A 455604-nucleotide genomic window follows, 5' to 3' on the forward strand; every position below is an offset into this window, starting at 1 on the left:
GTCGATTATGGATTCGGCGTGGCTGTGTCAGGTCGATGAATTTCTTGAGTATCCCCAATCAGTTCCCTCTCCCGGGGGAGAGGGAGCCGACCGAGTTGTCTTGGGTCACGCATTGACCTGAACGACCATGTCGATTATGGATTCGGCGTGGCTGTGTCAGGTCGATGAATTTCTTGAGTATCCCCAATCAGTTCCCTCTCCCTGGGGAGAGGGAGCCGACCGAGTTGTCTTGCGTCACACATTGACCTGAACGACCGTGTCGATTATGGATTCGGCGTGGCTGTGTCAGGTCGATGAATTTCTTGAGTATCCCCAATCAGTTCCCTCTCCCGGGGAGAGGGAGCCGACCGAGTTGTCTTGGGTCACGCATTGACCTGAACGGCCGTGTCGATTATGGATTCGGCGTGGCTGTGTCAGGTCGATGAATTTCTTGAGTATCCCCAATCAGTTCCCTCTCCCTGGGGAGAGGGCTAGGGTGAGGGGAGAGGCTTCAGCGCAAATGAGCCTGCTCAACCAGCCAGAGCATCAGCTCCTCAAGTTGCGGCGAGGGTTCGGCTCCAGCAGGCACCACCACGTAATACGCCAGCCCCGTCTTCACCTTCAACGCAAACGGCATCACCAGTCGTCCAGCGTTCAGATCATCACCAATCAGCGACCAGTCCCCGATCGCCACCCCCGTGCCGTGCGAGGCCATCGACATCGCCTGATCCAGCGTTTCGAAATGCTGCCCGCTGCCAAGGTTGCCCAGTCGCAATCCCGCCGCGTCGAGCCACACCGACCAGTCCTGAATGTCGTGGGTCGGGTGCAATAACAAGTGTTCCTGCAGGTCCTTTGGTGAATTCAGCGCCGGCGAGCCTTTGAGCAGTTGCGGCGAGCAGACCGGTGTCAGTTGCTCGTCGAACAGATGCAGTGCGCCTGGCGAATTGTCCGGCGGCGGGCCGTAGATCACCGCGGCGTCGAATTGCTCGCGCTGGAAATCCACACCGTGTTGCAGCGAGGCCGTCAATTTCACCGGCACGTCCGGGCGTTCCTTCTGCCATTGCAGCAGACGCGGCAGCAGCCAACGCATCACGCAGCTTGGGGCCTTGAGTTGCAACGTCTGGTGTTTGAGCCCGATCTGCTCGGTCGCTTCACTGATCAGCCCGAAAACCTTCTCCACTTGTGGCAGCCATTCGCGGCCTTCGGCCGTCAGCGCCAGACCTCGGGCCAGACGGATGAACAGCGGATAACCGAGCTGTTCTTCCAGCCCGGCGATCTGCCGGCTCACCGCGCCCTGGGTGATGTGCAACTGCTCGGCGGCGCGAGTGAAATTGCAGCATTGCGCGGTGATCCAGAACGTATGCAGAGCGGGCAGGGGTGGCAGGCGTTTCATGGCGATCCGAGGTATGACGTGGGGACATGGCTAGTATGACTTTTAATCGATTGTTGCTGCCAGTTGCGCACCGTTCCAATGGGCACTCCACGGACCCTGTGGGAGCGAGCCTGCTCGCGAAGACGGTTCAAGGTTCGACACGGATGTTGGCTGGACCGCTTATTCGCGAGCAGGCTCGCTCCCACAGGGAGTGTTCAGTGAATGAAAGGGCAATCAATATGGCAACGTGCGGCGAAGTACTGGTCAAGCTATTGGGGAATTACGGGGTCGAGCAGGTGTTCGGCATCCCCGGTGTGCATACCGTTGAGCTGTACCGAGGCCTTGCCCGCTCAAGCATCAACCACGTCACGCCTCGTCATGAACAGGGCGCCGGGTTCATGGCTGACGGCTACGCGCGTACCAGCGGCAAACCCGGTGTGTGTTTCATCATCACCGGCCCGGGCATGACCAATATCACCACGGCCATGGGCCAGGCTTACGCCGATTCGATTCCGATGCTGGTGATCTCCAGCGTGCAGTCGCGCAGTCAGTTGGGCGGTGGGCGCGGCAAGTTGCATGAGCTGCCGAACCAGAGCGCACTGGTCGGCGGCGTCGCAGCGTTCTCGCACACGCTGATGTCCGCTGCCGAATTGCCGGTGGTGCTGGCCCGTGCGTTTGCCTTGTTTCAGGCCGGACGACCACGACCGGTGCATATCGAAATTCCGTTGGACGTGCTGGTGGAAGAGGCCGATGAATTGCTCGCCAGCCTGCCGGTGAATATCGATCGCGCCGGCGCCGCACCGGCTGCCGTGCACCGCATGAGCGAAATGCTCGCCAGCGCGCAACGTCCACTGATTCTCGCTGGCGGCGGTGCTATCGACGCGGCGCCGGAGCTGACGCGACTCGCCGAATTGCTCGACGCTCCCGTGGCGCTGACCATCAACGCCAAAGGCATGCTGCCGACCAGCCATCCGTTGTTGATCGGTTCGACGCAAAGCCTCGTCGCCACCCGCGCACTGGTCGCTGAAGCCGACGTGGTGCTGGCGATCGGCACGGAGCTGGCCGAGACCGATTACGACGTCACTTTCGCCGGCGGCTTCGAGATTCCCGGCAAGCTGCTGCGCATCGACATCGATGCCGATCAGACCGTGCGCAACTACCCGCCGCACGTCGCACTGGTCGCTGATTCGCGCAACGCCGCACAAGCCTTGCTCAGCACGCTGGCGCAAAAGCCGCTGGCCGAGCGCCGCAATGATTGGGGCCAAGTCCGCGCCGCGCGTCTGCGTGATGAATTGGCGGCGAGCTGGGATGCGCCAACGCTGGCGCAGACGCGTTTCCTCGAAACCGTGTTGCACGAATTGCCCGAAGCGGTGTTCGTCGGCGATTCCACGCAACCGGTGTACACCGGCAACCTCACGTTCAACCCCGAGCGTCCACGTCGCTGGTTCAACGCATCCACCGGTTACGGCACCCTCGGCTATGCGTTGCCGGCGGCGATAGGGGCGTGGCTCGGTGGACAACTCGATAACGGCGCGCGCCCGCCAGTGGTGTGCCTGATCGGTGACGGCGGCTTGCAATTCACCCTGCCGGAACTGGCCAGCGCCGTTGAAGCACGGGTGCCGGTGATCGTGCTGCTGTGGAATAACCAGGGTTACGAGGAGATCAAAAAGTACATGGTCAACCGCGCCATCGAACCGGTTGGCGTGGACATCTACACCCCGGACTTCGTCGCCGTGGCCAAGGGCCTCGGTTGCGCCGCGCAAGCCATCAGCAATATCGACGAATTGCGCGCAGCGCTGCGCGAGGCGACGGACCGGCAAGGCCCGACGCTAATTGAAATCGACCAGAACCAGTGGATGCAGGCGGTGGCCCAATGATCATCTTTCCCACCACCCTCGATGGCCTCTACATCAACGGCCAATGGTCGGCCGGGCGCGAACATCTGCGGGTGATCAACCCCGCTACCGAAGCGCTGCTGACCACCGTCAATGGCGGCGACGAACAGGCCGTCGACCAAGCGATCAGCGCGGCGACCGAGGCGTTCAAACACTGGTCGACAACCACCGGCGCCGAACGCGCTGCGATCCTGCGCAACATTGCCAACGGCGTGCGCAACGGTCGCGATCACTTGATGAACCTGCAGTCGAGCAACAACGGTAAACCGCAGTTCGAAGCGGCCATCGATGTCGATGACGTGATCGCCACGTTCGACTATTACGCCGAACTCGCCGAAGGCCTCGATGCCGGTCAGGACAGCAACGTGCCGTTGCCCAGCGATGATTTCAGTGCGCGCCTGCGGCGCGAGCCGTGCGGCGTGGTCGGGCTGATCGTGCCGTGGAATTTCCCCATGGTCACCACCGCTTGGAAGCTCGCCCCGGCGCTCGCCGCCGGTTGCTGCGTGGTGCTGAAACCTTCTGAAGTGACGCCGCTGCCGGAGCTGGAACTGGCCGCGATCATCGCTGCATCCGGGCTGCCCGACGGCGTGTTCAATCTGGTCTGCGGCACTGGTCTGGCGGTGGGCGCGCCGTTGTCGGCCGATCCACGCATCGCCAAGATTTCCTTCACTGGCAGCAATGCGGTTGGCGTGCAGGTAATGCAACGCGCTGCCGAAACCGTGAAGGGTGTGAGCCTGGAGCTGGGTGGCAAATCGTCGTTGCTGGTGCTGGCGGATGCTGATCTGCAGCTGGCGGTGGAACTGGCTTGTGGCGGGGCGTTCTTCAACGCCGGGCAGATGTGCTCGGCCACCAGTCGGGTGCTGGTTGCCGAGGAATTGATGGATGAGTTTCTTCAGCGTCTGCAAAAGCGCGCAGAGGCGATTCGAGTGGCCGATCCGTTTGATGCGGATGTGGAGATGGGCGCGCTGGTCAATCAGGCGCAGTACCAGCGGGTGCTTGGGCATATTGATCGCGGTTTGAGCGCCGGGGCGAGATTGGTGTGCGGCGGTAATCGTCCGGCGGATTTGCCGCGCGGTTATTTTCTGCAACCGACGGTGTTCACCGACGTGCCGCTGGACAGCGCGTTATGGCGCGAAGAGATTTTCGGCCCGGTGGTGTGTGTGCGCGGTTTCGCCAGTGAGAGCGAGGCGATTGCGCTGGCCAACGACACGCAGTTCGGCCTGGTCGCGAGTGTAGTGACGCGCGATGCTGCAACGGCGGATCGCGTGGCCAATGCCTTGCAGGCAGGGCTGGTGTGGATCAATGCTCCGCAGGTGATCTTCCCGCAGACGGCTTGGGGTGGGTACAAGCAGAGCAGTGTCGGTCGAGAGTTGGGGCCCTGGGGGTTGGCGGCGTTTCAGGAGATCAAGCACGTCGTGCGAGCGGTGTAGAAGCCTGCCCTCACCCCAGCCCTCTCCCGGGGGAGAGGGAGCTGACCGAGGTGTCTTGCGTTCTCCGTCGACCTGAAAAACCGAGTCGATTATGGATTTGAAGGTCATCAATCCAACGGCGGGTTGGCCTGGCTTGGCTGATTCCGGATTCAGCACCGATATCGCAAGTCGATGAACCTCTCCAATATCCCCCAATCGGTTCCCTCTCCCTCTGGGAGAGGGCTAGGGTGAGGGGCTTCTATGGAGTTACACCGACAGCCGCAACCGCGCCAGGTCCCGCAACGGTGGCGCACCAAACAGTCGGCTGTACTCACGGCTGAACTGCGACGGACTTTCATAGCCCACCCGATACCCCGCCGCCGAGGCTTCCAGCCCTTCAGTCAACATCAGCCGCCGTGCTTCTTGCAGGCGTAGCTGCTTCTGGTACTGCAACGGACTCATCGCGGTCATCGCCTTGAAGCGGTGATGCAAGGTCGACACGCTGAGGTTCACTTCCCGCGCCAGATCATCGATGCGCAGCGGTTGCTCGAAATTGCCGTTGAGCCATTTGATGGCCTGGCTGATGCGATGGCTCTGACTGTTGGCAATCGCAATCTCATACAGACGATGGCCCTGTGGGCTGCGCAGCAGGCGATAGAGAATCTCCCGGCGAATCAGCGGCGCGAGCATGGCGATGTCTTTCGGTGCGTCGAGCAGCCGGGCCAGACGCAGCACCGCGTCGAGCATGGCGCTGTCGATTTTTTCCACGTACAGACCACGTCCGGTCGGCCGCGTCGGTACGCCCATCGGGCCGGCGTCGGCGATCAGCGCGGTGATTTCGGTCGGATCAATGTCGAGGCGCACGGCGAGGATCGGTTCTTCCGGCGAGACATTGACCACGCGCCCGCTGAGCGGCATCGAAACCGACACCACCAGATAATTCAGCGGGTCGTAGTTGAAGAACTCGTCGGCCAGGCGCACCTCTTTGCGCCCCTGCGCCATGATGCACAGCGCCGGCTGCGCGAGCACCGGGGCAAAGTCATGGGACTGGGTGTGGCGCGACATCACCAGCGAACCGATCGCGGTCTGGTAGCTGCCATCGTCGCTGGTGTTGCGGCGGATGATCGCCGCCAGCTCCGCGCGCTGCTTTTCCATGTCGGCGCTGGGTTCGGCTTGAAAACGATCGAATGACGTCATGCACGGCATCCTCGGCAAGTGAGGGGGAATGCAGCAGAGCATATGTTTGTGCAAGCGGCGGCGGTAGACACATTCTGCCAAATGCTTGCCTGATTCTGCCCGCAGGTGCGCACAGGTCTCCCGCCATACGATTCTGTAGGAGCTGCCGAAGGCTGCGATCCGTTGATCTTCGAGGCAAAAGCACAAGATCGCAGCCTTCGGCAGCTCCTACACAAAACGCGTATGACAGACGTGTTGCGCGGGTTTACAGGTTGTTACAGGTCGTCTGCGCAGTCTCGCAGGATTGTGCAACGCGAAGGCAGGAATCGACTAACGGGGCAGCCGGCCCGGCCCTTAATCTTTGCTTCAGTCGCAGCCCGTCCCCCGGCTGCCACGCGATTTCATGGAGGGTTGATCATGTCCAAGCAAATGCCTGTCAGTCATATGGCCTTCGTTCGTGCCCAGGCCGGGCGTTCGGCGGAACTCGGTGTGCGCCTGAGCGCATTGATCGAAGTCTCGCGCGCGGCGCCCGGCTGTCTGAGTTTTTCCTTGCAACAATCGCAGTGCGACGCCGACCTGTGGCTGGTCAGCGGCTACTGGAGCAGTCAGCAAATGATGACGGCGTATTTCAACAGTCCGTCGATGGAAGTCTTCGCTGAGCTGGTCCAGGACCTGGTGGTCAACAGCCTCGACTTCCACACCTTCAGGGACGTTTCCGCCGCGCAGGCCCTCGGTCAATGCGCGGCGCCGATACACAAACTCGCCGGTTGAGGGTTTAATGTCCGGCTTATTTGATTGAGCCAGGATCCGCGACATGGCACGTAAAGAGTTTGAACGCTTCGAAGCAGTCTCCGCAGTCGTCCCCGTCGAGCTGGGCGGCAACAAGGGTTATTACGCGGCGATCGCGGTCAAGGCCCTGGTCGATGGCGGCGCCCCACGCTTTCACAAATTGCTCAATGAGCAGGTGTTCCCCGGCGCCATTGCTGCCGATGATGCAGCCATCAACGAACTGGACAAGCTCAAGGGCGTCACTGATGACGCCGAGCTGATCTGGTAATTACTTCTGCGCCCCCGGGCGCCACATTTTGAACAGCGCCTCAGGCCCCAGCTGGAAATAATCCGCCGGCCCGCCGCCGCGCAGAATCGGTTGTGCGGCGGCGGTGTCGTAGATGCCATCCTTCAGCAGCCATTTGGCGATGTGCACCGCGACCACCTCGCCGAGGATCAGCCAGCTCGGCACCGTTTCGCCATCGGCGCGTTGCAGCTGGATGATCTGCGTGACCTTGCACTCGAAGGACACCGGGCTTTCGGCGACCCGTGGGACCGAAATCACCTTTGACGCTACGGTCGTCAGCCCCGCCAGTTCAAACTCGTTGACCTCGGGCGCGACCATCGCGCAGCTCTGGTTCATCTGCTCGGCCAACGGGCGGGTGGCGAGGTTCCAGACGAACTCACCGGTCTGCTCGATGTTGTTCAGACTGTCTTTGCGCCCGACACTGGAAAAACCAATGATCGGCGGCACGTAGTTGAAGGCGTTGAAGAAACTGTACGGCGCGAGATTGAGTCGGCCTTCTGCATCCTGCGAGGAAATCCAGCCGATGGGGCGCGGGCCGACGATGGCGTTGAACGGATCGTGAGGCAGGCCGTGGCCGTTGGCGGGTTCGTAGAAGTGGATGTCATCGGGCATGGGGAGCGGATTCCTGAGCTGCATTCGGATGCAGCCATAGTGCAAGGACCCAGCGCATATTTCCAGCCAGACGCGAGACCCCGTAGGGTTCGTGGCAGGACACAGATTTTGTGGCCTGCCAGCGATGCGGTGCGATCAGTCAGTGACGATCCGCGAATGCTTCTGGGTATCTTTCATGGTGATGTACACCAGCAGCGACACGGCAATGCACGCGGTGACGTACCAGTAGTAACCGGTTTCCATGCCGATGCTCTTGAACCACAGCGCGATGTATTCGGCGGTGCCGCCGAAGATCGACACGGTCAGTGCGTACGGCAGGCCAACGCCCAGGGCGCGGATTTCGGTCGGGAACAATTCGGCTTTGACCACCGCGTTGATCGAGGTGTAGCCGCTGACGATGATCAGCGCCGCCATGATCAGGAAGAACGCGCCCCACCAGGTCTGGATGGTGTGCAGGGTCATCAGGATCGGCACGGTGAAGATCGTACCGAGCACACCGAAGGCGATCAGGATCGGGCGACGACCGATCTTGTCCGACAGGCCACCGATGATCGGTTGCAGGCACATGAACAGGAACAGCGTGGCGGCGGAAATGGTGGTCGAGTCGGAGATGCTCATGCCGACCGTGTTCACCAGGTATTTCTGCATGTAGGTGGTGTAGGTGTAGAACGCCAGGGTGCCGCCCATGGTCAGGCCGACCACGGTCAACAGCTCTTTCGGGTGGCGCATCAAGGTGCGCATGGCGCTTTCCTTGGATTTCTCTTTTTTGGTGAACGACTCGGTTTCTTCCATGCCGCGACGCAGGTACAGCGCCACGACCGCACACAGCGCACCGATGGCGAATGGGATGCGCCAGCCCCACGCGTAGAGCTGTTCGGTGGTCAGCATGTTTTGCAGCACGATCAATACGCCAAGGGCGATGAGCTGCCCGGAGATCAGGGTCACGTACTGGAAGCTGGAGAAGAAGCCGCGACGTTCCTTGGTCGCCATCTCGGACAGATAAGTCGCCGAGGTGCCGTACTCGCCGCCGACCGACAGGCCTTGCAGCAGGCGGGCGAACACCAGCAGGATCGGCGCGCCGATGCCGATGGTTTCATAATTCGGGCTCAGGGCGATCAGCAGCGAGCCGAAGCACATCAGGTACACCGAGGCCATCAGCGCTTTCTTGCGCCCGACCTTGTCGGCGTACATGCCCATCAGCCAGCCACCGATCGGACGCATCAGGAAGCCCACGGCGAAGATCGCTGCGGTGTTCATCAGTTGCGCAGTGGTGGAACCGGCGGGGAAAAAGGTTTTCGCGAAGTACAGGGAGAAGGCGGCATACACATACCAGTCGTACCACTCGACCATGTTGCCGACAGAGCCGCTGAAGATCGATTTGATCCGGCTGGCGGTGGTTCTCGGTTTGGCCGGCACGGCAGCCGACCCAAGGGGCAGGGCGTTGGAGTTATCCATTGAAGGATCCTTCGTTTAATTGTTTTTGTGGAGCGCGTCGGAACGCAGCCTGCCAGGGCTATAGCAGGAGGTGTGCCAAGGGGTGAGGGGCCGGTTTAGAGGGGGTAGCGGGGAGGAGTGAGCGGATTTGTGCCGACTGATTGGGCTGAGTGAGCGGATTTCCGCTTACCGCGTGAAGATCAAAAGCCCCTCACCCTAGCCCTCTCCCAGAGGGAGAGGGGACTGACCGAGGTGTTCTCGTGGGTTACATCGACCTGCAATATCGAGTCGAATACAGATTCGGGAAAGCATGGAGATCGGCTCCCTCCCCCTCGCCCCCCTGGGGGAGAGGGCTGGGGTGAGGGGGATGGATTTCAGCTACACCACAAATCTCTGCCTCACTCCGCCAGAAACATCTCCCGACTCAACCCATGCCGCTGCATCTTTTCATTGAACGTGCGGCGCGGCAGTTGCAGTTCTTCGAGCACGGCTTTCACATCACCCTTGTGCCGGGTCAACGCCGCGCGCAGACATTGCGCTTCGAAGGCTTCCTGCTGCGCCGCCAGCGATTGCCCCGGATCGATTCCGGCGACCGGTTCATCCAGCCCCAATACCTGACGTTCCGCGACGTTGGCCAGTTCGCGCACATTGCCCGGCCAGTCATGGCTGAGCAGGTGACTGAGCTGCGCACCGGTCAACGGCGGAAAGGTCCGGCCCAGACGCTGAGCGGCATTCTGCGCGAAGGTCTCGAACAGCAACGGAATGTCTTCGCGGCGATCGCGCAGCGGCGGCAGGCGCAGTTCGGCGACGTTGAGGCGATAAGCCAGGTCCTCACGAAAACGCCCGGCGCGAGCTTCGTCGAGCAGGTCCGGTTTGGTCGCCGCGACAATCCGCAAATCAACGCGAATGCTCTGGTTCGACCCCAGCCGCTCAAGCTTTTGCTCCTGCAAGACCCGCAACAATTTCACCTGCTGGGCCAGCGGCATGCTTTCGATCTCATCGAGAAACAGCGTGCCGCCATCGGCGTATTCCAGCTTGCCGATGCGCTTGCCCGAGGCGCCGGTAAACGCGCCGCTCTCATGGCCGAACAGCTCGGCCTCGAACAGTTGCTCCGGGATCGCCGCGCAGTTCAGCGCCACGAAAGGTTTGCCGGCGCGCGGGCCGAAATCATGCAGGCAACGCGCGACCAGTTCCTTGCCGCTGCCGGTTTCGCCACGAATCAGCACGTTGACCGGCAACGTCGCCAGATCCAGCACTTGCCGACGCAATGTCTGCAAGCCACGGGACACGCCGAGCAATGTTGCATCGAGCTTCGCGCGATTGTCGGCCAGTTCGTGCAGGGCGCGGTTTTCCAGGACCAGGCGGCGTTTGTCCAGCGCCCGGCGCAGACTGCCGAGCAGGGTCTCCGGGCTGAACGGTTTTTCCAGAAAGTCGTAGGCGCCGTCGCGCATGGCTTCGACCGCCATCGGCACGTCGCCATGGCCGGTGAGCAGAATCACCGGCAGATCGCTGTCGCGCTTTTGCACTTCGGCGAGCAATTGCAAACCGTCCATGCCGGGCATGCGCACGTCGCTGAGGATCACCCCGGCAAAATGTTCCGGGAGCGCGGCGAGGCATTCTTCGGCGCGGCTGAACAATTGCACCTGAAACCCCGACAGGCTCAGCCACTGTTCAACGGCGTTGCGAATGCTGCTTTCATCGTCGACCACCATCACCGAGTCGAGCATCAGATGTGTGCCTCCAGATCGATTGGCAGGGTCAGGCTGAACACCGCGCCGTGGTCGCCATTCTCGACGCTCAGGCGTCCGCCGGATTCATGCACGATGGCGAAGGATACTGCCAGCCCCAGGCCCAGACCGTCACCCACCGGTTTGGTGGTAAAGAACGGATCGAACACCTGGCCGAGATGTTCCTCGGCAATGCCGCCGCCGTTGTCGCTGACGCTCAGCCGCCACAATTGTTCATCAGCCTCCAGACGGATTTCCAGACGCTTGCAGGCTTTACCCTGCATCGCATCCAGCGCGTTGCGCAGCAAATTGATCAACACCTGTTCCAGACGAATCGCATCACCGCGTACCCACGCCGGGCGGGTCAGATGCAGGACCAGACTGACCTGTTCGTCACGCAGTCGCGCATCGAGCAGTTGCAGCGATTGATCGACCACCGTCGCCAGATCCAGACGTTCGCGCAAGCCGCTCGGGCTTTTGCGGGCGAAGGTCTTGAGGTGGCCGGTGAGGGCGGCCATGCGCGTGAGCATGTCGTCCACCGGTTTCAGCGCCTTGTAGGCGTCATCGACGCGGCCATGTTCGAGCAGCAGGCGCAGGGTTGCCAGTTGCATGCGCTGGGCGGTCAGCGGTTGATTGATTTCGTGAGCCAGCGCCGCAGACATCTGCCCCAGCGCGGCGAGTTTGGCCGACTGCACCAGACCTTCCTGCGCGGTACGCAAGTCGCGGGTGCGCTCCTCGACCAGGCGCTCGAGTTCTTCACGATTGCGCTGACGGACCTTGGCCAGCCGCCAGCGCTGATTGAGGAACAACAACAGGAACACCAGCGCCAGCCACACGCCAGCGGCGGCCAGCGCGGCGTTGCGCAAATCCTCGAAGGCCACTTGCGGACGGCGCAGCAGGTGCAGGGTCCAGCCCTCGGTCGTCAGCGGCAGCGATTCCCACAGATAATCCGCCGTGCCTTGTGGACCTTCGACCCGGCGCAGATCGCTGTTGTCATCGAAGCGCCGCAGCGGCAAATGGGTCAGCGGCAGCAGCGATTGCTTGTCGTACTGGCGGGTGGTTTTGATCTCGGCCAGATCATCAGCGCTCAACGGCCGCAAGGCGCGATAACGCCAGCCCGGCTGATTGGCGATAAAGATGATCCCGCGTGCATCGCTGACCAGCAGCGTGTCGCTGCCCTGGCTCCATTCGCGCTCCAGTTCGGGAAACTCCAGCTTGACCACCATCGCGCCGAGAAACTCGTCGTTGTCGCCAAGTACGGCGCTGGAAAGGAAATACCCGGGAATGCCGCTGGTCACGCCTACCGCGTAAAAACGCCCGGTGCCTTGGGTGCGGGTCTGGCTGAAATAGGGGCGGAAGCCGTAATTGTGGCCAACGTAACTGCTGGGCAAGCGCCAGTTGCTGGCGGCCACGGCCAGGCCGGTGCGATCGAGCAGTTCAAGGGTCGAGGATTGCGCGGCGCCGTTGATCTTTTCCAGCTTCACATTCAATGCCGCTTGCTGCGCTGCATCGACCGGGCCGGCGAGGGCCGAACGCAATTGCGGATCCAGCGCCAGTACGGCGGGCAGGGCGCGATAGCGGTCGATCAGGGTGTGCAAGGAGTTGGCGTACAACCCCAGTTGCTGATTGGCGCGGGCGGCGTCTTCTTCCAGCGCCTGACGTTCCGCGTGGCGCATCGCGAGCGTCGCGGCAATGACCGTGCCGGCGATGATCAGCAGGGAATACAACGACAGACGCAGGGTACGGGAAGTCGGCAGCATGCTGGATGAAAGGTCGGCAGGACGGGCGGGCACGATAGCATGGGCCGAGGTGGCCGGGCGCGCTGTTCGCGCCGGCCGTGTCTGCTAGACAGCTGTCTCCTGTACCTGACGTCGATGCACAAGATTCAACCTCGGCTTCGGCACCGGTCTTGCCTTAGGTTCGGCAGCGAGCGAGCGCTCCAGTTGCTGCAGTCGTTCAGTCACGCCTTGCGCCTCGCTTGGCGCTTCGATAGTCGCCTGGGCGGTTTGCATGACCTTCTCGATGGCTTCGAACGGGTCTACACCATTCCTGGACAGCTTCATGACCTGACGCTGTTTTTCTGCATCCAGTGCGTCCAGTTGGGCGTAGAACATCTTCTGGATGTGCTCGGAGTAGCTGTTGAGGTTATCCGTGAAAGTCTTGATGCTGTCGATAAGCGCAGCACCTCCATCGAGAAGAGCCCTCGCGCCGTCTACGGCTTTTGCAGCGCCGTCGCCCAGCGTTTTCAGCCCGTCCTTGAGCTCTTGGGTGTGCAGTGTCTGCGCTGCTTTCAAACCCTTCTTGAAAAAGTGGTAACGCAATACCGGGAACACAATCGCCCCCGCGATTGCCCCTGCGCCGGAACCGATGGCGTTGCCGATTCCGGGTACCACGGTGCCGATGACACTGCCGATGGCGATGCCTTTGCCGATACCGTAAAAGACCGATTTGATGCCGGCCCGGGAGGTGATGAATTTGCCGAACGTCATGCTTTTGCGCACCTCCTCGATGTTCTGACCTTCAGGAATCAGGCCATCGAACTCGGTAGTCAGGTTGTGCAATTGCTCCGCCGCAGTTTGCGCTTGATCAAAGATACCCACCGCTTTTCTGATCAGGTCAAACACCACTTTGAAGGCACCGGTCTGGTCGACATGGACGATCGGGTTGTTACCGACAAAACCATACAGATTCAAACCGTCCACATCCCCCGCCGGATCCGCACTGACCCAGCGCTGCAACCACGGCGCGTAATAACGGGCGCCGTAGTAGTACAAACCGCTGACATCCATTTCCTTGCCGGAATAACGGATAAAGCGGTATTCGATTTCCGATTCCGGCGCCATCCACGCGGTTTCGCCGAACGGGTAATAGCCTTCTGCGCTGGTGACTACGGCGTCTTCATTGAGCTCCATCACGCAAGAGCCGAGGTGGTCTTCGAGGGTGTAACGCATCTGGTCGTCCATCGGCGCTGAACGTTGCGCCCAATGCAGGCAGCGCGCGTTACCGAGGCTGATGATGTGCAGCACTTCGCCGTTGTCCTTGCTGCGAATTTCCAGCCCTGGCAGGTAACGCACCTGGTGGAAGTGGCGGACCTTGTCGGTAAACCATTCATGACATTTGAGGACCCGCTGGCCCGCGCTGTACTGGTAATACTCGGCATCGTTATCGCTGTCCTGACGGATAACCAGATCCACGCGCTCCAGCTCGTCACGGCTGTTCCAGTGCAATGACGGACCGTGGCGCAGCTTGCGTTGATTGCCGTGCGGGTCGAACCAGATGTCGAAGTCCGGCGGCTCGTCACCTGTTTGCCAACGCACCCCGCGATTGCTTTTGTCGTCGATGCGCATCGTGCGGGTGCAACTGTTGCCGTCGCGCTGATGACGCAACTCGGTCAGATTGCCGCCATCGTCGTAGCTATACGTCTGGGTGTAGTTGAGGCGGTTTCGCTCGTCGGGCGGTCGCGGCAGGCCGGGAATGTCCGGGGGCAGGGCGTCGTCATGACCGGTCGCGCGGATCAGGCGATACAGGGAGTCGTAGCTGAATTCACGGTGGCCGTCGACCCGTTGATTGGCGAACCAGGTTGGCTCGAAGACGTGGTCTTCGATGCGGATGATATTGCCGACGCGATCGTAGAAATATTGCAGATCCTGCAATGCGGGTTGGCCGGGCTTATGGCTGATCCGGGTGCGCAAGCGTCCGTCGGCTGGCTCGTAGGTCCATTCGCTGAGCACGCCGTTGCCGTCCTCTTGCTCGATGAGCTGGCCATTGGCGTTGTAGTGCGCAGCCAGCAATACGTGGTGTCGTTCTGTGCCGCCGATCAGCAGATCTACTGTTTTGAGCTGTCCTGCGACTCCGTAGCGCGATTGCCGACAATGCCCGCCGGCGTCGGTTTGCTCGAGCATGGTACCGAGCGGGCTGAATACCTGATGGCTGGCGAAAGACGCGCCGTCGTGAAACAGGCGGGTCTCTTGCAGTGGTTGGCCGGTGAGAGCGTAGCTGGCAACTTCGAACGAACCGGAGGCATCTGTCCGTTGGATCAACTGGCCACGGAGGTTGTTACCTGTATCGGCAGAACCGTCGGCATAGGTGAAGGTGTCGAGCTGTGTCTTGTCGTTGCCGGTCATCTCGAGCTTCACCACGCGCAGTTGCTCGTCGAACGACGACAGCCAATGCTGGTGGCGGCCGTCCCATCGCTGCACTGGCTCGCCGGCCAACCCGGGCAGCATCAAACGCTGGCCGCTGTCCACGCTGGCGGTGTACAGCGCATCGCCGTTCAGCGCGTAAACGGTGCTGACGTTGGCAACGGTCAGACGCGGATCCTGCTGCAATGCCAGACGGCCGGCCAAATCGTATTGCTGGCGAGTCACGAGGGCTTTGGGAGAGGCGCCGGCCAGGTTGCGCAGGTAATCGATCTGCCGGACAGTTAAGCCTCGACCGTCAGTGGCCGACAAGGACGGCGTGCGCGAGTGCATGGTTTCATCGTCCATTTTTAAACTTGGCAACCAGTGGACTGCCAGGTTTTTTCGATGCCAGATGTCGCTGCCTTGCCAAATACTGGTTGTCCGTCGACCCCATCTCTTTGTAATGCGCGAGGCCGGCCTGCGCTTGCGCGATGTTCGCAAGTACAGCCCGGTTCTTTTGCTGCAGGCCGGAACGCGTGATGACCGCCAACGTTTCGCTGGACGTGTTGCTATTCGCATTCGGCAGCACATTGGCGGGCGAAACACTGTCAACGCCCAGTGCATCAAAGGCATTCTCTGCCCATGCAGACCGTTCTTCGATGGCTGCTTTCCAGTCGCTGAGCATTTTCTCGATCTTTTCGATTTTCACCGGGTCGAGGCGGTTCTTGATGTCCTGTGCTTCCTGCGCCCGACTTCCCATATTGAGTGCGCCGGGAATGATGGCGATTACCGATCCGAATACTCTGTTCATCAAAAACACTGGGTTGGTGATCGCATTGAGTGCCGGATGGAGCAGCTCCCTCCTGAAGTCTTTCCAGGAGTTGATCTCCCTGACCGATTCCTGAATTCCCAGACTTTGATCAATCGCGCTGACGGACATCTGCGAGGTCTGCGGTATCAAAGGACCGACGCGAAGCCTGACATGGTCAGCCAGTGGTTCGCCGATAGCTGCGGCGACATCTCCACCGATGTTGCCGCCGATCAAGCCTGAGGGTTTCAACACATTCGGCTTTACTTCAAGAGCGGGGATCATGGTGTCAAATTGCGTACCACCGATGGATCCACCCTCATAACCGATAACGCCTCTGAGGGTTTCTCCCGCCAGATTCATTGCCATGCTCAGTGCAACATCCTGATGAATGATGCTGTGCAGCTGTCCCAGGACTTCTTCGGAATGCCCTTCCACGGCGGATGCGAACGCCGAATACAGCATGATCACGCCTTCTGCACGCTTGTTGCCGTCCGGATCGATGAAACGGATCGGGTTATTTCCCACGAATGCATATAAATTCAGGCCGTCCGCCTGCTCGGCGTCAGTACTGACCCAGCGCTGCAACCACGGCGCGTAATAACGGGCGCCGTAGTAGTACAAACCGCTGACATCCATTTCCTTGCCGGAATAACGGATAAAGCGGTATTCGATTTCCGATTCCGGCGCCATCCATGCGGTTTCGCCGAACGGGTAATAGCCTTCTGCGCTGGTGACCACAGCGTCTTCATTGAGCTCCATCACGCAAGAGCCGAGGTGGTCTTCGAGGGTGTAGCGCATCTGGTCGTCTATCGGCGCTGAACGTTGCGTCCAATGCAGGCAGCGCGCGTTACCGAGGCTGATGATGTGCAGCACTTCGCCGTTGTCCTTGCTGCGAATTTCCAGCCCTGGCAGGTAACGCACCTGGTGGAAGTGGCGGACCTTGTCGGTAAACCATTCATGACATTTGAGGACCCGCTGGCCCGCGCTGTACTGGTAATACTCGGCATCGTTATCGCTGTCCTGACGGATAACCAGATCCACGCGCTCCAGCTCGTCACGGCTGTTCCAGTGCAATGACGGACCGTGGCGCAGCTTGCGTTGATTGCCGTGCGGGTCGAACCAGATGTCGAAGTCCGGCGGCTCGTCACCTGTTTGCCAACGCACCCCGCGATTGCTTTTCTGGTCGATGCACATCGTGCGGGTACGACTGTTGCCGTCGCGCTGATGACGCAACTCGGCCAGATTGCCGCCATCGTCGTAGCTATACGTCTGGGTGTAATTGAGGCGGTTTCGCTCGTCGGGCGGTCGCGGCAGGCCGGGAATGTCCGGGGGCAGGGCGTCGTCATGACCGGTCGCGCGGATCAGGCGATACAGGGAGTCGTAGCTGAATTCACGGTGGCCGTCGACCCGTTGATTGGCGAACCAGGTGGGCTCGAAGGCGTGGTCTTCGATGCGGATGATATTGCCGACGCGATCGTAGAAATATTGCAGATCCTGCAATGCGGGTTGGCCGGGCTTATGGCTGATCCGGGTGCGCAAGCGTCCGTCGGCTGGATCGTAGGTCCATTCGCTGAGCACACCGTTGCCGTCCTCTTGCTCGATGAGCTGGCCATTGGCGTTGTAGTGCGCATCCTCCAGGACTTGCGTGATGTTTGCCTTCACTTGCAAGTGCATTTGCCTGAGTTGCCCGGCAAGACCATAGCGCGAGGTTCTGCGATGGCCGCCGGCGTCGGTCTGTTCAAGCACGGCGCCAAGCGGACTGAACACCTGATGGCTGGTGAACGCTTGGTGATCATCAAATGTGCGCTTTTCCACCAGTGCCTGTCCGGTGAGGGCATAGCTGGTGATATCCAGCGAACCTGACGGATCTGTCTGCTGGATCAACCGGCCGCGCAGGTTGGAGTCTGCTCCGGCAGAGCCGGGGGCGTAAGTGAAGGTATCGAGCTGATTTTCGCCGTTTCCCGACACTTCGAGCTGCACCACGCGCAATTGCCCGTCAAAGGTCGATAGCCAGACATGGCCGCGCGCGTCCCAGCGGTGTCCGGGCTCCCCGGCCCTGCCCGGCAGCAGCAGGCGCCAGCCGCTATCCCGGCTGTTGGTAAACACGGCGATATCGTTCAGCGAAAACACGGTAGTTGTGTTCGCGATCGGCAGGCGCGGATCCTGTTGCGCGACCAGGCGCCCGGCGACATCGTGGTGCTGGCGGGTCACGAGTGCGCTAGGCGTGTCGCCCGCCACGGTACGCAAATAAGCGACCTGACGGACTGGCAGGCCACGTCCGTCGCTGGCTGTCAGCGAAGGCGTGCGCCAATGTGTGGAGGCGCTCATGCGCCTGACCCTCGCGTAGACACCACCTCTTCAGCGGTGTCGTTGAAGTCTTCGCTGGTGTGATACCAGGGATGATACGTCTCGCGGGAAAAGTCGCCCTTGGCGTTGATCAGCTTGATCGGACGTGCCGTTGCGTCATAGAACAGCTGATCGAAGAGCCCGAGTTGGCGCAGCGATTGATCATTGACGTAGCGGTGCGTGTTGGCGAAAAACGGCCGGTATTGGCGCTGCGGCAGACCTTTGTTGTTGTATTCGACGCGTTCACTGATGCGCCAGCGTGTCTGCGTCGGTTGCTCACCTTCTTCGATCAGCAATTGACCATCCTCACCCACCACATAAGCCAGCCCGGGGTCGACCTTCTGCTGGGTTTGCAGTACCCGACCAAAGCCATCGACGCAGGTTTTGACAATCTGGATCTGTGCCTTGACGGTGTCGTAGGGATAGCGGTCGGCGCTGAGCACCACGGTGTGTACCGGCTCCCGGTACGCCAGTTCAATGGCCTCGAGCAATTGCTGGTCTTCAGGCGTCAGATTGAGGCTTTGCGCGAGCCGGCGACGTGCGCTGGCGCGGATCTGCCCGCCGGGCAACAGATCGCCCTGCTTGATAGACAGGGTTTGAAGCGTGGAGGCGGGTATCAGGCCCATCCAGCTGAACAGGTTTTTGTGCAGGGTGCTGGCTGCGTTTTTTACAGTGTCCTCCGGATACTGGATGGCCTGTTCCGGACTGGGGGCCGGCAAGGTCCAGTCATCGGTCAGCTTGTCGAATCCGGCAGGTTGGCCATTCTCGGTACCGTGAAAGCTGATGACCAGCGGCTGGCCGGAAGGCTCATGGATGACTTCTTCAGTGTTGTCGTTGGCGTCGGTGATTCGCTTGGGTTTCAGGGCGTGGTAATCGAATTCCGCGACCTGCACGGCACAACCGTCGGGCAACTCCATGCGCATGACCGTCAGCCAGTGTTGATCGTATTCGGCTTTGGTCACGCCATGGCTTGGCGTTTCGTTGAAATCGAGCACTTTATAGAACGCTTGCAAGTCGCCGTACCGAGCCAGATTGAACCGCGATGACCAAAGGTTTTGTTCTTCGCTCGGCGGCGTTTCGAACAGCCGCGGCATGGGTGAGTAACCAATTGCCTCGAGGGCTTCGCGAATGTTCAGATCCGGCACAATGCTGTAAGCGTCCAGCGCGTTCTTGTCCAGCAAGGCAAGCTCCAGAGAATGCGACAGGGCTTCGAATCCGGCGACGCCGTCCTCCAGTTCAATACCCTCTACGTCCACATAACGCTGTATGGATTGGGAAGTCAGTACCCGTTCGATGGCCCATTCTTGCGAATCCTGCAGCGTTCTCAAGGATTCAAAAGACACCTGTGCCGGGTTCAGCTCGCCGGGTAGCGTACCTTTGGCCAATTTCAGCGCATCGCCCCGTTCCTGATAGGGCAAGCCCAGTCGCCATTGCTGCGGCTCTGGCAGATTGATCAGACGCGCACGGGTTTCACTGATGTAAAAGTATTGCTGCGCCTCGTCGTGAGCGTCGGACCACCATTGATTCAGGTGGTCCTCGGTGAAGGGGGCGGGCTCTGGGCGGTCAACCTGCGTGCATAGCTCACCGTCAGCGCATGGGTCGCGGCGCCATAAGCGTCCCAGCGCAGGCTGACATCGTGGCGGCACAGCGGGTCATTGATAAAGCCGTCGTACTGATAACTGATTGCTTCAGCCTGAAGGGGCAGCAGAACGGCTGCGGCATATGGCCCCTGGGGCCGCACCTCGCGCACCAGATAACGCTTTTCCTCTACCGAGTACAGCATGGCAGCGCCAGGTACCTGCGAATCTTCCTGGTAGGCAAGCGTCTCCGTTCGGGCGACCGAGCCGACCAGTGCCTGCGCAATCCGGTAGCGACTGTCGGCATCTTCCGGGGTGACAGGCTCATCGATTTCACCTTTGGGGTGATAACGACTGAACAGGGTTTCGCCCAACGGGCAGGCGTCCACGTCCGCGTTGAAATAATCCTCGCGGGAACGATTCATTTCCTGCCCGTTGTGAAACCAGGTGCATGTTTGCACCGGCTCGTTGAAGCCAGGCTCTGAAGGATCGGCTCCAATCTCGCAGTCAAGTTGCTGCAAATAGCCGAACCCGCGAAATTCCCGTTCCCTGCCGTCGTAGAACCCTTCACGCCAGGTGAATGACTGGGTCAACCGGTTGTAGGTGATCTCGTCGTGTTGCTCCTGTTTCTTCACCACGGGCAGCGGAAACGGCAGATGACATATCGGTGCACGCGCAAGTGCCAGCAGCCGCTCCTTTTCATCCAGCCATTCCTGAGCCGAACTGCGATAAGTCACGCTGCTCGAGTAACCCATGTTGTTGTTGCTGTTGACCAGCAGATAGGGCTTGGCTGCAACAAAATCGTAGCGCCAATGCCGAGGCTGGATATGCGGCACCGTCAGAATCAGGCTGGCGCAACCGAGGCCTTGCAGGTCGGCGAAACTGACCTGGCACAAGCGGTCATAGCGCACTTCTTCGGGCCACGGCACGCTGACGGGAATCTGCTCCAGACCGTTGCCGCCCCGGTTCAGGTAAATGTCGAACCCTTCGGATCGCAGATAGATCAGCGCGGGCGCGCCGGAGCCATCGAGGTCGGCCAGGCGCACTCGTGCGGCGTCGAATTCGTCGTAGGTGAAGGGCAGGGCACTGATCTTGCGACCTTGACCGAATTTGCCATGACCAAGATTCGGCCAGCAGCGGACTTCGTCATGGCGGATGCGACACAGCTCGGGCATGTCGCTGCCGAGCAGATTGCCCAGAAGCACCAGTTCGGTTCGCGAGTTACTGAACACCGGCAGACGGTCGTCTTCGTATGCATGGGGGATTTCCTGTGCGGCGGCGAAGCCTTTTTCGCGCAGGCTGGCATAGAGCCGCACACGGTCGTGGCTGATGCTGGCCGCTGACATCAGACCGTCGCCGCTGAAATCCCCCATGGTCAAAGTCAGATCCTGGTGTTCCCGGGGAAACGTGTCGAACGCGCTGAACAATTCGAATTGTCGCTGCGCATTCAGCGCATGGAACCCGCAGTAACCCAACCGGGCGATGATCAGGTCCAGGCGCCCATCACCGGTCAGATCCAGCAGTTGCGCCACGGCGCGGTTACGATCTGCCACCGGGATCTTGTCCAGCAGAGCCCATGGGCCGTAACCGATCAATTCAGTGCCAGGCGCCGCGCGCAGAGGCTCGCGGTAGTACCAGGCGTTGTCATAGCGGCAGAGAAAACCCGGCACGCCCTCGCCATACAGATCGACGCATTGGTAGAACCCGCCGTCTTCGATGCCCGGTTGAGTCTCGTTTTCCAACAGGCGTGCAGCTGTCTTGTTGATCTCGAAGGGCGAGTATTCGAACTCTAGCGGCGGTGAATGCTCGACATTGCCTTGCGCATCGAAGGCCTGATAGTGCGCCGCGGTGATCTGGCTGTAGGCCCACGGCGCAGTGTTCTGGATAGGTCGATATTCCAGCAGCAGGCGACGTACAAGCTTCGCATCTGTCGCCAGCCCTTCGGGGAAGTGATGAAACATCAACACTTGCTGGCACAGCCTGCGGGTGCTCAGTTCAAAACCCTGGCCATAGGTGGAAAACGGATCAGGTCGCAGCCGCCAGCGGTTCACTTCTTCGTAGCTCGGGGTCTCCGTCAGCGAACTGCTGCGTTCGCCGTAATCGAACACCAGTTGAAAATGCCAAGGCAAATCCGTCGGCCGGTCGGTGTCCCAGCTATAGAGACGATCGCTCGCCGTGGCATTGCCATAACACACCCGGCGCAGATAGCGCTGGGCGCGGTAGTCGTGAATCGGATCTTGCTCGTCAGGCTGATCGTCGGGCTTGTACTCGTAGCAGATGTGTTCGCCATGGGCGTTCATGCTTTCACACAGCAGCCAGCTACTGATGCGCGATTCGTCGTCGGGGTCGGCACGGCGTGAGGCGCTGGTTTTGCCGTAGACATGCAACGTGCCGTCGGCACCGTGGACCAGCCAGAAGGGGGTTCCACCGTCAGCCGGATGCCAGCATTCGCGCAGGGAAAATCGCTTTCGATCCGCGCCCGGTAAGACACGACGTTGTGTTCGGGAATGGGGCGGTCTCTGTAGCTGTGTTCCGTGCGCGACTTCAAGTCTCCGGCATCATCGAGCTCCGGCATCCACACCTCGCCGTCATGCCCGATGATTTCATCGTGCTCGGTATACCGTGGAACACCTTTGTTGGTGCGGCGGCTGATCTGGCTCAGGCCCAGGTGGCAACCAAGGCCAAACGGACCGTTACCGCTCTGGCTGTTGATTGACAGGGGTATTTGCGGGCCGTAGCCACGACCGCTCGATAGCGGGAGCAGCAATTCGCATCCAGCCGAGGCGGTCGGCCCGACGGCGCTCCAGCTCTTGCCGATGGTGGCGATCGATGAGCTCTTGGCGATGGAGGGAGCTGTGATGCTGAGGTCTTGATCGGCCATGGTCGAGTCCATTCGCGCTACATAGGGCGTATGGACAGACGCTAACAGGAGTGGGCCGGAGATGGACCTGTCAGATCTGACAGGTGCGCAAGATCGTTTTCTGTGCTTGGGCGATTCTTTTATCGCAATTGGTTTGAACAAGCAAAAACGGCCGGGGCATCCTTGCGGATGCACCGGCCGTTTTCATGACGCCAGAGGCTTACTGCACTTCTACCGCCAGGCTTTCGCTGATCTTCTGTTGCCAGATCGCCGGGCCAGTGATGTGTACCGACTCACCTTTGCTGTCCACCGCTACGGTGACCGGCATGTCCTTGACCTCGAACTCGTAGATCGCTTCCATGCCCAGCTCGGCAAATGCCAGCACCTTGGACTTCTTGATCGCTTGCGCAACCAGGTACGCAGCGCCGCCGACTGCCATCAGGTACACAGCCTTGTTGTCCTTGATCGCGTCGATCGCGGTCGGGCCGCGCTCGGACTTGCCGATCATGCCCAGCAGGCCGGTCTGCTCGAGGATCTGGCGGGTGAACTTGTCCATCCGCGTTGCGGTGGTAGGACCCGCCGGGCCAACCACTTCGTCACCGACCGGATCAACCGGGCCGACGTAGTAGATGAAGCGACCCTTGAGGTCGACCGGCAGGGTTTCACCCTTGTTGAGCATCTCGACCATGCGCTTGTGCGCGGCGTCGCGACCGGTGAGCATCTTGCCGTTGAGCAGCACGGTTTCGCCCGGCTTCCAGCTCTGCACGTCTTCCGGGGTCAGGGTGTCGAGGTTGACGCGACGCGCCGACGGGCCGGCTTCCCAGACGATTTCCGGGTAGGCGTCCAGCGGTGGCGCTTCCAGCGAAGCCGGGCCGGAACCGTCGAGCACGAAGTGTGCGTGACGAGTGGCGGCGCAGTTCGGGATCATGCACACCGGCAGCGAGGCGGCGTGGGTCGGGTAGTCCATGATTTTCACGTCGAGCACGGTGGTCAGGCCACCGAGGCCCTGGGCGCCGATGCCCAACTGGTTGACCTTCTCGAACAGCTCCAGACGCATTTCTTCGATGCGGTTCTGCGGGCCACGGGCCTTCAGTTCGTGGATGTCGATAGATTCCATCAACACTTCTTTGGCCATGACGGCGGCTTTCTCGGCGGTGCCGCCGATGCCGATGCCGAGCATGCCCGGTGGGCACCAGCCGGCACCCATGGTCGGAACGGTCTTGAGTACCCAGTCAACGATCGAGTCGGACGGGTTGAGCATGGCCATTTTCGACTTGTTCTCGGAACCGCCGCCCTTGGCCGCCACGTCCACTTCCACGGTGTTGCCCGGGACGATGGAGTAGTGAATTACGGCCGGGGTGTTGTCCTTGGTGTTCTTGCGAGCGCCTGCCGGGTCGGCAAGGATCGAGGCACGCAGGACGTTTTCCGGCAGGTTGTAGGCGCGACGCACGCCTTCGTTGATCATGTCGTCCAGGCCCATGGTGGCGCCATCCCAGCGCACGTCCATGCCGACACGGACGAACACGGTGACGATACCGGTGTCCTGGCAGATCGGGCGATGGCCGGTGGCGCACATGCGCGAGTTGATCAGGATCTGCGCCATCGAATCACGGGCCGCTGGCGACTCTTCGCGCAGGTAGGCTTCGTGCATCGCCTGGATGAAATCCACGGGGTGGTAATAGGAAATGAACTGCAGGGCGTCGGCAACGCTCTGAATCAGGTCATCTTGCTTGATCACGGTCATGAGTCGCGCTCCTCTGAAACACGGGAACATTCTATGGGGCAGCTTGAGGCTTTCGGCTCACAGCTGATCCTCTGGCACGCCGGGGCTGCTGGCGCGACGCTAAAAAGGCGCGGCAGTATACCGCGCCTCGGTGGGGCGTACACGCGCCGGCAGTCATTCGTTGGTCGCATGGGTGGGCGAATATCGGACAGCGGGTTTGCACTTCAGGATCGCCCCCTCACCCCAGCCCTCTCCCCCAGATGGGGCGAGGGGGAAAGGGAGCCGATCTTCATCTTGTTCAAAAACTAAGTCCGGCTCAGGAAAATGAAGCTGTTTTGTGCCGTTTCCAGACTCGAGTTCGGCGCGATGTTTGAAGTCGGTGTAACTCGGATAAACAACCCGGTCAGTCCCCTCTCCCTCTGGGAGAGGGCTAGGGTGAGGGGCTTTTGGCGGTGTCAGTGGGCCACACTTTTGACGTCAATTTTCGAGCCCGAAAATCGGTGGTCATTTAGCGACCGGCCCTCTAAAGTGGCATCCGGTCTGTAGAGTAGGACACTCGGTCAGCCTCCTATCGCACGGTGAGTCAACGATTGACCCATAACGCCATTCAACGCCTTTTGCTCAAACGCTTCGCCCTCGCTGCGGCCACCTACGGATTGGCTCTGCTGCTGCTGTGGCTGGCGTTTTTCACCGGGCATTACCAGCAATCGCTCAGTGGCGTGGCCATCGGCAGCGCGCTGGTAGTGATCAGTCAGGCGAGCCTCTTCGCCATGTTCTGGAGCGGGCGCAACCAGCGCTTCGCCGACCCCAGCCTGACCGAAGCGCAAGTGCTGATGGGCCTGGGCTGGCAAACGTGGCTGATCGCCCATGTCGACGAGGCGCGCGGCGCGTTTCTGGTGTTTTACGTGCTGATCCTGCTGTTCGGCCTGTTCCATCTCACCCGACGGGTGTTCATCCGCTGTGCGCTGTTGGTGTTCTTCAGTTTTTCCGCGATTACCCTGTGGGACGCCTACCACTTCCGCTTGGCCGAGCCTGCGCTCGCAGCGTTGCAGGTGTGCATTCTGGCGATGGTCTTGGCGTGGCTGGTGCTTTACGCACGTTTTGTCCAGGTTTCCCGACAACGTCAGCGCCAGCGTCGGTTTGCCTTGCAGGCGCATCAGGACACCCTGCGCGGGATGATGCGCCAGCTTGAAGATCTGGTCGCCACCGACGAACTGACCGGGCTGTTCAATCGCCGGCATTTCCTGCGCATCGCTTCCCGCGAGCTGAATGCGCTCGACAGCGACGTTATGCACGGGCTGGCGCTGATCGATCTGGACCACTTCAAGCGCATCAACGACCTGCACGGCCACGCCGCCGGCGATCAGGTATTGCAGGCGTTTGCCGGGGTGGCGCAAGCCTGTCTGCGCGACGGTGACGTGCTGGCGCGTTATGGTGGCGAGGAATTCGTCGTGCTGGTGCCCGACTGCGATGCCGAACGCCTGACCGCGTGTTGCGAGCGTTTGCGCATCGCCTTCAGTGAGGTGGAATTAATGGGCCTGCAAGTGCGCAACCTGAGCCTGTCGGCGGGCATGACCCTGCTGTCCGTTGGCGATGATCTGGATGAGGCGTTGCAGCGTGCCGATCAGGCGCTGTATCGGGCCAAGCGTGACGGGCGCAATCGTTGTGCCGCCGCGTGGGAGAACGTCGATGCCTGAATTGCGTGTCGGTGATCGGCAGTGGACGGTTGAAGCGGGCAGCAACCTGCTCGACAGTCTCAATCAGAACGGCGTTGCCGTGCCCTACAGCTGTCGCGCCGGCAGTTGCCATGCCTGTCTGGTGCAATGCATCCAAGGTGTGCCCACCGACAATCGACCGGATGCCTTGAGTGCCGAGCAACGTCAGGACGGTTGGCGCCTGGCCTGTCAGTGTCATGTGGTCGAAGACTTGCAGGTACACACTTTCGACCCGTTCAGCGACGGCCGCCCGGCCGCGGTCGAAGCGCTGGACTGGCTCAGCGACAGCGTTCTGCGCCTGCGCCTGACCCCGCAGCGGCCATTGCGCTACAGTGCCGGCCAGCATCTGGTGCTGTGGATCGGCCACATCGCCCGACCGTACTCGCTGGCGAGCCTGCCGCAAGAAGACCGCTTCCTCGAGTTTCACCTCGATTGCCGCCAGCCCGGCGAATTCATCGATGCCGCACGCCAGCTGCAGATCGGCGACTCGATCCGCCTTGGCGAACTGCGCGGCGGTGCCTTGCATTACGATCCGGACTGGCACGCCCGGCCGCTGTGGCTGCTGGCTGCCGGTACTGGTTTGGGTCCGTTGTTCGGGGTGCTGCGTGAGGCCTTGCGTGAGGATCACCAAGGCGCCATCCGCGTCATTCACCTGGCCCATGACGAACGCGAACACTATCTGGCCAAACCCCTTGCCGCACTGGCCGCGCAGCGGGAAAACCTCAGTGTCGAGCTGTGGGCAGCGGCCGACTCGGCCGCCGCTTTGGCACAACTGCGCCTTGTTTCCCGGCAGACCCTGGCCTTAGTCTGCGGCTCGACGGCCAGTGTCGACGCGTTCGCCAAGCGTCTGTATCTGGCCGGATTGCCGCGCAACCAACTGCTGGCCGATGTGTTTGTGAGCCGTGGTTGAGCGCTGATTTTCAGACGCGAGACTCGCCATGACCGAAGCCATCCTGCTGGAACGCGAACGCGGTTTGCTGACCCTGCGCCTCAACCGCCCGGACAAGAAAAACGCCCTGACGCGCGCCATGTACAGCCGCCTCGCCGAAGCACTGAAACAGGCCGACAGCGACCCCGGAATCAACGCCGTGCTGATCAGCGGCAGCGCCGAATGTTTTACCGCCGGCAACGACATCGCCGACTTCCTCGAACAACCGCCGAGCGACCTGGACAGCCCGGTGTTTCACTTCATGCTCAATCTGCTCGAATGCCGCAAACCGGTGATCGCCGCCGTGGCCGGTGCCGCGGTGGGTATCGGCACGACCCTGCTGCTGCATTGCGATCTGGTCTATGTCAGCCGCGACGCCCGGCTGCGCATGCCGTTCGTCAACCTCGGGTTGTGCCCGGAATTCGGTTCAAGCCTGATCCTGCCGCGTTTGCTCGGGCAAGCGAAAGCGGCTGAGTTGTTATTGCTCGGCGAAGGCTTTAGCGGCGCACAGGCTGCGCAATGGGGAATTGCCACAGACGCGCTGGACAGTGGCGCGGCTGCGTTGAGCAAGGCCCGGGAAATGGCGCTGCGGTTTGATGAGCTGCCGGCCGAAGCGGTGCACATCAGCAAGCAACTGATGCGAGCGCCCGATCGCGAGCTGCTGCGCAAAGTGATCGAGGAGGAGGGCGCATTGTTTACCCAGCGGCTGCGTTCGCCAGAGGCGGTGGCGGCGTTGAGCGGGTTTATCAATCGGCACTGAACCGGCACCGACTGCACTGGGTTTCGGCTAGCAAGGAGGCAGTGGTCAAAACATAAACTGCGTCCAGCACAGTTCAAATGGGGAGCGAGGGCCTGGTCAGCAACACATTTGTCAGGCCCACTATAAAACGCCCTGCCATTTACATGGCTGTCCGTGCAGTGAATCTCGTGGTCCGGGCCGACACGAACGCCGGAGACCCGCGCCAACGGGATGTCGGAGGCATTGATCACTACCCTCCCGCCAGGTCAGGCTTGCTTGCGCTATCCAGGTTTTGACTCTTCGTTGTGAGCAGACCGCGCGCTACGCAGGGCATTCGCCGACCATGGAGCATTACTGTTGCAATGAACAAAACGCTGTGTTCGGCGAGCAATGATGCATGCATAAAACCGGACATGACATCGAACTGCAGCCACCCTGTGCCGGCCCCAAGCGTTTTATCCAGTTCGCCCCTGTCAGTGAACTTCGCGATCACGGTGCGACCTGGATCAGACAGGTAACCAAACACAAGAATACTTGCGTCCTGCTGGGGGTCGCCGATGCCCAACGGGTCGAGCGGCCATCCAGCCTGGTCAACAGGGGCTCGCCCCGATTGAACTGGATGTTTGCGCTGCCATCGGATTCCCGACTGATCAACAATCCCTGCCTTCGGCGTGTTCATAGCCAACGCCCAATAGACGTCTATTGGTCTGACTAACGAGTTTGGGAATGAAGAAGTTTTGTTCCTCGCTATTCGGCTTGACCACTAAATAGCCTGCTGTGGCGAAGGACGTGTCCAGTGCCCCATTGATCTCCAGTTTACTGAAGAGCGCGTCGAACCGCAGATGGCGTTGTCCGAAGCAATAACCGCTGAGAGCGTACTTTCCTTCATGGTCGACAACGATATCGGTCAACAAGGTATGAGGATAGTCAGGATGTGCGACGCGGACCTTGCCGGTCTGATTGAAGGTGGTGTCGAGTGCTCCATTGGGCATGAGACGAATCACCACTGACTGCGTTTGCTCCATACCGTCATAAATCTGCGTCTGTACCAGAATCTTGCCATCAGGCAGCACGGGCCCCTGGCTAAACGATTGAACCAGCGCCGTTGCGAGCGAGCTTTCATCGCGCAGTTTCCGGTTGGCGCTCAGGCTGCCAAGGGGAATCAGCACCTGCCCCTTGTCGCCGAAATCCGGATCGGGACGACCATCGGGTAACAGACGCAATAGCCCGATCCACGTGGCAAAGCTGCCGTCGTGGTAGTCACCTATCAGCAGTATTCTTCCGTCACGCAGCTCTACGACTTCATTGATGGCCGAGTAGGAAGGGCCGCCTTCGTTTGGATCGAACTCTCCAGTGACATATCCTGCCTTGCCGAATGTGCTGTCGACGACACCATTGCCACTCATCCTCATGCACCAGTAGGAAAACCTTGCTCTGGAAATGTGCTGAGCACCTACGGCGTAAATCCGGCCAGTGGAATCGACGCCCAGACCCCTGGGCAAAATCGAAGTCCCTTCAGTTTCCGAAGCGTTCAGAAGCGCTAGACCGAGTGTGCCAAAAGCGGGATCGAGCTGTCCTTCATTGCTCGAAGTCGATGGGAGTGCATTTGTGCCATTGGCCTGATAACGCAGGATCAGGCCTTGAATGGCTCCGTCGTCGGCCCGAAAACCGCCCACGATAATCTTCCCGTCCTTCTGCAACGCCAACGCATTGAAACGGGTGACACCGTCGACCCGAGTGCTTGTCCAGCCACGCTCATGGAACGTCGTGTCCAGTGCGCCGTTGTCCAGCAAGCGCGCCACCACGCCGGGCGACGACTCGTCCGCAGGCTTGATGGCTCCGCATAGAACAATTTTGCCATCGGGTTGCATCGCGCCTGCTGTCCAGTAGGTGATGCTATCGTCAAGCCGGGTGAGCAACGGTGTTGCACCATTGAACTGAATGTTGTACTTGCCATCCGCTTCGAGACTGATCAAAAGACCTTGCCCATCGTCGGTGGAGCCGATCCCCAGTAGCCGCTTGTTCGGCTGGCCAATGACCGCTTTGAATTCGGCGGATTTGAAGGTTTGTGGTGGAGCGAAGAAACCGGCAGTGCCAAAGCCAGATACGGGTTTGCCGTCACGCGCGTAGCGCGCCATCAGTGGCACTCTCTCGCTCGGATTAGAACCCAGGGCTCCCGCCACCACGATCGTGCCATCGTGATCCACACCTGCACTGCGCAGTTTCACTTGATCAGGATCTGCCCCGGGATAAATGACCTGGACATAACCTGTGCCATTGAAATCCGTGTCGTACGAACCATCGCTGTTGAGCAGGAACAGGTACGCTCGGGTGTCGGTCTGGTGAGTGACGACATAAGTATTAACTACCAGGATTTTTCCATCTGCCAGCGATGTGACGCTGGTCGAAAATTCCTGACTGGCATTCTTTTCTGCTGTGCCAGGCAGGTCCTGATCAACGCTGGAGACCGGCCGCCTGAGGATCACGTAGCCGTCGACACCGAAACCGGTGTCTCGTTTGCCGTCAGCGAAGAACCTGGCCAACGCCGGAGTTGACGTGGCGTAAATCATCCCGGTCAGCAGGATTTTCCCGTCATCGAGCAGCGTGATCGAACTCCCCGCTGACTCCGTTCTTTGAATAAAATTGCCAATGATGATGCCGTTATCGCCAAAGTCAGGATCAAGCGTGCCATCGGGTTTCAGGCAGCCCAGCAGGTATGGGCTGTCGGTGGCGCCCGAGCGTTCCTGCCCCGTGAAATAAATCCGCTCGGCGCTGGCGGAGTAGTTTGTCTTGACGGCAGACACTATGGATTTGCGGCCGAGAGAAAGGCGATCCAGTAAAAAAACCGTTGTCTGCGAAGGTTTTATCACGGCCATCGTCTTCCTGGGTTAACCGTATCGAATCGTTCATGCCGCTCTCCTTGGGTGGATGGCTACGACTCGATTAGCTACCCGACAGTGCATCCCGTCTACTGTCAGGTCTGACAGTAGACGTCAGCGCTGGCTTTGTGCGTCGTCGACAAAAAAGCCCCGCCATTCACATGGCGGGGCTTTTGCGTTTCAGCTGCCGGTCACTCAGACCTGCGGATCACCGACATGCAGGATCTTCATGCCATTGGTGCCGCCAGTGGTGTGGTAGCTGTCGCCCTTGGTCAGGATGACCCAGTCGCCTTTTTCCACGACGCCGCGCTTGGTCAGTTCGTCGATGGCTTTCTGGCTGACTTCGTGCGGTTCCAGCGAGGCCGGGTCGAACGGGATGGTGTAGACGCCACGGAACATTGCTGCGCGGGCCTGGGCTTCGCGGTGCGGGGTGAACGCGTAGATCGGCACCGAGGAGCGGATACGCGACATGATCAGCGGGGTGAAGCCGCTTTCAGTCAACGCGATGATCGCTTTGACGCCCGGGAAGTGGTTGGCGGTGTACATGGTCGCCAGCGCGATGCTCTCGTCGCAGCGGCTGAATTCCTTGCCGATGCGGTGGCTGGAGGTCTTGCCGGTCGGGTGTTTCTCGGCGCCGACGCAGATGCGCGCCATCGCCTGAACGGCTTCCAGCGGGTAGAGACCAGCGGCGGATTCGGCCGAGAGCATCACGGCGTCGGTGTAGTCGAGCACGGCGTTGGCCACGTCGGACACTTCGGCGCGGGTCGGCATCGGGTTCTGGATCATCGACTCCATCATCTGCGTCGCGACGATCACGGCCTTGTTGTGGCGACGTGCGTGCAGAATGATTTTCTTCTGAATGCCCACCAGTTCGGCATCGCCGATTTCCACACCGAGGTCGCCACGGGCAACCATCACCGCGTCGGAGGCCTTGATCAGGCCGTCGAGGGTTTCATCGTCGGCCACGGCTTCGGCGCGTTCGATCTTCGCCACCAGCCAGGCAGTGCCGCCGGCCTCGTCACGCAGTTGACGGGCATATTCCATGTCGGCGGCGTCGCGCGGGAAGGATACGGCGAGGTAGTCGACTTCCATTTCGGCGGCGAGCTTGATGTCGGCCTTGTCTTTTTCAGTCAGGGCCGGCGCGGTCAGACCGCCACCGCGACGGTTGATACCTTTGTGGTCGGACAGCGGGCCGCCGATGGTCACTACGCAATGCAGTTCAGTGGCGGTTGCGGTTTCAACGCGCATTACCACACGGCCGTCGTCGAGCAGCAGCTCGTCGCCCACGCCGCAGTCCTTGACCAGATCCGGGTAATCGATGCCGACCACCTGCTGGTTGCCTTCGGTCAACGGATGGCTGGTGGAGAAGGTGAACTTGTCACCGATCTTCAGCTCGATCTTCTTGTTGGCGAATTTGGCGATACGGATTTTCGGGCCTTGCAGGTCACCGAGCAGGGCGACAAAGCGGCCGTGCTTGGCAGCGAGGTCACGCACCAGCTTCGCGCGAGCCTTGTGCTCGTCGGGGGTGCCGTGGGAGAAGTTCAGACGGGCGACGTCCAGACCAGCCAGAATCAGCTGTTCGAGAACTTCCGGCGAGTTACTGGCCGGGCCAAGGGTAGCGACGATTTTGGTACGACGGACGGACATGCAAAGACTCCTGAGTTCAAGCGCAGGCAGAGGCTACTATGCTCGAAGGGTGTAGTCATTGTTCGAATGCACTACTTATCGTTTTCTTTATTGAACGCGGCAACTTTGCGACCAGCGCGTCTGAAGTTTTCCGACCTGGGGTCGATACAGAGCACAAGACAGGAGAACCCCCATGCGATTGTTGCCCATTGCCGCCCTTGCCCTCAGCGCCCTCGCCGCGACGGGCTGCACCCGTTGGTCGATGAACCACCATTTGAACAACGCCTACAGTGCCTATGAACGCGGCAACTGCGAGCAGGTCATGCTCGAACTGTCCAAGGTCGAACGCGCCAGCCGCGCCCGCCCGTACGTGTGGCCGGAAGTGTCGATGATGCGCGGTCAGTGCCTGGAACGGCAGAAGCTCTACATCGACGCGGTGCAGACCTACCAGTTCATCATCGCTTCGTACCCCAACAGTGAATACGCCTACCGCGCCCGCGCGCGTCTGGAAACGTTGCAGAGCCTGGGCCATTACCCGACACGCAGCGCCGCTGCGGTGGTACGGCCGACGCGCTTCTGACGCGCTTTTCGTACAAAATCTGGCCGTCTGTACAAGCTCCGCTATAGTCAAGGAAACCGTTTCGAGCCGTGTCTCGATAACGGCGCAACACCTGCGACTGGCAGTTACAAGGTGACGGCGATTGTCGCGACCGTCACACCGGAAGCGGGGAGAGCGGGCCTGCCGCACAGGTTCGTTCCGAAGCACAGGTGCGGCTCCGTGACGGAGCCCTGCATGGCGAACAGCACATCATGTTTACCGACCGCCGGATCGAACGGCATCAATTGCCGTATTACCTCAGAGTGTTCAACAGCGTCACCGACAAACCCATCGGCTTTCTCGGCAATGTGTCTGCGGACGGGCTGATGCTGATCAGCCAGTTGCCGATGATGATCGGGGTGGATTTTCAGTTACGCCTCAAGGTCCCCGCCCGCGATGGCAGCCAGCAAGTCATCGATTTCAGCGCCTGTTGCGTGTGGTGCCATGAAGACGCCACGCCGCTGCATTACGACGCCGGGTTCATCCTGCGCCGCGCTCCGCCGGAGTTTGGCCAACTGGTGCTGGCGCTGAAGCAGTATTTCAGTTTTCAGCCGTTGCCCGCTTCTGCCTGAACAGCAAAAGATCGCAGCCTTCGGCAGCTCCTACAGGGGGAACGCATTCCAAATGCAGGAGCTGCCGAAGGCTGCGATCTTTTGATTTTTACGTCACGCCACCGCGATCGCCCGCTCCTGATCCAGCGCCTTTTCCGCCAGCAATAGGCCCATCTCGCTCAACTGATAGATCGCCATCGCCAGATGTCGCGGCTTGTCCTCGAGGCTGTCCGCCAGGTCGAGCAGCAGAATGCTGACCGAAGAAAAGGTTTCGTAGGTTTGAATGGCCATCGCTTCGGGGTTGATGTCGGGCGCGACCATGAACATCTGCATGCCGCGATCGACGGAATTGCACGACGGCGCAGCGGCGGGTTTTTTCAGGTAGTGATCGAGGGCTTTTTCAGCGGCCTCGTGGAGTCTGGTGGAATCGGGGGAAGCGTAGGGGGAGGTCGAGTCTTCGGTTTCGGGGGGATTGGGTGTTGGTTTGATCATGGTGATAACCCTTGGTTGGGGCCTTCACCCCTCGCGACTAAACGAAAGGGTGGCGGCTGGACGCAGGTTAGTCGACCGGGGGTATCACCAAAAACCGGCGCGCCGAAGCGCCCTGCGTACAGCCACCATCGAGTGCGGGGATAGGGATTACCCGACTTGATGACGCTTATACACCTTGATGACAAACCCCCGGGCGACTAAACCCGACCACTGATTGGCAGCGGCACGGATCACGTTACGGGGCAGCTCCAAAGCGCACAAGCCGGCGGATTCTGAGTGATGTGTAGGCAACGGCGCAAGCCGATGTAGCCGCGTGTTAATGACTGAAGGACGTCTGCATGTTGCGGCGTGGGAATAGTTACCGCTGGTCGGGACTGTCAGAGTTGACAGGTGTCGGGTGCTTAGTTCCCACGTTCAATGCCCTTGACAACTGCCTGTGGCAAGCATGGGAAGCTCATCATGTCCGAGGATTCAAAACAAGGTGCTGATAGTCCTGAACGGGGCGCATTCAACAACGAAGAACCGACTGTCCCGTTACGAGACGCCTGTAACGTTAAGCCTGGAGTGTTAATTGACGGCCTGCAGTTTTATTACGCCGGTCAGGTTTTGCTCGTCGGTACAACCATGGACATAACGTTCAATATTCCGCAAAGAGATGGCCTGGATCACAACGTGCACCTCGATTTCCACACCGCTGCGGGTGATTACATGCGGGTCATCGATAGTAAGTACAGGGATTACACCTGGCATACGGTTCGTATCAGCGGACTGAAGGAAAGTGCCTCCGCTCGATTTGATGGTCAGTGGGATTACAAGGGCGACTGGTCAAACTGGACCTCCCAGCATCTTGTAGTGAGGACGCCTGCCAAGTTCCATCCCAAAGCAGTTGTTACAGTCGGCGGGACGGTGTCAGGTACTGCCCGCTCAGGCAGTGTGATAAAGCTTGTGCGTCCTGCCGACAAAGCCGTAATGAGTACGACGCACACTACTCCAAATCATGGACCGTGGACTGTCACGTTATCGACCGGCCTTCATCAAGGCGTGCACGAGCTACTGATCCGTGAAGACGTCGACGGAACGCTGGGTCGATATACCGAAACGTGGACATTCACCGTTCTGAACAAAATCCAAATCACGTCCCCGAATATCAGTCTGCCCGTCGAGAACGTTCAACCCGTGATCAGGGGGAGCGGGGCGTACAAAGACGCCACAATCACGGTTTACATAAAAGGTTCAACGTTGCCTGCCGTCTCTTTTACTGCTGTTTCCGACGGCGACTGGGCCGCAACCAGTACCTATACTTTTGCGCGAGGGGCTCGCTACACCCTCGTTGCCCAACAGAGTCTGAAAGGAATCTTTGCCGACCTTGGGGATCCTCAAGAGTTTTATGTTATCGGGCCTCCAGTATTTACAGCGCCAAAGCCCAACCCCGCTTCGCCGCCAATCGTGGAAGCCAAAACGATGTTCGAGGGGACCGGCGCCACTGGTTTCTATCAGAACAGGGTCGACGTGTATTCAGAACAAATGGGGAGCGACGCCGTGACCGTGGGCTGGCCTGATCCCGTGACTGGAGAATGGCGCCGAGAAGGCACCCTTTCACCCGGCCCGCATTCGATTTTCGGCACGCACACAGTTTATGGGGTTACCTCAATAACAAGTGAACCCTTCGGCATACGAGTACGCACGGGCAAGCCGACGGTCACATATACGCAAGCCAATGAAACGATCACATTTTCCGGCACCGGACATTTCGACGAGAAGCTCAGAACCGAAATCGAGTTCACTATCCTCGAAAGTCCAGCCGACCCAATGCCGGTCGCGCCTCCAAATGCACAAGTACAGCGCAACGGCACTTGGAGCACCACCGTAACGGGCTGGAAATTTGGCACCTATAAAATCAACGCCGTCCAGAAGATCAGAGACAACGCCAGCGGCTGGATCGACTCGCTGCCGCTGACCTTCGAAGTAAAGAATGTCCTCCCCGATGTCAGTGAAGTGCAATTCACCAACGACTACCAACCGACCTTCAGCGGCAAAGGTTTCAACAGAGCCTTGGTTCAGCCACGCAGGCCCAATAGCCCATATCTTGAAGCGCCTGAAGTGGAGGTCGTCGGCGGGCGGTGGTCCACCCAGGCTTCGAGCGTTTGGGGACCCTCGTTCGAACGTGAAGTACACATAAAGCAATTTCTCGACGGGCACCAGTCGCCAAACTGGTTTGTCCTCAAAGTCACCATCCCGCCGCAGGCCCTGGCCTGAACGAGCCTGAGGATGACGGACTTTCACCCAGGTTCAGCGGCACGTGCTGGCCGGGTGCAACCGTGAACATTGAGTACAGCGACGAAACCGGCATTGTGCACAAGGGCATCGTCAGTGCTGACACGTGGCAGTTCAGGCGCGACAAAGAATTTGCCCTGGATATCACACATACCGTCACGGTAACCCAAGTCGCCGCGCAGCAAACTTCGCAGCCGACGTCCACGACCTTCATAGTCAGGAGAGCGATGGTTACGCCAGTGATTACCCAGCCGCCGGACGGCTCGGAAGTCGGTCGTGCTGTAACGGTCGAGGGCACGATGGGTATGGTAGGCGCCACTTTGCAACTGCGCGACAAGCAGTTTGATCGTCCCTTGGGCGATCCGAAAATATTGAGCCAGGATGGCGACTGGTCGATTGACCTGAGCCTCGAGCAATTCAGGCTCTACACCTTTGACGCCCAGCAGACACTGGACGGTCGACCGTCGCTACACAGTGACGAGCATGAATTGACGGTGGTGCTGCTACCGCCAGAATTTCTCCAGCCGATACAACACGGCAAGTTGCCACGAACCGCGTTGCTCAAGGGTACGGGCATGAGGGGCGGGGTTGTCGAAGTCTGTCTGCAAGGGCTTGCCGAACCTCTGCTCAGTGATGTCATTGTGGATTGGGCAGGCAATTGGCAAGCCGAAGTGACGTTGCCGGTGGGCAGCAAAACGATCTGGGCCCGGCAAAGTTTCATGGATGAAAGCGGCAAACTACAAGAGTCGAAAGACAGCGAGCCGCTGCACTTTGACATTGTGCCAGCGGCACCCTTCATTGAAACCCCGATCGAGGGCGATGCCATCGGGGAGCAGGTGGTGGTGTGCGGTTTTGGCGTGCCGGGCGATACGGTTACGGTGACGCTGGTAGGTGCCGCGCGTTCCGAGCCGGCAAGCGCCGTCGTGCAGGAAAATCGCACCTGGTCAGTGATGCTCGATAGTCTGCTCGGCGGGGGGCTTTACCGGCTGGAGGCAGTCGCATCTCTGGACGGGTTCGAATCATTTGAAACCCTGCGCTCGGTCATTCTGGGTACTTTCCGACCTGTGCTCGACGGGCCTGCAGCCGGACGTTGGGTCAGTCATCCAGTGCAGTTCAGCGGCAAGGGCCGTCCGGGCGTGGGCGCCATCGTGAGTTGGTACAACCCGGATGTTCAGTGGCTGGCTCAGGTACCCGTGGTCGATGAGCACTGGCGCGGGGCGGCGACAAGGGCACTGCCTCTGGCGGGCAACTGGTACCGATTCCGGCAGACGCTGACTGACGCGGCGGATGACGCAACGATGTCCGATTGGGCCGACAGCGCGCGTTTTGAAGTCGAAGCCGCGCGACTTATCAGCCATGCCGGGCGGCGTTATTCAGGTGTACAAGCTGGTGGACTCTGAGTGATGTGTGGTAACGACGCAAGCTGATGCAGTCGCGTTTAATGGCTGAAGGACGCAAGGATACTAAGGCGTGGAATAGTTACCGCTGGTCGGGACTGTCAGGTTTTACAGGTGTAGCGATGTGAGGCACCGGTATTCAATGAATTTACCTGTTGCATCAATCAGCCACCTTGCCCTTTCTGAGATCCGGCCATGGAACAAGATGATGGTATTAAAGATCCTTCCGACAGCTTGCCCCCGAAACAAGAGGTAGTCTGCGCTGAGGAGATCGGAACGGATGTGACATTTGTAACCCATGAGCTTCACGCGGAAGAAGACGGTAGGTGGGCGCAGCTTCGAGTGAGCTATGCCTACTCCTACGATGGTTCGACATTTACTTGCATCGTGTCAGCGTACAGAGCAAAAGAGAATCGACGTTATGAAGGGAATGTAAAATTCTATCTTTCTTTGGTTAGCGGTGAAGGTGATGTAAGAGAACTGACGGGCAGTGCTCGCCAGACCGGTGAGTGGATCGATCTTGATGAACCCTATCGAGAAATGATTATCGCCAATCAGAGAAACGTAACAGTGGGGTTTGATTATATTTATGATGTGGGTAACGCAAGCGATCCGGTTCTGAAAACCTACAAGGTTGCCAATTATCGGATGCCTGTACCAACTATCAATGCAATCCGAAACTTCACATCTTCAACTTTCGCTGTCAAGGGCACGGGAGCAATATACCGTTATACTGTTGTCTTGGATGATGGGCGCGGTACGATTGGGGCAGAAGAGGCTTTCTACGATCCTTGGTCAGTGCCCGTCACCGTGGCAGACAACAAGAATTCTCTAAGTTTTCAAGCATATCAAATGTACGCCGGTAAGGTTTCCGAGCGGACGGCTTATGTAACAGTCTACCGCGCTCGAATAACTTACCCGACAGCTAATGCGCTGGTTTTGGCAAAGGATCTGGTTTGTTTCAGAGGAATGGCTGCGCCGGGTACTGTAATTAGAGTGGTTGGGCATTTGGATCATTATGAAAACTGGAGCGAGGTTATTACTGTCGGAGAGACCGATACGACTTGGGAGGCTCCGGCAATAAAGGTCTCTGGCAGCGGGACGTTCTCGGTTGTCGCCCAACTTAAATCACCCAATATCAATCATTTTTATACCGATGCCATAACTTTCAGAGTCATGGGGCTGCCGTTAATATCCAAGCCACCTGCGGGAGCAGTTTATGAACAAGACTTCCTTCTGAAAGGAAGCAACGGCTTGGCTGGGGCGCGATTGAGAGCATTTTTTGATCTGACGAATGATCCTGTTCGTGATTGGGAAGTCGTTAGCAATGCAGGCGGGGCGTGGGAGGGGATGATCAACGTGCCGCCAGGGCCGATCAGCCTGGTCGTCGAACAGGATCTGGATGACGTGTCATCCGGACGCAGTGCACCACAAGCCTTCAGGATTCGCCCCCCACTCTGAAACAGCCCAACGTCACCATCTCCGGGACCACGGTGACCTTTGCCGGTAACGGTTATTACGATCGCGATCTCAAATCTGAAATCCAGTTCACCGTCAGCGGGGGCGCGGTGCAAGTTCCCGCGCCTGCAAATGCTGAAGTGATGCCGGGAGGCATCTGGGAAACCGCAGCGCAGTGGCCTTTGGGTACGTACAACGTCTTTGTCATTCAAAAAATCGCCGACAACGCCAGCGGCTGGATCGACTCGCTGCCGCTGACCTTCGAAGTAAAGAATGTCCTCCCCGATGTCAGTGATGTGCAATTCACCAACGACTACCAACCGACCTTCAGCGGCAAAGGCTTCAACGGCGCCACGGTGAATCCACGCAGGCCCAATAGCGGAGATCTCGAAGCGCCAGCAGTGGAGGTTGCTGGCGGGCGGTGGTCTACCAAGGCTTCAACGGTCTGGGGACCCTCGTTTGAGCGTCAGGTCCACATCAAGCAATATCTCGACGGGCACCAGTCGCCAAACTGGTTTGTCCTCAAAGTCACCATCCCGCCGCAGGCACCTGGCCTGAACGAGCCTGAGGATGACGGACTTTCACCCAGGTTCAGCGGCACGTGCTGGCCGGGTGCAACCGTGAACATTGAGTACAGCGACGAAACCGGCATTGTGCACAAGGGCATCGTCAGTGCTGACACGTGGCAGTTCAGGCGCGACAAAGAGTTTGCCCTGGATATCACACATACCGTCACGGTAACCCAGGTCGCCGCGCAGCAAACTTCGCAGCCGACGTCCACGACCTTCATTGTCAGGAGAGCGATGGTCACGCCAGTGATTACCCAGCCGCCGGACGGCTCGGAAGTCGGTCGTGCTGTAACGGTCGAGGGCACGATGGGTATGGTGGGCGCCACTTTGCAACTGCGCGACAAGCAGTTTGATCGTCCCTTGGGCGATCCGAAAATATTGAGCCAGGATGGCGACTGGTCGATTGACCTGAGCCTCGAGCAATTCAGGCTCTACACCTTTGACGCCCAGCAGACACTGGACGGTCGACCTTCGCTACACAGTGACGAGCATGAATTGACGGTGGTGCTGCTGCCGCCAGAATTTCTCCAGCCGATACAACACGGCAAGTTGCCACGAACCGCGTTGCTCAAGGGTACGGGCATGAGGGGCGGGGTTGTCGACGTCTGTCTGCAAGGGCTTGCCGAACCTCTGCTCAGTGATGTCATTGTGGATTGGGCGGGCAATTGGCAAGCCGAAGTGACGTTGCCGGTGGGCAGCAAAACGATCTGGGCCCGGCAGAGTTTCATGGATGAAAGCGGCAAACTACAAGAGTCGAAAGACAGCGAGCCGCTGCACTTTGACATTGTGCCAGCGGCACCCTTCATTGAAACCCCGATCGAGGGCGATGCCATTGGGCAGCAGGTGATGGTGTGCGGTTTTGGCGTGCCGGGCGATACGGTCACGGTGACCCTGGTCGGTGCCGCGCGTTCCGAGCCGGCAAGCGCCGTCGTGCAGGAAAATCGCACCTGGTCAGTGATGCTCGATGCAAGTCTGCTCGGCGGGGGGCTTTACCGGCTCGAGGCAGTCGCATCTCTGGACGGGTTCGAATCATTTGAAACCCTGCGCTCGGTCATTCTGGGTACTTTCCGACCTGTGCTCGACGGGCCTGCAGCCGGACGCTGGGTCAGTCATCCAGTGCAGTTCAGCGGCAAGGGCCGTCCGGGCGTGGGCGCCATCGTGAGTTGGTACAACCCGGATGTGCAGTGGCTGGCTCAGGTACCCGTTGTCGATGAGCACTGGCGCGGGGCGGCGACAAGGGCACTGCCTCTGGCGGGCAACTGGTACCGATTCCGGCAGACGCTGACTGACGCGGCGGATGACGCAACGATATCCGATTGGGCCGATAGTGCGCGTTTTGAAGTCGAAGCTGCGCGCTTGCCCCACGCCGACTCCTGAAATCCGGCTTCCGACGAACGGCTATCAAAACTGTCAGAAATGACAGTGGACTTGACGGCGTTCGAAGCGCTCAATCGTACTCACTGAATGTGCAGCCTGACGAAGGACGTCAGGTTGCGCGGGCCAGTTGTCGCCTAAAGGAATCTGATCATGGTTGATTCGCGCCGTCCCGCCCTGCAACTGTTCGATGTGTTGTTCAGCGAGGAACAACGAGCACAGAACGTCGGACTGCAGAACCTCGAGACATACCTGCAAAACGGTGGATCAATTTATCCACTGGTTGAAAGGGGTGTTCAATGCATGGTCCAAGAGCATCAGCTCAGCGTTGAGCAAGCGCAACAATATTGGCGCGGCGCCAATAGCATAGCCACGTCTCAGCGGCGCCAATTTATCGAGCAGACGCTGCGGGGCACCAGGCCCGCGCCAAAGCGCAGCTCCAGCGGTTTGTTATCGATCGTGGACGGTCCCAATTATCACGCTCTGATCGGTACCGATTTTTCCGCGTTGTGCCCGCCAGATGCACTGGAGTCCATCTGGTCGCCAGTGGCGTATCTGATCGACTTGTTGCGCTGGGTTCGTGACCGTCTGGAGGGTATCAGAGAGGAAGACGATTTCTCGCTGCATAACCGGCGCACAGATCTCTTGGCACTGAACGTCGACTTCAATGCGGTTTATCAATCGATCTCTTCTGTGGACATCATCGTTGAGGTGCTGGAGAAATTCATCGCGGCGCAAACGGATATCGAATCCATCGAAGACGCGCTGATCGCAGCCCGCTACCCCAATGGTCTGCCTTATTACCAGCATTGGGTCACAATTGATGGTATCGCGCAGTTTCATGGCCTGTCGGTGGGCGACTTCGAGCACCGGGTCGACCTGGCTTATCCCTATTTTCTGCAAGCCAATGCTCGAGGTGCCAATACTGCACAGGGTTTCGCCCATGCCTCGCGGCTTGGCCCTTATCAGCGCCAGTTGCTGACCGAACCGCGTGCGGATTTCGCCCTTCGCGAAGATTTTTTTGCGCACAACTTTGGTACCTATACCGAGATGTATTCGAATCTCAATCAGGTGGAGTTTTTCGGTCAGCGCACCAAGCTCGACAGCCGACAGATCGAGGCGCTTCTGTCGATCGGCGACTTTGCTCCTGTGCGCTCGGCCAATGTGACCTACCCGGATGAAACGCCCAAGCAGCCTGAAAGCGAGCGCTCGGGTTCGGTTTACATCAATGACGGTACTGCGCCGGCGGTGGGTTTCGATCCTGCAACCAAGCCTCGCATTCGAATGACGGCAAACCCCGACGAACTCATCGGGTTCAACCGCTATACCCGGATGAATCAGATGGTGCGTCTGGCCAACTGGACAGGATTGCCGTTCGAACAGCTGGACGCAGTGTTGACATCGGTCATCCGGGCAACAGGGCGCGGCAATTCAACGAAAGGTCACAGCAACGGGATGGACATCTCCAGTGGCGCGGTTCATGCGCTTGGGTTGTTCCAGACGTTGCGCGAGCGCTACGAATGCACCGCCGCGGACTTTGCTGTGTTTGTGGGTGAGCTGTCGGTTTATGGCCGCGGTGAAGCGCTCTCGCAATTCGATCAGGTGTTCAATTTTCAAACCGGTTATCGCGAGCCTTTCAAGCTCGACAACGATGAGTTTGCGGTGGCGCCGATACCGGGCGTGGTGGATCTGACGATCAGCCAGCTCTGCAGTGGTCTGGCGATTGATCCGCAGACTTATTACGTGCTGGCGAACGCTGTGGCCAAGGCTCATGGCTTGACCGACAAATTGAAGCGCAACGCAGCGATCATCTCGAGCTTCTACCGTTTGGTGAGGCTGGCCCGGCTGTTGAACATCACTCCGGTTGAAGGCGTGCTGATGCTATCGATCCTGGGCGGCGATGACTGGGTCAATGGCTTGGCCGGTACTCCTGTCATCCACGATGTACCGGACGGTTCACCGGATGCGCTGGAACTGATCGAGGCTATGCAAAGTTGCGTGCAGTGGTGCGCGCAAAACAATCTGCCGGTGTTGTGGGTGTTGCAGCATGCGGTCGCTGCGCCAGCGGCTCAGGATCCATCCGAACAGGATGAGCAGTTTTTCGAGCAGGTTCGCAATTTGCTGCCGACTGCACAGTTGTCCAATAGTACGTTTCTCATGGCAGGCGTTCCGGCAGCCGGGGCCGCGGACTGGATCGAATTTCTCGCGACATCCGCCGACAGCCTGGGGCCGATAACCGACGGGCATGGTTTGATCCTGCCTCCGGAGGGAAGCGCTGAGATGTATCTGGCCTCCGTCCATAAAAAAATCACCTGGGCGGTCGACAGCGCCTTGGGTGAGATCGAGCCAGCGTTGCGGCAGAGCATCATCGACAGCATGGTCAGCGCGTTTTTACAGATGCGCGATGCGCAGACTTCGCTGGTCAAGGAGACGCTGGCGGCATACGCCGGCGTTGGCGTGGATCAGGCATTGCCGGTCCTGAACTGGGCAGACGTCACGGTGCATCAGTTACTGCTGCATGTGCTGGAGCAAGCGGATGCGGGGAGCGAAGGGGGCGGCCGAACTCGCCCCCGAGTTGCCGACACATCATTCGATCTACTGGCTGAAGTTCGCCGGCGCAGTGAGGTGGTGTCGACCCTGGGGTTAAGCGCGGCGCTGTTGCAGGATTATCTGGATAGCGGCTACAAGGACTGGCTGGTTCAGGACGACAAACATGCGTTGACGGTGCGCACTCTTTATTACCTGACCACGCTCACTCGCGCTTTTGCCATCGCCTCAGCCTCGAGCGGCCAAGCGCCAGAGAAGCTGTTGGACTACCTGCGTCAGGTCAACGCATTGCCGGATGTCACCGGAGATGCGAGATGGCTGGCACAACAGGCGGCGGCGATCAAACTGGCCGATTTTTTTGGCTGGAGCGTTCAGGAAGTGCGCGAATGTGTCAGCCGCATCGATCCCGACCTGAAGGTGTTGAAAAACCTTCCCCAGCTCGATTTGTTGATGCGCGTGCTGGCGCTGTCCACCGAGAGCGGCATGGATGCGTTAACGATTTTTCTCATTGGCAATCTGCCCGAAACCGTCGACAAAAAATCCTATGCCGATGCCGCCGAACATGCCCTGCTCGGCGAGTCCGATACTCGTGCCCCGATCGTGCATGTTCCAGGCGACGTCAAAGGGCTGGTCACAATCACGTGCGAAGTGGTGGATGACAGCACCGTCGTGGCTAACAAGCCAGACGAAAAAGTCACTTATAAAGTGACCCTCAAAGACGCCAATGGAAAGTCGCTGAGTGGCGTCAATGTTTATTGGCGCGCCACATTGGGCACCATTGAATACAAGGCGACGGGAACGGACGGGACACTTTTGGCCGAGTTTATCCCCGGCAAGGTCATGGGCCGCGACACGCCAATGCTTTGGTTGGACTTGTTCGAGCCGCAATACGCCCCTCCCATAGAAATAACTGCCGACTTCACTACGTTGTCGTTCCCTATTGCAGAACTTTCACCTACGCCTTTGGAAACAGTGAAATACGGTCATGAAGTAGAACTGTATGCGGTGCTGGAGGACGACTACGGAAACCGCGGACAAAACTCGCTCGTGGAGTGGTTCGGCAAGAGCGTTCCGCCCGCGAAGATGGATGCCGTCACTATTCGGCCGGCGCAGGGGTTCACTGATCAGCAGGGGCTTACCCGGGTTTTTGTCTCAAGCAGGACGGGCGGCACATTCGTGTTCAGCGTTCGCTCTCAGTCTGGGGAAAACGAAAGAATATTCCCCCATGCCATTACCTTTGCCAGGGAGTAGCGGCAGGGCGTTGCGTACTGCCTGGCGAACGTTTTTCCCCGGGCCATATTCCAAGGAGCAAGATCATGGCACTGAGTAATATTGGCGGGCTGCTGGAAAAACGTCGCTCGGCACTTCTTGAGTACTGCATCGGTCAAGTGGCCAATGATAAATACCCTTTTCTGAAAACACCTGAAGACTTGTTTGAATTGCTGCGCATGGATCCTCTGGATACTTATCAGGTCAAGAGTTCCAGAGTTGCCGAAGCGATAAGTTGTGTGCAGCAGTACATCCATGCGGTGTATCGAAAGCTGGAACCAGGATTCCGGGATCACGAGTTCGACAAGCGTCATCTGCGCGAATGGGAGATTTTCAGCAATTATCCCGACTGGACCGTGCCCCACCAGATTTCATGCTATGCGGAAAACTTCATCGTTCCATCGGTGCGATTGCGCAAAACCAGTCTGTTCAAGAATCTGGAAAACAACCTGAACCAGGCCCGTCTGGACAAAGATACCGTGCAGGCGGCGCTGCAGGATTATTTGCAGGCATTCGAACAAGTCTGCGATCTCGATGTGATCAGCTGTTTCATGGACGGCGTGACACCGGCCAAAGCTGATTACTACTTTCTGGGGCGGCAGCGGGTGCAGCCGTTTCAGTATTTCTGGCGCAAGGCCGAGATCGAACTGGGCGCAACCAGCGTTTCGGTCAATCCGGCGGTCTGGAGTGAATGGCAGGCCGTGGAAATCCCGACCGCCGATCAGGTGCTGGATATCCGCCCCGTGTTCTGGAATGGCCGGTTGTGTGTGGTATGGGCCGAATGGCGCGACGCGGTAGTCGCGAGCGCAGCGGAGTCGCTCAGCCCGAGCAAACTGGTGATCAATCTGGCATTCATGAAGCAGAACGGGCAGTGGTCTGCGCCGTTGTGTGTGCACAGTTCAGAACACAAGGACGAGGGTTTGGCGAGCTCCAGACTGATTGCGACGGTGCAGGTCGATTATCTGAATCCGAAGGGCAAGTTGGGGATTTTACTGACGGGCAACCTATCTTCGCCATCCGGCAGTCTGCGGGTGCATGGTGTCTACGACGTTCTGATGCGCCCCCTTCTGGACGGTGGCGCGTGGCTGGATCTGGCGCTTGAGGAGCGATTCGTCAGCAACGATACGGTTCAGCACCCACTGAACAGTCAGGTGACTGTTGTCACTCGCATAAAGACCCATGGTTCCCTGACGCCCTATCTCGACCTGCACGTTATGGCAACGCGCGCGGATGACAAAGATGTGCTGACGGTGCAGGGTTTTTGCAGCCCCACGGGCCTGGACAGCGCTCGGTTGAAAATGGAGCTGCAAATTGCAGGTCTGCCTTCTGATAGTGACCCGCCGCCGATCCTCGAAGAACAGGATGCAGGCGGGGGCTGGGTAACTCAGCCGTGGACTTCCTCGCGGACGAAAGGCACCTGGCCCACGCCAGTCATTTTTTCATTCGCCTCTCCCACTTCCCCGACAGGACAGAAAGAGTTCGACCTGACGATTGTCGATCTCATGGATTTCGTCCCGCCAGCTCTGCACAAGAACAGTACCGACGGGGCACAGTTTCTTTCATTCAATCAAACTGGACTGGCGTTGAAATTCATTCGGCTCAATTCCTTGTTTGGCTCGGAACTGGTGAGATGCTCGAATATTTCCGTGGACGCCGTGCTGGACTGGTCCAACCATTTCATTCGCGAACCGTCGCCGATCGGCGCAGAGTTCGTTGAACCACCCAATGGTGCCTTCGACGGTGCCAATGGTCTGAACTTCTGGGAGCTGTTTTTTCACCTGCCGCATTTGATCGCCACCCGGTTGCGCGACGAAGAACGCTTTCAGGAAGCGCAGAGCTGGCTGCATTACGTATTCGATCCACAGGCCACCGCAGATCCGGCCAATCCGCCGGTTCCGATCGCGAACCCGAAACCGGCGTATTGGCGTTGCCGGCCTCTGGATATCGCAACAGCGCCGGGCAATCCAGGGTGGGAAATCCAGAATCCCCTCGATCCGGATGCCATTGGCTATGCCGCACCCGCACATTTTCAGATCCTGATGTTCACCGACTACGTAGAAAACCTGATGGCGTGGGGCGATTGGTATTACCGACAATTGACCCGTGACAGTCTGGTGGCCGCCAAGCTTTGCTATGTCCAGGCCGGGTTTCTGATGGGCAAGGCGCCCACCGCCGACACAGCGACTCGTTGGCAGACCGACACCGTGGAAAACCTCTTGGACAATTGCGAATCGCGACCCCTGCTTGAAGCGCTTGAAAAAACGCTGGATTTCAACCTGGCAGATTACCCGATCGCTTCCGACACCCCGCCGATCCTGGGTTTGTTGGCCTGCGAACCTTTCAGAATTCCGATCAATCAATCGCTGCTCGACCTGTTCGCAAAGCCGCAGCAACGCCTTGATAACCTGCGCAACAATCTCACGATCGATGGCAAACCGCTGGACGTGTTGCTGTTCAGCCCGATGACCGATCCCAGGCAATTGCTCCGCGATCTGGCCGCTGGTAGCGCGGCCGGGCCCAGACCGATGGGCGGGCGCCTGGTGGTCAATGCGTATCGCTGGCGGGTCACGTTCGAAGTCGCGTTGCGCGGGGTACAGAGCCTGCGGGATTTCGGCAGTCTGGTGCTGCGTCTGCTCGAGCAACGCGACCGTGCCGAGCAGGAAGAATCGCAGCAGAACCATTTGCTCGAGCTGGGTCGCTATGCCGAAACGGTACAGGAACAATCCATCGCCCAACTGGAGGCGAATGTCACAGCGCTGAAGCAGAGTCGGGCAATGGCGCAGGACCGGGCCGACGCCTATGCAATGCGTTACAGCGAAAACGTTTCGCCGATCGAGTATCAGGTCATGGCCAGTCTGCAGCAGTCGAAGACATCAGCACTGCAGGCCAAAGTTGTCAGGGTGGCAGGGGGCGTCATCGCGGCGTTGCCAAAAATCTATGGTACTTCCAACGGTGGCTTCAAACCCGAACACACTTTCGATGCGGTGGCTTTCGGCCTGGAGGTTTCTTCGTCATTGCTGCAAATCGACGCCGACCGACAGGCCACCACTGAAGGTTATCGCCGTCGCCGCAGTGAGTGGGCGCTGCAACGCGATCAGGCGCTGGCGGAGGTGGGCGCAATCGATGCGCAGATCGAAGCGCAAAGCCATGCGATCAACGCGGCGAGATCCAGCCTTGAACAGACGCTCAGGGCCAACAGCCAAGCGTTGACCATGTACAACTTCCTTAAAAAACGCGCGAGCAATGCCGAGCTGTTCGGCTGGATGCTTGGCCAGCTCAAGGCTCTGCACTATCAGGCGTACGACGCAGTCGTCAGCCTGTGCCTTAGTGCTCAGGCTTCACTGGCTGCCGAAACCGGGGATTATGATGCCCCCGTCCCTTTGCCTCAGGCCTGGCTCGATCACCGTTATGGTCTGGGCTCGGGTGAACAACTGCATATGTACCTGCTGGACCAGGAGCGCAGGCGCTTGCAAAGCTACGAGCGGCGGCCGGAACTGATCAAAACCATTTCCTTGCGGCAGTTGTTCGACGACAGAATCGAGCCTCAAGAGGGCATAACCAGCTGGGCAGATGCACACGCGCAATTGATGGCAACAGGTGTGTTGGAGTTCAGACTGACCCAGTTGTTGTTCGACCGTGATCATCCTGGCCATTTCTGCCGGCAGATCAGTTCGGTGGAAGTCGATCTGCCTGTGCTGGCCGGTCCCTACGAGGATGTGCGGGCAACGTTGCAGCAGATCAGTAGCGTGACCGCGACCCGACCGACCACACAGTCTGTGCAGTATTTGCATAACCCCACCGCAATCGCACCTGGCGATCTGCTGTTCAACCTGCGCAGCGGTCAGCAGATCGTTTTGTCGGTCGGGCTTGGCGATAATGGCCAGACCCACCAGAAACCCGACGAAGGATTGCTCAACCCGTTTGAATACACGGGTGCCGTTTCCCATTGGCGGCTGAGTTTTCCTCGCCCGCTTAATCAGCCGCAAGCTGCAATGCTCAAATCCTTGACCAATATCATTCTTCGCGTGCGGTACTCCATCAAGGCCGGCGAGCCGACGTACGTCCAAAAGGTCACAGACCTGGTGACCGAGGCTGAAAACACCTACCTGGCGCGCCAACGTAACGGAGCCAGCGATCATGAATGAGCCCGTTGTGCAAAAAAATGAAAGCCTGCTGCTCAATGGTGACTTCAATGATCGGCTCAAAGAGTGGCGTACCAGCGGTAGGGTTGGCCTGGCGAGCGAGTTTTATGATGGCGAGTTAGTCAATTTCATGGAGGTCGGTGTCGGGGCTTCGGCCACACAGGAAGTCAAAGCTCCCAAAACCCCCGGTGCACAAGCCGGTTACGAACTGACGTTTTTATGTGAACTGCGGCCCGGCGTTTCATGGTCGGGCGAATCGGGCTGGTTGCACATCCGCAAGCGCGGTGAAGTGTTGATGAGCATCGAGCTCACGGCGCAAGAAGGTCGGAATCCGGAGCTCGAAAACGCCCGACCGCTGGCGGGACAGCCGCTTGAATTCAAGCCGCGCGCGTATCAACGGTCGCTGGATCAATTGGAATTCGTGAGCGATGAAGCATTGAGCTTCGAGGTCAGCGGTGTCCCTGACAACGCAGGCGACAATCGTTCGGCAATCTGCATCACTCGAATCGACCTGCAACTGAAGCTTGAACCGCTGCAACTGCAGACGGTGCGACTGGATAGCGAAGATCTGCCACCAGGCCAGACGTTATACCTTTGCCTGGGCGCTTCCCTTGGCGATGACCCGGACGACTCTCTGTTCATTCCCCACGGCCTGTCTTTTATTCCGGCAGACGGCAGCGCCTGGCTGGATACGAATATCGCATTGATCATTCACGGCAACCCGATGGAGTCAGTCAAGGCGACCCCCGACTGGGGCGCCTATCAACCGCTATTGTCGCAGTGGTCGCTCGATTGCCCGGATATGCAGGAGGAAAAGGCTCATGACTTCACGATAAGTCTGGTGAACCAGTACAACGCCGAGCCTTACACGATTGACGTATCGTTGGGGCATCATCGATTAGCGCTTCGCGAAGTACAGTGCGCGGCTTATTACCCGGTCCTGGAGTATGCGCAAAGCGTCCGTTTGGGTGTGCAGGTTCTCTCTTACTACACCAGTCAGGCGCTTGATGGCCGGGAAGTCAGGTGGACGACTGCCGGGCAAGGTGTGCTGGGCACCAGCATCACTGATGAACAAGGCTTGGTCTACTTCGATTTCGTTCCTGAGCAAGCAGGCGATTTCGTCCTCACAGCTTCGGTCGACAGTCCTTATTACCCTAGTGGCGAGGTGACTCTCGAGTTTTCGGTCACGGTGCTGGCGACCGATCCCTGGATGGACTTGCGTTGCGTTGTCGAATCGCAGGTAACCCTGTGGAGCGCGACCGGTTATCCCAATCGCGGCACTGATTACCCCTTCATTGTGCGCTTGCCCGCCGACAGCCCTTTGCTGGCGACTGATCTATCGCTGCACTGGAGCGGCGTCGGGCATGAAGAGCTGAAGGTCACGGTCAACCCGCCACTCCAGCAACCGGTCGCTTTCGATGGGGACGATAGTCTCTGGACGCTGGCCTGCGAGGACTGGCTGGACGGTCGCTTCGAACTGTCATTGGTCTGCTCGAAGCTGTTACTGCCATCGCCGCGTAAACCCATGTCGCTGGCGCGCAACAAGGTCAGGATCGCTGACACGCGCGGCCCGAATATTTCACCGGTTGTCGAGGACTCCGAAAAGACGTTGATGCGGGTGCAGGTGGTGCATGTCACTGACAAAGGTGCCGGTGAGCCAGTGATTGATGCAATCGTCGACTGGCAAACCCCCGAGGGCATTGTCGAGTCTCGTACCGGCAGTGGGGGCTGGGCCAGCCTGTATTACCGACCGTTGACGGCTTTGAGCAACGAGACGATTACCGCCAGTGTGAGTGCCTACGAAGGCGGGCCGGCAGATGAACACTCATTTTCGGTCACGGCGTTTGCACGAGACGAATGGAAGGACAAGGTCAGCATCACGTTTGATGTCGTTCCGATTGCCCATGACGGAATCGCATGCAAGCGCGGCCAGAGGCATATCCTGACGGTCCGGGCATTAGCGGGCAGCCCGTTGATTGGCGAGGCAATTACGCTCGGATGGCGGAACGAAAATCCAGAGAACGGTCTGGCGGTGAGCGACCTTGACGTACCGAGAATATTGCGCGAAGGGGAAGATCTGAGTTGGTTGTTCAGCTCTGATCGTATCGAAAGTACCAGCAGTATTTTCGAGGTGAGTTTGCGCACCGACACTCTCACGAACAAGGATTTTTCTTGCCGACTGTTATCACCTGACCTCCATGAAGAAATGACCGTGGTCCTGGATCAGATGACCGATCTCAGGGGCCAGCCACTCTTTCCGTGTATCGGCGCTGTACATCGCTATATCTTCCGCACCAATGCGCTAAGCCCTTTAGTGGGTATTGCCATGGATCTGGTATGGAGTGGAAGCCCGGCGGCAGAGCTCGGAATCGAATTGAGTCCACCCCGCGGAAGCGAAAATTTTGTGGATGACAGCGGGTTTATCTGGACGCTGGACTGTTCAAAAAGTACCAAACCCGGTGTCTTCGCACTTCGGTTCGTTATCAATACCCATGGTTTCAGCGACATCAATACGATGACCTTGGGCCACAATAAAATCACTATCGAAGACGTCCGTGCATCTGCGGTGGATCCGGTCATTGGGCAGGATCCTGCGTGGATGTGGCTGAAGGTACGCTCCCCTTATCGTCCCGACCTCGCTCTGGATCAAGTGCCTGTTCAATGGACAGACGACGGCAGCACCGAAGAGCACAGGACGGCTGCCGACGGCTGGAGTGGTTTTCCCTTTGCGCCAGCCACTGCAGGTGAACATGTGGTGACAGCGGCGGTTATCAGCCCTTATGACCGTTTTGAAGAGCGCCGAACCATGAAGGTTCTAGCGCTGGAAGGGGATCCCTGGGCCGGATTTGAATACAGTTTCGACTCCCAACCGTTTCAGCCACTGGGTCAAAGCGCTGAGTTCCCTCGGCGCAAGGGGCAGCACCAATTGCGCGTGAGTGCCCCGGCGGGCAGCGCGTTGTTTGACCAGCACTTGACGCTGGGCATGACCGGCACCGGGCCGACGGAATTGGGCATGCGCTTCGAGGAGCCACGTCTGGGTGACCCCAGGCTTTTCTCGAGCGCCGGAATGACCTATCGGTTCAACGCGGGCGACCTCAAGGACGGGCGTTTCGGCCTGCGCTTTTCCTCGGCGCGGTTGGCCAGGCTTTCTCCGGTTATTGCAATGTCGCTGGGGCAAGGCGCACAGGTGGTAAAAATTGCGGATCGTTCGCGCAGCAGTCAGACGCTGTTTTGGGGCGAGGCTGTATCCGAGCAGATCACCATTGTGTCGGGCATCAGTGGCAGACCGATGGTGGGGATGAAGGTTGTCTGGAGCAGTCCGGACCTGGGTGAGGTGACCACCACTACCAACTTCTACGGTGAAGCGCGGATACGGTTTGTGCCGACGACACCGGGTGCGGCGCAACTGACCGCTACGGTGGGCGATGCGCTGTATTCGGAATCGATTTCTTTACCGTTTGTTCTGCACGAGCCCCGGGAGATCAAGGAACTGGTCAGCGCTGATCCGAGCGGGTATCCGGGGCAACAGATGACCGCGCAAGTCCTGGTCGTTTCAGCCAGTACCGCGCAACCCTTGGCCAATGTCGAAGTGATGTGGGAGTACGACCGCACCTCGCTGCCGACAACCCTGACGGATGCCGAAGGCAAGGCAACGGCGCGCATTGTCTTGGGAGGAGCAGGCGAGGCTGCATTGCGGGCGTCGGTAAAGGGTGGTTTGGCTGGCTGGGTGGTAAAAACGCTCTGGTTGACCGTCACTGAGTGTCCAGCAGCGGTGGAATCCGTTGTTGCGTCGCCTAATCCGGTTCCCTTGCAGACCTACGTCTCCATGACCGCGCTGATTGTGGCCAAGGAGGGGCGAGAGCCCATGCCCAGACGGAAAATCCTTGTTTCCACTAATTGAGCACCGTTCACTGAGTCGTTTACCGATCACAAAGGGCGATACCAGGCTCACTGGCGGCCGATGAACCTTACGGAGCAGATTTCGCTGGTCGTCAAAGTAGAAAACAGCGACGGCACTTCGGACAGCGGCGCTGTGTATGTTGCAGTCACCAACTGATCGAATCTGTCAGATCGCAGCGGTCTTTTTCCAGCTCATGTAACTTGTCACCAGTCCGGCCCCCAGCTCGGCGGGCCGAACATCCATCACTGCAACGCCATGAGCAGTCAGCCGCTCATGGAGTTGCGAGCGGGCATTGAGAAAATCGATGGTGCCGCAGTAGGCGAGTGCCTCGGGCAACGTTTGCACCGTGGTCTGGCGCAATGTATCCAACGCCTGTTCACGCAGGCTCGCCACCAGCACCCGATGTTGCGCGCTCAGACGTTTGACTGCGGCCAGCAGTTGCTCGTCTTCATCGCGCAAATTGGTTACCAGCACTACCAGCGCCCGGCGCTTTTGGCGGGCCAATAGCTGATTGGCGGCAGCCTGATAATCGGCGGGGCGCTGAGTGCTCCCAAGGTCATAAACAGCGTTGAGCAAGACATTCAGTTGGCCGCTGCCTTTGACCGGCGCGACATGGCGCGGCTTATCACCGGCAAAGGTACTCATGCCCACCGCATCCCCTTGGCGCAACGCCACATAACTGAGTAACAGGCAGGCATTGAGCGCGTGATCGAAGTGCGACAGCTCACCATCGTGACTGCGCATCTGCCGGCCGCAGTCGAGCATGAAAATGATCTGCTGATCTCTTTCGTCTTCGTACTCGCGGGCAATCGGTGTGCGCTGGCGGGCGGTGGCTTTCCAGTCGATCTGGCGCAGGCTGTCGCCCTCGCGAAATTCGCGCAACTGATGGAATTCCTGACCCTGACCGCGACGTTGTCGCTGGCGCACGCCGAGCTGGCTGAGCCAGTTGTCGACGGCGCGCAACTCGCCGCCGTAAAGCCGGGCGAAGTCCGGGAAGACGCGGGTCTCGTCGCGGACGCTGAGCAGGCGTTTGCCGGACCATAATCCCAAAGGGCTGGGCAGGTTGACTTCGCACTGTTCGAAGCTGAAATGCCCGCGTTCGAGAGGACGCAGACGGTAGCTGATCTGGCTGAAATGGCCGGGTTGAAGCTCGACAAGCATCGGCAGATGTTCAAACGCCAGACCGTCGGGAACGTGGTCGAAGAGTCCAATGGCCAGTGGCTCGGCAAATTCATGGGCCACCTCCAGCTTCACCTCCGCCCAGCGCCCCAATGCCAGGCTGCCGGGCATCTGTCGCTTGATGCGCGGCGAGGTCAGGCGTCTGAGGCGCACAGCGTCGATCACCGCCAAGGCCAGCAGCGCCAGGAGCAAACCCCAGTTGATCGAAATCAGGCTGGACGGGAGGTCGATCTGCAACGCCTGCAAGGCGCCGAGCACGATACTGATAACTACCAGCAGGGCCAGCCAGATCAGCAGCAGCCGAGACGGTTTCACAGGCGCGGCGCCGGCACTTGATCGAGCAATTGCGTGAGCACCTGATCGACCTGCAGGCCTTCGATATCCAGCTCCGGCGCGATGCGCACGCGATGACGCAACACCGCCAGCGCGCAGCCTTTGATGTCATCCGGGATTACAAACTCGCCGCCGCGCAACAACGCCCGGGCACGGGCACAGCGAACCAATGCAATCGAGGCGCGTGGCCCGGCGCCGAGGGTCAGCCCCGGCCAGGTGCGCGTGCTGCGCGCCAGGCGCACGGCGTAATCGAGGACCTGATCGTCCAGCGGCAAGTCACTGGCGATGCGCTGCAAGGCTTGAACATCCTTGGCTTGCAACACCGTGCGCAGCGGTTGCACATCGAGCATGTCGGCGCGGGTCGAACGACAGACCTGACGGACCATGTTCAGCTCCTGATCGGCGTCGGGGTAATCCATGCGCACCTTGAGCATGAAGCGGTCAAGCTCGGCTTCCGGCAGTGGATAGGTGCCTTCCTGTTCGATCGGATTCTGCGTCGCCAGCACCATGAACGGTTGCGCGATGGGCAGGGCGCGACCTTCGAGTGTCACCTGGCGCTCCTGCATGGCTTCGAGCAACGCCGCCTGGGTTTTCGCCGGGGCGCGGTTGATCTCGTCGGCCAGCAGCAGGTTGGTGAACAGCGGGCCTTTGCGCAGCTTGAACTGCTCGGTCTGCAAGTCATACACGGCGTGACCGGTGACGTCGCTGGGCATCAGATCAGGGGTAAACTGGATGCGCGCGAACTCGCCGCCGAAGCATCGCGCCAGTGCCCGCACCAGCAAGGTTTTGCCCAGGCCGGGCACGCCTTCAAGCAGCACGTGGCCGCCGGCAATCAGCGCGGTCAGGACAGCGTCGACCACCGCATCCTGGCCAATCAGCGCCTTGTTCAATTCGTTGCGCACCGCTTGCGCCAACTGGCTGGCACGCTGGCGCTGCTGGGCGGCGTGCGTCGCGCTGCCGGGCTCGATCTGTTCAGTCATAACGCGTTCCTCAAAGTTTGCAGATGAGCGACCTGACGGCTGAATTCGGCGCTGGACAAACGCTGCTTCGGTCGTGGGCTCAGGGCCTGGCTGATGGCGCGGGTGGGTTGCCGGGTCAGGCGCGATAACGCCAGCCATTGCTCGGCCACATTCAATTGATCGAAACCGGGATGGCGGCGGCGGGCGCGGCGCAGGATGTCTTGTTGCAAGGCTTGCAGCAGCGCCTGCTGGCCGTTGTGGCGCAGGAGGAAATCGGCGCTCGCACGCAGATGCTCCAGCAGTTGGCGGCGACCCGCTGGCGCCGGCATTTGCACCGGGCCGTGACGCACGCCGGCCTGCCACAACCACAGGCCGATCAAGGCGAGCAGGGCGACAATGGCCTGCGCAAAGTAGCGCCAGAGCAACGTCCACAGACCATCGTGCGCCGTGTTGTAAACCAGCGTGACGTCGGTGTCGGCGCTCAGATACCAGAGCAGCCAGGCGTTGTCGTATTTGCCGATAGCCGGGGTTTTCCACAGCTCGGCATCGGTGACCACGGTGATCGTGCCGAGGCCGTACACCCGTTGCATCATGTGCGTGGCTTTGGCGCTGTTGGCCCAGGCTTGCGCGACATTGTTCGGGTCGTCGAGGTGGAAGTCGGTGTCGAAACCGGCGTAGGCCGGCGCGTCTTCATCTTCCAGATACAGTTTGGTCAGTTTCGGGAAGCGGTCCTTTTCCCCGTCCTCGGGAGGATCTTTCAAGTCCTTGCTCAGCGATTGGTGCAGTTGCACCTTGTCGAGCAGCAGATCATTACTTTGCCCGGTTTGCGCATCCCACAACGATTCGGCGACGAACACCAGACGTCCTCCGGCGCGAGTCCAGTTCAACACCTGATCGACTTCACGCGGTGTCATCCGGGCGCGCTCGCCGAACAACAACAAGGTGTGGCTGTGCGGATCGATCTGCGGCAGTACCGCCAGGGTCTCGGCGTGACTGACCGCGAGGCCGCGCTCGCGCAGGAACATTTCCGCCGCCAGATAAGGATTGGCTTGCGCGGCAGGCGAGGGGCCGTGATCGATGACTTCCTGATAAGGGCGGGCTTTGAGGTAGAGGAACAGACTCAAGCCGCCAAGCAGCAAAAACGCCAGCGCAGCCAACGACCCGCCAATGCGCCGGTTCAATGCCCGGACCCTTTGCTGAACAATTCACGCCAGCCGTTACACAGCTCTGCTTGCAGGTGCGCGGCTGGAAGTCGGTGCCCGTAGGCCATGTTCTGCCAGTGAACAGTGAGGTTGCGGCTGTAGGCGAGCAGGTCCGGGCGTTGCAATTGCTCGATGCGGTTGAGGATCTGGCTCTCGGTGTCGGCGGCTTTGAGCGTCAGGTTGAAATCATGCAGCAGATGGCTGAGCAGGCCGCGATAGAGCAGGCCCAGCGCGGCGCGAGGTTCGCTCAGCCACAATTGTTCGGCACTGGCGGCGATGTCATCGGGAAGGGTTTCACGGTTCAGATCCAGCCCGAAGACGTGTGGCGGCGCCGGTGGTTTGCTGCGCGAGGGCAGGTTCGGGCGACGACTGACGAAGGCCCGGAGAAATTCGCGATAACGCCAGACCAGCCAGCCCAGCGCGGCAATCAGCGCGCCCCACAACAGCACTTCAATCACGTTCGCCAAGGCATCAAGGTGTCGACCGTCGAGCCAACCGAGAAGGGTTTTCAGCCACTGCGGAGCCTCACCCGGTTGCGCGTCCTTGGCCGGGCTTGCCGGGTCGTCTCCGAAGCGATAGCGGGTGACGCTTTCCTTGTTCTTGAACGGCGGTTGTTCGAGCAGCGACTGGATGCTATCGCGCGAGGCCTGACTGGTCAGCGGCTGATTGAGCAACCGTGGAGCATCCGGCGCATCGCTGGCCCATACCGGTTGCAGGTTCGGCAGCAGCAGACACGCCGCCAGCAACACACCGAGCACGCTGCTGTTCAAACGCTGGCGCAAACGGCGGAAAACCAGCTCGATGTCCCAGGCTTCCAGTTGTGTGCGGCGGTTCAGGTACAGGCTGAAGCCGCAGGCGACATACACCGGTCCCCAGGCCACCAGGATCAGCGCATAAAAAACGTTGGTCAGGTGCTCCAGCCAGCGCCAGTCCTGATCGGCGGCGAGCAGCAGCGACTGCCAGTCCCAGTCGGTTTCGATCTGCTGCGGCAAGAGCATGTAGAACAGCAGCATCAAGCCGATCCACAGTGCGGTTTCCAGATGCACGCCGATAATCGTCAGCCATTGCGCGGCGCCACCGTTGCGTTGCAGCAGCACCTGCAGACGTTGTTGTCTGGCCTCGCCATTCAGGCCTTCGAGTTGCGTCACCGGCAGCACAAAGCTGCGACTCAGACTCAGCCGTCGCCAGGTCAGACTGGCCAGCAGTTGCGGCTTGAGCAGGCGCGGCCACTCGCGCAAGGCTTGTCTGAGGGTTGGCGTTTCACCGAACAGCGCTTTGGAGAGGATGTACATCGGCAGGCGTTCGTAGGCCGGTTTCAGCCACCAGAAAATGAACACCGCCAGTGATGGCCAATCCCACAGCAACAGGCTGAGCAGGGCGAACAGCGGCAGGGTGACGATCGCCCAACTGGTCATCAACAACCGGCGATGCTGCTGGCTCATCAACACGCCCAGGTCCATGGCTTCCCAGGTCGTGCGCGGGCGGATCACTACGCTGGCGTCACTCAGGCGCATGACGAATCCTTCCGGCCAACGACAGATAAACCGCGACGGCCAGCCACAGCGCGGCGCCGACGGCGTATTTGGTCAGCGGCGTGACACTGGTTTTCGACGACCAATAAGCCTCGATGAATGCTGCGATCAACAGGAACAACATCGCCCCACACACCAGCAACACGCTTTTGCGTGCGGCCAGACGCAGCGCCTCGCCCCATGTCAGACGTCCGGGGGCGATCAGCGCCCAGCCCAGCTTGAGGCCCGCCGCGCCGGCGAGGGCAATGGCGCTCAGTTCGAACGCACCGTGACCGATCACGAACGACCAGAAGGTCTGGCTGAAACCGATCTCGCTGAGATGCCCGGCCACCGCGCCGATGATCATGCCGTTGTAAAGCAGGAAAAAACCGCTGCCCACGCCCATCAGCAAACCGCTGGCGAACGTCTGAAAGGCGATGCCCGTGTTGTGCATCACGTAATAGCCGAACATTACCCAGTCTTCGCTGGCCGCACGTTCCGCCGAGCGGCCGAGGTGGCCGGCAACGGGGTCGTACATGCCTTGCATCTCGCGCACCTGCTCGGCCGGGATCAGGTTGTAGATCAGTTCCGGGAACAGATAAACCAGCACGCCAAAACCGATCAGGCTGCCGAAGAACAACAGGCTGGCGGCCGCAACGAAACGCCACTGTTCGCGCACCAGTCGCGGGAAGTCGGCGAGGATGAAGCTGATGATTTGCGCCCCGAGCCGACTGCGATGCCGATAGAGCTGTTGATGGCCGCGCAGTACTTGTTGTTGCAACGAATCGATCAGAAAGCTGCTGTAGCCGCGCGCCTGGGCCAGAGCCAGATGTTGGCAGAGACGCCGATAGGCCTTGGGAAAATCGCTGACTTGCGCTGTCTCCTTGCCTTGTTCTAGGCGTTCGAGCGCCACGGCGAAGCGCTCCCATTCGGCCTTGTGGCGACTTTCGAACAGGCTCTGCTTCATGGGGTCGGCCCCAACAGGCCGCGCGCGATGCCGTTGAGTTCAGACACGGCTTTGGGCGCAGAGATGTGCAGCGGCTGCGCCAGCAATGCCGCCAGCTCGTTGACCCGTGCGGGAGAGAGCTCGGCCTGACGCTCGGCGAAACCGAGTACCGCGCGTTGTTCGCTCAAGGTCAGTGGAACGGAGCAGCGGCGAGGTTCAGCGTCAGGCAGTTGCGGGCGGCTCAGCGGCCGTTCGCTGTAAACCACCAAGGTGCCAGCGGCAATGTCGCCGAGGCGTTTGAAGGTCGGGTGTTGCAGGCAACTGAGCGCACCGAGGAAATAGCCGAAGGGCAGTAGATCGACAAAGCGCAGCAGGTTGCGCAATAGCGAAGCCGACCAACCGATCGGCGTGCCGTCATCGTGCACCACGCGCAAACCCAGCCATTGCTTACCCGGCGAACGGCCCTGACGCAGCACCTCGAACAGCACCATGTACCACCAACTGATGGCAAACAGCAGCAAGGAACCGAGGCCCATGCCGAGCTTGCCGAGAAATGCCAGCGCGATAAACAGCACGCCGAGGATCAAGCCGCGAATGCCCAGATCAATGGCAAACGCCACGGCGCGCACCATCAGCCCAGCGGGGCGCAACGGCAGGTCGATGCCTTCCGGCGTTTCGACCTGATGCCGCGTATCCAGCGGTGCTTTCCTTCGCGGTGCTGTGGGCTCGAGCATGGGCTACCTGATGTTCGCCTGTTCGGGGGGCAAGTGCGCCTGATGCTAGCAGCCTCTCGGGTGTGGGAGCGAGCCTGCTCGCGAATGTGGTGGATCAGTCAGCCTATGTGCAACTGACGGAAAGCCTTCGCGAGCAGGCTCGCTCCCACAAGGGCAATGCATTTCAGTTGTAGGAATCTGGAGAAATTGCTGTTCGAGGGCGACCAGGCTGGCCGTGGCAACCCTGAAACGCCTAGACTTCGCCGATCTTCTGTTCAGGATTCGCCCGTGACTTCAATCTTCTGGTACGACTACGAAACCACTGGCATCAATCCGCGCAACGACCGACCGCTGCAGGTGGCCGGGATTCGCACTGACCACGCGCTCAACGAAATCGACGAGCCGGTCAATCTCTATTGCCAGCCCAGCGAGGACATCCTGCCGCACCCGGCGGCGTGCGCGATCACCGGCATCACCCCGGGCCAGCTCACTGAAAAAGGCCTGAGCGAAGCCGACTTCATGACTCGCGTACATGCGCAACTGGCCGCACCGGGGACCTGTGGCGCCGGTTACAACACCTTGCGTTTCGACGACGAAATGACCCGCTACAGCCTGTATCGCAATTTCTTCGACCCCTATGCCCGTGAATGGCAGGGTGGCAACAGTCGCTGGGATCTGATTGATGTGGTGCGCGCCGCTTACGCATTGCGCCCCGATGGTCTGGTCTGGCCGACCGATGATGAAGGCCGCGTGACCCTCAAGCTCGAACGCCTCACAGCGGCTAACAATATCGATCACGGCCATGCCCACGAGGCGCTGTCGGATGTGCGCGCCACCATCGCGTTGGCGCGGCTGATTCGCGAGAAACAACCCAAGCTCTACGAGTGGCTGTTCCAGTTGCGCAGCAAACAGAAGGTGATGGATCAGATCCGCCTGTTGCAGCCACTGGTGCATGTGTCCGGGCGTTTCTCGGCGGCACGCAGTTATGTCGGCGTGGTGTTGCCGCTGGCCTGGCACCCGAAAAATCGCAACGCCTTGATCGTCTGTGATCTGCATCTTGATCCGCAGGGGTTGCTGGACCTCGATGCGCAAGCCTTGCGTCAGCGTCTTTATACCCGTCGCGATGAGTTGGCCGAAGGTGAGTTGCCGGTGCCGCTCAAACTGATTCATATCAATCGTTGCCCGGTAGTGGCGCCGTTGGCGGTATTGCGCGAGCAAGACCAGCAGCGCCTTGGGCTGGACATGGCGCTTTATCATGAGCGGGCAGTGCGACTAACTGACGCACAACAAGTCTGGAAAGATAAAGTCGCGGCGATTTATGCCAGCGAAGACTTCGTTCCCAGCGAAGATCCCGAGCAGCAGTTGTACGATGGATTTATCGGTGATCGTGATCGTCGTTTATGCGAACAAGTTCGAACGGCGGATCCTGCGCAGTTGGCGCAAGAGCAGTGGCCTTTCGATGATGAACGTTTGCCTGAATTACTTTTTCGATATCGAGCACGCAACTTTCCGGACACCCTGGACGTGGCCGAGCAAGAGCGCTGGAAATTATTTTGTCAGCAGCGCCTTACGCAACCTGAGGCAGGTGCGCCGAATACCGTGCAGTCATTTATCGAGGCGGCAGAGCAATGGTCGCTTAGTGCGACGCCAATGCAGCGAGAGGTACTCAATGACTGGCAGAATTATGTCCAGGCATTACGCAAACGTTTGAATCTGTGAAATCGAACATACCCGTAATTAATCTGCGGGCATAAAAAAACGCCAGCGCTAGCTGGCGTTCTTTTGTTCGCGGATCGCTCTGCGAAGGTGTTGCGGCTTAGCCCAGCAGGGTAGCCCAGCCTTCAACCACGTCGCCGCCCCACTTGGCTTTCCACTCTTTCAGAGTCTTGTGGTTGCCACCTTTGGTTTCGATGACTTCACCGTTGTGCGGGTTTTTGTATTGCTTAACTTTGCGTGCACGCTTGGTGCCGGTAGTTTTCACTGCGCCGCCACGTGGAGCCTTGGATTTGGCTTCTGGATCCAGCAGCGCGATGATGTCACGCAGGGACTTGGAGTATTCACCCATCAGCGTGCGCAGTTTGCCTTCAAATTCCAGTTCGGCTTGCAGTTTGTCGTCTTCGGACAGGTTCTTCAGACGGGCTTGCAGCTCTTTGATGGCTTCTTCGGTGGCGCGATATTCGTTGATCAAGGACATGAGTACTACCTTTTGTAGAATGCTGAATGACAGGGGACAGTGCCGCAATAATAGTCAGGCTGTTTCATCAAGTAAACATTTAGATCGGCTTTTTATTTAAATGAGTTACAGGAATTAGCCGCGCTTTGAATGTTCCGTTAAATAATGTGATGCAGTCAGCACAGATATTTACAGTTGTCTGACAAAAGCCCCGCTAAAGCGTCACGGTCTTGACGTAAGACCTGCGCCAGAAAGCCGTTTGTCCATGCTTTGTCCCACCCGGCGCGTATGCGTACTGCAGTTTTCCTGCGCAGTCGCTAGAATGGCGGCCTTTGTGAAGTTCTGGAGTTTCCCCCTCATGCGCACTTTTCGGCTGGTGATCTCTTGCCCGGACCGCGTTGGCATCGTTGCCAAAGTCAGTAATTTTCTGGCCTCTCATAATGGCTGGATCACCGAAGCGAGCCACCACTCTGACAATCAAGTGGGCTGGTTCTTCATGCGTCACGAAATCCGTGCCGATTCCCTGCCGTTCGGTATTGAAGAGTTGCGCGAGAAGTTCGCGCCGATCGCCGAAGAGTTCTCGATGGACTGGCGCATCACCGACACCGAGCAGAAAAAACGCGTGGTGCTGATGGCCAGCCGCGAATCCCACTGCCTGGCCGACCTGCTGCACCGCTGGCACAGCGATGAACTGGATTGCGAAATCGCCTGCGTGATCTCCAACCATGACGACCTGCGCAGCATGGTCGAGTGGCACGGCATCCCTTACTACCACGTGCCGGTCAATCCGCAGGACAAGCAGCCAGCATTCGACGAAGTATCGCGGCTGGTCAAACAGCACGACGCCGAAGTGGTGGTGCTGGCGCGCTACATGCAGATCCTGCCGCCGGACATGTGCCGCGAGTACGCGCACAAAGTCATCAACATTCACCACAGCTTCCTGCCATCGTTCGTCGGCGCCAAGCCGTATCACCAGGCGTCCCTGCGCGGCGTCAAGCTGATCGGCGCAACCTGCCACTATGTCACTGAAGAGCTGGACGCCGGCCCGATCATCGAGCAGGACGTGGTGCGTGTCAGCCACAGCGACAGCATCGAAGACATGGTGCGTTTCGGCCGTGACGTCGAGAAGATGGTGCTGGCCCGTGGTCTGCGTTATCACTTGGAAGACCGCGTGCTGGTGCACGGCAACAAGACAGTCGTGTTCTGATCGAGCACGACACGCTTGAAAAACCAAGGGCCTGGGCGTTGAATCGCTTAGGCCCTTGTCATTTGAGCCCGAGGAAAAGTCATGAGCGATCCACTGGACAAAGCCACCTCCAAAGCGCCCGCCACTCTCGGCGAGGGTTGCCTGAGTCGTTACGACCCGGATGACATGAGCCCGGACGACGGCACCGAATTCCCCGGTGCCGCCGAGCTTTGGGAGCAGCTCCAACAAGAGCAGGACGAACCTAAGAAGCCTGCCTGACGTTCATCAACTTCTTCAGCAACGGCTTGCCCAGCATCAACACGAACACCGGGCCGCCAACCAGCAGATAGAAGTAATACGTCACCACGCGCCAGATCAGGATCGCCGCCGCTGCGGTGGATTTGCCCACCATCGGCGCGAGCAGCGCAGCCGAGGTCAGCTCTGCCGCACCGGCACCGCCGGGTAACAGACTGAACTGGCCGGCGCCCAGCGAGAGCATCTGCACCAGAAAGCTCCACGCCCACTGCAAATCCGCGCCGAGCCCGCGCAGGGCCAGATACAGCACGCTGTAGCGCAGCAGCCAGTGCACGCAGGTCAGGGCGAACACCTGAACCAGCGTCTGCCAGGGCAACTTCAAGGTATCGGTAAACGCTGCGAGAAAGTGCAGCAACTTGCGCGCCCAGCGTCGACGAGTGCGTGCCGTCACGTTCATCCCCGCCAACAGCCGCCCGCTCAGGCGAATCAACGCTCGGTGATAACGCGCGATCAACACGCAACTGAACAACCCCCCAAACAACGAAACGGCGCTGACGGTCAGCAGCCACTCGAGGCGATCGCTCAGGTGCTGGAACAGCGCATAGATCAGAATCCCGCTGAGTGCGCAGAGAAAGAACAGCAGATCGCTGAGCTGATCCATGGCAAACACCGCGCTGCCCCGCGCCGGACGCACGCCGCACCGGGCGAGCAATGCCATGATCGTCAGCGGTCCGCCACTACCGCCGGGCGTGGCGCAGTACGCGAACTCGGCCGCCATCACCACGCCGAGGCTTTTCAAGGGCGCGACTTTTTCTCGCTGGTCGCCGAGCAACAAACGCAAGCGCAGCGTATTGATCCCCCAGCAGAGCAGAATCATGCCGAACATGATCAACAGCCAGTTCAGCGGAAAACTGCGCAGGCGCGACCAGGTCTCGCCGCCGCCGAGCAGTACCGGAATCAGCACCGCCGCGAGCAGACCGATCAGCAACAACAGGCTGCGCTTCATGCTGCGCGTTCCAGCTGACCGCGCTGTCGGGTCAGCCAGTCGATTTTGGTCAGCGGCACGCGTCCCTCCGCCAGCAGGCGTTGCAGCGTGTGCAACCAGTAATCGCGAGAAAAGCGGTGACGCATGTCCACCGGATGCAGGCCCAGACGAATCACCGATGCCTCGCGCCAGCGCTGTTCACGCTGGTCGCTGACGATTTTCGACAAGCCACGACGCCAGGCACTGCGCGCACTCCACACCAGCCCCGGTGCATCGATGGCGCTGAAGTCGGGCAAGCGATAAAGGTGCTGCGGATCGCTGGTGTAGCTGAGCGGCAATTCGCGCAAGGCCTGACGGGCGCCGTCGCTCATCAGCCAGGCCGGGGCGACGAAGCCGTGCACCGGCCAGTCGTAGCGCTGAAACATGTCCAGACCTGCGTGCAGGCGGGCAAGGGCAGCTTCGCGGGACAGGCGGTAAAACTCGCCTTCGTGGGTGTAGACCCGGCGCATGAACCAGTCGCGCGGGGTGTTTGGCATGGATTCCTGATCGTCGTGGTAGTAGCCGTGCAGCGCCAGTTCATCGCCTCGGGCGACCCTGGCATCGAGCACTCGGCGAAACGCCGGGTTGGCGTCAAGCGCATCGTGGCGATGGAAATCCGGCACCACCAGCCAAGTCATTGGTACATCGCCCAAGGCATCGACAGCCTCGACGAAGGGCTTGTAATCCGCCCACGTCGAGGGCGCCACATCATGCAACACCAGACATACGGCTTTCATGTGTTCAACCATTGGCCACCCGTGGCAGCGTATGGCCGAGCACGGCGTGGTAGTGGCTGAGCAGGCTGTCGACCACGGTGTCCCAGGCATAATGCCGTTCGACGTGCTGGCGCGCCTGTTGACCGAGGCGGGCGCAGCCGCGACTGAACAGCTCGCGCACGGCATTGGCCATGGCCTGCGGATTGTTCGGCGCACAGAGCAGGCCGCAGGAATCGTTGACGATCTCTTCAAACGCCCCGGCCGCCACCGCCACCACGGGAATGCCGCAGGCCATGGCCTCAAGGATGACCAGGCCGAAGGTTTCCTGGTCGCCGGCATGCAGCAGCGCATCGGCGCTGGCCATCAGCCGCGCGACTTTCGGCGCCGGGCAGAATTCGTCGATGACGCTGACGTTGTCCGGCACCGCCGCAGGCATCGACGAGCCGACCAACAACAAGTGATAGCGCGGACCGAGGCGCTGCATGCACTTGAGCAGCACCGGCAGGTTTTTCTCCTTGGAACCGCGCCCGGCAAAGATCAGCAGGCGCGTGTCTTCGGCAATGCCCAGCTCGGCCCGCAGCCCGGGGTCGCGGGCGTCGGGATGGAAGGTGTGCAGATCCACGCCCAGCGGTTGCACATGGACATTGCGCACGCCAAGCCCGATGAGCTTGTCGGCCATGACCTGGCTCGGCGCGAGAACGCGGTCGAAATTGCCGTAGAGACGCGTGACATAAGCCTCGACATTCGGTGTGACCCAATGGCCCATGCGATTGCCCGCCAGCAGCGGCAGATCCGAGTGATAAAAGCCGATCACCGGAACGTCCAGCTGCCGCCGCGCATCCAGCGCCGCCCATGCGGTGAGGTAGGGATCGCCGACTTCGATCAGATCCGGCTGCAAATCCTGCAGGACGTTTCGCCATGGCGCCAGCCGCAGCGGGAAGCGATAGCCTTTGCCAAAGGGCAGGGCGGGCGCTGGAACCGTATAAATGCCGTCATGTTCACCCAGTCTCGCGCCGGGGATCAGCAGGCTGTGGCGAATGGCGTTGCGCTCGCCAAGGCGACGGTGTTTGGCATCCAGATAAGTCCGCACGCCTCCGCTGGCCGGGGCGTAGAACATGGTGATGTCGGCGATATGCACGGTGAGCAACCCTCCGCTGTGTTGTTCTCCCTTGATTGACCTTTATCCAGAATAGATGTTCGGTCGGGATTGCGCGGTGGGGTGTCACTCGGGTTTTGTTGAAAGGTAGATATTCGCGAGCAGGCTCGCTCCCACAATGGAATGCATTTTCCCTGTGGGAGCGAGCCTGCTCGCGAAGCGGCCAGTCGTCGCAGCTTAAATCCTGAAGCTGCCCACCAACTGCTTGAGACGCGAAGCCTGCTGCTCCAGATCCGAACAAGCGCGCAACGTCGCTTGCAGGTTCTCCACGCCTTCCTGGTTCAGCGTGTTGATCTCGGTGATATCGACATTGATCGACTCGACCACAGCGGTTTGTTCTTCGGTCGCCGTCGCCACCGACTGGTTCATCCCGTCAATCTCGCCAATGCGCAGGGTCACGCTGTTCAGCCGTTCGCCGGCGAGGTTGGCGATCTCGACGCTGTCCTGGCTGTGACGCTGGCTATCGCTCATGGTGCTCACCGACTCACGGGCGCCGACTTGCAGCTCCTCGATCATGGTCTGCACCTGTTGGGCCGATTCCTGAGTGCGGTGCGCGAGGTTGCGCACTTCGTCGGCCACCACGGCAAAACCACGACCGGCCTCACCGGCGCGTGCCGCTTCGATCGCCGCGTTCAGCGCCAACAGGTTGGTCTGCTGGGAAATGCTGGTGATCACTTCGAGAATCTGGCCGATGTTGACGGTCTTGCTGTTCAGCGACTCGATGTTGGTGCTCGACGCGCTGAGCATGCTCGACAGCTGGTTCATCGCTTTGATGCTGCGCTCCACCACTTGCTGGCCATCTTCGGCCAGACCCCTGGCATCGCTGGCCTGATTCGACGCTTGCGCGGCGTTGCGGGCGATTTCCTGGGCGGCGGCGCCGAGCTGATTGATCGCGGCAGCAACGCTGCTGGTGCGCGAGGCTTGCTGGTCGGAGTTGTACATCGACGAGTTCGACGCAGCGACCACGCGCAGGGCGACCTCGTTGACCTGGCCGGTGGCCGAGGACACTTCGCGGATCGAACCGTGAATACGCTCGACGAAGCGGTTGAATGCGGTGCCGAGGATGCCGAATTCATCGTTATTGACGATGTTCAGGCGTTTGGTCAGGTCGCCTTCGCCGTCGGCGATGTCTTCCATGGCGCGGGTCATCACGTGCAGCGGCTGGATCAGCAGGCGGATGAGCATGCCGAGCAGGGCAATGATGATTACCACGGCAATGATGGTTGCGATTACCGCTGAGGTGCGGAATTCGCTGAGCATCGCGTAGGCCTGGTCTTTATCGATCGACAGACCGATGTACCAGTTCACCGACGGCAGGCCTTTGATCGGAGCGAAGGTGACGATGCGGGTTTTGCCATCAACTGTCACTTCGCTGAAATCGCTGCTGATGCGCGGCGTGTCTTGTGGGTAGGCTTCTTTGAGCGACTTCATTACCAGGGCCTTGTCCGGGTGGACGAGGATCTTGCCGTCGGCGCTGATCAGAAACGCATAGCCCATGCCGTCGAAATCCCGCGCGGCGAGGGTGTCGATCAGCGATTGCAGGCTGAGGTCGCCGCCGACCACGCCGACGCTCTGCCCGGCCTTTTTCGACGCGGTGGCGATGGAAATGATCAACTGGCCGGTGGCCGCATCGATGTAGGGTTCGGTCAGGGTCGAGGTGCTGCTGCTTTCGGCACCTTTATACCAAGGGCGTACGCGCGGATCGAAACCGTCCGGCATCTTCACGTCCGGGCGGATGGTGAAATGCCCGGTGGCATCGCCCAGGTAGGTGGCCATGAACGTCGAGGTCAGGCTTTTCTGTTCCAGCAGGCTGGCGACCGTGGCAGGTTCCGGGTTGATGGCGATGTTCTGCGCGGCGTTCTCGATCAGCAGAATGCGCCCGCTGAGCCAGGTCTGGATGTTGCCGGCGGTGACCTCGCCCATTTCATTGAGGTAGTTGTTCAGATCATCGCGGATCGCATTGCGCTGCAGCCAGTCGTTGTACAACGTGAACGAGGCAAAAGCGGCAATGACGATGAGAGCGGCGGCAAGCAAAATCTTATGGCTGAAGCGCAGGTTTTTGTTCATGGCTTGGGGTTCCGCTAAGGTCTTAATGTCCTGGGCGTGCTTTGATAGAGACGCGCACTATGGGCAAGGTTGAAAAATTGATATTTCCGGCTCTCCTTAGGGAAATGTCCGACCCGGTTTTCTGGCGGGTCTGTCCAATTTATGTATCGGCCATGTGTCATCAAAGATTAACCATTGGGTGAGAAAATGCCTGACTCCTCGCAACTCGTTATCGGCGCTGATCCGGCCGCGCAACCCATCGCTCAGGCCATGCGCCTGGCCAACCGCCACGGCCTGATCGCCGGCGCCACCGGCACCGGTAAAACCGTGACCTTGCAGCGCTTGGCCGAAGCGTTCAGCGACGCCGGTGTGGCAGTGTTCGCTGCCGACATCAAGGGCGACCTGTGCGGCCTCGGTGCTGCCGGCAACCCGCAGGGCAAAGTGGCCGAGCGCATCGCCGGCATGCCCTGGCTCGGTCACACGCCGCAGGCTTATCCCGTGACGCTGTGGGACATCCACGGCGAATCCGGACATCCGCTGCGCACCACGTTGAGCGAAATGGGCCCGTTGCTGATCGGCAGCCTGCTCGAGCTGACCGACAGTCAGCAGTCGGCCCTGTACGCGGCCTTCAAGGTGGCGGATCGCGAAGGGCTGTTGCTGCTGGATCTCAAGGATCTGAAAGCGCTGCTCAATCACCTCAAGGACAATCCACAGTTGCTCGGCGAAGACGCCGCGCTGATGACCACCGGTTCCAGCCAGGCGCTGCTGCGCCGGTTGGCGACGCTGGAACAGCAGGGCGCCGAAGCCCTGTTCGGCGAGCCGGCGCTGCAACTCGAAGACATTCTGCAACCGGGCGCCGATGGCCGTGGACGTATCCATCTGCTCGATGCCAGTCGGCTGGTGCACGAGGCGCCGAAGGTTTACGCAACGTTCCTGCTGTGGCTGCTGGCCGAGTTGTTCGAGCAACTGCCCGAGCGCGGCGACGCCGACAAACCGCTGCTGGCGCTGTTTTTCGACGAGGCGCACTTACTGTTCGGCGACACGCCCAAAGCTCTGCAAGAACGGCTTGAGCAAGTGGTGCGTTTGATTCGTTCCAAAGGCGTTGGCGTGTATTTCGTCACCCAGTCGCCGGCGGATCTGCCGGATGACGTGCTGGCGCAGTTGGGCTTGCGTATTCAACACGGCCTGCGTGCGTTCACCGCCAAAGAGCAGAAATCCCTGCGCGCCGTGGCGGATGGCTTTCGGCCGAATCCGGCGTTCGACAGTCTGTCGGTGCTGACTGAGTTAGGTATTGGTGAGGCGCTGGTCGGCACGCTGACCGAGAAGGGCACGCCGGAAATGGTCCAGCGCGTGCTGGTGGCACCGCCGCAATCGCGGATCGGCCCGCTGACTGAAACCGAGCGCACCGTGCTGATCGCTGGCTCGCCGTTCAAGGGCCGTTATGACAAGCCGATCGATCGCGAATCGGCCTATGAAATCCTGATGGGACGCAAAGGGCTGGCGCCCGAGGCTGAAACACCAGCGGGCAAACCAGCGGCCGCAGAGCCGAGCCTGGCTGACCGCGCTGGCGAATTCCTCGGCACGGCGGCAGGGCAGGCGCTGAAATCGGCGATGCGCCAGGCGGCCAATAATCTCGGCAAGCAGTTGGTGCGCGGGTTGATGGGGTCGCTGCTCGGCGGCAGCAAGCGCCGCTAAAAGCAAAGATCGCAGCCTTCGGCAGCTCCTACAGTTGAAATGCATTCATTCTGTAGGAGCTGCCGAAGGCTGCGATCTTTTGATTTTGCTTCAGGCTTTCCCCTTGGCATGCGCCGCCAGCCGCTCCAGCGCCGCGCGCAATCCCGGATCGCTGATCCCGTCGGCCGTCGACTGAATCGTCTCTGCCGCACTGCTCGACAGATCCATGGTGTGCCCAACTGCCCGATGCTGCACGATCGGTGGGCGCACGCTGAATTTGATCCGCGTCAGGTTGGCGAACTCTTCGAACAGTTGCAGTTGCCGTTGCAGGCGTTTCTGCTGATAGCGCAGGCGCGTCGCCCAGTGACCGTCAGTGACCACCAGCGACAGCTCGCCTTCGCGCCATTTGGCCACCCGGCAATGCTCGCGGGCAGCCGGTTGCAGCTGGCTTTCGAGCAGGCGCTGCAAATGCTCCAGGCGCTGGGCATGGCCGAGGATGGCTTTGAGCGGTTTGGCTTCGCGTAGCAGAACGGCGGGTGCTCTGGCCGTGAGAGGGCGAAACGCCATGATCGAACACCTGAAAGTCACAGAGGCGCCATGGTAGCAGAAAGCTGCGGAACCTCTGGGCCATTGCTTTTGTCCCTGATTTGCTCATTAAATCAACGCCTGACTTCTTTCCCCCGACGGGTTGAAGTTGAGCAAAACGCCCCTATTTTAAGTGAGCCCCGTCAAAGCGCAGTGCCAGCATCGTGGAACATCGCCACTTTCCTCACCACCGTTTCCGGGTAGAATGCTCGTTCGCATGCGGCCATGAGGGCTGCACGGGCGACTCACGGGGCCGCCCTCCATCCCTTTAGTGTGGAAGATCCTGCCGATATGTTTGCGCCTTTGTTAAAGAAACTTTTTGGAAGCAAGAACGAGCGTGAAGTCAAACGCATGCTCAAGACGGTGCAGCTCGTCAATGCCTTCGAAGAGCAAATGGTGGCCCTTTCGGACGATCAATTGCGCGCCAAGACCGCCGAGTTCAAGGCCCGTATCGCCAAAGGGGAAACCCTCGACAAGCTGTTGCCGGAAGCCTTCGCCGTCGCCCGCGAGGCCGGCAAGCGTGTGATGGGCATGCGCCACTTCGACGTGCAACTCGTCGGCGGCATGACTCTGCACGAAGGCAAGATTGCCGAAATGCGCACCGGTGAGGGCAAGACCCTCGTGGCCACCCTGGGTGTTTACCTCAACGCACTGTCCGGCAAGGGCGTGCACGTTGTGACCGTGAACGACTACCTGGCCCGCCGTGACGCCAACTGGATGCGTCCGCTGTATGAATTCCTCGGCCTGACTGTCGGCGTCGTGACGCCGTTCCAGCCGCCGGAAGAAAAGCGTGCCGCCTACGCCGCCGACATCACCTACGGCACCAACAACGAATTCGGTTTCGACTACCTGCGCGACAACATGGCGTTCAGCATGGATGAAAAATTCCAGCGCGAACTCAACTTTGCCGTGATCGACGAAGTCGACTCCATCCTCATCGACGAAGCGCGTACTCCGCTGATCATTTCCGGTCAGGCCGAGGACAGCTCCAAGCTGTACATGGAGATCAACAAACTGATCCCGCAGCTGGAACTGCACGTCGAGGAAGTCGAAGGCCAGGTCACCAAGGCCGGCCACTACACCGTTGACGAAAAGACCCGTCAGGTCGAACTCAACGAAGCCGGTCACCAGTTCATCGAAGAAATGCTCACCCGCGTCGGCCTGCTGGCCGAAGGCGAGAGCCTGTACTCGGCGCACAACCTTGGCCTGCTGACCCACGTCTACGCCGGTCTGCGTGCGCACAAGCTGTTCAATCGCAACATTGAATACATCGTGCAGGACGGTCAGGTCGTACTGGTCGACGAACACACCGGTCGTACCATGCCGGGTCGTCGTCTGTCCGAAGGCCTGCACCAGGCTATCGAAGCCAAGGAAGGTCTGAACATCCAGGCCGAGAGCCAGACCCTGGCCTCGACCACCTTCCAGAACTACTTCCGTCTGTACACCAAGCTGTCCGGCATGACCGGTACCGCCGACACCGAAGCGTTCGAATTCCACCAGATCTATGGTCTGGAAGTCATGGTCATTCCGCCGAACAAACCGTTGGCGCGTAAAGACTACAACGACCTGGTGTTCCTCACCGCCGAAGAGAAATACGCTGCGATCGTCGCGGACATCAAGGAAAGCATGGCCGCCGGTCGTCCGGTGCTGGTGGGTACCGCGACCATCGAGACGTCCGAGCACATGTCCGAATTGCTCGTCAAAGAAGGCATCGAACACAAGGTTCTCAACGCCAAGTTCCACGAAAAAGAAGCTGAGATCATCGCTCAGGCCGGTCGTCCGGGTGCGCTGACCATCGCCACCAACATGGCCGGTCGTGGTACCGACATCCTGTTGGGCGGCAACTGGGAAGTGGAAGTCGCTTCGCTGGAGAACCCGACTCCTGAGCAGATCGCGCAGATCAAGGCCGACTGGCAGAAGCGTCACCAGCAAGTGCTGGAGTCCGGCGGCTTGCAGGTAATTGCTTCCGAGCGTCACGAATCGCGCCGTATCGACAACCAGCTGCGTGGCCGTGCCGGCCGTCAGGGCGATGCCGGTTCGAGCCGCTTCTACCTGTCGCTGGAAGACAGCCTGATGCGCATCTTCGCCTCCGACCGGGTGAAGAACTTCATGAAAGCCCTGGGCATGCAGCCGGGCGAAGCGATCGAGCACCGCATGGTGACCAACGCGATCGAGAAGGCGCAGCGCAAGGTTGAAGGCCGCAACTTCGACATCCGCAAGCAACTGCTCGAGTTCGACGACGTCAACAACGAACAGCGTAAAGTGATCTATCACATGCGTAACACGTTGCTGGCCGCTGACAACATCGGTGAGACCATCGCCGACTTCCGTCAGGACGTGCTCAACGCTACCGTCAGCGCGCACATTCCGCCGCAATCGCTGCCAGAGCAGTGGGACGTGGCCGGCCTGGAAGCGTCGATCGAAAGCGATTTCGGCGTGAAACTGCCGATCCAGCAATGGCTCGACGAAGACGATCACCTGTACGAAGAAACCCTGCGCGAGAAGCTCATGACCGAGCTGATGGCGGCGTACAACGAGAAGGAAGATCAGGCCGGTGCCGAGGCGCTGCGCTCGTTCGAGAAGCAGATTGTCCTGCGCGTACTCGACGACCTGTGGAAAGACCACTTGTCGACCATGGATCACCTGCGTCACGGCATTCACCTGCGCGGCTATGCGCAGAAGAACCCGAAGCAGGAATACAAGCGCGAGTCGTTCACACTGTTCTCCGAGCTGCTGGATTCGATCAAGCGCGACTCGATCCGCGTGCTCTCGCATGTTCAGGTGCGTCGCGAAGATCCGGAAGCCGAAGAGCAACGCCTGCGTCAGGAAGCCGAAGCACTGGCGGCGCGCATGCAGTTCGAACACGCCGAAGCGCCTGGCCTGGATCAGCCGGAAGCGTTGGGTGAAGAGGTCGATGTGGCTCTCGCCACTGCCGCTGCCCCGGTTCGCAACGAGCAGAAGCTGGGCCGCAACGAACTGTGCTACTGCGGTTCGGGCAAGAAATACAAGCATTGCCACGGGCAGATCCAGTAAAACCCGTTTCAATCGCTGAACACCCCGCGCCGCGACCGGCTCCTGCCGTCGCGGCGTTTTGCCATTTATCCCACCGTCCTTTCCCGTGGCGGTGCTGACATCATTGAGTAAGGAGCGCATTCATGGCTGTTGGTCTTGGTCCTTTGCCAGCGTTGCACCCGGTTGCCGGTTTTGAACTCGGTATCGCCTCGGCCGGCATCAAGCGCCCGGGGCGCAAGGATGTAGTGGTGATGCGCTGTGCTGAAGGTTCCACCGTGGCTGGCGTGTTCACCCTGAACGCGTTCTGCGCCGCACCAGTGATCCTGGCGAAAAAGCGCGTGCACAATTCCGTGCGTTACTTGCTGACCAATACCGGCAATGCCAACGCCGGTACCGGCGAGCCTGGCTTGGCGGCTGCCGAGCGCACCACCGCTAAGTTGGCCGAGCTGACCGGCGTCGATGCCAGCCAGATTCTGCCGTATTCCACTGGCGTGATCGGCGAGCCGCTGCCGGTCGAGAAGATCGAAGGCGCACTGCAAGCCGCGCTGGATGATCTGTCGGAGAACAACTGGGAAGCCGCCGCCACCGGCATCATGACCACCGACACCCTGCCCAAGGGCGCCAGCCGCCAGTTCGAGCATGACGGCGTGACCATCACTGTCACCGGCATCAGCAAAGGCGCCGGCATGATTCGCCCGAACATGGCGACCATGCTGGGTTACATCGCCACCGACGCCAAAGTCTCCCGCGAGGTGCTGCACAACCTGATGCTCGACGGCGCCAACAAGTCGTTCAACCGCATCACCATCGACGGCGACACTTCGACCAACGACTGCTGCATGCTGATCGCCACCGGCAAGGCCGCGCTGCCGGAAATCACCCGCGCAGAAGGTGAACTGTTCGCCAAGCTGAAACAAGCGGTGTTCGAAGTCTGCATGGACGTCGCCCAGGCCATCGTGCGCGACGGCGAAGGCGCAACCAAATTCGTTACCGTGGAAGTGAATGGCGGCGGCAACCATCAGGAATGCCTGGACGTCGGTTACACCGTGGCCCACTCGCCGCTGATCAAGACCGCGCTGTTCGCCTCTGACCCGAACTGGGGCCGTATCCTCGCTGCCGTGGGCCGTGCCGGCGTGCCGGACCTGGACGTGAGCAAGATCGACGTATTCCTCGGCGACGTGTGCATCGCCAGCCGTGGCGCCCGCGCCGCGACCTACACTGAAGCCCAGGGCTCGGCCGTGATGCAGCAGGAAGAAATCACCATCCGCATCGAACTGGGCCGCGGTGATTGCAGCGAAACCATCTGGACCACCGACCTGTCGCATGAGTACGTGAAGATCAACGCTGAATACCGTACTTGATTCAAGGTGTGGGAGTGGGCTGCCGGCCTCTTCGCGGGCAAGCCCGCTCCCACAGTGATTGCGGTCGTTCACAAATGCCGTGTACACCACCAAAACCTGTGGGAGCGGGCTTGCCCGCGATGACGGACGACCAGACGCCAGACATTCTGGATTGTTTCCCTGACGAAAAGGCGCCACACCATGTCCCTGCACCTGATCATCGGCGACAAACTGCTTTCCTCCTGGTCCCTGCGTGCGGCACTGGCGCTGGACCTGACCGGCGCACCCTACAGCGAAGAGCTGATCAAGCTCGGCAAACCCGACACCCGCGAGCGCCTGCTCAAGCACTCGCCGACCGGCAAGGTGCCGCTGCTGCATACCACCCGTGGCACCATCGCCGATTCGCTGGCCATTGCTGAGTACCTCGCTGAGCAGTTTCCGTCCGAGCAACTCTGGCCGAGCGATACCTTTGCCCGCGCGCAGGCCCGCTCGGCCTGCGCACAAATGCACAGCGGCTTCTTCGCCATGCGTAACCACATGCCGTTCAACCTGAGCCAGGACGCACCGCTGAACCCGGTGCCGCCAGAAGTGAAGGTCGATATCGAACGCATGCTCGCGCTGTGGGCCGAATGCCGCGCGGCAGCGACGGAAGAGGGGCCGTACCTGTTCGGTCGTGTCAGCCTTGCCGATGCCTTTTTCGCGCCGATCGCCGTGCGCTTGCGCACCTATCAGGTGAAGCTGCCGGCGGTCGACGAAGCCTATGTTGAAACCATCTACCAATGGCCCGCCTTCAAAGCGTGGCAAAAGGCTGGACTGGAGGAATTGAACCCGTGAAACGCGTCCACGTCGCCGCTGCCGTCATTCGTGACGGCGCCGGCAAAATCCTTATCGCCCGCCGTGCCGACACCCAGCATCAAGGCGGCTTGTGGGAGTTTCCCGGTGGCAAGGTCGAGGCTGACGAGTCTGTCGAATCGGCACTGGCTCGCGAGCTGCACGAAGAGCTGGGCATCATCGTTGATGCTGCGCGGCCGCTGATCAAGGTTCGCCACGATTACCCGGACAAACAGGTCTTGCTGGATGTCTGGGAAGTCTCGGCGTTCAGTGGCGAACCCCACGGCGCTGAAGGCCAGCCACTGGCCTGGGTCACTGCCAGGGAATTGATTGACTATGAGTTTCCGGCGGCCAATCAGCCGATCGTCGCGGCGGCGCGCTTGCCTGCCGAATACTTGATCACTCCCGAAGATCTGGAAGGCCCGGCCTTGTTGCGCGGCATCCAGAAAGCGATTGCCGGCGGAATCAAATTGATCCAGCTGCGCGCACCCAACGGCTACGACCCGAAATACCGGGATCTGGCGGTGGATGCGGTGGGCCTGTGCGCGGGCAAGGCGCAGTTGATGATCAAAGGGCCGTTCGAATGGCTCGGTGATTTCCCGTCTGCCGGATGGCACATCACCGCTGCCCAACTGCGTAAATACGCAGCGGCAGGACGTCCGTTGCCGGCTGAGCGCTGGCTCGCGGCGTCGTGCCATGACGCCGAAGAACTGGCGCTGGCCGAGCAGATGGGCGTTGATTTCGTCACTCTGTCGCCGGTGCAGCCGACGCTGACGCACCCGGATGCGCAGCCGTTGGGGTGGGAGCAGGCTGCGGCACTGATCGAAGGTTTCAGCAAACCGGTGTTCTTGCTCGGTGGAGTAGGGCCGGCGGAGCGTGAGAATGCCTGGGGTGTTGGGGCTCAGGGTGTGGCGGGGATTCGGGCGTTCTGGCCTGATCCAGTTTAAGGGCTACCGACCTCTTCGCGAGCAGGCTCGCTCCCACAGTGGATTGCATCTCTCCAGTCAGAATGCAGGCAAATGTGGGAGCGAGCCTGCTCGCGATGGCGTCCTGTAAGGTGCTACTTTCCTTCAGGTTTCGCAGCCGGCTGCCACAAAATCTCCGCCACCCCTTGCCGCCGCGCAATCAACCGCGCCACAACAAACAGCAAATCCGACAACCGATTGATATACGCCAGGCCAACCCCGGCCAACGGCTCCAGCGCATTCAAATGCTGACAGCGCCGCTCGGCACTGCGCGCCAGACTGCGGCAGACATGTGCCTGCGCAATCAACATCGAACCACCCGGCAAGATGAAATTCTCCAGCGGCCCCAGCTCTTCATTCCATACATCGATGGCTGCTTCCAGCCGCTCGATTTCGGCCTCGTTCAACGCCTGATATTCAGGCATCGCCAGTTCGCCACCGAGGTCGAACAGGCGATGCTGACAAGGCGCCAACACTCCGATGATTTCATTCAGCGCCGGATGCACTTCGCGCTCGGCTAGCAAACCGGCCAGCAACACGCCGACCTGACTGTTCAGCGTATCGACCTCGCCGATCGCCTCGATGCGCGGGTGATCCTTGGGGACGCGACGGCCGTCACCGAGGCCGGTTTCGCCTTTGTCGCCGGTGCGGGTGTAGATCTTCGACAAGCGAAAGCCCATGGGTTACCTCGGTAGTGAATTGGTTTCGGTGGTCAATGGCGCAGGCTGCACCAGCGGCAGACGCAGCGTGAAACAGGTGCCTTGGCCGGGCGCCGACTGCACTTCCATCTGGCCTTTGTGATTGTTGGTGATGATGAAGTACGACACCGACAGGCCAAGGCCGGTGCCCTGGCCGATTTCCTTGGTGGTAAAGAACGGCTCGAAAGTGCGCTTGCGCACGTTCTCGCTCATGCCGATGCCGTTGTCCTCGACCTGAATCTCGGCCCACGGCGGATTGAGTCTGGTGCGCAAAATGATCCGGCCCGGCTCGCTGTCGTCTTCGCGCTGATGAATCGCCTGCGCGGCATTTTTCAACAGATTGAGCAGCACCTGTTCCAGTTCGTTGGCGGTGCCCGGCACTGGACCCAGGGCCGGGTCGAACTGGCGGATGATCGCCTGGCCCTTGAAGTCGAAACCGATGGCCAGATCGAAGTCGTTACCAGCGATCTCAACGGCTTGATCGATCAGCGCCGGCAGATCGCAGGGCGCCATTTGCCGGGTGCTGCGGCGGCTGAAGCTGAGCATGTGCGTGACGATTTTCGCCGCGCGGGCGCCGGCCTGTTGAATGCCGTCGAGCAGTTGCGGGACTTCGCGGCCTTGCAGGTAGCGGTTCACAGTGTCCAGTTCGATGCCCAGTTGTTCGGCAGTCTCGATGTTCTTCGGCAGATCCGCCGACAGACGCCGGCGAATGTTCTGCACGTTGTGCAGGATCGCGCCGAGCGGGTTGTTGATTTCGTGGGCCATGCCGGCCGCGAGGCCACCGACCGAGAGCATCTTCTCCGACTGCACCATCATTTCTTCCAGCGACAGACGCTGGGTGATGTCGTCGATACGGATCACCACGCCACGCCCGGCACCGCCCATCAGCGGATAAAACGTCAGCGCATAATGCTTGGGTTCATCGTCCTTGAACCAGGTTACCCGGTCGACCTTGGCCACGGTGTGCTGTTCGACGGTGGCCTTGAGCTGCGGCAAAAACGGCTTGAGCGGTTCGAAGGCGAGGAAGATCGGCTGGTTCAGCGCCTCGTCCAGGCGTGTCCCGGAAAGTGCGCTGGCCTCCTGGTTCCACTGGGTGACGTAGAGCTGTTCATCGAGAGCGATCAGCGCCGAGGGCATCGAGTCGATGATGCTGTTGAGGTAATTCTGGAAGCCGGTGAGTTTCTTTTCGATCTTGCTGCGCACCTGGACTTCCAGCTCCAGCTTGCGGTTGGTGTGGCGGGTTTCCTCGGCCAGGCCTTGCGCCTGATCGTATGCGGCCTGCGAGTCGTCGCGGGCACGCTTGAGCTGCTGCTCGCGGGCTTCGATGCGCGAGAGCATGGTGTTGAACGCCTCGGCCAGACTGCCGATTTCGTCGTGGTTGCCGCGCGCGGCGCGCAAGGCGTAGTTCTCTTCGCGAGTGACCTGCCGGGACAATTCCTCCAGCTGATGAATCGGCCGGGTGATCAGGCGCTTGATCTGCCGGGCAATCACCAGCCACAGCAGTACGCTGAAGATCAGGATGCCGAGGCTGGCGGTCAGAGTGCCGGTGTAGAACGCCATCGGCAGTTCGCTGCTGGCCACCAGCAACAGATGCCCCGGTGCGGCGCCGGGGCGGGGCAGGGTGATCAGTTGATTGCTGCGAAACTCGGTGAGTTGCCAGGCTTCGACATGGCGGTAGCGCTCAGGGAGACTGAGTTTTTCGCCGCGCTGCACTTGCGCCAGGCGTTCACCCTTGCCGTCATACAGGGCGGCGGCGCGCAGCGGTGAATAACTGTCGAGTTCCTTGAGCAGGCGCTCGGCGCTGCGCGGCGACTCCAGCGCATCGCTGACCAGACTCGGATTGGCGATCAGCCGGCCGATGGTCTGCAGGGCTTGTGGCGCCATGCTTTCCTGAGAAATGTAGTAGGCGGCGCTGATAAAGGTCAGGTTGGCGACCAGCAGAACCGTGGTCAACAACACCAGCAGGGCGGCCAGCAGTTTCTGGCCGACCGGCAGGTTTTCAAGGCGCTGGCGCAATGGCATCAGGTTTATCGCAGCAGGGGAACAAGTCGTCAGCCTAGCGGCTGCTCAGTCGCTGGGCAATCCACGCTTGTGCAGATGAGCGATCAGGCGTTGCTGCAACTGCTGCAGATGCGGCAGGTTCAACTGATGGCGCTCGGCAACTTTGCAGGCGTGGCCCAACAGATAGCTGATCTCGGTGCGGCGCTGGTTGGCGACGTCCTGATACATCGAAGAGTAATTGGCGGCGGTGGCGTGGATCACTCGTTCGACTTCCGCTTGCAGATTGTCCGCCGCAGCGGGTTGGCCGCAGCGTTCGAGCAGTTCGGTCAATTCGGCACAGAGTGTGGCAACTTCGCAGTGATGCTCGCTCAGCCCGCCGTTGCGGCAATCGTGGAGCACGGTCAGCGGGTTGATCGCGCAGTTCAGCGCCAGTTTGCGCCACAGTCGAGTGAGGATGTCAGCGCTCCATTCATGGGGAATGTTCGCCGCTTGCAGCTCGTCCAGCCAGACCGGCGCCAGCGGATTTGCCGCATCGCCCAGCCAGTTGAAACCGTGACCGGCAAACACCACGCGCCAATCGCCATCGCGGAACGCGCCCTCGGTGCTGGAGGCGCTGATGCAGCGCGCCTGTGGCACCCGCGCGGCGACGGCGTCCTGACTGCCAAGGCCGTTTTGCAGGAGGATCAGTTCGGCGTCTGGCGCGAGGCGTGAAGCGAGGCGGGCGACGGCCTCTTCGGCGTCATAGGCCTTGCACGCGACCAGTAAACGGCGAATTGGCTCGGGGCTGTCCGGGGTTTCGCCGGGAACTGCATAGGTATGAGCTTGTCCGTTTTCTACCAGGGTCAAGCCGCCCACTGCCTCGTAGCTGTGCAAGCGCGCGGCATCGCGCAGGATCAGTTGCACAGGCAAGCCGGCGCGAGCCAGACGTGTCGCCCAGAGTGTGCCGAGGCTGCCGGCGCCAAGTACATGCCAGGTGGTCGACATCAGTTTTTTGCTCGATTGCTTGCAGGCATGTGCGGCTCGCCGTATCGGTAGGAAAAGACCCGTTATAATGAGCCCGATTTTAACCGCAAGCCAAGCGCGCTCCATCCACATCGAGCGCGCCTTTTTATTGGAGAGATTACATGCCGTCGTTCGACGTGGTATCCGAACTGGACAAACACGAACTCACCAACGCGGTCGAGAACGCCGTGAAGGAACTCGATCGTCGTTATGACCTGAAAGGCAAGGGCAGCTTCGAGTTCAAGGAAAAAGACCTGACCGTCAGCCTCACCGCCGAAGCTGCTTTCCAGCTCGAAGCGATGATCGAAATCCTCAAGCTGGCGCTGACCAAGCGCAAGATCGACGTGCAGTGCCTTGAGGTCAAGGATGCTTACGCTTCGGGCAAACTGATGAAGCAGGACGCCATCCTCAAGGAAGGCATCGACAAGGAGCTGGCAAAGAAAATCGTCGGCCACATCAAGGAAGCCAAGCTCAAGGTCCAGGCCGCCATTCAGGGCGAGCAGGTGCGTGTCACCGGCAAGAAGCGCGACGATTTGCAGGAAGCCATCGCGGCCCTGCGTGCCAAGGAATTCGGCATGCCGCTGCAGTTCAACAACTTCCGCGACTAAGCTTGTTTTGTGACTGTGTGGGAGCGAGCCTGCTCGCGAATGCAATGTGTCAGTCAATTTATTGCTGAATGACACAACGCTTTCGCGAGCAGGCTCGCTCCCACAGTTGTTTTGAATACACCCCGGGAAGCCGGAAATCAGGAGATAGAACATGGATTTGAATGCGGAAGTGGACCACCTGGTCAAGGCGTCCCAGGCGTGGATCCCGATGATCATGGAATACGGCAGCCGCGTACTGCTGGCAGTGATTACCCTGGCGATCGGCTGGTGGCTGATCAACAAGGTCACGCAAAAACTCGGAGGTCTGCTGGCCCTGCGCAATGCCGACCTCGCGCTGCAAGGCTTTATCAGCAGCCTGGCCAACATCATTCTCAAGGTGCTGCTGATTGTCAGCGTCGCGTCGATGATCGGCGTCGAAACCACCTCGTTCGTCGCGGCCATCGGTGCTGCGGGTCTGGCGATCGGTCTGGCCCTGCAGGGCAGCCTGGCCAACTTCGCTGGCGGCGTGCTGATTCTGCTGTTCCGCCCGTTCCGCATCGGTGACTGGATCGAAGCCCAGGGCGTGGCGGGTACCGTCGACAGCATCCAGATTTTCCACACCGTGCTGCGTACCGGCGACAACAAGACCATCATCCTGCCCAACGGCAACCTGTCGAACGGCATCATCACCAACACCAACCGTCAGCCAACCCGCAAAGTCGTGTTTGATGTCGGCGTGGATTACGAAGCGGATCTGCAGAAGGCCCGTCAGGTATTGCTGGATCTGGCCAAGGATCCCCGCGTCATGCAGGACCCGGAGCCACAGGCGGTGATTTCGACATTGGGTGACAGTTCGATCACGGTTTCCCTGCGTGTCTGGGTTAAAACTGCGGATTATTGGGATGTGATGTTCATGTTCAATGAACAGGCGCGGGATCGTTTGAAGGCTGCCGGTATTGATATTCCATTTCCGCAGCGGGTTATACGTGTAGTGCAGGAATCGGCGGCGCAATGATAGGTTGCTAACTAAGTGCCTGGATTGTTGGTCAGGTATTAGTTGAATGAAGCACCAATAAAAAAGGCCCATCCGAAGATGGGCCCTTTTTTGTTATCGCAAACTAACTGTTGGCGATTACAAGATCGACAGTGGGTAGTCGACGATCAGGCGGAACTCGTTGATATCGCCTTCGGCCTGATCGGTGTTGCCACGGTGCCATGCTTGACGAATACGGAAGGACAGGTCTTTGGCAGGGCCGGCCTGAACTACGTATTTGGCTTCAAGGTTGGTTTCGTGGTGCTTGCCATCATCACCGTAACCGTACGAACGGTATGGGCTGTCAGCATCCATTTTGGAGCCGTCAATGTCCCAACCTCTCACGTAACGGGTCATGAAGCTCAGACCTGGAACGCCGTACTCGGCCATTTTCAGGTCATAACGAATCTGTGCAGATTTTTCGTTAGGACCGTTGAAGTCGGAGTACTGAATGGAGTTAGCCAGGAAAATCGAGTCACCACCGCGGTTGTTGTCACCTACGCCGACGTAGTCGAACGGCGTATCACCGTTGACCTTCTGGAAGGCGAGAGTCACGGTGTGGGCTTTCAGGAACGAAAGTGCAGTTGCCAGGGAGAACGTGGTGTTGCTGATATCACCAGCTTTCGAACTGCCCGAATCGGTAGTGCGGTAGATGTTGAAATCGGTGTTCAGCGACGTGTCACCACTGATTGGCAGCGTGTAGTTCACGTTGCTGTAGTACTGGTTCCAGATGTCCTTGAACTTCGAACCGTAGAGCGAGACGCTCAGGTTGTCGGTAATGCCGTATTTACCACCGGCGAAGTCCATGGTTTTGCCGGTGACAGGGTCATCAGTGGTGCTGGAGTACTGCGAGTGCAGCTCGCCGTCGCTGTTCATCTCGTCCTGGCTGGAGGCCGAGTAGAAGTGGCCGGCTTCCAGATCCAGATTTTCGATTTCGCTGCTTTGCAGTTGGAAACCGGTAGCAGTCTGAGGAATCAGGCGCGAGCCGCCGACCGCGAAGACTGGAGCAGTGCTTGGCTGGAACTCACCGAATTTCAGCTCGGTCTTGGAGATGCGAGCCTTGATTGCTGCGCCTGCCTTACCCAGAGAATCGTTGTTATGGCCTTGCGAATCCAGGCTGGTGTTGCCCGAACCGGTGGTGCCGTCGCCGCCGTCGAGCTTGATGCCCAGGTAGCCGAATGCATCAACACCAACACCGACGGTGCCTTGGGTGTAACCGGAGCTGAAGTTACCCAGGAAACCTTGGGTCCAGTCTTTCTGGTCATTGGAGGTGGTGTTTTTCTTGTCGCGGTTGAAGTAATAGTTGCGCAGCAACACATCAAACTTCGCGTCTTCAACGAAACCTTTGGCTTCAGCCTGGTCACTTACAAACGGGGCGGCCGTAGCCATTTGAGTACTGGCTGCTGCAGCAACTGCCAGTGCGATCATGCTCCACTTCATCACGCGCATCGTGATTTGCTCCTTTGGTTTTAGAAGAGTACTGCCGTCCCACCTGTTTTATTATCTGGGCGGCTCTTTCTTTTTGTGTCGGCGCAAACTTATATCACGCCGACAATGTTGGCGATACTTGCGAAACCAACCTTTCAGCTTCTTTACGGCGTTGTCGCAAAAGGAGCGCTGGATGTCGCAAATTCACAGTACCGATGCAGCCGGACTGACAACTTTATCGCTGTTTCCGGGCCTTTTTGCATCGCTAAAAAAGAGTCCCTGGCAAAACACTTGAATCTCCATCGGGCAACCCTGCCACTGTTTTTATTGGCTTCAGGCGACCACTTCCAGTGGTGCGCTTATAGTCCATACCGTTACGAATGCAACAAGCGTGCACAAACCGCGAAATTGCTGCGGTTATTTTTCAATGCGGTGCCCGCATATGTGAAAACCTTGTGAAAACGGGGCCTCGGGCCGGTTTTGTTGCAGGCTTGACGACATTCTCCCAATGGTGTTGCAACGCACCAAAGGCGCGCAAGACAACCAAAAACGTTACCGGTTCACCCCGCAGTGAGTATTTGGCGGATGCCCGACCCAGTGAGCGTAGACGTGTTGTGCAGTTTTGGTGCAAAAAAATCACCACCGGACGCAAGTAAATCTGGCGCCGCGCGATTCGAGGGTCGACAGATCAAGGATTTTCATGCGGCTCTTCACGTCAAGGCTCATGTCCGGGGCTGTATTGGTGCATCGGCGAGATAAACGTCTCATGTCGGCGCGCTTGCCGAATTACTGCCGGGGAGAAGCGTGAAGCCCGCCGCATTCGCAGGTATGCTGCCGTTCTGTCGCTTGGCGCGCCGCCTCTTGGGAGCCGCCGCTAAGCTGATTTATAGGATCAGCGGGAGTACTCACAGTGTTTGCTTTGGATTCACGACTTCAACAGGACACCTTGGTCATCGGCGACTTTCCGTTGTGCCGGCTGTTGCTGTCCAACGACAGCAATTACCCGTGGTTCATCCTGGTGCCTCGCCGCGAGGATATCAGCGAGTTGTTTCAGTTGGATGTCGCCGATCAGCAGCAACTGTGGCAGGAAACCACCACCCTCGCCGAGTTGCTCAAGGATTCGTTCGACGCCGACAAGTTGAACGTGGCAACCCTGGGTAACGTTGTCAGCCAGTTACATATGCATGTGATCGTGCGTAAGCGTGACGATGCGGCATGGCCGGCGCCGGTCTGGGGCAAGCATCCGGCCAGGCCGTACAGCGCAGAACAGGTAGCGACCATTCGCGAACGCTTGCGTCTGGTGCTGACCGATGAATTCACTTTTTTGGAGGGCTGAGTCATGAGCCTTGAAGGACGCGTTACCGATCTGGAAAGCCGTTTGGCCTTTCAGGATGACACCATTCAGGCATTGAACGATGTGCTGGTGGCGCAGCAGAAGGTCATCGAGCGCTTGCAATTGCAGATGGAAGCGCTGATCAAGCGTCACGAAGAGATGGTCGGGCAGTTCGGTGCTTTTGAGGAAGATGCACCGCCGCCGCATTATTGAGCCATTCGGCAGGCATAAAAAAACCGCGAACAGTCAGGCTGCTCGCGGTTTTTTTGCTTTGGATCAGCGACGCGGCAGGGCGGCGATCACGTCCTCGGCTTGCAGGCCTTTGTCGCGGTTCATTACCGAGAACTCGACGCGCTGGCCTTCGACCAGGACGCGGTGGCCTTCGCCACGAATGGCGCGAAAGTGCACGAAAATATCATCGCCGGAATCCCGGGAGATAAACCCGAAACCCTTGGAAGTGTTGAACCACTTCACGGTGCCGGTATCGCGATTGCTCATGTCATAGGTGGTCGGCGCAGCGGCCGGTGACGATTTGTAAAAGCTCACGGCCAGATGCAGCAGCACGGCAACCAGGGCGATCACCAGACTGAACAACACCGCCGGTTGGCCAGCGATGACCGGCATTGGTGCGATCAGCGTCAGGGTTTGCAGGACGACAGTCAGCACCAGCAGGGCGCTGACCAGATTTTGCAGATGCTGGCGCGGGCCTTTGTTCCAGTACGGAATCACTGGTGCGATGACCAGGTTCAGCAGGCCGAAAAAGGCTAGGTAAAGTGCATCGGGCTGTTGCAGGTAAGGAACGGCTTCGGCTTTCAGGCTGGGTATGAACGACAGCAGCAAGGCTGCTGCGCCCATTAGCAGGTGGACGATTTTCAACATTTTGATTGGCTCACGTTATGACGGCTCACAAGGAAGAGCTGAAGGCGCACGGTTCGCTTCAGGACAAAATAAGAGGCGGTGGACACGTACACGGCATCAGCCTATGCGCAACACCCCGGAAAATAGGGCATGGCGACACACTGCCTATTTAACAGCAAAGCCTGCGGCTACTCAAATCAGCCCGGCCAGCGGCAGAGAAACGGTCGATTTGTCGCAGTCTGACCACGGATTCATAGCTGCGAGCCGGCTCTTGCCTTGCTACAGTGGGACCGAACCTGCTGGATGAATTCAATCACTGTTAGGGGGCAAGCATGGCAATTGATATCGGTATCAGTGAAGAAGACCGCAAATCCATCGTCGAAGGGCTGTCGCGACTGCTGTCGGACACCTACGTGCTGTATCTGAAAACCCATAACTTCCACTGGAACGTCACTGGCCCGATGTTTCGCACGTTGCACCTGATGTTCGAAGAGCAATACAACGAGCTGGCGCTGGCCGTCGATTTGATCGCCGAGCGTATCCGTGCGTTGGGTTTCCCGGCGCCGGGTGCCTACGCGACCTACGCGCGTCTTTCTTCTATTAAAGAAGAAGTCGGTGTGCCGAGCGCCGAAGACATGATCAAGCAACTGGTCGAAGGCCAGGAAGCGGTGACCCGTACCGCGCGCGGCATTTTCCCGCTGCTGGACAAGGTCAGCGACGAGCCGACCGCTGACCTGCTGACCCAACGCATGCAAGTGCACGAGAAAACTGCGTGGATGCTGCGCGCACTGCTCGAGGAATGATCCAGACGCTGCGGACGGCGTGAGGTCGTCCGCATGCTCTCCAGACTCTTACCGTTGTCGTTGGCTTATCCTACGAGGCTGGTCAACAAGTCGTATGGCGCTAACTTTGTCACTGGGTTTTTATGAAGGCGCAGGATGTTGCCTTATAAATCAGCAGTCATGGCAAAGGAGTGTCAACGCTATGGTAGAAGGAGACAGGCGAAGCGACAGGATGTCGGCTTCGCGGCATGTAATAAAGGTCGATCCGTTTGTCAGCGAGTTCGACATGAACCTGATCCGGCCGCTGTCGCGGTCGATTCGCCTCAATGGTTTTGCGACCTGCCTGCGACTCGAGCAGGTCTACTGGAACATCCTCGGCGGCATGGCCGAGGACAATCATTGCTCGATCAGCACACTGCTATCCCACGTTGATCGTGAGGTGCATCTGCGTTACGGCGGAGTGAAGAATTTCAGTGCGCTGGTGCGGGTGGTTTGCGTCATGAACGGGATCAAAGATCTCGCACCCGCAGTTTCGCGCTGAAACGGCGGTTGCAACGAGGTTGCGGGCCGTGCAGCGTTACGGCTGCACAGCCCGCATTTAATCGATATAATCCCGCGCTTTCGCCGCAAAGCCCTGCGCGCGGCAGCAATCTGATCGCCGAGACACCTCCATGCCAATGTACGATTACCAATGTGCTTCCTGTGGTCATCAGTTGGAAGCCATTCAGAAGATCAGCGACGCACCGTTGGTCGATTGCCCTGCCTGCCAGGCGCCCGAACTGAAGAAGCAGCTGTCCATGCCGGGTTTTCGCCTCAGCGGCAACGGTTGGTACGAGACCGACTTCAAGACCGGAGCCAAGAAAAATCTGGCCGGTGGCGACAAAGCTGACTAGGGTTCCAACCCTGAACGAACGACACGCGTGAGTTTCCGCCCTGCTTGATGGCGGCGGGATCTCCACCGAATTTCGAATTACGAGAAGCGAACCACACCATGATGCGCAGCCACTATTGCGGCCAACTGAACGAAAGCCTGGAAGGCCAGGAAATTACCCTTTGCGGATGGGTTCACCGTCGCCGCGACCACGGCGGGGTGATTTTCCTCGATATCCGTGATCGTGATGGTCTGGCTCAGGTGGTGTTCGACCCGGATCGCGCCGAGAGCTTCGCCGCCGCCGATCGCGTGCGCAGCGAATACGTCGTGAAGATCACCGGCAAGGTGCGTCTGCGTCCGGCCGGTGCGACCAACGCCAACATGGCTTCGGGCATGATCGAAGTGCTCGGTTACGAACTCGAAGTGCTGAACGAGTCGGAAACCCCGCCGTTCCCGCTCAACGAGTTCTCCGACGTCGGCGAAGAAACCCGCCTGCGCTATCGCTTCCTCGACCTGCGTCGTCCGGAAATGGCCGAGAAGCTGCGTCTGCGCTCGCGCATGACCACCAGCATCCGTCGCTTCCTCGACGAGAACGGCTTCCTCGACGTCGAAACGCCGATCCTGACCCGGGCCACTCCGGAAGGTGCGCGTGACTATCTGGTGCCGAGCCGTACCCACGCCGGTTCGTTCTTCGCCCTGCCGCAATCGCCGCAGCTGTTCAAGCAACTGCTGATGGTGGCCGGCTTCGACCGTTACTACCAGATCGCCAAGTGCTTCCGTGACGAAGACCTGCGTGCCGACCGTCAGCCGGAATTCACCCAGATCGACATCGAGACCAGCTTCCTCGATGAAAAAGAGATCATGGGCCTGACCGAGCAGATGATCCGCAACCTGTTCAAGGAAGTGCTGAACCTGGAGTTCGGCGAATTCCCGCACATGACCTTCGAAGAAGCCATGCGCCGCTACGGTTCGGACAAGCCGGACCTGCGTATTCCGCTGGAACTGGTTGACGTTGCCGACCAGTTGAAAGAAGTCGACTTCAAAGTCTTCAGCGGCCCGGCCAACGATCCGAAGTGCCGCATCGCCGCACTGCGTGTTCCAGGCGGGGCGAGCATGCCGCGCAAGCAGATCGACGACTACACCAAGTTCGTCGGCATCTACGGTGCCAAGGGCCTGGCGTACATCAAGGTCAACGAGCGTGCCGCCGGTGTTGAAGGTCTGCAATCGCCGATCGTGAAGAACATCCCGGAAGACAAGCTCAACGTGATCCTCGATCGCGTTGGCGCAGTCGATGGCGATATCGTGTTCTTCGGTGCCGACAAGGCCAAGATCGTCAGCGAAGCCCTGGGCGCGCTGCGTATCAAGCTCGGTCACGACCTGAAGCTGCTGACCTGCGAGTGGGCGCCAATGTGGGTCGTCGACTTCCCGATGTTCGAAGAGAACGACGACGGCAGCTTCTCGGCGCTGCACCACCCGTTCACCGCACCGAAGTGCACCCCTCAGGAACTCGAAGCCAACCCGGCCGGCGCACTGTCCCGTGCGTACGACATGGTCTTGAACGGCACCGAGCTGGGCGGCGGTTCGATCCGTATCCATCGCAAGGAAATGCAGCAAGCGGTATTCCGTCTGCTGGGCATCAATGAAGCGGAACAGGAAGAGAAGTTCGGCTTCCTGCTCGACGCGCTGAAGTACGGTGCACCGCCGCACGGTGGTCTGGCCTTCGGTCTGGACCGTCTGGTGATGCTGATGACCGGCGCCCAGTCGATCCGTGAAGTGATCGCCTTCCCGAAAACCCAGAGTGCTGCCGACGTGATGACGCAGGCTCCGGGCGTAGTGGATGCCAAGGCATTGCGCGAGCTGCACATTCGCCTGCGCGAAACGCCAAAGGCTGAGTAAGACGGGCCTGAAGGCGCATCTTCGGATGCGCCTTTTTTCTTTCTCAGGTCGAATTTTTCAATTGCCGGCCGCTGCCTCGGCGGGGCGGGCAAGGTTTCAAAGAGCATTCGGAGCAAGTTATGGCAGGTCATTCCAAGTGGGCAAACATCAAGCACCGCAAAGAACGTCAGGATGCCAAGAGGGGCAAGATCTTCACCAAGTGGATCCGTGAACTGACCGTTGCGGCCCGTCAGGGTGGCGGTGATCCGGGTTCCAACCCGCGTCTGCGTCTGGCACTGGACAAGGCGTTGAGCGCGAACATGAGTCGCGACATCATCGACCGTGCCGTCGCGCGCGGTGCCGGCGCCACTGAAGCGGACAACGTTGAAGAACTGACCTACGAAGGTTACGGCCCGGGCGGTGTGGCGGTGATGGTCGAGTGCATGACCGACAACCGCAACCGCACTGCGGCAGCTGTGCGTCACGCGTTCAGCAAGTGTGGCGGCAACCTCGGCACCGATGGTTCGGTGGCGTATCTGTTCGAGCGCAAGGGCCAGATCAGTTTCGCCCCGGGCGTCGATGAAGACGCACTGACCGAAGCGGCGCTGGAAGCCGATGCCGATGACGTGGTCACCCACGAAGACGGTTCGATCGACGTGTTCACCTCGTTCACCGGTTTCTATGCGGTGCGCAACGCGCTGGAAGCGGCCGGGTTCAAGGGCGATGATGCGGAAATCGTCATGCAGCCGACCACGAGCGCCGAGCTGGATCTGGAAGGTGCGGAGAAAGTGCTCAAGCTGATCGACATGCTTGAGGACCTGGATGACGTGCAGAACGTCTACTCCAACGCGGACATCCCGGAAGACGTCGCCGCTCAGCTTGGCTGATGTAAATAGAAAGGTCGCAGTTTTTTGCTGGCTCTACACTTCTTCTGTAGGAGCTGCCGAAGGCTGCGATCTTTTGATCTTTTAAAAACACAAAGATCGCAGCCTTCGGCAGCTCCTACATGTACCCTCAGCTTTCGCATCATTTTCTGCAGGCGTTATGACTCTAATCCTTGGTATCGACCCCGGTTCGCGCATCACCGGTTACGGGATCGTTCGCGATACCGGGCGGGGTGGCTGCATCTATGTGGCCTCGGGCTGCATTCGCACCGGCTCCGGCGAGCTGCATGAGCGTCTGCAGATCGTCTATCGCGGCGTGCGCGAAATCATCAAGACCTACGGCCCGGTGACCATGGGCATCGAAAAGGTGTTCATGGCGAAAAACGCCGACTCGGCGCTGAAGCTCGGACAGGCGCGGGGCGCTGCGATTGTCGCCGGCGCCGAAGAGTGTCTGGAAATCGCCGAGTACACCGCCACGCAAGTCAAACAGGCGGTGGTCGGCACCGGTGCGGCCAATAAGGAGCAGGTGCAGATGATGGTCATGCACATGCTCAAGTTGACCAGCAAGCCGCAGATCGACGCCTCCGACGCTCTCGCGATTGCCATTTGCCATGCGCACACGCGCTCCAGCCTGCTGCCGCACGGTCTGGGAACCGCACGCAGTCGTGGCGGGCGCCTGCGTCTCTGATAGCATCAGCATCAATTTTCCTGAAAGTGGCTTCGCGGTGCCTGTGTTGCCGGCGCGCAAGCCACCTTCAATCGTCGCCAGCCCACGGCTGGCCAGCGCTCAAGGATTCAAAACGTGATTGGACGCTTGCGCGGCACCCTGGCTGAAAAACAGCCGCCGCACCTGATTCTCGATGTCAATGGCCTTGGCTATGAGGTGGAAGTGCCCATGACCACCCTTTATCGTCTGCCGTCGGTCGGCGAACCGCTGACCCTGCACACCCATTTGGTCGTACGCGAAGATGCGCAATTGCTCTATGGTTTTGCCGGCAAGCGTGAGCGAGACTTCTTTCGCGAGCTGATCCGTCTCAACGGCGTCGGACCGAAACTGGCGCTGGCGTTGATGTCGAGCCTGGAAGTCGACGAGCTGGTGCGCTGCGTGCAGTCTCAGGACACTTCGGCGCTGACCAAGGTGCCGGGGGTTGGCAAGAAAACCGCCGAGCGTTTGCTGGTGGAATTGAAAGATCGCTTCAAGGCCTGGGAAACTTCGCCGGCGATGTTCGCGCTGGTGCCGAATCAGCCGGACGGCCCGGCGCCGGTCAACAGTGCCGAGACCGATGCGGTCAGCGCGTTGATCTCGCTGGGCTACAAGCCGCAGGAAGCGAGCAAGGCGATTTCCGCGATCAAAGACAAGAACCTGAGCAGCGAAGACCTGATCCGCCGCGCTCTGAAGGGAATGATTTAAGTGATTGAAGCTGATCGTCTGATCGCTGCCGCGCACAGCCCGCGCGAGCGCGAAGAAGTCCAGGATCGGGCCATCCGCCCGGTCAGCCTGGCCGACTACATTGGCCAGCCGACCGTGCGCGAGCAGATGGAACTGTTTATCCAGGCTGCCCGTGGCCGCAGCGAGTCCCTCGATCACACCCTGATCTTCGGCCCGCCGGGGCTGGGCAAGACCACGCTGGCGAACATCATTGCTCAGGAAATGGGCGTGTCGATCAAGAGCACCTCCGGGCCAGTGCTGGAACGCCCGGGTGATCTGGCCGCGTTGCTGACCAATCTTGAGCCGCACGATGTGTTGTTCATCGACGAAATCCATCGTCTGTCGCCGATCGTTGAAGAAGTGCTGTATCCGGCGATGGAAGATTTCCAGCTCGACATCATGATCGGCGAAGGGCCGGCAGCGCGCTCGATCAAACTCGATCTGCCGCCTTTCACTCTGGTCGGCGCCACCACCCGCGCCGGCATGCTGACCAATCCGTTGCGTGATCGCTTCGGTATCGTCCAGCGTCTGGAGTTCTACAGCACGGCGGATCTGGCAACGATCGTCAGTCGTTCGGCGGCAATTCTCGGTCTGCCGCTGGACCCGGAAGGTTCGTTCGAGATCGCCCGTCGCGCCCGTGGCACGCCGCGAATTGCCAACCGTCTGCTGCGGCGGGTGCGCGATTTCGCTGAAGTACGCGCCAAGGGACACATCACCAAAGCGGTGGCGGATCTGGCGCTGAACCTGCTGGACGTCGACGAACACGGTTTCGATCACCAGGACCGGCGTCTGCTGCTGACCATGATCGAGAAGTTCGACGGCGGCCCGGTCGGTATCGACAGTCTGGCGGCGGCGATCAGTGAAGAACGCCACACCATTGAAGACGTGCTCGAGCCATATCTGATCCAGCAGGGCTACATCATGCGCACGCCACGGGGCAGGGTGGTGACGCGGCATGCCTATCTGCATTTCGGTTTGAATGTTCCGTCACGCATGGGCGAGATGCCCGTGGCAGACGAGTTTCTCGACGCCGTCGACGATTGATACACATTTGCTGGTGATTTATTCAGGGTTTGTACTGTCAGACGACGGTACTTTTGCGTTAAAGCTTTGAAACCACGAAAAACAGTTGTCTGGCCGGATTGGCAACCTGAGGAGTAAGCACTAGAGTATGCGCGCGCAAAACGGGCTTGAGCCGTTCGCACATCGTTGTCGCGTTTATTACGAGGACACCGACGCGGGCGGCATCGTGTATTACGTTAATTACCTCAAGTTTATGGAACGGGCTCGAACCGAGCGGCTACGGGAACTGGGTTTTGCCCAATCTACGCTTGCCGGAGAGGACCTGTTGTTCGTCGTGCATTCCAGCGAAGCGCGCTACCACGCGCCGGCGCGACTGGATGACGAACTGCTGGTAAGCGCTGATGTAATCGAATTGAACCGTGCCAGCCTGCGCTTCAAACAGCAGGTCAGGCGGGCCACGGATAATGTGCTGCTCTGCGAAGGGCAGTTTTTGGTGGCCTGCGTGCGCACCGACAGTTTGAAACCCCGGGCCCTTCCCGAAGACCTGCGTGCGGCCTTCGCCGACGCGGTCGGCCCGGGTACACACTCAAAGCAGGAGATAAAGCGTGGAAGCTAACGTCGTCGACCATTCCTCCATGTGGAGCCTGGTCAGCAATGCCAGCATCGTGGTGCAGTTGGTAATGTTGACCCTGGTGGCCGCATCGGTGACCTCATGGATCATGATCTTTCAGCGCAGCAATTTGCTGCGTGCCGGTCGACGTGCCCTGGAGAGCTTCGAAGAGCGCTTCTGGTCGGGTATCGACCTGTCCAAACTGTACCGTCAGGCTGGCAGCAACCCTGATCCGGATTCGGGCGTGGAGCAGATCTTCCGTGCGGGTTTCAAGGAATTCTCCCGTCTGCGTCAGCAGCCAGGTGTCGATCCTGAAGCCGTGATGGAAGGTGTCGCCCGTGCCATGCGTGTGGCCATCTCGCGCGAAGAAGAGAAGCTCGAGCAGAGCCTGCCGTTCCTCGCCACCGTCGGTTCGGTCAGCCCTTACATCGGTCTGTTCGGCACCGTGTGGGGGATCATGAACTCCTTCCGCGGTCTGGCCAGCGCCCAGCAAGCGACCCTGGCCACCGTTGCCCCGGGTATCGCCGAAGCCCTCATCGCCACCGCGATCGGCCTGTTCGCTGCGATCCCGGCGGTCATCGCTTACAACCGTTTTGCTGCGCGCAGCGAAACCTTGCTGGGCCGCTACTACACGTTCGCCGATGAATTCCAGGCGATCCTGCACCGCAAAGTGCACACCAGCGAAGAATAAGCAGGTATTTCCCGATGGCTTTAATCGCTCGAGCTCGCAAAAAGCGCAAGCCGGTCGCCGAGATGAACGTGGTGCCCTACATCGACGTGATGTTGGTGCTGCTGGTCATCTTCATGGTGACCGCGCCGATGCTCAATCAGGGCGTGAAAGTTGATCTGCCCAAGGTTTCCAGCGAAGCCTTGCCGCAGGACAACAACACTCAGGTCCTGACCATTTCGATCAAGGCTGACAAGACCTACTACTGGAACCTTGGCAGCGAAGTCGACACCGAGAAGCAACAGGACAGGGCCATGACCCTGCCGCAAATGACCGACGCGGTGACCAAGATCATTCGCACTGGCACTGAAAACGGCAAACGCACCCAGGTGTTCATTCGTGGCGACAAGACTGTCGACTACGGCGCCGTCATGGGTGCAATGGGCGGGTTGCAGAAAGCCGGGGTCGGTAACGTTGGTCTGATTACCGAGGCCCCCTGATGCAGCAACAGCGAGAGCCGTCCGCCTCGGAAAGCTACTTCTGGCCTAGTGTTCTGGCAATCGTCCTGCACGTGCTGGTGTTTGGCATGCTGTTCGTCAGTTTTGCCTTCACGCCCGAACTGCCGCCGGCCAAGCCGATCGTCCAGGCGACTCTGTACCAGCTGAAATCGAAAAGTCCGGCGACTACCCAGACCAATCAGAAGATTGCGGGTGAGGCGAAGAAAACTGCCGCGCGCCAGACTGAAGTCGAACAGCTCGAACAGAAAAAGATCGAGCAGGAAGCGGTGAAGGCGGCGGAACAAAAGAAAGAGGAAGCGGCTCAAAAGGCCGAGGAAGCCAAGAAGGCCGACGAGGCGAAGAAAGCGGACGAAGCGAAAAAGGCTGATGAAGCCAAGAAAGCCGACGACGCGAAGAAAGCCGAAGCCAAAAAGGCCGAAGAGAAACAATTGGCTGATATAGCCAAGAAGAAGGCCGAAGACGAGGCGAAAAAGGCTGCTGAAGAAGAGGCCAAGAAAGCCGCTGCTGAAGAAGCCAAGAAGAAGATCGTCGAAGACGCGAAGAAGAAAGCCGCCGAAGACGCCAAGAAGAAAGCTGAAGCTGAAGAGGCGAAGAAGAAAGTCGCCGAAGATGCGAAGAAAAAGGCTGCTGCTGACGCTGCCAAGAAAAAGGCCCAGGACGCAGCTCGTAAATCGGCTGAAGATAAAAAGGCCCAGGCATTGGCTGAGTTGCTTTCGGACAAGACTGATCGGGCAGCGACCAAGGCTGATGAACTCGGCGACAGCGTCGCGGGTGATTTCGATGATCTGATCAGGCTGCGTGTTTCGGAGGGTTGGAATCTTCCGCCTTCGGCACGTAAAGGCATGAAGGTAGAGCTGCGGATCAGTATGTTGCCGGACGGTACCGTAACGGGCGCCGCGGTCACGAAGTCCAGCGGCGATGCTCCTTTTGACGCTTCGGCGGTAGCTGCAGTCAAGAACATCGGGCGGTTGACGGAAATGCAGGGCTTGAGCCCTAGTGATTTTGCTCCGTATCGTTCATTCAAGATGACATTCAATCCTGAGGATTTAGGCTTGTGAGAAATATTCTTCGATCAATGCTGGTCGTTATCTGCTGCCTTGCAGGGATAGCGGTAGCAGACGAAAAGAACATCCTGATCAGCAGTGGCACTGACCGGGCAACTCCGATCGCCGTCGTACCGTTCGGCATGCAGGGCGGTGCCGTGCTACCGGATGACATGGCGGAAATCATCGGTAACGATTTGCGCAACTCGGGCTACTACGCGCCGATCCCCAAGCAAAACATGATCAGCCAGCCAAGCCAGCCGAGCGAAATCATCTTCCGTGACTGGAAGGCATTGGGTGCTCAATACGTGATGGTCGGCAGCATCGCTCCAGCCGGTGGTCGCCTGCAGGTGCAGTGGGCACTGTTCAACGTCGCCACCGAGCAGAAAGTGGCGGACGGCAGTGTTTCCGGCACGACCGACCAGATCCGTGACATGGCGCACTTCATTTCCGATCAGTCGTTCCAGAAGCTGACCGGTATTGACGGTGCCTTCTCGACACGTTTGCTGTACGTAACGGCCGAGCGTTTTTCCGAGAAAAACACCCGTTACACGCTGCAACGCTCCGACTATGACGGTGCCCGCGCAGTGACTCTGCTGCAATCGCGCGAGCCGATCCTGTCGCCGCGTTTTGCACCGGACGGCAAGCGTATCGCCTACGTGTCGTTCGAGCAGAAGCGTCCGCGTATCTTCATGCAGAACATCGACACCGGTCGCCGTGAGCAGATCACCAACTTCGAAGGCCTCAATGGCGCGCCAGCCTGGTCGCCGGATGGCAATCGCCTGGCGTTCGTGCTGTCGAAAGACGGTAACCCGGACATCTACGTGATGAACCTCGGTTCGCGCCAGATCAGCCGCGTAACCAACGGCCAAGGCATCAATACCGAACCGTTCTGGGGCAAGGATGGCTCGACCATCTATTTCACCTCGGACCGTGGCGGCAAGCCGCAAATCTATAAAACCAGCGTCGGTGGCGGTGGTGCCGAGCGTGTGACGTTCGTGGGCAACTACAACGCCAACCCGAAACTTTCGGCTGATGAAAAGACTTTGGTGATGATTCATCGTCAGGATGGCTTCACCAATTTCAAGGTGGCAGCTCAGGATCTGCAGCGGGGTAGTGTAAAGATCCTCACTGATAGCACTCTGGACGAGTCACCTACTGTTGCGCCCAACGGCACCATGGTAATCTACGCCACCCGCCAACAGGGCCGGGGAGTCTTGATGCTCGTGTCCATTAATGGACGCGTGAGGCTCCCGCTTCCTACCGCTCAAGGCGAAGTCAGAGAACCGTCCTGGTCCCCTTACCTGAAGTGAGCGGGCGCTACACGTTTTACTTAACACACTGGGGTTCATTAGGAGTTTCACGATGGAAATGCTGAAGTTTGGTAAATTTGCTGCGCTGGCTCTGGCCATGGCTGTAGCTGTAGGTTGCTCGTCCAAAGGCGGCGACAACGCCGGTGAAGGCGCTGTTGATCCAAACGCTGGTTACGGCGCAAACACCGGTGCCGTTGACGGTTCCCTGAGCGAAGAAGCTGCTCTGCGCGCAATCACCACCTTCTACTTCGAATACGACAGCTCGGACCTGAAGCCAGAAGCCATGCGCGCTCTGGACGTTCACGCCAAAGACCTGAAAGCAAACGGCGCTCGCGTTGTTCTGGAAGGCAACACCGACGAACGTGGTACTCGTGAGTACAACATGGCACTGGGCGAGCGTCGTGCGAAAGCCGTTCAGCGCTACCTGGTACTGCAAGGTGTTTCCCCAGCTCAGCTGGAACTGGTTTCCTACGGCGAAGAGCGTCCAGTTGCTACCGGCAACGACGAGCAGTCCTGGGCCCAGAACCGTCGCGTCGAACTGCGTAAGTAATTCGATATGCGAACGTGCCGTCGTGCTGTAACTGTTCTGGCTCTCAGCCTCGCGCCGCTTGCGGCGTGGGCTGCGGTTCCTGTGGTCGATGACAACTCCGGTTATAACAATAGCGGGAGCAGTTATCCGCCTGCGGGTTACGGTACGAACGGCGCCTATGCCGGGGGAGCGGCTTCGGCCCCTGCCTCGGCACAAGGCATGCTGTTCAACCAATTGCAACAGATGCAGGATCAGATCTCGCGCCAACAGGGCGTGATCGAAGAACTGCAGAATCAGGTTTCGCGCATGAAGCAGGAATCCCTGGAGCGATACCAGGATCTTGATCGGCGCATAGGATCCGGCGTTGCACCAGCCGCGACTCCCGAGAATTCTTCTGCCGGTGGCGATGCAAGTGCTGCTGCCGGTGCTGCCGCAGGTGCGGGTGCTGCTGCGGCAGCCCAGGCCCCTGCTGCGGGTAGCGAACCGGCTGATCCGGCCAAGGAAAAGCTGTATTACGATGCCGCTTTCGACCTGATCAAAGCCAAGGATTTCGACAAGGCCAGCCAGGCCTTCGCCGCTTTCCTGCGCAAATACCCCAACAGCCAGTACGCGGGCAACGCTCAATACTGGTTGGGCGAAGTGAACCTGGCCAAGGGTGATCTGCAAGGTGCAGGTCAGGCCTTTGCCAAGGTTTCGCAGCTGTATCCCAAGCACAACAAAGTGCCGGATTCGCTGTACAAGCTGGCTGACGTAGAACGCCGCCTCGGTCATACCGACAAGGTCAAAGGCATTCTGCAGCAGGTGGTGTCCCAATATCCGGGCACTTCCGCCGCGCAGCTGGCCCAGCGTGATTTGCAGCGCATGTAAGCCTGTTCATCCGTGTTTTGAAGAAACCCGCGCTTGTCGCGGGTTTTTTCGTTAGAATTCACGCCCTTTTTCTGAAACACGCTTCTTGTGGTCTACGCGTTGGCGGGATTGCCTGAAGTGCCTGACGGAGGCGGACAGCCTGTTTAGCTGTTACGCCCGTGGCGACTATGCAAGACACATTGAGAATCACCGAAGTTTTCTACTCGTTGCAGGGGGAAACTCGGACTGCCGGGCTGCCCACGGTTTTCGTGCGCCTGACCGGTTGCCCGTTGCGTTGCCAATACTGCGACAGCGCTTATGCGTTCAGCGGCGGCACCGTCCGCACCCTCGACGACATCGTTGAGCAAGTGGCCGGATATCGTCCGCGCTACGTCTGTGTCACCGGCGGTGAGCCGTTGGCTCAGCCGAACGCCATTCCTTTGCTTGAACGGTTGTGTGATGCCGGTTACGAGGTGTCGCTGGAAACCAGCGGCGCCCTCGACGTGTCCGCCGTCGATCCGCGTGTCAGTCGCGTCGTCGACCTGAAAACGCCGGGCTCGAAAGAAGCCCATCGCAACCGTTACGAGAACATCGAACTGCTGACCCGCAACGATCAGGTGAAGTTTGTCATCTGCTCGCGGGAAGACTATGACTGGGCGGTATCGAAACTGATCCAGTACGGGCTTGATCGACGTGCGGGTGAAGTGCTTTTCTCCCCAAGTCATCATGACCTCAATGCCAGGGATCTGGCGGATTGGGTGGTGGCAGATAACCTGCCAGTGCGGCTGCAACTGCAGTTGCATAAATATCTATGGAATGATGAGCCGGGGCGCTGAGATGATTGAACAACTGAACACTACCGAAAAACGTGCCGTTATCCTGCTTTCGGGCGGCCTCGACTCGGCCACCGTCGTGGCGATGGCACGCGCCGAAGGCTACGCCTGCTACACCATGAGCTTCGATTACGGCCAGCGCTCCCATGCTGAATTGCATGCCGCCGCCCGCGTTGCTCGCGATCTGGGAGTGGTCGAGCACAAGGTCATTGGCCTGAATCTCAACGGCATGGGCGGCTCGGCGCTGACTGACACCAGCATCGACATTCCGGAAGAGCTGGGCGAAGGCATTCCGGTGACTTATGTGCCGGCGCGCAACACCGTGTTTCTGTCGTTGGCGCTGGGTTGGGCCGAAGTGCTCGGCGCGCGCGACATCTTCATCGGCGTCAATGCAGTGGATTATTCCGGCTACCCGGATTGCCGTCCCGAGTTCATCGAGTCGTTCGAGCGCATGGCCAACCTGGCCACCAAAGCGGGCGTGGAAGGCAATGGCTTCCGCATTCAGGCGCCACTGCAAAACCTGAGCAAGGCGCAGATCGTCCAGGCTGGCGTGAAGCTGGGCGTGGATTATGGCCTGACGGTTTCCTGCTATCAGGCAGACGATGACGGCCGCGCCTGCGGCAAATGCGACAGCTGCCGCCTGCGTGCTGAAGGCTTCGCGGCGGCGGGTGTGAGCGATCCAACTCCTTATTTTTGATCTTTTTCAAAAAAGGTGTTGAATAGTCCTTAAAAATCAGTATTATACGCGCCACCACACAGCGGGTCGTTAGCTCAGTTGGTAGAGCAGTTGGCTTTTAACCAATTGGTCGTAGGTTCGAATCCCACACGACCCACCATATTTGGCGGTTTAGAAAATCCGGAAGGCCCACGAAAGTGAGGATTTCCGGGTTTTTTTGCCTGCAATTCGGGCGTTCGATGTTTCAGCGCGGGCGGCCTGACACAGGTCAGAATCATCTTTTGTATCAACGGGATATTCTGTAGCCTTGCGCAGCTTCAACGCTGTCCGTGCCTGATGATACTCACTCTCCCGGCGGTACCCTCTAACGGTCCGGAGCCGGGTGTATACTCGACTTTCGCGCGAATGCGCCTGCAGGTCTTGCGAACATGACGCAGATTTCCGAACGCCTTCTGGTTCAAGCCCACCTCGACGCCAAACAGCCCAAACCGCTGACGGCAGAAGAGGAGGCTTATTACCGTTCCGCCATCGCCGCCGAGCTCAAGGCTCAGGACGCGGTGCTGGTTGCCCACTTTTATTGCGATCCGGTGATTCAGGCCCTGGCCGAAGAGACCGGCGGCTGTGTATCCGATTCCCTGGAAATGGCCCGCTTCGGCAATGCCCATCCGGCCAAGACCGTGGTGGTCGCCGGCGTGAAGTTCATGGGCGAGACGGCAAAGATTCTCAACCCGGAAAAACGCGTGCTGATGCCGACCCTGGAGGCGACGTGCTCGCTGGACCTGGGATGCCCGGTCGATGAGTTCTCGGCGTTCTGCGACCAGCACCCGGAACGCACCGTGGTGGTGTATGCCAATACTTCCGCCGCCGTGAAGGCTCGGGCTGACTGGGTGGTGACTTCGAGCTGCGCACTGGAAATCGTCGAAAGCCTGATGGACAACGGCGAGACGATCATCTGGGGCCCGGACAAGCATCTGGGCACCTACATTCAGCGCAAGACCGGCGCCGACATGCTGCTGTGGGACGGTGCTTGCATCGTCCATGAAGAATTCAAGTCCAAGCAGCTCGAAGACATGAAGGCGCTGTACCCGGACGCGGCGATTCTGGTGCATCCCGAGTCGCCGACTTCGGTGATTGAGCTGGCGGATGCCGTCGGTTCCACCAGTCAGTTGATCGCGGCCGCGCAAAGCCTGCCGAACAAGACCCTGATCGTCGCTACCGACCGTGGCATCTTCTACAAGATGCAGCAGCTGTGCCCGGACAAGGTCTTTATCGAGGCGCCTACCGCCGGTAATGGCGCCGCGTGCCGCAGTTGTGCACATTGCCCGTGGATGGCCATGAACACCCTTGAGCGCACGCTCAAGAGCTTGAAAGAAGGCACCAACGAGATCTTTGTCGATCCGGCGCTGATTCCCCAAGCGATCCGCCCGTTGAAGCGCATGCTCGACTTCACCCAGGCAGCGCGGATGAAGCTGGCGGGTAACGCTTAAGCTTCAAAGGCATTACACAAACCTGTGGGAGCGAGCCTGCTCGCGATAGCGGTGTGTCAGTCACCATCAAAATCGACTGATGCGACCCCTTCGCGAGCAGGCTCGCTCCCACAATGGTATTCGGTGTCAGGCGGTTATTTGCTCTTCTTCGGGATCCGCACCACGCACGTATCCGAATAGATGTCGTGCCAGGTGCGTTTCTGCTTGTCGAACAGCGACCAGAAGAATCCCAGCCCGACACACAACCACGACGCGATCGACACCATAAAGCGCAGCAGCGCCTGCCACAGGCTGATCGCTGTGCCGTTGGCGTTCTGCACGCGGATCCCCCACACCTGCATGCCGAGTGTCTGCCCGCCATGGGTCCAGAACTTGGCAAAGAAGCCGAACAATACCAACAGCAGCACCGTGGAGTAGAGCGGATCACCATCGAGCTGGCCGGCGTCGGTCATCACTCGCAGACGCTCTTCGCCAATGATCGCCGCCTGGATCAACTTATAGATGAATCCGGTGACGATCAGCAGGGCGGTGCACAGCAGGAAGTCGTAGAACATCGCCGCCAGACGACGACCGAGAGCAACGGGAGGAAAGTCCCCTTGCGGCGTGAGCAGGTGTTTCGACATGGCAGCCTCGGGACGCGAATGGAAGCGCCATTTTACGGATTAGCGCGCACAAAAAAGCCCCTGATATCAATATCAGGGGCTTTTTCGTATCAGAAGATCAGGCTTCTGCTTGTACTTCGTCAGCCTGCATGCCTTTCTGGCCTTGCACAGCAACGAAAGTCACTTTCTGGCCTTCTTTCAGGCTCTTGAAGCCGTTGCCCTGAATGGCGCGGAAATGTACGAACAGATCCGGACCGCTTTCTGGAGTGATAAAACCAAAACCTTTCTCGTCGTTAAACCACTTGACGGTACCGCTCTGACGTGTGGACATTTCTTATTTCCTTTGACGCATAAATTGATGACAGCCCCTTTCACATGAAAGAGTACTGGAGCTGGTTGCAAGGAGTAAGAAGACGTCGAGCGGGATGTAGCTAACTTGTAGGCTACTGCCCAGGTCACGATTCCAAGCTGACCCATGCAAACACAGTGGACAAACTCTACGCCAACTACGGGAGAAAAAACAAGCCCTGCGAAGGCCCCGGTTTTACTGCTCTTCATGGCAGTTCGTCAGTTAACTAGTTGAGTCTTAGACGATTGCCTGGTTGTATTTTCAGCAAACGTTATAAGCGACGTTCATATCCGAAAAAGATGTTAAAAAACGCACTGTTTTATGGCGATTGCGTTACACATTAGTGCACGCATAACGCAATCGCGTTACTTATAGAAACAGTCGATCAACCGCGATAGTAGCGTTGTGGAACAAATGGCATTTTGCTTACAAGCATTTGCACCTTTTTCCCACGGACGATGGCCCATACGGGCGTATCGAGCGTGACGTAGGCGCTGTCGAGGTAACCCATCGCCAATGGGCCGCCCAAGGTCGGACCAAAGCCGCCGCTGCAGACGCTGCCGATGATCTCGCCGGCCTCGTTGACGATCTCTGCGCCTTCACGCACCGGGGTGCGCTCCTGTGGCAGCAGGCCGACGCGTTTGCGTGCGACGCCGTTCTGTTGCTGCGCGAAGATCTGCTCGGCGCCCGGGAAACCGCCGGCCCGTGCGCCGTCGGCGCGGCGTGGCTTGGAGATCGCCCAAAGCAGGCTGGCTTCGATCGGCGTGGTTTCGGTGTTCATGTCATGGCCGTACAGGCACAGGCCGGCTTCCAGACGCAGCGAATCACGGGCGCCGAGGCCGATGGCCTGGACCTCTGGTTCGGCGAGCAGGGCGCGGGCGAGTTTTTCCGCTTCGGCGGCCGGTACAGAGATTTCGAAACCGTCTTCACCGGTGTAGCCCGAACGGCTGACAAAGCAGTCCACGCCCAGCAACGACACACGGTTGAACTGCATGAAGGTCATCTTCGTCACGTCCGGCGCAAGACGCGCCAGCACCGTGACGGCTGCCGGACCTTGCAGGGCGAGCAGGGCGCGCTCTTCGAACAGCGCCGTAATGGTGCACTGATCGCCGATGTGTTTTTGCAGATGCGCGAGATCCTGATCCTTGCACGCGGCGTTGACCACCAGGAACAACTCGTCATTGCCCAGATTGGCAACCATCAGGTCGTCGAGGATGCCGCCGCTTTCGTTGGTGAACATCGCATAACGCTGCATGCCCACCGGCAGGTCGATGATGTCCACCGGCACCAGGGTTTCCAGGGCTTTGGCCGCATTGGCACCGGTCAGACGAATCTGGCCCATGTGCGAGACGTCGAACAACCCGGCTTGCTCACGGGTGTGCTGATGTTCTTTCATCACTCCGAGTGGGTATTGCACGGGCATGTCGTAGCCGGCGAACGGCACCATGCGCGCGCCGAGTTCGAGGTGCAGTGCGTGCAGCGGGGTTTTCGAGAGTTGTTCGGTGGACATGCGTGGCTCCTTTGAATTTGGGTTGCGGGTGAGAGGCAAGATCAAGAGCCCCTCACCCCAGCCCTCTCCCGGAGGGAGAGGGAGCTAGTTACGTTTGGCTGAGTTGGTAATCAGCATTCGATAATGTTGACCGCCAGGCCGCCGCGGGCGGTTTCCTTGTATTTGCTTTTCATGTCGGCGCCGGTCTGGCGCATGGTGCGGATGACTTTGTCGAGGGAGACGAAATGCTGGCCGTCGCCACGCATGGCCATGCGCACGGCATTGATGGCTTTCACCGAACCCATCGCATTGCGCTCGATGCACGGGACTTGTACCAGGCCGCCGATCGGGTCGCAGGTCAAACCGAGGTTGTGTTCCATGCCGATTTCCGCGGCGTTCTCGACTTGCTGCACGCTGCCGCCGAGCACTTCGCACAGAGCGCCGGCCGCCATTGAACAGGCCACACCGACTTCACCCTGACAACCGACTTCGGCGCCGGAGATCGAAGCGTTTTCCTTGTAAAGAATGCCGATTGCGGCAGCGGTCAGCAGAAAACGCACGACACCGTCGTCATTCGCCCCGGGGATAAAACGCATGTAGTAATGCAGCACCGCCGGAATGATCCCCGCCGCGCCATTGGTGGGCGCAGTGACCACGCGTCCGCCATTGGCGTTTTCTTCGTTGACCGCCAGTGCATAAAGATTGACCCAGTCGAGCACCGACAACGGATCGCGCAGGGCCGATTCCGGGTTCTTGCACAATTGCCGATGCAGCGCCGCCGCCCGGCGTTTGACCTTCAAACCGCCCGGCAAGATACCTTCGTTACGACAGCCAGCAGCGACGCAGTCCTGCATCACCTGCCAGATTTTCAGCAGGCCGGCACGGGTTTCGGCTTCCGGGCGCCAGGCGCTTTCATTGGTCAGCATCACCTGGCTGATCGACAGCCCGTACGTAGCGCAATGAACGAGCAAGTCCTTGGCGCTTTTGAAAGGGAAGGTCAGTGGCGTGGCGTCTTCGACGATGCGATCGGCACCGGCCGCATCTTCATCGACGACAAAACCACCGCCAACCGAGTAGTACTCGCGACTGCGAATCTGAATCCCCGCCGCATCGAAGGCGCGAAAGATCATGCCGTTGGGGTGATAGGCCAGCGGCTTGCGGATCATCGCCAGATGTTCTTTCTCGTTGAACGCAATGCTGTGTTCGCCGAGCAGGTTCAAGCGGCCGTTGCCGCGAATTTCCTGCAGGCGCGCGGCGACGGTTTCGGTGTCGACTGTGTCCGGGTGCTCGCCTTCAAGGCCGAGCAGCACGGCTTTATCGCTGCCGTGACCTTTGCCGGTAGCACCGAGCGAACCGTACAGCTCGACCCGCACGCTGGCGGTGCTGGTCAACAGGTTTTCACGGCGCAAACCTTCGGCGAAGCGCGCAGCGGCGCGCATCGGGCCGACGGTGTGGGAACTGGAGGGACCGATGCCAATCTTGAACAGGTCGAACACGCTTAACGACATGAGTGGTTCTCCGGTTTCTTGTTATGGGGATTGGCGCAGTTTTTGAGATCGGTGCAGATCCCTTGTGGGAGCGAGCCTGCTCGCGAAAGCGTCGGATCAGCCACCATTTACGTTGACTGAAATGGCGCCTTCGCGAGCAGGCTCGCTCCCACAGGGGATCTAGGGTATTGCTGAAATCGGGGCCGATATTCAGCCCCTCATTCCATTAAGCGTAGCTTTCGATCGACGGGCAGGCGCACACCAGGTTGCGATCGCCGAAGACGTTGTCGACACGGCCGACCGGCGGCCAGTATTTGCCTTCGATCAGCGACGCGACCGGGTAAACGGCTTGCTCGCGGCTGTACGGGTGGGTCCATTCGCCGACCAGTTCCGCTGCGGTGTGCGGGGCGTTTTTCAGTGGGTTGTCTTCCTTGTCCAGGGTGCCGTTTTCCACTGCGCGGATTTCCTCGCGGATGCGGATCATGGCGTCGCAGAAGCGGTCCAGTTCTTCCTTGGATTCGCTTTCGGTCGGCTCGATCATCAATGTGCCGGCGACCGGGAACGACATGGTCGGCGCATGGAAGCCGAAGTCGATCAGGCGCTTGGCGACGTCATCGACGCTGATGCCGCTGCTGTCTTTGAGTGGACGCAGATCGAGGATGCACTCGTGCGCCACCAGGCCGTTGCTGCCGGTGTACAGCACTGGGTAATGCTCTTCGAGGCGACGGGAAATGTAGTTGGCATTGAGGATCGCCAGCTGCGAAGCGCGTTTGAGACCGGCGCCACCCATCATGCGGATGTACATCCAGGTGATCGGCAAAATACTTGCGCTGCCGAACGGTGCCGCGCAGACCGCGCCTTCCTTGCGTTCCATCTGGCCGTGGCCCGGCAGGAACGGGGTCAGGTGCGACTTGACGCCGATCGGGCCAACGCCCGGGCCGCCACCGCCGTGCGGGATGCAGAAGGTTTTGTGCAGGTTCAGGTGCGAAACGTCGCCGCCGAACTTGCCCGGTGCGCAGAGGCCGACCATGGCGTTCATGTTGGCGCCGTCGATATACACCTGGCCGCCGTTGTCGTGAATGATCGCGCAGATTTCGCGGATGCCTTCTTCGAACACGCCGTGGGTCGACGGGTAGGTGATCATCAGCGCGGCGAGGTGTTCGCGGTGCTCAATGGCTTTGGCACGCAGGTCTTCAATGTCGACGTTGCCACGGGCATCGCACGCGGTGACGACCACACGCATACCAGCCATTTGCGCGGTGGCCGGGTTGGTGCCATGGGCCGACGACGGGATCAGGCAAATGTCGCGGCGCTCGTCGCCACGGCTCTGGTGGTAGGCGCGGATCGCCAGGAGACCTGCGTATTCACCTTGCGAACCGGCGTTCGGTTGCAGCGAGATCGAGTCGTAACCGGTGGCGGCGCAGAGCATCGCTTCCAGCTCATCGGTCAGTTGCTGGTAACCGGCGCTTTGTGCGGCCGGGGCGAACGGGTGCAGCGCACCGAATTCGGCCCAGGTCACCGGGATCATTTCACTGGCGGCGTTGAGTTTCATGGTGCACGAGCCCAGTGGAATCATGGTGCGATCCAGTGCCAGGTCCTTGTCCGCCAGTTTGCGCAGGTAGCGCATCAGCTCGGTTTCCGAGTGATAACGGTTGAATACCGGGTGGCTGAGGATCGGCGACTGGCGCACCAGCGCAGCAGGAATGCTGCTCTGCACCGAGGTGGCCAGCGCAGCGAAGTCCGGCAGGGCCTTGCCGTCAGCGAACAGGCCCCACAGGGTTTCGATATCAGCCTGAGTGGTGGTTTCGTCGACCGACAGGCCCAGACGTTCGGCGTCGATCACGCGCAAATTGATCTGCTCAGCATGCGCCTTGTCGTGCAGCGCGGCGGTGTGCGCGCCGGTGGCGATGGTCAGGGTGTCGAAGAAACTGGCTTGTTCAACTTGAGCGCCGAGAGCAGTAAGGCCCTTGGCCAGAATCGCGGTCAGGTGGTGCACGCGGTTGGCGATCTGCGTCAGGCCTTTCGGGCCGTGGTAGACGGCGTACATGCTGGCGATGTTGGCCAGCAGCACTTGAGCGGTGCAGATGTTCGAGGTGGCCTTTTCGCGGCGGATGTGTTGCTCGCGGGTCTGCATCGCCAGACGCAGGGCCGGCTTGCCGAAGCGGTCAACCGAAACACCGACCAGACGGCCGGGCATGTCGCGCTTGAACGCATCTTTAGTGGAGAAATAAGCGGCGTGCGGGCCACCGAAGCCCAGCGGCACGCCGAAGCGTTGCGCCGAACCGATGGCAACGTCGGCACCGAATTCTCCCGGTGCGGTGAGCAGGGTCAGGGCGAGCAGGTCAGCGGCCACGGCCACCAGAGCGTTGGCGGCGTGGAAGCGCTCGGTCAGCTCGCGGTAGTCGAACACATCACCGTTGCTCGCCGGGTATTGCAGCAGCGCGCCGAAGAACGGCGTGACGTCAGTCAGTTCGCGCTCATCGCCCACGACCACGTCAATGCCGAGCGGCTCGGCACGGGTGCGCAGCACGTCGAGGGTCTGTGGATGGCTGTGGATCGAGGCGAAGAACTGGTGGCTGCCCTTGTTCTTGCTCAGGCGTTTGCAGAAGGTCATGGCTTCGGCAGCGGCGGTGGCTTCGTCGAGCAGGGAGGCGTTGGCGATCGGCAGGCCGGTGAGGTCGCTGATCATGGTCTGGAAGTTCAGCAGCGCTTCGAGACGGCCCTGGGAAATTTCTGGCTGGTACGGGGTGTAAGCGGTGTACCAGGCCGGGTTTTCCAGCAGGTTGCGCAGGATCGGCGAAGGCGTGTGGCAGTTGTAGTAGCCCTGGCCGATGTAGGTTTTGAACAGTTGGTTTTTGCCAGCGATGGATTTGATCATCGCCAGGGCGTCGGCCTCGCTGAGGCCGTCGTCCATGCCGAGCACGCTGGTGCCCTTGATGCTTTCCGGGATGACGCTGGCGCTCAGCGCTTCGAGGGAATCGAAGCCGAGGCTGTTGAGCATGGCTTGCTCGTCACCGGCGCGCGGGCCGATGTGACGGGCGATGAATTCGTTGGCGGTGCCGAGATTGATGGCGGTCATGGGGTAATTCCTCAGGCTTCGGCTTGGGCTTTGATCAGGCGGTCATAGGCGTCCTGATCGAGCAGTTCGCCGACAGCGGCGGCGTCGCTTGGCTGGAAGCGGAAGAACCAGCCTTCGCCCAGCGGATCTTCGTTGACCAGTTCCGGGGCGTTTTCCAGCGCCGGGTTGACTTCCAGCACGTCGCCATCGAGCGGCATGTACACGCCGCTGGCGGCTTTCACCGATTCCACGGTGGCGGCTTCAGCGCCTTTTTCGTAAGCCTGCAGCTCAGGCAGTTGCACGAACACCACGTCGCCCAAGGCGTTCTGCGCGAATGCGGTGATGCCGACAGTGACACTGCCGTCGGCTTCGGTGCGCAGCCATTCGTGATCTTCAGTAAAACGCAACTCGCTCATGGAAACTCCTCAGGGGCCAGACTCGTCTGGTGGACGCGGTGGAAAGCTTGGGGCGGGGAAGCCCTTTTATAGATGAGGAGGCAGGTAGCAAGAATGCGGCCAAGGTTGATTTACCCATATAAATCAATGGGTTGCTTGGTTTTGGCGTTTGTTGGGATGCTGGAGTTGTAGCGAAATCGCTACAGCTTGGGGCGGGGAGAAAAGCTGAACGGGATCAAAGCGTTGCGCAGCGCTGGTCACAGGCGACTGTAGCGATATCGTTCCGCTGTAGCGCTTTCGGTACAGGTGGAGGTCGTTTTCAGCGTGGCGATATCATTCCTGAATTGAAAACAAGGACCGTAGGAGCTGCCGAAGGCTGCGATCTTTTGACCTTGATCTCTAAAAAACAAAGTCAAAAGATCGCAGCCTTCGGCAGCTCCTACAGGAGATCGGTGGTGAATCCGGGTTTATTGGGAATGCCGTATTTGCGCAATCGATGGGCGATGGCGGTGTGCGAGGTTTGCAATCGGCTCGCCAGTTGCCGGGTCGAGGGATAGCTGACGTAAAGCTTTTCCAGCAGCGCTCGTTCGAACGATTCGACCGCTTGTTCGAGACTTTCCACCTCAGTGTCGGTCTGGCGCGCGACGGAGGTGCCGGCGATGTCGAGGTCGCCGATATCGACCAGGCTGCTCTCGCAAATCGCTGCCGCGCGGAAAATCACGTTCTGCAGTTGCCGCACGTTGCCTGGCCAGCGATTGCCGAGCAGCGCCGGATAAGTGCCGGGCGCCAGGCGGCAGACCGGGCGCTGGATCTGCGCACAGGCCTGCTGCATGAAGTAGCGCGCCAGCAGCAGGATGTCCTGACCGCGTTCACGCAGCGGCGGCACTTCGACGTTGAGCACATTGAGGCGATAGAACAAGTCTTCGCGGAACAAGCCTTCGCTGACCATTTTTTCCAGATCGCGGTGGGTCGCGCTGAGGATGCGCACATTGACCTTCACTTCACGATCACCGCCCACCCGACGAAAGCTGCCATCGTTGAGAAAGCGCAGCAGTTTGGCCTGCAAGTACGGCGACATCTCGCCGATCTCATCAAGGAACACCGTGCCCTGGTTGGCCAGTTCCATCAGCCCCGGCTTACCGCCACGCGCCGCACCGGTGAAGGCGCCGGGGGCGTAGCCGAACAGTTCGCTCTCGGCGAGGTTCTCCGGCAGCGCCGCGCAGTTGAGGGCGAGAAACGGAGCGCTGTGCCGTGCACTGATGGCATGGCAAGCGCGGGCGACGAGTTCTTTACCGGTACCGGTTTCGCCTTGAATCAACAACGGTGCATCAAGGGCGGCGACGCGTTGCGCGCGGGCCTTGAGTGTGCGGATCGCCGGAGACTCGCCGAGCAGCGCGTCGAAGCCTTCGGCGTGATCGTGGTGCAGTGCCGAGAGTTGTTCGCCGATGCGGTTCGGTTGATACAGGGTCAGCAGGGCGCCGGCGTCGGTGATCGGCGTGGCGTCGAGCAGTAGGGTCTGGCCGTTGACGGTGATCTCGCGCAGCGGCAGGCGAAAGCCGTTTTCCAGCAGGGTATCGAGCAGGCCGGGATCATTGAACAGCGCCGAGACGCTTTCACCGGCCGGTTCGCGACCGTACAGGGCAATCAACGCTGGGTTGGCCAACAGCACCTTGCCGGCGCTGTCGAGGGCTAGCACTGGGTCGGTCATCGCCGCGAGCAAAGCATCGAGCTGCAAGTGCCGGCGCTGGCCGGGGAGGATATCGACCACGGTCACCGCTTCCACGCCGAGCACGCGAAACAGCGCATCTTTCAGTTCTTCGAGCACTTGCGGGCTGAGGGTCGGCGCGTCGATGTAGACGTTCGGCGGGATCATCTCCACCGCATCCAGATTGAGATTGCGCCCACCGAGGATAGCCAGGACTTCCTGGGTGATGCCGACGCGGTCGATGAAGCTGACGTGGATACGCATGGGGGCGGTTCAGTGATCTGTAGTGCGGAGGGAGGCAAGTATGCCTTAAATCAAAAGCCCCCTCACCCCAGCCCTCTCCCGGAGGGAGAGGGAGCCGACCGAGGTGTCTGGGGTTATGCATCGACCTGAAAGTACCGGGCGATTATGGATTCAGTGATGCAGGATCAGGCCGACGCAATGCTGCAGCATCCCCCAATCGGTTCCCTCTCCCTCCGGGAGAGGGCTAGGGTGAGGGGCTTTTGATTTTTATTCGAAATGCTCGAGATTGACCGGATCCCCCGACTGCATATTCAACTTCTGCCGAATGTCTTCAAACATCAGATCGTAATGCCTGTGCACCGAGCCGATCTGGCTGTGGGTCTTGGGGATGCCGTACTTCTCGGCGATCCGCGTTACATCGCGGGCGAAGTTGTAGGCCTCTTCCTTGGGCAGGAAAAACGCCTCCTTCATGTCCTTGCCCTGCATGCTGCCGTGCAGGGTGAACTGAATCCCCTTGCCTTTCTGCGGGTCGGTGAACACTTCATAGTCCAGATGCACGTTGTAATTGACGTCATCGTCGGTCAACGCGTGCCGCTCGATGTGCAGATGACCGGGTTCGAACTGGGCCATTGAGCTACTCCTTTCAAGGCATGGAAGCGGAGCAGGCCTTGAGCCTGCCCCGGCGTTTATTGTTATCGGTAGCTGATCCCCGGCTTCGCCGTGCTGACCCGCGTACCGGCGGTGCCCTGGACGATGGCTTCGATATCGGCCAGCGAACCGATCACCGCGACCTTGCCAGTATGGCGCGCGAATTCGCAGGCTGCCTGCACCTTCGGTCCCATGGAGCCGGCGGCGAAACCAAGGCGTTCGAGTTCGTCCGGGTGGGCTTCGGCGATGGCTTTCTGCGTCGGCTTGCCGTAATCGATGAACGCCGCGTTGACGTCGGTGGCGATCACCAGCAGATCGGCTTCCAGTTGCTCGGCGAGCAACGACGAGCACAGGTCCTTGTCGATCACCGCCTCGATACCCTTGAGGTTACGGTTTTCGTCATACATGGTCGGAATGCCGCCGCCACCAGCGCAAATGACGATGCTGCCCTTGTCCAGCAGCCACTTGATCGGACGGATTTCGAAGATGCGCTTCGGTCGTGGACTGGCTACGACGCGGCGGAATTTGTCGCCATCCGGGGCAATCGCCCAGCCTTTTTCGGCGGCGAGTTTTTCCGCTTCGGCTTTCTCGTAGACCGGGCCGATCGGCTTGCTCGGCTTCTTGAAAGCCGGGTCGTTGGCGTCGACTTCAACCTGGGTCAGCAGGGTGGCGAACGGCACTTCGAAGTCGAGCAGATTGCCCAGTTCCTGTTCGATGATGTAGCCGATCATGCCTTCGGTTTCGGCACCGAGCACGTCCAGCGGGTATGGGGTGACAGAGGTGTAGGCCGCCGCTTGCAGCGACAGCAGGCCGACTTGCGGGCCATTGCCGTGGGCGATGACCAGTTGGTTGCCGGGATGGATCTTGGCGATTTGCTCGGTGGCGATGCGGATGTTGGCGCGCTGGTTGTCAGCGGTCATCGGCTCACCACGGCGGAGCAGGGCGTTACCGCCCAGGGCTACGACGATACGCATGGTGCAATCCTTCTAAGCAGAGGAATGACAAACGATTCGATCTCCCTGCTGGAACCGATATCCCTGTGGGAGCGAGCCTGCTCGCGAACGCGTCAGATCAGTCGACATCGCTGTTGAATGACCCACCGCTTTCGCGAGCAGGCTCGCTCCCACATTGGGTTTCCGGTTCCTTCAGTGGGAGCGCTGTGGCGTCAGAGATCAGCCAGGGTCGAGACCAGAATTGCCTTGATCGTGTGCATGCGGTTTTCCGCTTGCTCGAAGGCGATGCAGGCCGGCGACTCGAACACGTCATCGGTCACTTCGATGCCGTTTTTCAGGTGCGGATATTGTTCGGCGATCTGTTTGCCGACCTTGGTGTCGCTGTTGTGGAACGCCGGCAGGCAGTGCATGAACTTGGTGCGCGGGTTGCCGGTGGCCTTCATCAGCTCGGCGTTGACCTGATACGGCAGCAGTTGCTGAATGCGCTCGGCCCAGGCTTCCACCGGTTCACCCATCGATACCCAGACATCGGTGTGAATGAAGTCGACGCCTTTGACCGCTTCTTTCGGATCTTCGGTGAGGGTAATGCGTGCGCCGCTTTCCTCGCCGTATTTTTTGCAACGCGCTACCAGATCGTCCAGCGGCCACAGTGCTTTTGGCGCGCAGATGCGCACGTCCATGCCGAGCTTGGCGCCGATCAGCAGCAGCGAGTTGCCCATGTTGTTGCGCGCGTCGCCCAGGTAGGCGTAGCTGATTTCATGGATCGGCTTGTCGGCGTGCTCACGCATGGTCAGCACGTCGGCGATCATCTGGGTCGGGTGATATTCATCGGTCAGGCCGTTGAACACCGGCACGCCGGCGAATTTGGCCAGCTCTTCGACGATTTCCTGTTTGAAGCCACGGTACTCGATGGCGTCGTACATGCGCCCGAGCACGCGGGCGGTGTCCTTCATGCTTTCCTTGTGGCCGATCTGCGAGGAGTTCGGGTCGATGTAAGTGACGTTGGCGCCCTGGTCATAGGCCGCCACTTCGAAGGCGCAACGGGTGCGGGTCGAAGTTTTCTCGAAGATCAGGGCGATGTTATTGCCCTTCAGGTGTTGTTGCTCGGTGCCGGTGTATTTCGCGCGTTTCAGATCACGGGACAGGTCGAGCAGGTAACGCAGCTCACGTGGGGTGTGGTGTTCCAGGCTGAGCAGGTTACGGTTGTGAATGTTAAAAGCCATGATGGATCTCCTTGGGTTTCGGTTATCCCCTTGGCCGCGCTCGATAAGTCGCGGCGAAGGCTCAAAGATTAGTAATCGATCGGGTCGCGGATGATCGGGCAGGTCATGCAGTGGCCGCCGCCACGGCCTCGGCCGAGTTCGCCGGCGCTGATGGTGATGACCTCCACGCCAGCCTTGCGCAGCAGAGTGTTGGTGTAGGTGTTGCGGTCGTAGCCGATGACCACGCCGGGTTCCATTGCCACCACGTTGTTGCCGTCGTCCCATTGCTCGCGTTCGGCGGCGAAGCTGTTGCCGCCAGTTTCCACCACGCGCAGTTTCGGCAGGTTAAGCGCCGCAGCGACGGTGTCGAGGAAGCTGCCTTCTTCGCGGCGGATGTCGATGCCACCCTGTTTGCTTTCGTCAGGACGCAGGGTGAAGGCGACGATCTGGTTGACCACTTCCGGGAAGATCGTCACCAGGTCGCGGTCGCAGAAGCTGAACACGGTGTCCAGGTGCATTGCTGCGCGGGACTTCGGCAGGCCGGCGACGATGACTTTTTCCACCGCTTTGTTGTTGAACAGGTTCAGCGCCAGTTGGCCGATGGCCTGCCGCGATGAGCGCTCGCCCATGCCGATCAGCACCACGCCGTTGCCGATCGGCATGACGTCGCCGCCCTCAAGGGTGGAGTTGCCGTGGTCCTTGTCCGGGTCGCCGTACCAGATCTCGAATTCGGCGTTGGTGAATTGCGGATGGAATTTATAGATGGCGGTGGTCAGCAGGGTTTCCTGACGGCGCGCCGGCCAGTACATCGGGTTCAGCGTCACGCCACCGTAGATCCAGCAGGTAGTGTCACGGGTGAACTGGGTATTGGGCAGCGGCGGCAGGATGAAGCTGGAGTGGCCGAGGAAGTCGCGGAACATCTGGATGGTCTTGCCACCGAAGCTGTCCGGCAGATCATCGGCCGACACGCCGCCAATCAGGAATTCGGCGATGTGGCGTGGCTCGAGGCTTTTCAGCCAGGATTTCACTTCGCTGATCAGGCCCAGGCCCACCGAGTCGGCAGTGACTTTGCGCTCAAGAATCCAGTCCAGCGCTTCGGGGATGGCGACGATGTCGGTCAGCAGGTTGTGCATTTCCACCACGTCGATGCCGCGCTCGCGCATCTTGGTGACGAAGTCGAAGTGATCGCGCTTGGCCTGCGCCACCCACAACACGTCATCGAACAGCAGTTCATCGCAGTTGTTCGGGGTCAGCCGCTGATGGGCCAGACCTGGGGAGCAAACCATGACTTTACGCAGTTTCCCGGCTTCGGAGTGGACGCCGTACTTCACTTTTTCCGTGGTCATTTCTGTGTTCCTCCAGATGACAATTCAATCAGGGGTTACAGCGTCAGGAAGCCATCGTAGAGACCGTAGGCCGCCACCACGGCGCCCACGACCACTGCGGCGAAAATCAGCTTCTCGACGTTGGTGAAAACCGGTTGTTTGAGTTCCAGCTTGGCCTTGGCGAACAGGATCGCGCCGGGCGCGTAGAGCAGGGCCGACAGCAGCAGGTACTTGACCCCGCCGGCATACAACAACCACACCGCGTAGATCAGGGCGATACCGCCGATGATCAGATCCTTGCGCCGCTCGGCGGCGAAGCCTTCGTAGCTCTCGCCGCGCACCGCCAGCAGCAGGGCATAGGCCGCTGACCACAGGTACGGCACCAGAATCATCGAGGTGGCGAGGTAGATCAGCGACAGGTAAGTGCTGGCCGAGAACAGGGTGATGATCAGGAACACCTGCACCATCGCGTTGGTCAGCCACAGGGCGTTGACCGGCACATGGTTGGCGTTTTCCTTGCGCAGAAACTCCGGCATGGTGTGGTCTTTGGCGGCGGCGAACATGATCTCCGCACACAGCAGCACCCACGACAGCAGGGCGCCGAGCAACGAGATGATCAGGCCGACGCTGATCAGCACCGCCCCCCAGTGACCGACCACATGCTCAAGCACGGCGGCCATCGACGGGTTCTGCAGTTTCGCCAGTTCCGGCTGGGTCATGATGCCCAGCGACAGCACGTTCACCAGCACCAGAAACAGCAGCACGGTGATGAAGCCGATCACGGTGGCCTTGCCGACATCCGAGCGTTTCTCGGCGCGGGCGGAGAAGATGCTCGCGCCTTCGATGCCGATGAACACCCAGACGGTGACCAGCATCATGTTGCGCACCTGGTTCATCACACTGCCCAGGTCAGGGTTTTTCACGCCCCAGATGTCGGCGGTGAAGATGTCCAGTCTGAACGCGAAGACTGCGATCAACACGAACAGCAGCAGCGGCACGACCTTGGCGACGGTGGTCACCAGGTTGATGAACGCCGCTTCCTTGATCCCGCGCAACACCAGAAAATGCACGCCCCACAGCAGCAAGGACGCGCCGATCACCGCCGCCGGGGTATTGCCTTCGCCGAAGATCGGAAAGAAATAGCCGAGGGTGCTGAACAGCAGAACGAAGTAACCGACGTTGCCCAGCCAGGCGCTGATCCAGTAGCCCCAGGCCGATGAGAAACCCATGTAGTCGCCGAATCCGGCCTTGGCGTAGGCGTAGACCCCGCCGTCCAGGTCAGGCTTGCGATTGGCGAGGGTTTGAAAAACAAATGCGAGGGTGAGCATGCCGACGGCGGTGATGGCCCAGCCGATCAGCACTGCACCGACGTCGGCGCTGGCGGCCATGTTTTGTGGCAACGAAAATATCCCGCCGCCAATCATTGAACCGACTACCAGTGCAACCAGTGCACCGAGTCTTAGTTTTCCGGGCGCTTCAGACATTTGCATGACTCCATTGCAGGAAAGGAGAGCTCACAGCCTAGTACCGTTGTCTGTTCGAATAGCTGACTTGGATCAGTGCATGGCCACATTCCATTGTTAATGAATGACTTATCTACCCGTTGCGGGCATAACACTGTGCTCTGGAAGGCCCGTCCCAGAGCCGTTTCGCTTACGCAATTGGGAATAGCAATTAATGCTTTCGAACTATGACGCTAGTTGCTTTTCCGCGTTTGGCAAATGTCCGTCATCTGTTTTCAGTACAGAATTGAATAATCAAGATTGGCGCACAAAACTGACTTAACGTGCTAAGCGTTATCGTGGTCGGCTATATATAACGGTGCGAAATTGGCCATTACCTGATAAACGTCATCTACCCTTAGGCTTTTAGTCGGCAGTTGTTACAAATAAACAACAACGGCTCTTTCAAGGAGATCTGCATGTCGCAACCGACGCAAAAGCTGCGCCTTGGTGCGTTGATCGCGCTGGTGGTGGGGTCGATGATCGGCGGGGGATTTTCTCGTTGCCGCAAAACATGGCGGCGCGCGCCGATGCCGGGGCGATCCTGATCGGCTGGGGCATCACCGCAATCGGCATGCTGACGCTGGCCTTCGTCTTTCAGACCCTGGCCAATCGCAAGCCGGAGCTGGACTCGGGCGTCTACGCCTACGCCAAGGCCGGGTTCGGCGATTACATGGGCTTTTCGTCGGCGTGGGGTTACTGGATCAGCGCCTGGCTGGGCAACGTCGGCTATTTTGTATTGCTGTTCAGCACCCTCGGTTATTTCTTTCCGGTATTCGGCCAGGGCAACACGCCGATCGCCATCGGCTGCGCCTCGCTGCTGTTGTGGGCGGTGCACTTTCTGGTGATGCGCGGGATCAAGGAGGCGGCGCTGATCAACCAACTGACCACCGTGGCCAAGGTCGTGCCGCTGATCATGTTCATCGTCATCGCTGCCGTGGCATTCAAGGCTGACATTTTCACCCGTGACATCTGGGGCCGCAGCAACCCGAACTTCGGCGGGGTGATGGACCAGGTGCGCAACATGATGCTGGTCACCGTGTTCGTGTTCATCGGCATCGAAGGCGCCAGCGTCTATTCGGCTCGCGCAGAAAAACGCAGCGACGTCGGCCGCGCCACGGTCATCGGTTTTATCGGCGTGCTGGCGCTGCTGGTGCTGGTCAACGTGCTGTCGCTGGGGATCATGAGCCAGCCGGAACTGGCCAATCTGCAGAACCCTTCGCTGGCAGCGGTGCTCGAGCACATCGTCGGGCCGTGGGGTGCGTTGCTGATCAGCGTCGGGCTGGCGATTTCGCTGTTGGGCGCGTTGTTGTCATGGGCCTTGCTGTGCGCGGAAATCCTCTTCGCCACGGCCAAAGACAAAACCATGCCGGCGTTCCTGAAGAAGGAAAACAAGAACCACGTGCCGGTCAACGCGCTGTGGCTGACCAATGTGATGATCCAGATTTTCCTGCTGATCACACTGTTCTCGGCGGGTACTTACACCAGTCTGATTTACCTGGCGTCGTCGATGATTCTGGTGCCGTATTTGTGGTCGGCGGCCTATGCGGTGCTGCTCAGCGGGCGCGGCGAAACCTACGAACACGCCTCGGCGGAACGTACCAAGGATCTGCTGATCGGCGGCATCGCCCTGGTTTACGCGGTATGGCTGTTGTATGCCGGGGGAGTGAAATATCTGCTGCTGTCGGCGCTGCTGTATGCGCCGGGGGTGATTCTGTTTGCCAAGGCCAAGCGTGAACAGGGGCAGCCGGTTTTTACCACGGTGGAGAAAGGGATTTTTGCCTGCGTGGTGATCGGGGCGGGGCTGGCGGCGTATGGGTTGTATAGCGGAGTGTTGTCGTTGTGATCTGAAAAGCAGCCCCTCACCCTAGCCCTCTCCCAGAGGGAGAGGGGACCGACCGAGGTGTCTGGCGCTATACATCGACCTGAGCGATCGAGTCGATTATGGATTCGACGAAAATCTTTCACGTCGGCGTAACTCTCCAATACCCCCAATCAGTCCCCTCTCCCTCTGGGAGAGGGGACCGACCGAGGTGTCTGGCGCTATACGTCGACCTGAGCGATCGAGTTGATTATGGATTCGACGAAAATCTTTCACGTCGGCGTAACTCTCCAATATCCCCCAATCAGTCCCCTCTCCCTCTGGGAGAGGGGACCGACCGAGGTGTCTGGCGCTATACATCGACCTGAGCGATCGAGTCGATTATGGATTCGACGAAAATCTTTCACGTCGGCGTAACTGTCCAATATCCCCCAATCAGTCCCCTCTCCCTCTGGGAGAGGGGACCGACCGAGGTGTCTGGCGCTATACATCGACCTGAGCGATCGAGTCGATTATGGATTCGACGAAAATCTTGCACGTCGGCGTAACTCTCCAATATCCCCCAATCAGTCCCCTCTCCCTCTGGGAGAGGGCTAGGGTGAGGGGCTTCTCATGGCCAACACGGAGGATGCGAGCCCAACTCCGTCGCCGGCCAATTCCACCGCATCGCCGTCCCGCTGATCTGCAGCGGCACGCGCAACCTCCGCGCCGGCCCCCACGCGGTGTGTTCAATCGCCGGATCCTGATCCAGTGCGTCTTCAGCCCGCAGCGGGTCAAGCATCCCCGGCCCATGCTCAAGCAACAGCTTCGCCGTCCGTGCCAGCGACAACCGCGCCGAACCCCCGCGACCGCTGGCCAGTCGTTCAGTCAGCAGCCTTATTGCACTCGCCGCCAGCAGATACCCGGTCGCATGATCCAGTGCCTGCACCGGCAGTGGCGTCGGTTTATCGCTGTGCTTCCAGCGCTGTCCGGCCTCGGCGATGCCGCTGCTCATCTGCACCAGGCTGTCGAAGCCCCGGCGGTTCTGCCAGGGGCCGCTCCAGCCGTAGGCATTGAGGCAGACGTCGATCAGCCCCGGTGCCAGTTGCCTTCGGCGTTCAATACCAAACCCCAGATGTTCCAGCGCATCGGCGCGATAGCCGTGGAGCAAGATGTCGGCGTCTTGCAATAAACCTTCGAACACTGCGCGATCCGCTGGCACTTGCAGATCCAGCCGCGCACAGCGCTTGCCGACAGTCATTTCCGGAACGACGCCGGGTTCGTTCCAGCTCGGTGGATCGATGCGCAGCACGTTTGCGCCGAGCCCGGCGAGAAAGCGGCTGGCGCTGGGACCGGCGAGCACGCGGGTCAGGTCGAGCACCTTGATCCCGGCCAGAGGTCGTGCGAGCGAGCCTTGCCATGGGCTGCGGTTCTCGTCCGTCTGCTCGATGAATTGCACCAGCGCTTCGGCATTCACCGCCAGCCCCTGCGGATGCTGCTGCCACTGCGCCCAACTGCGCATCTCGGCGGCGCAGCCCTTGGCGTCGACCACCGCCTGCTCAAGATCCGCGCTCGCCCACTGTGCGACTTTCGCCGCCATTGCGGCGCGGTCGGCGCAGGCACCGAGCACGCGTTCAGCGGCGGCGCGGTGATGCGGAGCGTTGGTGTGCAGACGGATCCAGCCGTCCCGGGTCGCATAGTCGCCGGCGATCGCGTCCCATAACGGCGGCACCTGCCAGCCGATCGGGCGAAGCGAGGTGGAGAACCAGAAGGAGGCAAGGCGCCGGTCGACTGCAACTGCTGACAAGTGCCCGATTTGCGGGTGGAGCAATTCGCTGAGCGCTTGGCCGGCAGCGGCGATGCTGGCGCAGGCCAGCTCGGTCACGGCGAACGCCGAGGGCAACGCGCCGTCACCGTTGAAGGGGATGGGCGTGCGAGGCAGGTCGAGTGCGGTTTGGATGGACGTGAGCAGATCAGTCATCGAAGGCCCTCCGGAACGAGAGGGCGATGATAGTGCAAAAAGTGTCGCGGTTTAGATGAAACCGCAGGGTGAACACTTACCCCTGTGGGAGCTGGCTTGCCAGCGATAGCGGTGTGTCAGCCACAGAATGGTCAACTGACCTGCCGCCATCGCTGGCAAGCCAGCTCCCACAGGGATTTTTGTTGTTCCCGCTCTGGCGGCTAGACGCGGAACTGATCCATCAATTTCATCTGCTGGCTCGCCAGGCTGTTGAGCTGGCTGCTGATCGCTGCCGACTCGGTGGCCTGCTCGGTCAGGGTTTCGGTCACGGTGCGAATCGCCGAGACGTTGCGGTTGACCTCTTCGGCCACGGCGCTCTGTTCTTCGGCGGCACTGGCGATCTGCAGGTTCATGTCGCTGATCACCGTCACCGCGTCGCTGATCTTGCCTAGCGCATCAACGGCCTGACGAATCTGCCCGGCGTTGTTGTGCGCTTGGGTCTGGCTCGAATGCATGGTCGCGACCACGCCACGGGTGCCGGTCTGGATGCGCTCGATGACGATGCGGATTTCTTCCACCGAATCCTGCGTGCGTTTGGCGAGGTTGCGCACCTCGTCGGCGACCACGGCAAAACCGCGACCGCTTTCGCCGGCGCGGGCGGCTTCGATGGCGGCGTTGAGGGCCAGCAGGTTGGTTTGTTCGGCGATGCTGCGGATTACTTCCAGCACCGAGCCGATCTGCTCGCTGTTGACCGCCAGCGCTTCGACTTCGGTCACCGCTTTGCTGACTTCATCGGCGAGTTGATTGATGTCGCGGGTGCTGCGCTCGATGATCGCCATACCGTCCTTCGCCGACTGATCGGCACCCTTGGCGGCGTTGGCCGCGTTCGAGGCACTGTTGGCGACGTCGTGGGCGGTGGCGCTCATTTCGTTGGACGCGGTGGCGACCTGATCGATTTCGCGGAACTGCACCAGCATGCCTTCGCTGGTCTGGCGGGCAATTTCCGACGACTGATCGGCCGTGCCGCGCGCTTCGGTGATGCTCTGTTTGATCTGCGCGATGGTCGGTTGCAGCTTGTCGAGGAAGCGGTTGAACCAGTTCACCAGTTCGCCCAGTTCATCTTTCTTGCTGTAGTTCAGGCGCTGGGTCAGATCGCCTTCGCCGCTGGCGATGTTCTTCAGCATCTCAGCAACGCTGTTGATCGGACGGGTGACGCCGGAGGCGGTGAGCCAGATCAGCAGGAGGCCGACCAGACCGGCCACGCCCGCTACCAGCAGCGCAGTGATCACGCCGGTTTGTTGCGCGTCATCCAGCACCGCTTGAAGTTTCACCGAGTCGGCCAGCAGCACGTGCTCGGGCAGGTCGATGACCACGCCCCAGGCACGCGAATTGCCGATCGGGTCGACCGGGTAAACCGCGCGAATCAGCTCGCCCTGTTGGAGAATTTTTGCCGTGCCGCTGCCGACCAGTTGCAATACATCCTTGCCGTCAGCGCCGAGGGTGTCGCTGATTTTTTTGCCGACCCGCGTCGCGTCAGCACTGTCGGCCGCCAGCACGCCGCTGCCGGAGACGATCAGCATGTGCCCGGCGTTGTTGAACAGGCTGCGCTGCGAGTCGACGGCGGCGGCTTGCAGGGCGTCGAGCGCAATGTCGACACCAACCACGCCGATCGCTTTGCCATCCACCAGCAGCGGCACGGAAATGGTCGTCATGAGCATTTCCTTGCCACCGACCGTGTCGGCATACGGGTCAAGCAGGCAGGTGCGTTTGTTGTCGCGAGGGCAGGTGTACCAACTGTTGTACGGCGTGCCGCTGACGCTGAGGGTGGTCTTGGTCAAGTCGTCCTCGACCATGATCGTATTCAGCGCGGCGCCGGCGGCACGGCTCCAGTACGAGGCGAAGCGCCCGGCTTCGTTGGACTGCCGCGCGGCATCGTTGGCGAATTCGCTGTCCTTGCCGTCGAGGCCGTTGGGTTCGAAGGCCAACCAGATGCCGAGGACTTTATCGTTGCGCTCGAAAGCGGTTTTCAGACTCTGGTTCAACTCTTCCCGAACGGCGCCGGCTTCGAGTGAACGCTTGGCCGCCATCGTCCGCAGATCCTTGATCTGATCGGCGAGGGCGGTGACCACCAGCAGGCTTTCACCAAAGGTTTTCTGCACCCGCACCGCTTGCTCGGCGGCCTTGGCCTGCAGCAGGTTCTGCACGCTGGCGGTGAGCAACTGGTTGCTGGATTGACTGACCAGCGCGTCGTTCTGGTTGGTCTGGTAGATGTTCATGCTGACAATCAGCACCACCACTCCGAGCAGGCACAGGCCGGAGAGCAGGACGATTTTCAGGCGAATGGAAAGAGAGTCGAACATGGGGCGATCTCGCGAATGGAATAAACAGGTGGCTGGGCCTGAAGCCCGGTTTGCCAAATCCATTCAGCGCCATTCAATCCTCATCGGCGTCGCGCGAAACGGCATGAGGCGCTCGCCGACGGACGGTCGCCGCTAAACGTTTGCGCAGGGGAAAGTGCTGAAAAGGCTTTAATTACAGGGATGTTTCACTACTTCGATGGGCGTCTCCGGGCGCGACCAGATCCACAGGTTGCCCAGGCCCATGCCGGCAATCGCCAGATAGATTGGCCAGCCGTGATCGAGCATCACCAGCATCAAAGTGGCGCACAGCAGCATGCTGACGGTGGCACTGAGCTTGGCCTTGCGCGCGATGATCCTGCCGTTGCGCCAGTTACTGAGGATCGGCCCGAACAGGCGATGATTTTCCAGCCACGCACTCAGGCGCGGCGAACTGCGGGTCGCGGCCCACGCGGCTAAAAGGATGAACTCGGTGGTCGGCAGACCGGGCACGACGATGGCGACAAGGCCAATGCCGAGGCTGACATAGGCCAGCAGGCCGAACAGCAGACGGGCGAGTTTTGATGGGGCGGGTGCGGGCATGGGCTCAGCGGCGGCTTCTGAAGCGGAACGGAGATCTTACAGATTTGTGGTGAGCTCTGTGGGAGCGAGCCTGCTCGCGAAAGCGGTTGATCAGGCACATTGATGTTGAATGTGCTGCCGTCTTCGCGAGCAGGCTCGCTCCCACAAGTGATAAGAGTTGCTTCAGGCCACTTCGGCTTCTATGGCATAAGCCCGTTCCAACAGCACGGTGAAGCGGTTGAATGCATCCAGCGCACCTTGCTCAACTTCCGCCTCTTCCTCTGCCGTGAACGGCAACGCATCGAGGGTGCGTACGAAGCTTTTCCAGCCCTCGGCGCGGCCACCTTGCGGTTCAGCCAAATGCCGGGCACCGAAGCTTTCGCTCAGTTCCAGTGCCACCGCACGCTTGATCAAAAACGCCGCGCCGAGCTTGGAACCCTCCGACACGAAGATCCAGCCCAGCGCCCGTGCCTTGCTCGGGTTTTTCAGCGCGCCAGCCACCGGGGCCGGAACCTCGGTGTCGAGGTCGGCAAGATCAGCCTTGGCCGCTTCGGCGCGGCAACGGGCCGGCAGGTCGGGGACGATTGCAGTCAGTTCGGCATCGTTGTAGAGCTCCACCAGTTCCGCCTGGAACAGGTATTGCGCAACGACGAAACGGGCGAAGCTGGCGCGGGTTTCGAACGGCGCGTGGGCTTTGACCAGGGCATCGAGTTTGCTGTGCGGCTCATGGGTGATCTGGTTCAGGCGTTGCGAACGCAGGGCTTTTTCCGGGGTAGTCATGGGGTGTCCTTGATAAATGAGGCGCTTGATAACAAGACGTACGGGCGGGCGCCGGACAGTAAAAACCTCACTGCGCGGCGAGAACACGCGCAGTGAGGGCCGGGCGGATCAGATGTCCCAGATCAGGTTGATCGCGAAGTTGCGCCCCGGTTGGGTCAGGCGATCAAGGTTGGCCGGTTGCGTCACCGAGGCTTCGCCAACGCTGTCGTAACCGCGCACGTCATCCCATAGCCAGTATTTCTTGTCGGTCAGGTTGTAGACGCCGCCGCTGACGGTGACGTCGTCGGTCACCTTGTAATAGCCGGCCAGATCGAGAATGCCGAAGCCCGGGCTCTTGAACTGACTGCTGACGCCGTCCGGCGACTTGAAGTTGCTGTCGTCGACGCGGTCCTTTTTCTTCACCACGGTCCAGCTCAGCAAACCGCCATAGTTGTCCTGGTCGTAACCGAGACCGAACACGCCGGTGAGCGGATTGACGCTGTTGATCGGCTCGCCGCTGTCGTTGTTGCGACCGTAGGCGTAGGCGATCGAGCCTTGGGTATACAGGCCTTGCGGCGCGCCGAGCGCGTCCAGATTCAAGCGACCTTTGACTTCCGCACCCTTGATGGTGGCGCGCTTGATGTTATTGCTCTGGAAGGTCAACTGATCGTCGCCCGGCTTGACCGCGTCCTCATTGATGAAGTCGCGGTACTTGTTATAGAACACCGCGACGTCGAACGAACCCTGCTCGAAATTCCCGCGCAGGCCGGTTTCGAAGCCTTTGCTCTTTTCCGGCTCGAGGTCGGAGTTGGGCGCTACGGTGTAGCCGGTGGTGTTGTTCTCGAAACGCCCGTACAGCGATTTTGCCGTGGGCGTGCGGAAGCCTTCGGCGTACTGGCCGTACCAGGTGTAGTTGTCCGTCAGTGCATAGGTCAGGCCGAATTTCGGCGACACCTTGTGCCAGGTCTTGTTCTTGTCGCTGACCGTGCCCTGGCCGTCGGCGTTCACGGTGTTGAGGAACTCTTCAGTGATGTGCGGCTTGAGCTGGGTGTAGTCGTAGCGCAGGCCCGGCAGGAAGGTCCAGTCGTTCCAGCTGATCTGATCCTGAGCAAACAGGCTGTAGGTGTTGATGGTCGGATCGGGGAAATCAGTGGCCTTGGCCAGCACATCTGCCGGACTCGTCGCGCCAATCGCCGTGCAGCCGCGACCGACGGCCACACACGTGCCGTCGCCGCTGCGCGAGCCGGTGACTTTCTGCTGTTTGATCGTGGTGCCGTAGGTCAGCAGGTGATCGGTGTCACCGATGGCGAAAGCCTTGTCCAGTTGCGCGTCGAACACCCACTGTTTTTCTTCGTAGAGCGTGTCGCGGGTACGCTGCACTTTACGGGTGATCGGGTAGTACAACTCTTCGGTGCTCTGGTCGGTCTTGGCGATCTGGTGATTGAGGCTCCACGTGGCGTTATCGGCCAGCAGGCTGTCGAGGGCGAACGCGTGTTCGATGCCGAAACGCTCGCGGGTGATGGTGTCGTTACCGGTGCGCCACTGGTACATGCCGCCGGGCAGTACGCTGCTCGGAATGGTCGGCGCGCCATTAAAGTACGGGCCGCCGTAGGCACTTTTCTGGTCGGTGTCGCGATCGTCCTTGTACTTTTCGTAGGTCAGGCCCAGACGCGAATCGTCGTTGTAATTCCAGCCGAGCTTGGCCAGAACGTTGGTTGCGCGCACGTCTTCCGGGTTGGCGGCGGTGCGCGCAAGGCCGGTGCCATTGTTGCCGCCGAACGATTCGCTTTCGTGACCGTCGCGCTGGCTGTAATGCAGCAAGCCGTCGAACTCACCACTGCGGCCAGCGACGGTGGCGGATTTCAGCCAGCTGTCGTCGGCGGAGCTGTAACCGCTTTTCAGACGCGCGCCGACGTCCTTGCCCGGTTTGATGATGTCGTCGGCGTCCAGCGTGTAGTAGCTGACCGCGCCGCCGATGGCGTTGCTGCCGTACAGCACCGAGGCCGGGCCACGGAGGATTTCCACGCGTTTGACGATTTCCGGGTCGACGTAGTTGCGCTGGCTTTTGGCGTAGGGGCCGTTGAAGAAGCCGTTGGGGATTTCCACGCCATCGACTTGAGTCAGGATGCGGTCGCCGTCGATACCGCGAATGTTGTAGCCGCTGATGCCGCCGCGCTGGCCGGCACCGCCAACGGAAACGCCCGGTTCGTAGCGCACCAGATCCTTGATGGTGTTGACGTTGTTGCGGTCAAGCGCTTGGCGATCATGCACGCTGACCGTCGAAGGCACGCTGTTGACCGACTGTTCCTGGCGAGTGGCGCTGATGGTCACCTGATCGAGATTGAGCGTGCCGCTGCTGTTGCGTTTTTCCAGCACGACATTGTTGTTGCTCAGCTTGCGAAAGCTCAGGTTGGTCCCCACCAACAGGCGCTCGAGGGCTTTCTCCGGCGGCAGCGAACCGCGCACGCCCGGCGACGAAACGTTCTGCCCCAACTCTGCCGGCAAGCCGACCTGCCAACCGGTCACGGCGGTGAAGGCATTCAGTGCCGAAACCAGTGGTTGCTGGCCGATGGCGAACGCGTAATCGCCCATGTTGCGCGTCGGTTGCTCGGTGGCCGCCAGCAGCGGTGCGGTGCCAGCCATCAGGATGGCCGCAGTCAGCAGCGACAGTACGCGGGAAGGGGAAGCAGTCTGGCGGGTAAGGCGTGAGGACATCGATAGCGCTCCGTGTCGCACGAATCTTTATAGGTGCTGATCGGCATGGTTAGATGCGAATCAATTGCATTGGCTATAACGAGACGTACTGTCGCTGGCTATCGAGTAAAAATAATTCTCATTCAGTTAAGGATCACCAGCGCCGGGAATTCCTGCAGGCGCGCCGAGGTGATGTGGGCGAGGGAGCGGACCACGTCGAGCGGCTGGTCGAGACGGTAATTGCCGGTGACGGCGACGTCGGCCAGTTGCTCGTTGTTGTTGATGATCCAGCCCGGGTAGTAGCGGCGCAGCTCGGCCAGCACCTGATTCAGCGGGCAGTTCTCGAACACCAGGCGGCCTTCAACCCAGGCCAGATCGGCATTGGCGTCGAGCTTGGCCGGGCGATCAAAACCGTTGGGGCCGATGCGAATGCTCTCCCCGGCGCGCAGGCGCACCCTGGCATCGTTGTGGGTGGCGCGCAGATCGACATCGCCACGCTGCACATTCACTTGCGCGACCCCGTCGAGGTAGCGCACGGCGAATGCGGTGTCGTGCACGCTTGCCTGCACTGGGCCTGCGTCGATCTCCAGCGGCTGATTGCGCCCGCTGGCAATCTCGAAAAACGCCTCGCCCTGAAACAGTCGGGCCACGCGCTGTTGATCGTTGATGGTGCTGGAAAACGCCGAATTGGTATTGAGCAGGACCTTCGAACCGTCCTCCAGTTGCAGCCGCTGACGCTCGCCAACCACGGTGAGGTGATCCGCTTGAATGCGCATCGGCAAATTACTGAAACTGAACAGCCCAAGGATCAGCACCGCAGCGGTGGCCAGCGGTTTCCAGTGCGGGCGCAAGCGTTTGAGGAAGGTGATTTTTACCGGCTTTGTCGCCAGAGCCTCGGCGCACAGTGCGACTTGCGGGCCGTCCCAGATGGCCTGGGCCTTGGCGAACGCCTCGGCATTCAACGGATCAGCCGCCAGCCAGGCATGAAATTGCCGGGTCTGTTCCTCATCCGGGCTGCCGAGCACGATGAGCCAGTCCAGCGCCTGGTCCATTGCAGCTGCAGCGTCCCGCGCCGAATCGGGCGAAGGCGAGCGGTGGGTGTCCGTCACGGTGGTTCCTCAGGGCTTCTGGCGAAGCAGTTTCCAGCTTCAAGCTGCAAGCTGCAAGCCGGATGCGTTACCGCTTTTGTTTTTACTTGTAGCTTGCAGCTCAAAGCTTGCCGCTGCCGTTATGTCGTTCGGCAACACCGATGCAGATCGACATGATCAGTTTCAGTTCTTTCTGCACGGTGCTCAGCGAAACATCAAGTTCATCAGCGATTTCCTGATAGCTGTGCCCGTGCAGGCGGCTGAGGATGAAGATCTGCTGCTGGCGCGGGCTGAGTTGGCTGAGGCTCACGTTCAAACGCTCCAGCAATTGCTCGGCATGGGCGGCGTCTTCGGCGCTGCTGGCCGGCGCGGCGATGCTCTGTACGACATCTTGCGGCACGTCGTCGACCATGGTCCGCGCATGAATCTTGCGCGCACGCAAATGATCCAGCGCCAGATTGCGCGCGGTCTGGAAGACAAAGGGTTCAAGGTGATCGATGGCCCGTTCGCTCAACGCCCGGGTCACGCGCAGGTAGGTCTCCTGCAACAGGTCTTCAGCGGTGCTGTGATTGTTGACCATCCGTTCCAGCGTGCGCAGCAGGGAAGTGCGCTGGGCGAGGAAGACGTGGTTGAAGCGCGATTGACTCACGGGAGGACCTGATCCATTTCGAGCGAATGATAATGCTTATCATCCAGCTAAATGGTCAAGCGCTGATTTCAAATTGAAATCGGATCTCCTGTGGGAGCGAGCCTGCTCGCGAAGGCGTTGTGTCAGTCAGCTCCATATTGACTGACATATAGCTTTCGCGAGCAGGCTCGCTCCCACAGGGATTGGGGACCGGCCGGGATTATTCGGCGTTACACAACGCCAGGCAGTTATCCAGCATGCGGTTGGAGAAGCCCCATTCGTTGTCGTACCAGGCCAGCACTTTCAGCAACTTGCCGCCGACCTTGGTGTGGTTGGCGTCGAAGATCGACGACAGCGGGTTGTGGTTGAAGTCGCTGGAAACCAGCGGCAAGGTGTTGTAACCGAGAATTTTCGAATGCTGGCTCGCCGCTTTCAGCAGGGCGTTGACTTCGTCGGCACTGGCTTCTTTCTTCAGTTGCACGGTGAGGTCGACCAGCGACACATTGATCACCGGTACGCGCACAGCCATGCCGGTCAATTTGCCCGCCAGTTCCGGCAGCACCAGGCCTACCGCTTCGGCTGCGCCGGTCTTGCTCGGGATCATGTTCTGCGTGGCGGAACGGGCGCGGTACGGGTCGCTGTGATAGACGTCGGTGAGGTTCTGGTCGTTGGTGTAGGCGTGGATGGTGGTCATCAGGCCGCTTTCGATCCCCAGCTCGCGATGCAGCACCTGCGCCACTGGCGCCAGGCAGTTGGTGGTGCACGAAGCGTTGGAAATGATCTGGTGCGACTGACGCAGAATGTCGTGGTTGACGCCATAAACCACAGTGGCGTCGGCGCCTTTGGCCGGGGCCGAGATGATCACCTTGCGGGCGCCGGCGCTGATATGTGCGGCGGCTTTGGCACGGTCGGTGAACAGACCGGTGCATTCGAACACTACGTCGATTTTTTCTGCGGCCCAGGGCAGGTCGGCCGGGTTGCGAATGGCGCTGACCGCGATGCGGTCGCCATTGACCGTCAGGCTTTCGTTATCGTGCGCCACTTCGGCGTCGAAAGTGCCGTGGACGGTGTCGTATTTGAGCAGATGGGCATTGATCGAACTGTCACCCAGATCGTTGATCGCGACGATCTGCAGGTCTTGACGATAGCCTTGGGTATACAGTGCGCGCAGGACATTACGGCCGATGCGGCCAAAACCATTGATTGCGATTCGAAGAGTCATGGAACAGCGCCGCCGTTGTTTTGTTGTTGGAATTACAAGATTATTCGCATAAAAATAGAAAACAAGCCTTTTTAGTGGCAATATTTTGTTTTATCTACAACGAGTGACCTGAATCAACTGGTCCGAATGGTCAAAAAAGCCGTCTGTCATTCCAACAACAACGGCGTTTGATCAGCATAGACAATCAGGTCGCCACATCCGTTAGCCTGGAGTTCTACACATGCATCCCCGCGTTCTTGAGGTCACCGAACGGCTTATCGCCCGCAGCCGCGCCACGCGTCAGGCTTACCTTGCATTGATTCGCGGCGCCGCCACCGATGGCCCGATGCGCGGCAAGCTGCAATGCGCCAACTTCGCCCACGGCGTGGCCGGTTGCGGCACTGAAGACAAGCACAGCCTGCGGATGATGAACTCGGCGAACATCGCCATTGTGTCTTCGTATAACGACATGCTCTCGGCGCACCAGCCGTACGAAGTTTTCCCGCAACAGATCAAGAACGCCCTGCGCGAAATCGGCTCGGTCGGCCAGTTCGCCGGCGGCACTCCGGCGATGTGCGATGGCGTGACCCAGGGTGAGCCCGGCATGGAGCTCAGCCTGCCGAGCCGCGAAGTGATCGCGATGTCGACCGCCGTGGCGCTGTCGCACAACATGTTTGACGGCGCGCTGATGCTCGGCATCTGCGACAAGATCGTTCCGGGCCTGATGATGGGTTCGCTGCGCTTCGGTCATCTGCCGACCATTTTCGTACCGGGCGGGCCGATGGTGTCGGGGATTTCCAACAAGGAAAAAGCCGACGTCCGCCAGAAGTACGCCGAAGGCAAGGCGACCCGCGAAGAGCTGCTGGAATCGGAGATGAAGTCCTACCACAGCCCGGGCACCTGCACCTTCTACGGCACCGCCAACACCAATCAGTTGCTGATGGAAGTCATGGGCCTGCACTTGCCGGGCGCGTCTTTCGTCAACCCGAACACGCCGCTGCGCGACGCGCTCACCCGCGAAGCCGCGCATCAGGTCACGCGCCTGACCAAGCAGAACGGCAACTTCATGCCGATCGGCGAAATCGTCGACGAAAAGGCGCTGGTCAACTCCATCGTTGCCCTGCACGCCACCGGCGGCTCGACCAACCACACTCTGCACATGCCGGCCATCGCCATGGCGGCGGGCATTCAGCTGACCTGGCAGGACATGGCCGACCTCTCCGAAGTCGTGCCGACCCTGAGCCACGTCTACCCGAACGGCAAAGCCGACATCAACCACTTCCAGGCAGCGGGCGGCATGTCGTTCCTGATCCGCGAACTGCTCGGCGCCGGCCTGCTGCATGAAGACGTCAACACCGTGCTCGGCCATGGCCTGAGCCAGTACACCAAAGAGCCGTTCCTCGATAACGGTGAGCTGGTCTGGCGCGAAGGCCCGACCGACAGTCTCGACGAAAACATTCTGCGTCCGGTGTCCCGTGCGTTCTCGCAAGAAGGCGGACTGCGGGTGATGGAAGGCAACCTCGGTCGCGGCGTGATGAAGGTTTCTGCGGTTGCGCTGGAGAACCAGATCGTCGAAGCACCGGCGATGGTCTTCCAGGATCAACAGGATCTGGCGGACGCATTCAAGGCCGGTCTGCTGGAGAAGGATTTTGTCGCCGTGATGCGCTTCCAGGGCCCGCGTTCCAACGGCATGCCCGAGCTGCACAAGATGACGCCATTCCTCGGCGTACTGCAGGATCGCGGCTTCAAAGTGGCATTGGTGACTGACGGGCGCATGTCCGGCGCGTCGGGGAAAATCCCCGCAGCGATTCACGTCAGCCCGGAAGCTTATGTCGGTGGCGCTTTGGCGCGCGTGCAAGAGGGCGATATCATCCGCGTCGATGGCGTCAAAGGCACCTTGGAACTGAAGGTCGACGCCGCCGAATTTGCAGCGCGCGAACCTGCCAAAGGCCTGTTGGGCAACAACATTGGCAGCGGCCGCGAGCTGTTTGGTTTCATGCGCATGGCCTTCAGCTCGGCGGAGCAGGGCGCCAGCGCCTTCACTTCTGCCCTGGAGACGCTTAATTGAAACTGGCTTTGGTCGGCGACATCGGAGGCACCAACGCGCGGTTCGCGTTGTGGCAAAACCAGCAACTGCAATCGGTTCAGGTGCTGGCCACGGCCGACTTCGCCAGCCCGGAAGAGGCAATCGCTCTGTACCTGAGCGGGCTCGGCCTGGCGCCGGGCTCGATCGGTTCAGTGTGCCTGTCGGTGGCAGGTCCGGTGAGTGGCGATGAATTCAAGTTCACCAACAACCACTGGCGGCTCAGCCGCAGCGCGTTTTGCAAGACCTTGCAGGTCGAGCAGTTGTTGCTGACCAACGACTTCTCGGCGATGGCGCTGGGCATGACCCGCTTGCAGCCTGGCGAATTTCGCGTGGTTTGCGAAGGCACGCCGGAGCCGTTGCGCCCGGCGGTGGTGATCGGCCCCGGCACTGGCCTGGGCGTCGGCACCTTGCTCGATCTCGGCGAAGGGCGTTTTGCCGCGTTGCCGGGCGAGGGCGGCCACGTCGACCTGCCGCTGAGCAGCCCGCGCGAAACGCAACTGTGGCAACACATCTACAACGAGATCGGCCATGTCAGCGCGGAAACCGCGTTGAGCGGCGGCGGCCTGCCTCGGCTGTACCGGGCGATCTGCGCGGTGGATGGTCATGAGCCTACGCTTGAAACGCCGGAAGCGATCACCGCCGCTGGCCTTGCCGGTGACCCGATCGCTTTGGAAGTGCTCGAGCAGTTCTGCTGCTGGCTCGGCCGCGTCGCCGGCAACAACGTGCTTACCACTGGCGCGCGCGGCGGGGTGTTTATCGTTGGCGGGGTGATTCCACGCTTCGCCGATTTCTTCCTCGCCAGCGGCTTCGCCCGCTGCTTCGCCGACAAAGGCTGCATGAGCGATTACTTCAAAGGCATCCCGGTGTGGCTGGTGACGGCGCCGTACTCCGGCCTGGTCGGCGCCGGCGTGGCGCTGGACCAATCAATTCCGACCTGAAATGCAATCCAATTGTGGGAGCGAGCCTGCTCGCGAAAGCGGTGTGTCAGTCAACAGATCTGTTGAATGTTAAAACCGATTCGCGAGCAGGCTCGCTCCCACAAGGGTTTCTGTAGTGTTTGTTAGTTTGATGCTTAAGGCATAATCCGCCCCAACTCCAACAACAAGGATGCCTTCGAAGTGAGCTCAGTCAACAAGTCGATATTGTTGGTCGATGACGACCAGGAAATACGCGAGTTGCTGGAAACCTACCTGACCCGCGCCGGGTTCCAGGTGCGGGCCACCGCCGATGGTGCCGGTTTTCGTCAGGCGCTCAACGAGGCGCCGAGCGATCTGGTGATCCTCGATGTCATGCTGCCCGACGAAGACGGCTTCAGCCTGTGCCGTTGGGTACGCCAGCACCCGCGTCAGGCACAGGTGCCAATCATCATGCTGACCGCCAGCTCCGACGAAGCCGACCGCGTGATCGGTCTGGAACTCGGCGCCGACGACTACCTCGGCAAACCGTTCAGCCCGCGCGAACTGCAAGCGCGGATCAAGGCCCTGCTGCGCCGCGCACAGTTCGCCCACGAACGTAGCGGCAGCGAAGTGCTGGTCTTCGACGAATGGCGCCTGGACACGGTCAGCCATCGGCTGTTCCACACTGACGGCGAGGAAGTGATCCTTTCCGGCGCCGATTTCGCTCTGCTGAAACTGTTCCTCGATCATCCGCAGCAAATCCTCGACCGCGACACCATCGGCAACGCCACCCGTGGCCGCGATCTGATGCCGCTCGATCGCATTGTCGACATGGCCGTCAGCCGTTTGCGTCAACGCTTGCGCGACACCGAAAAACCGCCACGGTTGATCCGCACCGTGCGCGGCAGCGGCTATCAGTTGGCAGCCAATGTGGTTGCCGGCAATGCTCACTGAGTCGCTGCGCAAATTCGCCAGTCGCATACCGGTGCCGCGCTCGCTGCTCGGGCGGATGCTGCTGCTGACTCTGCTCGCGGTGCTGTTCGCGCAGACGCTGTCGAGCGTGATCTGGGTCTCGCAGTTGCGCGCTACCCAGCTCGAAGGCCTGGTCACCAGTGCCCGCAGCCTGGCGCATTCGATGACCGCCAGCGTCAGCTATTTCCGTTCCTTGCCTGTGGCCTACCGACCGCTGGTGCTCGATCAGTTGCGCAGCATGGGCGGCACCCGGTTTGTCGTGACGCTGAACGACAAGCCGCTGGGCATGGACGTGCTGCCGGTGACGCCGCGCAAGGCTGCGGTGATGCAAGCGGTGGACGAAGTGCTGCGCCAGTCTCTGGGCCATGACACGGATATTTCGGTGACCTTCGTCAGCCCCGAAGACCTGCGCATTTTCAACGCCGGGCTGAAACTTGATGAATTGCCGCGCTCCTGGGCGCACTACGCGTTGACGCTTGAACCGGTGAATCCGCCGGTGCTGGTCACGCAGATTCAAATGGCCCCGGGCGAGTGGCTGTACATCGCCTCGTTGCTGCCGGAGCCGTACACCAGTCTCGAAGAGCAAGGCCTGCCGGCGCAGCAGGTGTGGTTTATCGTCCTCACCAGCGGCTTTCTGTTGTTGTTCATCGGCCTGCTGGTGCACTGGCAGAGCCGGCCGCTCAAGCGTCTGGCGCGGGCGGCGCGGGACCTGTCGCTGGGCGCCGATGTCGAGCCAGTGGCGGAGGGCGGTGGCAGTGAAGTGGTCGAAGTTGGCCGCGCGTTCAACACCATGCGCGAACGCATCAGCCGTTACCTGACCGAACGCAGCCAGTTGTTCAGCGCGATTTCCCACGACCTGCGCACGCCGATCACCCGCCTGCGCTTGCGCGTCGAGCTGCTCGAGGACGAACAGCTGCAAGCCAAGTTCGGCCGCGATCTGGATGAGCTGGAGCTGCTGGTCAAAGGCGCGCTGCAATGCGTGAAAGACACCGACATCCACGAGAACATCGAGCCGGTGGATCTCAATCATGTCCTCGATTGCCTGGTCGAGCCGTATCTGGCGCCGAACGGCAATGGCCGCGTCACTCAGCATGGCCGCGCGCTGTCGGCATACCCGGGCAAACCGCTGGCGCTCAAGCGCTGCATCGGCAACCTGATCGACAACGCCTTGAAGTACGGGCAGAACGCGCATCTGCACATCGATGACGATGACAGCGCGTTCGTTTTGCACGTCGACGATGAAGGGCCGGGTGTGCCGCAGCAGCGGCTGGAGCAAGTGTTCGAACCGCACTTCCGTTTGGCGGGACAGCAGCAGGGCTACGGATTGGGACTGGGCATTGCGCGCAACATCGCCCATAGCCATGGCGGCGAGGTGACGTTGCAGAACCTGCGTGAGGGTGGGTTGCGGGTGACGTTGCAGTTGCCTCGGTCTGTGGATTAGCCCCGAAAAGCCCCTCACCCTAGCCCTCTCCCAGAGGGAGAGGGGACCGATTGGGGGATGCTGCTGAGGTGCGCTGACCTGTAAATGCGGTGGTGAATCCATAATCGCCAATATTTTTCAGGTCGACGGAGGACGCAAGACACCTCGGTCGGCCCCTCTCCCTCCGGGAGAGGGTTGGGGTGAGGGTGCTTTTGCTCTTCTCTTTTGTCACGAGCAAGTGACAAACCCCGCCCCCTTCGTTACAAGCCCGCCCCGGCCCGTTGTTTAGACTGCCCGCAGTCCTAACAACAAAAAAGGGTCACGCCATGGACACCTTTCACCCAGACTTCAGCAGTTGGCTGAACGCCCCTGCCCACCAGCAATGGCTAGCCGCCGAAGGCCTGCGTCTGCTGGATTTCGCCAAGGCATCACGACTGCCCGAAGGCTTCGGCAACCTCGACGAACGCGGCCATTTGCCTGCGCACGCACAAGCCGAAACCATGAACACCGCGCGCATGACCCACAGCTTCGCCATGGCGCACATTCAGGGCCTGCCGGGGTTTGCCGAGCTGGTCGACCACGGTATCGCCGCGTTGCGCGGGCCGCTGCGTGATGCGCTGCATGGCGGCTGGTTTGCGGTTGCCCAGCATCGTGACGACAACACCGGCAAGAACGCCTATCTGCACGCCTTTGTCGCACTCGCCGCCAGCTCCGCCGCGGTCGCGCAACGGCCCGGCGCCCAAGCCTTGCTCGATGACGCAATCGACATCATCGACACTTATTTCTGGAGCGAAGAAGAGGGCGCCATGCGCGAATTCTTCAACCGCGACTGGAGCGAAGAAGAAGCCTATCGCGGCGCCAACAGCAACATGCACGCGACCGAAGCATTCCTCGCGCTGGCCGATGTCACTGAAGATCCGCGCTGGCTGATACGCGCCCAGCGCATCGTCGAACGAGTGATCCATGGCCACGCTGCGGCCAACGATTACATGGTCATCGAACACTTCGATCGCGACTGGCAGCCGCTGCGCGAATACAACCACGACAATCCGGCTGACGGTTTCCGTCCTTACGGCACCACGCCGGGCCATGGTTTCGAATGGGCGCGCTTGCTCCTGCACCTTGAAGCCGCGCGGGTGCAGGCCGGCATGCTTACGCCGGGCTGGCTGGCGACTGATGCGCAAAAACTCTTCGAAAACAATTGCCGCCACGGCTGGGATGTCGATGGCGCGCCGGGCATCGTCTACACCCTCGACTGGCACAATAAAGCAGTGGTCCGCCATCGCCTGCACTGGACGCACGCCGAAGCCAGCGCCGCCGCCAGCGCTTTGCTCAAACGCACCGGCGATGCGCAATACGAAACCTGGTACCGACTGTTCTGGGAATTCTGTGAGACGAATTTCATCGACCGTTGCAACGGCAGCTGGTACCACGAACTCAATCCGCAGAATGTGCCGAGTGCCGATATCTGGCCGGGCAAGCCCGATCTGTATCACGCCTGGCAGGCTGTGCTGATTCCACGATTGCCGCTGGCGCCAAGCATGGCCACGGCTTTGGCGCAGTCGTCCCGGCCTGTTGCTGTGTAACCATGTCGTGACATTTACGCGTCCCTTCGTTACCTGCGAAGCGAAACGCTCTGTTTAAACTCCGTGCAGCGCAAGCACCAGACTTGCAATGCATAACAACAAGAAAGGTACATCTCGAATGAATGCGATTTCTCGCCTCGCTACTGTCATTTCTGTCGCCTCCCTGTTCCCGCTCGCAATCCTGCCGCTCAGTGTCTCCGCCGCCGATTCCAAAGGTTCGGTCGAAGTCGTGCACTGGTGGACTTCCGGTGGCGAAAAAGCCGCTGTCGATGTGCTCAAGGCCCAAGTCGAAAAAGACGGTTTCACCTGGAAGGACGGCGCCGTTGCCGGTGGTGGCGGTGCGACTGCCATGACCGTGCTGAAAAGCCGTGCCGTTGCCGGCAACCCGCCAGGCGTAGCGCAGATCAAAGGCCCGGACATCCAGGAATGGGCGTCGACCGGCCTGCTCGACACCGACGTTTTGAAAGACGTCGCCAAGTCGGAAAAGTGGGACAGCCTGCTCGACAAGAAAGTCTCCGATACCGTGAAGTACGACGGTGATTACGTGGCCGTGCCGGTGAACATTCACCGCGTGAACTGGCTGTGGATCAACCCGGAAGTCTTCAAGAAAGCCGGCATCACCAAGAATCCAACCACCCTCGAAGAGTTCTATGCAGCCGGCGACAAGCTGAAAGCGGCGGGCTTCATTCCGCTCGCCCACGGCGGTCAGCCTTGGCAGGACAGCACCGTGTTCGAAGCCGTGGTGCTCTCGGTCATGGGCGTGGATGGCTACAAGAAAGCCCTGGTTGATCTCGACAACAAAGCGCTGACCGGCCCGGAAATGGTCAAGGCGCTCACTGAGCTGAAGAAAGTCGCGACCTACATGGACGCGGACGGCAAAGGCCAGGACTGGAACCTCGAAGCGGCCAAGGTCATCAACGGCAAGGCCGGCATGCAGATCATGGGTGACTGGGCCAAGTCCGAATGGACCGCCGCCAAGAAAGTCGCCGGCAAGGACTACGAGTGCGTAGCGTTCCCGGGCACCGACAAGGCGTTCACCTACAACATCGACTCGCTGGCCGTGTTCAAGCAGAAGGACGCAGGCACTGCGGCCGGTCAGCAGGACATCGCCAAAGTCGTGCTGGGTGAGAACTTCCAGAAAGTCTTCAGCATCAACAAAGGCTCGATCCCGGTGCGCAACGACATGTTGAACAACATGGACAAGCTCGGCTTCGATTCCTGCGCGCAGACCGCTGCCAAGGACTTCCTCGCGGACGCCAAGTCCGGCGGCCTGCAACCAAGCATGGCGCACAACATGGCGACCACGCTGGCGGTGCAGGGCGCGTTCTTTGACGTAGTCACCAACTACATCAACGACCCGAAAGCCGACCCGGCCGATGCGGCGAAGAAACTCGGCGCGGCGGTTCAGTCGGCCAAGTAATGCTTGGCCCCTGTAGGAGTGAGCCTTTGTGGTGAGGGGATTCATCCCCGATGGGTTGCAAAGCGACCCCGGAAAGTTGCAGCGGTGCAGTGTCTGAAATACCGCATGTAATGATTTCGCGACTGCTGCGCAGTCGATCGGGGATAAATCCCTCGCCACAGGGCTCACTCCTGCAAGGGAATGCTTTCGTAAACCCTTATTGTGGATTTCCCCATGAGTTCTGTTGCTGTGTTCAGCAAGGCCTCGCCGTTCGATGCATTGCAGCGCTGGCTACCGAAACTGGTGCTGGCGCCGAGCATGTTCATCGTGCTGGTGGGCTTCTATGGCTACATCCTGTGGACGTTCATTCTGTCGTTCACCACCTCGACCTTCCTGCCCAACTACAAGTGGGCGGGTCTGGCGCAATACGCGCGGTTGTTCGACAACGATCGCTGGTGGGTGGCGAGCAAGAACCTCGCCGTGTTCGGCGGCATGTTCATTGGTATCACCCTGGTGATCGGCGTGTTGCTGGCGGTGTTCCTCGATCAGCGCATCCGTCGCGAAGGCTTTATCCGCACCATTTACCTGTACCCGATGGCGCTCTCGATGATCGTCACCGGTACCGCATGGAAATGGCTGCTCAACCCGGGCATGGGCCTGGACAAATTGTTGCGTGACTGGGGCTGGGAAGGCTTCCGTCTGGACTGGCTGATCGACCCCGATCGCGTGGTCTACTGCCTGGTGATCGCCGCTGTGTGGCAAGCCTCGGGCTTCATCATGGCGATGTTCCTCGCCGGCCTGCGTGGCGTCGATCAATCGATCATCCGTGCGGCGCAGATCGACGGCGCGAGCATGCCGCGCATCTACTGGAAAGTCGTGCTGCCAAGCCTGCGTCCGGTGTTCTTCAGTGCGGTGATGATCCTCGCGCACATCGCGATCAAGAGCTTCGACCTGGTTGCGGCAATGACCGCCGGCGGTCCGGGTTATTCCTCCGACCTGCCAGCGATGTTCATGTATTCCTTCACCTTCAGTCGCGGCCAGATGGGCATGGGCTCGGCCAGTGCGATTCTTATGCTCGGTGCGATCCTCGCGATCATCGTGCCTTACCTGTATTCCGAGCTGAGGACCAAGCGTCATGACTAGTCTTGCTGCCAAACCCGCTATCAGCTTGAGCCGCATCGCAATCTACGCGGTGCTGATCCTTGCGGTGTTTCTGTATCTGGTGCCGCTGGTGGTGATGTTGCTGACCAGCTTCAAGACCCCGGAAGACATCAGCACCGGCAACCTGCTGAGCTGGCCGACCGTGGTCAGCGGCATTGGCTGGGTCAAGGCCTGGGCCACGGTTGACGGCTACTTCTGGAACTCGATCAAGATCACCGTACCGGCCGTCATCATCTCCACCGCCATCGGTGCGTTGAACGGTTACGTGCTGTCGATGTGGCGCTTCCGTGGTTCGCAGTTGTTCTTCGGTCTGCTGCTGTTCGGCTGCTTCCTGCCGTTCCAGACTGTGCTGCTGCCGGCCTCGTTCACCCTCGGCAAGATGGGCCTGGCGAGCACCACCACCGGCCTGGTGTTCGTGCACGTGGTCTACGGTCTGGCGTTCACCACACTGTTCTTCCGCAACTACTACGTGAGCATTCCCGATGCGCTGGTCAAGGCTGCGCGTCTGGATGGCGCGGGTTTCTTCACGATTTTCCGCCGCATCATTCTGCCGATGTCGACGCCGATCATCATGGTCTGCCTGATCTGGCAGTTCACCCAGATCTGGAACGACTTCCTGTTCGGTGTGGTGTTCTCCAGCGGTGATTCGCAACCGATCACCGTGGCGCTCAATAACCTGGTCAACACCAGCACCGGCGCCAAGGAATACAACGTGGATATGGCAGCGGCGATGATCGCCGGCCTGCCGACCCTGCTGGTCTATGTGGTCGCAGGCAAGTATTTCGTGCGCGGGCTGACGGCCGGCGCGGTCAAGGGGTAATCATGGCTACGCTTGAACTTCGCAACGTAAACAAGACCTACGGGGCCGGCCTGCCGGACACCCTGAAGAACATCGAACTGTCGATCAAGGACGGTGAATTCCTGATCCTCGTCGGCCCGTCGGGCTGCGGCAAATCGACCTTGATGAACTGCATCGCCGGTCTGGAAACCATCACCGGCGGCGCGATCATGATCGGTGATCAGGACGTCAGCGGCATGAGCCCCAAGGATCGCGACATCGCCATGGTGTTTCAGTCCTACGCGCTGTACCCGACCATGAGCGTGCGCGAGAACATCGAGTTCGGACTGAAGATCCGCAAGATGCCGCAGGCGGCGATCGACGAAGAAGTCGCCCGCGTGGCCAAGCTGTTGCAGATCGAACACCTGCTCAATCGCAAACCGGGCCAGCTCTCCGGTGGCCAGCAACAGCGCGTGGCGATGGGCCGTGCACTGGCGCGGCGGCCGAAGATCTACCTGTTCGACGAACCGCTGTCGAACCTCGACGCCAAGCTGCGCGTCGAGATGCGTACCGAAATGAAACTGATGCACCAGCGTCTGAAAACCACCACGGTCTACGTGACCCACGACCAGATCGAAGCGATGACCCTGGGCGACAAGGTGGCGGTGATGAAGGACGGCATCATTCAGCAGTTCGGCACGCCGAAAGACATCTACAACGACCCGGCCAACCTGTTCGTCGCAAGCTTCATCGGTTCGCCACCGATGAACTTCATCCCCCTGCGCTTGCAGCGCAAGGACGGTCGCCTGCTGGCGCTGCTCGACAGCGGTCAGGCGCGTTGTGAATTGCCGATGAGCATGCAGGACGCCGGCCTCGAAGATCGCGAAGTAATCCTCGGCCTGCGCCCGGAGCAGATTGTTCTGGCGAACGGCGAGGGCAATGGTCTGCCGAGCATCCGTGCCGAAGTGCAGGTCACTGAACCGACCGGTCCGGACACCCTGGTGTTCGTCAACTTGAACGACACCAAGGTCTGCTGCCGACTGGCGCCGGACGTGGCACCGCAGGTGGGCGAAAGCCTGACGCTGCAGTTCGATCCATCGAAAGTGTTGTTGTTCGACGCCAATACCGGCGAGCGTCTGGGCGTTGCGGGCCAGGTGCAGACAGAGACCCGGTCGGCGAATGTGGCGCAGTTCAAAGGCCGCTGAAAAACAATGCTGGAATGCGGTGCTGTGGGAGCTGGCTTGCCAGCGATGGCATCAAACCGGTTTGGCGACAGACCGAGTCGCTCGCATCGCTGGCAAGCCAGCTCTCACAAGGGCCGGTTCCACAAAAAGGAGCACGCGGTGAATGGCCTGTCATTCGTCGCACTTTATGTAAACCGCGTTAGATAAAAACAGTTAATAACAATAAAGACGAGGATGTAGGGATGAAAAAGAAACACGTCAATGCCCGGTTGATCTGCCAGGTTTCTGCGGCAGCTGCACTGGTGCTGGCCGGTAATGCGATGGCGGCGGATGCGTTCAGCTCCGACTCCAAGTGGATGACCGGCGACTGGGGCGGCGAGCGCACCAAGCTGATCGAGCAGGGTATCGACATCAAGGCCGACTACGTTGGCGAGATGGGCGCCAACCTGAACGGTGGCTACAACGACGACAAGACTGCGCGTTATGCCGACCAGTTCGGTCTGGGCGTGGCACTCGACCTGCAGAAACTGTGGGGCTGGGACAACACCCAAGCGAAGATCCAGCTGACCAATCGTAACGGTTACAACATCTCCAACGACCGCGTTGGCGATCCGCGTGCCGGCACCCTCAGCTCCTCGCAGGAAGTCTACGGCCGTGGCCACATGGTGCGTCTGACCCAACTGTGGATTCAGCACCAGTTCTTCGACAACAAGCTCGACGTCAAGGCCGGTTACTTCGGCGAAGGCGAAGACTTCAACACCTTCCCGTGCGACTTCCAGAACCTGGCGTTCTGCGGTTCGCAAGTGGGTAACTGGGCGACCAACATCTGGTACAACTGGCCCGTCAGCCAGGCCGCGATCCGTGTGAAGTACAACATCAACGACGAGCTCTACGCGCAGATCGGTGCGTACAACCAGAACCCGTCGCAACTGGAACACGGCAACGGCTTCAAGCTCAGCGGCAGCGGCACCAAAGGTACCGTGCTGCCGGTTGAGTTGGTCTGGTCGCCGAAGGTCAACAGCCTGCCGGGCGAATACCGCGTCGGTTACTACAAGAGCACGGCCGATGCCGACGACGTTCGCGAAGACGTCAACGGTCTCGATGCGGCAACCACCGGTGATGACTACAAGTCGCACAACAGCAAAAGCGGTTACTGGTTCGTTGCGCAACAGCAACTCACCAGCCACAACGGTGATGCGACTCGCGGTCTGAACATCGCTGCCAACGCGACTTTCCACGACAAGGACACCAACTTCATCGACAACTACCAGTCGGTGATGTTTGTCTACAAAGGCCCGTTCGATGCGCGTCCGAAAGATGACATCGGTATCGGCGCGGCGCGTATCCACGTCAACAAGGACGTCAAGCGCAACGCTGAACTGCTGAACGCTGCCAACGGTGTCTCCGATTACGACAACACCGCGTTCTCGCCGATTCGTGAGACCGAGTACAACTACGAGCTCAACTACGGCATCCACGTCACTAACTGGCTGACCGTGCGTCCCAACCTGCAATACATCACCCATCCGGGCGGTGTGGATGAAGTCGATAACGCTTTGGTCGCTGGCCTGAAAATTCAGTCAACGTTCTAACGCGTCTGCGATAAGCTCCTCTCTATGTGCGCATTTTGCGGACAGCCCAGGCTGTCCGCTTTTTTTGTGACACAGGTCAGATGTGTTGCTTGATGATTTTTTGTGGCTGGAGAGCTTTTTGTGGCGAGGGGATTTAGCGAAACGTCGCACCGCCCCGCTGGGCTGCGAAGCGGCCCCAAACACTGCAATCGCGATATCACTGACAGACTGCATCCGCTGGTTTCATGACTGCTGCGCAGCCAATCGGGGATAAATCCCCTCGCCACAAAGTGCTATGCAAGACTTTTGGATTGATGAGTACCCCATGATTTTCAGGACCGTAGCCAATGCATGAGCATCCGCTGCAACGCTTCTTCAAATCCCTGCGCGAGCGACCGGTGTTCGCCTGGGAGCGCTATCAGATGCGCGACGTGTTGGTGATCGATCATCCGCTGTGTCAGGCGGTGTTCAGTCGGCAGGGTGCGCAGTTGCTGCACTTTCAGCCGCGTGGGCAGAAGCCGTGGTTGTGGTGCGCGGCGAAGTGGCCGCATGTCGGCGCGATTCGCGGTGGCGTGCCGGTGTGCTGGCCTTGGTATGGCCGTCATCCGAGCGAAAACGCCTGGCCGTCGCACGGTTGGGCGCGTCTGCTCGACTGGAAGTTGCTCGACAGTAGCAGCGCCGAAGATGGCGTGCGCCTGCACTGGCAACTGCAGCTGTGCGATTGGCAGGTCGACCTGCACGCGCACCTGGGCGAACGCATGGAATTACGCCTGAGCACCGAGCATCAGGACGACATGCCGTGCCAGTTGAGCCAGGCTTTGCACGCTTACTGGCGTATAGGCGATGTTGGTGAGATAGCGCTGTCTGGCCTCGAAGGCGCTCAGGGTTATGACCAGTTGAATCGCCAGGTTTGCCAGCAGGAAGGTGAACTGCGCGTTGATGGCGGCTGTCAGCGGGTGTTTCAGCATGACGGCGAATTGCAGCTCAAGGATCACGCCTGGCAGCGCGAGTTGTGCATCGATACCGGTGACAGCGGCGACACCGTCGTCTGGCATCCCGGCGCGCGGCCGTTACTGGGGGTAAGTTGGGACGAGGTTTCCGAGTTCGTCTGCGTGGAAGCAGCGGCGGGTGGCACGGACAGCCTGCACCTGGCGCCGGGGGAGAAGGCGCATTTGAGTTTGCAGGCGTGGGCGGCGGCTTAGTGCGTCAAGTACACCGATACCCTCACCCTAGCCCTCTCCCAGAGGGAGAGGGGACCGAATGGGGGATGCTCAAGAATTACGCCGACGTGAAAGTGCAGTTCTGAATCCATAATCGACTGGATATTTCAGGTCGATGTACCGCGCAAGACACCTCGGTCGGCTCCCTCTCCCTCCGGGAGAGGGCTGGGGTGAGGGGGCTTTTGATCTTTAGTTGAATTCATCCCCAACCGGATACCGGCTGGCATTCAAACTCTCTTTGATCTTGCGCAGATGCGGCTGGAAATCCACGCCACGGCGCAAGGTCATTCCCGTTGCCAGCACATCCAGCACGGTCAACTGAATGATCCGCGAGGTCATGGGCATATAAATGTCGGTGTCTTCGGGCAGTGGAATGTTCAGGCTCAGGGTACTGGCTTTGGCCAGTGGTGAATTCTCCGCTGTCAGGCCCAAAACCGAAGCACCGTTCTCCCGGGCGATTCGCGCCACTTCCACCAGTTCGCGGGTACGCCCGGTGTAGGAAATGATCACGAACAGCTCACCGGTGTGCGCCACCGAAGCAATCATTCGCTGCATCAGCACATCGGCGTGGGCGGTGACGGCGAGGTTGAAGCGGAAGAACTTGTGCTGCGCATCCAGCGCCACCGGGGCCGAAGCGCCGAGGCCGAAGAAGTGGATCTGCCGGGCCTGGATCAACAGGTCGACGGCGCGGCTGATCAGGTTTGGGTCGAGCGCCTGGCAAGCACTGTCCAGGGAAGCGATGGCGCTGCCGAAAATCTTCTGCGTGTACGCTTCGGGATTGTCGTCAGCCTCGACCGCACGGCTGACATACGCCGCGCCACTGGCCAGGCTCTGGGCCAATTGCAGCTTGAGTTCGGGATAGCCGCTGACACCGAACGAGCGGCAGAAACGGTTGACCGTCGGTTCGCTCACCGAGGCGGCCTGGGCGAGGGCGGCGATGCTGAAGCGGGTGGCCTGCTGCGGGTTGAGCAGAATCACCTCGGCGACCTTACGTTCGGCCTTGTTCAGCTCTTCAAGGCGACTCTGGATCTGTTCCAGTAAATTTCGCACGCGGTCCATATGGAATTCCTGATTCACCGACGCAGAGTTGCGTCGGGCTATGCAAATTGGGCCTTTGATATGGCCCATGACGGTGGCCTATCCTACTGATGCGTCCGGGCGACCACCACTCGGATTGAGTATTCTGCGAAAATGTTGTGGTTATTACTACATTTTCCCTTGAGTGATGCCTTGAAAAAAGGTATTTGTAGCTTAACTTGATAAAAGAACAAACATCATGCCTTCCATTACGGTTGAACCGTGCACCTTTGCCTTGTTCGGCGCGCTTGGCGATCTGGCCCTGCGCAAGCTGTTTCCTGCCCTGTATCACCTTGACGGTGCCGACCTGCTGCACGAGGACACGCGCATCATCGCGCTGGCCCGTGAGCCCGGCAGCGAGCAGCAGCACATGGCGTTCATCGCCGCCGAATTGCGCCGTTATGTCGGCAAAGAGCTGAACGAAACCGTGGCCGAGCGCTTCCTCGCGCGCCTGACCTATCTGCATGTCGACTTCCTCAAGGCTGAGGATTACGTGGCGCTGGCGGAACTGGCCGGCAGCAGCCAGCGCATGATTGCCTACTTCGCCACCCCGGCGGCGGTGTACGGCGCTATCTGCGAGAACCTCGAGAAAGTCGGTCTGGCCGAAAATACCCGTGTAGTGCTGGAAAAACCGATCGGCTCTGACCTGGAGTCCTCGCGCAAGGTCAACGACGCAGTAGCGCAGTTCTTCCCGGAAGACCGCACCTACCGCATCGACCACTATCTGGGCAAAGAGACCGTTCAGAACCTGATCGCCCTGCGTTTCGCCAACAGCCTGTTCGAAACCCAGTGGAACCAGAATTACATCTCCCACGTGGAAATCACCGTGGCCGAGAAGGTTGGCATCGAAGGCCGTTGGGGCTATTTCGACAAGGCCGGCCAGCTGCGCGACATGATCCAGAATCACCTGTTGCAGCTGCTCTGCCTGATTGCCATGGACCCGCCGGCCGACCTGTCCGCCGACAGCATCCGTGACGAAAAGGTAAAAGTGCTCAAGGCGCTGGCGCCGATCAGTCCGGAAGGCCTGACCACACAAGTGGTGCGCGGCCAGTACATCGCCGGCCACAGCGAAGGCAAATCCGTTCCGGGTTACCTCGAAGAACCGAATTCCAATACCCAGAGCGACACCGAAACCTTCGTCGCCCTGCGTGCCGATATCCGCAACTGGCGCTGGGCCGGCGTGCCGTTCTACCTGCGTACCGGCAAGCGCATGCCGCAAAAGCTGTCGCAGATCGTCATCCACTTCAAGGAACCCTCGCACTACATCTTCGCCCCGGAGCAGCGCCTGCAGATCAGCAACAAACTGATCATCCGCCTGCAACCGGACGAAGGCATTTCCTTGCGCGTGATGACCAAAGAGCAGGGCCTGGACAAGGGCATGCAACTGCGCAGCGGCCCGCTGCAACTGAATTTCTCCGACACCTGGCGTAGCGCGCGGATCCCCGATGCCTACGAGCGGTTGTTGCTGGAAGTGATGAACGGCAATCAGAACCTGTTTGTCCGTAAAGATGAAATCGAAGCCGCGTGGAAATGGTGTGACCAGCTGATCGCCGGGTGGAAGAAATCCGGTGACGCGCCCAAGCCGTATGCGGCCGGGTCGTGGGGGCCGATGAGCTCCATTGCTTTGATCACGCGGGACGGGAGGTCGTGGTATGGCGATATCTGATGTGCAACTGCCGACGGGTGTGACTGCCCGCGAATTCAACAGCCCGGTGCTGCTCGCCGAAGGCCTGGCGCTGAACGTTGCCAAGCAACTGAGCGACGCCATTGCGGCGCGCGGCAACGCGGTGCTGGTGGTGTCCGGCGGGCGCAGCCCGGTTGCGTTTTTCCAGCACCTGGCCAAGCAGGAGCTGGACTGGTCGAAGGTCGTTGTGACCCTCGCTGACGAGCGTTGGGTGCCGGTCGAACACGCCGACAGCAATGCCGGTCTGCTCAAGCAGTATCTGCTCAAAGGCCCGGCAGCCAAGGCACAGTTCCTCAGCCTCTACAGCGCGGCGGCCAACGTCGAGCAGGCTGCTGAACAGGCTGATCGCTTGCTCGCGGAATTGCCGCCGATCGACGTGCTGGTATTGGGCATGGGCGATGACGGTCACACCGCATCGCTGTTCCCCGACAGCCCGAACCTCGCCGAAGCCCTGCAAGCCGATGGCACGCGCCGTTGCTGGCCGATGCTGGCACCCAGCGTGCCGCGTCAGCGCCTGACCATGAGCCGCGCGCTGCTGGCCTCGGCCCGGCACAAGATTCTGTCGATTTCCGGTCAATCGAAACTGACCACCCTGAATGCCGCGCTGGCATCCGATGACGTTGCGGCCATGCCGGTGCGCGCGTTTCTGCAACCTACGTTAGAGATTTACTGGTGCCCATGAGCCAAGGAACAGCCGCTATGACAACCCCATCCCCGACCGTTTCCATGGCGGACAAAGTTGCCCTGATCGACAGTCTCTGCGCCAAGGCGCGGATCCTGCCGGTGATCACCATCGCTCGCGAACAGGACGTGCTGCCGCTGGCCGACGCCCTCGCCGCCGGTGGCCTGACTGCGCTGGAAGTGACCCTGCGTTCGCAGTTCGGCCTCAAGGCCATTCAGATCCTGCGCGAACAGCGCCCGGAGCTGATGACCGGTGCCGGCACCGTGCTTGACCGCAACATGCTAGCGGCGGCTGAAGCGGCAGGCTCGCAGTTCATTGTTACCCCGGGCATCACCCGCGACCTGCTCGAAGCCAGCGTCGACAGCCCGATTCCGCTGTTGCCGGGCATCAGCAACGCCTCGGGGATCATGGAAGGCTACGGTCTGGGCTATCGCCGCTTCAAGCTGTTCCCGGCGGAAGTCAGCGGTGGCGTGGCGGCAATCAAGGCCCTCGGCGGCCCGTTCGGCGAGGTGAAATTCTGCCCGACTGGCGGCGTTGGCCCGGCCAATATCAAGAGCTACATGGCGCTGAAAAACGTCATGTGCGTGGGCGGTAGCTGGATGCTTGATCCGGAGTGGATCAAGAACGGCGACTGGGCCCGCATTCAGGAATGCACTGCCGAAGCCTTGGCGCTGCTGGACTGATCGTTACCCGACACTTCGTTGTGTGCTTTACGGCTTTATGGTGCGCTTGGTCGGCGCACCTTTTTTTGCGCTGAAAAAATTGCCGGTACATGCGGCGATACATAGTTACTGCACGCTGACTTTTTCACGGGGTTAATCTGCGTCCATCTTATGGAAGAGAGAACGCCTCATGGACGACCTTCAGTCTCTGACCCTTACGCCACAATCCCGTTATCAACCGAAGCAACTTCCCCTCGGCCGGCCCGCAGCTGAATCTCAAGTGCGCAATATCAGCCAAGGTGTCCAAGGCTTGCCGCTGGTCCTGCGTCTGTCGCTGGTCGATGCGATGACCAGCGAGCCGGTCATCGGCGCGCTGGTGCGCATTCAACAGCGTGTCGATGGCGACACCAGCCTGGGCGGCAGTCAATCGACCGACAGCCATGGCATCGTCCGTTTCACCAGTGTCTATCCGGACCGACTGGCGCACGGCGCTGCTTGCCTGAAGCTGAACGTATTCATTCCCGGCGACGAAGCAGGAGCGCAAGCTCACCACGAGGCTTGGGCCGGCACCTTGCACGTCCCAGGCCGCTGCGGCTGTGAAGGTGCCGCCGAGGACGCCTTGCGGTTGGTGTTGCAGCCGATCGCCGGCGCCGATCTTGAAGACGGTGCCTTCGCCTGCCAGACCCTCGGCATCGACACCTTCGCCGTGTCGTCGCAGCTTGGCCTGGAAGGCTACGAAAAACTCCGGAGCGCCGTTCTAGCGCAGTTGGTCCAGCGCCCGAACCAACTGCTCCATCTCGCCAGCCGTGGTGGTCAGCCCCGGGGTAATGCGAATGCACGGCCCGCACGCGGCGCCGGTGCGCACCACGGTGAACAGGTTGAATTCGCTGAGCAGACGCTCGGCCATGGCCTGCTGATCGGCATGCCGGGTGAAGCGCAGCGCGGTGATCCCGCAATACAGTTGCGGGTCGTCCGGCGTCAGCACCTCGATGCCCGGCAGGTGCCGGACCCGGCTGACCCACAGGTTGCGCAGGTAACTCAGGCGTGGGCTTTTGGCTGCGGCGCCGCCGAGGGCGTCGTGCTCTTCGAACACCAGCGGCAAGGTCATCAGTGCCGGGATGTTCGGCGTGCTGTACGAGGTCCGCGCGCGGATATCGCTGACCGGGTAATGCATCTCGCCCATGTCCGGATCGATGTCGGCGAGACGCTGCGGGGCGATATAGATAAAGCCGAGGGTCAGCGGTGCGCCGATCCATTTGTGCAGGTTGTAACCGGCGAAAGCGATGCCCAACGCTTGCAGGTCGAATTCAATCTGGCCGAGGGCGTGGGCACCGTCGAGGATGATGTCGACGCCATGCTCTTTGGCCAATGCGGCGATGGCCTGCACCGGCATGACCAGGCCGGTGCGATGGGTGACGTGGGTCAGGGCCATCAGTTTGAGTTTTGGATGGCTGACGAAAGCCTCGCGGTAGGTTTCGAGCAGGCTGTCGAAACTGGCGGGATGGTGGTGGGCAATTTCGATGACCTCCACGCCACGCTGCTTCGCCAGCCAGCGCATGGCGCCCTTGACCGTGTCGTACTCGAGGTCGCAGATCAGTACCTGATCACCCGGTTGCAGACGATTGTAATTGCGGATCAGCGATTGCAGGCCTTCGGTGGCATTGCGGGTCAGGGCCACGCTTTGCGCGCGCACGCCAATCAGTTCGGCCAGTTGCGCGCGGATCTCAAGGTTGTCGTGCTGTTCAAAGCGCTGGCGTGCATAAATCGAGTTGCTGGTGTTGATCAGCTCGATGTTGCGCTGGTATTCCTCGATCACTGTGCGCGACATGCGCCCGAAGTAACCGTTTTCCAGGTTGACCGGGCCGGGCTGCACATCGTATCGGTCGGCAAAGGTTTGCCAGAAGGCTTCGTCACGGGCGCGGCGGGTGTTGTCAGGCATGGTCGGCAAGGCTCAAGAGGGAAGGGCGCGTCAGTGGCGCGGGGCGGGTTTGCCGTGTTTGGCGCGCAGCGGCTCGAGCAGGTCGGACAGGCCGTTATGGTCAATCTCCTGCATCAGCGCCAGCAGGCCACCGAGTTCACCGTGGGGAAAGCCTTCACGGGCAAACCAGTTCAGATAGGGGCCAGGCAGGTCGGCAATGATCCGCCCTTTGTACTTGCCGAAGGGCATTTCGCGGGTGATCAGCAGTTCGAGTTTTTCCGGATTCATCAGCACGCTTCATCGATTCACATCACAGCCTGGAAAATACAGGCATTCTGCATGCAGGCCAAATGACAGATCATGCAAAAAACCAGCATGCAGATGGTTCAATCTTTTGTAAGTTGTTGAAAGTAAAGGTTTTTTATTCGATTAAAAAGCTGGCACGCACACTGCAATATCCCTTGCATCTTCAACCAACCGCAAGGAATTGGAAAATGACTGACGTAAACAAAGAATCCATCTCGGTACTCAATGACCTGATCGAAACCTCCAAGGACGGTCAGGAAGGTTTCAAGACTTGCGCCGAAGACATCAAGCACCCAGAGCTGAAAAGCCTGTTTGTGACTCGCGCAGCTGATTGCGCCGCTGCCGCAGCTGAGCTGCAAGCGGCCGTTCGTTCGCTGGGCGGCGATCCGGAAACCTCGACCAGCGTCAGCGGTGATCTGCACCGTCGCTGGGTCGATGTCAAGGCCATGTTCACCGGTAAAGACGAAGAGGCTGTGCTGAACGAAGCAGAGCGCGGTGAAGACCACGCACTGAAGGCCTACAAAGAAGCCCTCGAGAAAATCACCAAGCACAACCTGGTGGGTATTCGTGATCTGGTTGAACGCCAATATCACGGCGTACAACGCAACCACGACCAGGTGAAAGCCCTGCGCAACCAGGCTCGTGCGAGCTCGTAAGAGTTAGTCGGCTGAAAAAAACGCCAGCTTGTCTGGCGTTTTTTGTGCGCGTCTGGAAAGCAAAGATCGCAGCCTGCGGCAGCTCCTACAGGGGAATGAATTCCAAAGTAGGAGCTGCCGCAGGCTGCGATCTTTTCGATCAACCGATACTGATAGCCGGCAAAGTTGGCAACGTCACCGTCTGCTGCTTGCGCGGCGCCAGAATCTCCGCTTCACCATCCACTACCAATTCATCACGCTGATTGAATACGCGAGTGGCAATGCGCACGCGAAATTTCGGCAGTTTCTCGAGAATTTCCAGGCGCACTGTCAGCGTGTCGCCGATCTTCACCGGCTTCTGAAAGCTCATCTGCTGACCGATATAAATGGTGCCCGGCCCAGGCAATTCACAGGCCACCGCTGCACTGATCAGCGCACCGCTGAACATGCCGTGGGCGATGCGTTCCTTGAACATGCTGGCGGCGGCAAACTCGGCGTCCAGATGCACCGGGTTGTGGTCGCCTGACATCGCGGCGAACAGCTGAATGTCGCGCTCTTCGACAGTCTTGCTGTAGCTGGCGGTCTGGCCGACTTCGAGGGCTTCGTAAGGGATGTTGGTAACCTGGGTCATCGGTTTCGATTCCTGTGACGGATTTCAGTCAATCCACAAAAATTATTCGCTGCGCTGCGGGCGCCGGTGGCTCAGGGCCTGGTCGATCCAGGCGAGCACATCGGTGGTCACTTCGTCGCGATTACTTTCATTGAACAATTCGTGCCGGGCCTGCGGGTAGATCTTCAGTTGCAGGTGCTGGCTGCCGGCCCTGCGCAAGGCATTGGCCAGATCTGTCAGACGCTTGCCCTCGCTCACCGGATCACATTCGCCACCAATCACCAGCAGCGGCAGGCCCGGATCGATCTGCGCGAGATTGGACGCTTTGCTGATTTGCTGCAACCCGCCGAGCAGGTCGACCCACAGCTGATTGGTGCAGCGAAAGCCGCATAACGGGTCGGCGGCGTACTTGTCGACTTCGGCCGGATCACGGCTCAGCCAGTCGAAACGGGTGCGCACCGGTTTGAATTTATTGTTGAACGAGCCGAACGACAGCCACTCGATCAACGCGCTGCGGCCCTTGCCGCCCTGGCGCAGTTTTTCCAGCCGGGCAATCTGTCGAGCCATGCGATAGAGGGTCACTGGCTGACAATTCGAGCCGCTGAGAATCGCCCCGTGCAGACTGGCGCTGTGGTGCAACAAATAGCCTTGGGCGATGTAGCTGCCCATGCTGTGGCCGAGGAGGATGATCGGCACGCCGGGATGTTGCTGGCCGATGTGCTGGTTGAGGCTGGCCAGATCGCCGACGACCTTGCGCCAACCGTCGTCATCGGCGAAATGGCCGAGGGTGCCGTTGTCGGCGGTGCGACCATGGCCACGCAGATCCGGGGCGTAGACGCCATAGTCTTTGTCGCAAAACGTGTCAGCGAGCCGCGCGTAGCGAGCGCTGTGTTCGGCCATGCCATGGGCCAGCAGAATCACCGCTTTCAATGGCGTGGCCGGGAGCCAGCGGTTGACGTACAGGCGGCTGCGGTCACTCGCGTCCAGCCAGAAGGTGTCGTGGGTCATGGCGATTCCTTTGCTCAGCATCGCCACAGTGTATAGCGCGTCTGATCAGCTCACGCCACGGCAGGAAGATTCACGGGATCAATGAGGCCTTGCGTCATATTTGCCTCAATGGCCATAGCTGCTAGTGTCCGTGAAGCTCCGCTTTGTGCTTTTCGCCTTCCATGGACGAAGCAGAAACGACAGAAAGCGGCTCCCGGATCGGCTCAGGTAAAGAGGACAAGAACAATGCAACCTGATTTCTGGAATGACAAACGCCCGGCCGGCGTACCGCTGGACATCGACATGGGCGAGTTCAAGTCGGTCATCGAAGTGTTTGAGCGTTCCTGCAAGAAGTTCGCTGACCGCCCGGCGTTCAGCAGCATGGGCATCACCCTGACCTACGCCGAACTCGAACGCCAGAGTGCGGCGTTCGCCGGTTACCTGCAGGCCCATACCGATCTGGTGCCGGGGGATCGCATTGCGGTGCAGATGCCCAACGTCCTGCATTATCCGATTGCCGTGTTCGGCGCGCTGCGCGCCGGGCTGATCGTGGTCAACACCAACCCGTTGTATACGCCGCGCGAGATGCGCCACCAGTTCAAGGATTCCGGCGCACGCGCGCTGGTCTACCTGAATCTGTTCGGACAGAAAGTCCAGGAAGTGCTGCCCGACACCGACATCCAATATTTGATCGAAGCGAAGATGGGCGACCTGATGCCCACCGCCAAAGGCTGGCTGGTCAACACCGTGGTCAGCAAAGTGAAGAAACTGGTGCCCGAGTATTCGCTGCCGCAAGCCACTTCGTTCAAAAGTGCGCTGCGCATGGGGCGTGGTCTGGGCATCAAGCCGCTGAACGTCGGCCTCGATGACATCGCCGTGCTGCAATACACCGGCGGCACCACCGGCCTGGCCAAGGGCGCGATGCTCACCCACGGCAATCTGGTGGCGAACATGCAGCAGGTGCGCGCCTGTCTGGCTCAGCTCGGCCCGGACGGTCAACCGCTGTTGCGCGAAGGCCAGGAGGTGATGATTGCGCCGCTGCCGCTGTACCACATCTATGCCTTCACTGCGAATTGCATGTGCATGATGGTGTCCGGCAACCACAACGTGTTGATCTCCAATCCGCGCGACATCGCCGGCTTCATCAAGGAACTGAAAAACTGGCGTTTCTCGGCGCTGCTGGGTTTGAACACCTTGTTCGTTGCGCTGATGGATCATCCCGATTTCAAGACCCTGGACTTCTCCAGCCTGAAGCTGACCAACTCCGGCGGCACCGCGCTGGTCAAGGCCACCGCCGAGCGCTGGGAGCAGATGACCGGTTGCCGTATCACCGAAGGCTACGGCCTGACCGAAACCTCGCCAGTGGCCTGCACCAACCCCTACGGCGACCAGTCGCGCCTGGGCACTGTCGGCCTGCCGGTGCCGGGCACGCTGGTGAAAATCATCAACGATGACGGCGTCGAACAGCCACTGGGCGAACGCGGCGAGCTGTGCATCAAAGGCCCGCAGATCATGAAGGGCTACTGGAACAAACCCGAAGCCACCGCCGAAGTGCTGGACGCCGAGGGCTGGTTCAAGTCCGGCGATATCGCCGTGATCGACCCGGACGGTTTCGTGCGCATCGTCGATCGCAAGAAGGACATGATCATCGTCTCCGGCTTCAACGTTTATCCCAACGAAATCGAAGACGTGGTCATGGCCCACCCGAAAGTCGCCAACTGCGCGGTCATCGGCGTGCCGGACGAACGTTCGGGAGAGGCGGTGAAGCTGTTTGTGGTAGCGCGGGAGAGCGGGGTCAGCCTGGAAGAGCTGAAGGCTTACTGCAAAGAGAATTTCACGGCCTACAAAGTGCCGAAACACATCGTGTTGCGTGAGTCGTTGCCGATGACGCCTGTAGGGAAAATTCTGCGGCGCGAGTTGCGGGACATCGCATAAAGGTTACAAGCGAAAAGATCGCAGCCTTCGGCAGCTCCTACAGGAAACGCATTCCAAATGCAGGAGCTGCCGAAGGCTGCGATCTTTTGCTTTTAACCCCCTGACAACGGGGCTTTCACAGCTTAATAGGATTTTTGCTCTAAAATGACCGTTGGCAAGTCTTGAGTCATCAATATGACTGTAGGGGCCTCTTTTGGCTCTGGTCGACCCTTGGCAAAGCTGCTACTCTCGGCGCGCTTTGTGACTTCTCGGCCTGTAAAACGCCGGATTCACCAATACAAAACACACACCAATAATAATCGCATCAAATGCGGTGAAGAATTCGCGTTGCTGAGGAGTGGGCTTCCATGATCGAAGACTTTTGGAAGGATAAGTACCCGGCTGGAATCGCAGCCGAGATCAATCCAGACGAGTATCCGAACATTCAGGCAGTGTTGAAGCAATCCTGCCAACGCTTCGCCAACAAACCGGCTTTCAGCAACCTCGGCAAGACAATCACCTACGGTGAGCTGTACGAGCTGTCCGGTGCCTTTGCCGCGTATCTGCAACAGCATACCGACTTGCAGCCCGGTGATCGAATCGCCGTGCAACTGCCCAACGTCCTGCAGTACCCGGTCGCGGTCTTCGGTGCCATTCGCGCCGGGCTGATCGTGGTCAACACCAACCCGCTGTACACCGCGCGGGAAATGGAACACCAATTCAACGACTCCGGCGCCAAGGCCCTGGTGTGCCTGGCGAACATGGCGCACCTGGCCGAAGCCGTGGTGCCGAAGACCGGCGTCAAGCACGTCATCGTCACCGAAGTCGCCGACTTGCTGCCGCCGATCAAGCGCCTGCTGATCAACAGCGTCATCAAGTACGTGAAGAAAATGGTCCCGGCCTATCACTTGCCCAAAGCCATCAAGTTCAACGACGTCCTGAGCAAAGGCCACGGCCAGCCAGTGGCCGAAGCCAATCCGGACAGCGGCGATGTCGCAGTGCTGCAATACACCGGCGGCACCACCGGTGTGGCCAAGGGCGCGATGCTCACGCACCGCAACCTGGTCGCCAACATGCTGCAATGCAAGGCGCTGATGGGCTCCAACCTCAACGAAGGCTGCGAGATCCTGATCACGCCGCTGCCGCTGTATCACATCTATGCGTTCACCTTTCATTGCATGGCGATGATGCTGATCGGCAACCACAACATCCTGATCAGCAACCCGCGCGACCTGCCGGCGATGGTCAAGGAACTGTCGAAGTGGAAGTTCAGCGGTTTCGTCGGTCTGAACACGCTGTTCGTGGCGCTGTGCAACAACGAAGGTTTCCGCAAACTGGATTTCTCCGCGCTGAAAGTTACCCTGTCCGGCGGCATGGCCCTGCAACTGGCGGCGGCCGAGCGCTGGAAAGCCGTGACCGGTTGCGCCATCTGCGAAGGCTACGGCATGACCGAAACCAGCCCGGTGGCCACGGTCAACCCGATCCAGCACATCCAGATCGGCACCATCGGCATTCCGGTGCCGTCGACCCTGTGCAAAGTCATCGACGATGCCGGTGTCGAGCAGCCGCTGGGCGAAATCGGCGAGCTGTGCGTCAAAGGCCCGCAAGTGATGAAGGGCTACTGGCAGCGTCAGGAAGCCACCGATGAAATGCTCGACAGCGACGGCTGGCTGAAAACCGGTGACATCGCGCTGATCCAGCCGGACGGCTACATGCGCATCGTCGATCGCAAGAAAGACATGATTCTGGTGTCTGGCTTCAACGTCTATCCGAACGAACTGGAAGACGTGCTGGCGACTTTGCCGGGCGTGTTGCAGTGCGCGGCGATCGGTGTGCCGGACGAGAAATCGGGTGAGGCGATCAAGATTTTCATCGTCGCCAAACCGGGCGTGACCCTGACCAAAGAGCAGGTCATGGACCACATGCGCGCCAACGTTACCGGCTACAAAGTGCCGCGCTCGGTGGAATTCCGCGATGCGCTGCCGACCACCAACGTCGGCAAGATCCTGCGCCGCGAGTTGCGGGATGAAGAGCTGAAGAAGATCAAGGCCAAGTCTGCCGCGTAAATAAAAAGCCCCGCAGATGCGGGGCTTTTTGTTGGGAAAGATTGGTGATTTGCAGCGTCTGGTAAATCCTACCCCCTCACCCCAACCCTCTCCCCCAAGGGGGCGAGGGGAAGGGAGCCGATCTTCAAACTTTTCAGAACCTGAGTTCGGCTCGATATTTCAGGTCGGCGTATTCCGTAAGAACAACCCGGTCGGTCCCCTCTCCCTCTGGGAGAGGGCTAGGGTGAGGGGAAGGGCTGACGCCACAAATCCTACTGACGAAACGGCGCAAAATTCACGTTGGTCCCCGCCGGTCGCATGTCCTGCAGATAAGAATCCTTGTCCGCACTCAATTCCAGACTCAGCGCCGCCTTGCGCTTGCCTTCGTTGCGAATCACCAGGCCTTCGAGCTTTTCGCGCAGGAACACCGTCGGCACTTTCAGGTGCAGCAACTCATCGGTGGCCGGGGTGTGCAGCAGCAAGTGAATCCACTCGTACTGACCGATGGCCAGACGCGATACCGGCAGGTCGAACCACCAGATATTGCGGTTGCGGTTCAGTTCGGCGAAGTGGCAGTTGTTGGTGCCGAGCACGGCGCCGCCCAGTTCCTGGTTGCGACGGGCGATGGCCTGGGTTTTATTGAGCTTCATGACATTCCTGCGAATCGGTGTGCCGGGCGCGACGCCCGTAGGCTGAGCATTCTCGGGGCAACGCCGGCAAACATAAAGCGCAACCTGCGCGCCACGACGAAATGCCGGCAAAATAAATGAAACTCGGCGCAAAGCGCACCGGTCAATCGTTACGTAATGACTTTTCTTCCCTATATGCATCACGGAGAAACACCATGAGTAGCACAGGCGATAAAGTAAAAGGCATGGCCAACGAAGCCGTCGGTAACGTCAAGCAAGGCGTCGGCAAGGTCACTGACAACGACAAGCTGCGTGCCGAAGGCAAGGTTCAAGAGAAAAAAGGCGAAGCCCAGCAAGCGGTTGGCAACGCCAAGGACGCTGTGAAAAAAGGCGTCGACAAGGCGTAAGCGAGCCTTGAACGAATCACACGAGCGGCCATCCAAGGATGGCCGTTTTTGTATCAGAACCCTGCGGTTATCCGCCGAAGGATCGCCAAGTAGGCTACCTTGAGGTAAAAAACGGCCCCTGAGTCGCCACGACTTCAACCTTTTGCGGCGCAAGGAGACGCGAATGATATTTCCGGACATGAAAGGTCTGCCCCTGCACCGGGTGATGGTGCGCACGGTCACTGAGTTCGTCGATGACGAAATGTCGACCTACGCCTCGGCATTGGCTTACCAGATGCTGTTCTCGCTGTTTCCGTTCATTCTTTTCCTGATTGCTCTTATCGGTTTCCTGCACTTGCCGGACTTCTTTTCCTGGCTGCGTCTGCAATCTGAACTGGTGCTGCCACCGCAGGCACTGGAGCAGGTCAACCCGGTGATCGACCAGTTGCAGCAATCCAAGGGTGGCCTGCTGTCCATCGGTATCGTTATTGCGCTGTACACCGCGTCCGCCGGCGTGCGCCTGATGATGAGCGCAATGAATGCCGCCTACGACGTGGTCGAAGGCCGGCCGATCTGGAAGCGCTTCCCGTTGTCGATCGTCTACACCGTCGGCATCGCCGGCATGCTGCTGATCGCCGCTGCGCTGATGGTGCTCGGGCCGCAGGTGATGGGCTGGATTGCCGCACAAGTGGGGCTGGAATACTTCATCGTCACGGTGTGGACGATCGCCCGCTGGCCGGTGATCGTGATTCTGATGATGGTCGCGGTGGCGCTGATCTATTACGTGATGCCCGACGTCAAACAGGAATTCCGTTTTATCACCCCAGGTTCGGTGCTGGCTGTGGTGGTGTGGATCCTCGCCTCGCTGGGTTTTGCCTTCTACGTGAAAACCTTCGCCAACTACAACGCGATGTATGGCAGCATCGGGGCGATCATCGTGCTCTTGCTGTATTTCTACATTTCCTCCGCAGTCCTATTGCTCGGCGCGGAGATGAATGCAGTGATCGAGCACATGTCCGCCGAAGGCAAGGAAAAGGGCGAAAAAGCCCCTGGCGAGCCTGACGAATCCCCCAAACAACACGTCTCGGGCCTGGGCCGCGATCATTCGCTCAAGCCGGACACTGATGAAGCCCGAACATGATTCGTGAAATTCTGAAAATGGGTGACGAGCGCCTGCTGCGCATCGCCGCGCCGGTACCACCGGAAATGTTCAACAGCGCCGAGCTCTGGCAACTGATCGATGACATGTTCCAGACCATGGAAAGCGTCGGCGGCGTTGGCCTCGCGGCGCCGCAGATTGGCGTCGACCTGCAACTGGTGATCTTCGGCTTCGAACACAGCGAGCGTTACCCGGACGCCGAAGCAGTGCCGCAGACGATCCTGATCAATCCGCTGATCACACCGTTGAATCCGTTGATGGAAGAGGGCTTTGAGGGTTGTCTGTCGGTGCCGGGCCTGCGCGGCGCGGTGGAGCGCTATCAGCAGATTCGCTACGAAGGCTTTGATCCGAAGGGCGAGCCGATCGTGCGAGTGGCCTCGGGGTTTCATGCACGGGTGGTGCAGCATGAATGCGATCACCTGATCGGCCGGCTGTATCCGTCGCGGATTACCGATTTCAGCAAGTTCGGCTTTACCGAAGTGCTGTTTCCGGACCTTGATCCCAACGCTGACGACTGATTGTCAGAACACCATCAACCCCTGTGGGAGCGAGCCTGCTCGCGAACGCGGAGTATCAGAACCAAATTCGGCGCTGACACACCGCATTCGCGAGCAGGCTCGCTCCCACAGGGTGTCAGCGTAAATCTGCGGGATTGAGCCCCATCGCAATCATCGGCTTGCTCCGCGCGTACCGGCTCAACCGCTCGGCCATCGCCTGCGGCAGTGGCGGATCGAAGCTGAACCCACGCCGCTCATAAAACCCGCGCAAATCCGGATGGCAAAACAGCCACACCGGCTCGTCCACCTGGGCAACCGCCGCTGCGATCAACTGCGCAGCGACACCTTGTTCCCGACACTGCGGATCAACAAACAACCCCGTCAGCCAGTGTCCGCCCGAGACTGGCCGCAGGCACAGCGCCGCAACGATCTCGCCGCGCCTTGCAACCCACAGTTGCGCCTCGCGCACGGCTTTCATCGACGACTGGTGGCTGCGGTAGAACTTGTTCATCAGCGGCCACAACGATTCGTCGAGCTGGCTGTAGTGGATGTCGGACATGATTCGGGCTGTCGCTGCGAAAAGCGCCGATTATAAAAGAACGCGCGCTTCGGGATAGGTGTATACCTGAACTCACACCCCTGTGAGTGGAGTACCGATCATGTCCAAAGGTATGGATTCAAAGAAAGCCGCGAAGAAAAAGCCGGCCAAGACCGCGATTGAAAAACGCGCGGAGAAGAAAGCCAAGAAGGTCGATATTTTCGGCCATTGATCAAACCATGCGGAAGCCCGGTTCACGGGCTCCCGCCTCGCTGGCGAAAACGTCCGTTTTCACCGCAGTGTTTCCCTGCGCTGAACCGTTTCTTGTGCAAAAAGTGCCAGATACTGGCCGACTAGTGGCCTTGCGCCCGGCGTCCCGGTGGCTATGCTTGCAGGTAACTAACCATGTCGACCGTCATGCCAACAGGCCGACGGCACAGGTTGGTCCGTGATTCATGCTGCCAGAGTGCGCAATTCAAGGCACCAACACTGAACCAACAAGGAGCGTCACTTAAATGGAAGTTCTTCTACGCGTTAGGGCTGGCCCGCATGCGGGCTATCAAGAAAAGGATGTCTTGATCAGAGCGTCGCTGCACGACGCATCCGATTGATCATCATTTATCACCTGACAACTTCCTCCCGTGGGGGAAGGCGTGTGCCTGTTCTGTGGAACGTAGTGGTGGATCTTGAAAGACCTGAACTTTCATCAAATCAAAAGAACGCGCGGAAGGTGATACAACCATGTTCAACCTACATCACAAGGCTGACCTGCGGGAAATCGAGCGTTTCAGTTGTGCGCTGACTGAGGCCAACGCGAAAATCGAAGCGATCAGCCGCTCGATGGCGATGATCGAGTTCACTCCGGACGGCATCGTTCTCGACGCCAACGAGAACTTCTGCAAGACCATGGGCTACAGCGCCGATGAAGTGCGCGGCAAACACCATCGGATTTTCTGTGAAGAAAGCTTTTATCGCAGCGAGGACTACGCGAAGTTGTGGCGCGACCTGGCCCGTGGTGAACCGCTTAGCGGCACTTTCCTGCGTCTGAACAAGAGTGGCCGGGAAATCTGGCTTGAAGCCAGTTACATGCCGGTGTTCGGTCCCGACAAACAAGTCAGAAGTGTCATCAAGGTTGCGGCGGACATCACCGCACGCATCAACAAAGAACATGAAGAAGAAGCCATGCTGGCGGCGATCGGCCGTTCCATGGCGGTGATCGAGTTTACCCCCGAAGGCCATGTCATCCGCGCCAACGACAACTTTCTGCAGACCATGCAGTACGCACACCCTGAAATTGTCGGCCAGCACCACAGCCTGTTCTGTCATCGCGCCGAAGCCGAATCCGCGCAATACAAAGCTTTCTGGGCTTCGCTCAATCGCGGCGAATATCACTCGCACCGTTTCGAGCGCAAGAACAAATCCGGGCAGATGGTTTATCTGGAGGCTTCGTATAACCCGCTGTTCGACGCCAAGGGCCGCTTGTACAAAGTGGTCAAGTTCGCCAGCGACATCACTCGGCAAATGACCACTCTGCAGAACGCTGCGGAATCGGCCCACAGTACCTCGGTGCAAAACGACGCCTGCGCGCAGAAAGGTTCACAGGTGGTGCAGCAGACCGTGCAGATCATTCAGGACATTTCCCGCGATCTGAACGAAGCGGCGGTGAGCATCGATGCGGTCAGCAAACAGTCAGACATCATCGGCACCATCGTTCAGACCATTCGCGGCATTGCCGATCAGACCAACCTGCTGGCGCTCAACGCCGCGATCGAAGCGGCGCGCGCCGGTGAACATGGACGCGGTTTCGCGGTTGTCGCCGATGAGGTACGCAGCCTCGCCGCGCGGACCAGTCAGGCCACTCTGGAAATCGTCGACGTGGTGCGCAAGAACCACGACCTGTCGCTGAGCGCAGTGTCGAGCATGCAGTCGAGTCTGAGCCGCACCGGGTTGGGCGTGGAACTGGCGAACGAGGCGGGCGAGGTGATCCTCGAGATTCAGCAAGGCTCGCGGCATGTGGTGGATGCGATCAGTCAGTTCAATGAAACCCTGCAATTGAACTGAGCTGTTTCAACGTCACCAATAACCAATGTGGAGCGAGCCTGCTCGCGAAAGCGTTATGTCAGCCAGCACATGCCTTTCTGACACGACGCCTTCGCGAGCAGGCTCGCTCCCACAGGTGAGTCCTGTGTTGGCCGTCAGCGATGCGCAATGTTCTCCAGCGCCAGATTACGCGTACGCGGGCCGAACCAGCCGATGGTCAGCATCACGATCAGCATGCTGCTGACGATGAACGCCAGTACCCCCGGCGTGCCGAAATTATCCAGGAACATGCCGATCAGCAGACTGCTGAACACCGTCGACAAGCGACTGAACGAATAGCAGAACCCGACCGCGCGGGCGCGGATGTTGGTCGGGAACAGCTCGCTTTGATAGGAGTGATAACTGAAGCTCAGCCAGGCGTTGCAGAAGGTGATCATTACGCCGCAGAAAATCAGCCCGAAGGCGCTGGTCTGCAGGGCGAACAGGGTGCCGAAGGTCATCGCGCCGAGCGCCGAGCCGACGATTTGCCATTTGTTCTCGAAACGGTTGGCGAACTTCACAAACAGCAACGGCCCGAGCGGGTAGGCGAGGGTGATGATGAAGGCGTACATCAAACTGTGGGTGACGCTTACGCCCTGGCCCGAAAGCAGCGCCGGCAACCAGTTGCCGAAACCGAAGAAACCGATCGCCTGAAAGATATGAAAAACGATCAGCATCAACGCGCGGCGGCGGTAGGGCGGCTGCCAGATATCGGCGAAACGGCCCTTGCCTTCGACATCGACCGGCACCGGTTCCGGCGCATCCAGCGCTTTGCCGTAATCCTTGGCGCAGCGCGCTTCGAGATGGTCGAGGATCCGATTGGCCTCATCGAAGCGACCGTGTTGCGCCAGCCAGCGCGGCGATTCCGGCAGACGCTTGCGCAGCCACCAGATAAACAGTGCAAACACCGCGCTGGCCAGCACCACCCAACGCCAGCCGGACACCCCGAACGGCGCTTGCGGCACCAGCCACCACGACATCAAGGCCACCGCCGGCACTGAGAGGAACTGCACGAAAAACGCAAAGGCGAACGCCGAGCTGCGCATGCGTTTAGGGACCAGTTCCGAGAGGTAGGCATCGATCGTCACCAATTCGATACCCAAGCCGATGCCGACCAGAAAACGCATGCCGATGATGCCCAGCGCTGAGGTCTGAATCCCCATCAGCACTGTCGCCACCGTGTACCAGATCAGCGCGAAGGTGAAGATTGCCCGGCGACCGAAACGATCCGCCAACGGACTGAGCAGGCTGGCGCCGAGGAACAGGCCGAGGAACGTTGCCGAGGCGAACGCCGCCTGATCGGAGAAGCCGAACACCCCCTGACTGCCAGTGGCGAACAGGCCGTCGCGAATCAGCCCGGGACTGATGTAGGCGGTCTGGAACAGATCGTAGAGTTCGAAAAATCCACCGATCGACAGCAGCGCCACCAGGCGCCAGATGGTGGCGACGGCGGGCAGACGGTCGATGCGGGCGGAAATCTCGGCGGCGCGTACCGGGTCGATGCCGTCGATGTGCGCGGCGGCGGAAGCGTGAGCAGTCATAAGCTGATCCATTTTTTATTGATGGAAAAGCTTAGCCTGCTATCGGAATTGATGGATTGTGAATATCAGCGGTTTACCCGGTCAAACCGCTGATTTCTCGCAATATCTGCTTACGAATTAGCGATTTATGCCGCAGCGGCAGAATCCGGCAGCGCCGAGTTCGGCAGGCCGAAGATCCGGTCGAACAGCCAGTTGAACACGAAGGTGTAGCACGGGATGAAAATGATCAGTGCCAGATCCAGCAGGAACGCCTGCACCAGACTGATGTTCATCCACCACGCGATCAACGGAATCAGAAACACGATCAGCGTCAGTTGAAAGCCGACCGCGTGGGCGATGCGCCGTTTGACCGTACGGGTGCGCGAGACCTGGCGACTTTCCCAGCGCTCGAACAACGAGGTGTAAATGAAATTCCAGGTCACGGCGATGCTGGTGATGATCACCGCCAGCGGCCCGGTGCTGCCCGGAGATGTGCCCGAGAGCAACGCCAGACCGAGGGCCGAGAAGGTCATCCCAATCACTTCGTAGAGCGACACGTAGACCAGTTTGCGTTTCACGCCTTGCATGCAGATTTGCCTCTTTCTTGCCAAATGTTGGCCAGCAGGGCTGGCGAAGGCGAGCAAAGATAGCTTCAATGCACCTGACAGAAAAAGTCGGTAGCTTTCAGCTTTATTGATAGGTGAGGCATTTGAATTTCAGCAGCGACAGCATCGAATTGTTTCTCGCGGTGATCGAGCGCGGCTCGTTTTCCGCTGCCGCGCGGCAGTTGGGCAAGGTGCCCTCCGCGGTGAGCATGGGCATTGCCAATCTTGAAGCGGAACTCGGTTACCCGCTGTTCGACCGCAGCCACCGCGAGCCGCAACCGACGGCGATGGCGCAGTCGTTGGTGCCCCACGCGCGACTGATCGCCGAGCAGCTCAAGCAGCTGCAGGTGCACGCGGTGGAGCTGTCGCTGGGGCTGGAAAGCAGGTTGTCGATTGGCGTGGTTGCGGACATGGATCGGCGCCGCTTGCTGGCAGCGATCAAGGTGATTGCCGAGCGGCATCCGTTGCTCGATATCGAAGTGCTGACTGCGCCACAGGATGATGTGCTGGCGATGTTGCACACTGGTCGGGTCAGCGTGTGTCTGGCGTTTGCCGGGTTAAGCGTCAATGCGCTGGAGCGGTTTCAGTTCGTCGGCAGCGAACGCATGATCGCCACGCTGGCGGCGGACAGCCCGTTGTTGCAGGGGCGGGATGTGTTTCTCGAAGATCTGGTGCAGGTGCGGCAGATCATCGTCGCCAGCCGCGACTTGCCGATCAGCGAGACGCGGCCATTGGTGGCTGAATCCTACTGGCGTACGGACAATCTCGAGACGGCGATGGAAATGGTTGAAGCGGGATTGGGCTGGGGGAATTTTCCGCTGTCGGTGGTGCAGCCTTGGCTGGACGCGGGACGCTTGAAGCGGCTGAATTTTCGCAACATCGAAAATGGCCTGGTGCTGCCGGTGCATGCGGTGTGGCTCAAGAGCCAGCCCTTGCAGAAGGGCGCGCAGGCTTTGGTCGATCTGCTCAGCCATTGAATTTGGTAGAGATCCCCTGTGGGAGCGAGCCTGCTCGCGAAGGCGTCGTGTCAGCTGTATCAATGCTGATTGACCCACCGCTTTCGCGAGCAGGCTCGCTCCCACAAGGGTTGTGTTTCAACTCAGCATTTGTGAAGGGTCAGGTACTCTCGCGCACCTTCAGCTCAAACCCCATATCCTCCATCGGGCGCGCCACTTTGTTGCCTGCCATTAACGTGAGCATCTGCTCCGCCGCGCGCCGGCCGATTGCCTCGCGCGGGGTGTTGATGCTGCTCAGGCGCGGCACCATGTGCTCGGACATCGGCAAGTCGTTGAAACCCAGAATCGCCACTTGTTCGGGAATCTTGATGCCGTTACGCAACGCTTCCAGGAGCGCACCCTGGGCCAAGTCGTCGTTGCCGAAGAAAATCGCATCAACATCCGGATGCGCCGCCAGCAATTGCAAAAACAACTCGCCACCCAGACCCACAGACGAAGCACGCGGTGTCAGCACTTCCAGATCCGGGTCGTAACGGCCTGCCTTCTGCAACGCCTTGCGGAAACCCTCACCGCGCAGCAGGGTGCGCTGGTCCAGCTGCGCGCCGATGTACGCCAGACGCTTGCGTCCACGAGACAGGAGATGTTCGGCGGCAGTTTCGCCCGCGCTCAATTGTGAAAAACCCACGCAATTGACTCCGGCAGCACTGTCCAGCTCCATCATGTACACGCAAGGAATGTTGCTGGCCTCGATCATCCGCCGCGAACTTTCCGTGCGATCAAAACCGGTCAGCAGAAACCCGCGCGGCTGATAAGCCATGTAATTGCGCAGCAGGTTTTCTTCTTCATCGCGCGAATAGTGGAAGTTGCCGATCAGCACTTCGAAGCCTTTGGGCGTCAGCACCCGATGAATGGCTTCCAGCGTGTCGATGAACAGCAGGTTGGACAGTGACGGCACCAGCACCACCACCGAATGGCTCTGCGCCGAGGCCAGTGCGCGGGCGGCGGGGTTGACTACATAATTGAGCTCAAGCGCAGCTTTCTGCACTTTTTCCACCAGTTCGGTGGCCACCGTGCTTACCCCGCGCAAGGCGCGCGAGGCAGTGATCGGGCTGACGCCGGCCAGGCGGGCTACTTCGTTGAGGGTCGGACGGCCGGTGGTGCGGGTATTTTTATCGTTCTTGGGGGAGGTCATCGGGCGGCTTGCCAAACAAAAATCAAGGCACTAAGGTAGCGCTGTCCTGATGCAGCTGCAAATGCGTGAGCGCGGTCCTGCCTGATCTGTGCTCTTTGGCGTCGGGAACAAACCTGCTGCAACCCAAAAAAACGACAAGAAGGCGTCGGCAACTTCTGCCTGTGCACTAGAGTCATAGCTAGCAAAGGTAGCGCTGTCTGCGCGCTGAGGTGTTATATGAGTCATCCCATCACCGCCCTGGTCATCATGGGCGTTGCCGGTTGCGGCAAGACGTGCGTCAGCCAGGCCCTGTGCCATTTGAGCGGCGCCACTGCCATTGAAGGCGATACTTTTCATCCGGCCGCGAACATCGAAAAGATGAGCGCGGGGATCCCCCTGAACGACGAAGACCGCGCCGGCTGGCTCGACAGCCTGTGCGATGAACTGCGTCGCGTCGATGCCCAAGGCCAGCGCCCGGTATTGACCTGCTCCGCCCTTAAACACAGCTATCGCGAACGTCTGCGCAGTGCCTTGCCGGGCCTGGGTTTCGTGTTTCTTGAATTGACTCCGGAAGTCGCCGCCGAGCGCGTATCGCACCGCCCGGGCCACTTCATGCCGGCGACGTTGATCGAAAGCCAGTTCGCCACCCTCGAATCGCCCAAGGGCGAGCCGCTGACTCTGCCGCTCAATGCCTCGATTCACAGCGTTGAAGAGCTGGCCCTGCAGGCTCACGTCTGGTGGCAGGCCAACGGCCTGAAACAGGCGATATGAGCATGTTGAAAAAGACAGCGCTGTCCTCCCGACTTCTGTTCAACCCGCTTTAATAACAACAACAATCCAGGAGACACCCCCCATGTTTGGCATGTCCCACGAGACGTTCCTGCTGCTCGATGCAGTGGTCACGGTAATCGGCCTGATTATCCTGATCACCAAATTCAAGATTCACCCTTTTATCGCCCTGACCATCGCCGCCGCCTTCCTCGGCCTGACTTCCGGCATGCCGATCAATACCATCATCAAGGCGTTCCAGGACGGCTTCGGTGGCGTGCTCGGTTTCGTCGGCATCATCCTCGCCCTGGGCACCATGCTCGGCAAAATGATGGCCGAATCCGGCGGCGCCGATCAGATCGCCCAGACCCTGATCCGCGCCTTCGGCAAGGACAAGGTGCAGTGGGCGATGATGTTCGCTGCGTTCCTGGTGGGTATCCCGCTGTTCTTCGAAATCGGCTTCGTGCTGCTGATTCCGCTGGTGTTCATCGTTGCGCGTCGCACTGGCGTATCGATCATCAAGATCGGTATCCCGCTGCTCGCCGGCCTCTCTGCGGTGCACGGTCTGGTACCGCCGCACCCAGGCCCGCTGCTGGCCATCGGCGTGTTCGGCGCTGACATCGGCAAGACCATTCTCTACGGTCTGATCGTCGCGCTGCCGACCGCCATCATTGCCGGTCCGATCTTCGGTACCTTTATCGCCAAGCACATTCCTGGCCACCCGAATCAGGAGCTGGTCGATCAACTGGCCCGCGAAAACGATTCGGCCAACCTGCCAAGCTTCAGCATCACCCTGGTCACCGTGCTGTTGCCGGTATTCCTGATGCTGCTGAAAACCTTCGCTGACGTAGCGCTGCCGGACGGCAACTTCTTCCGTATCTGGATGGACATGATCGGCCACCCGATCTCCGCACTGCTGCTGGCGTTGCTGCTGTCGCTGTACACCTTTGGCTACAAGCAGGGCATCGGTTCCAACCAGATGCTCAAGTGGCTCGACGCGAGCCTGGCGCCAACCGCCGCGATCATTCTGATCATTGGTGCGGGCGGTGGCTTCAAGCAGATGCTGGTGACCAGTGGCGTGGGTGATGTGATCGGCCACATGGCGGTCAGCGCACAGATCTCGCCGATCCTGCTGGCCTGGCTGGTGGCGGCGGTGATCCGTATCGCAACCGGTTCGGCGACCGTGGCGACCATCACTGGCGCCGGCATTGTGGTGCCGGTTGTCGGCATGATTCCGGGCGTCAACCGTGAGCTGCTGGTGCTGGCCACCGGCGCCGGTTCGCTGATCCTGTCCCACGTCAACGACGCTGGTTTCTGGCTGGTCAAGCAGTACTTCAACATGACCGTGGCCGAAACCTTCAAGACCTGGACCGCGATGGAGACCATTCTGTCGGTAGTGGGCCTGGGCTTTATCCTGCTGTTGTCGCTGTTCGTTTAAGCGGCAGTTTGCAGGCACAAAAAAACCGCAATGATGCGGTTTTTTTGTGGGTGGATTTCGTGGTTCACCCAAAACCAATGTGGGAGCGAGCCTGCTCGCGAAGGGGCCAGGTCAGCCAGCCAATATGCTGACTGACCCACCGCTTTCGCGAGCAGGCTCGCTCCCACAGGGGGCAGGTGTCAGGCAGGAGATTTCGGATTGAAGCCATCCGCGCGGAACATCCCGCGAATCCCGCGCACGGCCTGACGAATGCGGTCCTGATTTTCGATCAGGGCGAAGCGCACGTGATCATCGCCGTACTCACCAAAGCCAACACCCGGCGAGACGCAGACCTTGGCCTCGGCCAGCAGTTTCTTGGCGAACTCCAGCGAACCCAGATGCGCATACGCCTCGGGAATCTTCGCCCAGACATACATCGACGCTTTCGGATTCTCGACCATCCAGCCCAGCTCATGCAGGCCTTTGACCAGCACGTTGCGCCGCTGACGATACTGCTCGGCGATGTCGCGCACGCACTGTTGATCGCCTTCCAGCGCGGCAATCGCCGCCACTTGCAGCGGGGTGAAGGTGCCGTAGTCGTGGTAGCTCTTGATCCGCGCCAGGGCGCTGACCAGTTCCGGGTTGCCGACCATGAACCCGATGCGCCAGCCGGCCATGTTGTAGCTCTTGGACAGGGTGAAAAACTCCACCGCAATGTCCTTGGCCCCTGGCACCTGCATGATCGACGGGGCTTTCCAGCCGTCGTAGACGATGTCGGCGTAAGCCAGATCGTGGATGACCAAAACGTCGTACTGCTTGGCGAGGGCGATCACCCGTTCGAAGAAGTCCAGCTCCACGCACTGCGCGGTCGGATTGGACGGGAAACCGAGGATCATCATTTTCGGCTTGGGGATCGAGCCGCGAATGGCCCGCTCCAGCTCATCGAAGAAGTCCACGCCCGGCACCAGCGGCACCGAACGCACCTGAGCGCCGGCAATCACTGCGCCGTAAATGTGGATCGGATAGCTCGGGTTCGGCACCAGTACGGTGTCACCCTGGTCCAGGGTCGCCAGCATCAGATGCGCCAGGCCTTCCTTGGAACCGATGGTGACAATGGCTTCGCTTTCCGGGTCGATATCGACTTCGTAGCGCTGCTTGTACCAGTTGGAAATCGCCCGGCGCAGGCGCGGAATGCCTTTGGACGTCGAGTAACCGTGGGTGTCCTCACGTTGGGCGACCTGCACGAGTTTTTCGACAATGTGCGGCGGCGTGGCGCCGTCGGGATTGCCCATGCTCAGGTCGATGATGTCTTCACCACGGCGGCGAGCGGCCATCTTCAGCTCGGCGGTGATGTTGAAAACGTAAGGGGGAGTCGATCTATGCGCGCAAAGCGGCGCGGCGAACCTTGTTCGGCCATTGTTGCCTCGGATAACGTAAGCGCCCGGAACCGTCCGAGCGACGCTGGTCACTGCGGTGACCTGTGGCGGAAGATAAGTGCAGTGATGGCATACTGTCCAGCGCGGTTGTAAACATTTTTTTCAAGGAAAATCGGTCAATGGAATTCACCAGCGGCTTCTTGCTGAGCCTTTCGCTGTGCCTGGATATCGGCGTAGCCAACATCGCGATGATCACCCTGGCCATGCAGCGCGGCTACTTTCAGGGCTTCGCTCTGGGCCTGGGCACCTGCGTCGGCGACCTGATTTACGCGGTGCTGGCACTGGCCGGCATGACTGTTTTGCTGCAATACGAAACCGTGCGCTGGGTGCTGTGGATTGGCGGTTCGGCGCTGCTGATCTACTTCGCGGCGAAGATGATTTATTCGGCGATCCACCACGAAGCGCTGCTGGCGGAAACGGCGGAAGTGGGGCAGAACTCTCATCGCAAGGAATTCTTTCGCGGCATCTTCCTCGCGATGTCGTCGCCGAGTGCGATTCTCTGGTTTGCTGCGGTCGGCGGCACGTTGATCGCTCGATCCGGTGGCGGTGGCCCGTTGAGTTCGGCGCTGTTTTTGGGCGGCTTTCTCTGCGCCGGGCTGCTCTGGTCGGCCGGTCTGTGCTTCGCGGCAAGCCACGGCGGCAAGCTGCTGGGCGACAAGCTGCTGCGTTACTCCTACTTGGCATCGGCGGCGATCTTCTGCTATTTCGCGGTCTACGTGATCGTTTCCGGGTACAACGAGTTTGTCGGCTCGGGCGCCGTCGAGCAGTTGCATGCGCTGTAAACGTGCGAAACGGATCGGGCTTTCTATACTCCCAGCCGAACCCACTTTTGCGTTCTGAGGAGTCGCGTCATGGATGAACAACCACGCGTCGAATTGGCTGGGCCGCGCTTCGAACACGGGCAATTTCTGTTGATTGCCGGTTTCGGCGGGCGATTCACTCAGGAGACCACCGAAAACATTCCCGCGTTGTGGGAAAAACTGATCCCGCACTTGGGAAAAATCCCCGCGCAAGTCAATGAAGTGACCTACGGCGTTTGCTGCAACGCGGACGGCGAGGGCGGTTTCGAATACATCGCCGGGGTGCAGATCGACAAGCTCGACGACCTGCCGGAAAAGTATCGCTGGGTTGAAATCCAACCGCAGAAATATGCGGTGTTCGAGCACAAGGGGTCACTGGCGCAACTCCCTGACACCTTTCAGTACATCTGGAACACCTGGCTGCCGCAGTCCGCTTACGAAGCGGCGGATGCCCCGGAATTCGAGCGCTATAGCGAGGATTTCAATCCGAAGCTCAATACCGGCACCCTGGAAATCTGGCTGCCGATTAAGGCTTGAGCGGTGTAACAATCGAGGCGGAGCATGTCCGCCCCGGTGGTTCTGCTTTATGCTGGCGGGCCTTGTTTCCACAGATTCCCGAGTTGCCATGAACACCGTGATCCGCAACGTCAGCGCCGCCGACCTCGACCGCTGCTACGCCATCGAAACCGACGCCTATGAAGGCGACGAAGCTGCTACCCGCGAAAAGATCGCCACGCGCATCGCCACCTGGCCGGACGGCTTCATCGTCGCCGAGGTGGACGGTGTGGTCGCCGGTTTCATCAATTCCGGCGCGGCGTTCGACGTGCAGATGTCCGACGAGGCCTTCAAGGAGCTGATCGGCCACGACCCGAAAGGGCCGAACGTGGTGATCATGTCGGTGGTGGTGCACCCGGATTACCAAGGGCAGGGCCTGGCCAAGCGCCTGCTCGGCAAATTCATCGAACGCATGCGTGCGATGGACAAAGCGACAATTCATCTGATGTGCAAAGAGCAACACATTGCGTTGTACGCCGGGTTTGGCTTTGCTTACATCAAACCGTCGGAGTCCGACCACGGCGGCATGGCGTGGCACGAGATGATCCTGACCCTCTGAAGCCAACACCTATCGAAACTGCCTGATCGTTCCCACGCTCCGCGTGGTAATGCAGCCGGGGACGCTCCGCGTCCCAAAACCGTGACGCAGAACGTCACAAAGAGGCGTTCCCACGCGGAGCGTGGGAACGATCAGGGATACTCAGAAGAACAGCCCCATCCGCCGCTCGTAACCGATCCGGCCCTTGTACGCCTCGCCGCTGTCGACATAGCCATGCTTGGCGTACAGCGCAATCGCCGCCTCGTTATCAGCGTCCACCGACAATTCCAGTCCTTTGATTTCCGGCCATGCTTCACGGGCGACAGCGGGCAGCGCTTGCAGGCAGGCCTTGCCATAACCCATGCCCTGCGCACGACGATCGACCTGCAAGGCATGCAACGTGGCGCTGTGTTCGTCGGCCCAGTCGGGCAACACCGGCGGGCGCTTGAGCAGCAGAAACGCTACCGGTACGTCGTCCGCCAGCAGGGCAAAACCCTTTACGCCGGGGCCGGGTTTCGACAGCAGGGTGTGCAAGGCACCGTGGATGTCGCCGGAGAATCTGATCTGCTCGGGGTGGATTTCAATGGCCTCGACTTGCTGACGCTGCAAAGGGCTGAGGCTGTCGTAAGGCACGAGTTGGGCTGACACGGGAATTTCCTTTTTCCTACAAAGAGTGAGCCTCGGATTCTAGCGAGATTGTCGTCGGCGAAATTTTTTTGTTTGCCCTGTCGATCCGCGCATTGGGCAAACGACTAAGGGTGTCTTCACAACAAAAACCACGGAGAACACCATGAGCGCACAAAGCGAGATCCAGACTCTGATCAACACCTATCGCGAAGCGGTAATGGCCAAGGACGTCGAGAAAGTCATGGCCCTGTACGCCGACGACATCGTCTCGTTCGATGCGATCAAGGCCCTGCAATTCAAAGGCAAAGCGGCGTACCGCGCGCACTGGGTCGAGTGCATGGAAATGTGCCCCGGCCCGCACATCTTCGAGTTCCACGAAATCGCCATCGAAAGTGCCGACAACATCGCTTTCGCCCATTGGGTAGCCAACTGCGGCGGCACCAATGACAAAGGCGAAACCCAGAGTTGCTGGATGCGTGTCACCGCCTGTTACCGGCAAATCGGCGGGGCGTGGAAGATTGCCCACGAGCACTGGTCGGCACCGTTTGATCCGATGAGCGGCGCGACGCTGTTCGATGTGACCCCCTGATCTTCAGCCATAGTTGATCCGTTCGAATCAGGAGATCGCCATGAAATATCTATGCCTGGTCTACAGCGATGAACGCCTGCTGCACACCTCGCCCGACAGCCCGGAGGACGCCGAATGCTGGGCCTACGCCGAGTCGATTCAGGGCAGCGGGCGGATGATCGCCGCCGAAGCGCTGGAGTCGGTGCAGACTGCGACTACCGTGAGAATGCGCAACGGCAAGTTGTCGATCACCGATGGGCCTTTCGCTGAAACCAAGGAGCAACTGGCCGGTTTCTACCTGATCGATGCCAAGGATCTCAACGAAGCGATCCAGGTCGCCGGCAATATTCCGGCAGCGCGGGTCGGCAGCGTTGAAGTGCGTCCGGTGCGGCAGTTGAATGTCTGACGTCAGGGCGCGGGTCGAGCAGGTCTACCGTGAGGATTCGCGGCGGATTCTGGCCACGCTGATCCGCCTGCTCGGTGATTTCGACCTCGCCGAAGAAGCCTTGCACGAGGCGTTCTTCGTCGCGGTCGAGCGCTGGCAGCGCGACGGCGTGCCGGACAACCCGCGTACCTGGCTGGTCTCGACCGGACGTTTCAAAGCCATCGATGTGCTGCGCCGGCGCGCGCGGTTCAAGGCGTCGCAACCGTTGCTGCTGGCACAACTCGATGAGCTGGAACAGGCTGACTGGAGTGGCGAAGACGTGGAAGACGATCGCTTGCGGCTGATCTTCACCTGCTGCCACCCGGCACTGGCGGCGGATGCGCAGGTGCCGCTGACCTTGCGTGAAGTCTGCGACCTCACCACCGAGGAAATCGCCCGTGCTTTTCTCTCGGCGCCGGCGGCGATTGCCCAGCGTATCGTCCGCGCGAAAGCCAAGATCCGCGACGCGAAAATCCCTTATCAAGTACCCACGCTGAACGAATTGCCCGAGCGCCTCGACAGCGTGTTGCGGGTGATTTATCTGGTGTTCAACGAGGGTTATTCGGCATCGGTCGGCACTGAGCTGACCCGCGAGGACCTGACGCGCGAAGCGATTCGCCTCGGGCGCTTGTTGATGGAGTTGCTGCCTGAGCCGGAAGTCATGGGTCTGCTGGCGCTGATGCTGCTGCACGAATCACGTCGACCGGCGCGCACTTCGCCGAGCGGTGAACTGGTATTGCTCGACGATCAGGATCGCTCGTTGTGGAATGCCGGGTTGATGGCCGAAGGCTGCGCGCTGGTCGAGAGCGCGCTGAGCACGCGGCGTTTCGGGCCATATTGTCTGCAAGCGGCGATTGCAGCGGTGCATGCGGAAGCGCCGTCAGCGGCGGAAACGGACTGGCAGCAGATTGTCGGTCTGTATGACGTGCTGCTGCGCGCGGTGCCGTCGCCGGTGATCGAGCTGAACCGCGCGGTGGCGGTGGCCAAACGGGATGGAGCGTTGGCCGGGTTGTTGTTGGTTGAAGGGATTTTGGCGCGTGGGGAGTTGCAGGATTACCACTTGGCGCATTCGGCGCGGGCGGAGTTTTGCCGGCAATTGGGCCGAGTGGAGCAGGCGCGGGCGGCGTATCAGCGGGCGCTGGAGCTGACGCGGCAGGAGCCGGAGCGGCGGTTTATTCGAGGACGGATCATGGCGCTGGAAATGCTCTGACCTTGGCGCTCTGGCGATTGTGGGCAGTCTGTGGATTGCCCTCACCCTAACCCTCTCCCAAAGGGAGAGGGGACTGATTGGGGGATATTGGAGGGATTCACCGACTTGAACGAATTGTCTTGAATCCATAATCGATAAGGTTTTTCAGGTCGATGCATAACGCCAGACACTTCGGTCGGCCCCTCTCCCAGAGGGAGAGGGGACTGATTGGGGGGATATTGGAGGGATTCACCGACTTGAACGAATTGTCTTGAATCCATAATCGATAAGGTTTTTCAGGTCGATGCATAACGCCAGACACTTCGGTCGGCCCCCTCTCCCAAAGGGAGAGGGGGCTGATTGGGGGATATTGGAGGGATTCACCGACTTGAACGAATTGTCTTGAATCCATAATCGATAAGGTTTTTCAGGTCGATGCATAACGCCAGACACTTCGGTCGGCCCCCTCTCCCAAAGGGAGGGGGGACTGATTGGGGGGATATTGGAGGGATTCACCGACTTGAACGAATTGTCTTGAATCCATAATCGATAAGGTTTTTCAGGTCGATGCATAACGCCAGACACTTCGGTCGGCCCCCTCTCCCAAAGGGAGGGGGACTGATTGGGGGATATTGGAGGGATTCACCGACTTGAACGAATTGTCTTGAATCCATAATCGATAAGGTTTTTCAGGTCGATGCATAACGCCAGACACTTCGGTCGGCCCCCTCTCCCTCCGGGAGAGGGCTGGGGTGAGGGGCTTTTGATCTTATTCGAGCATCTTGCTGAGCAACCAGCTCCCTGCCGGCCCCGGCGGATACAAGCGCGACCACAAGGCGTCGACAAACACCGGTTTCGGCCAGCCGCGCACGTCGAGCTCTATCAGCAAATCATTGGCATAGCGCTGTACCAGCCACCTCGGCAACGGTGCCCAGCCAAAGCCTTTTTCCGCCATTTCCAGCAGCATCAGATAACTCGGCGCCGACCACACCCGGCCTTTGCCACGGCTGTCATACGGATTGACGATGGTTGCCAGGCGCAGCTCGCGATGTTGCTCGAGAATCTGCTGATCGACATGCTCAAGCTTCGCCAACGCATGCTCGCGGCTGACGAACAAGGCAATCTCCGTGCGCTCGGCCACCGTCGAGGTCACAAGGTCCGGCGGGTAGCTGTCCTGCATTTCCGCGAAGGCCAAATGCGCCCGGCCGCGCTGGACCAGTTCGATCAGGTCTTCGCATTCGGCAATCAGGCATTCCAGCTCAAGCTCCGGATAACGCTGCTCGAAACCCACCAGTGCCGCCTCGAAACGATACGACTGATAAGTGTCGGAAATCGCCACGGTCAGCTTCGGTTCCACACCTTGGGCCAACTGCCGCGCGCTCATTTCCAGACGACTGGTGGCGGCCAGAATCGCCTCGGCTTTTTGCAGCATGACGTGGCCGGCGGGAGTGAGTGTTGGTTTGCGGCTGCTGCGGTCGAACAGCTGTAAATCCAGATCAATCTCCAGACTGGCGACTGCCGCGCTGATGGTCGATTGGCTGCGCCCCAACTTGCGCGCCGCCGCTGAGAACGAGCCTTGCGTCGCCGCCTGTACAAACGCCAACAGCACTTCCTGCGAAGCCATGAACTATCGCCTTGATCGATGGTTATTGGTTATGAAGTATCGGTATTCAGTTGGATCATGGCAACCATCGTCAAACAAGGAGTCAGGCCATGACTGCCCACAAGTCCATTACCGAACGTGTTTTCCAGGCGGTTGGTTTCGAGTTTCTCGCGATCCTGATCTGCACGCCGCTGCTCGCATGGATCATGCAAAAGCCGCTGCTCGACATGGGCGCGGTGACCGTGTTGATCGCGCTGTTGGCGCTGGCGTGGAATGTGGTGTTCAACCGTTTTTTCGACCGTGCTCTGGCGCGGATGAATCTGCCGCACAACGCCTGGGTGCGGGTGGTGCATGCGTTGCTTTTCGAAGGTGGACTGATCGTGATGGGCGTGCCGCTGATTGCCTGGTGGCTGTCGGTCAGCCTGTGGCAGGCGTTGTTGCTCGATATCGGCGTGCTGCTGTTCTTCCTGCCGTACACCTATGTCTATCACTGGGGTTATGACGTACTGCGCGAGCGCTTCATGACCCGCCGCGCATGTGAAAGCTGAGGTAAACCTGTGGTGAGGGGATAAATTTCCTCACCACAAAGGTGAGTCATCGGGCACAAAGTCAGAGAAACATGCCGCCGGATGCCTCGACCCGCTGACCGTTGATCCACTGTCCACCCTCTGACAGCAGCAGCGCCAATGCGCCGCCAATATCATCCGGCAGCCCCACACGACCCAGCGCAGTGTTGCTGGCAACCATCGCGTTGACCGCGCTGTTGTCGCGCACCGTGCCACCGCCGAAGTCGGTTTCAATCGCACCCGGCGCCAGAACGTTCACGCCAATCTGCCGCGCACCCAACTCTTTCGCCTGATAACGCGTCAGCACTTCCATCGCGCCTTTCATCGCCGCATAGGCGCCATAACCCGGCAGGCTGAAGCGGGTCAGGCCGCTGGAAATATTGACGATGCGCCCACCATCATTGATCAGCGGCAGCAGTTGCTGAGTCAGGAAGAACGGTCCTTTCAACTGCACGTTCATCAGCAGATCGAACTGCTCAGGGGTGGTCTCGCTGAACAGCGCATGCACGCCGACCCCGGCGTTGTTGATAAGGAAGTCAAAGCGCTGGCGCTGAAAAGTCTGTTCCAGTGCTTGTTCAATCTGCTCGGCAAACGCGGCGAAGTTTTCGCTGCGGCCGACGTCCAGTTGCAGCATCGCCGCGTTCGCGCCGCGTGCCTGTAATTCGCTGACCAGAGTTTGCGCCTCGTCGGCGCGGCTGTTGAAGGTGCCGATGATGTCGATGCCTTGCGCGGCGAGGTGCAGTGCGGCGCTGCGGCCGAGGCCACGACTGGCGCCGGTGATCAGTGCGATTTTGCGATTCATGCGGACTTCCTCGATTGCGTTGAGTGGGGATGGAAGAAGTGTATTTATCCGCCCTGAGGTGATAAACACGGCAAAAGCGGAATCACTGATCGGCTCGGCCGAACAATCACCGGGGCTTGTCATGAACAAACTGGAATTGCTGCGTACCTTCGTTCGGGTCAGCGAACTGTCGAGTTTCACCCTCGCCGGGGAAAGCCTCGGCCTGCCGCGCTCCACGGTGTCCGAACAGGTGCAGGCGCTCGAAGCCTTGCTCGGCACGCGGCTGTTGCAGCGAACCACGCGCAAAGTGCAGGCCACCCAGGACGGCATGGTGTTGTATGAGCGCAGCAAGGATCTGCTCTCGCACATGGATGAAATCGAGGGGCTGTTTCGTCAGGACGAGGCGTCGCTGACCGGGCGTATTCGTGTCGACATGCCGAACATTCTCGCGCGAAGGCTGATCCTGCCGCGCCTGCCGGAATTCATGGATCGCCACCCGAATCTGCAGATGGAAATCAGCAGCACCGATCGCCGCGTCGATCTGCTGAGCGAGGGTTTCGACTGCGTGTTGCGCATCGGCGCGCAGCCGGATCAGTCAGTGGTCGCCCGGCATCTTGGCGACTTCCCGATGGTCAACTGCGCCAGTCCCGCTTATCTGCAACGCTACGGCGTGCCGCAGACCATCGAGGATCTGGCGCAGCATCGGCTGGTGCATTACGTCGGCGTACTGGGCTCGCGTTCGGAAGGGTTTGTCTATGAGGAGGGTGGCGAAGTGCGGCGCGTGGCGATGGCCGGCAGTGTCACGGTCAACAGCACCGATGCCTATGAAGCGGCGTGCCTGGGCGGCTTCGGGCTGACCCAGGTGCCACGTACCGGCATGCAGCCGCATCTGGAAAATGGCGAACTGGTGACCGTACTGCCGCAACACACCGCACCGCCGATGGCGATTTCGTTGTTGTACGCGCGGCAACGGCATTTGCCGCTGCGGGTGCGGGTGTTCATGGATTGGCTAGGCGATGTCGTTCGTTCAACGCTCTGACATTGAGCACATTGCCCCTGTGGGAGCGAGCCTGCTCGCGAAAGCGCCATGTCATTCAACATTGATTTATCTGACACACCGACTTCGCGAGCAGGCTCGCTCCCACAGGGAGGGCTGTGTTGTGTGTGGGATTTGCGCTCAATAATCGCCACGCTTGCGAAACGCCCAGCGCCCGGCAATCACGGTGAACGTCGCCACCAGCGCGACCAGCACCCAAAACCCGTGAGGGTCCTGGGACAGCGGCACACCGCCGACATTCATGCCGAAAAAACCGGCAATGATGTTGATCGGCAAGGCCAGCACCGTTACCACCGTCAGGGTGAACAGCGTGCGGTTGCTTTGTTCGTTGAGGTTGGCGGCGATCTCTTCCTGCAACAGTTTGATCCGCTCGCCGAGGGCGGTGAGGTCGTTGATGATCAGCGCAAACTCCTCGGTGGATTTGCGCAACTCCTTGACGTCCTCCTTTTGCAACCATGGCGGCGGACGGTTGAGCAGGCGCAGTAACGACCCCGGCTCCAACGCCAGCAGCCGTTGCAGTCGCACCAGCACGCGACGGTTGGCGCCAAGTTCGGCGCGGTTGGTCGACAGGCGTGAAGACAGCAATTCGTCTTCGACCTGATCGACACTCAGGCTGGTCTTGCGCACGATCTGCGTCAGCACCTCACCTTGATCGCGCAGCAGATGCACGAGCAATTCCGAGGGCGAGCGAAAGCACTCGCCGGCCTTTACCGACGAGCGCAATTTATCTACCGAATGCAGCGGTTGCAGGCGCGCGCTGACGATCAGTTTGCTGCGCACGCAGACCCACAGCGTCGACACGTCGGAGGAGACCATGCTGCTGAGGTTGAACACCACATCGTTGACCACCGCCAGCAGCGCCGAATCGACATGCTCGATGCGTGTCGAACGCGAACCTTCGTGCAACGCCTCGAAAAATTCCTCGGGCAATTGCAGATGACTTTTCATCCAGCGCTCGCACGCGGCGTGGGCCAGGTTCAGGTGCAGCCAGAGGAATTCGCCACTGTCGCTGTCGTCCTGCAAACAGCGCAAAGCCGTCGCCGAATCGATCTCGCGACCGCGCTCCCCGGGCAGAAAACGAAAGCCGTAGAGCAAGCCAAACAGGTCCGGGTCGCGATGGCTGATATCGAGGCTGTGGTTCATGGCGGCTCGCTGCGAGGAAGGTGTCTGGGGCAGGATTTTCAGGTTCACCGGAGCGGCATCATCGCAAGCTCACATGACCGTTTTGTGACAGCAAAGTGACTGCAAATCAAAGCGTTACCGGCTGTCGGAAGTTTCTCAAGGAAGGCTCTGGCATGCCGATCTCAGGTGAGTTAGGTTGCGCGCCATTGGCCTTGGTCATGGTACGTCGACAGGGAAGTCCGGCCATTTTTCACGTCCGTTCGGGCGTGCCTCATCCCTGCTTCGAGTACCTTGCAATGCTGCAAAAATCCCTGAGGGCGCAAATTCTCGCCCTGTTGAGCGGCAGTCTGTTGGCGATGCTGTTGATCGCGCTGGCCTGCTTTCATTTCCTCTCCAACGGCGTGCAAAGCTACAGCCAGTTGATCGCCGGCCCGCTGCACACTTCGCAACTGATCGATGAAGCCAACCTGCAATTCAAGGTGCAGGTGCAAGAGTGGAAAAACGTTCTGCTGCGCGGCAAGCAACCAGCGGATCTGGCGAAATACTGGAGCCAGTTCGAAGAGCGTCAGCGCGACGTGCAGAACATTCTCGGCGAACTCGCCAGCCAAAAAGGCATCGAGGCCAATCTCAAATCACGTATCGAACGCTTGCGCGACGAGCATCGCCAGTTGGGCGCGGCCTATCAGAAGGGCCGCGATGCCTACGTGGCTGCCGGTGGTGACCCGAGCGCCGGCGACGCTGCTGTCAAAGGCGTCGACCGCGCCACCAGCGAGCAGATGAGTGCATTGGTTGCCGAACTTCGCGAGCAGGGTACCGCGCAGTCGGCATTGATCAGTGCCAGCGCTGACCGTACCGTGTGGCTGGGCCTGTTGGTGATGCTCGCATCAGGCTTGCTGATCGGTCTGCTGAGCCTGTGGCTGGTCAGCCGCAACCTGATCGAGCCGATCCGCAACCTCATCGATTACGTCACCCGCTTGAGCCGTGGCCAGTTGGCCGAACGTGTTGTCAGCGAGCGTCGCGATGAGCTGGGCAACCTCGCCGCCGCAGCGAACACTTTGCGCGATTTTCTGGCGGACACCTTCACTCGCTTGCAACGCAGCGCCGGTGATCTGGACAGCGCCAGCGGCGAGTTGAACGCCATTGCCACGACCATGGCCGGCGGCACCAGCGAGCAATTCAACCGCACTGATCAAGTGGCCACGGCGATGAACGAAATGTCCGCCACGGCCCAGGAAGTCGCCCGTCACGCCGCCGATGCCGCACGTGCTGCCGACGATGCCGATCAGTCGGCGCAGCAGGGTGAAAAGGTCATGCAAACCACCATTCACTCGATCACGCAGATGCGCGGCGAAATCGCCAACACCGCCACGGTGATCCGTCGCCTGGAAACCGACAGCGGTCGTATCGGCAAGGTGCTGGAAGTGATTCGTGGCATCGCCGAACAGACCAATCTGCTGGCGCTCAACGCAGCCATCGAAGCGGCGCGGGCGGGTGAGGCCGGGCGTGGTTTTGCCGTCGTCGCCGATGAGGTGCGCAACCTCGCTCAGCGCACGGCGGAGTCGATCATCGAGATCAACCAGATCATTCAGAACGTGCAGACCGGCGCTGTCGATGCCGCGCAGGCTATCGAGAGCGGCCAGGCGCGCAGTGATGAAAGTGTCGAGCAAGTCACCCAGGCCGGCGCGATGCTGGAGCGCATCACCTTGGCGGTGGAGGCGATTCGCGACATGAACCGTCAGATCGCCACAGCGGCAGAAGAGCAGACTTCAGTGGCCGAGGATATCTCGCGCAACCTGACTGAAATCACCGCGATTGCCAGCACCAACCTGGACAACGTGCAGCGCACCGAAAGTGCCAGTCAGAATTTGCATGGGTTGTCGGGGCAGTTGAATGAGGTGACGGCGCGGCTCAGTGCTTGATTTTGGGTGGTGGTTTGTCAGCCCCTCACCCTAACCCTCTCCCGGAGGGAGAGGGGACTGACCGTGTTGATTGTTCGAGATTCGCCGACCTGAAATGCCGAGGCGTACTCAGGCTGGTAGTCGTTTGTGATGGCTTTTTAATTTTGAGGCGAACTCAGGCTCCGAAATTTCCCCGATCTGCTCCCTTTCCCCCTCGCCCCCTTGGGGGAGAGGGCTGGGGTGAGGGGGATCGATTTCACAGACCACACAAAGTTTGCGCCTCAATCCGCAACCACAAAAAAGCCGCACGATCGTTAAATCGTGCGGCTCTTTAACAGCGGTCTATCAAGTATCTTGCTTGTCGCTCAGCACTTTACCGGTGGTGGCATCAAAGTCCACGTCGAACTCTTTGCCGTCAGCAGTTTTAAGTTCAACTTCATACTCATAACCATTGAAGTGGTTATCCAGGTCGGTGTCGGTAATCGTTGCGCCCGGGTGCAGTTTCAGTGCTTCGGCGTTCATCGATTCCAGCGACTTGATTTTGCCGTCCTTGACCAGTTGCGGGATCTGGTCGATGCGAACATCAGCCTGAGCCAGGCCAGCGGTGAGGGTCAGGGCAGCGGCGGTAAACAGGGCAGTCAAAGTTTTCATCGGTTCATTCCTTGGCAGTGCGTTGAAGTGGTTGATCTGTGTAAGTGGGTTCAGATTAACCAGCGCAACTTAATTCACCCTTAAATCTCTGCTCCGCGATAAAACTGCTCTTTGCGGGAGCGAGCCTGCTCGCGAAGCAGGCGACTCGATAACAAGTCAGAAACCGTTCTTCTTCAAAACATCGTCAATGCTGCCAGCCGCCGGACGCTTGTAAAACTTCAACAGTTCACTGGCGCGGTTGGTAAAGATGCCGTCGACACCCGCCGCCATGACTTTCTCGTAGTCCACCGGCTCGTCGACCGTATAAACATGCACCAGCATGCCCTGATCGTGGGTGTACTGATTCATCCATGGCTGCACCAGGTCGGAGTAACTCTGGTCACCACCATGGGTCAGCTTCGCCGAAGGGCCGGTGCCGATCGCGCCCTGGGCCTTGGCGTAATCGACCCATTGCTTGAATTCTGCTTCTGACTTCGGTTCCTGCTTGCCGTAGAAAACGTTTTTGTCTTTCTCGCCGGACGCGGCAAACGTCACCGCAGATTTAGGCTCGATGCTGCCTTCGCCGACCCACAACAGCAGGATCTTCGGCACTTGCGGCATTTCCTTTTCCAGCAATTGCAGGCTGTTCTTATCGAAGGTCTGCAGGATCACCTTGCCTTTGCCCTGACCGACGCCCAGCGCACTTTTCGCCAGTTTCGAACCGGCCGGACTGAGCCAGCCGCGATCCTGCAGTTTTTCCTTCAGGTCATGTTCTATGCCGGGAAACAGCTGCGGCTCTTTGGTTTCGATGTACAGGCCCGGCTTGTGCTGCGGGTTGGCGCGGGCGATGTCGATGATTTCATCGAGGGTAAGAATTTTCAGCCCGGCGTAGGACGGGCGTGCGCGATCCGGGTATTTAGTGTTGAACCAGCTGCCGGCATCGAGGGTTTTCAGTTCGGCCATGGTGAACGCGGTGGCCGGGCTGTCCTTGCGCTCGGGGAATTTGCTGGCAACGTCGGTGGTGCGTTGCAGGTTGTCGTCGTGCAGGGCGAAGAGCACGCCGTCCTTGCTGCGCTGCAAATCCATTTCCAGGTAATCGGCGCCCAGGTCACGGGCCAGTTTGTAGGCCGCAGCGGTGGATTCCGGGGCATCGAACGACGCGCCACGGTGAGCAATCACCGCTGGATGCGGAATGCCATGGGCGGCAGCGATTGCCTTGGGCTCGGGGTGGCTGGCGGCATGCGCCTGACCGAGGCCGAACAACAGACTCAGCACCAGAGCGCTTCGGGTAAAAGTGGCAGGCATGGTCGAGTTCCTTTCGCAGGTTTTTTTCGAGACGTACCTTTTAACAATTGAAGCGCCGCAGGGCTATCGCCAGACCGACATAAAGCGAGCAAAACGGAAATTTCCTGCACTTTTGTGGCGCTGTTTGCAGTACGCTTGCCCACGGCATATGCCCCGGCAGAGGGCGCGCCGCTACATTGCCCTGCGTGTAAACCATCGATCATCTTTCGTGAGGTTTACCATGCGCATCACCTCCCAACTCATCTGCCAGGCCGCCGACGACCTCAAAGGTTTCGTTGGCCTCAATCGCAAGACCGGCCAATACATCGTGCGCTTCAGCGAAGATTCGTTCGGCATGGACGTGGCCGACGACGGCATCATCCCGGCCAGTGAATTCGTCTGGGCGAGGGCGTCGGAAACCACCATGACGCTCAAGCGCGAGTTGATTCAGTTGCTGCTCGATCAACACATCGACGACCGCATCAACATCACCGAACCCTTACGGGTTTACATGAGCAAGGTTGAAGTGCCGGAGATTGTTGCGGTGCGGAGTCTGGTGCGCGGTTGAAGTTTTGCTGTGTGGTTGCGGGCCTCTTCGCGAGCAGGCTCGCTCCCACAGGGATTTCGTGAACGCCACAGATCCAATGTGGGAGCGAGCCTGCTCGCGAAGGCGACCTTAGTTCTGGCACACGTGAGCGTGCAACTCGCTGGTCAGTCCTTCGATGCGCTCGGTGAGGGTTTTCGTCATTTCGGTAAGGCGGGTGTTTTGTTCCAGCAATGCCAGCAATTGCGCGGAATTCTTCGCCGCCTCTGCCTGACGTTCGGTATTGGCCAATGCCAGAGCTTCGCGGTGCTGCGCATCGGCGTCGGCCTGCGCTTTGTCGCGCGCGGCCTGACGGGTTTGTGCAAGCAGGATCAATGGCGCGGCGTAGGCCGCCTGCAGGCTGAAGGCCAGGTTCAGCAGGATGAACGGGTAAACGTCGAATTGAGTCACGCCCCATACGTTGAGGCCGATCCATACCGCAACGATCAAGGTTTGCGCGCCAAGGAACAGCGGCGTGCCGAAGAACCGCGCAAAGGCTTCGGCGCGCAGGGCGAAGGCATCGTTGCCGAAGGTCGTATTCAGGTGGGCGTGGGGGCGGTGAAAGCGCAGGTGATCGATGGGGGCGTTGGGTATTTCGGGTTTTTCGTTATTCATGGGGCACTCGGCGGGGCTTGGGACGTGTCGTCACTATAGCTCTGCGTTGTGGCGGTCGACCTTCGCGGGCTGCCCACGAAGGTCGCGACTCGTTCTATCGACCCTGCACAAACCTCAATTTGGCACCCGCTCATTGGCAAACATGCTCACCGCATCCACCGCCTCACTGGCGCCGTCGCGAATCTGCAGAATCACCGTGCCGGCCTGATTGGCCAATTCCACGCCTTCTGCGGCGCGGTCACGGGTGCCTTGCATGCTCTTGATCGCCTGCCGTGTTTCGCTCTGGATCAGACTGATCATGGTGGATATCTCGGCGGTGGAGCCGCTGGTGCGCGCTGCAAGTTGCCGCACTTCATCGGCGACCACGGCAAAGCCGCGACCCTGTTCACCGGCGCGTGCCGCCTCGATGGCCGCGTTGAGGGCGAGCAGATTAGTCTGATCGGCGATCGCGCGGATGGTGTTGACGATGGCGGTGATCTGCTCGGAGCGGTCGCCCAGTTGCGCGATCAACGTTGAAGATTGGCTGATGTCCTCGGCGATTTCGCGCATTTCGCTGGCTGCCTGTTGAATCACTTGCGTACCTTGCTCGGCGACTTTTCGCGTTGCTACCGAGATGTGGTAAGCGGTGCTGGCACTGCGCGCGTCCTGCTCGTGCTGCTCGACACGGGCGGTGACGTCAGACGCGAACTTCACGACTTTGTATAAGCGCCCCGAAGCGTCGTACACCGGGTTGTAATTGGCCTCCAGCCAGACGATCTGACCGCGCTTATCCACGCGCTCAAACTGTCCGTGGAAGAACTCGCCCTGATTCAGGCGCCGCCAGAAATCCTGATAGGCGCCGCTGTTGACCAGCGCCGGAGTGCAGAACAGGCGGTGATGCTGGCCCTTGAGCTCTGCGAGGCTGTAACCCATGCGCGTGAGAAAATTCTGGTTGGCGGTAAGAATGTTGCCGTCGAGATCGAACTCGATCACCGCCATCGCGCGATCGATCGCCTGCAGCTTGGCGTTGGCCTCGTTCTCCTGCTGCACCTTGGCGGTGACATCCATCGCGTACTTGACCACTTTGATCACCCGTCCCGACGCATCCTTGATCGGGTTGTAACTGGCCTCCAGCCAGATCGGCTGGCCCTTGCTGTCGACCCGTTCAAAGGTGCCGGACTGGAACTGACCGTTTTTCAGGCGCGACCACAGCTCAGTGTATTGGGCACTGCGACCGAACTCAGGTGTGCAGAAATGCCGGTGCGGCTGGCCGATCGCCTGGGCAGCCGTGTAACCCATGGTCTTGAGGAAATTGTCATTGGCACGCAACACCACGCCATCAAGATCGAACTCGATCACCGCCATCGAACGGTTGATCGCTTCGAGCATCGCGGCCTGGTCAAAAACGGTGTGTTGCAGTTCAGCGAGGGCGGCTTTCTGGCGATTGAAAAACATGCTTGCGATACTCGGGAAGTGGGGAAAATCAAAAGGATTCAGTCCCTATTCCTGCGCCGGCAAACCGAAATGCACAGGCGGCATTCGGTGGTGACTGCTCAATGCCAACGTTCCGTTACTGGCAGATGGCTACTTATACAAAACTTAATAAAGTTGTACAAGAAAGGAATTTTTCGCGAGGTTGTATAACTTTTTACGAAATTAGTTGTACACGGCTCGACGAGCCGGTGATTCACCGCTGATACAGTGCCAGGAACATCTCCAGCGCCGACTCGGCAACTGCATTCTGCGCGTCTGGATCAAGGGCCGCGCGACCCAGCGAGATCTGCGGCCAGAACGCGAATGCCTTGAGCAAACCTTGCACTTGATGCGCGGCAAATTCCGGATCCACCGCTTTGAGCCGACCGTCGGCTTGCGCCGCGCGTATCCAGACGGTCAAGCCTTCCTCGCGCTCGCCCATGCGCTCGATCATGTTCTGTGCACGTTCGGGGGAATGAATGGTTGCGGCAATCGCTACCCGGGCGAGGGTGAGAAAATTCTCGTCAGCCATCATCTGCACTTTTTCTCGCAGCATCAGGCGCAGCTGCTCATGCAGCGGTTGCTCGCGGTCGTAGCGCACCGATGGCTCGGCGATGATCCGCGCCCACAACTGATTCAGGATCTCGGCGAACAGCTCTTCCTTGCTGGGGAAGTGGTTGTACACCGTACGCTTCGACACGCCGGCCGTAGCGGCGATCTTGTCCATGCTGGTGATTTCGAAACCGTGGGCACGGAATTCGGCGATCGCCGCCTGGATGATGGCTTCGCGTTTGCGGTCAGTGAGGCGTTGTGGAGCGATCATGAGCGGACTTCGGCAGAGAAGGGGGAAATTACACTCGGCAGTTTACTTGGCGCCGGCTTTGATGCAACCTAGAAACTACACCGCTCAGTGTAATGTTGCGTTAATCCTCGCACCTTACAAACCAGAGCGTTTGGCCTTTGCGTGCAGCTTGGCCGTTTTCATTTCCCGTGGAATACCGTGCAGCACACGGTTTTTCGGAGTCGTTCAGTCATGGCCAATCCAGTCTCTCTCCCGGACAACACACCCACGCCTGAAGCCTCGCGTCAGGATCAAGGGCTGTTTCGCAATCATGCGCCGGTGCAGCGCGAAGGGGTACGCAAAATGCTGCGGATCATGTGGAACATGATTTTCCACAAACCGCGCGACACCCGTCCGAGCGCCGCCATTCCTGTGCAGCCGCTGACCCGTGAAGATCTGCTCGCAGCGCCCAATCACAGCGTTTACCGATTGGGGCACTCGACGCTGTTGTTGAAGATGCGCGACAAATTCTGGATCACCGACCCGGTCTTCGCCGAGCGCGCCTCGCCAGTGCAATGGGCGGGTCCGAAACGTTTTCATAAGCCACCGATCAGCATCGACGAACTGCCACCGATCGAAGCGGTGATCCTCTCGCACAACCATTACGACCATCTCGACTACGAAGCGGTACTCAAACTCGCCGCCAAAACCACTTACTTCCTGACTCCGCTGGGCGTGGGCGACACCCTGATCAAATGGGGCATCGACGCCAGCAAGGTGCGCCAGTACGACTGGTGGCAGGGCACCGAAATCGCCGGTGTCCGCTTCATCGCAACCCCATCGCAGCACTTCTCCGGCCGTGGCCTGTTCGACGGCAACAGCACGCTTTGGGCGTCGTGGGTGATGATCGACGCCGACACACGAATCTTTTTCAGCGGCGACAGCGGTTACTTCGATGGCTTCAAACGCATCGGCGAACAGTACGGTCCGTTCGACCTGACCCTGATGGAAACCGGCGCCTACAACGTCGAATGGCCGCACGTGCACATGCAACCGGAAGAAACCCTGCAAGCCCACATCGACCTCAAGGGCCGCTGGCTCTTCCCGATCCACAACGGCACCTTCGACCTGGCCATGCACGCCTGGCACGAACCCTTCGACCGCATCCTCGCCCTCGCGTGGGAACGCAGTATTGCGATTACCACACCGCGAATGGGGGAGGCATTCAACCTTGCGCATCCACAACGGGGGAGTGCGTGGTGGATGGCGGTTGAAGAGGAGGGGAGGCGCTAGTGCAGAACGCCTGACGATTTCATCCGGTTCGCCTCGGTGCGAACCGGATGAATCAGATTCCTATTTCCTTCATTCGCCGGTGGTAATCCTCCATCGTAGCGACTGACAAATCCCTGAATTTCCCACGAAGTATCTGACTTAGTGTTTCCAAGGTGATGCCAGTAATTTGCGCCGCTTCAGATTCGTTCAGGTTGGCAGTCTTGATCAACGCGGCCATTTTTGTCGCATATCCCGATTTGATCAGCATTTCATCTGCACCCTGCAGTCCCAAATCTGCGTAGACGTTGCCCGTGCTTCTTTCGATATCCATCCTTAGCGCTCCTTATTCGGCCATCGCAAAATCCCCACGCCCCACCGATTCCCCTGCCATACCCTGCGCCCTGACACTGCGCCCCGGTGCGAACCCCGGAAAGAACACCAACCCCTGCGCTTCAAACCGATAAGCCAGTGCCAGTCTCGCGGCGTCCGCCACTTCCTGCTGCGCTTCGAACCGCTGGATATCTGCCACCGCCACCTCGGCCTCGCGCGACAGTTGTTCAACGCTCCAGCCCAGCATGGCGCGGGCCTGGACGCAGTGGGTCGGGGTGAACTGGAAAAGGGCAATGCGTTCGAGGACGTGGTTCATCGCAAGAGAGGCCATGGTGTGCTCCGGGCTCAAAAGTGCTGATTGAAAATGTACTGTGTTTTTGTACAGTTGTTTTCGGCCGGGATCAAACGCATTTTTCAAATTTGCCTAGTTCGTCGGCTCCAACCAGACGGACGGTGCCTGTCCCAGCACACGCCGAAACATCGTCGAAAACGCCGCCGGGCTCTCGTAGCCGAAGTCCAGGGCAATCCGCGTCACCGCTTCCCCCGCCGCCAACCGTGCCAACGCCTGCACGACGCACGCCTGCTGGCGCCACTGACGAAAGCTGAGCCCGGTCTGCTGCCGAAACAATCTGTTAAAGGTACGCAAGCTTATGTGTAACTGGTCGGCCCAATCCTGCGGCGATTGATGGGTATTGGGCATGTTCAGAAAGGTCTGACACAGACTGAGGAGCTTTCCTCCGGCGGGCATGGGAATGTGTAGGGCAAGGGCGCGCTGCGTGCCAGTTCATGCAACAGCAAGTTGATCAGCACACCGTCGCGTCCGGCCTGGTTGTACATCAGTGGCACGTCCACCGCTTCCATCAGCAAATGCCGCAGCAGCGGCGACACATTGAGCACTTGGCAGTCCGGCCCCAATTCCACGTTTCCCGGCTCGATATATACACTGCGCGTGCTCACCCCGAGCATCAATACCTCGTGGGCCACGCCCGGCGGAATCCACACCGCGCGTTGCGGCGGAACCACCCAATTACCGTTCTGAGTGCTGACCTGCATCACGCCGGTGGCGCCGTAGAGCAATTGGCCACGTCGATGCGTATGAAACGGGAGTAGGTGGCCGTGGGAATAATCGGTACCGATGGCCACGACCGGGCGAGGCGTGTCATCAAGCTGATTGATCGAAATATTGCGCATCAGGCGAGTTCCAGCGATTGGCGTAAACGCGAACATTATTGGCCCAACTACTGAAGCCGGCCAGTGCATCACGCTCTAATGTCCTGGGCTCCCCGATCCTGGACGCCCACCATGTTCTACCTCCTGCTTACGCTGTTCGGTTGCCTCACCGGCATCAGCGCCGTGCTCTTCGGTTTCGGCGGCGGCTTCGTCATCGTGCCGCTGCTCTATCGCATGCTCACCGCCAGCCACGCAGCCGACGACCCCATCGCGCAATCGGCCATGCACATCGCCGTGGCCACCTCGACCTGCGTGATGGTCGTCAACGCCCTGATCGCCACACGCAAACACCAGCGCGCTGGCAATCTGCTCCGGGAATACCTCTGGCCATTGGGCGGGTTTATCGGCGTGGGCGCGATCGTCGGCGCCATCGCTGCGATGTGGGTCAGCGGCGAAGTGATCCGCTACGCCTTCATCGCCTACCTGGGCCTGACCATCGTCGATTGCCTGCTGTGCCGAGGATTTCTCACACAGTCCCAAACCACATTCCCACGGCGACTGACCTCAACAGAAACATCCGCCGGCGGCGTAGGCATCGGCGCCATCGCGACCTTCCTAGGTGTAGGAGGAAGCGTCATGACCGTGCCGCTGCTGCGCCGCTGCGGGCTGAGCATGTCGCAAGCGACGTCCATGGCCAATCCGCTCAGCGTCCCGGTAGCGCTGGCCGGGACGCTGACCTACATGGCGCTGGCCGGTTTCACCGGGGCTGATCTGGGGGGTTGGTATATCGGGTATGTCGATGTGCTGGCGTTTGCGCTGCTGACGGTTGGTTCGTTGCTGGGGATCAGTTTGGCTGCGCGGTGGATTGGGCGGATACCGGATCGGCTGCATGCCTGGATCTATATTGGTTTGCTGATCGTGGTGCTGCTGAGCATGTCGCTCAAATGAATCGTTGATTGACGCAGGCGAAAGAAATCAGAATCGGCGGCAGAGCGTTGCCCTCCAGTCTTCAGCAGAGAACCAGGATGTTGATCTTCAATTGCACCGAAGCCGCCAGTAAGTTCTTCAGCCGTGTTCATAAAGGCCAAACGATCACGCCGGTGGACACCAAACCGCCGTCATCAGTTATTGAGGATGATGAGCTGAACGGCGCGGACGAACAGTGGTTGGTTCATGCGATCACTGTGCAGCGCAAACATGTGTTGTTGGTCCTGCACATCAAAACCCGCTATTGCGTGATCCTGGCCGATGCCAAAAAGGCCGACGCCGAAGGGTTTGTAGCGTGGTTTAACGAGCGTTGGCGCGAAGGTCTGATCCGCGATGCAATCAATCATGACCTCATGCAATGGGTTGATGCGGGGACAATGACCGATCGTCTCGAGCTGAGTCGCGAGTATCGTTTTTATCGCCGTGGCCATCGCAGCGCACAAAAGCACATCGAACAAATCGCCTGGTTTTTCGAGGATTGCGCGGCAGAGTGGGGCTGTTTGCCCCAAGGCGAACGTGCAGCTATCGGTTTCGATGCGCGGATGAATTCGCAAATTCGAAACACCAAGGACCGAAAAGATTACTTTCGCCCTGATGAAGAAATGCTCGCTCATTGGCTGCGCCAGTATTGCGGAGTGGAAGATCTGGGCGTTCAGGCTGCAGTTGAGCGACGCAGGGAGGCGGAGCGGGAGATTCGAGCGTTTGAAGAAGGGGCACGCATCAACTGAGCGTCATTCCAACCCCGGCGCTTCACGAATTATGAAGTGATCCAGGTTCTCGATATTGGCATTGAAGACCTCGAAAGGTTTTTCGGGGTTCTTCTTGCCGGGCACCTGCTTCAACTCCGGCGTCACCCCATAAAAGAAACAGAACAACGCCTTGTCGCTGTCCACCGCATGCTTGATCTCTTCCAGGAACGCCTTGCGCTTGCGGTAGTTGTCGATCAGCTTCTTGTTCAGATAAACGCTGACCGGATACGGCTTCTTCTTGCTGTCTTCGGGCTTCTTGAACCAGACCTTGTCCTCGAAGTCGATCCGAAAACTGGCACTGTGGAAGTCCTCGATCTTCTTGATCCGCCCCCAGTAAATCAGCCCCTTGTTGTCCGTAAGATACTCGATCTTCTTGAAGAACGAACTGTACGGCGCCGTATGCTCGCCGATCTTCAACGGCATCCGCTTGAGCAAATCCTTGTCGGCGAAGTTGGAAACAAAACACTCCACCGGATGCGCAAACACACTGGTCTTGTCCGGCGCCGACTCACGACCCACCGACTCTTTACCACTGTCCGCCGCCGCCCGCACCGGATCATCCCGCAACACATCCGCCGCTCCCGCTGGCGCGACAGGCTTGCGCACATACTCGCGCCGGGTCAGCAATAACTCTGAGGGGAAGTGCTCCTCACGCCCGTCATCCACCTCGCCATCCGCCGTCTCAAGACCCGACGCCGACGCCTTCAAACTCACATACGGACAACCCGCCACATGCTGTGTAGTGGGCAGATTCTTGAAGTGCGGCGTGCGCACGTAATTCACATTCTTGGCGTTGAACGTACCCAACTCATTGGAAGCCTCGAACGCCGAGCGACAAGCATCGTTGGGGCACTGGAAGTGTTCCTTCGCAGAGTCAAACGCCACCGTCTCATCGAAATTGAGATCGCGAACGTCATAGATCGACAACTTGTCGTCGAGGCTGAGGCAGTAGGCGAGATCGAATTTCATGGTGGGGCTCGGATCCTTGAGTGGGGGAGGGGTATTAATAGCGGGAGGCGGCGCGGGTTGCACTGATTGTTTTCGGGGTGAGGCGGAATCTGTGGGAGGCAGTCTGCTGGCGATTCTCGGCATCGACTCAATACCCAATCCCGACTCCCGGCCGGCAGCAACACATTTCAATCGTGGTGAGGGGATTTATCCCCGTTGGGCAGCGAAGCTGCCCCAAATCCAGCAAATGAGGTTAGTCAGACAAACTGCAATTATTCCTTTTCGAGTCTTCCAACGTTGGCATAAAGCCAAGCAGTGAATTCAGCTCTGTCGTCCGAATGGTGGCAACGTTGGTGACAGTTGGGACATAACGCCACAACATTCGTGTCAAGGTCCGAACCCTTTTGCGACATGTGCTTAACGTGATGCACTTCTAAAAACGGTTTCCCATTTTTTTCAAATGGCGCTGCTTTGCCACAACCCTCGCACTTTCCATTGGCTTGCTGACGAACCCAGCCCCTCAATTCAGGATCGCGAAAGTAAACCTTTCTAGTGGAAGTCGTTTGGATAGGTGTTTTTATTCCTTTGGGGACGTAGTCAAATTGCTTCCGCTCAAATTTAGCCGCGCGTTGCTCGAGCAATGCTTCGTCCGCCGTCGGATTGGAATCTTCAAGTGTCAGAACGGTAGAAGCATCAAGTGCCTTACGGATGCTGCGCGCTACATTCGCGCCAACATTCTTGGCAGGTTTGTAGCCTTCAATACGCTTTCTATCCATCTCGACCAATACGGTAGAAATGTTCTGCATCCGGAACTCGACAGAGCCTTTAGTCCGACCGGCTAACGGGCCTTCGCGCAGGATGCGATTCTCCTCAGTCTTGACGAATTTCTGGCCGCTCTGCTCGCGTACAAGCATCTTCAGATAGGCATCGACTGCCGCCTGAATCTCGACCTCACTCCAATCGCTATTACTTTTTTCCGTGTCCATAAAATCGCCGAGGGTTGAAAACCCTCGGACGATACTGAGTGGCCATCACTGCTGTCTAGGAAATTTCCTACGGGGAAAAGCGACTGATCCTGCCAAATCCTACCAATGCATCGTTAACCTAATTACCGCTTTGCACCCATAAAAAAGCCCCGATAAAATCGGGGCTTTTTGCTTTCTCGACTTGTCGACTCAGGCAGCAATCGTCAAATCGCACCAAGCGAGACTATTAGTCCCAGCTCAGAGCACCACCAGTTTGGTATTCGATCACGCGAGTCTCAAAGAAATTCTTCTCTTTCTTCAAGTCCATAATCTCGCTCATCCAAGGGAACGGGTTAGTCGTCCCTGGATATTCCTCTTTCAAACCAATCTGCGACAACCGACGGTTAGCGATGAATTTCAGATAATCCTCCATCATCGCCGCGTTCATACCCAACACCCCGCGAGGCATGGTGTCACGCGCGTATTCGATCTCCAGCTGCGTACCCTGCAGGATCATCTGGGTCGCTTCTTCCTTCATTTCGGCATCCCACAGGTGTGGGTTTTCGATTTTGATCTGGTTGATCACGTCGATGCCGAAGTTCAGGTGCATGGATTCGTCGCGCAGGATGTATTGGAACTGCTCGGCGACGCCGGTCATTTTGTTGCGGCGGCCCATGGAGAGGATTTGGGTGAAGCCGCAGTAGAAGAAGATGCCTTCCAGAACGCAGTAGTAGGCGATCAGGTTGCGCAGCAACTCTTTGTCGGTTTCCGGGGTGCCGGTTTCGAACTTTGGATCGGAGATCGAACGGGTGTACTTCAGGCCCCAGGCTGCTTTCTTCGCGACCGATGGAATCTCGTGGTACATGTTGAAGATTTCGCCTTCATCCATGGCCAGCGATTCGATGCAGTACTGGTAGGCGTGGGTGTGGATCGCTTCTTCGAAAGCCTGGCGCAGGATGTACTGGCGGCATTCCGGGTTGGTGATCAGGCGGTACACGGCCAGGACCAGGTTGTTGGCAACCAGGGAGTCGGCGGTGGAGAAGAAGCCGAGGTTGCGCATGACGATGCGGCGCTCGTCGTCGGTCAGGCCTTCCGGGTTTTTCCAGAGGGCGATGTCGGCGGTCATGTTGACTTCTTGCGGCATCCAGTGGTTTGCGCAACCGTCCAGATACTTCTGCCAGGCCCAGTCGTACTTGAATGGCACGAGTTGGTTGAGGTCGGCGCGGCAGTTGATCATGCGCTTTTCGTCAACGGCGACACGAGCGGAGGCGCCTTCGAGTTCGGCGAGGCCTTCGGCGACGTCGAGGGAGTTCAGTGCAGCCTTGGCGCGGGCCACGGCGGCCGAGTCGTCGGCGGTGACGGCGCGGGCTTCCAGCGCTGCGGCACCGCCGGCGTTGTCGAGGCGGTCCATGTTGGCTTCGCTTGCGTGGCCGGCGTTGGCGCCTTTCACGGTTGCGACTTCACTGTCTTCTTTATCGAATTCGTCCCAGCTCAGCATGACGTGTCGTCTCCTGCGTGAGGGCTTGTGCCCGTGTGAAACCTGAAGGGTTGGTTTTTCACACGGCCAAACAAGCCGCGTTGGATGTCGTTTTTTGCAGCGCTGCACGCAGGCAAATAAACAGAAATTTTGACGGGTTCCGAGAGCCTCTGATGGGCGCAATCAGCGTCTGGCACTGTTGCGGGGCTTCAGAATGGCTTTTGCTCCCTGTAAGGGAATATTGCTGACCCGTATAGGGCGGCATTATAGGGAAATTTTTACCGGCGTGGTGCGGCGAATCGGCTCATGGCGAGGCCGAGGAGGGGGTGGATTTCGGTCCGACCGAGGGATTACAGGGCTTTGCGCGGAATCGACCCGAGCAGATTTTTTTTCGTTAATTTTTTGGCAGGTGGTTTTTTGTTTAAAAAATAGCCAGAAAAGTGGGTTTTTCACTATATCTAGTGTTTTGCAAGCCTTTTTCGCGGCTCCAGACACAACTGAGCCCGACCGAAGCCGGGCTGGAATCGACCCTCAATGTGGCGTTGAGCGATCCGATTCGGTGCAGTCTGATTCAGTTCGTGCAGCCGTTGCCCATGATGCTGTAGCGCAGGATGTGGCGTTGGCCTTTGGAGTCGTCGTATTCCATTTTCGCCGGTACTACTTCGCAGACATTTGGCACTTCGCTCATCGATACAACTTTGGCGATGTCCAGGTGCGTGGAGTAAGTGTATTCCTCGATTACCGGTTGTTGCTGTGCGACATCAGTCGGGACCTCGTCTGCCATGGCGGTTGCGCACAGACTGCTGAGGGCCAGAACCAATAAAGCTTTCATTTCTAATTCACCTTTTTGAGGTCGAGTGGGGTCACGCAACCTTTTTAGGGTTGCGTGTGGAGCTTGAGTAGTTGATGCGTTACTTGGAGCGCTGGATTAACGGCCTTCGTGGGGGCTGTAACGTTGTTAATCGCGGTTGCCTTGTTGGCGAGGTGAATTTTAGGGCGGTGGGATGCAGGTAAACAGGGGCGGTTTTGATAAACACTTTTGATAGATTTGGTAACAATCGATTGAGGTCTTGGTGTCTGGCCGGATGGGGTTTGCCTGAAGGACTGCGTTGACTGCATCGCTGGCAAGCCAGCTCCCACATGGAATGCGGACATTTTGTAGGGGCTTGTTACTACCATCGTCGAATGGTTCTATGGGCCCCACCCGGCTACAACAGGGTCATACAAAAACAACTATTACACCGAGGTAGGAAAGATGAGTGCGGCTTCTCTGTATCCCGTTCGTCCCGAGGTTCTGGCTAACACGCTGACTGACGAGGCGACCTACAAAGCCATGTACCAGCAGTCGGTCGTCAACCCTGACGGCTTCTGGCGCGAGCAAGCCAAGCGTCTCGACTGGATCAAACCTTTCACCACGGTGAAACAGACGTCGTTCGACGATCACCATGTCGACATCAAGTGGTTTGCCGACGGCACCCTGAACGTTTCCTACAACTGCCTCGACCGTCATCTGGCCGAGCGCGGCGATCAAGTCGCGATCATCTGGGAAGGCGACGATCCTTCCGAGAGCCGCAACATCACCTACCGCGAACTGCACGAACAAGTCTGCAAACTGGCCAACGCCCTGCGTGGTCAGGACGTGCACCGCGGCGACGTGGTGACCATTTATATGCCGATGATTCCCGAAGCCGTGGTCGCCATGCTGGCCTGCACCCGGATCGGCGCGATTCACTCGGTGGTGTTCGGCGGTTTCTCGCCGGAAGCCCTGGCCGGTCGCATCATCGACTGCAAATCGAAAGTGGTGATCACCGCTGACGAAGGTATCCGCGCTGGCAAGAAGATTTCCCTCAAGGCCAACGTCGACGACGCGCTGACCAACCCGGAAACCAGCAGCATCCAGAAAGTCATCGTGTGCAAGCGCACCGGTGGCGACATCAAGTGGAACCAGCATCGCGACATCTGGTACGAAGACCTGATGAAAGTGGCGGGCACTGTTTGCGCGCCGAAAGAGATGGGCGCCGAAGAAGCGCTGTTCATCCTTTATACCTCCGGCTCGACCGGCAAACCGAAGGGCGTGCAGCACACCACCGGTGGTTACTTGCTGTACGCAGCGATGACCCACGAGCGCGTGTTCGACTACCGTCCGGGCGAAGTCTACTGGTGCACCGCCGACGTCGGCTGGGTCACCGGCCACAGCTACATCGTCTACGGCCCGCTGGCCAATGGCGCGACCACGCTGCTGTTCGAAGGCGTGCCGAACTATCCGGACATTACCCGGGTGGCGAAGATCGTCGACAAGCACAAGGTCAACATCCTCTACACCGCACCGACCGCGATTCGCGCCATGATGGCCTCGGGTCAGGCAGCGGTTGAGGGCGCTGATGGCAGCAGTCTGCGTCTGCTCGGTTCGGTCGGTGAGCCGATCAACCCGGAAGCGTGGGATTGGTACTACAAGAATGTCGGCAAGTCGCGTTGCCCGATCGTCGATACCTGGTGGCAGACCGAAACCGGCGGCAACATGATGAGTCCGCTTCCGGGGGCGCACGCGCTGAAGCCGGGTTCGGCAGCACGTCCGTTCTTTGGTGTGGTGCCGGCGCTGGTCGACAATCTCGGTAACATCATCGAGGGCGAGGCTGAAGGCAATCTGGTGATTCTCGATTCGTGGCCAGGTCAGGCGCGTACGCTGTATGGCGATCACGATCGTTTCGTTGACACCTACTTCAAGACTTTCCGTGGCATGTACTTCACCGGTGACGGCGCGCGTCGCGATGCCGATGGTTACTACTGGATCACCGGGCGTGTGGACGACGTGCTCAACGTTTCCGGCCACCGCATGGGCACCGCCGAAATCGAAAGCGCGATGGTCGCGCATCCGAAGGTGGCCGAAGCTGCGGTGGTGGGTGTGCCGCATGACATCAAGGGGCAGGGCATCTATGTCTATGTGACCTTGAAGAATGGCGAGGAACCGACCGAGCAGTTGCGTCTGGAGCTGAAGAACTGGGTGCGCAAGGAGATCGGCCCGATTGCTTCGCCGGACGTGATCCAGTGGGCGCCGGGGCTGCCGAAGACCCGTTCGGGCAAGATCATGCGCCGCATCCTGCGCAAGATCGCCACGGCGGAATACGATGGGCTGGGCGATATCTCGACCCTGGCGGATCCGGGTGTGGTGCAGCATTTGATTGATACGCACAAGACCATGAATGTTGCTTAAGTAGCGGGTTGATGTGCTGAAAAGCCCTGTTCGGTGTTCGCCGGACAGGGTTTTTTTGTGTCTGCAGGTTTTAGGGTGGCTGGGCTGGCCTTATCGCTGGCAAGCCAGCTCCCACAGGTTTTTGATCGTTCCCACGCGGAGCGTGGGAACGATCAGCGACTCAACCAATAATTATCGATCTGCACCGTCAGACCTTTCCCGCTGTTACCCGCCACAACCCAATGTGTAACCGCCCGCGCCAAACCGGGGCGAAGGGAAACGCGGTGCGCTGTTTTAGAGCCTCCAAAGCCCTGCTGAAAAATAAGACATAACGCTGCGCTTGCCGGATTAGAAGGGTTTACGAATAATAGGCCCGCAACTTGCAATATGTATCGGTTCACTGTCTTTCGCTCTTGCATGAATTTGCTGGGCTGTCAATGAGCTCAAACCGCTTTCTCGGTGCATCTGTAATTAGTTGTCGCATTGAAGAAATATCGGCTTCGGGCCTGTCGTTAGAATGCCGATCACTCGCTCATCGTGGCTGACGTTGAAATCGCCTGCGGTTCCAATGGGAAATTTCCGCCGATGCGCAACCGATTTCCGATTCACCCATTCGCATATTGGGCTGTCGCTCACTCTGCCGTTTTTGCCCTTTACCGATGGAGTCCCAAGATGAAGAAACTTGTGCTGCTTGGCGCCCTGGCACTGTCCGTGCTGTCGATGAATGCCTTCGCTGACGAAAAACCGCTGAAGATCGGCATCGAAGCGGCTTACCCTCCATTCGCTTCGAAAGCACCGGACGGCAGCATCGTCGGTTTCGACTACGACATTGGCAACGCGCTGTGCGAAGAAATGAAGGTCAAGTGCGTGTGGGTCGAGCAAGAGTTCGACGGTCTGATCCCGGCTCTCAAAGTGCGCAAGATCGACGCGATCCTGTCGTCGATGTCGATCACCGAAGATCGCAAGAAGTCGGTCGACTTCACCAACAAGTACTACAACACCCCGGCGCGTCTGGTCATGAAGGCCGGCACTCAGGTCAGCGAAGGTCTGGCTGAACTGAAAGGCAAGAACATCGGCGTACAACGTGGCTCGATCCACGAGCGTTTCGCCCGCGAAGTTCTGGCTCCATTGGGCGCCGAGATCAAGCCGTACGGCTCGCAGAACGAAATCTACCTCGACCTGGCTGCCGGTCGCCTCGACGGTACCGTGGCTGACGCCACCCTGCTGGACGATGGTTTCCTGAAAACCGACGCCGGCAAAGGCTTCGCATTCGTTGGCCCGGCCTTCACCGACGTCAAATACTTCGGCGACGGCGTAGGTATCGCGGTGCGCAAGGGCGACGCCCTGAAAGACAAGATCAACACTGCCATCGCGGCCATCCGCGAAAACGGCAAATACAAGGCAATCCAGGACAAGTACTTCGCCTTCGATATCTACGGCAAGTAACACGTCTCTGCGACAAGTCCGAAATGGCGCAAGCAACAGAATCTCTGCGGTTTGCGCCATTTTTTCATCCCAACTTTCGAGGACCTGAATCATGTTGAAAGGCTACGGGGCTGTCATCCTCGATGGCGCATGGCTGACGCTTCAGCTCGCCTTGTCGTCCATGGCTCTGGCCATCGTTCTCGGGCTGATCGGTGTCGCGTTGCGCCTGTCGCCGGTGCGCTGGCTGGCGTGGCTGGGCGATCTTTATTCGACGGTGATCCGCGGGATTCCCGACCTGGTACTGATCCTGCTGATCTTCTACGGCGGTCAGGACTTGCTCAACCGCGTCGCACCGATGCTCGGCTATGACGACTACATCGATCTGAACCCGCTGGCCGCCGGTATCGGCACCCTCGGTTTCATCTTCGGTGCGTACCTCTCGGAGACGTTCCGTGGCGCGTTCATGGCGATCCCCAAAGGCCAGGCCGAAGCGGGCATGGCGTACGGCATGAGCAGTTTCCAGGTGTTCTTCCGGGTGATGGTGCCGCAGATGATTCGTCTGGCGATTCCCGGCTTCACCAACAACTGGCTGGTACTGACCAAGGCCACCGCGCTGATTTCCGTGGTCGGTCTGCAAGACATGATGTTCAAGGCCAAGCAGGCGGCAGATGCCACGCGCGAGCCTTTCACCTTCTTCCTCGCAGTGGCGGCGATGTACCTGGTGATCACCAGTGTTTCGTTGCTGGCATTGCGTCACCTTGAGAAGCGCTACTCGGTAGGCGTAAGGGCGGCTGATCTATGATCTTCGACTACAACGTCATCTGGGAGGCACTGCCGCTGTACTTCAGCGGCCTGCTGACCACCCTCAAACTGCTCGCGCTGTCGCTGTTCTTCGGTTTGCTCGCGGCGTTGCCGCTGGGGCTGATGCGCGTCTCGAAAAACCCGTTCGTCAACGGCGCCGCGTGGCTGTACACCTACGTGATTCGCGGCACGCCGATGCTGGTGCAGCTGTTCCTGATCTACTACGGTCTGGCCCAGTTCGAAGCGGTGCGCGAAAGCTTCCTGTGGCCGTGGCTGTCCAGCGCAACGTTCTGTGCCTGTCTGGCTTTTGCCGTCAACACCAGCGCCTACACCGCGGAAATCATCGCCGGCAGCCTCAAGGCCACGCCGAACGGTGAGATCGAAGCGGCCAAGGCCATGGGCATGTCGCGCTTCAAACTGTACAAGCGCATCCTGCTGCCGTCGGCCCTGCGCCGGGCGCTGCCGCAGTACAGCAACGAAGTGATCATGATGCTGCAGACCACCAGTCTGGCGTCGATCGTGACCCTGATCGACATCACTGGCGCGGCACGTACCGTCAACGCGCAGTTCTACCTGCCGTTCGAGGCGTACATCACTGCCGGCGTGTTCTACCTGTGCCTGACCTTCATTCTGGTCAAGCTGTTCAAACTGGCCGAGCGTCGCTGGTTGAGCTACCTCGCGCCACGGAAGCACTGATATGCAACGCATCGACCACGTATTGCCGTGGAGCCACCTGGGCAGCGAGCGCAAGGTTTCGGTTTTCCGGTTCGGTGAGGGCGAGCGCAAGGCCTACATTCAAGCCAGCCTGCACGCCGATGAACTGCCGGGCATGCGCACCGCCTGGGAGCTGAAAAAGCGCCTCGGCGAACTCGAAGCCCAAGGCTTGCTCAACGGCGTGATCGAGCTGGTGCCGGTGGCCAATCCGATCGGCCTCGGGCAATTGCTGCAAGGCAATTTCCAGGGCCGTTTCGAGGCGGGCAGCGGCAAGAATTTCAATCGTGATTTCGTCGAGCTCAGCGCGCCGGTCGCGGCGGCGCTGGGCGAAAAACTCGGTGATGATCCCCATGCCAACGTGCGCCTGATCCGTCAGGCAATGGCCGACCACCTGGCCGGATTGCCTGAAGCGAGCAGCCAGTTGCAAGGCATGCAACGTGTGCTGCTCAGCCACGCCTGCACCGCCGATGTGGTGCTGGATCTGCACTGCGATGCCGAAGCCGCGCTGCACATGTATGCGCTGCCGCAGCACTGGCCGCAGTGGCGTTCGCTGTCGGCGCACCTGAACGTCAAGGTTGGTCTGCTCGCGGAAGATTCCGGCGGCAGCTCGTTTGACGAAGCCTGCTCGTTGCCTTGGCTGCGCCTGTCGCGGCAGTTCCCCGAGGCGCAGATTCCGCTGGCGTGTCTGGCGACGACGATCGAGCTGGGCGGGCAGGCCGACACCGGCCGCGTCGAAGCCGAGGCTTATGCTGAAGGCATTCTGGCGTTCCTTGCCGAGCAAGGTCTGATCACCGGCGAGTGGCCGGACCCGGCCTTCGAACCGTGCGAAGGCATGCCCTTCGAAGGCACCGAATTGTTGTTCGCACCGCACCCCGGTGTGGTGAGTTTTTCCCGCAGGCCTGGCGAATGGGTCGAGGCGGGCGATGAGATTTTTCAAGTGATCGACCCTGTGTCTGATCGGGTCAGCACGGTATGTGCTGGTACGTCCGGGGTGCTGTTTGCCATTGAACGGCTGCGCTATGCCCAACCCGGTTTCTGGCTGGCCAAGGTGGCGGGGCGCGAAGCGCTGCGTCACGGGCGCTTGCTCAACGACTGACTGACTGTTTTTGTGAGAACCGACCGCATGTACAAACTTGAAGTCCAAGACCTGCATAAACGCTATGGCAGTCACGAAGTGCTCAAGGGCGTGTCCCTGAAAGCCGCCGCCGGCGATGTGATCAGCATCATCGGCTCCAGTGGCTCCGGCAAAAGTACTTTCCTGCGTTGCATCAACCTGCTCGAGCAGCCGCACGCCGGCAAGATCCTGCTCAACAACGAAGAGCTGAAACTGGTGGCGAACAAGGATGGCGCGCTGAAAGCCGCTGATCCAAAACAGCTGCAACGCATGCGTTCGCGCCTGTCGATGGTGTTCCAGCATTTCAATCTGTGGTCGCACATGACCGCGATTGAAAACATCATGGAGGCACCGGTGCACGTGCTCGGCGTACCCAAGTACGAAGCGCGCGAAAAAGCCGAGTACTACCTGAACAAGGTTGGCGTGGCCCATCGCAAAGACGCGTTCCCGGGGCACATGTCCGGTGGCGAACAGCAGCGTGTGGCTATTGCCCGTGCGTTGGCGATGGAGCCGGAGGTGATGCTGTTCGACGAACCGACCTCGGCCCTTGACCCGGAACTGGTCGGCGACGTGCTGAAAGTCATGCAGGCGCTGGCGCAGGAAGGCCGCACCATGGTCGTGGTGACCCACGAAATGGGCTTCGCCCGTGAAGTGTCGAACCAGCTGGTGTTCCTGCACAAAGGCGTCGTCGAAGAAAGCGGCAACCCGCGCGAAGTGCTGGTCAACCCGCAGTCGGAGCGCTTGCAGCAGTTTCTGTCGGGCAGCCTGAAATAAATCAGGGCTGCCGTTGTGCACCAGATTAGGTCATGCTTCGCGACCTTCTGGCTGGCTCAGATCCCCTGTGGGAGCGAGCCTGCTCGCGAAAGCGGTACAACAGCCAGCAATTATGTTGACTGGTACACCGCCTTCGCGAGCAGGCTCGCTCCCACATTCTGATCTTCACCGGTTTCAGGATTTGTGTTCATTTCCGGGCTAGCATTGGCCCATGCCTTCATCACCGTTGTTCGTTTCGGATTGCCCGCCCATGACTGCCCATCGAATTGGTTTCCTGATTTGGCCCAGCACTAAAGCGTTGACGCTGGCGCTGGCGGAGGAGGCCTTGCGTGTTGCGCAGCGGGTGCACCCGGACGTGGTTTACGAACTGTCGTTCTTGCAGGCCGAGCCGCAGACCGAAGGTGCCTGGCAATTGCCCGGCGAGCCGTGGGCCGGCAAGCTCGAGAATTTCCAGAAACTGTTCCTGCTCGCTGACGAGCCACCGAGCACCCTGGCGCCGGCGCTGAGCAGTGCACTCAAGCAACTGGTGCGTGCCGGTTGCGTGATCGGTGGTCTGTCGGCCGGTGTCTATCCGCTGGCCCAGCTCGGTTTGCTCGACGGTTATCGCGCCGCCGTGCACTGGCGCTGGCAGGACGATTTCGCTGAGCGCTTCCCGAAAGTCATCGCCACCAGCCATCTGTTCGACTGGGATCGCGATCGTCTGACCGCTTGCGGTGGCATGTCGGTGCTCGACCTGTTGCTGGCGGTGCTGGCCCGCGATCACGGTGCGGAACTGGCCGGTGCGGTGTCGGAAGAACTTGTCGTTGAGCGCATCCGCGAGGGCGGTGAGCGTCAGCGCATCCCGTTGCAGAATCGCCTCGGCTCCAGCCATCCGAAGCTCACCCAAGCGGTGTTGCTGATGGAAGCCAACATCGAAGAGCCGCTGACCACCGACGAAATCGCCCAGCATGTGTGCGTGTCCCGTCGGCAGCTGGAACGGATCTTCAAGCAATACCTCAACCGCGTGCCGAGCCAGTACTACCTGGAATTGCGCCTGAACAAGGCCCGGCAGATGTTGATGCAGACCAGCAAGTCGATCATCCAGATCGGCCTCTCGTGCGGCTTCTCCTCAGGGCCGCATTTCTCCAGCGCCTATCGCAATTTCTTCGGTGCCACGCCGCGCGAAGATCGCAACCAGCGGCGCAGCAGCAGCCCGTTCGAATTGTCGTCAGTGCCGCCGGAGCGTGGCTGAGCGCGGATCGACCCTCAATCGGTTTCCATGCCGCCGGAGAAGTCATGGAAATCCTCAATCGTCTGATACGCGGTGTCGTTGCTCGACTGCTGCTCCAGCAGGCGCAATTGATACGCCGCCTCATACCGCTGCAGGCGCTGCAAACTTTCGGCAGTCAGCGGGTTGTCGCTGAAGTCGTATTCGGTCAGCACGTCGCCGGGCTGTAAAGGAAACTCGCCCGGCAACTCGGTGATCGCGTTTCCGGACAAGTCCGCGTACATCAATCGAGGCAGTTCGAGCAGGCCGTCAGGCACCTTGCTCAAGGCACAGTTGCCCAGACGCACATCGGTCATCTGCGGGAAATGACTCAGATCCGGAGCAAAGTTGAGCGGATTATCGCTCAGGTCCACCGATCTCAGGTTTCTCAGCGTTGCGAATGCTTGCGCGGTCTGCGCAGTCAGCGTGATCTCACAGTCAGGCAGATAGAGGCTGCGCAGCCTGTCCATAGCGAAGATCGGGTTGGGAATCTCGCCTAGCGGATAATTGCGGATGTCGATGCCTTTGAGCTTCGGGAACAGCTCCAGCAGACGATCGATCCGAGGCGCAGCGGACGCTGTGGTGGTCAGTTTCAATTGTTCGATGTGGTCGAAACGCGCAGTCAGCGGCGGTAGCTCACCGGTAAACGACAACTCGCAGCTGACCCTTGGCCCTGTCAGGAACGAGGGCGCACGGCGCAGGTCGTCTTCGAGGTTTTGCCTGAAGTGCTGGCGGTTGAGTCTTTCTCTGGCTGCCGCGTCGTTCGCGAGCGGCATCTGCGTGCCAGAATCGTCGGGAAACTCGTTGGCCCAGCTATCCAAGCGTTCGAGCACGGAGGTGAGCTCGGTTTTGCGGCGCATCAGCTCAACACGTCCATCGGCCAGCGTGCCCGCAAGCTTGTAGACCAGATCGTTGGCATCGAAGCCGAACAGCGATGGATAAAGGCTTTGCGCCAGATCGATGTCTTGCTGTTGGACCCAGACACCGAAGTTGTCAGCCTTGGCCTGGAATGCGGCCTTGATCCGTTCTCTGGAAGCAACCGACAACGGGTTGCCGCCCAGTTCAATGCCGCGATCGGAATACTGCGTCAGTTGCGCCGGCAATTCGCTGATGTTGTTGTCGCTCAGCAACGCGACTTCCAGGTGCGGCAGCTGTTCCAGCCCGGCGGGAACACTATCGATGCCGGTGTTGATCAGGTCGATGAACGTCAGGTTCTGCAGGGTCGATAGATCGGGCGTCACCTGCAGAGGGTTGCTATACAAGTCCAGAGATTTCAATCGGGTCATCGTGGACAGGATCGCTTGTCCGGCAGGATCCAGAGTGATCTGGCACTTGCTCAGCATCAACCTCTCAAGCAACGGCAGGCTTGGCAGCGATTGGGGTATCCGGCCCAAGGCGAAATCCTGCAGTTCCAGTCCGCGCAGCCCGCTGAAGCTTCGGAAAAAACCATCGGGAATGTTCAGCCCCGGATTGCCCTGAAGGTTGAGATGCGTGATGTGGCTGAAGTCAGCGGTCAGTTCCGGCAATTCGCCGGTGAATGTCGCATCGGCTTCGAAAGTATTGAACCGCAGGGCTGAGTTTTCGTTTTGCCGGCCGCGCCAGAGTTTCTCAAGGTCGCTGCTGAATCTTTGTCTGGCGGCGAGTTCTGCAAATCTTTCCGGCGCAGTCCAGGGCAGCTCTGTCGAAGGGTTGTTGACCGGCAAGCGCGCGCTCCATGTGTTGAGATCACTGATCATGCGGGCAATTTCCGCCTCCCATCTGACCAGTTGTGCCGTACCGGTCTGTAATGTCCCGGGCAGGCGATAAATCATGTTGATCGCAGCGTTTTCGCCCAGTCGCGGGAACAGTCTCTGCGCCATGGCAATGTCAGCCGATGCCGGCTTGATCCGGAAGTTGCGCCCTTGTGCGGCGTAGTAGCGCTTGACGCGCTCGCGGGCATTCATGGACAGAGGATTGTCGTTCAGATAGACGCTGTCGGCCCGCTCGGGATGCAAACTGAAGACAGCGTCGGGCAGCACGGTTATCTGGTTGTTATTGAGATGGAGCTCTCGCAGCAGCGGATGCTCGGCGATGCCCTTCGGCACGCTCGTCAGTTCGCTATGGCCGAGTGAGAAGTTCGTCACCTTGGGCAGGATTGTCAGGTCTGGCGCGTTTGTCAGTGGGTTATGGCTCAGATCGAGCAACCGCAACTCGGGCAGCGCGCCAAGTACCTGCTGCCCGGCAGGGGTAAGCGTCAGCGCGCAGTCATTGAGTTTGAGCTCTTTGAGATAGTGCAGACGGCTGACGAATGAAGGGATGTCATAGAGTGTGAAAGCTTTCAGTTCCAGCATCTGAAGATTCGGGAACAAGGCAGCGAACGGCTCCAGTCCCGCGATCGTCACGTTGCCCGCCAGCTTGAGGCTGGTAACGTGATCGAAGTTGACCGTCAGGCGCGGCATTTCGCCGAGGAACTTCAGGTCTGCCGCAAAATAACCAGCGCGCTTGCCGGTACCCATCGATCTTTCGCCCCAGAAATCCTTTATCAATTGCTTGAAGTCCGAGCGTGCGGATCGTTGCGCCAAACGCTCGCTTGCGCTCAAGGCCTGACCGGTAACCGGGTGCGCAGACGGCGTTGCCAAGGCCCAGCGGGTCAGGTCATCGCGCATCTGTTGCTGTTCTGCTTGCCAGCGAAGCAGCTGTTGGCGACCGTCGGCCAGGTCGCCGGGCAAGTCGTAAATCATCTCGCTGGCCTCTTGCTTGTTCAAACCGGGAAACAACTGCCGGGCGAGGCTCACGTCCGGCTCGGCCGCCAATACGTCGAAGTCGTTGCGACGGAGGCGGTAGTAGTTTTTGATCTGGTCGCGGGTGGCGGCCGATAGCGGGTTGTCGGCAAGGTCAATGCCGTCACTGCGCTCGGCGGGGAGGTCGAACAGCGCCTCGGGCAGTTGCGTGATGCGGTTGCCTGCGAGCACTGCGGTTCGCAACCCCGGATGGCTGGCCAGTCCTTCAGGCACGACGGTCAGCCCGCAGTTGGACAGATCGAGATAGATCAATTCGGGCAACAAATTCAGGTCGGGGAACGTACCCAACGGATTGTCGCTCAGGTCCAGTGAGTCGAGGCTGCCAAGTGACAGCAGCGCAGCCTGATTTTCCGGGGTCATGACCACGCCACAATTTTTCAGCTCCAGATCGCTCAGTTGAGGCAGTTTTGCTTCGCCCAGCGCAAGCGGTCCCAGTTCGAAACCGTTCATTTTCAGCTTGGCAAGGTTGGGGAAGCACTCCACGAAGCGCAGGGCAGCGGTGCTATTGGCGGTGCCGGTGAGGTTCAGCTGCGTCGCGCGCTCGAGACCGGCGCTGAGTATCGGCATATCCCCACTGAACGTCGCCGTTGCCCTGAGTTCTTCAAGGCGCGGGTACAGGGGCGGGCTGCGCCAGAATTGCTCGATCTGTTGCGCAAAGGATCGCCGGGCCTCCAGTTCGCGGGCCTGTGCCTCGAGGGGAAGACGTTCCCCCGACTCAGAGGCGGTCACGGTGGCCTGGTTGATCCATTGACTGAGTTCGAGATTCAGCACGCCGAGTTCATTTTCCCAGCGGGACAACTGTGCGCCGCACTCCGCCAATGGCCCGGGCAATCGGTACAACACCTGTGTTGCGCCTTCCGTGTCGAGGGATGGAAACAAGGCGATGGTGCGTTGCAGATCCTCCTGCACGGGCCGGACGCCGAAGTGCCTTCCGGTGTGCTCGTAGAACACTTTTACCCGCTCGCGAGAAGCCGCCGTCAACGGGTTATCGGCGAAGGTATAACCATCGCTGAGGGAGCTTGCCAGGTTGAAAAAACTGTCCGGTATCCGCGTGATGCGGTTGCGATCGAATTGCGCCGAAATCAGGCGCGGATGATCCAGCAGATCGTCGGGCACCGTGTGAATGCCGGTATCCGACAGGTTCACGTAGCGCAATGAAGGCAGTGTGTGCAGGTCCGGAGGCAGGCCCAGCGCATTGCCTTGCAGATCGAGCAGGGTGAGCTGCGGCATGGCCGCGAGCACTGACTCTGTGACCGTCGTCAGACTGATCCGGCAATTGCGTAAGCGCAATTCGCGCAGCGAGCGCATCGAAGTCAGTGCTTGCGGCAGGCTCGACAGATTGAGGTTGCGCGCATCGATATTCTGCAACTGGCTGAAGGACTGCAGAAAGCTGTCGACGGAGGTGGTCATCGGGCTGCCATCAATGGCGAGCGAGGTGATATGACTGAAGTCTGCTGACAACACGGGCAAGTCGCCCATCACCGCAGGTGTAAGGCGCAAGGCGTATCCGGCGGCAAAGCCCTGGTGATTGATACCCGTGACGTGCTCCCGTCTCCAGGCTTTGAGCAATTGCTCCCGCAGCAGCCTGCGATTCTGGATTTCGGCGCGCTTCTCCAGCGAGGTGAGCGCCGTGCCGGTTTCCGAGTGCACGGCGGGCGGATTGTTGGCCCAGACATGCAGTTCGTTCTGCAATTGCAGGTAGTCATTTTGCAAACGAAGCATTTCTGCGCGCGGGCCTGCGGGACTGCTTCGCATGCTTTCGGCGAGGAAGCGCACTTCATGGTTCGACATGCGTGGATAGAGCACCCGGATGTCTTCATCGAGGGTGTGCGGCTGGTAAGCGGGGCGCGGCGGACGCGGAGCATGGGCATAACCATCGGTACCGAGCAGGCGCAGGGTGTCGATAGCCGGCGCTCGGGACGGCGTATCGGCAATCACCTGACGCCACTCGTTGCGCTCGAGCGTGCGTTCACGAATGGCCGCCTTCAGCGCCTGACCCTGGCCGATCCGCATGTCCAGGCTCTGGCGCTCGCTGTCGGGCAATGCGTACAACAGGCTGGAATAGAAATCAGCGAACGAATGCAGCTGCTGCCCACGATCGTCATAAGGTTGGTATTGGCCATCGTCGCGGCGAACCAGCACCTTGTATTCGGGCGCATCGTCACGGCCGATCGTGTCCAGTAACCGGCCCTCGTAGCGCCCGTCACGGATTTCGATGCGTACATCGCCGCTCCAGCCCGGCAACAATTTGAGGCTGTGCAGCGCCAGAGAATCAGAGTCGTGATTGCTCACCGAATCCAGCTCAAGGCCCTCATATGCGCGGGTAACGCGCACCTCGTCACTGGCCATCTGCATGAGTGCCTGCTGGCGCGGGGGCAATTGTCCTTCGCTGATCTGCAACAGTTCGCTGCCGGTCGCGGTATCGAGCAGTTCGCGGGTAATGCTGGCCGGCAATTGCGGAGGGTGAATCTTGAGTCGTGCAGCCAGCGGGTCGTCGAGGTGCTGGAGGGCTTGATAGCGCGACTCGAACAGCGCGCTGGTGTTGCGTCTGGCGAGGTCGGCCAGTTGTTTGCGCAGGTTGTGGCTGCGGACCTCGATGGACGGCGTCGGTCCCGCGAAGGGCTCGTCCAGCAAGGTTTTGATCTGCGTCTCGTCGAGGGCTTGGAGCAGGGTTTTGAGCACGTCGCCACCGGCCAGCGTGTCGTGGCGTAGTTCGATTACCGGCAGGCTTGTGTCGGCAGACGATTGCCACAGTTGCTCGCCTTGGCGATCATGCAGACGCAGGCACTGGTCGCCTGGCCAGCGGCCGTATTCGCTGAGCACCTGCAGCTGCATGACCGGGTCGGCGCGCAAAAAACTTCAGCGTCAGCGCTGTCGAGCTGGTCGATGAAGCGTTGCAACTGCTGATCAATCTTGAAGCGCTGGATGCTGTCGGCCAGCAGAGGCGGGACCTTTTCCTGCTCGACATGCATTTTGCGCAACGCGTCTTCGCTGGTTCCGCTGATCTGCAGCACGGTTTCGCGCTCGCTCGCGGACAAGCTCTCGACCGCAGGGCCGATACGGCGCAGCGCGGTTGCGCCATCCCATTCCAGCGGTTGCTCGAGTTCAGTGTGCCAGGCACCTTCGCCATTGTGGCGCAGCACCGGTTGGTATGCGTCGGGGCGACTCGGATGTTCGATGCGGTACTGCCCCGGCACCTGACTTTCCGTGACCGCAAAGTGCGCGTCCTCCAGGGGCAGCAGGCGCTTGTCTTCATGGGTATGCAGACCCAAGGCATCGGGTTGCGAATCGGCACTCGGGCGCTGCGGATGTTTGTAGCGTTCCAGATCCGGTTGCCAATAGCGGGTGTCACCATTGGCCAGTTGTACCGGTTTGAAGCGGTCGATGAACGCCACGATTTCCTTGGGCAATACCTTGCGGAACTCGGCCGCGCCAATCGCACCGCCGACGGCGAACATGCCCAGCTGGATCATCGATTCCACGGTTCCCATCAGGTGTTCGACCGCCTCGGTCGTGCGTCCCTGCGCCCACTCGACAATGCCTTCGAATACTTCATCGAGCATCTGATAGGCCATGTACGCCATCATCGCTTCACCGAGCACCGGCACGAAGGGCGCGACGATCATCGCGGCGGTCTGGGCGATGGAAGAGAGGATGTTGAGCAGCGAATCCCAGAACGCCCAGCGCGCCCTTTGATCGACTAACGCAGTCGGTACGGCAATGGTTCGGGCGTCATTGAAAATCTTGTTCAGTTTTGCCTGGTACAGGTGTTGCCACACATCGTCGTAAAACGGCGTCAGCGCAGTCTGCAGGTCGGGCCGCTCCACTGCGGCTTCGCGCCACGCCGGCCGAGGGTCGCCGGGTTCGTGCGGGTGCCAGCGGATTTCACTCAGCCGGCTGTTGAGGGTGCTGAAGAAGAAGCCGCGCTGGTCGTGGTTGACGAAGCGGCTGAAGAACTGCTGATAGTCCCTGGAGCGCAACTGGCGCGTCAGTTCCACGACCATTTCCAATGGCGAGGCGTACTCCTTGAACGGATGTTCGGGGTCATCCGGGACGTAGGCGACGACGCGCGCTGCATTGCGTGTCATGTACAGGTCCGGGGCGAATACCACGATGCCGGTGAGCGGTGCGCAAAGCATCGTCATGTCATGACACAGCAGCGGGGCGCCGTGCACATGCAGGCCTTTCACACCGTCGAGCATGGCTTCGATCAGGCGTACCGCGTTTTCCGACACGTCGCGGTTCATCCGCGCCCATTGCAGGGCCGATTTCATCGCGGCCTTCTGGCTGGCGTCGAGCTTGCCGCGCAAGACCGACGCGACCATCGGATCGGAATAGCCCAGATTGTCTTCCAGACTGGCTTTGTATTTCGCGCCGATATCCAGTCGACGGCACAGTTTTGTGAAAGCGGGAATGCTCAGTCTGGCCTTGATGTCGGGCAGGGTTTCAAACTGTCCTGTAGCCGAAGGTGCGCTAGTGAATGTCGACTCGGCTTCGAAGGCGTCGTCTTCGGTTTCCTTGTCTTCGAAGTTATGCAACGCCGCCTCAAGCAGTGACACGGACCAGGCGCGGGCGCCGGTGCGGATCGGAAACCATGGGGTGGTGGCAGGAATGTACAGGTGCACGTAGGTGTTTCTTACATCCAGTTCCAGATCGAAGCAGCTTTTCAGTTCGGCCTTGAGCAGGGGCTCGGCGAAGGCCGCAGCGTCCTGTAAGTGCTCAAGGCTCTTGTCGACCCGGCTCTGCGCGGTGATATGCGCCGCCCCAAGGCTTTTCATCAACGCGTGCTGTTCGGCTGGCGCGACCTTGAGCGCGGCCGGCTGTTGCGGGACGCTGTTCTTCAGCGCTTCGCGCCGCGTGGCTGAGGTGTCGCCCAGCCAGGCCGGAATCGCGTTTTTCAGTGGTTGGTAATGCTCGTCCGCATGTTGCGCGTCATGTGCGGCATCCGGGGTTGCCGATGGGGGTGCTTCAGACAAATGCATGGCCATTCCTTGGCGTTGGGAAGAACCCTCAGCAAATCAGCGGCAAGCGACCACCGTGCGGTAGATATTTATGTCTCTGCCGTGGGGGCTGACTTGGTATCCTGCGCGGCCTGCCGCAAATCGGCCGCGCCCGGTAAACTGCGCCTTTGCGACGCTATATGTCGCATTGCCGTAAACCCGGGAAAATCCGGGGTTTGCGCTATAAGAAGTTGTCGCTTGGCGACAAGGCCGGGCACCCAACTGTCCTTACAATCCCCTCATCGCTCGCCAGTTCCAGGCGGGTGTTCCTCTTCAGGAGACTCCGATGTCCGTTGAGCACGCTGCGGTACAACGCGCCGATTTCGACCAGGTAATGGTTCCCAACTACGCGCCTGCCGCTTTCATTCCGGTGCGTGGCGCCGGTTCCCGGGTCTGGGATCAGGCCGGCCGCGAGCTGATCGACTTCGCCGGCGGGATTGCCGTCAACGTTTTGGGCCATGCGCATCCGGCGCTGGTCGGCGCGTTGACCGAACAGGCGAACAAGCTGTGGCACGTGTCCAACGTGTTCACCAACGAACCGGCCCTGCGTCTGGCGCACAAGCTGATCGACGCCACGTTTGCCGAGCGCGTGTTCTTCTGCAACTCCGGCGCCGAAGCCAACGAGGCCGCGTTCAAGCTGGCCCGTCGCGTCGCATTTGACCGTTTCGGCACCGAGAAATACGAAATCATCGCCGCGCTGAACAGCTTCCACGGCCGTACCCTGTTCACCGTCAACGTCGGTGGCCAGTCGAAGTACTCCGACGGTTTCGGCCCGAAAATCACTGGCATCACCCACGTTCCCTACAACGATCTGGCCGCGCTGAAAGCCGCGGTGTCCGAGAAGACCTGCGCGGTCGTGCTGGAACCGATCCAGGGCGAGGGCGGCGTACTGCCGGCCGAACTGGCTTACCTGCAAGGCGCCCGCGAACTGTGCGACGCGAACAACGCGCTGCTGGTGTTCGACGAAGTGCAGACCGGCATGGGCCGCAGCGGCAAGCTGTTCGCCTACCAGCATTACGGCGTGACCCCGGACATCCTCACCAGCGCCAAGAGCCTGGGCGGCGGTTTCCCGATCGCGGCAATGATGACCACCGAAGCGCTGGCCAAACATCTGGTCGTCGGCACCCACGGCACCACCTACGGCGGCAACCCGCTGGCCTGCGCCGTCGCCGAAGCGGTGATCGACGTGGTCAACACCCCTGAGGTGTTGAACGGCGTGAACGCCAAGCACGACAAGTTCAAGACCCGCCTGCAACAGATCGGCGAGAAATACGGCCTGTTCACTCAGGTGCGTGGTCTCGGTCTGCTGATCGGTTGCGTGCTGAGCGAAGCGTGGAAAGGCAAGGCCAAGGACATCTTCAACGCCGCCGAACAGGAAGGCCTGATGATTCTCCAGGCTGGCCCGGACGTGATCCGTTTCGCCCCGAGCCTGGTGGTGGAAGATGCCGATATCGACGCCGGTCTCGACCGCTTTGAACGTGCTGCCGCGAAGTTGACGCAAGCCTGATGGACCTTTCGGCGCCTGGAGTTTTTCCGGCGCCGATCCTAATTTTTATATCGGACAGATTCGACTGCCGGAGTGAGCCCTGTGGGGAGGGGATTTATCCTCTTACCACAGGGCTCGCTCCCACAGTGTCCGGTGTTTTTTTCTGTGAATATTGAAGAGAAAGGAGTGACACCATGCTGGTGATGCGCCCCGCGCAAATGGCTGATCTGGGCGAGGTACAGCGTCTGGCTGCGGACAGCCCGATTGGTGTCACTTCCTTGCCGGATGACGTGGAACGTCTGAGCGACAAGATCGCCGCGAGCGAAGCCTCGTTCGCCGCCGAAGTGAGCTTCAACGGTGAAGAGAGTTACTTCTTTGTCCTCGAAGACTCGAGCACCGGCAAACTGGTCGGCTGCTCGGCCATTGTCGCTTCCGCCGGTTATTCGGAGCCGTTCTACAGCTTCCGCAACGAGACTTTCGTCCACGCCTCCCGCGAGCTGAAGATCCACAACAAGATCCACGTGCTCTCGCAGTGCCACGACCTGACCGGCAACAGCCTGCTGACCAGTTTCTATGTGCAGCGCGAGCTGGTCGGATCGCCGTGGGCCGAGCTCAATTCCCGTGGCCGCCTGCTGTTCGTCGCCAGCCACCCGGAGCGTTTTGCCGATTCGGTGGTGACCGAGATCGTCGGTTACAGCGACGAGAATGGCGACTCGCCGTTCTGGGATGCGATCGGACGTAACTTCTTCGACCTCAACTACGCCGAGGCCGAGCGCCTGTGCGGGCTGAAAAGCCGCACCTTCCTCGCCGAGCTGATGCCGCATTACCCGATCTACGTGCCGCTGCTGCCGGACTCCGCCCAAGAGGCGATGGGCCAGGTGCACCCGCGTGCGCAGATCACTTTCGACATCCTGATGCGCGAAGGCTTCGAAACCGATCACTACATCGACATCTTCGACGGCGGCCCGACCCTGCATGCACGGGTTTCCGGGATCCGTTCGATCGCCCAGAGCCGCGTAGTGCCGGTGAAGATCGGCGAGCCGGTCAAAGGTGCCGGGCGTCAATACCTGGTAGCCAATGCGCAGTTGCAGGATTACCGCGCGGTGTTGCTCGAGCTGGATTACGCGCCGGGCAAACCGGTGACGCTGGATATGGAAGCGGCCGAAGCCCTGGGCGTCGGTGAAGGTGCCAGCGTGCGCCTGGTGGCGGTTTAACGCCTTAGCGAGTTTCACGGGTGGCGCGAGCGGCCCGTTTGAGGAGATAGCATGATTGTTCGTCCCGTACGCAGCAGCGATTTATCCGCGCTGATCGACCTGGCCCGCAGCACCGGCACCGGCCTGACCACATTGCCGGCCAACGAAGAGCGCCTGACCCACCGGGTCGGCTGGGCCGAGAAGACCTTTCGCGGCGAAGCCGGGCGTGGCGATGCGGACTATCTGTTCGTGCTCGAAGACGATGACGGCCGCGTGGTGGGGATTTCCGCCATCGCCGGCGCGGTCGGCCTGCGTGAGCCTTGGTACAACTTCCGCGTCGGTCTGACGGTCAGCGCTTCGCAAGAGCTGAACATCTACCGCGAAATCCCGACGCTGTTTCTGGCCAACGACCTGACCGGCAATTCCGAGCTGTGCTCGCTGTTCCTGCACGCTGATTACCGCAACGGCCTCAACGGCCGGATGCTGTCCAAGGCGCGCATGCTGTTCATCGCTGAGTTCCCGGAGCTGTTCGGTAACAAGATCATCGCCGAAATGCGTGGCGTGTCCGATGACGCCGGGCGCTCGCCGTTCTGGGAAAGCCTCGGCCGGCACTTCTTCAAGATGGAATTCAGCCAGGCCGATTACCTGACCGGCGTCGGCAACAAGGCGTTCATCGCCGAACTGATGCCGAAATTCCCGCTGTACACCTGCTTCCTTTCGCCGGACGCGCGCAACGTCATCGGCCAGGTGCACCCGGACACCGAGCCGGCGCTGGCCATGCTCAAGAGCGAAGGCTTCAGCTACCAGGGTTACGTCGACATCTTCGACGCCGGCCCGGCCATCGAATGCGAAACCAGCAAGATCCGCGCGGTGCGTGACAGCGAAGCGCTGGTGCTGGCCGTCGGCACGCCGGGCGATGACGCCACGCCGTTCATCATCCACAACCGTAAGCGCGAGGATTGCCGCATCACGGCTGCACCAGCGCGACTGGCTGCGGGCACCCTGGTGGTCGATCCGCAAACCGCGAAACGTCTTCAACTCAGCGCCGGCGATCAGGTTCGCGCCGTGGCGCTGTCCGCTGCACGGGAGTCGAAATAATGAATTCGCTATACATCGCAGGTGAGTGGCTGGCCGGTCAGGGCGAGGCCTTTCAATCGCTGAACCCGGTGACCCAGCAAGTGCTGTGGGCTGGCGAGGGCGCCACTGTCGCGCAGGTCGAATCGGCGGTGCAGGCCGCTCGTCAGGCCTTTCCCGGCTGGGCGCGCCGTACGCTCGAAGAGCGCATCAGCGTCCTCGAAGCTTTCGCCGCGTCGTTGAAAAACCACGCTGACGAACTGGCTCGCACCATCGGCGAAGAAACCGGCAAACCGCTATGGGAAGCTGCGACCGAAGTCACCAGTATGGTCAACAAGATTGCGATTTCGGTGCAGAGCTACCGCGAGCGCACCGGGGAAAAGAGCGGCCCATTGGGCGACGCCACCGCCGTGTTGCGCCACAAGCCGCACGGCGTGGTCGCGGTCTTCGGCCCTTACAACTTCCCCGGTCACCTGCCTAACGGTCATATCGTCCCGGCGCTGTTGGCCGGTAACAGTGTGCTGTTCAAGCCCAGCGAACTGACACCGAAAGTCGCCGAGCTGACGGTCAAGTGCTGGATCGAAGCCGGCCTGCCGGCAGGCGTGTTGAACCTGCTGCAAGGCGCGCGGGAAACCGGTATCGCTCTGGCGGCGAATCCGGGCATCGACGGTCTGTTCTTCACCGGTTCGAGCCGCACCGGCAATCATCTGCACCAGCAATTCGCCGGGCGTCCGGACAAGATTCTTGCGCTGGAGATGGGCGGTAACAACCCGCTGGTGGTCGATCAGGTCGCTGATCTGGACGCGGCGGTGTACACCATCATTCAGTCGGCATTCATTTCCGCCGGCCAGCGCTGCACCTGCGCCCGGCGTCTGCTGGTGCCGCAAGGCGCGTGGGGCGACAGCCTGCTCAAGCGTCTGGTTGAAGTCAGTTCGACCATTGAAGTCGGTGCCTTCGATCAGCAACCGGCGCCGTTCATGGGCTCGGTGATTTCCCTCGGCGCGGCGAAAGCGCTGATGGATGCGCAAGAGCAATTGCTGGCCAACGGCGCGGTGGCGCTGCTGGAAATGACTCAGCCACAGGCGCAGTCGGCCTTGCTGACTCCGGGCATTGTCGATGTGACGGCCGTGGCTGAGCGTCCGGACGAAGAACTGTTCGGGCCGCTGCTGCAAGTGATCCGCTATACCGATTTCGGCGCGGCGATCACTGAAGCCAACAACACTGCTTATGGACTGGCCGCCGGTTTGCTCTCCGATTCCGAAGCGCGTTACCAGCAGTTCTGGCTGGAAAGCCGCGCCGGCATCGTCAACTGGAACAAACAGCTGACCGGTGCCGCGAGCAGCGCGCCATTCGGCGGCGTCGGCGCCTCGGGCAACCACCGCGCCAGCGCCTATTACGCAGCGGACTACTGCGCATACCCGGTGGCGTCGCTGGAAACCCCGAGCCTGGTGTTGCCATCGGCCCTGACGCCTGGCGTGAAAATGGCGTAGCGCCCATTCGCTGGCAAGCCAGCTCCCACAGGGTCAGAGACGTCCACACATTTTGTGTACGACGCGGTCAATGTGGGAGCTGGCTTGCCAGCGATGGCCGCACTGCGGTCTTACCTAATTGTTACTCGATGCCTATAACAACAGATTCTCGTGGAGCCTCGCTGATGAAATCCTATGAAGTCAATTTTGACGGTCTAGTGGGGCCGACCCATAACTACGGTGGTCTGTCCTACGGCAACGTCGCCTCGCAGAGCAACAGTCAGCAATCCTCGAACCCGAAGGAAGCGGCGCTGCAAGGTCTGGCAAAAATGAAAGCGCTGATGGACATGGGCTTTCAGCAAGGCGTGCTGGCTCCGCAGGAACGTCCTGATGTGGCGGCGCTGCGCCGTCTGGGCTTCAGCGGCACTGACGCGCAAGTGATCGAGCGCGCCGCCAAGGAAGCGATGCCGCTGCTGGTCGCCAGTTGCTCGGCGTCGAGCATGTGGGTGGCCAACGCCGCCACGGTCAGCCCGAGTGCCGACACCGCTGACGACCGCGTGCACTTCACCGCCGCCAACCTCAATTGCAAATATCACCGCAGCATCGAACACCCGACCACCAGCCGCGTGCTCGGCGCGATGTTCGCCAATCAACAGCACTTCGCCCATCACGCCGCTTTGCCGGCAGTGGCGCAGTTTGGCGACGAAGGCGCGGCCAACCACACGCGTTTCTGCCGTGAGTACGGCGAGGCGGGCGTCGAGTTCTTCGTGTTCGGCCGCAGTGCGTTCGACAACCGCTTCCCGGCGCCGCAGAAATACCCAGCACGCCAGACCCTCGAAGCCTCGCAAGCCGTGGCGCGTCTGCACGGTCTGCGTGACGAAGGCGTGGTCTACGCGCAGCAGAACCCCAACGTCATCGATCAGGGTGTGTTCCACAACGACGTGATCGCCGTGGGCAACGGTGAAGTGCTGTTCTATCACGAGGACGCGTTCCTCGAGACCGACAAGATGCTTGCCGAACTGCAAGGTAAACTGGCCAAGGTCGGCGGTAACTTCCAGTCCGTTTGCGTGCCGCGTTCGGCGGTCACCGTGGATGACGCGGTGCGTTCCTACCTGTTCAACAGCCAATTGCTCTCGCGTCCTGACGGCTCGATGCTGTTGATCGTGCCGCAAGAGTGTCAGGCCAACGAACGCGTCTGGGCTTATCTGCAAAGCCTGACCAGCTCCGGCGGAATGATCCGCGAAGTTAAAGTCTTCGATCTCAAGCAAAGCATGCAGAACGGCGGTGGTCCGGCGTGCCTGCGTCTGCGCGTGGCGCTGAATGAAACCGAACTGGCGGCGGTCAACCCAGGCGTTATCATGACGGCCCCGTTGTACGGTTCGTTGACCGCATGGGTTGAAAAGCACTACCGCGACCGCCTGAGCGAAACCGATCTGGCGGATCCGCAGTTGCTGCTTGAATGCCGGACGGCACTGGATGAACTGACGCAAATCCTTAAACTGGGCGCGGTTTATCCCTTCCAGATCAATTGATCGCCAGCGCGCTGCCTGAACGCGGCGCGCGGCGTGTCACCCCAAGAGAGTAAAAACATGAGCGATTCCCTGCAGCTGATCCTTGAAGACACCGACGGCACGCAATTGCAAACCTCGTGCACCCGCGTTGCGGTCATGTGGCAAGGCAAAGAGCTGTGGATCCAGCAGGACGGCCGTGGCCAGCTGCTGATCGGCGTGGACGTCGAGGAAGGTGACGAAGAGTACGCCAACCTTCTGCTGCGCCCATTGGCGACTAATCTGGTAAGTCTGCAACTGGAAATGGAACCGGCTGACCTCGGCGCTGACGAGGATCACGTACACGGCCCGGATTGCAACCACGACCACTAAGGAAACCGCTCTATGCTCGCCCTCGGCAAACTGCTTGAACTGACCCTCGCCGGCCGCGAACCGGCGGAGAAGACTCAACTGACTGTCGAAGGCGTGCGCATGCGCTGGTTGAGCGAAGGGGCGCTGGAAGTGCGTCCCCCGGAAGCGCGCGACAATGGCCTGGACCTGCTGCTGTCGGCAGGCATCCATGGCAACGAAACGGCACCGATCGAGTTGCTCGATCGGCTGCTGCACGACATCGCACGCGGCGATCTGAAGCCGCGCGCACGCATTCTGTTCCTGTTTGGCAACCCCGAAGCCATCCGCAAGGGTGAGCGTTTCGTCGAGCAGGACGTCAATCGACTGTTCAACGGTCGCCACGAACAAAGCAGCGGCTCGGAAGCGTTGCGCGCCTGTGAGCTGGAACGGCTGGCGGCGAGTTTCTTCAGCAAGCCCGAGCGCGAGCGTCTGCACTACGACCTGCACACGGCGATTCGTGGGTCGAAGATCGAACAGTTCGCCTTGTACCCGTGGAAGGAAGGGCGCCAGCATTCCCGTCGCGAACTGGCGCGCCTGCGCGCCGCCGGCATGGAAGCAGTGCTGTTGCAGAACAAACCATCCATCGTGTTCAGTTCGTACACCTACGACAAACTCGACGCCGAGGCTTTCACCCTGGAACTGGGCAAGGCGCGGCCGTTCGGGCAGAACGATGGCGTCAACGTCTCACTGCTGGAAACCCGCCTGAAGCAGATCATCGAAGGCACTGAGCCGGAGACAGAAGAAGGGCTGGATGGTTTGCAGCTGTTCAGCGTGGCGCGGGAAATCATCAAGCACAGCGATGCGTTCCGCCTGAATCTGCCGGCGGACATCGAGAACTTTTCCGAGCTGGAACCGGGTTATGTGCTGGCCGAAGACCTGGCCAATACCCGCTGGGTGATCGAAGAGCAGGGCGCGCGGATCATCTTCCCCAACCCCAAGGTCAAGAACGGCCTGCGCGCCGGCATCCTCATCGTCCCGACCACCGACGAAAACCTCGCCTGATAGCGACATCTGAATCGGCACAAAACCAATGTGGGAGCGAGCCTGCTCGCGAAAGCGGTCTACCAGTCAACTTGTCGTCGGCTGGCAGTCCCTCTTCGCGAGCAGGCTCGCTCCCACATTTGATTTGAGTGAGGTCAAAAACTCACTCGACGTTACACGGCTACCGCACGCGGCTCTGTACGACGCAGCGCACGAACTTTCTGCAACGTATCCGCGCAAGTCCGCGCCGCTTCCTGACCCTTGTGCACAAAGTGCTCGAAGAAGAACTTCTGATGCTCTTCGCCCGAATGGAAGTGATGCGGGGTGAGCGATACCGAGAACACCGGCACTTCGGTTTCCAACTGCACCTGCATCAGGCCGCTGACCACCGATTGCGCGACGAACTCGTGACGGTAAATGCCGCCGTCCACCACCAGGGCGGCGGCGACGATGCCGGCGTAACGGCCAGATTTGGCCAGCAGCTTTGCGTGCAGCGGCATTTCAAAGGCGCCGCCGACTTCAAAAAAATCGATGTCCGCTTCCTGATAACCCTGCACCAGCATTTCAGCGACGAAGCCTTTGCGGCTCTGGTCGACGATTTCCTTGTGCCAGCAGGCCTGGATGAACGCGACGCGCTCGCCTTGTGGGTGTTTGCTTTTGCTGTCGATAGCGGTGGGTTGCATGTTCTGACTCCTGTTTGTGTGAAAAACAGGGCGTTATGAATCGAAAGGGATGCAAGGGTGCGAACGCAGGCACGGATGCACGCGGACGGCCCTTTGGCGTCGATCCCGTTCTCTCTTCATCCGGACTATGACCGTCGGCCCCGGAATCACACCGGGTCTGCTGACCTTGCCGATGCACCCGATCCAAGCCGTGTGCAGCGCCAAGCGCTCGCGGGCTATGCGCATTGCGCGCAATTACCGCCGGTGGGGAATTGCACCCCGCCCTGAGAACGTTTCGCCGCCCATAGGCGGGCGGCGGCAAGTTTGTAACACATATTTCCCGGCCATGCACATGACACTGCGGGAGCGAGCCCGCTCGCGAAAGCGGCTTCACATTCAACGAATATGCTGACTGTTACTCCGCTTTCGCGAGCAGGCTAGCTCCCACATGGGCTTTGTCTTCTTGAGGAAGAATGGGGTTTTTCCTCGGTCAAGGGTTGATTAATCTGTGCGATGACCGCAGTAATCCCACTTCACAAAGGGATTTCCCATCTGACCAGAGGCCAGGTTCATGAGCGTTATCGATCTTCGCAGCGACACCGTCACCCAACCGACTCCCGCCATGCTCGACGCGATGACCGCAGCGGACACCGGCGACGATGTGTACGGCGAAGATCCGACGGTCAATCGCCTCGAGGCCGAACTGGCCGAGCGCTTGGGCTTTGCCGCCGCGCTATTCGTGCCGACCGGGACCATGAGCAACCTGCTCGGCCTGATGGCGCACTGCGAGCGTGGCGACGAATACATCGTCGGTCAGCAGGCGCACACCTACAAGTACGAAGGTGGCGGGGCGGCGGTGCTCGGCTCGATTCAGCCGCAGCCGCTGGAGGTGCAGGCCGACGGTTCGCTGGATCTGGATCAGGTCGCGGCGGCGATCAAACCGGATGACTTCCATTTCGCTCGAACTCGTTTGCTGGCGCTTGAAAACACCATGCAGGGCAAAGTGCTGCCGCTGGAGTATCTGGCGCGCGCGCGACGCTTTACTCAGGAACACGGCCTGCAATTGCACCTGGACGGCGCGCGGCTGTACAACGCGGCGGTCAAGCTTGGCGTCGATGCCCGGGAGATCACCCAGCATTTCGATTCGGTGTCGGTGTGCCTGTCCAAAGGCCTCGGCGCACCGGTCGGTTCGGTGCTGTGCGGTTCCGAGCAACTGATCGGCAAAGCGCGGCGTTTGCGCAAAATGGTCGGTGGCGGCATGCGTCAGGCCGGGTTGCTCGCGGCGGCTGGCTTGTACGCACTGGATCATCACGTCGAACGGCTGGCGGATGACCATGCCAACGCGCAGTTGCTCGCCGAGGGTCTGCGTGAGGCCGGTTTCGTCGTCGAACCCGTGCAAACCAACATGGTTTATGTGCAAATGGGCGACAAGGCCGCAGCACTCAAGGACTTTGCCGGCGAACGCGGGATCAGGCTCAGCGCCGCTGCGCGCTTGCGCATGGTCACGCACATGGACGTCAGCCGCGCGCAAATCGAGCAAGTGATCGCGACATTCGTCGAGTTTTCACGCAAGTGACAGCGTCAGCCGTCCAATTGACCGTTTCTATCGTATAAACACGCTGTACCCCGCGCGCAGGGCCGATATAATGCGGCCCTTTGCCGTCGCTTCGTCTCATGACGTTTCGAACAGGCCTTTGGCCGCAGCCTCCGTGGAAGAACCTAATGAAAAGCGCAGAAATCCGTGAAGCCTTCCTTCGCTTCTTCGAAGAGCAAGGCCACACCCGTGTAGCCTCCAGCTCTTTGATTCCGGGCAACGACCCAACCCTGCTGTTCACCAACGCGGGGATGAACCAGTTCAAGGACTGCTTCCTGGGCCAGGAAAAACGTGCGTACACCCGTGCCACCAGCAGCCAGAAATGCGTGCGCGCCGGCGGCAAGAACAGTGACCTGGAAAACGTCGGTTATACCGCGCGTCACCACACGTTCTTCGAAATGCTCGGCAACTTCAGCTTCGGCGACTACTTCAAGCACGACGCGATCACCTTCGCCTGGACCTTCCTCACTGGCGTGCTCAAGCTGCCGAAGGAAAAGCTCTGGGTCACCGTCTACGCCACCGACGACGAAGCGTATGACATCTGGACACAGAAAATCGGTGTGCCAGCCGAGCGCATGATCCGCATCGGCGACAACAAGGGCGCGCCGTACGCTTCCGACAACTTCTGGACCATGGGCGATACCGGCCCGTGCGGCCCGTGCACCGAGATTTTCTACGATCACGGCGAGCACATCTGGGGCGGCCCGCCGGGCTCGCCGGAAGAAGATGGCGACCGCTACATCGAGATCTGGAACAACGTATTCATGCAGTTCAACCGCACCGCCGATGGCGTGTTGCATCCGTTGCCAGCGCCGTCGGTGGACACCGGCATGGGCCTGGAGCGGATCAGTGCGGTGATGCAGCACGTCAACTCCAACTACGACATCGACCTGTTCAAGAATCTGCTCAAGGCTTCGGCTGAAGCGATCGGCTGCGAAAACGGCGATCAGTCGTCGCTCAAAGTCGTTTCCGACCACATCCGTTCCTGCGGTTTCCTGATCGCCGACGGCGTGCTGCCGTCCAACGAAGGTCGCGGTTACGTGCTGCGCCGGATCATCCGTCGCGCCTGCCGTCACGGCAACAAGCTCGGCGCCACCGGCAGCTTTTTCTACAAGATCGTCGCGGCGCTGGTCGCCGAAATGGGCGAAGCCTTCCCGGAACTGAAGAAGCAGCAAAGCAACATCGAGCGCGTCCTCAAGGCTGAAGAAGAGCAGTTCTCCAAGACACTGGAGCACGGCCTGAAAATCCTCGAGCAGGATCTGGCCGAACTCAAAGGCACCGTGGTGCCGGGCGACGTGGTGTTCAAACTCTACGACACCTACGGCTTCCCGATGGACCTGACCGCCGACATCGCCCGCGAACGCGGCCTGACCGTTGACGAAGCCGGCTTCGAGCGCGAGATGGAAGCGCAGCGTGTGCGCGCGCGTTCGGCCAGCTCGTTCGGTCTGGACTACAACACCCTGGTCAAGGTCGACGTGGCCACCGAGTTCACCGGTTACGCCGCCACCAGCGGCTCGGCGAAAATCGTTGCCATCTATAAGGATGGCCAGTCGGTCGACGTGCTGAGCGAAGGACAGGAAGGCGTGATCGTGCTCAACCAGACGCCGTTCTACGCCGAATCCGGTGGCCAGATCGGCGACTGCGGTTTCATTCAGGCCGGCAGCAGCCGCTTCGACGTGCGCGATACCACCAAGACCGGCGGCGCATTCCTGCACCACGGTGTGCTGGCCTCGGGCAGCCTGACCATCGGCGCGCCGGTGGAAACCCACGTCGACGCCGAAGTGCGTCACGCCACCGCGCTGAACCACTCGGCCACCCACTTGCTCCACGCCGCGCTGCGTCAGGTGCTGGGTGAGCACGTACAGCAGAAAGGTTCGCTGGTCGACAGTCAGCGTCTGCGTTTCGACTTCAGCCACTTCGAAGCGATCAAGCCAGAGCAGATCAAGCAGCTGGAAGACATCGTCAACGCCGAGATTCGCAAGAACTCCGCCGTTGAAACCGAAGAAACCGACATCGAAACCGCGAAGAACAAAGGCGCCATGGCGCTGTTCGGCGAGAAGTACGGCGACAGCGTGCGCGTGCTGAGCATGGGCGACTTCTCGGTCGAACTGTGCGGCGGTATCCACGCCAACCGTACCGGCGACATCGGCCTGCTGAAAATCATCAGCGAAGGCGGTGTGGCATCGGGCGTGCGTCGTATCGAGGCAGTCACTGGCGCTGCGGCGCTGGCCTACTTGAACGCGGCGGAAGAACAACTCAAGGAAGCGGCCAGCCTGGTCAAGGGCAGCCGCGACAACCTGATCGACAAGCTCTCGGCGGTACTGGAGCGCAACCGTCTGCTGGAGAAACAACTCGAGCAGTTGCAGGCCAAGGCAGCCAGCGCGGCGGGCGACGATCTGTCGGCCTCGGCGGTGGACGTCAAGGATGTGAAGGTGCTGGCCGCCCGTCTGGACGGTCAGGATGGCAAGGCGCTGCTGGCGCTGGTCGATCAGCTGAAAAACAAACTCGGCCGCGCAGTGATCCTGCTCGGCGGTGTCCATGAGGAAAAGGTCGTACTGGTTGCAGGCGTAACCAAGGACCTGACTGGCCAACTCAAAGCCGGTGATTTGATGAAACAGGCTGCTGCGGCAGTGGGCGGGAAGGGCGGTGGTCGTCCGGACATGGCGCAGGGCGGTGGTGTCGATGCCGCTGCGCTGGATGGCGCACTCGCGCTGACCGTTCCATTCGTCGAGCAGGCTTTATAAGACGGCTCGCCAGGCCCGCAGTCTAGTGGCGGGCCTGGCGACTGTTCGAAAGATTATTGGGCGCCCTTCATGGGCAGAGGCGGCTTTGAAATGGCTTTGATCGTACAGAAATTTGGAGGCACCTCGGTCGGCACTGTCGAGAGAATCGAGCAGGTCGCCGACAAGGTTAAGAAATTCCGCGATGCCGGCGATGACCTGGTGGTTGTGCTGTCTGCAATGAGCGGCGAAACCAACCGTCTGATCGATCTGGCCAAGCAAATCAGTGGCGAGGCGCAACCGGTTCCGCGCGAGCTGGACGTGATCGTCTCCACCGGTGAGCAGGTGACGATTGCCCTGTTGGCCATGGCGCTGATCAAGCGCGGTGTGCCGGCGGTGTCGTACACCGGTAATCAGGTGCGGATCCTGACCGACAGTGCGCACAATAAAGCGCGTATCTTGCAGATTGATGACCAGAAGATTCGCGGTGATCTGAAGGCTGGTCGCGTGGTGGTTGTCGCCGGTTTCCAGGGTGTCGACGAGCACGGCAACATCACCACCCTCGGTCGCGGCGGTTCCGATACCACCGGCGTGGCACTGGCTGCGGCCTTGAAAGCGGATGAATGCCAGATCTACACCGACGTCGACGGTGTCTACACCACCGACCCGCGTGTGGTGCCGGTCGCTCAGCGTCTGGACAAGATCACCTTCGAAGAGATGCTGGAAATGGCCAGCCTCGGTTCCAAGGTCCTGCAGATCCGTGCGGTGGAATTCGCCGGCAAGTACAACGTTCCGCTGCGCGTACTGCACAGCTTCAAGGAGGGTCCGGGCACCCTCATTACTATTGATGAAGAGGAAACCATGGAACAGCCGATCATTTCCGGCATCGCTTTCAACCGCGATGAAGCCAAGCTGACCATCCGTGGCGTGCCAGACACCCCGGGCGTGGCGTTCAAGATTCTCGGCCCGATCAGTGCCGCGAACATCGAAGTCGACATGATCGTGCAGAACGTCGCGCACGATAACACCACCGACTTCACCTTCACCGTGCACCGCAACGACTACCAGGCTGCACAGACCGTGCTGGAAAACACCGCTCGCGAGATCGGTGCCCGTGAAGTAGTTGGCGACACCAAGATCGCCAAGGTCTCGATCGTCGGCGTCGGCATGCGTTCCCACGCAGGCGTGGCCAGCCGCATGTTCGAATCCCTGGCAAAAGAAAGCATCAACATCCAGATGATCTCGACTTCGGAAATCAAGGTTTCCGTAGTGATCGAAGAGAAGTACCTGGAACTGGCCGTGCGCGCGCTGCACACGGCTTTCGAACTGGATGCGCCGGCCCGTCAGGGCGAGTAATCCGCTTCTGTGAAGGGCGCGGTCTGACCGCGCCCTTTATTTTTGAATGGCGCGGGCCCTGAACTGTTCTTTTGCTCGCGCTGGTCAATACTCAGGCATGTAGGGCTACGATCGCTGCGGTTGTAGGTCGGGTGCCTTTTTTTGCAGACTGTTGTCCCTGAAATGAATGGCGTAAGGAGAAAGGTATGCTGATTCTGACTCGTCGGTGCGCGGAAAGCCTGATTATCGGTGACGGCGAAATCACCGTGACCGTGCTCGGCGTCAAAGGAAACCAGGTGCGTATCGGCGTCAACGCTCCGAAAGAGGTTGCGGTGCACCGTGAGGAAATTTACCTGCGTATAAAGAAAGAGAAGGACGAAGAACCAAGCCATTAATTTTTATCGATTTTTATGTTTGCAAACGGGGAAGAAGCTGGTTAATATACGCCCCGTGTTGCGGAGAGCTGGCCGAGTGGCCGAAGGCGCTCCCCTGCTAAGGGAGTACACCTCAAAAGGGTGTCGGGGGTTCGAATCCCCCGTTCTCCGCCATTATTTGCTTAGTACGTCGTAATCTGGCTTCTTCTGTAAGTTGTTGAAATTACTAGAAAAAGTGTTTGACATAGAGATTAGACGGCCTATAATGCGCGGCAACAAATGCACTCGTAGCTCAGCTGGATAGAGTACTCGGCTACGAACCGAGCGGTCACAGGTTCGAATCCTGTCGAGTGCACCATTTAAGAGTTATTTGCTGTAAGGTGAGTAACTCGGTTTCAGCCAGTTGTGGTCTGGTTTAAAAACACAAAATGCACTCGTAGCTCAGCTGGATAGAGTACTCGGCTACGAACCGAGCGGTCACAGGTTCGAATCCTGTCGAGTGCACCATATACCAAGAAGCCCGCGTTTAACGCGGGCTTTTTGCTGTCCGGGATTTGGCTTTTCCCTTCACGCAACCTCTTTCATCAAAATCAATTTGAGCACTGCGGCCTCGCTTGAGGTCGTAACGATAGCTCGTGGTCGATGTGCGGGTGTTGATCTTGTCGGGCTTGCCCAGTGCGCTTTCGACGTCCCGCTGACTCATGCCGGCAATCACTCGCCGATTGATGATCGCTTCGCGCCGCTGTCTGTTGTCGATCAGGTTTCCACATTTATGTTCAGTGCCGCCGACGATGCCCGGTTCGCGTCCGCTGTCTTTCATGCCGGTCACAGCTTCGTGATTGAACTCCGGCATGATTGCGACCCAGCCGGGTGAATACGGGTGGACCTCCTGAATTGAGAGTTGCTCGCCAGTTGCGCAGCTCATCGACGTAAACGTGACGCTGCCGTCAGCAGACTGGCAGCGATGAAGTGTGGTGGCGTTGGCAGGCGTGAAGTGGAGCAGGGCGGTCAGTAGAAAAAGCGCTGGCTTTGCTGGCATTCGATGTCCTCCTTGACGATCTAAGCTCAAGGGTAGTCGCTGCTTTTTGCATTGCCGGTGTGTTTTCTTTTCAAGATGAGTCGTCGCATTTGCACGGGTCAGGCAGGCGCTCAGGTTTGTTTCGCAAGCGCTTGTTTCAGCCGTGATTTTTTCAACGTTTTAAACCGTCAGGCGTGTATCATTGCGCCCGTCAGCCCCGCCGGGGCTTATGGAAAACCTCCATGGACTTACCCAGTAGTTGTTCAGTAAACCGTTTCACCAATCATGAATTGACTGATTGATCCTTCCGGCGTGCCCCGCTGCTGGGAGTGGAGTTCGCCTATGTCCGAAATCGAAGTAAAGAAAACACAGGAAAGCCTGCAGGACCGCCTGGCTCAGGTCGTCGAGTTGCTGCAGCGCCAGCGTGTCGTTGAAGACCTGACTCATCGCCAGGAAGGTCCGCACCACGACCGCGTGGAAAACCTGGTTCACCGGCAAAACCTCGTCGAGCTGCAACGCAAGCTCGATGATCTGCACTCCGCCGACGTCGCCTACATTCTCGAAGCCTTGCCGCTGGACGATCGTCTGACGCTCTGGCAGCTGGTCAAGGCCGATCGCGACGGCGACATTCTTCTCGAAGTTTCCGATTCCGTCCGTGAAACGCTGATCGCCGACATGGACGATCACGAGCTCCTGGCTGCCGCCAAGGACATGGACGCCGACGAACTCGCTGACCTGGCCTCCGAGCTGCCGCGAGACGTTGTCCATGAGCTGATGGAGAGTCTGGATAACCAGCAGCGCGAACGCGTGCGCTCGGCGCTGTCCTATGACGAGGATCAGGTCGGTGCGCTGATGGACTTCGAGATGGTGACGATCCGTGAGGACGTCAGTCTTGAAGTGGTTCTGCGTTACCTGCGTCGCCTCAAAGAGCTTCCCGGTCATACCGATAAATTGTTCGTGGTCGATTACGACGGCGTGCTCAAGGGCGTGCTGCCTATCAAACGTCTGCTGGTCAACGATCCGGAGAAGCAGGTCGCGGAAGTGATGGCCAGCGATCCGGTGAGCTTCCACCCGGACGAAGATGCCTACGACGCTGCTCAGGCGTTCGAGCGTTACGACTTGATCTCGGCGCCGGTGGTCGACAAGAACGGCAAGCTGATCGGCCGTCTGACCATCGATGAAATGGTCGACCTGATCCGTGAGGAAAGCGAAAGCGAAGTCCTCAACATGGCCGGTCTGCGCGAAGAGGAAGATATCTTCGCCTCTGTGTGGAAATCCCTGCGTAACCGTTGGGCGTGGCTGGCGGTGAACCTGATCACTGCATTTGTGGCATCGCGGGTGATCGGTCTGTTCGAAGGTTCGATCGAGAAATTGGTGGCACTGGCGGCGCTCATGCCGATCGTGGCGGGTATCGGTGGCAACTCCGGTAACCAGACCATCACCATGATCGTGCGCGCCATGGCGCTGGATCAGGTCAGCACCGGCAACACTTCGCGCTTGATGCGCAAAGAGCTGGCGGTCGGTTTGATCAATGGTCTGGTCTGGGGCGGGGTGATCGGTGTGGTCGCGTACATGCTCTACGGCAGTTGGTCACTCGGCGTGGTAATGACGGCGGCGATGACACTCAACCTGTTGCTGGCGGCGTTGATGGGGGTGTTGATTCCGATGACGCTGGCCAAGATGGGCCGCGATCCGGCGATGGGCGCCAGTGTGATGATCACCGCAATGACCGACAGCGGTGGCTTCTTCATCTTCCTCGGCCTGGCGACAATCTTCCTGCTCTGATCAGTTGCAATGAAAGGCCCGTCAAATTGACGGGCTTTTTTGTGCCTGCCAACCAGATATGAGCGCAAGTACAAGTAACGGTGGCGAGGGATTTATCCCCGCTGGACTGCGCAGCAGTCCCATTGTTTTTGGGACTGCCATGCAGCCCCGCGGGGATAAATCCCCTCGCCACACTCCATTGCCAAGCGGCCATCTGTCATATTGCGGGCAAAAAAAGCCAGCAATCAAGCTGGCTTCAATATGTTCGGTATAACTCAGGACGCGTCTGCGGCCATTTCAGCGTCGTGGGCGATCAGCGACACCAGGGCGTTCTGCTGACGGTGCGACAGCTGACGGAAGCGTTGCAACAGCTCGCGCTCGTGCAGCGACAGCTCCGGGCTGTCCAGGCGCATGCTCAGCTCTTCGCCCAGTGCGCCTTCCTGAATAAGACTCTGCTCAAGGCGCGCAATGATCTCGGAGTTCATGCTGCGATGATGATTGCGAGCCACCTCGGCAATGCGTTCACGCATTCCGTCTGGCAGACGTACGACAAACTTGTCAGCCGTACGGCTGGAATAAATTGCCTGTTTCAATGGGCGCATATATTTAACCGGTTAGTTCAGGGGAGCGGTTCTCGGGATTGGCCGCAGGATGTGTGGTAGGACAAGCATCCGGACCAATTGGTTCAACCTGAATTGTTAAGAGGCCGGCATCATGCCTCAAAATTGCCAGATCATTGGCGTCAATTCTGTGACAAATATTGAGCCGGGTAAAGGCGTAATGCCAGCACCAGTTGTCAGAAATGCGGACTGGTTGGAAAACTTTCCATCCTTCCGTATCGCTGCCCGCTTTCGCATGCACATCTGTTGATGTCCGAAGACCTCAGAACGTGCATGCTATGCGGCTGGCTATTCTTGATCCCTATGTGTACAGGATAGTGGCAATTTGCCGATTTACTAGAGGCAGGACCCGTCGGAGGGCGTTTTCGGGATGGATGGCAAGCTTTTTTACCTGATGGGGCCGTCCGGTTCGGGCAAGGACAGCCTGATCGAAGCAGCGCGTGAGCCACTGCGTGAGTTGAACTGTGAAGTGATGCGCCGGGTGATTACCCGATCGGCGGAGTCAGTCGGCGAAGATGCAATCGGCGTGACGCCTGATGAGTTCGACCGGCGACAGCACGCTGGCGCTTTTTCCTTGGCCTGGCAAGCCAACGGACTCTCATACGGCATTCCCGCGGAAATGGATGAATGGTTGCAAGCGGGCCGGCACGTGCTGGTTAACGGGTCGAGAGCGAACCTGCGTCAAGCAATGGAGAAATATCCAACGCTGGTGCCGGTTCTGCTGACAGTCAACGATGAGGTCCTGCGTAAGCGCTTGCTCAAGCGTGGCCGGGAAACCCCTGAGCAAATCGAAGCCAGACTCGCGCGCAACGCACTGTTCAAAGACCGAAGATCCAGCGACAGCCCCGTTCATCAGATCGACAATTCTGTTGACCTTGCTGAAGCTGTCTCTGCATTACTTGAGCTGATCCGGCTCAACGCAGAACCGGATCGAACTTGATCTTGCGCCCTGCAATCAGCGCCAGCACAAACAGCACCGCAAACACGCCACAGCCAACCAGAGGCAAGGTGACTTCCGTCTCCTCGAACAGCGCCAGATGGGTAACGCCACTCAGTAAAGCGAGGATCAGAAATCCCGTCGCTGATTTGGACATGTTGTACTCCTGAAGATATTTCAAAAACCAGACGTTCGGTGGTTGGCGCCGAGGCTAGCTCAGGCTTGCTGACCATTTGCGTAGAGGCATCGCTGCGATCACTCAGCACCGCCCACTGCGGCGCTTTCTGCACCTGCAAGTAATGCGGCATGCGCTGCGCCACTGGCTGCTCGATGTCCGCCTTGGGAAAAAAATGCGATCCGAGCAAGAAAGCCAATGCCGCTGCATTTGCAAGCAAGAGGGTGCTGTTCATGGCACGACGCTCCAAATTGTTCTTTTTGATAGAACAGCCATAGCAGTCGCCGTGCCAACAGTGTAACGGTTGATAAGTTCTTTAAAAACAAGGGCTTGGTAAGGTTTTTCGGGCGGCACTGATTGCAAACTGCAATGACCGCTTTTTCGCGTAGTGCAAATTGCCCGGTAAAAGTTCCCGCAATCTTGCACGGCGCCTGCCTACACTTAAAAAGCCCTACGGACGACATGACAAAACAGGGGCCGGCCGTTAACATGCACGCCGTCTGTCGCGCCGCGTACAGCGCGCTTCAACCAGTGTCTCAGTAGCTCAATTGGATAGAGCATCCCCCTCCTAAGGGGAAGGTTGCAGGTTCGAACCCCGCCTGGGACACCACTTCTTGAAAACGAAAAGCCCCGTCGCATTTATCCATTGCGACGGGGCTTTTTGGTTTGGTCGACGAACAGGCGTTCTGCACTGTTACAAACTCCGGGGTTCCACCTCTGCGGTTGCAGCGGATCATTCTGCGCCGGTGCTGACTGACGATCAGTCGCCGTTCAGTTCGACTTTGCCGAGAGTGCTGCTGACGTCTGTGACATGCCGACGGCCGTGGACTTCGTAAGTAGTCCCGCTCGCCTCGACGCCCGGCTTGCGCACGGCCAGTTGGGCGAATAACCCCGTCTTTTCGCTGTAACTGCCGAACCAGTCAATCAGCGCCCCGATGTAGCATTCGCCGCTGATCATTACCGGCAAATCGGCGATCTTTTCGATGGTGTAGTGCCCTGGACCGTAGCTGTAGTAATCGTCGTCTCCGGCACCCGTGGGAGGAAGTGGGCAAAGGGGCGCGTTGTTGATCGAGCCGGGGGCGATTTTCATTGCCTGAGTGATGGCGTGTTCGAGTGCCCCTTGCAGATCCGCGTCAAGCTCATAGGTGCTGGTGCCATCCTCTTTATGTTGAGTCGTGGGCACCTGCAGGGCGTAAGCGTAACGCACGGACACCGTCGGTACCTGACGGTTGATCTTCAGCGGATTGAGCAGGTACAGATTGTCGACACCGTAGGCGCCGTTTCGGTAGGCGGCATAGATTCTGTCGTGAAGCTTGATCCAGCTGATTGCCTGATTGGCGCCACGGTCGTTGGTGTAGAACAGCGAGCTTTCCGGCTCGACCGATCTTTTGACGAACCGCTCGCCCGTGCGGCGCCAGGTTTCCACGTAGGTGAACAAGCCGGTGCCGCCTGCGTATGTGTCGACGATAAGGTCGCGCTGGCCATCATGGTCCAGATCCAGCAGTGCGTAGGAAGACCGTCCGGTCTCGGCGGCACCGTCGATGCTTGAGGCGTTCAATGCTTTCCATTCGTCCTCGCTCACGCCTTTGGGGCGCGACTTGGGGAAGCTGGTTTGCTCGCCGTAGCTGTCGACTGGATCGCCCGCGAACGATGTCTGCGAAGACTCGAAAGCCCGTGCGGCCAAGGCATGTTCCAGCGCAAATTCCGGGTGGCCTTTGCTCTCGGCACGAATGCTCTCCTGCAGATCGTTCATCGCCTGAACATCCACGGTGTCCGGCTGCCACGCCACGGCTTGTGTCCACTGTGCCTTTAATATTTGCAGTCGCTGGCGGTAGCTGCCATCCAGGCAAGCGACATCGTCCGCGCAGGCGTTGCGGGTTTTCAGCCAGGCGCGCTGGGTGCGCTTGAGCTCAGGTTGCGTCGCTGTGGCAGTTGTCATCAGTTGGCGATACAGCGTGCCCATCTGCGCGTCTAGCTCATACAGCGATTTATTCGCGCAAATCATGTTTTCCACGTCGTTCGCCGCTTTTTTGCAATCCATCGCCGCCGCTGTCGCTTGCTGGATAAAGACAAGCAAACACGCTGACAGGATGTAGCGTCCCTTGATGTACACGATTCAGTCCTTATGCAAATCCTTGAGCAGGCGCGCAGAGTAATACTCCAGGCAACATTCTTGAAGCTCCACCCTCAGGCCCCGGCACTTTTGGCCGATAACCCGAACGGTGAGTTCAGGCTCGCGCGAAATCGCTTGATGGCGCATGGCCTCCAGCTATCATCTGCGCGCCTGAAATCGCCTCGGTTCGTTTTCTTCAATTGCCTGGAAATCTTCGATGTCGTCGTATCACCAAAAAGCTTTCTGATCGTCGATGATTTTTCCGATTTCCGCAGTTCCGTGCGTTCGATGTTGCGTGAGCTCGGCGTCAAGGATGTCGATACTGCCGACACTGGCGAGCAGGCGCTGAAGATGTGCTCGCAGAAGTCCTACGATTTCATTCTTCAGGACTTCCACCTCGGCGACGGCAAGAAGAACGGCCAGCAGGTGCTCGAAGACCTGATGTCGGAAAAGCTCATCAGCCACGAAGCCGTTTTCGTCATGGTCACCGCTGAAACCAGTCAGGCGATGGTGCTCAGCGCGCTGGAGCACGAGCCGGATGCGTACCTGACCAAGCCGTTCAACCGTTCCGGGCTGGCCCAGCGCCTTGAGCGTCTGGAGCAACGCAAGACTTTGCTCAAACCGATTCTGCAGGCCCTTGATCGCGGTAAGCCGGTCGAGGTGCTCAATGCCTGTATTGCCTTGTGCAAGCAGGACATCCGCTATTCGCCGCTGTGCCTGCGCTACCGCGCCGACGCCCTGCGTGACATGAACCAGAACGAAGCGCTGGAGCGGCTCTACGACGGCATCATTGCCGACCGTCCATTGCCGTGGGCCTTCGCTGGATTGGGCAAGTTGCTGTTCAAGCGCGGGCAGGTCTCGCAGGCCAAAGAAGTTTATGAAAAGGCCTTGAAAGTGTTCCCGATGATGCCGGCGCTTTATGACGGCATGGCTGATGTGCTGGTGGCTGAAGGCGACAGCAAAGGCGCGCAGCGGGTGCTCGAAGAAGCGATTCGCCTGTCGCCGCTGGCGGTGCGCCGTCAGGCTCTGCTGGGCAAACTGGCGATGGCCAACGAAGATTTCGAAACCGCCTCGCGCGCTTATCGTCAGGCCGTGGCGCAGGGCACGCAGTCGCGTTTCAAGGACCCGGAAAGCAATCTCGGCCTGGCGCACGCGCTGATCAGCAAGGGTAGCGATCGCGGGCTCGACACGCGTACGCGACTGGAGATCAACACCACCCTCAGCGCTGTGGCCAAAGAAAACCCGAGCGACCCCGGTCTGCAGATTCGTGCGCGTTTGATGAAAGCCACCAGCCTGTTGCTCAACGACGCCGAAACCGCCGACAAGCTCACCGAACAGGCGCTGATGCGCCTTGATGGCATGGAGCAATTCATGAGTCCCGAGGCGGCGTTGCTGGTGGCCAAGCAGTTGCAGATGCTCGGTCAGGCCGAGGCGGGCACTTCGATGCTCAAGAGTTGCGCGGAGATCTACGGTGATGACCCAGCGGTGATGAAAGACATCGCCAAGCTCACCGACGATCCGACGATTCTCAGTTCGAGCAACGCTGCGGCCGATCTCAACCGCCAGGGCGTGCGCGTGTACAAGACCGGCAATCTGGTCGAGGCCCGCGAAGTGTTCCGCAAGGCGCTCAAGCTGCAACCGAAAAACATCAGTATCGCGCTGAACCTGGCCCAGTCGCTGCTGCACGGCACCGACACCAGTGTGCCGTCGGCGGAGCTGGAAGAATGTCGGGCCTGCCTGAAACTGGTGGGCCTGATGCCCGACACCGACGCGCGGTTTGCGCGTTATCAGAAGCTGAAAAGCAAGGCGTTTGGCGAATGAACCCAATAGATCCGGCGCTGGATTTTTCCACGGTGATTGCCTCCACCGTTCACGACATGAAGAACTCTCTGGCCATGCTGATGCAGGCGCACAGCCAATGGCTGGCGCGTCTGCCGAAAGAGCTGCGCGACGGCTCGGAGCAGGGCGTGATCGACTTCGAGTTCGCCCACCTCAACGGCATGCTCGTGCAGTTGCTGGGGCTGTACAAACTTGGCGTGAATCAGTTGCCGCTGCAGCCGGCGTATCACGAACTCGACGATTTCATCGAGGCGCAACTGGCCGCGCATCAGGAAGTGTTTGCCAGTCGCGGCATCATCGCCACTTATGAAGTCGACCCGTTGAGCCCGCTGGGTTTCTTCGATCGCGAGCTGATCGCCTCGGTGCTCGGCAACTGCATCAACAATGCGATCCGTTACGCCCGCGAGTCGCTGCTGATTACCGTCAGCGACGAAGCCGGGCAACTGGTATTGAGCATCAACGACGATGGCGACGGCTATCCGGCAGAGATGCTCGAGCGTCAGGCCGATTATGTGCAGGGCATCAATCACAGCAGCGGCAGCACCGGCCTCGGTCTGTATTTCGCCAATCGCATCGCGGCGCTGCATCAGCGCAACGGCGTGGAAGGGCGCACCGAAATCAGCAATGGCGGGCCGTTGGGCGGTGGGGTGTTCAGCCTCTACTTGCCCTGAGGTCTGGTTTAGGAGCTGCCGAAGGCTGCGATCTTTTGATTTTGAAAAGCAAGATCAAAAGATCGCAGCCTCGTTGCACTCGTCAGCTCCTACGGCTCCTGCACAAGATCGGGATTTTTGTGGGCGCTGCTTGATATTCCGAACAGCCGCAGCCTATTTTGTCCGGGTCGCCGTTCGCGGCTCGCACAACAACAAGGATTGCGTCATGACAACCGATGGCCAGGGTTCACTCGCGCAGCGATTGACCGGCATTGATGAGATTGAATGTGTCACCCCGGATCTGAACGGTGTGCCACGGGGCAAGGTGATGACCGCCGAGGGTTTCCTCGAGGGGCGGCGTTTGCAGTTGGCGCGGGGTGTGCTGCTGCAATGCATCATGGGCGGCTATCCGCCGGCGCGGTTCTACGGCAGCGATGACGGCGATCTGGCGCTGGTCGCCGATCCTGCGCAGATTCACCGTTTGCCCTGGAGCGACGAGCCGCGTGCCATGGCGATTTGCGACGCCGACGAACTGAGCGGGGAGCTCAAGTCTCTCGACCCGTGGCCAGCTCAAAGCGGTCATCGCCCGTTACGCCGCGCACGGTCTGGCGCCGGTGGTGGCGACCGAACTGGAATTTTTTGTCTTCGCACCGAACACCGATCCGACTCAGCCGTTCCGTCCGCCGGTGGGCCTCGACGGCCGTCGCGAGGATGGTCAGTCGGCGTTCAGCGTCAGTTCCAACAACGGCCTGCGGCCGTTCTTCAGCGAAGTATATAAATGCATGGCCGCCCTCGGCCTGCCGCGCGACACGTTCATGCATGAAATGGGCGTCAGCCAGTTCGAGATCAATCTGCTGCACGGCGATCCGCTGCTGCTGGCCGATCAGACGTTCCTGTTCAAGCATCTGCTCAAGGAGGTCGCGCTCAAGCATGGACTGAGCGTGGTGTGCATGGCCAAACCGCTGGCGCACACGCCGGGCAGTTCGATGCATATTCACCAGAGCATCGTTGAGATCGGCAGCGGCAAGAATGTCTTCACTGACTCGAACGGCGAGCCGACGTCGATGTTCCGCCACTTCATCGGCGGGCAACAGGCAGGCCTCGCCGATTTCACCGCACTGTTTGCGCCCAACGTGAATTCCTATCAGCGCCTGTGTCATCCGTACGCGTCGCCGAACAATGCCTGCTGGTCCCATGACAATCGCGCCGCCGGCTTGCGTATTCCCGCCAGCTCGCCGGTCGCACGTCGGGTCGAAAACCGCTTGCCGGGCGCCGACGCCAATCCGTATCTGGCGATCGCCGCCAGTCTGGCTGCGGGTTTGCATGGCATCGAGCAGGAACTGGAGCCGAGCGCGGCGATCCAGGGTGAATTCGCCGTGCCGGATAATCTGGCCTTGCCGTGTACCTTGCACGCCGCGCTTGAGCGTCTGAAACGTAGCCAGTTGGCGAGGGAACTGTTCGGGTCGGAGTTCATCGAAGGCTACATCGCTTCGAAGACCATGGAGTTGACCAGCTTCTTTGATGAAATCACTCCCTGGGAGCGCCGTGTGCTGGCCGCCCAGGCCTGACGTATCGCTGCTGCCGGGCTGTCGTTCTGACCGCCCGGTATTTACTGCAAGGAGCCGCTCGGAACGCCGATGCGCCAAATCTGGAAATCCTTTCGAGCGCTGTATTTCGCCTCGCTGATGATGTTGATCGGCTCAGGCCTTCTTTCTACTTATCTGGCTTTGCGTCTGGCCGCCGACAATGTCGACGGGCTGTGGGTCGGTGCGCTGATGGCGGCCAACTATTTCGGTCTGGTGCTGGGCGGCAAGATCGGCCATCGCCTGATCGCCCGGGTCGGGCATATCCGTGCCTACTCGGCGTGTGCGGGGATCGTCGGCGCGGCGGTGCTCGGCCATGGTCTGGTGGACTGGCTGCCGGCGTGGCTGGTGCTGCGGACGATCGTCGGTCTGGGGATGATGTGTCAGTACATGGTCATCGAGAGCTGGCTCAACGAGCAGGCCGACGCCAATCAGCGTGGGCTGGTGTTCAGCGGTTACATGATCGCTTCGTATCTGGGCCTGGTGCTGGGCCAGCTGATTCTGGTCATGCATCCCGGCCTCGGGCTGGAACTGCTGATGCTGGTGGCGCTGTGCTTTGCCCTGTGCCTGGTGCCCGTGACGCTGACCCGACGGATTCACCCGGCGCCCCTGCATCCGGCGCCGATGGAGCCGCGCTTCTTTATCAAACGGGTGCCGCAATCGCTGAGCACGGTGCTCGGCGCCGGTTTGATCATCGGTTCGTTCTACGGTCTGGCGCCGCTGTATGCCTCGCAACAGGGGCTGACGACCGAACAGGTCGGTCTGTTCATGGGTAGCTGCATTTTTGCCGGCTTGCTGGTGCAGTGGCCGTTGGGCTGGTTGTCCGACCGTTATGACCGCGCATTGCTGATTCGCTGCTTTGCAGGGTTTCTGGCGGTGGCGGCGTTACCGTTGGCGATCATGCCGCAGGTGCCGCTGGAGGTGTTGTTCGTCGTCGGCTTCTTCTGTTCGCTGGTGCAGTTCTGCCTGTATCCGCTGGCGGTGGCGTTTTCCAACGACCACGTCGAAGGCGATCGCCGGGTGTCGCTGACCGCGATGTTGCTGGTGACCTATGGCGTCGGCGCGAGCATCGGGCCGCTGCTCGCGGGTGTGCTGATGAAGTTTCTCGGCAGTCAGAGCCTGTATGCGTTCTTCAGTTTCTTCGCGCTGGTGCTGGTCTGGCGGATTCGTCCGAAAGCAGTGACCAACCTGCATCAGGTCGACGACGCACCGCTGCATCACGTGGCAATGCCGGACAGCATGTCGAGTTCGCCGCTGGTGGCGGCGCTCGATCCGCGTGTTGATGAGCAGGTGGTGCAGGAGCAGATGGTGCAGGATCCGGCGCCGGTCACTCCTGAGCCTGAGCCCGAAGTGCAGCCGGATGCAGTCGTTGAAACCGAGCAGGACAGCGGCGATGACGACAAGCCTGCGCCGGATATCAGTGGTGGCAGGCCCTGAGCCGAAGATAAACACCGGCGCATAAAAAAGGGCAGTCCCGCACAGGACTGCCCTTTTTATTTGTCGCTGCGACTCAGAGATCGTCTTTGTCGAAACGCCGTGCTTCACGCTGCAACTGGTAAACGAAACGCTCGACGTTGCGCGCAGCCTGGCCACTGATGTTGTGGAAGCGCAGACCGGCGAAGGTGATGTTGAGTTTTTCTTCGAAGTGCAGGTAGCGCAGCTCGACCGATGTTGGCTGATTGCCGAACAGCGGCGGGGCGATCAGGCGATCGTAGACCTGGCCCAGTTGCAGGCGATCAGTGATGTCGCCTTCGAAGCGGAATTTGCAGCCAGTGGCGGAGATATCCAGCAGCTTGCCGTGCAGAGGAACCTTGAGCTTTTCGCCGCCCAGTTCAACGCTGACCAGGTCGGTGAGTTTCAACGCAGCGCGGAAGGCGTTGCGGCGCTGGTGGTAGACCACTTCGCTCGGCAGGTCGCCGGTGTAAAAACGGTCGCCGTCGGATTCTTCGATGTTCAGCGTGCCGTTGCATTCCCAGGCGATGCGCACGCCGTCATGAAAGCCTTCGACCTTGAACGGTTCGCCCGCTTGCAGGAAGCGCTCGCCATCGCGCGGGATCATTTCGTCCAGGGCGATCGTCGCGGTTTCGCGGTCGACCTTGATCAGGTAGCTCTGAAAGCGCTGGCTGCGTTCATGGAAGGTGATGATCAGCGGATCGTGGCTGTCTTGCAGCTGGCGCAGGTTGCTGGAGATTTCCAGTGGCGTGGTGAGCACCTTCGGAGGCTGCGGAGCATCATCCGCGCTTAGGGTGTTGGACACGGTTCTTCAATCTCCAGACAAAATAAGACGACTGGCCAGTATTTTGCCAGCATGTTGCGCAGGTGGATAGTGCAGGGTCAGCGAATGGCTCATGCCTGGCTGAGCGTTCGCGGCTTGACCGGTTTGGCAAAGGTCCCGCTGGCGTCGTAAAGCGCTGGCGGCTCACCGCCGGTGAGGATCTTCAGTTGATTGGCCGTGGTCGCCTGCTGGATCTGGATCGACTGGCCATTCTTGACGTTGGCAGCCTGGCACTGGGCGATCAGCGCGGTCAGGGCATCGCCCTGGGTCAGCAACTGGTCGCCAATGCTCGACTGGCTGGCCAGTTGCTCAAGACCTGTGCGATCGGTCGGCAGGTTGAGGCTGGCGAGGATTTCGCTGCGCTTGCGGCCATGCTGCTCGAGCAGAATGATCAACGCTTGCTTGGTCGCCAGAATTTCTTCCAGCAACGGCATGTCACGACCATGCAAAGCGAGGGATTCGGTTTGCAATAACTCCAGCAATTGTTGCGCTGGAGCAAAGTCGTCGTTGATCAGTTGCAATAAGTTAGTGTCGTGCATGGCTGGCCTTGGGGTTTAAGCGTCCAAAAGCCTGGCGCCGGCAAAAGCCTAGCGCTGGGCTTCGAAGTTGAGCAGTTTGCTGGCTACACGGTTGCTGTCGACTTTATAGCTGCCATCGGCAATCGCGGCTTTCAACTCGGCCACACGGGCTTTGTCGACAGCAGGCTGATCGCGCAGCTTGTCAGTGACCTTCTGCAACTGTTGAGCCTCATTGCTGAGGTGTACCGACTCCCCGCTTTTGGCGACATTGGCCTGTTCGGCCTGGGTATTCAGCGGCGCGGAGGGGCTGTTTTCAGCGCTTTCCTTGGCGTTGCTGGTACGTGTGCTGCCGGTTAGTGACGAGGAACTGTTCAATCGGTTGAAATCGATAACCATGATAAAAAACCTCTGGGAATTTGGACGCTTGCCATGTTTTCGGCTATCCCCTGAAAAACTTTAGGCCCAATCAACCATAAGCTTGCATGCGCCGTTGCGAGACCTGCTGCGGCACAGTTTAGGGAAGCGACGGGATCGGCGCCAGTTTTCTCCACGGGGCTTTTACATGGCCACTTCGACCTGTCCCGGCGCAATCACCTGCGCCTTGATAACTCTTTGAGAATTAAGGTTTTTTACTCGAATCTGTTCTTTCATGCCGCCATTGGAGAGCGCTTCACCCGGCATGCGTACGGCAAGGGTGCCGCTGCGCGCAGTGATCACCACCTGGTCACCCTTGCGGACCACTTCGGCCTGTTCCAGATGCACCAGGGTGATGACCTGATCGGCGACCGTTGGTCGGGTAAGTTTCTGCCCGATCGCTTCGTCGACGGAGGTCAGGAAACCCTGGTTGATCGTGCTGACGTCGCGCTCGCGCAAGGTCACGTCCTGCGGCTCGATAATGCCGGCGCGTTTCAGCGGACGAGTGGTCGTCACGATCTCGCGAAACAGGCGGACTTGAGCGGGTACGAACACCGTCCAGGGCGAGCTGCCTTCGCAGCGAACCTTCACCGTGACGCGGCCCAGCGGGCGTGCCGGGCTCTCCAGCGTGGCTGTCAATTCCTTGTCGCACATGGGCATGCGCATGCGCGGGTCGAGCTGGTTGACTTCGATTTCGTAGCGGCCTTCGGTTTGACTGGAAGCCAAATAGTCTTCTACGGTGAATTCAAGAAAGCCCTGAGTCACGCCGATAAGCATATCAGGCAAGGTAACCGCATCTGCATGGGCAGGACTGCCAGCAAGCAAGCAGCAAACGGCGGACACCGCGCAAAGCCCTTTGCGAAGGGAAGATGTCAGGCGTCGGGAAAATGTCGTTTGAGCGTTCATACGAGTTAAAAAGCAAGCGCCGTGCCGTTTAGCAATGAATGTGCGTCGCAACAACACTTGGCGTTGGTGTAGGAGTCTGGGCATGGCTGGTGTAATGGATTCGGTGAACCAGCGCACGCAACTGGTAGGGCAGAATCGCCTCGAGCTTCTGTTGTTCCGTCTCGACGGGCCGCAGCTCTATGGGATCAACGTGTTCAAGGTACGGGAAGTGTTGCAATGCCCGTCCCTGACGTTGATGCCCAAATCCAGTCCTGTCGTGTGCGGGGTAGCGAATATACGGGGAGCGACCATTCCGATCCTGGATCTGGCAATGGCAACGGGCTCCGGTGCGTTGAAAGACAAGAACAGTCCGTTCGTGATCATCACGGAGTACAACACCAAGACCCAGGGTTTCCTGGTCCGCTCGGTGGAGCGCATCGTCAACATGAACTGGGAAGAGATCCATCCGCCACCCAAGGGCACCGGTCGCGATCACTACCTGACCGCTGTGACGCGGGTCGACAACCAGTTGGTCGAAATCATCGACGTCGAGAAGGTGCTGGCCGAAGTGGCGCCGACGCCGGAAGCGATTTCGGTGGGCGTGGTCGATGTCGAGACGCAGACCAAGGCATTGTCGCTGCGGGTGCTGACGGTCGATGACTCGTCGGTGGCGCGCAAGCAGGTCACGCGTTGTCTGCAGACCATCGGTGTCGAAGTGGTGGCGCTGAACGACGGCAAGCAGGCGCTGGATTACCTGCGCAAGCTGGTCGACGAGGGCAAGAAGCCGGAAGAAGAGTTCCTGATGATGATTTCCGACATCGAGATGCCGGAGATGGACGGGTACACCCTGACGGCGGAAATCCGCGGCGACGCACGCATGCAAAAGCTCCATATCATCCTGCATACTTCGTTGTCGGGGGTATTCAATCAGGCGATGGTGAAGAAAGTCGGTGCTGATGACTTTCTGGCCAAATTCCGTCCTGATGACCTCGCATCCCGGGTAGTCGACCGGATCAAAGCAGCAGATATCAGCTAGGGACCTTCTGTCCCTGGCGGTCAACACGATTTAAGAGGCGGCATCATTGTCTACGGGTAATTTGGATTTCGAACAGTTCCGGGTCTTCCTGGAAAAAGCCTGTGGCATTCTGCTCGGTGAAAACAAGCAGTATCTGGTCTCGAGCCGTCTCAACAAACTGATGGAGCAGCAAGGCATCAAGTCCCTGGGTGAGCTGGTGCAGCGCATCCAGACCCAGCCGCGCAGCGGTTTGCGCGAGCAGGTGGTCGATGCCATGACGACTAACGAAACCCTGTGGTTTCGCGACACCTATCCGTTTGAAGTCTTGAAGAACAAGGTACTGCCGGAAGCGATCAAGGCCAGCCCCAACCAGCGTCTGCGGATCTGGTCGGCGGCCTGCTCGTCGGGACAGGAACCGTACTCGCTGTCGATGTCGATCGACGAGTTCGAGCGCAGCAACCTGGGTCAGTTGAAGATGGGTGTGCAGATCGTTGCCACCGATCTGTCGGGCCTGATGCTCAACAACTGCAAGACCGGCGAGTACGACAGCCTGGCCATCGGTCGTGGCCTGTCGCCGGAACGCCTGCAACGCTACTTCGACCCGAAAGGGCCGGGGCGCTGGGTGGTCAAGGCGCCGATCAAGAGCCGGGTGGAATTCCGCTCGTTCAACCTGCTCGACAGCTATGCGGCGCTGGGCAAGTTCGACATCGTGTTCTGCCGCAACGTGCTGATCTACTTCTCTGCCGAAGTGAAGAAGGACATCCTGTTGCGCATTCACAGCACGTTGAAGCCGGGCGGGTATCTGTTCCTTGGCGCTTCGGAAGCGCTGAACGGATTGCCGGATCATTACCAGATGGTTCAGTGCAGCCCGGGGATTATCTACAAGGCGAAATAAGCGGTTTGCGGCAATACAAAAAACGGGAGGCCTTCAAAGCCTCCCTTTTTTTACCTGACACCGCACCCGTGTAGGAGCTGCCGAAGGCTGCGATCTTTTGATGTTGCTTTTTAAAGACCAAGATCAAAAGATCGCAGCCTTCGGCAGCTCCTACAGGTTCGGTGTTGGCAGGCGACAGCGGCAGAAAAGCGGCATCCGGCGGTAACCGGTTGCCGCTTTTCTGGCATTGCCGCTTTGCCTGTCAGGCGCAAAGCCCCGGAATACGGGGCTTTGATCATTTGGCACGGCGCTTGCTAAAGCTCAGATACGAAAAACCGGTCACCTGAAGGTTCCCGACATGAGCATCAGCTTCGACAAAGCGCTGGGCATTCACGAAAAGGCATTGGGCTTCCGCGCCCAGCGTGCCGAAGTGCTGGCCAACAACATCGCCAACGCCGACACCCCGAACTACAAAGCGCGGGATCTGGATTTCTCCAAAGTGCTCGAAGCACAGACCGAGAAGACCAAGACCGGCGGCCACTTTGCCCTGAACATGACCAACAGCCGGCACATCGAGGCTGAAGGGCTGGGCAACGGCGACGAGTCGCTGATGTATCGCACGCCGATGCAGCCTTCGATCGATCAGAACACCGTCGACGCTCAACTGGAACAGTCGAACTACGCGGAAAACGCTGTCGGCTTCCAGGCCAGCTTCACCTTGCTCAACAGCAAATTCAAAGGGCTGGTGTCAGCCCTGCGCGGAGAATAATCCATGTCCCTGTCCAGCGTTTTCAACATTGCCGGCAGCGGCATGAGCGCGCAGACCACGCGTCTGAACACCGTGGCCTCGAACATCGCCAACGCCGAAACCGTTTCGTCGAGCATCGACCAGACCTACCGCGCCCGTCATCCGGTGTTCGCCACCATGTTCCAGGGCGGCCAGGCCGGCGGCAGCAATTCGCTGTTCCAGAACCAGGACGCGGCCGGGCAGGGCGTGCAGGTGCTTGGCGTCGTCGAAGACCAGAGCAACCTCGAAGCGCGCTACGAGCCGAACCATCCGGCCGCCGACGCCAAGGGCTACGTCTACTACCCGAACGTCAACGTGGTGGAAGAAATGGCTGACATGATTTCCGCGAGCCGCTCGTTCCAGACCAACGCGGAAATGATGAACACCGCCAAAACCATGATGCAGAAGGTACTGACCCTCGGTCAGTAATAAGGGGCGACTGCCATGAGCGTTACGGATACCACCAGCAGCCTGAGCATGAACGACATCCTGGCCAACTCGTCGAAGAAGGCCAGCAGCACGACGTCGGGCGGCATCGCTTCGGCGACCAACAGTGCCACAGGCGGCCAGGCGCTGGGCAAGGATGCTTTCCTGCAATTGCTGGTCACCCAGCTGAAAAACCAGAACCCGCTCGACCCGCAGGACAACAGCGCCTTCGTCGCGCAGTTGGCGCAGTTCAGCAGCCTTGAAGGCATCACCACGCTGAACTCCACTGTCAGTGGCCTTGCCGGCAACTACAACTCGTCGCAGGCGTTGCAAGCGTCGTCGCTGGTCGGTCGCAACGTGATCGTGCAGACCAACACCGCCCAGCTCGATGACCCGAGCAAAGGCCTGACCGGTTCGGTCACCGTGCCTTCGTCGATTGCCGGCGGCACCGTGACCATCACCGACAAGGACGGCAAGACCGTGCGCACCATCGACCTGGGCAGCCGCGCTGCCGGCGATGCCAGTTTCACTTGGGACGGCAAGGACACCGCCGGCACCGTGGTTCCGGTCGGCACTTACACGTTCAAGGCCAACGCACCGATCAACGGCACCGCGACCGACCTGGCGACCTACCTGCCGGCGACCGTCAACAGCGTGACGATCAGCCAGACCGGTGGCGAGCTGATGCTCAACCTGGCCGGCAAGGGCACCGTTGCCCTGTCCAAAGTACAAACCATTGGTATATAGAGCCGACTAACCCGGCACGAAGGAGTGGAACATGTCTTTTAACATCGGCCTTAGCGGTCTCTATGCCGCCAACAAACAACTCGACGTCACCGGCAACAACATCGCCAACGTCGCCACCGCCGGTTTCAAATCCTCGCGCGCAGAATTCGAAGACGTCTATTCGTCGACTCGTCTGGGCAGCGGCAGCAAAGTGATCGGCAACGGCGTGCGCCTGGCCAACGTTTCCCAGCAGTTCACCCAGGGTGACATCAACAACACGGGCAACGTGCTGGACATGGGCATCAACGGTTCCGGCTTCTTCACCATGAGCAACAACGGCTCGATCTCGTACACCCGTGCCGGTACGTTCAAGGTCGACAACGCCGGTTACATCACCAACACCGACTACACCTCGCGTCTGCAGGGTTACGGTGTGGATGCCAACGGCAAGATCATCAACGGCGTATTGACTGACCTTAAGATCGACACCTCGAACCTGGCGCCGAAGTCGTCTTCTGCGGTGACCTCGAGCATCAACCTCAATTCGTCTTCGCCAGTGATCGTCGATACCGGCGCCAGCGCTGTAACGTTCGACCCGTCGAAGCCGGAAACGTACACCAAGTCGTTCAGCACACCGATCTATGACACCCAGGGCAACGCCCACGTCATGGACCAGTACATGGTCAAGACTGGCGGGAACACCTGGAAGGTTTATACCCTGGTCGATGGCCGTAACCCGGACGCTACCGGCAGCAACCCTGTGACCACTGCGCCGGTTGCCTCGACATTGTCGTTCGACAGCTCCGGCAAGCTGGTTCAGGTGAGCACGCCTAACCCGGCGGATCCAGCCAACCCGATCATCAGCAGTGATCTGAAGATGACTGGCTGGGTGCCGGGCACTGTGACCAATGGCGTGTTTACGCCTAACGGCGCGGCAGCGAATCCGAATGGCGTGACCATCTCGATGGCCAACACCACTCAGTACAACGCTGATACCTCGCGTACGATCCCGACTCAGGATGGTTACGCCACTGGCCAGATCACTAACCTGACCATCGACGGTACCGGTACGCTGTTCGCCAACTTCAGCAACAACCAGAGCAAAGCGATTGGTCAGGTTGCACTGGCCAGCTTCACCAACGAACAGGGCTTGCAGGCTGTCGGTGGCACCAGCTGGAAAGAGACTTTCGCTTCGGGTATTCCGGGCTACGACGCGCCGAAGACCGGTACGTTGGGTGAGGTGGTGTCCAACTCGCTGGAAGAGTCGAACGTTAACCTGACCAATGAGCTGGTTGATCTGATCAAGGGTCAGAGCAACTATCAGGCGAACGCCAAGACCATTTCGACTCAGAGCACGATCATGCAGACCATTATTCAGATGACCTGATTCGGGTTTCTGACTGGTTTTTTTGGGCCCCTCGGTTTTGAGGGGCTTTTTTTGGCCGTGGCGGCCTTTGGGCCGACCAGGCTGTTGGGGGTTTGGGTGAATATCCGTTGCTTCGGTAGCGGCTGCTGGCGGTTTCGCCTGACGGCGACTTACTTTTTTACAAGCGCCAAAAAAGTAAGCAAAAAACGCTAGCTCCTGCGTTCGGCCCTCGCAGGCTCGGGTTCCTTCGCTGCGGGATCGATCCGGGCGCAGCGGCTACGGTTTGCTTCGCTGCACCTCCTTCCGCTGTGTCTGGCTGCGCCAGACGGTCGCTGCGCTCCCACCCCCGGATCAATCCCTCCGCTCAGCCTTCCGACGTCGCCGGTGGATCAAGATCAAGAGCACTCGAGCTTGCGCTCATTGTTGAGTGGGGCGGCTTTGCCGCGGGCAGTTGCGCTGCTTTGCCTTTTTGTGGGAGCGAGCTTGCTCGCGAAGGCGGCCTGTCAGCCGACCTGTTCTTGAAGTGGTACCCAATCCAACTGTAGGAGCTGCCGAAGGCTGCGATCTTTTGATCTGGCTTTTGCTTTTGCTTTTGCTTTTGCTTTTGCTTTTGCTTTTGCTTTTGCTCTGGCTTTTGATCCGGCTTTTGATCTTTTGCCCCTTCGGCAGGCTTCGTTACGGGATCGATCCGGGGGTGGGAGCGCAGCGACCGTACGACGCAGTCGTACACAGCGAGTGTAGGTGCAGCGAAGCCAACCGGAGCCGCTGCGCCCGGATCGGTCCCGTAACGAAGGTACCCCGAGCCCCAGCGAGCGGGCCGTACGCCGGGGCAAAGCCTTTTGGGTTACCTTTTGGCGTCTGAAAAAGGTGACTCGCTGTAAGAGCGAAACCATAAGAAGCCGTTACCGCAGCAACGGATATTCACCCAAAACCCCAAGAGCCTGGTCGGCCCAGAGGCCGCCAAGGCCGCCAAAAAACAAAACCCCCGACAAACCAGAAGTCTGTCGGGGGTTTTCTTTTGTCTCGAGATCCCAGGCGTCTCGCAACGCCTGATCTCAGCTCAGCTTATTGGCAAGCTTCGCAATCCGGCTCGTCGATCGCGCAGGCCTTTGGCACTGGCGCCGGACCTGCCGGAGCGGCCAGAACCGAATCGTCGCCGTGGTTGCCGCCGCTGGAAACAGCGTTCAGCTTGCCGGTGTTGATGGTCGACTTCTCGGTGCTGGTCGCGGCCAGGGCACGGAGGTAGTAAGTGGTTTTCAGACCACGGTACCAGGCCATGCGGTAGGTCACGTCAAGCTTCTTGCCCGATGCGCCAGCGATGTACAGGTTCAGCGACTGGGCCTGGTCGATCCACTTCTGACGACGGCTGGCGGCGTCAACGATCCACTTGGTGTCCACTTCGAACGCGGTCGCATAGAGCTCTTTGAGTTCTTGCGGGATGCGCTCGATCTGCTGCACCGAACCGTCGTAGTACTTCAGGTCGTTGATCATGACCGAGTCCCACAGACCGCGAGCCTTCAGGTCGCGAACCAGGTACGGGTTGATCACGGTGAATTCGCCCGACAGGTTCGATTTCACGTACAGGTTCTGGTAGGTCGGTTCGATCGACTGCGAGACGCCAGTGATGTTGGCGATGGTCGCGGTCGGTGCGATGGCCATGATGTTCGAGTTACGGATGCCTTTCTGTACACGGGCGCGAACCGGTGCCCAGTCAAGGGTTTCCTTCAGGTCGACATCGATGTACTTCTCGCCGCGCTGTTCGATCAGGATCTGTTGCGAATCCAGCGGCAGGATGCCCTTGGACCACAGCGAACCGTTGAACGTCTCGTAGGCGCCGCGCTCGTCGGCCAGGTCGCAGGAAGCCTGGATCGCGTAGTAGCTGACCGCTTCCATCGACTTGTCGGCGAACTCGACGGCCGCGTCGGAGCCGTAGGCGATGTGCTGCAGGTACAGAGCGTCCTGGAAGCCCATGATGCCCAGACCGACCGGACGGTGGCGGAAGTTGGAGTTCTTCGCTTGCGGCACCGAGTAGTAGTTGATGTCGATCACGTTATCGAGCATGCGCACGGCGGTGTTCACGGTGCGTTGCAGTTTGGCGGTATCGAGCTTGCCGTCGACGATGTGGTTCGGCAGGTTGATCGAGCCCAGGTTGCAAACGGCGATCTCGTCCTTGTTGGTGTTCAAGGTGATCTCGGTGCACAGGTTCGAGCTGTGGACCACGCCGACGTGCTGCTGCGGGCTGCGCAGGTTGCACGGGTCCTTGAAAGTCAGCCATGGGTGGCCGGTTTCGAACAGCATGGACAGCATCTTGCGCCACAGGTCTTTGGCCTGGATGGTCTTGAACAGCTTGACCTTGCCCGGGTACTCGGTCAGCGCTTCGTAGTATTCGTAGCGCTCTTCGAACGCTTTACCGGTCAGGTCGTGCAGGTCCGGTACTTCGGATGGCGAGAACAGGGTCCACTTGCCGTCATCGAAGACGCGCTTCATGAACAGGTCAGGGATCCAGTTGGCGGTGTTCATGTCGTGGGTACGACGACGATCGTCACCGGTGTTCTTGCGCAGCTCGATGAACTCTTCGATGTCCATGTGCCAGGTTTCCAGGTAGGCACACACAGCGCCTTTGCGCTTGCCACCCTGGTTCACGGCCACAGCGGTGTCGTTCACTACTTTGAGGAACGGCACAACGCCTTGCGACTTGCCGTTGGTGCCCTTGATGTACGAACCCAGCGCACGAACAGGCGTCCAGTCGTTGCCCAGACCGCCGGCAAATTTCGACAGCATGGCGTTGTCGTGGATCGCGTGATAGATGCCCGACAGGTCATCCGGCACGGTCGTCAGGTAGCAGCTCGACAGCTGTGGACGCAGGGTACCGGCGTTGAACAGGGTCGGGGTCGAAGCCATGTAGTCGAACGAGGACAGCAGGTTGTAGAACTCGATCGCACGGTCTTCTTTCTGCTTCTCTTCGATCGCAAGGCCCATGGCCACGCGCATGAAGAAGATCTGCGGCAGTTCGAAACGCACGCCATCCTTGTGGATGAAGTAGCGGTCGTACAGGGTCTGCAGGCCCAGGTAGGTGAATTGCTGATCGCGCTCGTGGTTGATCGCCTTGCCCAGTTTTTCCAGGTCGAAGGTGGCCAGCACAGGGTTCAGCAGTTCGAACTCGATACCTTTGGCGATGTAGGCCGGCAGTGCCTTGGCGTACAGGTCGGCCATTTCGTGATGGGTGGCACTTTCGGCGACTTCGAGGAAGTTCAGGCCTTCGGCACGCAGGGTGTCCATCAGCAGGCGGGCGGTGACGAACGAGTAGTTCGGCTCGCGCTCGACCAGGGTACGGGCGGTCATCACCAGGGCGGTGTTGACGTCGGTCAGGGCCACGCCGTCGTACAGGTTCTTCAGGGTTTCGCGCTGGATCAGGTCGCCGTCGACTTCTTCCAGGCCTTCGCAGGCTTCGGTGACGATGGTGTTCAGGCGGCCCATGTCCAGCGGCGCGAGGCTGCCGTCGGCGCGGGTGATGCGGATCGACGGGTGAGCGTTGACCGCAGCTTCGGCCGGGGCGTGGGCAGCGCGTTCTTTCGAACGGCCGTCACGGTAGATCACGTAGTCGCGAGCGACTTTCTGCTCGCCGGCACGCATCAGGGCCAGTTCGACCTGGTCCTGGATTTCTTCGATGTGGATGGTGCCGCCCGATGGCATGCGACGCTTGAAGGTCGCAGTGACCTGTTCGGTCAGGCGCGCAACGGTGTCGTGGATTCGCGACGAAGCGGCAGCGGTGCCGCCCTCAACTGCGAGGAACGCTTTGGTGATAGCGACGGTGATCTTGTCATCGGTGTAAGGAACGACAGTGCCATTACGCTTGATCACGCGCAGCTGGCCAGGCGCGGTGGCTGCCAGATCCGAAGTCGAATCGGCGGCCTGCGGCAAGGTGCCCTGCGGGTTCTCGCGAGTTGTGTCGGTTTGCATGGGGGGTGGTCTCCACATTCTCTATGTTTGTTTGGCACCGTCATGGTGCTCACCGTTCTGTACCGAAGCACTGCAACCGACGGGCGTCGGCATTACAAACTTCGGAACAGTAGGAAAAAGGCTGCAACGCCGCATCCTTGCCGAAGTTTTGGTTACGAGCCGAAGCTCGCCACCGGATTCCTTCGCGGGTGGCAGTCATGACTGCAACACCCATACCGTTTTGTCCGTTTCGGACCAAATAAAACGGTGCCATCCGCCAGTGCGGTTTGGGCTTGAAAAAACTCGCTTGTTCTACCGGAAACCGGCCATAAAGCGCTTGAGTTTCAGGTCTGAAATGTGGTTGGGCGTTTTAGGTGAAAACCCTATATGTAGGGTCTCCGTTTTCGCCGTGCTACAAGATAATGCGTTTCAGGGGGGATTGCAACGTACTACCTGTGGATAAGCCTGTGCGTAATTTGTGTAAGAAACAGGGAAAACGCGTGTAGGCCGCGAACCTGCTGAGCCAGACCGTTTGTCACTGTTTTTTTGCCTGGAAAAACGCTTCAGCGGTTTTTTAAGGGCGCGAACCCTATCACAGAATTCCGCCTTGTCCGAACGCATTTACCGACTTGTTTTCCGGGTGGCCGGCGTTTATACAATCGCTGAGTGCACGAGCATTTTTATCCTCCTGAAACATGACAGATGATCGGGAGATACACGCAGGATTGTGGGAGCGAGCCTGCTCGCGAATCGGTTGACCACTGAGCATTCAGGTTGAAGCAACAGACGCTTTCGCGAGCAGGCTCGCTCCCACAGGTTTTGTCCGTGTCAGGCGATTGTCTTTCTTCTTTTAATAAAAACAGCAAGCAGAGGTCACCGGTGGAGCAACAAACCTGGCAGGTATTGATCGTCGAGGATGACCAGCGACTGGCCGAGCTCACCCGCGATTACCTGCAAGCCAATGGCCTGCGCGTCGAGATCGAAGGCAACGGTGCGCTGGCGGCGGCGCGGATCATCAAGGAGCAGCCGGATCTGGTGATCCTCGATCTGATGCTGCCCGGCGAAGATGGCCTGAGCATCTGCCGCAAGGTGCGCAGCCAGTACGACGGGCCGATCCTGATGCTCACCGCGCGCACCGATGACGCTGATCAGATCCACGGCCTCGACCTCGGTGCCGACGACTATGTGTGCAAACCGGTGCGCCCGCGCTTGTTGCTGGCGCGCATCCAGGCGTTGCTGCGACGCAGTGACACACCGGAGCCGGTCGCGGAAAAATCCCGGCGGTTGCAATTCGGTCCACTCGTGGTCGACAACGCATTGCGCGAAGCCTGGCTGAGCGACAACGGCATCGAGCTGACCAGCGCCGAGTTCGATCTGCTCTGGCTGCTGGTGTCCAATGCCGGGCGGATTCTTTCCCGGGAAGAAATCTTCACTGCATTACGCGGCATCGGCTATGACGGCCAGGACCGCTCGATCGACGTGCGCATCTCGCGCATCCGCCCGAAAATCGGCGACGACCCCGATCATCCGCGCCTGATCAAGACCATTCGCAGCAAAGGCTACCTGTTCGTCCCTGAGGCCTGCGCAGACCTGGCGCTGTGAATTCGATCTTCCTGCGCATCTACGGCGGCATGTGCGCCGCGCTGATTCTGGTGGCGGTGCTCGGCGTGCTGGCGCTGAACCTGCTCAATCAGGTGCGCAGCGAGCAATATCGTGAACGCCTGGCCCACGGCACCTTTTCGCTGATGGCCGACAACCTGCAACCGATGAACCAGACCGAGCGTCATCGCGCGCTTCTGGTGTGGGAGCGGCTGCTCGGTATTCCGCTGACACTGAAGAAATTCGCCGAAACCGACCTCGATCTGGCCCAGCGCACCCGTGTCCTGCGCGGTCAGGCGCTGGTCGAGCAGACCGGGCCACACGCGGCCAAGGTCTATCGGCTGATCAGTGAAAAAGAGCAGCTTGTACTGGTAGGAGAGGTGCAGCAGATCAGCGAGCAACTGGCTAGGGCGACTATTTACCTGCTGGCCGATGAACTGGTGCGGGTGCCGGTGGGTGAGCAGCCCAAACGTCTGGCGCAGATAAAGCAGGAAAAGGGCTTCGGCTTCGATCTGCGTCTGGTCACGGTAAATGACGCCGACATGGACGAAGACCAGAGTCGCCGCGTGGCCGAGGGCGATACGGTGATGGCACTGGGCAAGGGCGGCGACTCGATCCGCGTCTTCGCCGGTATGGTCGGCACGCCGTGGGTGCTGGAAATCGGCCCGCTGTATCAGATGAATCCGTACCCGCCGGAATGGCTGGTATTGATTGCCGCGCTGGGCCTGACGCTGATCGGTCTCATCGTTTATCTGCTGGTGCGTCAGCTTGAGCGGCGTTTGCGCGGTCTCGAAGCAGCGGCCACGCGCATTGCCAAGGGCAGCCTGGAAACTCGTGTGCCGGCGCGCGGTGCCGACTCGGTCGGGCGGCTGGCGTCTGCGTTCAACGGCATGGCCGAGCACTTGCAGCAACTGCTGGCGATCCAGCGTGAACTGGTGCGCGCGGTGTCTCATGAACTGCGTACCCCAGTGGCACGGCTGCGTTTCGGGCTGGAAATGATCGGCACAGCGACCACTCCGCAAGCGCTGGAAAAATACCGCGAAGGCATGGATCACGACATTGAAGACCTCGATAAGCTGGTCGACGAAATGCTCACCTACGCACGACTGGAGCAAGGCTCGCCGGCGCTGACTTTCCAGCGAGTCGATCTGGATGCGCTGGTCAATCAGGTGATCGAAGAATTGGCGCCGCTGCGCGCCGAGGTCACGGTGCAGCGCGGTTTGTGTCTTTCATCTGCCGACAATGACGGCGCCTGGGTCGAGGCCGAACCGCGTTATCTGCACCGAGCGCTGCAGAATCTGGTGGGCAACGCGATGCGCCATGCGCATTCGCAGGTGACGGTGAGTTATCAGGTCGGCCAGTTGCGCTGCCGGATCGACGTCGAGGATGACGGGCCGGGCGTGCCGGAAGTGGCTTGGGAGCGGATCTTCACGCCGTTTCTGCGCCTCGACGATAGCCGCACGCGGGCGTCGGGCGGGCATGGTCTCGGGTTGTCGATTGTGCGGCGGATCATTCACTGGCACGACGGCCGCGCGATCATTGGCAAGAGCAAGAGCCTGGGCGGGGCGTGTTTCAGTCTGAGTTGGCCGAGGAATCAGGAGCGCCGGTAGGGTGTGTGGTGGCAGGGCTGGCCCCATCGCTGGCAAGCCAGCTCCCACAGGTTTTGCGGGTGTACATTGTCTCTGTGTACACCGCGAATACTGTGGGAGCTGGCTTGCCAGCGATGAGGACCATGCAGGCAATGCAAAAAGTCAGGCAGGAATGCTGACCAGACTCAACAACTGCCCATCCTGCACGCCGAACTGCGCTTCCAGCTCCGATCCGTTGCGCCATTCGCTCGACAGATCCGTCAACAACCGCAGCCTGACCTGTCCCGCCTCAGTCCATTCCAGCACTTCGGCATGCTCGAAATAAAAGCGCTGCTGCACGATCGGGTAGAGCGCCTTGAACAAACTCTCTTTGACCGAAAACGTCAGGGTCACCCGCAGCGCCAGTTGCTCCTGAGAACCCGCCGCCATGCGTTGCAGTTCCGCTGGCGTGAGGATTTCCCCGGCCAAGCGTTCGGCGCGCTCATGGCTCAACAGGTTTTCCAGATCCATGCCCAAGCCGCGCCAGTGCTGCTTGTTGGCAACAATCGCCGCCGCACGGCCGGTGCTGTGAGTGATCGAACCGCAGATATGCGCCGGCCACACCGGGGCGCGGTCTTCGCCGATCGGCGGGACGATATACAGACCTTCGAGTTGTTGCAGCGCGGCCCGGGCGCAGATGCGTCCAGCGAGAAACTCGGCCTGGCGCTTGGCCACCGAGCGCTGAATGCCCGGCGGCGCCAGCACAGCGCTGCGCTGGAAGTCATCGCCAAGCAGTCGGGCCGGGTCGAAGTGAGTACTGAGCAGCACGGTATCGGCCAGGACCGTCGGCAACGGCCAGTGGCTGTCGAGCGCAGTGCAGCAGGCGGGCAGGGCGGGGGTGGTATGCATGGCGGGCATTTTGCCGGTTAGTCGGGGCGAGGTCGAGATCGGCGGTGAAGCCTTCGCGAGCAGGCTCGCTCCCACAGGGGATCTTCTGCGCGACAGATATCCAGTGTGGGAGCGAGCCTGCTCGCGAAAGCCGCGCCTCGGCGTTACTGACTCAACCGAAAATCTTCTTGAAGAACGCCTGCATATCCGCCCACGACTTCTCATCCGCCGCCTTGTTGTAACCAATGTCCGGCCCGCCATGCTCGCCATGGCTCAAACGATCGGCATCCGGATTGCTGAAACCATGCTTGGCGCCATCCAGACTGACGAACTTGTAGTCCGCCCCGGCCTTGTCCATTTCTGCCTTGAACGCGGTGACATTGTCCTGAGTGACCATGCTGTCCAGCGCCCCATGCTCGACGAGGATTTTCGCCTTGACGCTGCCCGGAGTCGCCGGGGTCTTGGTCGCCAGCGCGCCATGGAAACTCACCACACCGGCCAGCGGCACACCCTGACGCGCCGCATTCAGCACCACGGCGCCACCGAAGCAATAGCCGATGGCGGCGATTTTGTTCGGGTCGGTCTGCTTTTGCTTCTTCAACAGATCGAGCCCGGCGGCGAAGCGTTTACTGGCGGCATCGGCATCCTTGGTCGCTGCCTGCATGAAGGCCATGGCGTCTTTCGGGTGCTCGGTGTTCTTGCCTTCGCCATACATGTCGATGGCCAGCGCGCTGTAGCCGAGTTCGGCGAGATCCCGCGCGCGGCGCTTGGCGTAATCGTTCAGCCCCCACCATTCGTGGACCACGACAACGCCGGGGCGTGGGCCTTTGATCGCGTCGTCGTAGGCGTAGTAGCCGATCAGTTTGCTGCCGTCGGCGCTTTGGTAGGGGATTTCTTCAGTCTTGATCGCAGCCTGGGTGAGGCTGCTGACCGCCAGCAAAGTGAGGGCGAGGAACAGGCGCATGGTCGGGTGTCCTTATTGAAAGTGGTCAGAACAGCCTAGTCGATCTGGTTCAGGTCAGGTTCAGAGACGGTTCAGGGGCCGTACAGGGGCGGCTCAGTAACCTTGCGCCATACCCAAACAGCACTGTGAAAGAGGAAATACCCATGACTCGTTTAAACAAATTGCTGCTGGCTTTTACCCTGTTAGGCTCCAGCATCGCGGCGAATGCCGACGACACCAGCAACTTCGCCGGCCTGACATTCGGCCAGACCAGCGACAAGATCGACAAGTCCCACGCGCTCAACAACAACCTCGGCAACCCCAACGTCACTGGGGCCATCGACGGCAACAACACCTACGGCATGCGCCTCGGTCAGCAAAACAGCCAGGGCCGCTACTACGCCACCTATGACAACGTTTCCGGCTCGCACAATGGCGTTAAACTGCGCCAGGAAAATCTGCTCGGCAGCTATGACCTGTTCTATCCAGTAGGCGGCAGCACCAAATTGTTCGGTGGCGCCACGGCCGGTCTGACCAAACTGACGCAGGATTCGCCCGGCTTCAGCCGTGACAGCGACATCGGTTACGCCATTGGTGGCCAGGTCGGTGTGTTGCAGCAAGTTTCGCAGAACACCTCGGTAGAACTCGGTTACCGTTACCTGCGCAGCAACGCCAGCACCGAAATGAAAGAAAGCGGCGGCAGCAAACAGGGCTCGCTGGACTTGACCAGCAGCGCGCAGACCTACCTGTCGGCCAACTACTATTTCTAAGCGGTTGTCGCAGTTTGAAGTGTGGGAGCGAGCCTGCTCGCGAAAGGGGTGTATCGGCCGACACTTGCTTGGCTGATCCACCGTATTCGCGAGCAGGCTCGCTCCCACAGGTAGTTGCCTGGAGAGTTCAAGTGATAGGGAGAAAGGCATGAAACTGTTGGTCGTCGAAGACGAGGCGCTGTTGCGTCATCACCTGCAAACCCGCCTGACGGAGAGCGGTCATGTGGTCGAGTCCGTGGCCAATGCCGAGGAGGCGCTGTACCAGACCGGCCAGTACAACTTCGATCTGGCGGTGATTGATCTCGGCCTGCCGGGCATGGGCGGCCTCGACCTGATCCGCCAGTTGCGCTCGGGCGGCAAGACCTTCCCGATCCTGATCCTCACCGCGCGCGGCAACTGGCAGGACAAGGTCGAAGGGCTCGCCGCCGGTGCCGACGATTACGTGGTCAAGCCGTTCCAGTTCGAAGAACTCGATGCGCGCCTGAACGCATTGCTGCGGCGCTCCAGCGGCTTCACCCAGTCGACCATCGTCGCCGGGCCGTTGCTGCTCGACCTCAATCGCAAACAGGCCAGCCTCGATGAACAACCGCTGGCGCTGACCGCTTACGAATACCGCATCCTCGAATACCTCATGCGCCACCATCAGCAGGTGGTGCCCAAGGATCGCTTGATGGAGCAGCTCTATCCGGACGATGACGAGCGCGATCCGAATGTCATCGAAGTGCTGGTCGGCCGTCTGCGCCGCAAGCTCGAAGGCCCGGCCGGGTTCAAGCCGATCGACACCGTGCGCGGCCTCGGCTACCTGTTCAATGAGCGCTGCACTTGATCCGTTCCCTTCGCGTTCGCTTGATGCTCGCCGCCACCACGTTGGCGGTGTTGTTCATGCTTGCCTTGCTGCCGGCGATGCAGGGTGCCTTCCGCCTTGCCTTGCAGGACTCGATCGAGCAACGTCTGGCCTCCGATGTCACCACATTGATCTCCGCCGCCCGGGTGGAAAACGGTCGGCTGGTGATGCCGTCGCAATTGCCGGACGAACGCTTCAACCTCACCGACTTCCGTTTGCTCGGCTATATCTACGACCGCGAGGGCAAGTTGGTGTGGCGTTCGAAAGCCACCCAGGAAGAACAGATCAACTACAAACCGCGCTACGACGGCCTCGGCAATGAGTTTGCGCGGATCCGTGAAGCCAGCGGTCAGGAATTTTTTGTCTACGACGTCGAAGTCAAATTGCTCGGCGGCAAAAGCGCAGCGTTCAGCATCGTCGCCCTGCAACCGGTGCGTGAATACGAAACCACCCTCGAAGGCCTGCGCGAAAATCTCTATCTGGGCTTCGGTGCGGCATTGCTGGTCTTGCTGGCGCTGCTATGGATCGGCCTGACCTGGGGCCTCAAGGCCTTGCGCCGCTTGAGCCAGGAACTCGACGAAATCGAAGGCGGTACTCGCGAAAGCCTGACGGAAAAACACCCGCGTGAACTGCTGCGCCTGACCGGCTCGCTCAACCGCTTGCTGCTCAGCGAACGCCAGCAACGCAGCCGCTACCGCGACTCCCTCGACGACCTCGCCCACAGCCTGAAAACCCCGCTGGCGGTACTGCAAGGTGTCAGCGAAGACATGGCCCAGCGCCCCGCAGACCGCGATCAGGCCTGGGTGCTGCAAAGTCAGATCGAACGCATGAGCCAGCAGATCAGCTACCAACTGCAACGGGCCAGCCTGCGCAAAAGCGGCCTGGTCCGCCATCAGGTGCGCCTGCGACCGGTGCTCAAAAGCCTGTGCGATACGCTGGACAAGGTCTACCGCGACAAACACGTGCGCGTGACCTTTGATCTGCCCGAGCACTGTTACGTGCCGATCGAGCAGGGCGCCTTGCTGGAAATGCTCGGCAACCTGCTGGAAAACGCCTATCGCCTGTGCCTCGGCGAAGTGCGGGTCAGCGTGCGCGAGTCCTTGGCCGGGATCGAATTGTGCGTCGAGGACGATGGGCCGGGTGTGCCACTCGATCAGCGCGCGCGGATTCTCGAACGCGGCGAACGCCTGGATGCCCAGCATCCGGGGCAGGGCATCGGGCTGGCGGTGGTCAAGGACATCATCGAAAGCTACAACGCCCGTTTGGCCTTGGGTGATTCACCGATGGGCGGGGCGGCGTTCAGGATTGATTTTCCTGCGGTGTGATTGCGAGCTGCCCTCACCCTAACCCTCTCCCAGAGGTAGAGGGGACTGACCGAAGTGTCTTTGGAAAATTATCGACCTGAGCGATTTGCAGCGAATATCGATTCAATAGAGAGCTTGCAGGTCGGCGTATTTCTCAAGCATCCCCCAATCAGTCCCCTCTCCCTCCGGGAGAGGGTTAGGGTGAGGGGCTTTTGATTTAGCGCCTCATTGCTCCTGCGACCGATAAGCCCCCGGTGTCAGCCCCGTCCATTTCTTGAACGCCCGATGAAACGCCGAAGGCTCAGAGAACCCGAGCTGCTCGGCAATCTGTTGCAACGACAGCTCCGCCCGGCCCAGATGGTAGATGGCGATATCCCGCCGCAGCTGATCCTTGATTTCCTGAAAACTGGTGCCTTCCTCGCGCAAATGCCGGCGCAAGGTCTGCGGGCTGATATGCAGATGCGCCGCAACCGCTTCCAGATCAGGCCAGTGCGCAGCGTCGCGACTGAGCAAGCGGCGCAGGCGGCTGCTCAGGCTGTCGCCGTCGTCCGGGCGCGAGAGCAGGTCGGCGGGGGAGCGTTCGAGAAAATGCTTGAGCGTGCGTTCGTCCTGCAACAGCGGCATGGCCAGATAGCGACTGTGAAACAGCAGGCTGCTTTGCTCGGCATCAAAGGTCAGCGGGCAGGGGAACAGCAGGTCATATTCGCTGCCGTGCTCGGGGCGCGGATAGCTGAAAGTCGCTTGCTCGAGGCGAATGCGCTGGCCGATCAGCCAACTGCCGAGGCGGTGCCAGATCACCAACAGACTCTCGCTGAGAAAATGATCCGGGTCCCACGACTGCGCGTCGTCCAGGCTCAAACGCACCCATTCGTCTTCGCGACGCAGGGTCAGGCGTGGGGCGTCGGGGAACAGGCTGTAAAACAACAAGCCACGTTGCAGAGCCTTCTCCAGGTTGCGGCAGTGAATCGAGGCGTGGCACATCATGGCGAAGCTGCCGGGCTTGCTCGGGGCGTTACCGAAACCCAGGTATTCGTCGTCCAGCGCCAGCCACAGCCCTTGAATCAGCCGGGTGAACTGCTCAGGGGCAATCCGCGCGCGGGGCTCGTCGAGCAACTCCGGGCTGATCCCCAGTTGCTGCAACAAGCCTGAATAATCCAGGCCGCGCCGGCGCGCACCGCCAAGGGCGGCACGGGCGAAATGGCTGGCGATGGTGCGTTCGCGCATAAGCGGCAATCCTTGTTCAGGCACCGATCGTAATGGCGGGCCGGCAACGCCACAAGGCGGATTTCCGCCAAATTGCAGGACGCTGAACGCTTAGTTGGCGGAAATCCGCCATGACTCAAGTCGCTGCTTGGTGACAGGAAAATCCCGCAGCCCCTGATATCAAAAGGCTTGCTGCCATTCGCACCAATCTGGCACGACGTTTGCGATACAAGCGACAGAAGCGTGCACTTCTTCCGCCCGGGAGGATGCCGTTCCAACAACAAATCCCTCCAGTGCAGGAGGGTTCGCAATTAAGGTTCGGCGCTCGACAGATGGATGTTGCCGCTGGACGCTTGAGGAAACCTGCAATGACGACTCGTCAGCCACTGTACAAATCCCTGTATTTCCAGGTGATCGTTGCCATCGCCATCGGCATCCTGCTCGGTCACTTCTATCCGCAGACCGGTGTGGCCCTCAAGCCACTGGGTGACGGCTTCATCAAGCTGATCAAAATGGTCATCGCCCCGATCATCTTCTGTACTGTTGTCAGCGGCATCGCCGGCATGCAGAACATGAAATCGGTAGGCAAGACCGGCGGCTACGCGCTGCTGTACTTCGAAATCGTTTCGACCATTGCCCTGCTGATCGGTCTGGTCGTGGTCAACGTTGTGCAACCGGGCGCCGGCATGCACATCGACGTCACCACCCTGGACGCCTCGAAAATCGCCACCTACGTGACGGCCAGTAAAGACCAGAGCATTGTCGGTTTCCTCCTCAATGTGATCCCGAACACCATCGTCGGCGCGTTCGCCACCGGTGACATCCTGCAAGTGCTGATGTTCTCGGTGATCTTCGGCTACGCCCTGCATCGCCTCGGCTCGTACGGCCGTCCGCTGCTGGACATGATCGATCGCTTCGCCCACGTGATGTTCAACATCATCAACATGATCATGAAACTGGCGCCACTGGGTGCGTTCGGTGCCATGGCGTTCACCATCGGTGCCTACGGTGTGGGCTCGCTGGTGCAACTGGGCCAGTTGATGATCTGCTTCTACATCACCTGCGTCCTGTTCGTCGTGCTGGTGCTGGGTGCGATCTGCCGGGCTCACGGTTTCAGCGTGTTCAAACTGGTGCGTTACATCCGTGAAGAGCTGTTGATCGTACTGGGTACGTCCTCGTCGGAATCGGCACTGCCACGCATGCTGATCAAGATGGAGCGTCTGGGCGCGAAGAAATCCGTCGTGGGTCTGGTGATCCCGACCGGTTACTCGTTCAACCTCGACGGTACTTCGATCTACCTGACCATGGCCGCCGTCTTCATCGCTCAGGCGACTGACACGCACATGGACATCACCCACCAGATCACTCTGCTGCTGGTGCTGCTGCTGTCCTCCAAAGGCGCGGCAGGTGTAACCGGTTCGGGCTTCATCGTTCTGGCCGCGACGCTGTCGGCGGTTGGTCACCTGCCGGTTGCCGGTCTGGCGCTGATCCTCGGTATCGACCGCTTCATGTCCGAAGCCCGCGCACTGACCAACCTGGTCGGTAACGCTGTAGCGACCATCGTCGTCGCCAAGTGGGTCAAGGAGCTGGACACCGATCAACTGCAGACCGAGCTGGCTTCCGGCGGTCGCGGTATCTCCGATGAGCGTGAAGAAGACGACCTGGGTGTGGCTGAAGGCCCAACCCCGAGCAATGTGAAGTAAGCATCGCTTGCACAGAAAAACCCGCTTCGGCGGGTTTTTTCTTGCCCGGAATTTGAGCGCAACGGTCACACCTGCTGACATTTGCGGTGATTGCCGCATCGCCGATGGCTGCCTAGGCTGAGTACATCGCCCAAGGAGTTCGCCCATGTCTGCACCGCTGGCCTCACTGAAGATTCTCGATTTCTCCACCTTGCTGCCGGGGCCGTTCGCCTCGTTGCTGCTGGCGGACATGGGCGCCGAGGTGCTGCGCATCGAATCGCCGACGCGTATGGATCTGCTGCGGGTGCTGCCGCCGCATGATGGCGGGGTCTCAGCCAGCCACGCTTATCTGAACCGCAACAAGCGCAGTCTGGCGCTGGACCTGAAACAGCCCGAAGCGCTGCAGATCATCAAGCAACTGCTGGGCGAGTACGACATCGTGCTCGAGCAGTTTCGCCCCGGGGTGATGGAGCGTCTGGGCCTGGGTTATGAAGCGTTGAAAGCGATCAATCCAAAGCTGATTTATGTGTCGATCAGCGGTTACGGCCAGACCGGGCCGTACAAGGAGCGCGCCGGGCATGACATCAACTATCTGGCGCTGGCCGGGCTGGCTAGCTACACCGGTCGCGCCGACAGCGGGCCGTTGCCGCTGGGCATGCAGGTGGCAGACGTGGCGGGCGGCTCGCTACACGGCGTGATCGGCTTGCTGGCAGCGGTGATTGCCCGTCAGCAAACCGGGCAGGGCACCCATCTGGATGTGAGCATGACCGACTGCGCGTTCAGCCTGAACGCCATGGCCGGCGCTGGCTATCTGGCCTGCGGCGCGGAACCGGGCCGCGAAGATCAGATGCTCAACGGCGGCAGTTTCTATGACTATTACCGCACCCGGGATGGGCGCTGGATGTCGGTGGGCAGTCTGGAGCCGGCCTTCATGCAGCAATTGTGCACGGCGCTGGGCCGGCCGGAGCTGGCGGCGCAAGGGTTGTCGCCCAAGCCTGAGCAACAACAAGCCTTGAAAGAGGCGTTGCGCATCGAATTCGAGCGGCACGATTTTGCAGAACTGTGTGAGTTGTTCGCCGGGGTCGATGCCTGTGTCGAGCCGGTGTTGAGTTTGGGCGAGGCGTTGCGCCATCCGCAGTTACAGGCGCGGGAGCTGGTGACCCAGGTGCCGCGCGGCGATGGTACGACGCAGGCGCAGATGGCCTGTCCGTTGAAATTCTCTCAAGCATTGCCGGCGCCAAGACATGTTGGAGCGGGGTTGGGGCAGCATACGGATGAGGTGTTGGGGGAGTTGGGACTTAGCCCTTCGAAAATTGAAGACCTGCGTCGCGCCAAAGTCATTCTTTAGCGCCTGTAACGGCCTCATCGCTGGCAAGCCAGCTCCCACAGGTTCCCAGGTGTTCACAAAACCTGTGGGAGCTGGCTTGCCAGCGAAAGGGCCAGTCAGGGCACCGCAGAAACTGACTATTCCACCCGCATTTCACCACTGAACACCAGCGTACTGCGGCAGCGCCGGCACAGATACCGCCGCCCTTGCCGCACTAAACCGTGACGCTGGGCGGTAAACGGGAAATCACTGTCGGGGCACGGGCATTTGTAGATATAGCGGGTCACGCTGCGCCGCTTGATTTCATAGGTGTGGCAGCGGTCCGGCGGCAGTTCGTAGACGCCGCGCATGATCAGTTGCCACTCCTCGCCATGGGGCTGGATGCGGTCGCCGAACAGTTGATGAGCGATCAGGTGAGCGACTTCGTGGGCCACGGTCTGCTTGAGGAAGTGTTCGGTGTTTTCCCGGTACAGCTGCGGGTTGAAGCGCAGCAGGTTCTCGTGCAGATGCGCGACACCGGCTTTCTGCCCGCGCAGCTTGAGACTGACCACGGGGCGTTTGAAGGAGCGTTTGAAAAAGGATTCAGCGAGTTGGTAACAATCTTCGACGCGGGTATTGAGTTGCTCGGGCATGCTTGATGGATCTCCAGAGACGCCGAGTATGCCGTAACCCCGGCGACTTGCGAATCGTCGACCTGCCGAATGGTCGTCGCCCCAACGAGAAGGCCGCCTTGCGGCGGCCTGTATTGGCAGATGTTGTTTTTCTCAGGGAGGAAACAGGTCAGTTGGTATAGACCGGGCCGACACCCAGGCCCCAGACAATCACGGTGAACGCCATGATCGCCACCAGCACCACCAGCCCAACCGCGAGCACCGAGCTGGAAAACAGAAAGCCTTCATCCGAAGGGATGTTCATGAACGTCGGCAAGCCGACATACAAAAGATAAACCGTGTAGCAGATGGCCGCCGTACCGACGATCATCCCCAGCCACATGTGCGGATACAGCGCCGCCAGACCGCCGACGAACAACGGTGTCGCCGTGTAAGTGGCGAATGCCACGCAGCGGGCCAGGCTTGGATTGGCGTCATAGGTGCGCGCCATCCAGTGCACGAAGGCGCCCATTACCGCGACCCCGCCGAGCATCGCCAGGTAGGACATGATGGTCATCCACAGAGCGCTTTCAAACGTGAGCATTACCGGCGCGCGGTTGCCGATCACCCAGCCGACCTGGGTCGTGCCGATGAACGCCGAAACAGCGGGGATCGCCGCTAGAATCAGCGTATGCGTCAGGTACATGTGGCTGATGCTTTCCTCTTGGTCGCCACGGATCTCCTTCCATTCCTGATCGGGGTGGGTAAACAGTCCCACTACGTGATGGATCATGCCATTCACTCCTCTTGTCATTGCCATCGCCCCCCAACGGAGCGCCTACGGGCCAAGATGGCCGAGCAAATACAGGTCTTCAGATGTGTGCGACCTTATGTCGCAGTATAGAAAGGACTCCAACGCACCGGTATGCCGGGCTTAGAGCAAATCGCGCTGTAAACATTGCAGGTAATCGCCTCGGGGTCTTGCGGGGAAGGCATTTTTGGGGTTGAAAAACTTTTGTGGCGAGGGGATTTATCCCCGTTCGGCTGCGCAGCAGTCGCCAAGCCATACACCGCGCAGTGTCAGGCAATACGAGTTCTCAGGATTTGGGGCTGCTTCGCAACCCAGCGGGGATAACTCCCCTCGCCACAGATGCTTCGCGCTACCAGGGTTTTTGCGTAAAATGCCGGCCTTTCGTCACACCTCACGGATTTCGCGTCATGGGCACTCTTACGGTCAACCAGAACAAACTGCAAAAGCGCCTGCGCCGCCTGGCCGGCGAAGCGGTCGCCGATTTCAACATGATCGAAGACGGCGACAAGGTCATGGTCTGCCTGTCCGGGGGCAAGGACAGCTACACCATGCTCGACGTGCTGATGCACCTGCAGAAGGTTGCACCGATCAAGTTCGACATCGTCGCGGTGAACATGGACCAGAAACAGCCGGGCTTTCCCGAGCACGTGCTGCCGGCCTATCTGAAAGAACTGGGCATCGAGTACCACATCGTCGAGAAGGACACTTACTCGGTGGTCAAGGAACTGGTGCCGGAAGGCAAGACCACCTGTTCGCTGTGCTCGCGCCTGCGCCGCGGCACCCTGTACACCTTTGCTGACGAAATCGGCGCGACGAAAATGGCCCTCGGTCATCACCGCGACGACATCGTCGAAACGTTCTTCCTCAACATGTTCTTCAACGGCACCCTGAAAGCGATGCCGCCGAAGCTGCGCGCCGACGATGGCCGCAACGTGGTGATTCGCCCGCTGGCTTACTGCAACGAGAAGGACATTCAGGCCTACTCGGACTTGAAGCAATTCCCGATCATCCCGTGCAACCTCTGCGGCTCGCAGGAAAACCTGCAGCGCCAGGTGGTCAAGGAAATGCTTCAGGACTGGGATCGCAAGACCCCGGGCCGTACCGAATCGATTTTCCGCAGCCTGCAGAACGTGGTGCCGTCGCAACTGGCCGACCGCAACCTGTTCGACTTCACCAGCCTGAAGATCGACGAAACCGCGGCTTCGCGTTTCGTCAATGTCGTCAATCTGTAAACACAACCTGTAGAAGTGAGCCCTGTGGCGAGGGGATTCATCCCCGCTGGGCTGCGCAGCAGACCCAGAGATTTTGGGGCCGCTTCGCGCCCCAACGGGGATGAATCCCCTCGCCACAGCCAGCTTCTGCATGGGTTATTCATTTCCAAACCTCAGGAGAGGGCATGCGCGATTACAAGTGGCTGCACGAATACTGTCTGAACCGTTTCGGTTCGGCGGCTGAACTGGAAGCCCATCTGCCCGTTCCCAAGACCCCCGCGCAACTGCGCAAGATCCGCGACGACCGCTACCTCTCGACCATGGCCCTGCGGGTTTTTCGCGCCGGGCTCAAGCACAGCCTGGTCGACGCCAAGTGGCCGGCGTTCGAAGAGGTGTTCTTCAAGTTCGATCCGGAAAAAGTCGTGCTGATGAGCGCCGAGCACCTTGAGCGGCTGATGCAGGACGCGCGGATCATCCGCCATCTGGGCAAGCTGAAAAGTGTGCCGCGCAATGCGCAGTTCATTCTCGATGTGGAAAAGGACAAGGGCAGCTTCGGCGCATTGATCGCCGACTGGCCGGTGACCGATATCGTCGGCCTGTGGACGTACCTGAAAAAGCACGGCCACCAACTTGGCGGGCTGTCGGCGCCACGCTTTTTGCGCATGGTCGGCAAGGACACGTTCGTGCCGAGCTACGACGTGGTTGCGGCGCTGAATGCGCAGAAGATCGTCGACAAAGTGCCGACCAGCCAGCGCGATCTGGCGACGGTGCAGAACGCGTTCAACCAATGGCACGAACAGAGCGGCGGACGGCCGATGAGCCAGATTTCGATGATGCTCGCCTATACCGTCAACCATTAAAACCGCGTCGCTGCATTCGCGAGCAGGCTCGCTCCCACCTCTGGAATGCATTCCCCTGTGGGAGCGAGCCTGCTCGCGAAAGCGGTTGGTCAGGCGACGCTGATCTCGCCTTCGCCAGCCAATTTGCGATTCAACTGATAGCGCCAGCGCACATACAGCAGCGCCGAGCAGAACACCGCCAGGCTCGCGGCCATTTCCAGCAGGCCGAACAACTGCCGGTTGGGGTCGTACGCCGCCAGGGCGCCTTTGATGAAGTACAGGTTCACCACAAAACACATCCACGAATGGCCACGGGCGCTGCCCATGATCATCGCCGGGGCGAGGACCAGCCACGGGATCAGCTCGACCAGCAGAATCACCCACGGCCGCGCGCCATGCAGGTCGGCGAACAGCAGGTAATAAACAGCGAGCAAGCCGGCGAGGGCGAAAAAGCTCAGCAGGCTGAGCACGCGCATCGCCTTCACCCGTGGCTCTAGCCAATCTATCGAGGGCAGGACTTTCGGCTTCTTCGCCATCAGCCCACCAGCTTCTGCGCGGTTTTCGCCAGACGCAGACCGAGTGCGCGACACAGCGCCACTTCGTGCTGATCAAGACCGTTCTTGCCGTCGGCACCGGCGTGATGGCTGGCCCCGTAAGGCGTGCCGCCACCTTCGGTTTCGAGCAGGGCCGATTCGCTGTAGGGCAGGCCGGTGATCAACATGCCGTGATGCAACAGCGGCAACATCATCGACAGCAGCGTGGTTTCCTGACCGCCGTGCAGGCTGGCGGTAGAGGTGAACACACCGGCCGGTTTGCCGACCAGCGCGCCGGTCAGCCAGAGGTTGCTGGTGCCGTCGAGGAAGTACTTGAGTGGCGCGGCCATGTTGCCGAAACGCGTCGGACTGCCCAAGGCGAGGCCGGCGCAGTTCTTCAGATCATCGAGGCTGGCGTAGAGCGCGCCTTCAGCGGGAATCTCCGCCGCCACCGCTTCGCACTCGGTGGAAATCGCCGGCACTGTGCGCAGACGCGCTTCCATTCCGGCCTGCTCGATGCCACGGGCGATTTGCCGGGCCATCTCGTTGGTCGAACCGTTGCGGCTGTAATAGAGAACCAGAATGTACGGCGTGCTCATGGCAACAACTCCAGCACGTTTTCCGGTGGGCGACCGATGACGGCTTTGTCGCCTGCTTCAAGAATCGGCCGCTCCATGAGTTTCGGGTGCGTGGCGATGGCGTCGATCAGCTGCTGCTCGCTGAGGCTGGCGTCGGCCAGGTTCAGGGTTTTGTATTCCTCTTCACCGCTGCGCAGCAGCTGTCGCGCGCTGATCCCGAGCTTGCCGAGCAGGGCCTTGATCTGCGCGGCGCTGAGCGGCGTTTCCAGGTAGCGCACGACGGTCGGATGCAAGCCGCGGGCTTCGAGCAGTTCCAGCGCGCCGCGGGATTTCGAGCAGCGCGGATTGTGATAAAGCGTCAGATCGGTCATGGCGGGTCGCTTCTGGCGTAAAGTGGCGGCTATTCTAACTGTGCGGCGCGCAATCCAGAACCGTCAGAGGCGATGGGTCGCAGGCGCTTTCGAATTTTCACAAGGAACACGACATGACACGGCGATTGGCAGCGGCATTGACGATAATCGGGGCGTTGATGCTGGGGGGCTGCGGTAATGATTACGGCATCGACCAGAACGGCCAGAAGGTAGCGTCCGAACGTCTGGACAAGCAGTGGGTGGTGCTCAATTACTGGGCCGAATGGTGTGGCCCATGCCGCACGGAAATTCCCGAGCTGAATCATTTGGCTGATGAGCTCAAGAGCAAGAACGTCGGGGTGTTCGGGGTCAATTTCGACAACGTGCAGGGCGCGGAGCTGAAAGAGGCGAGCGAGAAACTCGGCATCAAGTTCACCGTGCTGGCGCAGGATCCGGCCGAGCTGTTCGACCTGCCGCGCAGTGAGGCGCTGCCGGTGACGTTCATCATTGATGACAAGGGCAAGGTGCGTGAGCAGTTGCTGGGTGAGCAGACGGCGGCGGGGGTGATGGCGAAGCTGGAGGCGTTGCAGGCTACGAAGTAAACCGCCAGAAGCCCCTCACCCCAGCCCTCTCCCGGGGGAGAGGGGGCCGACCGAGGTGTCTTTCGTCGTACATCGACCTGAGACACCGAGTTGATTATGGTCCCGTCAGACAGGATCCAGTCGATTATGGATTCGGCGAAGAATTACCACGTCGACATAACTCTTCAATATCCCCCAATCAGTCCCCTCTCCCTCTGGGAGAGGGCTAGGGTGAGGGCCTTGGCGATCCAGGGCGGATCAACCCTCTTCCAGCCACCAGCGCAACGGTTTGCCTTGAGCCGGCCAGAAGCGTATCTGCTCGATGGGCGAAATGTCCCAGCGCTCGACTTTTTCCAGCGCCTGCAAGAACCGTTGTTCCTGCTCCATCAACGCCGGGGCGCAGAGCTTGCGGGTCTTGCCGATCTTGCCGAAAGTCAGCTTGTCGCCGTCCTGCGTGTACGGCGCGAACCAATGGTTGCAGCCGCCGTTGCCGTAGGCGCGGCCGTCATCGCCGAGGGTCACGGTCAGGTGGCTGTAATCCATCAATGGCCGCTCGCCGATCCATTCCAGAATGTAGCTGCGGTTGTGCTGCAGTTGCACCGGCTCTGCGGCGCAACCAGCCAGGCCGACACCGATCAGTGCGGTCAGGGCGAGGCGTTTCATCATGCAGGCTCCTGGCATTTCGGGCACAGGTGCTTGTCGCCGACGGCTTTCCAGCCCAGCTCGGCGATGCGCGCGGTGGCGGCAGGTTTCTCGGCGGTCTTGCCAAGTTTGGCATCCACGGCGAATTCGAAACTCAGCTCTTTCGCGCAGCTGTCGCAGTTGACCTGCCAGGTGTGAATGGCCAGTTCGCCAAACACCGGGCCTGTGGTCATTGCGGTCCATTGGCCTGGCGGATTGATCAAGTGGCGGACCGTGTCGACGGTCAGGCGCATGGACAAATCCTTGCTGCCTTTGAGGGTGACCAACAGGGCATCGCCGATGCGGATCGAGCCACCGTTACCGGTCACCTGATAGCGGCCCGGAACGAGGGCGCGGCATTCGGTGAGGGTGTGTTGCGGGTTCATCAGGGTGTAGCGGAAATCGTGTTCGACCATGGGTCCTCCAAATATGCGCGACATGCTAGCACGGGCTCGATTGCAGAATGATGCACGCGTGCGACCTTCGATCCGGTTCAAATGCGGCGACAGTCATGGCAAACTGCCGGCCCCCGAATCTGAAGGAACGGAACATGGCGCTGATCGAATGTTATGAATGCAAGCGGAGCATCAGTTCCGAAGCGCTGGTGTGCATTCACTGCGGCGCGCCGATGGCCGAACACGCCGCCATGCAGGCGCAGTCGACGGCGGCACCGGTGCAAGCCTCGACGATTTCCTTCGGCAGCCTGCCACGCAACAACGCAGTGCCCGAGGCGGTTGCGCCGCCAGTGTCCGAGCCTTTACCCAAAGTGATGCCGGCAGCAGCAGGGCGTCGCCGTCGTCAGCAGGCCGCAGAACAGGCCCGCGAGGAGCAGCAACCGCTCAACGCCGATGGCAGCCGCCCGGTGGAGGGCTGGCTGAAAATCATGGTGTTTCTGCTACCGGCGTTTTTCGTCTGGTTCCTGCTGCGCAACGGCCATTCGAGCAAGCAGCGCCTGCTCGGGTTCGGCTGGCTGGGCTTGCTGATCCTGGCGTCTTCGCTGTCCAAGTAAAACCGTTCAACCCTCGACCTGGTTCTGCGGCGCACCTGCCGCCCAGGTCGCGATGTTGTGCAGGGTGGTCGCGGCAATCGCGCCCAATGCTTCGCGGGTCAGAAACGCCTGATGCGCGGTGATGATCACGTTGGGAAACGTCAGCAGACGCGCCAGCACATCGTCCTGCAACGGCAGGTCGGAGCGATCCTCGAAAAACAGCTGCGCCTCTTCCTCGTAAACATCCAGCCCCAGATACCCGAGTTGACCGTCCTTGAGCGCGTCGATCAGCGCCGGCGTGTCCACCAGCCCGCCACGCCCGGTGTTGATCAGCATCGCCCCCGCCTGCATGTGCGCCAGTGAGTCGCGATTGATCAGGTGCTTGCTCTGCTCGTTGAGCGGGCAATGCAGGCTGATGATCCGTGATTGCGCGAGCAACTCCGGCAGGCTCAGATAACGTGCGCCCAAGGCCAGCACCTCGGGATTGGGATACGGATCGTAGGCCAGCAATTCACAGCCGAAGCCGTGCATGATTTTCGCGAACGTTGCACCGATCTGTCCGGTGCCGACGATGCCGACGGTCTTGCCGACCAGATCGAAACCGGTCAGGCCATGCAGGCTGAAATCGCCTTCGCGGGTGCGGTTGTAGGCACGGTGCAAGCGACGATTGAGGGCGAGGATCAGCGCCACCGCATGTTCGGCCACGGCGTGCGGCGAGTAGGCCGGCACACGCACGACGGCCAGGCCAAGGCGTTTCGCCGCCGGCAGGTCGACATGGTTGTAACCGGCCGAACGCAGGGCAATCAGCCGCGTACCGCCAGCAGCGAGGCGTTCGAGCACCGGGGCGCTGAGGTCGTCATTGATGAACGCGCAGACCACCTCGTGCTGCTCGGCCAACGCCGCCGTATCGAGGCTCAGTCGCGCCGCTTGAAAATGCAATTCGAGCCCGGCCGGGCAGTCGGCGCCGAGAAAGCTGTCGCGATCGTAGGTCTGACTGCTGAAAAAGATTGTGCGCATGAATCCTCCTGGAACATCGACGCGGGCCGCAATGGCCCGCGACAACTGTAGCGCTTTGCGCGTGCAGCGCCTTGCCGTGGATCAGGCGCTGATGCGCGCCTGCGCCGCGAGTCGATTGATCGAGCGCTCCAGTTCATCCAGCGCGGCGGCGGCTTTCGGATCGTCCTGCTTGAGCAGGGTTTCGCTGCGCTGGCAGGCGGCGCGCAGTTGTGGCACGCCGCAATAACGGGTGGCGCCATGCAAACGGTGCACGCGTTCGAGCAGGGCATTCTGGTCGTGGCTGTCACGGGCGGCGCGAATCGCTTCGCGGTCGGCTTCCAGCGAGGCCAGCAGCATGGCGAGCATGTCTGCCGCCAGATCCGCTTTGCCCGCCGCCAGGCGCAAGCCTTCTTCGTGATCGAGCACCGGCAGTTCCTGCTGACTCGCCGCGCTGTCGCCGTTGCGCTCCGGCGCCTGATTGCGCAGGGCCAGCCCGGTCCACTTCAACACCACCTGCGCCAGTTGCCGCTCGCTGATCGGTTTGGTCAGATAGTCGTCCATGCCGCTTTGCAGCAGCGCGCGTTTTTCGTTGGCCATGGCGTGGGCAGTGAGGGCGACGATCGGCAGCGGTGTGCAATGCCGCTCGCTTTCCCACTGGCGAATGGTTTCAGTGGTCTGGCGGCCGTCCATGCCCGGCATCTGCACGTCCATCAGCACCAGGTCGAACGATTCGCTCTGCACGGCTTTGACGGCCGCGTAACCGCTTTCGACCGCGAGCACTCGAGCGCCCATGTCTTCGAGCAGGGTCTGCACCAGCAACAGATTGGCCGGGTTGTCGTCGACACACAGGACGCGCGGCGCACGGCTGGACAGCGGCTCGCCCGGTTCGCTGCGGGTCTGGCGCGGATTGACCAGATCGGACAACGCCCGGCGCAGCTTGCGCGTACACGCCGGTTTGGCTTGCAGCTGGCTGTGCGGGTTGGGCACCGACAGATGAAACAGCGTCTGTTCGGTGGTCGGGCACAGCACCAAAACTTTGCAGCCCAGGTGTTCGAGGTCCCAGATGTGCTGGTTCAAGCGTTCCGGGAGCATGTCGTTGCTGGTGATGCCGATCACCGCCAGATCGATCGCCTGATCGGTCTGATGCGCGCCGGTAACGCCATTGCTCAGGCTCTCCAAAGTATTGAACGGCGTAACTTGCAGTCCGCAGTCTTCCAGCTGATGTTGCAAGGCCTGACGCGCCAGTTCGTGATTTTCCAGTACCGCCACGCGGCGTCCGAGTAATGGCGCAGCGGGCAGGTCTTCGGCGTCGTCGCGAGTCTTGGGCAGGCTCAGGCTGATCCAGAATTCCGAACCTTCGCCCGGCGTGCTGTCGACGCCGATCTCGCCGCCCATCTGCTCGATCAGGCGCTTGGAAATCACCAGCCCCAGGCCGGTGCCGCCGGGTTGGCGCGACAGCGAATTGTCGGCCTGACTGAAAGCCTGAAACAGCGCGCGCACATCCTGATTCGACAGGCCGATGCCGGTGTCCTGAATGCTGATGCGCAGTTGCACGCTGTCTTCGTGTTCGTCTTCGAGCATCGCCCGGGCGACGATGGTGCCTTCGCGGGTGAACTTGATCGCGTTGCTGACCAGATTGGTGAGGATCTGCTTCAGGCGCAGCGGATCGCCGACCAGCGACAGCGGCGTGTCGCGATAGACCAGACTGACCAGCTCGAGCTGCTTGGCGTGCGCGGCCGGGGCGAGAATGGTCAGGGTGTCTTGCAGCAGGTCGCGCAGGTTGAACGGAATGTGATCGAGCACCAGTTTGCCGGCCTCGATCTTCGAGAAGTCGAGAATCTCGTTGATGATTCCCAACAGGCTGTCGGCAGACTTTTCGATGGTGCCCAGATAGTCGAGCTGGCGCGGGGTCAGTTCGCTTTTCTGCAACAGGTGAGTGAAGCCGAGAATGCCGTTCAGCGGCGTGCGGATCTCGTGGCTCATGTTGGCGAGGAATTCGGATTTGATCCGGCTGGCTTCCAGCGCTTCTTTGCGTGCCAGGTCCAGTTCGATGTTCTGGATCTCGATGGTTTCCAGATTCTGCCGCACGTCTTCGGTGGCCTGATCGACGCTGTGCTGCAATTCTTCGCGAGCGTTCTGCAGGGTGCCGGCCATGCGGTTGATACCCGAGGCCAGTTCGTCCAGCTCCTGGCTGCCGAGGGGCGGCAAGCGGGTTTCCAGATGACCGTCCTTGAGCTGCGCAACTGCTTGTTTGATCTGGCTCAGCGGACGGTTGATGGTGCGGCCCATGCGCAACGCGAGGAGGGCGGCGCCGGCAAGTCCGGCGGCGATCAGCAGCAGGCTGGCGAACAGGCTGCGATAGCCGCGCAGCAACATGCCGTTGTGCGAGAGCTCCAGCTCGACCCAGCCGAGCAGGCGTTCGGATTCTTCGGGAATGATTTCACCGGCGAGGTTGCGGTGCTTGCCGAACACCGGCATCAGGTAGCGCGTCGCGTCATTGCCGCTGCGTCGTTGCAACAGCGCGCTGTCGCCGCTCGGGGCCTGATTGAGCATGGTCGGGCCGGCGTGGGCCAGTGGCGAGCGGTCCGCCGCGAGGAAGGTCACCGCACGCACGTCGGGTTGTTCAAGGGACTGGGTGGCGATGCGTTCAAGCAGATCGGCGTCGCCGTGACCCATCGCCGGCGCCACCAGCGGCGCCAGTTGCTCGGCGATCATTTCGCCGCGCTGCATCAATTGGCTGTGCAGGTCGGTCTGCTGCGTCCAGGTGAAATAGCCACCCAGCACCAGCGCCATCAGGCTGGTCGGCAACAAGGTCAGCAACAGCACGCGACCTTTGATTCCCAGTTTCTTGAGCACGCCTATCTCCCGCATCCCGCTGATCTGTTGACACATGCGTGCATCCGGCACGCGACATGGGCGCAGTGTAGCGATTTGCAGGCGGGCAATCTTGCGGAAAATGCAGCGCCGCCGACGCACTCGTTCGTCCGACAGGCCAAGCTTGTGTTGCCCGCTGTCGGACAATCTTGAATAATCCGCCAACTGAGAATTACTTGCAGATACTCATGACTCCTGTTTCCGTTGGCCAGCCACGCATCCTTTCCATTGAAGACGATCCGGTCCTCGGCGCGTATGTGCACGAGCATCTGGGCCGCAGCGGTTTTCAGGTGACCTGGTGCCAGAACGGCCAGGAAGGTCTGAACATCGCCCAGCGTCAGCCTTTCGACGTGGTGCTGATGGATATTCTGCTGCCGGGGCTCGATGGTCTGCAGTTGTTGACGCAATTGCGGCAGAGCCATTCGACGCCGGTGCTGCTGATGTCGGCGCTGGGTGCCGAGGCCGATCGCATCAGCGGTTTCCGCCTCGGTGCCGATGACTATCTGCCCAAGCCGTTCAGCATGGCCGAGTTGCATGTGCGCATCGAAGCGATCCTGCGCCGGGTGGCGCTGGATCGGCGCCCGCCTGCGGTTACCGCTGCGGTGGTCAGCGGCACCCTGCGTTTCGATGACGAACACTGCGACGTGTTCTTCGGCGAGCAAGCGGCCGGGTTGACCCGCAGCGAATTCCGTCTGCTGGAAACCCTGCACCGCAACAACGAGGAGGTGCTGAGCAAAGCCTTCCTTTATCAGCATGTCCTGCAACGCGGCTTTGCGGCGCACGACCGCAGCCTCGACATGCACATCAGCCAGATCCGCCGCAAACTCAAAGCCATCGGTTACACCGAGCGCGAAGTGCGCACGGTGTGGGGCAAGGGCTATGTCTTGAGCGGCGCCGATGAAACTGTCTGAACTGCCGGGGCGGCATTCGCTGTTCTGGAAACTGGCGTGCCTGCTGGTGGCGTTCTGTCTGCTGATGATCTGGCTGAGCTGGTCGTGGGGCCGCTACATGGAGGAGCGCAATCAGTTCCTCTCCAGTGACGCCCGCAGCACCCTCAGCCGTTATGCCGCGCAAGCCGAACAGGCGTGGCAGCGCGGCGGGCGCAATGGCGTCGATGACTGGTTGCAGAGCATGGAATTGCGCGAGGCCAGTTGGGTCGGGGTGATCGGCGCTGATTTGCAGTCGCTGAGCAATCAGCCGTTGAACGCCGCGGAGGTGCAGCACCTGACCTTCCTGCGCGGCCTCGACTGGCCGATCCACAAGAAGGGCCGACCTTGGCTGCGGGTGCCGTTCCCGCAGGATCCGGCCGCCGGCATTCTGGTCATCGAGTTGCCCGAGCGCTTTGTTCCGGGCAAGTACCGGGTGTTCTGGCGGGTGATCACCAACGGCGTGATTCCCGGGCTGTTCACCCTGTTGCTCTGTGTCGGCCTGTATCGCCTGCTGGTGGTGCCGCTGAACAACCTGCGCGAACAGGCCAACGCCTGGCGCGCCGACCAGTTGAATGTGCGCCTGTCGAGCGGCATCACCCAGCGCCCGGATGAACTCGGTGAGCTGGCGCGGGCCTTCGATTCCATGTCCGAGCGCCTGCAAACCACGGTCGCCTTGCAGCAGCAGTTATTGCGCGACTTGTCCCACGAACTGCGCACGCCGCTGAGCCGTCTGCGTGTGGCCAGCGAAAGCGAACAAGGTCTGCCGCAGCTACGCGAGCGCATCGGCCGCGAGGTCGACGGCATGCAGCGGCTGGTCGAAGACACCCTGCAACTGGCCTGGCTCGACACCGACCGCTCGCCGTTACCAAATGAAGCGATCCAGATTCAGGCGCTGTGGGAAATGCTCACCGACAACGCCTGTTATGAAAGCGGCTGGCCGAGCCTGCAATTGCAATGCTCGGTCGAAGCTTCGTGTTGGGTGCGCGGCAACCTCAATACCCTCGCGCAAGCGCTGGAAAACATCCTGCGCAACGCCATTCGTCACTCGCCCGAGGGCGGCATCGTGCGGCTCGATGCACGGCGCGATGGCGAGTATTGGCATTTGTGGCTTGAGGATCAGGGCGGCGGCGTGGCTGACGAAGATCTGCAGCGGATCTTTTCGCCGTTCATTCGATTGGACGGATCGAGACCCGGGGATGGTGGCTTTGGCCTGGGCTTGAGCATTGCGCGTAATGCGGTGCAGCGCCAGGGCGGGTTGCTCTGGGCGCAAAACACCGGGGCGGGGCTGCGGTTGAATTTGCGCTTGCTGGCGGATGATGGCGTCGCCCATGCGGACGCCTTCGCGAGCAGGCTCGCTCCCACAATGGCTGTGCATTCACCGCAGATCGCATAAGCAAAATTCATCCCCTGTGGGAGCGAGCCTGCTCGCGAATTCAAGCATCACCACAAGAACTGAGTGTTACTCAAATAAAAGTCGCACCACTGGCGCGACTTTTATTTGCTTATTCCCATAAACCATAAGCACCGCACTTTGCGTGATATGGCCTGCGCGGGTTTGCCGGTATGATAGGCGCCCCCGCACGTCTGGATTGCGAATACGCCATGACCCTGCAGTACCCAACCATCGCCGATTGCGTCGGCAACACGCCGCTGGTGCGTTTGCAGCGCCTGCCCGGCGCCACCAGCAACACCCTTTTGCTCAAGCTCGAAGGGAACAACCCGGCGGGTTCGGTCAAGGACCGCCCGGCGTTGTCGATGATCACTCGCGCCGAGTTGCGCGGGCAGATCAATCCCGGCGATACGCTGATCGAGGCGACCTCTGGCAATACCGGTATCGCTCTGGCGATGGCCGCTGCGATCAAGGGTTACAAGATGATCCTGATCATGCCGGACAACTCCAGCGCCGAGCGCAAAGCGGCGATGACCGCGTATGGCGCCGAGCTGATTCTGGTGACTCAGGAAGAGGGCATGGAAGGCGCCCGCGATCTGGCCCAGCGTATGGAAGCCGAAGGCCGTGGCAAGGTGCTCGACCAGTTCGCCAATGGCGACAACCCGGAAGCGCACTACACCACCACCGGTCCGGAAATCTGGCGTCAGACCCAGGGCAGCATCACCCATTTCGTCAGTTCGATGGGCACCACCGGCACCATCATGGGCGTGTCGCGCTACCTCAAAGAACAGAGCGACAGCGTACAGATCGTCGGCCTGCAACCGATGGAAGGCTCGGCCATTCCCGGCATCCGCCGCTGGCCGCAGGAATACCTGCCGAAGATTTACCAGGCTGACCGCGTCGATCGCATCGTCGATATGGCGCAAAGCGAAGCCGAAGACGTGACCCGTCGTCTGGCCCGCGAAGAAGGCATCTTCTGCGGCGTGTCCTCGGGCGGTGCGGTGGCAGCGATGCTGCGCCTGTCCAGAGAAGTTGAAAACGCGGTGATCGTCGCGATCATCTGCGACCGTGGCGACCGTTATCTGTCGACCGGCATTTTCGACGCGCCGAACTGATGGCCAAGCACGAACGAGGCCTGCGCTTCCAGCCCACCGGCGGGAGCAAGGCGCCACAGATCCCGACCGGCAAAAAGCAGCGCTTGAACATCGAGCGCCTGGCCAATGACGGTCGCGGTATCGCGTTTTTCGAAGGCAAAACCTGGTTCGTCCTCGGCGCCCTTGCCGGTGAAGAGGTCGAAGCACGGGTGCTCGGCGCCCACGGCAAAGTGGTCGAGGCGCGTACCGAGCGCGTGTTCACGGCCAGCGAAGTGCGGCGCCCGGCAGCATGCCCACACTTCGGCCGCTGTGGCGGTTGCAGCGTTCAGCACTTGCCCCACGACGAACAGCTCGCCCTGAAACAGCGCATGCTCGCCGAGCAATTGTCGCGGGTGGCCGGTGTCGGACCTGAAGAGTGGGCGGCGCCGCTGACCGGCCCGGAATTCGGCTACCGTCGGCGCGCGCGCATCGCCGTGCGCTGGGACATGAAGGCAAAAAACTCGAAGTGGGTTTCCGCGCTGCCGGCAGTCAGGACATCGTCGCGATCAGCGAATGCCCGGTGCTGGTACAGCCCTTGCAACCGATCATGACCCGCTTGCCAGAGATGCTGCGGCGCTTGAGCAAACCGCAGGCGCTGGGCCATGTCGAGTTGTTCAGCGGCTCATCTCTGGCGCTATTGCTGCGGCACATGGCGCCGTTGTCCGAAGCGGATCTGACCATTCTCAAGGATTTCTGCCAGTTCCATGAAGCGCAGTTGTGGCTGCATGGCGAAGGTGAACCGCAACCGGTCGAAGCCGGTCAGAGCCTCGGCTATCGCCTGGAACAGTGGGATCTCGAGCTGGCGTACCGGCCGGGTGACTTCGTTCAGGTCAACGCCGGGGTCAACGAAGCGATGATCGCTCAGGCGCTGGAGTGGCTGCAGCCGAAGGCTGACGAGCGCGTGCTCGACCTGTTTTGCGGTCTGGGCAATTTTGCTCTGCCGCTGGCCAAGAGCGTCCGTGAAGTGGTGGCGGTGGAGGGTGTGCAGACCATGGTCGAGCGTGCCGCTGCAAATGCCATCAGTAACAATTTGCATAACACAAAGTTTTTTCAAGCCGATTTATCCCAGCCTTTGACCGATGCCCAGTGGATCGGAAACGGCTTTTCTGCGGTACTCTTGGACCCACCGCGTGATGGTGCTTTCGAGGTGGTGCGCAAGCTCGCGACCCTGGGTGCCAAACGGTTGGTATATGTGTCGTGCAATCCGGCCACGCTGGCGCGCGACACGCAGGAATTGATCAAGCAGGGCTACCGGTTAAAACGTGCCGGGATTCTCGATATGTTTCCTCAGACGGCACATGTCGAGGCCATGGCGTTATTTGAAGCGAGCCAGGACGGCTCGTCTGAATCCGTCTGATCTGTCCGCGCAGCGCTCGCCTGAGCCCCGCGAGCGCGAACGGACACTGAGGATCAGCGATTTGACGCATTGAATCTGCGTCGTAGGGAAGGTAAAGCAGCATGGTACAGGTGAGAGCACACCAGCCGATCAACACCGACGGCAGTATCAATCTCGAGGCCTGGCTCGATCACGCGGTCAGTGTCGATCTGGCACTGGATCGCGAGGCCTTGAAAGAAGCCTGCGAGTTCGCTCGCGAGGCCGAACAGCAGTCCAATGCGAAGAAGAATCTGTGGGCCGAAGGCTCCGGCAGTTTCAGCACTGGCCTTGAGATCGCCGAGATCCTCGCCGACCTCAAGCTCGACCAGGATTCGCTGGTCGCAGCCGTTTTGTATCGCGGCGTGCGCGAAGGCCAGATCGAGCTGGCGGCCATCGGCCAGCGCTTCGGTCCGGTGGTGGCCAAGCTGATCGACGGCGTGCAGCGCATGGCGGCCATCAGCGCCAGCCTCAGCCCACGGCAATCGATGGTCATGGGCACCCAAGGGCAGGTCGAGAACCTGCGCAAGATGCTCGTGGCCATGGTCGATGACGTACGCGTTGCGCTGATCAAACTGGCCGAACGCACCTGCGCCATCCGTGCGGTGAAAACCGCCGACGATGAAAAGCGCAACCGCGTCGCTCGCGAAGTCTTCGACATCTATGCGCCGCTGGCCCATCGCCTCGGCATCGGTCACATCAAATGGGAACTGGAGGACTTGTCCTTCCGTTATCTGGAACCCGATCAATACAAGCAGATCGCCAAGTTGCTCCACGAGCGGCGGCTGGACCGCGAGCGCTTCATCAGCGACGTGATGACCCAGCTCAAGGACGAACTGCAGGCCACTGGTGTCGATGCCGACATCAGCGGCCGGGCGAAACACATCTACTCGATCTGGCGCAAAATGCAGCGCAAGGGTCTGGAATTCAGCCAGATCTATGACGTTCGCGCCGTGCGCGTGCTGGTGCCGGAAATGCGCGACTGCTACACCGCGCTCGGTATCGTCCACACCCTGTGGCGCCACATCCCGAAAGAATTCGACGACTACATCGCCAACCCGAAAGAGAACGGCTACCGCTCGCTGCACACGGCGGTGATCGGCCCGGAGGGCAAGGTCCTCGAGGTGCAGATCCGCACCCACTCCATGCACGAAGAAGCCGAACTCGGCGTCTGCGCGCACTGGCGCTACAAGGGCACCGACGTCAAATCCGGCTCGAACCATTACGAAGAGAAAATCTCCTGGCTGCGTCAGGTGCTCGAATGGCACGAAGAACTGGGTGACATCGGCGGTCTGGCCGAGCAGCTGCGCGTCGATATCGAGCCCGATCGGGTGTACATCTTCACTCCAGACGGGCACGCCATCGACTTGCCGAAAGGCGCAACGCCGCTGGATTTCGCCTATCGCGTGCACACCGAAATCGGCCACAACTGCCGGGGCGCGAAGATCAACGGGCGTATCGTGCCGCTGAACTACAGCCTGCAGACCGGCGAGCAGGTCGAGATCATCACCAGCAAGCACGGCACGCCAAGCCGCGACTGGCTGAACCCGAACCTCGGTTACGTCACCACCTCGCGCGCGCGGGCGAAGATCGTTCACTGGTTCAAATTGCAGGCTCGCGATCAGAACGTTGCGGCCGGTAAAACCCTGATCGAGCGCGAACTCAATCGCCTCGGCCTGCCGGCGGTGGATTTCGACAAGCTGGCCGAAAAGGCCAACATGAAAACCGCCGAAGACATGTTCGCCGCCCTCGGTGCCGGTGACCTGCGTCAGGCGCATCTGGTCAACCTCGCGCAGCAACTGGTCGAACCGGAGCGCGGCAACGAACAACTGGAACTGATCCCGCGCAAGGCGACCGGTTACAAGCCGGGCAAGCGCGGCGATATCCAGATCCAGGGCGTCGGCAACCTGATGACGCAGATGGCCGGCTGCTGCCAGCCGCTGCCGGGCGATGCGATTGTCGGTTACATCACCCAGGGCCGGGGCGTGAGCATTCACCGTCAGGACTGCGCCTCGGTGCTGCAACTGGGCGGGCGCGAGCCGGAGCGGATCATCCAGGTCAGCTGGGGGCCGGTGCCGGTGCTCACCTATCCGGTGGACATCATCATCCGCGCCTACGACCGTTCCGGGCTGCTGCGTGACGTCTCGCAGGTGCTGCTCAACGAGCGCATCAACGTGCTGGCGGTCAACACCCGCTCGAACAAGGAAGACAACACCGCGCTGATGTCGCTGACCATCGAGATCCCCGGTCTGGATGCGCTGGGGCGGTTGCTGGGGCGGATTTCGCAATTGCCGAACATCATCGAAACGCGGCGTAACCGTACCCCGTGATGCAATTGATTGTTCCCTGTGGGAGCGAGCCTGCTCGCGAAGAGGGCGTGTCAGTCGACATCTTTGTTGCAGACACAGCGCTTTCGCGAGCAGGCTCGCTCCCACAATGGTTTTGTGGTGAGACAGAAAAATGATGTACAGCCTTGAAGACCTGCTCCACCTGATGTCCCGTCTGCGCGATCCGCAGTTCGGTTGTCCGTGGGACATCAAGCAAACCTACGCGACCATCGTCCCACACACCCTCGAAGAAGCCTATGAAGTGGCCGATGCCATCGAGCGTGGCGATCTCGACCATTTGCAAGGCGAGTTGGGCGATCTGTTGTTTCAGGTGGTGTATTACAGCCAGTTGGCCAAGGAAGAAGGGCGGTTCGAATTTGCCGGGGTGATCGACAGCATCACGCGTAAACTGATCCGCCGTCATCCGCATGTGTTCCCGACGGGCGACCTGTACGCGCCGCTCGACGTGCCGCGCTTGAGCGAAGAGCAGGTCAAGCAGCGCTGGGAAGAGATCAAGGCCGAAGAGCGTGCCGAGAAAGCCTCCGCGCCCGAGCAGTTGTCCTTGCTCGACGACGTGCCGGCCACCTTACCGGCACTGTCGCGCTCGGCCAAGTTGCAAAAACGCGCCGGGCAGGTCGGTTTCGACTGGCCGGACGCTTTGCCGGTGCTCGACAAGGTTCGCGAAGAGCTCGATGAAGTGCTCGAAGCCATGTCCGAAAACGATCCGGTGGCGGTGGCCGACGAGATCGGCGATCTGCTGTTTTCCGTGGTCAATCTGGCCCGGCATCTGAAGGTCGATCCGGAAACCGCCTTGCGCGGCGCCAACGGCAAGTTTGAAAGACGTTTCCGTTTTATCGAACAGGCATTGCGCGACACCCACCGTCCCATGGAAGATTGCACCCTCGAAGAGTTGGACGCCCTGTGGGGCGAAGCCAAACGCCAGGAAAAGAATGAGCCCAGCTGCGGCTGAGCCGTTGCCCAAGTGAGTAAGCATTGATGAGCCTTTCCCTTCGCGACCAGTTGCTCAAAGCAGGCCTGGTCAACCAAAAGCAGGCCAAGCAGGTCAGCAAAGACAAGCAGAAGCAACAGCGCCTGGCCCACAAAGGCCAGGCCGAGCTGGACGATTCGCAGCAGCGCGCCGCCCAGGAAGCCATGGCCGAGAAGGTCAAGCGCGACCAGGAACTGAATCGTCAGCAGCAGGAGAAGGCCGAGGCCAAGGCCCGCGCTGCGCAGGTCAAGCAGTTGATCGAAGTCTCGCGTCTGCCCAAGCTGACCACCGAGGACTACTACAACTTCGTCGACGACAAGAAGGTCAAGCGCATCTCGGTCAACACGCTGATGCGCAACAAGCTCAGCAGCGGTTCGCTGGCGATCGTGCACCACAATGGCGGCTATGAAGTGATTCCCCGTGAAGCGGCGCTGAAGATCCAGGAGCGCGACCCGCAGCGCATCGTCCAGCTCAACGTGCAGACCGAAGAGGTCAACGCTGAGGACGATCCGTACGCGGCGTACCAGATCCCTGATGATCTGATGTGGTAAATCCACGGCTGTAACAACGACGAACCCCGCTCATGGCGGGGTTTGTCGTTTTCAAATGCTGTGTTGTTTCAGGCGGACTTCAGTTCTCTTTGCTGTTCCTGCACTTCCAGTTCAGCCTTGTAGTTGTGGGCATCGATCTCGTTGTGGAACATGCCGACCAGCAAGTCTTGTTGATGCACATCCCAGATACGGATGCCGGCGGCCAGGCCTTCGTGGGACATGTGTGAATCGTCGCGTTCAGTTACTTTTACAGTCATCTGCTAGCTCCAGATCTCAAGTTACTGCACCAAGGCGTGTGCAGGACTCTGTTATAGGATTTGTTAGTCAGCTAAGTAAACCGCCAATTGGCGCAAGGTGTTGTTGCGAATTTCGCAACAAAGCTGCAGGCCGCGTAAACCGCGACATTCGGTCGCAGGGTAGTAAGTTTCATGACAGAAGTTTCATCTCCAGAACACCCTGAAACCCTGTGGGAGCTGGCTTGCCAGCGATGACGTCGGCACAGCAAACATCTCCGTTGCCTGACACTCCGCTATCGCTGGCAAGCCAGCTCCCACAGAGATCAGCGGTGTCCTAGCTAATTTTCAGGCAAAAAAAACGCCCCGAACCAGTCGGGGCGTTTTCATGTGTGGCTCAGCAGCGGGAAATTATTTGCCTTCCCAGCGCTTCAGCACCAGCGTGGCGTTGGTGCCGCCGAAGCCGAAGCTGTTGCTCATCACGGTGTTGATGGTGGCGTTCTCGCGGGTCTTGGTCAGCACCGGCAGATCGGCCACTTCCGGGTCGAGCTCGTCGATGTTGGCGGAGCCGGCGATGAAGTTGCCTTCCATCATCAGCATGCAGTAGATCGCTTCGTGTACGCCGGCGGCGCCCAGGGAGTGACCGGACAGGCTCTTGGTCGAGCTGATCGCTGGAGCCTTGTCGCCGAACACTTCACGCACACCTTTCATTTCCGCAACGTCGCCGACCGGAGTCGAAGTGCCGTGGGTGTTCAGGTAGTCGATCGGGGTGTCGACGGTGGACAGCGCCTGCTGCATGCAGCGGATCGCGCCTTCGCCGCTTGGGGCAACCATGTCGTAGCCGTCGGACGTTGCGCCGTAGCCAACGATCTCGGCGTAGATCTTCGCGCCACGGGCCAGAGCATGTTCCAGCTCTTCGACGACAACCATGCCGCCGCCGCCAGCGATGACGAAACCGTCGCGGTCCTTGTCGTAGGCGCGGGAAGCTTGTTCCGGGGTGTCGTTGCGCTTGCTGGACAGGGCGCCCATCGCGTCGAACAGGAACGACTGGCTCCAGTGCTCTTCTTCACCGCCACCGGCGAAGACGATGTCCTGCTTGCCCATCTGAATCTGTTCCATGGCGGTACCGATGCAGTGAGCACTGGTGGCGCAGGCAGAAGCGATGGAGTAGTTCAGGCCCTTGATCTTGAATGGCGTGGCCAGGCAAGCGGAAACGGTGCTGCTCATGGTCCGCGTTACACGGTACGGGCCAACGCGTTTCACGCCTTTCTCGCGCAGGATGTCCAGCGCTTCCATCTGGTTCAGCGTGGAAGCACCACCGGAACCAGCGATCAGGCCGGTACGCGGGTTGGACACTTGCTCTTCGGTCAGGCCGGAGTCAGTGATGGCGTCTTTCATGGCCAGGTAGGCGTAAGCCGCTGCATGACCGACGAAGCGATAGATCTTGCGATCGATCAGCTCTTCAAGGTTGAGGTCGATGGAGCCGGAAACCTGGCTACGCAGACCCATTTCAGCATATTCCGGGTTGAACCGGATGCCAGGGCGGCTTGCACGCAGGTTAGCGGAGACGGTCTCTTTGTCATTGCCCAGGCACGAAACGATGCCCAGACCAGTGATAACGACGCGGCGCATGCGAATAACCCTTAGAAGTTGTCAGTGGAGGTGAACACGCCGACGCGCAGGCCTTCGGCGGTGTAGATTTCGCGTCCGTCGACACTGACCGAACCATCGGCGATGGCCATGTTCAGCTTGCCCTTGAGGACGCGTTTGATATGAATGTTGTAAGTGACTTTCTTGGCGGTCGGCAGCACCTGACCGAAGAATTTCACCTCGCCCGAACCCAGCGCACGGCCGCGGCCCGGCAGGCCTTGCCAGCCCAGGAAAAAGCCGACCAGTTGCCACATGGCATCCAGACCCAGGCAGCCCGGCATTACCGGATCGCCTTCGAAATGGCAGGCGAAGAACCACAGGTCAGGGTTGATATCCAGCTCGGCGACCAATTCACCTTTGCCGTACTTGCCGCCTTCTTCGCTGATATGGGTGATGCGATCCACCATCAGCATGTTCGGGGCGGGCAGTTGCGCGTTACCTGGGCCGAACAGCTCACCGCGACTGCAGCGCAGCAGGTCTTCCCGAGTAAAGGCGTTTTGTTTGGTCATGCGAGCTCCTCAATAATCCCATGCGGCAGGTGGGGCAGATCTTCCCGACCGTTCAAGGCATTCATGCCTCGAACCGGCAGCCTACTCATAGACTATTGCGTTGTGGTGAAAGTCACAGCACCAAGGACATGAATGTACACTTGTGCACTGAAATTTTTAATCAAGCCCCTTTTGGGGCTCGTTCGGGTGCCTAAGACTGCCGCACTTTCGCTTTTCACGCCAGTCGCAGATGGTCGAAAGGCCCACACTACGACACCCAGCGCTGCAAAATCTGCTGCAGGTCATTGCGTTTGAACGGCTTGGCCAGGTAATCGTTCATACCCGCTGCCAGACAGGTTTCGCGATCGCCCTGCAAGGCGTTAGCGGTGAGCGCGATGATCGGCACATCGCGGCGTCCGGGCAGGTCGCGGATCTGCCGCGTGGCCTCGTAGCCGTCGATGATCGGCAGCCGGCAGTCCATCAAAATCACTTCGAACTCGCTGCCCTCGGCACTGCGCACCGCCTGCGCGCCATCGGTCGCCACGCTGACGGCAAAACCCAGACTGCGCAGCATCGCTTCGATCACGGTCTGGTTGACCGGGTTGTCTTCGACCAGCAACACATGGCGTCCTTCACCCTGACCACTACCGTTCGGCGCTCGCGGCGCGGCCAGCGCTGGCATTGCCTGCTTATATAGCGCCAATGGAATTTCCAGAGTGAATACCGAACCGCGTCCTTCCTCACTCTGCGCGCGCAACGTACCGCCCATGCGTTCGGCCAGGGTCCGTGCGATCGGCAGACCAAGACCGGTGCCACCATAACGACGGGAGATCGAACTGTCGGCCTGCTGGAAGGCATTGAACATCAGCTCCAGACTTTCCGAAGAAATGCCGATGCCGCTGTCACGCACCGAGCAGGTGAACCACAGCAGTTCGTGATCCAGCGATTGCCATTGCGCCTCTATGCTGACCCGGCCCTGCTCGGTGAACTTCAAGGCATTGCCGACCAGATTGACCAGAATCTGCCGGATCCGCGTCGGATCGCCCTGCACCTGCAAGCCGCGCATGTCGTCGGGAATGCGCAGATTCAGTGCCAGGCCTCGCTGCACCGCGCTGTGCTGGAACGATTGCGCGCAGGCGCCGATCAGCTCGGCGAGATTGAACGGGATGTGCTCCAGCTCCAGCTCCGAACGCTCGATTCGCGAGAAGTCGAGAATGTCATTGATGACCTTGAGCAAGTGCTCGGTCGACTCCGAAGCAAGCGCGGCGTATTCGACCTGCTCCTCGGTCATCTCGGTGGTTTCGAGCAACTGCAACATGCCCAGCACGCCGTTCATGGGCGTGCGCAATTCATGGCTCATCATTGCCAGAAAGTCGGATTTGGCGTTGTTGGCCTTTTCCGCTTCTTCGCGGGTCTGGATCAGTTGCGCCATCGCTTGCTGCTGTTCGCGACTGGCCTGCTCCAGCGCCTGGGCGAGGTTATTGATGTGCTGCGACAGCGCACCCAGTTCGGTGTCGTCGACAATCGGCAGCGGGGTTTTGTAATCGCCTTCCTGAATCGCCTTGACCGCATCGCCAATGTCACGGATCGGCTGCGACAGACTGCCGGCCAAACGACGGGCGACGACGAAGGTGAAGAGCAGGGCGAACAGCGCGAGAATTCCGGCCTTGAACAGGATCTCCTGCTGGCGCTGACTGAAAGCGTCATTGGACAGCCCGACGATCACTCGCCCCAGATAATCCTCGCCGGCGGCGCTGTTGCTGACCTTGCCGTCCTGGAAGAAGTCGTTGTGCAAGGCGATCCGCTGCAAACGCACCGGGGCCTGGAACACTTCGACCTGATGCGGGCGACTGTGGCTGTCGGCCGGTTGTTCGACATACACCAGAATCCGGTTGGCGCTGTCCTGCACTTCGAGAAAGCGCACGTTGGGCGTGGCGAGTGTCGCCTTGAGCAGGCTTTCCAGCACTTCGTTGTTGCCGGAGATCACCCCGTATTCCGTGGCCGGGGCGAGTTGGTTGGCGATCAGTTGGCCAGTGTGGTTCAGCTCCTGGCGCAAATCCTGAATGCGCACGAAGGTAAAGAAACTGATCAACAGCAACGTCAGCAGCAGCGCCGGGCCGAGGCTGATCAGCTGCGTGCGGGTGTTGATGTCCCAACGGCGGCGGAAATTCATGGGCGGCGCTCTCCTTCGGCCAAGGCACTGGCGACAGATGCTTCATTCAACGGTTCGATGCCTAAGGAACGAGCCACCTGCGCATTACTTGAGACTTTGAAACGAGCGGGGTAAAGCGTTCGCGGCCATGCGCTGGTGGGCTGATCGAGCAAATGATCGAGAATCGCCAGCCAGTCGCTCTGGTCGCTGTAGGTACTGGCGAGGCTGCCAGCGCGAACGAATGCAATGTTGGGGCCGATCAGCGCAACCTGCCGCGAGTAGCTGCTGAGCAGGAGGTTTTTCGCCGTTTGCGAGTTGTACAGATCGGGGTCATCGAGGCCGAGCAAGACGTCGCTGCTTTTCAGCACCGCTTGCAGCGGACGGCTGTCGTGAATGTTGTCCCAGCGCTGACTGACAATCTCCAGGTTCAATGGCCGCGCAGCCACGCGCAATTCGTCGAGCAGGAACTCGCCGTGTTCATCGAACAGCACACCGACCCGCCGGGCCTGCGGCAGAATCCGCCGGATCAGTTGCAATTGCCGGCTCAACGGTGGGTCGCTCCAGAGCAGACTCAGGCGCGCCGGTTGGGCATCGGCGAAACGCTGGCGCGCCTGCAAGCGGCTGATGCGCAACACCAGCGTCGATGGGCCTTGTGAGTCTTGCAGGCGCCAGTCGAGGCTGGGCAGGTCGAGCAGAATCAAGCGCAGACTGGCCGGTAATTTGCCCGGTGCCGGCAAACTGGCCAGCGGCTGAAACCGCACATTGTCGGTCGGGCGCAGTTCACTCAGTGCTTGTACGAAAGCCTGCACGCCGGGGCTTTCCTCGGCGCCGGTCAACAAAATATCCGCCGCTTGCACCGCGACCCCGTGCAGCCACGCGGTCAAGAACAGGCAGAGCCCCGCCAGCCAGTGGCCAAGGGTTGGCGTCTTCCGTGACGGGCCGTTGCGCATCCTAGAACTCCAGCTCGGCACTGAAATACATTACCCGGCGTTCATCGTAATTGTTGTCGACGAAGGTGTTCGGCTGATGATCGAGGCGCTGTTGCAGCACGCCGGCCAATTGCAGCTGAGCTTTGCCAATGGCGATGCGTTTGGCGATGCGCGTGTCGACGCGTTCGAAGCGATAGCCGTTGAGCGCGTTGTCACCGTAATAGAAGAGGGCGCTGTTCCAGCCATGCCCCCAGTTGCGCAGCCAACCGGCGGAACCGCTGTTGCGCGAGGTCAACTGCTGATCCAGCGGATTGCTCGCCTCGGCGTCGACGAAGGCGTAGGTCAAACGCAAACGGTCGGCGCTATTGAGGCGCCAGTCGAGTTGCGTTTCGGTGCCGCGAAAGCGCGAGCTGTTGGCATTGCTGGCGATGTACTGATTGTTGCGCAGCGGCTCGCTGATCATCCCAGTGATTTCGTCGTAGAACAGCTTCACGTCGACCGCCAGTCCGAGCTCGGCGAAGTAGCCGTTGTAGCCCAATTCCCGCGAGCGCATGTGTTCCTGATCGAGATCGCCGGGGCCGCGGGTCTTGACGAAATAACGCGCCGACGACTGGCCATAGGCCGAGGGTCGCAGGTTGCTGACCTGATAGCTCCAGTTGACGTTGTTTTCGAACATGTCCGGCGAACGGATCGCCTCCGAGTACACCGCGCGCAGGCCGTGACGCGGGTTGATCAGGTAGTTGACCGCGAAGCGCGGGGTCAGCGAACTGCCGATCAGTTGCGTGTCTTCGAACATCGCACCGCCCTGCACCAGCCAGTGCTCGGTAGCGCGCCATTCCAGTTGGCCGAAGGCGCGCCAGGTGGTGTCGTCGAGGGTGCCGTTGAAGTAGGTTTCGGAATCGGCGCGGTCGTAGCGGTAATTCAGGCCGCTGACCAGACGCAGGCTGTCTGCCAGGCTGAGGGTGTCCTGCAGTTCGAGATCGTAACGCGACTCGCGGGCGCTCTGGTCGATATCGCCGCACAAAGTCTGGCTGGCGCCGTTGCGCCATTGCTCAAGCACTTGATTGGCCAGCGCCATTTCCTGCGGCGTGCCGGGCGCCGCGCCGGGGCCGGTGAACCGGGTGATGTTGCGCGCCAGCCGTTCGGTGTAATTCGGGTTGAGCTGCCACAGCTGCGTCAGTTCAGGGCTGAACGACACTTCGGCATCGCAGGCGCGCCAGACCTGCTGGCGATCCCAGTGCTGTGCCGAACCTTGCACATAGAGGCTGTGTTCGGGATTGATGTCGAGGTTCCAGCGCACCGAACCGGCGTAATCCTTGGCCACCACGTCGGAATTGTTCCCGGCGTCGGTAATCCCCGAGAACACCGGGCGGTAGGTATAAGGCCGCTGATTGCTGCCGTCTTTGGCATTGAGCTGCCAGTCGAGGCTTTGATCTTCATTGAGATCATGGCTGACCGCCAAGCTCAGACGGTTCAAGCGCCGACTGTCGCGATAATCGGCGCCGTTGCGGTCGCTGTCGAAACCGTCGTCTTCCTGGCCGGACAGCGACAGGCGCAGATCACCGCCATCCCAACCGGTGCCCTGACTGGCATAAAAGTCGTTGATGCCACGCTGGCCACGGGTGATCTTCAGGCGCGTGCCGTGGCTGTCGGCCGGGTGGCGAGTGATGATGTTGATCACCGCCATCAACGCGTTGGCGCCATAGCTGACAGTGTTCGGACCGCGAAACACCTCGATCCGCTCGATATCTTCCATCGCGACCGGAATATCGCTCCAGTCCACCGTCGCCAGCCCGGCGCGATACACCGAACGGCCATCGATCAACACCTGCATGCGCCGTGCTTCGCTGGCGTTGGTGCCGTGGTAGTTCACCGCTGGCTGATTGCCGTTGATGCTGCCAACCATCATTCCCGGTACCAGTCGCAGCAATTCGCTGATGTCGCGGGCGCCGCTGGCGCTGATCAATTCGCTGTCGAGAACGGTCATGCTCCCCGGTACTTCGGCCGGGGTCTGCTTCAGCCGCGTGGCCGTAAGCACCGGCGGCAGCGTCTGGCTGTCGACGAACAGATCGTCCGCCAGCACCAGCGGGCTGAACATCAGCGCGAGTAACAGGGGCGAGCGCGGGGAAGGAGGGCCAGAAAACACGACACAGCCTGCAGAGAGAAGAATTGGCGCGCATGTTAACCGAGGGCTGCGACTTTTCCAGTGACGTTGCAGGCATTTTCCTAGGTTTTATTGGTCTTCTTCCTACAAATGTCGGTAATTGTTGCTGGGGCTGGCCGCCACCGGGTCGCCCCGTATAATGCCCGGCATCGCCACTGGTATGGATTAACGGATTGCATATGACTGAACAGCGCCCGATTGCGGTCCTGGGAGGCGGAAGTTTTGGTACCGCCGTGGCCAATCTGCTGGCCGAGAACGGCCATCAAGTCCTTCAGTGGATGCGTGACCCCGAGCAGGCCGAGGCCATCCGGGTCAACCGCGAAAACCCGCGTTACCTCAAAGGCATCAAGATTCTGCCGGGGGTGACCGCTGTCACCGACCTGCAAGCCACTCTCGACGCTTGTGATCTGTGCTTTGTCGCGCTGCCGTCCAGCGCCTTGCGCAGCGTACTCGCCGCCCACGCCGAGCGCTTGAGCGGCAAGATGCTGGTGAGCCTGACCAAAGGCATCGAAGCGCAGACCTTCAAGCTGATGAGCCAGATTCTCGAAGAGATCGCCCCGCAGGCGCGGATCGGCGTGTTGTCCGGGCCGAACCTGGCGCGGGAAATCGCCGAGCACGCGTTGACCGCCACGGTGGTTGCCAGCGAAGACGAAGAACTGTGCAAGGCAGTACAAGCTGCGCTGCACGGGCGCACCTTCCGCGTTTACGCCAGCGCCGACCGTTTCGGTGTCGAGTTGGGCGGTGCGTTGAAAAACGTTTACGCGATCATCGCCGGCATGGCGGTGGCGCTGGAAATGGGCGAGAACACCAAGAGCATGCTGATCACCCGCGCCTTGGCCGAGATGACCCGCTTTGCGGTGAATCAGGGCGCCAACCCGATGACCTTCCTTGGTCTGGCCGGGGTTGGCGATCTGATCGTCACCTGTTCATCGCCCAAGAGCCGCAACTATCAGGTCGGCTTCGCCCTCGGTCAGGGCTTGAGCCTCGACGAAGCGGTGTCGCGTCTCGGCGAGGTCGCCGAAGGGGTCAACACCCTCAAGGTGCTCAAAGCCAAGTCCCAGGAAGTCGGCGTGTACATGCCGCTGGTCGCCGGGCTGCACGCGATCCTGTTCGAAGGACGCACGCTGGAGCAGGTGATCGGTCTACTGATGCGTGCCGAGCCGAAAACCGACGTCGACTTTATTTCCACCAGCGGTTTCAACTGATTCAGCTGTTACACGGACAGGAAGCAAGCCATGAACGATCCGAAAAGCGAAACCCAGTACGAATCCATCCTCCTGCGGGTGTTGTGGATGATCGTTTATCTGCTGGTCTGGCAAGTCGCGCAGTTCATCCTCGGCGCGGTGGTATTGGTGCAACTGATCTACCGCCTGATCTACGGCGCACCGAGCGCCAGCCTGATGAATTTTGGCGACAGCCTCAGCCAGTTCCTCGCGCAGATTGGCCGCTTCGGCACGTTTCACAGTGACCAGAAGCCCTGGCCGTTCGCCGACTGGCCGGCGCCGCGCACCCCGGAAGGTGAAGCGCCGCACACCGTCGCCCCGGCCGCGCATCCGGTGCGCGATGAGGAGCCCAAACTATGAAACTGTGGGTATTGCGTCATGGTGAGGCTGTGCCTCACTCGAAGATCGATTCCGAGCGCGAGTTGACCGAGCATGGTCGTAAAGAAGTCCTGAGCAGCGCCGCGCATCTCATGGGCCAGCCGCTGACGGCGATCTACGCCAGCCCTTATCTGCGCGCGCAGCAAACCGCGCAGATCGTGCGCGACGCATTGGGTTTCGAGCCGGAGATTCGCACGGTCGAGTGGCTGACGCCGGAGAGCGATCCGGACAAGGTCGCCGAGCAATTGGTGTCCGTCAGTAATGTTTTGCTGGTCAGCCACAACCCGTTGGTGGGCAATCTGCTCAGCTATCTGCAGCATGGCGCCGGGCATCCGCCGGAGCGGGTCAGTACGGCGGGGCTGGCGGAGCTTGAGCACAGCGAGCTGCTGATCGGCTCGATGAAGCTCAATAGCCTCAAGCACCCTTAACGCCATATCCCTGTGGGAGCGAGCCTGCTCGCGAAGGCGGCGTGTCATTCACCCTTTTTGGGGCTGACATACTGCATTCGCGAGCAGGCTCGCTCCCACATTGATTTCTGCCAACCCATGAAATTATTTGTTTGAAAATTCCAACCAAGCACTTGCTTGGTTGACTACGCTTGCTCCAGACCAAAAAACAGGAGCGAGTCGCATGTCTGCCGCCTTCCGTTTGCCGCTGGACGTGTTCTACGAACGGGAAGCCCGGCACCCGCGCCAGCGCTTTCTTGTGCAGCCCATCGGCGGCGGTCAGGTCGAGACGCTGACGTGGGCCGATGTCGGCCATCAGGCCCGCTGCGCCGCGCACTGGTTGCGCGCGCGGGAGCTGCCGCCCGGCAGCCATATCGCCCTGATCTCGAAAAATTGCGCGCACTGGATCATCGCCGATCTGGCGATCTGGATGGCCGGGCATGTGTCGGTGCCGCTGTACCCCAATCTCACCGCTGAATCCGTTGCGCAGGTGCTGACTCACTCGGAAAGTGCGCTGGCGTTCATCGGCAAACTGGATGACTGGGCAGGCATGGCGCAAGGCGTGCCGGCGGGCCTGCCGACCATCAGCCTGCCGCTGCATCCGCCAGGCGAGTTCGATTACAGCTGGGCGGACCTGCAGAGCTGTTCGCCAATCCAGGACGATCCGCGTCCCGCCGCCGAGCAATTGGCGACGATCATTTACACCTCAGGCACCACTGGCCTGCCCAAAGGCGTGATGCACAGTTTCGCCAATCTCGGTTTCGCCACCAGTCGTGGCACGCAGCTGTTCGGGCTCAACGAGAACGATCGGCTGCTGTCATATCTGCCGCTGTGCCACGTTGCCGAGCGCATGTTTGTCGAATTGGCCTCGATCTATACCGGACAGACAGTGTTCTTCGCCGAAAGCCTCGAGACTTTCATCACCGATCTGCAGCGCGCGCGGCCGACGGCAATGTTTGGCGTGCCGCGTATCTGGACCAAATTCCAGATGGGTGTGTACAGCAAGATCCCGGCGCAGCGTCTGGATTTCCTTCTCGGGCTGCCCTTCATTGGCAAGCGGGTCGGCCACAAAGTGCTGGCCGGGCTCGGCCTGGATGCCTTGCGCGTGGCGTTGTCCGGTGCCGCGCCGGTACCGCAGACCTTGCTCGCCTGGTATCAGAAACTCGGCCTCGATGTGCTGGAGGTGTACGGCATGACCGAGGGCTGCGGCTATTCGCATATCTGTCTGCCGGGGCGATACAAACAGGGCTGGATCGGCCAGCCGTGCCCGGAAGTCGAGGTGCGCATCGATGAGTCCGGCGAGGTGCAGGTGCGCAGCCAGGCCAACATGCTCGGCTATTTCAAGGAACCGCAGAAAACCGCCGAGACGCTGACCGCAGACGGCTTTCTGCGTACCGGCGACAAGGGCGAGCAGGACAGCGAAGGGCGCCTGCGCCTGACCGGGCGACTCAAGGAAATCTTCAAGACCAGCAAGGGCAAATACGTCGCGCCGGCGCCGATCGAAAACCGTCTGGCCGTGCATTCACGCATCGAGCAAGTATGCGTGGTGGGCGATGGCCTGAGTGCACCGCTGGGGTTGTGCGTGCTGTCGGCGGTCAATCAGCAAGAGCCTCGTGCCAGCCTGCACGCCAGCCTGGAAAAATTGCTGGATGAGGTCAACGCCGCCCTCGACAAGCACGAACGCCTGCACCGACTGGTAGTGGTCAAGGACAGTTGGGCGGTGGACAACGGCTTCCTCACGCCGACCCTGAAAATCAAACGCAACGTCATCGAGGACCGCTACGGCGCACGCTTCGAAGAATGGAGCGCGCGCAGCGAGGCGGTGCTGTGGCAGGATTGAGCATCGATTACAACAACAAAGGAAGTCTGCGATGAGCTTGTGGCGTACTACTCCCGACATCGAACAGTTGAACGCAATCCAGAAGAACACCATTGGCGAAGTGCTGGATATTCGCTTCGAAGCCTTCGACGAACAGTCGCTGACCGCGAGCATGGTCATCGACCATCGCACCCACCAGCCTTACGGTCTGCTGCATGGCGGTGCATCGGTGGTGCTGGCGGAAACCGTGGGTTCGATGGCCAGTTATCTGTGCATCGATGCCAGTAAATTCTATTGCGTCGGCCTGGAGATCAACGCCAACCATTTGCGCGGGTTGCGTAGCGGAAGGGTGACGGCGGTGGCGACGCCAATTCATATCGGCCGCACCACGCATGTCTGGGACATCCGTTTGACCAGCGACGAAGGCAAGGCCAGTTGCGTATCGCGCCTGACCATGGCGGTGGTGCCGCTGGGGGAACAGCCGCCGCTGCGCTGATGGTAGCGGTCGGACGATGGCATCACCTCACTTAAAAGTTGAGTTGTGCCCGGGAGTATTTTCGCTGGCCCGGACTGGTCTCGCTAACCACGTAGTATTGGTCGACATCGGCCGGCGGGCTTTCGCGAACGATGCCGGCGCCGACCTCGTTTTTTTCAAGGTCCCAGGAGGTTGTGCCCAGTTCTGCGCTCAGGCCGGGCTTGGCGATCGTGACAAAAGTCGAGCGTATGTCCCCGACTGCGCTCACGACTGCACGGCTAACTGCCGTTCGGGTATGTACGTCCAGCGCGTCGTAGCCAGGGATCTGTGACACGGCGAGATTGGCGATCTGCCCCAGAGATAAAAAGAAATGACGGCTGCTATAGCCGACCACCGCGTTCTCCTGGTTGAAGCTCGGTTCACTGTCGCTCGAAGGCCTGGCTGGTGTTCCCCGCGCCCCTCTTACCGCTGAGGCAGCGGCAGCACTGGCAGCCGTGACTGCCGAGACGGAAAGAACCGACTGCAACACATTACCGGTTGCGTCGGTGCCAAACAGCACTGAGCCACCGAATCCGGTGGCGCCTGCTGCCAATCCTGCCCCGACCACGCTGGCCGCTCCCGTGAGCGGATCGACACGGCCCACAGCCGGGTTGCTCGGACCGGCATTGGCGAGATACTGCGCCGATATCTCACGAAACAGCGTACCGAAGGCGCTGCCAATCTGGCCCGCCGCTGCGGGATTGCCCCGTGGATCGAGCATGCCGAGCAGGGAAGGCGCGGCGCCCAAGGCTGCACCTATTACGGCACCGCCGATTTTCGCAGCCAGAGGTCCCCAATCGGCCGGCGAACTGATATGCATGGAGCTCTGCGCCCAGTTGGCACCGGCATAGCCACTGATGCCGCCGGTTACGGCACCCGCCAACGCACCTCCGATGCCGACCGCTACGTTGGCCGGAGGCAGGAAACCGACGAAAGCTGCTTGTGCGGCAGTGGCAACAGCTGAGCTGACAAACTCGCGCGTGGCCGTCGCGCCCGCTGCCCCGGCGGTATCCCATCCTGTCAGCCCTTGGCGGTCGACAAACCTGACGGGATTGCCGCGCACCATCAAATAGCGGTTCAGACCATCGGTGATACCTACCGGATCGGGGCTGATCCAGCGCATCAACCAAGGCGCATAGAAGCGTTGGCCATAATAGTAAAGGCCGGTGGCATCGAGCTCCTGGCCTGCGTAGCGACGGGTCTTGTAGCGGGCCTGTACCTGATCCGGGCCTGCCCACCACGAAGTGCCGCCGTAGGGAAAATAGTTCTCCTCGCAAATGATGTTGGCCTGATCGTCGAGGACCAGCATGTTCGAGCCAAGATGGTTGCTGAACTGGTAGCGATATTGATCGGCAACCTTGTCCTTTGTGTCCCAGTGCAGGATTTCAACAGCACAGCGTCCTGCCTGTACGGAAATGACGTGCAAGGTTTCATCGGCCCGATGGCGTATTTCCAGCCCTGGCAGATAGCGCGTTTCATGCAGTTGCACGAGTGCTGGCGATTGGATGAGGCGTATTTTGCGCTGGCGCTGGCCCGCACCGTCATATACATAGCGTTCGCAGTCGTTTGTAGCGTCCTTGCGCATGACCTGATCGACCTGGAGCAATCGTCCGCCAGCACTCCACTGCAAAGGCTGGCCGGGCTGGAGCATTTTCCGGTTGCCGTTGCTATCGAACCCGGCGGAAATCTCCAGCTCGTCGGGCAGCGTGCCGCTGACAGTCTGTTCCAGGCCGCGATTGCTGTATCTGGAAATCGCCGTGCGCTGCGTCCAGCTCTTGCTTGCGGCGCTGTGAACCAGGGCGATGAGGTTGCCGGCTGCATCATAGGTGTAGGTCTGGCGGTAGTTTTCGAGCTGCGCCGAATCTGGTGGAGAGCTGAAGACCGGCTCCTGGGGGCCATTGACCGTGCCGCTTCGTTGCCAACCCGTGGCACCGATCAATTGGTAGAGGCTGTCATAGATAAACGAGGAAACAGGATTGATGGTCTGGTTGCGAAAAAAGCGCGTGGGCTGCGCCATGTCCTCGACACTGAGGATGTTGCCGACCGGATCGTAGCAATAGACCAGATGTTGCAGGGCAGGGCGCCCGTCCTTTTCGGCAATGATCTTCAGGAGCCGGCCGCTCTGTGGATCGTAGAGATTCTGGCTGATAACGCCGTTAGCGGCTGCCTGACGTAAAACCTGATTGCCCGCGTTGTACTGGATATCGTGCAATAACAGTCTGGGCTGCGAATCCTGCGCGACTTTGAGACTGATCTGGTTGAGTTGTCCGCCTACGTCAAAATGAAGCTGCTTCTGATTGCCCGTGGCGTCTTGCTGGCTGATGGTTTCATTCAGCGCGTTATAGCCGATGTGGGTTGCTGCACCGCTCCCGTGTTCGTGGAGCAGGTCTCTGTCTGCCAAGGCTTGCGGCCAGTCTGGCTCGTCGAGGTCGCTGAGGAAATGCCGTACACACCTGAGCTGTTCGCCCGTGAGGGAATATTCAGGAAAAATTCGCTGCCGGCACTATCGTCATGGCGAACAATCCGGCCGCATTGGTTACGCGCTGCGCACGACGGCGAGCTGTCGCCGTAACTGAAAAAGCCACTGTTTCTGGCGCTCATGCCCTGTACGTGTTCGACGATACTGACCGGGCGCAGCAGCAAATCATAGTCGGTCAACGTCTGCGTCATCAGCCCGTCCCAGGCGATGAGGCGTTGTCCTGCTGCGCCCGGCAATGTCAGGCGAAGCGCGCCATCGACGCTGTCGCTGGAGAGGGATACCCCTGTGAGGCTGGAAATCACGGTCAGGTTGGGGCGAGCGTCGGGTTCGCGCTGATGCAGCGCAGCCAGGCGTGGATCGCAGGCTTCAGTCAATTGACCTGAAGCCTTGTAGCGTTGGCGATAAATGCGCGGGGCGATCGGTCCACCGGGCGCTTCACGACAATAGGACACCGTAGCAACGTTCAGTCCTCGTGAATCCATCACGGCGAGTGTCGGCGTATGAGTGTGCATGACGCATCCCGAGTGCTGGACCTGATTCGTTTATCGGACAAGAGCGGCCAGCGGTCAACTGTCAGAAATTACAGGTGAGCGTAGATTGCGACGACCGGTTCAACGTCTGTATGGATAAAACGTCATCGCCACTATTCGTGACCGTTACGGTCATTGCTGTCGACGCGGCTCTTGCGGACAATCATCGCCACGATTCCCGCTCATGGATTTGCCCGCATGTCGCAACCGATCTTTTTCGCCCACGCCAACGGCTTCCCTTCGGGGACCTATGGCAAGTTGTTTGCGGCGCTGGCGCCGGAGTATCGGGTCGCGCATCTGGAGCAGCATGCCCATGACCCGCGTTTTCCGGCGGACGACAACTGGTACAACCTCGTCGACGAACTGATCCATCACCTGGAGCAGCAAGAGCAGCCGGTGTGGGGCGTCGGCCATTCGTTTGGCGGTCTGCTGCACCTGCATGCGGCGTTGCGTTGTCCCAAGCTGTATCGCGGCGTGGTCATGCTCGACTCGCCGGTGCTGACCCGCACCGATCAGTGGGTGATTCGCGCGGCCAAGCGCTTTGGTTTCATCGACCGGCTGACTCCCGCCGGGCGCACCCTCGGGCGCCGTGAAGAGTTCGCCGATCTCGACAGTGCACGCAGTTACTTTTCCGGCAAAACCCTGTTTCGCGGCTTCGATCCGGAATGCTTCGATGCCTACCTGCAACATGGTTTGCATCAGGTCGACGACAAGCTGCGTCTGCGTTTTGACCCGGCTACCGAAATCAGCATTTATCGCGGCGTGCCGCACACCAGTCCCGGGCGTACCCGGCAGTTGCAGGTGCCGCTGGCCATCGTGCGGGGGCACAAGAGCCGCGTGGTCATGCGCCATCACACACGTTTCGTCTCGCGTCTGCCCCAGGGCGAGGCGCTGAGCATGCCTGGCGGGCACATGTTCCCGCTGGAGCGCCCGCAGGACACGGCGCGGCTGCTCAAGAATCTGTTCATGCGCTGGGAACAGCGGCAGAACAAGGATTGCGCATGAGCCCGACCTGCGAAGAAGTGCGCCTGAACCTGCCGCACATCGAATTGGCCGCGCATATGTTCGGCCCCGAGGACGGCTTGCCGGTGATCGCGTTGCACGGCTGGCTCGACAACGCCAATAGCTTCGCCCGGCTGGCGCCCAAGCTTGATGGCTTGCGCATCGTCGCGCTGGACATGGCCGGCCACGGTCATTCCGCTCATCGACCAAGCGGCGCCGGTTATGCGCTGTGGGACTACGCCCATGATGTACTGCAAGTCGCCGAGCAACTGGGCTGGAAGCGTTTCGGCCTGCTCGGGCATTCGATGGGCGCGATTGTCTCGATGGTGCTCGCCGGTTCGCTGCCCGAGCGCATCAGCCATCTGGCGCTGATCGACGGCGTGATTCCTCCGACAGACAAAGGCGAAAACGCTGCCGAGCGCATGGGTATGGCCTTACAGGCGCAACTCGATCTGCGCGAAAAGCGCAAACCGGTCTATACCACCCTCGAGCGTGCCATCGAGGCGCGGATGAAAGGTCTGGTGGCGGTCAGTCGCGAAGCCGCTGAACTGTTGGCCCAGCGCGGATTGATGCCGGTGCCCGGCGGTTACACCTGGCGCACCGACAATCGCCTGACCCTGCCATCGCCGCTGCGCCTGACGGAAGAACAGGCGATGGCGTTTGCCTCGCGCGTCGGTTGCCCGGCGCATCTGGTGGTCGCGGCGGATGGCATGTTGGCCAGGCATCCTGAGTTGCTGGAGCGTCTACCCTTCAGTTACGAACAGTTGCCGGGCGGGCATCATTTGCACTTGAATGACGAGGCTGGCGCAGGTCTTGTAGCAGACTGTTTCAATCGCTTCTTCGCCATGCCTTGACTTGCAGCGGGCAACTGTCGAGGCTGGGCGGGTTGAAATGGGAGACAAACTCGATGGATTTCTATACCGCTGCGACCCCGACCCGCCCAGCCATGACCGTCCGGTGAGGCTGACTATGCGGTCACTCAGTCTCTTCGCGCTGTGCTGCTTCAGCTCCTTGTCCTTCGCTGCCGATGTGCCGGGCAGCCAGGATCTGCAAATCGTGCCGCGTCTGGCCGATGCTCAGATCGTCGACTATCGCCCGGCGGCCGAGCTGGAGCGCATCTACCCGCTGGGCTCGATCCGCAAGATCAGCGGCCAGTTGCGGTTCGACGGTCAGGTCACCGCCCGCGGCAAGACTACCTCGGTGACCTACGAGTTGCCGCCGGAACATTCCGCCACCGAAGCCTTTACTGCCGCCCGCGAAGCCCTGCGACAGCAGGATGCCGAATTGCTGTTCTGGTGCCAGGCCCGCGATTGCGGCGAAAGCAGCCTGTGGGCCAACGAAGTGTTCGGCAACGCCAAGCTGTATGGCTCTGACGAGCAACAGGCTTATCTGTTGTTGAGGCTGGCGGCGCCAAAGGACAACACGCTGGTGGCGCTTTACAGCATCACTCGCGGCAATCGCAAAGCCTATCTGCATGTCGAACAGTTCGAGGCGACTGCGCCGTTGGGCGAATTGCTGCCGACCTCGGCGACCCTGCTGCGTCAGTTGAAAAGCACCGGCGAGCTGGATTTTCCGAAACTGGTCGATGAACCGGATGCCACCTGGTTGCGCCTGATTTCCCGTGGTCTGAATCTCGACACGACCTTGCGGGTTACGGTTTCCGGGCCCAAGGCCGAAGCCTGGCGCCAGGCGCTGATCAATCAGGGCGTACGGGCGGCACGTCTGGAAGCCGGCAATCTCGAAGGCTCGGGCCTGCGCATCGACTTGTTGCGATAAGCTGTGCCGGGCGAGCACGCACACAGTGTTCGCCTACTCTTTCGCTGACTGACTTTGCCGGGACTTCCCATGCTCAATAACGATCGCCTGCTGGTGCAGATTCTGCTGCTGGTGTTGTTTGGTGCCAGCCTTTGGGTGATGGCGCCGTTCTGGTCGGCGCTGTTCTGGGGCGCGGTGCTGGCGTTTGCCAGTTGGCCGCTGATGCGTTTGCTCACGCGCTGGCTCAATGGCCGCGAATCGCTGGCCGCGTTGATCCTGACACTGGGCTGGATGTTGCTGGTGGCGGCGCCACTGGTGTGGCTGGGTTTCAACCTCGCCGATCATGTGCGCGATGCCACGGCATTCATCAAGGATGTGCAGGTCGACGGTTTGCCGGAAGCACCGACCTGGCTTGGCAGCGTGCCTTTGGTTGGTGAGCGGCTGGTGTCGATGTGGGACAGCATCGATCAACAGGGCGCGGCGTTGATGGTCTCGATCAAGCCGTATCTGGGGCAGGTCGGCAACTGGTTGCTGGCACGCAGCGCGCAGATCGGCGGGGGGATTCTCGAGCTGACGCTGAGTCTGGTGTTCGTGTTCTTTTTCTACCGTGACGGGCCGCGACTGGCGGCGTTTGTGCACAGTCTGCTGCAGCGCTTGATTGGTGATCGTGCCGGCTATTACATCGAGCTTGTCGCCGGTACGGTGCAGCGGGTGGTCAACGGTGTGATTGGTACAGCGGCGGCGCAGGCGGTGCTGGCGCTGATCGGCTTTTTCATTGCCGGGGTTCCCGGGGCGCTGGTGCTGGGGATCGTCACGTTTCTGCTGAGTCTGATTCCGATGGGGCCACCGCTGGTGTGGGTGCCGGCCACGGCGTGGTTGGCGTGGAAGGGCGAGTACGGGATGGCGGTGTTTCTCGGGATCTGGGGGACGTTCATCATCAGTGGCGTGGACAACGTGCTCAAGCCGTATCTGATCAGCCGTGGCGGTAATCTGCCGTTGGTGATTGTGTTGCTCGGGGTGTTTGGCGGGTTGATTGCGTTTGGCTTTATCGGGTTGTTTATTGGGCCTACGTTGTTGGCGGTGGCTTATAGTCTTTTGACGGATTGGAGTAAGAGTCAGGCTCGGGTCTAGGGGGGCTTGGCGGCCTTTGGGCCGACCATGCTTGGGTTTGTTTGGTGTGAATATCCGAATGTTTCGCTGCGGCGGCTGGCGGTTCCGCCCTTACGGCGGGTCACCTTTTTCAAACGCCAAAAAGGTAACCCAAAAGGCTTGCTCCTGCGTTCGGCCCTCGCAGGCTCGGGTTCCTTCGCTGCGGGATCGATCCGGGCGCAGCGGCTCCGGTTTGCTTCGCTGCACCTACACTCGCTGTGTACGACTGCGTCGTACGGTCGCTGCGCTCCCACGCCCGGATCAATCCCTCCGCTCAGCCTTCCGACGTCGCCGGTGGATCAAGATCAAAAGCAGTACTCGAGCTTGCGCTCATTGTTGAGTGGGGCGGCTTCGCCGCGGGCAGCTGCGCTGCTTTGCTTTTGATTTTGATTTTGATTTTGTGGGAGCGAGCCTGCTCGCGAAGGCGGCCTGACAGCCGACCTGTTTCTTGAGGTTGTACCCAGTCCAAGTGTAGGAGTGAGCCTGCTCGCGATGACGTCCTCACTGCCAACCCATCGCCCTCTGAGATCACTCGATCCCCTGTGGGAGCTGGCTTGCCAGCGATAGCGCCCTCACAGCCAACCCATTATCCCGGATGAACACCACTCCAATGTGGGAGCGAGCACCGCGGCAACCGAACAATTGCGGTCAACCCGCCGCCCGGTGTGTCTTCCAGCGTCAATTGCCCACCCAACCGCTGCGCGGCTTCGCGGGCGATGGTCATGCCCAGCCCTACGCCGCCGGAGTTGCGGTTGCGCGAGCCTTCCAGTCGGTAAAACGGCTCAAAAACCGCTTCCCGCTGGTCTTCAGCAATCCCCGGTCCGTGATCAATCACCCGAATCAGCAGTTCTTCGCGCTGTTCCAGCAGTTCAATCCGTGCCTGTCCGGCGTAACGCAGGGCGTTGTCCAGCAGGTTGTTGATGCACGAACGCAGCGCCATCGGTTGCACTGGCAAAGGCGCGCAGTGGCCGCTGACCTGTACATCGGCGCCCTGGTCCTGGGCGTTTTCGCACAGCGATTCGACCAGCGCCTGCACGTCCAGCAACTGCAAGGCTTCGCTGGTGCGTTGTTCGTGCAGATAGGTGAGGGTGGCGTCGAGCATGCCGATCATGTCGTCGAGATCCTGGCGCATCTGGCTTTGCAGTTTGTCGTCGCTGATGTTTTCCAGACGCAGTTTCAGGCGTGACAGTGGCGTGCGCAGGTCGTGGGAGACGGCGCCGAGCATGCGCGCGCGTTGCTGGACCTGTTCGCGGATGCGCCGTTGCATGAGGTTGAAGGTGTGCGCCGCTTGCCGGGCTTCGCGCGGGCCGGATTCGTCGAGGGGGGCGCTGTCGAGGTCTTCGCTCAGGCGCTCGGCGGCGTCGCTCAGGCGCTGGATCGGCCGGGTGAGCAGTTTGGCACCGTACCAGGCGGCGATCATCAGCGTGATGAATTGAAAGGTCAGCGGCACCACCGGGCCACCGAACCAGGGGCGCGCTTGCCTCGGTGGATAAGCGGCGTCGTGCATGGGCGGTTGGCCGTCGATGTTCGCTGAGAACTCGGGCGGTGGTGGGGGCGGAGGAGGGCCGTAGAGCCTGAACCAGGCGAAGGCCAGCAGGTGCGCCAGGACAATCGCCGCGAACAGCACCCCGAACAGGCGACCGAACAGGGTGTCGAAGCGCGCCTTCATCAGCCGATGTCCCGCGCGTCGAACAGGTAACCCTCGCCGCGCACGGTCTTGATCAGTTGCGGGGCTTTCGGGTCGTCGCCGAGTTTTTGCCGCAGGCGCGAGACCAGCAGGTCGATGCTGCGGTCGAAGGCTTCGATCGAGCGACCGCGAGCGGCGTCAAGCAGTTGTTCGCGGCTGAGCACGCGGCGCGGGCGTTCGATGAAGACCCAGAGCAGGCGGAATTCGGCATTGGACAAGGGCACTACCAGGCCGTTGTCGGCGACCACTTGGCGCAGGACGCTGTTGAGGCGCCAGTTGTCGAAGCGAATGTTGGCGCGCTGGTCAGTGCGGTCGTCGCGCACGCGGCGCAGGATGGTCTGGATGCGGGCGACCAGTTCGCGTGGTTCGAACGGTTTGGCCATGTAATCGTCGGCGCCCAGTTCCAGGCCGATGATGCGGTCGGTGGGTTCGCAGCGGGCGGTGAGCATCAGGATCGGGATGTCCGATTCGGCGCGCAGCCAGCGACACAGCGACAGGCCGTCTTCGCCGGGCAGCATCAGGTCGAGGACGATGACGTCGAAATGTTCGCCCTGCAGCGCCTGGCGCATCGCCGCGCCGTCGGTGACGCCGCTGGCGTGAATGTTGAAACGGGCGAGGTAATCGATCATCAGCTCGCGGATCGGCACGTCATCGTCGACGATCAGCGCGCGGATGCTCCAGCGCTTGTCGTCTTTGCTTTCATCCGTCACGGTTGTCGGGGCGTTGGGCATGGGGCTGTTCACTACCAGGGGTGGTTTCAGCATAGGCGTCCGGCCGGGGGGCGGGAAGTGCTGTTGTAAGGACGTGTTGCGCCGGGCGAGGCTAACCCGAATGCTTGTTGCGGGCGTGTCGGTTGTGTATCGGAGTCGACACAATAGCCGCGCCGGCTAAGCTGATAACCGCCAGCGCGACGATTTACCGATCATCGGGTGCCGCGCCGCCGCCGGTTCCGCTACAATGCGCGCCGTTTTCGACCAGCCTGAGAGCCCATCCATGTCCGCCTGCCAGACTCCTATCATCGTCGCCCTGGATTTCCCCACCCGTGACGCCGCACTGAAGCTGGCCGACCAGTTGGACCCGAAACTGTGCCGGGTCAAAGTGGGCAAGGAACTGTTCACCAGTTGCGCGGCGGAAATCGTCGGCACCCTGCGTGACAAGGGTTTTGAAGTGTTTCTGGATCTCAAATTCCACGACATCCCCAACACCACTGCGATGGCTGTGAAAGCCGCTGCCGAGATGGGTGTGTGGATGGTCAACGTGCACTGCTCGGGCGGTCTGCGCATGATGGCCGCCTGCCGTGAAGAGCTGGACAAGCGCAGTGGTCCGCAACCGTTGTTGATTGGTGTGACCGTGCTGACCAGCATGGAGCGCGAGGATCTGGCCGGTATCGGTCTGGATATCGAGCCGCAGGAACAAGTGCTGCGTCTGGCGGCACTGGCCGAGAAGGCCGGGATGGACGGTCTGGTGTGTTCGGCGCTGGAAGCGTCGGCGCTGAAAACCGCGCACCCGTCGCTGCAACTGGTGACGCCGGGGATTCGCCCGGCGGGCAGCGCGCAGGATGATCAACGGCGCATTCTGACCCCGCGTCAGGCGCTGGATGCCGGTTCCGATTACCTGGTAATCGGCCGTCCGATCAGCCAGGCGACAGATCCGGCGCAGGCGTTGGCCGCAGTCGTAGCCGAAATTGCCTAAAGCTTATTGAAGATCCAACTGTGGGAGCGAGCCTGCTCGCGAAGAGGGAGTGTCAGTCGGCATCATTACTGACTGATCCACCGCTTTCGCGAGCAGGCTCGCTCCCACATTGGTTTCAGGCTGGCCTTAAACCTTCAGAACCAACTTGCCAAAGTTCTCGCCGTTGAACAGTTTCATCAGCGTCTCGGGGAACGTCTCCAGCCCATCAACCACATCTTCCTTGCTCTTGAGCTGCCCGTTGGCCATCCAGCCGGCCATCTCCTGCGCGGCGCTGGCGAACTGCGCGGCGTAGTCCATCACCACAAAACCTTCCATGCGCGCGCGATTGACCAGCAGTGACAGGTAATTGGCCGGACCTTTGACCGCTTCTTTATTGTTGTACTGGCTGATGGCGCCGCAGATCACCACTCGCGCCTTCATGTTCAAGCGGCTCAGCACCGCGTCGAGAATGTCGCCGCCGACGTTATCGAAATACACGTCCACGCCCTTCGGGCATTCGCGCTTCAGACCGGCCACGACGTCTTCGGCCTTGTAATCAATGGCGCCGTCAAAGCCCAATTCGTCGATGAGGAATTTGCACTTGTCGGCCCCGCCGGCAATGCCGACGACGCGGCAGCCTTTGATTTTGGCGATCTGCCCGGCCACGCTACCCACCGCACCTGCGGCGCCGGACAGCACCACGGTGTCACCGGCTTTCGGTGCGCCTACGTCGAGCAAGGCGAAGTAGGCGGTCATGCCGGTCATGCCCAGCGCCGACAGATAGCGGGGCAACGGCGCGAGTTTCGGGTCGACCTTATAGAAGCCGCGCGGCTCGCCAAGGAAATAATCCTGCACACCCAGAGCGCCGTTGACGTAATCGCCGACGGCGAAGCCAGGATTGTTCGAAGCGATGACTTTTCCCACGCCCAGTGCGCGCATGACCTCACCGAGACCGACCGGTGGAATGTAGGACTTACCTTCGTTCATCCAGCCACGCATGGCCGGGTCGAGGGACAGGTATTCGTTTTTCACCAGGATCTGTCCCGCCTGTGGCTCGCCGACCGGAACTTCCTGATAAGTGAAAGTCTCGCGGGTCGCGGCGCCCACCGGGCGTTTGGCGAGCAGGAACTGGCGATTGGTCTGGTTGGTCATGACAGGCACTCGAATGGAATGAAGCCTTGTTGATAGCTCTTCAACGCCGATGTCGCAAGGTTGGCTGATACGGCGAATGCGAGTCGATCCAGTGCAGTGATGGTTACGGGACGGGTTTTATCACTGCGGCGCATGGGCCTTTAAACAGCGATTGCATAGTGCTGACGCGCTTTCGCTGCCCTTGGCTATGCTGCGACGCCAACATCTTCCAGTTTTTGCGTTCGAGGACATACCCATGAGCATGACGTTTTCCGGTCAAGTGGTTGTAATCACGGGGGCGGCCCACGGCATCGGCCGCGCGACAGCCCTGGCGTTTGCCGCCGAAGGCCTGAAAGTGGTGGTGGCTGACCTCGACGCGGCCGGCGGCGAAGGCACGGTGGCGCTGATTCGTACAGCCGGTGGCGAAGCGTCCTTCGCGCGCTGCGACGTGACATTGGAAAGCGATGTGAAAAATCTGATGGATGAGGTGATCAATACCTACGGTCGTCTCGACTATGCCTTCAACAACGCCGGGATCGAAATCGAGAAAGGCAAACTCGCCGATGGTTCGCTGGACGAATTCGACGCGATCATGGGCGTCAACGTCAAAGGCGTCTGGCTGTGCATGAAGTATCAGTTGCCGCTGTTGTTGGCGCAGGGCGGTGGCGCGATTGTCAACACGGCGTCGGTGGCCGGGCTGGGTGCGGCGCCGAAGATGAGCATCTACGCGGCGTCGAAACATGCGGTGATCGGCCTGACCAAATCGGCGGCGATCGAATACGCGAAGAAGAAAATCCGCGTCAACGCAGTGTGCCCGGCGGTAATCGACACAGACATGTTCCGCCGCGCCTACGAAGCTGACCCGAAGAAAGGCGAATTCGCCAATGCCATGCACCCGGTCGGGCGCATTGGCAAGGTCGAGGAAATCGCCAGCGCGGTGCTGTATCTGTGCAGCGATGGCGCAGCGTTCACCACTGGGCACTCATTGGCGGTGGACGGCGGCGTGACAGCGTTCTGAAAGTTGCCGAAATACAAAGAACCCGCCTGCGTGCGGGTTTTTTTGTACCTCGTGGTCGGTCCCTGTGAATACCGTTAAACAATGTGTATCAAACCGTTAGAACTGGCGCATTTGGCGGTGTTGTCGCACAGCCTCGGCGGTGCGGCTGTGATTTACTGCTGCCAGCAAAACTGACAGGAGTTTGCGAGCTCATGGAACTGAGAATTGACCGACAGGCAATGGTGCCGGTCGTGCAGCAGATCGTCGACGGAATGACTGACTGGATTGTGCAAAGCGGCATCCCGCCGGCCACCCGGTTACCCTCCGTACGGCAAATCGCCCGGGGGAATCTGCTCAGCCAGTCGTGCGTTGTCGAAGCCTGCGAGCGCCTGGTCTCGCAAGGCGTATTGACCACGCGCCAGGGCGCGGGATTCATCGTCGCGGCCTCGCCGGCATTGCGCGAAGCGGACTCGGAATGGGCAGCGTGCGAGGGCCGCCCCGCATGGCGTGATGAGGTGGACGCCGCAACGAGTCGCTTGATTTTGGGGCAAGGAGGCTTGCCGCCGAGTTGGCGTGAGCCCGACGACCTCAGCTACGCGCTGCGCGAGGTGGCACGCACCGACATGGCCAGCCTGTTCAACTACAGCTCGCCACTGGGCCTGCCAGCGTTGCGCGAGCAAATTGCCAAGCGTCTGAAACTGCTGAATATCGACGCCTGCAATACCCGGCTGATGAGCACCAGCGGTGCCAGTCATGCGCTGGATCTGATCGTGCGCACCCTGTTCAAGGCTGGCGATTGCGTGGTGGTGGAAACGCCCGGTTATGCACCGTTGTTTGACCTGTTGCGTCTGCACGGCGTACAGATGCTCGAAGTTCGTCGTACGCCGAGCGGGCCGGACATCGATATGCTCGAGTCGGTGCTGCGTCAGTTTCGTCCCGGCGCCCTGTTCATCGGCAGTCATCACCACAATCCCACCGGCAGTTGCCTGACGCCTGCGGTGGCCCAGCGTATCGTGCAGTTGAGCAAGACCTACGACCTGCGCGTGATCGAAGATGACGTCTACGCTGATCTGCACACCGGCAACGGTACGCGGTTGGCGGCGCTGGACCATGGCGGCCGGGTCATTTATGTCGGCAGCTTCTCCAAGACACTGAGCAGCTCGTTGCGGGTCGGTTTTGTCCTGGCGGACAGCGAACTGCTGAAGCGCCTGGCGGAGGTCAAGATGATCAGCGGCCTGGGCTGTTCGAGGCTGGCCGAGGCGGTATTGGCCAGACTGATGGCGACCGGCGCCTATCGCAAACTGGTGCAGCGCCAGCGTCAGCGCTTGAATGCCGATCGCGCGGCGGCCTTGCAGGCACTGGAAGACGCCGAGTGGGAAGTGTTCGGCAAGCCGGTTGGCGGGCTGTTTATCTGGGCGCGGGCACGCTTGCGCGACCAGGCGTCGGTGCGCAGGCAGGCCCAGCACTGCGGGCTGGAGTTGTCAGCAGCGGACGCCTTCAGTCCCAGCGGTGAGTGCGGTGACTGGCAGCGCATCAATGTGGCCTGTGCCTGCGACCCACGGGCCCGGCAGTTTTTTCGCAATACTTGCGCGGATCGACCTCCAGCATTCTGAAAACGACGCGGGCGTAGCTTTTTGCCATTATTCCGACGCCAGAGTCTTGTGCTGGTTCGAGCCCGTTGCGAATCTTCGGCAACAGACTTTGGCAGGGGACTACGCGCAATGATTTCGGCCGTGCAAGGACGTTTTGCCAACCTCGGTATGGCGAAAAAACTGGGTATCGGATTTGTGCTGGTCTTGTTGCTGACTGCGTTGGTGGCGGCGATCGGCGTCTGGTCGCTGCAAACCATCAGTCTGCGTTTCGACGGCTTGAAGCAGATGTCCGCGCTCAACAGCGGCCTGCTCAAGGTGCGCCTGCTCGAGCAGGAATACGCCCTGCGCGGCAATCCGAAAACCGCCGATGCCTTGCGCGAAGGCGTCGATGGGCTGATCGTTCTTGCCGGCGAGCTCAAGGCACATTCCCCGGCCAATGTGCCGGTGATGAGCGATGTCGAGCAAGCGCTGGGCGCGTATCGCAAGGCCTTCGATGAATTCGTCTCGCTGAGCCAGGCCAAGGACCTCGCGCTGGAGATGGCCAGTTGGTCGGTGTCCAGCGTGGCCAATAACCTCGACGTGTTGCAGAGCGGCCTGGCCGATGATGGCGCCTACACGTTGAAAGACACCGAGGGCAAGGACGGCGCCCAGTTCATCGAACAGGCGAATCAGGTCAGTCAGGTCTCGCGACTGATGCTGCAAGCGATGAACGAGGCGCGCGTGCGGCTGGATCAAAGCCGCAAGGGCGATACCGAAAATGCCGGTCAGGGCAACATCGAGCAGGCCGCGCAAGCGCAGGAGCAGGCCGAGGCGCTGAAAACCACGGTCAAGGACGAGGGCTATCTGACGGTGCTCAACGAAGTGTCGGGGCATATCGCCGGATTCAACGAGAAACTGGCTGAATACACCGGTTTGCTGGCGCAAGAAAAAACGGTTTATGACCAACTGCATCAGCGCGCGGCGCAGGTGGTGGACCGGGTCAATCAGGCCTACGTCGCCGAAGATGCTTCGATGCAGGCGGAGCTGAAAAAGAACACTGTGTTGATCATTGGCTCTTCGGCGCTGGCCTTGTTGGTCGGATTGCTCGCCGCGTGGGTGATCACGCGCCTGATCGTGGCGCCGCTGCGCAGTGTGATTCGCGTGGCGCAGCAGATTGCTGCGGGTGATCTGACGGCGAAGGTCGAGGTGACGCGCCGCGATGAAATGGGGCAATTGATGTTGGCCATGCAGCAGATGGCTGCCGGTCTCGGCACGATTGTCAGCGGCTTGCAGACCGGCATCGAGCGCTTGGCCGGTTCCGCGCAATCGCTGTCGGCAGTGACCGAGCAGACCAATCTGGAGGTCAACAGCCAGAAGGAGGAAACCGAGCAGGTCGCCACCGCCATGAACCAGATGACCGCCACGGTACATGACGTCGCGCGCAATGCCGAAGAGGCGGCGCTGGCGGCGCAGACGGCGGATGACAAGGTCGAGAGCGGCCAGCAGGTGGTGCGCCAAAGCATGGCGCGGATCGAGCAGTTGGCGGATTCGGCGACCTCGGCCAGCTCCAGCATCGAGAGCCTCAGCGCCGAAATTCAGAACATAGGCACGGTGCTGGAGGTGATCAAGAGCGTGGCCGAGCAGACCAATCTGTTGGCGCTGAACGCGGCGATCGAAGCGGCGCGGGCCGGCGAGCAGGGCAGGGGATTCGCGGTGGTGGCCGATGAGGTTCGTGCGCTGGCACGGCGCACGCAGCAGTCGACCGAGGAGATCGAGCGCTTGGTCAGTGCCCTGCGCGCGGCGGCGCAGTCTTCGGTGCAGCAGATTCGCAGCAGTGGCGAGTTGGTGAAGCTGGCGGTCAGTGATGCGTTGCAGACCGAGAGTGCGCTGGGGAGTATTGCCGCGGCGGTGTCGTTGATTCAGCAGATGAATCAGCAGATCGCGGCGGCGGCGGAGGAGCAGAGTTCGGTGGCGGAGGAGATCAATCGCAGTGTTACGCAGATTCGTGCGAGTGCGGATCACTCTTCCGTGGCCATGCGCGGGAATGCGGCTTCGAGTGTTGAGCTGGCGCAGTTGGGTGGCGAGTTGCGCTCGATGGTTGGGCATTTTCGGCTTTGAGCCTTGGCGGCCCTCGGGCCGGCCAGGCTCTCGGCTTCGCCGCGTGGGGATGGCCCAGTCTTGCTTTTGCTGTTCTGTGGGAGCTGGCTTGCCAGCGACGGCGGCCTGACACCCGACCGATTTTTACCTGAGAACACTGCTTCCCAATGTGGGAGCGAGCCTGCTCGCGAAAGCGGCCTTCAATTCACATTCTCTTTCAAGTCGCCCACAAAAAAGCCACCAATAACGGTGGCTTCTCTTCCAGCATTCCCGCCTCAGTCGTAAATCACTTTTTTCTTCCAGTCCGCATCGGCTTCGACATCCTTCAAACCGGCGGTCAGTTGGTTTTCTTCACCTTCCACCGGGGCAATCTTGTCCATGACCTGGGCGTTCGCTCGGGCGAGGAGTTTTTCCAGGTATTGCAGTTGCTCCGCGTACATCTGCGGGTCCTGCTGTTTGCGCAGATATTGCACGCCGCGTTCGAAGGCGAGGCGGGCCTGGCCGGGTTGGTTTTGTTGCAGGGACTGTTGGCCGAGGTTGTTGAAGAATTCGATGTGCAGCAGCACGAGGATGTGGCGCACTTCGCGGATCCATTGTTTGGCTTCGTTCGGTGGCAGGAAGCCGTCGTGGGCGGCGCGGGTGATCTGGCCGTGCAGGGCTTCGAGGAGGAAGCGCACGTCTTTGGCTTTGGCTTCGGTGAGGATCGGCGCGGGCGGGTTGTTCACCGGGATCGATTCGCCTTGGGCAACGAGGGCGCTCAGTTCGGTAATGCGGGCCTTGGTGGTTGCGCTGGTCTTTTCCAGATTGAGCAGGCGCTGGCAGACGTTGAGTTCCAGGCGGGTCAGCAGCAGCTTGAGCGCCGGGGTCATGAACTGGCCGGGGAAGGTTTCGGTCAGTTCGCCGCAGCGGCGCAGGCGGTCGTTGAGTTCGACTTTGGTGCGGGCCTTCTCCAGTTTGTTGTTTTCCACCACATGGTTCATGTAGCCAATGGCGATCAGAATTGCGATCCCGGCTACGACTAGCAGGGTGATCATGAGTGGTGTCACCGGTAAGACCTCTTTATAGGGTTCGCATGCGAGTGTAGTGGCTGGACATTTAGGCGCCTAGCGCCGCTCGACGGGTTTGATCGGCTGCTGCAATCTGTATCGGCAGCCAGCGGTATAGATGAATGCTGGCGCTTGATGTGCAGATTGCCATCACTGTGCGGTGGACTATAACGTCTTGGCGAGTGGCGGAATATAGGCGTCAGGTTTCGGACGACGGAAAAGCCTTACGCGGCCCGTAATCCGGGTCGAAGTCATTGATTTAAATAAATTTATATCAGGGGGTTGACGACCCCTCAATCCATCCATAGAATGCGCGCCACTTGCAGCGTAAAGCACACAGCGAAACGCGGCAGGGAGTGAATGTTGTAGTGTGTCCCCTTCGTCTAGTGGCCTAGGACACCGCCCTTTCACGGCGGTAACAGGGGTTCGAGTCCCCTAGGGGACGCCAATGCGGGAATAGCTCAGTTGGTAGAGCACGACCTTGCCAAGGTCGGGGTCGCGAGTTCGAGTCTCGTTTCCCGCTCCAATTTTAAACAGCAGTGCTTTCGGGCGGTGCTGAGTGAAACCAGAACCAAGTCTTCGGATGCGGATCTGGACACCGAAACACACACCATGTGTTCCGGGTAGCGTGTCCCCTTCGTCTAGTGGCCTAGGACACCGCCCTTTCACGGCGGTAACAGGGGTTCGAGTCCCCTAGGGGACGCCATTTGCGGGAATAGCTCAGTTGGTAGAGCACGACCTTGCCAAGGTCGGGGTCGCGAGTTCGAGTCTCGTTTCCCGCTCCAATTTCACAAAAACGCCGATCAGTGATGATCGGCGTTTTTGTTTGTGCGCGTTTTGTGGCGGCAATAAAAAAGGACCTTTTCACAGGTCCTTTTTTATTTTGAGCTCGGTCATCGGTGACTTGGCTCAGGCAGGGCTTTACAGCTTCGGCAATTGCCCGACACGCCCCATCATTTCCGTGACGATCTGCAGATCCAGCAGGAACTGATCGACGGTCTTGAATTCGCCATCGGTGTGGCCGGTGTACTTGGCCTCAGGTCGCGCCAGGCCGAATTGCACACCGTTCGGCAATTCGTGAACCGAAGTCGCGCCAGCGGAAGTACCGAATTCCGACTTCATGCCGAGGTTTTCGCTGGCTACGGCAAGCAGCGCCTTGACCCACTCACCCTCGGGGTTGCGATACATCGGTTCAGCCACCGAGTAATCGAACGCCACGGCAACATGAGTCTTCTTGCTCCAGGCATCCAGTTTCTCGGCGATCTCAGTCTTGAGCTTTTCCGGAGACTTGCCCTTCGGTACGCGCAGATTCACCGCCAGTTTGAAGGTTTTGTCATCCTCACCGACGTAGGTCAGCGAGGTGGTCAGCGGCCCCATGAATGAGTCGGAGAAGCCCACGCCAAGTTTTTTGCCCAGATAATCCAGGCCCCAGTTGTCATCGGCATAACGTGCGGCATCGGTGAACTGGTTGTGCTTGAGCGCGACTTTGCCGTCCAGGCTGTTGATGAAGCTCAGCATCCGCGCGACCGGGTTGACGCCGGACTCTGGTTCGGAGGAGTGCGCAGAAACCCCCGTCACGGTCAGTTTGACGTCTTTGCCATCAACCTTCGCCGCGACTTCGAAGTCGCCGCCGTTGGCTTTGGCGTAGGCGTCGCCGGCTTTTTGCAGACTGGCGGCGAGCTCGGCAGGCTTGTCGGTTACCAGCGTGGCCACCGACGCGGACGGAATCTGGTTGGTCGCCTTGCCGCCGGTCATCGAAATGATTTCCGCGCCGTTGCCTTCGCCTTTGCGTTTGGCAAAGTTGGCCATGACGGTGCCGTAACCTTTTTCGGCGATCACTACCGGATAACCGCCGTCCAGCGCCATGTTGTAGTTCGGCGTCGGGTTGCGCTCGAAGTAATAGGGAATGGCGTCGCCGCTGGTTTCTTCGGTAGTGTCGACCAACAGCTTGAAGTTACGCGCCAGTGGCAGTTTCTCGTCCTTGATCACTTTCATGGCGTACAGCGCCACGACGATCGCATTCTTGTCATCCTCTGTGCCACGACCGTACATGCGATCGCCAATCAGCGTGACTTTGAACGGGTCGAGTTTGGTGCCATCTTTCAGCACCCAGTTTTCCGGCGTCACCGGCACCACATCGGCGTGGGCATGAATGCCAACGACTTCGTCGCCTTTGCCATCCAGAGAGATTTCGTAGACACGGTTATCGATGTTGCGGAATTTCAAACCGAAGGATTCGGCGAGTTTCTGGATCTCGCCGGCAATCTTGATGAATTCCGGGTTGTCGTGTTGCTCCACGCCGTCCTTGCGGAAGGTCGGGATCTCGACGAGTTGGCGCAGGGTTTCCAGCGCGGCCTTGCCATATTTCACGCGGGTATAAATGCCCAGCAGACGGTGAATTTCATTCTGCTGTTCGGCGTTCAGGGTCTTGTTGTCGAGGAAGGCGCTGATGGACGGGTTGAGATTATCCGTCTTGGCCAGGTCGCTTTTCGCCAGGCTGCCAAGGAAGCTGCGGAAGTCCGTCAGGTTCTTGCCGTCGAAGGATTTCAGGATCGCTGCGCTTTGCTCGGCAGTGATGTTGGCTTGTGCGGCGCTGGTAAACGTGGCGAGGCTGGCCATGACCAGAGTGGCGGCGGCCAGTTTTTTCAGGGAAAAGACCATGGAACAGGCATTCCTTTGCAAAGGATTGGGAAAGTATTTCTGTCGCTTGTGACAGAAACATTTTGTAAACCTAACACTGCGAGCGCTGGGAAAGGGAGTCGCAAACTTGATCTGTCGCACAGAAATGCAAAAGAGGCGCACAAATGAAAAAGTCCCGGCAGCTGATGCCGGGACTTTTTTTGTGTGAGTTACATCGACAGCATCAGGCGTCCGGCAAACAGAATCAGGATGACGCCCATGCTGCGCTCGAACCAGTGTCCAAGGCGCATGAACAGCAGGCGCACTTTATTGCTGGAGAAAAACAGCGCGACGATGACGAACCACAGAGCGTTGACGAAGCACATCCACAATCCATAGAACGCCTGGATCTGCAGCGGTGTGCTGGCGCTGATGATCGTGGTGAAGATCGCCAGGAAGAACAGCGTGGCCTTGGGGTTGGTCGCATTGGTCAGAAAACCGGTGCTGAATGCCTTGAACAGTGACTGTTCAACCAGCGGCTCATCGGCGGTTTTTTCACCTTCGACGCTGCTCTTCGGTTTGCTGCGGATCAGGCTGACGCCCAGATAGAGGATGTAGGCCCCACCGACCACTTTGGCCGCAGTCAGCAGCCACGGCGTGGTGTGCATCAAGGCGCCGACGCCGAGCAGGGTATACAGCACGTGCACGGAAATCCCCGCGCCGATGCCCAGCGCAGTGCAGATGCCGACGAGGCGACCGAAGCGCACGCTTTGGCGGATGGTCACGGCGAAGTCCGGACCGGGCGCAACCACGGCGAGAAAGTGGATGGTGGCCAATGCGAGAAACTCGCCCAGGTAATTGGAAAGCATGTCAGCTCCAGAAAGTCAGAGGGGAAGCATTGCCGCGATAGCCGACAAAGAACGACAGGCTCAAGCGCGGATCCGCGACGCCCGGAGTTACCGAGTGCATGCGCCGCGAATTGAACATGATGAAATCGCCGGGCTGCGGTCGTACCTCGAGGGCGGGCGGCCCCAGCAGCGACGGCTCGATGCCATAACTGTCGCCGCGCATTTCGTCGAATTGATCGGGGGTGATGTGGTCATTCCACATCTGCAAGGCGCCACCCTCGGCGGGCATGTTCAGGTAGACGTTGCAGGCAAATTGCGCCTCGAGACTGCGCGCCTGAAAACTGTCCGGGGCGTCCTTGGCGAAGATGTCGTGATGAGCAAGAAAGCACACGCCGGGTTTGACCACCCGCGACAAGCCGACATACATCTTGCGCCCGTAGAGGTTTTCCAGATGTGCGCCAGCGGGCCAGGATTCGTCGAGCATGCAGCGCAGGGTGTCGATCGGCGAAGAGTAGGGCGCGCAGCGCTGGCGCAGTTCGTCGATGTTGCGGGTTGCGCGTTCGAAGTAATCCTCGATCAGCAGCGGCTGGTTTTCCGCCTCGTAGAAGGCCATGCCGATGCGGCCGATGCTCGGTGCGTTGATGTAGCCCTCAAAGCCCGGGGCGAGGATCTTGTCGCCAATTTCGATCGCCAGCGGCTCGGGCAGAAAGCGTTTGACGCGGATGGCGAGGACTTCTTCGTTGGCCAGTTTTTTTATGCACGTCTCATCGAGACGCTCGACGTCTAGCATCATTTTTTTTAGGTCCATCTATCGATAGTCAACGGAACCGGCGAGTGCGGTTCCCCGGCGTCGGACGCTGCGCGATGGCAATGTCCGAAATGCTCAATCCACGCTGTAGTGGACGGATAGCGTGCCCTTCTTCTGCGAAAGGGACGCGATCGTGACTGTGCCTAGATCCTTCAGGCTGCGTACGTGGGTGCCACCGCAGCCATAGGCTGGCAGCTCACCGAAACTGATTTCCCGCGCGCCTTCGCGCAGCGAGGTCAGGCGCGGCAGATCATGTTCGATCCACTGCTCGATACCGGTTTGCACGGTTGGCGCATCGATTTCTTCAGCGCTATCGCCCGGCTTGAATTGCACCCGGCCTTCGTCCGGCCAGTGGTGCGCCTTGATCGGCATCCAGCCCATGGCCTGAATGAAATGACCGATCAGGTGCCCGGCCGAGTGCATGCGCGTATTGAAGCGGCGGCGCTCTTCATCGATACGGATGACGGTCATGCCCAGCGGCAGCGGGCGGTCGACGAAATGCACAATGCGCTCCGGTTCCTGCACCACGCGCGACACCCGGCTTTCACCGATCCAGCCGGTATCGCAAGGCTGACCGCCGCCCTGGGGGTGAAACAGGGTGGCGCGCAGCACTACGGCGAATTCGTTCTCGTGGGGTGTGCAGTCGAGGACTTCGACATTCGCCTTGAGGTCGTCACTGTGAAAAAACAGGCGAAGCGTCATATTCCATGCCCTGATCGAAGTTCTGTTTTTATTATATGAATCGTGCAATAACGTGATAATCCGTTCGAACATCAAAGGACTTGTGCGTCGTGAGCATCAATCTTCCGCTGCCGCTGCTGGGTGAAATGGCGATTTTCGTCAAGGTTGTCGAGACCGGCAGCTTCTCTGAAGCGGCGCGGCAGATGGGTTCCTCTCCCTCGGCGGTCAGTCGCAGTATTTCCCGCTTGGAAAAGGCGTTGGCCACGCGCTTGCTGCAACGCACCACGCGCAAACTGCGCTTGAGCGATGGCGGTGAGGAGGTGTTCAAGCGTTGCCAGGAAATGGTCAGCGCGGCCAGGTCGGTGATGGAAATAAGCGGTCAGTTCACCCACGAAGCTGAAGGCTTGGTGCGGGTCAGCGTGCCGAAAGCGGTGGGGCGCTTTGTGATTCATCCGCACATGCCGGAGTTTCTGCGCCGCTATCCCAAGGTTGATGTGGAGTTGCTGCTGGAAGATCGTCAGGTCGATCTGATCGATGATCATGTCGATCTGGCAATTCGCATCACTGATCGTCCACCGGCCGGTCTGGTCGGGCGGCAGTTGCTGACCATCGATCATTTGCTTTGCGCCACGCCGCAATACCTGGCCGAACACGGCACGCCGACGCATCCTCACGATTTGCTCAATCACAGTTGTATTTATCTGGGCGAAACGCCGAGCGATGCGCGCTGGAAGTTCAAGAAGGGCAGTAAAGCTGTCACGGTCGGCGTGCGTGGGCGTTATGCCGCCAATCACACGGGCGTGCGGTTGGGGGCGGTGTTGCAGCACATCGGCATTGGCAGTCTGCCGTATTTCACGGCGCGTTACGCCTTGGAGCAGAAGTTGATTGTGCAGGTGTTGCCGGACTGGACGTTTCTTGCTTCCTATCATGGCGGGTTGTGGTTGCTGCATTCGCCGACGCGGTATCTGCCGCCGAAGTTGCGGGTGTTCATTGATTATCTGGTGGAGTGTTTGCAGAAGGAGCCGACGTTGGGTAGGCCCGGGAAATCTGCCGGTGGGAGCAATGCGGCTGTGGCGTATGAGCTGCCGGAGAGTGAGGGGTTGCTTTGAGGTTCTTTGTGGGGGGCTTGGCGGCCTTTGGGCCGACCATGCTCTGGTGGTTTGAGTGAATATCCGTTTCTGCGGTAACGGCTGCTTAGGGTTTCGCCCTTACGGCGACTTACTTTTTTACAAGCGCCTAAAAAAGTAAGCAAAAAACGCTAGCTCCTACGTTCGGCCCTCGCAGGCTCGGGTTCCTTCGCTGCGGGATCGATCCGGGCGCAGCGGCTACGGTTTGCTTCGCTGCACCTACACTCGCTGTGTACGACTGCGTCGTACGGTCGCTGCGCTCCCACGCCCGGATCAATCCCTCCGCTCAGCCTTCCGACGTCGCCTGTGAATCAAGATCAAAAGCGGTACTCGAGCTTGCGCTCATTGTTTTGAGTGGTGAGGGGCGGGTGGTGTCTGGCTGTTTTTGTGGTGAATTTTTCCCTCACCCCAGCCCTCTCCCGAGGGAGAGGGGGCCGGTTTGTGGGTTGTTCATAATCTGCATTCGACTCGGTAATTCAGGTCGACGTACCTCATCCAAACAGCGCGGTCAGTCCCCTCTCCCTCCGGGAGAGGGCTAGGGTGAGGGGCTTTTGATCTTGAAAAAAAGGCCCGCATGGAACCACCAGTGCGGGCCTTTCATTATCGTTTGAAAAATCAGTGCTTGCTGTCCTGCGCCGACATGGCCAGCAGTTGTTTTTCCTGGTTCCAGTCAAACGGTTCGTCGTTCTGTTCGGCTTCGTAGCGGCGTTCTTCGAGGGCCTGGTAGAGGTCGATTTCTTCGTCGGAGAGGTAGTGCAGGCAGTCGCCGGCGAAGAACCACAGCAGGTCGCGCGGTATCAGGTGGGCGATTTGCGGGTAGCGGGTGATGACTTGGGTGAGGATGTCCTGGCCCAGGTATTGGCTTTCGATAGGGTCGATAGGCAGGGAGGCCAGCAGTTCGTCGAAGCGCTCGAGGAACAGGGCATGGCTTTCTTCGGGCACTTGTTCGGCCTCACCTACGGCGACCAGGATACTGCGCAGGTGGTCGAGCAACACGAGATGATCGGCAACGACGTTGGACACGAGATAAGTCCTCAAGAGCAAAACGGGCGCGGGAGTATAAAGCCCTCGCGCCGTTTTTTCACATAAACCGGGTTCAGCGGACTTTGCCCTCTGCCTGGGTCAGTTCTTCTTTGGCGAAATCGTCGACGTCGATCACCTTGCGGCGGGCCGCTTCGGCGTCGCGCAGGCTTTGCGCTTCGACGGCTTGCAGCACGCCGGCTTCCAGCGCGGCATCGATGGCGTGTTCGCCGGCTGCCGGTTTGACCTGGCCGCTCTTCAGTGCGGTGTGCAGTTTCTTGTGGAGCGGTTGCGCGGCATTGAGCAGGTCGCTGGCGTGTTGCAGCGCGCCCACGGCATCGTCCGCCGATTGCGGGCGGTAGCAGCCGGCGAGCAGTTCTTCCAGGGCCGGATCGCCTTTGGCGCGACCGATGACCGCAGCGACTTCGGCGCCGAGTTTGTCCGATGGGCCTTTGTGACGGCGCCCGAACGGGAAGACGATGACCCGCAGCAGGCAGCCGAAGACTTTGTTCGGGAAGTTGCTCAGCAGTTCATCCAGCGCACGCTCCGACTGGCCGAGGCTTTCTTCCATGGCCCAGCGGAACAGCGGTTCCATGTACGCCGGCGAATCCAGGTCGTGATAACGCTTGAGCGCCGCAGAGGCCAGATACAGGTTGCTCAGCACGTCGCCGAGGCGCGCCGACAGGCGTTCGCGGCGTTTCAGTTCGCCGCCCAGGAGCATCATGCTGAAGTCGGCGAGCATCGCGAATGCGGCGGCCTGACGGTTCAGCGCGCGGAAGTAGCCTTGGCTGATCCTGTCGCCCGGCGCATGTTCAAAGTGACCAAGGCCGAGGTTTAGCACCAGTGTGCTGGCCGCATTGCTGACGGCGAAGCCGATGTGCTTGAGCAACAGACCGTCGAATTCCTTGAGTGCCTGGTCTTTATCCTGGCGACCGGCCAAGGCCATTTCCTTGAGTACGAACGGATGGCAACGGATCGCGCCCTGACCGAAGATCATCAGGTTGCGCGACAGGATGTTCGCGCCTTCGACGGTGATGAAGATTGGCGCGCCGTTCCAGCTGCGGCCGAGATAGTTGTTCGGCCCCATGATGATTGCTTTGCCGCCGTGCACATCCATGGCGTGGCTGATGCATTCGCGGCCGCGTTCGGTGAGGTGGTATTTGAGGATCGCCGACAGCACCGATGGTTTTTCACCCAGGTCCACCGCGTTGGCGGTGAGCATGCGGGCGGCGTCCATCATCCACGCGTTACCGCCGATGCGCGCCATGGCTTCCTGAATGCCCTCGAAAGCGGACAGCGGTACATTGAATTGCTCGCGAATCTGCGCGTATTGGCCGGTGACCAGACTGGTGAACTTGGCCGCGCCGGTGCCGACGGCTGGCAGCGAGATTGAACGCCCGACGGACAGGCAGTTCATCAGCATCATCCAGCCCTTGCCGAGCATTTCCTGACCACCGATGAGGTAGTCCAGCGGAATGAACACGTCCTTGCCGGAGTTCGGGCCGTTCATGAACGCGGCGCCCAGCGGCAGGTGCCGACGACCGATTTCCACTCCTGCGGTATCGGTCGGGATCAGCGCCAGACTGATGCCGAGGTCCTCTTCCTCACCGAGCAGGTGATCCGGGTCATAAGCCTTGAATGCCAGGCCAAGCAGGGTAGCGACCGGGCCGAGGGTGATGTAGCGCTTTTCCCAGTTCAGGCGCAGGCCGATGACTTCCTGTCCTTCCCACTGGCCTTTGCAGATGATCCCGGTGTCGGGCATCGCGCCGGCGTCGGAACCGGCCAGCGGACCGGTCAATGCGAAGCACGGAATATCGTCGCCACGGGCCAGGCGCGGCAGGTAGTGATTACGTTGTTCGTCGGTGCCGTAATGCAGCAATAGTTCGGCAGGGCCGAGGGAGTTGGGCACCATCACGGTGGAGGCGAGGTCGCCGCTGCGTGTCGCCAGTTTCATTGCCACTTGTGAGTGAGCGTAGGCCGAGAAGCCTTTGCCGCCGTATTCCTTGGGAATGATCAGGGCGAAAAAGCCATGTTCCTTGATGTGCGTCCAGGCCTCGGGCGGCAGGTCCATGGACTGGCCGATCTGCCAGTCGCTGACCATTGCGCAGAGTTCTTCGGTCGGGCCGTCGATGAAGGCTTGTTCTTCTTCGCTCAGTTGCACTTTTGGATAGGACAGCAGTTTGTCCCAGTCCGGACGGCCGCTGAACAGCTCGCCGTCCCACCATACGGTGCCGGCATCGATCGCGTCGCGTTCGGTCTGTGACATGGGCGGCAGGGTTTTCTGGAACCAGTTGAACAGCGGCGCGGTGAAGTGCTTGCGGCGCAGGTCAGGCAGCAACAATGGCGCGGCGACCACCGCCAACAGGACCCAGAAGACAAACAGCAGCCAGCCCGGCGCGTGACTGAAAATCCCCATGGCGACCAGATAGGCCGCAACGATGCCCAACGCGGGCAGCGGGGCGATGCGTCGATGGGCGAGATACGCCACGCCGACGATCAAAACCAGTATCCACAACAACAGCATATTCAGTCCTCCGTGAACCAAGGCAAATCGACCCTCCAGAGCTTAGACGGCATCTGCAAATATGGGTGGTCAGAGCATGGTGATTGAAATCGTGAGAAACCCCGGATGGTTTTCGTAGGTTCGGTGGGCAACACGTGTGGGAAATCGTTCGTTGCTGCGCAGCTTTGCTTTCAGGTTTGGCCGAAACGTCGTTATCTCTGTGCTCAGGCTGTCGCTAGACTCGTGACTCATCCAGGAGATTGCCGCCATGCACGAGTATCTGAGCCCCGGCCGCTTCATCGATAGTGACCACCCGGCGGTGGTGGAGTTCGCCGAGCAGCATCGCGGCGCCAGTAACGATCCGCGTGAGCAGGCGATCAGTCTGTATTACGCCGTGCGCGAGGCGGTGCGCTACAACCCCTACACCTTCAGTCGTGATCCGCAAACTTTGTGTGGCAGTTATGCACTGGCGGCGGGGGAGAGTTACTGCGTGCCGAAAGCTACGCTGCTCGCCGGTTGTGCGCGGCATTGCGGGATTCCGGCGCGCATCGGTCTGGCCGATGTGCGCAATCATTTGTCGACGCCGCGTTTGCTCGAGCTGCTGAAAAGCGATGTATTCGCCATGCATGGCTACACCGAGCTGTTTCTCGACGGCCGCTGGGTCAAGGCGACGCCGGCGTTCAACCAGCAACTGTGCGAGTTGTTCAACGTCGCAGCGCTGGAGTTCGACGGCATCAATGACAGCGTTTTCCACCCGTTCAACCGTGACGGCGCGCAGTTGATGGAGTATCTGCTCGATCACGGCCAGTTCACCGATGTGCCGGAAACGTTCTTCTTCGAGCACCTGCAAAAGTGCTATCCGCATCTGTTCAGTGAGCAACTGCCGGTGCTGTTGGGCGACATGCAGACTGATTTGAGTCGCACCTGATCCGGCGTATGCTGGCCGTCCACTCACTTGCAAAGAGGCGGTCATGCTGAAGATCTGGGGACGGAAAAATTCATCGAACGTCAGAAAGCCCTTGTGGGCTGCCGAAGAGTTGGGCCTGGCTTACGAGGCCATCGATGCCGGCGGCGCGTTCGGTGTAGTCGATACGCCCGAGTACCGCGCGATGAACCCCAATGGCCGGGTGCCCGTGATCGAGGATGACGGTTTCGTGCTGTGGGAATCCAATGCCATCGTTCGCTATCTGCTGGCCAAACACGCCCCGGACAGCGCCTGGTATCCGGCGGATGCGCAAGCCCGCGCCACGGCGGACAAATGGATGGACTGGACCACGTCGAGTTTCGCCGGGCAGTTTCGCACGGTGTTCTGGGGTGTGCTGCGCACGCCCTCCGAGAAGCAGGACTGGAAGGCGATCAACGCCGCGATCAAGGAATGCGATGAATTGCTGAACATGGCCGACCATGCCCTGATCAGCCAGCCTTATCTCTCCGGCAATGACATCGGCATGGGCGACATTCCGTTGGGCAGCTTCATTTATGCCTGGTTCGAAATGCCCATCGAGCGCGCCCCGCAACCGCATCTGCAGGCGTGGTATGAACGCTTGAAACAGCGTCCGGCCTATCAGAAAGCGGTCATGACCGCGTTGACTTGATAATTACTATCGACACACTTGACTGTACTTGTGCGGCGGCGGCAAGCACCATTGCGAACTTGCGCCGCGGTTGTTTCCCTCGCCGTCCGCCCTTATTTACTTCTTTCCTTCCTTCTTGGTGCGTAAATCCGATATGAGTTCCGCTCTGTCCATCCGGCAGCTAACCAAAACCTACGGCAACGGGTTCCAGGCCTTGAGTGGTATCGATCTGGACGTCGCCGAAGGTGATTTTTTCGCCTTGCTCGGCCCCAACGGCGCCGGCAAATCCACAACCATCGGCATTCTCTCGACCCTGGTCAACAAGACCAGCGGCACCGTGAATATTTTTGGCCATGACCTGGACAAGAACCCGGCGGCGCTCAAACGCTCGATCGGCGTGGTGCCGCAGGAATTCAACTTCAACCAGTTCGAAAAGACCTTCGACATCGTCGTGACCCAGGCCGGCTACTACGGCATTCCGGCGAAAGTCGCCAAGGAACGCGCCGAGCAGTACCTGACCCAGCTGGGGTTGTGGGACAAGCGTGATGTGCCATCGCGTTCGCTGTCCGGCGGCATGAAACGGCGTTTGATGATTGCCCGTGCGCTGGTGCACGAACCGCGTCTGCTTATTCTTGATGAACCGACTGCGGGCGTCGACATCGAGCTGCGCCGTTCGATGTGGACCTTCCTCACCGAGCTGAACCAGAAAGGCATCACCATCATTCTGACCACGCATTATCTGGAAGAGGCCGAGCAGCTGTGCCGCAACATCGGCATCATCGACCACGGCACCATCGTCGAAAACACCAGCATGAAACAGTTGCTGGGCCAGTTGCACGTGGAAACCTTTTTGCTCGACCTGAAACACGACTTGCACGTTGCGCCGCAATTGCTCGGCTACCCGGCCCGATTGCTCGACGGCCACACCCTGGAAGTGCAGGTCGATAAATCCATGGGCATCACGGCGTTGTTCACCCAGTTGGCGCAGCAGAACATCGAAGTGCTGAGCCTGCGTAACAAAACCAATCGCCTCGAGGAGTTGTTCGTGTCCCTGGTGGAGAAAAATCTGTCGAAGGTGGCGGTATGAGTTCCGAGTTCGGTCCCAACCTCGTCGCGCTGCAAACCATCGTCTACCGCGAGGTCAAACGCTTCATGCGGATCTGGCCGCAGACGTTGCTGCCGCCGGCGATCACCATGGTTCTGTACTTCGTGATTTTCGGCAACCTGATCGGCCGACAGATCGGCGACATGGGTGGCTTCACCTACATGGAGTACATCGTGCCGGGTCTGATCATGATGTCAGTGATCACCAACTCCTACGGCAACGTGGTCTCAAGTTTCTTCGGCAGCAAGTTCCAGCGCTCGATCGAAGAGCTGATGGTCTCGCCGGTGTCACCGCACACGATCCTGATCGGCTTCACCATTGGTGGGGTATTGCGCGGTCTGGCGGTGGGTCTGATCGTGACGATCCTGTCGCTGTTCTTCACCCATCTGCAGGTGCATCACCTCGGCGTGACCATCCTTGTGGTGGTACTGACCGCGACGATCTTTTCGCTGCTGGGCTTTATCAACGCGGTGTTTGCGCGCAACTTCGATGATATTTCGATCATCCCGACCTTTGTGCTGACCCCGCTGACTTACCTGGGCGGCGTGTTCTACTCGATCACTTTGCTGCCACCGTTCTGGCAGACCGTGTCGCTGGCCAACCCGGTGCTGCACATGGTCAACGCCTTCCGCTACGGCATCCTTGGTGTCTCGGATATCCGTATAGGCATCGCCATCACCTTCATGCTGGTGGCGACCGTGGTGCTGTATCTCGGCTGTGCGCGGTTGTTGGTGAGCGGGCGCGGGATGCGTACCTGATCCCGACCGCGTCGCTTTCTTCGCGAGCAGGCTCGCTCCCACATTGGAATGATGTTCTCTGTGGGAGCGAGCCTGCTCGCGAAGGGGCCAGCCCAGACACAACAAAAAACGGCCTCCCATCGCGGAGGCCGTTTTGCTTTCATTTCTGCCGACTTTGCTTGCGCCGCCGCCATTGCCGCGCCACCCACCAGCGCCAGTACAGCATCACCAGAAAATAGGCGAGGACGCCCAGCACCAGGCCAACAACCACCGAGCCCAATAAAAACGGCTGCCACAATGTCGACAGCTCACCGCTGATCCATTCCCAGGTCAACTCGTCCGGCAGATGCCGCGCCGGCACATCCATCAGGAACGCCCCGGCCTGGTAGGTGCAGAAAAACACCGCCGGCATGGTGATCGGATTGGTCAGCCAGACCAGGCTCACCGCGATTGGCATATTGCCGCGCACCATCACCGCCAATGCCGCCGCTACCAGCATCTGTGCCGGGATCGGCAGGAATGCCGCAAACAGGCCGACCGCCATCGCCCGGGCGACCGAGTGGCGGTTGAGATGCCAGAGGTTAGGGTCATGCAGCAACGTGCCGAGAAAGCGTAAGGATTTGTGTTCCCTGATGCTCGTCGGGTCGGGCATGTAACGTTTGAATAAGCGCCGGGGCATAGGGCTTCTCGGTCGGTTAAGGCGGCAAGTATGTCTGGATTCTACGAACCGCCCATTCAGACTTTGTGACAATTGTTGACGACGGTGGTGCCGCAGACCGGCTATGCCTAGTGGGGGGACTCTCAAGGACGGGCATATGCGCACAGGGATGATGGCGCTGGCAGTCGGTCTGCTGGCCCCGGTTTTTTTGCCGGCCTTGCCGCCGGTCGGTTGGTTGCTGGTGCTGCCAATGGTGGCGCTGATGTTGCTGCCGTTTCGCAGCTTTCCATTGGCGTTTTTGCTGTTTGGCTTTACCTGGGCCTGCGTTGGCGCGCAGTGGGCGCTAAATGACCGCTTGCCACCGAGCCTCGACGGCGAAACCCGTTGGCTCGAAGGGCGCGTGGTCGGTTTGCCGCAACACAGCGATGGCGTGGTGCGTTTCGAGCTGGCTGATGCGCGCTCACGCCACGAAAAACTGCCATCGCTGCTGCGCCTGGCCTGGTACGCCGGGCCGCCGGTCAACAGCGGCGAGCGCTGGCGACTGGCGGTGAAGTTGAAGCGCCCGAGTGGCCTACTCAACCCGCACGCCTTCGACTACGAGGCCTGGCTGCTGGCGCAACGGATCGGCGCAACCGGCACGATCAAGGATGGTCAGCGCCTGGCTGAGGCCCGGTATGCATGGCGCGACGGCGTTCGCCAGCGCCTGCTGGCGGTGGATGCGCAAGGACGCGAGGGCGCGCTGGCGGCGCTGGTGCTTGGCGACGGTTCGGGGCTGAGTCGCGAGGACTGGCAGATTCTGCAAGACACCGGCACCGTGCATTTGCTGGTGATCTCCGGACAGCACATCGGTTTGCTGGCGGCTGTGATGTATCTGCTGGTCGCCGGGCTGGCGCGTTTCGGAATCTGGCCGGTGCGCTGGCCATGGTTGCCGTGGGCGTGTGGCCTGGCATTCGCGGCGGCGCTGGGTTACGGCTTGCTCGCCGGGTTCGATGTGCCGGTGCAGCGCGCCTGCGTGATGGTGGCGCTGGTGCTGCTGTGGCGGCTGCGTTTTCGCCATCTCGGCGCGTGGTGGCCGTTATTGCTGGCGTTCAATGGCGTGCTGTTGTTCGATCCGCTGGCCAGTTTGCGTCCGGGTTTCTGGCTGTCCTTCGCGGCGGTGGCAGTGTTGATCTTCACCTTTGGCGGTCGGCTGGGGGCCTGGCGCTGGTGGCAGACCTGGACCCGCGCGCAGTGGCTGATCGCGATCGGCTTGTGTCCGGTGTTGCTGGCGCTGAGCTTGCCCATCAGCGTCAGCGGGCCTGTAGCCAATCTGCTGGCCGTTCCGTGGGTCAGCCTCGTGGTGCTGCCGCCGGCATTGCTCGGCACGCTATTGCTGCCCGTGCCTTATGTTGGCGAAGGACTGTTGTGGCTGGCCGGTGGTTTGATCGACTGGCTGTTTATCGGGCTGGCGCTGATTGCCGGGCAATGGCCGGCGTGGATACCGGCCGCCATTCCATTGTGGGCGTTGGTCCTGGGCAGCCTTGGCGCGATTTTATTGCTGTTGCCCCGTGGCGTGCCAATGCGTCCGTTGGGCTGGCCGCTGCTGTTGCTTTTGATATGGCCGCCTCAAGAGCGAATAGAAGAAAGGCGAGCGGATGTCTGGCAACTCGACGTCGGCCAAGGCTTGGCCATCCTTGTTCGCACCCGCCATCACGCGCTTCTCTATGACGCCGGCCCGCGTTTCGGCGAGTTCGATCTCGGCGAGCGAGTGGTATTGCCAGCGTTACGTAAACTCAATGTGCAAGCGCTCGACTTGATGCTGCTCAGCCACGCTGACGCCGATCACGCTGGCGGCGCCCGGGCGGTCATGCGTGGATTGAACGTGCGCCGCGTGGTCAGCGGCGATCCGCCGAACCTGCCGCCGGAGCTGAACGCCGAAGCCTGCGCGAGTGGCGAACAGTGGCAGTGGGATGGCGTGCAGTTCCAGCTCTGGCAATGGTCGGCGGCCGATGACAGCAACCAGCGCTCCTGTGTATTGCAGATCGAAGCCAACGGTGAACGCCTGCTGCTCACCGGCGACATCGACATTCACGCCGAGCGCGTTCTGCTCGACAGCCCACTGGCCGTGCCGACGCAGTGGCTGCAATCGCCACATCACGGCAGTCGCAGTTCATCATCGATGGCTCTGCTCAAAGCCTTGCAGCCCGAAGCGGTACTGATCTCCCGTGGCCACGGCAACTCCTTCGGTCATCCGCATCCAACCGTGCTGGTGCGCTACCGCAAGCAAGGTCTGCGCATCTACGACAGCGCCGAGCACGGTGCCATTCATCTGCAACTGGGCAGTTTCAAGCCGCCGTGGTCGATGCGTCAGCAGCGTCGTTTCTGGCGCAACCCGCCGGCGCCCGGTCGTTGATCGGTGCCAGCATGGTTGCCATCTGACGGTCGTCGGGGCGGCGGGTCTTAATCGCAGATCGGTATGGTAAAGTGGCGCACTTTTTCGAGGGGACTGTCACTGTGTGGGAATTGGTCAAATCCGGCGGCTGGATGATGTTGCCGATCATTCTGAGTTCCATCGCGGCCATGGCGATCGTCGCCGAGCGCCTGTGGACACTGCGCGCCAGTCGCGTCACCCCCGAGCATCTGCTGGGTCAGGTCTGGGTCTGGATCAAGGACAAGCAGCTCAACAAGGAAAAACTCAAGGAATTGCGCGCCAACTCGCCGCTGGGGGAAATCCTCGCCGCAGGCCTGGCCAATTCCAAGCATGGTCGCGAGATCATGAAAGAGTGCATCGAAGAGGCCGCCGCGCGGGTCATTCATGAACTCGAACGCTACATCAACGCCCTCGGCACCATCGCCGCCATGGCGCCGCTGCTCGGCCTGCTCGGCACCGTGCTGGGCATGATCGACATTTTCAGTGCCTTCACCGGCTCTGGCATGACCACCAATGCCTCGGTGCTGGCCGGCGGTATTTCCAAAGCGCTGATCACGACCGCAGCGGGCCTGATGGTCGGTATTCCGGCGGTGTTCTTCCACCGCTTCCTGCAACGTCGTATCGACGAGCTGGTGGTCGGTATGGAGCAGGAAGCGATCAAACTGGTGGAAGTGGTGCAGGGCGACCGTGATGTCGATCTGGCCGAGGGCAAAGCGTGAAATTCCGTCGCAAGCCCCGGGAAACCGTGGACATCAACCTCGCGTCGTTGATCGACGTGGTGTTTATCCTGCTGCTGTTTTTCGTGGTCACTACCACTTTCACTCGGGAAACCCAGCTGCGCGTGGATCTGCCGGAAGCGGTCAGCGGTTCGCCCGCCGAAGATCAGCAGGTCAAACAGCTGGACGTCGCGATCAGTGCCGAAGGCGTGTTCTCGGTGAACAACAAGATTCTGCCGAAGAATGATCTGCCGACGCTGATGGAAGCCATGCAGAAAGAATCCAACGGCGACACCAACATGCCGTTGTCGATCAGTGCCGATGGCAAGGCCCAGCATCAATCGGTGATCACTGCCATGGACGCGGCCGGCAAGCTCGGTTTCAGCCATCTGCGCATGACCACGGTCGAGGCGGCGCCGAAATCCTGATGAGCCTGTCCGATCGCCTGCTCGCCGCGTGGTATCAGGGGCATCCGGCCCTGACGCTGCTGCGGCCGCTGGAAATGCTGTATCGCAGCGTGGTGATCAACAAGCGTCAGCGCTTTCTCGACGGTGACGGAGAGATCTACCAATCGCCCGTGCCGCTGATCGTGGTCGGCAATATCACCGTCGGTGGCACCGGCAAGACGCCGATGATTCTCTGGCTGATCGAACATTGCCGACGCCGTGGACTGCGCGTCGGCGTGGTCAGTCGCGGTTACGGCGCCAAACCGCCGCAACTGCCGTGGCGGGTCTATGCCGAGCACAGCGCCGAGATTGCCGGTGACGAGCCGCTGCTGATCGTCCAGCGCACCGGCGTGCCGCTGATGATCGATCCTGATCGCAGCGCCGCCGTCAAAGCTTTGATTGCCAGTGAGCCGCTGGACCTGATTCTGTCTGACGACGGCATGCAGCATTATCGCCTCGCGCGGGATCTGGAACTGGTGCTGATCGATGCCGCGCGCGGACTGGGCAATCAGCGCTGTCTGCCGGCCGGGCCGTTGCGTGAGCCGGTCGAGCGCCTGCAAAGTGTCGATGGCGTACTGTTCAACGGTGCCCTTGATGATCGCAACGATGGTTTCGCCTTCCGCCTGCAACCCACGGCCCTGGTCAATCTGCGCAGCGGCGAACGTCAGTCACTGGAGCATTTCCCGCCGGGGCAAGCGCTGCACGCGGTGGCCGGGATCGGCAATCCGCAACGTTTCTTCAATACCCTCGAAGCGCTAGACTGGCGGCCGATCGCCCATGCGTTCGCCGACCACGCCGAGTACAGCGTGCAGGCGTTGAATTTCACCCCGTCATTGCCGTTGGTGATGACCGAAAAGGACGCGGTGAAGTGCCGTGCCTTTGCTGCTGCCGACTGGTGGTATCTGGCGGTCGATGCCGTGCCGTCGCCAGCCTTCGTGGCCTGGTTCGACACTCAGCTGATGCGCCTGTTGCCGGATCGTCTGCTGCCTTAACTCTTTTATTTCTGGGAATGTTCATGGACACCAAACTGCTCGACATCCTCGCTTGCCCCGTGTGCAAAGGCCCGCTCAAGCTCAGTGCCGACAAGACCGAACTGATCAGCAAGGGCGCCGGCCTGGCGTACCCGATCCGCGACGGCATCCCGGTGATGCTGGAAAGCGAAGCGCGCACCCTGACCATCGACGAGCGCCTGGATAAATGACCACAGCCTTCACCGTTGTCATCCCGTCGCGGTTCGCCTCGACCCGTCTGCCGGGCAAGCCGTTGCTGGATATTGCCGGCAAGCCGATGATCCAGCATGTCTGGGAGCAGGCGAGCAAAAGCAGCGCCAGCCGTGTGGTTGTCGCGACTGACGATGCGCGCATCGTCGAGGCGTGCAAAAGCTTTGGCGCCGAAGTGGTGCTGACCCGTGAAGATCACAATTCCGGCACCGATCGTCTGGCCGAGGTCGCAGCGAAACTCGGTCTTGCGCCTGATGCGATCGTGGTCAACGTCCAGGGCGATGAGCCGCTGATTCCGCCAAGCGTGATCGACCAGGTCGCCGCCAACCTTGCTGCCCATACCGAAGCGCGCATGGCCACGCTGGCCGAGCCGATCGAAGACGTGGAAACCCTGTTCAACCCGAACGTTGTGAAGGTTTCCAGCGATATCAACGGTCTGGCCCTGACGTTCAGTCGTGCAACCTTGCCATGGGCACGCGATGCATTTGCCAAGAGCCGCGAGCAGCTGCCGGAAGGCGTGCCCTATCGTCGCCACATCGGTATTTATGCCTATCGCGCCGGGTTCCTCCACGACTTCGTGAGCTGGGGGCCGTGCTGGCTGGAAAATACCGAATCCCTCGAGCAACTGCGTGCCCTGTGGCACGGCGTGCGCATTCATGTTGCCGACGCGCTGATCGCGCCGCCGACCGGTGTCGACACCGTCGAAGACCTTGAGCGGGTTCGTCGCCTGCTGGGGGCCTGATGCGCGTTCTGTTTGTGTGTTTGGGCAACATCTGCCGTTCGCCCACCGCCGAAGGCGTGTTGCGCCACAAGTTGCGTGAAGCCGGGCTGGCGGATGTGGTCGAAGTGGCCTCCGCCGGCACCGGTGACTGGCACGTCGGCAACCCGCCGGACAAGCGCAGCCAGGCGGCGGCGAAACTGCGCGGTTATGACCTGTCGACGCAACGCGCGCAGCAGGTCAGTCGGGCCGACTTCGCCAGCTACGACCTGATCCTCGCCATGGACAACAGCAACCTGCGCAACCTCAAGGCTTTGCAGCCATCCACCGGCAGGGCCGAGCTGGATCTGTTCCTGCGTCGTTATGCCGGGCTGGTCGATGAAGTGCCGGACCCGTATTACGACGGCGATCAGGGTTTCGAGCAGGTGCTCGATCTGATCGAAGCGGCCTGCGACCAGTTGCTGATCGAAGTGAAGGGCCGTTTATGAGTTTGCAGGTGCAACCGCAAGTATCGTTGCAGGCCTTCAATACGTTCGGCGTCGATGTGCGCGCGCAGCTGTTTGCCGAAGCCCACAACGATGACGATGTCCGCGAAGCGCTGGCCTGTGCCGCGTCCCATGACGTGCCGTTGCTGGTGATCGGCGGCGGTAGCAACTTGCTGCTGACGGCGGATATTCCGGCGTTGGTGCTGCGCATGGTCACGCGCGGCATCCGCCTGCTCAGCGATGATGGCAATCGCGTGGTGATAGAAGCCGAAGCGGGCGAGCCTTGGCACCCGTTCGTGCAATACACGCTGGCCCAGGGTTTGGCCGGGCTGGAAAACCTCAGCCTGATCCCTGGCACCGTCGGCGCCGCTCCGATGCAGAATATCGGTGCCTATGGTGTCGAGATCAAGGACGTGTTTGCCGGCCTGACCGCGCTGGACCGCGAGAGCGGCGAACTGCGTGATTTCAGTCTGGAAGACTGCAACTTCGGCTACCGCGACAGCCTGTTCAAGCAGCAGCCGGGACGTTGGCTGATCCTGCGGGTACGCTTCACGCTTGATCGCGCCGCGCACCTGCATCTGGAATACGGTCCGGTGCGCCAGCGCCTGAGCGAGCAGGGCATCGAGCAGCCAACGCCCACCGACGTCAGCCGCGCCATCTGCAGCATCCGCAGCGAAAAACTGCCGGACCCGGCGGTGCTCGGCAATGCCGGCAGCTTCTTCAAAAATCCGCTGGTGCCCGCCGCTGTGGTCACGCAGATCAAAACGCAGCACCCGGATCTGGTGGCTTACCCGCAAGCGGACGGGCAGATGAAACTGGCCGCTGGCTGGCTGATCGAACGCGCCGGCTGGAAGGGTTTTCGCGATGGCGATGCCGGCGTGCACAAGTTGCAGGCGCTGGTGCTGGTCAACTACGGCACGGCCACCGGCTTGCAACTGCTCGACCTGGCGCAACGTATCCAGAAAGACATCGCCGAACGGTTTCATGTCGAACTGGAAATGGAGCCCAATCGGTATTGAGGCTACGCTTGCCTGACGCCATCAAAAGCCCTGCACTGATGAAAAAGTGCAGGGCTTTTTTGTTAATGCTGGGTTAACTTAGCGAGCTAACGATACCAACCATTTGCTCCACCCAAAGGCCCGGTGCAGACGTTCCCGTCGGCGCAAGAGAGCCTGATTAGCCTGAGTCGATCTGCGCGAACCCACCGCTGATTTTCCGGCGGCAGATTGCTCGACCCCATAACCACTAAAAATATGCGGGCGTGCCCATGATTACCCTGAAACTCAACGGTCAAGACCACTCCCTCGATGTCACCGAAGACATGCCGCTGTTGTGGGCGATTCGTGACGTCGCCGGTTACAACGGCACCAAATTCGGTTGCGGCATGGGCCTGTGCGGCGCCTGCACCATCCATATCGACGGCTTGCCAGCACGTAGTTGCATCACGCCGATCGGCTCGGTGATCGGCCAGAACGTCACCACCATCGACAATCTCCACGCCGACCCGGTAGGCAAGGTCGTGCAGCAGGCCTGGCTCGACAGCGCCGTGGCTCAATGTGGTTATTGCCAGGGCGGGCAGATCATGTCGGCCACCGCTCTGCTGAAAACCAATCCGAACCCGAGCGACGAGCAGATCGAAGAAGCCATGGTGGGCAACATCTGCCGCTGCGGCACCTACAACCGGATCAAAACCGCGATCCGCCAGGCCTCCACTCAACTGAAGGAGGTGAAGGCATGAGCCGCGTCCCGAATGATTTCGCCCTGAGCAACCTCAGCCGCCGTGGCTTTCTCAAAGGCGTCGGCGCTACCAGCGCGCTGGTCCTCGCCGCGAGCTGGGGCTGGCAGGATGCGCTGGCCGATGACGCGCCGAAGAAGTTTGGCGCCGATGGCATGCCCAATGGCTGGATCGACGATCCCAAGGCTTACGTGAGCATTGCTGCCGATGGCAGCGTCACCGTGGTGTGCAACCGTTCGGAAATGGGCCAGGGCGTGCGCACCAGCCTGAGCATGGTAGTGGCCGATGAACTCGAGGCCGATTGGGCGCAGGTCAAAGTGCAGCAGGCGCCGGGCGACGAAGTGCGCTTCGGCAACCAGGACACCGATGGTTCGCGCAGCATGCGTCACTGGTACGAGCCGATGCGTCGTTGCGGCGCCGCCGCGCGGACCATGCTTGAACAGGCCGCTGCTGCGCAGTGGAAAGTGCCGGTTGGCGAATGCCATGCGCAGCTGCACAAAGTCATTCACAAACCGTCCGGCCGCGAACTGGGCTACGGCGAACTCGCCGCTGCCGCCAGTGCGCTGGCAGTACCGGCGCGTGACAGCCTGCGACTCAAGCAGCCGTCGGAATTTCGCTACATCGGTAAGGAAGGCACCAAGGCCATCGACGGTGCCGATATCGTCAATGGCCGCGCAGTGTACGGCGCCGACGTGCATTTCGACGGCATGCTCTACGCGACTATCGCTCGTCCGGCAGTGTATGGCGGCAAGGTCAAAAGCCTCGATGACAGCGCCGCGCTGAAAGTCCCCGGCGTGCTAAAAGTCATGCAGATCGAAGGCCGGCCATTGCCGTCGGAGTTCCAGCCACTGGGCGGCGTCGCGGTTGTGGCCAGCAATACCTGGGCGGCGATCAAGGGCCGCGAGGCGCTGAAGATCGAATGGGACGACGGCCCGAATGCCAGTTATGACTCGATTGCCTATCGCAAGGAGCTTGAAGCGGCGTCGCTGAAGGCCGGCAAAGTGGTGCGCAACACCGGTGATATCGACAAAGCCTTGAGCGGTGCCGCCAGCACCCTCGAAGCCTCGTACTACCTGCCGCATCTGGCGCAGGCGCCGATGGAACCGATGGTTGCCATTGCCCATTACAAGGACGGCGTGTGCGAAGCCTGGGCGCCGAGTCAGGCACCGCAGGTCACCCGCGAGCGCATCGCCGAGCGCCTGGGCGTACCGTTCGAAAAGGTCACCTTCAACGTAACGCTGCTGGGCGGTGGTTTCGGGCGCAAGTCGAAACCGGACTTCGTCGTCGAAGCGGCGATTCTCGCCAAGGAGTTTCCGGGCAAGGCTGTACGGGTGCAGTGGACGCGCGAAGACGACATCCACAATTCGTATTTCCACACCGTGTCGGCGGAATATCTGAAGGCGGGCATCGACAAGAACGGCATGCCGTCCGGTTGGCTGCATCGTACCGTGGCGCCGAGCATCACCGCGTTGTTTGCGCCGGACATGAATCATGAGGCGGCGTTCGAGCTGGGCATGGGCTTTACCAACATGGCCTACGCGATTCCCAACGTGCGCCTGGAAAACCCCGAAGCCAAGGTACACACGCGGGTCGGCTGGTATCGCTCGGTGTCGAACATTCCCCACGGCTTCGCGATTCAGAGTTTCGTCGATGAACTGGCGCACAAGGCCGGGGAGGATCCGCTCAAGTACCAGATCAAATTGCTCGGCCCGGACCGGCAGATCGATCCTCGCACCTTGAGCGAAGAGTGGAACTACGGCGAATCGCCCGAGCGTTATCCGATCGACACCGGGCGCATGCGCACCGTGCTGGAAACCGCCGCCAAGGCAGCCGGATGGGGACGCAAACTGCCCAAGGGTCGTGGCCTCGGTCTGGCAGTGCATTACAGCTTCGTCACCTATGTGGCGGCAGTGATCGAAGTCGAGGTCAAGGACGACGGTTCGCTGATCGTGCACAAGGCCGACATCGCCGTGGACTGCGGGCCGCAGATCAACCCTGAGCGCATCCGTTCGCAGTTCGAAGGCGCGTGCGTCATGGGCCTGGGCAACGCTGTGCTCGGTGAGATCAGCTTCAAGGACGGCAAAGTCCAGCAGGACAACTTCCATATGTACGAGGTCGCGCGCATGTCGCTGGCGCCCAAGGAAGTCGCGGTGCATCTGGTCACGCCGCCGGGTGACGTGCCGTTGGGTGGCGTTGGTGAGCCGGGCGTGCCGCCGATTGCTCCGGCGCTGTGCAATGCGATCTTCGCCGCCACCGGCAAGCGCATCCGCAATCTGCCGGTGCGGTATCAGTTGCAAGGCTGGCAGAAGGCGGAGGCGTAAATGGACAGCGTCGATCTCAACGTCCTGCGCAGCGTCCTCGAGTGGCGCCGTGCCGGGCAGCGGGTGGTGCTGTTCAGCGTGGTGCAGACCTGGGGCACCGCGCCGCGCTCGCCCGGCGCCATGCTCGCCTTGCGCGAGGACGGCGTGGTGATCGGTTCGGTGTCAGGCGGCTGTGTCGAGGATGACTTGATCGCGCGGCTGCACGACGGCCGCATCGCCACCGACGGCCCGCCGGTGCAGATGATCACTTATGGCGTGACCCGCGAGGAGGCCGCGCGTTTCGGCCTGCCTTGCGGCGGCACCCTGCGCCTGACCGAAGAGCGCGTTGGTGACCCAGCGTGGGTCGCCGAGCTGCTGCAGCGTTGCGAAAACCATGAAATCGTTGCCCGGGAACTGAACATCGAAACCGGCGAGGTGCGGCTGGCTCCGGCAAGCAAGTCCGATGCGCTGGTGTTCGACGGCAAGGTTCTGCGGGCGATTTACGGTCCGCGCTGGCGCTTGTTGCTGATCGGTGCCGGGCAGTTGTCGCGCTACGTCGCCGACATGGCGCGGCTGCTGGATTTCGAAGTGCTGATCTGCGATCCGCGCACCGAGTTCGTTTACGGCTGGGAAGAGCAGCATGGCCGTTTCGTCCCCGGCATGCCGGATGAAGCTGTGCTGAACATCCAGACCGACGAGCGCACGGCGATTGTCGCCTTGACTCACGATCCTCGCCTGGATGACATGGCTTTGCTCACCGCGCTCGACTCGCCGGCGTTCTACGTCGGCGCGCTCGGTTCGCGGGTCAACAGCCAGAAGCGCCGGGAAAACCTCGCTCAGCTAGGCTTGTCGCAAGCATCGATTGATCGCTTGCACGGGCCGATCGGGCTGCACATCGGCAGTCATTCGCCGGCAGAGATCGCCTTGTCGTTACTGGCGGAAATTGTCGCGATCAAGAACGGTGTGGAGTTGAAGCAGAAAAAACCGCTGGAGGGTGCATGAGCCATTCCATCGCAGTGATCGTGCTGGCAGCAGGCGAGGGCAAACGCTTTCGCCAGATCGCCGGTCCCGACAAAGACAAATTGCTCGCTGATTGCACCGGGCGTGACGGCGCGGTGCGCTCGGTAATCGAGCAGGTGCTGGTGAACCTGCCGGCCAGTCTCGACAAGCGCGTACTGGTCACCACCGAAGCGCGACCACAGGCGATGCGCATGGCCCAGGCATATGGCTGCGACGTGGTGTCAATCGAGTCGACCGGCATGGGCGACAGCATCGCTGCAGGTGTTGCTGCTTGCCCGGACGCTGATGGCTGGTTGATTGTGCTCGGCGATATGCCGTTTATCTTGCTTTCGAGTATCGAGCGAGTGCTCGCGGCGATGGCTGATGACGCGGTGAGCGTGCCGGTGCGGGGTGGCGAGTTTGGCCATCCGGTGGGGTTTGGCCGCTCGTTTGGCGCGCAGTTGCAGGCGCTGACCGGCGATCGTGGCGCACGGCCGTTGTTTGCGCAGGGTAGGGTGGTGGAAGTGGCGGTGGAAGATCCGGGGGTGTTGTGGGATATCGATGTGCCTGAATCTCTGGTATTTCCTCGGCCCTGAGCCGTGTTGAAATTCCTTGTGGGAGCGAGCCTGCTCGCTCCCACAAAGGTTGTGGATGATGCTGGTATTTCAGGCAATAAAAAGCCCCGCCAGGCTTTCACCGGGCGGGGCTTTTTATTGGCTTCAGGAATTACACGAGTGGTTTAGGCTCGTGCTCTTTTTCCTGGGCTTCTTCGCGCTGTTCAACCGCGTCCTGAACGGAGCGTGGTGCTTCAGCGATCACCGCTTCAACCGATGCTTCTTCCGCGACCGGGGCAGGGGCTGCCTCGACCACTTCAGCCGCAGAGGCTGGTTCGGCAGCCACTGGCGCTGCAGCGGCAGCCAGTTCGGCTTCCTTCTGCAGACGCTCGGCTTCACGCTTGCGACGACGCACTTCACGCGGGTCGTTTGGCGCACGGCCGTTTGGCGTCAGGGCGCTGACCGGAGCTGGAGCTTCAACCGCCGGGGCTGGCGCTTCGACTGCGGCTGGTGCTTCTTCAGCCTGAGCTTTTGCAACTGGTGCTTCGACAGCTGGTGCTTCAACCACTGGCGCTGGAGCCGGTTCGGCCGCTACAACTACTGGTTCGGAAACCATGGCCTGCGGTACTTCGGCTTCAGCGACTGGCGCTGGAGCTTCGGTCACAGCTGGCTCGGCAACCCAGTTGAACGCAGTCTGCTCTTCGCGAACTTCACGCACGGTTTTGGTCACGTTTTCGCTGACGGTTCCGGTCGCTGGTTCGGATTCAGCAACTGGCGCTTCAACGACAGCTTCCGGTTCGGCAGGCGCTTCAACCTGAGGCTGAGCTTCGCGGACCGGGGCGACTTCGATTTCCGGTGCAGCAGTCACTTCCACTGGAGTGGTGGCTTCGACAACCGGCGCTTCGACTGGAGCAGTTTCCAGTGTGGCGGCAGTGGCGCGTTCAGCCTGCTCGTGAGCTTCGGCTTCTGCCGGAGCGCTGATGGTGCTGCTGGCTACGGCGGCGGTGACGGCCAGGCCAGCGGCCAGATCGGCAGTGCTTGGCTCGCCAGCGTTTTCAGCGGACTCGGATTCTTCCGAACCTTCGATCACATTGCCGTTGGCATCACGTTGACGCTCGCGACGGTTGCTGCGACGACGCTGGCCACGGGAGCGACGACGTGGACGATCGCCTTCGGCGTTGTCCTGACCGTCTTCCGGCAGTTGCTCTTCGTTGTTGCTGTTCACTTCTTCTTCAGCAACGGCAGCAGCGGCCTGCTCGGCACGCGGTTGACGCTCTTCACGCGGCGCACGCGGGGCGCGTTCTTCGCGTGGCTGACGGGCCGGACGCTCTTCAGCGGTCACGGCAGCAACGGCTGCGACTGGCGCGGCGTCCAGTGGCTCGCGCAGTTCACGCACACGCTCTTCACGCTCGCCACGCGGCTTGCGATCTTCACGCGGGGCGCGCGGTGCACGTTCTTCACGCGGGGCACGTGGTGCGCGCTCTTCGCGGGCTACCGGCGCTTCGCTGCGGGTTTCACGCGGCTCACGGGCTTCACGTGGCTGACGCTCTTCGCGCGGCTCGCGTGGGGCACGCTCTTCACGTGGAGCACGGTCTTCGCGCGGCTTGCGTTCTTCATCACGACGACCGTTGCGGTTGCGGCTCTGCTGACGACCGTTGCGACGCTCTTCGTTGCGGGCAGGACGCTCGGTGGCAGCCGGTTTCGCAACGGCAACCGGTGCGGCTGGCTCTTCCTTGGTGGCGAACAGGCTGACCAGCGACTTCACCAGACCCTTGAACAGGCTTGGCTCAGGCGCGGCAGCTGGTGCTGGAGCAGGTGCGGCAGGTGCAACTTCAGTCGGCACCGGTGCGTTGGCACGGGCCGGCGCAGTTTTCACTGCAGCTTCCTGGCGAACCAGAGTGCGGGTCGCAGCGGCTGGCTGGACTTCTTCGACTTCGGCAGCGGCCGCAGCGATTTCGTAGCTGGACTGGTTGGTCGCGGCTTCCGGGCTGTCGTCACGCAGGCGCTGAACTTCGAAGTGCGGCGTCTCGAGGTGATCGTTTGGCAGAATGACGATGCGGGCACGGGTGCGCAGTTCGATCTTGGTGATCGAGTTGCGTTTTTCGTTGAGCAGGAACGCAGCGACCGGGATCGGCACTTGCGCGCGAACTTCGGCGGTGCGGTCTTTCAGTGCTTCTTCTTCGATCAGGCGCAGGATGGCCAGCGACAGCGATTCAACGTCACGGATGATGCCGGTGCCGTTGCAACGCGGGCAGACGATGCCGCTGCTTTCGCCCAGCGATGGACGCAGGCGCTGACGGGACATTTCCAGCAGGCCGAAACGCGAGATACGACCGATCTGCACGCGGGCGCGGTCAGCTTCCAGGCATTCACGGACTTTCTCTTCCACGGCGCGCTGGTTCTTCGCCGGGGTCATATCGATGAAGTCGATGACGATCAGGCCGCCGATGTCGCGCAGGCGCAACTGACGGGCGATTTCTTCGGCGGCTTCAAGGTTGGTCTGCAGCGCTGTTTCTTCGATGTCGCTGCCTTTGGTGGCGCGCGCCGAGTTGATGTCGATGGACACCAGGGCTTCGGTCGGATCGATCACAATGGAGCCGCCGGAAGGCAGTTCGACGACGCGCTGGAATGCGGTCTCGATCTGGCTTTCGATCTGGAAACGGTTGAACAGTGGCACGCTGTCTTCGTACAGCTTGATCTTGCTGGCGTACTGCGGCATCACCTGGCGGATGAAGGTCAGGGCTTCGTCCTGGGCTTCAACGCTGTCGATCAGCACTTCGCCGATGTCCTGGCGCAGGTAATCGCGGATGGCGCGGATGATCACGTTGCTTTCCTGGTAAATCAGGAATGGCGCGGAGCGATCCAGCGAGGCTTCTTTGATGGCGGTCCACAGTTGCAGCAGGTAATCGAGGTCCCACTGCATTTCTTCGCTGCTGCGGCCCAGGCCGGCAGTACGCACGATCAGACCCATGTCGGCCGGAGCAACCAGACCGTTCAGCGCTTCACGCAGTTCGTTGCGTTCTTCGCCTTCGATGCGACGGGAGATGCCGCCGGCACGCGGGTTGTTCGGCATCAGTACGAGGTAACGACCGGCCAGGCTGATGAAGGTGGTCAGGGCGGCGCCCTTGTTCCCACGTTCTTCTTTCTCGACCTGAACGATGACTTCCTGGCCTTCGCTCAGGACGTCCTTGATGTTGACGCGGCCTTCGGGGGCTTTCTTGAAGTATTCGCGGGAGATTTCTTTGAGGGGCAGGAAGCCGTGGCGCTCGGAGCCGAAATCGACAAAGGCAGCCTCAAGGCTTGGTTCGATGCGAGTGATACGGCCTTTATAGATGTTGGCCTTTTTCTGCTCGCGTGCACCGGATTCGATGTCCAGGTCGTAGAGGCGTTGGCCATCTACCAGTGCAACACGCAACTCTTCGGGTTGAGTTGCGTTAATCAGCATTCTTTTCATGTAGTACCGTCGGTTTCCGGGCTGCCGGAAACGGCGTTCGGCACACACGACTTCTCACGGTCGGTGTCAGGTGCGTCGGGAGTGGTTGGCCATTCCCGTGTCCAGCGATGTGCGGCCAATTGGGCCGATACCGCGACGTACGCGTCCTGCTTGCTGTGGCTACTTAAGCACTCAGTCAGGAGGAGGAATCAACCAGCGGCTGTGGACGAGATGAAGCGTCTTGATCAAAGCTTGTTGCTACACAGTCCGGCGGTTGTGCATCTCCACCCTACACGTATCCCTGATAATTCGGGTGCTGCCGCGCGCAGAATCCGCAGCGGGTTGGCATTTACCGTGAGCTCCGAAAGGGAGGTCACGCATCATGGCTAATTCAGGCGATGTTTCCGAAGCAATCGCTCGGGGTCATTCGCAGTCGACTGCACTTTGTGAACTGGCCTCGAATGTCGCCTGCCTGGCGAGTCAGAACTCTGCCCGGCGGTGTAATTCAGGCCTCATGTCACCTGCGCTCGTTACAACCGCAAACTCCACCGTTACGTAGCGAAAGCCCCGTAGGACGGCCTCGCGCCCTGGTGAATTGCGTTGGTCAGGGCCGGTCTTTGACCGTGGTTCCGCTGTCCAGGCCGCTTTTGGCGGCGTTCGCGACTATAGCAGCAATGATTAAGTGCTTCAATTCCATAAAAATTGTTATCATCCGCGGCATGACAACTACTGCCCCTTCGACTCCAGGCGTTCAACTGCTTGAAGTCTCGCCGGAGTATGCCGGCCAACGAATCGACAACTTTCTCCTCGCCCGGCTCAAAGGCGTGCCCAAGACCTTGATTTACCGCATTTTGCGCAAAGGCGAAGTGCGTGTGAACAAAGGTCGGATCAAGCCCGAATACAAGCTGCAGGCCGGCGATATCGTGCGCGTGCCGCCGGTTCGCGTGCCTGAGCGCGACGAACCGGTTCCGCTGGCCCAGGGGCTATTGCAGCGCCTGGAAGCCTCGATTGTCTTCGAAGACAAGGCCCTGATCGTGATCAACAAGCCCGCCGGCATTGCGGTGCATGGCGGCAGCGGGTTGAATTTCGGCGTGATCGAAGCCTTTCGTCAGTTGCGTCCCGACGCCAAGGAACTGGAGCTGGTTCACCGTCTCGACCGGGACACCTCCGGCCTGCTGATGATCGCCAAGAAACGCAGCATGTTGCGCCACCTGCACGAGCAACTGCGTGGCGATGGCGTCGACAAGCGCTACATGGCGCTGGTCCGTGGCAACTGGGCAACCTCGATCAAGCAGGTTCGCGCTCCGCTGCTCAAGAGCAATCTGCGTTCCGGCGAGCGCATGGTCGAAGTCAATGACGAGGGCAAAGAAGCCCTGACGCTGTTCAAGGTGCTGCGCCGCTTCGGTGATTTTGCCACCATGGTCGAAGCTAAACCGGTTACCGGTCGTACCCACCAGATTCGCGTGCACACCTTGCATGCTGGCCATTGCATTGCCGGTGACAGTAAGTATGGCGACGAGGATTTCACCAAGGAAATCCGCGATCTGGGCGGTAAGCGTCTGTTCCTGCACGCTTACATGCTGACGGTGCCGCTGCCCGACGGCGGCAAGCTGAATCTGCAAGCGCCCGTCGATGAAATGTGGGCCAAGACCGTGGAGCGATTGAGTGCGCCCATCTGATTACAAGCTGCTGATTTTCGACTGGGACGGCACCCTCGCCGATTCCATCCATCGGATCGTCGAGGCCATGCACTCCGCGTCCGGGCGTTCCGGTTTCGAGCTGCGCGATGACTTCGCTGTCAAAGGCATCATCGGTCTCGGCTTACCGGAGGCGATTCGCACGCTGTACCCGGAAATCAGCGACGCAGAAATGCTCGCGTTTCGTGAGTATTACGCCGATCACTACATCGCTGCCGAAGCCGTGCCGTCGCCGCTGTTCGAAGGCGTGGTCGAGTCGATGGAGTCGTTTCGCGAGCAGGGTTATCACCTGGCGGTAGCGACGGGCAAGAACCGTCGCGGGCTGGATCGGGTGCTCAAGGCCAATGGCTGGGAAGATTATTTCGATATCACCCGCGCCGCCGATGAAACTGCCAGCAAGCCACACCCTCTGATGCTTGAGCAGATCGTCAGGCACTGCGGCGTACGTCCGGAGCAGGCGTTGATGGTCGGCGATTCGTCGTTCGATCTGCTGATGGCACGCAACGCGGGGATGGATTCGGTGGCGGTCAGTTACGGCGCGCAATCGATCGAGTCCCTGCAACAGTTCGAGCCGCGCCTGTCGATCGACCGTTTTTCTGAATTGCACGCCTGGCTGGGTCAGCAGGCTTAATACGTTTTTGCTGGGGTAGATGGCATGACCGACGAATGGAAAGCACCGGCCAAGGCAAGTGCCGACGACGGTGACGCGAAAAGCTGGAAGCTGTTGGAAAAGACTTTGCTGGCCGGCGTGCAGGAACAACGCCGTTCGCGGCGCTGGGGGATTTTCTTCAAGCTGCTGACGTTTGTTTATCTGTTTGTTGCGCTGCTGCTGTTCACGCCGCTGATGGACATGGAAAAAAGCGCCACCCGCGGCCCGAACTATACGGCGTTGATCGAGATCGACGGCGTAATCGCCGACAAGGAGCCGGCCAGCGCCGACAATATCGTTGGCAGCCTGCGTGCGGCGTTCGAAGACAAGAAGGTCAAGGGCGTGGTCCTGCGCATCAATAGCCCGGGTGGCAGTCCGGTGCAGTCTGGCTATGTCTATGACGAGATCAAGCGTCTGCGTGGGTTGCATCCGGAGATCAAGCTCTACGCAGTGATTTCCGATCTTGGTGCTTCGGGCGCCTATTACATCGCCAGCGCGGCGGATCAGATCTATGCCGACAAGGCCAGTCTGGTCGGCTCGATCGGCGTGACGGCGGCGGGTTACGGTTTCGTTGGCACCATGGAAAAACTCGGGGTTGAGCGCCGCACCTATACCTCGGGCGAGCACAAGGCATTCCTGGATCCGTTCCAGCCGCAAAAGCCTGAAGAAACCGCATTCTGGCAAAGCGTGCTGGACACCACGCACAAGCAGTTCATCAACAGCGTCAAGCAGGGCCGTGGCGATCGTCTGAAGGACAAAGAGCATCCGGAGCTGTTTTCCGGGCTGGTCTGGTCGGGTGAGCAGGCGCTGCCGCTAGGCCTGATCGATGGCTTGGGCAATGCCAGTTCGGTGGCGCGTGATGTGATTGGCGAGAAGGAGCTGGTGGACTTCACCGTGCAGGAATCGCCGTTCGATCGCTTCTCGAAAAAGCTCGGCGCCAGCGTGGCCGAGCAGTTGGCGATGTGGATGGGTTTCCACGGGCCTTCGTTGCGGTAAATCGTTTCAAGGTCAGAAGATCGCAGGTCAACGGCAGCTCTTGCACAATCGGTGTAGGAGCTGCCGAAGGCTGCGATCTTTTGCTTTCAAGGGATTTGCACACCTTCGACCAACAACATATCGATCAGGCGAATCAGCGGCAGGCCGATCAGGCTGGTGGCATCCGGGCCTTCGGTCGATTGAAACAGGCTTACGCCCAGTCCTTCGGCCTTGAAGCTGCCGGCGCAGTCGTACGGTTGCTCGATGCGCAGATAGCGCTCGATGCGTGCCTGATCCAGCTGGCGCATGTGCACGGTAAACGGCACGCAGTCGACCTGGCATTGCCCGGTCTGGCTGTTGAGCAGCGCCAGGCCGGTCAGGAAGGTCACGCTCGCGCCGCTCGCCGCCATCAATTGCTCGCGAGCCTTCTCGAAGGTGTGCGGCTTGCCGATGATCTGTTCGCCGAGGACGGCAACCTGATCCGAGCCAATGATCAGATGAGCAGGGTGGCTGTCCGCCAAGGCCCGGGCCTTTTCTTCGGCGAGACGTTTGACCAGATCGATTGCGGGCTCGCCCGGGCGGTGGCTTTCGTCGATGTCCGGCGAGCTGCAGACGAACGGCAGGTGCAGGCGGGCGAGCAATTCGCGGCGATAAGTCGAGCTTGAAGCGAGTAATAAAGGCAGCATGGACGTCTCCTGAGGCAGGTGCGGATTCTAGCGGAGGCGCGCAAGTGACGGACAGGGCACAATTTCCTTTGACATGGGTGGGTGCATCCCTATAATGCTGCGCCTATGTTGAATGACCCGATTCCACCTCACGTTGACCCGCGCAAATTGGCTGACCGTGGCACCACCCTTCAAGGTGAACTGCTGCTGGCCGATTTGAAGAGACTCTGCGACCCGCTTTCCGACGATGTCGGTACGGTGCAGGCCAAATTCGTTTTTGAACGAGATGAACGTAAGTCTGTGGTCATCCACAGCTTTATCGACACCGAAGTCAAAATGGTTTGCCAGCGTTGTCTTGAGCTGGTCACCCTGCCGATCCACAGCGAATGCAGTTACGCGGTGGTGAAGGAGGGTGCGAATACCCAGTCGTTGCCGAAAGGTTATGACGTGCTGGAACTGGGCGAAGATCCATTGGATCTGCAGTCACTGATCGAGGAGGAGCTTCTGCTCGCCTTGCCCATTGTGCCTGCTCATCATCCGGAAGAATGCCAGCAGCCGGCGGGAGCAGATGAGCCCGAACCGAGCGAGGACGAGGTAACGCGGTCCAACCCGTTCAGTGTATTGGCGCAGTTAAAGCGTGACCCAAACGTTTAGGAGTTAATCAATTATGGCTGTTCAGCAGAACAAAAAATCCCGCTCTGCCCGTGACATGCGCCGTTCGCACGACGCTCTCGAGGCTAGCACCCTGTCTGTAGAAAAAACCACCGGTGAAGTTCACCTGCGTCACCACGTATCGCCAGAAGGCGTTTACCGTGGCCGTAAAGTGATCGACAAGGGCGCTGACGAGTAATCACTTGTCTGCTCAAGTCATCGCGATTGACGCAATGGGCGGGGACTTCGGTCCCCGCAGCATTGTTCAGGCCAGTCTCGCTTGCCTGTCTGCTACACCCTCGCTGCACCTGACCCTCGTCGGTCAACCCTCCCTTCTTGAAGAACTGATCCACGGCCAGTCGGCTGCCGATCGCGCGCGCCTGACGATTGTCGCGGCGAGCGAAGTCATCACCATGGACGAAAAACCCGCCCAAGCCCTGCGTGGCAAGCCGGATTCGTCGATGCGTGTCGCCCTCGAACTGCTGCGCGATGGCAAGGTGCAGGCCTGTGTCAGTGCCGGCAATACCGGTGCGTTGATGGCCTTGTCGCGTTTCGTGCTGAAGACATTGCCCGGCATTGATCGTCCGGCCATGGTCGCGGCGATTCCGACGCAGACCGGTTATTGCCAGTTGCTCGATCTGGGCGCCAACGTCGATTGCAGTGCCGAGCACCTGTTGCAGTTTGCGGTGATGGGCTCGGTCGCTGCGCAGACCCTTGGTATCGCCCGTCCGCGCGTGGCACTGCTGAACATCGGCACCGAAGACATCAAGGGCAATCAGCAGGTCAAACTGGCCGCAACGCTGTTGCAGGCTGCACGCGGGATCAACTACATCGGTTTTATCGAAGGCGACGGCTTGTATCGCGGTGAGGCCGACGTGGTGGTGTGTGACGGCTTCGTCGGCAACATCCTGCTCAAGTCCAGCGAAGGTCTGGCGACGATGATTGCTGCGCGGATCGAGGCTTTGTTCAAGAAAAACTTCGCTTCGCGCGCTGTCGGCGTTCTCGCGCTGCCGTTGATGAAGCGTCTGCAGGCCGACCTGGCCCCGGCGCGACATAATGGCGCAAGCTTTCTCGGCTTGCAGGGCATCGTCGTGAAAAGCCACGGATCGGCGGGGGTTCAGGGCTTTCAGAGTGCGATTCAACGGGCGCTGATCGAGATTCAGGAGAACTTGCCCGAGCGTCTCCACGGTCGTCTGGAGGAACTGTTGTCTTAGGCGTTTTCGTCGGACAATGCTTAAATGTGACCGCCCGGTTCAAAGGGCCATCCAAACTGTCAGTTTCTGGCGTCCCCAACGGGGCGTTATTTTCCGACGACAAGATCATTAGGGGCTTGTTACATGTCTGCTTCCCTCGCATTCGTCTTTCCAGGACAGGGTTCGCAGTCCCTCGGCATGCTGGCCGAGCTGGGCGCGCAACATCCGCTGATCCTCGAAACCTTTCAAGAAGCCTCTGCTGCGCTGGGCTACGACCTGTGGGCACTGACCCAGCAGGGCCCGGAAGAGCTGCTCAATCAAACCGACAAAACCCAACCAGCCATTCTGACCGCTTCGATCGCCCTGTGGCGTCTGTGGCTGGCCGAAGGCGGCGCGCGTCCGGCGTTCGTCGCCGGCCATAGCCTGGGTGAATACAGCGCGCTGGTTGCTGCCGGCAGCCTGACCCTGGCTGACGCGGTCAAGCTCGTCGAGCGCCGTGGCCAGTTGATGCAGGAAGCGGTGCCGGCCGGGCAGGGCGGCATGGCTGCGATCCTCGGTCTGGAAGATGCCGACGTGCTGGCTGCCTGCGCCGAAGCGGCGCAAGGCGAAGTCGTCAGCGCAGTGAATTTCAACTCGCCGGGCCAAGTGGTGATCGCCGGTGCCAAGGCAGCCGTCGAGCGCGCCATCGAAGGCTGCAAGGCCCGTGGTGCCAAACGCGCCATGCCGTTGCCGGTGAGCGTGCCGTCGCACTGCGAGCTGATGCGTCCGGCTGCCGAGCGCTTCGCTGAATCCATCGCCGCCATCGACTGGCAGGCGCCGCAGATCCCGGTGGTACAGAATGTCAGCGCACAAGTGCCAGCCGATCTGGAAACCCTCAAGTGCGATCTGCTCGAACAGCTCTACAAGCCAGTGCGCTGGGTTGAATCGGTGCAGACTTTGGCCGCCAAGGGCGCGACCAATCTGGTCGAATGCGGCCCGGGCAAAGTCCTCGCTGGCCTGAACAAACGTTGCGCCGAAGGCGTTTCGACTTCCAATCTCAATACCCCAGATGCCTTCGCTGCCGCTCGCGCAGCGCAGGCCTGAATCAGGAGAAACTTGCATGAGTCTGCAAGGTAAAGTTGCACTGGTCACCGGTGCAAGCCGCGGTATCGGCCAGGCCATCGCGCTGGAACTGGGTCGTCAGGGCGCCATCGTTGTCGGCACCGCGACCTCCGCGTCGGGCGCCGAGCGCATTGCCGCGACCCTGAAGGAGAACGGTATTCAGGGCGCCGGTTTCGAGCTCAATGTCACCAGCGACGAATCGGTCAGCGCCGTGCTGGCAGGCATTCAGGAGCAGTTCGGTGCGCCGGTGGCGATTCTGGTCAATAATGCCGGTATCACCCGCGATAACCTGATGATGCGCATGAAAGACGACGAGTGGTACGACGTGATCGATACCAACTTGAACAGTCTGTATCGCCTGTCCAAGGGCGTTTTGCGTGGCATGACCAAGGCGCGTTGGGGCCGAATTATCAGTATTGGCTCGGTGGTGGGTGCCATGGGCAACGCCGGCCAAGTAAACTATGCAGCCGCCAAGGCCGGTCTGGAAGGTTTCAGCCGGGCGATGGCGCGTGAAGTCGGTTCGCGTTCGATTACGGTCAACTCGGTAACCCCAGGGTTCATCGACACCGATATGACCCGCGAGCTGCCTGAAGCACAGCGTGAAGCCTTGCAGACGCAGATTCCGCTGGGTCGTCTGGGGCAAGCTCAAGAGATCGCGTCCGTGGTCGCTTTTCTTGCATCCGACGGTGCGGCATACGTTACCGGGGCTACAATCCCGGTGAACGGTGGGATGTACATGTAAGTAAAATGTGACGGATTGCTTCAAAAAAATGTCATACGAGCTGTCTAAAATCCGTTATAAAGCTGCAATCTATTTATAGGCAGAGGGCCGCAGGGTTTGAGGAGTGAAGCTTTCAGTTGAAAAACTGAAAAGGCTTTCTATACACTTACCCACTGGCCAGCTGCCTGAATTTGTCCATTAGGAGTGAAAACAAGGTATGAGCACCATCGAAGAGCGCGTCAAGAAAATCGTTGCCGAGCAACTGGGTGTTAAAGAAGAAGAAGTGGTCAACACCGCTTCCTTCGTAGAAGACCTGGGTGCCGACTCCCTTGACACCGTTGAGCTGGTGATGGCTCTGGAAGAGGAATTCGAGACCGAAATCCCTGACGAAGAAGCTGAAAAGATCACTACTGTACAAGCTGCAATCGACTACGTTACCAGCCACCAGGCGTAATAGTTTGTAATCGTTGCTTGCTGTCATGGAAAAACCGCACTGCCATCATGGCGTGCGGTTTTTTCTTTAGGCCTGATGCAAAGTCGTCATTTGAAAAAGGAGAGTGCTGTGTCGCGTAGACGCGTCGTAGTCACCGGTATGGGTATGTTGTCGCCACTGGGCACGGATGTGCCGAGCAGTTGGCAGGGCATTCTGGCTGGCCGCAGTGGCATTGGTCTGATCGAACACACCGACCTTTCTGCCTATTCGACCCGCTTCGGTGGTTCGGTCAAAGGCTTCAATGTCGAGGAATACCTGTCGGTCAAGGAAGCGCGCAAGCTCGACCTGTTCATTCAGTACGGCCTCGCCGCAGGCTTTCAAGCCGTGCGCAACGCCGGTCTGGAAGTCACCGATGCCAACCGTGAACGCATTGGCGTGGCCATGGGTTCGGGTATCGGCGGTCTGACCAACATCGAAGAGACCAGCCGCACCCTGCACGAGACCGGTCCGCGACGGATCTCGCCGTTCTTTGTGCCTGGCTCGATCATCAATATGATTTCCGGTTTCCTGTCCATCCACCTAGGTGCACAGGGGCCTAACTACGCCATCGCTACTGCATGTACCACCGGTACGCACTGCATCGGCATGGCCGCGCGCAACATCATGTACGACGAAGCCGACGTGATGATTGCCGGCGGTGCGGAAATGGCTGCCTGCGGTCTGGGCATGGGCGGCTTCGGCGCATCCCGTGCGCTGTCGACCCGCAACGACGAGCCAACCCGCGCCAGCCGTCCGTGGGACAAGGGCCGCGACGGCTTCGTTCTGTCCGATGGTGCTGGCGCTCTGGTTCTCGAAGAGCTGGAGCACGCCAAGGCCCGTGGCGCCACGATCTACGCCGAGCTGATCGGTTTCGGCACCAGTGGCGATGCGTTCCACATGACCTCGCCACCCGCCGATGGCGCCGGTGCCGCGCGCTGCATCACCAATGCCCTGCGCGACGCGAAGATCAATGTAGATCAAGTGCAGTACATCAACGCCCACGGCACCTCGACCCCGGCCGGCGACCTTGCCGAAGCCAATGCGATCAAGTCGGTGTTCGGCGATCACGCCTACAAGCTGGCCGTCAGCTCGACCAAGTCGATGACCGGCCACCTGTTGGGTGCGGCGGGCGCGGTCGAAGCGATTTTCAGCGTGCTGGCGATCAACAGCCAGGTGGCACCGCCGACCATCAACCTTGATGAACCGGACGAAGGCTGCGATCTCGATTTCGTTGCGCACACCGCGCGTAACATGGACATCGATGTCGTGCTGTCCAACTCCTTCGGTTTTGGCGGCACCAACGGCACTCTGGCGTTTCGCCGGTTCGCCGGCTGATGGACAGCTGGGTCGACGGTCAACCGGCTGACGTGGTGTCGCTGAAAGATCGCGGCCTGGCTTACGGCGATGGTCTGTTCGAGACCATTGCCGTGCGCAGTGCTCGGCCGATTCTGCTGGATCGGCACCTGACGCGTCTGGCTGATGGCTGCGCGCGTCTGGCCATCGCGACCGATCTCGAGCTGGTTCGCCATGAACTGCTCAGCTATGCCGCTGCGATGGGCGAGGGCGTGCTCAAGCTTATCCTCACTCGGGGTGACGGCTTGCGTGGTTATGCGCCCGATCCTGCGGCGCAGGGCCGACGCATCCTGCAAGGCAATCCGCCGGCAGCGTATCCCGCTGCCCATGCCGAGCACGGCATCCGCCTGTTTCCCTGCAACACGCGTTTATCTACGCAGCCGTTGTTGGCCGGGCTCAAACATCTGAATCGACTGGAACAGGTGCTCGCCCGCGCCGAATGGCAGGACAGCGAGCATGCCGAAGGCTTGATGCTCGATCAGGCCGGGCGCGTCGTCGAAGGTGTGTACAGCAATATTTTCCTGGTGCGCGACGGTGGTCTGATTACGCCCGACTTGAAGCGCTGCGGGGTCGCTGGGGTGATGCGCGCGGAAATATTGTTTCAGGCCGAGTCGCTGGCCATCCCCACGCAAATCGCCGATATCAGCCTCGAACAGCTGCAATGGGCTGATGAAGTGTTTGTCTGCAACAGCGTTTATGGCGTCTGGCCGGTACGCGCCTGTGCTGCACTGAGCTGGCCGGTTGGCCCGCTCACCCGTAAACTGCAAACCATTGCCCGCGCGCTACTGGATGCTTGATTCGTGAGACGTAAACTTTTGCTGCTGCTGGAAACCGGACTGGTTCTGGCAGGGCTGCTGTTGGGCGCCAGCGCCTGGAAAATTCATTCGGCGCTGGAACAGCCCCTGAACATTCCGCAGGAACAACTGCTGGATGTGCCGAAAGGCTCTACACCGACCCGTACCTTCCTTGAACTCGAAACCGATGGCGTCATCAAGGACGCGTTCTGGCTGCGCGTCTATTGGCGCTTCAATCTTGCCGGCACACCGATTCACAGCGGCGAGTACCGTATGCAGCCGGGCATGACCGTCAACGGTCTGATCGATTCGTGGAAGCGCGGCGACGTGGTTCAGTACAGCCTGACCCTGGTCGAAGGCTGGACTTTTCATCAAGTGCGCGCCGCCCTGGCCAAGGATGACAAGCTCGAGCAGACCCTCAATGGCCTGAGCGACAGCGACGTGATGGCGAAGATCGGCCACAAAGGCTTGTTCCCGGAAGGTCGGTTCTTCCCGGACACCTATCGTTTCGTGCGCGGCATGTCCGATGCCGAGCTGCTGAAAAAGGCCTTTGATCGTCTCGATGAAGTGCTCGCCAAAGAGTGGGCGCAGCGTTCTGCCGATGTGCCTTACAGCGAACCTTATCAAGCGCTGATCATGGCCTCGCTGGTCGAGAAAGAGACCGGTGTTCCGCAGGAGCGTGGGCAGATTGCCGGGGTGTTTGTGCGGCGCATGGCGTTGGGCATGCAGTTGCAGACGGATCCGACGGTGATCTATGGCCTCGGCGATCGCTACACCGGCAAGCTGACCCGCGCGCATCTGAAAGAACCGACACCCTATAACACCTATGTGATTCCCGGTTTGCCACCGACGCCGATTGCGATGGTCGGACGCGAAGCGATTCATGCTGCGCTCAACCCGGTGGAGGGCAGCAGCCTGTATTTCGTCGCCCGTGGCGATGGCAGCCATGTGTTCTCCGATGATCTGGATGCGCACAACAACGCAGTGCGTGAATACCAGCTCAAGCGCCGCGCCGATTACCGTTCCAGCCCGGCACCAGTAACCGCGCCGGCCACCGATGAGGCGATTCCGGCGGCCTCGCCGAATACCGCGCCCGAGGTGCTGCCGCAGGTGTCGCCGCAAGAACCTGCGCCAGCCGCGGAACCGGACGCCGCTGCACCGCAGAACGCGCAATGACTTTGATGAAGGACTGCCTGTGACTGGCTTGTTTATTACCCTGGAAGGCCCGGAAGGCGCGGGCAAGAGCACCAATCGCGAATACCTCGCCGAGCGCCTGCGCGCCGCCGGTATCGAAGTGCTGCTCACCCGTGAGCCTGGCGGTACACCGCTGGCCGAACGGATTCGTGATGTCCTGCTGACCCCGGCCGACGAAGTGATGCACCCGGACGCCGAGCTGTTGCTGGTGTTCGCCGCGCGGGCCCAGCATCTGGCAGAGGTAATTCGTCCGGCGCTGGCCCGTGGCGCCGTGGTGCTGTGCGATCGTTTCACCGACTCGACATACGCCTATCAGGGCGGCGGTCGTGGTTTGTCACTCGAGCGCATCGCCACGCTGGAGACTTTCGTGCAGGGCGACTTGCGGCCCGATCTGACCTTGATTTTCGACCTGCCCGTTGAAATCGGTTTGGCCCGCGCCAGTGCCCGTGGTCGACTGGATCGTTTCGAACTCGAAGGCCGGGCGTTTTTCGAGAACGTGCGCAATGCGTTCCTGAAACGCGCCGAAGCCGACCCGTCGCGCTACGTGCGCATCGATGCCGGTCAGCCATTGGCCAAGGTGCAGCAATCGCTGGACACCTTGCTACCGAATTTGCTGGAGCTGGCCCGTGGCTGAAGCCTATCCATGGCAGGACAGCCTCTGGCAGCAACTGGCCGGACGCACTCAGCATGCTCACGCTTATCTGCTGCACGGTCCGGCCGGTATCGGCAAGCGTGCGCTCGCCGAACGCTTAATGGCCAGCCTGCTGTGCCAGCGTCCGACGCCTGAGGCGTGCGGCGAGTGCAAATCCTGTCTGCTGCTCAAGGCCGGCAGTCATCCGGACAATTACATCCTGGAGCCGGAAGAGGCGGACAAGGCGATCAAGGTCGATCAGGTTCGTGATCTGGTCAGTTTCGTCGTGCAGACCGCGCAGCTCGGCGGGCGCAAAGTGGTGTTGATCGAGCCGGTCGAGTCGATGAACATCAACGCTGCCAACGCCTTGCTCAAAAGCCTTGAAGAGCCGTCCGGCGATACCGTGCTGCTATTGGTCAGCCATCAGCCGAGCCGTTTGTTGCCAACCATCAAGAGCCGTTGCGTGCAGCAGGCCTGCCCGCTGCCGGGCGAGGCGATGAGTCTGCAATGGCTGGCCCAGGCGCTGCCGGATTGCGCGGAGGAAGAGCGCGTCGAACTGCTGACCCTCGCCGCCGGGTCGCCGCTGATGGCGGTCAGCCTGCAATCGCAAGGTGTGCGTGAACAACGTGCACAAGTGGTCGAAGGCGTGAAGAAGCTGCTCAAGGGACAACAATCGCCGACGCAACTGGCGGAAGAGTGGAAAAGCATTCCGATGCTGCGTCTGTTCGACTGGTTCTGCGACTGGTCGAGCCTGATCTTGCGCTATCAACTGACTCAGGACGAAGCCGGCCTCGGCCTGGCCGATATGCGCAAGGTCGTGCAGTACCTGGCCCAGAAAAGCCCGCAGGGTAAAGTGCTGGATATTCAAGACTGGATTCTCGCCCAGCGACAGAAAGTGCTGAGCAAGGCCAACCTCAATCCGGCCCTGTTGCTGGAAGCATTGTTGGTGCAATGGGTGGGATTGCCTGGTCAAAGATAAGAATGTGTACCTAGACTCTGAAGATCAGCAGTGGAGGTGAACATGATTGAACCTGTCAGCCCGGGGCCGCGTAACGGCATCTTGTCCCTGACCATCAAGGACAAGTCGGTGCTCTACGCCGCCTACATGCCGTTCATCAAGAATGGCGGACTGTTCATCCCGACCAACAAAAGCTACCGGTTGGGCGACGAGGTGTTCATGCTGTTGCACCTGATGGATGAAGCGGAAAAAATTCCGGTCGCCGGCAAAGTCGCCTGGATCACCCCCAAAGGCGCACAAGGCAATCGCGCCGCCGGTGTCGGCGTGCAGTTCAACGACGGCGACGACACCGCGCGCAGTCGCATCGAAACTCATCTGGCCGGAGCGCTGAAATCCGACCGTCCCACTCATACGATGTAAGTTGCAGTCCTTTTTATGCTCGTAGATTCCCATTGTCACCTTGACCGTCTCGACCTCGCCGCCCATGACGGCTCGCTGGATGCCGCACTCGCTGCGGCCCGCGAGCGTGGGGTCGGACATTTTCTGTGCATCGGCGTCAGCGCCGACAACGCCGCCGACGTCAAAGCCCTCGCCGAGCGTTATGACGACGTCGATTGCTCGGTCGGCGTGCATCCGCTGGATGTGCAGCCGGGCGCGGCACCGGCGCTGGACTGGCTGCTGCACGAACTCGATCACCCGAAAGTGGTGGCGATCGGCGAAACCGGTCTCGACTATCACTACGAGCCGGAAGCTGCCGAGTTGCAGCAGGAGTCGTTTCGCCTGCATCTGCAAGCGGCGCAGCAGACCGGCAAGCCGGTGATCATCCACACTCGCGGCGCCCGTGCCGACACCCTCCAACTGCTGCGCGAAGCGGCGCTGCCCCAGGCCGGCGTGTTGCATTGCTTCACCGAGGACTGGGAAATGGCCAAAGCGGCGCTGGACATGGGTTATTACATTTCCCTGTCGGGCATTGTTACGTTCCGCAATGCCGACGCTCTGCGCGATGTGGCGAGCAAGGTGCCGGCCGATCGCCTGCTGGTGGAAACCGATTCGCCGTATCTGGCGCCGATTCCGTATCGCGGCAAGCCGAACCTGCCGCAGTACGTGCGCGAAGTGGCGGAGTTTCTGGCGATGCTGCGTGGTGAGAACTACGAGCGCTTTGCCGAGCAGACCACGGAAAACTTCAAGCGCTTGTTCCCGCTGGCGAGTGTTAAATCTGCCGTATGACGGCAGGCCAAATCGCAGGCAAAAAAACCCGGGTTCTGGGGGTGAATCCGGGTTAAGACCATTAGGAGTAAAACAAAGGCACGCGGTCCGTTGGTACCTTTACCGGCACGACACTTGGGGGAGATGTCGCCCGACAGTTCAAGTATTGATCAGTCTGGCGTGCAGTCCAGTGAGCGGGTCGGGGTTTTTAAACAAATTTGGAATACGTTTGCTTCAGTTGAGTTCTCATTGCGCCCGATTCGTTCTCGAAATGAACAAGAAACACAGATTCGGTCGATGAACCGTGCTTTTTTGCGCAAGTTAGGCATAATACGCGGCTTCGAATTTTGACCCTTCAGACCTTTTTCTTATGCATAAAGAACCTCGTAAGGTCCGTGAATTTCGTCGCCGCGAGCAGGAAATTCTCGATACCGCGCTCAAGCTGTTCCTCGACCAGGGTGAAGACAGTGTCACCGTCGAGATGATTGCTGATGCCGTGGGTATCGGCAAAGGCACGATCTACAAGCACTTCAAATCCAAGGCCGAGATCTACTTGCGCCTGATGCTCGATTACGAGCGCGATCTGAACGAGCTGCTGCATTCGGCCGATGTCGACAAGGACAAGGAAGCGCTGTCCCGCGCCTACTTCGAATTCCGCATGCGCGACCCGCAGCGCTATCGCCTGTTCGACCGTCTCGAAGAGAAAGTGGTCAAGGGCAATCAGGTGCCGGAGATGGTCGAGGAACTGCACAAGATCCGTGCCTCGAACTTCGAACGCCTGACCCTGCTGATCAAGGGGCGCATCAGCGAAGGCAAGCTCGAAGACGTGCCGCCGTACTTCCACTACTGCGCATCCTGGGCGTTGGTACACGGCGCGGTGGCGCTGTATCACTCGCCATTCTGGAGCAATGTGCTGGAAGATCAGGAAGGCTTCTTCCAGTTCCTGATGGACATCGGCGTGCGCATGGGCAACAAGCGCAAGCGCGACCCGGAAACGCCGAGCACATAAGTCATTCAGCGGGCTGATTGCGCCGTGTTTTAGCAACATGGCGCAATAGCACAGGAATATACTCAGGCATAGGGCTTGCTAAAACCTGATTTCTCAGTCAAGTTTTGCTCGCTCGATTTTCTTTCGCCGGAGTGTTTCATGATCGTTGACCGTCAAGGCAGGCGTTTTCGCAATCTGCGCATCAGCCTGACCTCTGCCTGCAATTACGCCTGTACCTACTGCGTGCCCAACGGCAAGCGGTTGGTCGCTGCGCAGGATGAGCTGTCGGCCGAAGCCATGGCGCGCGGCGTCGAATACCTGATCGAAGCGGCCGGCATCGAGCGCCTGCGCATCACTGGCGGCGAGCCACTGGTCAGCCCCAAACTCGAATCGTTCATGACTGCCGTCGGCCAGATGGGCCTCGACGACATCAGCCTGACCACCAATGGTCAACTCCTCGCGAAAAAACTGCCGCTGCTGGTCGATGCCGGTCTGCGTCGAATCAACGTTTCCCTCGATACTCTTGATGCCGCTGCTTTTCGCAGCATCGCTCGTGGCGGCGATCTGGCCAGCGTGCTCGATGGCATGGATCAGGCTGCCGCTGCCGGGATGAAGATCAAGGTCAACATGGTGCCGTTGCGCGGGCAAAACCTCGATCAGGTCATGCCGTTGCTTGATTACTGTCTGGAGCGCGGCTTCGAACTGCGCTTCATCGAGCTGATGCGCATGGGACACCTGGCCAAGGATTCCAATGCCTTCCTGCAGCAGTTCGTCAGCCTTGAGCAGTTGCTCGGCCTGATCGGCGAACGTTATGAATACGCCCAGACCGACGCACCGGTGGACGCCACGGCTGTGCGCTATGCGATTCCCGGTCGCGGCAATTTCGGAGTAATCGCCAACGAAAGCGTGCCGTTCTGCCGCACCTGCTCGCGCTTGCGCCTGTCGTCGACCGGTTGGCTGCATGGCTGTTTGTCGTCGAGCAACCGCCACTATGTCGGCGATCTGCTCGACAAGCCGCGCCACCAGGCGTTGCCGGCGCTGCAACGTTTGCTGGTCAAGGCGTTGGGTGACAAGCAGGAGGTGGCGTTCTCTGGCGGCGCTACTGTCATGAAGATTATTGGCGGTTGAAGAACCGCTTTCGCGAGCAGGCTCGCTCCCACATTTGGAATGCATTTCAATTGTGGGAGCGAGCCTGCTCGCGAATGCCTCTATCACTGAATTTGCCGAGCTGGCGCAAAAGCTGCATTCAACGGCCATTCGCCGGTTTTCCGACACCGGCTTCTGGAGGAATAGGATGCGTAGCCTGGTTTTGCTGCTGGCCGTTTTGGCGCTTGGCGGCTGCATGAATGTCAGCGATATGGCCGAAGGCACTCGCTATCACATGAGCGATGCGGGGCTTCTGGACCATAGTGACAGCCGCCGGGTGAACAATCTCCGCATTCAGCCGGACTCGTTCATCTTTATCGCCCAGGGCGCGTTCGCGCCACCGGGTGGTTCCTATCCACGGCCGAACGTGGTCGCCGAAGAAGCCTTCAAGGGCTTTGTCGAATATTTCCCGATGGTCCGCCGCGCCCGTGCGCCGGAAGGCCTCGACCAAGCCATGGGCGAAGCCCGTGATGCCGGGGCGCATTACCTGCTCTACACACGTTTCGCCAAGGCTGATGACCGCATCGGCAACTCCGACGAGTGGCTGGACCAGGAAGCCGTGGATCGCCTCGGTATCGATGGCGGCGTGATTCAGATCATGTTGATCGAGACCAGCACCCAGTATTTGATTGATACTGCACGGATCAAGAGTCGTGGCGGTTTACTGACGTTCCATGATTCCAAACCCGAAGACCTCATCGGTCCGCCGCTGGCGCAATACGCACGCAGCCTGCTGGGGATCGGCGACCAGTAATCAAGGAGTACGCCATGAGTGACCCGCAAACAGCCAATGACCTGCTGGGGCAGATCCCCAAGACCAAAGGCCTGCCACCGGTGCATTTGTGGAACCCGGATTTCTGCGGCGACATCGACATGCGCATTGCCCGTGACGGCACCTGGTACTACCTGGGTACGCCGATCGGGCGCAAGCCGATGGTCAAACTGTTCTCCACCATCATCCGCCGCGACGGCGATGATTATTTCCTGATTACCCCGGTCGAGAAGGTCGGGATCAAGGTCGATGACGCGCCGTTCGTGGCGGTTGCCGTTGACGTGCAAGGCGAGGGCGAGGCGCAGGTTTTGCGCTTTACCACCAACGTCGAGGAAACCACCGAAGCGGGGACTGAGCATCCGCTGCGTGTCGAGATCGATCCTGAGACTCAGGAGCCTGCGCCCTATGTGCATGTGCGCAGCAACCTTGAAGCGCTGATTCACCGCAATGTGTTTTACCAGTTGGTGGAACTGGCGGTGAGCCGCGAGATCGATGGTCAGCGCTGGTTGGGCGTGTGGAGCGGCGGCGAGTTCTTTCGCATCGGCCTGGAACCCTGACACAACATCAAAATGTGGGAGCGAGCCTGCTCGCGAATGCGCTGTATAAGTCGCCAGCAATGTTGACTGACACGACGCTTTCGCGAGCAGGCTCGCTCCCACATTGGTTTGCGCAAGCTGAAAAATCCGATTGACTGTTATTCGTATGATGATTAGCGTAGGCACCCATCGCGATTCGCCTTGAGGTGTACATGTCCAGCAGCTTTCATGCGTCGACCGTTGACTGGCTGGGCAGCTGGATTGCGGCCGGTCAGGTCAAGCCGGGGCAGACCATCAAGGTCGAGGCGGATCTGGGCGAGCAGCTTGGTGTCAGCCGCACGGTGATTCGCGAAGCCATCAAAACCCTCGTCGCCAAAGGCATGCTCGAAGTCGGGCCGAAAGTCGGCACGCGGGTGTTGCCGGTCCGGCGCTGGAATCTGTTCGATCCGCAGGTGGTCGGTTGGCTATCGCGCAATGGGTTGCCGGAAAACTTCGTCGATGACCTGCTGGATTTGCGCCGCACCATTGAGCCGATGGCGGTGCGCTGGGCCTGTGAGCGGGCGACACCGGAGCAGATCGAAGCGGTACAACTGGCTTTCAATGCGCTGGAACGTGCAGTCGACAGCGGCGTTGATTACAACCGTGCCGACCAGGCCTTCCACGAATGCATTCTTGCCGCCAGCCATAATCAGTTCATCGAACAAATGGTCCCGGCCCTCGGTGCGTTACTGGCGGTGTCGTTCGAAGTCTCCGCCGCCGACCCCGATGAACTGCGCCGCACCTTGCCGATCCATAAAGACATGGCCGATGCCATCGCCGCGCGCGATTCGACCCGTGGCGTGTGGGCGTGCATGACCTTGATCGACAATGCCGATCTGGCGATAAAACGCTTTTACCCGAAAGTCATGGCGGACCGCAAAGCCAGCTAAGACCGAAAATCCCCTGTGGGAGCGAGCCTGCTCGCGAATGCGTCAGGTCAGATACATCATCATTGACTGACACGCCGCCTTCGCGAGCAGGCTCGCTCCCACATTGGAAACAACAAGAACAGGAAGGATTCCAGATGACCTGCACCGCCCTGACCCAACACCGCGCGCAACTCGGCGAAGGCCCGTTCTGGGATGCGCCGACCCAAGCGCTTTACTGGGTCGATATCGCCGGTAAACAAGCGTTGCGCCTGATTGGTCAGAACGTGCAGATCTGGCAGATGCCCGAGCACATCTCCGCCTTCATTCCCTGCGCCAGCGGCGATGCGCTGGTGACATTGAGCAGTGGTGTCTACCGCCTCGATCTCGATTCGCCCGGCCTCGAGCCACGTTTGACGCTGTTCTGTGTCGCCGACCCGCAACCGGGCAACCGGCCCAACGAAGCCCGTTGCGATGCCTTGGGCCGGTTGTGGTTGGGCACCATGCAGAACAACATCGACGAGCACGGTGAGGATCTGCCGCTGGTGCGCCGTTCCGGTGGCCTGTTCCGTATCGATCCCGATCAGCGCGTCACACCGCTGCTGCTCGGCCTGGGCATTCCCAATACCTTGTTGTGGAGCGACGACGGCACCACGCTGCTGTTCGGTGAAAGCCTCGACAGCACGCTCAATCGATATTTCATCCGCACCGACGGCAGTCTCGATGCGCCGCAGGTGTTCTACTCGTCCGATCAACACGGTGGTCCCGATGGCTCGGCGATGGACGCCGAAGGCTACGTGTGGAATGCACGCTGGGACGGCAGTTGCCTGCTGCGCCTGACGCCGGACGGGCAGGTGGACCGCAAGATCGATCTGCCGGTCAGTCGCCCGACCAGTTGCGTGTTCGGTGGCGAAGACTTGAAAACCTTATTCATCACCAGCGCCAAGAGTCCGCTGAACCATCCATTGGATGGCGCGGTGCTGAGCATGCGCGTCGACGTTGCAGGAAAACTCTGTACGCGTTTTGCTGGTTAAATCCCATAATATGGGATGCAAAATTATATATTGAGATTATTTGGCGGTCGGGTTTATAGTCGGCTCCAGCAGTAACACGCACTCACACTTAAAAAGAACAAAACAGGTGAAGTGATGCAGCGAATTCTTGTCGCCCGCGCAAGCGGATCCGCCTTTCGCCACGGCTCAATGCCGTTGACGACGCTTGCCTGTCTGTTTTCCCCAGCCGTCAAAACCGGACATCGACCGATGGCCGGTTTTTTTGCGCCTGCGTGCAGGAGGCCTGAGCCATGGCTGAAGCGCTGACATTGCCGCAAGTGTCGGCCCCGCCGAAAGGCGAGCGCCTGAAAAACAAGGTCGTGCTGTTGACCGGGGCCGCTCAGGGCATCGGCGAAGCCATCGTCGCCGCCTTCGCCTCGCAGCAAGCCAGATTACTCATCAGCGACATCCAGGCTGACAAGGTCGAGCAGGTCGCCGCTCACTGGCGCGATCAGGGCCATGACGTGCAGGCGCTCAAGGTCGACGTATCGAATCAGCAGGATCTGCATGCCCTGGCCCGACGCGCCGTGGAATTGCATGGCCGCATCGATGTGTTGGTCAACTGTGCCGGGGTCAATGTGTTCCGCGATCCTTTGCAGATGACCGAAGAGGACTGGCACCGCTGCTTCGCCATTGATCTGGATGGCGCCTGGTATGGCTGCAAAGCGGTGCTGCCGCAGATGCTCGAGCAGGGCGTGGGCAGCATCATCAACATCGCCTCGACCCATTCCAGCCACATCATTCCCGGCTGCTTCCCGTACCCGGTGGCCAAGCACGGCTTGCTCGGCCTGACCCGCGCACTCGGCATCGAATACGCGGCCAAAGGCATTCGCGTCAACGCCATCGCGCCGGGCTACATCGAAACGCAGCTGAACGTTGATTACTGGAATGGCTTTGCCGATCCGCACGCCGAGCGGCAGCGCGCCTTTGACCTGCACCCGCCCAAGCGCATCGGCCAGCCGATCGAAGTGGCAATGACGGCGGTGTTTCTGGCCAGCGATGAGGCACCGTTTATCAACGCTTCGTGCATCACCATCGATGGTGGTCGCTCGGTGATGTACCACGACTGAACAAAACGGATCTCCAGCGCTGAACTACGCTTGAAATCCAATCATCATACGATATGACTATTTTCAACCAGCTTCACTGAGAACACGCTTCAACGCTTTTCAAACCTTGCTCAAAAAAATAACAAGGAGTCATCTGATGAAACGTCGTTTCGGGATTCGTACCCTGTGCAGCACTGCCCTGGCGGTCACTGCGTTCAGCCTGAGCAGTGCGCTGCTCGCCGCCGACGCGGTGAAGATCGGTTTTCTGGTCAAGCAGGCCGAAGAACCGTGGTTCCAGACCGAATGGGCTTTTGCCGAAAAAGCCGCCAAGGACAAAGGCTTTGAACTGATCAAGATCGCGGTGCCGGATGGCGAGAAGACCCTCTCGGCCATCGACAGCCTCGCCGCCAACGGCGCCAAGGGTTTTGTGATCTGCCCGCCTGACGTGTCCCTCGGCCCTGCCATCATGGCCAAAGCCAAGATCAACGACTTGAAAGTGATTGCCGTCGACGACCGTTTTGTCGACGCCAACGGCAAGTTCATGGAAGACGTGCCGTACCTGGGCATGGCCGCGTTTGAAGTGGGTCAAAAGCAGGGCGCCGCCATGGCTGCCGAAGCGAAAAAGCGTAACTGGGACTGGAAAGACACCTACGCGGTGGTCAACACCTATAACGAACTCGACACCGGCAAGAAGCGCACCGACGGTTCGGTCGATGCCCTGAAGAAGGCCGGCATGCCCGAGGATCACATCCTCTTCGCCGCACTGAAAACCCTCGACGTACCGGGCAGCATGGACGCCACCAACTCGGCGCTGGTGAAACTGCCGAGCGCGGCGAAAAACCTGATCATCGGCGGCATGAACGACAACACCGTGCTCGGCGGCGTGCGCGCCACCGAAGCGGCCGGGTTTGCCGCGAGCAACGTGATTGGCATCGGCATCAACGGCACCGACGCCATCGGCGAATTGAAAAAGCCTAACAGCGGCTTCTTCGGGTCGATGCTGCCAAGCCCGCACATCGAAGGCTACAAGACCGCCGAGATGATGTACGAGTGGATCACCGCCGGCAAAGAGCCGCCGAAGTACACCGCCATGGATGACGTCACCCTGATCACCCGCGAAAACTTCAAGCAAGAGCTGGAAAAAATCGGCTTGTGGAACTGAGGCAGCGACGGCCCGGGCAGCCGGGCCGTTTTTCGGTGTGAAGAGGTGGCTTTATGCACGCGCAAGTACAGACACAAGAACAACACGGCGCCAGCGGCAGCCTGCGCTTCAACGGGATCGGCAAGACCTTTCCCGGCGTGAAAGCGCTCGACGGCATCAGCTTTGTCGCCCACCCCGGCCAGGTCCATGCCCTGATGGGCGAGAACGGCGCGGGCAAATCGACCCTGCTGAAAATCCTCGGTGGCGCTTACATCCCAAGCAGCGGCGAGCTGCAGATCGGCGAGCAGGCGATGGCGTTCAAGTCCACCGCTGACAGCATCGGCAGCGGCGTCGCGGTGATTCACCAGGAACTGCATCTGGTCCCGGAAATGACCGTGGCCGAGAACCTGTTTCTCGGCCATCTGCCGGCCAGTTTCGGCTTGATCAATCGCAGTGAGCTGCGCCAGAAAGCCCTGAATTGCCTGAAGGGGCTGGCGGACGAAATCGATCCGCAAACCAAGGTCGGACGCTTGTCGCTGGGTCAGCGGCAACTGGTGGAAATCGCCAAAGCGCTGTCGCGCGGCGCTCACGTCATCGCTTTCGACGAACCGACCAGCAGCCTCTCGGCGCGGGAGATCGATCGCTTGATGGCGATCATCGGTCGCCTGCGCGACGAAGGCAAAGTGGTGCTCTACGTTTCCCATCGCATGGAAGAAGTCTTCCGCATTTGCGACGCCGTCACCGTGTTCAAGGACGGCCGCTACGTTCGTACATTCGACGACATGAGCCAGTTGACCCACGATCAACTGGTGACCTGCATGGTCGGTCGCGACATTCAGGATATCTACGATTACCGCCATCGCCCGCGCGGTGCCGTGGCGTTGAAGGTCGATGGTTTGCTCGGCCCGGGCCTGCGTGAGCCGATCAGTTTCGAAGCGCACAAAGGCGAAATCCTTGGCCTGTTCGGGCTGGTCGGGGCAGGGCGCACCGAGCTGTTTCGCCTGCTCAGCGGCCTGGAGCGCAACACCGCTGGCCGTCTCGAACTGCGCGGCCATGAGCTGAAATTGCGCTCGCCGCGTGACGCGATCGCCGCCGGTATTCTGCTCTGCCCGGAAGATCGCAAGAAGGAAGGCATCATCCCCCTGGCCAGCGTCGCCGAGAACATCAACATCAGTGCCCGCGGTGCGCATTCCGGGCTCGGCTGCTTGATTCGCGGCCTGTGGGAAAAGGGCAATGCTGACAAGCAGATCAAGGCCCTGAAAGTGAAAACCCCGCACGCCGGCCAGCAGATAAAGTTCCTTTCCGGAGGCAACCAGCAGAAAGCCATTCTCGGCCGCTGGCTGTCGATGCCGATGAAAGTCCTGCTGCTCGACGAACCGACCCGTGGCATCGACATCGGCGCCAAGGCCGAGATCTACCAGATCATTCATAACCTCGCCGCCGACGGTATTTCGGTGATCGTGGTGTCCAGCGATCTGATGGAAGTGATGGGCATTTCCGACCGCATCCTGGTGCTCTGCGAAGGCGCCCTGCGCGGCGAAGTCAGCCGCGACCAGGCCAATGAATCCAACCTGCTGCAACTGGCTTTGCCACGCCACCGCGCTGACGGCGTGGCGAACTGAGAGGTGACTATGATGACTACGCAAAACGAAACCCTGCCGACCGAGCGCAAACCGCTGGACATGCGGCGCTTCCTCGATGACTGGGTCATGCTGCTGGCGGCGATCGGCATCTTTGTCGCCTGCACACTGCTGATCGACAACTTCCTCTCGCCGCTGAACATGCGTGGCCTGGGTCTGGCGATTTCCACCACCGGCATCGCCGCGTGCACCATGCTTTATTGCCTGGCATCCGGACACTTCGACCTCTCGGTCGGCTCAGTGATCGCCTGTGCAGGCGTGGTCGCGGCAGTGGTAATGCGTGACACCAACAGTGTATTTCTCGGGGTCAGCGCGGCGTTGGCGATGGGCCTGATCGTCGGGCTGATCAACGGCATCGTGATTGCCAAGTTGCGCGTCAATGCCTTGATCACGACGCTGGCGACCATGCAGATCGTTCGCGGTCTGGCCTACATTTTTGCCAACGGCAAAGCGGTCGGTGTTTCGCAGGAATCGTTCTTTGTTTTCGGCAATGGCCAACTGTTCGGTGTGCCGGTGCCAATCCTGATCACCATCGTTTGCTTCCTGTTTTTCGGCTGGCTGCTGAACTACACCACCTATGGGCGTAACACCATGGCCATCGGTGGCAACCAGGAAGCGGCGCTGCTGGCGGGTGTTAACGTCGACCGGACCAAGATCATCATCTTCGCCGTGCACGGTGTGATCGGTGCGCTGGCGGGTGTGATTCTGGCCTCGCGGATGACTTCCGGGCAGCCGATGATTGGTCAGGGTTTTGAATTGACAGTGATTTCCGCGTGCGTATTGGGCGGGGTTTCGCTGAGTGGCGGCATCGGCATGATTCGTCATGTGATTGCCGGGGTGTTGATTCTGGCGATCATCGAGAATGCGATGAACCTGAAGAATATCGATACGTTTTATCAGTATGTGATTCGTGGTTCGATTCTGTTGCTGGCCGTGGTCATTGACCGCTTGAAACAACGGTAACGTCAAAAGCTACCCCTCACCCCAGCCCTCTCCCAAAGGGAGAGGGGCCGACCGAGGTGTCTTGCGTTCTACATCGACCTGAAAGTTCGGGTCGATTGTGGATTCTCTAAAGCAACATCAGTTCGGCGCATTTCCTGAGCACTCCCCAATCAGTTCCCTCTCCGAAAGGGAGAGGGGGCCGACCGAGGTGTCTTGCGTTCTACATCGACCTGAAATATCGGGTCGATTGTGGATTCGCTAAAGCAACATCAGTTCGGCGCATTTCCTGAGCACTCCCCAATCAGTCCCTCTCCCAAAGGGAGTGGGGGCCGACCGAGGTGTCTTGCGTTCTACATCGACCTGAAAGTTCGGGTCGATTGTGGATTCTCTAAAGCAACATCAGTTCGGCGCATTTCCTGAGCACTCCCCAATCAGTTCCCTCTCCCAAAGGGAGTGGGGGCCGACCGAGGTGTCTTGCGTTGTACATCGACCTGAAAGATCGGGTCGATTGTGGATTCGCTAAAGCAACATCAGTTCGGCGCATTTCCTGAGCACTCCCCAATCAGTTCCCTCTCCCTCCGGGAGAGGGCTAGGGTGAGGGGCTCTTGATTTTGCTCTCTCCACCGGTCACCTCCCTCAAATTTTTGTTGCCCGCCACGCCCCGTTTCGGTTATCAATTTGTACATGATTAGACAGGTACGATTCGACAAGAAACAACGGGTGGTCGACGAGCTTGTCCGACGCATCGAAAGCGGCCTCATGGAGGACGGCTTTCTGTTGCCTGGCGAACATCAGTTGGCTCAAGAATTCCAGGTCAGCCGTGGCACCTTGCGTGAGGCGCTGGCCGAACTGAAGCGGCGTAATTACATCGCCACGCAGAGCGGTGTCGGTTCCATCGTCACTTTCGACGGTGTCGCGCTGGATCAGCGCAGCGGCTGGGCGCAGGCGCTGGCCGACAGCGGGGCGCTGATCAATACCGAAGTGTTGCGCCTCGAGGCGGTGACTCGCCCAGATCTGCTGGTGCGTTTCGGCACCGATCAATTCATCACCCTCGACCGTCGCCGGCGCGCCACCGACGGTACGCTGGTGTCTCTGGAACGATCCTTGATGCCGGCCAATGGCGGCCTGGAAAGCCTGCCCCGCGTCGGCCTGATCGACAATTCCCTGACCATTACCCTGGCCGCCTACGGCTATATCGGCGAGCGCGGCGATCAGTGGATCGGCGCCGAGCCGCTGAATGCCGAAGACGCTGAGCTGCTTGGTCGACCGGTCGGCACGGTGTTTCTCAAAGCCCTGCGCACCACCTACGACCGGCAGAACCGTTTCATGGAACAGGTCGAAAGCCTGCTCGACCCGGTGCACTTTCGTCTGCACCTGCAATTCGGAGAATCGAAATGACCGCGCTCAACCGTGCGCTTGGCGCTTTCTATGGTCTGGCTCTGGGTGATGCGCTGGGCATGCCGACGCAGTCGCTTGATCGTGAAACGATCAAGGCGCGCTTCGGCCAGATCACTGATTTGCAGGACGCAGGTCCCTTGCAACCGATCGCCGCGAACATGCCCAAAGGCTCGATCACCGATGACACCGAGCAGGCGATCCTGGTCGGCGAATTATTGGTCGAAGGTCACGGCCGTATCGAGCCGGCGGTCCTCGCCCAGCGCTTGATCGAATGGGAAGCCGAGATGCAGGCCAAAGGCTCGCAGGACTTGCTCGGCCCCTCGACCAAACGCGCTATTGAAATGATCCTCGCCGGGCATTCCCCGGAAGAAGCCGGGCGTTACGGCACCACCAATGGCGCGGCGATGCGCATCACCCCGGTGGGCATTGCCGCGAACGTGGCCGATCCGCAGCGCTTCATTGCGGCGGTCGTGCAGGCTTGCCAGGTGACGCATAACACCACGCTGGGGATTTCCAGTGCGGCGGCGGTGGCGGCGGTGGTTTCCGCTGGCATCAATGGCGTCGATCTGGGCGAGGCGCTGAATCTTGGCCAGCAGATTGCCCAGCAAGCCGAAGCCCACGGGCATTGGGTTGCTGGCGGGCGCATGGCCTCGCGGATCAGTTGGGCGCGCAGTATCAGCGTCGACAGCGACAAAGCATTGCTTGCCGATCTGCTCTATGACGTGATCGGTACATCGGTGGCGTCGCAGGAGTCGGTGGTGGTCTCATTCGCCCTGGCCCAGCAAGTGGCCATCGGCGAGATGACGGCATTCGAGGCGTTGTGCATGGCTGCCAGCCTGGGCGGCGACACGGATACCATCGCGGCGATTCTCGGCGCCATGCTCGGCGCTTGCCTGGGTCTTGAGTGCTGGCCGCAGCCGATGATCGAAACGGTGAAAGTCGTTAATCAACTTGAGCTGGAACCGTTGGTGCAGGGGCTGTTGGCCTTGCGTTGACTGGCTGGCCTCTTCGCGAGCAGGCTCGCTCCCACAATTGGAATGCATTTCCTTGTGGGAGCGAGCCTGCTCGCGAAAGGGCGGCGCATTTCTAAAGAATTCACACAGCAATGGATCGCACAGACAGGCCTCGGAAGGCCGGTTGTCTTGTCGTTTTGCATCATTGCCACAACCACAAAAAAGGCAAACAGGAGCATCTTCATGAGTTCATCAACCGCCGGGCAAAGCGTCGGGCAATTGGAAACCCGGGGCATCGAGCCGGTGCCGGAAGCCGAGTGCAACGGTCATCCGTTGCAGCTGTTCTGGGTCTGGTTTGCGGCCAATATTTCCATCCTCGGCCTGCCGCTGGGCGCCACGCTGGTGGCGTTTCGCGGGCTGGCGATCTGGCAGGCGATCATCGTCGCCATCCTCGGTGCCGCCGGTTCGTTTGCCGTGGTCGGGATTATTTCGATTGCCGGGCGGCGGGGCCGCGCGCCGAGTCTGACGCTGTCGCGGGCGATCTTCGGCGTACGCGGCAACATCGGCCCGACGCTGGTTTCGCTGATGTCGCGTCTGGGTTGGGAAACCGTCAACACCACCACCGCCGCGTTCGTGCTGCTGTCGCTGTGTTCGATCCTGTTCGGCTCGCCGGTCGAGGCGAAAAGTGCGCCGATACTGACGCTGATCTTTATCGCCATCTTCGTCCTGCTGACCTTGTCAGTGTCCGGCCTCGGCCACGCGACCCTGCTGGTAATCCAGAAATGGGCGACGTACGTGTTCGGTGCGCTGAACATTCTCGTCGGTGGTTTTCTCTGCGCGACCATCGACTGGAGTGCGGTGTTCAACGCCACGCCAGCACCGCTGAGTGCAATGATCATAGGCATCGGCACCATGGCCGCCGGCACTGGTATCGGTTGGGCCAACGCTGGTGCCGACATGTCGCGCTATCAGCATCGCAGCGTCAAGGCTGTGCGCCTGGTGGCGTCGGCGGCGTTCGGCGCAGGGATTCCGCTGGTGCTGCTGATCACCCTCGGCGGCTTGTTGTCGGTGGGCAACAATGACCTGGCGTCGGCGACTGACCCGATCGTGGCGATTCGCGACATGCTGCCGACCTGGATGGCCGTGCCGTACTTGATCACCGCGTTCGGCGGCCTGCTGCTGTCGAACAACCTGTCGGTATATTCCGCCGGCCTGACCACGCTGACCCTGGGCCTCAAGGTCAAACGCGTCTACGCGGTAGTGGTGGATATCGTCGCGATCTTCGCCGGCTCGATCTACTTCATGCTGATCGCCGACAGTTTCTACGGCCCGTTCATCACTTTCATTTCCCTGCTGGCAGTGCCGATCACTGCCTGGGTGGGGATCTTCGTGGTCGACCTGATTCACCGCCATTACTACAGCCCCAAAGACCTGCTCGATGTCAGCCCGAGCAGCGCCTACTGGTATCGCGGCGGCATCGAGTGGCGCGCGTTTGGCGCCTGGGCGATCGCCATCGTCCTTGGTTTCAGCTTCACCACCATCGGCACCACGGCAGAAAACGTCTGGTTCAAGGGCTTTCTGTCCGACTCCTGGCTGGGCCACAACGGCCTCGGCTGGATCGTGACCTTCGTCGTCGCCGGTGGCATTTACCTGATACTTGGCGGTGCGAAAGATCGCCGCGCCGCGCACCCCGAGAATGCTCATGCCTAAGATGCTGCACACCGGCCAGGTCATCATCGACCTGGTCATGGCCGTGGATAAACTGCCGCAGATTGGCGGCGACGTGCTGGCGCAGTCGGCGGGGTTCGAAGCCGGCGGCGGTTTCAACGTGATGGCCGCTGCGGTGCGTAACGGTCTGCCGGTGGTTTACCTCGGTCGCCATGGCATGGGGCGTTTCGGTGACTTGGCGCGCCAAGCGATGCAGGCGGAAGGTATCTGCATCGGCATCCGCGAACCGGCCGAGCGCGACACCGGTCTGTGCGTGGCGCTGACCGATGCGTCGGCTGAACGCAGTTTCATTTCCTACATCGGCGCTGAAGGCGAGGTGACCGAAGACGATTTGAACAGTGTGGCTGCCGAGCCCGGCGATTACGTTTATCTCAGCGGTTACAGTCTGCTGCACGAGGGCAAGGCGCAGGCGTTGCTCGACTGGACGCTGGCGCTGCCGGCGTCGGTCAATGTGGTGTTCGACCCGGGACCGTTGGTGGAGTCACCTGACGCGCCTATGATGCAGACGTTGCTGCCGCGCATCGATGTGTGGACCAGCAACAGCGTTGAGGCGCTGCGGTTTACCGGAGCCGATGAGATTGGTATCGCGATGGATCGCCTCGCGGAACTGCTGCCTGAAAGTGTGCTGATGGTGGTGCGCGACGGGCCGCAGGGTTGCTGGATTCAACAGCGCGGCGAGCGTCGACAAGTGCCGGGGTTTGCTGTCAATGCAGTGGACAGCAATGGCGCCGGTGATGCGCATGCCGGGGTGTTTGTGGCCGGATTGGCGCAGGGGCTGGATGCACTGGAAGCGGCGCGGCGGGCGAATGCTGCGGCGGCGCTGGCGGTGACGCGCTGGGGGCCGGCGACATCGCCGGGGGCGGGTGAGGTGGATGCGTTTATCCGCGAATCCTGCGGCGACTGAGGCACCGCAATCGCTGGCAAGCCAGCTCCCACAGGGTCTTCGTGTGTAAGTGCAATAGTGCAACCACCCGAAAAATCTGTGGGAGCTGGCTTGCCAGCGATGAGGCCATCAGACTTAACCGGCCTTGCGCAACGCCTCGATCAACTCCTGCTTGCGCATCGACGAGCGTCCCGGAATATTCTTCGCTCGGGCTTCCTTCATCAGGCTATCGACAGTCTGCGTATCCTTCGAAGTCTCGCTATCGCGTGAATGGCCCTTGCGGCTAGCCACCGCGCGGCGGGATGACTCTTTGCGCTCTTCCGACTTGGCACTTGCAGGCTTCTTGCGCCCTGAGCCACCGGACTTCTCGCCACCGCCGGAGTGCTTGTTCACCGTCGCCCAGGCACGCGCCTCAGCTTCATCTTTCGACACGCCCTTTTTCTCGTAGCTGTCTTCGATGTGCTCGGCTTTGCGCTTCTGTTCGCTGGTGTATTTGTCTTTGCTTCCACGAGGCATGGGATTTCTCCTTGCGTCAGGATGTGCTGCGTTACGCCGAAGGCTGCGAATCACTCGAGACGAATCGCCCGTTCGAAGTCGAAAGGTCCGCAGCCCCAACCAGCGTCAGCTATCGAGTTTCTTCGCCGCTTCAACGCCGGCTGAACTGAGCTTGATCGGCAGGTTCAGCGAGTGTTCGCCCGCTTCGCTGCAGGTCACATGACCATGGTGAATCAGCCCGCGATCCTGCAGGGCGGCGAGGGCGCTGGCCACGACTTTCTCGCCCCGGTAATTGTCCAGCACCTCCTTGCCCAAGCCATTGGGATGCGCGTGCAGCAGGCGGGTGAGAACTTCTTTTTCCAGGTCTTTGTCGACGTTCATGGTTACCTCTTCATGGGAGTGAATAGGGCGCTCGCGTCGGCGAACTACTGACCGGCACCTTCGGAACCGGAGCCACCGGTGGTGGTTTTCGAGCCGACACCGGGGCCGGCATTGTCAGGCGGAGTGGCAGGAGAGTCAGGCGTGTTCATGCCACCCTGACGGCCCGGATCGCTGCCTTGTGTGCGCGGATCGGTGCCGGTGGCGGGTGGCTGATTGATCAGCGGCACGCCGGAACCATCGGTATTCATACCGGGAGCACTGTTGATGGCGGGCGCGCGTGGCGGGGTCGGATCGGTAGGGCCAGTGCCCGCTGCCGTGGACGAGGCGGCGAATACCGCAGGGCAGAGCAGGGCGCTGAAGACTAAAGCGGTCAACCTTGACGAGATCATAGGGCTTCTCCAGTGATTGGAATCCTTACACTGGGTTGGTCAGCCCTGATGACGGATTGGTGCCTGATGATCGACGAACGGTCTTCGCCAGGGTCGCGTGTCTGCTGTTCAGACGATGCCGAGCTTTAGTGTTTCCATCGGTGCAAAACAGTTAACGGTCATAAGCATCCTTTCAGAACGTGCGCTATCAAATGTGGGAGCGAGCCTGCTCGCGAAGGCATTCTGTCAGTTGACTCGAGGCTGACTGGAAGGACGCATTCGCGAGCAGGCTCGCTCCCACAGGGGCAACGGCGTTCGCCCGATCGGGCAGGTCAGTATGTTTGCCATGTGACGAGCGCCGCTGCGCGCCTTAGTATGGCGCTTTAATTTGCAGACAAGGCCCGTCCATGACGATCGAAATCCGCCCGGCGACCCCCAGCGATGCGCCGCAAATCCTCGCCTTCATCACCGAACTGGCAGATTTCGAAAAGGCCCGTCACGAAGTCATCGCCAGCGTCGCCGACATCGAACGCAGCCTGTTCGGCGAAGGCGCGACCGCCCATGGCCTGATCTGCCTGCGCGACGGCTTGCCGATCGGCTTCGCGGTGTTCTTCTTCAGTTATTCAACCTGGCTGGGCAGCAACTGCCTGTACCTCGAAGACCTCTACATCACCCCCGAACAACGTGGCGGCGGCGCCGGCAAAACCCTGCTGCGCCACCTGGCGAAAATCGCCTGCGCCAACGACTGCGGCCGCTTCGAATGGAGCGTGCTGGAATGGAACACCCCAGCCATCGAATTCTACAAATCCCTCGGTGCGCAACCGCAGGAGGAATGGGTGCGGTATCGCATGGATGGCAAGGTGTTGCGCGAATTTGCCGAGGGCTGAGCACAATGATGGCAATCTACTGCTGATTCAGTTGTCGCCACCGCTCTGGTCCGGCATTCTGTGCGCCATTTTTGCGCGCTCACGGACGACACCTGCAATGCATCTGGCAAAATTTCTCCGCGCCTGTGGAGCCCTCGCTGCGTCAATGAGTGGCCAGCTATGAGCGGATTGCAGGCGTCCATGCGTCTGTATGGTCTGGTGAAAACCACCGGCTCTGCTGACGACCCGAATCGACAGGCTGTCGAAATTCTCTGCATGGCCCAGCGCACTGGCGGCGTAGCTATACGGGCTTTCGTGTCGCGGCTTGATGCCGAGTTGATGACGCGCAGTGCCGACCTTGGCGACTACCGCGTGGTAGCGCTGAGAACCTTTGATCCCACAGCGATTATCGACGCCCATCAAGGCTGGCTGATGCTGCACATCTGTTGCGGCTTCGTCGCTCTCGCCGGCCATTCTCTGTTGAAAAACGGTGCGTTGATCCCGATGGGCTGGCACGTCTACTCCGAAGTGGGGCGCTGGACCTCCAGGCATCATCTGGACCTTGGCGTGGAAATGGTCGAGTTGCTGCAATCGACTTTCGAGCGCAATCACCTGCGCAACTACAACGCCTGGCTCAACGAACTTGATGATGCAACGCCTGCCGAGTTGAGTTGGCAAGCCAACGAAGCCTGGCGTGCCATACAAACCGCGACATCACCTGAAAGCCGTGAGCATTGTCATGCTCTGTTCGACCCGGTCGATAATCGCTGGCGCTTTGCCGCGACCGACATCGACATCTATCAGCCATCCCCGGCACCCCTTAAGCAAGGAGCTTTGAATTGAGTGGTAAACCCGCAGCTCGCGTCACCGACCCAACCGCCTGCCCACTGCCAGGTCACGGCACCAACCCGATTGTCTCCGGCTCGCCGGACGTATTCTTCGACGGCCTCGCTGCTGCACGCATGACCGATAAATCAGCGTGTGGCAGCCCTATCACCGGAGCGGTCTCCGGCACTGTTTTCATTAACGGCCTGAATGCCGCGATGCTCGATAGCACTGGTGGGCATGGCAATGTCGTGATCGGTGGCTCGGGCACGGTGATCATCGGCCAAAGTGGGGGAGGGGCCGCATTTAGTGGGCTGTTGCCGATGCCGGTGCATTTCACTGACAGGTTGCAAGTAGTCAATCAGGACACCGGAGAGCCGGTCTCTTATCACCCTTACATCATTCAGCGGGGTGACGGCAGTGAAGAGTCTGGCGTGACGGATGCGGCGGGATTTACCCATACCGTCAGTTCTCACCTGGCTGAGACGATTAAATTATTTGTGGAGTAATTAGAGATGGCAAATGGAAGTGCTACAGCAGAGGCTCCACCACCGCCAATGGCGACAAGGGATCCCGTGAGTCATACACTTACTTGCAAGACAGATCAATCGGTCAAGCAAGTAACAGTAAGCATCCGCGATGCAATGGTTTTTCTTGTTGGTGGAGCTGGCGATCAGGAACGGTATTACGTTGATGGTCCCAATCACAATGTCGACTATGTGCGAGATATGGTCGACGCGGACATCGAAGCGCTGGAAATACAGAAATCTTGTACGACGTTGCCTCTTGGTTATAACTCATTTATGAGTGAGGAGGATTTGGAGCGTAACGTTATTCGAAAAATTCCAAGTTGCAATACTGCGATTTATATCATTGGCCACAGTTTGGGTGGCTGGAACGGTGCTCATTTGTCTGCCGTTTTAACCGAGCGCGGTTTCAAAATAAAAATCTTGGTGACACTGGATCCCGTAGGACACGGCAAAATCGTATATGGTATTTCGAAAATATATCGTCAGGTTCCCAAGCCTAAAGCGCAGTATTGGGTAAATATCAGGGCAGCTGCGGTCGATTGGAACCTGTCAGATCTGGTTGCAGACTTCGGTGAGCAATGGGAGATCTCCGAAGGACCGAACGTCATGGGGCGGCTCGATATCAATCACGCAGATGCCAACTCTATGTATGCTCACGCCTTGCCCGGTGGAAAGTCAGCGCGACAGATTGTAGCGGAGTCAATATTCAAGTGGATTAAGGGGTAACAACCTGTGAAGGTTTTAATCTTGACAATATGTATGTCGGTGCTCTCGGCTTGTTCTTTGAATCATGGTCGGCCCATTGCTGACCTCAAATACGAAAAGACAGAGCGGCTTCGTACTACCGGAATTTATCAAGTTTATTTCAAGTCCGACGTGGAACTTCTCGGCCTGTTCAAGTCGTCTATAGGGCGTGGGCTGGTCTGCTCGTTGACAAATGACCTTGATTTTTCTCAGGCACATCGAATTAAACAGTCCGGCTTCGGGTTTATCGAGAGGGTTTCGCCGGACTCGTTAATTTACAGGGCAGATGTCATTTTTGACGAGTCGGTAGACGATGAGGGCGGAGAAAGACGCCTGAAAGGGGAAACACTGGATCCCTTTTTAAAAGCCAGAGATTCCTTTTCCTGTGTGTATAGAGTCCACTCCACTACATACAAGACGTATTTTTCCAAGATTATGCGGGTACCTAGCGCGGATTTGCTGACAACTGGACCTGCAAAATAAAAACTATCCCGTCCGGCCTTGCCTCTTTCGTGGGCCGGTCTCCCTGAGTATTTCCCGACCGCAGCGGCATGGCGAACCTTGCATTTTTGCCCGTGCAAGCCTGACTCGGTCCTTCCCGGCATTCGATCGCCATCGTTGCAGCCCAAGGGCGGCGTTTTGAGCGAGGTGATACCGTTACTGTTGATTCTTCCCATAATGTGGGATTGATATTTATATATTGAGATTTCCCGTCCCTCGGGTTTATAGTCCATCGCACTCACTGCCAAAAACAAAACAGGTGAAGCGATGCAGGCGCAATTGATCGCGCTCGATTGGGGGACGACCTCATTACGTGCTTACAAACTCGCGGCCGACGGTGTGGTGCTGGAGCAGCGTGCGCTGTCGTCCGGGATCATGCAGTTGCCCAAGACCCCGCGAATCATCCACGGCCGTGAATGCGCCGATGGTTTTGAACTGGCCTTCGACGAGGCCTGTGGTGACTGGCTCGATGCGCAGCCGGATCTGCCGGTGATCGCTTGCGGCATGGTCGGCAGTGCGCAGGGCTGGCGCGAAGCGCCTTACTGCGAAACGCCAGCCGACGTCGCCCATCTCGGAAATTCCCTACAAACCGTTGTCAGTCTGCGCGGTACGCCGGTGCATATCGTCCCGGGCGTGATCCAGCGTTCGCGTCTGCCGAATGTAATGCGCGGCGAAGAAACCCAAGTCCTCGGCGTGCTGCAAAGTCTGCCGGTCGAGGCGGGTAATGATCTGCTGATCGGCCTGCCTGGCAGCCACTCGAAGTGGGTGGAGGTGGTCGATGGCCGCATCACCCATTTCGACACGTTCATGACCGGCGAAGTGTTTGCCGTGCTCAGCGAGCACAGCATTCTCGGCCGTACCCAACAACCGAGCGCGACCTTCGATGCGCAGGCGTTCGATCGCGGCGTGCAAATCGCGCTGTCGACAGATGCCGAGCTCGGTGTGCTGTCGACCTTGTTCAGCGCCCGCACCCTCGGCCTGACCGGTGAATTGAGCCCGACTGCTCAGGCGGACTATCTGTCCGGCCTGATGATCGGCCATGAGCTGGCCGCGCTCGCCAATGTGCAGCGGCGCCGGCGCAATCAAGCGAATCTTCCAGCGATCGTGCTCATCGGCAATGCGCTTCTGTGCGCACGCTATCAACGCGCCCTCGACGCCTGCGGCTTTGCTCGGGTGACGCTGGCCGAGCAGGCCACCGAGCGTGGCCTGTGGCAACTGGCGGGTGCCGCCGGACTGATCGATTCCTCATCCCGTTAACCCTGACTGGAGGCCTGACATGCTCAAGCAAGCACTGGCACAAAACGGTCTGATCGCGATTCTGCGTGGCCTGCAACCGCAGGAAGCGGCGGCTGTCGGAGAAGTCCTGTATTCCGCCGGATTTCGCGTCATCGAAGTACCGCTCAATTCCCCATCGCCGTACGAAAGCATCCGCATCCTGCGTGATGCGCTGCCCGCCGATTGCCTGATCGGTGCCGGCACGGTGCTCAGCCCCGAGCAGGTCGAGCAGGTCAAAGCGGCTGGCGGCCAAGTGATCGTCATGCCGCACAGCGATGCCAAGGTATTGCGCGCGGCGAAAGCGGCGGGGCTGTTCCTGTCGCCGGGTGTGGCCACGCCGACCGAAGCCTTCGCCGCACTGGCTGAGGGCGCGGACATTCTCAAGCTGTTTCCGGCCGAACAAATGAACCCGGCGGTCGTCAAGGCCTGGCTGGCGGTGTTGCCAGCCGGCACGGTGCTGGCGCCGGTCGGCGGCATTACGCCGGACAACATGCAGGCCTTTATCGACGCCGGTGTGAAAGGTTTCGGCCTCGGTTCCGGTCTGTTCAAACCGGGCATGACGCCCGAGCAGGTGGCGGTCAATGCCAAGGCCTACGTGGCTGCCTGGAAAGCCCTGCGTTAAGACTTTTTGGCGCTGTGTGCGCTGCATCTAATAAAAGCTGCATTTACAAAAGAGAGCAGAGATGAAAATCACCAAACTCACGACCTTCATCGTTCCGCCGCGCTGGTGCTTCCTCAAGGTCGAAACCGACGAGGGCGTGACCGGTTGGGGCGAGCCCGTGGTCGAAGGGCGCGCGCACACGGTTGCCGCGGCGGTGGAAGAATTGTCCGACTACCTGATCGGCAAAGACCCACGCAATATCGAAGACATCTGGACCGTGCTCTATCGCGGTGGCTTCTACCGTGGCGGCGCGATTCACATGAGCGCGCTGGCCGGTATCGATCAGGCGTTGTGGGACATCAAGGGCAAGGCCCTCGGCGTGTCGGTCAGCGATCTGCTCGGTGGCCAGGTGCGCGACAAGATTCGCGTGTATTCGTGGATCGGCGGCGACCGTCCGGCGGACACCGCGCGTGCGGCGAAAGAAGCAGTGAGCCGTGGTTTCACTGCGGTAAAAATGAACGGCACCGAAGAACTGCAGTTCCTCGACACTTTCGAGAAAGTCGACCTCGCCTTGGCCAACGTTGCCGCCGTGCGTGATGCGGTGGGGCCGAACGTCGGTATCGGCGTCGATTTCCACGGCCGCGTGCACAAGCCGATGGCCAAGGTGCTGATGAAGGAGCTCGACCCGTACAAGCTGATGTTCATCGAAGAGCCGGTGCTCAGCGAAAACTACGAAGCGCTGAAAGAACTGGCGCCGCTGACCAGCACGCCGATTGCCCTCGGCGAACGGTTGTTCTCGCGCTGGGACTTTAAACGGGTGTTGAGCGAAGGCTACGTCGACATTATCCAGCCGGATGCCTCCCACGCTGGCGGCATCACCGAAACCCGCAAGATCGCCAACATGGCCGAAGCCTACGACGTCGCGCTGGCGCTGCATTGCCCGCTGGGACCGATCGCGCTGGCTGCCTGTTTGCAACTCGACGCGGCTTGTTACAACGCGTTTATCCAAGAGCAGAGCCTGGGCATCCATTACAACGAGAGCAACGACTTGCTCGACTATGTGAAGGATCCGCGCGTGTTCGACTACGACCAAGGTTTCGTGAAGATTCCGAACGGCCCGGGGCTGGGCATCGAGATCAACGAGGAATACGTGATCGAACGCGCCGCCGTCGGCCACCGCTGGCGCAATCCGATCTGGCGCCATGCCGATGGCAGCTTTGCCGAGTGGTGATCTCCTGATTCAGCACTGATCCCTGTGGGAGCGAGCCTGCTCGCGAATGCAATGTCACATCCGCCATCCATGTGACTGACCCGACGCTTTCGCGAGCAGGCTCGCTCCCACAGTTTGATCTCCAGGGAGAGGAGATCTGCGTCATGACCTCAACAAACATAAAAAGAGGCTCTCCTCATGCAAACGCATACCCTCTCCGGGCAGGCGTCTTTAGTCACGCCTAGCCGCAAGCGATTTTTCATCATGGTGTTGCTGTTCATCACCGTGGTCATCAACTACCTGGACCGCAGCAACCTGTCGATTGCCGCGCCGGCGCTGACCAGTGAGCTGGGCATCGATCCGGTTCACGTCGGTCTGATCTTCTCCGCGTTCGGCTGGACCTACGCTGCCATGCAGATCCCCGGCGGCTGGCTGGTCGATCGCGTGCCGCCGCGCATCCTTTACAGTGTCGCGCTGCTGCTGTGGTCGCTGGCCACGGTGATGCTCGGTTTCGTCAGCAGCTTCATCGCCCTGTTCGTGCTGCGCATGGCCGTCGGTGCGCTGGAGGCGCCGGCCTATCCGATCAACAGCCGCGTGGTCACCACCTGGTTCCCTGAGCGCGAGCGCGCCACGGCGATCGGTTTCTACACTTCCGGACAGTTTGTCGGTCTGGCTTTCCTGACCCCGGTGCTGGCGTGGCTGCAACATGAATTCGGCTGGCACATGGTGTTCGTCGCCACCGGCGCGGTGGGCATTCTCTGGGCGCTGATCTGGTACGCGGTGTATCGCGAGCCGCGCGATTTCAAAGGCACCAATCAGGCGGAAATCGACCTGATCCGCGAAGGCGGCGGGCTGGTGGATATTCAGGCCGAGGCGGCCAAGGTCAAAGCCAAATTCAGCTGGACCGATCTCGGCATCGTCCTCAGCAAACGCAAGTTGTGGGGTATCTACCTCGGCCAGTTCTGTCTGAACTCGACGCTGTGGTTTTTCCTCACCTGGTTTCCGACCTATCTGGTGAAATACCGCGGCATGGACTTCATCAAGTCTGGCCTGCTTGCATCGCTGCCGTTTCTCGCTGCGTTCGTCGGTGTTCTGTGCTCGGGATTCTTTTCCGACTTCCTGATCCGTCGTGGCTACACCGTGGGCTTCGCGCGCAAGTTGCCGATCATTGGCGGGCTGCTGATTTCGACTTCAATCATCGGTGCCAACTTTGTCGAGTCGACGCCGCTGGTGATTGCCTTCCTCGCCCTGGCATTTTTCGGCAACGGGCTGGCGTCGATCACCTGGTCGCTGGTGTCAACACTGGCACCGGCGCGGTTGCTCGGTCTGACCGGTGGCGTGTTCAACTTCATCGGCAATCTTTCGGCGATCGCTACGCCGATCGTGATCGGCTTCCTTGCCAGCGGCGATTCGTTCGCGCCGGCGATCACCTACATCGCCGTGCTCGCGCTGGTCGGTGCCTTGTCCTACGTGCTGCTGGTGGGCAAGGTCGAGCGTATCGAGTTGTAGTGCTCTGCGTCGGGCGACCATAATGCCGCCCGTTCCTTCGCTCAACGGTAAAAAGGCTGGATATGCAGGAAGACGCCCCGGAAAAAACCAAGGACGCCGCGCCCACCGGCACCCAGACGCTGCTGCGCGGCCTCGGTGTAGTCCAAGCGGTGGCCAGCGGCGCGCGTGATCTCAAGGAGATCGCCCGGCTGATCGGCACCACGCGCAGCACTACCCATCGTCTGGCCAGTTGTCTGGTCGACGAGCGTTATCTGCGCGTGGTGCCGCAGATCGGTTATCTGCTCGGGCCGAAGCTGATCGAACTGGGCTTTCAGGCCCGCGAAGAGTTGCCGCTGGTGACGTTGGCCGGACCGTATCTGGATGAGTTGTCGGCGCTGACCGGCGATACCGTGCACCTCGGAATCCGCGAAGGCGACGAAGTGCTGTATCTATTGAAGAACCCCGGGCGCAACGGCCCGGAAATGCGCTCGCGGGTTGGCCATCGCATGCCGCTGGTACGCACCGGGATTGGCAAGGCCTTGATGCTCGACGATTCGCCGCAGGATTGGCGGCGGCTGTACGACATCAGCCTGCCGGCGGGTGGCAAAAGTCAGTTCTGGCCGCAGCATCCACAGCAGTCGTGGGAACAGCTTGAGCAGCGCATGGGCGAATACGTTGCCGGTGGCTACGCGTTCGATCTGGAAGACAACGAACCGTCGATCCGCTGTGTGGCGGCGCCGATTCGTGATGCGAGCAAGGGCATAGTCGCCGCGATCAGTATCGCCAGCACCGTGCCGTACATGCCGCTGGAAAAAATGGCCGAGTTGATCCCCCTGCTCAAAGGGGTCACAACCCGGCTGTCGGCGGAGCTTGGTTTGAAGGTATAGCCCTAAGGTTTAGGCCTTCAGCGTCGCCATGTCGATGACGAAGCGGTACTTCACATCACCGGCAATCATCCGCGCATAGGCTTCATTGATATTGCGGATGTCGAGCATTTCGATGTCGCAGGTGATGTTGTGCTCGGCGCAGAAATCCAGCACTTCCTGGGTTTCGGCGATACCACCTATCAAGGAACCGGCCAGCACACGGCGGCTCATCACCAGTTTGCCGGCGTGCACGGGTGGGTTCACCGGCTCGATCAGGCCGACCAGAATGTGCACACCGTCGAAACGCAAGGTGTCGAGGTACGGGTTCAAGTCGTGTTGCACCGGAATGGTATCGAGCAGGAAGTCGAAGTAGCCGGCCGCGGCCTTCATCTGCTCGGCATCGGTGGAGACGATGACGTGATCGGCGCCCTGACGGCGACCTTCTTCAGCCTTGCTCGCCGAGCGGGTGAACAGCGTGACTTCCGCGCCCATGGCCTTGGCGAACTTGATGCCCATGTGGCCGAGGCCACCCATGCCGAGAATGCCGACCTTGTCACCGGCCTTGACGCCGTAGTGCTTGAGCGGCGAGTAGGTGGTGATACCGGCACAGAGAATCGGTGCGGCACTGGCCAGTGCGAGTTTCTCGGGGATGCGCACAACGAAGTGTTCGCTGACCACGATGCTGTCCGAATAACCGCCCATGGTGTTGCTGCCATCAACCCGATCCGGGGTGGCGTAGGTCATGGTCGGGCCTTCGAGGCAATATTGCTCGAGGTTCGCCTGACAGGCTTCGCAGCTGCGGCAGGAGTCGACCATGCAGCCTACGCCAACCAGATCGCCTACCTTGTGACGGGTGACATTCGCACCGACTGCGGTGACTTTTCCGACGATCTCATGGCCAGGCATCAGCGGATAAACGGCGATGCCCCATTCGTTGCGTGCCTGATGGATGTCGGAATGGCAGACGCCGCAGTAGAGAATTTCGATCGCCACGTCGTCGGCGCGCGGGCTGCGGCGTTCGAATTTCATCGGGGCGAGGGGAGTGGTGGCCGACTGGGCGGCATAGCCGATGGCGGTGTACATGGGTGACCTCGCAAAAACAGTGACAAGTGAGGCGGTGAATTCTGGCCGTCAGACGCGGGTGCGGCCATGACGATTTCTCCGGGTCTCATGCCTAATCCTCCGGCATGCGGGTTTCGGCGATCGCATTGGTCAGCGGATCTGCGATGATGTTTTCATCCACTTTTCCGTGAATTTTACGAAGACCTATTCGATGCAGTTGACCCGTCATCTTGATGCCAATGCCCGGCTGGTTTCGTTGATCGAACCGCTGGCGCTGCGCGATGGCTACAGCCAGACCGGCCTGCCCGGTGTGCAGATCCTGCGCGCCAGTTGCGACGTCGCCCGTGGCCCGCACATCTACGAGCCGAGCCTGATGATCATCGCCCAGGGCAGCAAACTGGCGTTCCTCGGCCCACGAACCATGGAATATGGCGCCGGGCATTACCTGATCCAGGCGCTGCCGGTGCCGTTCGAATGTGAAACCTTTGCCTTGCCCGATGCGCCATTGCTCGGTGTGTCGGTGGCGATTGATCGCGTCCTGCTCGGCGAATTGGTGCTGGCCATGGGGCTGGCGCCGGGGCGGCATATTCCGGCGCAGACGCCGGAGTCGATGACCTCGGTGGTGCTCGACGATGGCATGCGCGGTTGTGTCGAACGGCTGCTCAGCTGTCTGCACGATCCGCTGGAATGCCAGATTCTCGGCCCGGCGCGGGTCCGCGAGTTGTTGTTCGTTGCGTTGCGCGGGCCGCAGGCGGATGTATTGCGTGCGTTGGTCGAGCAACAAGGGCAATTCGCCCGGGTGGCGGCGTCGATCAGCCATCTGCATGCGCATTACACCGAGCCGCTCAATGTCGAGACACTGGCCAGTTGCGCGAACATGAGCGTGTCGACGTTTCATGAGCATTTCAAGCGCAGCACACTGTTGTCGCCGGTGCAGTATCTCAAGCGTTTGCGCTTGTTGAAGGCGCAGACGCTGCTGGTGGCGGAGGGGCTGGGTGTCGCGCAGGTGGCGCATCGGGTGGGGTATCAGAGCACGTCGCAGTTCAGCCGCGAGTACAAGCGTTACTTCGAACGCAGTCCGGGGGATGAGCGCGCTGCCTGATCCGCCGATATTCCCTGTGGGAGCGAGCCTGCTCGCGAAGGCGCTGGATCAGTCGACATCATCTTCATATGACACACCGCTTTCGCAAGCAGGCTCGCTCCCACAGTTGTTTTGTGGTGTCAGGGGAATTTTGGGCAACAAAAAGGCCCCCATTTCGGGAGCCTTGTTGTTCAGCGTTTCGTCTTACATGTTCGGGTAAGTCGGGCCGCCGGCACCTTCCGGCGCCACCCAAGTGATGTTCTGCGCAGGGTCCTTGATGTCACAGGTCTTGCAGTGCACGCAGTTCTGGGCGTTGATCTGGAAGCGCTTCTCGCCATCTTCCTTGGTGATCACTTCGTATACGCCGGCCGGGCAGTAACGCTGCGCCGGTTCGTCGTACAACGGCAGGTTTTTGCTGATCGGGATGCTCGGATCGGTCAGCTTCAAGTGGCACGGCTGCTCTTCTTCGTGGTTGGTACCAGAGATGAACACCGAGCTGAGTTTGTCGAAACTCAGTTTGCCGTCGGGTTTCGGATAGTCGATCTTCTTGCAGTCGGCCGCGAGCTTGAGGCAGGCGTAATCCGGCTTGGTGTCGCGCAGGGTGAACGGCAGTTTGCCGCCGAAGATGTTCTGGTCCAGCCAGTTGAAACCACCGCCGATGATCGCGCCGTACTTGTGGATCGCCGGGCCGAAGTTACGGCTGGCGAACAGTTCTTCATGCAGCCAGCTGTTCTTGAATGCGTCGACGTAAGTGGTCAGTTCGACGGTGCAATCCTGCTCGGCAAACAGCGCATCGGCTACCGATTCCGCCGCGAGCATGCCGGACTTCATCGCGGTGTGGCTGCCTTTGATCTTGGCGAAGTTCAGGGTGCCGAGGTCGCAACCGATCAGCGCGCCGCCCTTGAAGACCATTTTCGGCAGCGAGTTCAGGCCACCCTTGGCGATGGCGCGGGCGCCGTAGCTGACGCGCTTGCCGCCTTCCAGATATTGCTTGAGCACCGGGTGATGCTTGAGGCGCTGGAACTCATCGAACGGCGACAGGTAAGTGTTGCTGTAGGACAGGTCGACGATCAGACCGACCACCACCTGATTGTTTTCCAGGTGATAGAGGAACGAGCCGCCGGTGTTCTCGGTGCCCATGATGTCCAGCGGCCAGCCGGCGGTGTGCACCACCAGGCCTGGCTGATGCTTGGCCGGGTCGATTTCCCAGATTTCTTTCAGACCAATGCCGTAATGCTGCACGTCGGCATCGCTGTCGAGGTTGTAGCGCTTGATCAGTTGCTTGCCGATGTGGCCACGGCAGCCTTCGGCGAACAGCGTGTATTTGCCACGCAGTTCCATGCCAGGGGTGTACAGGCCTTCTTTCGGGTTGCCTTCACGGTCGACGCCCAGATCACCGGTGATGATCCCGCGCACTACGCCGTTTTCATCGATCAGCGCTTCCTGAGCGGCGAAGCCCGGATAGATTTCCACACCCAGGTTCTCGGCCTGCTGAGCCAGCCAGCGGCACAGATTGCCCAGGGAGATGATGTAGTTGCCTTCGTTGTGCATGGTCTTGGGCACAAAGAAGTCGGGAATCTTCTGCGCGCTGTCGGCGTTTTTCAGTACGAAAATGTCATCGCGCGTGACTGGCGTGTTCAGCGGTGCGCCGAGTTCTTTCCAGTCCGGGAACAGTTCGTTCAGGGCGCGGGGTTCGAACACCGCACCGGAGAGGATGTGTGCGCCGACTTCGGAGCCTTTTTCGACCACGCAGACGCTGATTTCCTTACCGGCGTCAGCGGCCTTCTGCTTCAAGCGGCAGGCGGCGGACAGACCAGCGGGGCCGGCACCGACGATGACGACGTCGAATTCCATGTATTCGCGTTCCACAGGCTATCTCCTACTCAAGGCTCAACAGTTTTTTTCTAATATGGAGGTTTGATCTCGCATCCGTATTGCCTTTACGTTAACGTCAAAGGGAATATTGGCGAATCCACCTTTCTCTCTAGGCGGCGCATTATATCTACACCACTCCTAGCGTCCAATACAAACGTTTGTTTGAATCGCCTCCAGCCCTGATAAATCAAAGAAGCGCGGCTTATGACAGGGCATTTTGGCGTATTGACCAGAATGGGCGTTCCGGTCAAGATACGGGCGGTTTTGCGCTCGCCGTAGGCAGACTGGCGGTTTCAAGAGCACCTCTAAAGACAGGGCACAGGCAGTAGACGGTGATGCGCAGCGCAAGTCCGGCGCGCAGTTTACACAGCGTGAGAATGAATGACCCGACAGTCACCCCTGACGAACGGTCACCGCTCTTCGCGAAGTGAATCACCTCACATTCAAGCCGGCGTTTTTAGAGGTGCCCTTGTCGCCCGATGAGCATCATCCGCCAGGTTCGCCTAGGCGACTTTCTTTTCACCGGAGAGTAACGAGGAATCCATGAAGGTTCTTGTAGCTGTCAAACGCGTTGTGGATTACAACGTCAAGGTCCGCGTCAAGGCGGACAATTCCGGCGTCGACCTCGCCAACGTCAAGATGTCGATGAACCCGTTCTGCGAAATCGCCGTGGAAGAAGCCGTACGCCTGAAAGAGAAGGGCGTTGCGACTGAAATCGTCGTCGTCTCGATCGGCCCGACCACCGCTCAGGAGCAGCTGCGTACCGCACTGGCTCTGGGTGCCGACCGCGCCATCCTCGTCGAATCCGCTGAAGACCTGACCTCGCTGGCCGTGGCCAAGCTGCTCAAGGCCGTTGTCGACAAGGAGCAGCCTCAGCTGGTGATCCTTGGCAAACAGGCGATCGACAGCGACAACAACCAGACCGGCCAGATGCTCGCGGCACTGAGCGGCTACGGTCAGGGCACCTTCGCTTCGAAAGTCGAAGTCTCCGGCGACAGCGTTGCCGTGACTCGCGAAATCGACGGTGGCGCGCAGACCGTTTCGCTGAAACTGCCGGCCATCGTCACCACCGACCTGCGTTTGAACGAGCCGCGCTATGCGTCCCTGCCAAACATCATGAAAGCCAAGAAGAAGCCTCTCGAAGTGCTGACTCCGGACGCTTTGGGCGTTTCCACCGCCTCCACCAACAAGACCCTGAAAGTCGAAGCGCCGGCTGCACGCAGCGCGGGCATCAAGGTCAAGTCGGTGGCTGAACTGGTTGAAAAACTCAAGAACGAAGCGAAGGTAATCTAAATGACTATCTTGGTTATTGCTGAACACGACAACAAAGTGTTGGCCCCGGCCACACTGAACACCGTGGCTGCTGCGGCCAAAATCGGCGGCGACATCCACGTTCTGGTAGCAGGTCAGGGCGCAGGCCCGGTGGCCGAAGCCGCAGCGAAAATTGCTGGCGTGAGCAAAGTCCTGAATGCTGACAACGCCGCTTACGCGCATCAGCTGCCAGAGAACGTAGCTCCGCTGGTTGCTGCTCTTGCCCATGAAGGCGGGGGCGCTGGCTACAGCCACATCCTGGCTGCCGCGACCTCCAACGGCAAAAACATCCTGCCGCGCGTTGCTGCTGCGCTGGACGTTGACCAGATCTCCGAGATCATCTCGGTAGAAAGCGCTGACACTTTCAAGCGTCCGATCTACGCCGGTAACGCCATCGCCACCGTGCAATCGACCGCCGCGATCAAAGTGATCACCGTGCGTGCCACCGGTTTCGATCCGGTTGCTGCTGAAGGTGGTTCGGCTGCCGTTGAAGCCGTTGGCGCTGCGCACGACGCCGGTACCTCGAGCTTCGTCAGCGAAGAGCTGGCCAAGTCCGATCGTCCTGAGCTGACCGCTGCCAAGATCGTCGTCTCTGGCGGCCGCGGCATGCAGAACGGTGACAACTTCAAACACCTGTACGCGCTGGCCGACAAGCTCGGCGCTGCTGTTGGCGCTTCGCGCGCTGCGGTCGACGCAGGTTTCGTACCGAACGACATGCAGGTCGGTCAGACCGGCAAGATCGTTGCGCCACAGCTGTACATTGCCGTCGGTATCTCCGGCGCGATCCAGCATCTGGCCGGTATGAAAGACTCCAAAGTGATCGTTGCGATCAACAAGGACGAAGAAGCGCCGATCTTCCAGGTGGCCGATTACGGCCTCGTGGCGGATCTGTTCGAAGCAGTACCTGAGCTGGAGAAGCTGGTCTAATCCGGCGGCTTCACTTATAAAGAGCCCGGCCTGTTGGTCGGGCTTTTTTTGTCTTGGATTTGACTGGGGAGCGTTTTGCCATGGATCTGCGCTGCGGATGGTTGTTGGGATGGGTGCTGTTGCCAGGTCTGGCCACGGCCGCTGGCAAGTGCGAGCGCCTGGTTGTCACCGGCAGCCCGGATGCGCCGCCCTATCTGTGGCAGGACCCGCAAAATCCCAAACGCCTGATCGGCGCTAGCGCCGATTTGCTGCAGCAAGTGGCCAAGGATCTGGGCATCAAAGTTGACCTGCTCTACGCCGGCAAACGCTCGCAGGCCCTCGATGAAGTGCGCAGCGGGCGCATGGACATGCTGGCCGACGCGCCGTTGACCGTGAATGAGCTGGAAAACCTCGACTACATCCATCCGCCACTGCTGGAAAACGACTATCTGGTGTGGACGCGCAAAGGCTCGACGCTGTCCTACGGCGAGGCCAGCGACCTGAAGGGCCATGCCGGCGCGGTGTCGGAAAAGTCTCGGATGACCCAGGCATTCGGCACTTTCGCCGAACAGAATCTGACCCTGACGCGGACAGCCAATCTTACCCAGGCCCTGCAGAAACTTCTTTTGGGCGAGGTGGAATATGTCCTCGCCGGACGTTACTCAGGCCTGGCCGCCGCGCAGACATTGGGCATGACCAGCGATCTGTTGGCGTTCGAACAACCCATCGACCGGCCGGGTCTGTTCCTCGCGGTTTCGCATAACTCGGCCTGCAACGATCCGTGGTTGCGCGGACAGCTCGCCAAAAAGATGACAGAATTGCCCGCGTCCGGACTGACGGAAGCCGCGCTGCAACGCAACATCGAGCGCTGGAAGGCGCAACAGCAACAGTCGCCACAACCTGTCAGTGCCCCAAAACAGTAGGGATTCTTAGTGAGTATTCGACCTTTTTCCGCGGCTGTGGCCGTTCTGGCCCTGGCCGGGTGCGCATCCGATCCGGCACCCAGTGAACAAATGCGTTTGACCGAACAAGCCATCGTGCAGGCCAAGGCAGTCGGCGCTACCGCCGACGAAGTGCCGGAAATGCAGCTGGCCGAAACCAAGTACAACCGCGCCAAAGGCAGCATGGCCGACGAGTCCTATCGCAACGCGCGCATGCGTGCCGAGCAGGCCGAACTGGATGCACGTCTGGCCGAAGCCAAGGTGCTGACGAAAAAAGTGAAGAACAGCTGAATGTGCTCAATACCCGCATTGTCCGCCTGCGCAAGCAGCTGCAACTGGGGAAGCACAATGAGCCTCAAGTCCAACGCTTTCGGCATCCTGCTTCTTGCCGGTTGCGCCAGCCTGTACGGCTGCGCCGGCCAGCACAGCGAGGCGGCGCTGCAACAGGCCGGCGCTGATTTCCAGAAGGCCAAGGAAGATTCCAACGTCCTGCGCATTGCGCCGAAAGACGTGATCCGCGCCGGCGAATCCCTGGCCCGTGCCGATCGGCTGTCGACCTATTGGGGCAGCGGTGCCGACGTGGTGCATTACGCCTACTTGAGCCAGCGCTACAGCGAAATCGCCCGCGAGCACACCAACCAGGCGCTCAACGAGGAACGCGCAGCCAAGCTCGAGCTTGAGCGTCAGCGTCTGCAACTGGCTCTGCGCGAGTCGAAGCTGCTCAGTGTGCAGCAGCAGGGCAAGTGGCTGGAGGAACAGATCGAGGCGCTGGCCACCACACAGACCGATCGGGGGCTGGTCATGACCCTCGGCGACGTGTTGTTCGACACCGGCCAGGCGGAACTGAAAAACTCGGCCAACCGTGTCGTGCTGAAGATCGTGCAGTTTCTGCAACTCAACCCCAAGCGCGTGGTGCGCATCGAGGGTTACACCGACAGCACGGGTGGCAAACAGGAAAACCTCAAACTGTCCCGCGATCGTGCGCAGTCGGTGGCTGACGTGCTGGTCGATCTGGGCATCGATGAAAAACGCATTCAGGTCGAAGGTTATGGCGACCAGTTTCCGGTTGACGCCAACGCCTCCGAGCGCGGCAGGGCGCAGAACCGCCGGGTGGAAATCGTGTTCTCCGACGAAAAAGGCCAGCTCGGCGCCGCCCGCTGAGGGCTGCGTCTCTGGAAAGCCCGGACTGTCATGCAGTGCCGGGCTTTTTTATGTCTGTCGATTGCTGCGCAAAACCGTACAGATGGGGCAGACACCCCACTGTACGGTCGAGTAATCTGGCAACTGTCCCAGTACACTTCTAAACTGTTCCGGTATTGTTTCACACAAGAATAAAACGCCCGTGAAATCGAGTGCTGCGTCATGACCAATCTCTTGCTCTACCAACGTATTGCTCAGCAACTGGCCGAAGACATCCGCCGTGGTGTCTATCAACCGGGGAGCGCGTGCCTTCGGTGCGCAAGATGAGTTCGCAGCTCAACGTCAGCCATGCGACGGTGTTGCAGGCTTACGCCAACCTTGAAGATCAGGGCCTGATCCGCGCTCGGCCGCAGTCGGGTTACTACGTGCACCAGACCCCAGCGCTGACCGCGCCGACGCCGGATATTGCCCGGGTCGAACGGCCGGGGCTGGTGACGCGCAGCAGCATCATTCAGCAGGTATTGGTCGAATCCCGCCGCGAAGGCGTGTTTCCGCTGGGCGCTGCGGTGCCGAGCGTCGATTATCTGCCGGTGCGCGCGCTGCATCAGCAACTGGCCAAAGTCACCCGGTTTCACAGCCCACGGGCATTCAGCTACATGTTCAGCCCCGGCTTCGAACCGCTGCGTCGGCAAGTCGCGATCCGCATGCGTGACGCCGGCGTGGTGGTCGATCCATCGGAAGTGGTGATTACCCACGGCTGTGTCGACGCCTTGCAGATGTCGTTGCGCGTGCTGACCCGGCCGGGCGATCTGATCGCTGCCGAATCACCGACCTATTATGGCCTGCTGCAACTGGCCGATCTGCTCGGCCTGAAAGTCATCGAAATCCCCAGCGACCCCGCCACCGGCATGAGCCTGGAAGCCTTGCAACTGGCCGCCAACCAATGGTCGATCAAGGCGCTGGTGCTGACCACGCGCCTGAGCAATCCCCTCGGCGGGACCATGCCGGAAGAGCGTCAGAAACAGTTGTTGCGTCTGGCCTCGGATTTCGACATTCAGATTGTCGAAGACGATATCTACGGCGAACTGATGTTCGAGCAGGGCCGTACCAAGGCGCTGAAGGCTTACGACAGGCTGGATCGGGTGATCTACTGCTCGAGCTTCTCCAAAACCTTGTCGCCAGGTGTGCGTATCGGCTGGATGATCGCCGGCAAATACCAACAGGAAATCCAGCGCCTGCAAACCTTCAGCACCCATTCGGCGTGCAGCGTCACGCAGATGGCGATTGCCGCCTATCTGGAAAACGGCGGTTATGACCGGCATTTACGCTACATCCGCCAGGAATACCGGAAAAACCTCAGCGCGTTCCAACTGGCGGTTCAACAGCATTTCCCTGAAGGCACGCAGATGTCCCGGCCAACGGGCGGTTTCATCCTTTGGGTGAGCTTGCCGGGGCGGGTCAACACCCAGGAATTGCATGTCCGCGCACTGCAACAAGGCATCAGCATCGCGCCGGGTCTGATCTTCAGCAACACCGAGCAGTTCAACCACTGTATCCGCCTCAACTGCGGCATTCCGTGGAACCGCGAAGCGGAGCGCGCGCTGATGACGCTGGGTCTGTTGGCGACCCAACTGTGTCAGGAAATGGCTGGCGGATTCTGAACGAGGAGGGCGGTGGTGCTTGTCATGTGACGCACAACAAGCGAGCATGTGGCCCTCTGCCGTTAGTTCGTTGGGTCCATGAAAGCCATTGTTCCTGCCGCGTGGGTATTGCTGGGTTTGTTGATGATCGGTCAGGCACCGGGTGTCATGGCGGCCGCAGCCCAGGAAAAACCGGCAGCGACCAGTACGACGAAGAAAGCCGTCAAAACCGTGGCTCCGGCAAAAACAGCCCAGGCCAAAAAAACGCCACGGTGAAGAAGCGCCGCCCGGTTGCCTCGAAGTCGAAATCCGCCAGCGAAGTGGCCAAGACCAAATTGCCGCCGGCAAAACTCGATCTCAGCCTGCCCAAGGATATGGTTGAAGACCTGAAGCCACAGGGCACCGTAGAACTGCCCAAACGCGAGGCCATCCTGCCGCAGATGTTTGGCGAAAAAGATAACGGCTTCCAGCTCAACGGCCGCTTGCTCAGCAATGAAATGGAGTTGCAATTGCGCAACGAAGCGCGACGCGATGTGGAAGGCGCGGCGCTGGATTTCGAATTCAAGCAATAGATGCAGGCCTCTGCGACGCGCAGAGCAGACGCTTCGTCGGAGACTGCCCGGTCACTTTTACTTATCGTTGAAAAGCCGCTTGCAGCAATTTGAAACAGCTGTTTTAGCGGTTACTCTGTTTCCCGTCTCTTTACACATCGCCCGTCGCGAGGATCTGTTCGTCATGAAATGCCGTGAAGGCTGTGGCGCTTGCTGCATTGCCCCCTCCATCAGTTCGCCGATCCCCGGCATGCCCGATGGCAAACCCGCCGGCGAACGTTGCGTGCAACTTTCGGTCGATAACCTGTGCAGCATTTTCGGCCGTCCGGAACGTCCGGCTGTGTGCTCGGGTTTCGCTGCGGATGTCGAGGTGTGCGGCAGCAGTTCGCAAGAAGCGATCAGGTTGATCGGCTGGTGGGAGCAGATGACGGCGGCATGATGTGTTCACGAACGGAACTTCAACAATAAGGAATAACACTATGGGTTCGCTGCACCGTATCGCTGTGTTGTGTGGTCTGACTGCCGTACTTGCCACTTCGGTCGTCCACGCGGAAGACTGGAAAGTTGCCAAGAACGAAGACGGCATCAAGGTTTCCCTGAGCGAAATAGCCGGTTCGGATTACAAGTCCTACCAAGGCGTTGCGTTGATGAAAACCACCGTTGCCAAACTGCGCGCCTTGCAGGAAGACGTCTCCGGCGCCTGCGCGTGGATTCACGAATGCAAGAGCCAGAAACTGCTCAAGCACGAAGGCGATCTGAGCTGGACCTATTCGCAATTCAATACGCCATGGCCGGTGACCCCGCGTGATTCGGTGTTGAAGATCACCACTGTTGAGGGCGCCGATGGCAGCCTGACCCGTAATCTTGAGGGCGTGCCGACCTATCTGCCGGAAGAAAAAGGCTTCGTGCGGGTCCAGCAAGTCAAAGGCTTCTGGAAGTTCGTGCCTAAAGGCGATCAGGTTGAAGTGACTTACCAGGTGCACACCGAGCCGGGCGGTAGCGTGCCGGCCATGGTCGCCAACAAGTTTGTGGTCGATGCGCCATTCAATACCCTGAAAGCGCTGAAAGAACGCGCCGAGAAATAATCAATTGGCTGTAAGCAAAACGCCCCGATCGCTTCGGGGCGTTTTGTTTTGTCTCTAAATTGTATTTCCAGATATGCGTTGCACGAAATTTTCACAAAGTCTCCAAGACAATTCGCCCGCACTTGTTGACTGCCATTGCGTTGCCAACCTTCGAATGAAAGTCTCGAAGGGCTGGGCAGTAATCAATGGCAATGGTGTGAACGATCGTGCAACATTTGCGCACCGCGCACGCCCCGGGGTCTGGATTGACCAATAGAGGGCATGGCGCCGCTGTATTTTTGCAACTTCAACTTCCAATGGGTCCTAAAACGACATGGCAAACCCGGACGCCCTGAGTCAGCAGCGATCTTCTGCTCGTCTGCTGCAACCGACCGTCAAATCGCATCTGGCCTACACGCTGCTGTGCGCGCTGGTCATGATGGTGATGTTTTCCGCGCTGCGCCTCGCGCTGCTGGTCTACAACCGCGAGATGATCCTCGACACCCCGGCCGCGACCTTCCTTGAAGCGTTCGTCAACGGTCTGCGTTTCGACCTGCGCCTGGTGGTCTACCTGTGCATTCCGCTGGTGCTGGCGCTGTTCAGTGCCCGGGCCATGGCCGCGCGCGGTTTCTTCCGTCTGTGGCTGACCGTCGCCTCGAGCATCGCGCTGTTCCTCGGCCTGATGGAAATGGACTTCTACCGCGAGTTTCACCAGCGCCTCAATGGTCTGGTGTTCCAGTACGTGAAGGAAGACCCGAAAACCGTAATGAGCATGCTCTGGTACGGTTTCCCGGTGGTGCGCTACGTGCTGGCGTGGGTAATCGGCACGGTCATTCTGACCCTGGCGTTCAAAGGTGCCGACCGCGCCACCCGCCCGCGCGGACCGTTCAGCGGCGGCAGCGTCAGCTCCCGTCAGGTTGCGCCGTGGTACACCCGCCTGGCGGTGTTCGTGGTCTGCCTGCTGATCTGCGTGGTCGCCGCTCGCGGCACCCTGCGTCAAGGTCCGCCGATGCGTTGGGGTGACGTCTACACCACCGATTCCAACTTCGCCAACCAACTCGGCCTCAATGGCACGCTGTCGCTGGTCGCCGCAGCCAAGGCGCGCATGGGCGAAGACCGCGACAATATCTGGAAAGCCACGCTGCCGCAGGAACAGGCGCAGCAAGTGGTGCGCGACATGCTGCTGATGCCGGACGACAAACTGGTCGATGCCGACATCGCCGCTGTTCGCCGCGACTACATGCCGCCGGCTGACAAGACCCTGCCGATCAAGAACGTTGTGGTGATCCTGATGGAAAGCATGGCCGGTCACTCGGTCGGTGCTTTGGGCGCGCCGGGCAATATCACCCCGTACCTGGACAAGCTGTCGAAGGAAGGCCTGCTGTTCGACCGTTTCTTCTCCAACGGCACCCACACCCATCAGGGCATGTTCGCGACGATGGCCTGCTTCCCCAACCTGCCAGGTTTCGAATACCTGATGCAGACCCCGGAAGGCAGCCACAAACTGTCCGGCCTGCCGCAGCTGCTCAGCGCCCGCGACTATGACGACGTCTACGTCTACAACGGCGACTTCGCCTGGGACAACCAGTCGGGCTTCTTCAGCAACCAGGGCATGACCAACTTCGTTGGCCGCAATGACTTCGTCAACCCGGTGTTCTCCGATCCGACCTGGGGCGTGTCCGACCAGGACATGTTCGATCGTGGCCTGCAGGAACTGAAGGCGCGGGAAAACGGCAAGCCGTTCTACGCGCTGCTGCAAACCCTGTCCAACCACACACCGTACGCCTTGCCGACGCCATTGCCGGTCGAGCGCGTGACTGACCGTGGCAGCCTCAACGAACACCTGACCGCCATGCGCTACTCCGATTGGGCGCTCGGCCAGTTCTTCGAGAAGGCGCGCAAAGAGAAGTACTTCAACGAAACCCTGTTCGTCATCGTCGGCGACCACGGCTTCGGCAACGAGCGCCAGATCACTGAAATGGACCTGGGCCGCTTCAACGTGCCGATGCTGATGATCGCCCCGGGCATTCAGCAGAAGTTCGGTACCCGCGACCACACCGTGGGTACGCAGATCGACATCGTGCCGACCATCATGGGCCGTCTCGGTGGCGAAGTGCGTCACCAGTGCTGGGGCCGTGACCTGCTCAACCTGCCGCAGGGCGACACCGGTTTTGGCGTGATCAAGCCTTCGGGCAGCGAGCAGACCACCGCCATCGTCACCGCCGATGAGATTCTGGTGCTGCCGCGTGACAAGGACATGGGCCCGAAAATCTGGAAATATCAGCTCGGCGCCAACCCGCATGCCGAAGTAGTGCCGGACGCGCCGCGCACTGCCGAACTCAAACTCAAACTTGAGGCGTTCCTGCAAACCGCGACCAAGAGCCTGCTCGATAACACCGCCGGTGTTATTCATGGCAAGCCGGACTGATCACTTCTTAAAGTCGACGCAATAAAAAAGAGGCCCTTGAACAAGGGCCTCTTTTTTTACCGCTTCAAATCGTCATATCTTGCCGAGTAACAACAGCACCAGCAGCACGACCAACACCACGCCGATAATGCCCGACGGGCCATAACCCCAACTTCTTGAGTGCGGGAAGACCGGCAGACCACCGATCAGCAACAGGATCAGGATGATGATTAGAATTGTGCCCATGGGTGATTTCCTTGTTCAGAGTCTGGAAGAGTCTTGATGCTCAGTGGGCAGCTGGAGAGCAACTAAATTCCAGCCGGCTTACATGTTCCGACTTGCGCCGATGAAAAAAATTCAATGTTTTTTTAATGTATTTGGATTGCTCGGTTATTTCCTTTCCAGCAAAAAGATCGCAGCCTCGTTGCACTCGTCTGCTCCTGCATGAGACCAACCGGAAAACAATGACGGCTGGAATCTTTTGATCCTCCATTCAGCAACTGGATGGAGCGTGGGTGAACGAAGTTCCTTCGCTACACTCGGCGCATCTCTCCCGGAACAACAAGGCTGTCCGCTATGCAAAATCGCATGATGATCACTGGTGCAGGCTCAGGCCTGGGTCGCGAAATCGCGCTGCGCTGGGCCCGTGAAGGCTGGCGGCTGGCCTTGTCCGATGTCAGTGAGCCCGGCCTGCAGGAAACCCTGAAGCTGGTGCGCGAGGCGGGCGGTGACGGTTTCATCCAGCGCTGCGACGTGCGCGATTACAGTCAGCTCACCGCCTTCGCCCAGGCCTGCGAGGAGAAGCTCGGCGGCATCGACATCATCGTCAACAATGCCGGCGTCGCCTCGGGCGGATTCTTCAGCGAGTTGTCGCTGGAGGACTGGGACTGGCAGATCGCGATCAACCTGATGGGCGTGGTCAAAGGCTGCAAGGCGTTCCTGCCGCTGCTGGAAGAGAGCAAGGGCAAGATCATCAACATCGCCTCCATGGCCGCGTTGATGCAAGGCCCGGCAATGAGTAACTACAACGTGGCCAAGGCCGGCGTAGTGGCGTTGTCGGAAAGTCTGCTGATCGAACTGGCGCAGCAGGAAGTGGCGGTGCATGTGGTTTGCCCGTCGTTCTTCCAGACCAACTTGCTCGATTCTTTCCGTGGCCCGACCCCGGCCATGAAAGCCCAGGTCGGCAAGTTGCTGGAAAGTTCGCCGATCAGCGCCGCCGACATCGCTGACTACATCTATCAGCAAGTCGCCGCCGGCGAATTCTTGATTCTGCCCCACGAACAAGGGCGCATGGCCTGGGCGCTCAAACAGAAGAATCCGCAACTGCTCTACAACGAAATGACTTCCATGGCCGAGAAAATGCGCGCCAAGGCCAAACAAAACAACGCTTGATCTTGTTCGATTCCCGCCGCGTCGTTAGGGTGGCCGCCACGGTCACCCTGTCGAGACGCCTCCATGCTCAATTACTTGTGGTTCTTCCTTGCGGCGCTGTTTGAAATCGCCGGCTGTTTTGCCTTCTACATGTGGCTGCGCCAGGGCAAGAGCGCGTTGTGGGTGATTCCCGCGTTGCTCAGCCTGACCCTGTTCGCGCTGTTGCTGACCCGTGTTGAAGCGGCCTACGCCGGGCGCGCCTATGCCGCGTATGGCGGGATCTACATCGTTGCTTCGATTGGCTGGCTAGCGGTGGTCGAGCGGGTGCGTCCGCTGGGCTCGGACTGGATCGGCATGGCCCTGTGCGTGGTCGGTGCCAGCATCATTCTGTTCGGGCCGCGCTTTTCCGCTGCCTGAGGCTTTTGTGCGAAGCGTCTGACAGCTGCGGGCGTGGGCGCCTGTAGGGCAAGACTGATTTGCTCGTCGTGGATTGTGAAGACGCTGTAAGCCGCGCATCTTCAGGGTTTGCCAGTCCTGAAGGATGAATCCCATGCTTGTACTCAGCCGTGTGGTCGGTGAGTTGATTTCAATCGGAGACGACATCACCCTGCGTGTTCTGTCGGTCAACGGCTCCAGCGTGCGCTTCGGCGTCGAGGCGCCGAAAAAGGTCCATGTACACCGCGCCGAGGTCTATGACCGGATCAAGCGCAAGGAGGCTGCGGCGAAGGCTGGCTGACGGCTTCAGTCGAACAGATGCTTGGGTACGTCGTGCTTGAGCATCAGCTGGCACTGCTCGCTTTCCGGATCGAACACGATCAATGCCTGGCCTTTGGTCAGTGCCTGACGCACGCGCAGGACGCGGGTTTCCAGCGGGGTGTCATCGCCGTTGTCGGTACCGTCGCGGGTGACGAAATCCTCGATCAGGCGGGTGAGGGTGTCGACTTCAAGCGCGTCGTGGGGAATGAGCATGGGCACCTCGGTCAAATCAATGTCGGGATGCTACGGGGAATGGGTTTTGCCTGCCAGTTTTGTATTGGCCGTGCCTGCCAATTCGCGAGCAGGCTCGCTCCCACCTTTGAAATGCGATCCCTGTGGGAGCGAGCCTGCTCGCGAAGGCGATTATCTGTTCACCGAAGGCTCAACTTTCAGAACGCTGCCCCACCAGACTGTCCACCGGCGGCACCCGGGTTTCGCTTTCCATCTGCGTGTCATGCTCGATCTGATGGCTGAAGCGATCCAGTGAGGCATTGGCCGGCGCCGCATCGCTGGCAAAGACCGGCGGGCTCAGAATGTACGCGCCGAGCAAACGGCTGAGCGCCGCCAGGCTGTCGATGTGCGTGCGTTCGTAGCCATGCGTGGCATCGCAGCCGAAAGCGAGCAGGGCGGTGCGAATATCGTGGCCGGCGGTGACCGCCGAGTGCGCATCGCTGAAGTAATAGCGGAACATGTCACGGCGCACCGGCAATTCGTGTTCATCGGCCAGACGCAACAGATGCCGCGACAGGTGATAGTCATACGGCCCGCCCGAATCCTGCATTGCCACGCTCACCGCGTGTTCGCTGGAATGCTGGCCGGGGGCGACCGGTGCGATGTCGATGCCGACAAATTCGCTGACGTCCCACGGCAATGCCGCCGCTGCACCGCTGCCGGTTTCCTCGGTGATGGTGAACAGTGGATGGCAATCGATGTTCAGTTCCTGGCCGCTGTCGACAATTGCCTTCAGGGCAGCGAGCAGTGCCGCGACGCCGGCCTTGTCGTCGAGGTGGCGAGCACTGATATGGCCGCTTTCAGTGAACTCCGGCAGCGGATCGAAGGCCACCACGTCGCCGACATGGATGCCCAGCGATTCGCAATCGGCTTTGGTCGTGCAGTAGGCATCCAGACGCAGTTCGACGTGGTCCCAACTGATCGGCATTTCATCGACCTGGGTGTTGAACGCATGCCCGGACGCCATCAGCGGCAACACGCTGCCGCGAATCACCCCGGTGTCGGTAAACAGGCTGACCCGGCTACCCTCGGCAAAGCGACTCGACCAGCAGCCGACCGGGGCTAGGGTCAGGCGACCGTTGTCTTTCACCGCACGCACAGCAGCGCCGATGGTGTCCAGGTGCGCAGACACCGCGCGGTCAGGGCTGCTCTTTTTGCCCTTCAACGTCGCGCGGATGGTCCCGCGCCGGGTCATTTCAAACGGAATGCCCAGCTCTTCGAGACGCTCGGCGACGTAGCGCACGATGGTGTCGGTGAACCCGGTCGGGCTGGGAATGGCGAGCATTTCCAGCAGGACTTTTTGCAGGTAAGCCAGATCCGGTTCAGGGATTTGTGTGGTCATGGTCATGGAAACTCCTGATGGGTTGAGCACACCGATGGTTTCGATGAGAGAAAGATTTGTGGCGCCTGATCGGTCCTCATCGCTGGCAAGCCAGCTCCCACAGTGTTGTGTATACCGCGGGAACTGTGGGAGCTGGCTTGCCAGCTTTGGCGTCAGTGCAGCCGCCGGGTAATCAAGAGATCGCCGGCTGACTATGCGGAAACAACAGATCGACAAAGCGCTCCGCCGTCGGCTGCGGTTCATGGTTGGCCAGGCCGGCGCGTTCGTTGGCTTCGATGAACACGTACTCGGGCTGATCCGCCGCCGGCACCATCAGATCGAGCCCGACCATCGGAATGTCCAGCGCCCGCGCCGCGCGCACTGCCGCGTCGACCAGGGTCGGATGAAGAATGTCGGTCACGTCTTCCAGCGTACCGCCAGTGTGCAGATTGGCCGTGCGCCGCACGAACAGATGCTCGCCGGCCGGCAGGATGCTGCTGTAGTCGTAACCGGCCGCGTGCAGCGTGCGTTGGGTTTCGTGGTCGAGCGGGATCTTGCTTTCGCCGCTGGTGGCCGCTTGCCGACGGCGACTCTGCGCTTCGATCAGCGCACCGATCGAATGCTGACCATCGCCAACCACTTCCGCCGGCCGGCGAATCGCCGCCGCTACCACTTCAAAACCGATCACCACGATGCGCAGATCAAGGCCTTCGTGGAAGCTTTCCAGCAGCACGCGACTGTCAAACTGCTTGGCGGTTTCGATGGCCTTCTGCACTTCTTCGATGGTGCGCAGATCCACCGCGACGCCGTGGCCCTGTTCGCCATCGAGAGGCTTGACCACCACCCGTTGGTGCTCATCGAGGAAGGCCAGGTTGTCGTCGGCGTTGCCCGCCAGTTGCTGCGCGGGCAGTTTCAGACCTGCGCCTTTCAGCACTTTGTGGGTCAGGCTTTTGTCCTGGCACAAGGTCATGCTGATCGCACTGGTCAGGTCGCTCAGCGACTCGCGGCAACGCACGCGACGGCCGCCGTGGCTGAGGGTGAACAGCCCGGCGTCGGCGTCATCCACTTGCACGTCGATACCGCGCCGATGCGCTTCTTCGACGATGATCCGCGCGTAAGGATTGAAATTCGCCTCCGGGCCCGGGCCGAGAAACAGCGGCTGGTTGATGCCGTTCTTGCGCTTGATGGCGAACGTCGGCAGGTTGCGGAAACCCAGTTTGGCGTAAAGGTTTTTCGCCTGGCGGTTGTCGTGCAGCACCGACAGATCCAGATAAGCCAGACCACGACTCATGAAGTGCTCGACCAGATGTCGCACCAGCACTTCGCCGACGCCGGGGCGCGAGCAATGCGGGTCGACCGCCAGGCACCACAGGCTGCTGCCGTGTTCCGGGTCGTTGAAGGCTTTTTCATGATTGAGACCCATGACACTGCCGATCACCGCGCCGCTGTCCTCGTCTTCCGCCAGCCAGTACACCGGGCCGCCCTGATGATGTGGGGTGAGCAGCTCCTGATCGATCGGCAACATGCCGCGCGCCTGGTACAAACGGTTGATGCCCTGCCAGTCGGTTTCGCTTTGCGCACGACGAATGCGGAAGCCGCGAAACACCCGCGTGGCCTGCCGGTAATCGCTGAACCATAAACGCAGGGTGTCGGATGGATCGAGAAACAGCTGCGTCGGCTCGAGGCCGAGAATCTGCTGCGGTGCGGCAACATACAGGGCGATATCGCGTTCACCGGGCTGCTCGTTGAGCAGCTCCTGCGCGAGCGATGCCGGGTCGGGAAAGGTATGGCCGATCAGCAGCCGGCCCCAGCCGCAATGTACGGCAATCGGGGCGGTGGCAGGCTCGCTGCCGTCTTCGGCCAGGCGCGCCTGCAAACGTTCATACGAGGGGGCCTGACCACGCAACAGGCGCTGGTTGATGGACGTGGCATGGGGTTTCATCAATCAGATTCCTTGTTCACTGAGCCACAGGTTCAGGGCCGCCAGTTGCCACAGTTTCGAACCGCGCAACGGGGTCAGTTGGCCTTGCGGATCAGTCAGAAGCTTGTCGAGCATGGTCGGGTTGAACAGGCCGCGATCCTGGCTCGGATCCAGCAGCAGTTCGCGCACCCAGTTGAGCGTGTCGCCCTGCAAGTGCTTGAGACCCGGCACCGGGAAATAGCCTTTCTTGCGGTCGATCACTTCGCTTGGAATGACCCGGCGCGCAGCTTCTTTCAGCACTTGCTTGCCGCCATCGGGCAGCTTGAATTGACCCGGCACCCGCGCCGACAGTTCGACCAGTCGATAGTCAAGAAACGGCGTACGCGCTTCCAGGCCCCAGGCCATGGTCATGTTATCGACGCGTTTGACCGGGTCATCGACCAGCATCACCGTGCTGTCCAGGCGCAGCGCCTTGTCCACGGCAGCCTCGGCGCCGGGCTGGGCAAAGTGCTGTTTGACGAAATCGCCCGCCGCATCGTGGTCGACAAGCCATTTCGGCCGCACAGTCGCCGCGTAGTCGTCGTAGCTGCGATCGAAGAACGCATCGCGGTAGGCCGCGTATGGGTCCGCCGCGCCGTCGACCTGCGGATACCAGTGGTAACCGGCAAACAGTTCGTCCGCGCCCTGGCCGCTCTGCACCACTTTGCAGTGCTTGGCCACTTCACGGGACAACAGATAGAAAGCGATGCAGTCGTGGCTGACCATCGGCTCGCTCATCGCCCGGAACGCGGCGGGCAGTTGCTCGATGATTTCTTTCTCGTCGATGCGCAACTGATGGTGGCGCGTGCCGTAGTGCTTGGCGATCAGGTCGGAATACTGGAATTCGTCGCCGCGCTCGCCGCCGGCATCCTGGAAACCAATGGAGAAGGTCGACAGATTCTCTACACCGACTTCGCGCAACAGGCCGACGAGCATGCTCGAATCGACACCGCCGGAAAGCAACACCCCGACATCCACTGCCGCACGCTGACGAATCGCCACCGCTTCGCGGGTGCTGTCGAGGACGCGATCGACCCAGTCTTCCAGATTGAGGTTTTTCTCGTCTTCATTCGGGCCGTAGGGCAGGGTCCACCAGGTTTTCTGCTCGGTGCGGCCATCGGCTTCAACGCGCATCCAGGTGGCGGGCGGCAGTTTTTCGATACCGGCCAGCAAGGTGCGCGGCGCGGGTACGACCGCGTGGAAATTCAGATAGTGATTGAGCGCCACCGGATCAAGAATCGGGTTGATATCGCCGCCCTTGAGCAGCGCCGGCAGTGCCGAGGCAAAACGCAAGCGTTGGCCGGTGCGCGACAGGTACAACGGCTTCACGCCGAGACGGTCACGAGCGATGAACAGGCGCTGGGCATCGCGCTCCCATATGGCGAAGGCGAACATGCCGTTGAGCTTCGGCAGCAGCGCCTCGCCCCAGGCGTGATAGCCTTTGAGCAGCACTTCGGTGTCGCCACCGGAATAGAAGGCATAACCCAGCGCTTCAAGCTCTGCGCGCAATTCCGGAAAGTTGTAGATCGCACCGTTGAACGCCAGGGACAGGCCCAGTTGGCTGTCGATCATCGGCTGCGCCGAGCCGTCCGACAGGTCCATGATTTTCAGGCGTCGATGGCCCAGGGCAATCGGCCCCTGGGCATGGAAGCCCCACGCGTCAGGGCCGCGAGGGGCCAGGTGATGGGTGATTCTTTCGATCGCTGCAAGGTCTGCAGGTTGTTGATCAAAACGTAACTCGCCAGCTAATCCGCACATATTCCAAAAGGCCTTGTGTCTGCTGGGTCTAGGCGCATCTACCTCGAGTCGAGTACCAAATTTGTACCTTTTCTTGGTAAATCCAGCTTTTCAAGCTCCACAATATCGCTCGAGGAGCTGATCCACTTGGCATAGGTTGAAAGCAGAACCTGGACGCTATGTCCGAGTTGCGCGGCGATGAATGCCGGGTTCATTCCGGACATCAGACACATTATTGCGTCGGTGTGCCTGGTGTCATACATCCGGCGATATCGAATCCCCGCCTCGCGCAGCGCCGTCAACCAATAGCGCTTAGCCCCCGTTTCGGATCGGATGTACAGCTCTGATTTATCATCCGAACCTTCCGGCGCGAAAACATAATCAGAGCGCGCCGCCGTAAGAGGTCTGGCTTTTTCGAGTGCCTGTAGAGCGCGATCGTTCAATAAAACTTCCCGCGACACCTTTGTCTTGGTCTTTTCTGATCATCACCGCGTGGCGCAGAAGGTCGTTGACGCCGCAAGCGCCGGCCTTGAAACGGCAGCAACGCAATCGGACACTCCGGCAGGGATGGTGAAGTTTTTCCGAAGGTCGCTTGATCAATAGTTAGGGCCAAGCATGGCCGACAGCACCACCTCGGCGAGAATCCGGTGGCCGAAGTCGTTAGGGTGATTCAGCCCATTTCCGCTGACGTCCAGATAGTTTTCCTGGACATCATCATGTCCCATGCCGATGTCATGTCAGCTATCGCCACAGAAGGGTTTTGCTTGGCCAGCTGTTTCAGCACTGGCAGATATCCTGTGACGTTTGAGCGCCTCTGAGTAAAAGTCAAAGGGTTCGCCCGTAGTGGAGACACCAGAAGAATCGGCACTCTTGGTTGTTTGGCTCTGATAGCAGTAATCACGGTCTGCATGTTTTTCTTGTATTCGTCAGGTGCGAATACGCCGCCGTCGTTCATCCCGAAGGCCAACACCACAAGGTCTGACTTTTTATCGTTGACGCGATATTCAACGGCGGACACTGCGTTGATAGAACTCCAGCCGCCGACTGCGTTATTGCGCGACTCAAACATCGATGGGTATCTGTTATTCAAATACGCCATTACAAGGCCTGTGTAGCCAGGTTGATTGGGTGCTGCGTAGATGCTGGTAGCATTGGCGCCGGCAGTAATGGAGTCTCCGAAGAAAGTTATGGAAAGAGGGACAGACCCGACAGCTCTCCTGAATCCGCCCAGGTTTCCGATGGCTTTGGGGGCGAATATTTTGGTCTTGTCGTAAGTGATTGCGTACTGAAAATCCTGAAAGCCCGTAGCGACCCGAACGCCATAGTTCTTCCGGTCACTATCGGTTATCTCCTGAGAATAGCCACGTGGCGCACGCTTTATGGCGCTGCCTGGCGTCAGCTTGATCCCTTCCTTCGTCGGTATGTAGTCGACCATCGGCTTGAATACTTGGCCGTTCGCGGGGTTATAGACCATGCGAATTTTCTTGGGGGCAAACATCGTCCGGACAAAGTTGGAGCCACCGTCCTCTGTATAAAAGGTTTCACCAAAAACAGTAGTTCCGGTCAGGGCATGCTTGTCGGTGTGGAATTTGCTGACTACCGCCGCCCCACAATCAAGATTGTTGCAGGACTGAAAGTTTTCCTCGATAGGAACGCCGTCAGGACCATTTGCAGCATTAGCGGTGCCAGCAATAACCAGCACCAGGGAAGTCAGGAGGTAACGCATTTAGGCTTTGCTCGCGTGTATTTTCTGATTGCCGTATTCAATGGCTTTTCAATAAAGAGGTGAGCGGAAATACCGGCGGTATGGCACACGAACAGGTAGCAGGCCAGATAGATCCAGACGTTGAAAGTTTGATCGAGCCCCGCGCGCATCCAGAAGAACAGGAACAATGGCGCAACGAAACCGTGGACAAGGTACAGGCTGTAGGACGCATCGCCGAGCAAGCCGAAAACCTTTGATTCTTTGGTTTCCCGTTCAAGGCTCAGCGCTGCCCAGACGAGAAGGAATGCAGGCATGCCCCAGGCAACCGGGCGATAAAGCAGGCCGGGAATGTTGATCAGCCCGTTGTGCTCGACAAACAGGAACAGGGGGATTGCGAGCACAGCAACCGCAATGGCCACGCTTCTGGGCATGAGTGTGCCGCCCGAAACCAAACGGTAAAGGAAGATGCCGAGCATGAACTCAACAATCATCGGGTTTGCGAATGTTGTTGCTACCGCGCCAACATGCGTATTGGAAGCGAGCAGCATGGCGGCAAAGAAGAAAACGATCAGACCCACTTCCAAAGTCGCCAGTGTCTGTGCGCGGAACAACAGTACGACGGCAATGGCGGTGTAAAACATGAACTCTACTTGCAGTGTCCATCCGATGCCGAGAATCGGAGGGCGCGTCCAATGAGTGAATGTCAGTGTTTGCACATACCAGGCCCAGTCCATCTTGGAGCCGTTGAAAAAATAGGCCAGGTCGTTGGTGACATTATCGATCTTGCCGTTCATGACCAGCCATGAAACGAACACCACCACACTGATGGTGAAGCAGTACATCGGCCATATCCGGGTGATCCGGCGCCACATGAAGCTTGCCGGCCCCATTAGTGCTACCGAGTCCATTCTGTACAAACCGCCGTACAGAATGAACGGCATGATGAAACCACTGATGATGAAAAAGATGTCGACACCAAAGCCGCCGAGGTTGGTCACGCTCGAAGGCACGCCATAAATCTGAAGGTTCGCGTGGGCGCAGACGACGAGAAACGCCGCGATAAAGCGCAGGTACTGGATGTTTTTTATCATTCGTCCGTGCTCGGGAAGTGTGCGCTTGTAGAAGGGCGCGAAGTTTAAACGGCAGAATGAATGCGCGCCATATCATTTGTGGTTTCGTGAAAACCGCGCGAATTAGAACTGGCGCCTTGTAGTGAGCGCATCGGCAGGTTTATTCCTGCGAGGTGGTACAGGGCTGTTTTTCCCATGCGAAAAAGCGTTGGTATTTGCCGAATATTGCACAGGTATTTGAACTGTTAATGGCCGGTCGACGCCGATAAGGTCGAGGCTTCAAATCGCAATAAAGGACTATTGCCATGCCCACCCAAGACAAGACAAATCCACAGATTCAGGCCCCGGTCCTGAGCACCTTGTACGACGCGACCGGTGACCTCGATACCGCTGAAAGCCTGGAAAAAAGCCTGCCGGCGCATCTGCTCACGGCTTCTGCGGCCACGCTGAACAAGCTGGACGAAATCAATCGTGAACTGCACACCCTGCAAGTCAAAGTCGACAAGGATCTGACCCGGCTCAAACCATTGCACAGCTTCTGCATCAGCGAACTTAACGCGGCGCTGAGCGAGAAATGGCCAGCGGTCTATGACGTGAGCGAGGATCTGCTCAGCCTGCCCGGCGTCGATTGTGGCTGCGATGTGAAGGCGACGGTTCAGGCCGATGTCGGCTTGGTCAGACACGCGACGCAAAGCCTGTTGCAGGCAGCCATGCAAAACTTCACCGCAGACGAGGAGCAGGCCGACGGTTTCCCCGCCGGCAGCCTGGTGCGCGTCAAGAGTGTGCCCGCTGGCGTGAAGGATCTGACGCCGGCAGCGTTTGCAACGATGTGCCGCAAGCTGGATCTGGGCAAGAAATACCAGGAGCATCTGCAGCAAGTGTTCGGTCTGCGTGAGGACTGCGGCAAAGTCGTGGCGACCAGTGCCATGACCCGCAATATCGCCGCATTGAAGCAATCGCTGCTGGAGCTGGACGCTCATCTTGCGGAGCTCAAGGGCGATATCACCGCAGCTGGTTTGCGCATGCTGCAGGATCTGATGCTGGCCGAAGGCGTCGCTTCGGCGCAGCACCTGCGCTACGGCAAAGACCCGATGATCATGCAGGGCATCAGAATCCTCGACAGCTGCGTTTGGGGCGTGGTGGTATTTTCCAAACGCTCCGTGGAACAACACCCTGAGGACGGATGCATGGTGTATATGCCCGGCGAGCCCGAGCGCGCCGTGTATGAGTACCCGAGTTTCAATGCGTTCAAGCGCTACCTCGCGCAACAACTCAAGAGCACGGAATATCAGGGGTATTTCGCCGGCAGCCTCGATGAAGATGACAAGGCTGACTTCTTCAAGGCGTTGGCTGAGAAACCCGATCTGGGCGTCGTCGAACAATGGCCGATCAATGTGGCGCTTTTTGATTTCATGGTGCAAAGCCATGTCGGCAAGTTGCAGATCGACGCGCGCAAACTGGCGGTGCCAACCGCTGATATCGATGAAGAGATCCGACAGAAACGCCTGTTGGATTTCGTTCAGCGCGGGGTGACTGTGGCATCGGTGGCGGGGCTGTTCGTGCCGGTCCTGGGGCAATTGATGATGGGCGTCGCGGTCGGGCAATTGCTCGGTGAAGTGTATGACGGCGTCGCGGACTGGCGTCGCGGTGATCATCAGGAAGCACTGTCACATCTGCTCAGTGTGGTAGAGAACATCGCATTGATGGGCGTTTTCGCCGGCGGTCAGAAGGTGCTGGGAACTGTGGGCAAAAAGCTGCTGCGCGCGCATCCGGAGTTCTTCGCGCAGTTCACCGCGATACTCGATCGGGCCGGCAAGCCACGCCTGTGGAAGTCCGATTTGAGCCCGTACGAGCATGCTTTGCCGGCCGGATTCACCATCGGTGCCGGTTCAAAGGAGTTCTACCAGATCGGCAACAAGACCATCGCCCGCTTCGAGCACCGCCTGTTGGCGGGCAACTTTGATATCGACACTCAGCACTGGCGCCTGGAACACCCCGCACGCGCACAAGCCTATGCTCCGGAATTGATCCGCCACGTCGAGGGCGGCTGGCGGTTCCCCGCTGAACAGCCCGAAGAATGGGGCAGCAGCGCCTACACGCTCAAGCGCATCGATCCGCAGTTGAGCGAATTTGCCGACAGCGACCTGGACATCCTTCGCCGGCTGAGCAACACCTCGCAGCAGACCTTGCTGGAGACCTTCAACGACAATCTGAGCCTGCCGGTACGCCTGCGCGATACCGTCGAGCGCGTGCGCATCGAGCGCCAGCTGCGTGAGTTGACCACGGAACTGGAAAACGGCGAGATCCACTCCGAGCAACCTCTTGAAGAACAGATGCACGCCTTGACGCAACTGCCGGGCTGGCCGACTGACCGATACCTTGAGGTCATCGGTCATGAAGGAGACGTCGAAACCACTTATCCTGCAAACAGCACGCTCGACGAAACCCTGGGAGTGCCGGTCACCCAAGGCCAGTTGGCACTCGGGCGCTTGCTGCAAACCGTCATCGATGGCCTCTACGAGCATGAAGTCGGGGCCTTGCTCGGCGGCAAAGTCGCGAAAAGCACGCAAGCCACTGGGCTGGCAAGAAAACTGGGTGCTGCGCTCAAATCCGATTACCGCGCGGCGTTCGAGCGGATGTACAAGCGCTATGACCACAGTGATGCGCAGGATCTGGGCAAATTACGCCAGGTCTTCGCCGACATTTCGGCGCGTGATGGTCAAAGGCTGATCGACCGCGCTTCGACTGTCGAGCGCCTGCACTTGCGCTCGACCGGGAGCGCGCCCTTGCGGTTGGGACAGCGGGCTCGGGCCGGCATTGCCGAGGTCAGGCTTGACCGGGCGCTGAGCGGGTTGCACTGGTCGTGGCTGGCCAATGCCGACACCGACAGGCTGGCCATGAAATTACTGCCGCGCCTCAGCGGCTGGAACGCGCAGCTGCGTCTGCAAGTCCGCGACAAGGCCTTGACCGGACCGATACTCGAAGACATCGGCGATGGGTCGGCGACCTCGGAAAATACCGGCTATCTGGTGAAGTCCACGCAGGGCTATGAGGCGTTTGGCGGCGACAAAAAATCCTTGGGCAAGGTGGCATCCGGCCCCGACGCTTTGTACATGGCCATCCTCAAGGCATTGCCGCCACGTCAGCGGACCGCACTCGGGTTTGCCGATACCGGACAGGTCAGTACGCAACAGTTACGCAAAAAGCTGCTCAACGTTGCCCTCGACGAACGCGAGGGCACTGCGCGGGCATTGCGCGGCGGCAGTACGGAATCACTTCCCGTCGAGCCGGCCTGCGTGCAAGGCGATCAGGTTCCCGCGACAGCTCATTCACGCACACTGCTGCGCAAAGCGCGCAGGCTTTATCCGCGTCTGAGCGAGCCGCAGCTCAGTCAATTGCTCGATGCACTGGGCGATGATCCGCTGAGCCGTGCGACCCGCATCAAAGCCCTGCGTCAGGACCTGCAAACCCTGCGTGACGCGCTGTTTGTCTGGAGTGAAGATGCCGCCGCGCTGCAAGCCATGGGGGGCGATCTGGCTGAAGCGCGGCACAGTCGGAAAATGGCCGCCGAGCTGATCGAAGAAGCGTTTCGACGCTTTCATTGGGCCACCAACGAAGAGGGAAAAACCTCTGTACCCTTGACCTTGACGGCATGCGCATCGGTAAGGTGCCGACGTTACCGTCGTCGGTGAGCTTCGACCATGTCGAGCAATTGTCGATGCGGAACATGGCGCTGGGGGATGATGTGGCGTACTTCCTCAAGTCCTTCAAACAGCTCGACTCGCTGGAACTGGGCAGCAACGCGATCACCCGGCTGCCTGAAATGTTGTCGCACATGCCGCGTCTGCAACGGCTGAGCCTGGCAAACAATCAGCTCAAGCTCACCGAGCAGACCCTGGCGAAGCTGAACAGGCTGAGCACTTTACGCTACCTGAATCTGGACAAGAATCCGTTGGGTGCCACCCCGGATTTCAGCCGAATGTCGCAACTGCGTCGCTTGTCGCTGAACGATACCGGCATCACCGAACTGCCAGAAGGCCTCGACCATTCTGCGCACATTGAACTGATGGATCTGAGCGCCAACAGCATCACGGAGCTGCCCGAGTGGTTGTTCGAGAAATCACGACGTTTCACCGGCGCACTCAAGCTTGGGCTGAACCCCTTTTCGGAAACGGCCAAAACGCATCTGGAGAACTATCGCGATAATTTCGGCGTTGGGATGGACTATGTCGCCGATGACATCGCACGGATGAACGAGCAAACGGCGCGCTCGCTCTGGTTGACGAAGGTCAGTGGCGAAGAGTGGGCAGAGCAGTCGCGCATCTGGGCGGCATTGCGCAGCGAGCGGACGGCCGAAGGCTTGTTCACTTTGCTGGCGCAACTGGGCGATACCGCAGACGGCAAACAGGGCAGCGCTGACATGCAGCGACGCGTCTGGGCGGTACTGAAGGCGGCGGAAGCTGACGAGCCGCTGGGCCGTCAACTGCTCGACATCGCGGCCGATCCGCTGCACTGCACCGATAACGCGGCGCTGGTTTTCAGCCGCCTTGAAGTCGCAGTGGAAGTCGAGCGGGTGAGCAGGGCTGCAAGCGGGAGCAGGGGCACTGCCAAGGCGCTGTTGGAACTGGGCCGCAGTCTGTTCCGGCTGGACAGGCTGGAAGAAATCGCCCGGGAGCATTCGCTCCGGGCGCCAAAGGTCGATGCGCTGGAAATGAACCTCGCTTACCGCATCGGTCTCACCGATGCGCTGGGACTGCGCGGTCAACCGAAAGATATGCTGTTCAGTGCCCAGAGTGGCGTGACGGCCGCTGATCTTGAGGTCGCAAAAAATCGCGTCTTCACCGCTGAACTCTCCCCGCAATGGCTGGAATACATGCAGGGGCGAACGTTCTGGCGTGACTATCTGCGACGCATATTTGTCCGCAAGTTTGCGCTGATCGATGACCTGTACGACCCGCAAATGAGCGCACTGTTCGACAAGAAGGACACGCTGCCCTCTGGCGATTATTTGAGTCAGAACCAGGCACTCAAGCTTGAAAAGGACCAGGCTGAAGACGTGCTGTTCAAGAGCCTGACGGAAGACGCGATACGGCTGATGGATCTGGGCATCTGCGAAATGCCCGATACGTGAAATTCACTTGCCGCGAATCAACTGCCGTAAGGCGAAACGATTGGGATGGCAGGCTTCGGCCACGCTGCGTGGCAACGGCAGCGGCTCGTTGTCCAGCCACGCGGCAAGCAGCTCGCCGGACAGCGGCGCGGTGATCAGCCCGCGAGAACCGTGGCCGCTGTTGACGTACAGACCATCGAGCCACGGGCAGGCGAGGTCCGGTACTTGCCGGGCGTCTTTGCTCAACGCTGCGTAGGTCTGATTGAAGGTTTGCAGATCAGCGAGCGGGCCGACAATCGGCAGGTAATCGGGGCTGGTGCAGCGGAAAGCTGCCCGGCCCTCAAGGTTCGCAAGTGGCTGCTCGCTGATGTTCAGGCGTGTCAGCAGGTCGCTGGAAATTTCTTCGAGCATCGCCAGATTGCCTTGGTGCTCGGCAGTCGTGGGCGTCAGATCGTCATTGTTGAAGTCGAAACTGGCGCCCAGGGTGTGCTCGCCCAGACGCGCCGGGGCGACGTAGCCCTCGGCGCACACCACGGTAGCCAGCGCATGACTTTCTGCAGTCTCGGCCAGACGCGTGATTTGGCCGCGAATGCGCTTGAGCGGTAGGTCGGCACTCTGGGCAAAACGTTTGATTTCGGCGGCTCCGGCCAGGATCACCACCGGCGCACTGGCGAGCAAACGTTCGCCGTCGAAGGCTTGCCACAGGTCTGCGACTTTGCGCAGTTCCAAAGCTTCGTGATGGCTGAGCAACTCAATGTTGGTGTGGGTCGCCTGGGCCTGACACAACGCCGGCGGATGCACCCAGCCGCCTTCGGGGTAGAACAAGCCGCCGTGGGCCACGCCGACACCGGCGCGGGCCTGGGCTTCAGGTTGCTCCAGCCACTGCAAAAGATCTTCCGGGAATGCCGCCGCCAGTTGCGCGTGGCGCTCGGCTTCCTTGGCGTTGAACGCCAGTTGCAGCACGCCGCAGTCATCCCAGTCGCTGCCGCGTTGCAGGCTTTCCAGCAGGCGCCGGGTGTAACCGAAGCCGCTGACGATCGACTGCGACAACGCCGTGCCATGGGCGGACAGCTTAAGATAGAGCACGCCTTGCGGGTTGCCCGAGGCTTCTTGCGCGACGGCCGTGTGACGCTCCAGCAGACTCACTTGCCAGCCGCGCGCCGCCAGGCTCGACGCTGTCGCGCAGCCAGCCAGGCCGGCGCCGATCACGATCGCCCGGCGTTCACCGCATAACGGAGCAGGGCGGGCGAACCAGGGTTTCGCCGGTATGGGCGCCGCCACCTCGGCGGGCCAGCCGAGAAACTCGCCACGCAGGATTTCCCACTTGTGGCCGATGCCCGGCGTGCGCTTCATCTTGAACCCGGCAGCGTTGAGCAGACGGCGGACCCAACCGGTGCTGGTGAAAGTGCTGATGGTCGAGCCCGGCGCAGCCAGCCGCGCCAGTTCGACGAACAGTTCAGCAGTCCACATGTCCGGATTTTTCGCCGGGGCGAAACCGTCGAGAAACCACGCGTCGATCTGTGCATCGAGTTGCGGCAGTTGCTCCAGCGCATCGCCGATCAGCAAGGTCAGCGTCACGCGGCCGTTGGCCAGAGTGATGCGTTGAAAGCCTTGATGAATCGCCACGTAATGCCTGAGCAACTGATCCGCCAACGGCATGAGTTCTGGCCACAGTGCCAAGGCTCGGCGCAGATCCGCAGGCGCCAGCGGGTACTTCTCGACGCTGACAAAATGCAAGCGCGCGCCGGCCACCGCGTGCTGTTCGAACAACTGCCAGGCACAGAGAAAATTCAACCCGGTGCCGAAACCGGTTTCGCCAATCACCAGACGTCCATCCGCCGGCAGCGCAGCGAAACGCTCGGCCAGACGGTTCTGTTCGAGAAACACGTAACGGGTTTCCTCCAGCCCCGACTGGTCGGAAAAATACACGTCATCGAACACCCGCGAACGTGGGCGTCCCTGGTCGTCCCAGTCGAGTTGGGCGTGGGGCATTTCGGCTTTCATGGCAGGCTCGGCAAACACAAGGCGGCCATTCTAGCCGATCGCGCGCGAGCTGCCTGATCCAGCACAAGACGGGATTTGGGCGTGTCAGGGAAAATTTCAAAGATCGCAGCCTTCGGCAGCTCCTACAGGGAAACGCATTGCAAATGTAGGAGCTGCCGAAGGCTGCGATCTGTTCAGGTGCTGTAATCATCCGCTAGTCTTGCTGAACCCTGGAAGGAGCCGTCCCATGTTTGAATCCGCTGAAATCGGTCACGCCATCGACAAAGACACTTACGAGGCGGCCGTCCCTGCGCTGCGTGAAGCCTTGCTGGAAGCGCAGTTCGAGTTGCAGCAGCAGAAGCGCTTTCCGGTGATCATCCTGATCAACGGCATCGAAGGGGCGGGCAAGGGCGAGACGGTCAAGCTGCTCAATGAATGGATGGACCCGCGCCTGATCGAAGTGCGCACCTTCGACCAGCAGACCGATGAAGAACTGGCGCGGCCACCGGCCTGGCGCTACTGGCGGATGCTGCCGGCCAAGGGGCGGATGGGCGTGTTCTTCGGCAACTGGTACAGCCAGATGCTCCAGGGCCGGGTGCATGGGCTGTTCAAGGATCCGCGTCTGGACCAGGCCATCGCCGGCGCTGAGCGTCTGGAGAAAATGCTCTGCGATGAAGGCGCGTTGATCTTCAAGTTCTGGTTTCACCTGTCCAAGAAGCAGATGAAGGCGCGGCTCAAATCACTGGCCGACGATCCGCTGCACAGTTGGCGCATCAGTCCGCTGGACTGGCAGCAATCGCAGACCTACGACAAGTTCGTCAAATACGGCGAGCGGGTGCTGCGCCGCACCAGCCGCGATTACGCGCCGTGGCATGTCATCGAAGGCGTCGATGCCAATTACCGCAGCCTGGCGGTGGGCAAGATTCTCCTCGAAGGTCTGCAAAACGCGCTCAAGCGTGCCGACGTCAATCCTCACGAAGTCAGTGCCGCGCCGCTGGGTACGCCGGTCGATCAGTTGAACCTGCTCGACAGCCTCGACCTGACGCAGCGTCTGGACAAGAAAGACTATGAAGAACAACTGATCACCGAGCAGGCGCGCCTGTCCGGGCTGATGCGCGACAAACGAATGCGTCGCCATGCGCTGATCGCGGTGTTCGAGGGTAACGACGCGGCGGGCAAGGGCGGGGCGATTCGCCGCGTGGCAGCGGCGCTCGATCCGCGTCAGTACAGCATCGTCCCGATTGCCGCACCGACCGAAGAAGAGCGCGCACAACCGTATCTGTGGCGGTTCTGGCGACACCTCCCGGCGCGGGGCAAATTCACCGTGTTCGACCGCTCCTGGTACGGACGGGTGCTGGTCGAGCGGATCGAGGGCTTCTGCACCCCGGCCGACTGGCTGCGCGCCTACGGCGAAATCAATGACTTCGAAGAGCAACTGGCCGATGCCGGCGTCATCGTGGTCAAGTTCTGGCTGGCGATCGACAAGGACACGCAGATGGAGCGCTTTCAGGAGCGCGAGGAGATTTCCTTCAAGCGCTTCAAAATCACCGAGGACGACTGGCGCAATCGGGAAAAGTGGGACGACTATCGCCGGGCGGTCGGCGACATGGTCGATCGCACCAGCACAGAGATCGCGCCGTGGACGCTGGTCGAGGCTAACGATAAACGCTGGGCACGGGTGAAAGTGTTGCGCACGATCAACCGCGCGCTGGAAGACGCGTTCGAGAAATCCGACAAGAAGGCCAAAAAGCACAAGGACTGAAGCGATGGCCGCGCATACGCCGGGTGAATGATCCTCGCGGTCGGCAAGAAGGTGGACTTATGCTCAGGTCCACTCTCAACCGACAACAACAATGAGGTATGCCATGCGTGAAGTGGTGATCGTCGACAGCGTGCGGACCGGCCTGGCCAAATCCTTTCGCGGCAAGTTCAACCAGACCCGCCCCGATGACATGGCGGCCCACTGCGTCAATGCCCTGCTGACCCGCAACGATATCGACCCGGCCAGCGTCGAGGACTGCATCGTCGGCGCCGGCTCCAACGAGGGCGCGCAGGGCTACAACATCGGCCGCAACGTCGCGGTACTGTCGCGCCTGGGTACCGGCACTGCCGGCATGACCCTCAACCGTTTCTGCTCGTCGGGTTTGCAGGCGATCGCGATTGCCGCCAACCAGATCGCCTCCGGTTGCAGCGACATCATCGTCGCCGGCGGCGTCGAGTCGATCAGCCTGACCCTGAAGAGCGTCAACACCGATCACCTGATCAACCCGCTGCTCAAGCAACAGACTCCCGGCATCTACTACACCATGGGCCAGACCGCCGAAGTGGTGGCACGACGTTATGGTGTCAGTCGTGAGGCGCAGGATCGCTATGCGCTGCAAAGCCAGATCCGTACCGCGCAGGCCCAGGCTGCCGGTCTGTTCGACGATGAAATCGTGCCGATGGCGGTGAAATATCGGGTCGAGGACAAGAACAGCGGTGAAGTGCAGATTGTCGACGGCGTCGTCGAGCGCGACGACTGCAACCGCCCGGACACCACCTACGAAAGCCTTGCCGGACTGAAACCGGTGTTCGCCGACGACGGTTCGGTAACGGCGGGCAATTCCTCGCAGCTGTCCGACGGTGCCTCGATGACACTGGTGATGAGTCTGGACAAAGCGCTGGAGCTGGGGCTCAAACCGAAAGCGTTTTTCCGTGGCTTCACCGTCGCCGGCTGCGAGCCGGACGAAATGGGCATCGGCCCGGTGTTCTCGGTGCCGAAACTGCTCAAGGCGAAGGGCTTGCAGGTAGCGGATATCGATCTGTGGGAATTGAACGAGGCGTTTGCTTCGCAGTGCCTGTACAGCCGCGACCGGCTGGAGATCGACAACGACAAATACAACGTCAATGGCGGCTCGATTTCCATCGGCCACCCGTTCGGCATGACCGGCTCGCGTCAGGTCGGGCATTTGATCCGGGAATTGCAGCGGCGCAACCTGCGTTACGGCATCGTCACCATGTGTGTGGGCGGCGGCATGGGAGCGAGCGGGTTGTTTGAGGCGGTGCGCTGAATCCTCCGTTCGTTGTCGTCGGTCAGATCGCCATCGCTGGCAAGCCAGCTCCCACAGGTTTTGTATATGTCAAAAATCCTGTGGGAGCTGGCTTGCCAGCGATGGGATCAACACGGTTAGCCCTTGGAACCCTGCCGCTGCATCCGCGCTACATAAGCCTGAATCTCCCGCTCGATCACCTGACCGTCAAACGGCCCCTCAAGGGTATTTTCCCGGGTGCTGAAATACAGCTCGCCATTGACCCGGCACACGCGGTCGCTGCGAAAACGGGTGGCGGGGGCGCTGTCCTCGGCGCGCATGGCGTACATGTCGGTCTCCCTGATCAATGCGTTGAAAAGTCTGCAATCAGCTTATGCCTGAAGCACTTGGCGCGCCTGCCCGGCCGATCAACGGCGGCGCGCCGGTTTACTGCTGCGACCTGCACAGTTTCATTCGCGGCCTGGCGGCAACTGTCCCTGTGTTGTGCGCAGCCGGACGCCTAGAATGAGTGTCCTTGTCAGCAGGCTTCTGAGGTTCGCATGCACATTTCATCGGGGCGCTGGGTGTACGGACTGTTCCTGGCGCTGCTGACCGCGTTTCTGTGGGGCATCCTGCCGATCAAGCTCAAACAGGTGTTGCTGGTGATGGACCCGGTCACGGTGACCTGGTTTCGTCTGATGGTTTCCGGCGGCTGCCTTTTCATTTATCTGGCTTCGGTCAAGCGCCTGCCAAGTCGCAAGGTGCTCGGGCCGAAGGGCGGCTGGCTGGTGCTGATGGCGGTACTGGGGCTGGTCGGCAATTACGTGCTGTACCTGATGGGCCTCAACCTGCTCAGCCCCGGCACCGCGCAATTGGTGGTGCAAATGGGTCCGATCATGCTGCTGATCGCCAGTCTGTTCGTGTTCAAGGAGCGCTTCAGCATTGGCCAGGGCATCGGCTTGCTGGTGTTGCTGATCGGCTTCGGCCTGTTCTTCAATCAGCGCCTGGCCGAGCTGCTGACTTCGCTGTCCGATTACACCGCCGGCGTGTTGTTGGTGCTACTGGCGTCGACGGTGTGGACCTTTTATGCGCTGGGCCAGAAGCAATTGCTCACGGTGTGGAATTCGTTGCAGGTGATGATGGTGATCTACCTGTTCTGCGCGCTGTTGCTGACGCCGTGGGTACATCCGCTGGAAGCGCTCAACCTGAGCCCGTGGCAGGGCTGGCTGTTGCTGGCGTGCTGCATGAACACCTTGATCGCTTACGGCGCATTCGCCGAAGCGCTGGCGCACTGGGAAGCCTCGCGAGTCAGTGCGACGCTGGCGATCACGCCGCTGGTGACATTTGTTGCGGTGGCGATTGCGGCGCGGATCTGGCCGGACTATGTGCATGCCGAGCAGATCAATGCGCTGGGCTATGGCGGGGCGGTGCTGGTGGTGCTGGGTTCGGCGCTGGTGGCGTTGGGGCCATCGTTGATTGCCGGGCTCAGGGCGCGGCGGGCCAGGGTTGTGCCAGGCTGACGATCGGCGGCGCCTGTATTCGCGAGCAGGCTCGCTCCCACTTTGCAATGCAATTTTCCTGTGGGAGCGAGCCTGCTCGCGAAGACGGACTTTCAGGCGCTACATGACTCAGCCCTTGGCCCCGGCCTCGATCATGTTCTCCGGGCGCACCCAGGCATCGAACTCTTCATCAGTCAGATAACCCAGCTGCAACGCAGCCTCACGCAAAGTCAGCCCTTCGCTGTAAGCCTTCTTGGCGATCTCCGCCGACTTGTCATAACCGATGTGCGGGTTCAGCGCGGTCACCAGCATCAACCCACGTTCCAGATGCTTGGCCATGACCTCGGCATCCGGTTCGAGCCCAGCGATGCAGTGCTGCTGGAAGTTGCTGCAGCCATCACCAAGCAAACGGATCGATTGCAGCAGATTGTGAATGATCACCGGTTTGAACACGTTCAACTGCAAGTGCCCCTGACTGGCGGCAAATCCGATCGCCACGTCGTTGCCGAGCACCTGGCAGGCGAGCATCGACAGCGCTTCGCATTGGGTCGGGTTGACCTTGCCGGGCATGATCGAGCTGCCCGGTTCGTTGGCCGGCAGCTTCACTTCAGCAAAACCTGCGCGAGGACCTGAGCCCAGCAGACGCAAGTCGTTGGCGATTTTCATCAAGGCCACGGCGAGGGTTTTCAGTGCGCCGGACAGGGTCACCAGCGGCTCATGGCCGGCCAGTGCAGCGAACTTGTTCGGCGCGGTGACGAACGGCAAGCCGGACAGCGCGGCCAGCTCGGCGGCAATCGCCTCGCCGAAGCCGTGCGGCGAATTCAGCCCGGTGCCGACCGCAGTGCCGCCCTGCGCCAGTTCGCAGACCGCCGGCAGCGCGGCGCGAATGGCGCGCTCGGCGTAATCCAGTTGCGCGATGAAGCCGGACAATTCCTGACCGAAGGTGATTGGCGTCGCGTCCATCATGTGCGTGCGCCCGGTCTTCACCAGTTTCATGTGCCGCGCCGCCAGTTCGGCAAGGCCGCCGGACAGCTCGGCAATCGCCGGCAGCAGTTGTTCCTGCACCGCTTTGGCGGTGGCGATGCTCATGGCGGTGGGGAAGCAGTCGTTGGAACTTTGCGAGCGATTGACGTGATCGTTCGGGTGCACCGGCGACTTGCCGCCGCGCGGGTTGCCGGCCAGTTCGTTGGCGCGACCGGCGATCACCTCGTTGACGTTCATGTTGCTCTGGGTGCCGCTGCCGGTCTGCCAGACCACCAGCGGGAACTGCTCGTCATGCTCGCCGGCGAGGACTTCATCGGCGGCCTGTTCGATCAGGCGAGCGATGTCCGCCGGCAGGTCGCCGTTGCGGTCGTTGACCCGCGCGGCGGCTTTCTTGATCAGCGCCAAGGCATGCAGCACCGGTAGCGGCATGCGTTCCTGACCAATGGCGAAGTTGATCAGCGAGCGTTGCGTCTGAGCACCCCAGTAAGCGTCGTCCGGGACCTCGATCTGGCCCAGGCTGTCGGTTTCGATACGGCTCATCGTGCACACTCCTGTTGGTCTGTTGGCGCAATTTAGGCCGGCATCGGCCCGGGTGGTTCCATCGGCTCGATTGTTGACCGCAAAACCCCGCCAATCAAGCGCGGCAAGGGCCGGGGGTTGAGCCATAGCGATTGTTAGGCGCAGAATGGTCGCCCTTGGGGTTCGACCTCGCTTTGCTTAAAGGAAACTCGATGACTCGTCTTCGCGCCATCTGTACCGCGGTTGCACTGGTTTGCGCCAGCGGCCAGGTGCTTGCCGATACCGCCAGCCACAACGCCAGTGCCGAAGCTTTCCTGACGCTGGCTCACGCTGACAAGCTGGGTACCCCGGTGTACATGCAAGTGCAGCAAATGTTCGCCCAGCGCTTTGAACAGACCAAAGCCCCTGAGTCGAAGAAAGCCGTGCTCGAAACCTACCAGGCCAAGGCCAACGCCGCGCTGGACCAGGCCATCGGCTGGAACAAGCTCAAGCCCGACATGGTCAAGCTCTACACCAGCAACTTCAGCGAATCCGAGCTGAAGGATCTGGTTGCCTTCTACCAGTCGCCACTGGGCAAGAAAGTCCTGGAAAAAATGCCGCAGCTGACCCAGCAGTCGGCGCAGATGACCCAGGGCAAACTGGAAAGCGCGGTGCCTGTGGTCAACAAGCTGCTCGACGACATGACCAAAGAGCTGACCCCGGCCGCGGCGCCAGCCAAGAAGAAGTAAGCGGAGTTCGTGATGACCATGCAACAACGCATCGAATCGACGCTGGCTCTGTTACAGCCTGAGCACCTGCAAGTGCTGGACGAAAGCCACATGCACAGTCGCGGGTCACAGACCCACTACAAGGCGGTGGTGGTCAGCGCGCAGTTCGAGGGCCTGAACCGGGTCAAGCGCCACCAGAAAGTCTACGGCACGCTCGGGGAGCTGATGGGCGAGTTCCATGCGTTGGCGCTGCACACCTACACCCCGCAGGAATGGGCAGAGATCGACGGCGCTCCGGCGTCGCCGACCTGTGCCGGCGGTAGCAAACATTAAGATCAAAGATCGCAGCCTTCGGCAGCTCCTACAGGGCACAGCCGCAGGCGGTGATGTTTTTGCTAGAATCCGCAACGCGCCGCTTAGCCGGCGCGTTTTTTATTGAATCCGGTTCACCCTTTGCGAGGGTAGCCACCTGGAGAAATACCCATGACACAACCGATTGTCGTGGCGGCACTGTACAAGTTCGTCACCCTCGAAGATTACGTTGACCTGCGCGAGCCACTGCTGCAAGCGATGGTCGACAACGGCATCAAAGGCACTCTGCTGATCGCCGAAGAAGGCATCAACGGCACGGTTTCCGGCAGCCGCGAAGGCATTGACGGTCTGCTCGCCTGGCTCAAGAACGATCCGCGCATGGTCGACATTGACCACAAGGAATCGTACTGCGACGAACAGCCGTTCTATCGCACCAAGGTCAAGCTGAAGAAAGAGATCGTCACCCTCGGCGTCGAGGGCGTCGACCCGAACAAAAAGGTCGGCACTTACGTCGAGCCGCAAGACTGGAACGCGCTGATCAGCGACCCGGAAGTGCTGCTGATCGACACGCGCAACGATTACGAAGTGTCGATCGGTACCTTCGAAGGCGCCATCGATCCGAAAACCACCAGTTTTCGCGAGTTTCCCGACTACATCAAAGAACACTTCGACCCGGCCGTGCACAAGAAGGTCGCGATGTTCTGCACCGGCGGCATTCGCTGCGAGAAAGCCTCGAGCTACATGCTCGGCGAGGGTTTCGAAGAGGTTTACCACCTCAAGGGCGGCATCCTGAAGTACCTCGAAGAGGTGCCGCAGGAAGAAACCAAATGGCGCGGCGACTGCTTCGTCTTCGACAACCGCGTCACCGTGCGTCACGACCTGACGGAAGGCGACTACGATCAATGTCATGCCTGCCGCACGCCGGTCAGCGTTGAAGATCGCGCCTCCGAGCACTACGTCGCCGGCATCAGTTGCCCGCATTGCTGGGACAAGCTCAGCGAGAAGACCCGGCGCAGCGCCATCGATCGGCAAAAGCAGATCGAACTGGCCAAGGCACGCAATCAGCCGCACCCGATCGGCTACAACTATAAGCAAGCATCTTCCGAGGCTTAGTCATGTCTGCGCGCCTGCTCTATGTGATGGATCCGATGTGTTCATGGTGCTGGGGTTTGCTCCGGTGGCCAAGGCACTGGTCGAGCAGGCGCAGGCAGCCGGAGTCGAGCTGCATCTGGTGGTCGGCGGCTTGCGCACCGGCAGCGGTTCGGCGCTGGAGCCGACCACGCGGCGCTACATTCTCGAGCACTGGCAAGCGGTCACCGAGGCCACCGGCCAGCCGTTCAAGTTCGACGGCGCGTTGCCTGACGGTTTTGTCTACGACACCGAGCCTGCCTGTCGCGCCATTGTCACCGCGCGCAGTCTGGCGCCGGATTGCGCGTGGACATTGGTCGGGCTGATCCAGCAGGCGTTTTACGCCGAAGGTCGCGATGTCACCCAGGCCAGCGTGCTGGTCGAGTTGGCGGAGCAGGCCGGCGTGCCGCGTATCGAATTCGCGGCGTTGTTCGATCATGCCGATCAGCACAAGGCGACCCAGGCCGATTTCACTTGGGTGCAGGACTTGGGCATCGCCGGTTTTCCGACCCTGCTGGCCGAGCGCAACGGGCAACTGGCGCTGCTCACCAACGGTTATCAACCGCTCAGCGAGCTGTCGCCGTTGCTCGGCCGCTGGCTGGAGCGCGCGGCCTGTGTCTGACCGCGCCGATGACACGCCAGCCGTAGAGCGTGTCGACCGGCTGAGCTGGGCTGAAGTCCGGCGTCTGGCACTGCATCACAAAAATCCCTGTGGATCGCCAACGGCGTGGCCGTGCTGGCGACGCTGTGCAGCGTGCCGATCCCGTTGCTGCTGCCGTTGCTGGTCGACGAAGTGCTGCTCGGCCACGGCGATGCCGCACTGAAAGTCATGAATCATTTTCTGCCAAGCATGTGGCAGCAGGCGGCGGGTTATATCGGCCTGATGCTGGTGGTGACCCTGACCTTGCGTTGCAGCGCCCTGTGTTTTGGCGTGTTGCAGTCGCGGCTGTTTGCGCGCCTGGCCAAGGACATCGTCTACCGCATTCGCGTACGCCTGATCGAGCGGCTCAAGCGCATTTCCCTTGGTGAATACGAGAGCCTCGGCAGCGGCACAGTGACCACGCACCTGGTCACCGATCTGGATACCCTCGACAAATTCGTCGGCGAAACCCTCAGCCGCTTCCTCGTCGCCATGCTGACCCTGGTCGGCACCGCCAGCATCCTCATGTGGATGCACTGGAAGCTGGCGCTGCTGATTCTGCTGTTCAACCCGTTGGTGATCTACGCCACGGTGCAGCTCGGCAAACGCGTCAAACACCTGAAAAAACTCGAGAACGACAGCACCTCGCGCTTCACTCAGGCGCTGAGCGAAACTCTCGATGCGATTCAGGAAGTGCGCGCCGGCAATCGTCAGGGCTATTTCCTCGGGCGCCTCGGTGTGCGCGCGCAGGAAGTACGCAACTACGCAGTCAACTCGCAGTGGAAAACCGACGCCTCGAACCGCGCCAGTGGTTTGCTGTTCCAGTTCGGCATCGACATCTTCCGCGCGGCGGCGATGCTCACCGTGCTGTTTTCCGACCTGTCGATCGGGCAGATGCTCGCGGTGTTCAGCTACTTGTGGTTCATGATCGGCCCGGTTGAACAGCTGCTCAATCTGCAATACGCCTACTACGCGGCGGGCGGTGCGCTGACGCGGATCAATGAACTGCTGGCGCGTGCCGACGAGCCGCAGTATCCCGGCGGCGTCGATCCGTTCAAGGGGCGCGACACCGTCGGCATCGAGGTGCAAGGCCTGAGTTTCGGTTACAGCGACGAGCTGGTGCTGGATCAGATGAACCTGTCGATCCTGCCCGGCGAAAAAGTCGCGATTGTCGGGGCGAGCGGCGGCGGCAAAAGCACCTTGGTGCAGTTGCTGCTGGGTCTGTACACGCCAGCGGCCGGGACCATCCGCTTCGGCGGATCGACCCAGCAGGAGATTGGCCTGGAGACGGTACGCGAGAACGTCGCGGTGGTGCTGCAGCATCCGGCGCTGTTCAACGACAGCGTGCGCGCCAACCTGACCATGGGCCGCATGCGTAGCGACGAAGCCTGCTGGCAGGCGCTGGAAATCGCGCAAATGGCCGCGACCATCCGCGCGCTGCCCGATGGCCTCGATAGCATCGTCGGGCGTTCCGGCGTGCGTTTGTCCGGCGGCCAGCGCCAGCGTCTGGCGATTGCGCGGATGATTCTCGCCGAGCCGAAAGTGGTGATTCTCGACGAAGCCACCTCGGCCCTCGACGCTGCCACCGAGTACAACCTGCACCAGGCGATGGCGAAGTTTCTCCATGGCCGCACCACGCTGATCATTGCCCATCGCCTGTCGGCGGTGAAGCAGGCCGACCGCGTACTGGTGTTCGACGGCGGGCAGATCGCCGAGGACGGCGACCATCGCCAACTGATCGCCGACGGCGGTCTGTACGCCAAGCTCTACGGCAACTTGCAACAGCACTGATCGAAACCCTTGCCGACCTGTCAGAGGTTCTGCGCGCGGTGTAACGCCGCGCCTTGCCTTGAACGAGAACCCCACCTAGTCTCGTCATAGCGAATTCGCCCGGAAGGCGAGCGGGCAGTGCTCATGCAAGGAATCTCATGAAGCAAAAGCAGACTCTGGGAACACCACGGTTGTTGGGTATCGTCTGGCCCTTTATTGCTGTCGTGGTGTTCCAGGCATTACTGGGGGGCGTGAGCCTTTACGTGCTTTCGGCCGTGCGAGGCTACGTCGCTGGCGAAAGCCTGTGGTCCAAGGGCCAGAAAGACGCCATCTATTACCTCAACCTCTACGCCGACAGCCGCGACGAGGCGATCTACCGCAAATACCTGACGGCGATCGCCGTTCCCCAGGGCGGGCACCAATTGCGCCTGGCACTGGATCGTCAGCCGCCGGATCTGCAAGCGGCGCGCGAAGGCATTCTCAAGGGCGGTAATCATCCAGAAGATGTCTCCAGCGTCATCTGGCTGTACCTCAATTTCCGCCACTACAGTTATCTGGAAACCGCGATCGATCGCTGGACGATTGGCGATGCCTATCTCGACCGATTGCACGAAGTCGCGCAGGAGATGCACCAAGGCATTGCGCAGAACCAGGCCAGCCCGGGCGATGTGCAGCGCTGGAAGTTACAGATCTTCGCCATCAACGATGCAGTCACCCCAGCGGCCAAGGCTTTCAGCGATGCCTTGGGCGAAGGCTCGCGGGTGATCATGCGCCTGCTGTTGTTCACCAACCTGGCCACCGCGCTGGGTCTGATCGCGCTGGCGCTGTGGCGCACGCACAAACTGCTCAGGCAACGGCATGAATTTGCCCAGGCGCTGCAACTGGAGAAGGATCGCGCGCACATCACCTTGCAATCGATTGGCGATGGCGTGATCACCACCGACGTCAACGGCGCGATCGATTACATGAACCCCGCCGCCGAGGCCATGACGCACTGGAAGGCCGAGCAGGCGGCGGGGCTGCCGTTGTCGGCGCTGTTCAACCTGCTCGACGATAACGCCCAGACCGAAGGGCTGACGTTGATCGAGCACATTCTCAGTGGCCAGCTCAGCGGCGGCAGCGAACATTCCAAGCTGATCCAGCGGCTGGACGGCAGCACCCTGTCGGTGACCTTGGTCGGAGCGCCGATCCGCAATGCCGGCAACGTCAGCGGCACAGTGCTGGTGCTGCACGACATGACTCAGGAGCGGCAATACATCGCCAACCTGTCCTGGCAGGCGACCCACGATGCGCTGACCGGTCTGGCGAACCGCCGCGAATTCGAATATCGCCTCGAACAGGCCTTGCACAACCTGACGCGCCAGCCCGGCCGGCATGCCCTGATGTTCCTCGATCTGGACCAGTTCAAACTGGTCAACGACACCTGTGGTCATGCGGCGGGCGATGAGTTGCTGCGGCATATCTGCACGCTGCTGCAATCAGACCTGCGCGAGGGCGATACCCTGGCGCGACTGGGCGGCGACGAATTCGGGATTTTGCTCGAGAACTGCCCGCCGGACATTGCCGAGAAGATTGCCGAAAGCCTGCGTCAGACCGTGCAGAATCTGCATTTTGTCTGGAAAGGACGGCCGTTCCTGACCACCGTCAGTATTGGCCTGGTACATGTCGCGCAGAATCCGACCACCCTGGAAGCCTCCCTGCGTGCGGCGGACATGGCTTGCTACATGGCCAAGGAAAAGGGCCGCAACCGCGTGCAGGTCTATCATGCGGACGACTCCGAACTGTCCATGCGCTTCGGTGAAATGGCTTGGGTGCAAAGGCTGCACATGGCGCTGGAAGAAAACCGCTTCTGCCTTTATGCCCAGCAGATCGCGCCGCTCAAGCCGCAACCCGGCCAGGCCGGACACATCGAAATTCTCCTGCGCCTGCATGATGAATCCGGACGAATGATTTTGCCTGACAGCTTTATTCCGGCGGCGGAGCGTTATGGTTTGATGACTCAGTTAGATCGCTGGGTAGTTCAAAACGTTTTCAAGGTTATTGCCCAGTGTATTGAACAGGAACATGAACTTCCTTTGGCAATGTGTGCGATTAATCTGTCAGGCATTACTATAGGAGATGACGCGTTTTTGCACTTCCTGCGGGAACAGTTTGTTAACTACGCTATACCGCCTGAAATGATTTGTTTTGAAATTACCGAAACCAGTGCAATTGCAAATCTTGGCAGTGCAATTCGTTTTATCAATGAACTCAAAGGCTTAGGTTGTCACTTTTCTCTGGATGACTTTTGTGCCGGAATGTCTTCATTCGCTTACTTGAAACATTTGCCTGTAGACTTCCTGAAGATCGACGGGAGTTTCGTAAAGGATATGCTGGACGACCCGATTAATCGGGCAATGGTCGAAGTGATCAATCACATCGGTCATGTTATGGGTAAGCAGACAATTGCCGAGTTTGTTGAAACTAACCAGATCGAACAGGCGTTGCTTGAAATAGGTGTGGATTACGCTCAGGGGTATGTCATCGAGCGTCCGCAGTTGTTTACCTGTGACAGTTTGCAAAGTCGTCCTGCCAGACCGCAGCCGTTGTTGTTCAAAGCGCCTGGCACGTTCCGTTGAAGTCTCTCGCCGATCCTTGCCATCACAACTCAAAAGGAGCCGAACAGTGATCGACACATTCAACCGAACCGGACCCCTCATGGAAGCTGCAAGTTATCCTGCCTGGGCGCAACAGCTCATCAAGGATTGCAGCGAGAGCAAGCGCCGGGTTGTCGAACATGAACTTTATCAGCGCATGCGTGACAACAGACTCAGCGCGAAAACCATGCGCCAGTACCTGATCGGTGGCTGGCCGGTGGTCGAGCAGTTTGCCTTGTACATGGCGCAGAACCTGACCAAGACCCGCTTTGCCCGCCATCCCGGCGAAGACATGGCGCGGCGCTGGCTGATGCGCAACATCCGCGTCGAACTCAATCACGCCGACTACTGGATGCACTGGAGTCGCGCCCATGGCGTCAGTCTCGAAGATCTCCAGGCCCAGCAAGTGCCGCCGGAGCTGCATGCTCTGAGTCACTGGTGCTGGCACACCAGCTCGGCGGATTCGCTGATCGTGGCGATTGCCGCGACCAACTATGCGATCGAAGGGGCGACCGGGGAGTGGTCAGCGGTGGTCTGCTCGACCGGGGTCTACGCGGCGGCGTTTCCGGAAGAAGATCGCAAGCGCGCGATGAAGTGGTTGAAGATGCATGCCCAGTACGACGATGCCCATCCGTGGGAAGCGCTGGAAATCATCTGCACCCTGGCCGGCATGAACCCGAGCAAGGCTTTGCAGGCGGAATTGCGGCAGGCGATCTGCAAGAGTTATGACTACATGTACCTTTTCCTGGAGCGGTGCATGCAGCTTGAAACTTCGGAACGCTTGCTGGTCACCCGCGAGCGCCGGACCGTAACCGAAAGCTGATTGAACTGTGGGAGCGAGCCTGCTCGCGAAAGCGGTGGGTCATGCAACGAATCGTTGTCTGACACTCCCTCTTCGCGAGCAGGCTCGCTCCCACAATGATTTTTAGCCGGCCATCGCCAGCCGGTTCCGCCCCTCGCGCTTTGCGACATATAACGCACTGTCGGCCCGGCGCAGCAAGCTGTCTGCCGACTCGCCCGGCAACAACGTCGAGCATCCCAGGCTCACGGTGATCTCGATCAACTGGCCATCGGCAAAATATTCCTCTGACTGCGTCGCCTGGCGCAAACGCTCGCCAACCATCGCCGCCGCTTCGCGACCGGTGTTGGACAGCAGGATCAGAAACTCTTCGCCGCCATAACGGAACACCATGTCGACGTTGCGCAGTTGCGCCTTGATCGACGCGGCAATGGCTCTGAGCACGTCATCACCGGCGCCATGCCCGTGGTCATCATTGACCCGTTTGAAGTGGTCGATGTCGAGCATCAGCACCGACAGCGGTTGCGCATGACGGCGCGACATGTCGATCTCGCGCTGCAAGGTCTGCTCCATGGCTACCCGGTTGCCAGCACCGGTCAACGGGTCGCGCAAGGCACTCTGGGTCGCGGCGCGATAGAGCAGGGCGTTGCGCATCGGGTACAGCAGGCAGGACAGCAGCGACTCGAGGTCGCCCTGTTCCTTGTCGTTGAAACGCTGATTGCGGCGGAAGACCAGCTCGCCCATGTGCTCGCCTTCGTGGCTCAGGGTGTAGCTGACCGAGTGGTGGCCGCGTGTGCCGAACTCAAGGCGCAAGTCACTGGCCTGATGCACATAGCTCAGCGCGTCCAGCGGCACCAGGCGTTGAATTTCGCGAAAGAACAGGCCAAGGATGCGCTGTGGCTCAAGGCTGGTTTGCAGTTGCAGGCTCATTTGCTGACGCAGTTGCGCCAGGCTGGTCGGGCGCTCGATCAGCGCCGGTAGTTGACCGAAGCCCAGGCGCTGCAATTTGGCACTGTCAAAGTCAATTGCATGGGTCTGGGAAGGAGATTTCATATGGCGTGAGCCCCTAAGCAGTAAGTCTGTCTTACAGGCTGGGTGAGAGCGGCTATGGGCTGCGCGTCGTACTGATCCATCAGTCCCGTAGGACGTTTGGCGTAAGTTTAGTCTGCCGCAAGACGATCAGTCAGCTATCGAAATCGGCGTTTGCCCCATGGCCATCACACGGCATGTTTTGAGGGAATTTAGAGCGAAAGGCGTGCCATTCGGTTCGATTTTATTTAAAGCTTTTCGAATCAATGACTTGCTGGCGAATGCCAAGCAGTCGCGCTGGGTTATTGGCGGCTTTGTGACGGTTATGAGCGGCAATGGCTTGCCGCGACAGCATTCTGCCGCGGCAACAAATGCGACGTATGGCGTTATTGGGCGTTGAACGCCTGGCCATTAACGCCTGCGCTGTCGGGGCCCATCAGGTACAGATAGACCGGCATGATCTCTTCCGGTGTCGGGTTGTTCAGCGGATTTTCCCCCGGATACGCCTGCGCGCGCATGCTGGTGCGCGTGCCGCCCGGGTTGATGCTGTTGGAGCGTACCGGCGCAACGCCTTCCACTTCATCGGCCAGGGTTTGCATCAGGCCCTCGGTGGCAAATTTCGACACACCGTAAGCGCCCCAGTACGCGCGACCCTTGCGCCCGACGCTGCTCGAGGTGAACACCACCGAAGCATCTTGCGAGAGCTTGAGCAGCGGCAGCAGGGTGCTGGTCAGCATGAACATCGCGTTGACGTTGACCTGCATGACCCGCATGAAGTTTTCGCCGGACAGTTGCTCGATCGGCGTGCGCGGGCCAATGATCGAAGCGTTGTGCAGCAGGCCGTCAAGATGGCCGAACTCGGTTTCGATCATCGCCGCCAGCTCATCGTACTGATGGGGCAGGGCGGTCTCGAGGTTGAACGGGATCACCGCTGGTTGCGGATGACCGGCAGCCTCGATTTCGTCGTAGACCTCCGTCAGATTGGCTTCGGTCTTGCCCAGCAGCAGCACAGTGGCGCCGTGTGCGGCATAGGTCTTCGCCGCAGCCGCGCCGATGCCACGCCCGGCTCCGGTGACCAGAATGACCCGATCCTTGAGCAATTCAGGGCGAGCGGTGTAATCAAACATAAAAACCTCATAGTCCATTTCATGAAGACCTGCTTCACCCAGTGGCGAGGGGATTTATCCCCGTTCGGCGGCGAAGCCGTCGCAAAACCTGTGTGTCACATCGTCTGGACAAAAGCGGGGGCCGCTTCGCAGCCCGGCGGGGATAAATCCCCTCGCCACACAGGGAATTTGCAACAGTCAGGTCAGCAGCTGCACAGCGCGCTGTCGAGCACCTTGCGCAACTCCAGCGGGTGATCTACCACAACGTCCGCGCCCCAGTGCCGTGGGTTGTCGTCCGGGTGGATATAGCCGTAAGTCACCGCAGCGGTCTTGGTCCCGGCATCGCGGCCCGATTCGATATCGCGCAGATCATCGCCGATAAACAGCACGGTCGACGGATCCAGATCAAGCATCTTGCAGGCGAGGATCAGCGGCTCCGGATCCGGCTTGCTGTTCTTCACATGATCCGGGCAGATCAGCAGCGCCGAACGCTCGGCCAGCCCCAGACGCTGCATGATCGGCTCGGCGAAACGCAACGGTTTGTTGGTGACCACGCCCCAGATCAGGTTGGCCTTTTCGATGTCAGCGAGCAGTTCGCCCATGCCGTCGAACAGCTTGCTGTGCACTGCGCAGCCGACCAGATAGCGCTCGAGAAACTCCAGACGCAGCTCCTCAAAGCCCGGCGATTCCGGATCCATCGAGAACGTCACCGCGACCATGGCCTTGGCGCCGCCGGAAATTTCGTCGCGGATATGCTTGTCGTTGATCGGCGGCAGACCGCGATCGGCGCGCATCGCCTGGCAGATGGCGATGAAGTCCGGCGCGGTGTCGAGCAGGGTGCCGTCCATGTCGAAAAGTACCGCTCTGATGGCCATCGGCTTATTCCTCGCGCAGGGTCTGGATCATGTAGTTGACGTCAACGTCGTTGGCCAGCTTGTAGTGCTTGGTCAGCGGGTTGTAGGTCAGGCCGATGATGTCCTTGACGGTCAGGCCAGCCATGCGGCTCCACGCGCCGAGCTCGGAGGGGCGGATGAATTTCTTGAAGTCGTGGGTGCCGCGCGGCAGCAGCTTCATAATGTATTCGGCGCCGATGATCGCGAACAGATACGCCTTCGGGTTGCGGTTGATGGTCGAGAAGAACACCTGGCCGCCCGGCTTGACGATGCGGAAACAGGCGCGGATCACCGACGATGGATCCGGCACGTGCTCGAGCATTTCCAGGCAGGTGACCACGTCGAACTGCTCGGGCATTTCGTCGGCGAGGGCTTCGGCGGTGATCTGCCGGTATTCGACGCTGACCCCGGATTCCAGCTGATGCAGTTGTGCGACCGCCAGCGGCGCTTCGCCCATGTCGATGCCCATCACGGTGGCGCCGCGCTGAGCCATGGCTTCGCTGAGGATGCCGCCGCCGCAACCGACGTCGAGGACTTTCTTGCCGGCCAGATTGACTCGTTCGTCGATCCAGTTGACCCGCAGCGGGTTGATGTCGTGCAGCGGCTTGAATTCGCTTTCACGGTCCCACCAGCGATGGGCAAGGGCCTCGAATTTGGCGATTTCGGCGTGGTCGACGTTGCTCATGTTAAATCCTCTAAAACTTGAAAAAGGCTGTAGCCGCGGATATTGCGCCGCGGTGTTTACGATTCGGTGTGGCCGCTGATGCGCTGGCCCCAGTGGCGGGCGGTCTCGCCCAGCTGTTGTTCGTCCATGCGGGTCAGGCGCCGGTCGTCGAGCAGTTGCTTGCCGGCAACCCACAGGTGTTTCACGCAATCACGCCCGGTCGCATAGATCAGCTGCGACACCGGGTCATACACCGGTTGCTGCGCCAGGCCGGACAGGTCGAAAGCGACGATGTCTGCGGCTTTGCCGATCTCCAGCGATCCGACCTGCGCCTCGATCCCCAGCGCACGGGCGCCATTGAGGGTGGCCATGCGCAAGGCGCGATGAGCGTCCAGCGCCGTGGCAGAACCGGCCACGGCTTTGGCCAGCAGGGCGGCGGTGCGGGTTTCGCCGAGCAGATCCAGATCATTGTTGCTCGCCGCGCCATCGGTGCCGACGGCGACGTTCACCCCAGCCTGCCACAAACGTTCGACCGGGCAGAAGCCGCTGGCCAGTTTGAGGTTGGATTCCGGGCAGTGGATCACGCTGCTGTTGCTTTCTACCAGCAGCGCGAGGTCTTCATCGCTGATCTGGGTCATGTGCACCGCCTGGAAGCGCGGGCCGAGCAGGCCAAGGCGACCCAGGCGCGCCAGTGGCCGTTCGCCGGTCTGCTCGACGGCCTGCTGCACTTCGAATGCGGTTTCATGCACATGCATGTGGATCGAGGCGTCAAGCTCCTCGGCGATCACCCTGATTTTCTCCAGGTTCTCATCACCAACGGTGTAGGGTGCGTGAGGGCCGAAAGTAATCTTGATGCGTTCGTGATGCTTGAGATCCCCGAACAATTCGACGCCCTGACGAATGGCTTCGTCGGCACTGCTGGCGCCGGGGATCGGGAAATCGAGGATCGGAATGGCGATCTGCGCGCGGATACCGCTGTTGTGTACGCGCTCGCTGGCGACTTTCGGGAAGAAATACATGTCAGAGAAGCAGGTGATGCCGCCCTTGATCTGCTCGGCGATGGCCAGATCGGTGCCGTCGCGGACGAAATCCTCATCGACCCATTTGCCTTCGGCCGGCCAGATGTGGTTTTCCAGCCAGGTCATCAGCGGCAGATCGTCAGCCAGGCCACGGAACAGTGTCATCGCCGCGTGGCCGTGGGCATTGATCAGTCCCGGCGCCAACAGAACATCCGGCAGTTCACGGATTTCTGTCGCGTTACACTTCAACGCTTCGGCGCGCGGGCCGATAAACACGATGCAACCGTCACGGATGCCCAGGCCGTGCTCCTTGAGCACCACGCCTGCGGGTTCGACGGGGACCAGCCAGGTCGGCAGCAATAACAGGTCGAGCGCAATGGCAGGTTTCGGCATCGAGGGTCGGTTCCAGTGCTTTTGTAAAGGATGGCGAAGTATACCCGAGCGTCTTCGCGGGGGGATCGCTATAATCGGCGGCTTTTGTTCATGAGTGCGGGGTGTGGGATGCGCGATCGACTGTTGGCTGCGGAGAAAGTAAAGGCCATCGATTGGCGTGATGGCGCGCTGCACCTGCTGGATCAGCGTATTTTGCCGTTCGAGGAAAACTGGATCGCCTACACCAGCGCCGCCGGCGTGGCCGAAGCGATTCGCTCGATGGTCGTGCGTGGCGCACCGGCCATCGGCATCAGTGCGGCTTATGGCATCGTCCTCGCGGCGCGGGCGCGGATTGCCGAGGGCGGCGACTGGTACGCGGCGCTGGAAGAGGATTTCGCGCTGTTGGCAGATTCGCGTCCGACCGCGGTCAATCTGTTCTGGGCGCTGGGCCGCATGCACGATCGCCTGGATCGCCTGAAAAGCAACGCCGATCCGCTGGCGGCGCTGGAAGCCGAAGCTATCGCCATTCATGAAAGCGACCGCGAGGCCAACCTGACCATGGCGCAGCTTGGCGTCGATCTGATTCGCAAACATCAAGGCAACGCTCAAGCCATCCTTACCCACTGCAACACCGGCGCGCTGGCCACCGGCGGGTTCGGTACTGCGCTGGGGGTGATCCGCGCTGCTTATATAGAAGGCATGGTCGAGCGCGTTTACGCCGACGAAACCCGGCCGTGGCTGCAAGGCTCGCGCCTGACCGCGTGGGAACTGGCCAACGAAGGCATCCCAGTGACCCTGAACGCCGACTCCGCCGCCGCGCACATCATGAAAACCAAAGGCGTGACCTGGGTGATCGTCGGCGCCGACCGCATCACCGCCAATGGCGACGTGGCGAACAAGATCGGCACCTATCAACTGGCAGTCAATGCCATGCACCACGGCGTGCGCTTCATGGTGGTGGCGCCGAGTTCGACCATCGACATGAACCTCGCCAGCGGCGATGACATCCCGATCGAAGAGCGTGATGGCGCCGAACTGCTTGAAGTTGGCGGTAAACGCGTCGGTGCCGATGTTGAAGCGTTCAACCCGGTGTTTGATGTCACCCCGGCGGATCTGATCGATGCGATCGTCACCGAGAAAGGCATCGTCGAGCGCCCGGACACCGCGAAAATGGCCCTGCTGATGTGTCGCAAGCGCCTGCATTGAAGGACTATTGCGTCTGAGCGGACCCCATCGCTGGCAAGCCAGCTCTCACAGGTTTTGTGCCCGGCATTGAACCTGTGGGAGCTGGCTTGCCAGCGATGAGGGCCTGAATGTCAATAAACAACTGTAAATCTGCCCCAGATTTCACATTCAAAGAAGCTCAGAGCTTCTGTCGTCCCCCTCAAGCCTGTCATCGGTCAACTAACTATGCTCCATGCGCATCTGGGGGATAGGTGCGTGGCGGCCTTTGTGATAACATCCGGCGTTTTCCGAGGCGGCTCCACGGAGCTGTCTTTACTGCGCAAATCCGCGATCCAATGTTGATTTGTCGTAAGTCGGCGCATGGCACTCGGCCGGCCCCGACGAGCTTCGTTGCTCCCACATGGATATGACGAAGTTTCACCAGAAAAAGGAATCAGGCTTCTCATGGGCGAACTGGCCAAAGAAATCCTCCCGGTCAATATCGAAGACGAGCTGAAACAGTCCTACCTCGACTACGCAATGAGCGTGATCGTCGGCCGTGCACTGCCGGATGCGCGCGATGGCCTCAAGCCCGTGCACCGTCGCGTACTGTTCGCGATGAGCGAGCTGGGCAACGACTACAACAAGCCGTACAAGAAATCTGCCCGTGTCGTCGGCGACGTGATCGGTAAGTATCACCCGCACGGTGACACTGCCGTATACGACACCATCGTTCGTATGGCCCAGCCTTTCTCCCTGCGCTACCTGCTGGTCGACGGCCAGGGCAACTTCGGGTCGGTCGACGGCGACAACGCTGCGGCCATGCGATACACCGAAGTGCGCATGACCAAGCTGGCGCACGAGCTGCTGGCTGACCTGCACAAGGAAACCGTAGACTGGGTGCCGAACTACGACGGCACCGAACTGATCCCGGCGGTCATGCCGACCCGCGTACCGAACCTGCTGGTCAACGGTTCCAGCGGTATCGCCGTGGGCATGGCGACCAACATTCCGCCGCACAACCTCGGTGAAGTCATCGACGGTTGCCTGGCCCTCATCGACAATCCCGAGCTGACCGTCGATGAGCTGATGCAATACATTCCCGGTCCGGACTTCCCGACGGCCGCGATCATCAACGGTCGTGCCGGCATCATCGAAGCCTACCGCACCGGTCGCGGGCGCATTTACATGCGTGCCCGCTCGATCATCGAAGACATCGACAAGGTCGGTGGCCGTCAGCAGATCGTTATCACCGAGCTGCCTTACCAGCTGAACAAGGCGCGTCTGATCGAGAAGATCGCCGAGCTGGTCAAAGAGAAGAAGCTCGAGGGCATCACCGAGCTGCGCGACGAGTCCGACAAGGACGGTATGCGTGTCGTGATCGAGCTGCGTCGCGGCGAAGTGCCTGAGGTAATCCTCAACAACCTCTACGCCCAGACCCAGCTGCAATCGGTGTTCGGTATCAACATCGTCGCGCTGATCGACGGCCGCCCACGCATCCTCAACCTCAAGGATCTGCTGGAAGCCTTCGTCCGTCACCGTCGCGAAGTGGTTACCCGTCGTACCGTGTTCGAACTGCGCAAGGCGCGCGAGCGTGGGCACATTCTCGAAGGCCAGGCCGTTGCCCTGTCGAACATCGACCCGGTGATCGCCCTGATCAAGGCGTCGCCAACGCCGTCGGAAGCCAAGGAAGCGCTGATCAGCACGCCTTGGGAATCCTCGGCTGTGGTGGCGATGGTTGAACGCGCCGGTGCCGATTCGTGCCGTCCGGAAAACCTCGATCCGCAATACGGTCTGCGCGAAGGCAAGTACTTCCTCTCGCCAGAACAGGCCCAGGCGATTCTGGAATTGCGCCTGCACCGCCTGACCGGTCTGGAGCATGAGAAGCTGCTGGCCGAGTACCAGGAGATCCTCAACCAGATCGGCGAGCTGATCCGCATCCTCAACAGCGCCGTGCGCCTGATGGAAGTGATCCGCGAAGAACTGGAAGTGATCCGCGCCGAATACGGCGACGTGCGTCGCACCGAAATTCTCGATGCCCGTCTCGACCTGACCCTGGGTGACATGATCCCGGAAGAAGAGCGCGTCGTGACCATCTCCCACGGTGGCTACGCCAAAACCCAGCCGCTGGCTGCGTATCAGGCTCAGCGTCGTGGCGGCAAAGGCAAATCGGCTACCGGCGTCAAGGACGAGGACTACATCGCTCACCTGCTGGTTGCCAACAGCCACACCACGCTGCTGCTGTTCTCCAGCAAGGGCAAGGTGTACTGGCTCAAGACCTACGAAATTCCGGAAGCATCCCGCGCGGCCCGTGGTCGTCCGCTGGTCAACCTGTTGCCGCTGGATGATGGTGAATACATCACCACCATGCTGCCGGTCGAGGAATACACCGAAGGTCACTACATCTTCATGGCCACCGCCAACGGCACCGTGAAGAAGACCCCGCTGGAATCCTTCAGCCGTCAGCGCAGCGTCGGTCTGATCGCGCTGGAGCTGGACGAAGGCGACGTGCTGATCTCTGCGGCCATCACCGATGGCGAGCGCGAAGTGATGCTGTTCTCCGACGGCGGCAAGGTCACCCGTTTCAAAGAGTCCGACGTGCGTGCCATGGGCCGTACCGCTCGCGGCGTACGCGGCATGCGTCTGCCGGAAGGGCAGAAGCTGATTTCCATGCTGATCCCGGAAGAAGGCAGCCAGATCCTCACCGCTTCCGAGCGTGGTTATGGCAAGCGCACCGCGATCACCGAGTTCCCTGAGTACAAGCGTGGCGGTCAGGGCGTGATCGCCATGGTCAGCAACGAGCGTAACGGCCGTCTGGTCGGTGCAGTGCAGGTGCTCGACGGCGAAGAAATCATGCTGATCTCCGATCAGGGCACCCTGGTGCGTACCCGTGTCGGCGAAGTGTCGAGCCTGGGCCGTAATACTCAGGGCGTGACGCTGATCAAGCTGGCCAAGGATGAAACCCTGGTCGGCCTGGAGCGGGTTCAGGAGCCTTCGGAAATCGAAGGCGAAGAGCTCGAAGGTGAAGAGGGCGAGGAAATCGCAGGCAGCGTCGGTATCGACGAGGCCGCAGACGACCAGCAACTCGACGCCGCAGCAGACGAAGAACCGCAGGAATAAGCGGACAAACGAGGGGGCGGATGAGAATTCGCCCCCTTGTTATTTGTCCGGTATGAATTTTCGACATCATGGAGATCCCCTGTGGGAGCGAGCCTGCTCGCGAAAGCAGGCGCTGCGGTACCTCTGAAGCACCGCGGTGATGCATTCGCGAGCAGGCTCGCTCCCACAGGGCCATGTTGATCGGTAGTGTGATTTATTGCGTGATACCACCAAATCAGAGCGAGATTGGATGTGAGCAAGCGAGCCTATAACTTCTGCGCCGGTCCGGCGGCGCTGCCTGAAGCTGTCCTGCAGCGCGCCCAGGGTGAACTCCTTGATTGGCACGGCAAGGGTCTGTCGGTCATGGAAATGAGCCATCGCAGCGATGAGTTCGTGTCCATCGCCACCCAGGCCGAGCAGGATCTGCGTGACCTGCTGAATATCCCGTCGAACTACAAAGTGCTGTTTCTGCAGGGCGGCGCCAGTCAGCAGTTTGCGCAGATCCCGCTGAACCTGTTGCCTGAAGGCGGCTCGGCCGACTACATCGACACCGGTATCTGGTCGCAGAAAGCCATCGAAGAAGCCTCGCGCTATGGCCACGTCAACGTGGCTGCCACTGCCAAGCCTTACGACTATTTCGCCATCCCAGGCCAGAACGAGTGGAATCTGTCGAAAGATGCCGCGTACGTTCACTACGCGCCGAACGAAACCATCGGTGGTCTGGAATTCCAGTGGATCCCGCAAACCGGTGACGTGCCACTGGTTGCCGACATGTCTTCCGACATCCTCTCGCGCCCGGTCGATATTTCGCGTTTCGGCATGATCTACGCCGGCGCGCAGAAGAACATCGGCCCGAGCGGCATCGTCGTCAACATCATCCGCGAAGACTTGCTCGGCAAGGCCCGCTCGCTGTGCCCGACCATGCTCAACTACAAGGTCGCGGCCGATAACGGCTCGATGTACAACACCCCGCCGACGCTGGCCTGGTACCTGTCCGGTCTGGTGTTCCAATGGCTGAAAGAGCAGGGCGGCGTCGAAGCGATCGCCAGGCTCAACGACGTCAAGCAGCGCACCCTGTACGACTTCATCGACGCCAGTGGCCTCTACAGCAACCCGATCAACAAGTCGGATCGCTCGTGGATGAACGTACCGTTCCGTCTGGCTGATGATCGTCTGGACAAGCCGTTCCTCGCCGGTGCCGACGAGCGCGGCCTGCTCAATCTCAAGGGCCACCGCTCGGTGGGCGGCATGCGCGCCTCCATCTACAACGCCGTCGACATCACCGCGGTCAACGCGCTGGTGGCGTACATGGCGGAATTCGAGAAGGAACACGGCTGATGTCCGAGCAAGAACTCAAGGCACTGCGCGTTCGCATCGACGCTCTGGACACCAAAGTCCTCGAGCTGATCAGTGAGCGTGCGCGTTGCGCCCAGGAAGTCGCCCGCGTGAAGATGGCCTCGCTGGCCGAAGGCGAAGTGCCGGTGTTCTATCGTCCCGAGCGCGAAGCTCAGGTGCTCAAGCGTGTGATGGAGCGCAATCAGGGGCCGCTGGGCAACGAAGAAATGGCGCGGCTGTTCCGCGAAATCATGTCGTCGTGCCTGGCGCTGGAGCAGCCGCTGAAAGTGGCGTATCTCGGCCCTGAAGGTACGTTCACCCAAGCGGCAGCGATGAAACACTTCGGCCACGCTGTGATCAGCAAGCCGATGGCGGCAATCGACGAAGTGTTCCGCGAAGTCGCCGCCGGTGCGGTGAATTTCGGCGTGGTGCCGGTGGAAAACTCCACCGAAGGCGCGGTCAACCACACGCTGGACAGCTTCCTCGAGCACGACATGGTGATCTGTGGCGAAGTCGAGCTGCGCATCCACCATCATCTGCTGGTCGGCGAAAACACCAAGACCGACAGCATCAGTCGCATCTATTCCCACGCGCAGTCGCTGGCCCAGTGCCGCAAGTGGCTGGACGCGCATTACCCGAATGTCGAACGCGTCGCGGTGTCGAGCAACGCCGAAGCGGCCAAACGGGTCAAGGGTGAGTGGAATTCGGCAGCGATCGCTGGCGACATGGCGGCAGGGCTGTATGGCCTGACGCGTCTGGCCGAGAAGATCGAAGATCGCCCGGACAACTCGACCCGCTTCCTGATGATCGGTAACCAGGAAGTGCCGCCGACCGGCGACGACAAGACCTCGATCATCGTGTCGATGAGCAACAAGCCCGGCGCGCTCCATGAGCTGCTGGTGCCGTTCCACGACAATGGCATCGACCTGACCCGCATCGAAACCCGTCCGTCGCGCAGCGGCAAATGGACCTACGTGTTCTTCATCGACTTTGTCGGCCACCACCGTGATCCGTTGATCAAAGGTGTGCTGGAAAAGATCAGTCAGGAAGCAGTAGCACTCAAAGTGCTGGGTTCCTACCCGAAAGCAGTTCTCTAAGGGGCGGTAGCAAATGAGTGGCAACTTCCTCGCTCTGGCACAGCCGGGCGTGCAACAACTTTCGCCGTACGTTCCGGGCAAGCCTGTGGACGAACTGGCGCGCGAGCTGGATCTGGATTCGGCAAAAATCGTCAAACTGGCGAGCAACGAAAACCCATTGGGCGCCAGCCCGAAGGCATTGGCGGCGATCCGCGAAGAGCTGGCCGAGCTGACCCGCTACCCGGACGGCAATGGTTTCGCCCTGAAGTCTCTGCTTGCCGAGCAGTGCCGTGTCGAGCTGAATCAGGTCACGCTGGGCAACGGCTCCAACGACATTCTTGAGCTGGTCGCCCGTGCCTATCTGGCGCCGGGCCTGAACGCGGTATTCAGCGAACATGCATTCGCTGTGTATCCGATTGCTACCCAAGCTGTCGGTGCGCAGGCCAAAGTCGTTCCAGCCAAAGACTGGGGCCATGACCTGCCGGCGATGCTTGCGGCCATCGATGCCAACACCCGCGTGGTGTTCATCGCCAACCCGAACAACCCGACCGGTACCTGGTTCGGCGCCGAAGCGCTGGACGAATTCCTGCAGGACGTTCCCGAGCATGTGCTGGTAGTCCTCGACGAGGCTTACATCGAGTACGCCGAAGGCAGCGATTTGCCGGACGGTCTCGACTTCCTCGCGGCGTACCCGAACCTGCTGGTGTCGCGCACCTTCTCCAAGGCCTATGGTCTGGCCGCGCTGCGCGTCGGTTATGGCTTGTCGACGCCTGTGGTGGCAGACGTGCTGAACCGCGTTCGCCAGCCGTTCAATGTCAACAGCCTCGCCTTGGCGGCGGCCTGTGCGGCATTGAAAGATGATGAATATCTGGCGCAAAGCCGTCAGCTCAACGAAGCCGGCATGCAGCAGTTGCAGGCGGGTTTCCGTGAGCTGGGACTGAGCTGGATCGAGTCCAAAGGCAACTTCATCTGTGTCGATCTCGGCCAGGTCGCGGCGCCGATTTTCCAGGGCTTGCTGCGCGAAGGCGTGATCGTGCGTCCGGTGGCCAATTACGGCATGCCGAACCACCTGCGGGTGACCATCGGTCTGCCGGCCGAAAACAGCCGTTTCCTCGAGGCGCTGCGCAAGGTTCTGGCTCGTGGGTGATGTCACTGCGCTGCAACCTGTTGCACCTATGATCGGTCGCCTTGTGGTGGTCGGTCTGGGGTTGATCGGTGGTTCGTTTGCCAAGGGTCTGCGTGAAAGCGGCCTGTGCCGTGAGGTGGTCGGTGTTGATCTCGACCCGCAATCGCGCAAGCTCGCGGTCGAATTGGGTGTGGTTGATCGCTGCGAAGACGATTTGGCGACGGCTTGCGTCGGTGCTGATGTGATTCAGCTGGCGGTGCCGATTCTGGCTATGGAAAAGCTGCTTGCGCGTCTGGCTGTCATGGATCTGGGGCAGGCGATTCTTACGGATGTCGGCAGCGCCAAAGGCAACGTGGTGCGCGCGGCGACCGAGGCGTTCGGCGGCATGCCGGCGCGTTTCGTGCCGGGGCACCCGATTGCCGGTTCCGAGCAGAGCGGGGTGGAAGCCTCGAATGCCGAGCTGTTCCGCCGGCACAAGGTGATCCTGACGCCGCTCGAGCAGACCGATCCTGCCGCACTGGCGCTGGTCGATCGCCTCTGGCGTGAACTGGGTGCCGATGTCGAGCACATGCAGGTCGAGCGTCACGACGAAGTGCTGGCCGCGACCAGCCATCTGCCGCACCTGCTGGCCTTCGGTCTGGTCGATTCGTTGGCCAAGCGCAATGAAAATCTGGAGATCTTCCGTTACGCTGCCGGAGGTTTTCGCGATTTCACAAGAATCGCAGGAAGCGACCCGGTGATGTGGCACGACATCTTCCTCGCCAACCGCGAGGCTGTCCTGCGCACACTCGATACATTTCGCAGCGACCTCGACGCCTTGCGCGACGCGGTCGATGCAGGGGATGGGCACCAATTGTTGGGCGTTTTCACGCGCGCCCGGGTTGCCCGCGAGCATTTCAGTAAAATCCTGGCCCGCAGGGCCTATGTGGACGCTATGAATTCCAACGATCTGATCTTCCTGGCTCAACCTGGTGGCCGCCTGTCCGGTCGGATTCGCGTACCGGGCGACAAATCGATTTCCCACCGTTCGATCATGCTCGGCTCGCTGGCCGAAGGCGTCACCGAAGTCGAAGGCTTCCTTGAGGGCGAAGACGCCCTGGCGACCTTGCAGGCGTTTCGCGACATGGGCGTGGTCATCGAAGGCCCGCACCACGGCCGCGTTACCATCCACGGTGTCGGCCTGCACGGCCTGAAACCTGCGCCGGGCCCGATCTATCTGGGCAACTCTGGCACCTCGATGCGTCTGCTCTCTGGCCTGCTGGCGGCGCAGAACTTCGACAGCACCTTGACCGGCGACGCTTCGCTGTCCAAGCGTCCGATGAATCGCGTGGCTAATCCTCTGCGAGAAATGGGCGCCGTGATCGAAACCGCTGCCGAAGGTCGTCCACCGATGACCATTCGCGGTGGCCACAAGCTCAAGGGCTTGACCTACACCATGCCGATGGCCAGTGCCCAGGTGAAATCCTGCCTGCTGCTTGCCGGTCTCTATGCTGAAGGCAAGACCACGGTGACCGAGCCTGCACCGACCCGCGACCACACCGAGCGCATGCTGCGCGGCTTCGGCTACCCGGTCAGCGTCGACGGCGCCACGGCTTCGGTCGAGTCCGGCGGCAAGCTCACCGCGACTCACATCGAAGTGCCGGGCGATATCTCGTCGTCGGCGTTTTTCCTGGTCGCGGCCTCGATCGCCGAGGGTTCCGAGCTGGTGCTCGAGCACGTTGGCATCAACCCGACCCGTACTGGCGTGATCGATATCCTGCGACTGATGGGCGCCGATATCACTCTGGAAAACCAGCGTGAAGTGGGCGGCGAGCCAGTGGCTGACTTGCGCGTGCGGGCAGCTAAACTCAAAGGTATCGAGATTCCGGAGGAACTGGTGCCGCTGGCCATCGACGAATTCCCGGTCCTGTTCATCGCTGCTGCATGCGCCGAAGGGCGGACCGTGCTGACCGGCGCCGAAGAGCTGCGAGTCAAGGAATCCGACCGGATTCAGGTCATGGCGGACGGCTTGCTGGCGCTGGGCGTCAAGTGCGAACCGACCCCGGACGGCATCATCATCGACGGCGGCCAGATCGGCGGCGGTGAAGTGCACGGTCACGGCGACCACCGTATCGCCATGGCCTTCAGCGTTGCCTCGTTGCGCGCTACCGCACCGATCCGCATCCATGATTGCGCCAACGTCGCGACCTCGTTCCCCAACTTCCTCGCGCTGTGCGGGCAAGTCGGCATTCGTGTGGCACAAGAGGCTCAGTCGTGAAAAACATTGCACCGGTCATCACCATCGATGGGCCAAGCGGCTCCGGCAAAGGCACGGTCGCCGGGATTCTGGCCAAGCGTCTGGGCTGGAACCTGCTGGATTCCGGTGCGCTTTATCGCTTGCTCGCGTTTGCTGCGCATAACCATGGCGTCGACCTGACCAATGAAGAGCTGCTGAAGACATTGGCCGCTCATCTGGATGTGCAGTTCATCGCCGCGACCGAAGGTCAGCTGCAGCGGATCATTCTCGAAGGCGACGAAGTCAGCGATGTCATTCGCACCGAAAGCGTCGGTTCCGGGGCCTCGCAAGTGGCTGCGCTGCCCGCCGTACGCGAGGCGCTGCTGCAGCGCCAGCGTGCGTTTCAGGAAGCGCCGGGTCTGGTGGCGGACGGTCGCGACATGGGCACGGTGGTATTTCCGGGTGCACCGCTGAAGATTTTCCTCACCGCCAGTGCCGAGGAGCGGGCGCGCCGTCGATATTTGCAGTTGAAGGGCAAAGTCGAGGGTGTTAGTCTGTCGAGTCTGCTAGATGAGATCCGTGCACGCGATGAGCGTGACACCCAGCGCGCAGTAGCCCCGCTCAAGCCGGCGGCCGACGCGATTCAGCTGGATTCAACGGAGCTTTCCATCGATCAGGTGCTTGAACGCATCATGAGCGAGATCGCCATTCGCGATATCGCCGGGTGACCAAGAAGGTCGCAGGGGACCAGTCATAGTCCTGCGGTGCTTCTTTTAAATGAAACTAACCCACACCGTCTGGGGTGTGGAGATGGGCGTTTACTTCGCCCTCATCTACAGGAATTAAAATGAGCGAAAGCTTTGCGGAACTCTTTGAAGAAAGCCTGAAAACCCTGAACCTTCAGGCAGGCTCCATCATCACCGGTGTTATCGTTGATATCGATTACCAGGCTCGCTGGGTAACCGTTCACGCTGGTCTGAAGTCTGAAGCACTCATCCCGCTTGAGCAGTTCTACAACGATGCTGGCGAACTGAACATCAACGTTGGTGATGAAGTTCACGTTGCTCTGGATTCGGTTGAAGACGGCTTTGGCGAAACCAAGCTGTCCCGTGAAAAAGCCAAGCGCGCTGAATGCTGGATCGTTCTGGAAGCAGCCTTCGCAGCCGAGGAAGTGGTCAAGGGCGTTATCAACGGTAAGGTTAAAGGCGGCTTCACTGTCGACGTTAACGGCATCCGTGCGTTCCTGCCAGGTTCCCTGGTTGACGTCCGTCCAGTGCGCGACACCACGCACCTGGAAGGCAAAGAGCTGGAATTCAAGGTCATCAAGCTGGACCAGAAGCGCAACAACGTTGTCGTTTCCCGTCGCAGCGTCCTCGAAGCCGAGAACTCCGCCGAGCGTGAAGCTCTGCTGGAATCCCTGCAGGAAGGCCAGCAAGTCAAAGGTATCGTCAAAAACCTCACCGATTACGGCGCATTCGTCGATCTGGGTGGCGTGGACGGCCTGCTGCACATCACCGACATGGCCTGGAAGCGCATCAAGCATCCTTCCGAGATCGTCAACGTTGGTGACGAGATTGACGTCAAGGTTCTGAAATACGATCGCGAACGCAACCGTGTTTCCCTGGGCCTGAAGCAACTGGGCGAAGATCCATGGGTTGCTATCAAAGCCCGTTACCCAGAAGGCACTCGCGTTACCGCTCGTGTTACCAACCTGACCGACTACGGCTGCTTCGCTGAGCTGGAAGAAGGCGTTGAAGGTCTGGTACACGTTTCGGAAATGGACTGGACCAACAAGAACATCCACCCTTCGAAAGTCGTACAAGTCGGCGACGAAGTGGAAGTCATGGTTCTGGACATCGACGAAGAGCGTCGTCGTATCTCCCTGGGCATCAAGCAGTGCAAGTCGAACCCATGGGAAGACTTCTCTGGCCAGTTCAACAAGGGCGACAAGATCTCCGGCACCATCAAGTCGATCACCGATTTCGGTATCTTCATTGGTCTGGACGGCGGCATCGACGGTCTGGTTCACCTGTCCGACATCTCCTGGAACGAAGTGGGCGAAGAAGCCGTACGTCGTTTCAAGAAGGGCGACGAGCTGGACACTGTCATCCTGTCGGTTGACCCAGAGCGCGAGCGCATCTCCCTGGGCATCAAGCAACTGGAAAGCGATCCGTTCTCCGAGTACGTCTCGGTTAACGACAAGGGCGCTATCGTGACCGGTACCGTGAAAGAAGTTGACGCCAAAGGCGCCATCATCGTTCTGGCCGACGACATCGAAGCTACCCTGAAAGCCTCCGAAATCAGCCGTGACCGCGTTGAAGACGCGCGCAACGTTCTGAAAGAAGGCCAGGAAGTTGAAGCCAAGATCATCAGCGTTGATCGCAAGAGCCGCGTAATCCAGCTCTCGATCAAGTCGAAAGACGATGCTGAAGAGAAAGAAGCCATCCAGAGCCTGAAAGCAGCTCCGGAAGGTGAAGCAGCTGACACCACTATGGCGGCACTGCTGCGTCAAGCAATGGCCAAACAGAACTGAGTTCTGCTTGATCATTAAAAAGGGCGACTTCGGTCGCCCTTTTTTGTGCCTGCGATTTGGTCTTTGTACGTCCGTACATGAAACCAATGGCTTCGCCTGCGGGTCTGTTTCTTTAATCGGATCAATCGCCTATTCGCGACTAAGCTTGATCTTGAGTATTAGTCGTCAGGCTTGCCTGGCATAAGGAAGTGGATGAACAAGTTATTTGTTGTTGCGGTGGTCCTGGCGCTGGCAGGTTGCACCACCAGCGCGAAAACCCATGCGGTGCGCGGCGTCAGTGGTATCGAGGTCGATTGCTCCGGGTTGGGTTCCGGTTGGGAAAAGTGCCAGAGGCGCGCAGCGAAGGAGTGTAAAGGCAAGGGCTATAAGGTCATCACCCGTTCTGACGATGCCAAAGATGAAGACGAATACCCGTTTGGCTTCAATCCCGCAGGCTTCGTGACCCGAACCATGTTGGTGATGTGTCGTTAGGGCAGCGGCGATCCGACTCGCTACTGGAGTGCCCTGAAAATGGGCGTTTTGACCCCGGGAAAGATATGTCAATCCCTGGGCTGTTCAAAATCTTCCGGGCATGCTAAAACCTTTCAAGCGCTGATCTAGCTGCTTGAAAAAGAAGGGAAAAATATGACGAAGTCGGAGTTGATCGAACGAATTGTCACCCATCAAGGGCTACTCTCATCCAAGGATGTGGAGCTGGCCATCAAGACCATGCTTGAACAAATGTCTCAGTGCCTCGCCACCGGTGATCGTATCGAGATCCGTGGATTTGGCAGCTTCTCCCTGCACTACCGCGCACCGCGCGTCGGCCGCAACCCGAAAACCGGCCAGTCGGTAAGTCTGGACGGTAAATTCGTTCCGCATTTCAAGCCGGGCAAGGAATTGCGTGACCGCGTGAACGAAGAAGAGGAGGAGGGCGCTTGATCTCCGCTATTCAAATTCAAGGGGGCGTGAATGCGTAACCTGAAACGCATACTGCTTGGCGTTTTTCTTCTGCTGATGGTTCTGGTTGTTCTGGCGTTTGTGCTTGAAAACCAACAGTCAGTCTCGCTTTTGTTTTTCGGCTTTTCAGGCCCGCAGCTGCCGGTGTCGGTTGTCGCGGTTTTGGCATTGCTGGTCGGTATGCTCATCGGTCCGGTATTGGGCTGGTTTCTGGGCCGCGCGTCCAGAGCCGCACGCAAGGGGCTGGTCTGAAAGCGACGGGCGCACGGCATCTGTCGAAATTGCGCCTCAGCCTGTCTTTATCCATTAGTAAAACCATCATTAAGCTGTAAAATGCGTCCCTTGTTCGATCGTGCCTTAATGCATGTCGATTCAGACTGACTCTGACGGATGCCAATTGAAAGTGGCCTCTGCATTCATGGATTAGACCGCGCTCGCTGGCAGCGCTGTCCGCAGCTCAAGGGTATCGTTTCGCGTGAAAATTCTAGTTACCGGCGGTGCCGGCTTTATCGGCTCGGCAGTCATCCGTCACATCATCTCCAACACTTCCGATACGGTGGTTAACGTCGATAAGCTGACATACGCCGGCAATCTGGAGTCCCTGGCAGAGGTCAGCCAGAATTCGCGTTACGCCTTCGAGCGCGTCGATATCTGCGATCGTGACCAGATCGACCGTGTCCTGCGTGAACACCAACCCGATGCAGTCATGCACCTGGCCGCAGAATCTCACGTTGACCGCTCGATCTCCGGCCCGTCCGAGTTCATTCAGACCAATATCATCGGGACCTACACGCTGCTCGAAGCTGCGCGCCACTACTGGGCTGCGCTGGAAGACACGCGCAAAGCCAACTTCCGCTTCCACCATATTTCGACTGACGAAGTTTACGGAGACCTGGAAGGTCCGGAAGACCTGTTCACCGAAACCACGCCTTACCAGCCAAGCTCGCCTTACTCGGCCAGCAAGGCAAGCTCCGACCACTTGGTTCGTGCCTGGGCTCGCACTTATGGCCTGCCGACACTGGTTACCAACTGCTCGAACAACTACGGCCCATGCCACTTCCCTGAAAAGTTGATCCCGCTGATCATTCTCAACGCGCTGGAAGGCAAGCCACTGCCGGTGTACGGCAAAGGCAATCAGGTTCGTGATTGGCTGTACGTCGAAGATCACGCACGCGCGCTGTACAAAGTCGTCACCGAGGGCGTAATCGGAGAGACCTACAACATCGGTGGCCATAACGAAAAACAAAACATCGAAGTGGTGCATACCTTGTGTGCGTTGCTTGATGAATTGCGTCCTGATTCTGCCCATCGTCCTCACGCCAGCCTGATTACTTATGTTCAGGATCGCCCTGGTCATGACGTGCGTTATGCAATCGACGCGAGCAAGATCCAACGTGAGCTGGGATGGACTCCGGAAGAGACTTTCGAAACCGGTATCCGCAAAACGGTTGAGTGGTATCTGAACAACACCGAGTGGGTAGAGCACGTGAAGAGCGGCAGCTACCAGCAGTGGATTGATCAGAACTACGCCGATCGTTCGAACAAAGCATGAGAATTCTTCTGCTGGGCAAGAACGGTCAGGTCGGCTGGGAGCTCCAGCGCTCACTGGCGCCGCTTGGTGAGATGATTGCACTTGACCGTCACCTGGTTGATGGCTTCAGCGGCGATCTGTCAAATCTTGAGTCCCTGCGTGCAACGATTCGTCAGGTAAAGCCTGACGTTATCGTGAATGCTGCTGCCTATACGGCGGTCGACAAAGCTGAGTCGGAAACCGAGTTGGCAGATCTCGTAAACGGACTTGCGAGTGGCGTTATGGCGCAAGAAGCCGCAGCGCTGGGCGCGTGGCTGGTCCACTATTCAACCGATTACGTCTTCAGTGGCCAAGGCGTAACGCCCTGGCAGGAGACGGATGCTGTTGCGCCGGTGAATCACTACGGCTCCAGCAAGCTCGCTGGCGAACAGGCGATCATCGTATCCGGTTGCAAACACCTGATCTTCCGCACCAGCTGGGTTTACGGTGCGCGCGGTAACAACTTCGCCAGGACCATGCTGCGCTTGGCCAAAGATCGCGAAACATTGAACGTGATTGCGGATCAGATTGGGGCACCGACCGGGGCGGATTTAATCGCCGACGTAACGGCGTTGGCTATTCAGCAAGTTCTCAAGCATCCGGAGTTGGCCGGCCTCTATCACTTGGCAGCTGCTGGCGAAGTGTCGTGGTATGGATATGCAAGTCATGTACTTGACTTCGCAAAAGCGCAGGGCGAGGAATTGGCTGTTATGGCGGTCAATCCAATTGAAACTGCTGCCTATCCTACACCAGCTCGGCGACCCCTGAACTCGCGATTGGATACGCAGAAGCTGCGCAAAAATTTTTCTCTACACCTGCCGGATTGGCAGAGTGGTGTAACCCGAATGCTTAGGGAAGTTCTGAACAAATGACCATGATAAATCGTAAAGGCATTATCCTCGCAGGTGGATCAGGCACTCGTTTGCACCCACTTACTCTTGGCGTGTCCAAGCAAATGCTTCCGATTTACGATAAACCAATGATTTTTTATCCGTTGTCAGTGCTAATGCTGGCGGGGATGCGAGAAATCCTGATTATTTCGACTCCAGAAGATTTGCCTTGCTTCCGCAAACTCTTGGGTGACGGTAGTGTTTACGGTATTGAGTTGACGTACGCCGAACAGCCTTCGCCTGATGGTCTGGCCCAAGCGTTTATCATCGGCGAAGAATTCATCGGCAAAGATCCTTGCTGCCTGATTCTCGGCGACAATATTTTCTACGGTCAGCACTTCTCGGACAACTTGCGGTCTGCCAGTAGCCAAACGAAGGGTGCCACTGTTTTCGGTTATCACGTATCAGACCCAGAGCGTTTTGGCGTTGTTGAATTTGATGCATCCGGTCGCGCGCTAAGCATTGAGGAAAAACCGACCTCTCCTAAATCCAACTACGCTGTGACAGGCCTTTATTTTTACGACAACGATGTTGTTGAAATTGCGAAAAACATTAAGCCGTCTGAGCGTGGGGAGTTGGAAATTACCGACGTCAACCGTGCTTATCTGGAACAGAAATCGCTGAATGTTGAAATGCTGGGACGTGGTTTCGCGTGGCTCGATACGGGTACGCATGATTCCCTTTTGGAAGCGAGCCACTTCGTTCACACCATCGAGCAGCGCCAGGGACTGAAGGTCGCATGCCTGGAAGAAATCGCATTCAATAATGGCTGGATCGACAGGGCTCAATTGTCAGAGCAGGCTGAACGCTTGAAGAAAACCGGCTATGGCCAATACCTTTCCAATCTGCTGAGGTGATGAATAAGCCCTGTTTTTGACGTAGACCAAACCTCGTCGTTGACAGACTTACAGGGCCCTAGTTCAGAAATTCCACGAGCTGATGCGCTAATGTATCGGCAATATTCACAAGCTTCGATATTGATCGAACGAATCAGATCAAAACAAGGTTCAAAGACCATGCAAAACTCTGCCGTGAATCCTCGAAGCTCCGACGAGTTTGATGTTATTTTGATTGCTCGAGCCTTGCTGCGCCGTGCATGGGTAATCATTGGCATAACAGCTATCGCCGGGATTTTGGGTTTGCTTTACGTGGTATTCAGTGAACGTGTTTACGAAGCCAGGGGCTATCTGGTCCCGCCTACGCAAAGCGACATTGCAGACCTTAATACTGGCCGCACCAAAGAGTTCGAGCTCAGCCCTTATTCGATCGATGATGTTTACCGCATTTTTTTGCGTAACCTTCGATCTGAAGCATTGCGCCAGGAATTCTTTGCGAATGAATATTTGCCTTCACTCAGCTCGGATCAGCAAGCGCGTTCACGAGATGCATTGTATTCCGAGTTCGTCAGAAGGATTCAAATCAATCCGACTACTTCAGACGAGGCGGGTCGCTATGCCGTTGTCGTGCAAACGAATAGTGGCGAAAAAGCGGTCGACTGGATCAAAAAATATGTGAAACGGGCCGAGACGCTGGCGACCGAAGAAATAATGAAAAACGTTTCGTATGAAGCCAGAGTACATGCGAAGAACGTTGCTCAGGAAATCGATACCAAACGAGAGACCGGACAAACCGAACGAGAGGATGCGCTTGTTAAGTTGCGAGCGGCATTAAGCGTTGCCGAGTCTTCCGGGGTCCAGAAACCTACGATGGTTTTCGGCAGCTCATCTTCGGCGCTCGCGGGAAATATGGAAGGCGATATGAGCTTTCTAAGAGGCGCGGAAGCTTTGAAGGCGGAAATTAAAAACCTGGAACTCAGATCGTCCAACGATGCATTTATCAAAGAGCTACGGGAACTCCAAGCGAAGAAGAATTTCTTTGACAAGCTAGCCACCGCAGATCGCGAAATCGGCTTGTATCGTTACGACGGCGTAGTTGACGCACCTGAAAATGCAATCAAACCGAAAGCCTCACTGGTTATTGGTCTGGCGCTGGTGCTCGGTGCAATGCTAGGCCTGCTGACAGCATTTATGTTTTATCGTTTTGAAGAGTCGCGATAGGAATCTTGCATATGCGAAATCCACGCTGATTTTGTTGCCGGGCTATTTAGGAAGGAGGCGGGTTCTGACGCCTCCTGTCTGTTTTTGAAATTAACACCGACGATGTATACGTCGTTTTGAAGGTATGGCCGAATGAAGTTGCTAAAAACCGAGTTAGAGGAAGTAGTTATTGTCGAGCCAACGGTTTTTAGGGACGATCGCGGTTGGTTTGCTGAAACTTTCAACGAGCCGCGTTTTCATGGGGCGCTGGCCGATCTCGGTTTGCCGAAACCTCGTAGTTTTGTACAGGACAATCATTCCTGCTCGCAAAAAGGCGTGTTGAGGGGGTTGCATTATCAGCTTTCGCCTAGCGCCCAAGGGAAGCTCGTGAGAGTTGTTGCCGGTTCCGCTTTTGATGTTGCTGTGGATATAAGAAAAGGCTCTCCTACATTCGGAAAGTGGGTAGGTGTCGAACTGAGCGCAGCAAATAATCGAATGTTATGGATTCCTGAAGGCTTTGCCCACGGGTTCATGGCTTTGGAGGACGATACTCATTTCTTGTATAAGACAACTGATCTGTATTGCAAAGAACTTGAGCGCAGCATTAAGTGGGATGATCCCGAGATTGGTATTGAATGGCCTCCTGGGTTTGAGCCGGTTATCAGCGAAAAAGACCAGCAGGCGAAACCACTCTGTGAAGCAGATCTGCCTTACTTCTACATATCTGGCACGACAGAATCTGTAGAGCTGCAAGTGATTGGTGATGCTCGCGGCAGCTTGGTCTCTATTGAAAAGGGACCGCAAGTACCTTTTGAGATAAAGCGAGTTTATTATATTTTTGGTACGCAGCTAGAAGTCAGTCGTGGCTTTCACGCCCATAAGCAATTGCGGCAGCTCGCGGTTTGCGTGTCTGGTAAGTGCCGGATGGTGATGGATGATGGAACTTCCAGAAAAGAAGTTTGGCTGAATTCACCAGATAAAGGGGTGCTGATTAATAATCTCATTTGGCGCGAGATGCATGATTTCAGCGAAGACTGTGTATTGATAGTGTTCGCTAGTCAGGAATATGACGAGGCAGATTATATTCGCAATTATGACGATTTCATCAACGTCGTGACTGCTAACGCTAAATCCTGAGACGACGGCCTATCTGTCGTTTAGCGACGGATTTGACATGGTTTGGATAATACGGAATTACAGGTGTACTGATGATCGAGTTTCTAAGTTTAAAGGATGTAAACGCCGTCTATGCTGACGAGCTTAAATCTGCATGCGCGCGCGTTATCGACTCAGGCTGGTATATTCAGGGTAAAGAGCTCGAAGCGTTTGAGAAGGAGTTCGCACGGGTATGTAATGTGAAGTTTTGTCTTGGTGTGGCAAATGGTCTGGATGCTCTCAATCTGATCCTTAGGGCCTGGAAGCTCCTCGGAAAGCTGAAGGATGGTGATGAGGTCATTGTTCCAGCCAATACTTATATTGCGAGTGTTCTAGCTATTACCGAAAACGGACTGACACCGGTATTAGTTGAGCCTGATGCATCGATGAATATCTCGCCAGCCCAGATAATGTCGGCGATCAGCACCAAGACCAAGGTGATATTCCCGGTCCATCTGTACGGGCAGCTGGCTGATATGCCAGCAATCATGAATATTGCAAAAGATTATGGCTTATTGGTTTTGGAAGACTCGGCACAGGCTCATGGCGCGAGTATCCAAGGCAAAAAAGCAGGCGGTTGGGGCGATGCATCTGGTTTCAGTTTTTACCCAGGTAAGAATCTCGGCGCTTTGGGAGATGCCGGCGCGGTAACCACAAATGATGAAGAACTGGCAGCAGTAGTAAAAGCGTTGCGAAATTACGGGTCCCATGAAAAATACAAAAATATTTATCAGGGTGTAAACAGTCGCCTTGATGAAATTCAGGCTGCAATGTTGAGCGTGAAATTGAAATACCTTGAAGAGGATATTCAGCGTCGCAGGGAAATTGCAGATCTATACATGCGTCGAATCGATAATGAATTTATTCGTCTGCCACTCGATAAAGATGTATCAGCGCTTGGCCTCGAAAGCCACGTTTGGCACCTTTTTGTTGTCCGTTCGGATACTCGCGATGCACTTCAGAAGCATTTGGCTGGAGCCGGGATCCAGACACTGATTCATTATCCGATTCCTCCTCATAAACAGGAGGCTTATAAAGAGTGGAACGAACTATCTTTCCCTGTTACCGAGGAAATCCATTCACAGGTGCTGAGCTTGCCCATAGGTCCGACAATGTCTGTTGCGGACGCGGAAGCAGTCATCAGTGCATGTAACAGTTTCAACGGTATTGGTTGAAATAATGACGCTCATAAAAACAAGCCTTCTCAACGGGATTGCGGTTCTCGTTAAAATGCTTACTCTCTTGGGTATCAATAAGGTGTTGGCGATTTATGTCGGCCCTGTAGGTTACGCCGCGCTTGGTCAGTTTCAAAATGCCATCCAAATGATAACGACATTTGCCAGCGGCGCGATCAATACAGGTGTGACAAAATATACCGCCGAGTACCATTATGACGAGAAGAAACAGCAATCGGTCTGGAGAAGTGCGGGCACAATAGCCATTTGCGGCTCGTTGATATGCAGCGTCATTATCGTTTTATTCAGTAAAGAACTAGCCGCCTGGATTCTCAATAATGATCAGTTCGGCGGCGTTTTCAGGTGGTTTGCTGGAACGCTGGTCTTTTTTACCCTAAACACATTGCTTTTAGCTATATTGAACGGCAAAAAGAGCTGCTTCGCTATGTAGCGGCCAATATCGTCGGAAGTGTTTTTGCATTGGTGGTTACAACCGCGCTGGCGATATTTTCCGGGCTTTATGGTGCATTGATCGCATTGGCGATTTATCAGTCGATCAGTTTTTTTGTCACGCTATATATTTGTTCGGGTGCTGACTGGTTTCGTTTCAGCTATCTTTTTGGGCGGATAGACAAATTAGTCGCAAAGAATTTTCTCAAATATACGGCAATGGCTTTGACGTCAGCGGTTTGTGTGCCGGTAAGCCACATCTTCGTACGTAACTATCTGGGTTCTTCGTTCGGATGGGAATCTGCCGGTTACTGGGAAGCCATGTGGCGCCTCAGTGCCGCATATTTGATGTTAGTAACTACTACTCTAAGCGTTTATTATCTGCCCAGACTGTCAGAGTTAACTCATCACGAAGAGATCAAGGCGGAAATTCTGCAAGGATATCGGTTTATCCTGCCATGCGCTGCGATTTGCGGATTGATCATTTATTTGCTGCGTGATTTCATTATTCACATCTTATTTACCAGTGATTTTCTGCCGATGCGAAATTTATTCGCTTGGCAGATTGTAGGCGATACGCTGAAGATTGGTAGTTGGATATTGGCATACGTTATGCTCGGCAAAGCGATGTTCAAGCTGTTCATTCTTTCTGAAATAATATCGGCTGCTTGTTTTTACCTGTTTACAGTAATGTTTACGAGCCATATTGGCTTGGAGGGTGTCTCTCTTGCCCATGCGGTAAATTATGCAATTTACTGGCTGTTGATGACGTGGTTTGTTTATAGAGCGCTGAGAAGGATGCGGCCGGAAGTGTTGGCTGGCTAACGCTTGTTAGACAATGGATTTATTTTGCTGAGGCGCTTACGTTGAATACCTATAATCCGAAAGTTTCTGTAATGATCATTACTTATAATCAAAAACATTTGATTACAGAAACAATTGAGAGCGTTCTTTCACAAGACTACGATAACCTTGAGATCGTTGTTGCGGATGACGCGTCGACCGATGGAACGCAGGAGGTCATTTTAGATTTTCAACGGAAGTATCCTGATGCCGTAGTACCCGTTCTGAATAAAAAAACCTGGGTATTACAGGCAATTCGAACGCGGCGTTCTTTGCATGCACTGGGGATTTGATTGCGATTTTAGGGGGGACGATCTGTTTCTCCCCGGCAAAATCAAGGCTCAGGTCGAGCAATTCAAGGATCCAGTTGTGGTTCTCTCTTATCATCCAGTTGATATTTTCAATCATGCTGATGGTAAGGTCCTGTTCCGAACTAACACAACAGAGAAAGAAAAGATTCACAATGTTGAGGACTTGATCGCCAAGGGCGGAATTCCAGGTGCATCTTCCGTCATGGTCCGGCGCTCTGCTTGTCCACAACATGGCTTTGATCCGCTCTTTCCAGTAGTTTCGGATTGGATTTTCTATATCGAAGTGGCGCTGCAGGGCGAAATTCGAGAGTTGCCAGGCGTTTATGGTAAATATCGTAAGCACGGGCTTGGCGCAAGCGATAGAACTTTTGAATTGCTTGAAGAATCCTTGCTGACAGTCGACCTGATTTCGCAACGATATAGCGGGCACGAGTCCATTCAGCGCGCCTGCGAAAAAGGCGGATATCGCTATCTCCTCGGTGAGTTATTCCGGCAAGTAGTCAAAAGGAACCGCGCCAACGTGGAAGCGTTGTACCCAATGTTTTTGAAATATTCCTCGGGTGCAAAACGTTCGGTTACCCGATTAGCTTTTTTCTTCTTCGCAACCCACTCTTTTTTGGTTTGGTATCTAGAGTTCTGCCGAATTTAAAAAATGCTTTGAAGCGGAACGTATAAGTCATGCTAAATCCAGCATTCGTTTATATAACAATGTGGTCGCTGGTTCTTTTGTTGTATGCATTTGGATTGACTACCAATCTTGTCTCTCCGACGGCTGTAGGCCTGATGGTAATATTGATGAATATGGTCAGTATTATTCTCTTGTATGTACTGGTCAGCAGGCGGAGAAATGTGCAATCTGCCAGTCCTGATCTGGTGGCGAGTTATGTCTCGAATGTTGGTAGGTTTTTTCGTCTGCTTCTATGTATTTGGGCGCTGGGTACTGTTTTTGAAATTTATTACTCGGCGGGCGTCCCACTTTATTGGCGACTGGCTGGAATAAACAAGCTGTACACGGAATTTGGCGTGCCTTCTCTTCATGGCGTCATGAATGCCTGTTATTTGCAAATTTTGTCGATGGCGACTTATTTGGCTATAAAGACAAGGTCTAAGAAGGTTGTATTGGTAATTGTAGTACTGCTGCTATGGCCAGTGCTCATGTTAGGACGCGGAATTTTGTTGAGTGGCCTTATACAAATCGTCTGTGTGTCGCTTTTGCTGACCCGGATTTCCTATAAGAAGATATTCGCTCTGATGCTTCTGGCCTTGTTTGTGGTGGTCGTTTTCGGCTATCTAGGCGATATGCGGCAAACGTCCAATCCATTCGCCTATCTGATTTCCGGGCAATCCGCCGAGGTGTTCGATGCGCTACCTAGTGGGTTTCTTTGGTTTTATGTGTACTTGACCGCTGGACTCAGTAATTTTTTTCATAATATCGACACAATAACGCCAGCCTGGTCAGTCTCATATTCAATGTCCAATATGCTGCCGTCTGTCGTTAAAGCTTTTTTCGGCCTGGATGCGAGAAATGATCTGTTCACCTTCGTCGACAGAAACCTGAATACTTCAACAATCTATGCAGGTTTCGTATCCGATGCAGGTGCGTTTGGAGGCTTTCTTTTTGTCGCGTTGATTCAGTTCATCTGCTGCTGCATTTATAATGCATCACTAAAGGGCAAGCCATGGGGGATCTTTGCGTATTCGGTTGCGTTTCAGATCCTTGTTTTTTCAATCTTTTACGACATGTTTTTCTTGCTGCCAACGCTTTTTCAATTTTTTATATGCTATTCGCTTTATGTGTTTACCAATCTGCGTTTTGGCAATCGGAAAGAAACTGCGATGCAAGATACATAGCTGGTCGTTATTCTACGAGCCAGCTTGGCAACACTGCTTATTGACGATTTTCAGAGGGGTATCATGAAAAAGATTCTAATCACCGGCGGCGCGGGATTCATCGGGTCGCATCTCGTTCCAAAATTGCTGAGTACCAATCACTCCGTCAGGATCCTGGATCCCTTGACGGTGCAGGTGCATGGCAGCCTTCCAGTTGATCTCGACTGGTTGAACGGTGAAGGGGTTGAGTTCATTCGTGGTAGCGTTACCTCACGCGAAGATTGGGTTAAAGCCTTGGACGGTGTCGATGGCATTGTTCATTTGGCTGCCGAAACCGGCACAGGCCAATCGATGTACGAGATCGCCCGATACAATGAAGTGAACTCCCAGGGAACTGCATTGATGTTCGACGTGCTGGGAAAGCTGCCATCCCACAATGTCAAACGGATCATACTGTCTTCCAGCCGCTCGGTTTATGGTGAGGGCGCGTACATCAATCCGCAGACCAATCAGCGCGTGTGTCCTGCCGCGCGGTCAGCAGAAGCGTTGGCCAAGCAAATGTGGGAGCCTGTATGCCCTTCGACTGGTACAGCACTGGAGTTGGTTCCGACTACTGAAACGGACCTCATCGCGCCTTCCTCTTTCTATGCTGCTACAAAGTATGCACAAGAGGATCTGGTTCGTATTGGTGGGCAATCAATGGGCATTGATTACACTATCTTCCGTCTGCAGAACGTCTACGGTGAACGTCAATCGCTGAATAATCCATACACCGGTATTCTCTCGATCTTTTCAACAAAGATTCGCCGCAACAGCGTTCTCCCTCTTTTCGAAGACGGTCTTGAGAGCAGGGATTTCGTTCATGTTGACGATGTCACCGATGCGCTGCTTGCCGGGTTAATGGTCGAGAAGTCTCCGAACACTATCGTCAACGTAGGTAGCGGTGTTGCTACTTCGGTCAAAGAAGTGGCGGAAGAACTGACGCGTGCATTTGGCAAAGAGCCCAATGTGCAAGTAACCGGCCAATTCCGCGTGGGTGATATTCGTCATAACTACGCCGACATCCAGCGCTTGAATGATTTGCTGGGTATCCGACCCAAAGTAACGTTGCAGGAAGGCCTGAAGCGGTTCGCCGAGTGGGTCCAGCAGCAGCCCTTGCCTGAGGATCAGCTTGAAAAAGCGAACCAGGAATTGCGCGCACGCAAGCTGATGAATTAAGGAGAATTCTGTGGAGCAGTACGAAGCAAGTTTATGCAACTTATTGCATGCAGACATCGTGCGGCAGCGGTTATTGTTTAACGCTCCGCCGAGGACATCCAGGATCAGACTGATGATCGGGATGCTCTCGCCCAGATTTGCTCCTGTGCTGCTCTACAGACTGGCCTATGCAACGAATCGCAAAGGGCTCAAGGTGCTCGCGCGCTTTTTCTCGCTCCTGAATTACACTTTTTTTGGGATAGAAATTGCGGTGGTTTGCAAGATAGGGCCAGGTTTGTTTTTTCCGCACACACAGGGGACTGTAATTGGCGCTGTCAGTATCGGCGCAAACGCAGTTATTTATCAGGGCGTGACTCTCGGTGCGAAGGATCTGGATTTCACCTATGACGAAGCCCATCGCCCGGTAATCGGCAATAACGTAGTAGTAGGTGCCGGTGCGAAAGTCTTGGGGGGTGACGGTGGGTAATAACGTCGTCGTGGGCGCTAATTCGGTATTGCTTATTGATGTCCCTGACGACGTCGTGGTAGCGGGAATGCCAGCGAAAATTGTTAAACAACGGGCGATACAGTCTTGAATCATTTGCTTAAAGATAAAAATATCTTATACATTGCTCCGGCTTTTTTTGGTTATGAGAGCGATATTAAGAAAGAGCTTGAAAAGCAAGGTGCAAGCGTAACTTTTTTGCTGGACCGTCCTTTCAATTCTGCTTTTCTAAAAGCGCTCACCCGTGTTAGAAGAGAGTGGGTGATAGGCTCCGCGAATCGTTATTATCACGCCGCGTTGGCGTCAGACACTACCGATTTTGATTACGTGTTCGTGGTCAATGGCCAGACCCTTTCAAGAGATACACTGGCTGCTTGGCGGCAACGTTATTCTTCGGCAAAGTTTATACTTTATATGTGGGATTCTTTTTCCAATCGACAGCAGACGTTGGAAAATCTTGAGTTCTTCGACAGTATTTTCACATTTGACAAAAATGACGCTGATCAATATCACGTCAATTTTCGTCCTTTGTTTTTTTCGGCTGGTTTCGAATCTACAGTAGAAACGCCGGTGCTTTACGATATCAGTTTTATCGGTACTGCTCATACAGACCGGTTCTCAATCGTAGAAAAGGTCGACGGCCAGCTCAGTCCATCCATTCGTAGATATTGGTATCTTCTCCTTCAGGCCAAATGGGTTTATTGGGCATATCGCCTTACCAATAAGAATTTTCGCACTGCGAGAATGGAGAAGTTTAGGTTCGAGTCTATTGCCAAGACGGAAGTGCAGCGCGTTTTCAATGCGTCAAGGGCGATACTCGATATTGAGCATCCTCAGCAAACAGGTCTGACCATGCGCACACTGGAAACACTCGGCGCGCGGAAAAAGTTGGTAACCACCAATGCCAGTGTCAAATTTTATGATTTCTATTCTGAAGACAATATTTCGATCATCGACCGTAATAATCCTGTCATTTCAGAAAGATTTCTGAATACGCCTTATAAGACTGTCGAGTCGCATGTCTATCGCCGCTATAGTTTGAGTGGATGGCTCGAAGAAATCATCAATACGGTGAATAAATTATGAAAGTGCTAGTGACCGGGGCAAGTGGATTTATCGGCCAGTCTTTATGCGAGCATCTTCAGTCGAGTGGTTTATCTGTTCGAGCGCAGATGAGGAGACGGCAGGCATCTGCGGCCGATTATGACTGCCTGATTGGCGAATTGGACGATCCTGCTTTTCTATCGATCGCAT

Annotated in this window: 388 protein-coding genes, 9 tRNA genes, 21 pseudogenes and 1 riboswitch (1 of these 419 cut by a window edge); of the genes and pseudogenes, 268 read left to right on the forward strand and 150 right to left on the reverse strand. The window is 59.7% G+C overall.

From position 1 onward, the window contains the following. Positions 1 to 490: 490 nt before the first annotated feature. Positions 491 to 1372, reverse strand: coding sequence for a LysR substrate-binding domain-containing protein (locus tag ACZZ0K_RS03285; protein WP_056789943.1), 882 nt, complete (start codon positions 1370 to 1372; stop codon positions 491 to 493). 218 nt (positions 1373 to 1590) lie between these two features. Here ACZZ0K_RS03285 and ACZZ0K_RS03290 point away from each other — a divergent pair, with 218 nt between their 5' ends. After that, entirely contained in the window at positions 1591 to 3228 is a 1638-nt protein-coding gene (locus ACZZ0K_RS03290; protein WP_463558969.1) for a 5-guanidino-2-oxopentanoate decarboxylase, read from the forward strand. Continuing rightward, a complete protein-coding gene (locus tag ACZZ0K_RS03295; RefSeq protein WP_258707126.1) occupies positions 3225 to 4676 on the forward strand; it encodes an aldehyde dehydrogenase family protein in 1452 nt (483 codons plus the stop codon). The genes ACZZ0K_RS03290 and ACZZ0K_RS03295 overlap by 4 nt, the downstream gene beginning before the upstream one ends. 246 nt (positions 4677 to 4922) lie before the next feature. Here the strand turns inward: ACZZ0K_RS03295 and ACZZ0K_RS03300 are convergent, their stop codons facing one another. Further along, a complete protein-coding gene (locus ACZZ0K_RS03300) occupies positions 4923 to 5852 on the reverse strand; it encodes an AraC family transcriptional regulator (protein ID WP_016773445.1) in 930 nt (309 codons plus the stop codon). A gap of 396 nt (positions 5853 to 6248) precedes the next feature. Here ACZZ0K_RS03300 and ACZZ0K_RS03305 point away from each other — a divergent pair, with 396 nt between their 5' ends. After that, entirely contained in the window at positions 6249 to 6602 is a 354-nt protein-coding gene (locus ACZZ0K_RS03305; protein WP_056789930.1) for a putative quinol monooxygenase, read from the forward strand. A 43-nt stretch (positions 6603 to 6645) separates the two neighbouring features. After that, positions 6646 to 6888 (forward strand): hypothetical protein, encoded by a 243-nt coding sequence (locus ACZZ0K_RS03310; RefSeq protein WP_041479831.1) that lies wholly within the window; start codon positions 6646 to 6648, stop codon positions 6886 to 6888. Here the strand turns inward: ACZZ0K_RS03310 and ACZZ0K_RS03315 are convergent, their stop codons facing one another. The 10 genes and pseudogenes from ACZZ0K_RS03315 to ACZZ0K_RS03360 all read right to left on the reverse strand — a co-directional run bounded on the left by ACZZ0K_RS03315 (position 6889) and on the right by ACZZ0K_RS03360 (position 24138). After that, entirely contained in the window at positions 6889 to 7518 is a 630-nt protein-coding gene (locus ACZZ0K_RS03315; RefSeq protein WP_071173402.1) for a flavin reductase family protein, read from the reverse strand. It abuts the gene before it with no gap. 135 nt (positions 7519 to 7653) lie between these two features. After that, positions 7654 to 8973, reverse strand: coding sequence for an MFS transporter (locus ACZZ0K_RS03320; RefSeq protein WP_024014128.1), 1320 nt, complete (start codon positions 8971 to 8973; stop codon positions 7654 to 7656). A gap of 377 nt (positions 8974 to 9350) precedes the next feature. Next, positions 9351 to 10679 carry a sigma-54-dependent transcriptional regulator gene (locus ACZZ0K_RS03325; RefSeq protein ID WP_258707125.1) on the reverse strand — a complete coding sequence of 443 codons (1329 nt, stop codon included), beginning with the start codon at positions 10677 to 10679 and terminating at the stop codon, positions 9351 to 9353. Next, positions 10679 to 12439 (reverse strand): ATP-binding protein, encoded by a 1761-nt coding sequence (locus ACZZ0K_RS03330; protein ID WP_125917718.1) that lies wholly within the window; start codon positions 12437 to 12439, stop codon positions 10679 to 10681. Before ACZZ0K_RS03330 ends, ACZZ0K_RS03325 begins: the two co-directional genes overlap by 1 nt. 84 nt (positions 12440 to 12523) lie before the next feature. Next, positions 12524 to 15166, reverse strand: a complete 2643-nt coding sequence (locus ACZZ0K_RS03335) for an RHS repeat domain-containing protein (protein WP_258707124.1) — start codon at positions 15164 to 15166, stop codon at positions 12524 to 12526. Next, positions 15156 to 17849 (reverse strand): RHS repeat domain-containing protein, encoded by a 2694-nt coding sequence (locus ACZZ0K_RS03340; RefSeq protein WP_258708212.1) that lies wholly within the window; start codon positions 17847 to 17849, stop codon positions 15156 to 15158. Before ACZZ0K_RS03340 ends, ACZZ0K_RS03335 begins: the two co-directional genes overlap by 11 nt. A gap of 86 nt (positions 17850 to 17935) precedes the next feature. Further along, positions 17936 to 19375, reverse strand: a complete 1440-nt coding sequence (locus ACZZ0K_RS03345; protein WP_463558970.1) for a hypothetical protein — start codon at positions 19373 to 19375, stop codon at positions 17936 to 17938. A gap of 107 nt (positions 19376 to 19482) precedes the next feature. Then, positions 19483 to 21495 carry a toxin TcdB middle/N-terminal domain-containing protein gene (locus ACZZ0K_RS03350; protein WP_463559744.1) on the reverse strand — a complete coding sequence of 671 codons (2013 nt, stop codon included), beginning with the start codon at positions 21493 to 21495 and terminating at the stop codon, positions 19483 to 19485. Positions 21496 to 21540: 45 nt separating this feature from the next. After that, positions 21541 to 22427 (reverse strand): annotated as a pseudogene (locus ACZZ0K_RS03355) (SpvB/TcaC N-terminal domain-containing protein); the annotation flags it as partial. Positions 22428 to 22614: 187 nt separating this feature from the next. Continuing rightward, complete coding sequence (locus ACZZ0K_RS03360; RefSeq protein WP_016773454.1) at positions 22615 to 24138, reverse strand: fumarate hydratase; 1524 nt, start codon at positions 24136 to 24138, stop codon at positions 22615 to 22617. Between the two features lie 569 nt (positions 24139 to 24707). Between ACZZ0K_RS03360 and ACZZ0K_RS03365 the strand changes: the two genes are divergently transcribed. From ACZZ0K_RS03365 to ACZZ0K_RS03375, 3 genes are read left to right on the forward strand one after another with little or no spacing between them, the layout of a single operon-like run. After that, positions 24708 to 25814: a GGDEF domain-containing protein gene (locus tag ACZZ0K_RS03365; RefSeq protein ID WP_073471934.1), complete on the forward strand. Its 1107-nt coding sequence runs from the start codon at positions 24708 to 24710 to the stop codon at positions 25812 to 25814. Next, positions 25807 to 26742, forward strand: coding sequence for an iron-sulfur-binding ferredoxin reductase (locus ACZZ0K_RS03370; RefSeq protein ID WP_258707122.1), 936 nt, complete (start codon positions 25807 to 25809; stop codon positions 26740 to 26742). Before ACZZ0K_RS03365 ends, ACZZ0K_RS03370 begins: the two co-directional genes overlap by 8 nt. A 28-nt stretch (positions 26743 to 26770) precedes the next feature. Then, positions 26771 to 27520, forward strand: coding sequence for an enoyl-CoA hydratase-related protein (locus ACZZ0K_RS03375; protein ID WP_150741925.1), 750 nt, complete (start codon positions 26771 to 26773; stop codon positions 27518 to 27520). A gap of 229 nt (positions 27521 to 27749) precedes the next feature. Here ACZZ0K_RS03375 and ACZZ0K_RS03380 read toward each other — a convergent pair whose 3' ends face one another. From ACZZ0K_RS03380 to pyk, 3 genes are all read right to left on the reverse strand, one after another. Next, positions 27750 to 28178 (reverse strand): hypothetical protein, encoded by a 429-nt coding sequence (locus ACZZ0K_RS03380; protein WP_463558971.1) that lies wholly within the window; start codon positions 28176 to 28178, stop codon positions 27750 to 27752. Then, positions 28150 to 30375 carry a hypothetical protein gene (locus ACZZ0K_RS03385; RefSeq protein ID WP_463558972.1) on the reverse strand — a complete coding sequence of 742 codons (2226 nt, stop codon included), beginning with the start codon at positions 30373 to 30375 and terminating at the stop codon, positions 28150 to 28152. The genes ACZZ0K_RS03380 and ACZZ0K_RS03385 overlap by 29 nt, the downstream gene beginning before the upstream one ends. Before the next feature lie 198 nt (positions 30376 to 30573). Beyond that, entirely contained in the window at positions 30574 to 32025 is a 1452-nt protein-coding gene (pyk, locus tag ACZZ0K_RS03390; protein ID WP_024014116.1) for a pyruvate kinase, read from the reverse strand. A 172-nt stretch (positions 32026 to 32197) separates the two neighbouring features. Between pyk and ACZZ0K_RS03395 the strand changes: the two genes are divergently transcribed. Next, on the forward strand, positions 32198 to 32584 hold the full coding sequence (locus tag ACZZ0K_RS03395) for a tetratricopeptide repeat protein (RefSeq protein ID WP_095181453.1): 387 nt from the start codon (positions 32198 to 32200) through the stop codon (positions 32582 to 32584). Between the two features lie 230 nt (positions 32585 to 32814). Then, entirely contained in the window at positions 32815 to 33174 is a 360-nt protein-coding gene (locus ACZZ0K_RS03400; RefSeq protein ID WP_150741927.1) for a PilZ domain-containing protein, read from the forward strand. A gap of 93 nt (positions 33175 to 33267) precedes the next feature. Here the strand turns inward: ACZZ0K_RS03400 and ACZZ0K_RS03405 are convergent, their stop codons facing one another. Next, on the reverse strand, positions 33268 to 33645 hold the full coding sequence (locus tag ACZZ0K_RS03405) for a DUF6124 family protein (RefSeq protein WP_133339801.1): 378 nt from the start codon (positions 33643 to 33645) through the stop codon (positions 33268 to 33270). A 459-nt stretch (positions 33646 to 34104) separates the two neighbouring features. On the opposite strand from ACZZ0K_RS03405, the gene ACZZ0K_RS03410 reads away from it, so the two are divergent. The 7 genes from ACZZ0K_RS03410 (at position 34105) to ACZZ0K_RS03440 (ending at position 52576) form a co-directional block, all read left to right on the forward strand. Continuing rightward, positions 34105 to 35901, forward strand: a complete 1797-nt coding sequence (locus ACZZ0K_RS03410; protein ID WP_463558973.1) for a hypothetical protein — start codon at positions 34105 to 34107, stop codon at positions 35899 to 35901. A 62-nt stretch (positions 35902 to 35963) separates the two neighbouring features. Next, positions 35964 to 37319, forward strand: a complete 1356-nt coding sequence (locus ACZZ0K_RS03415) for a hypothetical protein (protein WP_463558974.1) — start codon at positions 35964 to 35966, stop codon at positions 37317 to 37319. A gap of 192 nt (positions 37320 to 37511) precedes the next feature. Further along, the gene (locus tag ACZZ0K_RS03420; RefSeq protein WP_463558975.1) at positions 37512 to 38777 is read left to right on the forward strand and encodes a hypothetical protein; all 1266 of its coding nucleotides are present in this window, start codon (positions 37512 to 37514) and stop codon (positions 38775 to 38777) included. 32 nt (positions 38778 to 38809) lie between these two features. After that, the gene (locus ACZZ0K_RS03425) at positions 38810 to 40720 is read left to right on the forward strand and encodes a hypothetical protein (RefSeq protein ID WP_463558976.1); all 1911 of its coding nucleotides are present in this window, start codon (positions 38810 to 38812) and stop codon (positions 40718 to 40720) included. A gap of 150 nt (positions 40721 to 40870) precedes the next feature. Next, positions 40871 to 44515 (forward strand): Tc toxin subunit A, encoded by a 3645-nt coding sequence (locus ACZZ0K_RS03430; protein ID WP_258707118.1) that lies wholly within the window; start codon positions 40871 to 40873, stop codon positions 44513 to 44515. Positions 44516 to 44580: 65 nt separating this feature from the next. Then, a complete protein-coding gene (locus ACZZ0K_RS03435) occupies positions 44581 to 48678 on the forward strand; it encodes a Tc toxin subunit A-related protein (RefSeq protein WP_463558977.1) in 4098 nt (1365 codons plus the stop codon). Next, positions 48671 to 52576: an Ig-like domain-containing protein gene (locus ACZZ0K_RS03440; RefSeq protein ID WP_463558978.1), complete on the forward strand. Its 3906-nt coding sequence runs from the start codon at positions 48671 to 48673 to the stop codon at positions 52574 to 52576. Before ACZZ0K_RS03435 ends, ACZZ0K_RS03440 begins: the two co-directional genes overlap by 8 nt. Positions 52577 to 52741: 165 nt before the next feature. Here ACZZ0K_RS03440 and ACZZ0K_RS03445 read toward each other — a convergent pair whose 3' ends face one another. From ACZZ0K_RS03445 to ACZZ0K_RS03470, 6 genes are read right to left on the reverse strand one after another with little or no spacing between them, the layout of a single operon-like run. Beyond that, entirely contained in the window at positions 52742 to 54070 is a 1329-nt protein-coding gene (locus ACZZ0K_RS03445; RefSeq protein ID WP_258707115.1) for a DUF58 domain-containing protein, read from the reverse strand. Beyond that, positions 54067 to 55068 carry an AAA family ATPase gene (locus ACZZ0K_RS03450; RefSeq protein WP_041479813.1) on the reverse strand — a complete coding sequence of 334 codons (1002 nt, stop codon included), beginning with the start codon at positions 55066 to 55068 and terminating at the stop codon, positions 54067 to 54069. Before ACZZ0K_RS03450 ends, ACZZ0K_RS03445 begins: the two co-directional genes overlap by 4 nt. Then, positions 55065 to 56228 carry a DUF4350 domain-containing protein gene (locus ACZZ0K_RS03455; RefSeq protein WP_056787859.1) on the reverse strand — a complete coding sequence of 388 codons (1164 nt, stop codon included), beginning with the start codon at positions 56226 to 56228 and terminating at the stop codon, positions 55065 to 55067. The genes ACZZ0K_RS03450 and ACZZ0K_RS03455 overlap by 4 nt, the downstream gene beginning before the upstream one ends. Continuing rightward, a complete protein-coding gene (locus tag ACZZ0K_RS03460) occupies positions 56225 to 57763 on the reverse strand; it encodes a DUF4129 domain-containing protein (protein WP_258707114.1) in 1539 nt (512 codons plus the stop codon). Before ACZZ0K_RS03460 ends, ACZZ0K_RS03455 begins: the two co-directional genes overlap by 4 nt. Continuing rightward, positions 57750 to 58727 (reverse strand): stage II sporulation protein M, encoded by a 978-nt coding sequence (locus ACZZ0K_RS03465; RefSeq protein WP_236168315.1) that lies wholly within the window; start codon positions 58725 to 58727, stop codon positions 57750 to 57752. The genes ACZZ0K_RS03460 and ACZZ0K_RS03465 overlap by 14 nt, the downstream gene beginning before the upstream one ends. Next, entirely contained in the window at positions 58724 to 59440 is a 717-nt protein-coding gene (locus ACZZ0K_RS03470; protein ID WP_258707113.1) for an RDD family protein, read from the reverse strand. The genes ACZZ0K_RS03465 and ACZZ0K_RS03470 overlap by 4 nt, the downstream gene beginning before the upstream one ends. Before the next feature lie 267 nt (positions 59441 to 59707). On the opposite strand from ACZZ0K_RS03470, the gene sbcB reads away from it, so the two are divergent. Next, positions 59708 to 61138 carry an exodeoxyribonuclease I gene (gene sbcB, locus ACZZ0K_RS03475; RefSeq protein WP_258707112.1) on the forward strand — a complete coding sequence of 477 codons (1431 nt, stop codon included), beginning with the start codon at positions 59708 to 59710 and terminating at the stop codon, positions 61136 to 61138. Positions 61139 to 61235: 97 nt separating this feature from the next. Here the strand turns inward: sbcB and mvaT are convergent, their stop codons facing one another. Then, complete coding sequence (gene mvaT, locus ACZZ0K_RS03480) at positions 61236 to 61613, reverse strand: histone-like nucleoid-structuring protein MvaT (protein WP_016773476.1); 378 nt, start codon at positions 61611 to 61613, stop codon at positions 61236 to 61238. A gap of 337 nt (positions 61614 to 61950) precedes the next feature. Here mvaT and purU point away from each other — a divergent pair, with 337 nt between their 5' ends. After that, positions 61951 to 62799, forward strand: coding sequence for a formyltetrahydrofolate deformylase (gene purU, locus ACZZ0K_RS03485; protein WP_041479808.1), 849 nt, complete (start codon positions 61951 to 61953; stop codon positions 62797 to 62799). An 81-nt stretch (positions 62800 to 62880) separates the two neighbouring features. Further along, positions 62881 to 63057 carry a hypothetical protein gene (locus tag ACZZ0K_RS03490; RefSeq protein ID WP_016773478.1) on the forward strand — a complete coding sequence of 59 codons (177 nt, stop codon included), beginning with the start codon at positions 62881 to 62883 and terminating at the stop codon, positions 63055 to 63057. Here ACZZ0K_RS03490 and ACZZ0K_RS03495 read toward each other — a convergent pair. The 5 genes and pseudogenes from ACZZ0K_RS03495 to ACZZ0K_RS03515 form a co-directional block, all read right to left on the reverse strand. Continuing rightward, complete coding sequence (locus ACZZ0K_RS03495; RefSeq protein WP_137214015.1) at positions 63041 to 64039, reverse strand: lysylphosphatidylglycerol synthase transmembrane domain-containing protein; 999 nt, start codon at positions 64037 to 64039, stop codon at positions 63041 to 63043. The genes ACZZ0K_RS03490 and ACZZ0K_RS03495 overlap by 17 nt on opposite strands. Continuing rightward, complete coding sequence (locus ACZZ0K_RS03500) at positions 64036 to 64806, reverse strand: DUF2334 domain-containing protein (protein WP_252884744.1); 771 nt, start codon at positions 64804 to 64806, stop codon at positions 64036 to 64038. The genes ACZZ0K_RS03495 and ACZZ0K_RS03500 overlap by 4 nt, the downstream gene beginning before the upstream one ends. Further along, positions 64799 to 65890: a glycosyltransferase family 4 protein gene (locus ACZZ0K_RS03505; RefSeq protein ID WP_172834033.1), complete on the reverse strand. Its 1092-nt coding sequence runs from the start codon at positions 65888 to 65890 to the stop codon at positions 64799 to 64801. Before ACZZ0K_RS03505 ends, ACZZ0K_RS03500 begins: the two co-directional genes overlap by 8 nt. 216 nt (positions 65891 to 66106) lie before the next feature. Then, on the reverse strand, positions 66107 to 66871 hold the full coding sequence (locus ACZZ0K_RS03510) for a methyl-accepting chemotaxis protein (protein WP_425375757.1): 765 nt from the start codon (positions 66869 to 66871) through the stop codon (positions 66107 to 66109). A 93-nt stretch (positions 66872 to 66964) separates the two neighbouring features. Next, a pseudogene (locus ACZZ0K_RS03515) lies at positions 66965 to 67996 on the reverse strand (HAMP domain-containing protein); the annotation flags it as partial. Between the two features lie 186 nt (positions 67997 to 68182). Here ACZZ0K_RS03515 and ACZZ0K_RS03520 point away from each other — a divergent pair. Then, a complete protein-coding gene (locus ACZZ0K_RS03520) occupies positions 68183 to 69670 on the forward strand; it encodes a helicase HerA-like domain-containing protein (RefSeq protein WP_252868164.1) in 1488 nt (495 codons plus the stop codon). Between the two features lie 90 nt (positions 69671 to 69760). Here ACZZ0K_RS03520 and ACZZ0K_RS03525 read toward each other — a convergent pair whose 3' ends face one another. Beyond that, positions 69761 to 70216, reverse strand: a complete 456-nt coding sequence (locus ACZZ0K_RS03525; RefSeq protein WP_071173369.1) for a DUF721 domain-containing protein — start codon at positions 70214 to 70216, stop codon at positions 69761 to 69763. 309 nt (positions 70217 to 70525) lie between these two features. On the opposite strand from ACZZ0K_RS03525, the gene secA reads away from it, so the two are divergent. From secA to ACZZ0K_RS03545, 4 genes are all read left to right on the forward strand, one after another. Beyond that, a complete protein-coding gene (gene secA, locus ACZZ0K_RS03530) occupies positions 70526 to 73267 on the forward strand; it encodes a preprotein translocase subunit SecA (protein ID WP_038861039.1) in 2742 nt (913 codons plus the stop codon). Positions 73268 to 73389: 122 nt separating this feature from the next. Continuing rightward, positions 73390 to 74607 carry a bifunctional glutamate N-acetyltransferase/amino-acid acetyltransferase ArgJ gene (gene argJ / locus ACZZ0K_RS03535; protein ID WP_258707111.1) on the forward strand — a complete coding sequence of 406 codons (1218 nt, stop codon included), beginning with the start codon at positions 73390 to 73392 and terminating at the stop codon, positions 74605 to 74607. A 180-nt stretch (positions 74608 to 74787) separates the two neighbouring features. Next, positions 74788 to 75420, forward strand: a complete 633-nt coding sequence (locus ACZZ0K_RS03540) for a glutathione S-transferase family protein (protein WP_056787884.1) — start codon at positions 74788 to 74790, stop codon at positions 75418 to 75420. Then, entirely contained in the window at positions 75417 to 76364 is a 948-nt protein-coding gene (locus ACZZ0K_RS03545; protein ID WP_258707110.1) for a Nudix family hydrolase, read from the forward strand. Before ACZZ0K_RS03540 ends, ACZZ0K_RS03545 begins: the two co-directional genes overlap by 4 nt. Positions 76365 to 76477: 113 nt before the next feature. On the opposite strand, the gene ACZZ0K_RS03550 is transcribed toward ACZZ0K_RS03545, so the two are convergent. From ACZZ0K_RS03550 to ACZZ0K_RS03560, 3 genes are read right to left on the reverse strand one after another with little or no spacing between them, the layout of a single operon-like run. Beyond that, a complete protein-coding gene (locus tag ACZZ0K_RS03550; RefSeq protein WP_258707109.1) occupies positions 76478 to 77062 on the reverse strand; it encodes a cob(I)yrinic acid a,c-diamide adenosyltransferase in 585 nt (194 codons plus the stop codon). A 3-nt stretch (positions 77063 to 77065) separates the two neighbouring features. Continuing rightward, the gene (locus ACZZ0K_RS03555) at positions 77066 to 79102 is read right to left on the reverse strand and encodes a sensor histidine kinase (protein ID WP_076563949.1); all 2037 of its coding nucleotides are present in this window, start codon (positions 79100 to 79102) and stop codon (positions 77066 to 77068) included. A gap of 45 nt (positions 79103 to 79147) precedes the next feature. Next, a complete protein-coding gene (locus ACZZ0K_RS03560) occupies positions 79148 to 80065 on the reverse strand; it encodes a putative 2-dehydropantoate 2-reductase (RefSeq protein WP_258707108.1) in 918 nt (305 codons plus the stop codon). A 140-nt stretch (positions 80066 to 80205) separates the two neighbouring features. On the opposite strand from ACZZ0K_RS03560, the gene ACZZ0K_RS03565 reads away from it, so the two are divergent. Together ACZZ0K_RS03565 and ACZZ0K_RS03570 are read left to right on the forward strand one after the other, a co-directional pair. Continuing rightward, positions 80206 to 80691 carry a YajQ family cyclic di-GMP-binding protein gene (locus ACZZ0K_RS03565; protein WP_016773491.1) on the forward strand — a complete coding sequence of 162 codons (486 nt, stop codon included), beginning with the start codon at positions 80206 to 80208 and terminating at the stop codon, positions 80689 to 80691. A 151-nt stretch (positions 80692 to 80842) separates the two neighbouring features. After that, positions 80843 to 81685, forward strand: coding sequence for a mechanosensitive ion channel family protein (locus tag ACZZ0K_RS03570; RefSeq protein ID WP_122602086.1), 843 nt, complete (start codon positions 80843 to 80845; stop codon positions 81683 to 81685). 117 nt (positions 81686 to 81802) lie between these two features. On the opposite strand, the gene ACZZ0K_RS03575 is transcribed toward ACZZ0K_RS03570, so the two are convergent. Further along, on the reverse strand, positions 81803 to 83152 hold the full coding sequence (locus tag ACZZ0K_RS03575) for an OprD family porin (RefSeq protein WP_122602087.1): 1350 nt from the start codon (positions 83150 to 83152) through the stop codon (positions 81803 to 81805). Positions 83153 to 83227: 75 nt separating this feature from the next. On the opposite strand from ACZZ0K_RS03575, the gene ACZZ0K_RS03580 reads away from it, so the two are divergent. The 3 genes from ACZZ0K_RS03580 to ACZZ0K_RS03590 all read left to right on the forward strand — a co-directional run bounded on the left by ACZZ0K_RS03580 (position 83228) and on the right by ACZZ0K_RS03590 (position 84677). After that, a complete protein-coding gene (locus tag ACZZ0K_RS03580; RefSeq protein ID WP_252878774.1) occupies positions 83228 to 83590 on the forward strand; it encodes a hypothetical protein in 363 nt (120 codons plus the stop codon). Positions 83591 to 84041: 451 nt separating this feature from the next. After that, complete coding sequence (locus ACZZ0K_RS03585) at positions 84042 to 84467, forward strand: HIT family protein (protein ID WP_150741942.1); 426 nt, start codon at positions 84042 to 84044, stop codon at positions 84465 to 84467. 3 nt (positions 84468 to 84470) lie between these two features. Continuing rightward, complete coding sequence (locus ACZZ0K_RS03590; protein ID WP_041479795.1) at positions 84471 to 84677, forward strand: SlyX family protein; 207 nt, start codon at positions 84471 to 84473, stop codon at positions 84675 to 84677. A gap of 63 nt (positions 84678 to 84740) precedes the next feature. On the opposite strand, the gene ACZZ0K_RS03595 is transcribed toward ACZZ0K_RS03590, so the two are convergent. Beyond that, positions 84741 to 85343: a cold-shock protein gene (locus ACZZ0K_RS03595; RefSeq protein ID WP_016773496.1), complete on the reverse strand. Its 603-nt coding sequence runs from the start codon at positions 85341 to 85343 to the stop codon at positions 84741 to 84743. A 311-nt stretch (positions 85344 to 85654) separates the two neighbouring features. On the opposite strand from ACZZ0K_RS03595, the gene ACZZ0K_RS03600 reads away from it, so the two are divergent. The 19 genes from ACZZ0K_RS03600 to nadA all read left to right on the forward strand — a co-directional run bounded on the left by ACZZ0K_RS03600 (position 85655) and on the right by nadA (position 100708). Further along, a complete protein-coding gene (locus ACZZ0K_RS03600; protein WP_041479794.1) occupies positions 85655 to 86125 on the forward strand; it encodes a Dps family protein in 471 nt (156 codons plus the stop codon). A 181-nt stretch (positions 86126 to 86306) separates the two neighbouring features. Continuing rightward, positions 86307 to 86645: a ribbon-helix-helix domain-containing protein gene (locus ACZZ0K_RS03605; protein WP_024014091.1), complete on the forward strand. Its 339-nt coding sequence runs from the start codon at positions 86307 to 86309 to the stop codon at positions 86643 to 86645. Positions 86646 to 86775: 130 nt separating this feature from the next. Next, a complete protein-coding gene (locus ACZZ0K_RS03610) occupies positions 86776 to 86997 on the forward strand; it encodes an FmdB family zinc ribbon protein (protein ID WP_016773499.1) in 222 nt (73 codons plus the stop codon). Between the two features lie 98 nt (positions 86998 to 87095). Continuing rightward, on the forward strand, positions 87096 to 88871 hold the full coding sequence (gene aspS / locus ACZZ0K_RS03615) for an aspartate--tRNA ligase (RefSeq protein WP_041479793.1): 1776 nt from the start codon (positions 87096 to 87098) through the stop codon (positions 88869 to 88871). Positions 88872 to 88990: 119 nt separating this feature from the next. Next, on the forward strand, positions 88991 to 89737 hold the full coding sequence (locus ACZZ0K_RS03620; RefSeq protein ID WP_024014089.1) for a YebC/PmpR family DNA-binding transcriptional regulator: 747 nt from the start codon (positions 88991 to 88993) through the stop codon (positions 89735 to 89737). 157 nt (positions 89738 to 89894) lie between these two features. Then, on the forward strand, positions 89895 to 90422 hold the full coding sequence (ruvC, locus tag ACZZ0K_RS03625) for a crossover junction endodeoxyribonuclease RuvC (RefSeq protein ID WP_016773501.1): 528 nt from the start codon (positions 89895 to 89897) through the stop codon (positions 90420 to 90422). 114 nt (positions 90423 to 90536) lie between these two features. Then, on the forward strand, positions 90537 to 91145 hold the full coding sequence (ruvA, locus tag ACZZ0K_RS03630; protein ID WP_024014088.1) for a Holliday junction branch migration protein RuvA: 609 nt from the start codon (positions 90537 to 90539) through the stop codon (positions 91143 to 91145). Continuing rightward, positions 91146 to 92207 carry a Holliday junction branch migration DNA helicase RuvB gene (gene ruvB / locus ACZZ0K_RS03635; protein WP_024014087.1) on the forward strand — a complete coding sequence of 354 codons (1062 nt, stop codon included), beginning with the start codon at positions 91146 to 91148 and terminating at the stop codon, positions 92205 to 92207. A 127-nt stretch (positions 92208 to 92334) separates the two neighbouring features. Continuing rightward, positions 92335 to 92802 carry a tol-pal system-associated acyl-CoA thioesterase gene (ybgC, locus tag ACZZ0K_RS03640; RefSeq protein ID WP_150741943.1) on the forward strand — a complete coding sequence of 156 codons (468 nt, stop codon included), beginning with the start codon at positions 92335 to 92337 and terminating at the stop codon, positions 92800 to 92802. Continuing rightward, positions 92792 to 93487: a protein TolQ gene (tolQ, locus tag ACZZ0K_RS03645; RefSeq protein ID WP_008080223.1), complete on the forward strand. Its 696-nt coding sequence runs from the start codon at positions 92792 to 92794 to the stop codon at positions 93485 to 93487. The genes ybgC and tolQ overlap by 11 nt, the downstream gene beginning before the upstream one ends. A gap of 23 nt (positions 93488 to 93510) precedes the next feature. Continuing rightward, entirely contained in the window at positions 93511 to 93963 is a 453-nt protein-coding gene (tolR, locus tag ACZZ0K_RS03650) for a protein TolR (RefSeq protein ID WP_163012734.1), read from the forward strand. Continuing rightward, a complete protein-coding gene (gene tolA / locus ACZZ0K_RS03655) occupies positions 93963 to 95039 on the forward strand; it encodes a cell envelope integrity protein TolA (protein ID WP_150741944.1) in 1077 nt (358 codons plus the stop codon). The genes tolR and tolA overlap by 1 nt, the downstream gene beginning before the upstream one ends. Positions 95040 to 95056: 17 nt before the next feature. Further along, the gene (gene tolB / locus ACZZ0K_RS03660; RefSeq protein ID WP_082367955.1) at positions 95057 to 96337 is read left to right on the forward strand and encodes a Tol-Pal system beta propeller repeat protein TolB; all 1281 of its coding nucleotides are present in this window, start codon (positions 95057 to 95059) and stop codon (positions 96335 to 96337) included. 52 nt (positions 96338 to 96389) lie between these two features. Beyond that, positions 96390 to 96887 carry a peptidoglycan-associated lipoprotein Pal gene (gene pal, locus ACZZ0K_RS03665; RefSeq protein WP_003178634.1) on the forward strand — a complete coding sequence of 166 codons (498 nt, stop codon included), beginning with the start codon at positions 96390 to 96392 and terminating at the stop codon, positions 96885 to 96887. A 6-nt stretch (positions 96888 to 96893) separates the two neighbouring features. Further along, complete coding sequence (gene ybgF, locus ACZZ0K_RS03670; RefSeq protein WP_024014085.1) at positions 96894 to 97733, forward strand: tol-pal system protein YbgF; 840 nt, start codon at positions 96894 to 96896, stop codon at positions 97731 to 97733. Between the two features lie 167 nt (positions 97734 to 97900). Continuing rightward, positions 97901 to 98548 (forward strand): 7-carboxy-7-deazaguanine synthase QueE, encoded by a 648-nt coding sequence (gene queE, locus ACZZ0K_RS03675; RefSeq protein ID WP_252878773.1) that lies wholly within the window; start codon positions 97901 to 97903, stop codon positions 98546 to 98548. Between the two features lies 1 nt (position 98549). Then, entirely contained in the window at positions 98550 to 99242 is a 693-nt protein-coding gene (gene queC, locus ACZZ0K_RS03680) for a 7-cyano-7-deazaguanine synthase QueC (RefSeq protein ID WP_041479788.1), read from the forward strand. Between the two features lie 63 nt (positions 99243 to 99305). Continuing rightward, a tRNA-Lys gene (locus tag ACZZ0K_RS03685) sits at positions 99306 to 99381 on the forward strand. A gap of 268 nt (positions 99382 to 99649) precedes the next feature. Beyond that, positions 99650 to 100708 (forward strand): quinolinate synthase NadA, encoded by a 1059-nt coding sequence (gene nadA / locus ACZZ0K_RS03690; protein ID WP_016773509.1) that lies wholly within the window; start codon positions 99650 to 99652, stop codon positions 100706 to 100708. A gap of 134 nt (positions 100709 to 100842) precedes the next feature. On the opposite strand, the gene ACZZ0K_RS03695 is transcribed toward nadA, so the two are convergent. The 12 genes from ACZZ0K_RS03695 to arcD (ACZZ0K_RS03750) all read right to left on the reverse strand — a co-directional run bounded on the left by ACZZ0K_RS03695 (position 100843) and on the right by arcD (ACZZ0K_RS03750) (position 115648). After that, entirely contained in the window at positions 100843 to 101331 is a 489-nt protein-coding gene (locus ACZZ0K_RS03695; RefSeq protein WP_071173361.1) for an RDD family protein, read from the reverse strand. Between the two features lie 97 nt (positions 101332 to 101428). Continuing rightward, positions 101429 to 101641 (reverse strand): cold-shock protein, encoded by a 213-nt coding sequence (locus tag ACZZ0K_RS03700; protein WP_003227496.1) that lies wholly within the window; start codon positions 101639 to 101641, stop codon positions 101429 to 101431. A 403-nt stretch (positions 101642 to 102044) separates the two neighbouring features. Next, entirely contained in the window at positions 102045 to 103169 is a 1125-nt protein-coding gene (gene gcvT / locus ACZZ0K_RS03705; RefSeq protein ID WP_150741945.1) for a glycine cleavage system aminomethyltransferase GcvT, read from the reverse strand. A gap of 110 nt (positions 103170 to 103279) precedes the next feature. Continuing rightward, entirely contained in the window at positions 103280 to 104656 is a 1377-nt protein-coding gene (locus ACZZ0K_RS03710; protein WP_252882564.1) for an L-serine ammonia-lyase, read from the reverse strand. Positions 104657 to 104861: 205 nt separating this feature from the next. After that, a complete protein-coding gene (gcvP, locus tag ACZZ0K_RS03715; protein WP_463558979.1) occupies positions 104862 to 107714 on the reverse strand; it encodes an aminomethyl-transferring glycine dehydrogenase in 2853 nt (950 codons plus the stop codon). Between the two features lie 11 nt (positions 107715 to 107725). Beyond that, the gene (gene gcvH / locus ACZZ0K_RS03720; RefSeq protein WP_150741947.1) at positions 107726 to 108109 is read right to left on the reverse strand and encodes a glycine cleavage system protein GcvH; all 384 of its coding nucleotides are present in this window, start codon (positions 108107 to 108109) and stop codon (positions 107726 to 107728) included. A 418-nt stretch (positions 108110 to 108527) separates the two neighbouring features. Further along, a complete protein-coding gene (locus ACZZ0K_RS03725; protein ID WP_463558980.1) occupies positions 108528 to 110057 on the reverse strand; it encodes a sigma-54-dependent transcriptional regulator in 1530 nt (509 codons plus the stop codon). A 246-nt stretch (positions 110058 to 110303) separates the two neighbouring features. Then, the gene (locus tag ACZZ0K_RS03730) at positions 110304 to 110666 is read right to left on the reverse strand and encodes a DUF5064 family protein (RefSeq protein WP_258707106.1); all 363 of its coding nucleotides are present in this window, start codon (positions 110664 to 110666) and stop codon (positions 110304 to 110306) included. A 62-nt stretch (positions 110667 to 110728) separates the two neighbouring features. Then, the gene (gene arcC / locus ACZZ0K_RS03735) at positions 110729 to 111658 is read right to left on the reverse strand and encodes a carbamate kinase (protein WP_056787936.1); all 930 of its coding nucleotides are present in this window, start codon (positions 111656 to 111658) and stop codon (positions 110729 to 110731) included. Between the two features lie 191 nt (positions 111659 to 111849). Then, positions 111850 to 112860 carry an ornithine carbamoyltransferase gene (locus ACZZ0K_RS03740; RefSeq protein WP_041479782.1) on the reverse strand — a complete coding sequence of 337 codons (1011 nt, stop codon included), beginning with the start codon at positions 112858 to 112860 and terminating at the stop codon, positions 111850 to 111852. 68 nt (positions 112861 to 112928) lie between these two features. Further along, positions 112929 to 114185, reverse strand: coding sequence for an arginine deiminase (arcA, locus tag ACZZ0K_RS03745; protein ID WP_016773516.1), 1257 nt, complete (start codon positions 114183 to 114185; stop codon positions 112929 to 112931). Between the two features lie 35 nt (positions 114186 to 114220). Continuing rightward, the gene (gene arcD / locus ACZZ0K_RS03750; protein WP_016773517.1) at positions 114221 to 115648 is read right to left on the reverse strand and encodes an arginine-ornithine antiporter; all 1428 of its coding nucleotides are present in this window, start codon (positions 115646 to 115648) and stop codon (positions 114221 to 114223) included. Positions 115649 to 116085: 437 nt separating this feature from the next. On the opposite strand from arcD (ACZZ0K_RS03750), the pseudogene arcD (ACZZ0K_RS03755) reads away from it, so the two are divergent. Then, positions 116086 to 117512: pseudogene (arcD, locus tag ACZZ0K_RS03755) on the forward strand (arginine-ornithine antiporter). Positions 117513 to 118098: 586 nt separating this feature from the next. Here arcD (ACZZ0K_RS03755) and ACZZ0K_RS03760 read toward each other — a convergent pair. From ACZZ0K_RS03760 to gap, 9 genes and pseudogenes are all read right to left on the reverse strand, one after another. Next, complete coding sequence (locus ACZZ0K_RS03760; RefSeq protein ID WP_236168325.1) at positions 118099 to 119448, reverse strand: CoA transferase; 1350 nt, start codon at positions 119446 to 119448, stop codon at positions 118099 to 118101. 200 nt (positions 119449 to 119648) lie between these two features. Then, positions 119649 to 120404: a methyl-accepting chemotaxis protein gene (locus ACZZ0K_RS03765; RefSeq protein ID WP_435406109.1), complete on the reverse strand. Its 756-nt coding sequence runs from the start codon at positions 120402 to 120404 to the stop codon at positions 119649 to 119651. Positions 120405 to 120506: 102 nt separating this feature from the next. Next, positions 120507 to 121850 (reverse strand): annotated as a pseudogene (locus ACZZ0K_RS03770) (methyl-accepting chemotaxis protein); the annotation flags it as partial. 105 nt (positions 121851 to 121955) lie between these two features. After that, positions 121956 to 122366 carry a YbaN family protein gene (locus ACZZ0K_RS03775; protein ID WP_236168327.1) on the reverse strand — a complete coding sequence of 137 codons (411 nt, stop codon included), beginning with the start codon at positions 122364 to 122366 and terminating at the stop codon, positions 121956 to 121958. 162 nt (positions 122367 to 122528) lie between these two features. Further along, on the reverse strand, positions 122529 to 123125 hold the full coding sequence (locus tag ACZZ0K_RS03780) for a biliverdin-producing heme oxygenase (RefSeq protein WP_252884732.1): 597 nt from the start codon (positions 123123 to 123125) through the stop codon (positions 122529 to 122531). A 108-nt stretch (positions 123126 to 123233) separates the two neighbouring features. Further along, positions 123234 to 125819: a TonB-dependent receptor gene (locus ACZZ0K_RS03785; RefSeq protein ID WP_463558981.1), complete on the reverse strand. Its 2586-nt coding sequence runs from the start codon at positions 125817 to 125819 to the stop codon at positions 123234 to 123236. Positions 125820 to 125941: 122 nt separating this feature from the next. Continuing rightward, positions 125942 to 126907, reverse strand: coding sequence for a FecR family protein (locus tag ACZZ0K_RS03790; protein ID WP_252884730.1), 966 nt, complete (start codon positions 126905 to 126907; stop codon positions 125942 to 125944). 100 nt (positions 126908 to 127007) lie between these two features. Continuing rightward, the gene (locus ACZZ0K_RS03795; RefSeq protein WP_076563927.1) at positions 127008 to 127535 is read right to left on the reverse strand and encodes an RNA polymerase sigma factor; all 528 of its coding nucleotides are present in this window, start codon (positions 127533 to 127535) and stop codon (positions 127008 to 127010) included. A gap of 199 nt (positions 127536 to 127734) precedes the next feature. Further along, positions 127735 to 128736 (reverse strand): type I glyceraldehyde-3-phosphate dehydrogenase, encoded by a 1002-nt coding sequence (gap, locus tag ACZZ0K_RS03800; RefSeq protein WP_252884729.1) that lies wholly within the window; start codon positions 128734 to 128736, stop codon positions 127735 to 127737. Between the two features lie 220 nt (positions 128737 to 128956). Between gap and edd the strand changes: the two genes are divergently transcribed. The 11 genes from edd (at position 128957) to ACZZ0K_RS03855 (ending at position 142970) form a co-directional block, all read left to right on the forward strand. Next, positions 128957 to 130783 (forward strand): phosphogluconate dehydratase, encoded by a 1827-nt coding sequence (gene edd, locus ACZZ0K_RS03805; RefSeq protein ID WP_016773527.1) that lies wholly within the window; start codon positions 128957 to 128959, stop codon positions 130781 to 130783. Further along, positions 130780 to 131739 carry a glucokinase gene (locus ACZZ0K_RS03810; protein ID WP_056787957.1) on the forward strand — a complete coding sequence of 320 codons (960 nt, stop codon included), beginning with the start codon at positions 130780 to 130782 and terminating at the stop codon, positions 131737 to 131739. Before edd ends, ACZZ0K_RS03810 begins: the two co-directional genes overlap by 4 nt. A 180-nt stretch (positions 131740 to 131919) precedes the next feature. Next, positions 131920 to 132651 (forward strand): response regulator, encoded by a 732-nt coding sequence (locus tag ACZZ0K_RS03815; protein ID WP_236168331.1) that lies wholly within the window; start codon positions 131920 to 131922, stop codon positions 132649 to 132651. Continuing rightward, the gene (locus ACZZ0K_RS03820) at positions 132641 to 134110 is read left to right on the forward strand and encodes an ATP-binding protein (RefSeq protein WP_056787959.1); all 1470 of its coding nucleotides are present in this window, start codon (positions 132641 to 132643) and stop codon (positions 134108 to 134110) included. Before ACZZ0K_RS03815 ends, ACZZ0K_RS03820 begins: the two co-directional genes overlap by 11 nt. Before the next feature lie 305 nt (positions 134111 to 134415). Beyond that, positions 134416 to 135675 (forward strand): D-mannose isomerase, encoded by a 1260-nt coding sequence (locus tag ACZZ0K_RS03825; protein ID WP_252882556.1) that lies wholly within the window; start codon positions 134416 to 134418, stop codon positions 135673 to 135675. A 118-nt stretch (positions 135676 to 135793) separates the two neighbouring features. Then, positions 135794 to 137095 (forward strand): ABC transporter substrate-binding protein, encoded by a 1302-nt coding sequence (locus tag ACZZ0K_RS03830; RefSeq protein WP_024014061.1) that lies wholly within the window; start codon positions 135794 to 135796, stop codon positions 137093 to 137095. Positions 137096 to 137308: 213 nt separating this feature from the next. Continuing rightward, positions 137309 to 138217, forward strand: coding sequence for a carbohydrate ABC transporter permease (locus ACZZ0K_RS03835; RefSeq protein ID WP_016773533.1), 909 nt, complete (start codon positions 137309 to 137311; stop codon positions 138215 to 138217). Then, the gene (locus tag ACZZ0K_RS03840; RefSeq protein ID WP_039758116.1) at positions 138210 to 139055 is read left to right on the forward strand and encodes a carbohydrate ABC transporter permease; all 846 of its coding nucleotides are present in this window, start codon (positions 138210 to 138212) and stop codon (positions 139053 to 139055) included. Before ACZZ0K_RS03835 ends, ACZZ0K_RS03840 begins: the two co-directional genes overlap by 8 nt. A gap of 2 nt (positions 139056 to 139057) precedes the next feature. Next, on the forward strand, positions 139058 to 140218 hold the full coding sequence (locus ACZZ0K_RS03845) for an ABC transporter ATP-binding protein (RefSeq protein WP_041479770.1): 1161 nt from the start codon (positions 139058 to 139060) through the stop codon (positions 140216 to 140218). 221 nt (positions 140219 to 140439) lie between these two features. Continuing rightward, positions 140440 to 141789, forward strand: a complete 1350-nt coding sequence (locus ACZZ0K_RS03850) for a carbohydrate porin (protein ID WP_463558982.1) — start codon at positions 140440 to 140442, stop codon at positions 141787 to 141789. A gap of 326 nt (positions 141790 to 142115) precedes the next feature. Next, entirely contained in the window at positions 142116 to 142970 is an 855-nt protein-coding gene (locus ACZZ0K_RS03855; protein WP_073472039.1) for a D-hexose-6-phosphate mutarotase, read from the forward strand. 207 nt (positions 142971 to 143177) lie between these two features. On the opposite strand, the gene ACZZ0K_RS03860 is transcribed toward ACZZ0K_RS03855, so the two are convergent. After that, positions 143178 to 144038, reverse strand: coding sequence for a MurR/RpiR family transcriptional regulator (locus ACZZ0K_RS03860; RefSeq protein ID WP_169842436.1), 861 nt, complete (start codon positions 144036 to 144038; stop codon positions 143178 to 143180). 226 nt (positions 144039 to 144264) lie between these two features. On the opposite strand from ACZZ0K_RS03860, the gene zwf reads away from it, so the two are divergent. Genes zwf through ACZZ0K_RS03875 form a run of 3 tightly spaced genes read left to right on the forward strand, consistent with a single transcriptional unit; the run spans position 144265 to position 147114 of the window. After that, complete coding sequence (zwf, locus tag ACZZ0K_RS03865) at positions 144265 to 145731, forward strand: glucose-6-phosphate dehydrogenase (RefSeq protein WP_016773537.1); 1467 nt, start codon at positions 144265 to 144267, stop codon at positions 145729 to 145731. Then, positions 145718 to 146431 (forward strand): 6-phosphogluconolactonase, encoded by a 714-nt coding sequence (gene pgl, locus ACZZ0K_RS03870; RefSeq protein ID WP_041479176.1) that lies wholly within the window; start codon positions 145718 to 145720, stop codon positions 146429 to 146431. The genes zwf and pgl overlap by 14 nt, the downstream gene beginning before the upstream one ends. Before the next feature lie 17 nt (positions 146432 to 146448). After that, positions 146449 to 147114, forward strand: coding sequence for a bifunctional 4-hydroxy-2-oxoglutarate aldolase/2-dehydro-3-deoxy-phosphogluconate aldolase (locus ACZZ0K_RS03875; protein ID WP_016773539.1), 666 nt, complete (start codon positions 146449 to 146451; stop codon positions 147112 to 147114). 148 nt (positions 147115 to 147262) lie between these two features. On the opposite strand, the gene ACZZ0K_RS03880 is transcribed toward ACZZ0K_RS03875, so the two are convergent. The 3 genes from ACZZ0K_RS03880 to ACZZ0K_RS03890 form a co-directional block, all read right to left on the reverse strand. Further along, entirely contained in the window at positions 147263 to 147643 is a 381-nt protein-coding gene (locus ACZZ0K_RS03880) for a hypothetical protein (protein WP_463558983.1), read from the reverse strand. Positions 147644 to 147850: 207 nt separating this feature from the next. After that, a complete protein-coding gene (locus ACZZ0K_RS03885; RefSeq protein WP_463558984.1) occupies positions 147851 to 149032 on the reverse strand; it encodes an aminotransferase class V-fold PLP-dependent enzyme in 1182 nt (393 codons plus the stop codon). A gap of 30 nt (positions 149033 to 149062) precedes the next feature. Beyond that, entirely contained in the window at positions 149063 to 149299 is a 237-nt protein-coding gene (locus ACZZ0K_RS03890) for a DUF3820 family protein (RefSeq protein ID WP_003227425.1), read from the reverse strand. 206 nt (positions 149300 to 149505) lie between these two features. Between ACZZ0K_RS03890 and ACZZ0K_RS03895 the strand changes: the two genes are divergently transcribed. Further along, the gene (locus ACZZ0K_RS03895) at positions 149506 to 149973 is read left to right on the forward strand and encodes a PA2169 family four-helix-bundle protein (RefSeq protein ID WP_258707102.1); all 468 of its coding nucleotides are present in this window, start codon (positions 149506 to 149508) and stop codon (positions 149971 to 149973) included. 139 nt (positions 149974 to 150112) lie between these two features. Here the strand turns inward: ACZZ0K_RS03895 and ACZZ0K_RS03900 are convergent, their stop codons facing one another. Both ACZZ0K_RS03900 and ACZZ0K_RS03905 read right to left on the reverse strand, forming a co-directional pair. After that, positions 150113 to 150583 carry a MaoC family dehydratase gene (locus ACZZ0K_RS03900; RefSeq protein ID WP_003227420.1) on the reverse strand — a complete coding sequence of 157 codons (471 nt, stop codon included), beginning with the start codon at positions 150581 to 150583 and terminating at the stop codon, positions 150113 to 150115. Positions 150584 to 150625: 42 nt separating this feature from the next. Continuing rightward, entirely contained in the window at positions 150626 to 151570 is a 945-nt protein-coding gene (locus tag ACZZ0K_RS03905; RefSeq protein ID WP_258707101.1) for an alpha/beta hydrolase, read from the reverse strand. A 225-nt stretch (positions 151571 to 151795) separates the two neighbouring features. On the opposite strand from ACZZ0K_RS03905, the gene fadD2 reads away from it, so the two are divergent. Together fadD2 and fadD1 are read left to right on the forward strand one after the other, a co-directional pair. Then, a complete protein-coding gene (gene fadD2, locus ACZZ0K_RS03910) occupies positions 151796 to 153484 on the forward strand; it encodes a long-chain-fatty-acid--CoA ligase FadD2 (protein ID WP_024014054.1) in 1689 nt (562 codons plus the stop codon). Between the two features lie 347 nt (positions 153485 to 153831). Next, positions 153832 to 155529, forward strand: coding sequence for a long-chain-fatty-acid--CoA ligase FadD1 (gene fadD1 / locus ACZZ0K_RS03915; RefSeq protein WP_024014053.1), 1698 nt, complete (start codon positions 153832 to 153834; stop codon positions 155527 to 155529). A gap of 251 nt (positions 155530 to 155780) precedes the next feature. Here the strand turns inward: fadD1 and ACZZ0K_RS03920 are convergent, their stop codons facing one another. After that, positions 155781 to 156158 (reverse strand): hypothetical protein, encoded by a 378-nt coding sequence (locus tag ACZZ0K_RS03920; protein ID WP_016775519.1) that lies wholly within the window; start codon positions 156156 to 156158, stop codon positions 155781 to 155783. A 194-nt stretch (positions 156159 to 156352) separates the two neighbouring features. On the opposite strand from ACZZ0K_RS03920, the gene ACZZ0K_RS03925 reads away from it, so the two are divergent. From ACZZ0K_RS03925 to def, 3 genes are all read left to right on the forward strand, one after another. Continuing rightward, positions 156353 to 156544, forward strand: a complete 192-nt coding sequence (locus ACZZ0K_RS03925) for a CsbD family protein (RefSeq protein WP_041479186.1) — start codon at positions 156353 to 156355, stop codon at positions 156542 to 156544. 163 nt (positions 156545 to 156707) lie between these two features. Beyond that, positions 156708 to 157664: a YihY/virulence factor BrkB family protein gene (locus ACZZ0K_RS03930; protein ID WP_150637508.1), complete on the forward strand. Its 957-nt coding sequence runs from the start codon at positions 156708 to 156710 to the stop codon at positions 157662 to 157664. Continuing rightward, a complete protein-coding gene (gene def, locus ACZZ0K_RS03935) occupies positions 157661 to 158200 on the forward strand; it encodes a peptide deformylase (protein WP_076563914.1) in 540 nt (179 codons plus the stop codon). The genes ACZZ0K_RS03930 and def overlap by 4 nt, the downstream gene beginning before the upstream one ends. 115 nt (positions 158201 to 158315) lie before the next feature. Here def and ACZZ0K_RS03940 read toward each other — a convergent pair whose 3' ends face one another. Next, the gene (locus ACZZ0K_RS03940) at positions 158316 to 158738 is read right to left on the reverse strand and encodes a GNAT family N-acetyltransferase (RefSeq protein ID WP_056787980.1); all 423 of its coding nucleotides are present in this window, start codon (positions 158736 to 158738) and stop codon (positions 158316 to 158318) included. An 825-nt stretch (positions 158739 to 159563) separates the two neighbouring features. On the opposite strand from ACZZ0K_RS03940, the pseudogene ACZZ0K_RS03945 reads away from it, so the two are divergent. Together ACZZ0K_RS03945 and ACZZ0K_RS03950 are read left to right on the forward strand one after the other, a co-directional pair. Further along, positions 159564 to 160232: pseudogene (locus ACZZ0K_RS03945) on the forward strand (PAS domain-containing protein); the annotation flags it as partial. A 120-nt stretch (positions 160233 to 160352) separates the two neighbouring features. After that, positions 160353 to 160778 (forward strand): annotated as a pseudogene (locus ACZZ0K_RS03950) (methyl-accepting chemotaxis protein); the annotation flags it as partial. Between the two features lie 134 nt (positions 160779 to 160912). On the opposite strand, the gene ACZZ0K_RS03955 reads toward ACZZ0K_RS03950, so the two are convergent. After that, positions 160913 to 162337 (reverse strand): MFS transporter, encoded by a 1425-nt coding sequence (locus ACZZ0K_RS03955; protein ID WP_258707100.1) that lies wholly within the window; start codon positions 162335 to 162337, stop codon positions 160913 to 160915. Between the two features lie 125 nt (positions 162338 to 162462). Then, positions 162463 to 162903, reverse strand: a complete 441-nt coding sequence (locus ACZZ0K_RS03960) for a PACE efflux transporter (RefSeq protein ID WP_076563910.1) — start codon at positions 162901 to 162903, stop codon at positions 162463 to 162465. 122 nt (positions 162904 to 163025) lie between these two features. Between ACZZ0K_RS03960 and ACZZ0K_RS03965 the strand changes: the two genes are divergently transcribed. Continuing rightward, positions 163026 to 163898: a LysR family transcriptional regulator gene (locus ACZZ0K_RS03965; RefSeq protein WP_150637513.1), complete on the forward strand. Its 873-nt coding sequence runs from the start codon at positions 163026 to 163028 to the stop codon at positions 163896 to 163898. A gap of 139 nt (positions 163899 to 164037) precedes the next feature. Here ACZZ0K_RS03965 and gntR read toward each other — a convergent pair whose 3' ends face one another. After that, entirely contained in the window at positions 164038 to 165069 is a 1032-nt protein-coding gene (gene gntR, locus ACZZ0K_RS03970) for an HTH-type transcriptional regulator GntR (RefSeq protein WP_056787988.1), read from the reverse strand. Positions 165070 to 165285: 216 nt separating this feature from the next. Between gntR and ACZZ0K_RS03975 the strand changes: the two genes are divergently transcribed. Both ACZZ0K_RS03975 and ACZZ0K_RS03980 read left to right on the forward strand, forming a co-directional pair. Further along, the gene (locus ACZZ0K_RS03975) at positions 165286 to 165819 is read left to right on the forward strand and encodes a gluconokinase (RefSeq protein ID WP_041479197.1); all 534 of its coding nucleotides are present in this window, start codon (positions 165286 to 165288) and stop codon (positions 165817 to 165819) included. 82 nt (positions 165820 to 165901) lie between these two features. Further along, positions 165902 to 167254: a GntP family permease gene (locus ACZZ0K_RS03980; RefSeq protein WP_016773551.1), complete on the forward strand. Its 1353-nt coding sequence runs from the start codon at positions 165902 to 165904 to the stop codon at positions 167252 to 167254. Positions 167255 to 167433: 179 nt separating this feature from the next. Here the strand turns inward: ACZZ0K_RS03980 and alaC are convergent. Then, positions 167434 to 168650, reverse strand: a pseudogene (alaC, locus tag ACZZ0K_RS03985) (alanine transaminase). A 138-nt stretch (positions 168651 to 168788) separates the two neighbouring features. Between alaC and ACZZ0K_RS03990 the strand changes: the two are divergent. The 3 genes from ACZZ0K_RS03990 to ACZZ0K_RS04000 all read left to right on the forward strand — a co-directional run bounded on the left by ACZZ0K_RS03990 (position 168789) and on the right by ACZZ0K_RS04000 (position 170583). After that, positions 168789 to 169451, forward strand: a complete 663-nt coding sequence (locus tag ACZZ0K_RS03990; RefSeq protein WP_041479200.1) for a LysE family translocator — start codon at positions 168789 to 168791, stop codon at positions 169449 to 169451. Between the two features lie 69 nt (positions 169452 to 169520). Next, positions 169521 to 170006, forward strand: a complete 486-nt coding sequence (locus ACZZ0K_RS03995; protein ID WP_258707099.1) for a GyrI-like domain-containing protein — start codon at positions 169521 to 169523, stop codon at positions 170004 to 170006. An 88-nt stretch (positions 170007 to 170094) separates the two neighbouring features. Continuing rightward, complete coding sequence (locus ACZZ0K_RS04000) at positions 170095 to 170583, forward strand: GNAT family N-acetyltransferase (RefSeq protein WP_236168342.1); 489 nt, start codon at positions 170095 to 170097, stop codon at positions 170581 to 170583. Between the two features lie 141 nt (positions 170584 to 170724). Here the strand turns inward: ACZZ0K_RS04000 and ACZZ0K_RS04005 are convergent, their stop codons facing one another. Beyond that, on the reverse strand, positions 170725 to 171210 hold the full coding sequence (locus ACZZ0K_RS04005; protein WP_095181500.1) for a GNAT family N-acetyltransferase: 486 nt from the start codon (positions 171208 to 171210) through the stop codon (positions 170725 to 170727). A 142-nt stretch (positions 171211 to 171352) separates the two neighbouring features. Between ACZZ0K_RS04005 and ACZZ0K_RS04010 the strand changes: the two genes are divergently transcribed. Genes ACZZ0K_RS04010 through ACZZ0K_RS04020 form a run of 3 tightly spaced genes read left to right on the forward strand, consistent with a single transcriptional unit; the run spans position 171353 to position 173391 of the window. After that, the gene (locus ACZZ0K_RS04010; RefSeq protein ID WP_236168344.1) at positions 171353 to 171778 is read left to right on the forward strand and encodes a YybH family protein; all 426 of its coding nucleotides are present in this window, start codon (positions 171353 to 171355) and stop codon (positions 171776 to 171778) included. Positions 171779 to 171818: 40 nt separating this feature from the next. Beyond that, a complete protein-coding gene (locus ACZZ0K_RS04015) occupies positions 171819 to 172163 on the forward strand; it encodes a YciI family protein (protein WP_095181502.1) in 345 nt (114 codons plus the stop codon). Then, a complete protein-coding gene (locus tag ACZZ0K_RS04020; RefSeq protein WP_258707098.1) occupies positions 172156 to 173391 on the forward strand; it encodes an RNA polymerase sigma factor in 1236 nt (411 codons plus the stop codon). Before ACZZ0K_RS04015 ends, ACZZ0K_RS04020 begins: the two co-directional genes overlap by 8 nt. Before the next feature lie 748 nt (positions 173392 to 174139). Here ACZZ0K_RS04020 and ACZZ0K_RS04025 read toward each other — a convergent pair. Further along, positions 174140 to 174994 (reverse strand): LysR family transcriptional regulator, encoded by an 855-nt coding sequence (locus ACZZ0K_RS04025; RefSeq protein ID WP_056788010.1) that lies wholly within the window; start codon positions 174992 to 174994, stop codon positions 174140 to 174142. Between the two features lie 89 nt (positions 174995 to 175083). Here ACZZ0K_RS04025 and ACZZ0K_RS04030 point away from each other — a divergent pair, with 89 nt between their 5' ends. Continuing rightward, positions 175084 to 175521 (forward strand): multidrug/biocide efflux PACE transporter, encoded by a 438-nt coding sequence (locus ACZZ0K_RS04030; protein WP_122700268.1) that lies wholly within the window; start codon positions 175084 to 175086, stop codon positions 175519 to 175521. 61 nt (positions 175522 to 175582) lie between these two features. On the opposite strand, the gene ACZZ0K_RS04035 is transcribed toward ACZZ0K_RS04030, so the two are convergent. Beyond that, entirely contained in the window at positions 175583 to 176341 is a 759-nt protein-coding gene (locus tag ACZZ0K_RS04035) for an SDR family NAD(P)-dependent oxidoreductase (RefSeq protein ID WP_252884719.1), read from the reverse strand. A gap of 121 nt (positions 176342 to 176462) precedes the next feature. On the opposite strand from ACZZ0K_RS04035, the gene ACZZ0K_RS04040 reads away from it, so the two are divergent. Next, a complete protein-coding gene (locus ACZZ0K_RS04040; RefSeq protein ID WP_252868132.1) occupies positions 176463 to 177359 on the forward strand; it encodes a LysR family transcriptional regulator in 897 nt (298 codons plus the stop codon). A 138-nt stretch (positions 177360 to 177497) separates the two neighbouring features. Here ACZZ0K_RS04040 and ACZZ0K_RS04045 read toward each other — a convergent pair whose 3' ends face one another. Beyond that, on the reverse strand, positions 177498 to 178520 hold the full coding sequence (locus ACZZ0K_RS04045; RefSeq protein WP_039758494.1) for a transporter: 1023 nt from the start codon (positions 178518 to 178520) through the stop codon (positions 177498 to 177500). An 854-nt stretch (positions 178521 to 179374) separates the two neighbouring features. On the opposite strand from ACZZ0K_RS04045, the pseudogene ACZZ0K_RS04050 reads away from it, so the two are divergent. Further along, positions 179375 to 179533, forward strand: a pseudogene (locus ACZZ0K_RS04050) (HAMP domain-containing protein); the annotation flags it as partial. A 117-nt stretch (positions 179534 to 179650) separates the two neighbouring features. Next, positions 179651 to 180418, forward strand: coding sequence for a methyl-accepting chemotaxis protein (locus ACZZ0K_RS04055; RefSeq protein ID WP_408005036.1), 768 nt, complete (start codon positions 179651 to 179653; stop codon positions 180416 to 180418). Between the two features lie 324 nt (positions 180419 to 180742). Here the strand turns inward: ACZZ0K_RS04055 and ACZZ0K_RS04060 are convergent, their stop codons facing one another. Together ACZZ0K_RS04060 and ACZZ0K_RS04065 are read right to left on the reverse strand one after the other, a co-directional pair. Beyond that, positions 180743 to 181048, reverse strand: coding sequence for a PepSY domain-containing protein (locus tag ACZZ0K_RS04060; RefSeq protein ID WP_016773566.1), 306 nt, complete (start codon positions 181046 to 181048; stop codon positions 180743 to 180745). Between the two features lie 156 nt (positions 181049 to 181204). After that, the gene (locus ACZZ0K_RS04065; protein ID WP_041479218.1) at positions 181205 to 182332 is read right to left on the reverse strand and encodes a glycerophosphodiester phosphodiesterase; all 1128 of its coding nucleotides are present in this window, start codon (positions 182330 to 182332) and stop codon (positions 181205 to 181207) included. A 220-nt stretch (positions 182333 to 182552) separates the two neighbouring features. Between ACZZ0K_RS04065 and ACZZ0K_RS04070 the strand changes: the two genes are divergently transcribed. Next, entirely contained in the window at positions 182553 to 182879 is a 327-nt protein-coding gene (locus tag ACZZ0K_RS04070; protein WP_056788026.1) for a DUF2025 family protein, read from the forward strand. A gap of 108 nt (positions 182880 to 182987) precedes the next feature. Here the strand turns inward: ACZZ0K_RS04070 and ACZZ0K_RS04075 are convergent, their stop codons facing one another. From ACZZ0K_RS04075 to ACZZ0K_RS04085, 3 genes are all read right to left on the reverse strand, one after another. Then, on the reverse strand, positions 182988 to 183509 hold the full coding sequence (locus ACZZ0K_RS04075) for a DUF1003 domain-containing protein (RefSeq protein WP_243240881.1): 522 nt from the start codon (positions 183507 to 183509) through the stop codon (positions 182988 to 182990). A 114-nt stretch (positions 183510 to 183623) separates the two neighbouring features. Further along, positions 183624 to 184943, reverse strand: a complete 1320-nt coding sequence (locus ACZZ0K_RS04080) for a methyl-accepting chemotaxis protein (RefSeq protein WP_122704239.1) — start codon at positions 184941 to 184943, stop codon at positions 183624 to 183626. Between the two features lie 232 nt (positions 184944 to 185175). Then, positions 185176 to 185784 carry a TetR/AcrR family transcriptional regulator gene (locus ACZZ0K_RS04085; protein WP_463558986.1) on the reverse strand — a complete coding sequence of 203 codons (609 nt, stop codon included), beginning with the start codon at positions 185782 to 185784 and terminating at the stop codon, positions 185176 to 185178. A 210-nt stretch (positions 185785 to 185994) separates the two neighbouring features. Between ACZZ0K_RS04085 and ACZZ0K_RS04090 the strand changes: the two genes are divergently transcribed. Beyond that, on the forward strand, positions 185995 to 187035 hold the full coding sequence (locus ACZZ0K_RS04090) for an MBL fold metallo-hydrolase (protein WP_463558987.1): 1041 nt from the start codon (positions 185995 to 185997) through the stop codon (positions 187033 to 187035). 52 nt (positions 187036 to 187087) lie between these two features. Here ACZZ0K_RS04090 and ACZZ0K_RS04095 read toward each other — a convergent pair whose 3' ends face one another. The 3 genes and pseudogenes from ACZZ0K_RS04095 to ACZZ0K_RS04105 form a co-directional block, all read right to left on the reverse strand. Continuing rightward, positions 187088 to 187345 (reverse strand): helix-turn-helix domain-containing protein, encoded by a 258-nt coding sequence (locus ACZZ0K_RS04095; RefSeq protein WP_024014028.1) that lies wholly within the window; start codon positions 187343 to 187345, stop codon positions 187088 to 187090. A gap of 12 nt (positions 187346 to 187357) precedes the next feature. Then, positions 187358 to 187675, reverse strand: a complete 318-nt coding sequence (locus ACZZ0K_RS04100) for a helix-turn-helix domain-containing protein (protein WP_095181514.1) — start codon at positions 187673 to 187675, stop codon at positions 187358 to 187360. Between the two features lie 93 nt (positions 187676 to 187768). After that, positions 187769 to 188535 (reverse strand): annotated as a pseudogene (locus ACZZ0K_RS04105) (AraC family transcriptional regulator). Positions 188536 to 188646: 111 nt separating this feature from the next. Here ACZZ0K_RS04105 and ACZZ0K_RS04110 point away from each other — a divergent pair. Both ACZZ0K_RS04110 and ACZZ0K_RS04115 read left to right on the forward strand, forming a co-directional pair. Then, positions 188647 to 189462, forward strand: a complete 816-nt coding sequence (locus tag ACZZ0K_RS04110; RefSeq protein ID WP_463558988.1) for a sulfite exporter TauE/SafE family protein — start codon at positions 188647 to 188649, stop codon at positions 189460 to 189462. Positions 189463 to 189539: 77 nt separating this feature from the next. Continuing rightward, the gene (locus ACZZ0K_RS04115; protein ID WP_463558989.1) at positions 189540 to 190229 is read left to right on the forward strand and encodes a DUF6933 domain-containing protein; all 690 of its coding nucleotides are present in this window, start codon (positions 189540 to 189542) and stop codon (positions 190227 to 190229) included. Between the two features lie 3 nt (positions 190230 to 190232). Here ACZZ0K_RS04115 and ACZZ0K_RS04120 read toward each other — a convergent pair whose 3' ends face one another. The 4 genes from ACZZ0K_RS04120 to ACZZ0K_RS04135 all read right to left on the reverse strand — a co-directional run bounded on the left by ACZZ0K_RS04120 (position 190233) and on the right by ACZZ0K_RS04135 (position 194472). Continuing rightward, on the reverse strand, positions 190233 to 191219 hold the full coding sequence (locus ACZZ0K_RS04120) for a hypothetical protein (protein ID WP_150743486.1): 987 nt from the start codon (positions 191217 to 191219) through the stop codon (positions 190233 to 190235). A gap of 251 nt (positions 191220 to 191470) precedes the next feature. Continuing rightward, complete coding sequence (locus ACZZ0K_RS04125) at positions 191471 to 192184, reverse strand: HNH endonuclease (RefSeq protein WP_150743487.1); 714 nt, start codon at positions 192182 to 192184, stop codon at positions 191471 to 191473. A 226-nt stretch (positions 192185 to 192410) separates the two neighbouring features. Then, a complete protein-coding gene (locus ACZZ0K_RS04130; RefSeq protein WP_016773579.1) occupies positions 192411 to 193661 on the reverse strand; it encodes a ribonucleotide-diphosphate reductase subunit beta in 1251 nt (416 codons plus the stop codon). Between the two features lie 550 nt (positions 193662 to 194211). After that, entirely contained in the window at positions 194212 to 194472 is a 261-nt protein-coding gene (locus ACZZ0K_RS04135; protein ID WP_007912695.1) for a DUF2790 domain-containing protein, read from the reverse strand. A 423-nt stretch (positions 194473 to 194895) separates the two neighbouring features. Between ACZZ0K_RS04135 and acs the strand changes: the two genes are divergently transcribed. From acs to argR, 7 genes are all read left to right on the forward strand, one after another. Further along, positions 194896 to 196851 (forward strand): acetate--CoA ligase, encoded by a 1956-nt coding sequence (gene acs, locus ACZZ0K_RS04140; RefSeq protein ID WP_007912698.1) that lies wholly within the window; start codon positions 194896 to 194898, stop codon positions 196849 to 196851. Positions 196852 to 197502: 651 nt separating this feature from the next. After that, entirely contained in the window at positions 197503 to 198276 is a 774-nt protein-coding gene (locus ACZZ0K_RS04145; RefSeq protein WP_463558990.1) for an ABC transporter substrate-binding protein, read from the forward strand. A 91-nt stretch (positions 198277 to 198367) separates the two neighbouring features. Continuing rightward, positions 198368 to 199057 (forward strand): ABC transporter permease, encoded by a 690-nt coding sequence (locus ACZZ0K_RS04150; RefSeq protein ID WP_016773583.1) that lies wholly within the window; start codon positions 198368 to 198370, stop codon positions 199055 to 199057. Continuing rightward, positions 199054 to 199752, forward strand: coding sequence for an ABC transporter permease (locus tag ACZZ0K_RS04155; RefSeq protein WP_024014019.1), 699 nt, complete (start codon positions 199054 to 199056; stop codon positions 199750 to 199752). Before ACZZ0K_RS04150 ends, ACZZ0K_RS04155 begins: the two co-directional genes overlap by 4 nt. Before the next feature lies 1 nt (position 199753). Further along, a complete protein-coding gene (locus ACZZ0K_RS04160) occupies positions 199754 to 200866 on the forward strand; it encodes a succinylglutamate desuccinylase/aspartoacylase family protein (RefSeq protein WP_056788052.1) in 1113 nt (370 codons plus the stop codon). 27 nt (positions 200867 to 200893) lie between these two features. Beyond that, positions 200894 to 201658, forward strand: coding sequence for an ABC transporter ATP-binding protein (locus tag ACZZ0K_RS04165; RefSeq protein WP_007912705.1), 765 nt, complete (start codon positions 200894 to 200896; stop codon positions 201656 to 201658). A 250-nt stretch (positions 201659 to 201908) separates the two neighbouring features. Then, on the forward strand, positions 201909 to 202889 hold the full coding sequence (gene argR / locus ACZZ0K_RS04170; protein WP_252882528.1) for a transcriptional regulator ArgR: 981 nt from the start codon (positions 201909 to 201911) through the stop codon (positions 202887 to 202889). A 14-nt stretch (positions 202890 to 202903) separates the two neighbouring features. On the opposite strand, the gene ACZZ0K_RS04175 is transcribed toward argR, so the two are convergent. Further along, entirely contained in the window at positions 202904 to 208519 is a 5616-nt protein-coding gene (locus ACZZ0K_RS04175) for a leucine-rich repeat domain-containing protein (protein ID WP_463558991.1), read from the reverse strand. Beyond that, positions 208402 to 210666 (reverse strand): dermonecrotic toxin domain-containing protein, encoded by a 2265-nt coding sequence (locus tag ACZZ0K_RS04180; RefSeq protein ID WP_463558992.1) that lies wholly within the window; start codon positions 210664 to 210666, stop codon positions 208402 to 208404. Before ACZZ0K_RS04180 ends, ACZZ0K_RS04175 begins: the two co-directional genes overlap by 118 nt. A 304-nt stretch (positions 210667 to 210970) precedes the next feature. On the opposite strand from ACZZ0K_RS04180, the gene ACZZ0K_RS04185 reads away from it, so the two are divergent. The 7 genes from ACZZ0K_RS04185 (at position 210971) to astE (ending at position 218806) form a co-directional block, all read left to right on the forward strand. Beyond that, positions 210971 to 212191, forward strand: coding sequence for an aspartate aminotransferase family protein (locus tag ACZZ0K_RS04185; protein WP_016773586.1), 1221 nt, complete (start codon positions 210971 to 210973; stop codon positions 212189 to 212191). A 173-nt stretch (positions 212192 to 212364) separates the two neighbouring features. Then, entirely contained in the window at positions 212365 to 213384 is a 1020-nt protein-coding gene (gene aruF, locus ACZZ0K_RS04190) for an arginine/ornithine succinyltransferase subunit alpha (RefSeq protein ID WP_024014015.1), read from the forward strand. A 51-nt stretch (positions 213385 to 213435) separates the two neighbouring features. Next, positions 213436 to 214461: an arginine N-succinyltransferase gene (astA, locus tag ACZZ0K_RS04195; RefSeq protein WP_024014014.1), complete on the forward strand. Its 1026-nt coding sequence runs from the start codon at positions 213436 to 213438 to the stop codon at positions 214459 to 214461. Then, on the forward strand, positions 214458 to 215927 hold the full coding sequence (gene astD, locus ACZZ0K_RS04200; RefSeq protein ID WP_177434224.1) for a succinylglutamate-semialdehyde dehydrogenase: 1470 nt from the start codon (positions 214458 to 214460) through the stop codon (positions 215925 to 215927). The genes astA and astD overlap by 4 nt, the downstream gene beginning before the upstream one ends. Before the next feature lie 164 nt (positions 215928 to 216091). After that, on the forward strand, positions 216092 to 217438 hold the full coding sequence (gene astB / locus ACZZ0K_RS04205) for an N-succinylarginine dihydrolase (protein WP_463558993.1): 1347 nt from the start codon (positions 216092 to 216094) through the stop codon (positions 217436 to 217438). A gap of 57 nt (positions 217439 to 217495) precedes the next feature. Then, the gene (locus tag ACZZ0K_RS04210; RefSeq protein WP_016773591.1) at positions 217496 to 217786 is read left to right on the forward strand and encodes a hypothetical protein; all 291 of its coding nucleotides are present in this window, start codon (positions 217496 to 217498) and stop codon (positions 217784 to 217786) included. Between the two features lie 12 nt (positions 217787 to 217798). After that, a complete protein-coding gene (gene astE, locus ACZZ0K_RS04215) occupies positions 217799 to 218806 on the forward strand; it encodes a succinylglutamate desuccinylase (protein ID WP_150743493.1) in 1008 nt (335 codons plus the stop codon). Between the two features lie 152 nt (positions 218807 to 218958). On the opposite strand, the gene ACZZ0K_RS04220 is transcribed toward astE, so the two are convergent. Then, positions 218959 to 219468 carry a 6,7-dimethyl-8-ribityllumazine synthase gene (locus ACZZ0K_RS04220; protein WP_122746819.1) on the reverse strand — a complete coding sequence of 170 codons (510 nt, stop codon included), beginning with the start codon at positions 219466 to 219468 and terminating at the stop codon, positions 218959 to 218961. 103 nt (positions 219469 to 219571) lie between these two features. After that, positions 219572 to 219743: riboswitch (FMN riboswitch) on the reverse strand. Positions 219744 to 220018: 275 nt separating this feature from the next. Here ACZZ0K_RS04220 and ltaE point away from each other — a divergent pair. The 7 genes from ltaE (at position 220019) to ACZZ0K_RS04255 (ending at position 225977) form a co-directional block, all read left to right on the forward strand. Beyond that, complete coding sequence (gene ltaE, locus ACZZ0K_RS04225) at positions 220019 to 221023, forward strand: low-specificity L-threonine aldolase (RefSeq protein WP_125926465.1); 1005 nt, start codon at positions 220019 to 220021, stop codon at positions 221021 to 221023. A gap of 146 nt (positions 221024 to 221169) precedes the next feature. Then, positions 221170 to 223785: an alanine--tRNA ligase gene (alaS, locus tag ACZZ0K_RS04230; RefSeq protein ID WP_056788068.1), complete on the forward strand. Its 2616-nt coding sequence runs from the start codon at positions 221170 to 221172 to the stop codon at positions 223783 to 223785. A gap of 90 nt (positions 223786 to 223875) precedes the next feature. After that, positions 223876 to 225117: an aspartate kinase gene (locus ACZZ0K_RS04235; RefSeq protein ID WP_016773595.1), complete on the forward strand. Its 1242-nt coding sequence runs from the start codon at positions 223876 to 223878 to the stop codon at positions 225115 to 225117. A 185-nt stretch (positions 225118 to 225302) separates the two neighbouring features. Continuing rightward, positions 225303 to 225491 (forward strand): carbon storage regulator CsrA, encoded by a 189-nt coding sequence (gene csrA / locus ACZZ0K_RS04240; RefSeq protein WP_002554426.1) that lies wholly within the window; start codon positions 225303 to 225305, stop codon positions 225489 to 225491. Positions 225492 to 225553: 62 nt separating this feature from the next. Then, a tRNA-Ser gene (locus ACZZ0K_RS04245) sits at positions 225554 to 225644 on the forward strand. A gap of 107 nt (positions 225645 to 225751) precedes the next feature. Beyond that, positions 225752 to 225828: transfer RNA gene (locus tag ACZZ0K_RS04250), tRNA-Arg, on the forward strand. Between the two features lie 72 nt (positions 225829 to 225900). After that, a tRNA-Arg gene (locus ACZZ0K_RS04255) sits at positions 225901 to 225977 on the forward strand. A 19-nt stretch (positions 225978 to 225996) separates the two neighbouring features. Here the strand turns inward: ACZZ0K_RS04255 and ACZZ0K_RS04260 are convergent. Continuing rightward, on the reverse strand, positions 225997 to 226509 hold the full coding sequence (locus ACZZ0K_RS04260) for a cell envelope protein SmpA (protein ID WP_258707086.1): 513 nt from the start codon (positions 226507 to 226509) through the stop codon (positions 225997 to 225999). A gap of 321 nt (positions 226510 to 226830) precedes the next feature. Here ACZZ0K_RS04260 and mgtE point away from each other — a divergent pair, with 321 nt between their 5' ends. Next, entirely contained in the window at positions 226831 to 228273 is a 1443-nt protein-coding gene (mgtE, locus tag ACZZ0K_RS04265; RefSeq protein ID WP_016773597.1) for a magnesium transporter, read from the forward strand. Positions 228274 to 228527: 254 nt separating this feature from the next. On the opposite strand, the gene ACZZ0K_RS04270 is transcribed toward mgtE, so the two are convergent. Continuing rightward, a complete protein-coding gene (locus ACZZ0K_RS04270; protein WP_003178899.1) occupies positions 228528 to 228854 on the reverse strand; it encodes an Arc family DNA-binding protein in 327 nt (108 codons plus the stop codon). A gap of 388 nt (positions 228855 to 229242) precedes the next feature. Here ACZZ0K_RS04270 and phnN point away from each other — a divergent pair, with 388 nt between their 5' ends. Continuing rightward, complete coding sequence (gene phnN / locus ACZZ0K_RS04275) at positions 229243 to 229812, forward strand: phosphonate metabolism protein/1,5-bisphosphokinase (PRPP-forming) PhnN (RefSeq protein WP_252878732.1); 570 nt, start codon at positions 229243 to 229245, stop codon at positions 229810 to 229812. Here phnN and ACZZ0K_RS04280 read toward each other — a convergent pair. Together ACZZ0K_RS04280 and ACZZ0K_RS04285 are read right to left on the reverse strand one after the other, a co-directional pair. Beyond that, positions 229787 to 229966, reverse strand: a complete 180-nt coding sequence (locus tag ACZZ0K_RS04280; RefSeq protein ID WP_016773599.1) for a PA3371 family protein — start codon at positions 229964 to 229966, stop codon at positions 229787 to 229789. The two genes, phnN and ACZZ0K_RS04280, sit on opposite strands and share 26 nt — an antisense overlap. 22 nt (positions 229967 to 229988) lie before the next feature. Continuing rightward, positions 229989 to 230219 (reverse strand): annotated as a pseudogene (locus tag ACZZ0K_RS04285) (hypothetical protein); the annotation flags it as partial. A gap of 298 nt (positions 230220 to 230517) precedes the next feature. Between ACZZ0K_RS04285 and ACZZ0K_RS04290 the strand changes: the two are divergent. Then, a tRNA-Arg gene (locus tag ACZZ0K_RS04290) sits at positions 230518 to 230594 on the forward strand. A 150-nt stretch (positions 230595 to 230744) separates the two neighbouring features. Here ACZZ0K_RS04290 and ACZZ0K_RS04295 read toward each other — a convergent pair. Beyond that, complete coding sequence (locus ACZZ0K_RS04295; protein ID WP_258707085.1) at positions 230745 to 232097, reverse strand: lysozyme inhibitor LprI family protein; 1353 nt, start codon at positions 232095 to 232097, stop codon at positions 230745 to 230747. Positions 232098 to 232314: 217 nt separating this feature from the next. Here ACZZ0K_RS04295 and ACZZ0K_RS04300 point away from each other — a divergent pair. The 4 genes and pseudogenes from ACZZ0K_RS04300 (at position 232315) to ACZZ0K_RS04315 (ending at position 237606) form a co-directional block, all read left to right on the forward strand. Continuing rightward, positions 232315 to 233918, forward strand: a pseudogene (locus ACZZ0K_RS04300) (response regulator). After that, positions 233915 to 234607 carry a sensor histidine kinase gene (locus tag ACZZ0K_RS04305; protein WP_016773604.1) on the forward strand — a complete coding sequence of 231 codons (693 nt, stop codon included), beginning with the start codon at positions 233915 to 233917 and terminating at the stop codon, positions 234605 to 234607. The pseudogene ACZZ0K_RS04300 and the gene ACZZ0K_RS04305 overlap by 4 nt, the downstream one beginning before the upstream one ends. Positions 234608 to 234914: 307 nt before the next feature. Beyond that, positions 234915 to 236154 (forward strand): annotated as a pseudogene (locus ACZZ0K_RS04310) (glutamine synthetase family protein). 69 nt (positions 236155 to 236223) lie between these two features. Then, entirely contained in the window at positions 236224 to 237606 is a 1383-nt protein-coding gene (locus tag ACZZ0K_RS04315; RefSeq protein ID WP_252878729.1) for an MFS transporter, read from the forward strand. Between the two features lie 73 nt (positions 237607 to 237679). On the opposite strand, the gene ACZZ0K_RS04320 is transcribed toward ACZZ0K_RS04315, so the two are convergent. The 4 genes from ACZZ0K_RS04320 to flgA all read right to left on the reverse strand — a co-directional run bounded on the left by ACZZ0K_RS04320 (position 237680) and on the right by flgA (position 240282). Beyond that, complete coding sequence (locus tag ACZZ0K_RS04320; RefSeq protein WP_041479276.1) at positions 237680 to 238426, reverse strand: flagellar brake protein; 747 nt, start codon at positions 238424 to 238426, stop codon at positions 237680 to 237682. An 89-nt stretch (positions 238427 to 238515) separates the two neighbouring features. Next, positions 238516 to 238983: a flagella synthesis protein FlgN gene (locus ACZZ0K_RS04325; RefSeq protein WP_041479278.1), complete on the reverse strand. Its 468-nt coding sequence runs from the start codon at positions 238981 to 238983 to the stop codon at positions 238516 to 238518. Positions 238984 to 239031: 48 nt separating this feature from the next. After that, positions 239032 to 239358 carry a flagellar biosynthesis anti-sigma factor FlgM gene (gene flgM / locus ACZZ0K_RS04330; RefSeq protein ID WP_016773609.1) on the reverse strand — a complete coding sequence of 109 codons (327 nt, stop codon included), beginning with the start codon at positions 239356 to 239358 and terminating at the stop codon, positions 239032 to 239034. A gap of 162 nt (positions 239359 to 239520) precedes the next feature. Beyond that, positions 239521 to 240282, reverse strand: coding sequence for a flagellar basal body P-ring formation chaperone FlgA (flgA, locus tag ACZZ0K_RS04335; RefSeq protein WP_073472167.1), 762 nt, complete (start codon positions 240280 to 240282; stop codon positions 239521 to 239523). A gap of 82 nt (positions 240283 to 240364) precedes the next feature. Between flgA and ACZZ0K_RS04340 the strand changes: the two genes are divergently transcribed. The 6 genes from ACZZ0K_RS04340 to flgE all read left to right on the forward strand — a co-directional run bounded on the left by ACZZ0K_RS04340 (position 240365) and on the right by flgE (position 245476). Then, positions 240365 to 241297, forward strand: coding sequence for a chemotaxis protein CheV (locus ACZZ0K_RS04340; RefSeq protein ID WP_016773611.1), 933 nt, complete (start codon positions 240365 to 240367; stop codon positions 241295 to 241297). Positions 241298 to 241343: 46 nt separating this feature from the next. After that, positions 241344 to 242171 carry a protein-glutamate O-methyltransferase CheR gene (gene cheR, locus ACZZ0K_RS04345; RefSeq protein WP_016773612.1) on the forward strand — a complete coding sequence of 276 codons (828 nt, stop codon included), beginning with the start codon at positions 241344 to 241346 and terminating at the stop codon, positions 242169 to 242171. Positions 242172 to 242508: 337 nt separating this feature from the next. Continuing rightward, the gene (gene flgB / locus ACZZ0K_RS04350; protein WP_016773613.1) at positions 242509 to 242919 is read left to right on the forward strand and encodes a flagellar basal body rod protein FlgB; all 411 of its coding nucleotides are present in this window, start codon (positions 242509 to 242511) and stop codon (positions 242917 to 242919) included. Between the two features lie 3 nt (positions 242920 to 242922). Next, a complete protein-coding gene (gene flgC / locus ACZZ0K_RS04355; protein WP_016773614.1) occupies positions 242923 to 243366 on the forward strand; it encodes a flagellar basal body rod protein FlgC in 444 nt (147 codons plus the stop codon). Positions 243367 to 243381: 15 nt separating this feature from the next. Continuing rightward, positions 243382 to 244110 (forward strand): flagellar hook assembly protein FlgD, encoded by a 729-nt coding sequence (gene flgD, locus ACZZ0K_RS04360; protein WP_016773615.1) that lies wholly within the window; start codon positions 243382 to 243384, stop codon positions 244108 to 244110. 31 nt (positions 244111 to 244141) lie between these two features. Next, entirely contained in the window at positions 244142 to 245476 is a 1335-nt protein-coding gene (gene flgE, locus ACZZ0K_RS04365) for a flagellar hook protein FlgE (protein WP_056788088.1), read from the forward strand. A gap of 1044 nt (positions 245477 to 246520) precedes the next feature. Here flgE and ACZZ0K_RS04370 read toward each other — a convergent pair. Beyond that, positions 246521 to 249415: a ribonucleoside-diphosphate reductase subunit alpha gene (locus ACZZ0K_RS04370; protein WP_024013986.1), complete on the reverse strand. Its 2895-nt coding sequence runs from the start codon at positions 249413 to 249415 to the stop codon at positions 246521 to 246523. Positions 249416 to 250273: 858 nt separating this feature from the next. Here ACZZ0K_RS04370 and ACZZ0K_RS04375 point away from each other — a divergent pair. Further along, positions 250274 to 250996, forward strand: coding sequence for a response regulator (locus ACZZ0K_RS04375; protein ID WP_056788095.1), 723 nt, complete (start codon positions 250274 to 250276; stop codon positions 250994 to 250996). Further along, positions 250993 to 252603 (forward strand): ATP-binding protein, encoded by a 1611-nt coding sequence (locus ACZZ0K_RS04380; RefSeq protein WP_252876747.1) that lies wholly within the window; start codon positions 250993 to 250995, stop codon positions 252601 to 252603. Before ACZZ0K_RS04375 ends, ACZZ0K_RS04380 begins: the two co-directional genes overlap by 4 nt. A gap of 141 nt (positions 252604 to 252744) precedes the next feature. Here ACZZ0K_RS04380 and ACZZ0K_RS04385 read toward each other — a convergent pair whose 3' ends face one another. Together ACZZ0K_RS04385 and ACZZ0K_RS04390 are read right to left on the reverse strand one after the other, a co-directional pair. Next, positions 252745 to 253470: a 4'-phosphopantetheinyl transferase family protein gene (locus tag ACZZ0K_RS04385; protein WP_258707084.1), complete on the reverse strand. Its 726-nt coding sequence runs from the start codon at positions 253468 to 253470 to the stop codon at positions 252745 to 252747. A gap of 151 nt (positions 253471 to 253621) precedes the next feature. Continuing rightward, positions 253622 to 254413, reverse strand: coding sequence for a dienelactone hydrolase family protein (locus ACZZ0K_RS04390; protein ID WP_095181575.1), 792 nt, complete (start codon positions 254411 to 254413; stop codon positions 253622 to 253624). Positions 254414 to 254556: 143 nt separating this feature from the next. Between ACZZ0K_RS04390 and ACZZ0K_RS04395 the strand changes: the two genes are divergently transcribed. The 3 genes from ACZZ0K_RS04395 to ACZZ0K_RS04405 all read left to right on the forward strand — a co-directional run bounded on the left by ACZZ0K_RS04395 (position 254557) and on the right by ACZZ0K_RS04405 (position 257331). Next, positions 254557 to 255162, forward strand: a complete 606-nt coding sequence (locus ACZZ0K_RS04395) for a membrane protein (RefSeq protein WP_041479569.1) — start codon at positions 254557 to 254559, stop codon at positions 255160 to 255162. 148 nt (positions 255163 to 255310) lie between these two features. Continuing rightward, on the forward strand, positions 255311 to 255988 hold the full coding sequence (locus tag ACZZ0K_RS04400; RefSeq protein WP_016773623.1) for a response regulator transcription factor: 678 nt from the start codon (positions 255311 to 255313) through the stop codon (positions 255986 to 255988). Next, positions 255985 to 257331: an ATP-binding protein gene (locus ACZZ0K_RS04405; RefSeq protein WP_258707083.1), complete on the forward strand. Its 1347-nt coding sequence runs from the start codon at positions 255985 to 255987 to the stop codon at positions 257329 to 257331. Before ACZZ0K_RS04400 ends, ACZZ0K_RS04405 begins: the two co-directional genes overlap by 4 nt. A 204-nt stretch (positions 257332 to 257535) precedes the next feature. On the opposite strand, the gene ACZZ0K_RS04410 is transcribed toward ACZZ0K_RS04405, so the two are convergent. Continuing rightward, complete coding sequence (locus tag ACZZ0K_RS04410; protein ID WP_258707082.1) at positions 257536 to 258534, reverse strand: AraC family transcriptional regulator; 999 nt, start codon at positions 258532 to 258534, stop codon at positions 257536 to 257538. 347 nt (positions 258535 to 258881) lie between these two features. Between ACZZ0K_RS04410 and ACZZ0K_RS04415 the strand changes: the two genes are divergently transcribed. Next, entirely contained in the window at positions 258882 to 260216 is a 1335-nt protein-coding gene (locus ACZZ0K_RS04415) for a dicarboxylate/amino acid:cation symporter (RefSeq protein ID WP_024013978.1), read from the forward strand. Between the two features lie 145 nt (positions 260217 to 260361). Next, positions 260362 to 261543, forward strand: a complete 1182-nt coding sequence (locus tag ACZZ0K_RS04420; protein ID WP_258707081.1) for a CaiB/BaiF CoA transferase family protein — start codon at positions 260362 to 260364, stop codon at positions 261541 to 261543. Positions 261544 to 261659: 116 nt separating this feature from the next. On the opposite strand, the gene ACZZ0K_RS04425 is transcribed toward ACZZ0K_RS04420, so the two are convergent. Together ACZZ0K_RS04425 and ACZZ0K_RS04430 are read right to left on the reverse strand one after the other, a co-directional pair. Further along, entirely contained in the window at positions 261660 to 262154 is a 495-nt protein-coding gene (locus ACZZ0K_RS04425; RefSeq protein ID WP_024013976.1) for a SprT family zinc-dependent metalloprotease, read from the reverse strand. A 148-nt stretch (positions 262155 to 262302) separates the two neighbouring features. Then, positions 262303 to 262905, reverse strand: a complete 603-nt coding sequence (locus tag ACZZ0K_RS04430) for a Yip1 family protein (RefSeq protein ID WP_016773629.1) — start codon at positions 262903 to 262905, stop codon at positions 262303 to 262305. Positions 262906 to 263330: 425 nt separating this feature from the next. Between ACZZ0K_RS04430 and ttcA the strand changes: the two genes are divergently transcribed. Continuing rightward, the gene (ttcA, locus tag ACZZ0K_RS04435) at positions 263331 to 264155 is read left to right on the forward strand and encodes a tRNA 2-thiocytidine(32) synthetase TtcA (RefSeq protein WP_024013975.1); all 825 of its coding nucleotides are present in this window, start codon (positions 263331 to 263333) and stop codon (positions 264153 to 264155) included. Positions 264156 to 264319: 164 nt separating this feature from the next. Further along, positions 264320 to 264994, forward strand: a complete 675-nt coding sequence (locus tag ACZZ0K_RS04440) for a DNA-3-methyladenine glycosylase I (protein ID WP_016773632.1) — start codon at positions 264320 to 264322, stop codon at positions 264992 to 264994. Positions 264995 to 265083: 89 nt separating this feature from the next. Here ACZZ0K_RS04440 and ACZZ0K_RS04445 read toward each other — a convergent pair whose 3' ends face one another. Genes ACZZ0K_RS04445 through arsC form a run of 3 tightly spaced genes read right to left on the reverse strand, consistent with a single transcriptional unit; the run spans position 265084 to position 266455 of the window. Continuing rightward, positions 265084 to 265509, reverse strand: coding sequence for a DUF2069 domain-containing protein (locus tag ACZZ0K_RS04445; RefSeq protein ID WP_258707080.1), 426 nt, complete (start codon positions 265507 to 265509; stop codon positions 265084 to 265086). After that, on the reverse strand, positions 265509 to 266105 hold the full coding sequence (gene wrbA, locus ACZZ0K_RS04450) for an NAD(P)H:quinone oxidoreductase (RefSeq protein WP_041479575.1): 597 nt from the start codon (positions 266103 to 266105) through the stop codon (positions 265509 to 265511). Before wrbA ends, ACZZ0K_RS04445 begins: the two co-directional genes overlap by 1 nt. Next, on the reverse strand, positions 266102 to 266455 hold the full coding sequence (gene arsC / locus ACZZ0K_RS04455) for an arsenate reductase (glutaredoxin) (RefSeq protein ID WP_258707079.1): 354 nt from the start codon (positions 266453 to 266455) through the stop codon (positions 266102 to 266104). Before arsC ends, wrbA begins: the two co-directional genes overlap by 4 nt. A 113-nt stretch (positions 266456 to 266568) precedes the next feature. Here arsC and ACZZ0K_RS04460 point away from each other — a divergent pair, with 113 nt between their 5' ends. Further along, entirely contained in the window at positions 266569 to 267036 is a 468-nt protein-coding gene (locus tag ACZZ0K_RS04460; protein ID WP_056788124.1) for a TlpA disulfide reductase family protein, read from the forward strand. A 237-nt stretch (positions 267037 to 267273) separates the two neighbouring features. Here the strand turns inward: ACZZ0K_RS04460 and ACZZ0K_RS04465 are convergent, their stop codons facing one another. Both ACZZ0K_RS04465 and ACZZ0K_RS04470 read right to left on the reverse strand, forming a co-directional pair. Continuing rightward, on the reverse strand, positions 267274 to 267678 hold the full coding sequence (locus ACZZ0K_RS04465; RefSeq protein ID WP_217851866.1) for an META domain-containing protein: 405 nt from the start codon (positions 267676 to 267678) through the stop codon (positions 267274 to 267276). Then, positions 267678 to 268112 (reverse strand): hypothetical protein, encoded by a 435-nt coding sequence (locus ACZZ0K_RS04470; RefSeq protein ID WP_039757838.1) that lies wholly within the window; start codon positions 268110 to 268112, stop codon positions 267678 to 267680. The genes ACZZ0K_RS04465 and ACZZ0K_RS04470 overlap by 1 nt, the downstream gene beginning before the upstream one ends. A 134-nt stretch (positions 268113 to 268246) precedes the next feature. Between ACZZ0K_RS04470 and ACZZ0K_RS04475 the strand changes: the two genes are divergently transcribed. Next, positions 268247 to 268705 (forward strand): hypothetical protein, encoded by a 459-nt coding sequence (locus tag ACZZ0K_RS04475; RefSeq protein WP_110646685.1) that lies wholly within the window; start codon positions 268247 to 268249, stop codon positions 268703 to 268705. Positions 268706 to 268711: 6 nt separating this feature from the next. On the opposite strand, the gene ACZZ0K_RS04480 is transcribed toward ACZZ0K_RS04475, so the two are convergent. Further along, positions 268712 to 269701 (reverse strand): 2-hydroxyacid dehydrogenase, encoded by a 990-nt coding sequence (locus ACZZ0K_RS04480; RefSeq protein ID WP_150637580.1) that lies wholly within the window; start codon positions 269699 to 269701, stop codon positions 268712 to 268714. A gap of 81 nt (positions 269702 to 269782) precedes the next feature. Further along, positions 269783 to 272536, reverse strand: a complete 2754-nt coding sequence (locus tag ACZZ0K_RS04485) for a response regulator (protein WP_056788622.1) — start codon at positions 272534 to 272536, stop codon at positions 269783 to 269785. Between the two features lie 206 nt (positions 272537 to 272742). Here ACZZ0K_RS04485 and ACZZ0K_RS04490 point away from each other — a divergent pair, with 206 nt between their 5' ends. The 7 genes and pseudogenes from ACZZ0K_RS04490 to ACZZ0K_RS04520 all read left to right on the forward strand — a co-directional run bounded on the left by ACZZ0K_RS04490 (position 272743) and on the right by ACZZ0K_RS04520 (position 281244). Further along, positions 272743 to 273465: a response regulator transcription factor gene (locus ACZZ0K_RS04490; RefSeq protein WP_056788132.1), complete on the forward strand. Its 723-nt coding sequence runs from the start codon at positions 272743 to 272745 to the stop codon at positions 273463 to 273465. Continuing rightward, entirely contained in the window at positions 273452 to 274876 is a 1425-nt protein-coding gene (locus ACZZ0K_RS04495) for a sensor histidine kinase (RefSeq protein ID WP_252876740.1), read from the forward strand. Before ACZZ0K_RS04490 ends, ACZZ0K_RS04495 begins: the two co-directional genes overlap by 14 nt. A gap of 209 nt (positions 274877 to 275085) precedes the next feature. After that, complete coding sequence (gene cysM / locus ACZZ0K_RS04500) at positions 275086 to 275988, forward strand: cysteine synthase CysM (RefSeq protein WP_041479583.1); 903 nt, start codon at positions 275086 to 275088, stop codon at positions 275986 to 275988. After that, positions 275988 to 277363, forward strand: a pseudogene (gene rlmD, locus ACZZ0K_RS04505) (23S rRNA (uracil(1939)-C(5))-methyltransferase RlmD). Before cysM ends, rlmD begins: the two are co-directional and overlap by 1 nt. 101 nt (positions 277364 to 277464) lie before the next feature. Continuing rightward, positions 277465 to 279708 carry a GTP diphosphokinase gene (gene relA, locus ACZZ0K_RS04510; protein WP_041479585.1) on the forward strand — a complete coding sequence of 748 codons (2244 nt, stop codon included), beginning with the start codon at positions 277465 to 277467 and terminating at the stop codon, positions 279706 to 279708. 133 nt (positions 279709 to 279841) lie between these two features. Continuing rightward, positions 279842 to 280675 (forward strand): nucleoside triphosphate pyrophosphohydrolase, encoded by an 834-nt coding sequence (gene mazG, locus ACZZ0K_RS04515; protein ID WP_024013963.1) that lies wholly within the window; start codon positions 279842 to 279844, stop codon positions 280673 to 280675. 26 nt (positions 280676 to 280701) lie between these two features. Beyond that, positions 280702 to 281244, forward strand: coding sequence for a DUF2058 domain-containing protein (locus ACZZ0K_RS04520; RefSeq protein ID WP_016773645.1), 543 nt, complete (start codon positions 280702 to 280704; stop codon positions 281242 to 281244). 68 nt (positions 281245 to 281312) lie between these two features. Here the strand turns inward: ACZZ0K_RS04520 and ACZZ0K_RS04525 are convergent, their stop codons facing one another. From ACZZ0K_RS04525 to ACZZ0K_RS04550, 6 genes are all read right to left on the reverse strand, one after another. Further along, positions 281313 to 281501, reverse strand: a complete 189-nt coding sequence (locus ACZZ0K_RS04525; protein ID WP_016773646.1) for a hypothetical protein — start codon at positions 281499 to 281501, stop codon at positions 281313 to 281315. A gap of 387 nt (positions 281502 to 281888) precedes the next feature. Beyond that, positions 281889 to 283109, reverse strand: coding sequence for a beta-ketoacyl-ACP synthase I (gene fabB / locus ACZZ0K_RS04530; protein WP_016773647.1), 1221 nt, complete (start codon positions 283107 to 283109; stop codon positions 281889 to 281891). An 11-nt stretch (positions 283110 to 283120) separates the two neighbouring features. After that, positions 283121 to 283636, reverse strand: coding sequence for a 3-hydroxyacyl-[acyl-carrier-protein] dehydratase FabA (gene fabA / locus ACZZ0K_RS04535; protein ID WP_024013962.1), 516 nt, complete (start codon positions 283634 to 283636; stop codon positions 283121 to 283123). Between the two features lie 247 nt (positions 283637 to 283883). Continuing rightward, entirely contained in the window at positions 283884 to 285788 is a 1905-nt protein-coding gene (locus tag ACZZ0K_RS04540; RefSeq protein ID WP_056788141.1) for an ATP-binding protein, read from the reverse strand. Continuing rightward, positions 285785 to 286717, reverse strand: a complete 933-nt coding sequence (locus ACZZ0K_RS04545) for a hypothetical protein (protein WP_056788143.1) — start codon at positions 286715 to 286717, stop codon at positions 285785 to 285787. The genes ACZZ0K_RS04540 and ACZZ0K_RS04545 overlap by 4 nt, the downstream gene beginning before the upstream one ends. Before the next feature lies 1 nt (position 286718). Next, the gene (locus ACZZ0K_RS04550) at positions 286719 to 288794 is read right to left on the reverse strand and encodes a TonB-dependent receptor plug domain-containing protein (RefSeq protein ID WP_150743513.1); all 2076 of its coding nucleotides are present in this window, start codon (positions 288792 to 288794) and stop codon (positions 286719 to 286721) included. A gap of 245 nt (positions 288795 to 289039) precedes the next feature. Here ACZZ0K_RS04550 and ACZZ0K_RS04555 point away from each other — a divergent pair, with 245 nt between their 5' ends. The 5 genes from ACZZ0K_RS04555 to ACZZ0K_RS04575 all read left to right on the forward strand — a co-directional run bounded on the left by ACZZ0K_RS04555 (position 289040) and on the right by ACZZ0K_RS04575 (position 293222). Beyond that, on the forward strand, positions 289040 to 290065 hold the full coding sequence (locus ACZZ0K_RS04555) for an NAD(P)H-dependent glycerol-3-phosphate dehydrogenase (protein WP_041479589.1): 1026 nt from the start codon (positions 289040 to 289042) through the stop codon (positions 290063 to 290065). Positions 290066 to 290095: 30 nt separating this feature from the next. Beyond that, positions 290096 to 290443 (forward strand): DUF4389 domain-containing protein, encoded by a 348-nt coding sequence (locus ACZZ0K_RS04560; protein ID WP_016773653.1) that lies wholly within the window; start codon positions 290096 to 290098, stop codon positions 290441 to 290443. Next, complete coding sequence (gene sixA, locus ACZZ0K_RS04565; RefSeq protein WP_258707078.1) at positions 290440 to 290889, forward strand: phosphohistidine phosphatase SixA; 450 nt, start codon at positions 290440 to 290442, stop codon at positions 290887 to 290889. The genes ACZZ0K_RS04560 and sixA overlap by 4 nt, the downstream gene beginning before the upstream one ends. A 202-nt stretch (positions 290890 to 291091) precedes the next feature. After that, entirely contained in the window at positions 291092 to 292747 is a 1656-nt protein-coding gene (locus tag ACZZ0K_RS04570) for an AMP-binding protein (RefSeq protein ID WP_258707077.1), read from the forward strand. A 31-nt stretch (positions 292748 to 292778) separates the two neighbouring features. Then, positions 292779 to 293222, forward strand: coding sequence for a hotdog fold thioesterase (locus tag ACZZ0K_RS04575; protein ID WP_016773655.1), 444 nt, complete (start codon positions 292779 to 292781; stop codon positions 293220 to 293222). 31 nt (positions 293223 to 293253) lie between these two features. Here ACZZ0K_RS04575 and ACZZ0K_RS04580 read toward each other — a convergent pair whose 3' ends face one another. Continuing rightward, complete coding sequence (locus ACZZ0K_RS04580) at positions 293254 to 295641, reverse strand: RHS repeat domain-containing protein (protein WP_463558994.1); 2388 nt, start codon at positions 295639 to 295641, stop codon at positions 293254 to 293256. After that, on the reverse strand, positions 295572 to 296231 hold the full coding sequence (locus tag ACZZ0K_RS04585) for a hypothetical protein (protein ID WP_463558995.1): 660 nt from the start codon (positions 296229 to 296231) through the stop codon (positions 295572 to 295574). Before ACZZ0K_RS04585 ends, ACZZ0K_RS04580 begins: the two co-directional genes overlap by 70 nt. A 216-nt stretch (positions 296232 to 296447) precedes the next feature. Between ACZZ0K_RS04585 and ACZZ0K_RS04590 the strand changes: the two genes are divergently transcribed. From ACZZ0K_RS04590 to ACZZ0K_RS04605, 4 genes are all read left to right on the forward strand, one after another. Next, positions 296448 to 297254, forward strand: coding sequence for an alpha/beta fold hydrolase (locus tag ACZZ0K_RS04590; protein ID WP_252882506.1), 807 nt, complete (start codon positions 296448 to 296450; stop codon positions 297252 to 297254). Then, positions 297251 to 298105 (forward strand): alpha/beta hydrolase, encoded by an 855-nt coding sequence (locus ACZZ0K_RS04595; RefSeq protein WP_252884688.1) that lies wholly within the window; start codon positions 297251 to 297253, stop codon positions 298103 to 298105. Before ACZZ0K_RS04590 ends, ACZZ0K_RS04595 begins: the two co-directional genes overlap by 4 nt. Positions 298106 to 298220: 115 nt before the next feature. Beyond that, entirely contained in the window at positions 298221 to 299027 is an 807-nt protein-coding gene (locus ACZZ0K_RS04600) for a DUF4892 domain-containing protein (RefSeq protein WP_258707075.1), read from the forward strand. Positions 299028 to 299096: 69 nt separating this feature from the next. After that, on the forward strand, positions 299097 to 300137 hold the full coding sequence (locus ACZZ0K_RS04605; protein ID WP_041479597.1) for an AI-2E family transporter: 1041 nt from the start codon (positions 299097 to 299099) through the stop codon (positions 300135 to 300137). 604 nt (positions 300138 to 300741) lie between these two features. On the opposite strand, the gene ACZZ0K_RS04610 is transcribed toward ACZZ0K_RS04605, so the two are convergent. After that, positions 300742 to 301824, reverse strand: coding sequence for an ATP-binding protein (locus tag ACZZ0K_RS04610; protein WP_258707074.1), 1083 nt, complete (start codon positions 301822 to 301824; stop codon positions 300742 to 300744). Further along, a complete protein-coding gene (locus tag ACZZ0K_RS04615) occupies positions 301824 to 302573 on the reverse strand; it encodes a response regulator (RefSeq protein ID WP_095181601.1) in 750 nt (249 codons plus the stop codon). The genes ACZZ0K_RS04610 and ACZZ0K_RS04615 overlap by 1 nt, the downstream gene beginning before the upstream one ends. A 262-nt stretch (positions 302574 to 302835) precedes the next feature. On the opposite strand from ACZZ0K_RS04615, the gene pyrF reads away from it, so the two are divergent. Then, positions 302836 to 303534: an orotidine-5'-phosphate decarboxylase gene (pyrF, locus tag ACZZ0K_RS04620; RefSeq protein ID WP_122746841.1), complete on the forward strand. Its 699-nt coding sequence runs from the start codon at positions 302836 to 302838 to the stop codon at positions 303532 to 303534. Between the two features lie 126 nt (positions 303535 to 303660). Here the strand turns inward: pyrF and ACZZ0K_RS04625 are convergent, their stop codons facing one another. Further along, positions 303661 to 304665, reverse strand: a complete 1005-nt coding sequence (locus ACZZ0K_RS04625) for an NADP-dependent oxidoreductase (protein WP_041479470.1) — start codon at positions 304663 to 304665, stop codon at positions 303661 to 303663. Positions 304666 to 304900: 235 nt separating this feature from the next. On the opposite strand from ACZZ0K_RS04625, the gene ACZZ0K_RS04630 reads away from it, so the two are divergent. The 4 genes and pseudogenes from ACZZ0K_RS04630 (at position 304901) to ACZZ0K_RS04645 (ending at position 309330) form a co-directional block, all read left to right on the forward strand. Further along, positions 304901 to 305662 (forward strand): SDR family oxidoreductase, encoded by a 762-nt coding sequence (locus ACZZ0K_RS04630; RefSeq protein ID WP_258707073.1) that lies wholly within the window; start codon positions 304901 to 304903, stop codon positions 305660 to 305662. A gap of 191 nt (positions 305663 to 305853) precedes the next feature. Then, a complete protein-coding gene (locus ACZZ0K_RS04635) occupies positions 305854 to 307254 on the forward strand; it encodes an aminotransferase-like domain-containing protein (RefSeq protein WP_076563828.1) in 1401 nt (466 codons plus the stop codon). 990 nt (positions 307255 to 308244) lie between these two features. Beyond that, positions 308245 to 308469: pseudogene (locus tag ACZZ0K_RS04640) on the forward strand (HAMP domain-containing protein); the annotation flags it as partial. After that, on the forward strand, positions 308467 to 309330 hold the full coding sequence (locus ACZZ0K_RS04645; RefSeq protein WP_412071898.1) for a methyl-accepting chemotaxis protein: 864 nt from the start codon (positions 308467 to 308469) through the stop codon (positions 309328 to 309330). The pseudogene ACZZ0K_RS04640 and the gene ACZZ0K_RS04645, both read left to right, overlap by 3 nt. A 254-nt stretch (positions 309331 to 309584) precedes the next feature. Here ACZZ0K_RS04645 and ACZZ0K_RS04650 read toward each other — a convergent pair whose 3' ends face one another. Continuing rightward, entirely contained in the window at positions 309585 to 310343 is a 759-nt protein-coding gene (locus ACZZ0K_RS04650; protein ID WP_039764159.1) for a hypothetical protein, read from the reverse strand. A gap of 384 nt (positions 310344 to 310727) precedes the next feature. Here ACZZ0K_RS04650 and ACZZ0K_RS04655 point away from each other — a divergent pair. The 4 genes from ACZZ0K_RS04655 to ACZZ0K_RS04670 all read left to right on the forward strand — a co-directional run bounded on the left by ACZZ0K_RS04655 (position 310728) and on the right by ACZZ0K_RS04670 (position 311140). Further along, positions 310728 to 310803 (forward strand) — tRNA-Glu (locus tag ACZZ0K_RS04655). Between the two features lie 2 nt (positions 310804 to 310805). Further along, positions 310806 to 310881 (forward strand) — tRNA-Gly (locus tag ACZZ0K_RS04660). Positions 310882 to 310985: 104 nt separating this feature from the next. Continuing rightward, positions 310986 to 311061, forward strand: a tRNA-Glu gene (locus ACZZ0K_RS04665). A 3-nt stretch (positions 311062 to 311064) separates the two neighbouring features. After that, positions 311065 to 311140 (forward strand) — tRNA-Gly (locus ACZZ0K_RS04670). A gap of 136 nt (positions 311141 to 311276) precedes the next feature. Here ACZZ0K_RS04670 and ACZZ0K_RS04675 read toward each other — a convergent pair. The 4 genes from ACZZ0K_RS04675 to ACZZ0K_RS04690 all read right to left on the reverse strand — a co-directional run bounded on the left by ACZZ0K_RS04675 (position 311277) and on the right by ACZZ0K_RS04690 (position 315332). Continuing rightward, positions 311277 to 313016 (reverse strand): dipeptidase, encoded by a 1740-nt coding sequence (locus ACZZ0K_RS04675; protein ID WP_258707072.1) that lies wholly within the window; start codon positions 313014 to 313016, stop codon positions 311277 to 311279. A gap of 188 nt (positions 313017 to 313204) precedes the next feature. Beyond that, positions 313205 to 313843 (reverse strand): LysE family translocator, encoded by a 639-nt coding sequence (locus ACZZ0K_RS04680; RefSeq protein WP_217851814.1) that lies wholly within the window; start codon positions 313841 to 313843, stop codon positions 313205 to 313207. Between the two features lies 1 nt (position 313844). Continuing rightward, positions 313845 to 314615, reverse strand: coding sequence for a 2OG-Fe(II) oxygenase (locus ACZZ0K_RS04685; RefSeq protein ID WP_095181606.1), 771 nt, complete (start codon positions 314613 to 314615; stop codon positions 313845 to 313847). 90 nt (positions 314616 to 314705) lie between these two features. Beyond that, positions 314706 to 315332: an alanyl-tRNA editing protein gene (locus tag ACZZ0K_RS04690; RefSeq protein ID WP_056788187.1), complete on the reverse strand. Its 627-nt coding sequence runs from the start codon at positions 315330 to 315332 to the stop codon at positions 314706 to 314708. 89 nt (positions 315333 to 315421) lie between these two features. Between ACZZ0K_RS04690 and ACZZ0K_RS04695 the strand changes: the two genes are divergently transcribed. After that, complete coding sequence (locus ACZZ0K_RS04695) at positions 315422 to 316420, forward strand: LysR family transcriptional regulator (RefSeq protein WP_024013940.1); 999 nt, start codon at positions 315422 to 315424, stop codon at positions 316418 to 316420. A gap of 633 nt (positions 316421 to 317053) precedes the next feature. Here the strand turns inward: ACZZ0K_RS04695 and ACZZ0K_RS04700 are convergent. Both ACZZ0K_RS04700 and ACZZ0K_RS04705 read right to left on the reverse strand, forming a co-directional pair. Next, positions 317054 to 317461, reverse strand: coding sequence for a PA2817 family protein (locus ACZZ0K_RS04700; protein WP_007967565.1), 408 nt, complete (start codon positions 317459 to 317461; stop codon positions 317054 to 317056). Positions 317462 to 317534: 73 nt separating this feature from the next. Then, a complete protein-coding gene (locus tag ACZZ0K_RS04705; protein ID WP_150637617.1) occupies positions 317535 to 319982 on the reverse strand; it encodes an acyl-CoA dehydrogenase in 2448 nt (815 codons plus the stop codon). A 247-nt stretch (positions 319983 to 320229) separates the two neighbouring features. Between ACZZ0K_RS04705 and ACZZ0K_RS04710 the strand changes: the two genes are divergently transcribed. From ACZZ0K_RS04710 to ACZZ0K_RS04725, 4 genes are all read left to right on the forward strand, one after another. After that, positions 320230 to 320889 (forward strand): transglutaminase-like domain-containing protein, encoded by a 660-nt coding sequence (locus tag ACZZ0K_RS04710; protein ID WP_258707071.1) that lies wholly within the window; start codon positions 320230 to 320232, stop codon positions 320887 to 320889. Positions 320890 to 320932: 43 nt separating this feature from the next. Continuing rightward, entirely contained in the window at positions 320933 to 321556 is a 624-nt protein-coding gene (locus tag ACZZ0K_RS04715; protein WP_258707070.1) for a glutathione S-transferase family protein, read from the forward strand. A 133-nt stretch (positions 321557 to 321689) separates the two neighbouring features. After that, complete coding sequence (locus tag ACZZ0K_RS04720; RefSeq protein WP_076563818.1) at positions 321690 to 322622, forward strand: ABC transporter ATP-binding protein; 933 nt, start codon at positions 321690 to 321692, stop codon at positions 322620 to 322622. After that, on the forward strand, positions 322619 to 323398 hold the full coding sequence (locus ACZZ0K_RS04725; protein WP_056788203.1) for an ABC transporter permease: 780 nt from the start codon (positions 322619 to 322621) through the stop codon (positions 323396 to 323398). The genes ACZZ0K_RS04720 and ACZZ0K_RS04725 overlap by 4 nt, the downstream gene beginning before the upstream one ends. A 139-nt stretch (positions 323399 to 323537) precedes the next feature. Here the strand turns inward: ACZZ0K_RS04725 and ACZZ0K_RS04730 are convergent, their stop codons facing one another. Continuing rightward, a complete protein-coding gene (locus tag ACZZ0K_RS04730; RefSeq protein ID WP_039760200.1) occupies positions 323538 to 324056 on the reverse strand; it encodes a DUF2062 domain-containing protein in 519 nt (172 codons plus the stop codon). A 136-nt stretch (positions 324057 to 324192) separates the two neighbouring features. Between ACZZ0K_RS04730 and ACZZ0K_RS04735 the strand changes: the two genes are divergently transcribed. The 12 genes from ACZZ0K_RS04735 to ACZZ0K_RS04790 all read left to right on the forward strand — a co-directional run bounded on the left by ACZZ0K_RS04735 (position 324193) and on the right by ACZZ0K_RS04790 (position 335660). Then, on the forward strand, positions 324193 to 326427 hold the full coding sequence (locus tag ACZZ0K_RS04735; protein ID WP_258707069.1) for a DNA internalization-related competence protein ComEC/Rec2: 2235 nt from the start codon (positions 324193 to 324195) through the stop codon (positions 326425 to 326427). A 101-nt stretch (positions 326428 to 326528) separates the two neighbouring features. Continuing rightward, positions 326529 to 327164 carry a MotA/TolQ/ExbB proton channel family protein gene (locus ACZZ0K_RS04740; protein ID WP_016771007.1) on the forward strand — a complete coding sequence of 212 codons (636 nt, stop codon included), beginning with the start codon at positions 326529 to 326531 and terminating at the stop codon, positions 327162 to 327164. Next, a complete protein-coding gene (locus tag ACZZ0K_RS04745; protein WP_041479458.1) occupies positions 327161 to 327589 on the forward strand; it encodes an ExbD/TolR family protein in 429 nt (142 codons plus the stop codon). Before ACZZ0K_RS04740 ends, ACZZ0K_RS04745 begins: the two co-directional genes overlap by 4 nt. Next, positions 327589 to 328599, forward strand: coding sequence for a tetraacyldisaccharide 4'-kinase (gene lpxK, locus ACZZ0K_RS04750; RefSeq protein ID WP_258707068.1), 1011 nt, complete (start codon positions 327589 to 327591; stop codon positions 328597 to 328599). Before ACZZ0K_RS04745 ends, lpxK begins: the two co-directional genes overlap by 1 nt. Positions 328600 to 328622: 23 nt before the next feature. Then, positions 328623 to 328808, forward strand: a complete 186-nt coding sequence (locus ACZZ0K_RS04755) for a Trm112 family protein (protein ID WP_258707067.1) — start codon at positions 328623 to 328625, stop codon at positions 328806 to 328808. Continuing rightward, complete coding sequence (kdsB, locus tag ACZZ0K_RS04760; protein WP_041479456.1) at positions 328805 to 329569, forward strand: 3-deoxy-manno-octulosonate cytidylyltransferase; 765 nt, start codon at positions 328805 to 328807, stop codon at positions 329567 to 329569. The genes ACZZ0K_RS04755 and kdsB overlap by 4 nt, the downstream gene beginning before the upstream one ends. Continuing rightward, positions 329569 to 330033: a low molecular weight protein-tyrosine-phosphatase gene (locus ACZZ0K_RS04765; protein WP_076563814.1), complete on the forward strand. Its 465-nt coding sequence runs from the start codon at positions 329569 to 329571 to the stop codon at positions 330031 to 330033. The genes kdsB and ACZZ0K_RS04765 overlap by 1 nt, the downstream gene beginning before the upstream one ends. Beyond that, a complete protein-coding gene (gene murB, locus ACZZ0K_RS04770) occupies positions 330030 to 331049 on the forward strand; it encodes a UDP-N-acetylmuramate dehydrogenase (RefSeq protein ID WP_258707066.1) in 1020 nt (339 codons plus the stop codon). Before ACZZ0K_RS04765 ends, murB begins: the two co-directional genes overlap by 4 nt. 248 nt (positions 331050 to 331297) lie before the next feature. Beyond that, complete coding sequence (locus tag ACZZ0K_RS04775; protein WP_041479453.1) at positions 331298 to 331768, forward strand: (2Fe-2S)-binding protein; 471 nt, start codon at positions 331298 to 331300, stop codon at positions 331766 to 331768. Beyond that, a complete protein-coding gene (locus tag ACZZ0K_RS04780; RefSeq protein WP_258707065.1) occupies positions 331765 to 334086 on the forward strand; it encodes a xanthine dehydrogenase family protein molybdopterin-binding subunit in 2322 nt (773 codons plus the stop codon). Before ACZZ0K_RS04775 ends, ACZZ0K_RS04780 begins: the two co-directional genes overlap by 4 nt. Further along, positions 334087 to 335067 (forward strand): XdhC family protein, encoded by a 981-nt coding sequence (locus ACZZ0K_RS04785; RefSeq protein WP_252884673.1) that lies wholly within the window; start codon positions 334087 to 334089, stop codon positions 335065 to 335067. Then, positions 335064 to 335660, forward strand: a complete 597-nt coding sequence (locus tag ACZZ0K_RS04790) for a nucleotidyltransferase family protein (protein ID WP_258707064.1) — start codon at positions 335064 to 335066, stop codon at positions 335658 to 335660. The genes ACZZ0K_RS04785 and ACZZ0K_RS04790 overlap by 4 nt, the downstream gene beginning before the upstream one ends. A gap of 130 nt (positions 335661 to 335790) precedes the next feature. Here ACZZ0K_RS04790 and rne read toward each other — a convergent pair whose 3' ends face one another. Then, positions 335791 to 339072, reverse strand: a complete 3282-nt coding sequence (gene rne / locus ACZZ0K_RS04795; RefSeq protein ID WP_258707063.1) for a ribonuclease E — start codon at positions 339070 to 339072, stop codon at positions 335791 to 335793. A gap of 698 nt (positions 339073 to 339770) precedes the next feature. On the opposite strand from rne, the gene rluC reads away from it, so the two are divergent. The 3 genes from rluC to sppA are packed head-to-tail and all read left to right on the forward strand — an operon-like array spanning position 339771 to position 342393. Continuing rightward, entirely contained in the window at positions 339771 to 340730 is a 960-nt protein-coding gene (gene rluC, locus ACZZ0K_RS04800; RefSeq protein WP_016770994.1) for a 23S rRNA pseudouridine(955/2504/2580) synthase RluC, read from the forward strand. Then, positions 340717 to 341379 (forward strand): HAD-IA family hydrolase, encoded by a 663-nt coding sequence (locus tag ACZZ0K_RS04805; RefSeq protein WP_150742579.1) that lies wholly within the window; start codon positions 340717 to 340719, stop codon positions 341377 to 341379. The genes rluC and ACZZ0K_RS04805 overlap by 14 nt, the downstream gene beginning before the upstream one ends. Positions 341380 to 341403: 24 nt before the next feature. Further along, entirely contained in the window at positions 341404 to 342393 is a 990-nt protein-coding gene (gene sppA, locus ACZZ0K_RS04810; protein ID WP_252878700.1) for a signal peptide peptidase SppA, read from the forward strand. Between the two features lie 86 nt (positions 342394 to 342479). On the opposite strand, the gene ACZZ0K_RS04815 is transcribed toward sppA, so the two are convergent. Next, positions 342480 to 343058: a Maf family protein gene (locus ACZZ0K_RS04815; protein WP_252884669.1), complete on the reverse strand. Its 579-nt coding sequence runs from the start codon at positions 343056 to 343058 to the stop codon at positions 342480 to 342482. A 105-nt stretch (positions 343059 to 343163) separates the two neighbouring features. Here ACZZ0K_RS04815 and ACZZ0K_RS04820 point away from each other — a divergent pair, with 105 nt between their 5' ends. The 27 genes from ACZZ0K_RS04820 (at position 343164) to ACZZ0K_RS04950 (ending at position 368465) form a co-directional block, all read left to right on the forward strand. Then, positions 343164 to 343691 (forward strand): YceD family protein, encoded by a 528-nt coding sequence (locus ACZZ0K_RS04820; protein ID WP_003204262.1) that lies wholly within the window; start codon positions 343164 to 343166, stop codon positions 343689 to 343691. A 13-nt stretch (positions 343692 to 343704) separates the two neighbouring features. After that, a complete protein-coding gene (rpmF, locus tag ACZZ0K_RS04825; protein ID WP_003179396.1) occupies positions 343705 to 343887 on the forward strand; it encodes a 50S ribosomal protein L32 in 183 nt (60 codons plus the stop codon). A gap of 4 nt (positions 343888 to 343891) precedes the next feature. Then, a complete protein-coding gene (gene plsX, locus ACZZ0K_RS04830) occupies positions 343892 to 344902 on the forward strand; it encodes a phosphate acyltransferase PlsX (RefSeq protein ID WP_082530305.1) in 1011 nt (336 codons plus the stop codon). Positions 344903 to 345025: 123 nt separating this feature from the next. After that, the gene (gene fabD, locus ACZZ0K_RS04835; RefSeq protein WP_252884668.1) at positions 345026 to 345964 is read left to right on the forward strand and encodes an ACP S-malonyltransferase; all 939 of its coding nucleotides are present in this window, start codon (positions 345026 to 345028) and stop codon (positions 345962 to 345964) included. A 16-nt stretch (positions 345965 to 345980) separates the two neighbouring features. Next, on the forward strand, positions 345981 to 346724 hold the full coding sequence (gene fabG / locus ACZZ0K_RS04840; protein WP_016770989.1) for a 3-oxoacyl-ACP reductase FabG: 744 nt from the start codon (positions 345981 to 345983) through the stop codon (positions 346722 to 346724). 196 nt (positions 346725 to 346920) lie between these two features. Continuing rightward, entirely contained in the window at positions 346921 to 347157 is a 237-nt protein-coding gene (acpP, locus tag ACZZ0K_RS04845) for an acyl carrier protein (RefSeq protein ID WP_003175607.1), read from the forward strand. Positions 347158 to 347265: 108 nt separating this feature from the next. Next, positions 347266 to 348510 (forward strand): beta-ketoacyl-ACP synthase II, encoded by a 1245-nt coding sequence (fabF, locus tag ACZZ0K_RS04850; RefSeq protein WP_038860467.1) that lies wholly within the window; start codon positions 347266 to 347268, stop codon positions 348508 to 348510. Beyond that, positions 348510 to 349325: an aminodeoxychorismate lyase gene (gene pabC / locus ACZZ0K_RS04855; RefSeq protein WP_252884667.1), complete on the forward strand. Its 816-nt coding sequence runs from the start codon at positions 348510 to 348512 to the stop codon at positions 349323 to 349325. Before fabF ends, pabC begins: the two co-directional genes overlap by 1 nt. 3 nt (positions 349326 to 349328) lie before the next feature. Beyond that, positions 349329 to 350498 (forward strand): endolytic transglycosylase MltG, encoded by a 1170-nt coding sequence (gene mltG / locus ACZZ0K_RS04860; protein WP_252884666.1) that lies wholly within the window; start codon positions 349329 to 349331, stop codon positions 350496 to 350498. 19 nt (positions 350499 to 350517) lie between these two features. Beyond that, on the forward strand, positions 350518 to 351150 hold the full coding sequence (gene tmk, locus ACZZ0K_RS04865) for a dTMP kinase (RefSeq protein WP_016770985.1): 633 nt from the start codon (positions 350518 to 350520) through the stop codon (positions 351148 to 351150). After that, positions 351143 to 352126 carry a DNA polymerase III subunit delta' gene (locus ACZZ0K_RS04870; RefSeq protein WP_258707062.1) on the forward strand — a complete coding sequence of 328 codons (984 nt, stop codon included), beginning with the start codon at positions 351143 to 351145 and terminating at the stop codon, positions 352124 to 352126. The genes tmk and ACZZ0K_RS04870 overlap by 8 nt, the downstream gene beginning before the upstream one ends. 42 nt (positions 352127 to 352168) lie before the next feature. Beyond that, complete coding sequence (locus ACZZ0K_RS04875; protein WP_016770983.1) at positions 352169 to 352525, forward strand: PilZ domain-containing protein; 357 nt, start codon at positions 352169 to 352171, stop codon at positions 352523 to 352525. A 15-nt stretch (positions 352526 to 352540) separates the two neighbouring features. Then, entirely contained in the window at positions 352541 to 353332 is a 792-nt protein-coding gene (locus ACZZ0K_RS04880; protein WP_258707061.1) for a TatD family hydrolase, read from the forward strand. Between the two features lie 349 nt (positions 353333 to 353681). Next, the gene (locus ACZZ0K_RS04885; protein WP_016770981.1) at positions 353682 to 354320 is read left to right on the forward strand and encodes a TetR/AcrR family transcriptional regulator; all 639 of its coding nucleotides are present in this window, start codon (positions 353682 to 353684) and stop codon (positions 354318 to 354320) included. Between the two features lie 138 nt (positions 354321 to 354458). Then, positions 354459 to 355427 carry a GTP 3',8-cyclase MoaA gene (locus ACZZ0K_RS04890; RefSeq protein ID WP_076563802.1) on the forward strand — a complete coding sequence of 323 codons (969 nt, stop codon included), beginning with the start codon at positions 354459 to 354461 and terminating at the stop codon, positions 355425 to 355427. A 166-nt stretch (positions 355428 to 355593) separates the two neighbouring features. Then, entirely contained in the window at positions 355594 to 356199 is a 606-nt protein-coding gene (locus ACZZ0K_RS04895; RefSeq protein WP_016770979.1) for a DUF4823 domain-containing protein, read from the forward strand. Positions 356200 to 356213: 14 nt separating this feature from the next. After that, positions 356214 to 356774 (forward strand): DUF1285 domain-containing protein, encoded by a 561-nt coding sequence (locus tag ACZZ0K_RS04900; RefSeq protein ID WP_041479438.1) that lies wholly within the window; start codon positions 356214 to 356216, stop codon positions 356772 to 356774. A 191-nt stretch (positions 356775 to 356965) separates the two neighbouring features. Then, complete coding sequence (locus tag ACZZ0K_RS04905; protein ID WP_041479437.1) at positions 356966 to 357682, forward strand: FadR/GntR family transcriptional regulator; 717 nt, start codon at positions 356966 to 356968, stop codon at positions 357680 to 357682. 134 nt (positions 357683 to 357816) lie between these two features. Continuing rightward, entirely contained in the window at positions 357817 to 358692 is an 876-nt protein-coding gene (locus ACZZ0K_RS04910) for an SMP-30/gluconolactonase/LRE family protein (RefSeq protein ID WP_258707060.1), read from the forward strand. Between the two features lie 269 nt (positions 358693 to 358961). Beyond that, positions 358962 to 359780 carry an SDR family oxidoreductase gene (locus ACZZ0K_RS04915; protein ID WP_252884664.1) on the forward strand — a complete coding sequence of 273 codons (819 nt, stop codon included), beginning with the start codon at positions 358962 to 358964 and terminating at the stop codon, positions 359778 to 359780. 136 nt (positions 359781 to 359916) lie between these two features. Beyond that, positions 359917 to 360921 (forward strand): substrate-binding domain-containing protein, encoded by a 1005-nt coding sequence (locus ACZZ0K_RS04920; RefSeq protein WP_016770973.1) that lies wholly within the window; start codon positions 359917 to 359919, stop codon positions 360919 to 360921. A 53-nt stretch (positions 360922 to 360974) separates the two neighbouring features. Further along, a complete protein-coding gene (araG, locus tag ACZZ0K_RS04925) occupies positions 360975 to 362522 on the forward strand; it encodes an L-arabinose ABC transporter ATP-binding protein AraG (RefSeq protein WP_041479431.1) in 1548 nt (515 codons plus the stop codon). A 12-nt stretch (positions 362523 to 362534) separates the two neighbouring features. Further along, positions 362535 to 363503 (forward strand): L-arabinose ABC transporter permease AraH, encoded by a 969-nt coding sequence (gene araH, locus ACZZ0K_RS04930; RefSeq protein ID WP_056788625.1) that lies wholly within the window; start codon positions 362535 to 362537, stop codon positions 363501 to 363503. A 663-nt stretch (positions 363504 to 364166) separates the two neighbouring features. Beyond that, entirely contained in the window at positions 364167 to 364880 is a 714-nt protein-coding gene (locus ACZZ0K_RS04935; protein WP_016770970.1) for a GntR family transcriptional regulator, read from the forward strand. Continuing rightward, positions 364877 to 365875, forward strand: coding sequence for an ADP-ribosylglycohydrolase family protein (locus ACZZ0K_RS04940; protein WP_056788274.1), 999 nt, complete (start codon positions 364877 to 364879; stop codon positions 365873 to 365875). The genes ACZZ0K_RS04935 and ACZZ0K_RS04940 overlap by 4 nt, the downstream gene beginning before the upstream one ends. A 201-nt stretch (positions 365876 to 366076) precedes the next feature. Beyond that, the gene (locus ACZZ0K_RS04945) at positions 366077 to 367543 is read left to right on the forward strand and encodes a purine-cytosine permease family protein (protein ID WP_463558996.1); all 1467 of its coding nucleotides are present in this window, start codon (positions 366077 to 366079) and stop codon (positions 367541 to 367543) included. Continuing rightward, a complete protein-coding gene (locus tag ACZZ0K_RS04950; RefSeq protein WP_258707058.1) occupies positions 367536 to 368465 on the forward strand; it encodes a PfkB family carbohydrate kinase in 930 nt (309 codons plus the stop codon). The genes ACZZ0K_RS04945 and ACZZ0K_RS04950 overlap by 8 nt, the downstream gene beginning before the upstream one ends. A 114-nt stretch (positions 368466 to 368579) precedes the next feature. On the opposite strand, the gene ACZZ0K_RS04955 is transcribed toward ACZZ0K_RS04950, so the two are convergent. The 3 genes from ACZZ0K_RS04955 to ACZZ0K_RS04965 form a co-directional block, all read right to left on the reverse strand. After that, positions 368580 to 368960, reverse strand: a complete 381-nt coding sequence (locus tag ACZZ0K_RS04955; RefSeq protein WP_258707057.1) for a Rho termination factor N-terminal domain-containing protein — start codon at positions 368958 to 368960, stop codon at positions 368580 to 368582. A 105-nt stretch (positions 368961 to 369065) separates the two neighbouring features. Continuing rightward, entirely contained in the window at positions 369066 to 369320 is a 255-nt protein-coding gene (locus ACZZ0K_RS04960; protein WP_041479421.1) for a hypothetical protein, read from the reverse strand. Between the two features lie 44 nt (positions 369321 to 369364). Then, a complete protein-coding gene (locus ACZZ0K_RS04965; protein ID WP_041479419.1) occupies positions 369365 to 369709 on the reverse strand; it encodes a hypothetical protein in 345 nt (114 codons plus the stop codon). A gap of 386 nt (positions 369710 to 370095) precedes the next feature. Between ACZZ0K_RS04965 and ACZZ0K_RS04970 the strand changes: the two genes are divergently transcribed. From ACZZ0K_RS04970 to ACZZ0K_RS05010, 9 genes are all read left to right on the forward strand, one after another. Next, positions 370096 to 370575 (forward strand): GNAT family N-acetyltransferase, encoded by a 480-nt coding sequence (locus tag ACZZ0K_RS04970; protein WP_041479417.1) that lies wholly within the window; start codon positions 370096 to 370098, stop codon positions 370573 to 370575. Between the two features lie 159 nt (positions 370576 to 370734). Continuing rightward, positions 370735 to 371397, forward strand: a complete 663-nt coding sequence (locus ACZZ0K_RS04975) for a hypothetical protein (protein WP_252882483.1) — start codon at positions 370735 to 370737, stop codon at positions 371395 to 371397. Beyond that, positions 371394 to 371888 carry a PAAR domain-containing protein gene (locus ACZZ0K_RS04980; protein WP_039760120.1) on the forward strand — a complete coding sequence of 165 codons (495 nt, stop codon included), beginning with the start codon at positions 371394 to 371396 and terminating at the stop codon, positions 371886 to 371888. Before ACZZ0K_RS04975 ends, ACZZ0K_RS04980 begins: the two co-directional genes overlap by 4 nt. Positions 371889 to 371894: 6 nt before the next feature. Then, positions 371895 to 372635, forward strand: a complete 741-nt coding sequence (locus tag ACZZ0K_RS04985) for an alpha/beta hydrolase (RefSeq protein ID WP_150742567.1) — start codon at positions 371895 to 371897, stop codon at positions 372633 to 372635. Positions 372636 to 373421: 786 nt separating this feature from the next. Next, positions 373422 to 374411 (forward strand): 2-dehydro-3-deoxygalactonokinase, encoded by a 990-nt coding sequence (locus tag ACZZ0K_RS04990; RefSeq protein ID WP_463558997.1) that lies wholly within the window; start codon positions 373422 to 373424, stop codon positions 374409 to 374411. Between the two features lie 19 nt (positions 374412 to 374430). Next, a complete protein-coding gene (locus ACZZ0K_RS04995; protein ID WP_095182255.1) occupies positions 374431 to 375051 on the forward strand; it encodes a 2-dehydro-3-deoxy-6-phosphogalactonate aldolase in 621 nt (206 codons plus the stop codon). 61 nt (positions 375052 to 375112) lie between these two features. Next, the gene (gene dgoD / locus ACZZ0K_RS05000) at positions 375113 to 376261 is read left to right on the forward strand and encodes a galactonate dehydratase (protein WP_016770960.1); all 1149 of its coding nucleotides are present in this window, start codon (positions 375113 to 375115) and stop codon (positions 376259 to 376261) included. Positions 376262 to 376438: 177 nt separating this feature from the next. Further along, positions 376439 to 377749, forward strand: a complete 1311-nt coding sequence (locus tag ACZZ0K_RS05005) for an MFS transporter (RefSeq protein ID WP_056788291.1) — start codon at positions 376439 to 376441, stop codon at positions 377747 to 377749. A gap of 62 nt (positions 377750 to 377811) precedes the next feature. Next, positions 377812 to 378615 carry an IclR family transcriptional regulator gene (locus tag ACZZ0K_RS05010; protein ID WP_016770958.1) on the forward strand — a complete coding sequence of 268 codons (804 nt, stop codon included), beginning with the start codon at positions 377812 to 377814 and terminating at the stop codon, positions 378613 to 378615. 9 nt (positions 378616 to 378624) lie between these two features. Here the strand turns inward: ACZZ0K_RS05010 and ACZZ0K_RS05015 are convergent, their stop codons facing one another. Beyond that, a complete protein-coding gene (locus ACZZ0K_RS05015) occupies positions 378625 to 379677 on the reverse strand; it encodes an NAD(P)-dependent alcohol dehydrogenase (RefSeq protein ID WP_071173192.1) in 1053 nt (350 codons plus the stop codon). Positions 379678 to 379867: 190 nt separating this feature from the next. Here ACZZ0K_RS05015 and ACZZ0K_RS05020 point away from each other — a divergent pair, with 190 nt between their 5' ends. Next, the gene (locus tag ACZZ0K_RS05020; RefSeq protein ID WP_090288604.1) at positions 379868 to 380758 is read left to right on the forward strand and encodes an AraC family transcriptional regulator; all 891 of its coding nucleotides are present in this window, start codon (positions 379868 to 379870) and stop codon (positions 380756 to 380758) included. Between the two features lie 183 nt (positions 380759 to 380941). Here ACZZ0K_RS05020 and ACZZ0K_RS05025 read toward each other — a convergent pair whose 3' ends face one another. Continuing rightward, positions 380942 to 382606: an electron transfer flavoprotein-ubiquinone oxidoreductase gene (locus tag ACZZ0K_RS05025; RefSeq protein WP_016770955.1), complete on the reverse strand. Its 1665-nt coding sequence runs from the start codon at positions 382604 to 382606 to the stop codon at positions 380942 to 380944. A gap of 549 nt (positions 382607 to 383155) precedes the next feature. On the opposite strand from ACZZ0K_RS05025, the gene ACZZ0K_RS05030 reads away from it, so the two are divergent. The 10 genes and pseudogenes from ACZZ0K_RS05030 to ACZZ0K_RS05075 all read left to right on the forward strand — a co-directional run bounded on the left by ACZZ0K_RS05030 (position 383156) and on the right by ACZZ0K_RS05075 (position 392593). After that, entirely contained in the window at positions 383156 to 383905 is a 750-nt protein-coding gene (locus ACZZ0K_RS05030) for an electron transfer flavoprotein subunit beta/FixA family protein (protein ID WP_007908338.1), read from the forward strand. Then, the gene (locus ACZZ0K_RS05035) at positions 383906 to 384850 is read left to right on the forward strand and encodes an electron transfer flavoprotein subunit alpha/FixB family protein (RefSeq protein ID WP_258707056.1); all 945 of its coding nucleotides are present in this window, start codon (positions 383906 to 383908) and stop codon (positions 384848 to 384850) included. An 80-nt stretch (positions 384851 to 384930) separates the two neighbouring features. Next, the gene (locus tag ACZZ0K_RS05040) at positions 384931 to 385752 is read left to right on the forward strand and encodes a substrate-binding periplasmic protein (protein WP_252878690.1); all 822 of its coding nucleotides are present in this window, start codon (positions 384931 to 384933) and stop codon (positions 385750 to 385752) included. A gap of 9 nt (positions 385753 to 385761) precedes the next feature. Continuing rightward, positions 385762 to 386102 (forward strand): annotated as a pseudogene (locus ACZZ0K_RS05045) (DUF4398 domain-containing protein); the annotation flags it as partial. A 16-nt stretch (positions 386103 to 386118) separates the two neighbouring features. Beyond that, positions 386119 to 386931 carry an OmpA family protein gene (locus ACZZ0K_RS05050; RefSeq protein ID WP_258707054.1) on the forward strand — a complete coding sequence of 271 codons (813 nt, stop codon included), beginning with the start codon at positions 386119 to 386121 and terminating at the stop codon, positions 386929 to 386931. A gap of 201 nt (positions 386932 to 387132) precedes the next feature. Then, positions 387133 to 388571 (forward strand): annotated as a pseudogene (locus tag ACZZ0K_RS05055) (aminotransferase-like domain-containing protein). Between the two features lie 78 nt (positions 388572 to 388649). Beyond that, positions 388650 to 389122, forward strand: a pseudogene (locus ACZZ0K_RS05060) (translation initiation factor 2). A gap of 163 nt (positions 389123 to 389285) precedes the next feature. Beyond that, entirely contained in the window at positions 389286 to 389540 is a 255-nt protein-coding gene (locus ACZZ0K_RS05065; RefSeq protein WP_071173185.1) for a YkgJ family cysteine cluster protein, read from the forward strand. A 40-nt stretch (positions 389541 to 389580) separates the two neighbouring features. Beyond that, positions 389581 to 390186 carry an START domain-containing protein gene (locus ACZZ0K_RS05070; RefSeq protein ID WP_258707053.1) on the forward strand — a complete coding sequence of 202 codons (606 nt, stop codon included), beginning with the start codon at positions 389581 to 389583 and terminating at the stop codon, positions 390184 to 390186. Positions 390187 to 390499: 313 nt separating this feature from the next. Next, the gene (locus tag ACZZ0K_RS05075; RefSeq protein WP_130900013.1) at positions 390500 to 392593 is read left to right on the forward strand and encodes an LTA synthase family protein; all 2094 of its coding nucleotides are present in this window, start codon (positions 390500 to 390502) and stop codon (positions 392591 to 392593) included. Positions 392594 to 392665: 72 nt separating this feature from the next. Here ACZZ0K_RS05075 and ACZZ0K_RS05080 read toward each other — a convergent pair whose 3' ends face one another. Next, positions 392666 to 392818 carry a DUF3309 family protein gene (locus tag ACZZ0K_RS05080; protein WP_003183939.1) on the reverse strand — a complete coding sequence of 51 codons (153 nt, stop codon included), beginning with the start codon at positions 392816 to 392818 and terminating at the stop codon, positions 392666 to 392668. A gap of 330 nt (positions 392819 to 393148) precedes the next feature. Between ACZZ0K_RS05080 and ACZZ0K_RS05085 the strand changes: the two genes are divergently transcribed. The 3 genes from ACZZ0K_RS05085 to csrA (ACZZ0K_RS05095) all read left to right on the forward strand — a co-directional run bounded on the left by ACZZ0K_RS05085 (position 393149) and on the right by csrA (ACZZ0K_RS05095) (position 394679). Next, positions 393149 to 393964: an SDR family oxidoreductase gene (locus ACZZ0K_RS05085; RefSeq protein ID WP_041478247.1), complete on the forward strand. Its 816-nt coding sequence runs from the start codon at positions 393149 to 393151 to the stop codon at positions 393962 to 393964. 63 nt (positions 393965 to 394027) lie between these two features. Continuing rightward, on the forward strand, positions 394028 to 394360 hold the full coding sequence (locus ACZZ0K_RS05090) for a YnfA family protein (RefSeq protein ID WP_016770946.1): 333 nt from the start codon (positions 394028 to 394030) through the stop codon (positions 394358 to 394360). A gap of 133 nt (positions 394361 to 394493) precedes the next feature. After that, the gene (gene csrA, locus ACZZ0K_RS05095; protein ID WP_024013891.1) at positions 394494 to 394679 is read left to right on the forward strand and encodes a carbon storage regulator CsrA; all 186 of its coding nucleotides are present in this window, start codon (positions 394494 to 394496) and stop codon (positions 394677 to 394679) included. A 5-nt stretch (positions 394680 to 394684) separates the two neighbouring features. Here csrA (ACZZ0K_RS05095) and ACZZ0K_RS05100 read toward each other — a convergent pair whose 3' ends face one another. From ACZZ0K_RS05100 to ACZZ0K_RS05130, 7 genes and pseudogenes are all read right to left on the reverse strand, one after another. Beyond that, positions 394685 to 394912 carry a YheU family protein gene (locus tag ACZZ0K_RS05100; protein ID WP_003172962.1) on the reverse strand — a complete coding sequence of 76 codons (228 nt, stop codon included), beginning with the start codon at positions 394910 to 394912 and terminating at the stop codon, positions 394685 to 394687. Positions 394913 to 395081: 169 nt separating this feature from the next. Beyond that, positions 395082 to 396272 carry an osmoprotectant NAGGN system M42 family peptidase gene (locus ACZZ0K_RS05105; protein ID WP_252878687.1) on the reverse strand — a complete coding sequence of 397 codons (1191 nt, stop codon included), beginning with the start codon at positions 396270 to 396272 and terminating at the stop codon, positions 395082 to 395084. Positions 396273 to 396444: 172 nt separating this feature from the next. Then, on the reverse strand, positions 396445 to 398193 hold the full coding sequence (gene ngg, locus ACZZ0K_RS05110) for an N-acetylglutaminylglutamine synthetase (protein WP_252884659.1): 1749 nt from the start codon (positions 398191 to 398193) through the stop codon (positions 396445 to 396447). 3 nt (positions 398194 to 398196) lie between these two features. Beyond that, positions 398197 to 399969 carry an N-acetylglutaminylglutamine amidotransferase gene (locus tag ACZZ0K_RS05115; protein ID WP_258707052.1) on the reverse strand — a complete coding sequence of 591 codons (1773 nt, stop codon included), beginning with the start codon at positions 399967 to 399969 and terminating at the stop codon, positions 398197 to 398199. 38 nt (positions 399970 to 400007) lie between these two features. After that, positions 400008 to 400412 (reverse strand): annotated as a pseudogene (locus tag ACZZ0K_RS05120) (site-specific integrase); the annotation flags it as partial. A gap of 206 nt (positions 400413 to 400618) precedes the next feature. Then, positions 400619 to 401674, reverse strand: coding sequence for an SGNH/GDSL hydrolase family protein (locus ACZZ0K_RS05125; protein WP_463558998.1), 1056 nt, complete (start codon positions 401672 to 401674; stop codon positions 400619 to 400621). After that, complete coding sequence (locus ACZZ0K_RS05130; RefSeq protein WP_252878683.1) at positions 401659 to 402744, reverse strand: acyltransferase family protein; 1086 nt, start codon at positions 402742 to 402744, stop codon at positions 401659 to 401661. The genes ACZZ0K_RS05125 and ACZZ0K_RS05130 overlap by 16 nt, the downstream gene beginning before the upstream one ends. Positions 402745 to 403028: 284 nt before the next feature. Here ACZZ0K_RS05130 and ACZZ0K_RS05135 point away from each other — a divergent pair, with 284 nt between their 5' ends. Both ACZZ0K_RS05135 and ACZZ0K_RS05140 read left to right on the forward strand, forming a co-directional pair. Further along, entirely contained in the window at positions 403029 to 406415 is a 3387-nt protein-coding gene (locus ACZZ0K_RS05135) for a dermonecrotic toxin domain-containing protein (protein WP_463558999.1), read from the forward strand. After that, on the forward strand, positions 406376 to 407854 hold the full coding sequence (locus ACZZ0K_RS05140; RefSeq protein ID WP_463559000.1) for an NEL-type E3 ubiquitin ligase domain-containing protein: 1479 nt from the start codon (positions 406376 to 406378) through the stop codon (positions 407852 to 407854). Before ACZZ0K_RS05135 ends, ACZZ0K_RS05140 begins: the two co-directional genes overlap by 40 nt. Before the next feature lie 3 nt (positions 407855 to 407857). Here ACZZ0K_RS05140 and mnmC read toward each other — a convergent pair whose 3' ends face one another. Further along, positions 407858 to 409837, reverse strand: coding sequence for a bifunctional tRNA (5-methylaminomethyl-2-thiouridine)(34)-methyltransferase MnmC2/FAD-dependent 5-carboxymethylaminomethyl-2-thiouridine(34) oxidoreductase MnmC1 (mnmC, locus tag ACZZ0K_RS05145; protein ID WP_258707050.1), 1980 nt, complete (start codon positions 409835 to 409837; stop codon positions 407858 to 407860). A 226-nt stretch (positions 409838 to 410063) separates the two neighbouring features. On the opposite strand from mnmC, the gene pap reads away from it, so the two are divergent. Both pap and ACZZ0K_RS05155 read left to right on the forward strand, forming a co-directional pair. After that, positions 410064 to 411578, forward strand: coding sequence for a polyphosphate:AMP phosphotransferase (gene pap / locus ACZZ0K_RS05150; protein WP_041478254.1), 1515 nt, complete (start codon positions 410064 to 410066; stop codon positions 411576 to 411578). Positions 411579 to 411681: 103 nt separating this feature from the next. Further along, positions 411682 to 412866, forward strand: a complete 1185-nt coding sequence (locus tag ACZZ0K_RS05155; RefSeq protein WP_016770940.1) for a thiolase family protein — start codon at positions 411682 to 411684, stop codon at positions 412864 to 412866. 116 nt (positions 412867 to 412982) lie between these two features. Here ACZZ0K_RS05155 and ACZZ0K_RS05160 read toward each other — a convergent pair whose 3' ends face one another. Next, positions 412983 to 413174 (reverse strand): DUF6316 family protein, encoded by a 192-nt coding sequence (locus tag ACZZ0K_RS05160; RefSeq protein WP_252878679.1) that lies wholly within the window; start codon positions 413172 to 413174, stop codon positions 412983 to 412985. 210 nt (positions 413175 to 413384) lie between these two features. Here ACZZ0K_RS05160 and ACZZ0K_RS05165 point away from each other — a divergent pair, with 210 nt between their 5' ends. Then, the gene (locus ACZZ0K_RS05165; protein WP_252878678.1) at positions 413385 to 414344 is read left to right on the forward strand and encodes a DMT family transporter; all 960 of its coding nucleotides are present in this window, start codon (positions 413385 to 413387) and stop codon (positions 414342 to 414344) included. Between the two features lie 108 nt (positions 414345 to 414452). Here the strand turns inward: ACZZ0K_RS05165 and ACZZ0K_RS05170 are convergent, their stop codons facing one another. Continuing rightward, positions 414453 to 415847, reverse strand: coding sequence for a class II fumarate hydratase (locus tag ACZZ0K_RS05170; protein ID WP_016770937.1), 1395 nt, complete (start codon positions 415845 to 415847; stop codon positions 414453 to 414455). A 191-nt stretch (positions 415848 to 416038) separates the two neighbouring features. Between ACZZ0K_RS05170 and ACZZ0K_RS05175 the strand changes: the two genes are divergently transcribed. The 7 genes and pseudogenes from ACZZ0K_RS05175 to ACZZ0K_RS05205 all read left to right on the forward strand — a co-directional run bounded on the left by ACZZ0K_RS05175 (position 416039) and on the right by ACZZ0K_RS05205 (position 423842). Beyond that, positions 416039 to 416554: a DUF2059 domain-containing protein gene (locus tag ACZZ0K_RS05175; protein ID WP_016770936.1), complete on the forward strand. Its 516-nt coding sequence runs from the start codon at positions 416039 to 416041 to the stop codon at positions 416552 to 416554. Between the two features lie 12 nt (positions 416555 to 416566). After that, complete coding sequence (locus tag ACZZ0K_RS05180) at positions 416567 to 416866, forward strand: BolA family protein (protein WP_016770935.1); 300 nt, start codon at positions 416567 to 416569, stop codon at positions 416864 to 416866. Positions 416867 to 417016: 150 nt separating this feature from the next. After that, the gene (trhO, locus tag ACZZ0K_RS05185) at positions 417017 to 417958 is read left to right on the forward strand and encodes an oxygen-dependent tRNA uridine(34) hydroxylase TrhO (RefSeq protein ID WP_041478261.1); all 942 of its coding nucleotides are present in this window, start codon (positions 417017 to 417019) and stop codon (positions 417956 to 417958) included. A gap of 35 nt (positions 417959 to 417993) precedes the next feature. Then, positions 417994 to 418595 (forward strand): annotated as a pseudogene (locus ACZZ0K_RS05190) (DsbA family protein). Next, positions 418588 to 420404, forward strand: a pseudogene (locus ACZZ0K_RS05195) (ABC transporter ATP-binding protein). The pseudogenes ACZZ0K_RS05190 and ACZZ0K_RS05195 overlap by 8 nt, the downstream one beginning before the upstream one ends. A 137-nt stretch (positions 420405 to 420541) precedes the next feature. Next, complete coding sequence (locus ACZZ0K_RS05200) at positions 420542 to 423001, forward strand: EAL domain-containing protein (protein ID WP_258707047.1); 2460 nt, start codon at positions 420542 to 420544, stop codon at positions 422999 to 423001. 79 nt (positions 423002 to 423080) lie between these two features. Then, positions 423081 to 423842, forward strand: a complete 762-nt coding sequence (locus tag ACZZ0K_RS05205; protein ID WP_374046289.1) for a TenA family transcriptional regulator — start codon at positions 423081 to 423083, stop codon at positions 423840 to 423842. A 102-nt stretch (positions 423843 to 423944) separates the two neighbouring features. Here the strand turns inward: ACZZ0K_RS05205 and ACZZ0K_RS05210 are convergent, their stop codons facing one another. After that, positions 423945 to 424871: a GGDEF domain-containing protein gene (locus tag ACZZ0K_RS05210; RefSeq protein ID WP_041478268.1), complete on the reverse strand. Its 927-nt coding sequence runs from the start codon at positions 424869 to 424871 to the stop codon at positions 423945 to 423947. Between the two features lie 157 nt (positions 424872 to 425028). Between ACZZ0K_RS05210 and ACZZ0K_RS05215 the strand changes: the two genes are divergently transcribed. Continuing rightward, positions 425029 to 425247, forward strand: a complete 219-nt coding sequence (locus tag ACZZ0K_RS05215) for a hypothetical protein (protein WP_463559001.1) — start codon at positions 425029 to 425031, stop codon at positions 425245 to 425247. Here ACZZ0K_RS05215 and ACZZ0K_RS05220 read toward each other — a convergent pair. From ACZZ0K_RS05220 to ACZZ0K_RS05235, 4 genes are all read right to left on the reverse strand, one after another. Further along, positions 425234 to 425974: a YciK family oxidoreductase gene (locus ACZZ0K_RS05220; RefSeq protein WP_024013876.1), complete on the reverse strand. Its 741-nt coding sequence runs from the start codon at positions 425972 to 425974 to the stop codon at positions 425234 to 425236. The two genes, ACZZ0K_RS05215 and ACZZ0K_RS05220, sit on opposite strands and share 14 nt — an antisense overlap. Before the next feature lie 182 nt (positions 425975 to 426156). Then, complete coding sequence (gene mupP / locus ACZZ0K_RS05225) at positions 426157 to 426828, reverse strand: N-acetylmuramic acid 6-phosphate phosphatase MupP (RefSeq protein WP_041478269.1); 672 nt, start codon at positions 426826 to 426828, stop codon at positions 426157 to 426159. Between the two features lie 4 nt (positions 426829 to 426832). Then, positions 426833 to 427531: a bifunctional 2-polyprenyl-6-hydroxyphenol methylase/3-demethylubiquinol 3-O-methyltransferase UbiG gene (gene ubiG, locus ACZZ0K_RS05230; RefSeq protein ID WP_258707046.1), complete on the reverse strand. Its 699-nt coding sequence runs from the start codon at positions 427529 to 427531 to the stop codon at positions 426833 to 426835. A 56-nt stretch (positions 427532 to 427587) separates the two neighbouring features. After that, positions 427588 to 428922: a TRZ/ATZ family hydrolase gene (locus tag ACZZ0K_RS05235; RefSeq protein WP_252884653.1), complete on the reverse strand. Its 1335-nt coding sequence runs from the start codon at positions 428920 to 428922 to the stop codon at positions 427588 to 427590. 108 nt (positions 428923 to 429030) lie between these two features. Between ACZZ0K_RS05235 and mtnA the strand changes: the two genes are divergently transcribed. The 27 genes and pseudogenes from mtnA to ACZZ0K_RS05370 all read left to right on the forward strand — a co-directional run. Beyond that, on the forward strand, positions 429031 to 430107 hold the full coding sequence (gene mtnA, locus ACZZ0K_RS05240; protein ID WP_041478272.1) for an S-methyl-5-thioribose-1-phosphate isomerase: 1077 nt from the start codon (positions 429031 to 429033) through the stop codon (positions 430105 to 430107). Between the two features lie 423 nt (positions 430108 to 430530). Then, complete coding sequence (gene gyrA / locus ACZZ0K_RS05245) at positions 430531 to 433185, forward strand: DNA gyrase subunit A (protein ID WP_056788344.1); 2655 nt, start codon at positions 430531 to 430533, stop codon at positions 433183 to 433185. 231 nt (positions 433186 to 433416) lie between these two features. Continuing rightward, entirely contained in the window at positions 433417 to 434502 is a 1086-nt protein-coding gene (serC, locus tag ACZZ0K_RS05250) for a 3-phosphoserine/phosphohydroxythreonine transaminase (RefSeq protein ID WP_039760041.1), read from the forward strand. Continuing rightward, positions 434502 to 435596, forward strand: a complete 1095-nt coding sequence (gene pheA / locus ACZZ0K_RS05255; RefSeq protein ID WP_016770924.1) for a prephenate dehydratase — start codon at positions 434502 to 434504, stop codon at positions 435594 to 435596. Before serC ends, pheA begins: the two co-directional genes overlap by 1 nt. Before the next feature lie 13 nt (positions 435597 to 435609). After that, positions 435610 to 436722: a histidinol-phosphate transaminase gene (hisC, locus tag ACZZ0K_RS05260; protein WP_463559002.1), complete on the forward strand. Its 1113-nt coding sequence runs from the start codon at positions 435610 to 435612 to the stop codon at positions 436720 to 436722. Positions 436723 to 436750: 28 nt separating this feature from the next. Next, entirely contained in the window at positions 436751 to 438958 is a 2208-nt protein-coding gene (locus ACZZ0K_RS05265; protein ID WP_258707043.1) for a bifunctional prephenate dehydrogenase/3-phosphoshikimate 1-carboxyvinyltransferase, read from the forward strand. Then, complete coding sequence (gene cmk, locus ACZZ0K_RS05270; protein WP_056788351.1) at positions 438955 to 439644, forward strand: (d)CMP kinase; 690 nt, start codon at positions 438955 to 438957, stop codon at positions 439642 to 439644. Before ACZZ0K_RS05265 ends, cmk begins: the two co-directional genes overlap by 4 nt. A 119-nt stretch (positions 439645 to 439763) precedes the next feature. After that, entirely contained in the window at positions 439764 to 441449 is a 1686-nt protein-coding gene (gene rpsA, locus ACZZ0K_RS05275) for a 30S ribosomal protein S1 (RefSeq protein ID WP_016770920.1), read from the forward strand. Between the two features lie 192 nt (positions 441450 to 441641). Continuing rightward, the gene (locus tag ACZZ0K_RS05280; protein WP_252878671.1) at positions 441642 to 441920 is read left to right on the forward strand and encodes a hypothetical protein; all 279 of its coding nucleotides are present in this window, start codon (positions 441642 to 441644) and stop codon (positions 441918 to 441920) included. Positions 441921 to 442073: 153 nt separating this feature from the next. After that, the gene (gene ihfB, locus ACZZ0K_RS05285; protein ID WP_007950920.1) at positions 442074 to 442370 is read left to right on the forward strand and encodes an integration host factor subunit beta; all 297 of its coding nucleotides are present in this window, start codon (positions 442074 to 442076) and stop codon (positions 442368 to 442370) included. A gap of 30 nt (positions 442371 to 442400) precedes the next feature. Then, a complete protein-coding gene (locus ACZZ0K_RS05290) occupies positions 442401 to 442640 on the forward strand; it encodes a LapA family protein (protein WP_150742548.1) in 240 nt (79 codons plus the stop codon). Between the two features lie 223 nt (positions 442641 to 442863). Then, a complete protein-coding gene (gene rfbB, locus ACZZ0K_RS05295; protein ID WP_150742547.1) occupies positions 442864 to 443940 on the forward strand; it encodes a dTDP-glucose 4,6-dehydratase in 1077 nt (358 codons plus the stop codon). After that, a complete protein-coding gene (gene rfbD, locus ACZZ0K_RS05300) occupies positions 443937 to 444830 on the forward strand; it encodes a dTDP-4-dehydrorhamnose reductase (RefSeq protein WP_150742546.1) in 894 nt (297 codons plus the stop codon). The genes rfbB and rfbD overlap by 4 nt, the downstream gene beginning before the upstream one ends. Next, positions 444827 to 445705: a glucose-1-phosphate thymidylyltransferase RfbA gene (gene rfbA, locus ACZZ0K_RS05305; RefSeq protein ID WP_150742545.1), complete on the forward strand. Its 879-nt coding sequence runs from the start codon at positions 444827 to 444829 to the stop codon at positions 445703 to 445705. Before rfbD ends, rfbA begins: the two co-directional genes overlap by 4 nt. Before the next feature lie 159 nt (positions 445706 to 445864). After that, the gene (locus tag ACZZ0K_RS05310; RefSeq protein ID WP_191622384.1) at positions 445865 to 446905 is read left to right on the forward strand and encodes a Wzz/FepE/Etk N-terminal domain-containing protein; all 1041 of its coding nucleotides are present in this window, start codon (positions 445865 to 445867) and stop codon (positions 446903 to 446905) included. A 132-nt stretch (positions 446906 to 447037) separates the two neighbouring features. After that, positions 447038 to 447592: pseudogene (gene rfbC / locus ACZZ0K_RS05315) on the forward strand (dTDP-4-dehydrorhamnose 3,5-epimerase); the annotation flags it as partial. Between the two features lie 39 nt (positions 447593 to 447631). Further along, a complete protein-coding gene (locus ACZZ0K_RS05320) occupies positions 447632 to 448021 on the forward strand; it encodes a sugar 3,4-ketoisomerase (protein WP_323620540.1) in 390 nt (129 codons plus the stop codon). 71 nt (positions 448022 to 448092) lie between these two features. Continuing rightward, complete coding sequence (locus ACZZ0K_RS05325; protein WP_258707042.1) at positions 448093 to 449214, forward strand: DegT/DnrJ/EryC1/StrS family aminotransferase; 1122 nt, start codon at positions 448093 to 448095, stop codon at positions 449212 to 449214. A 4-nt stretch (positions 449215 to 449218) separates the two neighbouring features. Next, positions 449219 to 449665 carry an oligosaccharide flippase family protein gene (locus tag ACZZ0K_RS05330; RefSeq protein ID WP_463559003.1) on the forward strand — a complete coding sequence of 149 codons (447 nt, stop codon included), beginning with the start codon at positions 449219 to 449221 and terminating at the stop codon, positions 449663 to 449665. Then, a complete protein-coding gene (locus ACZZ0K_RS05335) occupies positions 449578 to 450489 on the forward strand; it encodes an O-antigen translocase (protein WP_463559004.1) in 912 nt (303 codons plus the stop codon). The genes ACZZ0K_RS05330 and ACZZ0K_RS05335 overlap by 88 nt, the downstream gene beginning before the upstream one ends. A gap of 41 nt (positions 450490 to 450530) precedes the next feature. Further along, positions 450531 to 450800: a glycosyltransferase family 2 protein gene (locus ACZZ0K_RS05340; RefSeq protein WP_463559005.1), complete on the forward strand. Its 270-nt coding sequence runs from the start codon at positions 450531 to 450533 to the stop codon at positions 450798 to 450800. Next, positions 450784 to 451467: a glycosyltransferase family protein gene (locus tag ACZZ0K_RS05345; protein ID WP_463559006.1), complete on the forward strand. Its 684-nt coding sequence runs from the start codon at positions 450784 to 450786 to the stop codon at positions 451465 to 451467. The genes ACZZ0K_RS05340 and ACZZ0K_RS05345 overlap by 17 nt, the downstream gene beginning before the upstream one ends. 29 nt (positions 451468 to 451496) lie before the next feature. Beyond that, positions 451497 to 452669, forward strand: coding sequence for an O-antigen polymerase (locus tag ACZZ0K_RS05350; protein ID WP_258707040.1), 1173 nt, complete (start codon positions 451497 to 451499; stop codon positions 452667 to 452669). Positions 452670 to 452732: 63 nt separating this feature from the next. Then, on the forward strand, positions 452733 to 453866 hold the full coding sequence (locus ACZZ0K_RS05355; protein WP_150742538.1) for an NAD-dependent epimerase/dehydratase family protein: 1134 nt from the start codon (positions 452733 to 452735) through the stop codon (positions 453864 to 453866). A gap of 10 nt (positions 453867 to 453876) precedes the next feature. Further along, positions 453877 to 454332 carry a serine O-acetyltransferase gene (locus ACZZ0K_RS05360; RefSeq protein ID WP_463559007.1) on the forward strand — a complete coding sequence of 152 codons (456 nt, stop codon included), beginning with the start codon at positions 453877 to 453879 and terminating at the stop codon, positions 454330 to 454332. Positions 454333 to 454437: 105 nt separating this feature from the next. Next, positions 454438 to 455436: a WaaS/CpsH family glycosyltransferase gene (locus tag ACZZ0K_RS05365; protein WP_252878668.1), complete on the forward strand. Its 999-nt coding sequence runs from the start codon at positions 454438 to 454440 to the stop codon at positions 455434 to 455436. Then, positions 455433 to 455604: the start of an NAD-dependent epimerase/dehydratase family protein gene (locus tag ACZZ0K_RS05370; RefSeq protein ID WP_252878667.1), read on the forward strand. Its footprint extends 767 nt past the window's final position; 172 of the gene's 939 nt are visible here — the first part of the coding sequence; the start codon lies at positions 455433 to 455435; its stop codon lies beyond the right edge, outside the window. The genes ACZZ0K_RS05365 and ACZZ0K_RS05370 overlap by 4 nt, the downstream gene beginning before the upstream one ends.

This window comes from Pseudomonas sp. AC255 (assembly GCF_979258175.1).

What these genes read in the sequence shown, in the direction of transcription:
- ACZZ0K_RS03285 (WP_056789943.1), bottom strand. Translation starts at nt 1,372, where the DNA reads ATGAAACGCCTGCCACCCCTGCCCGCTCTGCATACGTTCTGGATCACC.
- ACZZ0K_RS03290 (WP_463558969.1), top strand. Translation starts at nt 1,591, where the DNA reads ATGGCAACGTGCGGCGAAGTACTGGTCAAGCTATTGGGGAATTACGGG.
- ACZZ0K_RS03295 (WP_258707126.1), top strand. Translation starts at nt 3,225, where the DNA reads ATGATCATCTTTCCCACCACCCTCGATGGCCTCTACATCAACGGCCAA.
- ACZZ0K_RS03300 (WP_016773445.1), bottom strand. Translation starts at nt 5,852, where the DNA reads ATGACGTCATTCGATCGTTTTCAAGCCGAACCCAGCGCCGACATGGAA.
- ACZZ0K_RS03305 (WP_056789930.1), top strand. Translation starts at nt 6,249, where the DNA reads ATGTCCAAGCAAATGCCTGTCAGTCATATGGCCTTCGTTCGTGCCCAG.
- ACZZ0K_RS03310 (WP_041479831.1), top strand. Translation starts at nt 6,646, where the DNA reads ATGGCACGTAAAGAGTTTGAACGCTTCGAAGCAGTCTCCGCAGTCGTC.
- ACZZ0K_RS03315 (WP_071173402.1), bottom strand. Translation starts at nt 7,518, where the DNA reads ATGCCCGATGACATCCACTTCTACGAACCCGCCAACGGCCACGGCCTG.
- ACZZ0K_RS03320 (WP_024014128.1), bottom strand. Translation starts at nt 8,973, where the DNA reads ATGGATAACTCCAACGCCCTGCCCCTTGGGTCGGCTGCCGTGCCGGCC.
- ACZZ0K_RS03325 (WP_258707125.1), bottom strand. Translation starts at nt 10,679, where the DNA reads ATGCTCGACTCGGTGATGGTGGTCGACGATGAAAGCAGCATTCGCAAC.
- ACZZ0K_RS03330 (WP_125917718.1), bottom strand. Translation starts at nt 12,439, where the DNA reads ATGCTGCCGACTTCCCGTACCCTGCGTCTGTCGTTGTATTCCCTGCTG.
- ACZZ0K_RS03335 (WP_258707124.1), bottom strand. Translation starts at nt 15,166, where the DNA reads ATGGACGATGAAACCATGCACTCGCGCACGCCGTCCTTGTCGGCCACT.
- ACZZ0K_RS03350 (WP_463559744.1), bottom strand. Translation starts at nt 21,495, where the DNA reads ATGTTTCATCACTTCCCCGAAGGGCTGGCGACAGATGCGAAGCTTGTA.
- ACZZ0K_RS03360 (WP_016773454.1), bottom strand. Translation starts at nt 24,138, where the DNA reads ATGACCGTGATCAAGCAAGATGACCTGATTCAGAGCGTTGCCGACGCC.
- ACZZ0K_RS03370 (WP_258707122.1), top strand. Translation starts at nt 25,807, where the DNA reads ATGCCTGAATTGCGTGTCGGTGATCGGCAGTGGACGGTTGAAGCGGGC.
- ACZZ0K_RS03375 (WP_150741925.1), top strand. Translation starts at nt 26,771, where the DNA reads ATGACCGAAGCCATCCTGCTGGAACGCGAACGCGGTTTGCTGACCCTG.
- ACZZ0K_RS03380 (WP_463558971.1), bottom strand. Translation starts at nt 28,178, where the DNA reads ATGAACACGCCGAAGGCAGGGATTGTTGATCAGTCGGGAATCCGATGG.
- ACZZ0K_RS03385 (WP_463558972.1), bottom strand. Translation starts at nt 30,375, where the DNA reads ATGGCCGTGATAAAACCTTCGCAGACAACGGTTTTTTTACTGGATCGC.
- pyk (WP_024014116.1), bottom strand. Translation starts at nt 32,025, where the DNA reads ATGTCCGTCCGTCGTACCAAAATCGTCGCTACCCTTGGCCCGGCCAGT.
- ACZZ0K_RS03395 (WP_095181453.1), top strand. Translation starts at nt 32,198, where the DNA reads ATGCGATTGTTGCCCATTGCCGCCCTTGCCCTCAGCGCCCTCGCCGCG.
- ACZZ0K_RS03400 (WP_150741927.1), top strand. Translation starts at nt 32,815, where the DNA reads ATGTTTACCGACCGCCGGATCGAACGGCATCAATTGCCGTATTACCTC.
- ACZZ0K_RS03405 (WP_133339801.1), bottom strand. Translation starts at nt 33,645, where the DNA reads ATGATCAAACCAACACCCAATCCCCCCGAAACCGAAGACTCGACCTCC.
- ACZZ0K_RS03410 (WP_463558973.1), top strand. Translation starts at nt 34,105, where the DNA reads ATGTCCGAGGATTCAAAACAAGGTGCTGATAGTCCTGAACGGGGCGCA.
- ACZZ0K_RS03420 (WP_463558975.1), top strand. Translation starts at nt 37,512, where the DNA reads ATGGAACAAGATGATGGTATTAAAGATCCTTCCGACAGCTTGCCCCCG.
- ACZZ0K_RS03430 (WP_258707118.1), top strand. Translation starts at nt 40,871, where the DNA reads ATGGTTGATTCGCGCCGTCCCGCCCTGCAACTGTTCGATGTGTTGTTC.
- ACZZ0K_RS03435 (WP_463558977.1), top strand. Translation starts at nt 44,581, where the DNA reads ATGGCACTGAGTAATATTGGCGGGCTGCTGGAAAAACGTCGCTCGGCA.
- ACZZ0K_RS03440 (WP_463558978.1), top strand. Translation starts at nt 48,671, where the DNA reads ATGAATGAGCCCGTTGTGCAAAAAAATGAAAGCCTGCTGCTCAATGGT.
- ACZZ0K_RS03450 (WP_041479813.1), bottom strand. Translation starts at nt 55,068, where the DNA reads ATGACTGAACAGATCGAGCCCGGCAGCGCGACGCACGCCGCCCAGCAG.
- ACZZ0K_RS03460 (WP_258707114.1), bottom strand. Translation starts at nt 57,763, where the DNA reads ATGCGCCTGAGTGACGCCAGCGTAGTGATCCGCCCGCGCACGACCTGG.
- ACZZ0K_RS03465 (WP_236168315.1), bottom strand. Translation starts at nt 58,727, where the DNA reads ATGAAGCAGAGCCTGTTCGAAAGTCGCCACAAGGCCGAATGGGAGCGC.
- ACZZ0K_RS03470 (WP_258707113.1), bottom strand. Translation starts at nt 59,440, where the DNA reads ATGCTCGAGCCCACAGCACCGCGAAGGAAAGCACCGCTGGATACGCGG.
- mvaT (WP_016773476.1), bottom strand. Translation starts at nt 61,613, where the DNA reads ATGTCCTTGATCAACGAATATCGCGCCACCGAAGAAGCCATCAAAGAG.
- purU (WP_041479808.1), top strand. Translation starts at nt 61,951, where the DNA reads ATGCGCACTTTTCGGCTGGTGATCTCTTGCCCGGACCGCGTTGGCATC.
- ACZZ0K_RS03490 (WP_016773478.1), top strand. Translation starts at nt 62,881, where the DNA reads ATGAGCGATCCACTGGACAAAGCCACCTCCAAAGCGCCCGCCACTCTC.
- ACZZ0K_RS03495 (WP_137214015.1), bottom strand. Translation starts at nt 64,039, where the DNA reads ATGAAGCGCAGCCTGTTGTTGCTGATCGGTCTGCTCGCGGCGGTGCTG.
- ACZZ0K_RS03500 (WP_252884744.1), bottom strand. Translation starts at nt 64,806, where the DNA reads ATGGTTGAACACATGAAAGCCGTATGTCTGGTGTTGCATGATGTGGCG.
- ACZZ0K_RS03505 (WP_172834033.1), bottom strand. Translation starts at nt 65,890, where the DNA reads ATGTTCTACGCCCCGGCCAGCGGAGGCGTGCGGACTTATCTGGATGCC.
- ACZZ0K_RS03510 (WP_425375757.1), bottom strand. Translation starts at nt 66,871, where the DNA reads ATGTACAACTCCGACCAGCAAGCCTCGCGCACCAGCAGCGTTGCTGCC.
- ACZZ0K_RS03520 (WP_252868164.1), top strand. Translation starts at nt 68,183, where the DNA reads ATGCCTGACTCCTCGCAACTCGTTATCGGCGCTGATCCGGCCGCGCAA.
- ACZZ0K_RS03525 (WP_071173369.1), bottom strand. Translation starts at nt 70,216, where the DNA reads ATGGCGTTTCGCCCTCTCACGGCCAGAGCACCCGCCGTTCTGCTACGC.
- secA (WP_038861039.1), top strand. Translation starts at nt 70,526, where the DNA reads ATGTTTGCGCCTTTGTTAAAGAAACTTTTTGGAAGCAAGAACGAGCGT.
- argJ (WP_258707111.1), top strand. Translation starts at nt 73,390, where the DNA reads ATGGCTGTTGGTCTTGGTCCTTTGCCAGCGTTGCACCCGGTTGCCGGT.
- ACZZ0K_RS03540 (WP_056787884.1), top strand. Translation starts at nt 74,788, where the DNA reads ATGTCCCTGCACCTGATCATCGGCGACAAACTGCTTTCCTCCTGGTCC.
- ACZZ0K_RS03550 (WP_258707109.1), bottom strand. Translation starts at nt 77,062, where the DNA reads ATGGGCTTTCGCTTGTCGAAGATCTACACCCGCACCGGCGACAAAGGC.
- ACZZ0K_RS03555 (WP_076563949.1), bottom strand. Translation starts at nt 79,102, where the DNA reads ATGCCATTGCGCCAGCGCCTTGAAAACCTGCCGGTCGGCCAGAAACTG.
- ACZZ0K_RS03560 (WP_258707108.1), bottom strand. Translation starts at nt 80,065, where the DNA reads ATGTCGACCACCTGGCATGTACTTGGCGCCGGCAGCCTCGGCACACTC.
- ACZZ0K_RS03565 (WP_016773491.1), top strand. Translation starts at nt 80,206, where the DNA reads ATGCCGTCGTTCGACGTGGTATCCGAACTGGACAAACACGAACTCACC.
- ACZZ0K_RS03570 (WP_122602086.1), top strand. Translation starts at nt 80,843, where the DNA reads ATGGATTTGAATGCGGAAGTGGACCACCTGGTCAAGGCGTCCCAGGCG.
- ACZZ0K_RS03575 (WP_122602087.1), bottom strand. Translation starts at nt 83,152, where the DNA reads ATGCGCGTGATGAAGTGGAGCATGATCGCACTGGCAGTTGCTGCAGCA.
- ACZZ0K_RS03590 (WP_041479795.1), top strand. Translation starts at nt 84,471, where the DNA reads ATGAGCCTTGAAGGACGCGTTACCGATCTGGAAAGCCGTTTGGCCTTT.
- ACZZ0K_RS03595 (WP_016773496.1), bottom strand. Translation starts at nt 85,343, where the DNA reads ATGTTGAAAATCGTCCACCTGCTAATGGGCGCAGCAGCCTTGCTGCTG.
- ACZZ0K_RS03600 (WP_041479794.1), top strand. Translation starts at nt 85,655, where the DNA reads ATGGCAATTGATATCGGTATCAGTGAAGAAGACCGCAAATCCATCGTC.
- ACZZ0K_RS03605 (WP_024014091.1), top strand. Translation starts at nt 86,307, where the DNA reads ATGGTAGAAGGAGACAGGCGAAGCGACAGGATGTCGGCTTCGCGGCAT.
- ACZZ0K_RS03610 (WP_016773499.1), top strand. Translation starts at nt 86,776, where the DNA reads ATGCCAATGTACGATTACCAATGTGCTTCCTGTGGTCATCAGTTGGAA.
- aspS (WP_041479793.1), top strand. Translation starts at nt 87,096, where the DNA reads ATGATGCGCAGCCACTATTGCGGCCAACTGAACGAAAGCCTGGAAGGC.
- ACZZ0K_RS03620 (WP_024014089.1), top strand. Translation starts at nt 88,991, where the DNA reads ATGGCAGGTCATTCCAAGTGGGCAAACATCAAGCACCGCAAAGAACGT.
- ruvC (WP_016773501.1), top strand. Translation starts at nt 89,895, where the DNA reads ATGACTCTAATCCTTGGTATCGACCCCGGTTCGCGCATCACCGGTTAC.
- ybgC (WP_150741943.1), top strand. Translation starts at nt 92,335, where the DNA reads ATGCGCGCGCAAAACGGGCTTGAGCCGTTCGCACATCGTTGTCGCGTT.
- tolA (WP_150741944.1), top strand. Translation starts at nt 93,963, where the DNA reads ATGCAGCAACAGCGAGAGCCGTCCGCCTCGGAAAGCTACTTCTGGCCT.
- tolB (WP_082367955.1), top strand. Translation starts at nt 95,057, where the DNA reads ATGCTGGTCGTTATCTGCTGCCTTGCAGGGATAGCGGTAGCAGACGAA.
- pal (WP_003178634.1), top strand. Translation starts at nt 96,390, where the DNA reads ATGGAAATGCTGAAGTTTGGTAAATTTGCTGCGCTGGCTCTGGCCATG.
- ybgF (WP_024014085.1), top strand. Translation starts at nt 96,894, where the DNA reads ATGCGAACGTGCCGTCGTGCTGTAACTGTTCTGGCTCTCAGCCTCGCG.
- queE (WP_252878773.1), top strand. Translation starts at nt 97,901, where the DNA reads ATGCAAGACACATTGAGAATCACCGAAGTTTTCTACTCGTTGCAGGGG.
- queC (WP_041479788.1), top strand. Translation starts at nt 98,550, where the DNA reads ATGATTGAACAACTGAACACTACCGAAAAACGTGCCGTTATCCTGCTT.
- nadA (WP_016773509.1), top strand. Translation starts at nt 99,650, where the DNA reads ATGACGCAGATTTCCGAACGCCTTCTGGTTCAAGCCCACCTCGACGCC.
- ACZZ0K_RS03695 (WP_071173361.1), bottom strand. Translation starts at nt 101,331, where the DNA reads ATGTCGAAACACCTGCTCACGCCGCAAGGGGACTTTCCTCCCGTTGCT.
- ACZZ0K_RS03700 (WP_003227496.1), bottom strand. Translation starts at nt 101,641, where the DNA reads ATGTCCACACGTCAGAGCGGTACCGTCAAGTGGTTTAACGACGAGAAA.
- gcvT (WP_150741945.1), bottom strand. Translation starts at nt 103,169, where the DNA reads ATGTCCACCGAACAACTCTCGAAAACCCCGCTGCACGCACTGCACCTC.
- ACZZ0K_RS03710 (WP_252882564.1), bottom strand. Translation starts at nt 104,656, where the DNA reads ATGTCGTTAAGCGTGTTCGACCTGTTCAAGATTGGCATCGGTCCCTCC.
- gcvP (WP_463558979.1), bottom strand. Translation starts at nt 107,714, where the DNA reads ATGACCGCCATCAATCTCGGCACCGCCAACGAATTCATCGCCCGTCAC.
- gcvH (WP_150741947.1), bottom strand. Translation starts at nt 108,109, where the DNA reads ATGAGCGAGTTGCGTTTTACTGAAGATCACGAATGGCTGCGCACCGAA.
- ACZZ0K_RS03725 (WP_463558980.1), bottom strand. Translation starts at nt 110,057, where the DNA reads ATGCGTATCCACGTCAGCTTCATCGACCGCGTCGGCATCACCCAGGAA.
- ACZZ0K_RS03730 (WP_258707106.1), bottom strand. Translation starts at nt 110,666, where the DNA reads ATGGCCCAGTTCGAACCCGGTCATCTGCACATCGAGCGGCACGCGTTG.
- arcC (WP_056787936.1), bottom strand. Translation starts at nt 111,658, where the DNA reads ATGCGTATCGTCGTAGCCCTGGGCGGTAACGCCCTGCTCCGCCGTGGT.
- ACZZ0K_RS03740 (WP_041479782.1), bottom strand. Translation starts at nt 112,860, where the DNA reads ATGGCTTTTAACATTCACAACCGTAACCTGCTCAGCCTGGAACACCAC.
- arcA (WP_016773516.1), bottom strand. Translation starts at nt 114,185, where the DNA reads ATGACCACGGAAAAAGTGAAGTACGGCGTCCACTCCGAAGCCGGGAAA.
- arcD (WP_016773517.1), bottom strand. Translation starts at nt 115,648, where the DNA reads ATGTCTGAAGCGCCCGGAAAACTAAGACTCGGTGCACTGGTTGCACTG.
- ACZZ0K_RS03760 (WP_236168325.1), bottom strand. Translation starts at nt 119,448, where the DNA reads ATGACTGATCTGCTCACGTCCATCCAAACCGCACTCGACCTGCCTCGC.
- ACZZ0K_RS03765 (WP_435406109.1), bottom strand. Translation starts at nt 120,404, where the DNA reads ATGCTGGTGCAGTTCCGCGAAATCGATCAGGTCGCCACCGCGTCCAAC.
- ACZZ0K_RS03775 (WP_236168327.1), bottom strand. Translation starts at nt 122,366, where the DNA reads ATGCCCGCACCCGCCCCATCAAAACTCGCCCGTCTGCTGTTCGGCCTG.
- ACZZ0K_RS03780 (WP_252884732.1), bottom strand. Translation starts at nt 123,125, where the DNA reads ATGACTACCCCGGAAAAAGCCCTGCGTTCGCAACGCCTGAACCAGATC.
- ACZZ0K_RS03785 (WP_463558981.1), bottom strand. Translation starts at nt 125,819, where the DNA reads ATGTCCTCACGCCTTACCCGCCAGACTGCTTCCCCTTCCCGCGTACTG.
- gap (WP_252884729.1), bottom strand. Translation starts at nt 128,736, where the DNA reads ATGACTCTTCGAATCGCAATCAATGGTTTTGGCCGCATCGGCCGTAAT.
- edd (WP_016773527.1), top strand. Translation starts at nt 128,957, where the DNA reads ATGCATCCCCGCGTTCTTGAGGTCACCGAACGGCTTATCGCCCGCAGC.
- ACZZ0K_RS03820 (WP_056787959.1), top strand. Translation starts at nt 132,641, where the DNA reads ATGCTCACTGAGTCGCTGCGCAAATTCGCCAGTCGCATACCGGTGCCG.
- ACZZ0K_RS03825 (WP_252882556.1), top strand. Translation starts at nt 134,416, where the DNA reads ATGGACACCTTTCACCCAGACTTCAGCAGTTGGCTGAACGCCCCTGCC.
- ACZZ0K_RS03830 (WP_024014061.1), top strand. Translation starts at nt 135,794, where the DNA reads ATGAATGCGATTTCTCGCCTCGCTACTGTCATTTCTGTCGCCTCCCTG.
- ACZZ0K_RS03835 (WP_016773533.1), top strand. Translation starts at nt 137,309, where the DNA reads ATGAGTTCTGTTGCTGTGTTCAGCAAGGCCTCGCCGTTCGATGCATTG.
- ACZZ0K_RS03840 (WP_039758116.1), top strand. Translation starts at nt 138,210, where the DNA reads ATGACTAGTCTTGCTGCCAAACCCGCTATCAGCTTGAGCCGCATCGCA.
- ACZZ0K_RS03845 (WP_041479770.1), top strand. Translation starts at nt 139,058, where the DNA reads ATGGCTACGCTTGAACTTCGCAACGTAAACAAGACCTACGGGGCCGGC.
- ACZZ0K_RS03850 (WP_463558982.1), top strand. Translation starts at nt 140,440, where the DNA reads ATGAAAAAGAAACACGTCAATGCCCGGTTGATCTGCCAGGTTTCTGCG.
- ACZZ0K_RS03855 (WP_073472039.1), top strand. Translation starts at nt 142,116, where the DNA reads ATGCATGAGCATCCGCTGCAACGCTTCTTCAAATCCCTGCGCGAGCGA.
- zwf (WP_016773537.1), top strand. Translation starts at nt 144,265, where the DNA reads ATGCCTTCCATTACGGTTGAACCGTGCACCTTTGCCTTGTTCGGCGCG.
- pgl (WP_041479176.1), top strand. Translation starts at nt 145,718, where the DNA reads ATGGCGATATCTGATGTGCAACTGCCGACGGGTGTGACTGCCCGCGAA.
- ACZZ0K_RS03875 (WP_016773539.1), top strand. Translation starts at nt 146,449, where the DNA reads ATGACAACCCCATCCCCGACCGTTTCCATGGCGGACAAAGTTGCCCTG.
- ACZZ0K_RS03885 (WP_463558984.1), bottom strand. Translation starts at nt 149,032, where the DNA reads ATGCCTGACAACACCCGCCGCGCCCGTGACGAAGCCTTCTGGCAAACC.
- ACZZ0K_RS03890 (WP_003227425.1), bottom strand. Translation starts at nt 149,299, where the DNA reads ATGAATCCGGAAAAACTCGAACTGCTGATCACCCGCGAAATGCCCTTC.
- ACZZ0K_RS03895 (WP_258707102.1), top strand. Translation starts at nt 149,506, where the DNA reads ATGACTGACGTAAACAAAGAATCCATCTCGGTACTCAATGACCTGATC.
- ACZZ0K_RS03900 (WP_003227420.1), bottom strand. Translation starts at nt 150,583, where the DNA reads ATGACCCAGGTTACCAACATCCCTTACGAAGCCCTCGAAGTCGGCCAG.
- ACZZ0K_RS03905 (WP_258707101.1), bottom strand. Translation starts at nt 151,570, where the DNA reads ATGACCCACGACACCTTCTGGCTGGACGCGAGTGACCGCAGCCGCCTG.
- fadD2 (WP_024014054.1), top strand. Translation starts at nt 151,796, where the DNA reads ATGCAACCTGATTTCTGGAATGACAAACGCCCGGCCGGCGTACCGCTG.
- fadD1 (WP_024014053.1), top strand. Translation starts at nt 153,832, where the DNA reads ATGATCGAAGACTTTTGGAAGGATAAGTACCCGGCTGGAATCGCAGCC.
- ACZZ0K_RS03920 (WP_016775519.1), bottom strand. Translation starts at nt 156,158, where the DNA reads ATGAAGCTCAATAAAACCCAGGCCATCGCCCGTCGCAACCAGGAACTG.
- ACZZ0K_RS03925 (WP_041479186.1), top strand. Translation starts at nt 156,353, where the DNA reads ATGAGTAGCACAGGCGATAAAGTAAAAGGCATGGCCAACGAAGCCGTC.
- ACZZ0K_RS03930 (WP_150637508.1), top strand. Translation starts at nt 156,708, where the DNA reads ATGATATTTCCGGACATGAAAGGTCTGCCCCTGCACCGGGTGATGGTG.
- def (WP_076563914.1), top strand. Translation starts at nt 157,661, where the DNA reads ATGATTCGTGAAATTCTGAAAATGGGTGACGAGCGCCTGCTGCGCATC.
- ACZZ0K_RS03940 (WP_056787980.1), bottom strand. Translation starts at nt 158,738, where the DNA reads ATGTCCGACATCCACTACAGCCAGCTCGACGAATCGTTGTGGCCGCTG.
- ACZZ0K_RS03955 (WP_258707100.1), bottom strand. Translation starts at nt 162,337, where the DNA reads ATGACTGCTCACGCTTCCGCCGCCGCGCACATCGACGGCATCGACCCG.
- ACZZ0K_RS03960 (WP_076563910.1), bottom strand. Translation starts at nt 162,903, where the DNA reads ATGCAAGGCGTGAAACGCAAACTGGTCTACGTGTCGCTCTACGAAGTG.
- gntR (WP_056787988.1), bottom strand. Translation starts at nt 165,069, where the DNA reads ATGACCTCCCCCAAGAACGATAAAAATACCCGCACCACCGGCCGTCCG.
- ACZZ0K_RS03975 (WP_041479197.1), top strand. Translation starts at nt 165,286, where the DNA reads ATGAGTCATCCCATCACCGCCCTGGTCATCATGGGCGTTGCCGGTTGC.
- ACZZ0K_RS03980 (WP_016773551.1), top strand. Translation starts at nt 165,902, where the DNA reads ATGTTTGGCATGTCCCACGAGACGTTCCTGCTGCTCGATGCAGTGGTC.
- ACZZ0K_RS03990 (WP_041479200.1), top strand. Translation starts at nt 168,789, where the DNA reads ATGGAATTCACCAGCGGCTTCTTGCTGAGCCTTTCGCTGTGCCTGGAT.
- ACZZ0K_RS03995 (WP_258707099.1), top strand. Translation starts at nt 169,521, where the DNA reads ATGGATGAACAACCACGCGTCGAATTGGCTGGGCCGCGCTTCGAACAC.
- ACZZ0K_RS04000 (WP_236168342.1), top strand. Translation starts at nt 170,095, where the DNA reads ATGAACACCGTGATCCGCAACGTCAGCGCCGCCGACCTCGACCGCTGC.
- ACZZ0K_RS04010 (WP_236168344.1), top strand. Translation starts at nt 171,353, where the DNA reads ATGAGCGCACAAAGCGAGATCCAGACTCTGATCAACACCTATCGCGAA.
- ACZZ0K_RS04015 (WP_095181502.1), top strand. Translation starts at nt 171,819, where the DNA reads ATGAAATATCTATGCCTGGTCTACAGCGATGAACGCCTGCTGCACACC.
- ACZZ0K_RS04020 (WP_258707098.1), top strand. Translation starts at nt 172,156, where the DNA reads ATGTCTGACGTCAGGGCGCGGGTCGAGCAGGTCTACCGTGAGGATTCG.
- ACZZ0K_RS04025 (WP_056788010.1), bottom strand. Translation starts at nt 174,994, where the DNA reads ATGGCTTCGCAGGAAGTGCTGTTGGCGTTTGTACAGGCGGCGACGCAA.
- ACZZ0K_RS04030 (WP_122700268.1), top strand. Translation starts at nt 175,084, where the DNA reads ATGACTGCCCACAAGTCCATTACCGAACGTGTTTTCCAGGCGGTTGGT.
- ACZZ0K_RS04035 (WP_252884719.1), bottom strand. Translation starts at nt 176,341, where the DNA reads ATGAATCGCAAAATCGCACTGATCACCGGCGCCAGTCGTGGCCTCGGC.
- ACZZ0K_RS04040 (WP_252868132.1), top strand. Translation starts at nt 176,463, where the DNA reads ATGAACAAACTGGAATTGCTGCGTACCTTCGTTCGGGTCAGCGAACTG.
- ACZZ0K_RS04045 (WP_039758494.1), bottom strand. Translation starts at nt 178,520, where the DNA reads ATGAACCACAGCCTCGATATCAGCCATCGCGACCCGGACCTGTTTGGC.
- ACZZ0K_RS04055 (WP_408005036.1), top strand. Translation starts at nt 179,651, where the DNA reads ATGGCCGGCGGCACCAGCGAGCAATTCAACCGCACTGATCAAGTGGCC.
- ACZZ0K_RS04060 (WP_016773566.1), bottom strand. Translation starts at nt 181,048, where the DNA reads ATGAAAACTTTGACTGCCCTGTTTACCGCCGCTGCCCTGACCCTCACC.
- ACZZ0K_RS04065 (WP_041479218.1), bottom strand. Translation starts at nt 182,332, where the DNA reads ATGCCTGCCACTTTTACCCGAAGCGCTCTGGTGCTGAGTCTGTTGTTC.
- ACZZ0K_RS04070 (WP_056788026.1), top strand. Translation starts at nt 182,553, where the DNA reads ATGCGCATCACCTCCCAACTCATCTGCCAGGCCGCCGACGACCTCAAA.
- ACZZ0K_RS04075 (WP_243240881.1), bottom strand. Translation starts at nt 183,509, where the DNA reads ATGAATAACGAAAAACCCGAAATACCCAACGCCCCCATCGATCACCTG.
- ACZZ0K_RS04080 (WP_122704239.1), bottom strand. Translation starts at nt 184,943, where the DNA reads ATGTTTTTCAATCGCCAGAAAGCCGCCCTCGCTGAACTGCAACACACC.
- ACZZ0K_RS04085 (WP_463558986.1), bottom strand. Translation starts at nt 185,784, where the DNA reads ATGATCGCTCCACAACGCCTCACTGACCGCAAACGCGAAGCCATCATC.
- ACZZ0K_RS04090 (WP_463558987.1), top strand. Translation starts at nt 185,995, where the DNA reads ATGGCCAATCCAGTCTCTCTCCCGGACAACACACCCACGCCTGAAGCC.
- ACZZ0K_RS04095 (WP_024014028.1), bottom strand. Translation starts at nt 187,345, where the DNA reads ATGGATATCGAAAGAAGCACGGGCAACGTCTACGCAGATTTGGGACTG.
- ACZZ0K_RS04100 (WP_095181514.1), bottom strand. Translation starts at nt 187,675, where the DNA reads ATGGCCTCTCTTGCGATGAACCACGTCCTCGAACGCATTGCCCTTTTC.
- ACZZ0K_RS04110 (WP_463558988.1), top strand. Translation starts at nt 188,647, where the DNA reads ATGTTCTACCTCCTGCTTACGCTGTTCGGTTGCCTCACCGGCATCAGC.
- ACZZ0K_RS04115 (WP_463558989.1), top strand. Translation starts at nt 189,540, where the DNA reads ATGTTGATCTTCAATTGCACCGAAGCCGCCAGTAAGTTCTTCAGCCGT.
- ACZZ0K_RS04120 (WP_150743486.1), bottom strand. Translation starts at nt 191,219, where the DNA reads ATGAAATTCGATCTCGCCTACTGCCTCAGCCTCGACGACAAGTTGTCG.
- ACZZ0K_RS04125 (WP_150743487.1), bottom strand. Translation starts at nt 192,184, where the DNA reads ATGGACACGGAAAAAAGTAATAGCGATTGGAGTGAGGTCGAGATTCAG.
- ACZZ0K_RS04130 (WP_016773579.1), bottom strand. Translation starts at nt 193,661, where the DNA reads ATGCTGAGCTGGGACGAATTCGATAAAGAAGACAGTGAAGTCGCAACC.
- ACZZ0K_RS04135 (WP_007912695.1), bottom strand. Translation starts at nt 194,472, where the DNA reads ATGAAAGCTTTATTGGTTCTGGCCCTCAGCAGTCTGTGCGCAACCGCC.
- acs (WP_007912698.1), top strand. Translation starts at nt 194,896, where the DNA reads ATGAGTGCGGCTTCTCTGTATCCCGTTCGTCCCGAGGTTCTGGCTAAC.
- ACZZ0K_RS04145 (WP_463558990.1), top strand. Translation starts at nt 197,503, where the DNA reads ATGAAGAAACTTGTGCTGCTTGGCGCCCTGGCACTGTCCGTGCTGTCG.
- ACZZ0K_RS04150 (WP_016773583.1), top strand. Translation starts at nt 198,368, where the DNA reads ATGTTGAAAGGCTACGGGGCTGTCATCCTCGATGGCGCATGGCTGACG.
- ACZZ0K_RS04155 (WP_024014019.1), top strand. Translation starts at nt 199,054, where the DNA reads ATGATCTTCGACTACAACGTCATCTGGGAGGCACTGCCGCTGTACTTC.
- ACZZ0K_RS04160 (WP_056788052.1), top strand. Translation starts at nt 199,754, where the DNA reads ATGCAACGCATCGACCACGTATTGCCGTGGAGCCACCTGGGCAGCGAG.
- ACZZ0K_RS04165 (WP_007912705.1), top strand. Translation starts at nt 200,894, where the DNA reads ATGTACAAACTTGAAGTCCAAGACCTGCATAAACGCTATGGCAGTCAC.
- argR (WP_252882528.1), top strand. Translation starts at nt 201,909, where the DNA reads ATGACTGCCCATCGAATTGGTTTCCTGATTTGGCCCAGCACTAAAGCG.
- ACZZ0K_RS04175 (WP_463558991.1), bottom strand. Translation starts at nt 208,519, where the DNA reads ATGCAGCTGCAGGTGCTCAGCGAATACGGCCGCTGGCCAGGCGACCAG.
- ACZZ0K_RS04180 (WP_463558992.1), bottom strand. Translation starts at nt 210,666, where the DNA reads ATGCATTTGTCTGAAGCACCCCCATCGGCAACCCCGGATGCCGCACAT.
- ACZZ0K_RS04185 (WP_016773586.1), top strand. Translation starts at nt 210,971, where the DNA reads ATGTCCGTTGAGCACGCTGCGGTACAACGCGCCGATTTCGACCAGGTA.
- aruF (WP_024014015.1), top strand. Translation starts at nt 212,365, where the DNA reads ATGCTGGTGATGCGCCCCGCGCAAATGGCTGATCTGGGCGAGGTACAG.
- astA (WP_024014014.1), top strand. Translation starts at nt 213,436, where the DNA reads ATGATTGTTCGTCCCGTACGCAGCAGCGATTTATCCGCGCTGATCGAC.
- astB (WP_463558993.1), top strand. Translation starts at nt 216,092, where the DNA reads ATGAAATCCTATGAAGTCAATTTTGACGGTCTAGTGGGGCCGACCCAT.
- ACZZ0K_RS04210 (WP_016773591.1), top strand. Translation starts at nt 217,496, where the DNA reads ATGAGCGATTCCCTGCAGCTGATCCTTGAAGACACCGACGGCACGCAA.
- astE (WP_150743493.1), top strand. Translation starts at nt 217,799, where the DNA reads ATGCTCGCCCTCGGCAAACTGCTTGAACTGACCCTCGCCGGCCGCGAA.
- ACZZ0K_RS04220 (WP_122746819.1), bottom strand. Translation starts at nt 219,468, where the DNA reads ATGCAACCCACCGCTATCGACAGCAAAAGCAAACACCCACAAGGCGAG.
- ltaE (WP_125926465.1), top strand. Translation starts at nt 220,019, where the DNA reads ATGAGCGTTATCGATCTTCGCAGCGACACCGTCACCCAACCGACTCCC.
- alaS (WP_056788068.1), top strand. Translation starts at nt 221,170, where the DNA reads ATGAAAAGCGCAGAAATCCGTGAAGCCTTCCTTCGCTTCTTCGAAGAG.
- ACZZ0K_RS04235 (WP_016773595.1), top strand. Translation starts at nt 223,876, where the DNA reads ATGGCTTTGATCGTACAGAAATTTGGAGGCACCTCGGTCGGCACTGTC.
- csrA (WP_002554426.1), top strand. Translation starts at nt 225,303, where the DNA reads ATGCTGATTCTGACTCGTCGGTGCGCGGAAAGCCTGATTATCGGTGAC.
- ACZZ0K_RS04260 (WP_258707086.1), bottom strand. Translation starts at nt 226,509, where the DNA reads ATGCCAGCAAAGCCAGCGCTTTTTCTACTGACCGCCCTGCTCCACTTC.
- mgtE (WP_016773597.1), top strand. Translation starts at nt 226,831, where the DNA reads ATGTCCGAAATCGAAGTAAAGAAAACACAGGAAAGCCTGCAGGACCGC.
- ACZZ0K_RS04270 (WP_003178899.1), bottom strand. Translation starts at nt 228,854, where the DNA reads ATGCGCCCATTGAAACAGGCAATTTATTCCAGCCGTACGGCTGACAAG.
- phnN (WP_252878732.1), top strand. Translation starts at nt 229,243, where the DNA reads ATGGATGGCAAGCTTTTTTACCTGATGGGGCCGTCCGGTTCGGGCAAG.
- ACZZ0K_RS04280 (WP_016773599.1), bottom strand. Translation starts at nt 229,966, where the DNA reads ATGTCCAAATCAGCGACGGGATTTCTGATCCTCGCTTTACTGAGTGGC.
- ACZZ0K_RS04305 (WP_016773604.1), top strand. Translation starts at nt 233,915, where the DNA reads ATGAACCCAATAGATCCGGCGCTGGATTTTTCCACGGTGATTGCCTCC.
- ACZZ0K_RS04315 (WP_252878729.1), top strand. Translation starts at nt 236,224, where the DNA reads ATGCGCCAAATCTGGAAATCCTTTCGAGCGCTGTATTTCGCCTCGCTG.
- ACZZ0K_RS04325 (WP_041479278.1), bottom strand. Translation starts at nt 238,983, where the DNA reads ATGCACGACACTAACTTATTGCAACTGATCAACGACGACTTTGCTCCA.
- flgM (WP_016773609.1), bottom strand. Translation starts at nt 239,358, where the DNA reads ATGGTTATCGATTTCAACCGATTGAACAGTTCCTCGTCACTAACCGGC.
- flgA (WP_073472167.1), bottom strand. Translation starts at nt 240,282, where the DNA reads ATGAACGCTCAAACGACATTTTCCCGACGCCTGACATCTTCCCTTCGC.
- ACZZ0K_RS04340 (WP_016773611.1), top strand. Translation starts at nt 240,365, where the DNA reads ATGGCTGGTGTAATGGATTCGGTGAACCAGCGCACGCAACTGGTAGGG.
- flgB (WP_016773613.1), top strand. Translation starts at nt 242,509, where the DNA reads ATGAGCATCAGCTTCGACAAAGCGCTGGGCATTCACGAAAAGGCATTG.
- flgC (WP_016773614.1), top strand. Translation starts at nt 242,923, where the DNA reads ATGTCCCTGTCCAGCGTTTTCAACATTGCCGGCAGCGGCATGAGCGCG.
- flgD (WP_016773615.1), top strand. Translation starts at nt 243,382, where the DNA reads ATGAGCGTTACGGATACCACCAGCAGCCTGAGCATGAACGACATCCTG.
- flgE (WP_056788088.1), top strand. Translation starts at nt 244,142, where the DNA reads ATGTCTTTTAACATCGGCCTTAGCGGTCTCTATGCCGCCAACAAACAA.
- ACZZ0K_RS04370 (WP_024013986.1), bottom strand. Translation starts at nt 249,415, where the DNA reads ATGCAAACCGACACAACTCGCGAGAACCCGCAGGGCACCTTGCCGCAG.
- ACZZ0K_RS04385 (WP_258707084.1), bottom strand. Translation starts at nt 253,470, where the DNA reads ATGCATACCACCCCCGCCCTGCCCGCCTGCTGCACTGCGCTCGACAGC.
- ACZZ0K_RS04390 (WP_095181575.1), bottom strand. Translation starts at nt 254,413, where the DNA reads ATGCGCCTGTTCCTCGCCCTCACTTTGCTGGCGGTCAGCAGCCTCACC.
- ACZZ0K_RS04395 (WP_041479569.1), top strand. Translation starts at nt 254,557, where the DNA reads ATGACTCGTTTAAACAAATTGCTGCTGGCTTTTACCCTGTTAGGCTCC.
- ACZZ0K_RS04400 (WP_016773623.1), top strand. Translation starts at nt 255,311, where the DNA reads ATGAAACTGTTGGTCGTCGAAGACGAGGCGCTGTTGCGTCATCACCTG.
- ACZZ0K_RS04410 (WP_258707082.1), bottom strand. Translation starts at nt 258,534, where the DNA reads ATGCGCGAACGCACCATCGCCAGCCATTTCGCCCGTGCCGCCCTTGGC.
- ACZZ0K_RS04415 (WP_024013978.1), top strand. Translation starts at nt 258,882, where the DNA reads ATGACGACTCGTCAGCCACTGTACAAATCCCTGTATTTCCAGGTGATC.
- ACZZ0K_RS04420 (WP_258707081.1), top strand. Translation starts at nt 260,362, where the DNA reads ATGTCTGCACCGCTGGCCTCACTGAAGATTCTCGATTTCTCCACCTTG.
- ACZZ0K_RS04425 (WP_024013976.1), bottom strand. Translation starts at nt 262,154, where the DNA reads ATGCCCGAGCAACTCAATACCCGCGTCGAAGATTGTTACCAACTCGCT.
- ACZZ0K_RS04430 (WP_016773629.1), bottom strand. Translation starts at nt 262,905, where the DNA reads ATGATCCATCACGTAGTGGGACTGTTTACCCACCCCGATCAGGAATGG.
- ttcA (WP_024013975.1), top strand. Translation starts at nt 263,331, where the DNA reads ATGGGCACTCTTACGGTCAACCAGAACAAACTGCAAAAGCGCCTGCGC.
- ACZZ0K_RS04440 (WP_016773632.1), top strand. Translation starts at nt 264,320, where the DNA reads ATGCGCGATTACAAGTGGCTGCACGAATACTGTCTGAACCGTTTCGGT.
- ACZZ0K_RS04445 (WP_258707080.1), bottom strand. Translation starts at nt 265,509, where the DNA reads ATGGCGAAGAAGCCGAAAGTCCTGCCCTCGATAGATTGGCTAGAGCCA.
- wrbA (WP_041479575.1), bottom strand. Translation starts at nt 266,105, where the DNA reads ATGAGCACGCCGTACATTCTGGTTCTCTATTACAGCCGCAACGGTTCG.
- arsC (WP_258707079.1), bottom strand. Translation starts at nt 266,455, where the DNA reads ATGACCGATCTGACGCTTTATCACAATCCGCGCTGCTCGAAATCCCGC.
- ACZZ0K_RS04460 (WP_056788124.1), top strand. Translation starts at nt 266,569, where the DNA reads ATGACACGGCGATTGGCAGCGGCATTGACGATAATCGGGGCGTTGATG.
- ACZZ0K_RS04465 (WP_217851866.1), bottom strand. Translation starts at nt 267,678, where the DNA reads ATGAAACGCCTCGCCCTGACCGCACTGATCGGTGTCGGCCTGGCTGGT.
- ACZZ0K_RS04470 (WP_039757838.1), bottom strand. Translation starts at nt 268,112, where the DNA reads ATGGTCGAACACGATTTCCGCTACACCCTGATGAACCCGCAACACACC.
- ACZZ0K_RS04475 (WP_110646685.1), top strand. Translation starts at nt 268,247, where the DNA reads ATGGCGCTGATCGAATGTTATGAATGCAAGCGGAGCATCAGTTCCGAA.
- ACZZ0K_RS04480 (WP_150637580.1), bottom strand. Translation starts at nt 269,701, where the DNA reads ATGCGCACAATCTTTTTCAGCAGTCAGACCTACGATCGCGACAGCTTT.
- ACZZ0K_RS04490 (WP_056788132.1), top strand. Translation starts at nt 272,743, where the DNA reads ATGACTCCTGTTTCCGTTGGCCAGCCACGCATCCTTTCCATTGAAGAC.
- ACZZ0K_RS04495 (WP_252876740.1), top strand. Translation starts at nt 273,452, where the DNA reads ATGAAACTGTCTGAACTGCCGGGGCGGCATTCGCTGTTCTGGAAACTG.
- cysM (WP_041479583.1), top strand. Translation starts at nt 275,086, where the DNA reads ATGACCCTGCAGTACCCAACCATCGCCGATTGCGTCGGCAACACGCCG.
- relA (WP_041479585.1), top strand. Translation starts at nt 277,465, where the DNA reads ATGGTACAGGTGAGAGCACACCAGCCGATCAACACCGACGGCAGTATC.
- mazG (WP_024013963.1), top strand. Translation starts at nt 279,842, where the DNA reads ATGTACAGCCTTGAAGACCTGCTCCACCTGATGTCCCGTCTGCGCGAT.
- ACZZ0K_RS04520 (WP_016773645.1), top strand. Translation starts at nt 280,702, where the DNA reads ATGAGCCTTTCCCTTCGCGACCAGTTGCTCAAAGCAGGCCTGGTCAAC.
- ACZZ0K_RS04525 (WP_016773646.1), bottom strand. Translation starts at nt 281,501, where the DNA reads ATGACTGTAAAAGTAACTGAACGCGACGATTCACACATGTCCCACGAA.
- fabB (WP_016773647.1), bottom strand. Translation starts at nt 283,109, where the DNA reads ATGCGCCGCGTCGTTATCACTGGTCTGGGCATCGTTTCGTGCCTGGGC.
- fabA (WP_024013962.1), bottom strand. Translation starts at nt 283,636, where the DNA reads ATGACCAAACAAAACGCCTTTACTCGGGAAGACCTGCTGCGCTGCAGT.
- ACZZ0K_RS04540 (WP_056788141.1), bottom strand. Translation starts at nt 285,788, where the DNA reads ATGAATTTCCGCCGCCGTTGGGACATCAACACCCGCACGCAGCTGATC.
- ACZZ0K_RS04545 (WP_056788143.1), bottom strand. Translation starts at nt 286,717, where the DNA reads ATGCGCAACGGCCCGTCACGGAAGACGCCAACCCTTGGCCACTGGCTG.
- ACZZ0K_RS04550 (WP_150743513.1), bottom strand. Translation starts at nt 288,794, where the DNA reads ATGTTCAGCCCGCTGGTGCTGGCGGACGATCTGTTCGTCGACAGCCAG.
- ACZZ0K_RS04555 (WP_041479589.1), top strand. Translation starts at nt 289,040, where the DNA reads ATGACTGAACAGCGCCCGATTGCGGTCCTGGGAGGCGGAAGTTTTGGT.
- ACZZ0K_RS04560 (WP_016773653.1), top strand. Translation starts at nt 290,096, where the DNA reads ATGAACGATCCGAAAAGCGAAACCCAGTACGAATCCATCCTCCTGCGG.
- sixA (WP_258707078.1), top strand. Translation starts at nt 290,440, where the DNA reads ATGAAACTGTGGGTATTGCGTCATGGTGAGGCTGTGCCTCACTCGAAG.
- ACZZ0K_RS04570 (WP_258707077.1), top strand. Translation starts at nt 291,092, where the DNA reads ATGTCTGCCGCCTTCCGTTTGCCGCTGGACGTGTTCTACGAACGGGAA.
- ACZZ0K_RS04575 (WP_016773655.1), top strand. Translation starts at nt 292,779, where the DNA reads ATGAGCTTGTGGCGTACTACTCCCGACATCGAACAGTTGAACGCAATC.
- ACZZ0K_RS04585 (WP_463558995.1), bottom strand. Translation starts at nt 296,231, where the DNA reads ATGCACACTCATACGCCGACACTCGCCGTGATGGATTCACGAGGACTG.
- ACZZ0K_RS04590 (WP_252882506.1), top strand. Translation starts at nt 296,448, where the DNA reads ATGTCGCAACCGATCTTTTTCGCCCACGCCAACGGCTTCCCTTCGGGG.
- ACZZ0K_RS04595 (WP_252884688.1), top strand. Translation starts at nt 297,251, where the DNA reads ATGAGCCCGACCTGCGAAGAAGTGCGCCTGAACCTGCCGCACATCGAA.
- ACZZ0K_RS04600 (WP_258707075.1), top strand. Translation starts at nt 298,221, where the DNA reads ATGCGGTCACTCAGTCTCTTCGCGCTGTGCTGCTTCAGCTCCTTGTCC.
- ACZZ0K_RS04605 (WP_041479597.1), top strand. Translation starts at nt 299,097, where the DNA reads ATGCTCAATAACGATCGCCTGCTGGTGCAGATTCTGCTGCTGGTGTTG.
- ACZZ0K_RS04610 (WP_258707074.1), bottom strand. Translation starts at nt 301,824, where the DNA reads ATGAAGGCGCGCTTCGACACCCTGTTCGGTCGCCTGTTCGGGGTGCTG.
- ACZZ0K_RS04615 (WP_095181601.1), bottom strand. Translation starts at nt 302,573, where the DNA reads ATGCCCAACGCCCCGACAACCGTGACGGATGAAAGCAAAGACGACAAG.
- pyrF (WP_122746841.1), top strand. Translation starts at nt 302,836, where the DNA reads ATGTCCGCCTGCCAGACTCCTATCATCGTCGCCCTGGATTTCCCCACC.
- ACZZ0K_RS04625 (WP_041479470.1), bottom strand. Translation starts at nt 304,665, where the DNA reads ATGACCAACCAGACCAATCGCCAGTTCCTGCTCGCCAAACGCCCGGTG.
- ACZZ0K_RS04630 (WP_258707073.1), top strand. Translation starts at nt 304,901, where the DNA reads ATGAGCATGACGTTTTCCGGTCAAGTGGTTGTAATCACGGGGGCGGCC.
- ACZZ0K_RS04635 (WP_076563828.1), top strand. Translation starts at nt 305,854, where the DNA reads ATGGAACTGAGAATTGACCGACAGGCAATGGTGCCGGTCGTGCAGCAG.
- ACZZ0K_RS04645 (WP_412071898.1), top strand. Translation starts at nt 308,467, where the DNA reads ATGGCTGCCGGTCTCGGCACGATTGTCAGCGGCTTGCAGACCGGCATC.
- ACZZ0K_RS04650 (WP_039764159.1), bottom strand. Translation starts at nt 310,343, where the DNA reads ATGATCACCCTGCTAGTCGTAGCCGGGATCGCAATTCTGATCGCCATT.
- ACZZ0K_RS04675 (WP_258707072.1), bottom strand. Translation starts at nt 313,016, where the DNA reads ATGGTCTTTTCCCTGAAAAAACTGGCCGCCGCCACTCTGGTCATGGCC.
- ACZZ0K_RS04680 (WP_217851814.1), bottom strand. Translation starts at nt 313,843, where the DNA reads ATGCTTTCCAATTACCTGGGCGAGTTTCTCGCATTGGCCACCATCCAC.
- ACZZ0K_RS04685 (WP_095181606.1), bottom strand. Translation starts at nt 314,615, where the DNA reads ATGATGCTAGACGTCGAGCGTCTCGATGAGACGTGCATAAAAAAACTG.
- ACZZ0K_RS04690 (WP_056788187.1), bottom strand. Translation starts at nt 315,332, where the DNA reads ATGACGCTTCGCCTGTTTTTTCACAGTGACGACCTCAAGGCGAATGTC.
- ACZZ0K_RS04705 (WP_150637617.1), bottom strand. Translation starts at nt 319,982, where the DNA reads ATGCTGTTGTTGTGGATACTGGTTTTGATCGTCGGCGTGGCGTATCTC.
- ACZZ0K_RS04710 (WP_258707071.1), top strand. Translation starts at nt 320,230, where the DNA reads ATGCACGAGTATCTGAGCCCCGGCCGCTTCATCGATAGTGACCACCCG.
- ACZZ0K_RS04715 (WP_258707070.1), top strand. Translation starts at nt 320,933, where the DNA reads ATGCTGAAGATCTGGGGACGGAAAAATTCATCGAACGTCAGAAAGCCC.
- ACZZ0K_RS04720 (WP_076563818.1), top strand. Translation starts at nt 321,690, where the DNA reads ATGAGTTCCGCTCTGTCCATCCGGCAGCTAACCAAAACCTACGGCAAC.
- ACZZ0K_RS04725 (WP_056788203.1), top strand. Translation starts at nt 322,619, where the DNA reads ATGAGTTCCGAGTTCGGTCCCAACCTCGTCGCGCTGCAAACCATCGTC.
- ACZZ0K_RS04730 (WP_039760200.1), bottom strand. Translation starts at nt 324,056, where the DNA reads ATGCCCCGGCGCTTATTCAAACGTTACATGCCCGACCCGACGAGCATC.
- ACZZ0K_RS04735 (WP_258707069.1), top strand. Translation starts at nt 324,193, where the DNA reads ATGCGCACAGGGATGATGGCGCTGGCAGTCGGTCTGCTGGCCCCGGTT.
- lpxK (WP_258707068.1), top strand. Translation starts at nt 327,589, where the DNA reads ATGAGCCTGTCCGATCGCCTGCTCGCCGCGTGGTATCAGGGGCATCCG.
- ACZZ0K_RS04755 (WP_258707067.1), top strand. Translation starts at nt 328,623, where the DNA reads ATGGACACCAAACTGCTCGACATCCTCGCTTGCCCCGTGTGCAAAGGC.
- kdsB (WP_041479456.1), top strand. Translation starts at nt 328,805, where the DNA reads ATGACCACAGCCTTCACCGTTGTCATCCCGTCGCGGTTCGCCTCGACC.
- ACZZ0K_RS04765 (WP_076563814.1), top strand. Translation starts at nt 329,569, where the DNA reads ATGCGCGTTCTGTTTGTGTGTTTGGGCAACATCTGCCGTTCGCCCACC.
- murB (WP_258707066.1), top strand. Translation starts at nt 330,030, where the DNA reads ATGAGTTTGCAGGTGCAACCGCAAGTATCGTTGCAGGCCTTCAATACG.
- ACZZ0K_RS04775 (WP_041479453.1), top strand. Translation starts at nt 331,298, where the DNA reads ATGATTACCCTGAAACTCAACGGTCAAGACCACTCCCTCGATGTCACC.
- ACZZ0K_RS04780 (WP_258707065.1), top strand. Translation starts at nt 331,765, where the DNA reads ATGAGCCGCGTCCCGAATGATTTCGCCCTGAGCAACCTCAGCCGCCGT.
- ACZZ0K_RS04785 (WP_252884673.1), top strand. Translation starts at nt 334,087, where the DNA reads ATGGACAGCGTCGATCTCAACGTCCTGCGCAGCGTCCTCGAGTGGCGC.
- ACZZ0K_RS04790 (WP_258707064.1), top strand. Translation starts at nt 335,064, where the DNA reads ATGAGCCATTCCATCGCAGTGATCGTGCTGGCAGCAGGCGAGGGCAAA.
- rne (WP_258707063.1), bottom strand. Translation starts at nt 339,072, where the DNA reads ATGAAAAGAATGCTGATTAACGCAACTCAACCCGAAGAGTTGCGTGTT.
- rluC (WP_016770994.1), top strand. Translation starts at nt 339,771, where the DNA reads ATGACAACTACTGCCCCTTCGACTCCAGGCGTTCAACTGCTTGAAGTC.
- sppA (WP_252878700.1), top strand. Translation starts at nt 341,404, where the DNA reads ATGACCGACGAATGGAAAGCACCGGCCAAGGCAAGTGCCGACGACGGT.
- ACZZ0K_RS04815 (WP_252884669.1), bottom strand. Translation starts at nt 343,058, where the DNA reads ATGCTGCCTTTATTACTCGCTTCAAGCTCGACTTATCGCCGCGAATTG.
- ACZZ0K_RS04820 (WP_003204262.1), top strand. Translation starts at nt 343,164, where the DNA reads ATGTTGAATGACCCGATTCCACCTCACGTTGACCCGCGCAAATTGGCT.
- rpmF (WP_003179396.1), top strand. Translation starts at nt 343,705, where the DNA reads ATGGCTGTTCAGCAGAACAAAAAATCCCGCTCTGCCCGTGACATGCGC.
- fabD (WP_252884668.1), top strand. Translation starts at nt 345,026, where the DNA reads ATGTCTGCTTCCCTCGCATTCGTCTTTCCAGGACAGGGTTCGCAGTCC.
- fabG (WP_016770989.1), top strand. Translation starts at nt 345,981, where the DNA reads ATGAGTCTGCAAGGTAAAGTTGCACTGGTCACCGGTGCAAGCCGCGGT.
- acpP (WP_003175607.1), top strand. Translation starts at nt 346,921, where the DNA reads ATGAGCACCATCGAAGAGCGCGTCAAGAAAATCGTTGCCGAGCAACTG.
- pabC (WP_252884667.1), top strand. Translation starts at nt 348,510, where the DNA reads ATGGACAGCTGGGTCGACGGTCAACCGGCTGACGTGGTGTCGCTGAAA.
- ACZZ0K_RS04875 (WP_016770983.1), top strand. Translation starts at nt 352,169, where the DNA reads ATGATTGAACCTGTCAGCCCGGGGCCGCGTAACGGCATCTTGTCCCTG.
- ACZZ0K_RS04880 (WP_258707061.1), top strand. Translation starts at nt 352,541, where the DNA reads ATGCTCGTAGATTCCCATTGTCACCTTGACCGTCTCGACCTCGCCGCC.
- ACZZ0K_RS04885 (WP_016770981.1), top strand. Translation starts at nt 353,682, where the DNA reads ATGCATAAAGAACCTCGTAAGGTCCGTGAATTTCGTCGCCGCGAGCAG.
- ACZZ0K_RS04890 (WP_076563802.1), top strand. Translation starts at nt 354,459, where the DNA reads ATGATCGTTGACCGTCAAGGCAGGCGTTTTCGCAATCTGCGCATCAGC.
- ACZZ0K_RS04895 (WP_016770979.1), top strand. Translation starts at nt 355,594, where the DNA reads ATGCGTAGCCTGGTTTTGCTGCTGGCCGTTTTGGCGCTTGGCGGCTGC.
- ACZZ0K_RS04900 (WP_041479438.1), top strand. Translation starts at nt 356,214, where the DNA reads ATGAGTGACCCGCAAACAGCCAATGACCTGCTGGGGCAGATCCCCAAG.
- ACZZ0K_RS04905 (WP_041479437.1), top strand. Translation starts at nt 356,966, where the DNA reads ATGTCCAGCAGCTTTCATGCGTCGACCGTTGACTGGCTGGGCAGCTGG.
- ACZZ0K_RS04910 (WP_258707060.1), top strand. Translation starts at nt 357,817, where the DNA reads ATGACCTGCACCGCCCTGACCCAACACCGCGCGCAACTCGGCGAAGGC.
- ACZZ0K_RS04915 (WP_252884664.1), top strand. Translation starts at nt 358,962, where the DNA reads ATGGCTGAAGCGCTGACATTGCCGCAAGTGTCGGCCCCGCCGAAAGGC.
- ACZZ0K_RS04920 (WP_016770973.1), top strand. Translation starts at nt 359,917, where the DNA reads ATGAAACGTCGTTTCGGGATTCGTACCCTGTGCAGCACTGCCCTGGCG.
- araG (WP_041479431.1), top strand. Translation starts at nt 360,975, where the DNA reads ATGCACGCGCAAGTACAGACACAAGAACAACACGGCGCCAGCGGCAGC.
- araH (WP_056788625.1), top strand. Translation starts at nt 362,535, where the DNA reads ATGACTACGCAAAACGAAACCCTGCCGACCGAGCGCAAACCGCTGGAC.
- ACZZ0K_RS04935 (WP_016770970.1), top strand. Translation starts at nt 364,167, where the DNA reads ATGATTAGACAGGTACGATTCGACAAGAAACAACGGGTGGTCGACGAG.
- ACZZ0K_RS04940 (WP_056788274.1), top strand. Translation starts at nt 364,877, where the DNA reads ATGACCGCGCTCAACCGTGCGCTTGGCGCTTTCTATGGTCTGGCTCTG.
- ACZZ0K_RS04945 (WP_463558996.1), top strand. Translation starts at nt 366,077, where the DNA reads ATGAGTTCATCAACCGCCGGGCAAAGCGTCGGGCAATTGGAAACCCGG.
- ACZZ0K_RS04950 (WP_258707058.1), top strand. Translation starts at nt 367,536, where the DNA reads ATGCCTAAGATGCTGCACACCGGCCAGGTCATCATCGACCTGGTCATG.
- ACZZ0K_RS04955 (WP_258707057.1), bottom strand. Translation starts at nt 368,960, where the DNA reads ATGCCTCGTGGAAGCAAAGACAAATACACCAGCGAACAGAAGCGCAAA.
- ACZZ0K_RS04960 (WP_041479421.1), bottom strand. Translation starts at nt 369,320, where the DNA reads ATGAACGTCGACAAAGACCTGGAAAAAGAAGTTCTCACCCGCCTGCTG.
- ACZZ0K_RS04965 (WP_041479419.1), bottom strand. Translation starts at nt 369,709, where the DNA reads ATGATCTCGTCAAGGTTGACCGCTTTAGTCTTCAGCGCCCTGCTCTGC.
- ACZZ0K_RS04970 (WP_041479417.1), top strand. Translation starts at nt 370,096, where the DNA reads ATGACGATCGAAATCCGCCCGGCGACCCCCAGCGATGCGCCGCAAATC.
- ACZZ0K_RS04975 (WP_252882483.1), top strand. Translation starts at nt 370,735, where the DNA reads ATGAGCGGATTGCAGGCGTCCATGCGTCTGTATGGTCTGGTGAAAACC.
- ACZZ0K_RS04985 (WP_150742567.1), top strand. Translation starts at nt 371,895, where the DNA reads ATGGCAAATGGAAGTGCTACAGCAGAGGCTCCACCACCGCCAATGGCG.
- ACZZ0K_RS04990 (WP_463558997.1), top strand. Translation starts at nt 373,422, where the DNA reads ATGCAGGCGCAATTGATCGCGCTCGATTGGGGGACGACCTCATTACGT.
- ACZZ0K_RS04995 (WP_095182255.1), top strand. Translation starts at nt 374,431, where the DNA reads ATGCTCAAGCAAGCACTGGCACAAAACGGTCTGATCGCGATTCTGCGT.
- dgoD (WP_016770960.1), top strand. Translation starts at nt 375,113, where the DNA reads ATGAAAATCACCAAACTCACGACCTTCATCGTTCCGCCGCGCTGGTGC.
- ACZZ0K_RS05005 (WP_056788291.1), top strand. Translation starts at nt 376,439, where the DNA reads ATGCAAACGCATACCCTCTCCGGGCAGGCGTCTTTAGTCACGCCTAGC.
- ACZZ0K_RS05010 (WP_016770958.1), top strand. Translation starts at nt 377,812, where the DNA reads ATGCAGGAAGACGCCCCGGAAAAAACCAAGGACGCCGCGCCCACCGGC.
- ACZZ0K_RS05015 (WP_071173192.1), bottom strand. Translation starts at nt 379,677, where the DNA reads ATGTACACCGCCATCGGCTATGCCGCCCAGTCGGCCACCACTCCCCTC.
- ACZZ0K_RS05020 (WP_090288604.1), top strand. Translation starts at nt 379,868, where the DNA reads ATGCAGTTGACCCGTCATCTTGATGCCAATGCCCGGCTGGTTTCGTTG.
- ACZZ0K_RS05030 (WP_007908338.1), top strand. Translation starts at nt 383,156, where the DNA reads ATGAAGGTTCTTGTAGCTGTCAAACGCGTTGTGGATTACAACGTCAAG.
- ACZZ0K_RS05035 (WP_258707056.1), top strand. Translation starts at nt 383,906, where the DNA reads ATGACTATCTTGGTTATTGCTGAACACGACAACAAAGTGTTGGCCCCG.
- ACZZ0K_RS05040 (WP_252878690.1), top strand. Translation starts at nt 384,931, where the DNA reads ATGGATCTGCGCTGCGGATGGTTGTTGGGATGGGTGCTGTTGCCAGGT.
- ACZZ0K_RS05050 (WP_258707054.1), top strand. Translation starts at nt 386,119, where the DNA reads ATGAGCCTCAAGTCCAACGCTTTCGGCATCCTGCTTCTTGCCGGTTGC.
- ACZZ0K_RS05065 (WP_071173185.1), top strand. Translation starts at nt 389,286, where the DNA reads ATGAAATGCCGTGAAGGCTGTGGCGCTTGCTGCATTGCCCCCTCCATC.
- ACZZ0K_RS05070 (WP_258707053.1), top strand. Translation starts at nt 389,581, where the DNA reads ATGGGTTCGCTGCACCGTATCGCTGTGTTGTGTGGTCTGACTGCCGTA.
- ACZZ0K_RS05075 (WP_130900013.1), top strand. Translation starts at nt 390,500, where the DNA reads ATGGCAAACCCGGACGCCCTGAGTCAGCAGCGATCTTCTGCTCGTCTG.
- ACZZ0K_RS05080 (WP_003183939.1), bottom strand. Translation starts at nt 392,818, where the DNA reads ATGGGCACAATTCTAATCATCATCCTGATCCTGTTGCTGATCGGTGGT.
- ACZZ0K_RS05085 (WP_041478247.1), top strand. Translation starts at nt 393,149, where the DNA reads ATGCAAAATCGCATGATGATCACTGGTGCAGGCTCAGGCCTGGGTCGC.
- ACZZ0K_RS05090 (WP_016770946.1), top strand. Translation starts at nt 394,028, where the DNA reads ATGCTCAATTACTTGTGGTTCTTCCTTGCGGCGCTGTTTGAAATCGCC.
- csrA (WP_024013891.1), top strand. Translation starts at nt 394,494, where the DNA reads ATGCTTGTACTCAGCCGTGTGGTCGGTGAGTTGATTTCAATCGGAGAC.
- ACZZ0K_RS05100 (WP_003172962.1), bottom strand. Translation starts at nt 394,912, where the DNA reads ATGCTCATTCCCCACGACGCGCTTGAAGTCGACACCCTCACCCGCCTG.
- ACZZ0K_RS05105 (WP_252878687.1), bottom strand. Translation starts at nt 396,272, where the DNA reads ATGACCACACAAATCCCTGAACCGGATCTGGCTTACCTGCAAAAAGTC.
- ngg (WP_252884659.1), bottom strand. Translation starts at nt 398,193, where the DNA reads ATGAAACCCCATGCCACGTCCATCAACCAGCGCCTGTTGCGTGGTCAG.
- ACZZ0K_RS05115 (WP_258707052.1), bottom strand. Translation starts at nt 399,969, where the DNA reads ATGTGCGGATTAGCTGGCGAGTTACGTTTTGATCAACAACCTGCAGAC.
- ACZZ0K_RS05125 (WP_463558998.1), bottom strand. Translation starts at nt 401,674, where the DNA reads ATGCGTTACCTCCTGACTTCCCTGGTGCTGGTTATTGCTGGCACCGCT.
- ACZZ0K_RS05130 (WP_252878683.1), bottom strand. Translation starts at nt 402,744, where the DNA reads ATGATAAAAAACATCCAGTACCTGCGCTTTATCGCGGCGTTTCTCGTC.
- ACZZ0K_RS05135 (WP_463558999.1), top strand. Translation starts at nt 403,029, where the DNA reads ATGCCCACCCAAGACAAGACAAATCCACAGATTCAGGCCCCGGTCCTG.
- ACZZ0K_RS05140 (WP_463559000.1), top strand. Translation starts at nt 406,376, where the DNA reads ATGCGCATCGGTAAGGTGCCGACGTTACCGTCGTCGGTGAGCTTCGAC.
- mnmC (WP_258707050.1), bottom strand. Translation starts at nt 409,837, where the DNA reads ATGAAAGCCGAAATGCCCCACGCCCAACTCGACTGGGACGACCAGGGA.
- pap (WP_041478254.1), top strand. Translation starts at nt 410,064, where the DNA reads ATGTTTGAATCCGCTGAAATCGGTCACGCCATCGACAAAGACACTTAC.
- ACZZ0K_RS05155 (WP_016770940.1), top strand. Translation starts at nt 411,682, where the DNA reads ATGCGTGAAGTGGTGATCGTCGACAGCGTGCGGACCGGCCTGGCCAAA.
- ACZZ0K_RS05160 (WP_252878679.1), bottom strand. Translation starts at nt 413,174, where the DNA reads ATGTACGCCATGCGCGCCGAGGACAGCGCCCCCGCCACCCGTTTTCGC.
- ACZZ0K_RS05165 (WP_252878678.1), top strand. Translation starts at nt 413,385, where the DNA reads ATGCACATTTCATCGGGGCGCTGGGTGTACGGACTGTTCCTGGCGCTG.
- ACZZ0K_RS05170 (WP_016770937.1), bottom strand. Translation starts at nt 415,847, where the DNA reads ATGAGCCGTATCGAAACCGACAGCCTGGGCCAGATCGAGGTCCCGGAC.
- ACZZ0K_RS05175 (WP_016770936.1), top strand. Translation starts at nt 416,039, where the DNA reads ATGACTCGTCTTCGCGCCATCTGTACCGCGGTTGCACTGGTTTGCGCC.
- ACZZ0K_RS05180 (WP_016770935.1), top strand. Translation starts at nt 416,567, where the DNA reads ATGACCATGCAACAACGCATCGAATCGACGCTGGCTCTGTTACAGCCT.
- trhO (WP_041478261.1), top strand. Translation starts at nt 417,017, where the DNA reads ATGACACAACCGATTGTCGTGGCGGCACTGTACAAGTTCGTCACCCTC.
- ACZZ0K_RS05200 (WP_258707047.1), top strand. Translation starts at nt 420,542, where the DNA reads ATGAAGCAAAAGCAGACTCTGGGAACACCACGGTTGTTGGGTATCGTC.
- ACZZ0K_RS05205 (WP_374046289.1), top strand. Translation starts at nt 423,081, where the DNA reads ATGGAAGCTGCAAGTTATCCTGCCTGGGCGCAACAGCTCATCAAGGAT.
- ACZZ0K_RS05210 (WP_041478268.1), bottom strand. Translation starts at nt 424,871, where the DNA reads ATGAAATCTCCTTCCCAGACCCATGCAATTGACTTTGACAGTGCCAAA.
- ACZZ0K_RS05215 (WP_463559001.1), top strand. Translation starts at nt 425,029, where the DNA reads ATGGCCATCACACGGCATGTTTTGAGGGAATTTAGAGCGAAAGGCGTG.
- ACZZ0K_RS05220 (WP_024013876.1), bottom strand. Translation starts at nt 425,974, where the DNA reads ATGTTTGATTACACCGCTCGCCCTGAATTGCTCAAGGATCGGGTCATT.
- mupP (WP_041478269.1), bottom strand. Translation starts at nt 426,828, where the DNA reads ATGGCCATCAGAGCGGTACTTTTCGACATGGACGGCACCCTGCTCGAC.
- ubiG (WP_258707046.1), bottom strand. Translation starts at nt 427,531, where the DNA reads ATGAGCAACGTCGACCACGCCGAAATCGCCAAATTCGAGGCCCTTGCC.
- ACZZ0K_RS05235 (WP_252884653.1), bottom strand. Translation starts at nt 428,922, where the DNA reads ATGCCGAAACCTGCCATTGCGCTCGACCTGTTATTGCTGCCGACCTGG.
- mtnA (WP_041478272.1), top strand. Translation starts at nt 429,031, where the DNA reads ATGCGCGATCGACTGTTGGCTGCGGAGAAAGTAAAGGCCATCGATTGG.
- gyrA (WP_056788344.1), top strand. Translation starts at nt 430,531, where the DNA reads ATGGGCGAACTGGCCAAAGAAATCCTCCCGGTCAATATCGAAGACGAG.
- pheA (WP_016770924.1), top strand. Translation starts at nt 434,502, where the DNA reads ATGTCCGAGCAAGAACTCAAGGCACTGCGCGTTCGCATCGACGCTCTG.
- hisC (WP_463559002.1), top strand. Translation starts at nt 435,610, where the DNA reads ATGAGTGGCAACTTCCTCGCTCTGGCACAGCCGGGCGTGCAACAACTT.
- ACZZ0K_RS05265 (WP_258707043.1), top strand. Translation starts at nt 436,751, where the DNA reads ATGATCGGTCGCCTTGTGGTGGTCGGTCTGGGGTTGATCGGTGGTTCG.
- rpsA (WP_016770920.1), top strand. Translation starts at nt 439,764, where the DNA reads ATGAGCGAAAGCTTTGCGGAACTCTTTGAAGAAAGCCTGAAAACCCTG.
- ACZZ0K_RS05280 (WP_252878671.1), top strand. Translation starts at nt 441,642, where the DNA reads ATGAACAAGTTATTTGTTGTTGCGGTGGTCCTGGCGCTGGCAGGTTGC.
- ihfB (WP_007950920.1), top strand. Translation starts at nt 442,074, where the DNA reads ATGACGAAGTCGGAGTTGATCGAACGAATTGTCACCCATCAAGGGCTA.
- ACZZ0K_RS05290 (WP_150742548.1), top strand. Translation starts at nt 442,401, where the DNA reads ATGCGTAACCTGAAACGCATACTGCTTGGCGTTTTTCTTCTGCTGATG.
- rfbD (WP_150742546.1), top strand. Translation starts at nt 443,937, where the DNA reads ATGAGAATTCTTCTGCTGGGCAAGAACGGTCAGGTCGGCTGGGAGCTC.
- rfbA (WP_150742545.1), top strand. Translation starts at nt 444,827, where the DNA reads ATGACCATGATAAATCGTAAAGGCATTATCCTCGCAGGTGGATCAGGC.
- ACZZ0K_RS05310 (WP_191622384.1), top strand. Translation starts at nt 445,865, where the DNA reads ATGCAAAACTCTGCCGTGAATCCTCGAAGCTCCGACGAGTTTGATGTT.
- ACZZ0K_RS05325 (WP_258707042.1), top strand. Translation starts at nt 448,093, where the DNA reads ATGATCGAGTTTCTAAGTTTAAAGGATGTAAACGCCGTCTATGCTGAC.
- ACZZ0K_RS05330 (WP_463559003.1), top strand. Translation starts at nt 449,219, where the DNA reads ATGACGCTCATAAAAACAAGCCTTCTCAACGGGATTGCGGTTCTCGTT.
- ACZZ0K_RS05345 (WP_463559006.1), top strand. Translation starts at nt 450,784, where the DNA reads ATGCACTGGGGATTTGATTGCGATTTTAGGGGGGACGATCTGTTTCTC.
- ACZZ0K_RS05350 (WP_258707040.1), top strand. Translation starts at nt 451,497, where the DNA reads ATGCTAAATCCAGCATTCGTTTATATAACAATGTGGTCGCTGGTTCTT.
- ACZZ0K_RS05355 (WP_150742538.1), top strand. Translation starts at nt 452,733, where the DNA reads ATGAAAAAGATTCTAATCACCGGCGGCGCGGGATTCATCGGGTCGCAT.